This is a genomic window from Massilia sp. Soil_C_3 (assembly GCF_057657035.1).
Genome location: NZ_JBDGJG010000001.1, coordinates 114810 through 572602, shown reverse-complemented (window position 1 = coordinate 572602; position 457793 = coordinate 114810). Strand labels below are relative to the sequence as shown.

Here is a 457793-nt window from a genome sequence, read left to right as displayed (position 1 = left end):
GATGCGCCGTTCGGGCCCGGTCCCGATGTCGCGCATCGAGCAGACCCGGCGCGAGATCATGGCCACCGTCAAGGAACTGGCCGATGCCGGCGAAATCGACATCCAGCTGTTTGCCGAGGCGACCGCCGAATGAAACCGTTCAGGTCTTTCCACTTCCCGCCGCTGCACCAGGTCAGCAAGGCGCGTCCGACTGGCTCGGACGGCGTCGGCTCGACCGAGGAATGGCAGAGCGCGTTGGCCGACGGCTACCGCCAGGGACAGCGCGAAGGCTATGAGGCCGGCCTCGACCAGGGCCGCGCCGAAGGCTATCCGCGCGGTGAGGCCGAGGGCCGCGAACTGGGACAGGAAGAAGGCCGCGCCGCCGCGCTGGCCCGTTTCGACGAACTGGCGCGCCCGGTCGACGCCATCCTGGAAAGCCTCGGACAGCTCAAGGCCGACCTGCGCGCGGCCCAGCGCAACGAAGTGGTCGAACTGGTCGGCAAGATCGCGCGCCAGGTGATCCGCGCCGAGCTGGCGTTGCAGCCCGTCCAGTTGCTGGCCCTGGTCGAAGAAGCGCTGTCGGTGATGCCGCCGTCACGCGAGGAAGTCGAAGTGTTCATGAATCCCGAAGAACTGCGCCGGGTGCAGGAACTCGATCCCAAACGCGCACGCACCTGGACCCTGCTGCCTGACCCAGCGCTGGAGCCTGGCGAGTGCCGCGTGCGCTCCGGCGACAATGAAGTCGACGCCGGCTGCCAAGGCCGCCTGAAGGCGGTGATGGAGCAGGTCCACGACCAGCTCATGACGGAAGAGCCCGCAGCATGATGGCGCTGGCCGATTCCTTGCGCGCGGTCGACATCGGCGCGGTGCCGGTGGCGACGCCGACCGGGCGCCTGGTCGGCGCCCAGGGGCTGCTGCTGGAGTCGGTCGGCTGCCGCCTGCATACGGGCCAGCGCTGCCGCATCGAGACCGTCGACGGCGAGTGGCTCGACGCCCAGGTGGTGGGCTTTCGCGACAAGGTGTCTTACCTGATGCCGTTCAAGAAGGCGACCGGCCTGTCGACCGGCGCGCGCGTGCTGCCCACGCCGGACAAGAGCGAGCTGATGATCGGCCCTTCCTGGCTGGGCCGCATGGTCAACGGCCTGGGCGAACCGATCGACGGCCTGGGCCGCCTCGGCGGCGACCAGCCATTGTCGACCACCCCGCCGCGCGTCAATCCCCTGAAGAAGGCGCCGGTCGAGGAACCGCTCGACGTCGGCGTGCGCGCCATCAACGCCATGCTCACCATCGGCAAGGGCCAGCGCGTCGGCCTGATGGCCGGTTCCGGCGTCGGCAAGTCGGTGCTGCTGGGCCTGATCACGCGCCAGACCGTGGCCGACGTGATCGTGGTCGGCCTGATTGGCGAACGTAACCGCGAGGTGCGCGAATTCGTCGAGCGCTCGCTCGGCCCCGACGGCCTCAAGCGCGCTGTGCTGGTGGTGGCGCCGGCCGACGAAAGCCCCCTGATGCGGGTGATGGCGACCGAGATGTGCCATGCGGTCGCGGCCCATTTCCGCGACCGCGGCCAGAACGTGCTGCTGCTGTGCGATTCGCTGACCCGCTACGCGATGGCATTGCGCGAAGTGGCGCTGTCGCTGGGCGAGCCGCCGGCCACGCGTGGCTATCCGCCGTCGGTGTTCTCGAACATGCCCCAATTGGTCGAATCGGCCGGCAATGGCGAACGAGCGCAAGGCAGCATGAGCGCCATCTACACGGTGCTGGCCGAAGGCGACGACCAGCAGGACCCGGTGGTCGACTCGGCGCGCGCGATCCTCGACGGCCACATCGTGCTCACGCGCGAACTGGCCGAGCGCGGCCATTACCCGGCGATCGACGTCGCCCAGTCGATCTCGCGCTGCATGGCGCAGGTGGTGCCGCAGGAACACGCGCTGGCCGCGCGCAAGCTGAAGGCCGCGATGGCGCGCCATGCGCGCGTGCGCGACCTGATCCCGCTCGGCGCCTATGTGCCGGGCGCCGATCCCGAGACCGACCGCGCGGTGCAGCTGCAGCCGCAGATCGAAGCCTTCCTGTGCCAGGGAACGCGCGAGGAAGCCCCCATGGACGGCTGTGTCGATGCCCTGAAAGCGATGATGGAATGAAGCGAGAACACACGATCCGCAGCATCGGCACCCTGGTGCAACTGCGTTCGACCCAGGTCGACCGCCTGCAAGCCGACCTGGCCAGCCAGGAAGCGACCCGGTTGCGCTACCAGAACAACCTGGACCGGCTGGCCGCGCTGGCCGAAGGCAGCGGCGCCTCGGGCAATGCGCGCGGCGCGAACGGCGCCAGCGGCGCCACACCGCTGCTGTCGCCGGCGCTGGCGCTGAACTGCGGCGCCTACAAGCAGGGCGTGCTGGCGCTGGCAGACAGCCACCGCACCGACCTGTCGCTGCACGAGGCGAATATGGCGGTGGCGCAGGGCCGCCTGAAGGACGCCTGGGTCCGGCGCGAGCTGCTGGGCAAGGTGCTGGTGCGCGAGCAGGATGCGCATGCGGCGGACAAGGAACGCGTCACCAGAAAGCGCGAAGACGATATCGCCACCCAAGCATGGATGGCCGGAAAAACGGGCGGCCAGGCCGCGGCTTGAGCCAAGCATACAAATAAACCAAGGAGCAATTCATGGCAACAGCAATCAGCGCCCCAACCTACGATCCGATTCCGACCGCGAACGACCTGGCCGACAAGTACATCGCCTCGCGCCAGGCCATCCTGACGGCCCAGAAGGCGGCCGCCAACGCCACCGAGAAGGGCCTGGCCGACCTGAGCTCGGCCCTGTCCGCATTCCAGGCCAGCCTGGCCTCGCTCACTGGCCTGAACAAGACCATGTACGCGCAGTCGGCGGTCCTCGGCGACACCACCCTGGGCAGCGCGAGCGCCACCTCGACCGCGGCGGCCGGCACCTATTCCTTCTTCGTCAAGCAGTTGGCCGCGCCCAGCCAGGTGTCGTACACCGGCCTGACCGACAGCACCGGGGTGGGCGGCAAGCTGACCGTCAACATGGGCGGCGCCGCAGCCTTCGAAGTGAACATGGCCAGCGCCGACGCCGACGGCAACGGCACCCTGACCCCGCGTGAAATCGCCGCCGCGATCAATGCCGCGGCCAACAACGGCGGCAAAGTCACCGCCTCGATCGTCAACACCAACGGCACCTCGGAACTGGTGCTGACCTCCAAGGAAACCGGCGCCAACACCGCGCTCACGCTCGACACCAGCCAGCTCACCGGCACGTCCAGCCTGGCCGCCGCGAATGCCAACCCGGCGCGCCGCCGCGTGCTGTCGCTGGCCCAGGACGCCGAGATCCGCGTCGGTTCCGAGACCGGCACCGTGATCACCCAGGCCAGCAATACCTTCACCGCCATCGACGGCGTCAAGATGACCTTCACCAAGGCCCAGGCCAGCGGCGAGGCGCCGGTGACCCTGACCGTGGGGCCGGACGACAAGGCCACCACCGCCAATGTGCAGGCCTTCGTCGACGCCTTCAACAAGCTCCGGACCACCCTGACCAAGCTGACCTCGGGCAACGACCCGGCCACCAAGGCGGACGACGGCGCCTTCGCCAGCGACGGCGGCGTGCGCGCGCTGAACGACCGCCTGACCGCCCTCTTGCGTCCCGGTAGCGGCGACTCGCTGGCCACTTTCGGCATCATTGCCAACCGCAGCGGCACGCTTGAGCTGAACGCCGACCGCCTGCTGGCCCAGCTGGCGCGCAACCCGAACGGGCTGGACGCGGTGATCGGCGTGGCCTCGGCCTCGAACCCGACCGGCGTGGCAGGCGAGCTGGACAAGTACCTGAAATCCTGGAGCAACGGCGTCGACGGCCAGATCAAGCAGCGCCGCGAACAGAACGGCACCCTGCAGACCCGGCTGACGGACAAGCAGTCGCTGCTCGACCAGCAGCATCGCTCCGCCTACGACCGCTACCTGAAACAGTTCACCGACCTGCAGACCATGCAGGGTTTGATGAACTATAACGTCTCCTTGTTCGATGCCCTGTTCGGCAACGACAAGGATTAAGAAAGCCCGACCATCATGTCCTATCAGGAAGCCTACGGCAGCTACCACGCCGTCAACCTGGACGCGCAGACCTCGCGCGCCTCGCCGGTCGAGCTGGTGCTGCTGCTCACCGACGGCCTGCTCGACGAACTGGCGCGCGCACGCGCCCACATCGTCGCGCGCCGCTACGAAGCCAAGGCGAAAAGCATCGACAAGTGCGTCGAGATCATCAACGGCTTGTCGAGCTCGCTCGACTTCGAGAGCGGCGGCGAGACCGTCGCCAACCTGGCCACTATCTACGAGTTCTGCGCCACGCGCCTGCATGGCGCCAGCATCAAGCTCGATCCGGTCATGGTGGACGAGGTGGTGCAGATCCTGACCACCATCCGCCAGGGCTGGAAAGGCGTACAGGAACGCAATGGATAGGACGCCCGTCATCGAGCGCCTGGCGGCGCGCCTGCGCGATGCCAGCGCACGCGCCGACTGGGACCTGCTGGGACTGGCCGTGCGCGAGCTCGGGCCCCAGATCCAGGCGCTGGCCGAGCGCGGCGCCTGGAGCGCGCGCGAACGCGCGGCCCTGGCCGGCCTGCGCGCGGCGCACGATGGCGCCGCCCAGGCCAGCGCCGAAGCCGCCGCCGGCCTGCAGGAACTGCTGGGCGATTTGCACGACAACAAGGAAGGCCGCATGGCCTATGCCCTCGCGGGCGAACTCGAACCGGGCAGCATCACACAATGAACTTCTCCATGAATAGCGCGATGAATGCCATGAATGCGGTCGGCAATAGCGCCGCCAGGGCCGCCGTCAACGGCGCGCCGCTCAACGCAGCTACGGCGGCTCCGGCGGACACCGCAGCGCCGGTGACGGCGCTGGCGCCGGGTGCTGGCGCGGCCCTACCGCCGCCGGCCGCCCAGGTGCTGCCGTTCCAGCACTGGATCGCTGCCGACGACGCCCTGCCGGCAGCCGACGCGGCCGCCCCAAGCGACGCCGCCGCGCCCGAGACCACGCCTGAGGACAGCCCGACCGAGCAGCAGGAAGACACTCTCGTCGCCGAGCAGGCCGTGGTCATCGACGCCGCGCTGGCCGCGATGACGCCGCAGGTCGCGCCGGCCGCGCTGCCGGCCATGATGATGGCGATGCCGGGCGCCAAGCCGGCCGCCAACGACAGCGGCACGGCGCCGGCCACCGCCCCCGCCGCCGTGGCCGCCGTGACCGATGCGGTCGCGGCGCTCGAGGCCCAGCCCGCGGTCGCCACCCGCGCCGCGCCGGAAGCGCCGGTCGTGCCGCTGGCGGCCGCACCGGCAGCGCCGGTCGCGCCACGCGCCGACGCCGCCGCCCAGGCCATGCCGGCAACAGCACCGGCAGCGGTCCCGGCCGCATCGAACGCGCTGGCCGCCGACGCTCCACGCGATGGCGCCGACACGGCGCCGACCGCCGCCGCCGGCGTGAGCGCCCCGAGCCAGCCGGCCGCCGCGCGCAGCGCCGGCAGCGTGGTCCTCGCCGGTCCGCCGACCGCCTGGCGCCAGACCCTGCAGGAAGCGCTGGGCGACCGCCTTCAGGTGCAGCTCGGCCGCGGCGCGGAGCAGGCCACGATCCGCCTCGAGCCGCCGATGCTGGGCCGGATCGACATCTCGATCCGCCACAGCGGCGGCAACCTGGAAGTGCACATCGCCGCCACCAATACCGAAGTGCTGCGCCAGCTGAACACGGTCAGCGACAACCTGCGCAACGACCTGGCCGGACGCCAGTACAGCAACGTCTCGGTCAATGTGAGCGAGACCCCGCGCGCCCAATCCACCGCCCAGGCCGGCAACCAGCCATCCAACCAGCCGGGCGCCGACGCCCAGGGCCGCGGCCGGCAGGAAGAGCAGCAACAGCGCCAGCGCACACCCGGCCTGGCCCTGAACGATGCCGGCGACGCCGGTTCCCTGTTTTCGATGAATGACCGCGACTAGACCATGAAAGCAAAACTGATCATCGCATTCGCCGGCGTGGCCGTCGCCGCCGCAGCAGCCGCCGGCGGCGCCATGTGGTATATGAACCCGGCCCCCGCCGCCGGCGCCGCCGCCGCCAAGCCCGCCCCGGAGAAGAAGCTGACCAAGTACGTCACCCTGGACAAGGTGATCGTCATGCTGCGCCGCGCGCCGAACGAGCAGGCCGCGCACTACCTGTCGGTCGACCTGGTGCTGGCCACCACCCCGGCCGAGGAGAAGGAAGCCAAGGAACAGCTGCCGCTGCTGCGCAGCATCGCCGTGTCGGCGCTGTCCGCGCGCACTCTGGCCGAAGCCTCAAGCATGTCGGTCGACCAGTACGCCGCCGAGCTGAACAAGGTGTTCAACGCCAACTATGAAAAGGAAAACCACGTGAAGCCGTTTTCCGAAGTCATGGTCGGCAAGCTGATCATCGAGTGACGAGAACCCGCCTGGTGACCACATGGCCTATATGAGCGACTACCTCGACGTTGCCGCCGCCGCCGACTACGGCGATGCGGCGACCAGCGCCGGCATGAGCGCACAGGACGAGGGGCGCCACCTGCTGGCCTATGCGCCGCTGGTCAAGCGCATCGCGCGCCAGCTCGGCAGCCAGGTCTCGGGGGCGCTCGGGCGCGAGGACATGGAACAGATCGGCCTGATGGGCCTGCTCGAAGCGCTGCGCCGCTACGGCCAGCCCGACACCGGCTTTTCGAGCTATGCGGCGCTGCGCGTGCGCGGCGCCATCCTCGACGAGCTGCGGCGCCAGGACTGGCGTCCGCGCGCGGTGCGCCAGGAAAGCCATCGCCAGCGCGATGCCCTGCGCGCGCTGACCCGCAGCCTGGGGCGCGAGCCAAACGAGAAGGAAGCGGCCGAGGCCCTGGGCCTGTCCGCGGAACAGTATCAACAGTATCTGCTCGACGACAGCGCCGAGGAAATGCTGAGCTTCGATGAAGTATTGCAGGAAGCGGTCGGCGAAGCCCAGCACACCCCAGGCCCCGAAGAACAGTTCATGGTGCGGCGCAGCCTGGAGCAGGTGCTGTCCGCCCTCAACGAGAAGGAGCAGCGCGTGATCCAGATGATCTACGAGTTCGAACTGAGCTACAAGGAAATCGCCGCCGTGCTCGACCTGTCCGACGCCCGCGTCTGCCAGCTCAACAAGAGCGCGCTGGCCAAGATGAAGGCCGCGCTGCAGCGCGACTGAACCGAATTACAAAGAAAAAAGGCCCTACGTCATGCAGCAACTACTCGGTATCGCCATCGTGCTCGGCGCCATCTTCGGTGGATTCACCATGATGGGCGGCACCTTCGCCTCGATCTTCCACCCGATCGAGATCCTGATCATCGGCGGCGCCGCCTTCGGGGCGCTGGTGCTGGGCAATCCGCGCCACGTGCTGTCCGAAATGGGCCACCAGCTCAAGAAGGTCGCGGCGCGCAAGAAGCACGACTCGGAGTTCCAGCGCCAGCTGCTGCTCCTGATGTACGAACTGCTGCAGACCGCCGCCGGCGGCCTGAAGGCGCTCGACGCCCACGTCGAGGCGCCCGCCGAAAGCCCGCTGTTCCAGCGCTATCCGGCGATCCTGGACGAGCCGAAGCTCTTGGCCTTCATCGTCGACAACTTCCGCCTGATGGCCATGGGCAAGATCAACGCCCACGAACTGGAAGGCGTGCTGGAGCAAGAGCTGGAAGCCATCCACGAAGAGCTGACCCAGCCGTCGAAGTCGCTGCAGAAGATCGCCGAAGCGATGCCGGGCTTCGGCATCCTGGCCGCGGTGCTGGGCATCGTGATGGCCATGTACTCGGTCTCGGGCGGCGCCGATTCGGGCGAGATCGCCGAGAAAGTGGGCGCGGCCATGGTCGGCACCTTCATCGGCATCTTCTTCTGCTATGGCGTGCTCGAGCCGCTGGCCAACCTGATGAAGCAGACCGTCAATTCGGACGCCTCGACCATGGAGACCGTCAAGGTCGTGCTGTGCACCCACGTCGCGGGCAAGCCGGCCCTGCTGGCGATCGACGCCGGCCGGCGCCTGATCCAGCTCAATACCAAGCCCAGCTTCGCCCAGCTCGAACAGTGGATCAACGCCATGGGCGGCGAAGACGAATCGCAGAACAAGCGGCGCCGCGGCAGCGACCGCATGACGGGGTAACACGTGTCGAAACCGAACGACAAGCACGAATCGACCATCGTCAAGCGCGGCGGCGGCAAGCACCAGCACGACGAACACGGCGGCGCCTGGAAAGTCGCGTTCGCCGACTTCTGCCTGGCTTTGATGGCGCTGTTCCTGGTGCTGTGGCTGATCGCCGCTCGCGAGCAGCAGAACCTGAAGGCGATCGTGCGCGACGCAACCGACTCCGGCATGCTCGAGGGCCAGGGCCAGAAACCGGCCATCGCCACCGAGCCGAGCGGCAGCCTGATCGAGCGCTTCGAAGTCCCGCGCACCGGCAATGCCGGCACCAGCAACCCGGGCAGCCCGAGCGCCCCGCGCACCGCCTACGAGACCCCGGCCGACCTGGCCGCCCTGTCGAAGGCCCTGACCGAGCTGTCGGAGAGCGCCGGCCTGGCCTCGAACCTGTCCACCGTGGTCACGCCCTACGGCCTGCGCGTGATGCTGCACGACACCGATAAACAGGGCATGTTCATGCGCGGCAGCGCGCTGCCCACCGGCCGCTTCGCGCGCCTGCTGCAAAAGATGGGTCCGCTGTTCGCCCAGATGCGCAACCAGATGCTGATCATCGGCCATACCGATTCCAGCCGCTACGCCGGCATCGACAAGGGCGGCTATTCGAACTGGGCGCTGTCGACCGACCGCGCGCTGGCCGCGCGCGCCCAGCTACTCACCGGCGGCATGCAGAGCAGCACCGTGCTGCAGGTAGTCGGCATGGCCGACCGCGGCCCGCTGCATCCGGAAGCCCCGCTCGACGGCATGAACCGCCGCATCGAACTCCTGATCCTGACCAGCGCACAGTCGCGCGCGGTGGCGAATATGTTCGGCGCGCCCGGCAGCCACGGCACGGCGCTGGGCAGCGGCGCCTCGGTCACCATGCCGGACGCCGCGGACCTGGAACAACTGCGCGGCCAACTGCCGACATCGCCATGACGATCCAACCGAAATCCCGAGGTAACCGCATGAAAATCACCGGCTCGTCCGTATCCACCGTCACCATCGGCGCCCAGACCGTGTCGGTGCCGGTGCAGACCGAGGCGCCGGCCGCGCCGTCCGCCGCCCTCCAATCGGAAGTGCTGAAGCGGGCCGCCGAAGCGATGCGCGCGATGCCCGATTTCGACGCCGCCCGCGTGGCCGAGCTGCGCGATGCGCTGGCGCGCGGCGAGCTGCCGTTCGATCCGGGCCGCCTCGCCGGCCTGATCCAGAAATTCCACGGAGGACGCTGAACATGGCCACCCTTACCCGCCAACAGGCCAATACGCTGCTGCTCGAAGGCGTCCAGAAGGACCTGGCCGAAGCAGCCACCATCCACACGCTGCTGGAACAGCAGTTCGAGGCCGCCGTGCGCCACCGCAGCGCCGAGCTGACCGCGCTGGCCGACGCCCTGGCGCCGCAGCTCGAAGCGATGGAAGCGCGCCGCCAGCAGCGCGTGCAGCTGGTGCGCGCCCTGCTCGGCCCGGACGCCTCGATGGCCCAGTACAGCGCCAGCCTGGCTGCCGGCGCGCGCGCGACCTTCGACGCCGCCTGGACCGAACTGGAAGCCATCGTGCGCGCCTGCAAGGAGGCGACCACGCGCAACGGCCGCCTGCTGGCCGAGCAGTATTCCGTGATGCAGCGCGTGCTGCACGGCGAGGACGAGATCTATGCGCCACGCTGATTTGTCGATCGCGTCGACGGCGCCGACCGCGGCAACGAACGCTACCCGTCCCACCGCAGGCCTCGGCGGCGGCGGCGGCGCCAGCTTCGGCCGGCTGTTCAGCGAGCTGCAGGGCGAAGTGACCGCCTACATCCAGCATGGCGATGCCGGCGCCGGCAGCGGCGCGGCCAGCAGCCTCTCTGCACAAGGCGCCCTGTTGCGCCTGCGCGCCAGCGGCCTGATCATGGGTGAAGAAGAACAGGTGGATGCGGCCACGGCCAGCGGCGGCGCGGCCGCCAGCACGCCCGAGCAGCAGGCTTTCCTGGACAGCATCGCCCCGTGGGCACGCCAGGCTGCCGACCGCCTGGGCGTGGCGCCCGAACTGGTGCAGGCCCACGCCGCGCTCGAATCGGGCTGGGGCCAGCGCCCGCTGCGCACCGCCGACGGCGCCAGCAGCCACAACCTGTTCGGGATCAAGGCCGGCGCCGGCTGGAATGGCGCGACCGGGGACTCGAGCACCACTGAATACGTGAATGGCGCCGCGCTCAAGACGCGCGAGCGCTTCCGCGCCTATCCGGACGCGGCCAGCGCCTTCCAGGACTACACCCGGGTATTGATGGACAATCCGCGCTACCGCGGCGCCCTGAATACGGGCAGCGATGCCCAGGCCTTCGCCGAGGGCCTGGCGCGCGGCGGTTATGCGACCGACCCCGGCTACGCCGCCAAGCTGGCCCGCATCGCGGGCGGCCTGCAGGGGAACAGGGAGTGAAGCCTTATTCGCCCAGCGGCATGTCGATAGGCTGCACGGCGCCGGCGCCCAGAACCCGCATGCGCACCACCTGGCCGCTGGCGTTGTTCTTGACCCGCACCACGGCGCCGCGCGCGCCGGCGTCGAGCGCCTCGCCCGCCATGCTGACCTCGATGCCGTCCTGTCGCGCGGTCATGACCACCGCCTCGCCGCGTTTCACCACGATCGGCGCCACCAGCTGGCTGGCGCGCAGGACCTCGCCCGCGCGCAGGCTGCGCCGGCTCGACTGGCCGACGGCTTCATTGAGCATGCCGATCGGATCGCGCACCTGGCTGATGTCGCGCCGCTCGAGCGTGACGTCGGCCTCGGTCAGTTCGCGGTTGGCCGCCACCGGCGCCGCCGTCACCGCTACCAGGGCAGAGATGCGGGCGCGCACCACGAAATCGTGGCGCCAGCCATTGCCATCGGGGCAACGCGCCACGAAGCGCATGCGCGCCGGCTGGCGCGTATCGATCGCCTCGACCGTCACCGGCCCCTTGCAGGCTGGCGGCGGACGGCTGCTCGAGACCGTCAGGTCGAACTGGGGATCGCCCAGCCCGATGGCGTCGGCGCCCTTCTCGAGTTGCTCGCGCGCCGCTTGTTCTATCTCTACGGAAAGAGTTTGCGCCGCCGCTGCTGTGGTGCACAACAGACAGGTTACAATACTTAGAGTTGCCTTGCGGAAAGCAATCATTGGACAATACGGGTCAGGCGGAAAGGCCCATTCTAACCAAACTCACAGCAGTTCACCGGAGAATCGCCATGTCGATTAATTTCAAGGAAGCGCTCGGCGTCAGTGCCGATGCGCTGCAATTGCGCGCCGAGCGCACCCGCGTGCTGGCGGCGAACATCGCCAACGAGAGCACGCCTGGCTATACGGCGCGCGACCTCGATTTCGCCGCCGTGATGCAGGATCGGATGGATGCCGAGGATGGCGCGCCGACGTTGTCGGAAGATGGTCCCCTGTTCCGCGTCCCCTTCCACCCGAGCGCCGACGGCAATACCGTCGAGATCGGCGTGGAGCAGGCCGCCTTTTCGCAGAACGCCTCCGATTTCCAGACCAGCCTGACCTTCATCAATATGAAGCTGCGCGGCCTCAACAAAGCCATCACCGGCCAATAAGGAGCGCTGAATGAGTTTTAAAGACATTTCCCAGATCGCCGGCTCGGCCATGGCGGCCCAGACCGTGCGCATGAACACGATCGCCAGTAACCTCGCCAACGCCAATGCCGCGGCCACTACCGAAGCCGAGGCCTACCGCGCCAGGAAACCGGTGTTCTCCGCCATGCTCGACGGCGAAGGCGTGGCCAAGGTGCAGGTGCTGGACGTGGTGCAATCGAGCGAGCCGCTGCGCCGCATGCACGAGCCGGATAACCCGCTGGCCGACGCCGACGGCATGGTGTACTACGCCAACGTCAATGAAGTGGCCGAGATGGCCGACATGATGGCCGCTTCGCGCGCCTTCGAAACGAATGTCGAGGTCATGGGCCGCATCAAGTCGATGCAACAGTCCCTGATCCGGATGGGAGAAAGCTGATCATGGTCACCACCAACAATAACTTCGGTTTCAGCAGCAATTACAGCACCACCAGCGACCGCCCGGCCGGCGTGCCGATGAGCGAGAACAAGGACATGTTCACCAAGCTGCTGGTGGCGCAGATCCGCAACCAGGATCCGCTGGCGCCATCCGATCCGGCCACCTTCGTCAATCAGCTGTCGCAGCTGTCGCAGACCGAGGCGCTGGAAAACATGACCCAGACCACCGCCGCCAGCGCCACCATGCTGCAGAGCCTGCAGGTGCTCGCGATGGGCGGCCAGGTCGGCAGCCAGGTGTCGGTCGAAACGAGCCGCGTGGAACTGGGCGACACCCCGATCACCGGCAGCGTGCGCCTGGAAGGCGCCAGCACCCTCACCCATGTGATCCTGACCGACGTGGCGGGCAAGCAGACCAAGGTCGAACTGCCGCCGCACGGCATCGGCGGCCAGGAATTCACGCTCGATCCGGCCAAGCTCGGCCTGCCGGCTGGCAAGTACAGCATCGCGGCCGAAGCGTCGGACGGCACCAAGCCCAAGATCGAGGTCAACGGCCGCCTGAACAGCGTGCGCCTCGACTCGACCGGCGGCATCCTGATGCAGGTGGCTGGCGTCGGCGAAGTCGAGCCGGGCTGGATCACCGGTTTCAACGGTAAAAACAATTCCGCCGACCTGGCGTTCACCAACTAAAGGATTCCCCCATGAGCTTCAATATCGCCCTGTCGGGCATCCAGTCCATCAACGAGCAGCTCAACACGCTGTCGAACAATATCGCCAACGCCGGCACCTACGGCTTCAAGAGCAGCCGCGCCAACTTCTCGTCGGTGTATGCCGGCGACATGGCCAACGGCGTGCAGGTCGGTTCGCTGACTCAGAACATCGGCCAGAATGGCAGCCTGCAGACCACCGGCCGCGGCCTCGACGCCGCCATTCTCGGCCGCGGCTTCTTCACCAGCCGCGACGCCCAGGGCGTGGTCTCGTACTCGCGCGTCGGCATCTTCAGCACCAATGCCGACGGCTTCCTGGTCGATGCCACCGGCAAGCGTGTCCAGGGTTATGGCCCGACTCAGAATGGCGTGATGGGCACCATGGGCGACATCGAGATTCCGACCGGCCAGATCCCTGCTGTGGCCTCCACCAAGGTCGCCTACACCGGCAATATGTCTGACGACTGGAAAAACCCGACCGTTGCGCCATTCAATATGGCCAATGCCGACAGCTACAATATGGTCAAGCAGTCAGTCGTCTACGACTCGGTTGGCACCCAGCACACGGTATCGCAGTATTTCGTCAAGACGGGGCCGACCACGGTCGCCGTACACTACAGCGTCAATGGCGCAGCCCCGGTCCCGGCCAACACCAATACGCTGACCTTCAACGGCCTTGGCCAGTTGACGACCGGCGGAACCAGCCCGGTCATCAACCTGACGCCAGCGAGCGCAGCTCCGCTGAACTTCACGTTTGACTATACCGGCACCACCAAGTTCGCCGGCGAGGCAACGACCACGACCAACCGAGCGGACGGTTACGCCTCCGGCACCTTCGTCGGCGTGGAACTGTCCGAGAATGGCTCGATCGTTGCCAAATACAGCAACGAGCAGCAGCAGGTCGTGGGCACGGTGGCGATCGCCACCTTCGCGGACGAAGGCAGCCTGGCCCCGGCCAGCGACACCACCTGGATCGCCAACGCCAATTCGGGCGCGCCGCTGTACAGCACCCCGGGCGTCGGCCTTGCCGGCAAGCTGTCCAAAGGTTCGCTGGAAGGCTCGAACGTGGACATCACCTCGGAACTGGTCGGCCTGATGACCTCGCAGCGCAACTACCAGGCCAACTCGAAGGTGATCACCGCCGAGAACCAGATGATGCAATCGCTGATGCAGGCGCTGTAAGCATAAGCCATGGACAAGTTCATCTTCACCGCCGTCAGCGGCGCCCAGCGCACCCTGCAAGCACAGCAGGTGCGCGCCAATAACCTGGCCAATGCCGACACCCCAGGATTTCGCGCCAATATCGAGCTGGCATCAACCCAGGCGCTGGCCGGCTACGGCTACGACGACGTGCACCTGTCGCGCGGCATGGCCGATGCCGTCTCGACCCGCGCCGGCGCGGTGCGCGACACCGGCCGCGCGCTTGACGTTGCGGTCAACGGCAACGGCTACCTGGCGGTGGAGTTCGACGGCGCTGAAGCCTATACCCGCGCCGGCGCGATCGACATCGACGCCAACGGCGCGCTGTCGGTCAACGGCCGCCCGCTGCTGGGCGAAGGCGGGCCCATCGTGCTGCCGCCGCACACCGCGGTCGACATCGCCAATGACGGCACCATCTCGGTGATGCCGGAAGGCGGCACCGTGACCCAGATCATCGACCGCCTGCGCCTCGTCAGCGCCGACGGCGCCCAGCTGGCCAAGAACGAGGCCGGCCTGATCGTGCCGCGCGACGGCGAGCAGCTGGCGGCCGACCCCAACGTCACCGTGCGCGGCCGTGCCCTCGAGGGCAGCAATGTCTCGGCGGTGGAAGAAATGGTTGCCGTGATGAGCCTGAACCGCAGCTTCGAGCTGCAGATGAAGATGTTCAAGGCCAGCGACAGCATGAACGAGTCGGGCAACCGGCTCCTCGGCGCGTAATCCACGCGCCGGACAACCAAACAGGGAGCAACCATGAATCCAGCAATGTGGATCAGCAAGACCGGCGTGCAGGCACAGGATGCCAAGCTGCAGGCGATCGCCAACAACCTGGCCAACGTCAACACCGTCGGCTTCAAGCGCGACCGCGTCGTGTTCGAAGACCTGTTCTATCAGGTCGACGCCCAGCCGGGCGCCCAGAACGCCGACAACACCGTCAACGGCGGCGTCCAGCTCGGCAACGGCGTGCGCGTGGTCGGCACCCAGAAGGCGTTCACCAACGGCAGCCTGCAGACCACCAGCCAGCCGCTCGACGTCGCCATCTCGGGCGCGGGCTTCCTGCAGGTGCTGCGTCCGAACGGCGAACCGGCCTATACCCGCGCCGGCCAGCTGAAGCTCGACCCGAACGGCACGCTGACCAATGCCCAGGGCCTGGCCATCGTCCCGCAGATCACGGTTCCGCAAAACGCGGCCGGCATCACCATCGGCGAGAACGGCGTGGTCTCGGTGACCTTCCCGAACCAGCCGGCGCCACAGGAAATCGGCCAGATCAACCTGACCGCCTTCATCAACCCGACGGGCCTCCTGGCCCTGGGCGACAACCTGTTCCAGGAAACCGCCGCCAGCGGCGCGCCGAACGAAGGCCGTCCGGGCGACGCCGCCTTCGGCGCGCTGAAACAGGGCGCGCTGGAAGGCTCGAACGTGCAGGTGGTCGAAGAGATGGTCGACATGATCGCCGCCCAGCGCACCTACGAAATGAACACCAAGGTGCTGTCGGCAGCCGACAATATGCTGCAATACCTGTCGCAGGCGGCACGCTGATGAAAGCCCTGGCCGCCGCTCTCGGCATCGTCCTGCTGGCCGGCTGCGCCACGCCGGCGCAGGTCACCATGCGCGACGACGATGACGACCTCATGCCGCTGCAGCGCATGGCGCGCGGGGGCGTCTCGGGCGGCGTGTTCACCGCCGACACCGTCTCGCTGACCTCGGACAGCCGCGCCTACCGCGTGGGCGACGCCGTCACCGTGATCCTGCAAGAGACGACCCAGGCCAGCAAGCGCGCCGGCACCAGCATCTCGAAGGGCTCGTCGATCGGCATTTCGCCGCTGGCGGCGCTGGGCAAGGTCTACGACAAGGCGGCGGTCGACATCACCGCCGAGCGCGACTTCCAGGGCGACGCCACCAGCACCCAGCAGAACGCCCTGTCCGGCTCGCTGACCGTGATCGTGCAGGAAGTGCTGCCCAACGGCCTCTTGCGCGTGGCCGGCGAAAAGAACCTGATGCTGAACCAGGGCGAGGAATTCGTGCGCCTGAAGGGCTTCGTGCGCTCGGCCGACGTCGATGCCGACAACCGCGTGTCCTCGCTGCGCGTGGCCAATGCCCGCATCGCCTACTCGGCGCGCGGCGCGCTGGCCGACGCCAACCAGCCAGGCTGGCTGACGCGCTTCTTCAACAGCCCCCTGATGCCGTTCTGAGGATCACATGAACCTGCACCGAATCGTTCCGCTCCTGCTCGCCGCCGCCCTCGGCTGCGCCGCCCTTCCGGCCAGCGCCGCGCAAGCCCTGCGCAACCTGGTCAGCGTCGAAGGCGTGCGCGAAAACCCGCTGGTCGGCTACGGCCTGGTGGTGGGCCTGAGTGGCTCGGGCGACTCGACCCAGGTCAAGTTCGCCAGCCAGTCGGTCATCAATATGCTCAAGCAGTTCGGCGTGCGCCTGCCGGAAGGCGAGGACGCCAAGAACAAGAACGTGGCCGCCGTCATGGTCTCGGCCACCTTCCCGCCCGGCTACCGCCGCGGCCAGGCCATCGACGTCACCGTCTCGTCGCTGGGCGACGCCAAGAGCCTGCGCGGCGGCACCCTGCTGCTCACCCAGCTGCGCGCGGCCGACAACGAGATCTACGCCCTGGCCCAGGGCAATGTGGTGGTCGGCGGCCTGAACGCCACCGGCCGCAGCGGCTCCTCGGTCACGGTCAATACCCCGACCGCCGGCCGGGTGCCGAACGGCGCCCTGATCGAGCGCGAGATCGCGACCGATTTCGCGACCCGCCCGCAAGTGATGCTGCGCCTGCGCCAGCCGCACTTCGAGACCGCCACCAACGTGGTCAATGCGATCAACAAGCGCTACGGCCCGATCGCCACGACCCTCGACGGCACCAGCGTCGAAGTCATCGCCCCCGAGAACCCGACCGAGCGCGTGGCCTTCGTGGCCAGCCTGAACGCCATCAGCGTGGAAGCGGGCATCGAAGTGCCGAAGGTCGTGTTCAATTCGCGCACCGGCACCGTCGTCATCGCCGACGGCCTGCGCGTGAAGGCGGCCGCCGTAACCCACGGCTCGCTCAAGGTGATCATCTCGGAAAGCTCGAACGTCAGCCAGCCGGGCCCGTTCGGGCGCGGCCAGACTGCGGTGACGCCCGAATCGAAGCTGTCGGTCGACCAGGGCTCGGGCCAGATGTTCCGCTGGCCGCCGGGCGCGCGCCTGCAGACCATCATCGATACCGTAAACAGCCTGGGCGCCTCGCCCGACGACATCATGGCGATCCTGCAGGCCCTCGACCAGGCCGGCGCGATCGAAGGTGAACTGGTGGTGATCTGATGCGCATCGACGACCTGCGCAACGACGCGCTCAAGACCGCCAGCGAGGCGCCGGTCGCCCCCGCCGCCGGCCAGGCGGAACACGATCCGGCCTATGTGGCGAAAGCCACCCAGGCCGCGGTCGAGTTCGAACGCTTCTTCATCAGCCACATGCTGCGCACGATGCGCGCCTCGACCCGTGAAATGGCGAGCGAGGATAGCGTCTTCAACAACCGGGTCAACCAGGACATGCAGGACATGGCTGACGACCTGGTAGCCGGTAACATGGCCGGCCAGCGCGCCTTTGGCATCGCCGACGCCATCCTGCGCCAGCTGGTACCGGGCGCCGGTACCGGCAAGCGCTAGAAGTTGGACAAACGGATCGGATCCCGGGCGCGATCCGATTTATATAAAAAACTTAATAGACAGCAATAATCGGTCGCCTTTACAGGTTAACCTGTCTCGAGGACGAATTCGCACCATGACGATCATCAATAATGCCCTCTCCGGCGCCCTCGCCGCCCAGATCGCGCTGTCGGCCAGCAGCCACAACATCGCCAACCTGCAGACCAAGGGCTATACCCGCCAGTCGGCGCTCTTGATGGCGGTCGGTCCGGACGCCAGCGGCCGCTCGGCCGGCAACGGCGTGCAGGTGACCTCGCTGCTGCGCTTCTCGGACAACTACAAGACCCAGGCGATGTGGCGCGCCAATTCGGAACAGGGCGTGTACTCGCAGTCGCAGCAGTACCTGACCCAGCTCGAAAGCTTGATGGGCGACGCCTCGGCCAGCCTGTCGGCCGGCATCGACGACTTCTTCAAGGCAGTCAATGCGGTGGCGGGCGACCCCGGCTCGACCCCGCTGCGCCAGCAGGTGCTGACCGCCGCTGGCCTGATGGGCGAGCGCTTCAACGGCCTGAACAACGTCTTCAACACCCAGCTGACCTCGGTGCGCCAGCAGCGCAGCGCCCTGGTCGACTCGGCCAACGTCGACATCGCCACCATCGCCCGCCTGAACCAGCAGATCATCGAGACCCAGGCCGGCGGCGTATCGGCCTCGAGCCTGATCGACGCGCGCGACCAGGCCATCGACGACCTGTCGAACAAGATGGCGCTCGAAGTCTCGGACAATGGCGACGGCAGCCGCGACGTCTCGCTCAAGAGCGGCCAGGCGCTGGTGATCGGCAGCATGCACGGTACCCTCAAGGCGGCCCCGACCGCCGACTCGCCGCAGGCGTTCTCGATCGCCTTCGCCAACTCGACCTTCACGCTCGACGCCAGCAAGATGGGCGGCCAGCTCGGCGGGCTGACCCAGTTCGAGATTAATACCCTGCTGCCGCTGCAGCAAGATGTCGACGAATTGGCCGAGCATATTGCCAATCTCGTCAATACCACACTGGCTGGAGGCACTACCGGAAGGCCGAATCCCGCTGACCCGACTCTGCCGCAGGAACCTGGCAGCCCGCTGTTCGTGTACACCCCGGGCAGTGGCTCGAACATGCTCAAGACCGTCGTCGGCTTCAAGGCCGAGGATCTCGCGTTCTCGAGCGACGGCACGCCGGGCGACACGGGCAACCTGCAAAAACTGGCCGCGCTCAAGAGCCAGTCGATCACACTGACTAATATCGGCACCGTGCTGCTGAGCGACGCCGACACCCAGATGCTGGGCAAGCTGGCCGTGGACAGCAAGATCAACAAGGCCGCCCTGAAGACCGCCGAGACCGTACGCGTCCAGTCGATCAACGACTGGCAGTCGACCAGCGGCGTCAACGAAGACGAAGAAGCGGTCAAGCTGGTGGAGTTCCAGCGCATGTACCAGGCCAATATGCAGGTGATCTCGATCGCCAATTCGCTGTTCGACGCCACCCTGGCCATGATGCAGTAAGGAGAACATGATGCGTATCGCCACCGCCCAGTACCAATCGACGATGAACCAGTCGCTTCAGAACAACCAGGACCGGCTCAGCTACATCATGCGCCAGCTGGATACGCAAAAGCGCATCCTGCTGCCCTCGGACGACCCGGTCGACAGCGTGCGGCTGTCGCGCCTGGCGCGCGAGGAATCCACGGTCGGCCAGTACCGCAGCAATATCGCCTCGCTCCAGCTGCGCCTGACCAAGTCGGAGGGCTACCTGAGCAATATGATCACCGAGATGATCCCGGGCCGCGACCAGCTGGTGTGGGCCCTGGACGGCGCCAATACGCCGGACGACCTGAAGGCCATGATCGCGCCGCTGCAATCGCTGCGCGACAGCCTGCTCCATACCGCCAATACGATCGATGAGGAAGGCAACTACCTGTTCGCCGGCACGCTGACCAAGACCGCGCCGCTGGCCTACAACGACACCCTGCCGGTCGGTTCGCGCTATAGTTTCGCGGGCAATACCAATGCGCAGAACGTCGTGGTCGGCAATGGCCTGACCCAGCCTGCCAACGAGAACCTCGATGGCCTGCAGAAACTGCTGAACCAGATCGATGCCACCATCAATGTCATGTCGCAGCCGGGCGCCACGCCCAACGATCCGGCCATACGCGCCGTGCTGACGGCCAACCTGGCTGGTTTCGACACCGCGCAAGCCCTGATCTCGAGCAAGATCGCCGACTTGGGCGGACGCCAGAACATCATCAAGACCCTGGACGACAACCATACCAACATCAGCCTGTCGAACAAGATCGCGATCACCGACATCGGCGCGCTCGACGTCGGCGTCGCCGCCACTGAGCTCAACGGTTACTCGACCGCCCTGCAGGCGACCTACAAGGCTTATGCCAAGATCGGCAACCTGTCGCTGTTCAATGCGATCTGACGGCCATGGAAGCACTCTCCAGACCAGCCGCCACCAGCCCGACCGCCTCGGGCGCCACCGCTAACAGCACCGCCGTCAGCGGCAACACCGGCGCCCAGAGCACCTCGGCCACCGGGAGGGCCCACGCCGTGCCACCGCTCGACGCCGACAGCCGCGCCATCACCCGCACTCCGCCGACTTCGAGCCCGCTGCGGCGCGGCATCGGCATGAACCAGAACCTGCAGAGCGAGGTCGCACGCGCCCAGCAGGCGCTCGACTACCTGGCCCGCATGGCCAGCCAGCTCGAGTCGCTCAAGGCCGACCTGAGCACCCGCCTGTCGAGCCGCGGCGCGGCGGCCTCGCGCGAACTCGAAGCGCGGGTGCGCCAGCTCACGGCGGCGCTGGAAGGCCGCCGCCAGCAGGCCGGCGACGGCGTCGACGCCGCGCTCGACTTCGACGCCGTGGCCGGCGCCCAGCAGCGTTTCCGCATCCAGGGCATGAACATCGCCGCGCTGCGCAACGGCGGCACCCAGACCATGGGCTTCTCGGTCGGCAGCGCCGGCGGCCCACAGCTGGCGGCCACGATCGAGCCCGGCATGACGCCCGAAGAAATCGCCCACCGCCTCGACCGCACCCTGGCCCCGGTCAAGGTGCGCGCGGGCCTGGACCAGGAAGGCGAGCTGGTGTTTACCACGCGCGAATCGACGTTCACCGGCATCAAGGACGCGATCGCGGTCACCGGTCGCGGCCGGGTCGACACGATGCCCGTGCCCGCCGCCCTCGACCCAAAGAACTGGGAGCTGGGCAATCCCGACGCCCTGCGCCAGAGCCTGCGCGAAGTGGTGCAGGCGCTGGCCCGGGTGCGCCGCTCGCAGGACGCGGCCTCGCTGGCGCTGAGCACCGCCATGGCGCGCAACACCCAGCCAGAGATCCCGACCGCCGAACTGGCCATGATCGCCCAGGACTTCACCGCCACCGCCGCCAGCCACGACTACGATTCGCTGCTGGCCATCACCTCGGCCCTGGTCGGCGTCAGCCGCGACCGGGTGACCGCCCTGCTCGGCCTGCGCTGAACCGGGCCAGGTCGCACACGGGTGGCCGGGGCTTGACCGTTCCGGCCACCGATACAATCGATGACTGTTCACGATCGTATTTTCATGCGATAAAGCAAGGGTAGCGACCTTCGGTTGCACGGCATTCCCAACCAGGATTATCGAGCCATGCTGACAACTTCCACCACGGGACTCGCGTCCCAGCCCGCCGCCAGGCAATACGGCGACATCCGCACCAACCTGACGCAGTCGCTGCTGGCCCAGAATCCCGGCCTGAAAGTCCTCGACGCCCAGGTCAAGCGCGACGACGCACGCCTGTCGTCCATCGGCAAGATGGCGCTGGCGCTGGACGGCTTCCGCTCGGTCGCGGCCGGCCTCACCGGCGGCAAGCTCGACATGCTCGCGACCGCCAGCGGCAGCGCGCTGACGGCCAAGCTCAGCGCCGCTTCCGCCACGCCCGGCAAGTACACGGTCGACGTCCAGCAGCTGGCCCAGGGCCAGAAGCTGCAGACCAAGGCGGTGGCGGACAAGAATGCGGCGCTGGGCAGTGGCGGCGCCAGCACGATCACGGTCGAAACCGGATCCGGCGCCAATGCAAAAAAGACCACGGTGCGCATCGATCCGAGCAACAGCAGCCTCGAAGGCATTGCCAAGGCCATGCGCGAGGCCGGCCTGGATGCCGAAGTCGCCAAGGATGGCGACGGCTATTCGCTAAGCCTGACCGGCGAGACGGGCGCCGCCAACGGCATGCGCATCAGCGTCGCCGGCGACCCGGTATTGGGAGGACTGCTCGCCTACCAGCCGGGCAAGGAAGGCGGCATGCAGCAGGTGGCCGCGGCCCAGGATGCGCGCGTGGTGGTCGGCGACAAGACCGTCACCTCCGCCACCAACTCGGTCACCGACGCCATCCCTGGCCTGAACCTGACCCTGAAAGAGACCGGTAAAAGCGAGGTCGAGGTGCGCAGCGATCCGGCCGCGATTGCCGGCAACGTCAAGGATTTCGTCAAGGCCTTCAATGAGCTGAACACCCAACTGGGCAAGCTGGAAACGGGCGATGACCGCTCCGACACCACGCTGCTGCGCATGAAAGCCCAGATCGGCAACATCGTCAACAGCAGCAGTGTGCGTGACCTGGCCAGCTTCGGCATCACGCAGAAGGATGGCGCACTGGTGCTGGACGAGGACAAGCTCAAGGCGGCCATCGCCGCCGACCCGGCGCGCGCCAACAAGGTATTCAGCGACAAGGGCGGCCTGGCCGATCGCCTGGTGGCCCAGGTCGACAAGCAGATCGGCACCAGCGGCACCCTGGGCGTGGAAGCGGCCAGCGTGTTGCGCGAACGCGACCGTCTGCTCGACCAGCGCGACAAGGTGATCGACACCGTGACCCGCCAGGCCACGCTCATGGCCCAGCAATACCAGATGGCCGGCAGCGGCACCGGGCTGTTGTTCGGCGGCGGTGCGGGGCGGCCGATGTCGCTGTTCGATTACATGGCATAAGGCGTCTCGAATAAAAAAATCCCGCTGCATGCAGCGGGATTTTTTATCCTTGGTGCGGCGCAGACCGCCGGAATAGCTCCTAACTAAGTGGCTTCGCGACCGGCCTATTCACTCTAGAGCCAATTCAGGTGACGTTTGCCCAGGCGGACGACTTCAACGTGAACTCGATCAGTTCGTCACTGTCGATAAACTTAATGGTTTATTCCCACTATAACTTGATCGGCAGAATTAAGTGCCCGACTTCGTCATGCTCGATGAGTCCGCCGTCAACCCGTTGCTCGTCACGCTTTTCGCTAATTTAAACCTATTAATCAAGAATTTAATACCTGCCAGCCAATGTCTAACGTATCGCAGCTAAAGCTTCGAATGCATCAAAAAGTTCATGCATTCGAGTGCTAGGATTGAGCTCATTTACCTCAATAGCATCCGCTATAACTTTATGCGCATTACTCCTTGCCGTCCCCAGCCTGGGAAGCAGCATAGCAAATAGACCTTTAGCTTGCCCCTTCGCATAATCAGCCATACTCGGAATTTTTTGCAAGTCGGAAAACATTTGAGCACCTGGCGAGTCATTACCAGACCGATGGTAACCTTTTCGCGAAAATTGATAATGGAGAAAGAGCCAAAATTCAAAGCACGGATAGCTCACAACTAGCTCAACATTGGACTTCCGTCCACGTAGAAGGTCGCACGCCGCATCAAAAGTCTCATGCGTATCTCGATCGATGACACAATATATAGAGTCAAATTGCTTACTCTTATCAAGCGCATGCTTAACAATATTCAAAGGATCGGTACACCCAATGTGCGCGACATCAATCTTTGCATCAACATCAAAATGTCGTTTAGCATCTTCCAAATATATCTTACAGGATTTTAAATCCTCACAAATTACTAATACTTTAGCGCCGACCACATATTTTTTTGCTCTGCGCTCAAAAGACTGGACTGATCTCCCCATGGCTATCTCATCTCAATTTGCATGTGTAGTTATATCCTTACCAGCGTCGTCTAACGAGTTTACCGCAGGAAGCGACCTATAGTAACCTTCATAGTAACGTTTTTCAACATCTTCGCTTTCCCGTCCGGCAAAATCGTAGATCGAACGTAATCGAGTAGCGCCTGACCTATTTCTCTCAGTTAACCAAAACTGGTCTCGCCGCAAGAGGCGTGAGTCCATCAAGTGGGTGTCATGTGTTGTAAAGATCAACTGTCCCTGTCCGTCCGTTCTCAGAAACTTTTTCACCAACGCAACTACAATCTCTGGATGCAAGCTGCTATCAAATTCATCCACCATCACTACATGCTGCTCAGACATCGACCATGGACCGTAAAATCCAATAAGATTTTTTGTCCCTTTTGACTCTTCGCTTAAATCAAACTCGGCACTCCCCAGATCAGTAGTATGAGTGAGCGTGGTTTTCTTTGGGCTCCTGACGCTTTCGATGAAACTTCTTTGCTTTTCGGTCAGTGATTTATCTTCAAACGTTATAGCCTCATCGGATTTCTCATTCTGAAATTTTATACCAGTAACCGGAACATCAAGTTCTTGCAGGTAGGTTGAGATCTTATCGCCAAGAACAGGTAGATTCACACCAATCATCTGAACGAGCTGAGACCAAGAGTTCATTTGATTATCATCCAGCACCGAAAAATCTCGTTGCAACCATTTAAGCGGCACCCGCAACTGTTGAAGTTCCTCACTGCTATTAGCAACAGCCTGCGTAAGAAACAATATTTGAGGACTCGTCAACATCCTCCATGCATTATGAACAGTTTCCCCGCCTTCAAACTCCGGGCCAAACCGATAGACATCAACACCATCTCTAAATTGTCGCTCATAGAAAAGAGTTTCCACACCGCGCGGGTATGCCACTAAACGCTCCTCCACGACTCTGTCCTTCGTTAACGCAAGTTCAAATTGGTAACGACAACGTCCAGTAATAAAATGCGTCTCGAATCTGCTTGGCTCTGTAGAGAGAAATGCATCAAAACGGAACGGGGTAACAGGCAGCGCGCGATTTTCCGCTTGCGGCATACGATTGACCATTGTCTGAAGAACTTCCAACCCCATCATCAGGCTAGATTTTCCCGAGGCATTTGGCCCGTAAATTGCGGCAACCTTGAGGAGATCTGGAAAACGCTCGCCGTCAAGGTCTGGCTTGAGTAGGCACTCCCTCTTGCGTAGCCTTGGAGCCGCGACCATCGACAATGTCTGACGTTCGCGGAACGAACGAAAATTACTTATCGAGAACTCAACTAACATGCAAAAAATCCGTTCGTAGTGGGAGGGTATAGGCTAGATTATCGCTGATTGGCAGCTCAATTGCATTTTTTTTGCAATTGATTGCAAAATCCCTATGTTCGACGCATACGGACGCAGGGGTGTCGCCATAACACTACATAGCAGTCCCAAGCACCTATTAAAAAAATCCCGCTACGTGAGCGGGACTTTTTCAACCTGAGGCAGCGCAAGCTTCCCCAACAAGGCTTACGCGCCTTCGCGGCTAGCCTTCTTGCGCTCGTGCTCTTTCAGGTAGCGCTTGCGCAGGCGGATCGATTTCGGGGTGATCTCGACCAGCTCGTCGTCCTCGATGAACTCGACGGCGTATTCCAGCGACATCTGGATCGGCGGCACCAGGCGCACTGCTTCGTCGGTACCCGACGAACGCACGTTGGTCAGCTGCTTGCCCTTGATCGGGTTGACGACCAGGTCGTTGTCGCGCGAGTGGATGCCGATGATCATGCCTTCGTACACCGGGGTGTTGTGCTCGACGAACATGCGGCCGCGGTCTTGCAGCTTCCAGATCGCGTAGGCGACGGCGGCGCCGTCGTCCTGCGAGATCAGCACGCCGTTGCGACGGCCAGCCAGTTCGCCCTTGCTGTTGTCGACGGCGGCGTATTCGTGGAACACGTGGCTCATCAGGCCGGTGCCGCGGGTCAGGGTCATGAACTCGCCCTGGAAGCCGATCAGGCCACGGGCCGGGATCAGGTATTCCAGACGCACGCGACCTTTACCGTCGGATTCCATGTTCTGCAGGTCGCCACGACGGCGGCCCAGTTCTTCCATCACGCCGCCCTGGTTGGCTTCTTCGACGTCGACGGTCAGGTTCTCGTATGGCTCTTGACGGACGCCATCAACCATCTTGTACACGACGCGCGGACGCGAGACAGCCAGTTCGAAGCCTTCGCGACGCATGTTTTCCAGCAGGATCGTCAGGTGCAGCTCGCCGCGGCCCGAGACTTCGAAGGTGGTGTCGTCTTCGGTCGGCAGCACGCGCAGCGCGACGTTGGCCTTCAGTTCACGTTCCAGGCGCTCGCGCAGCTGGCGGCTGGTGACGAACTTGCCTTCGCGGCCGGCCAGTGGCGAGTTGTTGACCATGAAGTTCATGGTCAGGGTCGGCTCGTCGACGGTCAGCATCGGCAGCGCTTCCGGCGTGTCCACGGCGCAGACGGTCGAACCGATGCCGATGTCTTCGATACCGTTGATCAGGCAGATGTCGCCGGCGACAGCCGAGTCGACCAGCACGCGCTCCAGGCCCTTGAAGTTCAGCACCTGGTTGATGCGGCCCTTGATCGGGGTCGAATCAGGACCGTTCATGATGAGCACGTCCTGGCCGGTCTTGACGGTGCCGCGGTTGACGCGGCCAATGCCGATCTTGCCCACGTACGACGAGTAGTCGAGCGAGGTGATCTGCATCTGCAGCGGGCCGTCCGGATTGTCGTCACGCACCGGCACGTATTTCAGGATGGCGTCGAACAGCGGCTTCATATCGCCTTCGCGCACGCTTTCGTCCAGGCCGGCATAGCCGTTCAGGCCCGAAGCGTAGACGATCGGGAAGTCCAGCTGCTCGTCGTTCGCGCCCAGCTTGTCGAACAGTTCGAAGGTCTGGTTGATGGCCCAGTCGGCGCGTGCGCCCGGACGGTCGACCTTGTTGACGACGACGATTGGTTTCAGGCCAAGTGCCAGCGCCTTGCGGGTCACGAAGCGGGTCTGTGGCATCGGGCCTTCCTGCGCATCGACCAGCAGCAGCACCGAGTCGACCATCGACAGCACGCGTTCCACTTCGCCGCCGAAGTCGGCGTGGCCCGGGGTGTCGACGATGTTGATGTGCGTGCCTTCGTATTCGACGGCGCAGTTCTTCGACAGAATGGTAATGCCGCGCTCTTTCTCGAGATCATTCGAGTCCATGACGCGGGTGTCCACGGCCTGGTTCTCACGGAAGGTGCCGGACTGACGCAGCAGTTGGTCGACGAGCGTGGTCTTGCCGTGGTCAACGTGGGCAATGATTGCGATATTACGAATCGCGCGTTTGGTGTTTGACATGATTTTTGAGAAGTAGCGTGGAGTACAGGATGTACTGGAACTGCAAGTCCGATGCTGCCGCTTACTGAAACAGATTACGGAAACCGACTAGTATAGCACGGGAAGCCGCCCAGTCTGAATCTTGCGCGGGAAAGACACGATTTTTTGGCGGACTGCCGGCGCGTCGTCACCGCAGCAGCTTAGCCGCTGCCGGTGACAGGCGCATGACATGCGCTCAGGCAAGGGCTCGCACAAGGCGTCAGGCCGGCGCCGCCGTCGAGATCAGGCGCTCCGGCGCCAGGATCGCATACTCGCCCAGCTGGCCGGTGCCGAGCAGGCGGCCGTCGTGGTAGATGCGCACCCTGCCCTGTTGTTCCGGCACGGCGACATCTTCCTTGCCGAGCGCCAGGCGCTGGCCTTGCAGGAAACGCCTTGCCAGCTCAAAGCCCAGTTCGATCGACGGGAAGGTGGACAGCAAGGCATCGACCGGCCGCAGCAGCGAGAGCGGATCCGGGTGCGCCAGCAGTTCGTCCAGCGTGATCATGCCGGTGACGTCTAGCGCACCGACCTCGATCCGGCGCAGCGCGTTCAGGTGCGCGCCACAGCCGAGCGCGGCGCCGATGTCCTCGCCCAGCACGCGCACATACGTGCCCTTGCTGCAGGTGACGCGGATCTTCAGGAATGGCGCATCGTAGGCCATCATCGACAGCGCGTGGATGGTCACCGGCCGCGCCTCGCGCTCGAGCGTGATGCCCTCGCGCGCATATTCATACAAGGCCTTGCCGTCGCGCTTGAGCGCCGAATACATCGGCGGCACCTGCTGGATCGGACCACGGAAACGCGCCAGCGCCGCCTCGATCTGCTCGATCGTGACGTCGACCGGCAGGGTCTCGATGGCCTCGCCCTCGGTGTCGCCGGTCGTCGTCATGATGCCCAGGTGGACCGTCGCTTCATAGGTCTTGTCGGCCTCGAGCAGGTCTTGCGAGAACTTGGTCGCTTCGCCGAAGCACAGCGGCAGCAAGCCGGTGGCGAACGGGTCGAGCGTGCCGGTGTGGCCGGCCTTCTTCGCGTTCAGCACGCGCTTGGCACGGATCAAAGCGTCGTTCGACGACAGGCCGACCGGCTTGTCGAGCAGCAGCACGCCATCGACGAGGTCGCGCGGTTTTTTCGCGGGACGTCCGTTCACTCTTTGTCCGCCGGGTCGGCTGCCTGCATGTCGGGATGCAATTCGGGATTCGACTCCGGATCGTCCTTGGCGCGGGTGGCGTTGGCCTGGTCGATCAGGGCCGACATCGCCAGGCCGCGCACGGTCGAGGTATCGTGCAGGAAGTGCAGCGACGGCAGCGTATGGATGTGCAGGCGCTTGCCCAGCATATTGCGCAGGTAGCCGGAGGCCTTGTTCAAGCCTTCCAGGGTCTGGCGCACGTCTTCCGCGCTGTCCTTGAGCAGGGTGAAATAGATCTTGGCGTGGGCGTAGTCCGGGGTCAGCTGGACTTCGCTGATGGTGACCATGCCGACGCGCGGGTCCTTCAGTTCGAAGGCGATGAGTTCCGACAGGTCCTTCTGGATCTGGTCGGCCACGCGCAGGCCGCGCTGTGGGATGCTTTTACTGTGTTTAGCCATGATGGGTTTACTACTTTATTCTTTTGTTAGCTTCAAATCACCGTCGTCCCCGCCCTCGCCGGGCGCCTTGGCGGGGACCCAAGTTTCTTAGCTCAGCAGCTGCGCTTGCGGGTAGCGGTTAAGCGAACAAACTTGGGTTCCCGCCAAGGCGCCCGGCGAGGGCGGGAACGACGTGCTCAGGTCGGGACCCGATGGAAAAAAGGGCCAGGCCCTCCGCGGCATTGCCGCGAAGCGTCCTGGCCCCATGGTACGCCAACGGCGTGACTTACAGCGTACGCGCCACTTCGGTGACTTCGAACACCTCCAGGACGTCGCCGACCTGGATTTCGTTGTTGCCCTTCAGCGACAGACCGCACTCGAGACCGGCGCGCACTTCTTTCGCGTCGTCCTTGAAGCGTTTCAGCGAATCGATCTCGCCGGTCCAGATCACGATATTGTTGCGCAGCAGGCGGACCGACGAGGAACGCTTGACCACGCCATCGGTGACCAGGCAACCCGCGATCGCGCCGACTTTCGAGACCAGGATGACCTGGCGAATCTCGACCTGACCGGTAATGGTCTCGCGCTTTTCCGGCGCCAGCATGCCCGACAGTGCGGTCTTGATCTCGTCGATCGCATCGTAAATGATGCTGTAGTAACGGATGTCGACACCGTTCGCTTCGGCCAGCTTGCGCGCCTGGGCGTCGGCACGGGCATTGAAGCCGATGATGACTGCCTTCGACGCGGTTGCCAGGTTGACGTCCGACTCGGTGATGCCACCGACCGCGGCGTGCACGATCTGCACCCGGACTTCGGAAGTCGACAGCTTCTGCAGCGAGCCGACCAGCGCTTCCTGCGAACCCTGCACGTCGGTCTTGACGATCAGCGGCAGGTTCTTGACTTCGCCTTCGGCCATCTGCTCGAACATGTTCTCGAGTTTCGCGGCTTGCTGCTTGGCCAGTTTCACGTCACGGAACTTACCTTGACGGAACAGGGCGATTTCACGCGCCTTGCGCTCGTCGGCCATGACCATGACTTCTTCACCGGCGCTCGGCACTTCGGTCAGGCCCTGGATCTCGACCGGAATCGATGGACCGGCCGAGGCGATGGTCTTGCCGTTTTCGTCCAGCATGGCACGAACGCGACCGAAGGAAGAACCGGCCAGCACGACGTCGCCGCGCTTGAGGGTACCCGATTGGACCAGGATCGTCGCGACCGGGCCGCGACCCTTGTCCAGGCGCGCCTCGACCACCAGGCCACGGGCCGGGGCTTCGGTTGGCGCTTTCAGTTCCAGCACTTCGGCCTGCAGCAGCACTTGCTCGAGCAGGTCGTCGACGCCGGTACCGACTTTGGCCGACACTGGCACGAATGGCGATTCGCCACCGTATTCTTCAGGCACCACGCCTTCGGCGACCAGCTCTTGCGTCACGCGGTCGGTGTTGGCGCCCGGTTTGTCGATCTTGTTGATCGCAACAACCAGCGGCACACCAGCGGCTTTTGCGTGAGCAATTGCCTCTTTGGTTTGCGGCATCACGCCGTCGTCCGCCGCCACCACCAGGATGACGATGTCGGTCGCCTTGGCGCCACGGGCACGCATCGCGGTAAACGCTTCGTGGCCCGGCGTATCCAGGAAGGTGATCATGCCGCGCGGGGTGTCCACGTGGTATGCACCGATGTGCTGGGTAATGCCGCCGGCTTCGCCCGAAGCGACCTTGGCGCGACGGATGTAATCCAGCAGCGAGGTTTTACCATGGTCGACGTGACCCATGACGGTGACCACCGGTGCGCGCGAGCTCGATTCGTACTCGGTATGCTCGCCCTGGTCGGCCAGCAGCGCTTCCGGATCGTCCTCGGCGGCAGCAAAGGCCTTGTGGCCCATCTCTTCCACCAGGATCATCGCGGTTTCCTGATCCAGCACCTGGTTGATGGTGCACATCTGGCCCAGCTTCATCAGCTGCTTGATGACCTCGGATGCCTTGACCGACATCTTGTGCGCCAGTTCGGCCACGGTGATGGTTTCAGGAACGTGGACGTCCTTCACGATTGCCTCGGTAGGCGCCTGGAAGTTCGATTCACGATCGTCGCCATGACCGCGACGGCCGCCACGGCCACCGCTGCGCCAGCCGTCACGGCCACCGCCGCCGGCAGGTGCGCCACGGGTTTTCAGGCCGGTGCCGCCACGCTTCTTGTCGTCAGACCAGGTCGACGACACATTGGCCGACTTGATCGACTTCTTGTCGCCCGGCTTCTTGGCGTCGTCCTTCTTGACTTCGCCCGGTTTTTTATCCGCAGGCTTGTGCAGCGTGCCGGCGGCAGCTGCCGGAGCGGCTGGCTTGGCCACCGGTTCCGGCGCCTTGATCACGCGGCGCGGCTGGCTCATCATGAGCTTGATCTGCGCCACTTCGTCGGCCACGGCCTTGCGTGCACGCTCGGTGGCGGCAGCGCGCTCGGCGGCTTCCTTGGCAGCGACTTCTTTCGCAGCCTTGGCGTCGTCGGCAACTTTCTTGGCGGCCTCATCGGCGCCGGCAGCGGCTTCCTTGCCGGCAGCAGCTTCCTTGGCGGCAGCGGCAATCGCGGCCTTTTCGGCGGCGTCGCGCTTGGCCTGTTCGGCAGCTTCGCGCTTGGCCTGCTCTTCAGCGGCCGCGGCTTGCGCCTTTTCTTCGGCTTCCAGCTTGGCCAGGCGTTCCTGCTTTTCACGCAGGTCGGCTTCCTGACGGGCGATCAGCTCGTTCTGGCGGGCCGCTTCTTCCTCGCGGCGTGCCTGTTCGGCAGGGTCGATCACCGGTTCTTCGGCCGCCTTGGTCGTGACCAGGTCGTCGCGCTGCACGAAGGTGCGCTTCTTGCGGACTTCGACCTGGATGGTGCGCGATTTACCCGACGAATCGGCTTGCTTGATCTCGCTGGTTTCCTTGCGCGTCACCGTGATCTTCTTCTTCTCGCCGGTATCGGCTGCGCCGTGGGTACGACGCAGATGGTTCAGCAGCTTGTCCTTATCATCTTTCGACAAGGGATCTGACGTCGAGCTTTTCTCGACGCCGGCCGAACGCAGCTGGGTCAGCAGCAGGTCTGCAGGCATCTTCAGCTCGGTGGCAAATTGGGCTACGTTGTTACTCGCCATTCAGTCCTCTTTTCTACGTGTCGCGACAGATGATAAAGAAATTTTCAAGCTTTGGCCGTTTCTACCAGGCTCCAGGCTTTCGCCTGCAGTGCTTTCGCCCGGTCGTCGTACTTGCCATCGACCAGTTTCATCTCGTCGTCGGTCACATCATTAAATTCACTCTTGATCAGGTCGCGAGCGCGGTCCGACGTCAGTGCCAGGATGGCGCCGAATTCGTCATAGGCCAGTGCCGCGAATGCTTCGACCGTCTTGATACCAGCCAGGCCAAGCTTGCCGGCAACGGTACGGTCCATGCCTTCCAGATTGACCAGAGCTTCTTCCATGCCTTCGAGACCTTCCTCGGAAGCGATCGCTTCGGTCACCAGCGCGTCACGGGCGCGGGTGCGCAGTTCGTTGACGGTGTCCTCATCGAACGATTCAATTTCCAGCATCTCGGAAATTGGCACGTAGGCGATTTCTTCCAGGCTCGAGAAGCCTTCTTCAACCAGGATATCGGCCACTTCCTGGTCGACGTCCAGTTTTTCCATGAACAGCGCGCGGATCGCGGCCGATTCTTGTTCCACCTTGTTCGCCGATTCCTCGGCGGTCATGATGTTGATTTTCCAGCCGGTCAGCTCGGACGCCAGGCGCACGTTCTGGCCCGAACGGCCGATCGCGATGGCCAGGTTTTCTTCGTCCACCACCACATCCATGGCGTGCTTTTCTTCGTCAACCATGATCGACGAAACATTCGCCGGAGCCAGGGCGCCGATCACGAACTGGGCCGGATCGTCCGACCACAGCACGATGTCCACGCGCTCGCCACCGAGCTCGCCGGTCACGGCCTGCACGCGCGAACCGCGCATGCCGACGCATGTACCGATCGGGTCGATGCGCTTGTCGGCCGTGAACACGGCGATCTTGGCGCGCACGCCGGCGTCACGGGCTGCCGATTTGATCTGCAGCAGGCCTTGTTCGATCTCTGGCACTTCCAGCTCAAACAGCTTCATGATGAAGTCTGGCGCAGTGCGCGACAGGATCACCTGCGGGCCACGCATATTGCGGTCCACACGCAGGATGAAAGCGCGCACGCGGTCGCCGATGCGCAGGTTTTCTTTCGGGATCATCTGGTCGCGCGGCAGGCGCGCTTCGATCTTGCCCGACTCGACGATCGCATCGCCGCGTTCCATGCGCTTGATGGTGCCGGTCACCAGCGAATCGCCGCGCTCCAAAAAGTCTTGCAGGATCTGCTCGCGTTCGGCATCGCGCACGCGCTGCAGCACGACCTGCTTGGTGTCCTGGGCAAAGCGGCGACCGAAGTCGACCGATTCGATCGGCTCTTCGATGTACTCGTCGACTTCGATATCAGGAATTTGTTCCTTGGCTTCGAAGTGCAGGATTTCCTGGTCAGGCAGCTGCAGGCCCGCTTCATCCGGCACCACGTGCCAGCGGCGGAAAGTCTCGAACTCGCCGGTGTCGCGATCGATCGACACGCGAATGTCGACTTCGCCTTCATAGCGCTTCTTCGTGGCCTGTGCCAGCGCGAACTCGAGCGCACCGAAAACGACTTCCTTGTCGACGTTCTTTTCGCGCGCAAGCGCATCCACCAGCAATAAAATTTCGCGACTCATGCTTTGCGACTCCTAAAATCCACCTGTGGCACCAAACGTGCCTTGTCCAATTCGGCCAGCGTAAATTCCATCAACGCCGGGCCATCCTTACTGTCAAATTCCAAACCGACCTTGTCGTTCTCGACGCCGCGCAGGATACCGGTGAACGTCTTGCGGTGATCACTGCCGGGCACCGCGACGCGCAGCTTGACCGTGCACTCATGGCCGGCGAAGCGCGCAAAATCGGCGAGGGTCCGTACCGGGCGATCGAGGCCCGGCGACGAAATTTCCAATCGTTCGTAATCGACGTTTTCCACTGTCAGCACGTGCGACAGCTGGTGGCTCACCTTGGCGCAGTCTTCGACCGTGATCGGGCCCTTTTCGTCCGCGTCGGCAGCCGGGAAATCGATGTATACACGCAGGATCCCGCGCTCGCCTCGCTCCACATCGACGAGGTCATAGCCGAGTCCACTGACTGTCGTGGCGATTAAGTCAAACTGCTGCACGGCACTTCTCCAGGGCTTTAAAACGATTTACCAAAAAAAAAATGGGCATCTGCCCATCTTTTTGTACTTACAACCCAACCAGATGAAAGCACTTGCACCAGTGTCACGCGAATCACGACTCGCGGATACAACATTCGGGAAGGACTTCGATTAGGCTGCAAATTATACTGCTTTTCCACTTCCCTCGCAATCTCCATACCACAAATGAGATTTTAAACAACAGTTGGCAGGGTGCTATGGATTACGAAACATTTTACGCCGATTGGACGGCGCATGCCCGGCCTGCACGCACTTGCGCAGACCGGTCATGAAGGGGCGTTCAGCCGCGACGGCCGCGGCGCGGCAGGCCGGACTCCGAGCCGCGCGGCCCCTGGCCGCTACGACGACCGGCGCCGCTGCCGGCGAAGCCGAAGGTCGTCTGCAGCGGGTCCGGCTGGCGCGGACGGCTACTGCTGGCGCCGCTGTTGCCGCCACCTTTGCCGCCACCCGCGCTGGCGCCACGACCCTTGCCGCCGCCCTGGCCGCCGAAGCCGCCCTGGCGACCGCCGGCAGGCTTGCCGCCCGGCACTGGACCGTTCAGGATGCCCTGGCCACGGGTACTGCCGACGCGCGCCACCGGCGGGCCGAAAGGATCGACGTTGCGGTTGGCGTCGGCGCGGTCGATGCGATTGCCATCGCTGCGATCGTTGCTGCGCTCGGCGCCGTGGTTGACGTCGGCGCGCATGCCGTTCGGACGCGGACCCTTGCCCTTGTGGCCGCCCTTGACATGCTTCTCGGGGGTAGCGCCCTTCTTTTCGACGCCGAAGGCCGTCATCAGCGCGCGCACATCGTTTTCCTCGAACTCTTCCCAACGACCACGCTTGAGGCCGCTCGGCAGGGTCATGGCGCCGTAGCGGGTACGGATCAGGCGCGAGACGGTCAGGCCGACCGCCTCGAACATGCGGCGCACCTCGCGGTTGCGACCCTCGCCGATCACCACGCGGTACCAGCGGTTGATGCCTTCGCCGCCGCCGTTCTGGATCTTCGAGAACGCCGCCTTGCCGTCGTCCAGCTCGACGCCGGACAGCAGCTTCTGGCGCATGCCTTCTTCGAGCTCACCCAGGGTGCGCACCGCGTATTCGCGGTCGATATTGTAGCGCGGGTGCATCAGCCGGTTGGCCAGGTCGCCCGAGGTCGTAAACAGCAGCAGGCCTTCGGTATTGAAGTCGAGGCGGCCGACGGCCAGCCACTTGCCGGCCTTCATGGTCGGCAGGCGGTCGAACACCGATGGACGGCCTTCCGGATCGTCATGACTGACGATCTCGCCGGCCGGCTTGTGATAGACCAGCACGCGCGGCGGCTTGCTGCTCACGCGGCGCTGGATCAGCTTGCCGTTGATGCGGACCGCATCGGTCGGCAGGATGCGCTGGCCGATATGGGCCGGCTCGCCATTGACCGACACGCGGCCGGCGACGATCAGGTCTTCCATGTCGCGGCGCGAACCCAGGCCGGCCTCGGCCAGCACCTTGTGCAGCTTCGGCGCATCGTCGTCGGCGGTCAGGTCGCGGCGCGCCGGCTTTGCCTGGGCATTGCTGCGCGCGCCTTCGTTGGCGTCGAAGTCATCCGAGGTCACGAAGGAGAACACATTGTCGGCTTCGCTGCCCGGCTGCTGCTTGCCACCCCTGCCCTGCGGCTGCTGCTTGCCGCCGCGGCCGATCTGCTTGGCCGGACGTCCGCCTTCGGTTGGACGAGCGCTTTGCTGGGTCGGACGGCCGCTTTGCTGACCGCGCTTGCCCTGCTTGGGCTGGCCGCGGCCGCGTGCTTCCTGCTTACCTTCTTGATTACCCTCTTGCGCGCCTTCCGGCGCGGCATCGATGCCAGCTTCGGGCGCCGAGGCAGCCTGCTCGGCGACAGCCGGCGCGGCGGCCTGCTGCAGTGCTTCGCGTTCGGCGCGCTTTTCGCGCATCTGGCGCGGGCCGCGCGGCTTGCGCGCTTCCTGGACTGGAGTGGCGTCGGCAGCGGCCGGCGCTTCAGCTGCTGCCGGCACTGCGGCCGACTCTTCTTTTGCGGCCTTGGTGGCGCGCGGCTTGCGGACCTTCGGCGCCGGCGCTTCGGCCGCAGGCGCAGCCTGCCCGGCGGCGACCGGCTCGGCGGCGACGGCCGCCTTGCGGGTGCGCTTCGGCTTGGCCGGCGCCTCGGCCACTACGGCCTCGCCTGGCGCAGTGTCGGCAACGGCAGCCGCCTTGCGCGTACGCTTCGGCTTGGCTGCTGCTTGCTCGCCTGCATCCACAGGCTTGGTCTCGTTTTGTTCAGTTGGGTTCATCGTTCGTGTCTTTATTGTGCTGACCCGCCTCGGCAATCCCGTCATCAAGCGTGTCGCGGATCGGAACTTCAACGGGTGAAGTAGCTAAATCTACATCGTCGGCGGGCGCGGAGGCGCCCACCTTGTCAAAATTGTCGTTCAATGCCGCCTCGAGGGCTTCCAGGCTGCGGCTGTCGGGGCCTTCGGCCAGCGGCTGCAGGGGCGGCAGCTGCGAGAGCGACGCCAGGCCCAGGTCGTCCAGGAACTGGCGCGTGGTGCCCAGCAGCGCCGGCCGCCCCACCACTTCGCGGTGGCCGACGACGTCGATCCAGCCGCGGTCTTCCAGCATCTTGACGGTCTGCGAATTGACCGCGACGCCGCGGATCTCTTCGATGTCGCCGCGCGTGACCGGCTGGCGGTAGGCGATGATCGCCAGCGTTTCCAGCGTCGCCCGCGAATACCTGGGCGGCTTTTCGGGCGAGAGCCGGTCGAGATAGGGCTTCATCTCGGGACGGCTCTGGAACCGCCAGCCCGAGGCCAGGCTGACGATCTCGATGCCGCGTCCATCCCAGTCCTGGCGCAGTTCTTCCAGCAAGATTTTGATCGTATCGGCGCCGACGCCGGCGCCAACCTGCCGTCCCTGCGGGTCGACCTCGGCGAACAGTTTCTTCATGCCATGGATCGACATCGGCTCGCGGGCGCATAGCAAGGCGGTTTCGAGGACTCTCTTGGCCTCGTCAGTATTCATATCGCGATGTCGTCAATCAAACAATTCGGCCAATCGGAGTCGGGACAGCATCAATGCGAGTGGCGCGCATGCCTGCGTGCCATGCGCCGGCTCTGTCGCCCTGCGCTCTGCTGCCTGAAACCGGAATCCGTGGGCCCGGCGCGCTGAGCGCCGGAGCTAATACATGGCGGGCAAGGAACCCGCCAGGAGCAACCCGCCTGCGCGACGGGCCGCTGGTGTTGATCTTCATTGCGAAACGAGGAACTCGGCGAGACTCGGCGAAACTCTGCTGTCTCTCAGGCACGCCCGCGATCGGGGCTTCGCCGGGGAGCGACTTGTGTTGCACGAGAGTGCGGCACGCGAGCGGACGACGTCGTTTCTTCCAACTGGCGGCCATTGTAACCGATAAAACCCCGCAGCGGACAAGGAGGCGGCGCTGCGATGCGCGCCTATTTGCGTCAGTCGGACAGTTTTTCCGACAAAATCGCCGATACGCCAAGGAATGCGGGGTACTCGGCCGTGATCACATAGGTCGGCACGTCGGCCAGGTAGCCGGCGAAGCGCCCCTTCTGCTCGAAGCGACTGCGGAACGAGGAACGGTCGAAGCGCGCCCCGAGGCGCGGCACGATGCCGCCGCCGATGTACACGCCACCCTGGGCCCCGAGGGTGACGGCTAGATTGCCGGCCACGGTGCCGAGCATGCCGCAGAAAGCTTCCAGCACCTCGTCGCACAGCGCGCATTCACCGTCGAGCGCGCGGCGCGAGATCTCGGCCGCGCCGAGGCGCTCGCCGGGGCGGCCGGCGCGCTCGGCCAGCGCACGGTAGATGAGCTCGACGCCAGCGCCGGACAGGAAGCGCTCGAACGACACGTGTTCGAACTCGCGCCAGGCATATTGCAGGATCGCGATTTCCTGCTCATTGACGGGGGCGAAGCTGACGTGCCCGCCTTCACTGCGCAGCGCGGTCCAGCTGTCGCCGCACGGCACCAGGCCGGAGACGCCGAGGCCAGTGCCGGCGCCCAGCAGGCCCAGCGCCGCGTCCGGCTGCGGCGTGCCTCCGCCCACCTGGCGTTTTTGCTCGCCCAGGTGTGGCAACGAACGCGCCAGCGCAGAGAAATCGTTGACCACCAGCAGGATCTCGAAACCGCATTCCTGCCGCAAGGCTTCAGTGGAAAATTCCCAGTGATGATTGGTCATGCGCACATAGTCGCCGTTCACCGGGTTGGCGATGGCGATCGCCGCATGGCGGATCGGCGACGCACTGCAGGCCTTGACCGCGGCGCTGCCTAGGTAGGCGCGCATGGCCTCGCCCAGGGTGGCATAGTCGGCGCAAGGCAGCACCTCGACCGCCTCGAGCCGGCCCGGACCCAGTTCCAGCACGAAGCGGCAGTTGGTGCCGCCGACATCGGCAAGCAGGCGGGCGCCGCCGCGGTGGAGGCGGTCGGTGGATGGGCTAAGCGGGGAGGCAGTCATGGTGGAGCGTGATTAAGAGACGCCCAAGCTTACTAAATTTTTTGCCCTGAAGACAAGTGTTTTCTGTAGTTTAGGTACACCACTCGCAACAGGATGGCTGAAAACATGCCATCCACCTATCAGCCCGAAGTAGTAGAACTACTTTTTTATTACAGTTGGAGAGAATCGCGCCAGTTGCCGGGCAGCGTGCCGGTCAGCAGGTCGCCGGATCGAGCTCGGGATCGTTGCCGCGCTGGGCGTTCCAGGCGTCGAGCCCGCCCTTGAGCGGCCGGGCACGATGGAAACCGTTGACCATGAACTGGCGCGCCACTTCAGCGGCGGTGACGTCGTCCGGACAGCTGCAATAGACGACGATGTGGCGGTCGCGGTCGAGCGAGGCCATCAGGTGTTCTGGCTGGCAGGCCTTGAAGATCACCGCGCCCGGGATCGCGGCTTCCATCTGCTGCGCGCTCAGGCTGCGCGCATCGATGATCACCGGATCGTGGCCGGCGTCGATCAGGGCCAGCACCTCGTCGATGTCGATGCGCTCGATCGCGCTGCGCGAGCGGTGGCGGCGCCGCTCGGCGTACTTGAAGGCGATAAACAGGGCCAGCAGGCCGGCCACGATCGTCAGCGCCGTGCTGCCCATGGTCGAGAGCGTATCGAGCACGCCATCGACGCTGTTATGGAACCAGACGCCGAGCAGGATGCCGGTGCCGCTCCAGAGCGCCGCGCCGCTCACCGCATACAGCAGGAACAGACGCGGGTTGACGCCCATGGCGCCCGACAGCGGCGCCGCGATGGTGTTGAAGCCGGGGACGAACTTGGACACCAGCAGCGACTTGACGCCGAACTTGCTGAAGCGGTCTTCGGTCTGGTTGACGCAGGAATCGGGGGACAGTGAAATCTTGCACAGCAGCCGCAGGATGCGCTTGCCGTAGAAGCGGCCGGCGCGGAACCAGAAGGCATCGCAGATCAGGCAGGCCAGGATGGCCGCCATCCATACCAGCTGCCAGCTCACGTCGGCGGTGACCGAGAGCGCGCCGGCCACGATCAGGACCGGATAGGCGGGTATGGGCAGACCGAACTGTTCGACGAGGACGATGCCGAACACGATCAGCACGCCATAGACTTGGAGGAGTTCGGCTAGCTGGGGCATTTTTGTATATTAGCGCAATTGTGTGGTCGGCACAGGAACACCCTCTATTCCCTTTGGCGTAAGCGCAACGCTGGGAACGGATGAGCGGTTTCTACAAGACGCCACGCGGAATCGCCGCCAACAGCGAGCGTGTATATGGATGCTGCGGGTCGCGGTACAGCGTATCGGAATCGGCCATCTCGACCACGCTGCCCTGGTGCATCACCATCACCTGGTCCGAGATGTACTTGACCACCGACAGGTCGTGCGAGATGAAGATATAGCTCATGCCGTATTCGTCCTGCAGGTCTTGCAGCAGGTTCAGCACTTGCGCCTGGACAGAGACGTCGAGCGCCGACACCGATTCGTCGCACACCAGGATCTCGGGCCGCATGGTCAGGCAGCGCGCGATCGCGATGCGCTGGCGCTGGCCGCCCGAGAATTCGTGCGGATAGCGGCCATAGGCGGCGTCCGGCAGGCCCACCCGCCCCAGCAAGCCGCGCGCCAGTGCCGTGCGCTCCATCTCGCCCGCGCCGATGCCGTGGATGCGCATCGGTTCCTGCAAGATCTGGCCCACCGTGAAACGCGGATTGAGCGAGGCATAGGGATTCTGGAAGATGATCTGGATCCGGCGCTTATAGGGCTGGTATTCGCGGTCGGACATGGCCAGCAGGTCGCGCCCCTCGAACAGCGCCGATCCGCCGCTCGCGCGGTGCAGGCGCAGCAGGGTCAGGCCCACCGTGGTCTTGCCCGAGCCCGACTCGCCCACCACACCCAGGGTCTTGCCGCGCCCCAGGGTGAACGAGACGTCCTTGACCGCCTTGAATTCGCGCTTGCCGAACAGGCCTTCGCGCAGCCAGAAACTCTTGGCCAGGTTATTGACCACCAGCAGCGGCTGGTCGTCCGGCGCCGTGCCGCGCACGCGCTGCGGTTGGTCCGGCACCGAATCGGACATCTGAGCGGGCAAGATGCGACCACCCAGATAATCGTCGATCACCGGCAGGCGCAGCGGCCGCGCATCGAGCGAGGGCCGGCAATGCAGCAGGGCCCTGGTATACGCGTCGACCGGAGCGCCGAACACCTGGCCGGCCGCGCCCTCCTCGCGCACCTCGCCGTGGCGCATCACGATCACGCGGTCGGCGATCTCGCCCACCAGGCCCAGGTCATGGGTGATGAACAGCACCGCCATGCGGCGCTCGCGCTGCAGGCGCGCGATCAGGTCCATGATCTGCTTCTGGATCGTCACGTCCAGCGCCGTGGTCGGCTCGTCGGCGATCAGGAGGCGCGGCTCGCAGGCGATGGCCATCGCGATCATCACGCGCTGCTGCTGGCCGCCCGACATCTGGCTCGGGTAGGCGTCGATCTTGCGCTCGGGGTCGGGGATGCCCACTTCATGCAGCAGCGCCAGCGTGCGCGCCCGCGCCGCCCGTTTATCCATACCCATGTGCAGGCGCAGGACTTCGCCGATCTGGAAGCCCACCGTGAACACCGGATTGAGCGAAGACATCGGCTCCTGGAAGATCATGGCGATGTCCTTGCCGCACAGCGCGCGCCGCTCGCGCAACGGCAGGCCCAGCAATTCGCGGCCGGCGAAGCGGATGCTGGCGCCGGGGTGCACGATCGTGGTCTGCTCCGGCAGCAGGCCCATCACGGCCAGCGAGCTGACCGACTTGCCGCTGCCCGACTCGCCCACCAGCGCCACCGTACTGTTCGCCGGCACGTCGAACGAGATGCCCTTCAGCGCCTCGAAGGTGTTCGTCTTGTCGGTGCGAAAAGCGATGCGCAGGTCTCGCACTTGCAGCAATGGTTCCTGGTTCATGGTTCCTGGGGCATTTTAGTGTGTCATTTGATCTTGGGGTCGAGCGCATCGCGCAGCGCATCGGCAAACAGCGAGAAGCTCGTCACCAGCAGCGCCATCGCGCCGGCGGCCGCCGCCAGCTGCCACCATTTGCCGAGGATCAGTTCATTTTGCGCCTCGTTGAGCATGCTGCCCCAGGAGACGGTGCCGACCGGCACGCCAAAGCCCAGGAAGGACAGGATCACCTCGGCCTTGATGAAGCCCACCACCAGGATCGACATCTGCACCAGCGCCACGTGCGAGACATTGGGCAGGATGTGGCCGAACATGCGCTGCCACCCCGACGCGCCGATGGCATCGGCCGCCATCACGTACTCGCGCGCGCTGTGCTTGATGTATTCGGCGCGCATCAGGCGATACGGCCCGGTCCAGCCGGTCAGGCCGAGGATCAGCACGATAGTGGCCACGCCTTTTTGCTGGAGCACGGCGGCCACGGTCAGGATCATGAGGATCGCCGGGATCGCCGTGAAAATGCTGTAGAACCAGTTGAACAGGTCGTCGACCCAGCCGCCATAAAAGCCCGAGACGGCACCGAACAGGGTGCCGAGCATCACCGCCAGCAAGGCCGCCACCAGGCCCACCACGATCGAGGTCTCGCCGCCCTTGATGGTTTTCTTGACAATGTCGTGGCCCCATTTGTCGGCGCCGAACGGCAGCGTCGTGCGCTTTTCCACTGGCGGATGGGCTTGCGCCACCTGCGCCTCGAGCTCGGCCAGGTCAATCGCCAGCGGATCGAAGGCGTTCGGCGGCGTGGCGCGCGGCAGCTGGGCCCTGGCCAGCGCGCGCGCCGTGGCGTCGGCGCCGACGAAGGTGGGCGGCGCATAGTTGACCGCCACCTCGTCTTCCCAGTCACCCGCCAGCATGCCCGTGGCGGACAACAGCACCAGCAGCAGGAAAGCGGCGACGACGGCCAGCGCCGCCATCCCGACGCGGTCGGCGCACAGGCGCCGCCAGGCCAGCGTCCACAGGCCGGGTGAGCGCGTTTGCACAGGCGTGTGCAGGGTCGTCATGGTCATTTGAGCTGCACGCGTGGATCGACCGCCTGGTACAGCAGGTCGGCCAGCAGGTTGAACACCATGGTCGCGGCGGCCACGTAGACCGTGATCGCCTTGATCACCGGGAAGTCGCTGCGTTCGACGGCCAGGATCACTTCGCGGCCAATGCCGGGAATGCCGAAGAAGCGCTCGAGCAGGAAGGCGCCGATCAGTAGCGCCGGCAGATTGGCCATCACGTGGGTGATGATCGGGATCGCGGCATTGCGCAGCACGTGGACCCAGACAATGCGGCGCTCCGGCAAGCCCTTGGCGCGCGCGGTGCGCACATAGTCCTGCCCTGCTTCGTCGAGCACGAAGCTGCGGTACAGGCGCAGGGTCGGCGCGATCGAGACAGCCAGGCCGATGATGATGGGCAGCAGCGCATAGCGCAGCAGGTTCTCGCCCAGGCTATTGCCCCAGCCCTGGACCGGAAACAGCCCCAGCTGGTAGGCGAACACGTACTGGAACACGATGATGTAGACCAGGATCGAGATCGACATCCCGACCGTGCAGGCGACCATCACGGCGCGGTCGGTCAGCGAGCCGCGCACGAAGGCGATCGCCAGCGCCAGCGCGATACCGAATACGGTTTCCAGCACCGTCAGCGGGATCAACACGGTCAGCGACGGGCCCAGTCGGCTGCCGATGATATGGGATACCGGCTCGCCCGTGCTCCAGGCGTTGCCGAAGTCGAAGGTCAGGATCTGCTTGACGAAGATCCACAGCTGCACGGTATAGGGCTGGTCGGTGCCGAGCTGGCGCCGGATATTCTCGATGGCGCCCGCATCGGCCATCTTGCCCGCCAGCAGGTAGGCCGGATCGCCGCCAACCCAGTTGAACAAGAAAAACACCAGCAACACGACGCCGGCCATCGTCGGCAGCATCTGCCACAAGCGGCGCAAGACATAAGCAAACATTGCACTCCCGAATTTGCGGATTGGGCGAATGGACCGCCTCTGGCTTTGCCGCCTAGCCAAATCCTGGATGACAAAAACGACACGATAGCGCATATCCGCGCCCACCAACAGCCGCGCAATCTTATGCTCCGATAGTCCCAGGTTATTACTATGTAATGACACAATCATCAGAGATTCGTATAAGAACCTTGCCGGCCATGTCAAATATGCAATCCGCATTTTTCACAACATCGTGCTTATAAAATATAGTTTGAACGAATTAAATATCAAATCGAACTATATTTTCCGCATGATATTTCAATTTCCGAGTTTTGTGACTTTTGTGTGACTAGCATCAAAAAAATAAATTGTAAAGACAAGTTATCAGGTAGTTGTATTTTGCACGGTGCATACGTTACCAATTGACACTATGTATTGGTAAATGTTTTTATTGCTAAGTAGTAAAAACATGTCGTGTCCATATCACACGGCGATTCACTGACTTTACTGGCCGGCGCAACCCGCCGCCAGGTCTTACGGGGAAGACTCACTATGATGGTTGAAACTGTGTTATCTCGATCGGTACGCCTGATCTGCGCCGGCGGCGTTGCCGTCGCCTTCAGCGCTGCCCACGCCCAGGAAACCGCGCCTGCCGCCGAATCGCTGCAACGGGTGGAAGTGACCGGCTCGCGCATTGCGACCGCGAACCTGGAAAGCGTCAGCCCGGTGACCGTGGTCAATGCCAAGGACATCAAGATGGAAGGTGTCCGCTCGGTCGAGAACCTGCTGAACAACCTGCCCCAGGTCTTCGCCGACCAGGGTGGCTCGGTGTCGAACGGCTCGTCCGGCACCGCGACCGTCAACTTGCGTAACTTCGGCGCCGACCGCACCCTGGTGCTGGTCAATGGCCGCCGCCTGCCAGCCGGCAGCCCGCGCAATACCGCAGCCGACCTGAACCAGATTCCCGTGGGCCTGATCAAGCGCGTCGAAGTGCTGACCGGCGGCGCCGGCGCCATCTACGGCTCGGACGCCGTGGCCGGCGTGGTCAACTTCATCATGGACGACCGCTTCCAGGGCGTCCAGATCGACGCCAACTACCAGTTCTACAACCACGACCAGAACGGCGGCCCGGTGGCCGACGCCGCCAACCGCCGCAACTTCCCGCTGCCGGGCGACAAGGGCGCCGACGGCAAGGTCAAGGACATCACCCTGACCATGGGCGGCAACTTCGCCGATGGCAAGGGCAATGCCGTCGTCTTCTTCGGCTACAAGAAGGAAGACGCGCTGCTGCAGTCCGAGCGTGACTTCACCTCCTGCGCGCTGAACGGTTCCACCGTGGGCAACACCTTCAACTGCGGCGGCTCCGGCACCAGCTTCCCGGGCCAGTTCATCACCGCCACCGGCCTGAAAACCGTGGCCGACGCCAATGGCGGCGTGCGCCCCTACGTGTCCGCCAGCGACGCCTATAACTTCGGCCCGCTGAACTACTTCCGCCGTCCGTCCGAACGCTATACCTTCAGCTCGTTCACCCACTACGACATCAACGAGAAGGCCCGCCTGTACGCCGAGGCCAGCTTCCACGACGACAGCACCGTGGCCCAGATCGCGCCATCGGGCCTGTTCGGCCTGGACGCTTCCGGCGCCAACGCGATCCGTTGGGAAAACCCGCTGCTGTCCGACGCCTGGCGCAGCGCGCTGGGCATGAGCGGCCCCGGCGACACCGCCGACGTCGTCGTCCTGCGCCGTAACGTCGAAGGCGGTGGCCGCCGCGACGACCTGCGCCACACCTCCTACCGCGGCGTGATCGGCGTCAAGGGCGACATCGGCAACTGGCAGTACGACGCCTTCGCCCAGGTCGGCAAGGTGCTGTACTCGGAAACCTACTTCAACGACTTCTCGGTCTCGCGCAGCGCACGTGCGCTCGACGTGGTGCCGGGCGCCAACGGCCAGCCGGTCTGCCGCAGCACCCTGAACGGCGTCGACCCGAACTGCGTCCCGTACAACATCTGGAGCCTGGGCGGCGTGACCCCGGAAGCGCTGACCTACCTGCAGACCCCTGGCTTCCAGAAGGGCCACACCTCGCAGACCGTGCAGGGCATCAACCTGTCGTCCGACCTGGGCGAGTACGGCATCAAGCTCCCGACCAGCAATGAAGGCGTGGGCGTGGCGCTGGGCTGGGAACACCGCACCGAGAAACTCGAACTGAACTCGGACGTCGCCTTCGAAAGCGGCGACCTGGCCGGCCAGGGCGGCCCGACCAAGAACGTGAGCGGCCAATTCAGCGTGCGCGACTACTTCGCCGAAACCCGCATCCCGATCCTGCAGAACGTGCCGTTCGCCGACCAGCTGACCCTGACCGGCAGCTACCGCAAATCGGACTACTCGACCGGCCAGGACACCAGCTCCTACGGTCTGGGCCTGGAGTGGGCGCCGATCGAGCAGGCCAAGTTCCGCTTCAGCTACCAGCGCGCGGCGCGCGCCGCCAACGTGGTCGAGCTGTTCACCCCGGCTGGCCTGGCCCTGTTCGGCATGGGCGCCGATCCTTGCGCCGGTGCCAGCCCGTCCGCAACTCTGGAGCAGTGCGCCCGCACCGGCGTCACCGCAGCCCAGTACGGCAACATCCTGAATTCGCCGGCACAGCAGTACAACCAGATCATCGGCGGCAACACCGACCTGGAACCGGAGAAATCGGACTCGTACACCCTGGGCTTGGTGCTGACCCCGACCCGCAACACCTCGCTGACCATCGACGCCTTCGACATGAAGGTCAAGGGTGTGATCGGCGGCCTGCCAGCCACCACCACCCTGAGCCAGTGCCTGGAAACCGGCGACCCGCAGTTCTGCGGCCTGATCACGCGTGACCGCCTGGGCAGCCTGTGGACCCTGGAATCGTCGAACATCGTCGCCACCAACCAGAACCTCGGTAGCCGTTCCACCAAAGGCGTCGACCTGGGCGCCAACTGGAACACCAAGCTCGGCGCATGGGGCAACCTGAACCTGTCGCTGATGGGCACCTACCTGAAGGAGTTCAAGCAGGAAGACTTCCCGGGTTCGGGTGAGTATGACTGCGCCGGCCTGCACGGCACCACCTGCGGTACGCCGCTGCCGAAATGGCGCCACAAGCTGCGCGCCGTCTGGGGCACCCCATGGCGCGGCGTCGAGCTGGGCGCAACCTGGCGCTACGTGCGCAGCACCGATCTCGACTACACCAGCGACAATCCGCTGCTGGCAGGCGATTTCGAAACGGGCGACGCACGCCTGGGCGCGCGCAGCTACCTGGACCTGACCGCCGGTTGGCAGATCAACCCGATCTTCTCCCTGCGCGCCGGCATGAACAACGCGCTGGACAAGGATCCACCACTGTCGGGCGTGCTGGCCGATGTGTACGGCAACGGCAACACCTATCCACAGGTGTTCGACGCGATGGGCCGTCACGTGTTCCTGAACCTGTCCGCCAAGTTCTAATCCTCACGGGCTAGACACAAGAAGGGCGCACCTCGGTGCGCCCTTCTTCATCTTCACAGCGGCGCTTCCAGCGCCGCTTGCCGTTTTACTCCTGCCGCAGCCGGCGCTGGCGCACCGCCGCCGCCAATCCTTCCAGCACGCCCACGCTGGTGTCCCAGTCGATGCAGCCATCGGTCACCGACTGGCCATAGGTCAGTTCCTTGCCCGGCACCAGATCTTGCCGTCCCGCCACCAGGTGCGACTCGATCATCACGCCGACGATGCGGTCGTCGCCGCCCGCGATCTGGGCCGCGATGTCGGCGCACACCGGCACCTGGTTCTCGGGCTTCTTGGAACTGTTCGCATGCGAGGCGTCGATCATCAGGCGGCTGGCCAGGCCGAGCGCGGCGATCTGGCGGCAGGCCTCCTCGACGCTGGCCGCATCGTAGTTCGGCGTCTTGCCGCCACGCAGGATAATGTGGCAATCCTCGTTGCCCGAGGTCGACACGATGGCCGAGTGGCCGCCCTTGGTCACCGACAGGAAGTGGTGCGGCTGCGACGCGGCCTTGATCGCCTCGGTCGCGATCTTGATATTGCCGTCGGTACCGTTCTTGAAACCGACGGGGCACGACAGGCCGGAGGCCAGCTCGCGGTGGACCTGCGACTCGGTGGTGCGGGCGCCGATCGCGCCCCAGCTGACGAGGTCGGCGATGTACTGCGGGCTGATCACGTCGAGGAATTCGGTGCCGGCCGGCAGGCCCATCTCGTTGATGTCGCGCAGCAGCTCGCGCGCCATGCGCAGACCGTCGTTGATGCGGAAGCTGTTGTCCATGTACGGATCGTTGATCAGGCCCTTCCAGCCGACCGTGGTGCGCGGCTTCTCGAAATAGACCCGCATCACGATCTCGAGCTCGCCCTTGAGGCGCTGGCGCTCCTCGACCAGCTTGCGCGCGTACTCGAGCGCGGCCTTCGGATCGTGGATCGAGCACGGTCCGATCACCACCATCAGGCGGTCGTCCTGGCCGTGCAGGATGCGGTGCAGGTCGACGCGCGCGCCGCTTGCTGTCTGCTCGGCCTGCGGGGTCACCGGGAACTCGCGGATCAGGTGCGAGGGCGGCGTCAGTTCCTTCATTTCACGGATGCGTAAATCGTCGGTGCGGGGCATGCTGGGACTCCCTTTCGTGCTGTTCTGTGCTGATCTTGTTCAGGACTGGAAATAAAAAAACCGCCATCGCTGGCGGTTTGTCTGGATGCTGCCGGGACGTTTTACTGCGCGTACCCGCCGCTACTCCACCGCCTGGGGCTGGAATGGCTAAAGTAAAAAAAGCGGGTAAAGAAAGCGTGGCGCATGGTGTCGTCCGGGTTTGGTCGAATTGACTATAACAACAAGGCATGAAAGTTGGCAAGCCTTTTGTCGCGCGTTCCACGCTTGTACAGACAACAATCGGTTGCAGCAATCTGACATCCCTCCTTGCGCATGAGCGCCACCTGATGCGCATCTTGCGCTACCTCATTCCCGACGCGGCTACCGATGCAACAGTCGATTCAAGCCCGGCTGCCGCTCGTGTTGATTGTAGACACAAACAGGTACTAAGAGGTGCCAAGGTAGTGATCTGCAATAAGGATCTGGCCCTCACCAGCGCGGCATCCGAATATTCCCATCCACTGGAGTGTCGGACCATGACTGAAACCCTGCTTTCCCGTTCCGTGCGCCGCCTGTTCGCGGGCGGCGGCGCCGCCGGCCTGGCGCTCGCCGGCCCCGTGCTGCTGGCCCTGCCCCACCCTGCTCTCGCGCAAGAGGCTGCTCCCGTGGCCCGCGTCGAGATCACCGGCTCGAACATCCGCCGCGCCCAGGCCGAGACCGCGTCCAGCGTGCTCACCGTCAACCGCAACGACATCGAGCGCTCGGGCAAGACCACGGTGGCCGAGCTGCTGCAGACCCTCGCGGTCGACAACCAGGGCTCGGTGCCGATGAGCTTTGGCAGCGGCTTCGCAGCCGGCGCCTCGGGCATCTCGCTGCGCGGCCTTGGCACGGCCTCGACCCTGGTGCTGCTCAACGGCCGCCGCATGGCGCCCTACGGCCTGGCCGACGACGGCCAGAAGGTATTCGCCGACCTGAACGTGATCCCGACCGACGCCGTCGAGCGCATCGAGATCCTCAAGGACGGCGCCTCGGCCATCTATGGTTCGGACGCGATTGCCGGCGTGGTCAACATCATCCTGCGCCGCAATTTCCAGGGCACCAGCGCACGCGCCCTGTACGGCAGCGGCGAGGCCGGCGACGGCCAGCAGCACAACCTGGCCCTGGCCTGGGGCTTCGGCAACCTCGACACCGACCGCTACAACGTGCTGGTCAACGTCGAGTACAAGCACACGCAAGAAATCTGGTACCGCAACCGCGGCAACCGCGACTACATCGGCAAGATCGACCTGCGGCCCTATGGCTATTCGGCCCAGGAAGGCTTTGGCGGCACCGGCGCCATCACCGGCAACAACCAGTCGGGCAACGCCATCAACGGCAATGTGCGCAACCCCGACACGCTGGACTACTACAACCGCGGCAACCTGGCCGGACCCGGCTTCACGCGCACCTTCCCGGGCGCCGCCTGCGGCAACTTCACCAACCACCCGCAGGGCGATCCGGGCGGCGGCTGCCTGGTCGACTCAGGCTTCCTGTACAACCAGATCCAGCCCGACAGCGAAAACCTGTCGCTGTACACCCGCGGCACGCTCAAGTTGCAGGGCGATACCGAGGCCTATGCCGAACTGAATCTGTACAACAGCCTGGCCCAGTCCAGCACCACGCCGAACCCGATCGCGGCCAGCGTCGGCTATCCTGGCGGCCCGGTCAGCAACGCCGGCGTCCAGCTCGGCGCCGAGCACCCCGACAACCCGTACTTCGGCAGCGCGGCGCGGCTGCGCTACCTGCCCTTCGACGTCGGTCCGCGCCAATCCGACATCTCTTCGAACTTCCTGCGCGCCCTGTTCGGCGCGCGCGGCACAAGCGGCGCCTGGGATTGGGATACCTCGCTGCTGTATTCGACCAGCAGGGTCGACAACGACCGCCGCGGCTACCTGCAGCGCGACGCCACCTTCGCCCTGCTCGACCCGTCGCCCGAGAACGTGGCGGCGGCCCAGGCCAATCCCGGCTACCGCGCCCTGCCGGCGGGTTCCTATTGGCGCATCGCCGAAAGCGCGGGCCTGAATTCGCCGGGCGTGTACGCCGCCCTGTCGCCGACCATCTCCAACGATGCCAAGACCGAGATCGCCCAGGTCGACTTCAAGGCCTCGCGCGAGATCGGCAAGCTGGCCGGCGGCGCGGTGGGCGTGGCCCTGGGCGCCGAATTCCGCCACGAATCGGCGCGGCTGGATCCGACCGAAGGTACCGAGCGCGGCAATATCATCGGCCTGGGCTATTCGGCCTATGACGGGCAGCGCAACGTGACCGGCATTTATGGCGAGGTGCTGGCGCCGGTGCTGCCGGGGCTCGAACTGACCGGCGCCATGCGCTACGACCACTTCACCGACGTGGGCGACGCCTGGACCCCGAAGGTCGGCGTCAAGTGGAACCCGCGGCGCGAGCTGGCGCTGCGCGCCACCTGGGCCAAGGGCTTCCGCGCGCCGAGTCCGGCCGAGAACGGCGTCGGCGGCCTGGCGGCCTTCGCCAACGCCACCGATCCGGTCCGCTGCGCGCTGGGCGTGCAGACCGCCTGCAGCCCGGCGTCGGTGTCGGTGATTACATCGCCCAACCAGGACCTGAGCCCGGAACGCTCGAAGAGCTGGAATATCGGCGCGATCTGGGATCCGCTGCCGCGCACCAGTTTCTCGCTCGACTTTTGGAACATCAAGCGCAAGAACGAGATCAACCAGCAACAGATTGATGCCGCGATCGCGGCCGGCGACGTGGCGCGCGATCCGAGCACGGCGGTACCGACGATTCCGGGCGACCCGGGCGCGATCACGGCGGTGCTGGCCGAATACGTGAACTCGGCCGAGACCGAGGTGCGCGGCATCGACCTCGACGCGCGCCAGGGCTTCGGGCTGCCGAACAACTGGGGCACCCTGACCTTCGACGTCAAGTACACCTACCTCGACAAGTGGGAGCGCACCGAACAGGACGGCACCACGCGCGATTACGCTGGCACCCACGGCAACTGCGACGTCAGCAACTGCATGGGCACGCCGGACCACAAGGCCAACCTGCGCGCGACCTGGGAGCGCGCCAACTGGCGCGTGTCGGCCAATGTCAACTACCGCGGGTCGATCGACAACACCTTCTTCAAGGACGATCCGGAAGGCTGCGCCAGCCACTTCGCCAACGGCGACGATGCGCCGAGCGATTGCGAACTGGCTTCGTTCACCACGGTCGACCTGGTGTTCCGCTGGAAGCCGCAGCCGCGCTGGGAAATCTACGGTTCGATCCAGAACGTGTTCGACAAGCAGGCGCCGCTCGATCCGCTGACCTATGGCGCGGTCTCGTACAACCCGCTCGACTATTACGGCGCGATCGGCCGCTTCTTCACGCTGGGGGCGAGATACGCGTTCTGATGTGATTGCGGTTAAACGCGAAGAGTTGCTCGTGCCGGTGGCACGAACAACTCTTCTCGTCAGCGCAGGAGCGGAGGTCGATCAACCGCCGAAGTGATAATTCAACTCGACCCAGCCGGTACGGCCTGCCGGGCTGTAGCTGCCCACCGCATAATTCGGCCAGCCGCCGGTCGTGTCGTGCTTGATGCGGTCGAACACATTGTTGACGATGGCCGACAGGGTCAGGCGGTCATTCACGCGATACACGACGCTGGCGTTGACCAGGGTGGTCGGCGTCAGGTAGTCGGTCTGCGCCGAGTTCGGGATCTTGCCGTAGCGGGTGGCGAACACGGTCGACGACCAGGCGCCCCCGTTCCAGTTCAGGCTGGCCGCCAGCTTGTCCGGCCAATCCGAACTGGTGAGCGAATTGAGTTCGTCGCGCACCGTGTCGCCGGCAAACTGTTTCGAGCGGCGGGTCAGGGTCTTCGAATAATTGCCGCGCAAAGTGAACGTGCCCCAGGCCGCGGTGCGCAGTGCATAGCGGGCGCTCACGTCGATGCCGCTGCTCGATTCCTGGGCCGCATTGATCGGATTGACGCGGATCTCGCGGATCTCGCCCGGACGCACCGGCGAATTGGCCTCGTAGCGGGTGATGCGCGAGATCGTGTCCGCGCACAGCGAAGACCCGATATCCAGCGAGCCCAGGCGGCAGGCCGCTTCGTCGCGCAGCAGCTGGTCGGCCGACAGATTGGTCACCAGGTCGTCGATCTTGATGTCCCAGTAATCGACCGAGGCATCGAAGTTCGTGCTCGGCGACCAGACGATGCCGGCGCCATACGACTTGCCCTGCTCCGGCTTGAGGTCGGCGCTGCCGTACTGCACGTAGTCGGCGCCCGGCGAGTAGCTGGCGAATTCGCAGTTCGCCAGCGGCTGGCCGGTCAGGCCGCAGCGGTAGTGGTCGGTGGTCGACGAGTAATAGCCGGTGCCGCGCGCCTTGTAGATGTAATTCATGTCCGGCGCGCGGAAGCTGGTGGCGTAGTTGGCGCGCACCAGCAGCTCGCGGGTCGGCCGCAGCTCCAGGCCGCCGGCATAGGTGAACTTGCCGCTGTCGCGCTCGGCGAATTCATACCGGTCGTAACGGCCGGCCAGGGTCGCGGTCAGGATCTTGTGCAAGGGGATGCTGGCCTCGGTGCCGAGCGCATAGCGGTTGCGGGTGCCGGCCGTGACGGCGGTGTTCGGCGCCAGGTTGAAGTAGCCGGCGTTGATGCGCTCGTCGGGTGCGTTGGTAAAGCCCTGGCGGCCGGCTTCGGCCACCACCGCCAGTTGCAGCGGGCCGGCCGGCAGTTGTGCTACTTCCCCATTGGCGCTGGCCGACACCGTGTGGGTCCAGGATTCGTCGTCGCTTTCGGCATAGCCGGTGATGGTCCCGAATTCATCCGGGTTCACGCGGGTCGCCAGCCGCGCCGGGTCCGGCGCGTAGATGGCGACGCCGCTGGCGTCCGTTCCCAGGCGCGGCCCGAGGAAGAAGCTGTCGATGTTCGACAGTGCGCGCGGGGTCTTGCCCTTGCTCTCGTACCACGAGGCGCTGTAGCCGGCTTCCCACTTCCAGCTGGTGCCGGGCACGATGCCGCGCGCGCCGAGCGAGGCGGCGACGGCGCCGTCTTCCCAGAAGCGGTTGTAGCGCGACAGGCCGCCCATCTCTTCCGGCGAAATGTAGCGGGTCCAGGCTTCGTAATGGCCCGTGCCCTGGTTCAGGAAGTAACCGTTGTTGAGAGAGTTCGACGTCCACGACGGACCGCGCGTGTTGTTGACCGTATTGTTACGGCCCAGCAGGACGTCGGCGAACAGCGTCGTGTTCTCGTCGAGCTCATAGGTGGCGCTGCCGAAGGCGTTCTTGCTCTGGTTCTCGGTCTGCACCGACCAGTAGGTGGGACTCACTTTATTGCTGGCGCAGTAGTTACCGGTGCGCGAAGCGTAGTTGACGACGCTGCCGCCGAACAGGTCGCCCAGTTGCCCGCAGGTCGCGCCCGGATCGATGTAGCGCCCCACGGTGGCGTCGCGCCGCGACAGCATATTGGTCGGGGCGCCCGAACGTTCGGCCATGAAATCGCGCTGGTAGGCGCCGATCGGATTGCGTTCCGAGTACTCGAGCGCGAACACGGTGCTCAGGCGGTCGAACTGCTTGCCGCCAGTGACTTGCACGCGCCGCTCGGAGCCGCCGCTGCGGCTGGTGCCACCGAGCTTGACGTTGACGTCGACGCCCTCGGCCTTTTTCTTGAGGATGATGTTGACCACGCCGGCGATCGCGTCCGAGCCATAGATGGCGGAAGCGCCGCCGGACAGGATCTCGATGCGTTCGACGATCGACGATGGAATGTTCGCCAGGTTGGTGAAGTTGACCGTGCCCTCATACGCGATCGGGAAATCGGCCAGACGCCGGCCATTGAGCAGGACCAGCGTGTGGTTTGGCCCCAGGCCGCGCAGGCTGATGGTGTTGGCCGACGGCGTGAAGGTATTGCCGAAGTCGGCGCCCTGCACGAAGCCGCTGTTCTGCACCTGGTTGTTCAGGGCGTCGAACACGTTCTTGTAACCCTGGCGCGTGATCTCGTCGCCGGTGATGACGGTGACCGCCGATGGACCGTCCAGCTGCGCGCGGGCGATGCGCGAACCGGTGACGAGGACCGACGCGGGCGCGGCGTTGGTGGTGGTGGCGGCCGACGCATCGGCGGAGGTCGACGCCGTCTGGGCGTGGGCCAGCAACGGCGCGCCGATGGCGGCGGCCAGGAGGTAGGTATGTTTCATGATTGGCTTGTTTTTATTGGGAAACGAACTCTAACAAGCCAACAAGTCAGTACAAACGAATTATTCTGAGCAACTTTATAACAATAATGTTTGGCGCTGTCCGCACCAGTAAAAACGCCCGGCGCAAGGCCGGGCGTTTTTATCGAAGAACAGAAAACCGGATCAAGCGGTGCCGCCCACCGTTACCCCATCGATGCGCAGGGTCGGCTGGCCGACGCCCACCGGCACGCTCTGGCCCTCCTTGCCGCATACGCCGACGCCCGAATCCAGGCGCATGTCGTTGCCGATCATCGAGATGCGGTTCATCACTTCCGGGCCGTTGCCGATCAGGGTTGCGCCCTTCACCGGATAGGTGATCTTGCCGTCCTCGATCATATAGGCCTCGCTGGCCGAGAACACGAACTTGCCGTTGGTGATATCGACCTGGCCGCCGCCGAAATTGGCTGCGTAGATGCCGTTCTTGACCGAGGCCAGGATTTCCTGCGGGTCCTTGTCGCCGCCGAGCATATAGGTATTGGTCATGCGCGGCATCGGCAGGTGGGCGAACGATTCGCGGCGCGCATTGCCGGTGACCGGCATCTTCATCAGGCGCGCATTCATCGTGTCCTGGATATAGCCCTTCAGGATGCCGTCCTCGATCAGCGTGGTGCACTGAGTCGGGTTGCCTTCGTCGTCGATGTTCAGCGAACCGCGGCGGTCTTGCAGGGTGCCGTCGTCGACCACGGTCACGCCCTTGGCCGCCACGCGCTGGCCGATCATGCCGGCATACGAGGACGAGCCCTTGCGGTTGAAGTCGCCCTCCAGGCCGTGGCCGACCGCCTCGTGCAGCAGCACGCCGGGCCAGCCCGGTCCCAGCACGATGGTCATCGGACCGGCCGGGGCCGGACGCGCCTCCAGGTTGACGCAGGCCGATTTGACGGCCTCGGTGGCGTAGCGGTCCAGCACCTCGTCGTCGAAGTAGCCATAGTCGAAACGGCCGCCGCCGCCCGAGGAGCCGACTTCGCGCCGGCCGTTCTGCTCGGCGATCACGGTCACCGACACGCGCACCAGCGGACGGATGTCGGCCGCCAGCACGCCGTCGCTGCGCACCACCAGCACCACGTCGTATTCGCCGGCCAGGCCCGCCATCACCTGCACCACGCGCGGATCTTTTGCGCGCGCCATCTTTTCGACGCGCTCGAGCAGTTTCATTTTCGCGGTCGCGTCGAGCGAGGCCAGCGGATCGTTGGGCAGGTAGAGCGAGCGGCCGCCGGTGGGCAGCGCGCTGCCGGCCACCTTGATGCGCCCGGCGCCCTGGCGACCGATGGTGCGGGTGGCGGCGGCAGCGTCGAGCAGCGCCGCTTCGGAAATCTCGTCGGAATACGCAAACGCCGTCTTGTCGCCCGAGATGGCGCGCACGCCGACGCCCTGGTCGATCGAGAAGCTGCCGGTCTTGACGATGCCTTCTTCCAGGCTCCAGCCTTCGCTCTTGGTGAACTGAAAGTACAGGTCGGCGTAGTCGACCTTGTGCGTGAACATCGTCCCCAGCGCGCGCAGCAGCTTGCCCTCGTCGAGGCCGAATGGCGTCAACAGCACGTCGCGGGCGACGGCGATGGAGGAAAGATTCGGTTCGAATGGAGTCATGTATGCGTTCGGTATTTTCTGGGATAGGTCATTGTGCCATATCCAGTGTTTTCACACTGGACGCATGCTGGACGCGTCCACGCCATTCCTTACATCTTGCGGTGGCGCAATGCCGGCAAGCTCTCGCGCACCCCGGCCAGGTAAGCCGGATCGAGTTCACCCGCGACCACGCCCTCGCCTTCCGGCAGCACCGCCTTGACCTCGCCCCAGGGGTCGACCAGCATGCTGTGTCCGTAGGTGCGGCGGCCGTTGACGTGCATCCCGCCCTGGGCCGCGGCCAGCACATAGCACTGGTTCTCGATCGCGCGCGCGCGCAGCAGCACTTCCCAATGCGCGCGGCCGGTGGTGTGGGTGAAGGCGGCCGGCACGATGATCAGGGCGCACTCGCCCATCGCGCGGTACAGCTCGGGGAAACGCAGGTCGTAGCACACCGACAGGCCGACCCGGCCGAACGGCGCATCGAACACGCCCACCGTCTCGCCCGGCACGATGGTGCGCGCCTCGTCATACGATTCGGCGCCCTTGTTGAAGCCGAACAGGTGGATCTTGTCGTAGCGGCTCATCGACCGGCCCTGCGGGTCATAGACAAGGGTGGTGTTGAGCACCTTGCCGGCCTCTCGCGAGACCATCGGCAAGGTGCCGCCGACCAGCCAGATCCCGTGTTCGCGCGCCAGCCGCGCCATGCCCTCCTGGATCGGGCCGCTGCCCGGCTGCTCCGCGTGCGCGACCTTGTCGGCATCAACCATGCCCATGATCGGCCAGTATTCCGGCAGGGCCACCAGGGTGGCGCCCCGGCCAGCGGCCTCGGCCACCAGGCGGCGCATGGTGGCCAGGTTCTCGCCGACCTCGGGGGTGGAAACCATCTGGATCGCGGCTACGGTCGTCATATCACTCCTTCTTGGCTGGCTCAGTGGCCGGTACAGTGGCGGCGGCCGCCGGCGGATTGTCGATTTTCGTGATGACCGGCGCCTTCCACGGCCCCGTCACCTGCATTTCATAGGTCAGCGCCTTCATCACCGGCGCGCGCAGGAACAGCTGGGCCAGATAGCCTCCCAGGCCGATCACCGGGTTGACCGCCAGGCCATACACCAGCGGCCCGGTGCCCAGGTTGAATTCCGGGATCACCACCACGCGCAGGTTGGTCGATTCGTTGGCGATGTCGGCGCTGCCGTTCATCAGGACGGTGGCCGCCACCCCATGCATTCTAAGGTTGTCGGTGCGCACCACCCCGCGCTGGATCATGGCGTTGGCGCTGATGCCGTCGAACGCCAGGCCTTCCGAGAACACGTCGTGGAAATCGAGCTTGAGCAGGCGCGGCAGCGCTTGCAGGCTGAGCACGCCCAGCAGCTTGGCGGCGCCCGGGTCCTGCTTGAGGAACTGGCCCGATTCCACGTTCATCTCGATCTGGCCCGACAGGCTCGGGATGTCCATCGCATACGGCAGGCCGGCCCACGAGATATCGCCGCTCAGGGTGCCATTGCCGCGCCCGATCGTGCCGGGAAAGCCCAGGCGGTCGAGCAGCTTGCCGGCGTCGTCCATGTGGAGCGCGAAGTTCAGGCTGGTATTGCTCTTGCCATCCTTGGTCAGCCAGCGGCCATTCGCCTTCAGCTGGCCATCCGGATTGGCGAGCAGGACCCGGTCGATGCGCCATTCGCGGCCCGCCAGCGCGCGCACATTGCTGGCGCGCAGTTCCAGCCGGCCGAGGCGCTTGTCGAACAGCTCGAACTGCTCGGCCACGATGTCGAGCGACGGGATGGTGGCGCTGGCGCCCCGGCTCGACTCCAGCAAGTCCTTGACCTCGGCCTCGGCCGATTCGGGAATGGTGAGCGAGGCCAGGCGCGCCGTGACCTTGCCCAGGCCGCTCCTCGTCTCGGTCCAGGTGAGGTAGCCGCTGGCCTGGCGCGAATGCAGGTTCGCCTGCCAGGTGTCGCGCGTGTGGGTGGCGCCGACCACCACGTCGGCCACGCGCCGTTCGCCGATGGTCAGTTCGCCGATGCGTCCGGCCAGCACGGTCGGCAGGATGTACTGGGTGAAGTCGGCGCCGCCGGCAGCCGTCGCCGGTCCGACCATCGCGCCCGGCGCCGGCAGTGCTGCGCCGGCCGCCTCGTCCTCGCCGGCGATGGCGCGCCCGGCCGCCAGCCAGTGGTCGATATTGAGCACCTTGGAGTCGACGTGGACCATCATGCCTTCGTCGGGCAGCGGCGCCGGCACGTTCACGCCGATGCCGCCCTGGGTCACCCGCCACGGGCCCTTGCCCTGCTTCTCGCGCAGGTAGCGCGCCGCCAGGTTGGGGCCGACGCCGACCCGGATCTCGTCGCGCGCCAGGCCGGCCATGGTCGGCGCGCCTTCCAGCACGAAGCTGAGCGGCAGGCTGGCGTCGGCCGGCTTGTTGAGCGGGTGCGGCAATTCGACGCCCAGGCCCGACAGGCTGGAATCGATGGCGATCGTGCGTCGGCCTTCGCGCACCACGATCGAGCCGGTGTAGTGAGTGCTGCCCGACAGGCGCTCGGCCAGGCGCCCCAGCGCCGGCGCCGGCGCCGTGCGGCGCATGCCCTCGGCCGACAGCACGCCGTCGAGCAGCACCCGGGTGCTGCCGTCGCGCTGGGTGCCGCCGGCCACCGAGACCGGCTCGCCCAGGAAGTTCGCGCGGATCGCCTCCAGGCCGAAGCCGTGATCGTGGAAATCGATCCGGCCCTGGGCCGCCTGCAGGGTCGGCAGTTCGGGGAACAGACTGACGTCGTTGTTCTGCAATTGCAGGCTGCCCTGCACCTTGGTGTCATGCAGGTGCGAGAGCGGCATGCGCAATTTCAGGCCGAGCCTGGCGTTGCCGCTGCCTCGGGTGTCCTCGGTGAAGTGGCCGATCCAGTCCAGCACCGGCGTCACCGACACATAGCGCAGGAATTCCTGCAGCGGCCCGGCGCCCTGGCCGTCGATTTCGAGCATCATGTTCTCGTGGGCGCCGAGGTCGGGGATCACCGCCTTGACGTTCGACAGCGCCACGCCCAGCGTGCGCAGGGTCTTGCCGTGGATCTCCATACGCGCCCGGTCGAATGCGATGCTGCCGTCGATCGCCTCGGCCAGCGGCCACAGCGGCGTGCCGTCCGGATGGCGGTGGCCTGGCGCGTATTCGAGGCGCGCCCCTTCCAGCCGGCCGCTGACATTGAATTCGCCGCGCGCGCGCTCGGCGGCGTTGGCGGCATGAAACGGGAAGTGCGCCAGGTCGCCGCGCAGGCGCAGGCTGGCGTCCCGCAGGCGGCCGCCCTGCAGGGCGCCGACCAGCCAGTCGTGCAGGCTGTGCGGGGTGGCCAGCGGTAGATAACGCCCGATCTGGTCGATCGCGAAGCCATCCAGGCTGCCCGTGAAATCGGCGCTGCCGGCGCCGTGGCCGGGCTCGAGCGGCAGCACGTGGCGGCCCGATATCTCGCCGCTGAACCCGCCCTGGCGGAACGTCAGGTCGTCGACCTCGACTTGCAACTGTTTGCCTGGCTCGAGCCTCCAGCCGGCCTTGAGCGCCAGCCGGTCGAACGGCATGCGCGGCTCGGCGAACCAGGCCGGCATGAACAGCGCCAGTCCCTGCGAGTCCAGCGCCACGCTGCCGCCGCGCTCGTTCGCATCGATGTGACCGCTTAAGTGCTCGAAGCCGGGCGTGGCGGGCCGCGCCGGCAGCGCCGGCACGCCGCCCTGGGCGCCACGGGCCGGGCGCGCGGCGACGGCATTGAGGGCCAGGTCGGCGACGTCGCCGCGGATGCGCCAGCCGCTCACGTTCGGGTAGCGCCCATCCCATTCGGCGCTGACGTCCTGCAGCATGCCGCGCGGCGCATAGTCGGCCAGCAGCTGGCGCTGCACCGGCGTGACCGGCAGGTACTGGGCCAGCGCCGCCAGCGCGCCGATGTCGAGCCCGCGCGCGCGCAGGGCGCCGCGTTCGGGCTGGCCATTCTTCGCCGGACGCCAGGTTTCTTCGAGCGTGGCTGGCGGCAGCGCGCGGCCGCCCTGCACCGCCACCGCGAAATGATCCAGACGGATCGTGTGGCCGTGGGCGCCGAAGGTCGGCTTGCCGTCGGCCCCGTTCGGCAGCAATTCCTCGCGCGCCGACAGGCGGCCGCTGACCCGCGCCAGCTGCAGCGGCGCGATCTCCTTGCCGAGCCGCGCATTGACCCCGGCCAGGGCCAGGTCGGCGGTGAAGCCGGCCAGGCGCGCCTGGTCGAAGCTGAGCCAGGCGCGCAGCGAACCGCGGCCGCGCTCGAGCTGGATCGGATAGTCGACGAAGCGCTTCCAGGCGCCGAGGTCGACGTCGCGCAGGTCGGCGTACAGCTCGCCCTTCCAGCGCAGCACGTCCGACGGCCGCTCGCCGAAGCGGTGGCGGAACTGGGCGCGCACGTCGATCGGGCTGCCCAGCGCGCGCGGCGGAGTGGCCTGCAGCGCGAAGTGGTGGGTGCCCCAGCGATTGAGCAGCGCCAGGGTCACGCCTTCCAGCGCCAGCGGCGGCGTGCCGCGCAATTCATCGGTCCAGTCGACCCGGCCGTCGCGGATCACGATCTCGCGCTGGCGCAGCAGCCAGTCGGCGCCGCCGCCGCCGGCCTTGTTGGGGTCGAGCCGGACGCCGGCGACCTCGATCACGCCGTCCAGGCCGCGGCGCACCGCCAGCCGCGGCCCCTTGATCTCGAGCGAGGCGAAGCGCGGCTCGAAGGCGGCCACGCTCCACCAGCCCAGGGTCGCATCGACCTGCGGCAGCGCCAGCACCTGGCGCCCTGCGGCATCGTGCAGGCGCACCTCGCCAAGTGCCAGGGCCGGCCGCATACCGTGCCAGGATGCGGCCAGGCGCGCGATCGTGACCCGGCTGCCGAGGGCATTGCCGGCCATGCGCTCGATGTCGCTCTTGTACAGGTCGATGTTCGGGAGGATGGCGTAGCGCAGCACCAGGAACAGCACGGCGAGCGCGAAATACGCCAGCAGCACGAGCTTGATGGTAAAGCCGAGCACGTGGTGCGAGGCCAGGTTGGCCATGCGGTAGGCCGAACGCAGCCGCCGCCAGCGCACGGCGAGCGGCGATGCCGCAGTGGGCGCCTGCGGATCCGGGTTGTGCATCAAGGTGCTAATAACAAAGGCTCGCCGTAAATTTAACTCTTTAATAAAACAGGTCGCTTGCAACAGTCGCGGCGTCTACCTTACCATCGGTGCAACCCCAGGCAGCGATGGCCTGGCCATGGCCAGCAGCTCATCCCGTGCCCGTGCCATGCCCATGAAGCGGGCCATTCTACCGCATCGCAAATGACCCGCACCTTAAACCGCCCTCATCTACCAGGATCGACGATGACCACAGCTTCCCCCGCCTGCGCTTCACGTTTCGTCCAGCGCTGGCTCGATGCCGCGCCGGAGCGGGCCTCCCAATTGGCCGCATTGTCATCATTATCGCTGGGCGGCGCCGATTTCCGCGCGCTATTGGAGCGCGAACTGGGCAATGGGCTGCCGCTGGAACGGGCCATGCGCCGCGTGCGCAACCTGCTGGTTTCCACCATCGTGGCGCGCGACCTGGGCGGCCAGGCCGACCTCGACGAGGTGGTGACGGCCATGACGGCCTTCGCCGACTTCGCGCTCCAGACCCACGTCGCCGCCCTCACCGACGAGCTGGTGGCCAGCCACGGCATGCCGATGGGCGAGGAATCCGGCCGCCCCCAGCACCTGATGGTGCTGGCCATGGGCAAGCAGGGCGGCGGCGAACTCAATGTCTCGTCGGACATCGACCTGATCTTCGTCTATCCGGAAGACGGCGAGACCGCGGCCGCCCCCGGCCAGCGGCAGTTGTCGAACCACGAGTTCTTCGTGCGCCTCGGGCGGCGCCTGAACGCGGCCCTGTCCGAGGTGATCGAGGACGGCTTCACGTTCCGGGTCGACATGGCGCTGCGCCCCAACGGCAAATCCGGCCCGCTGGCGGCCAGCCTGGGCATGGTCGAGGAATACCTGATCGTCCAGGGCCGCGAATGGGAGCGCTATGCCTGGGTCAAGGCGCGCGCCGTCACCGGCACGCCTGACGACATCGCGGCGCTCGACGCCATCGTGCGGCCCTTCGTGTTCCGGCGCTACCTCGACTTCGGCGTGATCGACGCGATCCGCAATATGCACGCCCAGATCCGCGCCGAGGTGAAGCGCCAGGAGCGCCTGCATCCCGAGCGCAGCCACAACGTCAAGCTGGGGCGCGGCGGCATCCGCGAGATCGAGTTCCTGGCCCAGGTGTTCCAGCTGATCCGCGGCGGACGCGATCCGGCCCTGCGCGAGCGCTCCACCCGCAAGACCCTGCTGCTGCTGGCCGAGCGCGAGCTGCTGCCGCAAGAGACAGCCCTACGCCTGCTGCAGGCCTATGTATTCCTGCGCAATCTCGAGCACCGGGTGCAATACCTGGAAGACGCCCAGACCCATACCCTGCCGGTGAACGAGGACGACCGCCAGTCGGTGGCGCGCATGATGGGGTACGAGGATGAAGCGACCCTGCTGGCCAAACTCGACGAGCAGCGCAGCTACGTGGCCGGCCAGTTCGACGCGATCTTCGCCGACAAGGAAAAACCGGACGAAGACCCCGATGCGCCGGCCCTGGCCGACGAACTGGACAACGTGGAAGCGCTCGCCGCCCGCCTGGCCGCGCTCGGCTTCGACGACGCCCGTACGGCGGGCAGCCGCCTGGCCGCCACCCTGCAGGGCCCGCGCCTTACCAGCCTGCCCGACGCCAGCCGGGAAAAACTGCTGGCCCTGGTGGACGCGGCCCTGCCACTGGTCGTCAGCGTGGTGGTCGAGGCCGGGATCGGCAGCCAGGCCGCCACCCTGGGCCGCCTGCTCGACCTGTTCGAGGCGATCGCGCGCCGTTCGGCCTACCTGTCCCTGCTGACGGAATATCCGCACACGCTCGAGCGCGTGATCCGGATGATCAATGCCAGCGGCTGGGCCGCCACCTTCCTCACCCAGCACCCGATCCTGCTCGACGAGCTGCTGGACGACCGCAATGCCGGCGCCGGCGACCTCGGGCAGCTGGCCGCGCTGCTCGACGAACATTTAAGCGAAGCGGCGGGCGATACCGAGCGCCAGCTCGACATCCTGCGCGAAGCGCACCATGCGCAGCTGTTCCGCCTGCTTGCCCTGGACCTGGGCGGAGAACTGTCGGTAGAGCACCTGGCCGACCACCTGTCGGCCCTGGCCGACATGATCGTCGGCGCCGTGGTCAAGCATGCCTGGCGCGCGGTCAACGGCCGCCACCGCGAGGACCCGGCGTTCGCCGTCATCGCCTACGGCAAGCTGGGCGGCAAGGAGCTGGGCTATGTGTCGGACCTCGACGTGATCTTCCTGTACGACGACGAGGACCAGGACGCCCCGCCCCTGTATGCGCGCCTGGCCCAGCGCTTCATCACCTGGATGACGGCCCACACCGCGGCCGGCATCCTGTTCGACGTCGACATCGCCCTGCGGCCGGACGGCGCCAGCGGCATGCTGGTCTCCTCGGTCGCCGCCTTCGAGCGCTACCAGAACGATGCCGCCTGGCTGTGGGAGCACCAGGCACTGACGCGGGCCCGCTTCTGCGCCGGCGATGCGGCCATCGGCGCGCGCTTCGAGACGATCCGCGAGCAGGTGCTGCGCAAGGACCGTAGCGACCAGGAGGCCCGGCTCAGGGAAGAAGTGGTGAACATGCGCCAGCGCATGCGCGACGCCAACGTCAACCGCAGCGAGCTGTTCGACCTCAAGCACGACGCGGGCGGCATGATCGACATCGAGTTCATCGTGCAATACCTGGTGCTGCGCCACGCCGCACGCTACCCGCAGCTGACGGCGAACGCCGGCAATATCGCCCTGCTGCGCCGCTGCGGCGAGCTGGGCCTGATCGACGCCGGCCTGGCGGCCGAGGTTGCCGACGCCTACCGCGCCATGCGCAAGCTGCAGCACAGCGTGCGGCTGCAGGGCCAGGACAAGACCCGGGTCGAACCCGGCCTGGTCGGCCACCATCCAGACAGCGTGCAGCGCCTGTGGCATGCCTGTTTCGGCGCCTGATTCACCTCCTCCCTTCCCTCCCCTCCCATTGATTCGTATGCGCACCACCCCGGTGCGCGTGCGGGTCGCGCGCACCCAAATTACCCATCCATACACCTTTTATGCACTACCGCTAAGCGATTGATTTTCCTGACTTTCAGGTCATTTAATTTCTTTTTGATAACTGTTGTTTTTGCCACAAAAACGTGGGTTTGGCGCGTTGACACCAATCAATACGGAATGGTTTTATACAGATGTGTATGCACTTCGGAACAGTCCGTTACCCACGGGCGTCCGCATGCGCACGGGTTGCACCTATTAATCATAAAGGTCGTTCCGCCCTCGTGGAACGCAGATGGAGAGCACATGCAACAACGTACCAAGATCGCATTAGCCGTCGCGCTGGCACTGCCGGCCATGACCGCCATGGCGCAGGAAGCCTTGCAGCGCGTCGAAGTGACCGGTTCCCGTATCCGCCAGGTCGACCTGGAGACGGCCCAGCCGATCCAGGTGATGAACGCGGAACAGATCCAGAAGAGCGGGCTGGTCACCGTCGGCGACGTCATCAACAACCTGTCCTCGGCCGGCACCCCGGCGTTCAGCAAGGGCACCGCGCTCGGCGCGGGCCGCGAGCAGGGCGGCCAGTTCGTCGACATGCGCAACCTCGGCGCCAACCGCGTGCTGGTGCTGGTGGACGGTAAGCGTTGGACCCAGACCGTCAACGGCTACACCGACATGTCGACCGTGCCATCGGCGCTGATCGAGCGCATCGAGATCCTGAAGGATGGCGCCTCGTCGATCTACGGTTCGGATGCGATCTCGGGTGTGATCAACATCATCCTCAAGAAGGAAATGCAGGGTGGCCAGGCCAGCGTCTACGTCGGCCAGAACGAAAAACACGACGCCCAGACCAAGGACTACTCGCTTACCTACGGCGCCGGCGACGAAAAGGCATCGCTGCTGTTCGGCCTGACCCACAGCGACCAGGGCGAAGTCTGGGCCCGTACCCGCGCGGCCACCGCCTCCACCTATGGTCCCAACCACCCGACCACCGGCCTGGCCGGCGGACCGTGGGGCCGCATCCGCCAGGTAAGCCCGACCGGCGCCGCCACCGGCTTCGATCGCATCCTCAACCACACCGGCGCCAGCCTGGGCGATGGCGTCGGCGCGGACGTGCGCGATCCGAATAATTATCACAGCTTCGTCAGCACCAACGAGCCTGACCTGTTCAACTCGACGTCGCAGATGATGTTCCAGACGCCGACCAAGCTGACCTCGATCTTTGTCAAGGGCGAAGTCGCGCTGCCGCTGGACATGCGCTTCAAGACCACCGCGATGTATGCCGACCGCAAGTCGACGCGCCAGGTCGCCGGCTACCCGATGAGTTCGACCGCACAGTCGAAGAATCCGGTGTACATCGACAAGGACAGCTACTACAACCCATACGGCAACCAGGTCGCCGGCGCCGGCAATGGCCAGGACCTGTTCTTCTTCCGCCGCACCATCGAACTGCCACGCGTCACCGACAACCAGAACCGCACCCTGCACATCGACGCCGCCCTGGAAGGCGAATTCGATCTGCGCGGTCTGCCGTGGAACTGGAGTGTCGGCTACAACCACAGCAAGGTCAGCGGCCTCGTCGCGGGACGCGGCGACCTGAACCTGATCAACCTCAAGCGCGCACTGGGCCCGTCGTTCATGAACGCTTCCGGCCAGGTGCAGTGCGGCACGCCGACGGCGCCGATCGGCCTGTCCGAATGCATTCCGTTCAATATCCTGGGCGGCCCGTCGGCTTCGAATCCGGACGCGCTGGAGTATGTGGTGGCAACGTCGCAGTCGACCTATGGCTCGACCGTGAACAGCGCCACCGCCGACATCACCGGTGAACTGTTTACCCTGCCAGCCGGCGGCCTGGGCGTGGCAGCCGGCATCGAGCACCGCGAAGTGCGCGGCGAAGACGTGCCTGACCTGTTCTCGCAATCCGGCTATTCGACCACCCTGGCGGGCAACCCGACCTATGGCCGTTACTCGGTGCGCGAAGCCTATGTCGAAGCGAACATCCCGCTGCTCAAGGGCGTGTTCCTGGCTGACCTGCTGAGCCTGAACCTGGCGACCCGCTATTCGGACTACTCGAACTTCGGCTCGACCAACAACAGCAAGGCCAGCGTGATGTGGAAACCGATCCGCGACCTGCTGGTGCGCGGCACCTATGCCGAAGGCTTCCGCGCTCCGACCTTGGGCGACACCTTCGGCGGCGGCTCGCAGACCTTCGCCAACTACCTGGACGCCTGCGACAGCCGCTTCGGCGAAGCGGCCCTTAACCCTGCAGTGGCGGCGCGCTGCGCGGCTGACGGCGTGCCGACCGGCTTCCGCCAGCGCAACTCGGTGGGCGCCGAAGTGCCGTCCGGCGGCGGCCAGACCCCGGTCCCGTTCACGACCGGCGCAGGCAATGCCTTCCTGCAACCGGAAACGGCCAAGAACCGCACCCTGGGCTTCGTCTTCAGCCCTGCGGCCGTGCCTGGCTTCTCGGCGTCGCTGGACTGGTTCAGCATCAAGATCGACAACCTGATCTCGGGCGTATCGGCAACCGACACGATCGAGGAATGCTACGTCAACAACGTGCAGAACTTCTGCTCGCTGATCACGCGCGACGTGACCGGTCAGGTGGTTGACCTGCAGATCGGCAACACCAACCGCGGTAAAGTCGAGACCGAAGGTCTCGACCTTGCCGTGTCCTACCGCCTGCCGCGTACGTCCTGGGGCCAGTTTGGCCTGCGCAGCGAGAGTACCTACACCGACAAATACCGTGAACAGCCGGTGCTGGGTGCGGACTGGGTGTCGTACGTCGGCGAGTGGGATATCTACCGCTTGAAATCGAACCTGTCGCTCGACTGGAGCCTGGGCAACTGGAGCGCCACCTTCACGACCCGCTTCTACAGCAGCCAGAAGAATCGTTGCTGGGACGTGGCGGCAGGACTCGAGTGCTCGAACCCGACCGACAAAGCCAGCTGGGGCACCGGCTACACCCGCGCCAAGGAAATGTGGTACAGCGACCTGTCGGTCGGCTATGCCCTGCCATGGAACGCCAAGCTGCTGGTCGGCGCGAACAATGTGTTCGACAAGAAACCAGTCATCAACTACAACGCGACCTCGAACTACGGCGGCACCTCGTCGTCGTCGGCAGTGAACCCGGATCTGCCGCTGGACCGCTTCGTGTATTTCCGCTACAACCAAGCGTTCTAAGTAGCACTAAGTTCACGCAATTTAATTGCTTGAAAAACCCGTCCGGCGCAAGCCGGGCGGGTTTTTTTTCGTATTGCCAAATTTAGATCAATTATTGACTGCTCAGTCAATTACTTGTCAAATCTATAATCTATAAATACACATTTCTGCAACACATTCGTCATACTCGCGCATATGCATTGACAGTCATGCACGCCGAATGTTTTTATTGCTGCCTTGAAAAGTCGATTCACCAATCCGTTGGCGATTTTCAGCGAGTCGCTTCGCGACATTTTTCGGTGGCAGTGCCCTTCCCCATGGTGCCGCCGCGTTTTCACCCCTAGGAGTTTTGCAACATGATGGAAACACTCTTGTCCCGCTCGGTGCGTGCGATCTGCCTCGGCGGCATGACCCTCGGCATGACCGCAGCGATCGCACAGGAAGCTTCGGCGCCTCTGCAACGCGTTGAAGTGACCGGTTCGCGTATCCGCCAGGTCGATCTGGAAACCGCACAGCCAATCCAGATCATGAACGCGGAACAGATCGCAAAATCCGGTCTGGTCACCGTGGGCGACGTCCTGAACAACCTGTCGTCGGCGGGTGCTCCTGACTTCAGCCGTTCGGGCTCGCTGACCTCGAACACCGAAGCTGGCGGCCAGTACGTCAGCCTGCGCAACCTGGGCGCGAACCGCCTGCTGGTCCTGGTGGACGGCAAGCGCTGGACCCAGACCGTCGCCGGCTACACCGACCTGTCGACCATCCCGTCGGCCATGATCGAGCGCATGGAAATCCTGAAGGATGGCGCTTCGTCGATCTACGGCTCGGACGCGATCGCAGGCGTGATCAACATCATCCTGAAGAAGAACATGCAGGGCGGCCAGCTGTCCCTGTACTCCGGCCAGAACGAAAAGAACGACGGCAAGAACAAGGACTTCTCGCTGACCTACGGCGCAGGCGACGACAAGGCATCGCTGATGTTCGGCCTGTCGCACACCGAACAAGGCGTCGTGTGGCCGGGCACCCGTCCGCGCACCACCTTCAGCAACGGCCTGGCTCACCCGATGGCCGGCCTGGGCGCTGGTCCATGGGGCCGCATCACCCCGGTCAACCCTGCCAACGGCGGTTCGCTGAACCAGAATTCGCCAGGCGGCTGGAACCGTTACCTGAACCACACCGGCGACTGGACCGGCAACGGCGTCGGCGCGGACTCGCGCAACCCGAACAACTACCACGAGTACACCGGCGCGTACGAAGACATGTACAACTCGAGCCAGCAGATGCACCTGCTGTCGCCGAACAAGCTGGACACCCTGTTCGTCAAGGGCGAAGTGGCCCTGCCGAAAGACATGCGCCTGAAGACCACCGCGATGTACTCGCAGCGTGAGTCGCTGCGCCAGATCGCCGGCTACCCGCTGCAGTCGACCTCGCAGGCCAGCTACCCGGTCTACATCGACAAGGACAGCTACTACAACCCGTACGGCAGTTCGGTCGCCGGCGCCGGCATGGGCCAGGACCTGTTCTTCCAGCGTCGCACCATCGAGCTGCCACGCACCACCGAGAACGAAAACCGCACCCTGCACATCGACGCCACCCTCGAGGGTGAGTTCATGGTCAAGGACCTGGCGTGGAACTGGAGCGTTGGCTACAACCACAACAAGGTATCGGGTACCGCGGCCGACAGCGGCAACATCAACCTGCTGAACTTGAAGAACGCCCTGGGCCCATCGTTCATGAACGCCTCCGGCGTCGTGCAATGCGGTACCGCCGCTGCGCCGATCGCGCTGGGTTCGTGCACCCCATGGAACATCCTGGGCGGCCCATCGGCCTCGACCCCGGAAGCGCTGGCCTACGTCAACGCGACCGGCACCAAGACCTACGGTTCGACCACCAACAGCGCCACCGCCGACCTGGCCGGCGAACTGTTCCAGCTGCCAGCCGGCGCCGTCGGCCTGGCCGTCGGTATCGAACACCGTGAAGTCAAGGGTTCGGACGTTCCTGACCAGTTCTCGCAGTCGGGCTACTCGACCAACCTGTCGGGCCAGCCAACCTACGGCCGCTACACCGTGCGTGAAGCGTACGCTGAGCTGAACGTCCCAGTGCTGAAGAACCAGCCGTTCGCAGAACTGCTGAGCTTCAACGTGGCGACCCGTCACTCGGACTACAGCAACTTCGGCGTGACCAACAACAGCAAGTTCAGCTTCATGTACAAGCCGGTCAAGGACGTGCTGGTGCGCGGTACCTGGGCTGAAGGCTTCCGTGCTCCGACCCTGGACGACATCGCAGGTGGCGGTTCGCAGTCGTTCGACACCTTCCTGGACCCATGCGACACCCGCTTTGGCGAAGCAACCCGCGATCCAGCCGTGGCTGCTCGCTGCGCCAACGGCATCGGCGGCGTGATCGGCACCCCGGTCAACTACCGTCAGCTGATGCAGGCAGGCACCCCAGTTACGAGCGCAGGCGGCACCCAGTCGCTGGTGGCCTTCAACTCGGGCGCCGGCAATGAGTTCCTGACCCCGGAAACCGCGGTCACCAAGACCATCGGCTTCGTGTACAGCCCATCGTACCTGCCAGGCTTCACCGTTGGCCTGGACTGGTACAACATCTCGATCGCAAACCGTATCACCGCCATCGGCGCTGACTACGTGACCGAGGAATGCTACCTGCGCGGCAACGCCAACTACTGCAGCGCGATCGGTCGCGATGCGGTCACCGGCAACATCAACCGCCTGTCGCGCGGTAACGCCAACCTGGGCGAAATGGAAACCGAAGGCCTGGACCTGGCGATCTCGTACCGCCTGCCACGCACCGCCTACGGCCAGTTCGGCATCCGCAACGAAACCTCGTACGTCGACACGTTCCGCACCCGCGACAACGCGGAATCGGACTGGAACAACTACGCCGGCCTGTACCACTACAACCGCGTGAAGTCGAACACCTCGGTCGACTGGTCGCTGGGCGACTGGAGCGCCACCTGGGGCTTCCGTTACTACAGCGGCGCGAAGGACAGCTGCTGGAGCGTGAACCCGGCCATCGAGTGCAACATGCCTGACTACAAGAGCTTCTCGTACGGCACTGGCGCGAACAAGCTGGGCTCGGTCACCATTCATGATCTGAGCGTTGGCTACCGTACCAAGTGGGATGCCCGCATCCTGTTCGGTATCAACAACCTGTTCGACAAGGCTCCGCGTACCGTGTACGAATCGCAAGCCGATGCAGCATACATCGACGTCGACCAGGCACTGGACCGCTTCTTCTACGTCCGCTACACCCAGAACTTCTAAGGGAAAGGGGTCGCAAGACCCCCTCCTGACAAGTTCCCAGAATGCCCGTCCGGCCTTGCCGGACGGGCATTTTTACTGGCGCTGTCACCGTCATCTGTTGATGACCCCGAATGCAATACGCAGCAATTGCTCGACAGACCTAACCCGCCCACCATCGATCGCCCAATGCCAGCCCAGGTAGTTGGATAACCAGCGTGACGCCACGCAGGGCCGCCCTGCCGCCACGCTTGCGCGGCTTGCGATCGAGCTTGCGTGAACCCTTCTGCGATTCGAGCAGGAACATTTCGTCGGCCTCGACGATGCCGGCCAGGCGCTCGGGCCGGTCGTCCTTGACCCGGTCGAGAAAGCGATGGCGCCAGCGAGACGTGGTGTTGGGGTGCACGCCGACACGCTTGGCCGCAGAGCGGACGGTGCGGGAATCGAGCACCGTGTCCAGATAATCGAGCCACTCTCCCTTGTGCCTGAGCCGCGCCAGCGGCGTGCCCGTCAGGTCGTTGAAGGTACGACCGCATGCGCAGCAGCGATAACGCTGCAAGTCGTTGGCCTGGCCATGCCGGTGGCAACGCTCACAGCCGCAATCCGGGCAGCACCGCCCCTTTGACCGGATCTCGCCGATAAGGGCAACCACCCGGTCGAGCCCGGCGGCGGCGAGTACCTGCTGACGCTGCGGCTCGTTGAGTTGAGGCAGCTGGGCGAACAGCTTCTCAAACTTCGGCGCTTTCATCATGCGCTCCCGATCGATGACGATCAGGATTGGACCGCGGGTCAGCTCAGCAGTTCAATGCTCATCCATATCTAATGATGACAGCGCCTTTTTACGTTGCCGATCACCCTGCCCCGCCCGACGCGGTATCATGGCGGTTTGCCCGCGCCACGCGCCGCCCCAATCCCCCACTGTATGACCATCAAACTCAAGAACGATAAAGACGTCGCCAAGATGCGCGTCGCCGGCCGCCTCGCCGCCGAGGTGCTCGAAATGATCAAGCAATACGTCGTGCCCGGCGTCTCCACCGAAGAACTCGACCGCCGCTGCCACGACTACATCCGCAAGGTGCAGAAGGCCACGCCGGCCAACGTCGGCTACCACGGCTTCCCCAAGACTTTGTGCACCTCGATCAATGGCGTGGTTTGCCACGGCATCCCGAGCGAGAAGGACATCCTCAAGGATGGCGACATCGTCAACATCGACGTCACCGTGATCAAGGATGGCTGGCACGGCGATACCAGCCGCATGTATTTCGCCGGCACGCCGAGTCCGGAAGCAAAGAAGCTGGTCGACACGACCTATGAAGCGATGATGGCCGGCATCCGCGCCGTGCGTCCGGGCGCGCGCCTGGGCGACGTCGGCCACGCGATCCAGAAGCTGGCCGAAGGCGCCGGCTACTCGGTGGTGCGCGACTATTGCGGCCACGGCATCGGCCGCGTCTACCACGAAGAGCCGCAGGTGCTGCACTACGGCCGCCCGAACACCGGCTTGCTGCTGAAGGAAGGCATGACCTTCACGGTCGAGCCGATGATCAATATTGGCGAGGAAGACGTGATCCAGCTCGACGACGGCTGGACCGTGCTGACGCGCGACGGTTCGTTGTCGGCCCAGTGGGAACACATGATCGTGGTGACGAAGAGCGGCTTCGAGATCCTGACGCCGTGGCCGGACGCCTGATCCGCTCGGATAGCGTTTAAAAAGAGAAGAAAAAAGGCCGAACTCCTCGCGGAGTCCGGCCTTTTTTGTTCCCGCCCGCGGCGCACCGCGGGCAGGATTCCTGGCAACTTAGAACTTGTAGTTGCCGGTGACGTACAGCTGACGGCCCAGTGGATCGGCGTAGCGCGGGTCGAAGCCGACCTGGTGGCCCGACGATGCACGCAGCGACAGAGGCGGCTTGCGATCGAAGATGTTCTTCATGCCGGCGCGCAGCGTGAAGGCATCGGTGAACGCGTAGCGGCCTTGCCAGTCGAAGGTCATGAACGACGGCACTTCCAGGCGGAAGCCGGTGACGTTCACGCCGGTGTCCAGGTTGCGCACGGTGGCTGCCGCATCGGTGTAGCCGTTACGGTAGTTGGCGATCAGCGAGTTCGACAGCTTGCCGGTGTCCAGCGTGGTCATCAGGCGGACGATGTGGCGGAACGTGACGGCATTGTTGGTGCCGAAGTAGTTCAGGCTGTTGGTCCACTCGTTGGCGGTGCCGGCGCGGGTGTAGTCCGCCTTCATCATGTAGGTACCGTTCAGGGTCGCCGTCAGGTTGCCGAAGCCGAAGCGATGGCGGCCGGTCAGGTCCCAGTCGATACCACGGTTATGGGTCTGGCCGATGTTCACCGACGAGCGCAGGAAGGCCCAGTAGGTGTTGCCGGTTGCCGGTTCGGTGTAGGTGCTGAACAGCTGGCGGAACTGGTCCGGGTTACCCCAGGCCTGCTGCTCGCTCACCGAGCTGACCGCATCCTTGATCTTCACGTCCCACAGGTCCAGGCCTGCCGAGAAGCGCGACGACGGCTCGAAACGCATGCCGACGGTGAACTGCTTCGAGGTTTCCGGACGCAGGTTCTCGTTACCCGTCGACAGCACGTTGTACTGGGTGGTGCCTGGACGGCACAGGGTCGGATCCTGGATCGGGCAGCCCCACGACGACGCGGTGAAGCCGGCATTGACGGTTGGCGACGCGACGTCGAGCATGTCAGGCGCCTTGAAGCCGGTGCCGTACGAACCGCGGAACAGCAGTTGCTGCGTAGGCTGGTAGCGCGCCGAGACCTTGTAGGTGGTCTTCGAGTGGTCGCTGCCGACCTTGCGGCCGCGGACGCCGTCGTCGATCGCCGAGATGGTGTCGTAACGCAGGGCCGCGGTGACTTCGATTTCCTTGGTCAGCGGCGCCAGCACTTCAGCGAAGGCGCCAGCGTTGTCACGCTTCATGTCGTAGCGCGCCGGCGCGTTGAAGTTGTAGATCACGCCATTGACCGCATCGGCCGACGGATCCTGCTGGTAGTGGTATTCGCGGTAGTCAGCGCCGATCGCCAGTTGCGCGGCGCCGCCTTTCATGGCGAACAGCTCGTGCGAACCGCGCAGGTCAGCCGCCTTCAGGGTGGTCGATGCTTCGCGGATCGAACCGTGGAAGATCGAGTCCTCGATCAGTTGCTGGGTCGCTTCGCTCTGCTGGCCGATCGGCGCGAACGGATTGAAGGAGTTATTCGCCAACATCGAGCGGAACTCGGCGTTGCGCATATAGCCGCCGACATAGCGCTCGTCGATCGAGTTTTCCGACCAGGTCAGCGCGCCGCTGACGGTCCAGCCGGCGATCTCGCCGTCCAGGCCTGCCACTGCATGCTTCGACTCGGTGATGGTCTGGCTGTCGCGGGTGCCCCAGTCATAGGCGCGGTAGTTGCCCGACACGCTGCTGACGCGGCCGAGCTGCTCGGCGCTCAGGTAAGGCGCCACGTACTGGTTGAACTGCGCCGAACCGGCGGCGATCGAGAACGGCGCGGTGTTCGGTGCGATGCGCGCGGTCAGGTCGAAGCGCGAATAGGCGATGTCGGTGAACGCTTCCCAGTTGTCGCCGAGCTTCTTGGTGCCCTTGACGAAGAAGCTGTCACGCTTGTTTTCCGGGACCATCTCGACGGTCTGGATGTAGTCGAAGGTGCAGTTGCGGGCGGTGGTGCCGTTGTTGTTGATGCTGACCACGTTCAGGTCAGGGCAGCCGCCATTGGCCAGCAGGTAGGGCGAGAAGCCGACCGACGACAGTGCCGGCACGCCGGCCGGGTTGCGGAACGCCACGGTGACGTTGGCCGGCGCCGAGGCGGTGCTGGTGTTGTCGTAGACGTAGTTGGTGCCGTTGCGCGAGAACTGGCGGAAGGCGGTGTTGGCGAAGTCGCGCTTGGTCGACAGGATCTGGTCCTGCTCGTCACGGCGGTAGCTCACCAGCACGTTCCAGCCGTCGGTGTCCAGGTCGCCGAAGCCGTAGGTGGCCGCGACGTAGCGCGAACTGCCATCCTGGCCGGCGGTCGGCTGGCTGTAGTTGGCTTCGATGTCGCCGCCCTGCTGGTTCTTCTTCAGGACGAAGTTGATGACGCCGGCGATGGCGTCCGAGCCGTACAGCGCCGAGGCGCCGTCGGTCAGGATCTCGACGCGCTCGACGGCGCTCATCGGGATCGCCTGCAGGTTGACCGTGCTGCCCGAACCTTGCGGCGCCAGGCGGCGGCCGTTCAGCAGCACCAGGGTGTAGGATTCGCCGATGTCGTGGATCGAGGCCGACACGCGGCCGCCCGAGTTGGTGCCGGCGGCGATGGCGCCGATGGTGAAGCCCTGCATTGCAGGCAGGGTCTGGATCAGTTCCGCAACGCTGGTGGCGCCGGTCTTGGCGATCGCTTCCTGGCTCAGGGTCTGGATCGGCAGCGCGCCTTCGACGTTGATCCGCTTGATCGCGGAACCGGTCACTTCGACGCGCTGGATTGGCGCGTCCTGGGCAACTGCTTGGGTAACTGCGAGGCCGGCTACGAGGCCGAAGGCGAGCCGCACTGCACGGGCACCCATTTTTTCTTTCAACATCATTGGCATCTTTCTACTATTTACGGTGATAAGACGCGCTCGCAACACCCAGGATGTGTCTCCCCTGCCCGGCGCCACGACGCGTCTTGATTATGCAAGTCAGCTTAGTTTATGTAACGCAATTTATCCCAAATGTAACGTTGCATTGCTATGCTATTGGATAGATTCTTGTATTTACTTCGCCTAATTTGTTTTTAACCTCGTCCAAATTGCCATTAAAACTAATAGTCGCAGCGCAGCATCTTTTTTACGATACCTATGCCAATTACGAAACAATTCGTTGTGGAATCGCAACCAAAATAATGTTTGTTCGGTCAAAATGCATCCGCATTGCATGAAAGACCACTACCGCCGATGCAAAAAAAACCGGCATCAGCCGGCTTGTCGATGGATTTCCACGTAATACAGACGTAAAAAAGCCCTGGAGGCCAGTACGGCGTCCAGGGCTCGAAGGTCGAACGAATTACTTGGCGTTCATCAGCGCAACGGTGGTGTCGAGCATGCGGTTCGAGAAGCCCCACTCGTTGTCGTACCACGAAGTCACTTTCACCAGGCGGCCCGACACCTTGGTCAGCGTCGCGTCGAAGTTCGACGATGCCGGGTTGTGGTTGAAGTCGACCGAGACCAGCGGATCGGTGTTGTAGGTCAGGATATCCTTCAGCGGGCCTTCGGCTGCGGCCTTCTTCATGATCTCGTTGATCTCTTCGACCGTGGTATCGCGCTTGGCGATGAACGACAGGTCGACGATCGACACATTGATGGTCGGCACGCGGATCGCGAAACCGTCCAGCTTGCCGTTCAGTTCCGGCAGCACCAGGCCAACCGCGGCGGCGGCGCCGGTCTTGGTCGGGATCATCGACTGGGTGGCCGAACGGGCGCGGCGCAGGTCTTCGTGCATCACGTCGGTCAGCACCTGGTCGTTGGTGTAGGCGTGCACGGTGGTCATCAGGCCGGTTTCCAGGCCGATGGCGTCATGCAGCGGCTTGACCAGCGGGGCCAGGCAGTTGGTGGTGCACGAAGCGTTCGAAATCACGGTGTCGGTCGACTTCAGCACGTCCTGGTTCACGCCGAACACGACGGTCGCATCGACGTCCTTGCCGCCCGGGGCCGAGATGATGACCTTCTTGGCGCCACCCTTGATGTGGGCCGATGCTTTTTCTTTGGTGGTGAAAAAGCCCGTGCACTCCAGCACCACGTCCACGCCCAGCTCGCCCCATGGGATCTCGGCCGGATTACGCTGCGCGAACACGCGGATCGGATCGCCATTGACCGTCATGGTGTCGCCTTCGACGGTGACGGTGCCAGGGAAGCGGCCATGGGTGGTGTCGTAGCGGGTCAGGTGGGCGTTCGACTCGGCGTTGCCGAGGTCGTTGATCGCCACGATCTGGATGTCTTGTTTCTTGCCGCCTTCGTAAAAGGCGCGCAGGACATTGCGGCCGATGCGGCCATAACCATTGATTGCAACTTTGATCGTCATGCTGTGCTCCTGATTAGAAAAGAACTTTTTTCGTAACGAACGAACATAGTAGAACGGGCCGCCCCTTCAGGAGCGGCCCGCATGCAGCGAATGCTTATGCTGCGATAACTTCTTTTGCTTTCGCGACGACGTTCTCGACGGTAAAGCCGAAGTGCTTGAACAGCACCGGCGCTGGCGCCGATTCGCCGAAGGTGTCGATACCGACCACGGCGCCTTCCAGGCCCACGTACTTGTACCAGAAGGCGGTCACGCCGGCTTCGATGGCCACACGAGGAGTGCCCTTGGTCAGCACGCTTGCTTTATAGCTCGCGTCCTGGCGATCGAACACGTCGGTCGACGGCATCGAGACCACGCGTGCGGCGATGCCTTCGCCTGCCAGCGCGTCGGCTGCCTTGACTGCCAGTTCGACTTCGGAACCGGTGGCGATCAGGATGACTTTTGCGTCGGCAGCGTCGCGCAGCACGTAGCCGCCCTTGGCGATGTCGGCGACCTGGTTCGCTTCACGCGCCATGAACGGCAGGTTCTGGCGCGAGAAGATCAGGGTCGATGGGCCATCCTTGCGCTGCACCGCCGCGCCCCATGCCACCGCCGATTCGACGGTGTCGCATGGACGCCAGTTGTCCAGGCCAGGAATCAGGCGCAGCGACGAGACGTGCTCGATCGACTGGTGGGTCGGGCCGTCTTCGCCCAGGCCGATCGAATCGTGGGTGAACACCGAGATCGAACGGATCTTCATCAGCGACGCCATGCGCAGGGCATTGCGGCTGTAGTCCGAGAAGGTCAGGAAAGTCGCGCCGAACGGGATGAAGCCGCCGTGCAGGGCCACGCCGTTCTGGATCGCCGACATGCCGAATTCGCGCACGCCGTAGTTGATGTGGTTGCCGGCGATGCCCGAACGCACAGGCACCGATTCCTTCCAGTTGGTCAGGTTCGAGCCGGTCAGGTCGGCCGAGCCGCCCAGGAATTCAGGCAGCACCGGGGCCAAGGCCTGGATCGCGTTCTGCGAGGCCTTGCGGGTGGCGATGGTCTCGGCCTTGTCGACGCAGGCGGCGATCGCCGCGTCCAGGGTCTTGCTGAAATCGGCCGGCAGGTCGCCCTTCATGCGGCGCTCGAATTCGGCGGCCAGCTCGGGGTGGGCGCCGCGGTAGGCCGCGAACAGCGTGTTCCACTCGGCTTCAAGCTGCGCGCCGCGCTCTTTCGCGTCCCATGCCTCGTACAGCTCGGCCGGGATGTCGAACGGGATCGGATCCCAGATCAGGTGCTTGCGCACGGCAGCGATCTCGGCGTCGCCCAGCGGCGCGCCGTGGACCTTGTCGCCGCCTTCCAGGTTCGGGGCGCCCTTGCCGATGATGGTCTTGCAGCAGATCAGGGTCGGCCGATCCGATTGCTTGGCCTGCTCGATGGCCGCGTCGATGTCTTTCACGCTGTGGCCGTCGACCTTGGGAATCACGTTCCAGCCATACGCTTCAAAACGCTTTTGGGTGTCGTCGGTGAACCAGCCTTCCACACGGCCGTCGATCGAGATGCCGTTGTCGTCGTACAGCCAGATCAGCTTGTTCAGGCGCAGGGTGCCGGCCAGCGACGCCACTTCGTGCGAGATGCCTTCCATCAGGCAACCGTCGCCCAGGAAGGCGTAGGTGTAGTGATCCACCACGTCGTAGCCTGGACGGTTGAATTCGTTACCCAGCAGCCATTCGGCCAGCGCCATGCCGACCGAGTTGGCGATGCCCTGGCCCAGCGGACCGGTGGTGGTCTCCACGCCCGGGGTGATGCCCACTTCCGGGTGACCCGGGGTCTTCGAGTGCATCTGGCGGAAGTCGCGCAGGTCGTCCATCGTCAGGTCGTAGCCGGCCAGGTGCAGCAGCGAATAGTGCAGCATCGAGCCGTGGCCGTTCGAGAGCAGGAAGCGGTCGCGGTTCGACCAGCCCGGATTGGCCGGATTGTGGCGGTAGTGCTTGTCCCACAGCGCGACGGCAATCTCGGCCATGCCCATCGGCATGCCCGGGTGGCCCGAGTTGGCTTTCTGGACGGCGTCCATCGCCAGCGCGCGGATCGCGTTGGCCATCAGGGTGGTGGTTTGCGTAGATTTCATGGAGATCGTGGATCAGGGATTGGAAAGCGATGGCCCGCGAGGCCGTAGCCCGTTATTCTACCAGACCGGGGTGCTGCCGATTTAAAATGCAGGTTTATTCCTTCAACGCAAGCCCTCACCGCGAAGTGACAGAATGCCCCGTTTTTACTGCCCCCAGCCGCTCGCCGCCGGCCTGACCGTCGACCTGCCGGAAGCCGTCGCCCACCATCTGCATGTGGTGCGCCTGCAGCCGGGCGCGGCGCTCACCCTGTTCAACGGCGAGGGCGGCCAGTACCGCGCCACCCTGCTGGAAACCGGCAAGCGCCGCGCCACGGCGACGGTCGACGCCTTCGAGGATGCCGAGGCCGAGGCGCCCTACCCCGTCACCCTGGCCCAGGGCTTGCCGGAAGGCTCGAAGATGGACTGGATCGTGGAAAAGGCGGTCGAGCTGGGCGTGGCCGCGATCCAGCCGCTGGCGGCGCAGCGCAGCGTGGTGCGCCTGTCCGGCGAGCGGGCCGAGAAACGGCAAGCGCACTGGCAGGGCGTGATCGTGGCCGCCTCCGAGCAGTGCGGCCGCAACCGGCTGGCGCGGCTGCATCCGCTGGCCGATGTGCAGCCATGGCTGGCGGCGCCGTCCGGGGGCGTGCGCATCCTGCTCAGCCCACGTGCGACCGAATCGCTGGCCGGCTGGGCGCGCGCCAATGGGGCGCAGCCGGTGACCTTCCTGATCGGCCCCGAAGGCGGCCTCACGCCGCAAGAAGAAGACGCGGCCGTCGCCGCCGGCGCCCTGTCCCTGTCGATGGGCCCGCGCGTGCTGCGCACCGAGACCGCCGGGCTGGCCGCACTGGCGGTGCTGGCCGGGGCCTGGGGCGGGATCTGAGCGTTCTGCGAAATACATTCTTTAGTTAACGTAAAACGTCGTTCCCGCGCAGGCGGGAACCTAAGTTAGCAAGCGTCTCGACAACGCAAGCAGTACTTGGGGGGAACAGCGCCAGTGGCGCTGTTCCCGCCTGCGCGGGAACGACGTGGATACTACGCAGCCGGCTTAGAACGTGTAGTTCGCCCCCAGGGTGAAGAAGCGGCCCACCGCGCCCGGCTGGTGCAGCGAGGCGTTGTACGAGGTCTGGTTGCCGGCGTTGCCGTAGGTGGCGACGTCATACGGGGCTTCCTTGTCGAACAGGTTCAGGATCGCGCCACGGATGGTCAGGTTCTCGGTGACCTTGTACGCCACGTTCAGGTTGGTCGTGGTGAACGACGACACCTCGCAGTACGACGCCGGCTGGATCAGGCCCTGGAAGTAGGTGCGGCCGCCCACGTCGAGCGCGGTCGAGGTGCAGTCGTTCACGCCCAGCGCAGGGTCGATGGTCGAGAAGCCGCTCGTGTAGTTCACCGTCGCGGTCACGTCCAGCGGGCCACGGGCATAGCCCAGGGTGAACTGGGCGCGATCCTTCGGATTGCCGGTGGCGCCGCCGACCGACGACGGACCCTGGGTGCCGGCGAGCTGGTAGCGCTCCCCAGCCACTTCGGTCTCGTAGCCGAAGGTATGGGCTGCGCTCAGGTTGGCCGTGATGGTGCCCTTGTCGCCCAGGCGCCAGCGGTAGCGCACGTCCGCCTCGATGCCGTGGGTCTCGGTGCTGCCGGCATTGATGTAAGGCGACACGGCGTACAGGATCGGGCCGGCGGCCGGCATCCCCGGCGCGGTGGTGGTGCCGGAGCCGGTGGCGATATCGATCGTCGCCGCCGGGCCGCGCACCCAGGTCGGGACGAAGCTCGGATCGTTGCCGGCCTGGGTCACGATCAGGTTCTTGATCTGGATCTTGTAGTAGTCCAGGGTCATGTTCAGGCCACGCACCGGCTCGAGGATGACACCGAAGGTGTACGACTTCGATTTCTCGGGCTGCAGGTCGGGATTGGTGATCTGGACGTAGGGCGGATTGAAGCCGCAGGCGGTCGGCACGTTGCCGGCCGTGGTCTGGCTGCCATTGGCGCACAGGATCGGATCGTTGATCGCGTTGAAGGTGAAGAACGAACCGGCATTGCCGACCTCGGACGGATTCGGTGCGCGGAAGCCGCGCGCGAAGGTGCCGCGCAGGCCGAACTGCTGGCTCGGCGCCCACTTGAAGTTGGCCGACGGGGTGAACGAATGGCCATAGGTGCTGTAGTCGTCATAGCGGCCGGCCACGCCGACTTCGACGTTCCTGATCGGGGTCGCCTGCAGTTCGGCAAACACCGCCTTGTTGGTCTCCTCGCCGACGGTGAAGGCGGAGGTGTTGGCAACCGCACCGTTGGCAGTCAGGCTCGACGGCGGCGCATTCTGCTCGCGCTTGTGCCAGTGCAGGCCGGCGGCGAAGTTCAGCGGACCGGCGCCGAAATTCGACAGCAGCTCGCGCGAACCGATCAGGTCGGCGTAGTTCAGCTTCGACTCGATCTCGTTGCTGAAGTGCGGCGAGACCTGGCTCATGACCTCGGGCGAATTATTGCCCAGCACGTTGAAGGTACCGTTGCGCAGCGCCGTGTACAGCGCGCTGCGATTGACGTAGCCACGGTAGTCCAGGTCGCTCTTGACCTTCGTGGCGCCGATCGATGCGGTCACGTCCCAGCCATAGGCGCTGCCGATCAGGTCGGCCGAGAAGCGGGTGGCGGTCGATTCGTTCTGGGTAGTCAGGGCCGGGCCGACATCCGGGATGAAGCCGTACAGGCGGGCATTCTGCCCGAACGGGTTGGTCACGTTGGCGCCGACCTGGGCCCCCGGTGCGAAGGTCGTGTTCGGCACCGCGCCGACACGCGGGGTCAGCATGCCGTTGGCCAGGACGTTGGTGCCGTTGAAGGCGGTCGGGTTGAAGGCCAGCGGCGAATTGTTGGCGCCGTTGCGGTTGTTGGTGCTTTCGCGGCGGAACATCGAACCCTTGAACTGCACTTCCCAGTCTTCGCTCAGCTTCTTGGTCATGCCGATGAGGACGTTGACGTTCTCGGTCGGCGGCTGGATGAACGACTCGGTGTCGCGCACCGCGCAACCGCCGGCGCGGTATTTGTTGAAATTGCAGTTCGGATCCAGGAACAGGTAGTTGGCCGGGTTGTTGACGTTGGTGACGCCGGCCGGATTGTTCGGGTTGGACGGGTTGTACAGGAAGGGGCTGCTGGACGCGGTCAGGAAGCTGTTCAGGTTGGTCGGCACGCCCAGGGTCAGGTCGTTGCCGCCGCGCGCGCGCCAGTCGCGGTTGGCGTAGCCGAAGTGCTCGCGGTCGGCCACGTAGATCGGGTCTTGCTTGCGGTATTCGGCGGTGATGAAAGCGTTGTAGCCGTCGGCGCCGAGGTCGCCGATGCCGGTGCTGATCGAGGCGCGCTTGGTCTTGCCGCCACCGTGCTGGGTGTCGCCCACTTCGGCCGTCAGGCGGGTGCCGTTCAGGTTTTTCTTGAGCTTGATGTTGATCACGCCCGCGATCGCGTCCGAGCCGTACAGCGACGAGGCGCCGCTTTTCAGGACCTCGATGCTCTCGATGGCGTCGAACGGAATCGACGACACGTCGACGAAGGAGCGCTGGGCGTCGTCCGACAGCGGATACGGGGCCATGCGGTGGCCGTCGATCAGCACCAGGGTAGCGCCGACGGTCAGGCCGCGCAGCGAGATGCCCGATGCGCCGTTGGCGAAGGCGCCGGCGAAACCGGTGCCCAGGGTGCCGGCGCCGTTGGCGGCCAGGTCGGTCAGCAGCTCGGCGACCGAGGTCTTGCCGCTTTTCTGGATGTCGGCCGCGGTCAGCACCTGGATCGGGGTCGGGGTTTCGGTGGTAGTGCGGCTGATCAGCGAGCCGGTCACGACGACGCGTTGCGGCGCGGCGGCGGGAGTGGCCTGGTCCTGGGCCAGCGCCGGTGCGGCGCCGGCCAGGGCGCCGCTGGCGATCACGCAGGCGATGGCGCACGGCATCGACTTCAATTTCAACATTGTGTTTCTCCTTGCTGTTCTTTTGGATAGTTTTATGCAAGCGCATGGCCCGGGTCCGTGCGCGAAATGTCTTCCCTAAAACATATTCACCAGCATGCAGACGTCTTTTGTCAAAACGTTCCATATGCAGATATGTCGCAGGGACGAACACTCTCAATAGACGCCGATTCGTGAATCAAACGTCTTATGATTCATTCCATAAAACCATATCAAAACAAAAATCGTCAACAAGCAAAAAGAGATGTACAGATTGTTAAAGCGTGCAAAATGACGCGCGTTTACACCGTGCCAGTTGCGTCCCCGCGACGTCCCGCCAGCTGGCTTCCAGCCCGGGGAAATCGGACAATCGGGACCGAAATGACGCTAAGCCATTGTATTTACGATAGTTTCATTGAATTATGGTCGAGTTGAACCAATATGCATATCCATTCCTCCCGCAAAACATGCTATGTACGCCGTATGCATGACTGATAGATGTATGAAAATTGTAGTTGACTCATGGGATAGTTGCGCAAAAGAGACGATAGGAATGGCTAGCCTTATTACTTCCGACGAAATATAAAAACATTTGAAGAAAACTAGTTTCCTCCTTAAAAAAAATGCCCCGGCAATGCCAGGGCAGGTAAATCCAATCAACGCCGGGGGCGCCGGCGTTTCTCTTGTTTCGATCAGAACTTGTGGTCGTAGGACACCGAGACCCGCGCATAGCGCGGCGGGGTCAGCGACAGCGGAGTGCCATACAGGCTCGACACCGCATCGCCGCTGTTATAGGCCTCGGTCACGTTCTGCACGGCTTGCTCGTTGGTAACGTTGAACACGTCGAGGCGCAGTTGCAGGCCCTTCAGTGCAGTCGGACGGTAAGCAACGTTCAGGTCCAGGCGCTTGTCCCAAGGCAGCTTGCCGACGGTGCCGCGGTGCACGATCTGGTTTTGCGGAACTTCTGCGCCGCCGCACCAGAAGCTCTGGTTCTCGTAATTCGGCGAATCGCCCGGGTTGGCCGAGGTGCCGATGCAGCTGCGGGGACGGCCGGCGGCCAGCAACACATTGCCGCCGACCGAGATCTCCGGGGTGACTTCATAGAAACCGAAGGCCTTGACCTGGTGCTTGCGGTCGTTCGGCAGCAGGCCGTAGGCGCCTTCCATCAGCTCCGGATAGTCCCAGGTCGAGGTCACGGCGACGTCGGCCTGGCCGTTATCGGAACGCACCTGGCCTTCGGTATTGCCCTTGTTGCGCGACCAGGTGTAGTTCACCTTGCCATAGAAGCCGTTGCGGTAAGGGTGTTCCAGGAACAGGTCGACCGCAGCGTAGGTGCGCTTCGGCTTGGCGAAGCCCTGGTCGGCGGCGGTGAGCGCGACCTTGGTCAGGTTCGCCGGGTCGCCCGAGAAGTCGACCATGAAGGTATTGTTGCGGCCCGGGTTGAAGGTCTGGCAGGTGTTGCCCCAGTACGGATTGGTGATCTCGATGCCGTTGGCCTCGGCAAAGCGCTCGAACGGACGCACGTCGCAGAAGTCGTCGAGTGTTTCTTTCAGTTCGCGATAGGTCGCCTTGGCGCCGAAGGTCAGGCGCGGCGTGATGGCGCGCTCGAGCCCGATGGTCACTTCGTCCTGGTAGGCCGGCTTCATGTCGAGCGCCGCGAGGGTCGGCAAGACCTTGTCTTGGCCAAACTCGTTATTGCCCGACAATGGCTCGGTCAGCTGCACCAGCCCGGTCGGGGCGCCGTTGGCATCGACGCCGGTATAGGTGTAATACTGGTTGGTGAAGGTCGAACGGCCGGCGCCGCGCACCGAGATGTGGGTCGGGATCGGCACCGAGTAACGGCCCAGGGTGGCGAACAGCTTGGTCGTGCCGTCGCCTTGCACGTCCCAGGCCGCCGCCAGGCGTGGCTGGATCTGGTTGTCCATGTCGAGGAAGGTCACCTTCGATTCGTTCTGGTTCTTGAACGACTCGCTGCGCACGCCGATGGTCAGCAGCAGGTTCTTGGTGGCTTGCCAGCGGTCTTCGACATAAAAGGCGCTCTGTTCGGCGTAGGAGTCGGTGACCGTCGAGAACAGGCGCTTGGACACGTAATAGCCCTGGCTACCCAGGCCGCCACCGCTGGCTGGCGCCGGCACCGTGCCGCCACTCACGCCGATCGGCCGGCCCGGGTTGGCCGTCCGGAAGTAGGCCCAGGTGCCGCCACCCGCCTTGAACACGCCCGCATTGAGCGATTCGACGTCGGTGCGGTCGTAACCCGCGCGCAGGTTATGGTCGCCGAGGCGGTATTCGAGGTCCAGGCGGCCCGAATCGACCTTGTCCTTTGCGTCCGGCGCCAGGATATTGCCGGTGATCGCCTGCGGGTTGGCATAGGTAAAGCCCGGGGCGCGGTTTTCCGGCGACGAGATGGTCGAGAAGATGTTGGCCTGGTAGTTGCTGAAGGCATTCTCGTGTTTCAGCTCGCTGCGGCCGTAGAGCGCGGTCAGGGTCAGGTCGTCGGTCAGGTTGCCGGTGTAGCGCAGCATGGCGGAGCGGCCGCCGTTGTCGTCCACGTTGCGGCGCGTGGCGGTGGAGGTGACGACGCCGTTGCGGGTACGGCTGGCGTAGTCGAAGCCGCTGTCGATGTAGGTGCGCTTCGGGTTGTCACCCAGGGCCGTCAGTTCCAGGCGGTGGTCCTCGCTGATGTTCCAGTCGATCTTGCCCATATAGCGCGCAACTTCCCGCTCGTCGTCGCGCCAGCCGTTCTGGGCGTTCGAGGTGCTGGTGCGGAAGCCCTCGACGTAGCCGCGATCGTTCTCGATCATCTCGCCGGCCAGGTAGATGAACAGCTTGTCCTTGACGATCGGGCCGCCGACATAGGCGCCATAGGTCTTCTGCTCGCGCGTGTTCTCGCGCTGGGCGCGGCGCAGGGTGCCGTCGGTGAGCGGGTTGTAGCCGGTGTTGGCGTAATAGATGTCGTTCTCGCTGGCGCGCCAGCTCTTCGGCTCGAACGTGACCTGGGCGCCCGCCTCCCAGGTATTGGTGCCGCTCTTGGTGATCACGTTGACCACGCCGCCGATCGAGCGACCGAACTCGGCGCCGAAGCCGCCGACCAGCACCTGCGCTTCGGCGATCGCGCCGAACGGCAGCTGCGAGGCGCCCAGGCCGGTCAGCGGATTGGTGACGGGGAAACCGTTGATGTAATACGAGTTTTCGGACGCCGCACCGCCGCCGAACGAGGCGCCGCCGGCGAAGCGCGAGTCCACGCGGGTGGTGTTCGGCGCCAGCTGGATGATGCCCTGGATGTCGCGCGTCACCGGCAGCGCGGCCAGCTGGCGGGCGTTGAAGGTCGCGCCGGACGAGGTCGAGGTGACGTCGATATTGCGGCGCTGGCCGGTCACTTCGACCGTCTGCACGCCCGCCTCGGCAAAGACCGCCTCGGCGTTCTGGCCGATGCTGGTTTCGACCCTGGTCGTGCCCACCACGGCATCGCCCCGGTATTGGGTCACGGTGTAGGAGCCGGTGGGCAGCGCGGTGGCCTGGAAGCGGCCTTGCGCATCGGGCGTCACGGTGCGGCGCAAGCCGGTGGCCGGGTTTTCCAGCACCACGCGCACATCGGCGCCAGGGGCAACGGTGCCGTACACCACCGATGTGGCGTTCGACTGCGCCAGGGCCGGCGCCATCGTGCCGATGGCGAGCACGGCGCCGCCGAATGCCAGCGTCAGGGCGTGGACTAGAACGGTTTTCTTAAGCATGTGTGATTTCCTGTCTTATGTCGGTCGCTCCCATGGAACGGCCGCGGATGGTTGTATGTGAATCACGATCCAGGCAGCGTTGGCTGCTTTTCCTCTCTTGGGCCGACTGACGAAATATTCATTTAACTGATAATTCGACCAAAAGGCACTTTTCGGATGGAACCATGGAGAAACTTCTTGTGTCAATGACACAGTTCCCTTTGGTATGCATACAAACAACACTGTTTATGAGAAATCACAACGGATTACGCCAACCGAATAAAAATCGCCAAAATCGGGCATCGATGCACAGAATTGGCCATCTGTTGCACCAAATCGCCCATCAAACGAAATCTTCTATCGCCAGCGACAGAATGGCTATGCACGCAGTACATACGGGGCGAAATCAAGGATTTTTCCGGATAACGTTTGGATGGATGTCATATAAAGACAATTTTGTGAATTTTTAGTTACCAAGAATCAAGGAAGGATATTCGACCTACTTATAGTGCATTGCGAAGAACAGGCGACTCGTCCGTCAGTACCGGATTCCAGTACCGTTGATCATCCAATTTGCAAGCACAGAAGCGCACTTTGTTGATTCGGCGCAAACCGATATGGACCGCGCCGACATGCCATTTGGCAATGCGCGCCAGTGGCCGTGCGGTGGAATGAAACAGGGCAACGATGACAGCGCCCATAAAAAAAGCCGCTCCGAAGAGCGGCCTCCAGGCTGACGACGGCCTTGCGGCCGCCGCTCACGATCAGAACTTGCGATCGTACATCAGCGAGAAGCGTGCATAACGTGGCGAGGTCAGCGACAGCGGGGTCTGGTACAGGCCGCTGACGTTGGCGCCGTTGTTGTAGGCCTCGGTCACGTTGCGCACGACCTGGCTGTTGAACACATTGAACACGTCGACGCGGAACTGCAGGCCCTTGGCGAAGTTGGGCTTGTAGGCCACGTTCAGGTCGTAGCGGTGTTCCCACGGCAGGTTGCCCACCGTGCCGCGCGGGGTCAGCACGTTCTCCGAACGGGTCAGGCCGCCGCAATAGAAGGTCTGATTCGCGTAATTCGGCGAGTCGCCCGGATTGGCGGCGCTGCCGATGCAGCTGCGCGGACGGCCCGAAGCGATCAGCACATTACCGCCCACGACGATCTCGGGGGTGACTTCGTAGAAGCCGAATGCCTTCAACTGGTGCTTGCGGTGGTTCGGCAGGTAGCCGTACGCGCCTTCCATCAGCTCCGGATAGTCCCACGACGACGTGACGGCGACGTCGGCCTGGCCGTTATCCGAACGCACCTGGCCTTCGGTATTGCCCTTGTTGCTCGACCAGGTATAACTGGCCTTGGCGTACCAGCCGTTGCGGAACGGATGCTCCAGGAAGGTTTCGATCGATTTATAGGTACGCTTCGGCTTGTCGAAGCCCTGGTCGGCCGCGGTCAGGTTCACCTGGGTCAGGCGCGACGAGTCGCCCGAGAAATCGACCAGGAACTCGTTGTCTTCACCCGGGTTGAAGGTCTGGCAGGTGTTGCCCCACAGCGGGTTGGTGATCTCGATGCCGTTGGCTTCGGCGAAGCGCTCGAATGGACGCACGTCGCAGAAGTCGTCGATGGTCGAACGCATCTTGCGGTAGATCGCCTTGGCGCCGAAGTTCAGCGATGGCGAGAAGGCTTTCTCGAAGCCGAAGGTCAGCTCGTCCTGGTATTGCGGATCCATGTCGCGCGCCGCCAGGGTTTCGACGACCTTGTCCTGGCCATACTCGTTGTTGTTCGACAGCGGTTCGCTCAGCTGCACCAGGCCGGTCGGCGCGCCGTTGGCGTCGGTGCCGGTATAGGTGTAGTACTGGGCGGTATAGGTCGAACGGCCGGCGCCGCGCACCGAGATATGGGTCGGGATCGGGACCGAGTAGCGGCCCAGGGTGCCGTACACCTTCAGGCTGGCGTCGCCGTTGACGTCCCACACCGCGGCCAGGCGCGGCTGGATCTGGTTCTTCATCTCCAGGAAGGTGGTCTTGGAATCGTTCTGGTTCTTGAACGACTCGTTACGCACGCCCAGGGTCAGCAGCAGGTTCGGGGTCGCCTGGAAGCGGTCCTCGAGGTACCAGGCGCTCTGTTCGCCGAACGAATTGGTGACGGTCGAGAACAGGTTGCGGGTCACGTAATAGCCCTGGCTGCCCAGTGGGCTGCCAGTGCTGGCCGGCGACGGGATCAGCACGCCGCTTGGCCCCTCGATCTGCGCGTTCGGGTTGGTAGCGCGGAAGTAATCCCAGCGGCCGCCGCCGGCGATGAATTCGCCCGCCGCGACCGACTCGACCTTGGTCTGGTCGAAGCCGCCGCGCAGCGTGTGGCGGCCCAGGCGCCATTCGACGTCGAAGCGGCCCGAGTCGACGATGTCTTCCGAGCCCGGGGCCAGGATGTTGCCGCTGATGTTTTGCGGGTTGGCGTAGGAGAGGCCCGGCGCGCGCGCGTCGACCGTCGACGAGATCTGGAACAGGTCCGGGTTATAGCCGGTGAAGTAGTTCTCGTGCGTCGACTTGGAGCGGCCGTACAGTGCGGTGACGGTCAGGTCGTCGGTCAGGTTGCCGACGTAGCGCAGGGTGTTGAGCTTGGCGCCGTTGTTGTCGACGTTGACCAGTTGCTGGGTCGAAGTCACGGTGTTGTTGCGGGTGCGGGTGGCGTAGTCGAAGCCGCTGTCGGCATAGCTCACCTCGGGCGTATCGCCCATCGTGGTGAATTCGATACGGTGGTTGTCGGTGATGTTCCAGTCGAGCTTGGCCATGTAGCGTTCGACCTTGGTGTCGCGGTCGCGCCAGCCCACTGAGGCGTTGTTGGTGGCCACGCGGAAGCCGTTGACCAGGCCTTCCTCGGTATCGTGCTTTTCGGCCGCGGCGAAGAAGAACAGCTTGTCCTTGATGATCGGGCCGCCGACGTAGGCGCCGTACACCTTGCGGTCGACCGTGTTCTCGGCGCGCGCCAGGCGCAGCGTGCCGTCGGTGGCGGCGTTGTTCGGGGTGCCGGTGCGGCCATAGTAGATGTCGTATGGGGTCGCGCGCAGCGACTTCGGCTCCCAGGTCACCAGGCCGCCGGCTTCCCAGGTATTGGTGCCGCTCTTGGTGACGATGTTGACCACGCCGCCGATCGAGCGGCCGAACTCGGCGCCGAAGCCGCCGGTCAGCACTTGCGCCTCGGCGATCGCGCCGAACGGCAGCTGGGCCGCGCCCAGGCCGGTCAGCGGATTGGTGACAGGGAAACCGTTGATGTAGTACGAGTTCTCGGAAGCTGCGCCGCCACCGAACGAAGCGCCGCCGGCGAAGCGGGTGTCGGCCGTGGTGGTATTCGGGGCCAGCTGGATGATCGATTCGATGTTGCGGCCGATCGGCAGCGAGGCGAGCTCGCGTGCGTTGAAGGTGGCGCTGCTGCCGGCGCTGCTGGTGTCGATGGTGGCGCGGCGGCCGGTCACTTGCACGACGGCGCCGCCGCCAGCGGCCGGGGCGCCCGCGAAGATCGCCTCGCCATTGCGGCCGATGCCGGTTTCCACTTCCACCGTCGCCACGTTGGCGCCGTCGCGCACCTGCGTCACGCGGTACACGCCGCTCGGCAGCGAGCTGGCCACGAAGCGGCCCTGCGCATCCGGGGTCAGGGTGCGGCGGATGCCGATGTCCGGGTTCTCGATCAGGATCTGGACATTGCTGCCCGGGGCGACGGTACCGAACACGCTGCCGGAAGCATTCGACTGCGCCATTGCCGGCGACATCACGGCCATGCTCAGTGCGGCGCCGCCAAAGGCGATGCTCAGGGCGTGGACCAATACGGTTTTTTTCAACATGCGATTTCCTGTCCTCTTGTCAGCCACCCTCGTGAAGCGGCTGGTGTTGGTTTTATGGTTGTGATCCTGAAGTCACTGCGCTTGTAACTTTTCCTCTCTTTTAGCACCTGACGACATATTCATTTATTTGATAACGCCGTCGAGTTGCCTGAGGCCATAAAACCATGACGCAAGTTCTTATGTCAATGACACACTTTGACAGTATGCATATATACAACACCCTCCTATGAGAATTTGCACGCGCAAAATTAAATTCGCCCATATTGGTGAGGCGCTGCACAAATTTGGTCAGATCGGGCGCCAAAGTGGATCGCCTTGCAATATTCTGTCAAAAGTGAGTCTCGCCACACAATCAGTCGTATTTACATCTACCGCATCGTGATTTGTGCAAATATCGTTCGGCATCGTGTCATATTTGTCTAATTTTCGTTGCATGCAAACTAAGGTTTTATGCATAAGGATATTTGTTCTACTAATAAAGCCTCCATCGGAAAACACATGCTTACTCATGATCGGCACCAATTACCAGATTCAACCGACCCAATGAGCAAGGTCCGGCGCCACATTCATGCTCGGCGGACGCTTTCCCCACACGACGTTGATGACGCCAAGTAAAATGACGCTTTTGTTCGCCTTCTATTTGTTGCCTCACTAGCAACCACCCTCCCCATGCTGCGTATTAACGAACTCAAACTTCCCCTGAACCACCCTGAACCGGCCCTGCGCGAGGCCATCCTGGCCCGTCTCGGCGTGCCGGATGCCGACCTGGTCGACTTCAGCGTCTACAAGCGCAGCTACGATGCGCGCAAGAAGGCCGCCATCGTGCTGATCTATTCGATCGATGCCGAAGTGCGCGGCGAAGCGGCGGTGCTGGCGCGCCTCAAGTGCGACCAGCACGTGATGCCCTCGCCCGACGTGGACTACAAGTTCGTGGAGGTCAACAAGCCGGCGCCGGGCACCCCGCGTCCGGTGGTGGTCGGCACCGGCCCCTGCGGCCTGTTCGTGGCGCTGATCCTGGCCCAGATGGGCCTGAATCCAATCATCCTCGAGCGCGGCAAGATCGTGCGCGAGCGCACCGTCGACACCTTCGGCTTCTGGCGCAAGCGCAAGCTCAATACCGAGTCCAACGTGCAGTTCGGCGAAGGCGGCGCCGGCACCTTCTCGGACGGCAAGCTGTACAGCCAGATCAAGGACAGCAACCACCACGGCCGCAAGGTGCTGACCGAGTTCGTGCGCTTCGGCGCACCGGAAGAGATCATGTACGTCAGCAAGCCGCACATCGGCACCTTCCGCCTGGTCAAGATGGTCGAGCAGATGCGGGCCGAGATCGTCCGCCTCGGCGGCGAGATCCGCTTCGAGACGCGCGTGGACGACGTGATGGTCGAGGAGACCGGCGGCGTGCGCCAGGTGGTCGGCGTGCGCTTAGGCAATGGCGAAGAGATCGCGACCCGCCACCTCACGATGGCGATCGGCCACAGCGCGCGCGACACCTTCCAGATGCTATACGACCGCGGCGTGTACATCGAAGCCAAGCCGTTCTCGATCGGCTTCCGGGTCGAGCACCCGCAGTCGCTGATCGACGTCTGCCGCTTCGGCCCCAACGCCGGCAACAAGATCCTCGGTGCGGCCGACTACAAGATCGTGCACCACGCCTCGAACGGCCGCTCCGTCTACAGCTTCTGCATGTGCCCGGGCGGCACCGTGGTCGCCGCATCGAGCGAGGAAGGCCGCGTCGTCACCAACGGCATGAGCCAGTATTCGCGCGCAGAGCGCAACGCCAACAGCGCGATCGTGGTCGGCATCACGCCCGACGACTACCCCGGCCACCCGCTGGCCGGGATCGACTTCCAGCGCGAGCTCGAATCGCGCGCCTTCGTGCTGGGCGGCGGCACCTATGACGCGCCGGGCCAGCTGATGGGCGACTTCGTCAAAGGCCGGCCGTCGACCGAGTTCGGTTCGGTCACCCCGTCGTTCCGCCCGGCGGTCCACCTGACCGACCTGGCGACCTCGCTGCCGGACTACGCGATCGTGGCGATGCGCGAGGCCTTCGTCGCCTTCGACAAGCAGATCAAGGGTTACTACAAGGAAGACGCGGTACTCACCGGCGTCGAGACCCGCACCTCGTCGCCGATCCGCATTCGCCGCAACAACGACGACCTGCAAAGCCTGAACACGCGCGGCCTGTTCCCGGCCGGCGAAGGCGCCGGCTACGCCGGCGGCATCATGTCGGCTGCGGTGGACGGCATCCGCGTGGCCGAAGCGGTGGCGAAAGCGATGGCAGCCAAGTGACAGTCCACACCGACGCCAAGCCCCAGGGCGTCGCCGCGCCCGCGCTGGCGATCCTGGGTTCGCTGGTGTCGGTCAATGCCGGCGCCGCCTGGGCCAAGGGCCTGTTCCCGGCGGTCGGCAGCGCCGGCGTGGTGGCGCTGCGGGTCGGGCTGTCGGCCCTGATCCTGCTGGTGCTGGTGCGGCCCTGGCGTTTCACGCTGCGCCGCGCCGACATCCCGAACATCGTCATCTATGGCGTGATGCTGGGGGCGATGAACCTGTTCATCTACCGCTCGTTCGAACGCATCCCGCTCGGAATCGCGGTCGCAATCGAAGTCACCGGGCCGCTGGCGGTGGTGATCCTGTCTTCGCGCCACGCGCGCGACTTCGTGTGGGTGATCCTTGCCGGCGCGGGATTATGGCTGCTGCTGCCGACGGCGGCCAGCAGCGCCGCGCTGGACCCGATCGGCATCGCCTATGCGCTGGCGGCGGCGTTCTGCTGGGCGATGTACATCGTGTTCGGCAAGCGGGTATCAATGCTGAACGGCGGCCAGGCGGTGTCCTGGGGGCTGCTGGCGGCCTGCGTGTTCGTGGTGCCGTTCGGCGTGACGCAAGCAGGCGGGGATTTACTCTCGCCCGCGGTGCTGGGCGGCGGCCTGGCGGTGGCGCTCTTGTCGTCCGCCCTGCCCTACACGCTCGAGATGAAGGCGCTCAAGCGCCTGCCGCAGCGCGTGTTCGGGATCCTGGTCAGCGCCGGTCCGGCGGTGGCGGCGCTGGCGGGCTTTTTGCTGCTGGGCGAACGGCTCACGACCGTGCAGTGGCTGGCGATCGCTCTGGTGACGCTGGCCTGCGGCGGCGCGGCGGCAACGGCCGATCGGCGCTGATTACAGCCACCCGGCCTTCTTGAACCGCCGGTACAGGTAGGCGCACACGCCCACCATGGTCAAGAGCGCCAGCGGATAACCCCACTTCCATTTCAGCTCCGGCATGAACTCGAAGTTCATGCCCCACACCCCGGCGAAGGCCGTGAACACGGCGAAGATCGCGGCGTACGAGGCCAGCTTCTTGCTGACTTCGTTCTCCTCGATCGCCACCATCGACAGGGTCACCTGGATCGCGGTGTTGATCGTGTCGCGCACCGCGTCCAGGCGGCCGGCGATGCGGTACAGGTGGTCGTGCACGTCGCGGAAGTAATCCTGGGTCTCGACCACCACGCCCGGCACGCGGCCGCCATACAGGCGGCCGACGGCGTCCATCAGCGGCACCACGGCGTGGCGCAGGGTCTGCGCCTTGCGCTTGAGCTCGTACAGGCGCTCGACGTTGGCGCGCTGCTTGCCCTGCATGCCGAAGATATGGTCCTCGATCGATTCGAGCTCGGATTCGAGCATGTCGACCACCGGGAAGTAGCGGTCCACCACGGCGTCGACCAGCGCATACAGCACGAAGCCGGCGCCCTTCTTCAGTTGATGCGGCTCGCGCTCGGCGCGCGCGCGCACTCCCAGGAAACCCTGGTTGGCGTCGCGCCGCACCGACAGCACGTAGTTCTCGCCCGCGAACACGGCCAGCTGGCCGACATTGAGCTCGTCGCCCGCCAGCTCCACGATCTGGACCACGACGAACAGCGAGTCGCCGTATTCCTCCAGCTTGGGCCGCTGGTGGCCGCGCAGGGCGTCTTCGACCGCCAGTTCGTGCAGGCTGAATTCTTCCTGCATCAGGGTGATGTCGGCGGGGGCCGGGTCGCGCAGGGCGACCCAGACGAAGGTGTCGTCCTGTTTCAGGTATTCGCTGATATCCTCGACCGGGATATCACACAGTTTCTTGCCTTCCTGGTAGGCGACGCAGTTGATCAGCATAAGGTGAAAAGGTAGAGCGGGCGATGCAGGAGCTTACACCACCGGCCGCCCTTTTCACCATCAGGCTTTACTACGAGCCTATTCCTCGCGCGCGCCGTCGATCCCCAGTTCCACGATCTTGCGCGTGATGGTGTTGCGCCCGATCCCGAGCCGCATCGCGGCGTCGTTCTTGCGTCCGTGCGTATGCTTGAGTGCTGTCCTGATCAGGGCCGACTCGAACTGGCGTCCCAGGATGTCCATCACGTCCATCTGCCCCGCGCTGAGCATGCCGGCGGCCTGCAGCTCGAGCAGGTCGATCCAGCCGTCGGGCGAGGCCGGCGCCTGCGCCGCGACCTGCATGACGATGCCTCCGGCGCCGGCCACCGGCAGTGCGCCCGCCCCCACCATGCCGTCGGACAGCGGCACCGGATTGGCGCTGGTGCCCGCCTGGCCCTGGGTCAGGTCGCGTGGTAAATCCTTGATCTCGACCGTCTGGCCGGGCGCCATCACGGTGATCCAGTTGCACAGGTTTTCCAGCTGGCGCACATTGCCCGGCAATTCGAGCCCGGACAGGAAGCGCATCGCCTGCTCGCTCATGCGCTTCGGTTCGACGCCCAATTGGTGTGCACTCTGCACCAGGAAGTGGCGCGTGAGGATCGGGATGTCGTCGCTGCGCTCGCGCAGGGACGGCAGGCGCAGGCGGATCACGTTCAGGCGGTGATACAGATCTTCGCGGAACAGGCCGTCGCGCACGCGCTGCTCGAGGTTCTGGTGGGTGGCCGCGATCACGCGCACATTGGCCTTTACCGGCTGGTGGCCGCCCACGCGGTAGAAGTGGCCGTCCGACAGCACGCGCAAAAGCCGGGTCTGCAGATCGAACGGCATGTCGCCGATCTCGTCGAGGAACAGCGTGCCGTCCTCGGCCTGCTCGAAGCGGCCGCGCCGCATGGCCTGGGCGCCGGTGAAGGCGCCGCGCTCGTGGCCGAACAGTTCCGATTCCAGCAAGTCCTTCGGGATCGCGGCGGTGTTCAGGGCGATGAAGGGTTGTTGCGCGCGCGGGCTGTGCTTGTGCAGCGCGCGCGCCACGAGCTCCTTGCCGGTGCCCGATTCGCCCGTGATCAGGACCGTCACATTCGATTGCGACAGGCGGCCGATGGCGCGGAACACCTCTTGCATCGCCGGCGCATGGCCCAGGATCTCGGGCGTCTCGGCCGGCAGCGCCTCGACGCTGGCTTCGCGCAGGCTCTCCTCGAGGGCGCGCCGGATCAGCGCCACCGCCTTGTCGATGTCGAACGGCTTGGCCAGGTAGTCGAAGGCGCCGCCCTGGAACGAGGACACCGCCGAATCGAGGTCCGAGAAGGCGGTGATGATGATGACCGGCAGGCCGGGATGGCGGGCCTTGACGGCCTGCAGCAGGTCGATGCCGGATTCGCCCGGCATGCGGATGTCCGATACCAGCACCTGCGGGGTATCGGTTTCAAAGGCGGTCAGGGCCTCGCGCGCGTTGGCGAAGCTGCGGGTCTCCAGGCTTTCGCGCGCCAGGGCTTTTTCGAGTACCCAGCGAATCGATGCGTCGTCGTCGACAATCCAGATTGGTTTCATGTATTCGTGCTTCCCGCAACATGGATTCAATAAAGGACTGGTCGGCGCCCTGCTCGCCCGCGCTTATGGCAGGGGCAGCAGGATACGGAAATCCGTCAGTCCAGGCCGGCTTTCGCACTCGATCACCCCCAGGTGCTGCTGCACGAAGGTTTGCGCCAGCGTCAGCCCGAGGCCGCTCCCGCCGTCACGCCCGGATACGAGCGGATAGAAAATGCGGTCGCGGATATCGGGCGCGATGCCCGGTCCATTGTCGATGATATGCAAGTCTAATGCCAGCCCGTAACGGACCTTCGCCAAAGTGACCTGGCGCGCCACGCGGGTGCGTAAAACAATCTCCGCGTCGCCCCGCGCCATGCGGCCGGAGAGCGCCTGGGCGGCGTTGTGGGCGATGTTCAGCACCACCTGGATCAGCTGCTCGAAATCGCCGCGGAATTCCGGGATCGAGGCGTCGTAGTCGCGCTTGATCGTCAGGCCTTGCGGGAATTCGGCCAGGATCAGGCTGCGCACCCGCTCGCACACTTCGTGGATATTGACGTCGCCAACAATATGGGGCTTCCTGTGCGGCGCCAGCAGGCGGTCGACCAGGGTCTGCAGGCGGTCGGCTTCCTTGATGATCACCTGCGTGTATTCCTGCAGCTCGAGCAGGTGGTGCGGCGGCAGCTCGAGTTCCAGCAGCTGGGCCGCGCCGCGGATGCCGCCCAGCGGGTTCTTGATCTCGTGCGCCAGGTTGCGGATGAGTTCCTTGTTGGCCTGGCTCTGGTCGAGGATGCGCTCCTCGCGGTCGAGCTTCAACTGCTGCACGTTCTCGCGCAGCTCGATCAGGAGGGTGCCGTCGCCCAGCGCGCTGACGATGCTGTTCACGTGCAGCGGCTCGCGGTTATTGCGCTGCAGGGTCAGGTCCTGGCGCAGGTCGGCGTACTGGTGGGCCAGCGCCTGGCCGATCAGGGCGGCCAGCTCGGCGCCATTCTGGAACAATTCGGGCAGGCGATGGCGCTGCAGCGACTTGAGCGACAGCTCCATCAGGTTCTCGGCGGCGGCGTTCGCATACAGCACTTCGCCCTCGGCGCCGGTCAGCAGCACGGCCGAGGCCAGCAGGTCGAGGCCGGCGTAGCGCGCCGGATCGCCCGCATCAAAAGCGGGAACGTCGTTCATGGGTGGCAGGGTCATCTGATATTGCCGATCTCGCGCCGCAGCGCCTCGATATTGCGTTCAGTACGGTTGATCTCGTCGCGCATCGTCACCACCCGCTCCTGGTACTTGGCGTAATTACGCTCATTGCCCTGGCGCTCGGGCTCGCCGTTGTTGAACACTTTTTTGAGCTCGAGCAGCTTGCGCTCCTCGATGCGCAATTCGTCGCCCAGGATCTCGCGCCGCTCGTCGTCGCGCGCGCGCTGCACCACATTGTCCACGCGCGGGAAGCTGGACGGCGTGCTGCTGGCGGCCGGGGCCGGCGCGCTGGCCGAATCCGATCCGCCCGACGAACGCGGGGCCGGGATCGGCTTTGATGCCGCCGGCGGCGAACTGTAGCCGGTATCGATCAGCTGGCACTTGCCGACCTTGACGTCGGTGTACAGCGGGCGGCCGTTGGCGTCCGTACAACGATAGATCTGGGCCTGGGCCGAGGTGCACAACAGCAGGGCGAACATGGCCACGGCGCCGTGAAAAACGATGTTTGTCATTCCTATCACTCGGTAGCTTGCATCGGCGGAAAGATGCATTGTAGTCGCGCCCGACTATACCCGAAGCAACAAAAAACGCGGGGAAAGCCATCGCTTTCCCCGCGTTTCATGGCATCGCCGTCAAGGCTGGCGATGCGCAGGCACAACAGCTTGCCAAGTGATTACGACGAATAGTACATGTCGAATTCGGCTGGGTGCGGGGTCATGCGCAGACGCTGCACTTCGTTCATCTTCAGCTCGATGTAGGCATCGATCATGCTGTCGCTGAACACGCCGCCGCGGGTCAGGAACTCGCGGTCCTTGTCCAGGGCTTCCAGCGCTTCTTCGAGCGAGGCGCACACGGTCGGGATCAGCTTGTCTTCTTCCGGCGGCAGGTGGTACAGGTCCTTGGTGGCGGCTTCGCCCGGGTGGATCTTGTTCTGGATGCCGTCCAGGCCGGCCATCAGCAGCGCAGCGAAGCACAGGTAGACGTTGGCCAGTGGGTCCGGGAAGCGGGTCTCGATGCGGCGGCCTTTCGGGTTCGCCACGTGCGGGATGCGGATCGAGGCCGAACGGTTACGTGCCGAATAGGCCAGCTTGACCGGGGCTTCGTAGCCAGGCACCAGGCGCTTGTACGAGTTCGTGCCCGGGTTGGTGATCGCGTTCAGGGCGCGCGCGTGCTTGATGATGCCGCCGATGTAGAACAGTGCGGTTTCCGACAGGCCGGCATAGCCGTCGCCAGCGAACAGGTTCTTGCCGTCTTTCCAGATCGACTGGTGCACGTGCATGCCCGAGCCGTTGTCGCCGTTGATCGGCTTCGGCATGAAGGTTGCGGTCTTGCCATAGCTGTGGGCGACGTTCCAGATCACGTATTTCATGTTCTGGGTCCAGTCGGCGCGCTCGACCAGGGTCGAGAACTTGGTGCCGATTTCATTCTGGCCGGCGCCCGCCACTTCGTGGTGGTGCACTTCGACCGGGATGCCCATCGATTCGAGGATCAACGACATTTCCGAGCGCATGTCCTGGAACGAATCGACAGGTGGCACCGGGAAGTAGCCGCCCTTGACGGTCGGACGGTGGCCGCTGTTGCCGCCTTCGATTTCCTTGTCGGTCGCCCACGACGATTCGTCCGAATCGATCTTGACGAAGCAGCCCGACATGTCGATCTTCCAGCGGATCGAGTCGAAGATGAAGAATTCCGGTTCCGGGCCGAAGTAGGCGGTGTCGCCGATGCCCGACGATTTCAGGTAGGCTTCGGCGCGCTTGGCGATCGAGCGCGGGTCGCGGTCGTAGCCCTTGCCATCCGACGGTTCGATGACGTCGCACTGCATGAACAGCGTGGTCTCTTCCATGAACGGGTCGAGGTTGGCGGTGTTCGGGTCTGGCAGCAGGAGCATGTCCGAGGCTTCGATACCCTTCCAGCCGGCGATCGACGAACCGTCGAAGGCGTGGCCGGATTCGAATTTGTCCAGGTCGAAGTGCGACACCGGGACCGTGACGTGCTGTTCCTTGCCGCGGGTATCGGCGAAGCGTAAATCAACGAATTTGACTTCGTTGTCCTTGACCAGTTGCATTACATCTGCGGCGGACTTTGCCATTCGGAATCTCCTAATTGAAAAAAGGAAGTCGGGCCATGAGAACCGACAACTTGCATCATGTTGAAGCACGAAGCATGCCAACTTGGTGACACCCCACGTGCCCAGTTAATTGCATGAGAGCATGCACAAATCGTTCTTGGGGGACGGGCCAGTTTACCCATAAAATCGCGTCGATCGGCAGGCTTGTCGAAAGATTTACAGTGCATGCCGAATGCACCAATCAAGTGCAATCACGTGTCGATGCACCATTTAAGAGCAGGATACACTGATCCACGGTGGTGCAGCGCCTTTGGATGCCCAAAAACGGACCGAACATTATGACGACAGAAAACATTCTCGAGGCGGCGCGCCAGCGTGGCGCAGGCCAGCCCTATGCCGGTGCGGTGACGCCGCAAGAGGCGTTCGAGCTGCTTAGAAGCAGCCCGAACGTCAAACTGGTGGACGTGCGCACCAATGCCGAACGCGACTGGGTGGGCCGGGTCGCCATCCCCGACGCCCAGCATGCGGCGGTACAGTGGGCGACGTATCCGGGCGGCGTGCCGAATCCGGATTTCGGCGCCCAGTTGGAAAAAGTCGCAAACCCGGATGACATCCTGCTGTTCCTGTGCCGCTCGGGCGTGCGCTCGCGCCACAGCGCCCGCGTGGCGACCGAACTCGGTTATGCGAATGCCTTCGACATCCTCGAAGGCTTCGAGGGCGACAGGGATGGCGAAGGCCATCGCAAGACGCTCGGCGGCTGGTGCAAGGCGGGATTGCCGTGGGTGGGTGCATGAGCGACGAGGTAAGTAACCCCATCGAACGCCTGGTGGCGGCGCGCGAACTGGCCGACCAGGGCCAGTACGACGCCGCGCTGCAAGAGCTGACCTGGTTCCACGAGCATGCGCTGGAACAGGATCCGTCGCTGGCCGGTGTACGCCGTTCCTATGCGCTCGCCGATTGGGCCGTACTGGCCGAGGCCCATCCGCCGGCGGAAGCGGCGCTCGAGGCGGTGCGCGAGCGCAATGCCGCCCTGCTGCTGGCCGGCCAGGGCAACCGCGACGGCTTGTTCGACGTGGTCTCGATCGACCATGCGCGCGACCAGCCGGTGCGCACGCGCGACCTGTTCCTGCAACTGGAAACCGTGGCGCCGGCGCTGGCCGCTTCGTGCATCCGGGTCGTGCTGCCGCAGGTGATCGCCGCCGGCGACGCCGAACTTGCCGAACGCCTGATGCCGAACCCGGAAGAAAACATCCGCCAGCATGCCGACTACCTGATGGACGCCTTCCGCGAGCGCCGCAAGCGTTTCACCGCCGCGCCCAGCATCCCGGCCGAGATCCACAACTATGTGCAGGACGTGAACGCCATCCTGGACGTGCTGGCCGCGCGCGGCCGGCACGCCGACGTGCGGCGCCTCCGCCAGCTGGCCGCCGACGCGATTCCCGCCACCACCCTGCGCCGCGAAGTGCGCGCCGCGCTCGTCCCCGGCGCGCCGGCATGGTACGAGCGCGGCGTCCCGCGCCGTCGCAACGGGTAGGGTCGGCAGCTTCGCCGCCGACGCGGTGATGGTTGGCAGCGAGATCATCCGGCGCGAGAACGGCGCACATAACTACCGCCGCTCTCGCAACACCGGGGTCAGGTCTGACAATCGGACACGTTCTCAGCCTTAAAGCAGATCATTACAGCTTGGAAGAGTCGAGACAATCACGCTTTGGTTAAGGACTGCAGAGCCCGTGTCCGATTGTCAGACCTGACCCCGAAGTTCACGCTTATGGTGGCATTTGGAGTCCCCCCTAGCTGTGCTCTAGCAGATGGAGGTTGTTTAGAAATGAACCGATTAACTCAAATTGTGGGCACATGGATCCTAACGCTATCGGCGCAGGCGGATAACGGCCACATCGTGGAATACTCCTCTCACAGCCGCGGGGGAACGGAGAGTAGTGCTAACTGTCGATCTTTAGGAGGCTTCGTACTTGCGGCTGGGTGTGGACTGGGCTCTACAAAAGAAGTTACGGGTGCGCGCCCTCAACGCGTTGAGATACCGAAAACTAAAACGCTTCAGTCTCCTTTCGCCCGAGCAGTCAGCCAGGCGAAAGCTAACAGTTTGATCGAGCGGGGAATGGAAGGGTACACGGAAGTCTTAGTTCATTGCCAGAAGAGCCAATCCGTCGTCATGACGACCGCCCTACTCCGGAGCGACGCACAACGAGATCATTGCTATCGTTTTTAAGCCAAAACGCCGCGCAACACCGGGGTCAGGTCTGACATTCGGACACGTTCTCAGCCTTAAAGCAGATCATTACAGCTTGGACGGCACGAGACAATCACGCTGTGGCTAATGACTGCTCAGCCCGTGTCCGATTGTCAGACCTGACCCCGAAGTGTTGTCAGACCTGACCCCGAAGTTCTCGAGCGCGGAGTCCCGCGCCGTCGCAACGAACGGTTCAATTAGGCATCACCATCAGCTGGAGTCCCGAGGCCGTACCCGGCGCGCGATAGACGCGCTGGGTCGCCTTCCTGAAGTCTTCCGGCTTCGCGTCGGGAATGCGCATGAAGGTCTGCGGATTCAGGTCGATTAGCGGGAACCACGAACTCTGCACCTGCACCATGATGCGGTGGCCGCGGCGGAAGGTGTGGTTCACCGCCCCCAGCTCGATATCGATCGCTGTCACCTTGCCGGGCACGAAGGGCTCCGGTTTCTCGTAGCTGTTGCGGAACTTGCCGCGCAGCGGATTGCCGCGTACCAGTTGCTGGAAGCCGCCCAGTTTCAGGGCCGGCGGTCCGACGTCGCTGCCGGCACGCGGCGCCGCCGGCGTCGGATAGTCGGCCGGGTAGACGTCGATCAGCTTCACGACCCAATCCGCGTCGGTGCCGGTGGTCGACACGAACAGCTTCGGCGCTACCTGCCCGGCAACCGTCACGTCTTCTTCCAGCACCTCGCTCTGGTACACCAGCACGTCGGGACGGGTCGCGGCGAAGCGCTGGTCGGACACCATGTATTCGCGCGGCACGCCCTGAGCCGGATAGCCGATATAGGGCACCGGGCGCTTCGGATCGGCCACATACTCATCGTAAGCGTCGAACGCGCCAGTCGTTGCCGGCTGTTGCCAGGTCAGGCCGCCATTGGCATTGAAGTACAGGGTGCGCGCCCGGGCCGGCTTCGGCGGCCAGGCGTCGTAGCTGCGCCAGACATTGGTGCCGGTCTCGAACATGGTGACCGGCGCCAGCTCCGTGGCCGGCTTGATGCCTTTCAGGTGCTGCTCGAAGAAGGGAAACTGGATGTTGCGCCGGAAGTAGTCGCTGGTGTTGGCATCGAAGCGCACGTGACCGAGGCGCGCGCCGTCGCCGCGCATCCAGCCACCATGCACCCATGGGCCCACCACCAGCCTGTTCACCGCAGCTGGATTGTGGCGCCTGACAGCGTCATAAACGGTGAACGGGCCCTGGAAATCTTCCGCATCGAACCAGCCGCCGACGGTCAGCATCGCCGCCTTGACGTTCTTCATGTGCGGACCGATGGCGCGCGACTGCCAGAAGTCGTCATAGGTGTCGTGCTCGATGTTCGGCATGAACAGCTCGCGCTGGCGCTCGCTCATCGTGCCCGCGATCGCGCCCAGCGTCAGGTGCTTGAGGAAGAAGTCGTAGCCGTCGGCCTCGTCGTAGTCGAAGCCGCCGCCCGATGCCGACTTGGGCGAAGGGTTGGGCGCGGCGACGAAGGACGAATAGAAGTCGAAGTTGGCGGCCAGCTTGAACGCGCCGCCGTGATACGAATCGTCGCCCATGTACAGGTCGGCGATCGGCGCCTGCGGAGAAGCGGCCTTGATGGCCGGATGCGAATCGATCACGCTGGCGGCGGCGTAGAAACCGGGATAGCTGATGCCCCAGATGCCGACCTTGCCGTTGTTGTTCGGGACGTTCTTGATCAGCCAGGCCACGGTATCGTGCATGTCCTTGGCTTCGACGCCCTCCCCCTTGCCCAGCGCCGGCTTGGCGTGCGGCGTCATCTCCTGCCACACGCCCTCGGACATGTGGCGGCCGCGCACGTCCTGGACCACGAAGATATAGCCGGCGTCTTCGAATTCGCGCGAGGGCCCGAGCGACTCCGGCATCCAGTCCACGCCGTAGCGCAGCTCTCCTTCGGCGCGCACGCCGGCGCTGTAGGGCGTGCGCTGCATCAGGAAGGGGTAGGCGCGCGAGCTGTCCTTCGGCACGTAGACCGCGGTGAACAGTCGCGCGCCGTCGCGCATCGGGATCCGGTATTCGTACTTGGTATAGGCTTCACGCACGGAGCGCTTGGCAGGGGCGCTTTCTGGCGCGGCCTGCATGCCGGCGGCGAAGGCCGGGATAGCGCCCGCGAGCAGGAGACCAAGGACGAGAGCGGACAGCGGACGGCGAATCATGACTTCCTTCGGTTGAAAACACTGGGGGCGCCAGTGTAATCGCAATCCGGAGCGGATGATTATTTCGTCAACGGCACCGCAGCCGCTTCGCTGTCTTCCTGCACGCCGCGGATCCGCTCGCGCACCAGGTGGATGTGGCTGCGCAGGCGATACAGTTCGTCGGCATAGGCCAGCGGCACCGAGATGTGGTTGACCCGGTCCTCGAGCCCGTCCAGGCGCCGCAGCAGTTCCTTGCGCACCGTGTCGACCGGCTCGAGCCCGGCGTCTTCCAGCGCCTGTTCGATCGCGCGCAGCTCGCCGTACCAGCGGTAGACGCGCGAGCGCACGCGCCACACGTAGATCGGCGGCACGATCTTCGACAGCGGAATCAGCAAGGCGGTGAGCGCCACCACCACCACCCACAGGCGCTCGGCCAGGTTGGCCAGCCAGAAGCTCATATAGCGCTGCATGAAGGGCGGACCGTCGCGGTAATAGCGCGCGGCTTCCGGCGCCACCGGGATCTCGGTGTACTTTGGCGACGGGAACTGGCCCTGCTGCTGGAACCAGCCGGCCCCGCCGTGGATATTGGTCGCGGCCTTCACCAAGAGGCCCACCAGGGCCGGATGGATTTCCTCGCGCGCCACCAAGGTCGCGGTGGGCGCGATCAGGTGGTAATCCTGGGCCGGGATATTGCGGCCCAGGTCGACGATCCCGCGCGGCAGCACCACGTGGGTCAGGAAAGGCAGGCGCCGTGTATAGGCCTCGGCCTGGGCGAAGTCGAACAGCCGGATGCCGGGCGTCTGCAGCAGCATCTGGATCAGCGGCGCTTCCGGCGCCGACGAAAACACCAGGCCGTCGATGCGGCCGGCCAGCAGCTCCACCGTGGCCGGCGTGTCGGCCAGGTCGCCGATCCGCAGGTCTTGCGGTGCGATGCCGTTGGCGTCGAGCACCTGGCGCAGCAGGCGCGGCACGCCGGTGCCTTCCGGTCCCAGGTTGATGCGCTTGCCGCGCAGGTCGGTCAGATTCGTGACCCTGGCTTCTTCGCGCAGGAACAGCCATACCGGTTCGGTGAACAGGCTGCCCAATGAAACCAGTTCCTGGCGCTCGGCGGCTTCGCCGTCTTGCGCGTTCATGGTATCGCCGTCGGTCGAGCCGCTCTGCACGAAGGCGACGTCGGCTTCTCCCGCCAGCAGGCGTTGCAGGTTGTCGCGCGAGCCGAGGGTCGGCTGCAGCGTCACCTTGATGTCGTCGCGCGCGAGCAGGCTCGCGTACTGCTTGCCGAAGGTCTCGTAGGCGGAATTTTCCTGGCCGGTGGCCAGGCGCAGGCTGCGCGGCGGCGCCGGATCGACCCACCAGTAGGCCAGCAGCACGGCCGCCGCCACCATCAGGATGGTCGGGCCGGAGGCCACGACCAGGTCGCGCAGCGAGACGATGGAAAAATTCTGCAGCCGCGCGCGCAGGCCCTTGCCCGGCGCGCCGCTGCCCTCGCCCGCCGGCTTCAACGCACGCACTGCCGCTGGGACGCCGCCACCGCTTGCGGCGTCGCACCAGGCACGGATGCAGGTACAGATGCGTGCGGCGCCGGCTCGATCATCGGCATCAGGCTAGGCGCCAGCGTCACCAGGAGCTGCACCGGCAGCGCGCTGGTGAAGTCATAGTGTTCCGACTGCGGGCCGTGCACATAGGCTGTCATGCTGCCGTAGAAGCGTTCGCCGATATTGAACACGAAGGTCGCCGAGCGGTTCACGTAGCGCGATTCGACCAGGCGGCCGCCGCGCGCATACACGTCGAAGCGCTGGTCACCGGTGCCGGTCTTGCCGCCCAGCGCGATCACGCTGCCGTCGGCCTGCACAAAAGCGGTCTTGACGCGCTTGGCGGTGCCGTCCGAAACCACGCCCTGGATGGCGTCGGCCACGGTGCGCGCGACTTCCGGCGCCAGCACCTGTTCCTTGCCGCCGCCCTTGTTGCGCTTGACCAGGGTCTCGTAAGGCGTGTCCTTGGCAAAGTGCAGCGAGTCGATGCGCTCGATGGGCTTGCGCACGCCGCCGTTGACGATGATGCCCATCAGCTCGGCCAGCGAGGCCGGACGGTCGGCCGAGGCGCCCAGGGTGGTCGCGAACGACGGCACCAGCGAATCGAAGGGATAACCCATTTTCTTCCACTGGGCGTGGATCTTGAGGAAGGCTTCGACCTCGAGCAGGCCGGCGATGCGCTTGTCCTGGGCGTTCTTGCGGCTGGTCTTGAACAGCCACTGGTAGACTTCCTGGCGCTCCTTGACGCTGGCGGCCGTCACCTCGGACCAGGTGGCCTTGGGGTGCGTGCGCAGATAGCTTACCAGCCACAGTTCGAGCGGGTGCACCGAGGCCACGTAGCCGCGGTCGGCCAGCGACATATTGCGCGCATCGTACATCTCGTACATCTTCGGGATGCGTTCCGGATCGACCTCGTTGGCCGACGGCAGGGTCGCGTCGATGAAGGCGCCGAACTGCTCCAGCGTAGCGTTCGGGGCCACCGTGCGGTGGGCCGCGGCCAGCTTCGAGGCGAGCGGACGCACGCCGGAGAACAGCAGCGCTTCGATCTCGGCCGGGGTCTTGCCCTTGTACTTGTTCCAGAACTTGGCCAGGAAATCCTTGCCCTCGTTGTCGGCGAAGCGCGCCAGGTAGGCGGCGCGGCGCGGATCGTTGGCATCGGCCAGCAGCTGGGCCGAGGAACCGGGCAGCTGGAACATGTAGTAGCGCACCACATCGCGCATCATGCGCACGAACACCAGGTTGGTCGACTGGCGCAGCGCCTGGTGCACGTCCATGATCTTGTCGTTGTCCAGGCGGCTGAAGTTGCCGAAGGTATGCAGGCCGCCGCCGGTCATGAAGCGCTCGCCCGGGCTGGCCGAGTAGCGGCGCGCCATGGCGGCGTCGAGCATGGCTTTCAGGCCGCGGTCGGCGCCTTCCGGCAGGGTCTGGAAGTATTCCAGGCCCCATTGCGACATGCGGTCCTTCGGATCGATCTCGACGCCGTGCAGGCCGATCTTGTCCAGCGGCTCGAAGCGCTTGTGCAGCTGGTCGACGATGTCCAGGTAGGTCACCAGCGTGCGCAGCTTGGCGGTCGAACCGAGGTCGAGCTTGGCGCCCTCGTTGATGTCGAGCGGCTGGTCGTAGTTATCGGTCTGGACCCGCAGGTAGTTGACGTGCTCGCCCCGCTCCATCAGCGTGAAGCTGTACACCACCTGGGCCGGGTCGCCGTTGCCGAGCAGACCCTTGCCGGTCAGGCCGGCCGCTTTGGCATGCTCGGCGTCGGACAGCTGGCGCAGGGCCGCCGTCACCGCCTGCTGGGCATTGCCGTCCAGGGTCGAGACCACCGACAGGTCGAGGCGGTCGACGTTGTACAGGCGCGAATCGCCGATCAGGAAGCCGAGGTGGTTGCGCACCGCATTGGCCGCCTTGCGCGACACGAAGGCGTCGGCCGGCGGCGGCGCCACGCCGCTGTGCAGCGCCGGCTGCAGTTTCACGCTCAGGGCGGCGTCGCGCAACTGGGGCGAGATCACGCCGGCCTGGGCCAGCACGCGCAGGTGGCTGTCGGTCAGGATTTCGAGGTCGGGTTCGCCGGCGCCCAGGTAATAGGCCGGGCGGCGCTGGGCGATCATCAGCGACAGCGCTTCTTTGTACGCCAGCACGGCATCCGGGCTCGTCATCGGGCCCTTCAGCATCGCGTTGACCTTGTCGAAGTCGCGGCCATACCAGACCCACAGGCCGTCGCCGATGCCGTTCACTTCGCCATAGCCGGACTTGGCCGACAGCGGCACCGTATTCAGGTAGTCGAGCACGATCTGGCGGCGCGAACCGGTGGTGTCTTCGCCATCCTGGTAGGCGCGCAGCGTGGCCGAGGCCATCTGGATGATCTTGTCGGTGGTCGAGCTGGTGCGGCCTTCGGGCGAATGCCGGTATTTTTCGATCTGGGTCGCCAGCGTGCTGCCGCCGGCCACGCGGCCGCCGCCACCCAGGCCGATGCTGGACAGGGACTTGTCGAACACGGCCTTCGAGAAGCGGTCCCACTCGACCGCCGGATTGCGGCGCGGATGGCTTGCGTCGAGCAGTTCGCGGTTCTCGATGAACAGCAGGCTCTGCACCAGCAGCGGCGGCGCTGCGCTGAATTCGTGGTAGAAGCGCTCGGGGAAGCGCGAGGTAAAGATCGGCTGCGAGCGGCAATCGAGGATCTCGAGGCCGACCTTGGTCTTTTCGTGATAGGTCGCGTACAGGCCCATGTCGGCCATCTTGACCATCTGCGGCGAGATGCGCGCCTGGGCCGCGATCGCGTAGTCGCGGGTCCGCAGGCGCTCGAGATAGTGCGGCATGCCGGCATAGCCGAGCCGGGTATCATAGGGACTGGCGGCCGGGAACCGGATCGCATCGCTGGGACCGTTTTCCATGCGATAGGTGAGCTCGCTGGCCATGTCGGCGAAGATCTTGGCCTGCAGGCGAGAGGTGCGCGTCTCCAGCACCGCCCAGGCCGCCAGCAGCGCGATCAGCAGCAGCAGGCCGAGCACCAGCCACAACTTCCAGCGCCGCTTGCGCGGGGCCGGCTCGTCGCCGCCGGGCTCACCCGACGGGCCGCCGGGGATGCCGCCATTGCCCGCCAGGTGCGGGAAGGCTTCGTACAGGGGAACGTCGTTGCCGCCGGCCGCGAGCGCAGGAGCGCTCTCCACGGCAGCCGCCGCGGCACTGGCGCTGGCCGGCGCGGCCGATGTCGCGACCGCGTCGCCAAACGTCGGCTCGAAGGTCGGCTCAAAGGTCGGCTCACTGCGCTCGTTGGCGGCACGCTTGCCGGACACATTACTTGGCCGTCGTTGACGGCGAATACTTTCCATGATGGCTTAACCGGTCTGAATCAAAACGCTAGCAATCCCCGCCAACCTGCTCGCCATCTGTGGTGCTGCTGGTCCGTTCGAGTGATCGTGGTGTGTGTAAGTTCGCACGCGGATGGTGCAATCCCACTCCAGATCGCACCGTCCGTAGGCAATATTCCACCACATCAATACGCCTCACGCGAGGCGCCGTTTAACAAATTTGCTGCGCGTGGAATATTTTCGCAAAAAAACAACGAGGTCTTGGCTGAGTGACATTACCGCGTGTAATTCAGGCAAGAGCTCCGAGTAGTTTTAGCTACCAATATTTAACGCGCAGGAGATGCCTTTGGTGTACAGCCACGTTTGATCCATGTCGAAAGACAGATCAGGCGGGCTGCACCGCCTCTTCCGCGCGCAGCTCTTCCAGTGCCTGCAGGCAGTAATACTGGAACCATAACCCGGCGAACAGGAAGATCATGACGTACAGCCACAGCGACACCAGGGCCAGGATCGGGAACAGCACGATCGACAGCACCGCGCCGCCCATCCAGACGATGCCCGGCAGCGCGCCCGCCAGCCCCGTGATGAAGCCGATGGTGAGCAGGGCCGGCCGCCGGCGCCGCATCAGGGCCAGGCGCTCGGCCTGGGTGGCGTGGGCGGCCAGCGCGTCGTAGCTCATCACGCGCGACGTGACCCAGGCCCACAGGCTGGCCTGCACCAGCCAGGCCAGCGGCGGCACCGCGTACAGCGGCAGGGTGAACAGCCACAGCAGGGCAAACACGACGACGCTGCCCAGGTTGATCGCCACGCTGCCGAAGAAGGAACCACCCTCCTTCTTTGCGAGTTGGGGAAACTGGCGCTTGCCGACATACGACTCGATGGCCGGCATCGCCACCACGCCCACGAACAGCAGGGCCGAGCCGATCTTGAGCGGCAGCAGCAGCACGATCGCCATCAGCGGCACCACCATCACCTTGAGCATGCCCAGGCCCACCATTTCGAGCATGCTGCCGCTGGTCTCGAAACCGCCGTACTCGGCGAACATGCCGTGCAGCCAGTCGAGCAGCGGCTGCAGGCCCAGCCACATGCCGACGCTCCACAGGGCGACCGCCAGCAGCAGCGGCGCCAGCGACAACAGCAGCATGCGGCTGCTGAACTGCGCGCCCAGGGCGCGCCGGCAGGCGGTCAGTACACTGTTCATCGGGCTTTCTTTCGCGGCATGGTGTCTCCTGATGGCAGTTCAATGCCGTCATTCTACGGGATGACACCGGATGGACCCATCGACTACAATCGTCGTTCAATCTGAACAACAAGGAAGACCATGTCCACCATCACCACCGAATCCGGCCTGCAATACGAAGAGCTCGTCACTGGCGAAGGCGCCGAGGCGAAAGCCGGCCAGCACGTCACCGTGCACTACACCGGCTGGCTGCGCAACGACGACGGCAGCCTGGGCGCCAAGTTCGATTCGAGCAAAGACCGCAACGACCCGTTCGAGTTCGCGCTCGGCGCCGGCCACGTGATCCGCGGCTGGGACGAAGGCGTGCAGGGCATGAAGGTCGGCGGTTCGCGCCGCCTGACCATCCCGGCCAGCCTGGGCTACGGCGCACGCGGCGCCGGCGGCGTGATCCCGCCGAACGCCACCCTGATCTTCGACGTCGACCTGCTGGCCGTGTAATCAGGATTGCCATGCGCCGTCCTGCGATGGCGCATGGCTCGGCCGTCCTGGGGCGGCATTTGAACATCTCTTCTAAAATGCGGCCGGATTCCCCGTGCCCGCCTGTCTCCTGGGCTAAGATGCCTGCCGCGTTGTCCAAGCGACAATACCGCACTCAACCATCACAGGAGTTTCCATGAGCTTGCAGGAACAGTTCACCCAGGCCCAGGCCGATTCGAAAAACCTGTCGGAGCGTCCCGACAACATGACCTTGCTGAAGATCTACGCGCTGTTCAAGCAGGGCTCGAGCGGCGACGTGACGGGCGAGCGTCCGGGCATGACCGATTTCGTGGCGCGCGCCAAGTACGACGCCTGGGCCGGCCTCGCGGGCACCTCGCAAGAGGAAGCCCAGCAGCAGTACGTCGACCTGATCGAAGAGTTGAAGGGCTGATCGCCACCGGGCCGGCGCCTGCGGCCGGCCCATAACCCCGGTTACGCCGCGGCGGCGAAGGTCTTGCGCATCTTTTCCGCCACCTTGGCCTCGATGGCCGGCGCGAACGCGCCCATGAAGAAGCCCAGGCGGATGCGCATCGCGGCGCGCCGGTCTTCCAGGGTCAACATGCCCTCCACGCCGCTGCGCTCGAAGCGCAGCACATCGCCGTCCCACCTGCATTCCAGCCCGTATTCGGCCGCGATACGCTGCGCCACCTGTTCGGCTACCGAACGCGCCGCGTCCCGGCTCAGGCTGTGCTGCTGGACGATGCTGATTTCCGCCATCTGACTGATCCTTCCTGAATCGATTGCAAACAATCCGCCATGATGCCAGTTGCGGCCGGGCTATGCCAGAGCCCGCTATAACTGACAGCGCTGGCTCAGCCTCAATTGACGATTATCAAAGCGTGCCCGGCAGGGAGCGCGAGGATGAAGACGCAAGCCCGTCATTACGCGAGGAGTCGATATGGAAACCCCCGTCGAGCAGCCGAACCGCCTGTTGCCCAGCGAAGAGGCGGCGCAGACAGCGCAGCCTCCGGTGCGCTTCGTCCCTACCCCGAGCGCGCCCTACCGCCAGCAGCACCGCGCCGCGCGCCTGCTCGAAGAACCCGAGGTCCCCGATCCGGCCGCGCCATCGACCACTGAGCCGCCGCCGCACGCCTTCGGCGCCCGCGTCCTCATGTGGAAGCAAGATCCTTCGGTGAGCGAGATCGGCACCCGCAAGGCCTTCCTGCCCGGCGTGGTGCTGGCCGGCCCGCGCGACGCCCGCATCGCCCCCGGCGAGCCGGGCATCGCCGCGGTCGAGCCGAACGCCTTCGGCGACTTCGTCACCCAGCCCGACACGCCGCAGTTCGACGCCGTCCATACCTTCGTCGTGGTGCGCCAGACGCTCACCATGTACCAGCGCGCCCTGGCCGCCGCCGGCGCGGCCCATACCATGCCGCTGCCCTGGCAATGGAACAGCAGCACCGACACGCGGCCGCTGCTGGTCTACCCGCACGGCCTGCCGAACGTCATGAACGCCTTCTACAGCCGCAGCCAGGCCTGCCTCAAGTTCGGCGACTTCATTCCCAACGGCGCCACCGGGCGGGTCTTCACCTGCCGCTCGTTCGACATCGTGTCGCACGAGACCGCCCATGCGGTGCTCGACGGCATCAAGCCGCTCTGGCTGCAGGCCGACGCCCCGCCCCAGACCGGCGGCCTGCACGAAGCCTTCGGCGACCTCACCGCGATCTTCCTGGCCCTGTCCCAGCTCGACCAGTGCGAAGCCGTGATCGCCCAGACCAAGGCCGACCTGCACGACAAATCCTTCCTGACCGACATCGCCGAGCAGTTCGGGCTGGCGCTCGGCAACAGCACCGGCCTGCGCAACGCCGACAACGACCTCAAACTGAGCGAGGCCGGCACCCAGGTGCACGCCATCTCGCAGGTGTTCACCGGCGCCGTCTACGATGTGCTGGCCGACCTGTTCTTTCACGAACGCGATCCCGGGCGCGAAGACTGCGCCGCCGTCCTGCACCGGGTCGCCAACTACCTGAGCGGGGTGCTGCTGCGCGCCCTGATCGCCGCGCCCGACGAGGCCGCCACCTATGCCGACGTGGTCAACGCCATGCTCCAGACCGTGACGGCCGACGGCAAGCCGGCCGCCTATGCCGACGCCATCCGCCTCCAGTTCAGCCGGCGCGAAGTGACCGAGGCCGGCCATGGCGGCGGTCCGGATGGCGCCGCCGCCTTCGTCCCCGGCCTGCCCCTGGCGGCGCGGGTGTGCGACGCGCCCGGCGCGCGGCAAGACCGGCGTTCCTGCTGCGGCACCATGCAGCTGCCCGAATACGATTGCGCCGAGCGCGTGCTGGCGGGCGAGGCACGCCTGCTGGCGCGCTGGTGCTTCGATCACGGCCGCCACGGGCCGGGGCTGCCGGGGGTGCCGGCTGGCGCCCAGCCTGCCGATCCATCGATGCTCGCATGAAGATCAGCGCCCGCGCCTGCGGCGGCTTTGCCGGACTGGCCGAATCCTACGAGCTCGATACCGCGCGCCTGGCCGACGGGCCGGCCCTCGAGACGCTGCTGCAGCGCCTCGACTTCTTCGACGCCGCACCGGCCTACCCGGTCGGCGCCGACTTGCCGCGCTGGGAAATCACGGTCGAGGACGGGCCGCGCTGCCACACCGTGTTCCTGCGTGAGGACGGCAGCGGCGGCCAATGGCAACACCTGCTCGACTACCTGCGGCAGGCCGGTTGAGCGGGATTTGCCAGCTTCCATCTGCAGCGGCCTTAAGCGCCGTCAACAACTACTGTTCGGCGGCTTGACAAGCCAAGATCCGCACGCTCGTGCGGATTCCCCCTTCATTTGCTTATGTAGATTGTGTATATAGGCGAATTTGTGAGAAAAGCCGAATTGCCCTAAAATACAGTGCTTTGCTCTGTCCGGCCGGCCTGTTCATGTCCATGTTCTTGCGCCCGGCGACGCGACATCCCACCAACTGATAGGACTGTTATGACCCACGTTGTCACCGAATCGTGCATCCGCTGTCGTTACACCGACTGCGTCGATGTATGCCCGGTAGATTGTTTCCGGGAAGGCCCGAATTTCCTCGCCATCGATCCTGACGAGTGCATCGACTGCGCCGTCTGCGTCGCCGAATGCCCGGTGAATGCGATCTATGCCGAAGAAGACACGCCTGGCGACCAACAGCACTTCATCAAGCTCAACGCCGATCTCGCGCGCTTCTGGCCTTCGATCACCAAGACGAAGCCGGCCCTGCCAGACGCGGAAGAGTGGAAAGACGTCAAGGACAAACTCGACCAACTGGCCCGCTAATACCGCCGCTGCGCCGCCCATTCGGCGCCGGCCCGGGGTCGTTCTGCATGGCAGTGCTGGCTGCCATCGCCTCACCAATCAAAAATCACAGGAAGTAAGCGCATGACTATCAGTGCCACCCACGAAGCGGGCAGCATCGCTCCCAACAGTTCCTTCGCCGGCGCCATCGAAGCCGATGCCGTGATCATCGGCGCGGGCCCGGTCGGCCTGTTCCAGGTGTTCGAACTCGGCCTGCTCGAAATCAAGGCCCACGTCATCGATTCGCTGCCGGCAGTCGGCGGCCAGTGCGTGGAACTGTATCCGGACAAACCGATCTATGACATCCCTGCCGTCCCGGTGTGCACCGGCCAGGAACTGACCGACAACCTGCTCAAGCAGATCGAACCGTTCGAGCCGACCTTCCACCTGGGCCAGGAAGTCACGACCGTGCAGCGCCGCGAAGACCAGCGCTTCAACGTCGAGACCTCGACCGGCACCCGCTTCATCACCAAGACCATCTTCATCGCAGCCGGCGTCGGTTCGTTCCAGGCGCGCACGATCAAGGTCGACGGCATCGACAAGTACGACGGCGAGCAGCTGTTCTACCGCGTCAAGGATCCGGCTCGCTTCGAAGGCAAGAACATCGTCATCTGCGGCGGCGGCGACTCCGCGCTGGACTGGGCCCTGAACTTCGTCGGCAAGGCTGAATCGGTCGTGCTGGTGCACCGCCGCGACGACTTCCGCGCTGCCCCGGCCTCGGTCGCCAAGATGAAAGCCCTGTGCGACGAGTACGAGATGCAACTGATCACCGGCCAGGTGACCGGTTTCGACGAAAAAGACGGCCAGCTGACCGAAGTGAAGGTCACCGGCGCCGACGGCGTCACCCGCCGCGTGCCGCTGGACATGCTGCTGGTGTTCTTCGGCCTGTCGCCGAAGCTGGGTCCGATCGCCGAGTGGGGCCTGGACATCGAACGCAAGCAGCTCAAGGTGGTGGACACCGAGAAATTCGAGACCAACGTCCCGGGCATCTTCGCCGTGGGCGACATCAACACCTATCCGGGCAAGAAGAAGCTGATCCTGTCGGGCTTCCACGAAGCCGCGCTGGCCGCCTTCGGCGCCGCGCCGTACATCTTCCCGGACAAGAAGATCCACATGCAGTACACGACGACCTCGCCGAAGCTGCACAAGATCCTGGGCGTCGAAACCCCGGTGTTCGACTAAGCAATGTGTGGCCGCGTTCAGTTACTTCGCGGCGACAGAGTCCCCTGAAGCGCCCCGCCCTGCGGGGCGTTTTGCTTTATGTGGGCCGCCCAACGGAGCGGGTCCGGGTAAATATGCTACAAGTGCACCATGCATAGGGGATAGCGGTGGCCCTCGTTGCCACCCGCCAACGCAAATCCCCTATAATCGGATGAAGCTTATGCGCGGGCGATATTAGCGCAATGTCAATACGAAGGATTACTTTATGCTTTATCAACTGCACGAGATGCAACGCTCCTTCCTGACCCCGCTGATGCAGTGGGCCGATGCGTCATCGAAACTGTTCTCCAATCCCGTGTCGCCATTTGCGCACACCCCATTTTCCCAACGTATCGCCGCCGGCTACGAGCTGATGTACCGCCTCGGCAAGGAATACGAAAAACCGTCCTTTGGCCTGAAGACCACCACCATCAACGGTGAAGAGGTCGGCATCGTCGAGCACATCGTCGTCGACAAGCCGTTCTGCGAGCTGCTGCACTTCAAGAAAGACATGGACGCCGCCGCCTATGCCGCGCTTGGCCAGCCCTCGGTGCTCGTGGTGGCGCCATTGTCCGGCCACCACGCGACGCTGCTGCGCGACACCGTGAAAGCCCTGCTGGTCGAGCATGACGTCTACATCACCGACTGGACCGACGCCCGCATGGTGCCGCTGGCCGACGGCCCGTTCCACCTCGACGACTACGTCTTCTACGTCCAGGATTTCATCCGCCACCTGGGCCCGGACGTGCACGTGATCTCGGTGTGCCAGCCGACGGTGCCGGTGCTGGCCGCGATCGCCCTGATGGCGAGCAACAAGGATCCGAAGCTGCCGAAATCGATGACCATGATGGGCGGTCCGATCGACCCGCGCAAATCGCCGACCGCAGTCAACGACCTGGCCATCGAAAAGCCGTACTCGTGGTTCGAGAACACCGTGATCTACGCAGTGCCGGGCAATTACCCCGGCTTTGGCCGCAAGGTCTATCCGGGCTTCCTGCAGCACGCCGGCTTCATCGCGATGAACCCGGGCCGCCACGCCCAGAGCCACCGCGAGTTCTACCAGCACCTGGTGCGTGGCGACGACGACTCGGCCGAGGCGCACCGCAAGTTCTACGACGAGTACAACGCCGTGCTCGACATGCCGGCAGAGTACTACCTCGACACCATCAAGACCGTGTTCCAGGACTACAGCCTGCCGAAGGGCACCTGGAAAGTCGGCGGCCAGCTGGTGCGTCCGCAAGACATCGAGTCGGTCGCCCTGCTCACCGTCGAAGGCGAGCTGGACGACATCTCGGGCCTGGGCCAGACCAGCGCCGCACTGACCCTGTGCACCGGCATCCCGAAGGACAAGAAACACGACTTCGTGGTCGAGAAAGCCGGCCACTACGGCATCTTCTCGGGCCGCCGCTGGCGCGAGATCGTGTGTCCGAAGATTACCGAGTTCATCCGCGCGAACGGGTAAGCCGTCAAGTTAAGGCAACAGCCTTCTTGAGTTAGCATAAAAACGTCGTTACTGCCACTGGCAGTAACGACTCCCCGCGAAGGCGGGGACCTAAGTTCTGCAAACGTCGTCGAAACGCTTGCAACTTGGGTCCCCGCCTGCGCGGGGACGACGTATGTTGAGGGTTAGCTCAGCAGCTCAGCGCACCGCCACCACCTGCGCTACCCGCCCGGTCGCGATCGCCACCAGCGCATAGCGCCCGCCCGCGTCGACCCACTGGTGCCCGCGCGGCGGCTTGGACAGGCGCAGTGCGCGCCAATCCTCGACCACATGCTGGTGCGCCTGGTAGCGCGCCGGCAGGCGCTCACCGCGCCGCAGTTCTCCATTCGCGTCCACGCTGCGATAGCGCGCCGACAGCACCTGCGCGGCTTCCGGCCCGCCATCGGCCTTGCGCGCGCCCGGCTGCTGCAAGCCGTCTCCTGCCGAAAAGATGGCGGCAAAGAGCAACGGCGCGATCAACTCGTTCATGTCAGTCCCCGGGGTCAGCGTCAGCCGATAGTACAACAGGGCGGCACGCAGGTCGTCTGTTCGCTTGCCCACGTAGGGACGAGAATGGATGAGCACTGCCGGGTCCGCCTGAAGGCAGCCCTGATCGCCTCTAAGCCCGTTTTGGCGGATAATGTCGGCTTGATCAGATTCAAGCAGCGCCCTTTCGTGACCACAACCCTCGCCGACCAGCTCGAAGACCTGCTGCCGCAGACCCAGTGCACCAAATGCGGTTATCCCGCCTGCCGCCCGTATGCCGAGGCCATGGCGAATGGCGAGGCCGACATCAACCAGTGTCCGCCGGGCGGCATGGAAGGCGTGCGCCGCCTGGCCGCCGCGACCGGACGCAAGGTCATCCCGATCAATCCGGCCAACGGCGTCGAGCGCCCGCGTCCGGTCGCCTTCATCGACGAGTCGCTGTGTATCGGCTGCACGCTGTGTATCCAGGCCTGCCCGGTCGATGCGATCCTGGGCGCGGCCAAGCAGATGCACACCATCCTGCCGAGCCTGTGCACCGGCTGCGACCTGTGCGTCGCGCCCTGCCCGGTCGACTGCATCGCGATGGTTCCCGTCACGGGCGAACGCACCGGCTGGGACGCCTGGACCCAGCAGGACGCCGACGCGGCGCGCGACCGCCACGACTTCCGCACCGCGCGCCTCGGCCGCGAGCGCGAGGAAAACGATGCCCGCCTGGCCGCCAAGGCCGTCGAAAAAATGCGCGCGGTCACCGCCGAAGTGACGAACACCCCGGAAGAACTGGCCGAGAAAGAGCGCAAGCGCGCCATCATCGCCGCCGCCATGGAACGCGCCCGCCTGAAGGCGGCCGGCAACCAGGACAAGAACTGAACCCGATGAATCCCGCCAAACGCCTGGAAATCTTTAGCCGCTTTCGCGCCGCCAATCCAAAACCGACCACCGAGCTCGAGTTCACGACGCCGTTCGAACTGCTGATCGCGGTGCTGCTGTCGGCCCAGTCGACCGACGTCGGCGTCAACAAGGCCATGCGCCGCCTGTTCCCGGTGGCGAATACGCCGCAAGCGATCCTCGACCTCGGCATCGACGAACTCAAGACCTATATCTCGACCATCGGCCTGTACAACACCAAGGCGAAGAACGTGATGGCGACCTGCCAGATCCTGGTCGAGCAGCACGGCGGCGAAGTGCCGCCCGTGCGCGAAGCGCTGGAAGCATTGCCCGGCGTCGGCCGCAAGACCGCCAACGTGGTGCTCAATACCGCCTTCGGCGAGCCGACCATGGCGGTCGACACCCACATTTTCCGCGTGTCGAACCGGACGAAGATCGCGCCGGGCAAGAACGTCGACATCGTCGAACAGAAGCTGTTGAAATTCGTGCCCAAGGACTTCCTGCACGACGCCCACCACTGGCTGATCCTGCACGGCCGCTACACCTGCGTGGCGCGCAAGCCCAAGTGCTGGAACTGCCTGATCGCCGACCTGTGCGAGTTCAGGGACAAGACGCCGGCGCCGGCCGGCGTGCTCGATCCGGCCGTGGCCGCGGTCAACGCGGCGACCTAAACCCGGGTTTCGCCGGTGACGAACGAGGCGCGCACGATGCGCCCCTCGACCACCTCGTACACGCACAGCATCTCGACCGTCCCCTTCCCTTCGGGGAAGTTGCGGGTCACGATTTCCAGGTCGGTGACGAAGTTGCCGAGCACCGTGCGCGACAGCAGGCGCGCGTGCAGGTCGGGTTCGGCGAAACGCATCTCGTAGCGCGGGCGGATCTGGTCATACCCCTGGGCCAGCAGCTCGCCATGCAAGACGAATTGCTGCGCGTCCGGCGCATAGGTGGCCATCAGGGCGTCGAGGTCCTTGGCGTTGTAGGCGTCGAGTTGAGCCTGGACCACGGCGAGAGGAGAGTTCGGCATAGCGTCTTTCAAAAAAACGGCGCGTTTTCCAACAAAAGCGCGCCTGGTCACATTGTTACGGTAAGCGAGCGCCCACCCCTTACAGCAGCACCATATTGTCGCGATGGACCAGTTCCGGTCCTTCGACGAACCCCAGGATGCGTTCGATCTCGGTCGAGGAATGGCGCATGATGCGCCGCACTTCGCTACTGGCATAGTTGGTCAGCCCGCGCGCCAGCGGTTTGCCGGCTTCGTCGACGCAGGTGATCACCTGGCCGCGGCCGAACTCGCCGTTCACGGCCAGCACGCCGATCGGCAGCAGCGACTTGCCCTCCTTGGTCAGCTTGAGCGCCGCGCCGGCGTCGATCACGACCTCTCCCGTGGTGTGCAGGTGATCGACCATCCACTGGCGGCGCGCCGTCAGGCGGCCGGTGGCGGCCAGCAACTGGGTGCCGATCGACTCGCCGCCGGCCAGGCGCGTGAGCACGTCCGGCTCGCGGCCCCAGGCGATCACGGTATGGGCGCCGGAGCGCGCCGCGCGCTTGGCGGCCAGCACCTTGGTCAGCATGCCGCCGCGCCCGATACTGCTGCCGGCACCGCCGGCCATCGCCTCTAGGGCCACGTCGCCGGCCTGAGCCTGCTCGATCAGCTGCGCGTTCGGATCCTTGCGCGGGTCGCTCGAGTACAGCCCGGGCTGGTCGGTCAGGATGACCAGCGCGTCGGCCTCGATCAGGTTGGCGACCAGGGCGCCGAGCGTGTCGTTGTCGCCGAACTTGATCTCGTCGGTGACGACGGTGTCGTTCTCGTTGATGATCGGGACCACGTTCAGGCGCAGCAAGGTGGTCAGCGTCGAGCGCGCATTGAGGTAGCGTTCGCGGTCGGCCAGGTCGGCGTGGGTCAGCAGCACCTGCGCGGTCTTGACGCCGTGGGCGCTGAAGCTGGTCTCATAGATCTGGGCCAGGCCCATCTGGCCGCAGGCGGCGCAGGCCTGCAGCTCATGGATGTCGGTCGGGCGCTTGCCGAAACCGAGGCGCAGCATGCCCTCGGCGATGGCGCCCGAGCTGACCAGGACGACGTCCTTGCCGAGCGCGCGCAATGCGGCGATCTGGGCTGCCCAGCGGGCGATGGCGGTATGGTCGAGGCCCCGTCCCTCGTCGGTGACGAGGGAGGAACCGACCTTGACGATGATGCGGGATGCTTGTTGGAGTGCGGAATTCATGGCGACAGGTTCTTCCCCCGCGGTCGCAACGCGAGCAGGGAAAGTCCTGCCAGCAGTTCAACCGCGCAGACGACTAATAATACCCCCGTGGGCAGGCCGATCGCAAAAGCCGCGACGAGGCGGCCGGCCGGCTGGGCCAGGAGGAACAGGGCAGTAAGGTCGCCGAGGATGGGCTGGTCGCCCTGCCTGGCCGCCAACAGCGCCAACCCCGCGGTAGCGAGGCGGATGCCGACGTAGATGGCGTAGAACTGGCTGTAGCCGTTCACGCCGACGAGAAACAGGCCCATCGCGGCCGCAATGCGGTCGGGATCGAGCATGGCCGCGAGCGCGGCCAGAGAACTGGCGGTGGCGACCAATTGCAGCAGCTGGCCGCGCAGCCAGGCGCGCGACCAGATGTTGGCCTGGGAAGCGCTCGCGCTCAAGTTCAGTCTTCGATGATCTTGAAACGTGGATCGTCCGGATCGATCGACGAGATGCCACGCGCTTCCTCGGTCATCGAGGTTTCTTCGGCGCGCTGCTCGGAATGGCGCTTTTCTTCGAGGTGCAGGTAGATCGCATTGATCAGGTCCTGGCAGCCTTCGCGGTTCAGGGCCGAGATCTCGAACACGGGGCCTTTCCAGGCCAGGCGCTTGATCATGTCCTTGACGCGCTTCTTGCGCTCGGCATCGTCGAGCACGTCGAGCTTGTTCAGCACCAGCCAGCGCGGCTTGTTGAGCAGTTCTTCGTCGTACTTTTCGAGTTCCTTGATCAGGGCCTTGGCTTCTTTGACCGCATCGACCTTGTCGTCGAACGAGGACAGGTCGACGATGTGCAGCAGCAAACCGGTACGCTGCAGGTGGCGCAGGAACTGGTGGCCCAGGCCGGCGCCTTCGGACGCGCCTTCGATCAGGCCCGGAATATCGGCGATCACGAAGCTCTTCTCATGCGACACGCGCACCACGCCCAGGTTCGGGTGCAGGGTGGTGAACGGATAATCGGCGATCTTCGGCTTGGCGTTCGACACGGCCGTGATGAAGGTGGACTTGCCGGCATTCGGCATGCCCAGGAGGCCGACGTCGGCCAGCACTTTCAGTTCGAGGCGCAGGGTACGGCGTTCGCCTTCCTTGCCCTCGGTCTTCTGGCGCGGTGCGCGGTTGGTCGAGGTCTTAAAATGGATATTGCCCCAACCGCCCTCGCCGCCCTTGGCCAGCAATTCGCTCTGGCCGTGCTCGGTCAGGTCGGCGACGATCTCGCCGTTGAGGTCATCGACGATCAGCGTGCCGACCGGCATGCGGATGGTGATGTCTTCGGCGCCCTTGCCATAGCAATCCGAGCCGCGACCCGGTTCGCCATGCTTGCCGGTGTGGACTTTCGAGTAACGGAAGTCGACCAGGGTATTCACATTACGGTCGGCAACCACATAGATCGAGCTGCCCTTGCCGCCGTCGCCGCCGTCCGGACCGCCGAATGGGCGGAACTTCTCGCGACGGAACGAGGCGCACCCGTTGCCGCCGTCGCCAGCGATGACTTCAATTCTTGCTTCGTCAATAAACTTCATGATTGTGACCGCTTAAAAACTAAAAAGGCCCTACCGTGGGCAGAGCCTTTCGATGGAAGGCTTGCGCCTTGCAAAGAAGCGCCGCTGATGCGGCGCGAGTGCGTAGAAAATTACGCTGCGACTGCTTCGTTAGCAACGACGGTCACGAACTGCTTCGAGCCCACGCCTTGCTTGACGAACTTGACGGTACCGTCGACCAGCGCGAACAGGGTGTGATCCTTGCCGGTGCCGACGTTGGTGCCAGCGCGCACTGGGGTGCCGCGTTGACGGATGATGATGCCGCCGGCGTTGATCGCCTGGCCGCCGTAGACTTTCACGCCAAGGCGCTTGCTTTCTGAGTCACGGCCGTTGCGGGTAGTACCGCCGCCTTTTTTGTGTGCCATTTAATTACTCCTTGATGACTATGCTGGGAACCGGAACGGCAATTAGCCGTTGATCGAAACGATCTGGATTTCGGTGAAGTTCTGGCGATGGCCTTGACGCTTCTGGTAGTGCTTACGACGACGCATCTTGAAGATACGCACTTTGTCGTGGCGACCCTGCGAAACCACTTTCACCAGCACCGTTGCACCTTCGACCAGAGGAGCACCAAACTTGATGCTTTCGCCTTCGCCGAGGGCGAGGACCTGATCGATCGTGAGTTCGGAACCAATGTCTGCCGGTATCTGTTCTACTTTAAGTTTTTCACCAGCGACAACTTTGTATTGCTTGCCACCGGTTTTTATGACCGCGTACATGATTTGAAACCTCATCAAATGTTAAAAGAATCCGCCAGCAACAGAGCCCCGCGCAGAAGCGCTGGACTGTTCGTAAGCCGGGGAACAGGGGATTATACATAACTTGCCGTGATGCGTCAAAAGCGGCTGACGATCTGTTCAGTACGTGGCAAGCCGCCAACATTGGGCAGATGCTCGTGGGCTCCTAACCGGCGGGCTCTACCCTGCTGGCAGCACGGATATCCCTTGCATACCGTATAATCGCGGCACTCTTATAGTTAACCAACGTCTTCGCAGGTCAGCCTTGTCAGCCGCCACTCAACACGCCCAACAGAACTCCATCGTCCAGTCGATCGCCCCAGATATGGAGGCCGTCAACACGGTGATCCGCCAGCGGCTGCATTCCGACGTCACCCTGGTAAACCAGATCGCCGAGTACATCATCAGCGCGGGCGGCAAGCGCATCCGCCCAGTGCTGGTGCTGCTGCTGGCCAATGCCTACGGCTACCGCGGCACGGCCCACCATGAACTGGCCGCCGTGGTCGAGTTCATCCACACCGCGACCCTGCTGCACGACGACGTGGTCGACGAATCCTCGATGCGCCGCGGCCGCCAGACCGCCAACGCCCTGTTCGGCAATGCCGCTTCGGTGCTGGTGGGCGACTTCCTGTACTCGCGCTCGTTCCAGATGATGGTCGGCCTGGACAATATGCGCGTGATGCAGATCCTGTCCGACGCCACCAATGTGATCGCCGAAGGCGAAGTGCTGCAACTGCTGAACATGCACGACCCGGACGTGACCGAAGCGGCCTACCTGCTGGTGATCCGCTCCAAGACCGCCAAGCTGTTCGAAGCGGCGGCCGAGCTGGGTGCATTGGTAGCCGGCGCCAACGACGACCAGATCGCCGCGGCCGGCGAGTACGGCCGCTCGCTCGGTACGGCTTTCCAGCTGATCGACGACGTGCTCGACTACGCGGGCGACGCCGCCGAGATCGGCAAGAACCTGGGTGACGACCTGCGCGAAGGCAAGCCCACCCTGCCGCTGATCTGGCTGATGGAACATGGCACGCCGGAGCAGCGCGAGCTGGTGCGCAATTGCATTGAGCAAGGTGACGAGCAGCAATTCGATGCGGTGCTGGCAGCGGTGACGTCGAGCGGCGCGCTGGATTACACCCGCAAACAGGCCGAAGAAGCGGCCCGCCGCGCGTCGAATGCGATTGCGGATTTGCCTGACAATATCTTCAAAGATAGCCTGCTCCAGCTCAGCCGTTTCGCTGTTGACAGGAACCATTAAGTGATTTTATAGTAATGCCTTCCCGGGGCATTGTACGTACACCCCAAACCGTCGGGGTGTAGCTTAGCCCGGTAGAGCGCTACGTTCGGGACGTAGAGGCCGGAGGTTCGAATCCTCTCACCCCGACCATAAGATTTGAAAGCCAGATTAGGTAAACCCGATCTGGCTTTTTTATTTCCTAATAATCAATGTTTTTTCGACCAGCGCCGAGCACAGAACGTGAAGTTGCATTCTTTGCAAGCACATTGCTACATTGCTTGAAGTGATGCTAAAATTTACACAGATAGTAGAAATTCTCAAATAATTACAACACGGAATTTTCATTATCTTCTTACGTCCAGCTAAAGTTTTATGCGGCAACTTGATCCGACTATCCTCACATGAGCACTTTAGATCAGCCTCTTTCCCTGCAGCCGGGAAAAACCCTATCAGTTCCTCCATTTCTTTTTATAAGTGTTACCGCGAGTCCCCAAAATCATTTAAATTTCGAGGATTTGTGTACTTACCTAAAAGACGTGGTTAACAAGAAGGAAGACGGTGCATGTACAAAGGAACAATGGGACGAATTTGCCAAAAATAATGATCTCATGGCCGGACAGAATCCACTAATTAAACCGCACACATGGTTCTGCGGAGATAAGAGGTGGATTACTGTAACCAAACCTACAGACTGGGAGGTGCACTTGCATTTCGGATTCATCCGAAATCAAGCGGAACGACAAACGCACATTCAGTTAGCACTAGACACAAGATTATGGTTGGGAAAGGTAGCAAGTAAATCTACAAGAGAATGGTGGAATTTCGCGCCGAAGGTCACAGGCGAGGCTAAGATAGCTAGTTATGAAACCGGAATTCAATTTATCCCTCGGCAGTCTTTTTTTAAGACATTAAGAAGTAAAGAATCGATAAGTACCGCTGCTGGCATCTCGCTAGCCTGCGCAGGATTTCTTGCGAGAAACTATGAGCCTTCGATCACGTTTGTTAGATTTGGGGGATACATTATCGGAGCGATTTCGACGGTACTTATTTGCACTACTTTCAGTGCTGTCGTTCGCCATTTTTGGACTATCCCACGTTTTAGCTGGGCAGTCGAACAGTTGAGGGACTAATCGTGAGATCATTTTCCAATCCATTCGAATTTGAGTCTTCGCTTATCAATGTAGCGAATTACATGCTGTCACTAGGCCCTTCATCTAAGAGCCAAAATCAGAGGATAGGCAACGGACGAGACGTATGGGAGCTTGATTATGTATTTACACCTCTTATTTCCTTATCAAAGCGAAGTGTCTATATTTTTGAATTTAAATATTCTTCATCTCCTACACTAGCCGATTCTCAAATATCGCTTCAGTTAGCAAAATTCTCAGCACTATCCGAAGCGAATCCGACGCGTAACATTGGCTTCTTACTGGTGACAAACGGAACTGCTCGCCCACATGTTCGAGTGCCTCCCGATGTAACTATTATAGACAATATTAATAGTGAGGAAGACTGGAAGAACGAACTCGCGGATTGGGTTAGTAGGGAAATTCCCGATTTCCCGTTACCATATCATGTTTCGTCGCGAAGTAGATTTAGCTGGTAATTAGCGGATAATGATAATGTTAAATTTTTTGAGACATTGCAAGATTCTCTTTTTAAGCTCATCGTTTCCGAATTACCAACCGTCGTCCCGGCAAGGGCAGTTCCGACTCAACCCAACATCGTCGGCAATGTTTTCGTTGATCATCGTGCTTTAGGGAATCTTTAGCGTCAATTGGCGCATCCGCAAGGTCGCCGACAACTACGCTGACGATGGCTATGAGTACAGGATCGTGTCTGACATCTGATACGCTCAGCTTTATGCGTCAATTTTTGTCGGGGTCGAGTCTTGCACAGATGTGTTTCGTTAATTTACTAATGTCAGGCCTGCCCCCGTTTCGGCCAAACACCTAGCCTTGCGTGTAAGAAAACGCGTTCCGCACGCTGGAAGTGACAGTCGGAATTTGATAGTACAAATCAAGATCCGCTTCTGGTAAAGTCTACGGTCAAACTCACCGGGGAGAAATTTTATGGGGCAAGTCCAGACCAATATCCGCTTTGCATGTCCAGAGTGTCGTAATCGGGTTGAAGTTACTATACTGGTACCCGAGGTAGACTATTCAGTCGAGCCGCTGTCTGAATCACTTTCGGAAGACGATATTGAGGTTGCCTGCCCGACGTGTAATTTCGAATATAGCGCTCACGTACAGAATAGTCCCTCGCATTGTTCGGTTGAGTTCTTCGGATACGATGATCTAGAAATTGATGCAGATGATGCCCCTTCTCCGCAGATTATAACTTCGGAGATGACGACGACGATTGGCTCAATCTTGAAACTCCAGCAAACCCAATACAGGTCTTTACGAACACTTACCATCACCTTGGTGATATCGTTGCGCAATACGGCACTGGCGGCCGCGGGATACTTTCTCACTCTTCGGAAATTATAAACAGAATGGTGTTCGCCAATACGATTGCAGCGATGGAAGCGTTCTTGGGTGACCATTTGATCGAGTCAGTCTTCACTGATAATAGAATATTGCAAAATCTCCTGACCAGCGACAGTGAACTAAAGAAGAAGTCCATCACTCTGTATAATATTCATTCAAATCCAAACATTGTTACCGAAACCGCTCAAAAATATCTAGCCGGCCTTGTTTATCATAATTTGGCCAAAGTCGCTGTGCTCTACAAAAATTGCTTTAACATAAATATTTTTCCTGACAACGAATTAAAGGCTAGGTTAATGAAGGCCGTTTCGATGAGGCATGACATTGTCCACCGAAATGGAAAAACGAAAGACGGCGAGGATCTAATTTTTTCAACTCCAGAAGTACATTACCTTCTTGACGATGTAAATACTTTTATTCAATATATCCACCGCGCTGTAGCAGTGGCGATTGCAACTGTCGTCTTCTCGTCACAAGTTGAAACCGTGAAAATAAGTCAGTAATTTTTCAGTTAGCAATTCAACTTCTTACAGAAATCCCGATACCGACGACTGAGTGGACCTCTTCCATTTTTAACCTCTCTCGTATGCGGGCTTACGCCGGAGGCGATGGCCCAAGATACCTTTCGGACTTATAAAATGAAAACGGGAGAGGGTATCAATCTAATCCACGTGCTCAAGGGCAGTCTGTCTGAACGATGGAACCTCGCCCGGTTGCATCATTTACATTACCAGTTGATTCGGTAAGTTCAATATACGAGGCCTGAGATTTAGAGACGGCCTCAACTACGTGCATCAACTGTTGCCGAGGTCGTATCGGTATGCAGCCTCACTCCACTCTTGCCCCCGACTCGACTACGCTCGGGGTGTGGAGGCCGGAGGTTCGAATCCTCTTACCCCACGACCCAACTCGAAATGAAGCCAGACGAGGCGCATGCCCGTCTGCCTTCTTCATGGAGTCGTCGCCATTAGAACGTACTACGCAACCGCACGCCAAGCTGACGCGGCGTCCCCACCAGCACGCGCATGGCGCCGTCGGCAGAAGTGTAATAAGCGCGATCAAAGGCATTACGTAGCAGCAGATCTAGCTTGAGCGAGGTGCCACTCCATTTGAACGCACTCCCAACACCATGAGAAACGGGGGCAGGTCTGACATCTGGACACGGCCTCAGCTGTATGCGCTAATTCTTGTCGAGGTCGCGTCCCAATGTCAGACCTGACCCGACTCCTTGCACAAAAGTTTCTTTAAAACAGCGGATATAATTCCGTTGTTTTTGTTTTCAGACCTCGCATTGGCAGCATTGGCCATGTGACGATCGGCCGCACCGGCATTCCATCAGTTCCCGCACCGCGCTCTATCCGCCCCGACCCGAGGACCAGTTGGGGCAGAGAGCGGCGGTGCTGCGCTTCACGGCTTTTTTCGAGAGTAGAGCCATTGCTGAAAATTGACGTCCCATCCCTGTTCATCGCCATGACACTCAATCTGGCGATCATGTCGGTGACGCTGCCCTACTTCATGGGCCGGGTAAACCGTGCGGCGCGCTGCGCACAGGCCGGGATCATCCTGCAGACAGCTGGCTGGCTGAGCCTGATCGCCTCGAGCGCTTTCCCACGGGGAGGCTGGGCCGACCACCTGATGTCGACGCTGGCGATGGCCTGCGTGTCGAGCGGCATGGTGTTCAATGCGATGGCCTTCCAGCTCTGGTGCGGGCGCGATGCCGGCGTGCGCCTGCCCGCCGCCATCGCTGTCGTGATGACTGCTGGCTATGGCATCGGCTTTTCCGACTACGCGTTTCGCGTGGGCTGGGCCAACGGCCTGCTGGCCCTGCAGATTGCTACGGTCGTGGTCACACTGTGCCGGCCGCCGCAGTTGGCGGTCGGACGCTGGCGCTGGCTCCTGGTCATCTGCCTGTCGGTCCAAATGGCGGTACTGGCCTGCCGCGCCGTGCTGGGTGCGTTCTACACCGACGAGTTTCCGAACTTCTTCGGGCCTTACCTGGTCAACCAGATATTCGCCCTGTCATCGAACTCGATGCTGGTGCTGTCGATGGCTGCCATCCTGCTGGCGCACCGCGACGAGGCTGCCCGCGACCTCGAAAGGCTGGCCACGATCGACGGCCTGACCGGCGTCCTGAACCGCCGGGCCTGGCTGAATCAGGCCAGCGCCGACTTGGCCAACAGCGTACGCTACCGGCAGCCGATCGGCGTGCTGCTTCTTGACCTCGACCATTTCAAGCAGATCAACGATCTGCATGGCCATGCCTTGGGCGACCGCGCGCTGCAATTGTTCGCGACAGGATTGCGCGCCGTAAGCGGTGCTGGCGACACCTGCTGCCGTTACGGCGGAGAAGAGTTCTGCGTACTGCTCAACGGCGCCGACTGCGCTGCGATCATGGCGTACGATGCACGCCTGCGCGAGTGGCTGGCGCAGCACTCGCAGCCGGCGCTGGGATTCGCGCTGTCCTACAGTGCCGGTGTCGACATGCCCATCCATGACAGCGACAGCATCGACATCCTGCTGCAACGTGCCGACGTCGCCCTGTACCGGGCCAAGGCGCAGGGGCGCGGCTGCACGCTGGTCACGATGTCAGACCTGGCCTTGATTTGAGTCTGGTTGCCTACGCCACTTCGGTGACGAACTGCGATAACGGGCGACGTACTTTCTTCAGGTCGACGAGCCAATCGCCTTCATCCGCACGATAGCCAACAGGCAAGAGGATCACCGAACGCAGTCCCCGTTCGCGCAGCTTCAGGATCTCGTCGACCTTGGCAGGATCGAACCCTTCCATCGGCGTGGCATCCACCTTTTCCTCGGCCGCGGCGATCAGCGCACTGCCGAGGCCGATGTAAGCCTGGCGCGCGGCGTGTTCGAAATTGGTCTGGGCGTCGCGTTGCGGATACGTCGACAGCAACTGCTGGCGGTAGGCTTCCCAGCCTTCGTTTCTGATGCCGCGCTCGGCGTTCACCAGATCAAACATCGCGTTGATCCGCTCAGCCGTATAGTTATCCCACGCGGCAAACACGAGCAGATGCGAGGCTTCCGTCACCTGCGCCTGGTTCCAGGCATGCGCCCTGATCTGTTGACGCAGAGCATCGTTCGTCACCACAAACATCTCGTACTGTTGCAGTCCGCTGGAACTGGCCGTCAGGCGCACCGCTTCGAGAATGCGGTCGATTTTCTCCTTGGCGACCTTTTTAGTGGGATCCATTTTTTTGGTGGCGTAACGCCACTGCAAGGTTTGCAAAAGATCGGACATACAGAATCCCTTCTATGTGAGTGAATAATGCGCCATGATGCCCGACCCGGCAGTTTCTTGCCGAGCGCCGTCCCATCCGCCCGCAGTACGTCTTCATTTCACCAACATTTCCCACTCAAAACGTACTACGCAACCGAACGCCAAGCTGACGCGGCGTCCCCACGAGCACCCGCATGGCGCCGTCCGCCGAAGTGTAGTAAGCGCGATCAAACGCATTACGCAGCAACAGATCCAGCTTGAGCGAGGTCCCATTCCATTTGAACGCGGTCCAAGGCCCAGATCGGCCACGGTATACGACGGCAAGGTCACCGAGTTGAACTTGCTACCGAGTTCCAGCGAGCGGCCCTCAGTCGGGTCGAACGCGCCCTGGGTCGGGCTGCTGGACAGGTTCGGCACGAAGGTCGTGGCATAGTTGGCATACGGCGACAGCTGCGGGTCGAGCTTGTGGAGCGCGCCGAGGCGCGGCAGCACTTTCGACCCGGAGATATTCTGCGTTTCCACGAACTCCAGGCCGGAGCCCTCTTCCTGGCGGTAGCGCTGGAACCGTACCGAGGCCGCGACAATCCAGCGCTCACCTAACGCCATGCTGTCCTGTGCGAACAGCGAGCTGGCGAGCATGAATGGGGTGACATGAATGGGGTCACACATGAATGGGGTCAGGTTTGAAATCTGGACACGGCCTCAGCTGTATGCGCCAATTCTCACAAAATCAGGATGACATCTGATATCTAGAGAAGATTTCAGCCGTATGCGCCAATCTTTGTACAGGTCGTGTCTCAATGTCAGACCCCGACTCTCACACCCCAAACCGTCGGGGTGTAGCTTAGCCCGGTAGAGCGCTACGTTCGGGACGTAGATGCCGGAGATTCGAATTCCCTCACCCCGACCATAGAATACAAAACGCCGGACCTGGCGTTGCCGGTCTGGCTCTTTCATGCTTGTTTTCCGATAAGAACAACCTCGTTGGTCCCTCTGATGTGAACTACAATATGTCAATGCGTCAGAAAGCGAATAATTCAGATTCACAATTCTGAGCTTTTTACTTCTCTTCGTAATGATGATTAATTTAAGATCTCGCGCTCCGTCCGGAAATATTTCCGACATATGATTACTTTTATAAAAATAAATATCGATGAATACGACAGAAAAAGGAGACACCTTTGAAAAGGATATCTATAACTACTTCGCAACCCAGATTACAGAAGATCGCCTCCCCTTAAAAAAAGAATGTTGCAAGATTTTTCAAAAAAAAGCTTACTACTCCAAAGATCGAGAAAGCCACATAATATTCGATGTTTCCATCGAGATTTATTTTCCAGGAGCAACCGATTATTCATTTGTTTGGCTCATCGAGTGCAAAAATTATGCTGGATCTGTACCTGTAAATGATGTCGAGGAATTTTATTCGAAAGTTCAACAGGTAGCGCCAGCCAACGGAAAAGCCATCATGGCAAGTAGATCCTCTTTTCAAATGGGTGGATTAAACTTTGCACGAAACAAAAAGATGGGGATCCTCCGTTACTTTGATGCCTCAGATACAAAATGGGAGCTACACAGGTCACCCTCGGCAACTGCACTCTCTTCCCGCAAGTCAGACTTGGAGAGACTACAGGCAGGCCTTACCTTGCATGAGTTCCAAAACGGCGCTTTTGACCTGTACATGCAATGTTCGACTGGCCCGACCAATTCTTTTTGGGATTTTTCAAAGTGTCTGGTATCGGAATTTCTACTTACAGACCGCCAATTTCGAGCGATACTTAATCCAAAGGGTCGTCCAACTCATACAGTTCCCTATCTGGATGTAAATAGTATTGAAATAAAAAGCTTTAAGATGCTTCAAGATGTAGGGTATCAAGGCGGTCAGGTATCGCTTGAAGATATTTGCTCGCGAGGTGTTTTGGTGACATGGGGGCTTATGCGACGTCCCACGAGTCCGCCAGGAACGGCAGCCGCGCGCAGACATTATTTAATGATAATGATTCTCATTCAAGATCGTACACGATAACTGTTCACCAGGTAAATGGATTTTGTATTTTGTATGCCACCTCCAATGGCATTCCCCTCCGTTATGGCTCCATGGCTAAATACGGCAGGCTCAAGCCTGAGAACCTTGGACGATTGTCCTTTGGTCTGATTGAACGATGAATATCTTTCCCTTAGGATGAAATTCTCAAACCAAGATTCCTCGGGAGGCGCCCCATGATCCTCGCTAAACTTTTTCATCGTCCCTCACGCGTCTTGGCGGGATGCTGTCTTCTCGCCCTGTCCGCGTGTTCCAGTTCAGAGTTGAACCATCAGCTTGCCACCAGCCGGGAGGCCGTCGATCAAGCGCAGATGGCGGGCGCGGAAGAAAGCGCTCCTGCGGAATTCGGTGTGGCGGCCGATAAGCTGACGCGGGCCAACGCCGCTGCCACCGGCCACCACAAGCACGATGCGATGCGCCTGGCCGAGCAAGCACAGGTCGACGCCAATCTGGCGCGCGCCAAGAGCGAATCGACCCAGGCCAGGATCGCGGCAGCCGAACTGACCAAGACTAACCAGACCTTGCGCGAGGCAATCAACCGCGCAAACCAGAATTAGTAGAGGTGAGAGATGAACAACATCCTCCGATCAGCCACCGGCGCGCTTGTGGCCGGTATCTTCGCAACGGGATGCGCGACATCCCCGCCGTCGTCCGAGGTGGCTGCCGCACGTGCGGCAATCGACAATGCCGGGCAGGCAGTCGACCACGCGTCAGCCGATCCGCAGGTGGTCAAATACGCTCCCAGCGAACTGGAGCGCGCAACCGCTTCACTGCAAAAGGCAAAAACGGCGTGGAATGACAAGCACGACCTGACGACCACCACGCATCTCGCCTATCTTGCACAGCAGCGGGCAGCCACCGCGCAAGAGTTTGCCAACGAGCGTGCTGCGGAAGAGACAGTGAAGGTTGCGGCGGCGGAACTGAACCAGACAATGTCGGTTGCGGTTGTACAACGACGTGGCAAACCGAATGCAATCGCGGAGCTGGCGCAAAAAGAGCTGGTGGGTTTCGCCCCCGGAACCGCGAAAGTCCCGGCCAGCGCCAAGCGCGCGCTTGACGAGTTGGCCGCCACATTGAAAAGCAATCCCGAGCGCGAAGTCGTGATTGAAGGGTATACGGACAATGTCGGCGGTCCCCGTTACAACCAGGCCCTGGCCCTGAAACGGGCGGAAGCGGTGCGTGCCGCCCTGCTCCAGCGCGGGATCGCTTCCAGCCGTATCGCCATCCGGTCTCTCGGCGAAGACAATCCCGCGTCCAGCAACGCCAACAGGATCGGACGTCTGGAAAACCGGCGTGCAGAGGTCATCACTGGTGACGTGGGCACGCAAATGCGGGGATCGTCGCAAATCTCCTCCACGCAGTCGAGCGACGAGAACGGACAATCCAGTCAACCCGAGCGGTGATGCCCGGAACACGGAACTTCATGCGCGTGGGTTGAAAATTCTCGCCCATCCAGGGGATGGAAAAGCCAGATACGGTGAGCCGGTCTGGCTTTTTTGCTGCTTGCATGTCTTTCGGCCTCGGCCCGTGATGTCCCGGCCAGCGCCTACCGGTTTGTTCCAATTCCGCCATCCGTTTTATGATATGCGTCGCAGGCCGGTCATTGCCGTCACCGGCTGGCGCCCCAACCTCCAATCAAAAGGAAAATCATGGCTGAAACCCTCACCGTCACCACCGCCGACCGCAGCTTCGACTGCTACGTCGCGCGCCCCAATGTCGTGGGTACCTACCCGGTCATCGTCGTGCTTCAGGAAATCTTCGGCGTGAACGGCGGCATCCGCAGTATCGCGGACAACTACGCCGCCAAGGGCTATATCGCTGTCGCCCCGGACCTGTTCTGGCGCACCGACCCAGGCATCCAGCTGTCGGAGGCGAACGAAGCCGACGTCGCCAAGGCCTTCTCGATGTACCAGGCCTATGACTTCGACCACGGCGTGCAGGACATCGCTGCCACCATCAGCGCCGCGCGCACGATGGAAGGCAGCACCGGCAAGGTCGGCGTCACCGGCTATTGCCTCGGCGGCCTGATGACTTACCTGGCCGCGGCCCGCACCGATGGCGACGCCTTCGCCGTCTATTACGGCGGCGGCACCGACCAGTATTTGCACGAAGCCAAGCACATCGGCGCTCCCCTGCTCTACCACCTGGCCGGCGCCGACGAATACATCGGACCGGAAGCGCAGGCCCAGATCAAGGCCGCGCTGGAAGGCAAGGCCGATGCCGAAGTCCACGTCTATCCGGGCCGAGACCACGCCTTCGCCCGTCCGGGCGGCAGCCATTACGACCATGACGATGCGACGCTGGCCAACAGCCGCACCGACGAGTTCTTCGCCCGCACCCTGCGCTAAGCTCGACTGCCTGCCGGCATCGTGCCGGCAGGCGCACTCCTCCCTCGCATCCAGCGACACGACGCCACGCAATCTCCTACGGCGCTTCTATCCACCCGGATACGCAACACTCGCGAAGCCTGATCTTCAGCAGAGCCGCCGCGCCTGCTCCGATTACTGTATCCCGAGCCACTCCGCCGTGCCCATCAGGGTGCGGCGCATGGCTTCTTGACACGAAAGGAGAATCTCATGGCGAGGTTCGGAGTCGAAGCAATCCGGTATTTCAACCATGCACGCGCCGCCGGCGTGAGCACGGCGGGAGACCTGACGTACACCTTTAACAGAAGCAATGGGTTCGACAGCAAGCTGCGCTCGGCCGGCCACACACGCGCCTTCTACTGGGCCAATACCGACGTCTGGGAAACCGACATCCGCGACGTCGACCAGGGCGGCAGCGACCGCAACTGGGTCGACGACGTCGATCTGTTCTGGATCGAAACGCACGGCAATTCCGAGGCCAATGGCCGGGCGCGCATGCTGTACGATACCGCGCACAGCGAATGGCGCACCTGGTCCGACGGGTGGCAACTGGGCGAGGACTGGAACAGCGAATGGGTGATGGCCTATTCCTGCCACACGGTCAACCTGGCCGCCGTCACCGGCCTGTGGAACATTTTCGCGCGCCTGCACATCTATTGCGGCGCCTGGGGCGATATGTACGATGGCATTACCACCGACGAATGCGGTGAGGACGTGGCCGACAACCTGGTCGACGGCGACACTGTCTCGGGCGCCTGGCACGACGGCGTGTCCGACTGGTGGGTCGACAACCACCCGGTCACCGTCTGCGTGGGCGACGCCTCCACCTGGAATGGCGGCGCCATCCGTTGGGACCTGTCTGCCCTGAATCGCGACCACCTGTGGGGGCACGGCAGCGTGAGTCCCGACCTGGCGCCGGCGCAGCAGGCATGTCTCTTGTGGAAGTGGACGGAGGGCTGAACGATGAACCAGCAAACCCTGATCGATACCCTGATGAAGACCGGCGCGCGAGCCGCGCCGGGCCGCGCCGATGTGATCGCGCTCACCCCGCTCACCCGCGACGACGCGCGCGCGAACATGAACCGCTTCCTGACCGCGCTGCACGAGGCCGACATCTGCCGCCACGACCGCGCCAACCTGGCCGACCGCGGCGAACGCAGCGTGGTGCACCTGCCCGATGGCGCGCGCGCCGTGGTCTATCACGCCTCGGGTGCGCTGCAGTACGTGTCCGGCCTGGCGCCGTTCCAGGCGCCCTGGCCCCGGCTGGAAGAAACGCCGGTGCTGGTGCGCCAGCTGGAACAAGCCGCGCAGCGCATCGACATCGCCGCCTGGGTCGGTGAGCGCAGCAGCCTCGCCTTCGAGCGCCTGTGGCAGACCAAGGCCCGCGGCAGCGACCGCGAGCAGAAGCTGTCGGACACGTTGCTGGTGCGCGCCACCGGCGCCTGGCGCCATGCGGTGGGCGAGATCCCGGTGCTGGGCGCCGCCTCGGTGGCGCTGCGCCTGGCCGGCGACGGCACGGTCGACGCGCTCGCGCTGAACATCCGCCACAGCGATGCCGAGGTGCTCGACACCGCGCCCGTCATCGAGGCCGAACTGGCGGCGCGCCAGCTGGCCGAGCGCCTGGCCAGCGTGCTGGGCAAGTCCAAGGACCGGCTGCCGGGCGACGCCGTGCAGTCGGCCACGATGCGCTTCGGCTATCTCGACCTGGGCAAGCGCAAGGCCCAGCGCGTGCTGGCCCCGACCTACATGGCGCAGGTCGTGCTGCAGCACCGGCTCGAGCGGCAGGCCTATGTGCTGGCGGTGTCGGCCACCGAGCGGCCGTATATCGAGCTGCCACTGTTCGGCAATGAGGCGCCGGTGGTGCGCTCGCGCGGTTTGCATCCGGAGTGCCGTGACGGCGCGTCGTGATGGGCACCGTGATCCGGTCACGCCACGGCTGACCGCACCTCCTGCAACAGCGACCTGATCTCGGGCAGGCACGACCCGCAGTTTCCGCCGGCCCGCAGGCAGGCCGTCACCTCGGCCGGCGACTTCAGGTCCTGTTTCTCGATCGCCGCGCAGATCGTGTTGCGGCCGACGCCGAAGCAGGAGCAGACAGTCGGCCCCGGGTCCGGCCCCAGCGTCGGCGCGCGGCCGGCCAGCAGGGTCGCGCGTTCGCGTGCCCTCAATTCGGGTTGTGCGAACAATCCGCCGAGCCAGGCGCGCGCCGGCAGATCGGGCCGGCGCGACGCGAACAGGCAGGCTTCCAGGCGCCCGTCGACCACGAGCGCCGCCCGCAACATGCCTTCCGACTTGTCCTCGTATTCGATCCAGTCGGCGTCTTCATCCGCCCCGAGCAGCGCGCGCGCCACCGCGGGCGATACGGGCTCGCGTCCACCCAGCTCGTAGCGCAAGAAGCCGCTGCCGCGCACGCGCGTCCAGTGCGCCACCCGCTCCAGGTTCAATTCCGTGCGGCTCAGGATGAAGCCATGCCAGGCCACGCCGAACGGCTCCACCCGCACCGGCGTGTGCTTGAACTCAGGCTCGCCCGACACCGGATCGACTTCGGGATTGACCAGCGCACCGACGCGCGCATCGGATGCGGTCTGCCCATTCCAGTGGATCGGCACGAACACCGCGCCGCGCGCGATGCCGCCGCCATGCGCCACGCGCGCCACCATCGCGCCCCACTGCGAGCTCACGCGAGCCAATTCTCCCTCACGCACGCCGGCCAGCAGCGCATCGTGCGGATGCAGGTCAACGAAGGGTTCCGCCGCATGGCCGGCCAGGCGCGGCGACTTGCCGGTGCGCGTCATCGTGTGCCATTGGTCGCGCAGGCGGCCGGTGTTGAGCACCAGCGGGAACTCGCGGCCCGGCGCGTGCACAGGCGCGCGCGGCGTGGTCGCGACGAAGCGCGCCTTGCCATCGGGATGAGAGAAGCGGCCGTCGCCGAACAGGCGTGCGGTGCCTTCGGTCGGCGCACGCAGTGGCCATTGCACTGGCTCCAGCGCATCGTAAGCCGCGCGGTCCATGCCGACCAGCGGATCGAGCCGGAAAGCACGGCGATAGCCTTCTTCACCATTCTTCCAGGTCGACAGCCGCGCGTGCTCGTCGAAGATCGCGTGCGCGCCGTCATAATCGAAGCTGGCAAAGCCCATGCGCCTGGCTACCTCGCACAGCGCCTGCCAGTCGGCGCGCGCCTCGCCCGGCGCCGGCAAAAAGGCGCGCTGGCGGGAGATGCAGCGCTCGGAATTGGTCACCGTGCCATCCTTCTCGCCCCAGGCCAGCGCCGGCAACGCCACGTGCGCATACGCCCCGACGTCGGTGTTCGCCACCACGTCCGACACCACCACCAGTTCGCAGGCGGCCAGTGCGCGCCGCACCTGGTCGGCATCCGGCATGCTGACCACCGGATTGGTGGCCATGATCCAGACCGCCTTGACCTTGCCCGCCTCCACCGCGCGGAACAGGTCGACCGCCTTCAGGCCCGGCTTGTCGGCGATGTGCGGCGCATCCCAGAAGCTGCGCACGGCCTCGCGGTGGCCGGCGTTGTCCAGGTCGAGGTGGGCCGCCAGCATATTCGCCAGGCCGCCCACTTCGCGTCCGCCCATCGCGTTCGGCTGGCCGGTGAGCGAGAACGGGCCCATGCCGGGACGGCCGATGCGGCCGGTGAGCAGGTGGCAGTTGATGATGGCGTTGACCTTGTCGGTTCCGCTCGAGGACTGGTTGACGCCCATCGAAAACGCCGTCACCACTTTTTCGGTGCGCGCGAACAGTTCGTAGAATGCGCGCAGCTGGGCCGGATCGACGCCGCAGTCGCGCGCCACGTCATCCACCTCGCCATCCACCCTGGCGACTTCCAGCGCCGCCTCCAGCCCATGGGTGTGCGCCGCAACGAAGTCATGGTCGACCGCGCCCTCTCGCGCCAGATAGGCCAGCAGGCCGTTGAACAGCCGCACGTCGCTGCCCGGCTTGAGCGGCAGGTGCAGGTCGGCCAGTTCGCAAGTCGCCGTGCGGCGTGGGTCGAGCACGACGATCTGCAGGTCGGGCCGCGCCTCCTTCGCCTTGACGATGCGCTGGAACAGCGTCGGATGGCACCAGGCGGCATTTGAGCCGACCAGCACGATCGCGTCAGCCAGTTCGAAATCCTCGTAGCAGCCCGGCACCACGTCTTCGCCGAAGGCGCGCTTGTGGCCGGCCACGGCGGACGACATGCACAGGCGCGAGTTGGTGTCGATATTGGCGCTGCCGACGTAGCCCTTCATGAACTTGTTGGCGACGTAGTAATCCTCGGTGAGAATCTGGCCCGAGACGTAGAGCGCCACCGCATCCGGTCCATGCTCGGCGATGATGCGCTTGAAGCCGTCGGCGACGGTGTCCAGCGCCTCGTCCCAGCTGGCGCGCGCCATGGCGCCGTCGCGGCGCATGGATGGATAGAGCAGGCGCCCGTCCAGGCCCAGCGTCTCGCCCAGAGCCGAGCCCTTGACGCACAGGCGGCCGCGGCTGGCCACATGATCGGCGTCGCCCTCGATCAGCGCGCCGCCATCGCCCAGCGGCGTGGCCTTCACGCCGCAGCCGACGCCGCAATAAGGACAGGTGGTGCGGACTTCTTGCAGCGTGATCGGCATGTGTGACATAAGTGACTCTCTTCTACGCGGCCTGCGCTTCACACATTGCAGGCCCAAACAACAATCGATCGCGCAGCGCCGACACGTCGGCTCCACGCTGGATCAGGTCGAAATACCAGGGGCCGTCGAGCACGTCGCCATACAGCACGGCGCCCGTGATGCGATTCCCCTCGAGCACCAGGCGCTTATAGATGCCGGCGCGGCGGTCGCGCAGCACCAGGTCTTGCGTGCCTGGGCCGCCGACGATGTCGCCAGCCGAATACAGGTCGATGCCGGTGACCTTCAATTTGGTGGCCGTGGCCTGCTGCACGTAGCGGCGATGGCCCAGGCCGGCCAGGTGGGCCGCGCACACGCGCGCCTGGTCCCAGATCGGCGCCACCAGGCCAAAGGTCGCCTTGCGGTGCTGCACGCATTCGCCCACCGCGTACACGCGCGGATCGTAGCTCTGCAGGGTGTCGTCGACCACGATGGCGCGCTCGACGTGCAGGCCGGCGGCGCGCGCCAGCGCCACATTGGGACGCACGCCGGCCGCCATCACCACCAGGTCGGCCGACGCCTCGCTGCCGTCCTTGAAGCGCACGCCCTCCACCTTGCCATTGCCGAGGATGGCCTCGGTCTCGGCGCCCAGCAGGATGCGCAGGCCGCGGCCCTCCAGCGCGATCTTGAGCAGCAGCGAGGCGTCGACGTCGAGCTGCTGGTTGAGCAGGCTCCCGGTCAGGTGCACCACGGTGACGTCCATGCCGCGCCGAAGCAGGCCATTGGCCGCTTCCAGCCCGAGCAGTCCGCCGCCGATCACCACCGCGTGCTTGCCGTCGCGCGCGGCCTGCAGCATGGTGTCGACGTCGTCCAGGTCGCGAAAGCCCACCACACCGGGCAGCTCGGCGCCTGGCACCGGCACGATGAAGGGTTGCGAACCGGTCGCCAGCAGCAGGCGGTCGTACTGCACCTCCTTGCCCGAACGCGCGCGCACGATGCGCCGCTTGCGGTCGATCGCCACCACCGGATCGCCCGCATGCAGCGTGATGCCGTGCTCCTCGTACCAGCTGCGCGGATGCAGCACGATCTCGTCCGCCGTCTTCTCGCCGGCCAGCACCGGCGACAGCATGATGCGGTTGTAGTTGACGCGCGGCTCGGCGCCGAACACGGTGATGTCGTAGAGGTCGGGCGCCAGCGCCAGCAGCTCCTCGACAGTGCGCATGCCGGCCATGCCGTTGCCGACAACGACCAAAGACGGCTTCATGCGGCGACCCAGACCTGCCCGCCGTCGATCCGCGCCGGATAGCTGGCCACCGATTGCGCCGGCGCCTCCAGGCATTCTCCGCTCTGCAGGTCGAAATGCTGCTTGTAGATCGGCGACGCGACCACGATGCGCTCGCCGATGCTGCCCACCAGCCCGCGCGACAACACGGCGGCTTGCGAATTGGGATCGTAGTTATCGATGGCGAACACCCTCGGTTCGTCACCGCCGACGCGGAACACGGCCACCTGGCGGCCGTTCAGCAAGGCGCACACGCCGGTATCGGGCACGATGTCGTCCAGGGTACAGACGACGGCCCAGCGTTCGAGTTGAAGATCACGGTGCATGGCTGCTCTCCTGGTAAGACTGCATTAGGCTGCGGTGGCGATGGGAATGACGCGGCGACGTTCGTCGAAGGTGGCCGGACGCACCTGGCCACGCTCGGGTACGAACACGACGTTCTCGTCGACCTGCGTGCTGTTGACGAAGTGGCGGAAGCGGCGGCGCACCTCTGGATCGGTGACGGCTTCCTTCCATTCGCAGGCATAGGTGTCGACCACGTGCTGCATCTGCGCTTCCAGTTCCTGCGCGATGCCAAGGCTGTCGTCGATTACCACCGCCTTGAGGTAATCGAGACCGCCTTCCAGGTTTTCGCGCCAGGTACTGGTGCGTTGCAGGCGTTCGGCGGTGCGCACGTAGAACATCAGGAAACGGTCGGTCAGGCGCACCACTTCTTCTTCGGACAGGTTCGAGGCGATCAGTTCGGCGTGGCGCGGCTTCATGCCGCCATTGCCGCACACGTACAGGTTCCAGCCCTTGTCGGTGGCGATCAGGCCGACGTCCTTGCCCTGGGCCTCGGCGCACTCGCGGGTGCAGCCCGAGACGCCGAACTTGATCTTGTGCGGCGCGCGCAAGCCTTTGTAACGATTCTCCAGCGCGATGGCGAAGCCGACACTGTCGCCGACGCCGAAGCGGCACCAGGTCGAGCCGACGCAGGATTTCACGGTGCGCAGCGATTTGCCATAGGCGTGGCCCGATTCGAAGCCGGCCGCGATCAGCTCTTCCCAGATCGCGGGCAGCTGGTCCACGCGGGCGCCGAACAGGTCGACCCGCTGGCCGCCGGTGATCTTGGTGTACAGGCCGTACTTCTTGGCCACCATCCCCACCGCGATCAGGCCGTCGGCCGTGACTTCGCCGCCCGGCATGCGCGGCACCACCGAATACGTCCCGTCCTTCTGGATGTTGCCGAGGAAGTAGTCGTTCGAATCCTGCAGGCTGGCGTGCTTCGGTTTCAACACGAAATCGTTCCACACCGAGGCCAGGATATTGGCGGCGGTCGGCTTGCAGACGTCGCAACCGAGGCCCTTGCCGTGGCGCGCCAGCAGCTCGCCGAAGTCCTTGATGCCTTCCACCCGCACCAGGTGGTACAGCTCCTGGCGCGAGTACGGGAAGTGTTCGCACAGGTGGTTGTTGACCGCCACGCCCAGCTTTTTCAGCTCGGCATTGAGGACTTGGGTTACCAAGGGAACGCAGCCACCGCAGGCGGTGCCGGCGGAGGTGCAGCTTTTGAGGGCGCCGATGGTGGTGGCGCCGCCGGCGACCGCCTCGCACAGTGCGCCCTTGCTGACGTCGTTGCACGAGCAGACCTGGGCCGTGGCCGGCAGCTTGTCGACGCCGATCGCCGGACGGGCCGCCCCACCGCTCTCCGGCAGGATCAGGTATTCCGGCGCTTCCGGCAGCTCGATCTTGTTCAGCATCGTCTGCAGCAGCGCGCCATAGGCGGACGCCTCGCCCACCAGCACGCCCCCCAGCAGGTACTTGCCGCAGCTGGAGACGACGATCTTGCGGTAGGTTTGACGACGTTCATCGAGGAACTGATAGCTGCGGCTGCCCGGCGTGGCGCCGTGGGCGTCGCCAATACTGGCCACGTCCACGCCCATCAGTTTCAATTTGGTGCTCATGTCGGCGCCAACAAAGCCGCATTCCGTGCCCAAGAGATGCCGCGCCGCGGTGCGCGCCATGTCGTAGCCCGGCGCGACCAGTCCATACAGCTGGCCGCGCCAACATGCGCATTCGCCGATGGCGAGGACGTGCGGGTCCGAGGTCTGGCAGCGGTCGTCGATCACGACGCCGCCACGCGCGCCGATCTCCAGCCCGGACGCGCGCGCCAGCTCGTCGCGCGGGCGGATGCCGGCCGAGAACACGATCATGTCGGTGTCCAGGTGGCTGCCGTCGGCGAACTGCATGCGGTGGGTGGTATCTTCGCCGTCGACGATGGCCAGCGTGTTCTTGCCCGTATGGACGCCGACGCCCAGCTCCTCGATGCGGGTGCGCAGCACGCGCGCGCCGGAATCGTCGACCTGTACCGCCATCAGGCGCGGAGCGAATTCGACCACGTGGGCGTTCAGGCCCAGATCGCGCAGCGCCTTGGCGCATTCGAGGCCCAGCAGGCCGCCGCCGATCACGACGCCCGACTTCGAGCGTGCACCGCATTCCTGCATCGCTTCCAGGTCTTCGATGGTGCGATAGACGAAGCAGTCCTTGCGATCGGCGCCCGGCACCGGGGGCACGAAAGGATACGAGCCGGTCGCCAGCACAAGCCGATCGTAAGCAACGGAGGAACCGTCGGCCAGGGTCACCTTCTTCTCCGCGCGATCGATCCCGACCACCTTCGCATTCAGGCGCAGCACCATGCTCATTTCAGTATCCGCGCGGTCAAAAAAGCCCGGTTCGACCAGGGACAGGTCGTCCGCACTTTTACCGGCAAAGAATTCCGACAGGTGCACGCGGTCGTAGGCCGGCCGCGGCTCTTCGCCCAGCACCGTGATGCGCAGATCTTGGCGGCCGCTGGCGGCCAGGGTTTCGAGGAATTTGTGGCCCACCATGCCGTGGCCGATGACGACGATATGCATTTGCTGCTCCCTGTTAGGCTGCTGCTGCGGCCGGCGCGCTGTCGGCGACGGTCGCGGTGAATCGGGCTGCGATGGCGCAGACGCTGGCGACCAGCACCAGGCCGGACAGGATCGTGAGCGTCTCTTTGATGTCGCCCGTGCCCTTCATCAGGAAGCCGGCCGCCACCGCGCCGACGTTGCCGCCGGCGCCGACGATGCCGGCCACACCGCCCAGCGCCTTCGGCGCGATGAACGGCACCAGCGCATAGGTGGCGCCGCAGGCCATGTGGGTGAACAGGCCGAACACCAGCATCGCGACCACGGCGAACACGACGCCCTCGGCCTGGGCGAACCACAGCAAGCCAAGGCCTTCGCCGATCATCAGCACGAACAGCACGGTCACGCGGCGGTTCAGGTCACCGGAGAGCGCAGCCTTGTCTGACAGCCAGCCGCCCAGCGCGCGGGCGAACAGCGCCAAGAGGCCGAAGCTGCCGGCCGCCATGCCGGCCTGCGCCAGCGACAGGTCGAAGTGCTCGACGTAATACACGGCGGCGATGTTGTGGATGAAGATCTCGATACCGAAACAGGCGCCGTAGGTAACGAACAGCAGCCAGGCGCGGTAGTTGCGGCAGCCGGCGACGAAGCTCGCCCAGCCGCCCTTGCCGCCGCCCTCCGGCATCAGGCCGGTCTTGCGCAAGTCGTCGTAGTTACCGGCCGGGCAATCCTGCGTGTAGCGCCAGTAGAAGAAGGCCATCACGATCATCATCACGCCAGGCACCACCAGCGCAAGGCGCCAGCTCAGCGACTGGCTGACGCCCAGCATTACGATGGCGGTCAGCATCAGTGGCATGAGCGCCTGCGCGGCGCCGCCGCCGGCATTGCCCCAGCCGGCCGCCGCAGCGTTGGCGGTGCCGACCACCTTCGGTCCGAACATGACGGAGGTGTGGTACTGGGTGATGACGAAGCTGGCGCCCACCGCGCCGATGCCCAGGCGCGCCAGCAGGAAGGCCTCGTAGCTCTGGGCCATCGCCACGCCCAGCACGGGAATCGCGCCGATGAGGAGCAAACCGGTGTACGTCTTGCGTGGGCCGTAGCGGTCGCACAGCGGGCCGACCAGCAGACGCACGAAGATGGTGATCGCGACCGCCGCGATATTGATGTTGGCGATCTGCTCCATAGAGAGCCCGAACTCGCCCTTGATGACCGGCATCAGCGGCGCGCAGGCGAACCAGGCGAAGAAGCAGATGAAGAAGGCGACCCAGGTCAGGTGGAAGGCGCGCATAGGCGCGCCCTGGAAGGAAAAGAGCTTGATGCTGTCCGCTTTGCTGGCCATTGTTCTTCCTTTGAAAAACGAAAAGGCGTCCGCGCTTGCTGCCGGGGGCAGTAGCTGCGGACGCCGTTGTCCTGTTGCCGTCCCCGCGTTGGGCCAGCTAAGTGAAAATGTTCGTGAGAAGAATCGCCATTGATCCTGTCATTGGTATGAGCAAGAGGCGTGCCACCGGGGCTTCAGGGGGGCGTACGCAATCCGGGCGGATCCGGATGCTGCATTGCGGTGCATCGCTCCCCACGATGATGCACCTGCACGCACCGCGTTCAAGATCCGGATGGTGCGCCGGCCCATGCTTGCGGGTCGCTGCCGTCCCATACCCGGCCGCCCAACAGGGTCGAACTGCGCATCGGGGAGCTGGGCAGCATGGTGCCGGTGCGTTCGGCCGCCTCGCGATACAGGTCGATGCGGTTGACCTGGGCCGCCAGCGCCAGGTAGGCCGGCGCTTCGCGCAGCAGGCCCCAGCGCCGGTGCTGGGTCATGAACCACATGCCGTCCGATAGCCACGGGAAGTTGGCCTCGCCGTCGGCATGGAAGCGCAGGCCGTTGTGGCCGCGCCAGCCGCCGCCTTCCCGGTGCTCGTCGATATGGCTGCCGGCCAGGCAGAACTGCAGCGTCTCGCGGCTGGCATTGACGTAGGCGGGACTGGCCAGCACCTCGGCCGCGGCTTCGCGGTTGGTGCGCGAGGCATCGAGCCAGCGCGCCGCCTCCAGTAACGCGGAGATCATGGCGCGGCAGGTATTGGGGTGGCTGGCGGCGAAGTCGGCGCGCGTGCCGAGCGCCTTGCCCGGATGGTTCGGCCATATCTGTTCGCTCGATGCGGCCTGGACCCCGGCGCCGTCGCGCTGCGCGCGCTGGCCCCATGGCTCGCCGGCGCAGAAGCCATCCATATGGCCGGCCGCCAGGCTGGCCGCCATCTGCCCCGGGGGCACCGTCACCGCCTGACAGTCAACGAGCGGATCGATGCCGTGCGCGGCCAGCCAGTAATACAGGAACATCGCGTGGTTCCCGGTCGGGAAGGTGTGGGCCAGGGTGAGCTTGCGCCCTTTCTGGTCCACCTCGCGCCTGAGCATGCCGGGATCGAGGGCGGCGTTGGCGAGCGCGCGCGAGACCGTGATGTTCTGGCCGTTCTGGTGCAGGTTCATCAACACAGCCATATCGCACTGCTGGGTGCCGATGCCGTTCTGGATGCCATAGACCATCCCGTACAGCGCATGGGCCGCGTCGAGCTGCTGGCCGATCAGGCGGTCGCGCATGGCGGTCCAGGACAGCTCGCGGGTGAGCTCGAAGCGCACCCCGTACTGTTCGTCGAAGCCGAGCACCGACGCCATCACCAGCGGCGCGCAATCGGCCAGCGGCATGAAGCCGATGCGGACGGTCTCGATCTCGGGGCGGTCGGTGCCGGCGATCCAGGCGCCTCTGCCTGCCAATGTCATACGTCTCCTTGTCTTGTATATGGAATCAGCGTGGCCTAGCCCAGCAGGTCTTCCACGTCGATCAGGCGCTGCGCGACTTCCGCCAGCTTCAGGTTCTTGTTCATCGCCAGGGTGCGCAGGCGCTGGTAGGCCTGCTCCTCGGTCAGGCTGTAGCGGTTCATGAGCAGGCCCTTGGCACGGTCGACGGTCTTGCGCTCCGCGAGCTTCTGGCGCGTGTCGCTCAGCTCATCGAGCAGCTTCTGCTCGCGCCGGAAGCGCGCCAGCGCCACGTCCAGCACCGGCTTGACGCGCTCGGCCTGCAGGCCGGCCACGATATAGGCCGAGACGCCGGCATCCATCGCCGCATCCATGCTGGCCGGCGCATCGTCCTCGGTGAACAGGACGATCGGGCGCCGCGCGTCGCGGGTGGCGATCACGATGTGCTCGAGCACGTCGCGCGCGTCGGACTCGCTGTCGGCGATGATCAGGTCGGGCTGCAGCTGGGCGATGCGCTCGGGCAGGAAGACGTCGGCCGGCAGCGAGGCGATCAGGTCGTAGCCCGATTCGAGCAGGCCGATGCGCAGCGCCGTGCTGCGCCGGGTCTGCGCAGCCTGGGCGGCATCCGGGTCGGTGCCGGGCGCTGTGGCGGAAAGCACGACGACGATCCGCAGGTGTGGTGAAGCACTGTCTCGCGATTTCATGTACCAACGATATGCAAGATTCGCACCAGCGTTGCCGATAACGAATGCCCTAGCCCTTCTTATGCAAAGCCCGATGCTCAGGGTATACGTATTTCGAATATCTTGCATGAGAGCAACTTAACAACCATTCACAAAACGAATCGCTGGAATCACAAATCTAAAGTTTGTTTATGATGGAGACACCCCTATACTGCAACGCAACATCGAAGTATTTATCTCAGGGGAACTATCATGACTGCAGCTATCCAACGCACCAGCTTCTTCGCGGCAGCCATCTCGGCCATCCGCAGCTTCTCGCAAGAACTGTACGTCGCCCACGGCGGCTACGCTCCAGCAGTGCGGGGTTAATATGCACCCGCTCGAATATATCACCATCGCCCTGGCCGTCGTCGCCGTGGCCGCGCGCGTCTCCATGTTCCTGCCGCGTCCGCCAAAAGGCCCGTTCAAGGCCATGTAATACAGGGCCTCATTGCGGCGCACCAGCGCCGCGATACCCGCTCCAAATCCAGCGTCGGCCGTACTTACGTACCGCCGGCGCTTGTCTTTACAGCAAAAAAAACCTGTCACATTCCGCAGACCTGATGGGTGCCTGCGCTAGAATGCATGCGCATTTCTCGCGAGCATTACTGGCAACCAAGCCACTTCTTCACTCATCAGACTCTACATGCGAACACCTGCACTTACCCTGTTTGCGGCCTCCTTCGCCGCACTGATCGCGCTGCCGGCGGCGGCATCCACTCCAATCACCCTCGACCAGGCCATGAGCCATCCAGACTGGATCGGCACCCCGGTGGAAGACGCCTGGTTCAGCTGGGACGGCAAGCAGGTGTACTACAAGCAGAAGCGCACCGGCTCGCCGGTACGCGACGTGTTCCAGGTCGCGGCCGGCAAGGCCCAGCTGGTAAAAGACGCCGAGCTGCCGAAGGTCGACAGCGCCGACGTCGTCTACAACCGCAACAACAGCCGCATGCTGGTCCTGCGCAACAACGACCTGTTCGAGCGCGACCTCAAGTCGGGCCAGCTGGTCCAGGTCACGCGCGGCGCCATCCGCATCACCGCCGCCCAGTACACGGCGGACGAACGCGCGGTCCAGTACCGCATCGGCAACGACTGGTATGTGTGGGACCGCACCAGCCGTGTCACCGGCCCGGCCGCACTGCCGCGCGCCGCCAAGGACCCGAACGCACCCGAGGAAGATCCCTACCGTTCGACCGAGCTGCGCCTGATCGAGCATCTCAAGCGCCAGAAGGATGACCGCGATGCCCTGCGCGAGCGCACCGATGAACTGCGCCGCGCCGACGCCTCGATGGCGCCGAACCAGATCTACCTGGGCGACAAGGTCACCATCGAAGGCAGCTCGCTGTCGCCCGACGGCCGCTGGCTGCTGGTGGTCACCGCCGCCAAAGGCGCCGACAAGGGCCGCGCCGGCAAGATGCCGCGCTACGTGAACGAGTCGGGCTTCGAGGAGACCGAAGACGTGCGCACCCGCGTCGGCCGCAACATGCCGGTGCCGCATGCACTGAAGCTGGTTGATCTGCGCACCAATAAGGTGCAGGACATCGCCTTCGACGCCCTGCCGGGCATCACCACCGACCCGCTGGCCGAGCTGCGCGCCGCCGCTAAAAAAGATCCACTGAAGGGCAACCGTCCGGTGGTGGTCTCGGGCGGCCGCAACGCGATCGACTGGAGCGCCAACGGCGCCAACGTCGCCGTCATGCTGCGCGCGGTGGACAACAAGGACCGCTGGATCGCCAGCGTCGACCTGGGCGCCGCGACCCTGAAACCCCTGCACCGCCTGACCGACGGCGCGTGGGTCAACTACGACAACGCCGAATTCGGCTGGCTGCCGGACAACCGCACGCTGTGGTACCTGTCGGAAGAAAGCGGCTACTCGCACCTGTACACCAAGGATAGCGCCAGCGCCGCCGCGCCGCGCGCCCTGACCACCGGCAAGTGGGAAGCCAGCGACGTGCGCTGGACCTATGACGGCAACACCGCCTATATGCTGTGCAACCGCGAGACCCCGGGCGACTACGAAGTGTGCGCCGTGAACGCCAATGGTGGCAACGTACGCGAAGTGACCAGGCTCGATGGCGTCGAAAAGTTCGCCCTGTCGCCGGACGAGAAGAAGCTGCTGGTGCACTGGTCGTCCAGCTACACCCCGATCCAGATCGCGACCGTGCCGGTCTCGGGCGGCGAAGCGAGCAAGCTGACCGACACCCGCACTCCGGAATTCAAGTCACGCGAGTGGATCGAGCCGCAGTACGTGGCCGTGCCTTCCAGCGCCGGCGGCGATCCGGTCTGGGCCAAGCTGTATCGTCCGGCCCAGCTCGAGCCGGGCAAGAAGTATCCGGTCGTGATGTTCGTGCACGGCGCCGGCTACCTGCAGAACGTCAGCAAGCGCTATCCGAACTACTTCCGCGAGCAGATGTTCCACAACCTGCTGGTGCAGAACGGCTACGTGGTGCTCGACATGGACTTCCGCGCCTCGAAAGGCTACGGCAGCAAGTGGCGCACCGCGATCTATCGCCAGATGGGCCATCCCGAGCTGGAAGACTACGTCGACGGCGTCAAGTACATGGTCAATCAGCACCAGGGCGACGCCGCCAACGTCGGCATCTATGGCGGCAGCTACGGCGGCTTCATGACCTTCATGGCCCTGATGCGCGCACCGGACACCTTCAAGGCCGGCGCCGCACTGCGCCCGGTGACCGACTGGACCACCTACAACCACGAGTACACCGCCAACATCCTGAACACCCCGGACATCGATCCCGAGGCATACAAGAAGTCGTCGCCGATCGAGTATGCGCAGAACCTGAAGGGCCACCTCTTGATCTCGCACGGCATGATCGACGATAACGTGTTCTACCAGGACTCGGTGCGCATGGCGCAGCGCCTGATCGAGATGAAGAAGGACAAGTGGGAGCTGGCGAGCTATCCGCTCGAGCGCCACGGCTATGTGCAGCCGGAGGCGTGGTATGACCAGTACCGCCGGATTCATGAGCTGTTCGAGCGTTCGCTCAAGCAGAAGTAATCTGCCGCCTCATCACGTCGTTCCCGCGCAGGCGGGAACCTAAGTCTTTCGCGCAGCCACTTCGATCGACCTCGGTGGCGCGCTTGGAAACTTAGGTTCCCGCCTCAGCGGGAACGACATTTTTGGGCCAGCAATAGATTCGGGCCAGCGGTGTTTCAGGGCCGCGGACCGAGAAAATCCAGCAAGGTCAAGGCCACCACCTTGGTCGCCTTGCGCAAATCCTCCAGCAGCAAACGCTCGTCGGCCTTCTTGGCATTCGACTCTTCCACCGTGCGCGGCCCGGCGCCATACAGCACCGCCGGGATGCCATGTTCGCCGTACAGCCGCGCATCGGCATACAGTGGCGTGCCGTGCGCGGGAATCTCCTCGCCCATGACGACGCGGCCATGACGCTGCAGGCTTTCCACCAGTGTCGAGACGCCAGGCAAAGGCCGCAGCGCCTGCGACAGCAGCAGGCGCCGGATCTCGAGGCGGATGCCGGGCAAACCACGCACCGCTTCCTCGATCAGGGCGCGCACCTGTGCCTCCACCGTCGCCGGGTCTTCTTCCGGGATCATGCGCCGGTCCATGCGCAGCACGACCTTCCCCGGCACCACATTGGTATTCGTCCCGCCGTCGATGCGGCCGACGATCATGGTCGGCGAACCGATGCCGGGCACACTGCTGCGGATCTTCTTCAGCTCGGGCAGTTCGCCATAGATCGCATTCAGTACCTTCGTCGCGGCCTGCAGGGCGTCGACCGCCGTCTCCGGCATCGCGCCATGCCCCGCCCTGCCGTGCACGGTCACTTCCAGCTGCAGGCAGGCATTATGGGCGGTGACGATGCCGTAACCGAAGCCGGCGGCGATCACGTAGTCGGGCCGCGTCAGGCCCTGGGCCAGCAGCCTGCCCGGCCCCAGCAGGCCGCCGACTTCCTCGTCGTAGGTGAAGTGCAGTTCGACCGCGCCCGATAGCGGCACTCCCAGCGCTTCCAGCGCGCGGGTCGCGAACACATAGGTGGCGAAGTCGCTTTTCGAGACCGCCGCCGCGCGCCCGTACAGATAGCCGTCCTCGATCACGGCACCATATGGCGGCCGGGTCCAGCCTTCGCCGGGCGGCACCACGTCGCCATGGGCGTTCAGCGCCAGCGTGGGGCCGCCGGCGCCGTACGGGCGGCGCACGATCAGGTTGGTGATGCTCTCCAGGCCGTGATCGCGCACGTCCTGCTCCGGCACCGCATGGCGCTCGACCAGCCAGCCGGCGGCCTCCAGCATGTCCGCAACCGCCTCGGCATGCGGCGCGTTATTGCCCGGCGGCGTATCGGTCGGAATCCGCACCACCTCCTGCAAGAAGGCGACCTGTTCGTCGAAGTGCGCGTCGATCCAGCCCGTGACGCGGTCGTGCAAGGGATTGTTCATGGAGCCTTTCCTGTGCCAGCGCCGGCTTCGAACCATGCCCCCACCTGGGCGCGCTCGGCATCGGTCATATGGGTGAGATTCGCCAGCGGCATGGCCTTCAGTTGCACCGTCTGCTGGTAGATGCGGGCCGCATGCTGGCTCACCAGCTCCGGCGTGTGGAGCATCACGCCGCCCGGCGCCGCCGCGAAACCGGCTTGCGTCGGCTGCTGCGCGTGGCAGGACACGCAGCGCTGGTCCATGATCGTGCGCACCGCGGCGAAGCGCGCGGCGGCGTCGATACCGGCGGCCGCCGCCGGATCGGCGCTAGCGCGCGGCGCCGGCGCCAGCATGACCGCCAGTGCCAGCAGCAGGGCCACGCCCGCGGCCGGATACCGCCATTCGATGCGGCCCTTGTGGCGCAGGTTGAAGAAGTGGCGGATCAGCACTCCTGCCAGCATGATCGCGCCCAGCACGGCCCAGGCATGCGGATGGTTGTAGGTCATCGCATAGTGGTTGCTGATCATGATGAACAGCACCGGCAAGGTGAAATAATTGTTGTGGACACTGCGCTGCTTGGCCTTGATGCCGTGGCTCGGATCGGGCTTCTCGCCCGTCAGCATGGCGTTCACCATCTTGCGCTGGCCGGGAATGATCAGCATCGCCACATTGGCCACCATGATGGTGCCGATCATCGCGCCCACGTGCAGGTAGGCGGCGCGGCCGCTGAGCAGGTGGGTGAGCACCCAGCTGCTGCCGACCAGCAGCAGCCAGATGGTGGCGCCGAACGCCAGCTGGTGCTGGACAAGCTTCGACCGGCACAAGAGGTCGTAGACGATCCAGCCGACCACCAGGCTGCCGATGCCGATGCCGACCGCCTGCCAGCTCGTCAGGTCGGCCACGCCGCGGTCGACCATCATCGCCTTTGCGTTCAGGTAATAGACGACCACCAGCAGCGCAAAGCCCGAGAGCCAGGTGGAATAGGCTTCCCACTTGAACCAGTGCAGCTCCGGCGGCAGCTCGGCGGGCGCCACCAGGTATTTCTGCGGGTTGTAGAAGCCGCCGCCGTGCACCGCCCACAGTTCGCCGGACACGCCCTTGCGCTCCAGGTCCGAGCCGGGCGCCGGCGGCTTGATCGTGTTGTCGAGCCAGACAAAGTAAAAGGAAGCGCCGATCCAGGCGATGCCGGTGATGATGTGCAGCCAGCGCAGCAGCAGGTTGAACCACTCCAAAGCATATGGCGCCAGGTATCCGGTGTCGAACATGGGCTTCCCTTGAGAATGAACGCGGTGCAGCTGAGATGGATCGACGATACGCTGATTCCAATTTCTGCGACATGAAATTTAGCGTATATTCAACATATCCACCTTGATATACGTTTCGCCCTGCGATGTCCAGCCTGCCCCGCAACCTCGACCTGCACCTGATCCGCATCCTCTACCTGCTGCTGGTGGAGAAGAACGTCTCGCGTGTAGCGCTCAAGCTGAACCAGCCGCAGCCCTCGATCTCGGCCTCGCTACGTAAACTCCGTGAGCTCACCGGCGACCCGCTGCTGGTGCGCGGCGCGCGCGGCATGGTGCCGACCCAGCATGGCGAGAGCCTGTTGAAACCGGCCAAGCGCATCCTCGACGAAGCCGAGAGCCTGTTCGTGCGCAAGGCGCCGTTCGTGCCCGAGCAGGCGACGCGCACCTTCCACATCGCCGCCCCCGACTATCTCGACGCGCGCTTCCTGCCGAACGTGGTGGCGCTGCTGCGGCGCGGCTCGCCCGGCAGCAAGGTGGTCATCCACGCGCTCGGCCCCGGCCTGGACTACCTGCGCATGATGTCCGACGGCGACATGGACCTGGTCATCGCCAACTGGGACGAGCCGCCGCCTCACCTGCACATGTCCAAGCTGTTCGAGGACCCGATCATCTGCACCATGCGCGCCGACAGCCCCTACGCCAGGCGCACGGCGCCGGACGCGATGACGCTCGAGGATTACCTCGACCTGCCCCACGTGGCCCCGACTCAGATGCTGCCGGGCTACCACGGCGTGATCGACGCCTGGCTCGAGCGCCACGGCCTGCAGCGCCGGGTGGCGGTCGAGTCGCCCTATTTCGGCGTGATTCCCTATATGTTGACCCAGAGCGACCTGGTGCTGACGACCGGCCGCCAGTTCATCCGCGCCTTCGAAAAGACGCTGCCGCTCAAGAGCTTCACGGTGCCGGTCAAGTTTCCGCCGATGCGCTTCTACCAGCTGTGGCACCAGCGCGTGCACCAGTCGACCGAACACAAATGGCTGCGCGACCAGGTAAGCAGCGCGGCCAGGGCCCTCAATCAAGAATAGCCAGGAATAGACGATGCCGACGATCCAGGAGCTGAACGAACTCGACGCCGACGCTTTCACCAATGCGCTGCATGGCATCTACGAGCACTCACCCTGGATCGCGCAACGCGCCGCCGCGGCCCGCCCTTTTTCGACCCTGGCGGCGCTTAAGCTGGCCTTGCAGGCGGCGGTCGACGGCGCGAGCGACGCAGAACGGCTGTCCCTGCTGCGCGCCCACCCCGAGCTGGCCGGCAAGGCCGCCATCGCCGGCGAGCTGACGCTTGAATCGACCGGCGAACAGGCCAGCTCGGGCCTCGATCGCTGCACACCCGACGAATACGCCCGGCTGCACGCGCTCAACGCCCAGTACAACGAGCGTTTCGGCTTTCCCTTCATCCTGGCCGTCAAAGGCCCGACGGGACGCGGCCTGGCACGGCAAGCCATCATCGACACCTTCGTACGCCGCCTCGATAACACGCTTGATGACGAGCTACGCGAAGCGCTGCGCCAGGTGCACCGCATCGCCGAGATGCGGCTCAATGCCCTGCTGGGCATCGTGCCCTTGATCGGCGTCACCGTGATGGACTGGTGCGAAACCCTCGGCGCCATCAGCGACAGCGACGCGGACCTGACCTGCGCCTACATGACGCCGGCCCACCAGCGCACCGCCGCGACCATCGCCGGCTGGATGCGCGAGGCGGGCATGGCGGTCCACATCGACGCCGTCGGCAACGTGGTCGGCCGTTACGCCGCCGCGCGGCCGGGCGCCAAGACCCTGATCACCGGCTCTCACTACGACACCGTGCGCAATGGCGGCAAGTACGACGGCCGGCTCGGCATCCTGCTGCCCATCGCGCTGGTCGGCCGGCTGCATGAGCGCGGCGAGCGCCTGCCCTATGACCTCGAAGTGATTGCCTTCGCCGAAGAAGAAGGGGTGCGCTATCGCAGCACCTTCCTCGGCAGCAGCGCGGTGGCCGGCGGCTTCGACCCGGCCCTGCTCGATGCGCGCGACGCCGACGGCGTTCATCTGCGCGACGCACTGGCCGCCGCCGGCCACGATCCGGCCGCCATCCCTGCCATCGCGCGCGATCCCACCGAGGTGCTCGGCTTCGTCGAGGTGCATATCGAGCAGGGACCAGTGCTGCTCGAGCGCGGCCTGCCGCTGGGCGTGGTGAGCGCGATCGCGGGCAGCTCGCGCTACCTGGTCGAACTGAAGGGCGTGGCCAGCCACGCCGGCACCACGCCGATGGGCATGCGGCGCGATGCGGCGGCCGCCGCCGCCGAGATCGTGCTGCTGGTGGAACGCCGTTGCAGCGGACCGGCATCGCTGGTGGGCACGGTCGGGCAGCTGGAGGTGCCGGCCGGCTCGGTCAACGTGGTGCCCGGCGCCTGCCGCCTGTCGCTCGACATCCGCGCCGCCGACGACGCAACCCGGCTGGCGGCGGTGGATGACATCCTGGCCGGCATCAGTGCCATCTGCGCGCGGCGCGGCATCCAGGAAAAACTGTGGAAGCTGCTCGAGATCGATGCCGTGCCCTGCGCGCCGCGGCTGATAAACCAGCTGCGTGCTGCGGTCGAAAACGCCGGCCTGCCGTCCTTCGAACTACCCTCCGGCGCCGGCCATGACGCGATGCGCATGGCGCAGCTGACCGAGGTCGCGATGCTGTTCGTCCGCTGCGGCAACGGCGGCATCAGCCACAATCCGCTCGAGACCATGACCGCCGACGACGCCGATGTCGCTGACGCGGTGTTGCTCGACTTCCTGCGCGACTTTACTCGGGCGGCAGCGCCGGCAGGATCAGCGACGTAAGCAGCTTCTCCGTCAGCGGATGCGGCCCCGGCACACGGAAGTTGGTGGTGGTGATGACCACCACCGTGTGCCATTCCGGCAGCACATAGACCTTGTTGCCGCCCATGCCCGACATCGCATAGGTGGCCACCTTCCGGTCGCCCACGGTGAACGGCTGCAGCCACCACAGATAGCCGTAGTCGACGCCCTCGCGCACCTGGGCATGCGGCTTGATCGAGCGCTCGATCCAGGCCTGCGGCAGCACCTGCTTGCCGGCCCACTTGCCGCCATTCAGGTAGAGCTGGCCCAGCTTCCACAGGTCGCGGCTGCGCAGGCTCAGGCTCCCGCCAGTCATCGCCGCCCCCGAAGGCTGCACTTGCCACTTGACCGGCGCGATGCCGAGCGGCTTGAACAGCACCTCGTCGGCGAAGTCCTGCACGCTGCGTCCCGTCGCGCGCTCCAGCAGCGGTGCGATCAGGGCCGTGCCCGCGGTGCAATAGCTGAAGGCGCGGCCATAGGGCTGCTTGTCGGGCGGCGGCGTCCATTCCGGGAAGCCGCGCACCGGCAGGTCGAGGTAGAAGCGGCTCCAGTCCTCGATCAGGTACATGCGCTCTTCGTGCCCGCGCGAGAACTCATTGAAATCGTCGCACTCGACGATGGAGCTCATGGTGAGCAGGTCTTCGACCGTAATGCGGTCCTTGCGCGGATCGGGATGCACGACAGGCATCTTGTCCTTGAAGAAGGGCATGACCGGCGCATCGACCGCGAGCAGCTTGCGCTCGACGGCTGCCCCGACTAGCATGCCGCCCACGGTCTTGGTTACCGAGCGCGTATTGCGCAATCCTTGCGCGCCTTCGGCGTCGAAATACTGCTCGTAGAGCACCTTGCCGTGGCGCGCCACCAGCACGCTGGTGATCTGCTTGAAGTTGCCAGCCTTGATCTCGCTGGTGACCGTATCGAAGCTCGCGGCGCCGGCGCTGCCTGCCGCAAGCAGGAAAGCCATGGCTATCGCATATCTAAACATGCACCCTCCTCGTCATGAAATGGCCAGTCTAGTCGGGCGTCGGTGGCGCCGTCTTGTATCCATCAAACATCCGGCGGCGCCAGGCGCCCGGAGGCATGCCGAAGCGCTGACGGAAGGCATGGCTCATATGGCTCTGGTCGACGAAGCCGGCGTCCAGCGCAATCTCGGCCACGCTGCGACCCTGCGTACGCAGCATGGCGCAGGCGCGCTCGATGCGGCGCCAGCGCAGCAACTCGCCGGGCGAACAGCCGAACAGCTCGCGGAACACGCGCGCCAGGTGCACCGGATGCACACCGCTGCTGGCCGCCACGTCGGCGACCGACAGGCCGGGGTCGACGGCGCCATCCATCACGGCCCCATAGGCGTGGCGCATCCACGGGGGCGGCTGGCGCACCGCCGTGCCTGGCCGCGTGTCGGTATGGGCCAGCAGCTCCCACACGCCGGCTTCGAGCAGGAAGGAATCGGGCCGGCCCTGCATGCTGCGGGCAAGCGAGAATGCGGTGCGCAGGCAGGCGGCATGCTGCAGATAGCTGGCGCAGGTGGGGATGCGGCGCAGCGCGTCACCGGCGTCGAGGCGCGCCGGTTCGATCGAGATCGTCATGAAGCGCCCCTTTCCGCCCAGGAAGCGGTCGCGGTGCACGGTGCCGGGCGGGTTGTAGACCAGCGCCGGCGCCGGCGCCAGGCTCGGCGCGCCATGGGCGCTCGAGATATAAGTCCCGGCCAGCACCAGCACGAAATGCGCTTCCTCGTGCAGGTGCAGGTGGACGTCGTGCTCCGGCGCGGTGGCCTCCAGCACACCGAGTTCGAAGATTCCGCCCTGGGTGCGGTCATGCCGCACGCCATAGAATTGTCCAGGGCGGAAGCGCACCGTCAACGTGAAACCTCAGGCCTGCAAGTCGGCATGGATCGCCTGCGCCGCCTGCAGGCCGTGGCGGCGCGCCTGCGTCGATTCCAGGTGCGGCGCTACGCAGTCGCCGCCGGCATAAATGCCCGGCAGCGCGGTACGAAAGCACCCATCGACCTCGATCCGGTCGCCATCGCGCGACTGCTGGCGCACCGATGGGTCCAGTTCCGGCCCGGCGGCGCGGCCCACCGCCTTGAACACGGCGTGGGCGGCGATCTCGGTGAAGCCGCCGGTATCGACCACGCGGTCGCCCAAGAGGCGGGTCTGCTCGAAGCGCACCGACCCGACCGCGCCGCGTTCGTCGCGCAGCACCTCGAGCGGCGCAACCCAGCCGCGCACCCGCACGAAGCAGGCGCGCGCGACTTCTTCTTCGCGGCCGTCGGGCGCCAGGGCGTGGCGCAGCGCCAGGGTGACGTCCTGGGCGCCCAGCTGCTTCAGGCGCGCCGCCATGCCGACAGCGCCGCGGCTGGCGCCGATCACGATCGCGCGCTGCGGCACCGGCAGCGCCAGCAGGTCGTCCAGCGCATACACGGCAGCGAGCCGGCGGCCGGCATCGACCAGGCCGGCCGGATCGCTGCCAGACAGCGCCAGCACGCGGCTGGCCGCCAGGCCGACGCCGAGGAAGATCGCGTCGTGCCACAGGTGCAGGTCGGCCAGCTCGAGGTCGACGCCCAGCTTGCGGCCGTGTTCGCAGCGGATGCGGCCCTGCGCCACCAGGCGCTCGAACAGCGCGTGTTCGGAGGCGCTCGCCGACGCAGTTTCACCCATGCGCTCGCGCGAACGCGCTTCGTACAGCACGACGCCATTGCCGAGCAGCGCCAGCCGGATGGCGCAGGCCATGCCGGCCATGCCGGCGCCGACCACGGCCACCTGCTTGCCGGTCGGCGGCGCCGCTTCGGACAGGAGGGAAGATTCTTCGGATGCGGACAGGTCCAGGGCGTCGGTGGTGGCGGTCATCGGTCTCTCTTTCTTCTCAGGCGGGGCGTGGTGCGCCCTCTCGGGTATTTTTCAGGTCAGTTGCGTCAAGACCTTGGCCAGCTTGCCGAACAATTCGTCGACGTGTTTTTTTTCCAGTACCAGCGGCGGCGACAGCGCGATGATGTCGCCCGTGATGCGAATGAGCAGCCCGTCGGCGAAGGCCTGCTTGAGCGCCGCATAGCCGCGCGCGCCGGGCTGGCCTGCGATCGGCGCCAGCTCGATGGCGGCGATGATGCCGATCGAGCGCAGGTCGATCACGTGCGGCAGGCCGCGCAAGGATTGCAGCGCTTCCTCGAAATACGGCTGCATGCGCGCCGCGTTCTCCAGCACCCCCTGTTCGCGGAACACGTCCAGCGTGGCCAGCGCGGCGGCGCAGGCCAGCGGGTGGCCGGAATAGGTATAGCCGTGGAACAGCTCGATCCCGGCCGGTCCTTCCATGAAGGCGTCATGGATGAACGCCTTGCTGAACACCGCGCCCATCGGCACCGCGCCATTGGTGATGCCCTTGGCCGTGGCCATCAGGTCGGGCTCGACGCCGAACCAGTCGCCGGCGAATGGCGTCGTCAGGCGACCGAAGCCGGTGATGACTTCGTCGAAGATCAGGAGGATGCCGTGGCGGTCGCAGATCTCGCGCAGGCGCTTGAGATAGCCCTTGGGGGGAATCAGCACGCCGGTGGAGCCGGATACCGGCTCCACGATCACCGCCGCGATGGTCGACGGGTCGTGCAGCGCCACCATGCGTTCGAGGTCGTCGGCCAGTTCGACGCCGTGTTCGGGCTCGCCGCGCGCGTAGGCATTGCGCTCCTGGTCATGCGTGTGGCGCAGGTGGTCGACGCCCGGCAGCAGGGGCCCGAAATGCTTGCGGTTGGCGCCGATGCCGCCGACCGAGATGCCGCCGAAGCCCACGCCATGGTAGCCGCGCTCGCGGCCGATCAGGCGCGTGCGTCCACCCTCCCCGCGCGCGCGGTGGTAGGCCAGCGCGATTTTGAGCGCGGTGTCGACCGCTTCCGATCCCGAGCCCGTATAGAACACGTGGCCGAAGCGGTGGCCGCTGAACTCCATCAGGCGTTCGGCCAGTTCGAAGGCGGCCGGGTGGCCCATCTGGAACGTGGGTGCGTAGTCGAGCTGGCCGGCCATGGCGGCGATGGCTTCGGCGATCTTCGGCTGGCCGTGGCCGCAGGGCACGCACCACAGGCCGGCGGCGCCGTCGAGCAGCTCGCGGCCATCGACGTCGCGGTAATACATCCCTTTGGCGGAGACGAGCAGGCGCGGATCGCGCTTGAAGTCACGGTTATTGGTGAATGGCATCCAGAAGGATGACATCGCGGCAGGCCTGGACTCATACATGATGCGCTCCCCGTCTCGATGGCGCTCTGAAGCATTGAAGTTTGAACAAGAATGACGAGACTTGCAACAGGCACACGGTTGGCGGAATGCGCAGCCGCAAAAAACATGCATGGCGCATCGTGTCAGCGCCAGGAAAATCCGGTCGGTCGCAGCCTTGTCTACAGGCGTCACTGCAGTGGTATGCTAGCGCTTATCACACTGGCAATGCGAACCATGTCGACTTATATCACCCCTGTCCTGACCACCGAACGCCTGGTGCTGCGCCCGCTGGCCGCGAGCGACGCGCCGGCCCTGTACACCATCTTTTCCGACCCGGCCGTGGTGCGCTACTGGAGCACCGAGTCGTGGACCGATATCTCCTTCGCCGAAGCGGCCATCGCCCGCGCGCAGGAGGCCTACCGCGACGAGACCGAGCTGCGCTTTGCGATCGAACTCGCCGCGAGCCGCGAACTGATCGGCACCGTGGGCCTGCACCACTTCTTCAACCAGAACAAGCGCTGCGAACTCGGCTACGCGCTGGGCAGCGCGCACTGGGGCAAGGGCTATGCCTTCGAAGCGCTGCGGGCCGCGCTGGACCATGGCTTTCGCGAGGTCGACCTGAACCGGGTCGAGGCCGACATCGATCCGCGCAACGAAGCCTCCGGCCGCCTGCTCGAAAAACTGGGCTTTCGCAAGGAGGGTTTCATGCCGCAGCGCTGGCTGGTGCACGGCGAGTACGCCGACACCGTCTTTTACGGCCTGCTGCGCGACTACTGGAACGACAGGACGGCCCACTGATGGCAAGACGGAATCGTACGATGAAGGCGATGGCAGCATGTTTGAGCCTGGCGCTGTCCCTGCTGGCCATGGCGCCGCAATCGGCGGCGGCCCAGGCCACGCTGCCGACCTGGCGCGAGATCATGATTTATGCGACCGACGCCGGCTACCCAGCGGCGCTCTCGCAGCGCGGCGTGCAGGGCAATGTGACGGTCGAACTGGCCCTCGACGACAAGGGCCGCAAAGGGGTGATCGCGGTGCGCGACTCTTCACGCTCGGCCGAACTCGATGCGCTGGCGCTGGCCATGGCCAGACGGCTGGACATCCCCGCCAGCGGCGCGCACCGCAGCGGCCTGGTGATCTTCAAGTTCAAGAAAGACCACAGCACCACCATCGCCACCAAGAGCTGCGCCGATTTCAACGTCGATGCCGCCTGGCAGGCCGCCACCTTCCCGGAACGCAGCCTGCGCGAGTTGCCAGTGACCTATGAAAGCATCGGCACGCTGATCTACAGCATGCACCGCGAAGGCTCGGCGCGCCAGGCCTTCCCGGCCATGGAACCGGTCCTGAACGCCACGGTGGCGGCCTGCGCGCGCACGCCCGAGGCCGGCATGCTCGACGTGATGCGGCAAGAAGCGCTCAAGCTGATCGAGCAATAGGCGTATTTACCGCCAAGGATGGGGCCGAAAGCGCCCCCGTTCATCCGCCCTCACGACCGCTCGTCCCCGGATTCGCCCCGTTTATCGGATCGCTCTTGGCGTAACATGGGTGCATCCCTACAGTAGGGTCATCATTGTTAGAAAGGACTTGCACGCATGAAAACCATTCATACGACCACCAGTCGCTTCCAATCGATCCTGCATAATATGGAAGTTGCTGGCCGCACTACCTGGCGCCTGGCGAAATCCAGCGCCCGTTCGCTGCGCCGCATGCCGTGGCCAGTGCTGCTGGTGGTCGCGATCGTGCTGGCGGCCCTGATCACCATCGTGCCGATCGTGCTGGCGCTGTTCGTCGGCCTGCTGCTGCTGAAATTCCTCGCCATCGCCATCTTCGGCCGCGAGCCGCGCCGCATCAAGCACTACACGCAAGAGTAAAACCATGGCCGCCGCCCAGATCAACCGCGCACTCGACTTCGTCCGCGACGCTTTCCGCGAAGCGGGCGTGCTGTGGTGGCGCTTCTTCGACTGGCTCGCCCTGATCGAGTGGCGCCAGCTCTACCTGGTCTGGTTCCTGGTGTTCGTCACCGGCATGTTCGTCAAGCTGACGGAACCGGCGATCTGGTTCATCCTGATCTCGTTCGGGGTCAAGGTGCTGGCCGGCGGCAAGCGCCGCGCCGAGCTGCTGGCGCGCGACGCCTCGACCAAGGCCGACGTCGCGAATCTCGAGCGGCGCCTGACCGAGGCGCAGATGGCCACGCTCCAGGCCCAGGTCGAGCCGCACTTCCTGTTCAACACGCTGGCCCTGATCGGCCAGCTGATCGAGACCGATCCGAAGGAAGCGGCGCGCGTGCACGGCCACCTGATCGAATACCTGCGTGCCTCGCTGCCGCAGATGCGCAACACCAAAGGCGCCGGTGGCACATTGGGCAAGCAGGTCGAGCTGTCGCGCGCCTACCTGTCGATCATGCAGGCGCGCATGAAGGAAAGGCTGGCGGTGCGCTTCGAGGTGCCCGACTTCCTCGGCAGCTCGCCGTTCCCGCCGATGATGCTGCAGACGCTGATCGAGAACGCGATCAAGCACGGCCTGGAACCGAAGGTGGCCGGCGGCACGATCACGGTGCGCGCGCGGGTCGAAGGCGCCACCCTGTGCGTCGACGTGTGCGACGACGGTGTCGGCTTCAACCTGCATGCCGGCAGCGGCGTCGGCCTGGCCAATATCCGCGAGCGGCTGGCGCTGTTGTATGGCAAGGATGCCGAACTCGCGATCGAAGCCCTGCCCGGCGGCGGCGCCTGCGTGTCGATCCGCCTGCCCTATCGCATGACGGAAGACGGCTGATGGCGCACCCACAGCCGACGGCCCTGATCGCCGACGACGAAGCTTTGATGCGCGACCAGCTGCGCGCGCGCCTGCACGAGGCCTGGCCCGAGCTGCGCATCGTGGCCGAAGCGGCCAACGGCGCCGAAGCGGTGGCGCTGGCGCTCGAGCACAAGCCCGACATCGCCTTCCTCGACATCCGCATGCCGGGCATGGGCGGCATCGATGCCGCGCGCCAGATGTACGAGCGCTGCCACATCGTGTTCGCCACGGCCTACGACCAGTATGCGGTCGAGGCCTTCGAGCAGGGCGCCATCGACTACCTGCTCAAGCCCGTCACCCTGGCGCGCCTGGAAACCACGGTGGCGCGCCTGCGCCGCCAGCTGGAGCACACGCCGCAGGACATCGGCGCGCAACTGGCCCGCCTGGCGCAGCTCGGCGACCAGTTACTGGTGCAGAACGGAGCGACCGCCGCCAGGCCGGCCTACATGCGCTGGATCCAGGCCCAGTCAGGCAACAGCCTGCGCATGGTGAGTACGCGCGAAGTGCTGTTCTTCCAGTCGGACGACAAGTACACGCGGGTGCAGACCGCCACCGCCCAGCACCTGATCCGCAAGACGCTCAAGGAACTGGAAGAAGAGCTGGACCCGGACGAGTTCTGGCGCATCCACCGCTCGACCCTGGTGCGCGTGGACGCGATCGCGGAGGTGCGGCGCGACCTGCGCGGACGCCAGATGCTCAGCCTGCGCGGCTACCCGGAAGAGCTGGAAGTAAGCCGCAACCACGGCGCGCTGTTCCAGCAGATGTGAAGCCTCTCAGGGCTGCGCCGGCGTATTCAGGTAATTGTCCTTGACGCGCACGTAGTGCTCGGCCGAGTAGCGCAGCCAGGTCTTTTCGGCATCCGTCAGCGGACGCACCTTCTCGGCCGGCCGGCCCATGTACAGGAATCCGCTTTCCAGCCGCTTGCCCGACGGGACCAGGCTGCCGGCGCCCAGGATCACCAGGTCTTCGACCACCACATCGTCCATCACGATGCTGCCCATGCCGACCAGGCAATCGTTGCCGATGCGGCAGCCGTGCAGGATGACCGAATGGCCGACCGTGACATAGTCGCCGATGACCAGGGGCGAGCCCTGTGGCTTGTGCGGCGTGCGGTGGGCCACGTGGCCCATCGTCAGGTCCTGGATGTTGGTGCAGCTGCCGATGACGATGTCGTTGACGTCGCCGCGCAGCACGGCGTTGCACCAGATCGAGGAATCGGCGCCGATGCGCACGTTGCCGATGACCTGGGCCGAAGGGTGGAGGTAGACGCCGCCGGCGAGTTGCGGGACGGCGTCAAGGTAGGGAGCGATTGGCATGATGGCCGCCATCTTACTCCGGCCGCGTCATGGATGCGACATCGTTTGCTGCTATGCTGGGCCGCTCCTGCCCACGGTCCGCCCATGCCGCCCGAGTCCACCACCATCGCCGCCTCCCCTGTCTCTTCCGCGTGGTCCATCTTCCGGATCTTCCTGACGCTCGGCCTGACCTCGTTCGGCGGTCCGATCGCCCATCTGGCTTACTTTCGCAACGAGTTCGTCCTGCGCCGCCAGTGGCTCGACGACGCGCGCTACGGCGACCTGGTGGCGCTGTGCCAGTTCCTGCCCGGGCCGGCGTCGAGCCAGGTCGGCTTTGCGCTCGGCGTCCTGCGCGGCGGCGGGCTGCCCGGCGGACTGGCGGCCTGGATCGGCTTTACGCTGCCTTCGGCGCTGCTGATGTTCGCGTTCGCGCTCGGCGCAGCGGTCCTTGCCGGACCGGCGGCGCAGGGCATCATGCACGGCCTCAAGCTGGTGGCGGTGGCCGTGGTGGCGCAGGCGGTGTGGGGCATGGCGCGCACCCTCACACCGGACAGCCGGCGCATCGCGATCGCGCTCGCCGCCATTGCGATCGTGGTCCTGGCCGGCGGGCCGGCCGGGCAACTGGCCGCCATCGCCGCAGGCGCCGGCGCCGGATATTGGCTGTGCCGGGGTCCGGTCGCGCAGCCCGGCGCGGAACTGTCCATGCCGATGAGCCGCCGTGCCGGCATCGCGGCGCTCGTGCTGTTCGGCGTTCTGCTGCTCGGGCTGCCGATGTCGGCCGCCCTGACGGCATATCCCCCGCTGGCGCTGTTCGACGCCTTCTATCGCTCCGGCGCGCTGGTCTTTGGCGGCGGACACGTCGTGCTGCCTCTGCTGCAGGCCGAGACAGTCGTCAGCGGCTGGATCCCGAACGAGACCTTCCTGGCCGGCTACGGACTCGCCCAGGCGCTGCCCGGGCCCCTGTTCGCGTTAGCGGCCTTCCTCGGCGCCCAGGCCGGCATGACGGCAGGCGCGTTCGCAGGCGCCATGATCGCCCTGCTGGCGCTGTTCCTGCCTGGCCTGCTGCTCGTCTACGGGACGCTGCCGTTCTGGGACCGCCTGCGCCGTCACGCCGCCGCGCGCCACGCGATGATGGGCGCGAACGCCGCCGTGGTCGGCATCCTGGCCGCAGCGCTGGCCGATCCGGTGTGGACCGGCGCCGTGTTCGACGCGCGCGATGCCGGCATTGCGCTGGCCGGCTTCCTGCTGCTGGTGGTCTGGAAAGCGCCGTCGTGGATCGTCGTGATCCTGTCGGCGGCGGCAGGCGTCATGCTGGCAAGCGCTTAGCCGAACAATCCCTCGTCGGAACCGTCCCCGTCGAAGAAACCGCCCAGGCTATCGTCGTTGTTGTTGTCAGCCAAGCTGTCGTCGGCGCCGCCGCCCGGTTCGTCGATCGCGCCGATGCCGGCCTGGTCCGCCAACGCCCCGCCCCCCGCCGCCTCGGCCGCGCTGCCGTCGGCCGCATTGTCCGCCAGCAGATTGTTCGAGGCGCCCTGCCCGTCATTGCCCAGCAGGTTGCCGATGCCGTGGAACAGGAAGCTGCCGGCGGCCACGCCGGCCGCCGTGGCTGCCACCGTGCCCAGCATGCTGCCGCCAGCGCCACCCAGGAAGCCGCCGCTTTTCGCCGGCTGGGCCTGCGGTGCGGAGCCGGTCGGTCCGTTTTGCTGGTAAGCGCCCTGCTTGACGCCCGGGACGGGATTCGATGGCTGGCCATGCGCGGAGTTGCCCCATTGATTGGCGTCGAGGAAGCCCCCACCACCTTTGCCGCTCTGGTTCTCCAGTTCGGCGATGCGCGCCTTGGCATTACCCAGCGCCTGTTCGACCAGCAGCGCGCGCTGCACCAGCAGGTAGGCGGCGTCCGGCTGCTGGGCCACGGCACGCTGGATCAGCGCATCGGCATCGGGGTCCTTGGTGACGCCCCTGGCCTGGACGAGTTGGCCGAGGAAGTCCTGCAAGGTTTTTTCGTCTGACGGATTCATAACGGGCTCCTGTTTGAAGAATGGCTATCCCTTATGTTGTGGATCAGTTATCCAAATTTCAAGCGCCAACTCCACCTGCGCTACCATCGGAGGTCTGCCACCTCACCGGAGATTGCAATGAGCTCGACCGTTGTGCCCTGCCTGCGCTATCGCGATACGTCCGCAATCATGGAATGGCTCTGCAGAAATCTAGGTTTCGAAAAACGACTGGTGATACCTGGCAAGAATGCAGAGATCAGCCACGCCGAACTCACCCTCGGTGATGGCATGGTCATGATCGGTAGCCACGCATACGATTCTTATGGTCAACTGCTGACAACGCCAGAGCAGTCCGGCGGCCTGCAGACCCAGACCATCTGGATTCACGTCGACAACGCTGACGACGTCTATTCGCGTGTGGTGGAGAGCGGCGCGACGATCATCATGCAGATCGACGACGTGCCCCAGGGTGGCCGGGCCTTTGCGTGCCGGGACCCGGAAGGCCATGTGTGGCAGGTCGGCACATATAATCCCTGGCAGGCCTGATGCTCGCCCATGGACTGCTAGTTTGCTATGCTAGCGACCGGTCGCCGCTCGCTATTTGGCGCGAGCGGCATTCATCATTTCAAGGAAGCACAACATGGTCTCGCTGCAAGAGCAGTTACTGAAAGCCGGCCTGGTCGACAAGAAGAAGGTCAAGCAGGTCAACCAGGACAAGAGCAAGCAACACAAGGAAGTGTTGCGCACCGGTGTGGAAAAGGTCAATCAATCGCGCGAAGCGGCGCTCGAGCTGCAGCGCCAGAATGCCGAACGGGCGCGCGAACTGAACGCCCAGCGCGACGCTGCTGCCGCCCAGAAAGCCATCCTGGCGCAGATCGCCCAGCTGGTGCAGCAGAACAAGCAATCAAAGGGCAAGGGCGACGTGCCCTACAACTTTACCTTCGGCACCAAGATCGAGCGCATCCACGTGACGTCGCAGATCGTCGAGCACCTGGTGGCGGGACGCCTGGTGATCGTCCACATGAATGGCAGCTTCGAGCTGGTGCCGCGCGTGATCGGTGAAAAGATTGCTCAGCGCGACGCCTCGATCGTGGTCCAGGTCAAGAAGAAGGTGCAGGAAGTGGAAGAAGACGATCCGTACGCGGATTACAAGATTCCGGACGATCTGATGTGGTAATCAGAGGCAGCCCCAATGAAGATGTCGATGGGGCTGCCGGGATGAAGGTTTACTGCTTCTTCTTGTTTTCCACGTCCTGCACGTCCGAACCGGTCTTCTTCGAAGACCGCTCACCGTCCTTCTTCGGCTGCCCCAGGCCGGATGCGGTCGTCTCCTGCTTGCTGCTGCCCTGGAAGTCAGGGTCGACGATGTTCGCGCTTTCCGGCCCTTCTGCCGCAGGATTCTTCCGCTTGTCGCGCTCGGTATTGGCCGGGATCTGCCGCTCGACGGTTCCCGTCCTTTCAGCCTGGGCGGTGTTCGAACCCGTCTTGTCCGCCTGGGCCGCGGCGCTCGCCGCGATGATCACACCACTCAACAGCACGATGACTTTCTTCATGACTACCTCCAATTCCAGGTTAAGCATATAAGGATGTCATCATGATGGTGACCGAATCGCGGATCACAAGGCCTGTTCAATGTCCCAGGTCACGGCCCCCGAAGGCATTCGGCAACTGCGCCGCCGCGGTGGTCTCGAATATGTCGCCGTCCAGGTTGGTCAGCACCACCGGCAGTTCGTTGCCACCCAGCTCCAGGATCACCTGGCGGCAGGCGCCGCAGGGCGCGATCGGGCCCTCGGTCTGGCCGATCACGGCCAGGGCCGCGAAATCGCCCGGCTGGTAGCCGCTGGCGATGGCGCTGAACAAGGCGGTACGCTCGGCGCAGTTGCACAGGCCGTAGGCGGCGTTCTCCACATTACAGCCGCGGAAGATGCGGCCATCCCTGCACTCCAGCGCGGCGCCCACCTTGAACTTCGAGTAGGGGGCATAGGCCAGCTCGCGCGCGGCGCGCGCTTCATCGATCAGTTTCGCGTATTTCATGTTCTGGCTCAGGGACGGACGGTGCGGTGGATCATCGGCTCGACGGCCGGCTTTTCAGACGCGATACGGTAGGCGGCCTGCACTTGGCGGACGGCCTGCCCGGCTGCTTCCTGGGTGCGCGCATGCACCATCGCCAGCGGCTGGCCGACGGCGATCGCGTCGCCCAGTTCCACCAGCCCGGTCAGGCCGACGGCGAAGTCGATCGCATCCTGCGGACGCACGCGGCCACCGCCCAGCGCAACCACGGCCAGGCCCAGTTCGCGGGTATCGACCGCGCTCGCATAGCCGGCCTGCAGCGCAGGCGCGGGCACGATGACCGGCGCCGTCTCCAGGTGTGCGTCGGGCTTGTCCATCAGGTCGGCCGGGCCGCCCAGGGCGCTGACCATGCGTGCAAAACGCTCGGCGGCTTCGCCCGAATCGAGGGCTGCCTGCAGCTTCGCGCGCGCTTCCTGCTCGCTCGACGCCAGGCCCGAGATGACGAGCATCTCGGCGCACAGCGCCATCGTCACCTCGTGCAGGCGCGCGGGGCGCGACTTGCCGCTCAGGTAGTCGATCGCGACGCGCACCTCGACGGCATTGCCGGCGGCGTGGCACAGCGATTCGTTCATGCCGGTCAGGATGGCCGAGGTGCGGGTGCCGGCGCCGTTGCCGACGTTGACGATCGATTCAGCCAGCTCCAGCGATTTTTGCGGCGTCGGCATGAAGGCGCCGCTGCCGACCTTCACGTCCATCACCAGCGCGTCCAGGCCCGCCGACAGCTTCTTGGACAGGATCGAGCCGGTGATCATGGCCACCGACTCCACGGTCGCCGTGGTGTCGCGGATGCTGTAGAAACGCTTGTCGGCCGGCGCCAGCTGGGCGGTCTGACCGATGATGGCCACGCCCACGTCCTGCACCACCTGGCGGAATTTTTCCGGTTCCGGCACCGTGCTGTAGCCCGGGATCGAATCGAATTTATCGAGCGTGCCGCCGGTGTGGCCCAGGCCGCGGCCCGAGATCATCGGCACGAAGCCGCCGCAGGCGGCGATCATCGGCCCCAGCATCAGCGAAACCACGTCGCCGACGCCGCCGGTCGAATGCTTGTCGACCACCGGACCGGGCAGGTTCAGGGATTTCCATTCCATGACCTGGCCCGAATCGCGCATCGCCAGGGTGAAGGCAACGCGTTCGTCCATCGTCATGTCATTGAAGTAGACCGCCATCGCGAACGCCGCGATCTGGCCTTCGGTGACGCTGCCGTCAGGGATGCCGCGCACGAAGAACCCGATCTCTTCGGCGGAAAGGACGCCACCGTCGCGCTTTTTGCGGACGATTTCTTGGGGGAGGAACATAGTGAACGTTTCTATCAAATGTTAGCTTCAAAACGTCATTCCCGCGAAGGCGGGAATCCAAGTACGCTAGCACAGAGCGAACAACTTAGATTCCCGCCTGCGCGGGAATGACGGGGTTTTGAGGTTCCGGGCTGTTTAATTACACGCCGTACGGAATCCAGACATTCTTGACCTGGCTCGCATGCTGCAGCACCGTGCGGCCGCAGGCCTGCTTCGGATCGAACCAGTCGCGGCCCTTCGCGCCGCCGGTCCAGGTGCGCTTGAGCGATTCGGCCGACAAACGCTCGACTTCGGCGCAGCCTTCCTTCGAACCGTCATGACGCCACACCGCATCGATATCGCCATGCGTGGCCAGCGTGCGCGCCAGCTCGTCGGCCGAACCGGTGACGATATTGAGCGCGCCGCCCGGCAGGTCCGAGGTATCCAGCACCTGGTACAGGTCGATGCTTGATAACGGATGCTGCTCCGACGGCACCGCCACCACCCGGTTGCCCAGCGCCAGCGCCGGCGCCACCAGCGAGATGAAGCCCAGCAGCGGGTTCTCGTTCGGGCACACGATGCCGATCACGCCGACCGGCTCATTGAGCGCCACGGTGATGCCGTGCATCGGCGGCTGGTGCGCCGCGCCGTCGTACTTGTCGGCCCACGCCGCCCAGTAGAACAGGCGCTCGATCGAGGCCGCCACTTCGCGCGCCGCATCCTTCGAACCGGTCTGCTGCGCGATGCGCTGCGCAAATTCGTCGGCGCGGATCGCCAGGTTCTCGGCGATGTAGTACAGCACCTGCGCGCGGTTGTGCGCGGTGGCCTTGGTCCAGCCGGCAGCCTTGTGCGCCGCTTCCACCGCGTTGCGGATGTCCTTGCGGCTGCCTTCGCCGATGTCCGCCAGGAAGTCGCCGTTGGCGCCGTTGATGGCGCGGCTGTAGGCGCCGTCAGGGCGGGCCTGCTTGCCGCCGATGTACAGCTTGGCGGTGCGGTCGACCGCGAACGGGCTGTCTTCCTGCGCCGGCTTGGCCTTGGCTTTGTCGGCCACGACCGGCGCCGATGGACGCGCATCTTCGGCCAGCGGCGTCAGGTACTCGTACATGCCCTCTTTGCCGCCTTCGCGGCCATAGCCCGATTCCTTGTAGCCGCCGAAGCCGCAAGCCGCATCGAACTGGTTGGCGGTGTTGATCCACACCACGCCGGCCTTGATCTGCGGGACCACGTCCAGCGCCAGGCTGATCGACTCGCTCCACACGCAGGCCGCCAGGCCATACACGGTATTGTTCGCGAGCTGCACCGCCTCGGCCGGGGTGCGGAAGCTCATCGCCACCAGGACTGGGCCGAAGATTTCGGCCTGGGCCACGGCGTTTGATGTCGACGCGCCCGTGATCAGGGTCGGCAGATACCACGAACCGGTGGTCGCCAGTTCCACGTTCGGCTGCCACACCTCGCAACCCTCGGCGCGCGCCGATTCCACGAGGCCGTGGATGCGCTGCTGCTGCACCGGATCGACCAGCGCGCCGATATCGTTCGATTTATCCAGCGGCGAGCCGACGCGCAGGTTCTGCATGCGCGCCTTCACTTTACCGATGAAGCGCTCATAGACCGATTCCTGCACCAGGAGGCGCGAACCGGCACAGCACACCTGCCCCTGGTTGAACCAGATCGAATCGACCAGGCCTTCGACCGCCGCATCTAGGTCCGCATCGTCAAAGACGATGAACGGCGACTTGCCGCCCAACTCCAGCGACAGCTTCTTGCCGCTGCCGGCGGTGGCCTTGCGGATCAGGCGGCCGACTTCGGTCGAGCCGGTGAAAGCGATCTTGTCGATGCCAGGGTGGTTCACGATCGCTTCGCCCACGCGGCCGTCGCCGGTCACGATATTGACGACGCCGGCCGGAACGCCGGCGCGCTGGCAGATCTCGGCGAACAGCAAGGCGGTCAACGGCGTGTACTCGGCCGGCTTGAACACGACCGTGTTACCGGCAGCCAGCGCCGGCGCGATCTTCCACGCCAGCATCAGGAGCGGGAAGTTCCACGGCACGATCTGGCCCACCACGCCCACGGCGCGGTAGTCGGCGAATTCTTCCGACTGCAATTGCGCCCAGCCGGCGTGATGGTAAAAGTGGCGCGCGGCCAGCGGCAGGTCGGCGTCGCGGGTTTCGCGGATGGTCTTGCCGTTATCCAGCGTTTCTAGCACCGCGAACAGGCGCGCATGCTTTTGCAGCAGGCGCGACAAAGCGTACATGATCTTTGCGCGGCCATGGCCGCCGAGCGCGACCCAGCCCGGCTGGGCGCGGCGTGCGGCGGCGACGGCGCGTTCGACGTCGTCATCGGTTGCCTGCGTCACCTGCGCCAACTCGCTGCCGTCGGCAGGGTTATTGGTGGCGAAGGTCTCTGCGGCGTCCGACCAGGCGTTGTCGATGAACAGCCCGAAACGGCGACCATGCTGGTCCAGCCACGCGAGCGCTTCCTTGGTACTCTCTGGTGCAGGACCGTAATCCATGGTGTTAAGAATCTCTTTGATTGTTGGCATGACGAAGTCCGGTATTAAGGTTGCGCGTGGCGATGGGCGGCCGAGTAGTTGCCGGTCACGTAGTGCTCCAGCTGGCGCTCGATGTCGGTCAGCAGGCTGGAAGCGCCGATGCGGAACAGGTGCGGCTGCAGCCAGTCGTTGCCCAGTTCTTCCTTCATCACGGTCAGGTATTGCAGCGCCGCCTTGGCGCTCGACACGCCGCCGGCCGGCTTGTAGCCGACCTGGAAGCCCGTCAGCTCGTAGTAGTCGCGAATCGCGCGCACCATCACCAGCGACACCGGAATGGTGGCGTTGACGCCTTCCTTACCGGTCGAGGTCTTGATGAAGTCCGCGCCGGCCATCATGCAGACCCAAGAAGCCTTCGCCACGTTTTCCAGGGTCACCAGGTCGCCGGTGGCGAGGATCGCCTTGACGTGCGCTTCGCCGCAAGCCTGGCGGTAGGCCACCATCTCGTCGTACAGCGCTTGCCAGTTACCGGTCAACACGTGCTGGCGGGTGATGACGATGTCGATCTCGGTCGCGCCGGCGGCCACCGACAATTCTATCTCGCGCACCTTGGTTTCCATGCTCGACAGGCCGGCCGGGAATGCGGTGGAGACGGCGGCGATCGGCAGGCGGCCGTTCAGCACCTTGACGGCCGGAGTGATCATCTCGTGGTACACGCAGACCGCGCCGGTCGTCAGCGTCTCGAGGCCCAGGGCTTGCATCAGGTCGGCGCGCAGCGGGCGCATCGCCTTCATGCACAGGCGCTCGACGCGGCCCGGGGTGTCGTCGCCACCGAGGGTGGTCAGGTCGATGCATTCGATCGCCCGCACCAGCCAGGCGGCCTGGTATTCCTTCTTGACCGTGCGGCGGTTCGCCAGGCTGGCGGCGCGGCGGTCGGCCGCATTGCGGTTGACCTTGACGCTGCCCACCAGGCCCAGGTCCAGCGCCATGCCGGCATTACGTTTGAAATCCAGGGGCTGGGTCATAGCAGTGCGGTTCCGTTCGAAAGTGGTTTGACGCCGAGGTGTTGCGCCAGGGTGGCGCCGATGCTCGAGAAGGTGTCGGCGGTCGGCAGTTCCTGCGCCTTCACGTTCGGGCCGAAGAAGATCATCGGGATGTGCTCGCGGGTGTGGTCCGAGCCGGGCGCGGTCGGGTCGCAGCCGTGGTCGGCGGTGATCACGACCAGGTCGCCGTCCTTCAGCTTGGCCATGAATTCCGGCAGGCGCGCATCCAGCTCGTGCAGCGCGTTCGAATAGCCGGCGACGTCGCGGCGGTGGCCGAAGTGCATGTCGAAGTCGACGAAGTTCACAAAAGTGAGCGACTTGTCGCCTGCCTCGTCCGCCACTTCCAGCAGACGGTCGAACAGCGCCATATTGTCCGGGCCCTTGACCAGGCGCGTGACGCCTTGCGCCGCGAAGATGTCGCTGATTTTACCCAGTGCGATCATCTCGCCGCCCGCGTCTTTCACATGGTCGAGCAGGGTCGGCGCGATCGGCGGCACGGCGTAGTCGTGGCGGTTCGACGTGCGCTTGTAGTCGCCGTTGGCGCCCACGAAAGGACGCGCGATCACGCGGCCGATATTGTAGGGCTTGACCAGCTCGTAGGCGGCTTCGCAGACTTCATACAAGCGCTCCAGGCCGAAGTGTTCTTCGTGCGCCGCAATCTGCAGCACCGAGTCGGCCGAGGTGTACAGGATCGGCTTGCCCGTGGCGACGTGCTCGTCGCCCAGCTCATTGATGACGGTGGTGCCCGAGGCGTGGCAGTTGCCCAGCCAGCCCGGCACGCCGGTCAATTCCTGCAGCTTGTCGGTCAGCTCTTGCGGAAACGACGGCACGGTCTTGGGGAAGTAACCCCAGTCGAACAGCACCGGCACACCGGCAATTTCCCAATGGCCGCTCTGCGTGTCCTTGCCGGTCGACTGTTCGCGGGCAACGCCCCAGGCGCCAGTAAAACCGTCGCGCAGGTCGAAACCGGGCGCCCATTCGCCGCTGGCTTTATGCGCAGCAGCGGCCAGGCCCAGCTTCTCGAGGTTCGGCAGCGACATCGGCTTGCCCTCTTTGGCCGCCCACTCGGCGATGTGGCCGAAGGTGTTGGCGCCCGTGTCGCCGTATTTGTCGGCGTCGGGCAGTGCGCCCAGGCCGAAGGAATCAAGCAGGAGGATGAATGCGCGTGACATGGTCTTCGCTCTTCAATGTGATTGGTTAAGCTTCTGCGCGTGGGGTCGAGCCCACGCGTTCGATGTAGGCGTGGATCAGCGTGACCATATCCTTGGCCGCAATCGCCGCGTACTTCAGCGTCTGCTCGTGCGACAGCGCGAACGGCGACAGGCCTTCGGCCAGGTTGGTGATGGCCGAGACGGCGGTGACCTTCAGGCCGCAGTGGCGCGCGGCGATCACTTCCGGGATCAGCGACATGCCCACGACATCGGCGCCCAGCGTTTTAAAGGCGCGAATTTCGGCGACGGTCTCGAAGTGCGGACCGGCGGCGGCCAGGTACACGCCTTCGTGCAGGACGATGCCCTTTTCCGCGGCGACGGCCTTGACCTGCTCGCGGGTCTCGGCATCATAGGCGTTGGACATGCTGAAGAAGCGCGGGCCGAAGCGTTCGTCGTTCGGGCCGGACATCGGGCTGCCCGGCAGGAAGTTGATGTGGTCGGTGATCGCGACCAGGCTACCGGCGTCGGCTTCCACGCGCAGCGAGCCTGCCGCATTGGTCACGAACAGCAGTTCGCAACCGATTTCCTTGAGCGTGCGGATGGCCGAGGTCATCACGCCCGGGCCGTAGCCTTCATAGAAGTGACCGCGGCCCTTCATGCAGGCGACCGGCACGCCGGCCAGGGTGCCCAGCACCAGTTCGCCAGCGTGGCCGTGCACGGTGGAGATCGGGAAGCCCGGCAGGTCGGCATAGCCGATCGACACCGCATCGACCAGTTGTTCGGCCAGCACGCCCAGTCCGGAACCGAGGATCAGCGCCACACGCGGGGCGAAACCCGGCTTGCGGGTGCGGATGATGTCGGCGGCTTCGAATGGGGTATTGCTGGACATGATATTCCTTGTTGAAAACTGGGTGATGTGGGTCGCGGATGAGAGAGGCAAGTGCCCAACGCGCGCGAGTGCAGCGCATTTGGACAACTGGATATTATAACTATGCATGAATGCCGATATGTATGGCAAATACACTTTTTCTTCCCGATTTATATCTTTTATAGATAAATCACGCGAAGCGCCGCACAGCTGCTTACACTGGGAGAAAGATTCGTTGACAGGCTCTAAACAATTGTCTAGCATTGTAAGACAATTGTCCTGAGCGCCTGACGGCGCATACGAACGCGATGCCGAAAAAAGAACAGTTATACGAGCTGATCCGTTCTAACCCCTTCATCTCGCAACAAGACCTGGCCGGCCATCTCGGCCTGTCGCGCTCCGCAGTCGCCAACTACATCGCCACCCTGGTGCGCGAGCGCCGCATCCTCGGCCGCGCCTACGTGCTGCCCGACCACCGGCCGGTCCTGTGCATCGGCGCGTCCAACCTCGATCGCAAGCTGCGCACGACGGCCAGGCTGGCGCTCGGCACCTCGAACCCGGCGCGCCAGAGCGAATCCTTCGGCGGCGTCGCACGTAATATCGCCGAGAACCTGGCGCGCCTGGGCGTCCCCACGGCGCTGGTCACGGCTGTCGGCGGCGACTCGTCCGGGCGTGCCCTGCTCTCCTATGCCGACGAAACCGGCATCGATACCCGCGGCGCGCTGCGCGTGGACGGCGCCGCCAGCGGCACCTATACCGCGGTGCTCGACGAGGACGGCGACATGCGCGTGGCGCTGGCCGACATGGAGATCAACGAGTCGCTCACGCCCGATTTTCTATCGACCCGCGAACAGCAGCGCGCCGGCGCCGCCCTGATCGTCGCCGACCTGAACCTGCCGCGCGAGGCGGTCGCCGCCCTGCTGGAAGGTAGCCGGCGCGACGGCGTGCCGATGGTGATCGTCGCCGTCTCAGAACCGAAGATCGACCGCCTGCCGCGCGACCTGACCGGCCTGCGCCTCTTGATCCTGAACGTGGGCGAACTGGCGGCGCGCGTCGGCCGGCCGCTGGAAACCGACGCCGACATCGCCGCGGCCTGCGCCGAACTGCGGCGCGCCGGCGTCCAGGACGTGATCGTCACGCGCGGCTCCCTGGGCGTCATGTTCACGACCGCCACCGGCATCGGACTGCTTGAAGGCCAGGCTGCCGACGTGATCGACGTCACCGGCGCCGGCGACGCCTTCGCCGCCGCCGTCTGCTGGACCCTGTACAGCGGCCAGCCCGAGCCAAGCCTGGAACCGGCCTGCCGCCGCGGCCAGATGCTGGCCGCCATGACCATCGCCTGCGCGCAGACTGTCTGCCCGCAACTGGCGCCAGGGCTGTTCGACGCCCCGGTCCAGGACATCGTTACCGACTGAATAGAGACTCGACCATGCAATCCTTCCTCCTGTTTTCGCCCGAAGTGGCGGCCGCCCGCACCGCCGGCAAGCCGATCGTCGCCCTCGAATCGACCATCATCTCGCACGGCATGCCCTACCCGCAGAACGTGCACACCGCGCGTGAAGTCGAGCAGGTCATCCGCGACGCCGGCGCCGTGCCGGCCACCATCGCCATCATCAAAGGCAAGATCTGCGTCGGCCTGTCGGAAGACCAGCTCGAGACGCTGGGCTCCTCGCCCGACGCCATCAAGGTCAGCCGCCGCGACCTGCCCTACGTGCTGGCGCAGGGCCGCCTGGGCGCGACCACCGTCGCCGCCACCATGATCTGCGCCCAACTGGCCGGCATCGAGGTCTTCGTCACCGGCGGCATCGGCGGCGTGCACCGCGGCGCCGAAACGAGCTTCGACATCTCGGCCGACCTGCAGGAGCTGGCGCAGACCAGCGTTGCAGTGGTCTGCGCCGGCGTGAAGTCGATCCTCGACATCGGCCTGACGCTCGAATACCTCGAGACCCACGGCGTGCCGGTGCTGGCCGTCGGCCAGCCGGGCTTCCCCGCCTTCTTCACGCGCGACAGCGGCTTCAAGGCCGACTTCCAGCTCGATTCGCCCGAGGAACAGGCCGCCTTCATCCGCACCAAGTGGCAGCTCGGTCTGAAGGGCGGCGTGGTGGTCAGCAACCCGGTGCCGGCCGAGTCGGCGATGGCGCCTGACGAGATCGACGCCATCATCCACCAGGCCCTGCAGGAAGCGCAGCAGCAGGCCGTGACCGGCAAGCAGGTCACGCCCTTCCTGCTGGCCCGCATCAAGGAGTTGACGGGCGGGCGCAGCCTGGCCACCAATATCGCGCTGGTCAAGCACAACGCCCTGGTCGGCGCGCGTCTGGCCGGGGCGCTGCACCACAAGGCCGCCTGAAAACACGGGCCGCCATGTCGATCGACCTCAAACAGCTCAAATACTTCCTGGCGGTAGCCGAAGAAAAAAGCTTCAGCCGCGCCGCGGAGCGCCTGCACATCTCGCAGCCGCCGCTGTCGCAGCAGATCATGAAACTCGAGAGCGAGCTGGGGGTGAAGCTGTTCACCCGCACCACGCGCAGCTTCGAGCTGACCGTGGCCGGCCGCGCGCTGATGGTGGAGGCGGCCGAGCTGCTCGGCAAGATGCGCATGACTATCGACACGATCCGCCAGATCGACCGCGGCGAGGTCGGGCGGCTGCGGGTCGGCATCGTCGGCTCGGCGATGTGGGGCCCGATACCCGGCCTGCTGGAGCAGTTTCAGAGCCAGTTTCCGCGCGTGACCTGGACCATCCACGAGCTGGGCCCGAACGACCAGTGGGAAGCGCTGCGCAGCAAGCAGATCGACGTCGGCTTCTGGCGCGAGCCGCGCATCGAGCAGGACGTGCTCAAGCAGGCCAACCTGCGCCAGGAACTCTGTTTCAGGGAGCAGTTCTGCGTGGCGGTCAATGCCCGCCATCCGCTGGCCGAACGCGATTCCATCGCCCTGCCCGAGATCGCGGGCGAACCCATGCTGACCCTGCACCTGGACCAATCGGCCGAGCCGCGCTACCTGCTGCAGTGCTGCGTGAATGCCGGCTTCCAGCCGACCATCTTCCAGGAGGCGGCCGAGCCGCAGACCCTGCTGGCCATGGTCGGCGCCGGCCTGGGCGTGGCCCTGATGCCGGAGACCACCAGCCGCATCGGCTGGCCGGGCGTGCGCTTCCTGCCGATCCACGCCCATGCGCCATCGGCCAACCTGTATATCAGCTACCCGGCGCAGGACGATGCGCCGGTCGTGCGCGCCTTCCTCAAGATCCTGTTCCCCGAAGAACAGCCGGCCTGACGACTTCCGGTTATCTTTTCCCGCTCGGCCCGCCATGTGCGGGCCGAACCGTTTTTGTACCGCCTTCCCATGAGTCCTAGCGTAAATTGCGCATTTTTTGCGCAAGAAACCCCCGCACGATTGAGTTCAATTAACTATTTCTCAACTTTGCCTCCGGTATGATGGTTATCAAGTTCATCAATTTCTACAGGATTCCGTATGACTACAGCGACGCGGCGGTACGATGGGATCGGCGTGGAATCGGGCGACGACGCCGCCTTCGATGACATCGCATCGCTGCGCCGGGCGGTGGACGAACGGATCGACCAGCTGCTGTCCGGCAGTCCCCACGACCAGCTCACCAAGGCCATGCGCTCGTCCGCGCTCAGCGCCGGCAAGCGCATGCGCCCGCTGCTCCTGATGCTCGTCGCGCGTGACCTCGGCTGCAAATCGCCCGCCCTGATCGACGTCGCCTGCGCGGTCGAACTGGTGCACGCGGCGTCGCTGATCCTCGACGACCTGCCCTGCATGGACGACGCCAGCCTGCGCCGCGGCAAGCCCGCGATCCACATCCAGTATGGCGAAGACGTCGCCATCCTTGCCTCGGTGGCGCTGCTCAGCCGCGCCTTCGGCGTGCTGTCGCAGGCCCAGGACATCGCCCCCGCCACCCGCGCGCGCCTGGTCGCGACGCTGGCGCAGACGGTCGGCGACCAGGGCCTGGTGCGCGGCCAGTTCGAAGACCTGCACGGCGGCGCGCGCTCGCCCGAGGCGATCGCCACCACCAATGAACTCAAGACCGGCCTGCTGCTGGGCGTGGCGGTCGACATGGCCTGCATCGTCTGCCATGCCGACGAGTCGGTTGCGCAGCAGCTGCGCGCCTTCGCGCTGGCGGCCGGCCAGGCCTTCCAGATCAAGGACGACTTCCTGGACGGCGCCGGCAACGACAGCGCCGTCACCGGCAAGGACACCGGCAAGGACGTCGGCAAGGCCACACTGATCAATACGCTGGGCCGCGACGAAGCCCAGCGCCGCCTGGCGGCCTGCCTGGTCGAAGCCGACCGCTGCCTCGGCGCCGCTGTCGGCGCCAAGGGCCGCACGCGCCGCTTCGTCTCCAGCCTGTTCGCGAAAGAAGGCAAGGGCAAGCGCTTCGGGCAAGAGCTAGCCAAGGCGCGCGAGCTGCGTCCGGGCGCGCACCTGGCCGAGCTGCGCCTCTCCTGAGGAGGGCGCTTCGCATGGCGCATTTCGCGGTCGTGGCCCCGGCGCTCTACAGCCACTTCAATACCTTGAGCGTGCTCGCGCGCGAACTCGTCGCCCGCGGGCACCGCGTCACCTTCGTGCATCGGCCGGATGCCGCCGCCTATGTGAAGGACGAGCGAATCGGCTTTCACGCCGTCGGTCTCGACACCCATCCGGCCGGCTCGCTGCCGGCGATGCTCGCTCGCGTGGCCAATCCCGGTTCGCCGCTGGGCCTGCGCCGCGTCATCCTCGACATGGCGGCCAGCACCACCATGCTGTGCCGCGAACTGCCTGCCGCGCTGCGCCGGCTGCAGGTCGATTTTATTGTCGCCGACCAGATGGAAGCGGCCGGCGGCCTGGTGGCCGAGGGCATCGGCATGCCCTTCGTCTCGGTCGCCTGCGCGCTGCCGGTCAACCGCGAGCCGGGCATCCCGCTGCCCGTCATGCCGTTCATGTATGAAGACAGCGAGCGCGCCTTCAAGATCGTCGAAGGCAGCACCATGGTCTACGACTGGATGATGCGGCCGCACGAGCGCGCGATCTCCGCCGCAGCCCAGCAGCTCGGATTGCGTCCGCGCGCAAAACTGCACGAATGCCTGTCGCCGCTGGCCCAGGTAGGCCAGATCGTGCCGGGCTTCGATTTTCCACGACGCGCGCTGCCGCCGCATTTTCATCACGTCGGTCCGCTGCACAGCGGGGCCGCAGTATCGGCCGCAGTACCGGCCGCAGTACCGGCCCAGTCTCCGGCCGAACTGGCCGCGCTGCTGCCGCCCGCATCGAGCACGCGCCCCTTCGTCTACGCCTCGCTCGGCACCCTGGTCAGCCAGCGCTTCGGCCTGTTCAAGCGCATCGCGCACGCCTGCGCGCGCCAGGACGCGCAACTGCTGGTCGCCCATTGCGGCGGCCTGGATGACTCGCAGGTGCGCGCGCTCGAACGCATCGGCGACACCCGCGTGCACGCCTTCGTGCCCCAGCTGGCCGTGCTGGCGCGCGCCGACGCCGTCATCTCGCATGCCGGCGCCAACACCGTGATGGAAGCCATCGCCACCCGCACGCCGATCCTGGCGCTGCCGATCGCCTTCGACCATCCGGGCGCCGCTGCCCGTGTGGAATATGCCGGCGTCGGCCTGCGCGCCTCGCCGCGCTTCGCGACCGTCGCCGGGCTGTCGCGCAAGCTGCGCCGCCTGCTGGACGAACCGGGCTTCCGGCAGCGCATGGAACCGCTGGCCGAGCAGATCCGCCAGGCCGGCGGCGCGCCGCGCGCGGCCGACGTCATTGAGGCCGCGCTCGGATTGGCCCCTGCATCCCAAGCCCTGGCCAGCCATGGATGAGCGCTACAAGGTCGATTACGACCTGATCCTGGCCGGCGGAGGCCTGGCCAACAGCCTGATCGCGTGGCGCCTGCGCAGCGAGCGTCCCGAGCTGCGCATCCTGGTGCTCGAGCAAGGCAAGCGGCTGGGCGGCAACCATACCTGGTCGTTCCACGACAGCGATCTCGATGCCGCGCAGCTGCGCTGGATCGCGCCCCTGGTCACGCACCGCTGGCCGCGCTACGACGTGGTGTTTCCCGACCTGGCCCGCACTTTAACGGGCGGCTATGCCAGCATCGCCGCGCTCGACCTGGCACACGTGGTCGAACCGGCGCTGGGCGCGACGCTGCGCACCGGCGTCTGGATCGACGACGTCACACCCACGAGCGTGCGGCTGGCCGATGGCGAAACGCTGCACGCACGCGCCGTCATCGACGGCCGCGGCATGCGCACCAGCAGCCACCTCGCGCTGGGCTACCAGACCTTCCTCGGCCAGGAACTGCGGCTCGACGCCGCCCACGGCCTGACGGCGCCGGTGATCATGGATGCCAGCGTGCCCCAGCAGGGCGGCTACCGCTTCGTCTACCTGCTGCCCTTCGGGCCCGACCGCGTGCTGGTCGAAGACACGCACTACGTCGACAGCGCCGCCTGGGAACCGGAGCGGCTGCGCGCCAACATCGCCGCCTACGTGGCCGCGCGCGGCTGGCGCGTGCGCGACATGCTGCGCGAAGAACAAGGCTCGCTGCCGATCGTGCTGGCCGGCGACTTCGACGGTTTCTGGGACGAGCTTCACGGCCAGCCCAGCGTCGGCCTGCGCGCCGGCCTGTTCCATCCGACCACCGGCTACTCGCTGCCGCACGCGGTGCGCCTGGCCGAACGCATTGCCGCGCTGCCCGAGCTGTCGGCCCCGACCCTGTTCGCCGCCATCCGCGAGCAGGCACGCCAAGCCTGGGACGAACAGCGCTTCTTCCGCATGCTCAACCGCATGCTGTTTTTGGCCGGCAGCCCCGATCACCGCTGGCGCGTGATGCAGCGTTTCTATGGCCTGCCCGCGCCCTTGATCGCGCGCTTCTACGCCGGCCGCCCCACCTTGGGCGACAAGGTACGCCTGTTGACCGGCAAGCCGCCGGTGCCCGTCATGGAAGCGTTTGACGCCGTACGCAAGACCCACCCCTATCAGATCAGGACCGCAGAATGAACCAGATGAATTTCAAGCCGAGACTCGAACCGAAACGCGCCGTCGTGATCGGCGCCGGATTCGGCGGCCTGGCGCTGGCCATCCGCCTGCAGGCCGCCGGCATGCAAACGACCCTGCTCGAAAAGCGCGACAAGCCGGGCGGCCGCGCCTACGTCTACGAAGACCAGGGCTTCGTGTTCGACGCCGGCCCCACCGTCATCACCGATCCGTCGGCGATCGAGGAGCTGTTCACCCTGTGCGGCAAGAAGATGGGCGACTATGTCGAGATGCTGCCGGTGGCGCCCTTCTACCGCCTGTGCTGGGAAGACGGCAGCCACTTCGACTACGCCAACGACCAGGAGGCGCTGGACCGCCAGATCCACGCGCGCAACCCGGCCGACGTGGCCGGCTACCAGCGCTTCCTGGCGTATTCGAAGGCCGTGTTCGACGAGGGTTACCTGAAGCTGGGCGCCGTGCCGTTTCTCTCTTTCCGCGACATGATCCAGGCCGGCCCGCAACTGGCGCGGCTGGAAGCGTGGAAGAGCGTGTACGGCATGGTGTCGCGCTTCGTGAAAGACGAGCAGCTGCGCCAGGCCTTCTCCTTCCACTCGCTGCTGGTGGGCGGCAACCCCTTCGCCACCTCGTCGATCTATACCCTGATCCATGCGCTGGAACGGCGCTGGGGCGTGTGGTTCCCGCGCGGCGGCACCGGCGCCCTGGTGAAAGGCTTGGTGCGGCTGTTCGAAGACATGGGCGGCAAGCTGGAACTGAATGCATCGGTGGCGCGCATCGAGACCGCCGGCAATCTCGCCAGCGGCGTGCGGCTGGAAGACGGCCGCTGGTTCGCAGCCGACGCGGTGGCGTCGAATGCCGACGTCGTGCACACCTATGCCGACCTGCTGAAGAATCACGGCCGCGGCAGCAGCAACGGCGAGGCGCTCAAGAAGAAACGCTTCAGCAATTCGTTGTTCGTGCTGTACTTTGGCCTGGACAAACACCACGAGCAGCTGCAGCACCACACGGTCTGCTTCGGCCCGCGCTATCGTGAGCTGATCAAGGACATCTTCAACGGCAAGACGCTGGCCGACGATTTCTCGCTCTACCTGCACGCCCCTTGCGTCACCGATCCCTCGCTGGCGCCACCCGGCTGCGGCAGCCACTACGTGCTGGCGCCGGTGCCGCACCTGGGCAACGCGCCGATCGACTGGGAGACCGAAGGCCCGCGCTACCGCGACCGCATCTTCGACTACCTCGAACGGCGCTATATGCCGGGCCTGCGCAGCCAGCTGGTAACGAGCCGCATCTTCACGCCGCACGACTTCCGCGACCAGCTCAATGCCCACCTGGGTTCGGCCTTCTCGCTGGAACCGATCCTGACCCAGAGCGCCTGGTTCCGTCCGCACAACCGCGATGCCGAGCTGCCCAACCTGTACCTGGTGGGCGCCGGCACCCATCCCGGCGCCGGCGTGCCGGGCGTGATCGGCTCGGCCAAGGCGACCGCCGGCCTGATGCTGGAGGGTGTACATGCGGGGGTACACGCATGAGCGCCTATGCCGGCACCAAGCTGATGGAACACGCGACCCAGACCATCGAGGTCGGGTCCAAGAGCTTCGCGGCGGCCGCCCGGCTGTTCCCTCCCGCCACCCGGCGCAGCGTGCTGATGCTGTACGCCTGGTGCCGCCATTGCGACGATGTGGTCGACGGCCAGGAGCTGGGATTCGCCGCCGCCGCGCCGAGCGCCTATGGCGCCGGTTTCGAGCTCGATCGCCTGTACGACGACACCCGGCGCGCCTATTCGGGCGAGCCGATGCGCGACCCGGCCTTCGCCGCCTTCCAGGAAGTGGCGCTGGGCCACGCGATCGCGCCGCGCTATGCCTTCGACCACCTGGCCGGCTTCGCGATGGACGTCAACGAGGCGCGCTACACCACCATCGACGACACCATGCGCTACTGCTACCACGTGGCCGGCGTGGTCGGCCTGATGATGGCCTCGATCATGGGCGCCCGCGACGAACTGGTGCTGGACCGCGCCTGCGACCTGGGGCTGGCCTTCCAGCTGACGAATATCGCGCGCGACATCATCGACGATGCGAAGATCGGGCGCTGCTACGTGCCCTCGGAATGGCTGCTGGAGGCCGGCATTCCGCCCGACCACGTGGCCCTGCCGCGCCACCGCGCCGCGCTGGCGAGCGTCGCGGCGCGCCTGGTCGACCATGCCGAGCCGTATTATGCGTCGGCCACGCTGGGTATCGCCGCCCTGCCCCTGCGCTCGGCCTGGGCGATCGCCACCGCGCGCAATGTGTATCGCCAGATCGGAATCGAAGTCAAACGGCGCGGTGCGTGCGCCTGGGACGAACGGGTGGGCACGTCGAAGGCGGCCAAGCTGCGTTTATTGGCCCTGGGCGGAATCCAGGCGCTGGTCTCGCGCTTCAGCCCTACTCGGGCAGCGATGGCGCCGCGGCGGAACGATCTGTGGCTGCGTCCTGGCCGCGCGGGCGGCGCACCTGGCCCTGCTGCGCTTGCAACTGGCGCTTGAGCCGGGCGACCGGCGGCGCGTACAGGAAACCGAAGGACACGGCGCCCTCTTTACCTTCCACCGCATGGTGCATGCGGTGGGCCTGGTACAGGCGCTTGAGGTAGCCGCTTTTGGGAACGTAGCGGAACGGCCAGCGCTGGTGCACCAGGCCGTCGTGGGCGATGAAGTAGAGAAGCCCGTAGGCGGTCATGCCGGCGCCGATCCATTCGAGGGGGTGGTAGCCGCGCGTGCCGAACCAGATCAGGGCGATGGCGACACCGGCGAACACCACGGCGTACAGGTCGTTCTTCTCGAACCAGCCGGTGCGCGGCTCATGGTGCGAGCGGTGCCAGCCCCACCCGAAGCCGTGCATCACGTACTTGTGCGCGACGATGGAAAACACTTCCATGAACGCGATGGTGGCAAGGACGATGAGCGCGTTGGAAAGCATAATGAGGGCTGCGAGAGCACGTTGACGGGATGCCAGCAGCCTACCATGGCGGCCCATGCGCACGGTTGCGCGGCGTTGCCCTGGACCGGTCAAAAGCGGTCAAACACGATTCATACTTAACCTAATGGAGTTTTCATGCAGTCGATCTTTCGCACCCTGGGTGTTTCCCTTTTGCTGGCATCAAGCGTAGGCGCCGCCGGTCTTGCCTCGGCCGCGTCGATCGAGGTGAGAGTCCAGGGCATTACGAGTACCAAGGGTACGGTGCGGGTCGCGATCTGCGACAAGGCGACCTTCCTGAAGGATTGCCCGTATGCGGCGTCGGCCGCGGCGCGCGTGGGCGAAACCGTGGTCACCGTCGACGACCTGCCGCCCGGCACCTGGGCCGTGCTGTCGTTCCAGGACGAGAACGACAATGGAAAACTCGACCGCAATGCACTGGGCATTCCGAAGGAACGGTATGCGTTCAGCCGCGATGCGCGCGGGCGCTTCGGGCCGCCGAGTTTCGAGGATGCGGCCTTCGTGCTGCGAGAGGAGAAAGCGGTCAGTTATATTAAATTGCGCTGATCCGGTTTCAGTCTCGCCGGCGCCGCGAGCTGCTATGCTGAGCTGGATGACCACGTTCGGCCTCCACGGCATGCGTCGGCAAGGAAAGAATCGATGACGAATTTTCTCTCGCACGAACACAGGACGGTTGGGTGGCTGCGTCGTCACTGGTTCATCCCGCTGGCGATGGCGATCGCCCTGGGTGACGTCAGCGCACTCCACTTCCAGGACTGGAGCCAGCCGCGCCTGTTCGAAAGCGCGGTCCTGTTCGATTTCACCATCGTCCTGCCGCTGCTCTATCTCTGGTGCTACCGGGCCCGCGGTACGGCGGTGATCCTGCCCATGATGGGTCTCGCTTCACTCGGCATCTGGGTGACGTCCCACCTGATTCCTGCCGAGCACCAGCACGTGCTAGGTTCCATTAGCTGGCTGCGCACGCTGGCCGTCGCCGTGATCGTCCTGATCGAGGTGAAAATCCTGTTCAGCTTCTATAAGGCGGTGTTCGCGTCCGACGCAACTCCAGAGCACATCGCGGACAAGCTGGCCAGCGACATTCATTTGCCACCCTGGCTGACGCGCGTGCTCGCCTTCGAGGCGCGGATGTTGCGACGGCTTGCCGGCTTGCTGAAGCGGTTCTTCAGGCGTCTCCGGTAGCGTCCGCGCCAGGATCCGGCTGGCCGCGACCGGGTAAGACGCCATGCTCATGCGTTCTGATTGACCTCTACCGGAGTCAGGGCGTCGGCGAATCCGTGGTTGACATCACGATGACCCATCTCATCCTGGCGCACGGCCAGCACCACGTCACGCAAGCGGGCATTGGCAGGCAGGTTCCAGTACGCAATCGCGATCTCCGGCGCCGCGACATTTTCCACGCGACCGGCATCGATCTCCGCCAGATACAGCGTGTAGCTGATGACTGCCTGCTCTTCGAAATACCCGACCAGGCGGTGCGCAGTCCTTGGTGAAGTCAGGTACAGCACGAAGAACGCAATGAAGAACAGCGCTTGCACCATCAGGATGACCAGACGCTCGAACGGGTTTGGCTTCGCGATCTGCACGAAGGTCATCAAGTGCATGCGTTCATTTTCCGCTTCATCGAGCAGGGTGCGGATCCAGCCCTGGTCCTCGACCATCCAGCGCAGACAGCGCAAGTGCACCAGCATGCCGCCAACCATGCCTGGCACGGCGGCCACGGTTTCCAGCACGATCGCCCGGTTGCCATAGCGTTTGGCAAAAAACGTGTCCGCAAAAAAGCGCAGCATCAGCGTCAGGCCGAGCGCGACGTGGTCGGAAAGATTGCGGGCAGCGCGGTGGTCATCCACGGCCTTGGTTTTATCAAGCGCTTTCATATCAGGCTCCCTGTCTATATGTTGAACATCTGTCGACTTGCTGTATCCGGCCGGGCCGAAAACATGCATTTATGATGCTCCTTAAAATTCCAGAGGTCAACAATCAGGGAATTTTTTTTTGGGTGGGACCGTCCTTCAGGCTAGATGGTTTCTGCGGTCGGGATCACGCAGGCATCACTCGGTCTGCTCGCGACGGATTCTCCGGCAGATCACTTCCAGCTCGGCGCTTCCCGACCCGGGAGGATGACCGGCGCAGGTTTGGCTGCGCACGTGCTTTCGCTGGCCGCTGTGGGCGCTGCATCGTCCACAGTAGCAGCCTTCCCTCCGCCTTCTCGATTGGTTCGGTATCCACAACAGCATCATTCCTCGCTTGAGCACACAGTGAACGTATTTTATTCACCGAGTGCTCAGCAATAGTGCCAGCGCAAAGACTGTTCGCTTGTCGGACTGCTCGTACCCACAGCGCATGAGGGTCGTCAGGCGCTCAAGCCCGGTACTGGGTCGTGATCAGGAATATCCCGAAGCAGAATACCGCCGCGGCAAGCAGCATCGGGATCGACGACAGGAGCTTCGCACCAAGGCTGGTGTGCGTCCTGCCATCGTGGCGCCGCCGGTAGCCCTGGTAGCCGTAATAAAACGCCAGCGGCGGCAGGACGAAGACCGGGATGAGCAGCCAGACCGTCAATACAGTAAGCGCGGTCAGTGCGAGCGACTTGAGCATGATGGCCGGCCGATGTTGAACTAGTGCGTGGCGCCGCCCGTTTCGCGCACATCGGCATCGACGCTCACGGTCGTTTCCACCGCCAGCTTGATGCCGGCAATGATGTCGTCCAGCGCCATCGACGGCGGCGCATCGGGCCGCACCGCCGCCTGCTCCGGCAAGAAAGGCACATGGATGAAGCCGGCCTTGATCGGCTGCGGCTGCCCTGCCGCATGGTGCATCAACCCATAAAACACGTGGTTGCACACGAAGGTCCCGGCGGTCTGCGACACCCCGGCCACCAGCCCCTTCTCACGCAGCGCACGCACGATGGCCTTGATCGGCAAGGTCGAGAAATAGGCGGCGGGACCATCCGAAGCAATGGCCGCATCCACCGGCTGCTGGCCGCCATTATCGAAAATCGATGCATCGTCGACGTTGATCGCCACGCGCTCGACCGAGATATCAGGCCGGCCGCCGGCCTGGCCGACGGCGATCACCACGTCCGGATGCAGCTCGTCGACCATGGCCACCAGGTCTTCGATCGCCTGTCCGAACACGCAGGGCAGCTGGCGCACCTCGACCCGGAAGTGTTCGCCGCGCCAGCCTTCGAGCGCGCGCACCGCTTCCCAGGCCGGGTTGATGCTGGCGCCATTGAACGGCTCGAAGCCGGTAAGCAGTACGGTCTTGATCATCGCGGCCTCACAGGTTCATCAAAAAATACAGCAGGAAGATATTCGCTATCAGGATCGGCAGCGCGCTCGGTATCTGGGCGCGGATCACCGCGTTCTTGTCGGGCAGCTCGAGCAGGGCCGCCGGCACGATATTGAAGTTCGCCGCCATCGGCGTCATCAGGGTGCCGCAGTACGCGCTGAACATGCCGATCGCCGCCATCACGGCCGGATTGGCGCCATACACGCCGATCAGCACCGGGATGCCGACGCCGCCCGCCATCACCGGGAAGGCGGCAAAGCCGTTACCCATCACGATGGTAAACAGCGCCATGCCGATACAGTACACCGCCACCGCGACGAATGCCGAATCCAGGCCGATATACGTGGTCGTCAGGTGCGCCACCGCCTTGCCGACGCCGGCTTCCGAGAACAGCAGTCCCAGCACCGCCAGGATGTGCGGCAGCACCACCGCCCAGCTCATGGCGTCGATCAGGCGCCGCGCCTCGCGCACGCCCTGCAGCGGCGTGGCGCGCGTCAGCCAGCAGGCGGCGATCAAGGCCACGATCGCGCCGCAGCCCATGCTGACCAGGGTCAGGTGGGCCGGGTCGAGCATGGGCAGAGCGCCGATCTGCACGTCCTTGAGCACGGTGGCGCCGATCACGGTCACGAGCGGCAGCAGCAGCGCGGGAATGAAGATGCGGTTGCCCAGACGCGCGGCGCTGGCGCGGCGCTCCTCAGGCCCCAGCGCCTTCGGGGCGCCGGCCTTGACGCCGCCGAAACCGGCCAGCAAGGCCATGCCTATCATCAGGACCCCGACCGCCGCCGGCGGCATGCGCTCGCCGGCCAGGTACAGCAGCGCATACAGTCCCCAGAACAGCGCGGTGGTGACCCGGCGCGAATTGCTGCGGTCCATCAGGCTCATGATGGCCACGCTTGAGAGCAGCAGGCCGACCAGGATGTAGAAGTGGTCGATGGTGAGGGTCATGCCGCCTCCTTCGCCGCCGCCGCTTCACGCTGGATTTCACGCTTGATTTCGGCATCGAGCCGGCGCAGGTTCCAGGCATGGATCACGAAGGCGGTGATCGCGGTCGGGATGCCCCACAGCGCGATGTGCAGCGGATTGACCTCGATGCCCTCGGCCTGCAGGATCGTGTGCATCAGGACGATGGCGCCGAAGGCGACAAAGATATCTTCGCCGAAGAACAGGCCGATATTGTCGGTGGCGGCCGACATGGCGCGGATGCGGTGGCGCACGCGTTCGGGCAGCTTGCCGTGCTGCGTTTCCGCGGCCGCCTCGGCCATCGGCGCGACCAGCGGCCGCACCATCGTCGGATGGCCGCCCAGGCTGGTCAGGCCCATCGCGGCGGTGCTCTCGCGCGCGAACAGGTAGACGATCAACAGGCGGCCGGCGGTGGCCGAGCGCACCTTGGCGATCACCGATTGCGCCTGCTCGCGCAGGCCGAAGCGCTCCAGCAGGCCGATCGCGGCCAGCGGCAGCAGCAGGATCAGGGGAAGATTGCGCGTCTTGACGAAGGCGGTGCCGAGCGATTCGAGCAGGGCCATGACGGGCATCGCGGCCGCGACGCCGGTCACGCCGCAGGCAGCGACGGCGACCAGCACCGGATTGGCGCGCAGCAGGAAGCCGGCGACGACGACGGCCACGCCGAGCAGTGGCCATAGATTGACAGCAGATTGCATGGATTCCCCGGCAATATTCGACAAGCCGAGGATGTTACCTGATCTGGTGTGTTAATCCGGCAAGAAATCAGGCAGATATTCAGCCAGGTCGCACCGGATTGCTCGCCAGGTCACCAACCACCGTATTCCACTGGCGCACATGGAAGGCGCGCACCAGGCCGTTCGTGACGTAGGGGTCGCGTGCCGCGAACAGCTGGACCGGCTCGGCCGTCTCGCAATCGAAGACCAGCACCGCGTGATCGGCCGGTTCGGTCAGCGCGCCGGCCAGGACCAGCTCACCGCGTTCCTGCGCCTCCCAGGCCAGCTTCAGGTGCACATCGCGGAATTCGCCGCGGCGTTCGAGGTAGTCGGGGGCGAGGTCATAGGTGAGCAGGTAGTGCACGGCGTCTCCAGGAGGGCGTTGGATCAAGGTGAATCCACATCGTAACCGCAATCGTGCGATCGGAGCACCAGCACAACGGCGGCGCTCGATGTTGGTTTAAAACAACTTCTTGACCCATTTCGCATGGGCTGCCCAACAGTGAGAGCTGTCACACAGAACAAAACTCAGCGGCTGGCGTAGACTATCAGTCATGGATATGTCGAAGAAAATGGCGGCGGGGATCACGGGCTTTGCCAGCATGCTGTGGCTGGGGCTGACGGCAGCCGTCGCCGCCAACCAGCGCCGCCTGGTCTTCAATCCGACGCTCGAACGCGAAGTCAAAAGCCCGCGCAGCAGCGGCCATCGCACCCGTCCGGTGGTCTTGCGCGCCAACGACGGCACCCGCCTGTCGGGCTGGCTGATGACCCCGACCATTCCCGGTCCGCGTCCGGCGGTGCTGTATTTCGGCGGCCGTTCCGAAGAAGTGTCCTGGGTCGTGCGCGATGCGGGCAAGCTGTTCCCCAATATGACCGTGCTGGCGATGAACTACCGCGGCTATGGCGAATCGCAGGGCGTGCCGGCCGAGATCCACATGATCGAAGACGGCTGCCTGCTGTACGACTGGCTCGCCACGCGCGGCCAGGTCGATCCGCACCGGATCGCCGTGGTCGGCCGCAGCCTGGGTTCCGGCGTCGCGGTGCAGGTGGCCAAGGAGCGCCCCGCCCATTCCGTGGTCCTGATCACGCCCTACGACTCGATCCTGGCGATCGCCAAGCGGCGCTTCCGCGTGATGCCGATCGAGTACATGCTGCAGCACCGCTTCGAGTCGATCAAGTACGCGCCCTCGCTCAAGGCGCCGACCTATGTGCTGCGCGCGGCCAGCGACGACGTGGTGCCGCACACGCATACCGACCTGCTGGTGGCCAAGCTGGGCCAGCTGGTGGCGGACGACGTCGTGCCCGACTCCGACCACATGAACATCCCCTATCTCGAAGCGACGCAAGACCTGATCGCCGGCTTCCTCACCCGCCAGTTCAGCCAGCCGGTGACGCCGGCCGCCGCAGCGGCCGTCGCCGACGCGGTGGCGAGCGCCGAACCGCCCGCCGAGGCAGTACCTACGCCTGCCGATTTCGCCCTCGCGACAAAATAATTGCTGAAAGTTGTCAGCAGTTATATTTCCAACGAATAAATTGGCAAGTAAAATCGTATTTGTCATCAACTTGCAGGTTGATGCATATTTGACAGCTTGCGCTGGAATGGCGTGAGCTTGCTCATGATTTTGCCAAATTCGTATTGACTTCAGCCAAATCGACCCTCTCAGCCTGTTGTGGCCGTGCTACATGTAAGCCCATCTGCTGAGAAAATAGTCGCCAGAAACAAATCGTAACCCCCAGCGGATCGCCGGGCTGACACAATCGCGCAGCGCGAAGTGTCCTCTCCCGCCTTACCGCTCGAGGTAGCAATTGCGCAGCCCCTACCCATCGGACGCCATGCCGCGGGTACAATACCGCTATTCCAGGAGCCCATTGATGAAATTTAAGCAACTCAGCATGACCATTGCGGCGCTGTGCGTCGCCGGCAGTGCTTTCGCCGCGCCGGCAGCAGGTCCGATCGCGCAGCCGAAGCTCGGCATGGTCTACGATGCGGGCGGCAAATTCGACAAATCGTTCAACCAGTCGGCCTTCGAAGGCCTGCAACGCTTCTCGAAAGAGACCGGCGTCAAGGTGTTCGAGGTCCAGGCCAATAGCGATACCCAGGCCGAGCAAGTCATGCGCGGCCTGGCGCGCAAGAAGGTCGACATGATCGCCGCCATCGGTTTCTCGCAAACCCAGGCTGTGCAAAAAGTCGCCCGTGAATTCCCGAACGTGCGCTTCGTGCTGATCGACAGCGTGGCGCAAGGCGCCAACATCGAATCGGTGATGTTCAAGGAGCAGGAAGGCTCCTACCTGGTCGGCGTCGCCGCCGCCATGGCGTCCAAGTCCAAGAAGCTCGGCTTCGTGGGCGGCATGGACATCCCGCTGATCCGCGCCTTCGCCTGCGGCTACAACCAGGGCGCCAAGGCGCAAGCGCCGAAGATCGAGATCGTCCAGAACATGGTCGGCACCACCGCCGCCGCCTGGAACGACCCGGCCAAGGGCGGCGAGCTGGCGCGCGCGCAGTTCGCGCGCGGCGTCGACGTCGTGTTCGCAGTGGCGGGCGGCAGCGGCATGGGCACGCTGCAGGCGGCCAAGGAACAAGGCAAGCTGGCGATCGGCGTCGATTCGAATCAGAACTACCTGCACCCGGGCACGATGCTGACCTCGATGATCAAGCGCGTCGACGTGGCCGTGTACGACTCCTTCATGGGCGTCAAGAACGGCACCTGGAAATCGGGCGTGCATTACAAGGGCCTGAAGGAAGGCGGCGTCGACTGGGTGCTGGACAAGGACAACCGCAAGGTCGTCACGCCAGAGATCGAAAAGCGCGTCAACGCCGTGCGCACCGACATCATCAACGGCAAGATCAAGGTCATCGATTACCGCGCAGGCAGCAGCTGCCCGGTCTGATCGACCCATCCCCATTCGAAGCGCGCCGCGCCGGTTGATCCCGGCCCGGCGCGCTTTTGAATGATAAGCACACTCATATTTACGACAGATCGCAATGCAGCCAGCCGTAGAATTTCGCAATATCAGCAAGGCCTTCGGGCCGGTGCAGGCGAATGCCGATGTCAGCTTCTCGATCGCCAAGGGCTCGATCCATGGCGTGATCGGCGAAAATGGCGCGGGCAAATCCACCCTGATGAGCATCCTGTACGGCTACTACCATGCCGACAGCGGACAGCTCGTCATCAACGGCGCCGAGCAGAAGATCCGCTCCAGCCTGGAAGCGATCGACCTGGGCATCGGCATGGTGCACCAGCACTTCATGCTGGTCGAGAACATGACCGTGCTCGATAACGTGATGCTCGGCGCCGAGGGCGGCTTCAAATTGTCGAAGAAGCGCCTTGAGACGGAAGCGAAGCTGCGCGAGATCTGCGCGCGCTACCACCTCGACGTCGACCCGCTGGCCGTCATCTCGACCTTGTCGGTCGGCGCCCAGCAGCGCGTCGAGATCCTCAAGCAGATCTACCGCAGCGCCGAGATCCTGATCCTGGACGAGCCGACCGCGGTGCTGACCACGCAGGAAATCGCCTCGCTGTTCGACATCCTGCGGCTGTTCAAGGAACAGGGCAAGACCATCATCCTGATCACCCACAAGCTGGGCGAGATCATGGAGATCACCGACCAGGTGACCGTGATGCGCGCGGGCCGCGTGGCCGGCGCCGTCGCCACCCGCGACACTTCGAAGGAGCAACTGGCGAACATGATGGTGGGCCGCCCGATCGAGGGCAACCTGCCGCGCAAACCGCACGCGCCCGGCGCGCCGGTGCTGCAGGTCGAGAATCTGCAACTGAAGGACGCCAACGGCGTCGGGCTGCTGGCCGACATTGCCTTGAACGTGCGCGCCGGCGAGATCGTCGCCATCGCCGGCGTCTCGGGCAACGGCCAGAGCGAGCTGATGGAAATCCTGTCCGGCATGCGCCTGCCGACCTCCGGCACCGTGACGGTGGAAGGCGCGCCGCTGCCCTTCGCCGGCCGCTCGAACGCCGACGGCCTGCCCGCCACCTTCCGTGACCTCGGCATCGGCCACGTGCCCGAAGACCGCCTGCGCGATGGCGTGATCAAGGATTTCTCGGTCATGCAGAACACCGTGTTCGGCTACCAGGACCGCGTCACCAAGCGCGGCCTGTTCGACTTCGACGCCATCGCCCAGCGCTGCGCCCACCTGCTCGAGCAATTCGACGTGCGTCCGAAAGACCCCAATGTGCGCATCGGTCTGCTCTCCGGCGGCAACCAGCAGAAGGTCGTGATCGCGCGCGAAGTGTCGGCCGCGCCGAAGCTGATGCTGGTCGGCCAGCCGACCCGCGGCGTCGACATCGGCACCATCGAGAGCATCCACACCCAGCTGCTGCGCCTGCGCGACGAAGGCGTGGCCATCCTGCTGGTGTCGACCGAGCTGGAAGAAGTGCGCGCACTGGCCGACCGCATCGTCGTGATGTCGGGCGGCCGCGTCACCGGCGAACTCCATATTGACGAATTCGACACCACCCGCATTGGCCTCTTGATGGGCGGGATGCACAAATCATGAAAACGACTGAACTTCCACGCTGGGCATCAGGCTTCGTCCTGCCGGTCCTGAACCTGCTGTCCGCGCTGCTGGTCGCCGCGCTGGTCATCCACCTGCTGGGCGAGAGCCCGGTCGAATCGCTGCAGATCCTCGTCAACAGCGCCGTCATCAATCCGGAAGGCCTCTCCTATACGCTGTTCTACGCGTCGACCTTCGTGTTCACCGGCCTGGCCGTGTCGATCGCGATGAAGGCGGGCCTGTTCAACATCGGCGCCGAGGGCCAGATGTACCTGGGCGGCCTGGGCCTGACCCTGGCCATGCTGGCGTTCGACGCGTCCTTGTCAAGCTGGCTCCTGATCCCGCTGGCGATCGTCGCCAGCGCCGTGTTCGGCGCGGCATGGGCCTTCCTGCCCGGCTACCTGCAGGCCAAGCGCGGCAGCCACGTGGTGGTCACCACCATCATGTTCAACTTCATCGCCGCCGGCCTGATGAACTTCATCATCGTCAAGTACATGATCCCCGAGGGCGACCAGAACCCGGCCAGCCGCGTGTTCTCGGATGCCGCGGCGATCCCGCAGCTGTCGACCTGGCTGCCGTTCTTCGGCGAGAACACCCCGCTCAATCTCGCCTTCATCCTGGCCCTGATCGCCCTGGTGGTCTACTGGGTGGCGGTGTCGCGCTCGAGCTGGGGCTATAAACTGCAGGCGACCGGCCTGAACGCCCACGCCGCCCACTATGCGGGCGTACGCATCAGCCGCACCATCATCGTCGCGATGCTGATCTCGGGCGCCCTGGCCGGCCTGGCGGCGGTGAACTCGATCCTCGGTTCGACCCACTACCTGAGCCTGAACTTCCCGGCCGGCGCCGGCTTCATCGGCATCGCGATCGCGCTGATGGGCCGCCAGCATCCGGTCGGCATCCTGCTGTCGTCGGTGCTGTTCGGCGCGCTGATCCAGGGCGGCTTCGACCTGTCGCTGGAAAAGCCGAACATCCCGCAAGAGACCTTCATTTTCATCCAGGGCCTGATCATCCTGTTCTGCGGCGCCATGGAAAACATGTATGGTCCGGCGCTGCTGAAACTGATCAACGCCACTCGTAGCAGCAAGGGATAAGCCATGGAAGACTTCCAGTTCGCCAGCATCGTCGTCTCCACCATCCGCAATGCGCCGGTGCTGATCTTCGCGGCCATGGCCGGCCTGTTCGCCGAGCGCAGCGGCGTGGTCGACATCGGCCTCGAGGGCAAGATCCTGGCCTCGGCCTTCGTCTCGGCCGGCGTTGCCTACACCTACCAGGACCCGTGGATCGGCATCGCCGCCGGCATCCTCGCCTCCTGCGCCCTGGCCCTGATCCAGGCCTTCGTCTCGATCACCCAGAAGGGCAACCAGCTGGTGGCGGGCATCGCCATCAATATCGCGATGAGCGGCCTTACTTTTGTCGTGGCCCAATACTTCTTCCAGCAGGGCGGCCGCACGCCGGACCTGGGCGAGGCGCGCCTGTCGACCGTGGTGCTGCCCGGCTCGGAACTGGTGGCCGACATTCCAGGCCTGGGCTGGGTCTGGACGCGCCTGATCGGCGGCCACTCGCCGCTGGTGTACTTCGCCTTCGCCCTGCTGCCGATCGTGCACTGGGTGCTGTTCCATAGCCGCTTCGGCCTGCGCCTGCGCGCCTGCGGAGAGAACCCGCACGCGGCCGACGCCGCCGGCATCCCGGTCCAGCGCACCCGCTACATGGCGATGATCATCGCCGGCGTGCTGTGCTCGTTCTCGGGCGCCTACCTGTCGATCGTCCAGAGCGGCTTCTTCTTGCGCGATATGTCGGCCGGCGCCGGCTACCTGGCGCTGACCGCCCTGGTGTTCGGCAACTGGCGTCCGCTGTACACGGTGCTGGGCTGCATGATGTTCGGCTTCTTCTCTGCCGTGCAGATCCAGATCGAAGGCGTCGACCTGCCGGTCGTGGGCCGCATCCCGGGTTCGCTGATCCAGATGATCCCGTACATCGTCACCGTGGTGGTGCTGGCTGGCCTGATGGCCAAGTCGGTGGCGCCGAAAGCGTTGGGCAAGCCCTTCGTCAAGTCGCGCTAAGCAATACCCTCACCTGCCCGCGCTCGCGGGCAGGTACTTCCTCCTTCCCTCCCGTCTTCCAGCGCAAAATCAGCTATCACTTGTTGTGATGACAAGTGAACGTGACCGCATTGCCACACATATCAAGAAATTTGGCATACAAAATGCAATGTTGTTCGGTAATTGCTGCTGAGTCTGAGAAAATATCGACTTTCCGTATGGCAACGAATAAACATCCTTCGTTGCTGTTCAAATTTTCAATATAGGAAACTTATGGCAATCGAGAACATCAAGCTGCGCAGCCTCCTGTTCGGCGGCTTCGCAACCCTCTTGGCCGCGATGCTGATCCTGGTCGGCATCGGCCTGGTCCAGATGAACAAAGCGGAAGAGATGACCGACAAGCTGACTGGCGAAAGCATGCATCGCCTTGCCATGCTGCAGGAGTGGCAGTCCATCATCTCGACCAATGCAGCGCGCACCATCGCCGCCATCAAGATGGTCGACCCCAGCGATGAAAAATATTTCCTGGACGATATCGCCAGTTCGTCGAAGCGCTCGAACGTGCTGCACAAGGAATTGATGGAGAGCCTGAAAGACGACAAGGTTGCGATGGACCTGTTCGCCAAGGTCGATATCGAGCGCGAAGCCTACCGCGCAGCGCGCGTGTCCGTGCTGGAGAAAAAAGCTGCCGGCGACGATGAAGCAGTGCGCCAATTCCTGACCGCCGACATGCTGCCGCGCGTGCAGTCCTATCTCGCGAGCCTGGGCGCGATCGTCAAGTATCAGCAGGACGTCGTCGCCAGGGATTCGGAAACCATCGACGCCGGCTTCAAGACCAGCCTGAACCTGCAATTGACCCTGGCCGCGATCGCTCTGGTGGCCGGCGGCGTGTTCGCATGGTGGATCGGCCGTCGCATCACCGCGCCGCTGGAAGAAGCCGTGTCGGTTGCGCAGACCGTCGCCACCGGTGACCTGAGCAGCCGCATCGTCGCCCGCGGCAACAACGAAACCGGCGTACTCATGGGCGCCCTGAAAGACATGAACGACAATCTGGTGGGCATCGTCGGCCAGGTGCGCAGCGGCACCGAGACCATCGTCGAAGCGGCTGACCAGATCTCGGCCGGCAACCTCGAACTGTCGTCGCGCACCGAGCAGCAGGCTGGTGCGCTGGAAGAAACGGCGTCGTCGATGGAAGAACTAACCTCGACCGTCAAGCAGAACGCCGACAATGCGCGCGAAGCCAATACACTGGCGCAGGCCGCCTCACAGGTGGCCGGCCGCGGCGGCGAGACGGTTGGCCGCGTGGTGCAGACCATGGATGCGATCACCGATTCGTCGAAGAAGATCTCGGACATCATCGGCGTCATCGACGGCATCGCCTTCCAGACCAATATCCTGGCCCTGAACGCGGCCGTGGAAGCCGCGCGCGCCGGTGAACAGGGCCGCGGCTTCGCGGTCGTGGCGAGCGAAGTGCGCAACCTCGCCCAGCGCTCGGCAGCGGCGGCCAAGGAAATCAAGACCCTGATCGGCGACTCGAGCGCCAAGGTCGAAGAAGGCAGCCGCCTGGTGTCGGACGCCGGCAGCACCATGCAGGAAATCGTGGACAGCATCGGCCGCGTCACCGCGATCATGTCGGGCATCGCCATGGCCAGCCAGGAGCAGTCGGCCGGCATCGAGCAGGTGAACCAGGCGATCGCCCAGATGGACCAGGTGACGCAGCAGAACGCGGCGCTGGTGGAAGAAGCGGCGGCCGCCTCGACCTCGATGCGCGAACAGGCGCAATTGCTGTCGCAGTTGGTGTCGACCTTCCGATTCGAGCCTGAAGCGGTATCTGCCCGACCTTCGCTCAAGAACGCCGGCCGTCCGGCGCTGACGATGCGCCAGGCCGCCTGACGCGAACAAGTTGTCTCCTCTTGACGCCGGGCTGGTCCCGGCGTTTTTTTATGGCGTGACGGGATCGACCGGCTCGTAGCCCGCCGCGCGGCGGCTGGAACGCGCCAGGGTCCAGGCGAAGCCGACGCCGGCCGAGGTGCCGGTATTCTTGAGGTGCAGCGGGCTGTCGCGATTGGCGCTGCCCGCATACGATTCGAAGCGCACGAAGCCGAACAGGCGCAGGTCGGGGTTCAGCTGGCGCGTGGCAAACAGGCCGACACGCGTCAGCATCAGGCCGGCGTCAGCGCCGTAGGCGGCACGGGATGCGTTCGCGTACTGCGGCTGCACCTCGTAGAAATAACGGTTGATGCGCTTGTCGCCGAACACGACCGAGACATTGCCCTCGACGCTCCACAAGCCGCGCTCGCCGCGCGTCTCATACGCCAGCTTGGGCTCGAAGGTCCAGCCCTGGCGCCGCAGCCCTCCCCTTGCCTCGATCACGGCGCGCAGCGGCAGTTCTGCGCGCAAGCGGCTGCGATCGTCGAAATCGGCCACCCGGATCTTCAGCCGTGGGCCGAATTCGAACAAGGCGCCCAGGTCGGGCATGCCGGCGCGGATCTCGACGTCGTCCGAGTCGGATGGCAAGGCGCCCGCCAGGCCAACATCGAACTCGAGCCGGTCGGAACGGAACAGGCGCGCCCCGATGCCCGACTGGTCGGCGCGCAGCACTTCGCCTCGGTACAGCAGGTAGGGCAGCGGCAGGACACGGTTGTTGCGGTCGTCGGCGCCGGGATAGGCCGGCGCGGTGAGCCCGAAGGCGCCCACGCCGAATTCCCAGAGCGGCAAACCGGCCGGTTCGGGTGACTGGGCGCTGGCGTGGGTAGCGGCGGTAAGCAGCAGGCAGGCGCCGGCAGCCTTGTATGTAGAGATCATGATGCCTCGGAATCGGTTCACAGGTTGACCAGATTCTAACGCCAACCGAAACCCGCACCTTTGATACGTCATTCCCGCGCAGGCGGGAATCCCAGTCATGTGCGTCACCGCTTAAACCAAACGTAATGGGGGTGCGCGCAAACTTGGGTCCCCGCCTGCGCGGGGACGACAGTCTTTCGGCTAACTCTTACGGCCAGATCGCCTGCAGCATCGCCGCCAGATTGTAGCCACCCTTGATCAGCTGGGTCTTGGCGATCTCGGAGCTCGGCACCGGATAATTCTGCGGCACTTCCAGCGCGAAGGTGTAATAAGTCTCGCCCTTCTTGCTGGTCTGCGGCGTCAGCTTGCCCGGCACAACGTCCTTGTAGGCCAGCTTGGCCGACACCAGGCCATCCTCGACCCACTGCACCGGCCAGGTCGACACGTCGCCCTGCGCTTTTTTCAGCTGCGGCTGGCTGGCGACCGCGACGTCGGCGAACTGCTCCGGCGTGCGGGTCTTGATGCGGCGGAAGGCGTAGTCGACCGTGGTGCTGTCCCAATAGGAGTGGAACGGCTTGGTCAGCGCCGCCGGCACGCCTTCCTTGACGACCACCGGCTCCCCTACAGGGATCACGCCGGCCGACAGCGCGGACAGGCGCTCGTTATCCAGCAGCAGGTTGTTGCCGCCGCGCGAATCGAAGACCAGGGTCTCGTCGATCTCGGCGCGGTCCTTCGGCACCACGAATTTACCGTCCTTGGAAACGAAAGCCGAACCCACGTGCAGCGGCTGGTGGATGTCGCCGGCGAAGTGGGCCAGCAGGATCAGGGCCTGGCGCTTGGTGAACTTGTGCGGGTTCAGGGCGGGGTCGGTCTTGCCCTGCAGGACGGCGATGCACTGCTCCAGCGTCTGTACGATGTCGACATCGCTCGTGCCCACGCCATGCGCATGGTAGTGGTCCAGCTGGAACGGCACATTGGTGTAGTGGTATTCGCTGTGGCGCGGATTGCCGGCCACGTATTCGACCATCTCGGGCGTCTGCGGGCCGCAGAACGTGCCCTTGACGCAGTCGGCCCAGTTGGCCATCGACGCCAGCGATTCGCCCGGCTGCAAGAGCAGCGCGATTTCCTTTTGCGCGTTGCTGCCCTTGAGCAGCCGGTCGGCGATGGCGCCGATGGCGCGATGGCCGTCGCGGCCCCAGGCGGCGGCGTCGGGCGCGGCCACCGATGCGAAGACGCCGGTCAGCGCCAGCACGCATGCGAGTTTTTTCATGGTGATTCCTTGTTGATTTAGTTGACCTTGACGATACGCGGCGTGGCCGGAGCAACGGCGGGGCCCTGCCCTTCGATCTTCTTCAGGTAAGCGATAAAGCCGTCCAGGTCGCGCAGCCCGGTGTCGACACGCGCCGTGCCCTTGCCGAACTCCGGATAACCGTCGCTGCCTTCGGCCAGGAAGTTATTGGTGGCGATGCGGTAGGTGGCGCCGTCGTGCATCTGTTTGCCGTTCAGCTTGAGGCTGCCCGGCACCAGGCGGCTGCCCGCCGGACGCTTCGGGTCCCAGGCATAGCTGAAGCCTTCGGAAATCTGCAGCACCGACGAATTCGAATCGACGCCGTCGGCCCACTGGCGTTCCAGCAGGGCGCGGATCTGGGCGCCGGTCAGGTCCATCACGACCGTCGTGTTGCCGAACGGGAGCACCACCTGGACCTGTCCAAAGGCCACCATACCGTCCGGGCCGGCCTCGAGGTCGCGGCGGATGCCGCCATTGTTCATGAAGGCCAGTTGCGCGCCCATGTCGCGGACCGAATCGAGCGCCGCATCGGCGATCATATTGCCCAGCACCGACTCGCCGGCATCATTGGTCTTGCGCAGCACCGGCGCACCGGCCACCCTGGCGATCGGACGATTCAGCGCTTCCTTGCTGCGCTCCTTCACCTGCGCCACGAAGGCCGTCATCTTCGCGTCCGCCGGGTACTCGCCCGGCTTCATCACCACGTTCTTGACGACCAGGTTGCTGACCGCGCCCGTCTTCGGCTCGACCTGCATCGACACGCGCGTCAACAGGTGGCCGGCGGTGTCGGCCTGGGTCACGGTGCGGCCTTCGACGTCGCACAGGTAGCCCTGGTGCGAGTGGCCGGTCAGCACCAGCTTGACCGACGGGTCGATCTTCTTGACCACGTCGACGATGTCGCCCTTGAGCTGCGAGCAGCCCGCCTGCAGCGGCGACTCCACCGTGCGGCCGCCCTGGTGCACCAGGGCCACGATGACCTGGGCGCCGGCTGCGCGCATGGCCGGCAGCGCGGCATTGATCGCCTCGGCCTCGTCGCCGAAGCGCAGACCGGCGATGCCCGACGCCACGACCATGTTCGGCGTGTCCTTCAACACCACACCGACCAGGCCGACCTTGATGCCCTTGACGTCTTCGATCCTGAAGCCCGGGATGACCGGCTTGCCGGTGGCCGAGTCGATCACGTTGGCGCCGAGGTAGGTGAATTTGGCGCCGCCGAAGTTCGGGGTGAACTTGCACGCCTTGGTGGGATGCGGCGAATCGCAGCCGCCGTTCTGCTGGCGCAGCAGTTCCTTGCGGCCGCCGTCGAATTCATGATTGCCGACCGCGCTGGCGCGCAGGTTCAGCATATTCATCACTTCGATGGTCGGCTCGTCGGCCCACAGCGACGACAGCGCCGGGCTGGCGCCGACGATGTCGCCGGTCGACACCAGCAGCAGATCCTTGTCTTCCTTGCGCCAGGCCTGCAGGGCCGCCGCCACGGCTTCGGCGCCGCCGGCGCGCATGACTTCTTCCTTGCCATCCGCATGCTTGAGGACGTAGCGGCTCGGCTCGAGGTTGCCGTGGAAGTCGTTCAGCGACACGAGATTGAGGGTCACCGGGCCCTGGGGCGCGCTGACGCAGCCGGCCAGCAGCAGCGCCATGGTGAGGGTGGAAAGACTGGCGCATGCGCGGCGCGAAACGATCATGGGAACACCTTTACTGGATGCGGACCGGCGCGAACGGCGGGTCCGGAAAAAACGGAGCTCGAGCAAACTCGACAGCCAACATTATCCCATGCAGCTTGTATGCAGGAAATCCTTACGGCTGCTGGGATTCTGGTTTTTTACAAGAAAAAACGGCCGGTGTTTCCACCGGCCGTTCTTGACTAGCTCATGCGACGAATTCGATGCTTAGAATTCGTACTTGAGGGTCGCCTGGATCGCCCACTGCGACTCGCCCTTCGACTGCTTCAGGTCTTGACGCTCGACGTCGTTACGCACGACGTAGACGTAACGGCCTTGCGCATCGGTACCTGCGAAGTCGACGAAGCTGCGTGCCTGGCCACCGTTGGACTGGAACGCGACTTCTTCGGTACGGCCCCACTTCTTGTTCAGCAGATTGCCGAAGTTCATGAAGTCAAGGGTGAAGGTCGCCTTGTTGCGCTTGAACAGGCCAGGAATTTCCTGGCTGATGCGCAGGTCGAAGGTGTTGACCCATTCCGAAGTGCTGTTGTTACGCTTCACGACACCACCAGCGGCGCCATGCAGGCCCTTGTTGGCGTTGACGACGTCCCAGAAACGCTGCTCGTTGGCCTTGTTGGTCGCGGTGTCGCCGTAGAACACGACTTCGCCGGAACCGAACGCGGTCGGGATGTACATCAGGTCGTTACCGGCCAGGTTGTCACCGTTCATGTCGTTGTTAAACGTCCAGCTGTACGGACGGCCTTCACGACCTTCGTAGAAGATGCCGAAACGCGTGTTGTAGTTGTCGAAGAACTTCTTCTGGAAGTTCAGCAACGCGTTCACACGGTTCTTGATGGCGTAGCTCGAGGTCGCGGCGACTTCTTCGTTCGGGTTGAACACCGAACGGCCATTGAAGTTCGAGTTCGACACCGACGAGGTCAGCGGCGAGACTTCGGTCGCATCGGTGTAGGTGTACGACACCGACCAGCCGAGGCCCTTCTGCATTGGCTGCGACAGCGACATGGTGATCACTTTCGCGTCGCCCTTGTCGGTATCGCGCGCCACCAGCACGTTGTTGTAGCTGCGGTTGCTCAGTGCGCGGTTGGTTGCGCCGCTGTTGCTGATCAGGGTCGCTGCATTGTTCGACACACCATAGCTCGCCTGGTTCAGGCCGGCTGCGTTCCAGAAAAGCTGACGGCCATCGGCGCCGCCGATTGCGGTCGGTGCGCCCAGATTCAGGTGCTCGTAATAGATAGCGTGCTTGTTCTTGGTGTACAGCAGCTCACCGCCGAACACGAGACCGCCCCATGGCAGTTCGGTATCGAAGGCCAGGTTGGTTTTCCAGATCGCCGGCTGGCGGAAGTTTGGATCCAGGAAGTCGACGTTCGCGGCAGGCACGGCGCCCGACACGTTCGGCTGGTTGTCCGGATCCGTGCTGATCAGGCCACCGGTGGTTGGGCAACGGGTTGCGCCGACGCCCGAGCAGCTGATGGTCGCAGCGGCGACGCCAGGATTCGAGAACGGGTTCGACATCCAGACGGCAGCAGCAGCGCCCTGGAACAGGCCGAAACCGCCGCGCAGCTGGGTCGGACGCGGCGCCTTGTCGAAGCGGTAGTTGAAGCCGAAACGCGGCTGGATCAGGTCGGTGCCGTCGATGGTCCGGGTGTTGTCCAGACCGAAGCCGCCCGACTGGCGCGCGCCGGTTGCCGGGTTGCCTGCGACCATAGGCTGGGCCGCTGCGGCGTTGTACAGCGGACGGTTGCCGATGTCGTTACGGTCGTAACGCACGCCGTAGGTCAGGGTCAGCTGGTCGTTGACGGCCCAGGTGTCCTGCAGGAAAAGACCGGTGTTCTTGGTCTCGAACTGGGCGATCGCGTCCTCGATCGATGCGCCCGGCAGGGCGCGCTGCACGCTGTAGCTCAGCGGACGGCCACGACGGAAGTTCTCGAGCACGGCGGCTTCGACCTGCGCGTTGGTGGCGCGGGCGCAGCTCGGCAGCGCGCCGAAGCTGTAGAAGTTCGCATCGGCCGAATCCAGGCAGGCGAAGGTGTATTCGCCGAACACGCCTTGCAGGAAGGCGTTGTAGATCTCGGTCTTGGTGTGGTCGACACCGAACTTGATCTCGTGATCGCCCTTGATCCAGTTGGCGCCGGCGTACAGGTCGGTGGTCTTGTTGCCCAGCACGTTGTTGTGACGGCTACGCTCGGTACCGAAGTTCAGGAAGCGGTTGCCGCTGGCCAGGCCGGCCGGCGCGTCGGCCGGCAGCGCGCCGGAGAACTGCAGGGCCATCGATGGCGTACGGGTTGCGTTGACCGGGGCCGAATCGTAGTCGCGGGTCGAGTACTTGAACTCGGTCGAGAAGTTCGGGGTCCAGTCCGAGAACACCTGGGCGACGACGGTCTCGATTTCCTTGCCCTGGTTGTAGAAGCTCGACGACAGGCCGACGCCGGTGTTCGAGAAGCCAGGGAAGAACGGCTCGCCCTGGGTGGTCTTGGCGTAGCGCAGGTTGGCGCGGTGGTCGTCGGTGATGTTCCAGTCGAACTTCACCATGCGCTCTTTCGAGGTCAGCATGGCGCCGGTCGGGACGGCCGGGGTGCCGATGTCCAGGCCATAGCCCTGGGCGATCTGCTGCGCGCCGGCGATGGACGACTGGGTGATGCCGACCGTGGTGCCGGCGCCGGAACCGATCGGTCCGAAGTCAGGGCTCGAACGCGAGCTCTCGAAGTTTTCGGCCAGGGCGAAGATGAACAGCTTGTCCTGGATCAGCGGACCCGATGCCCAGATACCCTTGGTGGTTTCCTTCGACTTCGGCGGTTCGCTGTACTTGTCGGTGACCACGTCGTAGCGGTCGCCGGCCATGGTGTCGTTGCGGAAGACGTAGTAGACGCCGCCCTTGTAGGTATTGGTGCCCGACTTGGTCACGGCGTTGATGTTGGCGCCGGTGTAGCCTTTCTGGGTGACGTCGTAGTTGGCGACGTTGACCTGCACCGACTGGATCGCTTCGATCGAGATCGGCTGGCGTGCGGTCGGGCTACCGTTCGATTCCAGGCCGAAGGTGTCGTTGATGGCGACGCCGTCGATGGTCATCGAGTTGTAGCGCGAGTTCTGGCCGGCGACCGAGATTTCACCGCGGTCCTTGTCGGTCTGCGACACGCGCGGGTCGGCGCGGGCGTAGTCCTGCAGGTTGCGGTTGATCGACGCCTGGGTCTGCAGCTGGGTGTTGCTGATCGAGGTGCCCGCGCCCATGTTGTTGCTCGAGAAGACTTCCGAACGAACAGCCGAGCCGGCCACGGTCACGGTCTGGATGCCGACGGTCGCGTCGACGGTCGCGGTCTGCGCCAGCTCGACGAAGACGTCGTTGCGCGTCTCGGTGACGCCATCCTTGGTGATGGTAATGGTGTAAGGACCACCCACGCGCAGGCCGCGTGCGGTGTAGCGGCCTTCGGCGTCAGTGACGACATTGCTGACAGAACCCGACTCGACGTGCAGGATCTGCACTTGTGCGCCGGCGGCTGGTGCGCCGGCAGCGTTCGAAATACGGCCGCCGATGGCCGAAGTGGTGTTCTGTGCGAACGACGGCGCAGCCGCCAACGCAACCGACAAAGCCAGCGCCAACTTGGTGAGCCGGATCTGTTGTTGAGTGATCATTGATTACCCCAAAAAGAACTTCAATTTATTGTTGGACGCCCGGGCGGACGCCCTCCCCTACGATTTACAACTTGAATTTTTTTGCTTATGCGGCAGCGCTTCAGCCGGCAAGCGGCTGCGATTGTATCGTTACAATGTTTCAACAAAGTGACACGGCGGAGTGATGAAATACAGCGGAATGCCGCCAATATGCATGAGCTTTGAACAAGCCGACAAATTCGATTTGGCTTAGCTATTCAGAGCTTTTACATATAAATCACCGCCCAAGTGTTGTCTGTACGCGACATAATCGGAGTCCTGCCGGCCGGAATATGACAAGGCGGGATTATATGTGCGGCGTTCTCCAGCGGAATTTTTTTGATAAAAATTCCGTGGAAGTGCGTAGGGAACGAAGATTTTTGTAGCGAGAAGGCGACATAAGTTAAGTTTGCATTAACTTATAACCAAAAAGTCACCGGGGAATTATGACAAGGTAGCGGCCCGGCGGGCGCCGGGCCGTGGATGTCACACTTTATTTGCCGCGGACCGCCGAGGCGCCGAGCGCCGCGATCTTTGCTTCGAATTCCGTGTAACGTTGATCCAGCTGCCGAGTCAGTCGTTGCTTTTCCGCCACGGGCAGGAAAGCGTAACGGATGCTGTTGTAGGACGCCTTCTTCACTTCCGCGTAACTCGGCTTGAACTGGCTGGCGAACTGCATGTATTCATGCGATAGCGTGTGGCGGGTCACGCCGGTGTCGTCGGTCGAGATCACGTAGGGCACGCCATACTTGCGGTACAGGTTCAGCGGATGGTTCGTGGTCGACACGCCGTTGATGAAGGCATTCGAGGTCAGGTTGATCTCGACCGGGATGTCCTTCTCGCGCATGGTCTTCATGATGCCCGGGGCATTCGCCTCGTGCGCCAGGTCCAGGCCGTGGCCGATGCGGTCGGCGCCCGCCACCGCCAGCGCCTGGTCGATGTGGAACTTCAGGCCTTCCGGCGGCACGTCGCCCAGCGCCAGTTCGCCCGCGTGCATTGCCACCTTCACGTCCGGGTAGACCGACTTCAGGAAGCGGAACATCTTCATGTGCAGGGTGTAGTCGCGCATCGAGACGTGGGTGCTTTCCTGGCCCACGATGTTCAGGCCGACGACGCGCCCGCCCTTGGCTGCCGCCTTGAAGCTCGACACCATGGCCGAAAATACCTGCGACGGGTTCAACAGGCGCAGCGTGTAGTTCTGATAGCGCATGGTGAAGCGCTCGTCGTCGATGCCCTCGGAGGCGGCATGGATCTGCTGGACGAAGTCGTCGATCGACTTGTTGAAGGCGGCGTCCTGGTCCAGTGCCTTGAGCTTGGCCCGCAGCGCATTGTCCAGCGCCTTGTCGTCCCTCACATTGGCCCAGGCCTGGCTATCGAAGTCCGGGTTGGCGATGAAGGGCGACAGCAGGAACATCGTCTCGATGTAGCCGACATTTTCCGCGATCGCGCGCCCCTTGATCTCTTGCAGGCCTTCGCGCAGGTTGTCGTTGGCCACCGGGCCGAAGTAGCCGAAGCTCTGGAAGAAGCGCTGGTCGGGCGCCGGCTGCAGATTGGTGTGGTTGTGGAAATCCTTGTTCGACCAGCGCTTGGCCACTTCGCGCCAGGTGTCTTCGTCGGCCCGTACATCGGCGCCCGACTTGCAGGTGCGCTGGGCGGCCGGCCGCGCGAGTTCACGCGCCACCACGGCCTTGTCGGTTTCGATGCGCCAGGTCTGCGTGTTGATGCAGAAGCCCTGCTTGTCGACGAATTCGGTATAGGTCTCGGCATACACCGAACCCGAATAATGGTGGTGCAGGTCGCCGCCCTTCGGCATCTGGGTGAAGAACATCGTCAGCTCGGACAGTTTCGGCTGCTCGCCCGCGATCAGGCTTGCGTAGTGGCGGGCGGTGGCCGCTTCATTGGCGTTGGCGGCGGGCTCCTTGGCCCAGGCCGGGGCGCCGGCCACGGCCAGCGCCAGCAGCGCGCTGCCGGTCAATGTCTTGTGCATAGTGTGCTTTCTGGGTGAATATTGAATCGCGCCACTCTAACTGCTCCGTTCACCATTGGCAATATTGCCAAATCAACGTTGGTGCACCTTGCGTCCGCCCGAGTACGTCGCGGCGATCGTGCGGTCGTCTCCCAGCAGCGCCAGCGCGAACAGCAGTTCCTCCAGCGAGTCGCAGTGACCCGTCCTGCGCGCCAGCAGCGGCGTCGCCTCGCGGTCGAGCACCACGAAGTCGGCTTCCAGGCCGGGCTGGAAGCTGCCGATCGTGTCTTCCAGGCGCATGCTGCGCGCCGCGCCCAGGGTGGCGAGGTAGAACATGCGCAGCGCCGGCAGGTAGCTGCCTTTCAGGCGCGCCACCTTATAGGCTTCGTTCATGGTCTGCAGCATCGAGAACGAGGTGCCGGCGCCGACGTCGGTGCCCAGCGAGAGCAGCGCGCGCGCGCTGTCGGCGCGTTCGAAGTCGAACAGGCCGCTGCCCAGGAACAGGTTCGAGGTCGGACACACGGCGGCGGCCGACCCGGTGGCCGCCATGCGCGCGAAGTCTTCGTCGTCGAGCCAGATGCAGTGGCCGAACAGCGCGCGCGGACGCATCAACCCGAAGCGTTCGTACACATCGAGATAGCTGCGCGCCTGCGGGAACAACTCTTTCACCCAGGTGCACTCGTCCTTGTTTTCCGAGACGTGGGTCTGGATGAAGGTGTCCGGGTGGCGCGCCGCCAGCTCGCCGGTCAGGCGCAGCTGGACGTCGGTCGAGGTCGGGGCGAAGCGCGGCGTGATCGCATACAGCGACCGTCCACGCTTGTGCCATTTATTGATCAGGTCTTCGCTCTGGCCCAGGTCGCCCTCGAGGTCGCGCAGGAAGTCCGGGCAGTTGCGGTCCATCAGCACCTTGCCGGCCACCATGCGCAGGTTGCGCGCTTCGCTGGCCTCGAAGAAAGCGTCGACCGATTGCGGATGCACGGTGCAGTACACCACGGCGGTGGTGGTGCCGCAGCGCAGCAGCTCGTCCAGGAAGAATTCGGCGGTCGCGCGCGCATGCGCCGGGTCCTCGAAGCGGCGCTCGCTCGGGAAGGTGTAGGTCTCCAGCCAAGGCAAGAGGCCCGGCGCCGGCGAGGCGATCATGTCGGTCTGCGGGTAATGCAGGTGGGTGTCGATGAAGCCGGGGGCGATCACCTTGCCACGGTAGTCGACCGGCTCCAGGCCGGGCGGCAGGGTCGGCGCCAGCGCGGCGTAGTCGCCGGCGGCCCTGATGCGGCCATCGTCGACGACCAGCAGGCCGTCTTCATGCCACAGCGCGGCCTGGTCGTCGAAAGCCGGGTCGGCGCGAAAGTGCAGCAAGCTGGCACGGTAGGCTTGCAGATTGGGTGATGCGGTGGACATTACGAGAGTTCCGGTTGTTCTTCAGGGTGGTGAGCGGCTTCCCACACGGACAGCAGCTGGGCCGCGACAGAGGCGGCGATCACGGCCGGGGCCTTGCCCTCGATGCCGGGCAGGCCCACCGGGCACACCATATCGTTGATGCGCGCGGCATCGATGCCGCGTTCGCGCAGGCGCGCCTCGAACTGGCTGCGTTTGGTACTCGATCCTATCAGGCCGAACCATTCCTTGCTTGAGCGAGACAGAATTGCGTGGCACAGGCGCAGGTCGAGCGCGTGGCTGTGAGTCATGACCAGGAAGCTGGTGCCGGGGGCGGCTTTTTGAACCAGTGCTTCCGGGGTGTCGGTCGCTTCCACCGTCACATTGGCGGGGATGTCGGCCGGGAACAGGTCGTCGCGTTCGTCGACCCAGCTCACGCGGCATGGCAAGGGCGCCAGTGCGCGCACGATGGCAGCGCCGACGTGGCCGGCGCCGAACAGCATCAGGTGGTCGCGCGGCGCGAGGATGGCGTCGAGCATCCAGCGGCGACCGCCCTCGCCTTCGACCACGCGTGTGTCGCCTTGCGCTGCAAGGGCTGGCGTCGTGACCGCACCGGCGAGGCGATGGCCCGCTTCGTCGAGCAGCGTCCATTCGCTGGCGCCGTCGAGGGCGACCAGGCGCCAGGTATCCTGGTGGCGGCGCGCGCGCAGGATGTCCATCTGCTCGACTTCCATGCGCTCGAATGCAAGCCAGGCCACGCCGCCGCAGCACTGGCCCAGGCTTGGACCAAGTGGAAAGCGTTCGAAGCGGCGCGCTTCGCCCAGCTGCAGCATGGTGCGGGCGATGTCCAGGGCGCGGTGCTCGAGGTGGCCGCCGCCGATGGTGCCGTCGAAATCCCCGGCCCGCACCAGCATCTTCGCCCCCGGCTCACGCGGCACCGAGCCTTTCACGGCCGCGACCGTGACCAGCATGGCGGCCGTGCCTGCGTGCGGATGAAGCCAGTCGTTCGTCATGCGCGCGCCGCCTCGACAAAAGCGATCGCATCCAGGATCTCTTCCGACGTCGCCGGCGCGCTCAAAGGCGGATTGATCTGGTGATCGCCCACGCTCGAGATGGCGTCGCGGATCGCAAAGAAAACCGAGAACGGCAGCAGCAGCGGCGGCTCGCCGACCGCCTTCGAGCGGTGGATGCTGTCCTCGACGTTGGCATTATCGAACAGACGCACGCGAAAATCCTCCGGGCAATCCGAGACGGCCGGGATCTTGTAGGTGGACGGCGCATGCGTCATCAGTTTGCCGGCAGGGTTCCACCATAGTTCTTCCGTCGTCAGCCAGCCCATGCCCTGGATGAAGGCGCCTTCGACCTGGCCGATGTCGATCGCGGGATTGAGCGAGCGGCCGGCGTCGTACAGCGCATCCACGCGCAGCAGTTTCCATTCTCCGGTAAGCGTGTCGACCACGACCTCCGACACCGCAGCGCCATAGGCGAAGTAGGAGAACGGCCGCCCGGTCATCGTCTTCGCGTCCCAGTGCAGGCCGGGCGTCGCATAAAAACCGTCGGACCACAGCTGCACCCGCGCCAGGTAGGCTTTCGCCACCAGTTCCTCGAACGGCAGCGCCAGGCCGGCGACGAACACGGTCCCGGCCGCGAAGCGCACTTCGCTCGCCTGCCCGCCGTACTGGCTGGCGGCGAAGTCGGCCAGGCGCGCACGGATCTTGCCCGCCGCATCCTGGGCCGCCTTGCCGTTCAGGTCCGCGCCGGTGGACGCCGCCGTGGCGGACGTGTTGGCGACCTTGGACGTATTGGTGGCGGTGGCGCGCACCCGCCCCAGTTCCACGCCCAGCTCATGCGCCACCACCTGCATTACCTTGGTGTTGATGCCCTGCCCCATCTCGGTGCCGCCATGGTTGACCAGGATGGAACCGTCGACATACACGTGCACCAGCGCGCCAGCCTGGTTCAGGTGGGTGACGTTGAAGGCGATGCCGAACTTGAGCGGCGTGAGCGCCAGGCCCTTCTTGAGCACCGGGCTGGCGCGGTTGTAGTCGCCGATCGCCGCGCGCCGGGCGCGGTAATCGCTGTCGGCTTCGAGCTCGGCGAGCAGCTCGGGGAGCACGTTGTCGACGATTTCCTGGCCGAAGGGCGTGACGTTGCGTTCCGTCTTGCCATACAGGTTCAGGCGCCGGACGTCGAGCGCATCGCGCCCGAGCTTGCGCGCGATCTCGTCGATCACGTACTCGATGGCGATCGCGCCCTGCGGTCCACCGAAGCCGCGAAAAGCCGTGTTCGACTGGGTATTGGTCTTGCCGCAGGCGGCGCGGATCTCGACGTCGGACAGGTAATAGGCATTGTCGAAGTGGCAGACGGCGCGCGTGGCGACGGGGCCCGACAGGTCGGCCGAGTAGCCGGCGCGGGTGACCATGTCCACCTTCGCCGCCAGGATGCGGCCCTCGTCGTCGTAGCCGACCTGATACTCGTAGTGGAAGCAGTGGCGCTTGCCGGTGACCAGCATATCGTCGTCGCGGTCGGCGCGCAGCTTGACCGGGCGGCCCGTGCGCACCGCCGCGATGGATGCCGCCGCCGCCCACAGCGCCGACTGCGATTCCTTGCCGCCGAAGCCGCCGCCCATGCGGCGGCACTCGACCGTCACGTGATGCGAGTGCAGGCCCAGCGCATGCGCCACCACGTGCTGCATCTCGCTCGGGTGCTGGGTCGAGCAATACACGTGCATGCCGCGGTCTTCGCCGGGGATCGCATAGGCGATCTGCCCTTCGAGGTAGAACTGTTCCTGGCCGCCCACGTGCAGCTCGCCCTTGACGACGTGGGGCGCGCGAGAAAAGGCCTGCGCCGCATCGCCGCGGGCCAGGCGCATCGGCGGCAGCACGTACGATGCGGCGGCGCGCGCCGCCTGCGGCGTCAGAATGGCGGGCAGGTCGTCGTAATCGACCACGGCCAGGCGCGCCGCACGGCGCGCATTGTCATGGCTGTCGGCGACGACGATGAAGATCGGCTGGCCCACGTACTGGACCAGGCCATCGGCCAGGATCGGATCGTCGTGGACGATCGGTCCGCAATCATTCAGGCCGGGAATGTCGGTCGCCGTCAGCACCGCGACCACGCCGCGGCTGGCGCGCACCGGCGCCAGGTCGATCCCGTTGACGCGCGCATGCGCGCGCGCCGAGAGGCCGAGGGCCGCGTGCAGGGTGCCGGCCAGTTCCGCGATGTCGTCGGTATAGGTAGCCTGGCCGCGCACGTGCAGCTCGGCGGATTCATGCTTGCGGGCGCGGCCGACTTCGGCCCAGGCATCCACGCGGTTCAAGCCTGCATCGTTCATGATCAATCCCTCACAGGCTGGCAAAGGCGTTGACGGCGCTGGCCGGCAGCGGATTTTCCGGGCGCGTCTCCAGCCAGAAGCGGTGCAACAGGTTTTGCGCGGTGCGCATGCGGTAGCTGCCGGAGGCGCGCGCGTCGCTCAGCGGCGCATAGTCGCGCGTGAGCGCCGCCATAGCCGCGCGCAGCGTGGCCTCGCTCCAGGCCTGGCCGCGCAGGACGGCTTCGGCTTCGTGCGCGCGCTTCGGCGTGGCCGCCATGCCGCCGAAGGCGATGCGCGCGTTGACGATGGTGTCGCCGTCGAGCGTCACGGCAAAGGCCGCGCACACGGCCGAGATGTCCTGGTCGAAGCGCTTGGCGAGTTTATAGGTACGGAAGCGCAGCCCAGCGGCAGGCAGCGGTACGCGCACGGCTTGCACGAATTCGCCAGCGCGCAGGTCTTTCTGCTGGTAGCCCAGGTAAAAATCTTCGAGCGCCAGCACGCGCGTGCCCTCCATGCTGCGCAGGACCACCTGGCTGCCCAGCGCGATCAGCCACGGCATCGAATCGCCGATCGGAGAACCGTTGGCGACGTTGCCGCCGAGAGTGCCGGCGTTGCGGATCGGGAGCGACGCAAAGCGCTGCCACAGCTCGGACAGTTCGGCCGGATAGCGCTCGCACAGCGCCGCGTAGGCATCCTGCAGCGATACGCCGGCGCCGATCTCCAGCATGCCGGCATCCTCGCTCACCGTCTTGAGTGCCTCGACCTGGCCCAGGTAGATGACGTCGTCCAGCGTACGCAGCTGCTTGGTAACCCACAGGCCGACGTCGGTCGAACCGGCCAGCAGCACGGCATCAGGGTGCGCGGCGCGCAAGGCCACCAGCTCGTCCAGCGTGCGCGGCACGTGGAAACGCTGGCCGTGGGCCGTGTAGCTGAAGCCGTGGCTGCGCTGCAGGCCGCGCAGGCGCTCGGCCAGCGCATGTTTATCGAAAGCAACAGGCGGAAGTTCGACCATGCGGCGCGCGGCATCGATGATGGGACGGTAGCCGGTGCAGCGGCACAGATTGCCGGACAGCGCATCGTCGATCTCGCAGCGCGCGGGCACACGGCCCTCTTTTTTGAGGTACATGCCCCACAGCGACATGGCAAAGCCCGGCGTGCAGAAACCGCACTGGGAACCGTGGCACTCGACCAGCGCCTGCTGCACCGGATGCAGCGCGCCGTCGGATGCGGCCAGGTCTTCGACCGTGAACAGGGCCTTGCCGTCCAGCGTCGGAGTGAACTGGATGCAGGCGTTAATGGACTTGAGTGCAAGGTGGCCGTCTTCCAGCGAGCCGACCACCACAGTGCAGGCGCCGCAGTCGCCTTCGGCGCAGCCTTCCTTGGTGCCCGTGCAGCGCAAGTCCTCCCGCAGATGCTGCAGGATGGTTTGCGTCGGCGGCGCCTCGCGCAGTTCGCGCACCTCGCCACGGAAGAGGAATCGGATCGGTTCTGACATGCCTGTCTCGGAGTGGAACTTTATTGTTCGCCAAGGGCGGAAGGCTACCATCCGGCAGCCCTACTCATATCATCAACTTCTGATATTGATTATCATCAATTTCTAATATATCAGGCGCGCGCTTTCACTCGTCATTCCACGTAAGGATGCACCGCTTTCCAGTGATTGGCGATATCGATGCGGCGCGTCACCCAGACACGGTCATGCTGCATCACATAGTCGAGGAAGCGCGCCAGCGCCGCCGTCCGCCCGGGCCGCCCCGCCAGGCGGCAGTGCAGGCCGACCGACAGCATCTTGGGCCGGTTTAGGCCAGCGGGGTCGCCTTCCGCATAGAGCACGTCGAAGGCGTCCTTCAGGTAGTCGAAGAACTGGGTGCCGGAATTGAAGCCCTGGGCCGTGGCGAAGCGCATGTCGTTGGTGTCGAGCGTGTATGGCACCACCAGGTGCGGCGTGCTGCGCACGGCGCCATCCGGCCCGGCCGCCTCGACCCGCTGCCAGAACGGCAGGTCGTCGCCGTAATGGTCGGCGTCATAGGTAAATCCCCCATGCTCGACCACCAGCCGGCGCGTATTGGGCGAGTCGCGTCCCGTGTACCAGCCCTGCGGCGCGGCACCAAGCAGGGAACGCATGATCTCGACGGCCTCTTTCATGTGCGCGCGTTCAAGCGCCTCGTCGACGTTCTGATAAGAGATCCAGCGCAGGCCGTGGCAGGCGATCTCGTGCCCGAGTTCACGAAACGCGGCGACGGCCTCGGGATGGCGCTCGAGCGCCTGCGCCACGCCGAACACGGTCAGGGGCAGCCGGCGCTCCTCGAACAGCCGCAGCAAGCGCCACAGGCCGGCGCGCGAGCCGTATTCGTAGAGCGACTCCATGCTCATGTGGCGCGCCGGGAAGGCGCTGGCGCCGACGATCTCGGACAGGAAGGTTTCGGAGGCCGGGTCGCCGTGCAGCACGCAGTTCTCGGCGCCCTCTTCGTAGTTCAGGACGAACTGCAGGGCGATGCGCGCACCGCCGGGCCAGCGCGCATGCGGCGGATTGCGGCCGTAGCCGGCCAGGTCGCGCGGATAGGAAGCTGCCATGGCGTCCCTTTACAAGGAAGAATACGTCCGATCATATATTGCAACGACCACAACAGTATATGACCGGACGCATACGCCGGCTCATTGCGCCGATATAGGCCTCAGGCGCGCAAGGCGGAAACCAGGCGATCGACCTGCGACTCTTGGGTGAAGATCGCCGGCGTCACCCGCACGCAGGCGCCCGACGCCAACCCGTCGCGCATGACGGCGAACACGCCGTGCTCCTGCAGCAGCCGCTTGGACAGCGCGACATTGTCGGCCACCGAGGTCTTGCCGCGCAGGCGGAACGAGGCGATCGCGCTAGTCAGGCGCTGGTCGGGTGAGGCCAGCACCTCGATGCCGCCGATGCCGCGCGCCGCATCCACCCAGCGGTTGCGCAGGTAGTGCAGGCGCGCCTGTTTGTTGGCCACGCCGATCCGCGCGTGGATGTCCAGCGCCAGCGGCAAGGCCAGGTAGGCGGCGAAGTTGACGGTGCCGGTATGGACGCGGGTGCGGATATCATCGCCGTCCTTCTCGCCCATATACGGATCGATGTCGGCCACCCTGCCGCGCCGGATATAAATCGCGCCCACGCCCACCGGCGCCCCGATCCACTTGTGCAGGTTGATGCCGGCGTAGTCGCAGCCCAGGTCGGGGATGCGCATATCGAGCTGGCCGAAGCCGTGCGCCGTGTCGACGATGACGCCGATGCCGCGCTCGCGCGCCATGCGCGTGATCTCGGCCACCGGCATGACCATGCCGTTGCGGTGGTTGACGTGGGTGAGCAGCATCATCCTGAGCTTCGGATGGCGCTCCATCGCCTGCGCATAGCAGTCGATCAGCGACTCGACGGTCGCCGTGGCGGCGTCCGGCGCCGCGATCTGCACCACCTCGACGCCGCGCCGCTCCTTGAGCCAACCCATGGTCGTGATCATATTGTCGTAGTCGACGTCGGCGCACAGCACGGTGTCGCCCGGCCGCAGCCGGTTGTAGCCGCCGATCAGCGCCTGCAGCGCCTCGGTGGCGCCGCGCGTCAGCACGATCTCGTCGCGCTCCACACCCAGCGCCCCGGCGACCGCAGCGCGCGCCGCCTCGTACTCGGGCGGAAAGCGCAGGCGGCCGTAGAAGGCGTTGCCGTGGTTGACCTCGGCCACGTGACGCTGGTAGGCCGCGACCACGGGACGCGCCATCGAGCCCCAGTAACCGTTATCGAGCATCGCTACTTCCTCGGTGACGTCGTAGTGCGCGGCCACGCGGCCCCAATAGGCGTTGTCAAGCGCCAGCGCGGCCGGCGTCATCGCGGGCGGAGCCAGCTCGGGCAGCACCGGCGCCGCAGCCGCCAGCGCGCCTGCCGGCGCCAGCGATGTCGCGAGACCAGCCCGCAGCCAGGCCCGCCGTTGCGGGTCGGGCCGGCTCAAAACTTAACCGTATAGTCGACATACAGGTTGCGCCCATCGGTGTCGTACGGCGCATTGCGCGAGTAGATCAGGCCGCGGCTAGCCTGGAATACCGCTTCGTCGGGATACTTGTCGAACACATTGTCGACACCAAAGCGCAGGGTCTGTTTCGGCGTGACCTTGTAGCTCAGCGCGGCGTCGAAGAAGCGCATCGCGCCGAAGCGCTGGAAGATGTCGCCGGTCGCATTGCCGGTGCTGTCGGTCCAGGCGCCGTAGTGGCGCATCCGTCCCAGCGCGCTCCAGGCGCCGCGCTCGTAGGTCGCGCCGATGGTGGCCTTCTGGCGCGGCAGGCGGTCTTCGAAGATCGTGCGCTGGGTGAGGTTGGAGGCGACCGCGGTGCTGCCGTCGTCGACCTGCGTCTTGTTGTAGTTGTAGGCCAGGGTCAGGTTCAGCCGGCCGTCGGCGACGCGGCTCAGGTGGTTCGCCACGATATCGATGCCCTGGGTGGTGGTGTCGAAGTCGTTGGTGAAGTAGTTGACCGAGGTGTAGCGCAGCGGATTGGCCATCCCGGCCGGCACCGGGAACGAGCTTGATGTGCTGAAGCGGTCGCGCAGCTTGATCTGGTACAGGTCGACCGATCCCGACAAGCCCATGGCGCCCTTCCAGGTCAGGCCCAGCGACAGGTTGTTCGATTCCTCGGGCGTCAAGGCCTTGGCGCCGAGCGCCACGGCGATCGGATCGCTGGTCGACAGACGGCCGCTGGTGAACACCAGCAGGGTGCGGGTGTCGAGGCCCTGGCTGGTGCTGCTGGTATTCAGCTGGCCCGGGGTCGGGGCGCGAAAGCCCGTCGAGTACGAGCCGCGCACGGCGAGGTCGGGCGTGACCTCATAGCGCGCCGACAGCTTGCCGTTGACGCTGTCGCCGAATTCCGAGAAATCCTCGTAGCGCAGCGCGGCGCCGACCGAAAAGCGTTCGGTGAGCGGCGCCTCGACGTCGACATAGGCGGCGTAGCTGTCCTGGTCCCAGCGGCCGGCCTGGCGGTCGGAAAAGCCCGGCGCGCCGTTGGCGCTCGGGTCGAGCCCGTAGGCGGCGCCAGGGCCGACCGCATACGAGGCCGCCTCGCCGGCGCGCACGCCATAGCGTTCGTTGCGGTACTCGAGGCCGAAGCCGACGTTGACCGGCCGCGCCAGCGCGGCCACGTTCCACTCGTAGTTGAAATTGGCGTTGACCAGCTTTTCTTCCTGGGTCAGGCGACCCAGGTCGAACGACGTCGGGCTGCTCGGGCCCAGCGAGGCATTGATGGAGTTGTGCAGGCCGTAGTCGATGCGGTTGCGGCCATACGAGGCGGAGAGGTCCCACCCCAGCGCATCGGTGAAGCGGCCGCGCACGCCGGCCAGCACCTGCAGGTCGTCCTGCTCGTTGCTGTATTGCGGGCTGAAGCCGGTCGGGTAGATGCTGCGCACGTCCCAGCCGGGGAAGGCCGCCGTCTTGTTATAGACGCTGCCGCTGGTGTCGGGATTGCGCCAGTTGAAGTCCGACACGCCTTCGCTGCGGCCGAACAGGCCATAGCTGTAGGCTTCAAGCTCGCCGCCCAGGCCCACGCTGGCGTTGTAGCCGATGCGCTGGCTTTCCAGCTCCGGCTGGCCCCAGCGCTGGACCGGGTTCGGCACCTGCAGCTCGGGGTGGGCCGCCTGGAAGGCGATCGCATCCTGGCGCTGGCGGGTGCGCGAGGTGGGGTCGGCGTCCGCCGCTTCGGCGAACAGGTTGATCCGGCCCGATTCGCCGAACGTGAAGCCATACTTGGCGCGCACGGTATTCGTCTTGCCGTCGTTTTCGCCGTATTGCGAATGCTGGGCGTTGATTTCTCCGCCGGCCGTGTCGTCGAGGATGATGTTGATGACGCCGGCGATCGCGTCGGAGCCATATTGGGCCGAAGCGCCGTCGCGCAGCACCTCGATGCGCTTGATGGCGCTGGTCGGGATCTGCGCCATGTCGGCCGCCTGCGAGCCGCGCGCGCCGAGGAAGGCGCTGCGGTGGAAGCGCTTGCCGTTGACCAGCACCAGGGTCTGATCCGGCGACAGCCCGCGCAGGGTGGCCGGCCGCACGAAGACCTGGCCGTCGGCCATCGGCAGGCGCTGCACCACATAGGACGGCACCAGCTGCGCCAGCACGTCGTTCAGGTCGTCCGACTCGACGGCCGCGATCTCTTCGCGGCTGAAGACGTCGACCGGCGCCAGGGTGTCGAACTGGGTGCGGTTGCTGGCGCGGGTGCCGGTGACGATCACGGCTTGCGGTTCGGCGGCGGCCAGCAGGGGCGCCGCTGCGGTGGAAGTAGTCTGGGCATGCACGCCAACCAGTGCATGGGTCACGCACAGCGCTGCGGCGCTGGCGATCTGATGTCGTTTGATGATCATTGCGGTCTTCAGGTTGGGTGAAAGAGCTGCCGCGTTCCGACCTGCTGGTACGGATTTGGCAAGCCGACAGCCTAAAGATGCAATATTTCGTGAGTATGAAGTGGTCCGCCGCATCACGAAATCACGCGGGTGATATCCAGAACCAGCTGGCGCTTATATCTGTCCGTACTGGCGTTATGATGGGCTTCCACCTACACCTGCTGACAAGGACCACGATGGGAAAACTCACCACCCACGTACTCGATACCGCCCACGGCCGTCCCGGCGCCGGCATCCGGGTCGAGCTGTACGCGATCGGCGCCGACGGCCGCACGCTGCTCAAGAGCGCGCTGACGAACGACGACGGCCGCTGCGCCGAACCCCTGCTGGAAGGGTCCGCGCTGCAGGCCGGCCAGTACGAACTGGTATTCCATGCCGGCGACTATTATTCGGCGCGCGGCGTCGACCTGCCTTCTCCCCGCTTCCTGGACCGCATCGCGCTCGGCTTCGGCATTGCCGACCCCGCCCAGAACTACCATGTGCCGCTGGTGATGACACCGTGGTCGTATTCGACCTATCGCGGCAGCTAGCAGACTTGCGGGCGTCATTCTGCATTGATCGGAAGTAAGATACTCATCAAGACCACGATCAAGGATTGACGCCATGCAGCAGCCCGCGCCCGCCGCTTCTCTTTCACCTTCGTCCGGCGATGACGATCTCGTCCCGACCTGGCTCGGCCCCACGCGCATCGTCATCGGCCTGGCCCAGGGCCTGCTGCTCTACCTGCTGTACACGGCGGCGCAGGACAAGACCTGGCCGGCCACCGCCCCGCTGCTGTTCGGGCCGCTAGCCATGCTCGGCCTGCTGCTGCCGGTGATCCTGATCAGCGGCCTGGGCCAGCTGTCGCACCGCCGGCTGACCGCGTGGGCGCTGGGCGCGGTCGTCGTCATCACGCTGCTGGCCGCCTACGATATGTGGCGCCGGCTTGGCGGGACCGAGTGGGATGGCGGCAAGCCGTCCGGCGTGCTCACCTTCTGCCTGGCGGTCGGCTTCTTCATCGCCCATGCGCTGGTGCTGGCGGCCGGCCGCGAGAGGCGCCGCATCGCGGCCTACGCCAGCTACTTCGAGGTTGCCTGGAAGCTCAACCTGCAGATCCTGTTCTGCCTGGTGTTCGTCGGCGCCACCTGGCTCGTGCTGCAGCTGGGCGCCGCGCTGTTCGACCTGGTCAAACTGAATTTCCTGAGCTGGGCCATCGGCAAGCCCTGGTTCTTCATTCCCGTCACCGCCTTCGCCTTTTCGGTGCCGATGCACCTGACCGACGTCAAGCCCGCCATTGTGCGCGGCATCCGCAACCTGCTGCACGTGCTGCTGTCCTGGATCTTGCCGGTGCTCACGCTGCTGGTGGGCGGCTTCCTGGCCAGCCTGCCGTTCACCGGCCTAGAGCCGCTGTGGGCCACCCGCAGCGCCGCCGGCAGCATGCTTGGCGCCGCGGCGGCCTTCGTCATATTGATCAATGCCGCCTACCAGGACGGCGCCAGCCCGCCGGCGCGCGTGCTGGCCATCTCCGCGCGCATCGCCTGCCTGCTGCTGGTGCCGCTGACCCTGCTCGCCGCCTATGCCCTCGCGCTGCGTGTCGCGGGCCACGGCTGGTCGGCCGACCGCGTCATTGCCGCCGCCTGCCTGCTGGTCGCGACCTGCTATGCCGGTGGCTATGCAGCCGCGGCGCTGCGCCGCGGCTGGCTGCGCAGTCTTGCGGGCGTCAATATCGCCGCCGCCTTCGTGGTGCTGGCCGTGCTGGCCCTGCTGCTGTCGCCCGTCCTCGATCCAGGCCGCATCGCCGTCAACAGCCAGATGGCGCGCCTGACCAGCGGCCAGATCAAGCTCCCGCAGCTCGATGTCGCCTACCTGTACCACCATGGCGCGCGCTTTGGCCGCGAAGCGATCGCGCAGCTGGAAAAGAGCGCCACGGGAGATGACGCCGGCTGGCTGCGGACGGAACTGGCACGCCTGCGCCAGTTGCAGCAACCCGGCACACCCGTCCCAGACCTGAAGGTGGCCGACAACCTGCGGGTCTGGCCGGCCGGTACCCAGCTGCCCGCCGGTTTCGCGGCGTTCGACTGGCGGCAGTTCAAGCAACACCTGTACCTGCCCTATTGCTTGCAGCGCCAGGGCGCCATCTGCGACGCGTTCGTGATCGACCTCGGCGGCGACGCCCGGTCCGAAGTCATCCTGCTTGGCGCCCCCGACCACGGCAATGCCGTCCTGCGCCAGGGCGATGACGGCGCATGGGAATTCGCCGGCGCCTTGCCCCCTGGCCTTGCCGACTGCGCGCCACTGCTCGATGCCCTGCGCGCAGGCAAGCTGCGGGCCGTCGCGCCGGCGGTGACCGATCTCGAGATCGATGGCAGGCGGATCGAGATCACCCCACGCCACACCCAATTCAAGTGCGGGCCCGAACCTGCACCGGTCGAAGAGGACGCGCCGTACTGACAATAATCGCTATGCTTGAGTATCCGTAATACATTGCTGGAGCGCGAGCACCATGGCATTGCATATCGTTCATTTCATCGGCCCGATCAACCACAACTCAGCCTGCACGGTGCGCAACTGTTGCCTGGAGGCGCTGCAAAAAGGGGCGACCGAGATCGCGCTGCACATGTCCACCGAGGGCGGCAATATGACGGCCGGCTTCGCGCTCTACTTCTTCTTGAAGTCCTTGCCGATCCCGCTCACCACCCACAATATCGGCAGCGTCGAATCGGTCGGCGTGGTGATCTTTTTGGCCGGCCAGAAGCGCTATGCCTGCCCCGGCACGCGCTTCCTGATCCATCCGATGCACTGGGGTTTTGGCAACTTGGTGGCGGCCGACCATGCGCGCGTATCGGAATGGCGCGAGTGCCTGGATTTCGATGCCGACCGCTACGCCAGCATCTTCCGCGAGGCCACGCGTGAAGCAGGCCATGAAACCGACATCAGGCCGCACCTGACCGGCCAAGCCCGCATCTATACCGCCGAGGAGGCGGTTGGCGCCGGGATCGTCCACGAAGCGGTCCAGGCCAGATTACCGACGGCGGGCCCGACTTGTCATTGGTGGAACTAAAGCTGACAACGCTATGTGTCAATTCAGCTACAAAACAAGTCTTTACATCTCAAAGTGTCTCCAATTGTCATAAATCTGTTGCCGTGAAAATTACCTGCTGGATAGAATAATTTCCAGCGCTCATGCCTGCTGCCCTTGCAAGCGCATCTTCCCTAGCAGCTCACGTCACAGATTCAGTCACACCTCCGTAATGAACAAAAAGATTCTCGCCAGCCTGCTGGCGCTCCCCCTGGTCGTCCCTGCGATGGCCCACGCGCAAGATAACGCCGTCAAGATCAGCGGTTTCGGCACCGCCGCCCTCACCTGGTCGGACGATGACCGTGCCCAGTTCGGCCGGCCGAACCAGGCCAGCGGCGCCGCCGACAACGTCCGCACCGGCGTCGATTCCAACCTCGGCCTGCAAGCCGATTACACCGTCAACAACTGGCTGTCGCTGACCGCCCAGGGCCTGGTGCGCCAGGACGCCGAAGAGCACTACGGCGCCGAACTGAGCTGGGCGTTCGCCAAGTTCCGCATCTCGGACGACCTGAGCGTGCGCGTCGGCCGCGTCGGCCTGCCGATCTTCATGATTTCGGACTACCGCAACGTCGGCTACGCCAACACCATGCTGCGTCCACCATCCGAGCTGTACTCGCAAGTGCCGTTCAACAGCGTCGACGGCGCCGACATCACCTGGCGCCACGACTACGGCAACACCACCATCACCTCGCAACTGGCGGCTGGCAAGATCAAGAGTCCGGTCGGCAACTTCCACGTGCGCGGCAAGGACATCCTGGCGCTGAACGTCGTGGCCGAGAACGGCCCGTTCACCCTGCGCCTCGGCCACGCCCGCACCAAGATCACGGTGGACGACCTGGCGTCGCTCAACACCCTGGTCGGTTCGCTGCGCGCCGCCGGCGCCGGCTATCGCCTGCCACAGCTGACCGACCTGGCAGGCCAGATCGAAGCCAAGGACGCCAAGGGCACCTTCAATTCGATTGGCCTGACCGCCGACTGGAACAACTTCGTGCTCCAGACCGAGTTCGCCAAGCGCAAGACCGAGACCTATATCAACGACACCACCTCGTGGTACGTGATGGGCGGCTACCGCATCGGCAAATTCTTGCCCTACTACACGCGGTCTGAACTGAAGATCGACAGCACCATCAACAATACCGTGCCTGCGGCCTGCCCAGCGGGCTATCCCGCGGCCTGCACCCCGACCCTCCTGCAGCTGGGCAGCGGCGTGCGCCGCATCTCGGTGTCAGGCGTGGGCCAGGGCGAGCAGACCACCGACACCATCGGCGTACGCTGGGATTTCGCCAGCTCGGTAGCGCTCAAGGTCCAGGTCGACCGCATCAAGCCAAGCGGCAACGGTCTGTTCATCAACGCACAGCCCGGTTTCTCCGGTCCGGTGACCGTGGGCGCGGTGGCCCTCGACTTCGTATTCTGAGGGGACGAGCATGCATAAATGGATTCTTGCCGCATGCGCGGCAGCAGGCTTCGCCGCCGTCCCGGCGCTGGCCCAGGTGGTCGTGGTCGTCAATCCCAAGGCGTCCGAAACCACCATGACCAAGGAGCAGATCGCCCAGTTCTTCCTCGGTAAATCGGCAGCCATGACGCCCGTCGACCAGCCGGATGGCGCGCCGATCCGCGCGGACTTCTACAAGAAAGTGGCTGACAAGGACACGGCCCAGGTCAAGGCCCTGTGGTCCAAGCTGGTGTTCACCGGCAAGGCCACGATGCCGAAGGAAGTCGCCGACAGCGCCGCCGTCAAGGCCGCCGTCGCCGCCAACCCGAAAGCGATCGGCTATATCGACAAGAGCGCGGTCGACGCGACCGTCAAGGTCGTCCACACCGCGCAGTAAGCGCAATACAGGCAGCCGGCATTGCCGCGGCTGCCCGGTCGACCCGCCGCGGCAAGCGCCGTTCGGCGGGTCCCGCATATCCGGAAGAACACTATGAGCATCAAGCGCAGGATCTGGGCACTGCCCGTCATTTCCGCCATCATCTTCGGCCTCGGGGCCGGCGCCAGCGTGACGATCGCGAACGGTGCGCTGGCATCGATCACCACCACCGAGACCGTGGACTATCCGCTGATGGACGCCGTCAAGGCCGTCACCCTCGACATCGCCGCCGTCACCGAAGGGCTGACCGATGCCGTCACCGAAGGCGACAAGGCGCGCATCGAGCAGATCGGCGCACAGGCGGCCAAGGTGCGCGCCGACCTCGACAAGCTCGGCCAGATCCCCGGCCATGCGGACACCGGCGAACGCCTCAAACAAGAATTCGATGCCTATTACGCGCCTGCCCTGTCGTCGGCCCGCATCATGCTCGAGATGGAACAGGGCGACCCGCAAGCGACCGTCGGCAAGATGCAGGCGGCGCTGGCGTCCCTGAACGCCGACCTGGCCAAGACCGTCGATGGCGCCCAGCGCCAGTTCGCGGCCGGCATTGCCGCCAGCCAGGATAGTGTACGCAACACGCTGGTGGCGATGGTCGCCAGCGCCCTGGCGGTGCTGTCCGCGCTGGCGATCACGTCGTGGTTCGTGGTGCGCACCATCTGGCGCCAGCTGGGCGGCGAGCCGGCCTACGCGCGCGAGATCGCGCAGGCGGTGGCCGCCGGCGACCTGTCGATGGACATCCGGATCGAGCCAGGCGACAGCGACAGCCTGCTGGTCGCGCTGAACGAGATGCGCCTGCGCCTGGCGACGCTGGTGGCCGGCATCAAGAACTCGGCCGACACGATCGCCAGCGCCAGCACCGAGATCGCGAGCGGCAATGCCGACCTCGCGCAGCGCACCGAATCGCAGGCCGCCAACCTGGACCGCACCACGCGCGCGATGGAAGCGCTGACCGGCGCGGTGCGGGAGAACGCCGCCAGCGCCGGCCAGGCCAACGCGTTGGTGGCCAGCGCCACCAGCATCGCCACCCGCGGCGGCGAGGTGGTGGGCAATGTGGTGGCAACGATGGGCGACATCGATGCGTCGTCAAAGAAGATCGTCGACATCATCGCGACCATCGACGGCATCGCCTTTCAGACCAATATCCTGGCGCTGAACGCGGCGGTGGAAGCGGCGCGTGCCGGCGAACAGGGCCGCGGCTTCGCGGTCGTGGCAAGCGAAGTGCGCACCCTGGCCCAGCGCTCGGCGGCGGCGGCCAGGGAAATCAAGGAACTGATCGGCGACTCGGTGGCGAAGGTCGGCGCCGGCAGCGCGCTGGTGGGCGAAGCCGGGGCCACGATGGAACAGATCGTCGACTCGGTGCGCAAGGTGCAGCTGATCATGCGCGAGATCGCCGATGCCGGCGCGCGCCAGCATGCGGGCATCGAAGACATCGGCCGCGCGATCGGCAGCATCGATGAGATGACCCAGCAGAATGCGGCCCTGGTCGAGGAGGCATCGGCGGCGGCGGAATCGCTGACGGGCCAGACCGGACAGCTGACCGAGGCGCTGGCGGTGTTCAGGCTGCAGGTTTCCGAACCGACCACGAGCGTGAAAGCTTTGCCAAGACTGTTTCAGCGCGCTTAACGCCTGGTACTCGAAGCACCGCAATACCGGCCCATCAATTCCGGGCGATCCTGCCCGGAATGCCAATTCGTCCACGTGGTATGGACGCATCTGAGCAGCACCAAATCCTTTACAAAGTTAGTGCCTGTAGGCATCATCCCTTGGTCCGCCGGCCCGCCCGGCGCCCTTGTCGTTTCCCCTGAGGTTCCCACACACGACGCATATGGCAGCAGTCCTCCCCAACACGACCACCGGCACGCAACTGTCGGGCCTGGCGCGCGCGCTGGTACAGGCCAATCGCCTGAGCGCCGCGCAGGCGGACATGCTGCACAAGAAGGCGGTCCAGGAGAAGACCGCCTTCATCGACGCTGTGCTCGCCAGCGGCGCGATCGAGCCGCGCGCGCTGGCCGCCTTCTGCGCCGAGACCTTCGGCTATCCGCTGTTCGACCTGTCGGCGTTCGCGCCGGAGTTCTTGCCCCCCAGCGCCATCGACGCCAGGCTGATGCAGGCCCAGCGCGTGATCGCGCTGGCCAAGCGCGGCAACAAGCTGTCGGTCGCGCTGTCCGACCCGACCAATACCCAGGCCCTCGACCAGATCAAGTTCCAGAGCGAGGCGACGGTCGAGCCGGTGATCGTGCCGCACGACGCGCTATTGAATCTGCTGGCCGCGATCGCCAAGGGCGCCGAACAGGATTTGAGCGAGCTGGCCGGCGACGACGCCGAGATCGAATTCGCCGAAGAAGACAAGCAGTCGGCAACGCCGACCGAGGCCGCCAGCGACGTCGAGGACGCGCCGATCGTGCGCTTCCTGAACAAGATCCTGATGGACGCTGTACAGACGGGCGCGTCGGACATCCACTTCGAGCCCTACGAAAAGTATTACCGGATCCGCCTGCGGGTCGACGGCGTGCTGCGCGACCACGCCTCGCCGCCGCTGTCGATCCGCGAAAAACTGGTGTCGCGCATCAAGGTGCTGGCGCGGCTGGACATCGCCGAAAAGCGGGTGCCGCAGGACGGCCGGATGCGGCTGATCCTGTCGGCCACGCGCGCCATCGATTTCCGTGTCAGCACCTTACCCACGCTGTTCGGCGAAAAGACCGTGATGCGTATCCTGGACGCGACCCAGGCCCAGATGGGCATCGACGCGCTCGGCTACGACCCGGACCAGAAGGCGTTGTTGCTGGACGCGATCGCCCGTCCCTACGGCATGGTGCTCGTGACGGGCCCGACCGGCTCGGGCAAGACCGTGTCGCTGTACAGCTGCCTGAATCTACTGAACAAGCCAGGAATTAATATTTCGACCGCGGAAGACCCGGCCGAGATCAACCTGCCGGGCGTGAACCAGGTCAATGTCAACGAAAAGGCCGGCCTGACCTTCCCGGTGGCGCTGAAATCCTTCCTGCGCCAGGATCCCGACATCATCATGGTCGGCGAGATTCGCGACCTGGAAACCGCCGACATCGCGATCAAGGCCGCCCAGACCGGCCACATGGTGTTCTCGACCCTGCACACCAACGATGCGCCGTCGACCCTGACGCGCCTGATGAATATGGGCGTGGCGCCGTTCAATATCGCCTCGTCGGTGATCCTGATCACGGCCCAGCGCCTGGCGCGGCGCCTGTGCGGCTGCAAGCAGCCGCTCGAGACCAGCCGCGAGGCCCTGCTGGCCGCCGGCTACCGCGAGAGCGACCTGGACGGCGACTGGCGGCCGTATGGCCCGGTCGGCTGCGACCGCTGCCTGGGTTCGGGCTACAAGGGGCGGGTCGGCATCTACCAGATCATGCCGATATCCCCTAGTATCGAGGCACTGATCCTGGCCAATGGCAATTCCATGGAAATCGCGGCCCAGGCCGAGAAGGAAGGCGTCAACTCCTTGCGCCGCTCGGGCCTGCTGAAAGTGAAACAGGGGCTGACCAGCGTTGAAGAAGTGCTTGGCTGCACCAACGAATAAGACCGCAGTCAAACTGCAAACAGGAACACGAATACATGGCAACTTCCCACCAACCAAAGAGCCGCGGCGCGCAGGTCAAGGAGAACGTGTACGCCTGGGAAGGCAAGGACAAGACAGGCCGCGTCGTGCGCGGCGAAGTGCGCGCCGGCGGCGAGGCGATCGTCAACGTGACCCTGCGCCGCCAGGGCATCATGGTGACCAAGGTCAAGAAGAAGGTCTACCGCAGCGGGCGCAAGATCACGGACAAGGACCTGACCATGTTTACGCGCCAGCTCGCGACCATGATGAAGGCCGGCGTGCCGCTGCTGCAATCGTTCGACATCGTCGGCAAGGGCCACAGCAACCCGTCGATGGCCAAGCTGATCCAGGATCTGCGCAACGACGTCGAGACCGGCACCAGCCTCAACCGCGCCTTTCGCAAGTTCCCACTGTACTTCGATCCGCTGTTCTGCAACCTGGTCGGCGCCGGCGAACAGGCCGGCATCCTGGAAGACCTGCTCACACGCCTGGCGATCTACAAGGAAAAGACGCTAGCGCTCAAGGGCAAGATCAAGTCGGCCCTGACCTATCCGATCGCGATCCTGGCGGTGGCCCTGATCGTCACCGCCGTGATCATGATCTGGGTGGTGCCGGCCTTCAAGCAGGTGTTCGCGAGCTTCGGCGCCGACCTGCCGACCCCGACCGTGGTGGTGATGGCGATCTCGGACTTCGTGGTGGCATGGTGGTACGTCATCTTCGGCTCGCTGTTCGCCGGGCTGTACCTGTTCTTCCAGGCTTGGCGCCGCTCGCTCAGGATGCAGCAGGTGATGGACCGCCTGCTGCTGCGCCTGCCTATCTTCGGCAGCGTGATCCGCAAGGCCACCATCGCGCGCTGGACCCGCACCCTGGCCACGATGTTCGCGGCCGGCGTGCCGCTGGTGGAAGCGCTCGACTCGGTCGGCGGGGCGTCGGGCAATGCGGTCTACCTGGAAGCCACGCGCAAGATCCAGAACGAGGTCAGCACGGGCACCAGCCTGACCGCCTCGATGCAGAATGCGGACGTGTTCCCGAACCTCGTGATCCAGATGGTGCAGATCGGCGAAGAGTCGGGGTCGCTCGATGCGATGCTGGGCAAGGTGGCGGATTTCTTCGAGGATGAAGTCGATGAGGCGGTAGCGGCGCTGTCGTCGTTGATGGAGCCGCTCATCATGGTGATTCTTGGGGTGTTGATTGGCGGGTTGGTGATTGCGATGTATTTGCCGATCTTCAAGCTGGGTTCGGTGGTGTAATCCATGAGCAAGTTCGACAATCACTCTGTTTTCATTCAGCAAGCTTGGAGAGCCCCCTCTGGGCCTGTTTGCGCCAGATCATGGTGCTTCGGCACGCGGGGCTTAACGTAAAGTTAGACAAACTCTACTAACTAGGTATATGGCAAATGATCTTTGGACTATTTTCCTGAGCCTCGTTGCCTCCTTCATATATGCTGGCCTCGTCTGGCTTTGGAAGCAACGGACTAGTCGCCCAGCGCCTACTCCTCCCCCCTCGCGTCCCGCGATTTCGCGGGACGAATCTTCGTCCAACCACCGGCGATAAAACCGCGAAGCACTGGAAGGCGGGGCACGTAAGTTCATTTTTTATTGCACTACATTCCTCGCGCTTTACCTATCGATCATGATGCCTCCGTTATTCAAGGCATTATTTACGAATAACGAACTGCTGCTCAGTCAAGCGAGATTCATCGGAGATTCTTTACCTAATATCTCAGTAAGCAAAAGTTATCTTCAAGCCTCTTTCTTCTTGTTTGCAGCGGCACTCTATTTACCCTTGCTTCTTCTTGCGGAAACGATCACTTCTCTTCTCGATCCGATCGCCGATTCCTTCGTGCCAGTCACGGAAAGGATCTGGTCTGCAATGACAATGATCGTTTTCCTTCTGCTCTGCGTCCCTATCGCGGGAACCTCCGTTTTTCTTTTCTACGAAAAGAGCTTTGCAGACTCACTCATCACAGTGCTGCTCGTGATCTTCCTTGCTTTTACCCTCTCTCAAGCGCAGGAGAGAAGACGGTAACGAGCCGGTGTCCTCGCTGCACTTACGAGTCAACAAGACCTGCGCACATAGGGCTATTGACCGCTGCCTCGACGATCAAGGATTCATCTTTGTCAACAAAGTAAGTTCCTTTAACGCAAAGCACCTCGAATACCTTGCACCAGCCATTCCACTGTTGCCCGCAGCAACATGCTTCCAGTCGCCCAAGGCCGCTGCCGGTCCAATCCCCTCCTTCCCATCCGCTGTGGCAAGAAGAATCGCCCGAACGTCGACAGCCCGCTGCCGCGCATGACCCAGAAACACCCGCCAGCATATGTCGTATCGAACCCATCCTCCGCCCGCAGCAGGTAGAGCGCCGTCCCCGAACACATCGCCACATCGGCGGGCGCATCGCGCGCCAGCAATCGCAGGCCGCGCAGGTAGGACAACTCGAGCGTCTGCCGCAGATCGGGCAACGCGAGCACCAGCGGCCGCAGCAGGCGCAAGCGCTCCAGCAGCCGCGGCAAGCCGTGCAACCGCTCCCCCGCCCGCTCGCGATACCTGAGAAAAGCGTCCTTCAACTCCGCCACCGTCGCCCGGGCCGGTCGCGCCAGCGGCTCGGGCCGGTCGCGCCAGCAGCGCATCCAGTGCGCCAGCGCCTGCTCGTGCCGGGCCGCCAGGCTGGCCGGGCTGTCGAATTCGAGGTCGAAGCGCGCGCCCGGCTGTAAGAAACGGATGAGGCCGCGCTGCGCTTCCAGCCGCGGCGCCTCCAGCACGCCCAGCGGCGTGCGGCGGCCGTGGTTGAGCCAGGCATTGTCGACCCGGCTGAAGCGGGCAAAGGACGCGACCGGCACGATCAGACGCGGCCTGAAGGTCTCGGCCTGCAAGGCAAGGCGTTCGATGCCCTGCTCGGCCGCCGCTTCGCGCCGGGAAAAATTGTCGGGATTGCCGCACCAGGCCATGTCGGCGAAGCCCGTCAACAACACATCGACGCGGTCATTGGCCTTGCGCAGGCGCTCGGCGGCGGCGCGGCAGGCGGCATGGGTGGCGAGCGCGCGCTCGCCCAGGTGCAGCAGCGTGCGCCGGCCGCAGCGGACCAGGCAATACGAGTCGCCTTCGCCGTTGGAAAACGCCGTCAGGCGCAGGTCGCGCGCCAGGGTGCGCGGCTGCCCGTCGCGGCACTCGGCCATGGCGAAGCGGTTGCGCCGCAGTTCGCCCTGCAGGCGCCAGTCGCGACCCTGGCGATACAGGAAGGTGGCGATGCCGCGGAATTCGGCGCGAAAGCGGCGCAGGAAAGGCGCCGACATGCGGTCGGGCTGGGCGCGCGAACACCAGATAAACACCGGCAAGCCGCTCGCATTCAGCTCGGCGATCAGCCTGGCGGTACTGGTGGAACGGTCGAGCAGGCTCCACGCATCGTTCAGCACCGTGCCGTCCAGCCAAGGGTCGGCCAGCAGCAGCGCATGGTCGGTGCGCAGCAGGAAGCCGGCGTGGTTCAGGAAGATGAAGGTCGGACTCGGCATGGCGGCATGGCGGGGATAGGCTCGGCTTCAGCCTATCGCCACGCAGCGCGCCATCCATGAGGCACCGCAACTGTGTTGCGATGCCGTTCACGCAGGCTCAGACCGGAATTGCCTCGAGCAAGAGCGCCTGCTCAAACCCGATCTTGAGCTTGTTGCTGGCCGCGCTCACTTCGCCCAGATCGCGGTCTTCCACATAGTCGCGCACGCGGTAGCGGCCTTCCTTCAAGCCGCGCAGTTCGACCTGGCCCGACCATTCCTTCGCATAGAAGGCAAAGTACAGCCGGCCATCCTTTTCGACGGCATGGGTTTCCGGCTTGTCGAAGCCGATGTCGTACAGTTCCCCGCGATACTGGCCCTTGGGCAGCATCTTGTCCTTGTAGATGCCGATCCACTTGCGCCACTTCGCTTCCTTGACCGCCGTGAGCAGGTAGCTGTCCTTCGGCTTCGGGTCTTCGGGCCAGGTGAACTTGGTCGAGACCACCGCGCCGATGCCCACCGACGACGCGAAATCGTCGCCGCCATCGCTCAGTTCGACGTGGTCGCCGGCATACGCCGCGGTCGGCCCCATCAGCGCTTTCAGGGTCTTGCCCTTGTGCCGCACCTGCCACGAGGACAGCGGGTCGGACGACGGCGCCTGATTGGTGTAGGGCAGCGTATGGAAGGCATACGAGGTGCCGCAGGGACAGAACTCGACCACCGCCTTGGGATTGATCTCGCGCGCGGTGTCGTACACCATCTTCCAGTAGTCCTGCAGTTTTTCGAAGGACTCTTCCGGACGCGCGTGATTGTGCGCCGGATTGTAGCATGGCGCTACGCCGTTCAGGTGCTGGCCGTCGAGCTTCAGGCCCTCGTAGCCCCACTCGCCGATGATCTTGCGCACCAGCGCGCGGGTCTGCTCGATCACCGGTTCATAGGCCGGGCACAGGGTCAGGGCGTTCCACCAGGTGACGAATTGCGGCGCGCCGTTCTCGTCCAGCAGCAGCTGGTCGGTCTGCTGGTGCAGCAGGTCGGTGCCCGGATCGGCCGCCAGCGGCGCCAGCCACAAACGCGCCTTCAGGCCGGCGCCGTGGATGTCGTCCACCAGCTTCTTCATGTCTTCTTCGCCGCGCGCGAACTTCTTGCGGTCGATCTTCCAGTCGCCTTCATTGGTCTGCCAGCCATCGTCCAGCACCGCCCATTCCAGGCCCAGTTCCTTGGCCTTGGCCAGGGTGCCGGTCATCAGGGGGATCGTGAAGTCGCGCTCATAGCCCCAGGCGCACCAGATCGGCTCGTACGATTCATCGCCCGCCTGCGGCGCCGCCAGGCCACGCTCGGCCATCACCAGGCGGTAGCGGTCCAGGGCCGCGAAGTAGTCGCCCGTGTGCACGGTGACGAAGGTGTCCAGGGTGGTCAGCTCCTGGCCCGGTTGCAGCACCACCGCTTGCTCGAACTCGATCGCCAGCGCGGCGCCGGCCTTTACTTGTTGCACCGGCAGCGCCACCAGGCGCGGCACGGTGTCGAGATGGCCCACGGCGATGCCGTGTTCGGGCTGCCAGACGTCGGCCACCGGCGTGCCGCCGCCATAGTCGGACGAGTTCATGCCCATGAAGTTGCGCTGCTCGAAGCCGTCCTTGAGCGGCTGCACCCAGTCGCGGCGGTCGGCGTGCGACGAACCCGAGAAGGTCCAGAAGCCGCGCCCTGGCGCGCGCTTCGCCGGCAGCAGCGTATAGCCGTTGTTCGACCAGGCCTCGACCGGCAGCGCGGTCTGGCCATTGTTACGGTAGCTCACGCGCAGCAGGGCCAGGCCCGGGTGGCGTTCATAGAAGGTGACCAGCACGGTTTTTTCCACGCCGTCCTTCGACGCACCGGTCAGGCGATGGCGCACGCCCGCGCCGTGCGGGCCGTCGACGCGGTCGACCGCCTGCGCGCCAAGCGCGAAGCTGTCGATCCAGCGCCCGCCCGTCACGCGCAGCCGTTCGCTGGCGTGAAAGCCCGTGACCGCGACCGTCGCGCCGCCCTGGCGCGCCAGCAGGCGGCTACGCATCTGGCCGTCGAATTCGAGTCCCAGGGCGGCGTCGCCGATGCGCGCCACGTTTTTACCCTGAGGCGCAGCCACCGCCACGCCGGCGCCGGCGCCCATGCCGCTTGCCACGGCCGATCCGGCCAGCCACTGCAACAGGGTGCGGCGACGCTCGCTATGCACTTCGGTCATCTTGTCTCCTTGCTTGTGAGGTACAACACAGCCGGCGCCGGCCGGCCGAGCCGCCCTACACCAGCACCACTTGCGCGCCGCGCGAGCGCAGCGCCTCGACCATCTCCGCCGGCACGCCGGCATCGGTGATGATCTGGTCGATCTGTTCGATCGTCGCGATCATGGACAGGCTGCGCCGTCCGATCTTCGACGAATCGCCCACCGCCACTACGCGGCGCGCGATGCCCAGCATGCGCGAATTCAGGCGCGCTTCGAGCAGGTGCGGCGTCATCACGCCGATCTCCGGATCCAGGCCATCGAAGCCCAGGAACAGGATGTCGGCATGCAGGCCTTCCAGCCCCTGCTCGGCCTGCGGGCCGCCCAGCGAATACGAGCTGGGACGCAGCACCCCGCCGAGCATGATCAGCGTCACGTGCGGCGCGCCGGCCAGCAGCACGGCGATGTTGAGCGCATTGGTGATCACGTTCACCGACTGCAGCTTCAGGCCGCGGATCTGCTTGGCGATTTCGGCGGTCGTCGTGCCCGAGTCGAGCACGATGGTCTGCCCTTCCCCGATCAGCTTGACCGCTTCTTCCGCGATGCGGACCTTCTCGGCGCGGTGCAGCGACTGCTTGACGCCGATCGGCAAGTCCTCGTCGGCGCGCTGGGCCAGGGCCCCGCCGCGGGTGCGCACCACCGCGCCGATCTCGGCCAGCACGTTCAGGTCGGCGCGCACCGTCACCAGCGAGATGCCGAACATCTCGGACAGCTCGGCCACCGTCACCCGCCCGCGCTCGGCCACCATTTCGCGGATCTTGCGGCGCCGTTCGGCCACCAGCAGATCCTGATCGGGCAGCGCTTCCGGGGGCTTGCCTTCGTTACCGTTCGAAACTTTCGTTTCTGTTTTTTTTGCCTGCTTCATTTTCATCCCTCCGCGCCGGTTCGCCGCCGCGGTTCCGTTATATACGTGATCGTTGCTTCATTAACGGATTGATGATACAGGATGAAAATGCAAGAAACGAAAGTTCAGACTATTTTTTACTCCCCATCTCACTTACGTAGGAAGCCCGGTAGGAAGCCCGGTATGAAGCCACCATGATCATGCCTTCCAGGCGCCCGGGAACACGCGCTCGGCGTTCTGGCGGAACAGCTTGTCGGCCACCGCTTTCGGCAGCGCCAGGCCGCGCACCACGCCGTCCAGGTCCGGCGTGGTGAGTTCGTCGTCGGTATTGAAGTAGCGCCAGTCGCGCCGCCACACGCCATCCAGGTCGGTCACGAAGTCGGCCTGGCTCTGCTGTGCCGACTGGGCCAGGTCGGAGCCGTACATCAGGCGGTCCTGATAGGTGATGAAGAACTGGCGCACCCGCTCGCGGTCGCGCTGCGACTGGTACTGGATCTGGCCGATGCGCGCCGCGATGTCCACATTGGCCGTCGGATTGCGGTCCAGGAAGCGCGCCAGCTCGTCCACATTCCACTCCAGCGAGGCCATGTGCACGCCGACGAAGCGCAGGCGTGGATGGCTGGCCAGCAGGCGGTCGCGCGCGCCCATCTGGTCTTCGTAACTCGGCATCTTCGGCTGCTTGTACATGTGGTACTGCGGGTGGTTCTTGAAGTATTCGCGGTCGTTCTTGGTCGTCATCTTCTCGAGCGGCAGCCAGCAGTTGTGCGGCTCGCCCTGGTGCCCGACCAGCAGCACGTCGCGCTCTTCAAAGGCGTCGAACAGCGGCTTGATGCGGGCGTCGTCGACCATCACCAGCTTGCCCTGTGCATCGCGCTCCGACATGCCGATGTTCTTCCACACCTTGACGCCCACCGCGCCATCCTGCAGCGCGGCATCCAGCCGGTGCAGGGTCGCCGGGATCCAGGCCGGCCGCATGAGGTTATCGGCGCTGAAGCTGGCGATCCAGCCGACGGTGGCCGGATGCTCGTGGTGCAGCTTGCTGGCCACGCGTTGCTGCTGCTCCAGCGCCGGGAACACCGGATAGTCGACGTTGATCGTCAGCGCGCGGAAGTTGGCCTTGCGCGCCAGCTCCAGGAACGGGCCTTGCTCGAGGCCGTGCAAGTGCAGGTGGGCGTCGATCTTGGCGACGCTCTCGTAATCCTGCATGGTGTAGCTGTCGGCAGCCAGCGCGCCGATCGGCGACGCCAGCGCGGCAAGGAGGATGGTGCAAAGAAGGCGGATGCGCATGTGTGCTCCTGTCTATCGGGTCTGGGAGGCGAGGCGCTCCAGCGCGGCCTCGCTCAATGGCTGCCTGGCGCTGCGGGCGGCATACAGGGCGGCGCCGAGCACCGGCGCCAGCCGCGGCGCCTGCAGGCGATAGGGCCTGGCGCAGGCGGCCAGCGCCTGCTCGAATGGCGCGCGCAGCAGGCTGCCGTCGCCGAACATCCCGCCCGTGTAAGAGACTGCCAGCGGCAAGTCTGGATCGACGTCGAGCCGGTCGCGCACCGCGTCAACCATCGCTGCCAGTTCGCGCGCCGCGTCGACGAAGACGGCGCGCGCCTGCTCGTCGCCCAGGGCCACCGCCTCGGACACCAGGCGCGCCAGCTGGGCGATGCGGCTGCGATCGCCGCCAAGCTCGCCGTACACCACGGCGCACAGGTCGAGATCGTCCTCCAGCGCCAGCCGCTCGCGCATCAGGCCGTACAGGGCGCCCTTGGGCGCGCGGCCGTCGCTCATGCGCGAGAACAGGGTCAGGCCGGCGCGCGCGATCCAGTGGGCCGAACCCTCGTCGCTGAACAGCTCTCCCCAGCCGCCGGCGCGCGCCTGGCGGCCGGCGACTTCGCCATAGGCCATCGAGCCGGTGCCGGCGATCACGCTGATGCCGTCCATGCAGGCCAGCGAACCGGCCCAGCTGCACACCATGTCGTTGCCGCACAGGGTGCGCTCGGGGCCGAAGATGGCGCCAGCCGCCGCATCGAGCTCGCGCTGGGCCGCGCGGTCCTCGCCATAGGCCGGCAGGCCGAAGAAGGCGTAGGTGACCGTGCCGCCATCGACGCCGGCTGTGGACAAGAGCGCCTGCACGCCGCGCTGCAGGGTCGCCGCCACGGCGGGCATGCCGTGGTCGACGTGGTAGGTGCTGCCTTCTTCATGGCGCGCCAGCACGCTGCCGTGCGCGTCGATCAGCGCGAACGCGGTCTTGGTGCCGCCGCCGTCAACGCCGAGGAACATGGGTGGCCTCGTTATCGACGGGAGAAGCAAATGGATAGATGGTCACGCCGCGCACCACCCGGTTGACGGTGCCGGACATGCTCGGCGTGTCCGGACGCACGCCCATCGACAGCGAGCGCAGGAAGGCGAAGCACTGGCAGAACACGATGTAGGGAAGCGCGAGTTCAAGGTCTTGCACAGCGTCCGCCCCCGTGAACACGAAGGTATCGTCGTCAGGCGTCGCATCGCCCTGGGCGCTGAGTGCCAGCACGCGGCCGGCGCGGCGGTCGCCGCGCAGCTCGCGCAGCAGGTCGAGATCGTAGCGGCGCGCCTGCGGATCGTTCGACAGCAGCACCACCACCAGGGTCCGGTCGTCGACAATGGTCTTGGGACCGTGGCGGAAGCCCAGTGGCGAATCGTGGAGCGCCACCACCTGGCCGTCGGTCAACTCCAGCAGCTTGAGCGAGGCTTCGCGCGCCAGGCCGCGCAGCTCGTTGCTGCCCAGGTAGACCACGCGCTTGAAGTCCTGCGCCACCAGCTGGGTCAGGAGCGGCAGCGCGCGCTCGCCTACCTGCGTCGCCGCCGGCGCTATACGAGCTCCAACGTCAGGCGCCAGCACCCGGAACGCCAGCGCCGCGGCCAGCAGCATCGAGGTGAAGCTGGTCGTCATCGCGAAGCCGCGGTCGTGGGTGGCGTCGGGCAGCAGGATCGCCAGCGCATTGGCGCGGTCCTGGGTCATGCGGTACAGCTGTCCTTCTTCATTGCAGGTGATCACCAGGTGGTAGACGTCGTCCACCAGCTGGTCGGCCAGCTGCACCGCCGCCACGCTTTCCGGGCTGCTGCCGGAACGGCCGAACGACACCACCAGGGTTGGCACACTGCGCTGGAAATAGCGGTCCGGGCCCGACACCAGGTCGGTGGTCGGCACGGCCTCGGCGCGCCGGCCCTGGCGCAACAGGCCGGGCGCCAGGCACTCGCCGATGAAGGCCGAGGTGCCGGCGCCGGCCATCACGATGCGCAACTCCGGGCGCGCCAGCAGCGGCGCCAGGAAGGCGTCGATCTGCGCGCGCTGCGCGCTCACCAGCGCATCGATCTGCGGCCACACGGCCGGCTGCTGCGCGATCTCGCGCGCCGTCACGCCGCCGCCCAGCGCATCGAGGCGGGCCAGATCCTGTCCAAATAATTCACTGCCGCCTTGCACGGCATCCTGTACTGCTTGCATGTTCACTGCTCCCTAGGTTCGGCGCCCGGCTGGCAGGCGCGCATATACTGGCGCAGCACGCGGGCTACCCCTTCTTTCAATAGCGCGAGCGGTGCGTTGCGCACCCGGCCCTCGCGCACGGCTTCGTAATGGAATGGCAGGTACTGGCTCAGCAAGGTGAGCGGCGCCGGCTGGCGTTCCAGGTTCGCGACCAGCGCCGCCTGCGCGGCCTGGATGCGCGGATGCGGCCAGTAGTAGCGGATCCGGTCGGAGAGGCTGTACTGCTGGTCGAACAGCAGGTTGCCGGCGTCGTGGTAGTACTTGCGCCAGTAGTCCGGCTCGGCGCGCATCACGTCCAGCACCACTTCCTTGAAGCCGCTATTGCCTGCAACGTTCATCTCGGCTTCGATATCGGCCAGCGCCCACAAGGTCTCGCGCAGCGCGAAGGTCAGGCCGGGGCCGACCTTCAATATGGCGAAGTGGTCGCGCACCAGCGCCTGCAGCAGGCCGGGCGTCTGGTAGTCGGTCGAGTGGGCCTCGAACACCATGGTCGGCTCGCCCTCGATGAAACGGCTCAGCGCCTGCGCCTTTTCCGGGCGGTAGTCGATCACCTTGTGGTGGTCGAATTCCACGCCCGGCTGCACCACCAGGCCGATCACGCGCGGCCACGCGGCGTCCAGGCCGGCCGCACCGAATGCAGCCCGGTGAGCGGCGATGGTCAGCGCCGCCGCTTCCGGTGTGGTCACGGCCAGTTCGGCCAGCTCTTCGTGGGCGCCGCCCGGCACCGGCACCTCGGTGCCGACGATATACACCGGCGCTTCGCCGCCCGCGCGCTGCCAGGCGCGCTCGGCCACTACGGCCAGGCGCGCGGCGCGTTCGGCCACGACTTCGTCCGGCAGCGGCACCGGATCGCCCGCGCACGACATCGAGCAATCGAGGTGGATCTTGCGGAAACCCGCGGCCACATACTGGTCGATCAGCACCTCGGACTTGGCCATCGCGCTGGCGGCGGGCTCGCCCTGCCAGCAGTTCGGCCCCAGGTGGTCGCCCCCCAGAAGGATGCGCCCGCGTGGAAAGCCCACCTTGTCGGCGATGCCGAACACGAAGTCACGGAAGGCGGTGGGCGTCATGCCGGTATAGCCGCCGTCCTGGTTGACCTGGTTCGAGGTGGCCTCGATCAGCACCGGACCTTCGGCGTCCAGGCCGGTTTCGAAGGCGGCCTCGATCACCAGCGGGTGCGCCGAACACACTGAATGGATGCCCGCGGGCTGGCCCGCGTGATGGCGTTGGACGAGGTCGAGAAGCACTTGCATTGTGGTTGACTCCAGATAGAGGGACTTCAGGCGGCGCTGGGTTCGTCGGGCTGCAACGCCAGGAACAGCGCCGCCGCGAGCGACAGGCCGATGCCGGCCAGTTTGAAACCGTTCGGCAGGGTCGCCGCCATCGCCACCGAAATGATGGTGGTCAGGAGCGGCGCGCCGGCATTGACCAGGGGCGACACCACCAGCGCCTTGCCATGCCGGAAGGCGTACACCAGGGTCAGCGCGCCGACGGCATTGAGCACCTGCGTGATCGCGGCCAGCCATGGTCCATCCAGGCCATAGTTGATCGGCTGCGAGAAGTCGGTCATGAGCAGCGCGACCGGAATGAAAGCCAGTGCGCTGACGGTCATGTAGAAGAAGATGCTTTCGGCATCCATGATGGCGTTGGCGCGCTTGATGAAGTAGGCCTGCAGGCCCCAGGCCACCAGCACGCCCAGCGCCAGCACGAACCACCAGCCATAGGCCACGCCGCCCTGTTCGGGCGCGTAGTCGAACAGCGGCAGCGCGCACAGCGCCAGCACGATGCCGGCCACGCCCATGGCGCCGGTGCGTTCGCGCAGGAAGGCATACGACAGGGCGATCGTGATCACCGGCGACAGCGAGATCAGGGGGAAGATCAGGTAAGTGGGACCTTCCTTGACCGCGTGGAACAGAATCATCTGTCCACCGGCGCCCAGGAGGCCGATGGCCAGGCCATGGGCAACCGCAGGGCCGTCGCGCCGCACGCGCCAGTCGATGCGCGCCAGTGCGAACAGCGCCGGTGGAATCATGGTCAGCGCCCACACCGCATACACCAGTGTCTCGGGAAAGCCGTTCTGCACCGGACGCCCGGCGAAGGCGCCCCACGCGCCCCACAGCAGGGTGGTCACCAGGGCGTAGCCAAGCCAGTGGGTTTTCATCGTCGTCGTCCTCCTTAGGTTCTTCGTTATAAGTAGATAGTAATGGAAGGCTTTCGAAATATCAAATAACTTTCGAAAACTTTCGATTTAATGAATAACCGTATGATTTTTGCGATGCAGCAGCGTAAGGCGAACGTCTTCGCCAAATGCGAAGAAAACCCCTACAATGAGGTTGATGTAAGGAATCACTCTGCGGCAGGCCGCCGGTAGCCGGATGGCGCCGCCTTTTCGTCTCGGACCGGATCGACATGCCCCTGGAATCGTTGTTGTTTGCGCCCCCTGCCCTGCTGGGCCCCACCCTCGTGGCCGCCTTGCTGGGCCTCTTGGTCGGCAGCTTCCTGAACGTGGTCATCTACCGCATCCCCAAGATGATGCAGCGCGAGTCCGACAACTACGTGGCGCAGGAAAGCGGCAAGGAGCCGCCGCATACCGACCGCTTCAACCTGATGGCGCCGCGCTCGGCCTGCCCCTGCTGCGGCCACCAGATCACGGCCATCGAAAACATCCCCGTCGTCAGCTGGCTCGCCCTGGGCGGCAAGTGCCGCAAGTGCAAGACGCGCATCTCGGCGCGCTATCCGGCGATCGAACTGTTCACCGCCATCGTCTCGGGCCTGCTGGTGTGGACCTTCGGCAGCGGTGCCGCCGGCATGGGCAGCCTGCTGTTCGCCTGGCTGCTGATCGCGATGACCTTCATCGACTTCGACACCCAGCTGCTGCCGGACGACCTGACCTATCCGCTGCTGTGGGCGGGCCTGCTCATCAACATCAATGCCACCTTCGTGCCGCTGCAGGATGCCGTGATCGGCGCCGCAGCCGGCTACCTGGTGCTGTGGGCCGTGTATTGGGTCTTCAAGCTCGCTACCGGCAAGGAGGGCATGGGATATGGCGACTTCAAGCTGCTGGCGGCGCTCGGCGCCTGGCTGGGCTGGACCGCCCTGCCGACCATCATCCTGCTGTCCTCGGTGGTGGGGGCGGTCGTCGGCATCAGCCTGATCGTGTTCGCCAAACGCGGCCGCGACAAGCCGATCCCCTTCGGCCCCTACCTGGCGGCGGCCGGCCTGATCGCCATGCTGTATGGCGAGCAGCTGGGCCGTTTCAGCGCCGGCCTGCTGGGCGGCGCATGAACACGGCGCGCGGCGCGGCGTTCTCGGTCGGCCTCACCGGCGGCATCGGCTGCGGCAAGAGCACCGTGGCCGAGCTGTTTGCCGGACTGGGCGCCACCATCGTCGACACCGACGCCATCGCCCATTCCCTGACCGCCCCGCACGGCGCGGCGATGCCGGCCATCCTGGCCGAATTCGGACCCGACTTCGCCACGCCGGAGGGCGCCCTGGACCGCGCGCGCATGCGCAGCCTGGTGTTTGCCGATGCCGGGGCGCGCGGCCGGCTGGAAGCGATCCTGCATCCGCGCATCCGCGACGCCACCGCGGCGGCGGCGGCCATCGCCACTGGCCCTTACGTGATCTATGCGGTGCCGCTCCTGATCGAATCGGGCACCTGGAGCGAGCGGGTGTCGCGCGTGCTGGCCGTGGACTGCTCGGAAGACACCCAGGTCGCGCGTGTCATGCAGCGCAGCAGCCTGTCCGCCGACCAGGTGCGCGCCATCATGGCGACCCAGGTTACGCGGGCCCAGCGCCTGGCCGCGGCCGACGACGTGATCGACAACGACGATGGCCTGGAAGCCCTGTTCCCCCAGGTAAAACGCTTGCACGAGCGGTATCTGTCATTGAGTATGTAACAAGATTGATGCAGTGTTTGTAATTTTGCTTCGTATGGTTCAGAATCACCAAGTTGCTCCCCAGCCTACATTCAGAGGAATGTCATTTTGATCGTCTACGAATACCCTTTCAACGAGAGGATTCGCACGTTGTTGCGGCTGGAGGACCTGTACGAGAAGTTCAAGTTCTTCGTGCAGCAGGAACACCCGATGCAGCACCATGTCGCCCTCGCGACGATCTTCGACATGCTGGAAGTGGCCGGCCGCGCCGATCTGAAGTCGGACCTGCTGCAGGAGCTCGAACGGCAGAAGCAATCGCTGCTGGCCTACCGCAGCAATCCCGCGGTCGCGGCCGACACGCTCGACGCCGTCCTGGCAGAACTCGACAAAGCCAGCAGCGCGCTGGTGACCAGCCAGGGCAAGACCGGCCAGAACGTGCGCGAAAACGAATGGCTGATGAGCATCCGCGGCCGCACCATCATCCCGGGCGGCGCCTGCGAATTCGATCTGCCCTCCTACTACGCCTGGCAAAAGCGCCCGGCCGAGCAGCGCCATGCCGACATCATGGGCTGGTTCGGGCCGCTCGCCCCGCTGCTCGAGGCGCTGGCCCTGGTGCTGCGCCTGCTGCGCAATTCCGGCGCGCCGGTCAAGATGTTCGCCTCGGCGGGCAGCTACCAACAGATGTTACAGGGTAAAATCTACCAGATGCTGCGCTTGACCCTGGACGAATCGGCGGGAGCGATCCCCGAGATCTCGGCCAACAAGTACATGCTGTGGGTACGCTTCACCACCCAGGACGGCGATTGCAAGCCCAAGCCACTGGAAGAAGACGTGCCGTTCGACCTGACCCTCTGCAATTTCTGATTTTTGATTGGTAGTACCGATGACCGTCGTAGCCTGCCCCACTTGCGGCAAACAAGTCGAATGGATCGACACGAACAAGTTCCGCCCGTTCTGCTCCGAGCGTTGCAAGAAGATCGACCTGGGCGCCTGGGCCGAAGAGAAATTCGTGATCCCCGGCGCTGCGCCGGCGGATCCACTCGACGAACCGCCGCCCGAGCGCTGATTCACCACGTACGTCGTTCCCGCGGAGGCGGGAACCCAAGTCCTTCGCGCTGCCACTCCTTCAAACTACTCCGTAGCGCCGGCAAACTTGGGTTCCCGCCTGCGCGGGAACGACGAGGCGCTAGCGGCTGATCCCTGCCGGCACCACCACCGGCCTGTTGCGCCGCCCATAGCGGTCCATGAACAGCCCTTCCAGCCCGATCTCGGGCTGGCGTCCCGACAGGATATCGGCCAGCACCCGGCCCGACCCGCACGACATGGTCCAGCCCAGAGTGCCGTGCCCCGTGTTCAGGAACAGGTTGCGATACGGCGTCGGCCCGATCACCGGCGTGCCGTCCGGCGTCATCGGCCGCAGGCCGCACCAGAACGAAGCCTGGCGCACGTCGCCGCCGTCGGGGAACAGGTTCGTCACCGAATGTTCGAGCGTATCGCGCCGCGCCTGGTGCAGCCGCAGGTCGTAGCCGCACAGCTCCGCCGTGCCGCCGACGCGGATGCGGTCGCCCAGGCGCGTGATCGCCACCTTGTAGGTCTCGTCCATCACGGTCGATTCGGGCGCGCCCGACGCATCGGTGATCGGCACCGTGATCGAATAACCCTTCACCGGATAGACCGGGATGTGGATGCCGATCTGCCTGAGCATCAGCGGAGAGTAGCTGCCCAGCGCCAGCACGAAGGCCTCGGATTTCAGTTCGCCCTTGTCGGTGACGACGCCAACCACGCGGTCGCCCTCGACGTTCAGGCGCGCGATCTTGACCTCGTGCCGGAACTTGACGCCCAGGCCCTTGGCCAGCCCGGCCAGCGCCTGCGTAAACTTGAAGCAGTCGCCGGTCTCGTCGTTGGGCAGCAGCAGGCCGCCCAGGTAGTTGCCGGGCACGCGCGCCAGCGCCGGTTCGTACTGCGTGCAGCCTTGCCGGTCGAGCAGTTTATATGGCACGCCGGAACGCTCCAGCACCTCGGTATCGGTGTGCGCACCATCGAACTGCCTCTGGGTGCGAAACAGCTGCAGGGTGCCCTTGCTTCGCTCGTCGTAGGCGATGCCGGTATCAAGCCGCAGCTGGACCAGCACGTCGCGGCTGTACTCGGCCAGGCGCACCATGCGGCCCTTGTTGACCTGGTAGCTGCGGGTATTGCAGTTGGCCAGCATCTGCAGGATCCAGCGCCACTGCTGCGGATCCATCCTCGGCCGGATCACCAGGGGACTGTGCCGCATCGCCAGCCACCTGAGGGCTTTCAGCGGCACGCCGGGGCCGGCCCAGGGCGTGGCATAGCCGGGCGAGATCTCGCCGGCATTGCCGAAACTGGTCTCCATCCCGGCGCCCGGCTGGCGCTCGATCACGGTGACGTCATGCCCGGCCTTGGCCAGGAAATACGCCGATGCGGTTCCGATGACGCCACTGCCGAGGATGATGACCTTCACACGTTCTCCTTAAGATTGGCGGTCTGCGATTAATGTCCTGGATAGCGGACCCGGTCGAGCCATTCGAGCAGCGGGATGGTGGCCGGTAGCAGCGGGCTCACGCCGAAGGCGCCCTGCCAGGCGAAGGCCTGGTCTTCCAGGCTTTGCGGCTCCCCCAGCCACTCGCGGCAGATGTAGAAATACAGGCGCACGTGAGCGTGTTCGTACACGTGCTCGACGCAGCACCAGGCCTCGCCGCTCACCACCTGCACGCCCAGTTCTTCCATGAACTCGCGCTGCAGGGCGGCGAAGATGTCTTCGCCGGCTTCGACTTTCCCGCCCGGGAATTCCCAGTAGCCGGCATACGGCTTGCCGTCGGGACGCTGGCCGAGCAGCACGTCGCCGTCGGGCCGCATCAGGATGCCGACGGCAACGTCGACCGGGGCTTTATTGGTAGGTGTTTCAGTCATTCGATAATGCATCCGGCAGCTTGCCGGCATAGTCCTTCGCGAATTGCCAGGCCACGCGGCCCGAGCGCGAGCCGCGCTGCAAGGCCCACTGCAGGGCCTCCGGCCGCGCGGCCTCGATCTGTGGTTGCGTGCAGCCGAAGTCGGCCAGCCAGTGGCCGACGATGTCCAGGTAGTCGTCCTGCCGGAACGGGTAGAACGACAGCCACAGGCCAAAGCGCTCGGACAGCGATATCTTCTCTTCGACCGTCTCGCCCGGATGCAGGTCGCCATCCTCGCCATGGCGGTAGCTGGCGTTGTCCGACATTTTCTCGGGCATCAGGTGACGCCGATTCGAAGTGGCGTAGATCAGCACATTGTCCGACTGCGCCGTGATGCTGCCGTCGAGCGCCACCTTGAGCGCCTTGTAGCCCGCTTCGCCTTCTTCGAACGACAGGTCGTCGCAAAAGACCACGAAGCGCTCGGGCCGGCCGGCGACCAGGTCGATGATGTCCGGCAGGTCGGCCAGGTCGGCCTTGTCGACCTCGATCAGGCGCAGGCCCTGGTCGGCGAAGGCGTTCAGGCAGGCCTTGATCAGCGATGATTTACCGGTGCCGCGCGCGCCGGTCAGCAGGACGTTATTGGCCGGACGGCGCGCCACGAACTGGCGCGTGTTCTGTTCGATCTGGCGCTTCTGGGCAGCGATGTGGTGCAGGTCCTCGAGCTTGATGGTCGAGGCATGCAGCACCGGCTGCAGGTAGTTGCCGCCCCCGGCTGGACGCCGGCGCCAGCGGAAGGCGAAGCTGCGCTTCCAATCCGGCTCGCGCGCGGTAGCCGGCGGCAGCACCGCCTCCAGGCGCTCGAGCAGGCCTTCGGCGCGGCGCAGAAACTGATCCAGCGGCGTCATCGATCAGGAACGGTAGTCGGCGTTGATCGAAACGTAGTCGTGCGACAGGTCGCACGTCCAGACGGTGGCCGTGGCATCGCCGCGGGCCAGCTTGACGCGCACCGTGATCTCGGACTGCTTCATCACACGCTGGCCGTCTTCTTCCTTGTAATCCGGATTGCGGCCGCCTGCTTTCGCCACCCAGACGTCGTCCAGGTAGAGGTCGAGTTTGGTCACGTCGAGGTCGTCGACGCCGGCGTAGCCGACCGCGGCCAGGATGCGGCCCAGGTTCGGATCGGACGCGAAGAAGGCGGTCTTGACCAGCGGCGAGTGGGCGATCGCGTAGGCGATCTTGCGGCACTCTGCCACGTCATTGCCTTCGTCGACCGTGATGGTCATGAACTTGGTCGCGCCTTCGCCGTCGCGGATGATCTGCTGCGCCAGGTTGCGCGAGATGTCGGTGACGGCATCCTTGAGCGCTTCGTAGTCGGCGCCGCTGGCAGCGTCGATCGACAGGCCGCCCGTGCCGGTCGCGATCACGATGAAGGAATCGTTGGTCGAGGTGTCGCCGTCGATGGTGATGGCGTTGAACGAGTGGTCGGCCGCGTGTTTCACCAGTTCGTCCAGCACCGGCTGGGCGACCTTGGCGTCGATCGCCAGGTAGCCGAGCATGGTCGCCATATTCGGCTTGATCATGCCGGCGCCCTTGCTGATGCCGGTCATCGTCACGGCATGGCCGCCGATGGTGACGGTGCGCGAGGCGGCCTTCGGCTGGGTGTCGGTGGTCATGATCGCCTCGGCGGCGTTGAACCAGTTGTCCGCCTTCAGGCTCGTGGCGGCGGCAGGCAGGCCGGCCAGCAGCTTGGCCATCGGCAGCTGTTCCAGGATCACGCCGGTCGAGAATGGCAGCACCTGGCCGGCCTCGAGGCCCAGCAGTTTCGCAACCTCGGCGCAGGTGGCGTTGGCATTGGCCAGGCCCTGCTCGCCGGTGCCGGCATTGGCGTTACCCGTGTTGACCACCAGCGCGCGGATCGGCGCGCCGCCGTTCTTCACGGCCTCGAGGTTCGCCTTGCTCACCTGCACCGGCGCGGCGCAGAAGCGGTTCAGGGTGAACACGCCGGCGACGGTCGCGCCTTCGGCCAGCTTCATGATCAGGATGTCCTTGCGGTTCGGCTTCTTGATGCCGGCTTCGGCAAAGCCGATCTCGACACCGTTGACGGGCTTCAGGTCGGCGGCGACTGGCAGGGGGGAATTGACGGCCATGGTGATCTCGTTGGAAAAATTGTCGAATTCGTTATTGTAACGCCAGCGACCTGGCGATGCTGCGAGGTTTCTGCCGCACATCAATGCAAGCGGATGCATTTAGGAAAAACATGGCCGCGCATCCATGGGCAGGCTCGGCTCGACGTGCTGTCGGCGCGCGTGCTGGCGCAGGCAGCGCCGGCGTGAGCGCCCACTACCTGATGCGCTCGTCGGATGGACAAGGTGAAGGGCACGTGAACCATCCGGGGCAGACGCATACCGATCCTGGCGCGGGCTGGGATTGGGAACGCTACAGACGGATGGTGATGGACGAATGAAAACGGCCGGGTTACCCCGGCCGTTTCGCATGCTGGCTAGTGGCTGATTACGCCAGCTTGCCGTGGCACTGCTTGAACTTCTTGCCGCTGCCGCAAGGGCATGGATCGTTGCGGCCGACCTTCACGCCCATATAGCTGCTGTGGTCTTCGGCCGATACGGCCTCGCCTTCGCCGCTGCGGTTCGGGTTCGGATTGAGCAGTTCTTCCGGCGCCGCCGACGGGTTGAAGTCGGCGTGCTGGTAGTTGACGTTTTCCAGCTGCGCCGCCTGGGCCACCATCGCCGCCTCGGCCGCCTCGACTTCTTCGCGCGACTGGATGCGCACGGTCATCACGGTGCGGATCACTTCGTTCTTGATCAGGTCCAGCATGCTGCTGAACAGCTGGAACGCCTCGCGCTTGTATTCCTGCTTCGGGTTCTTCTGCGCATAGCCGCGCAGGTGGATGCCCTGGCGCAGGTGGTCCAGCGCCGCGAGGTGTTCGCGCCAGTGGGTGTCCACGCTCTGCAGCATGACGTTGCGCTCGAAGCCGCCGAACGATTCCTTGCCCACCACGCCGATCTTGGTGGCGTAGGCCGCGTCGGCCGCGGCCAGCACGCGCTCGAGGATGTCGTCGTCGTTCAGGTTCGGCTCGTCCTGCAGCATCTGCTGCAGCGGCACATCCAGGCTCCATTCGGACGACAGCGTGCTTTCCAGCGTCTTGACGTCCCACTGTTCCTCGACCGATTCGGCCGGCACGTAGTCGCGCACCAGGTCGGTGAACACGCCCACGCGCAGCGAGTTGATCATCTCGCTGATGTCGGTCGACTCCAGCAGTTCGTTACGCTGGGTGTAGATCACCTTGCGCTGGTCGTTGGCGACGTCGTCGTACTCGAGCAGTTGCTTGCGGATGTCGAAGTTGCGGGCTTCGACCTTGCGCTGGGCCGACTCGATCGAGCGCGACACGATGCCCGCCTCGATCGGTTCGCCTTCCGGCATCTTGAGGCGGTCCATGATGGCGCGCACGCGGTCGCCGGCGAAGATGCGCAGCAGCGCGTCGTCCAGGCACAGGTAGAAGCGCGAGGAACCCGGGTCGCCCTGGCGGCCCGAACGGCCGCGCAGCTGGTTGTCGACCCGGCGCGATTCGTGGCGCTCGGTGCCGATAATGTGCAGGCCGCCGGCATTGACCACGTGGTCGTGCAGCGATTGCCATTCGTCGCGCAGTTTCTGCGACTGGGCCGCCTTGTCGGCGTCCGACAGGTTGCCGTCGGCTTCGATCAGCTGGATCTGCTTGCCGACATTGCCGCCCAGGACGATGTCGGTACCGCGGCCGGCCATATTGGTGGCGATGGTGATCATCTTCGGACGGCCGGCCTGGGCGATGATCTCGGCTTCGCGGGCGTGCTGTTTCGCGTTCAGGACATTGTGCTGCAGGCCGGCCTTGGTCAGGATCCCGGACAGCATCTCGGAGTTCTCGATCGAGGTGGTGCCGACCAGCACCGGCTGGCCGCGCTCGTAGCAATCGCGGATGTCGTTGACCATCGCGTTGTACTTCTCGTCCGAGGTCTTGTAGACCTGGTCCTGGCGGTCCTTGCGCTGCGATGGGCGGTTCGGAGGCACGACCACGGTTTCCAGGCTGTAGATATCCTGGAATTCGAAGGCTTCGGTGTCGGCCGTACCGGTCATGCCCGCCAGCTTGGCGTACATGCGGAAGTAGTTCTGGAAGGTGATCGAGGCCAGGGTCTGGTTCTCGTTCTGGATGCGCACGCCTTCTTTCGCCTCCACCGCCTGGTGCAGGCCATCCGACCAGCGACGGCCCGTCATCAGGCGGCCGGTGAATTCGTCGACGATCACGACTTCGTTGTTCTGCACCACGTAGTGCTGGTCCTTGTGATACAGGACGTGGGCGCGCAGCGCCGCATACAGGTGGTGGATCAGGGTGATGTTGGCGGCGTCGTACAGCGACGCGCCTTCGGGCAGCAGGCCCATCTCGGTCAGGATCGCTTCGGCATGCTCGTGACCCGACTCGGTCAGCAGCACGGTGTGCGCCTTCTCGTCCTTCAGGTAGTCGCCCGGGACTTCGATCTTGCCCTTGCCGTCCGGGGTTTCTTCACCGATCTGCTGGGTCAGCTTGAGCGGGACTTCGTTCAGGCGGTGGTACAGGTCGGTGTGGTTCTCGGCCTGGCCCGAAATGATCAGCGGGGTACGCGCCTCGTCGATCAGGATCGAGTCGACCTCGTCGACCACGGAGAAGTTCAGGCTGCGCTGCACGCGTTCGCGCGCGTCGTAGACCATATTGTCGCGCAGGTAGTCGAAGCCGAATTCGTTGTTGGTGCCGTAGGTGATGTCGGAACCGTAGGCCTTCTGCTTGCTGTCGTGGTCGAGCTGCGACAGGTTGACGCCGGTCGACAGGCCCAGCCAGCCGTACAGCTGGCCCATCTGGTCCGCATCGCGCTGGGCCAGGTAGTCGTTGACGGTAATGACGTGCACGCCCTTGCCCGACAGACCGTTCAGGTAGACCGGCAGGGTCGCCATCAGGGTTTTACCCTCCCCGGTGCCCATCTCGGCGATCTTGCCCTGGTGCAGGACCATGCCGCCGATCAGCTGCACGTCGAAGTGACGCATCTTGAGGACGCGCTTGGCCGCTTCGCGGCAGACGGCGAAGGCCTCTGGCAGGATGTCGTCCAGGGTCTGGCCCTTGGCGAGGCGATCCTTGAATTCAGGCGTCTTGGCTTGCAGCTCGGTATCCGAAAGCTGCTCCATTTGTGGCTCGAGCGCGTTGATCTGACGCACGGTCTTTTGGTACTGCTTGAGCAGACGCGAGTTACGGCTGCCGAAAATCTGGGTCAGGAATGACATGCTGTGTTCTAGAAAAATACGCCGCAAGAAGAAGCCAAGATGATATCAAAGCGATAAGCACCAAAGACCGCGTTAGGCAAATAACCACTGATTTTATCATGCGATCTGGCCACACTTGGGGATCGTAGGCAGGATAACAAGTCCTGCCGAGCCAGAAACGTTATCAAACTGGCTTCGACGACGCTCCCACGGCGGCAGATCCGCCACCCGGTCCGCCCAAAGCGCGGGCGCTGTGGTATGTTCCAAGCATGCAGCAATCTCCTCCCAAGCGTCCCTTCCATATTTTCGGGACCAGCACCCGGCAGACCTCGCACGCCGCCACCGACTTCTTGCGCGCCAACGACCGCATGGCCAGCCTGCTGCCGGCCGTCGGCCGCATGGCGCGCCTGCAGGCCGACTGCGCCGCGGCGCTGCCGGCGATCTTTCATAACTGCGACGTGCTGTCGTTCCAGGAGGGCGTCCTGACCCTGGCCGTGCCCAGCTCGGCGCTGGCGGCCCGGCTCAAGCAGCTGATGCCGAAGTTGCAGGCGACCCTGCTGCAGAAGGGCTGGCAGGTGGAATCGACCAAGATCAAGCTGCAGGTGACGCGCGCCCTGCCCGACCGGCCCGAGATGCGCACGCTCGAACTGCCGCCGCGCGCGGTCCAGGCCTTCGAGGAACTGGCGGAATCGCTGCCGGATACCCAGCAGAACCGGGATCTGGTGGCGGCGCTCAAGGCGCTGGCGGCGAAGCGGAGGTAATGGTGTTGGAGGGGAACTTGGGTTCCCGCCTGCGCGGGGAGTCGTTGCTGCCAGTGGCAGGAACGACGGTCTTATGGCTGGTGGCAGGGTGATACGTTGAAAGTCGGCCCCGTGCTTCAGAACGTCATTCCCGCGAAGGCGGGAATCCCAGTCCTGCGAACAGCCGACAACGTCAGCTCTGCGCCCACTCCCGCGTCATCTGCCGCACATACGACGGCGGCGCCGTGCCCAGGTCGTCGAAGGTGACGATCTCATACGAATCCGGCTGGGCCAGCAGCGCGCGCAGCAGCTCGTTGTTGAGCGCATGGCCCGATTTGTGCGCGGTATAGCTGGCCAGCAGCGGATGGCCGACCAGGTACAGGTCACCGATCGCGTCCAGGATCTTGTGGCGCACGAACTCGTCCTCGTAGCGCAGGCCGTCGGTGTTCAGGATGCGGTATTCGTCCATCACGATGGCGTTCTCGAACGAGCCGCCGCGCGCCAGGCCCATGCCGCGCAGGCTCTCGACGTCTTGCATGAAGCCGAAGGTGCGGGCGCGCGCCACGTCGCGCACATAGGTGATGTCGCCGAAGTCGACGGTGGCGCGCTGCATGGTGCCGTCCACCGCCGGGTGGTTGAATTCGATGAAGAAGTCGAGCTTGTAGCCGTTGTGCGGCGACAGGCGGGCCCATTTCTCGTTGGCGCCGCTACCCTGGCGCACTTCGACGTCCTTGAGCACGCGGATGAACTTGCGCAGCGGGGCCTGCTCTTCGACGCCGGCCTGCTGCAGCAGGAACACGAAGGACGATGCCGAACCGTCCATGATCGGGATTTCCTCGGCCGTGACGTCGATGAACAGATTGTCGATCCCCAGGCCGGCGCAGGCCGACATCACGTGCTCGACGGTCGAGACGCGGGCGTCGTCCTTGATCAGCACCGAGGCCATGCGGGTATCGCCCACCACGTGGGCGGAGCTCGGGATGGCCACGATCGGGTCCATGTCGACGCGGCGGAACACGATGCCGGTATCGGGCGCGGCCGGGCGCAGGGTCAGCTCGACCTTGCGGCCGGAGTGCAGGCCGACACCCGTGGTGCGGACCAGTTCCTTGATGGTTCGTTGTTTCAGCATGGGCCGATTATAGCCCAGCGCATACACGCTTGCTGCCGCCTCCCCCGATTGGCCCGGCGGTGGTGGCGCGCGAGCGACACATCATGGATGCTCGGCTTCGGCGTGGTCTTTTTCATGGCGGATCAGATACAGGCCGCTGCCGATGATGATGGCCGCGCCCACCATGGTCCAGCCGTCGGGCAGCGCGCGCCACAGCAGCCAGTCCAGGCCCACGCCCCAGGCCAGGGCCGAATACTCGAACGGCGCCACGCTCGACGCCTCGCCGCGCGAAAACGCCTCGGTGATCGCCAGTTGGCCGATGAAGCCCGACACCGCCAGGCCGCACAGCAGCGGGATCTCGCTGGCGGGAATCAAGACCCAGCCCGGCGCCGCCAGCAGGCCGGCGCCAACGGCGATCATGACGATCAGCCAGAACACCGTATGTTCGCTGCGGTCGCTGCGCGCCAGCACCTGCACCGTGATCGCCGACACCGCATAGCAGGCCGCTGCCCCCAGCACCGCCAGGCCGCCGATAGTGAAAAAGCCGGCGCCACTCGGGCGCAGTACCACCAGCACGCCGCCCAGGCCCACCGCGATCGCCACCCAGCGCGCCAGGTTGACCCGCTCTTTTAATAAGAGGACCGACAGCGCCGTGATCAGGGCCGGCGCGATGAAGAAGATCGAATAGGCCTCGGCCAGCGACAGGCTCTTGAGGCCGAAGGCGAACAGGGCCAGCATCAGGATCCCGAGCACGCCGCGCAGGAAGTGCATCGGCCAGCGCACCTGGAACACGCCCGTGAAGGCGCCGCGCCAGGCCACGTAGGCGGCGACCAGCGGCAAGGAACACATGGCGCGCAGCGCCGCCACCTGCATCGCCGGGTAGCGCGCCGCCAGCAGCTTCATCGCCGTGTCCATCAGGGCGAACATGAAGACGGCGAGCAGCATCGCATAGATGCTGTACAGGTTGCGGCCACGCGCCGTCATAGCCGTTTTTCCATGAACAGGCTCAAGGGGTCGGGACGGTAATCGCCGAACGGCGCGCAGCGGCTGAAGCCGAAACCTTCGTACAGCGCGATCGCCGCCGGCTGGTGGATGCCGGTTTCGAGCTTCAATTCGCCCAGGCCCGACATGCGCGCGAACATCGCCAGGTGTTCCAGGAGCTTCTTTCCCGTCCCCAGGCCGCGGCGCGCCTCGTCCACATACATGCGTTTCACTTCACCATAGGCGCCGCGGTTGGCCAGGGCCGCGCAGCCGACCGCCGCGCCGTCGATGTCGCGCGCGACCAGGAACAGCACGTCGCCGGCCAGCAGCGCGTCGATGTCCAGCAGGTGGTTGCTCTCGGCCGGGTACAGCGCGGCGCAATAGGCATCCAGCTTGTCCAGCATGGCCCGCACTTCGGGCTGGTCGGGGGTTTCGGTATTGATGATCATAAGGAGGAAACGGCGCCGTGGCGCCGTTTTGTGGGGTGTGAATCCGTTCGGGAATCAGCCGAGTTTCTGCAGCATCGATTCAGCGCTCGAGAGGTCGATGCCCTTGGCGTCGATGTCCAGGGTCTTGACCACGCCATCCTCGACCAGCATCGAGTAGCGCTTCGAGCGCGTGCCCATGCCGTGGGCCGAGAAGTCGTTGTCCAGGCCGAGGGCCTTGGTGAAGGTGGCGTTACCGTCGGCCATCATGCGCACGATGCCGGTGGCCTTCTGGTCGCGGCCCCAGGCGCCCATCACGAAGGCGTCGTTGACCGAGATGCACCAGATTTCATCGACGCCCTTGGCGCGGATGTCGTCGGCGTGCTTGACGTAGCCCGGCACGTGCTGCACCGAGCAGCCCGGAGTAAACGCGCCCGGCAGGCCGAAGATCACGATCTTCTTGCCTTTGACGAGGTCCGCCACCTGGAAGGTGTTCGGGCCCAGGCTGCAGCCCTCGGTCTCGTTCTCGATGAATTCCGCGAGGGTGCCTTCCGGCAGTCGATCGCCGATCTGGATGGTCATGCTGTTCTCCTGTTGATGTTTTGTGAATCTTGCCATTATCGCTGATCTGGAGTGGGTGTGCTGGCGATGGCAACATCCTTCGTCCCACGGCGCTCGCACGTCGTACCCGCGGCGCTCGCACGTCGTACCCGCGTAGGCGGGTACCCAAGTTTGCGTGCGCTGCCTCTTGCGTCGGGCGTAGCGGCTGCTCATCGGCCTTGGGTACCCGCCTTCGCGGGTACGACGTGCTGGCGCTGCGGATCGTGGGTGATTTTCGTGCGGCGCAAACAAAAAGGCCAGCTTGCGCTGGCCTCTTCACTACATCGACGGTGCCAGTTTAATCGGCCTGCTTGCGCAGGAACGCCGGAATGTCGTAGGTCTCGACGCCATTGCGCTGCATCGCCTGGACCTGCTCCGATGCCTGCTCGCGGCGCCACACGGCCGGCTGCTTCATGCCGCCCAGGGCGTCGGCGCTGGCCTTGCCTGCGGTCAGGCCGCCTGCCACCGCCGCTGCGCCCTGCATCACCGGCGCATCGTAGGTGCCGGTGCGCAGCTGCTGCTGCGGTTGCACCAGCTGGATCGACTTCTTGTTCTTGCCCAGGCCCGTCGCGACCACGGTCACGCGGATCTCGTCGCCCATCGCGTCGTCGTAGGCGATACCCTGGGCGATCGAGGCGTCCGGCGCCGCGAAGGCGCGCACGGCGGCCATGACTTCCTTGATTTCTTTACCCTTCAGGCCACGGCTGGCGGTCACGTTGACCAGCACGCCTTTGGCGCCCGACAGGTCGATGCCGTCCAGCAGCGGCGAAGCAACAGCCTGTTCGGCCGCGATGCGCGCGCGGTCCACGCCCGAAGCGGTCGCGGTGCCCATCATGGCCTTGCCCTGCTCGCCCATGATGGTCTTGACGTCGTTGAAGTCGACGTTGATGTGGCCCGGCACGTTGATGATCTCGGCGATGCCGGCCACCGCGTTGTTGAGCACATCGTCGGCGTGCTGCATCCAGTCGAGCATCGATTCGTCTTCGTAGATGTCTTCCAGCTTTTCGTTCAGGATGACGATCAGGGAGTCGACGTGCTTGGTCAGTTCTTCGAGGCCTTCCTCGGCCACGTCCATGCACTTCTGGCCTTCGTAGGAGAACGGCTTGGAGACCACGGCCACGGTCAGGGCGCCCATGGTCTTGGCCACTTCGGCCACGATCGGCGCGGCGCCGGTGCCGGTGCCGCCGCCCATGCCGGCGGCGATGAAGACCATGTGCGCGCCGCGCAGGGCATCCTCGATGCGCGAGCGCGACTGCTCGGCCAGCTGGCGGCCGACTTCCGGACGCATCCCTGCGCCCAGGCCGGAATCGCCAATCTGGATGATGTTGTTGGCGCTGGAAACCGCCAGGGCCTGCGCGTCCGTGTTTGCGGCGATGAACTCGACACCGGACACACCTTTATTGATCATGTGCTGAACCGCGTTGCCGCCGGCGCCACCGACGCCAACGACCTTGATCACGGTTCCCAGTGCTGCGTTATCGACCATATCGAACTCCATGATGAACTCCCTATTCTCAGAATGCGGTTCCAGGGAAGAGGCCTTGGCGTTGCTGGTTCGCTGCCTCAAACCGGTAACTGCGATTGTATGTAAAAACCTGTAACCCGTGATGAATTTTCGCTACCTAATTTGTTACCAAGTGCTTTATTTGTGGCTGAATCAGAAGTTCCCAGCGATCCACTCCTTCATTCGTTGCCAGACTGCCTTCACCGAGCCGTCCTGGCGCGTGACGATATGGCCGCGCAGGTACTGCTTCTTCGCTTCGAGCAGCAGGCCGAGCACCGTCGCATAGCGCGGGCTGCGTACCACGTCGGCCAGCTGGCCACGGTAGTCCGGCGTGCCGAGGCGCGCCGGTTTGAGGAAGATGTCTTCCGCCATCTCGATCATGCCCGGCATGATCGAGCTGCCGCCCGTCAGCACGATGCCCGAGGACAGCACGCCCTCATAGCCGGATTCGCGCACGGCCTGGTGGACCATGGCGAACAGTTCTTCCACCCGAGGCTCGATCACGGCTGCGAGGGCCTGGCGCGACAATGCGCGTGGGCCGCGGTCGCCGAGACCTGGCACTTCGAGTGTCTCGCCCGGATCGGCCAATACCTGCTTGGCCACGCCGTAGCGGATCTTGATGTCCTCCGCCTCGCCGGTCGGCGTGCGCAAGGCCATTGCGATGTCACTGGTGATCTGGTCGCCGGCGATCGGAATGACCGCCGTGTGGCGAATCGCGCCGTCCGAAAACACCGCGATGTCGGTGGTGCCGCCGCCGATGTCGATCAGGACCACGCCCAGTTCTTTTTCGTCGACCGTCAGCACCGCGTCGGCGGACGCCATCGGTTGCAGGATCAGGTCCGAGACCTCGAGTCCGCAACGGCGCACGCACTTTACAATATTTTGCACCGCGGACACCGCACCGGTGACGATGTGCACCCGTACTTCCAGTCGAATTCCGCTCATGCCGATCGGCTCGCGCACGTCTTCCTGGTTGTCGACGATGAACTCCTGCGGCACCGTGTGCAGCAGTTGCTGGTCGGTCGGGATGTTGACCGCCTTGGCGGTCTCGATCACGCGCGCCACGTCGGTGGCCGTCACTTCCTTGTCCTTGATCGCCACCATCCCGCTCGAATTGAACGAGCGGATATGGCTGCCGGCGATGCCAGCGTAGACGTTGCGGATCTTGCAGTCCGCCATCAGCTCGGCTTCTTCGAGCGCGCGCTGGATCGATTCGACCGTGGCCTCGATATTGACGACCACGCCCTTCTTCAATCCTTTCGACTCGTGCTGACCCAGCCCGATCACCTCGTGGCGTCCGTCGGACATCACCTCGGCGACCACGGCCACCACCTTGGAGGTGCCGATGTCGAGGCCGACGATCAGGTTTTTCGCGTCTTTTGTCATTGCTGTTCGCCTGCTTCAGATTTGCTTGGTTGTTTTATTGGGTGTTGCTTGTTTGTGTGTTTCTTTGGGCTTTTTCGCCGCCTTGACCGGTTTCGTCGCATCGAGCGGCACGCTCAAGGCGGCCGACGACAACGCCAGTCCGTTCGGATAGCGCATATCGATGGTGTCGATACGGCCCTCCTGCAGCCGGGCGACCAGCTGCGGATAGACGCCGACCAGGCGCTGCACGCGTTTCCTAAGCGTGTTGCGGTCCTGCTCGCGCCCCAGTGCAACGCTCATGCCGTTGTCCAGCCTTACGGTCCAGGCATACCGGTTGGACAGCGACAGCTCTTGCGGCACCAGCTCCACCTGCGCGAACGCGGTGCGCAGGTCGTTGAAGCGGGCCAGCACTTCCTTCTCGCTGCCGACCGGACCGTCGAAAGCCGGCAACGCCTGTTCATCCTCGGTCTCGGCCACATTGGCGGTGAAGACGTCGCCCTTGACCGACAACAGGCGGCCGTCCTCGCCCCAGGTGCCGAGCGCCTCGTGTTCCTCGACCTCGACCACCAGCGCATTGGGCCACTCGCGGCGCACGGTGGCGCGGCGCACCCAGGGCACGGTCTCGAAGGTGGCGCGCACCTGTTCCAGGTCGGCGGTGAAGAAGTTGCCACGGATCTTGCCGAGCACGCCGTTGCGCACGGTGAGTTCGTTCACGTGCTTCAACTCGATCCCGTACATGCTCTCCACCGTCACCGAACCGAGCGAGAACATCGGGCGCTGCGACAGCCACCACACGCCCGAGATCAGGGCGGCGAGCACCGTCACCGCCGTCATGAAACTGGCGGTCGCGTTGAGGGCCCGGACGTCATGCCACATCTGGATTTATCCTTTAGCCTTCTGGCCCATCTTGAGCCGCGCCGAGCGCAGGATCTCGACGCACAGGTCTTCATATGCGATGCCGACCGCGCGCGCCGCCATCGGCACCAGCGAATGGGTCGTCATGCCGGGCGAGGTGTTCACCTCCAGCAGGAAGGGACGCATATCGCTCTCGCGCACCAGCACGTCGACCCGGCCCCAGCCCTCGCAACCCAGGGCGCGATAGGCATTCACCGCATGGCGGCCGATCTCGTGGGCCAGCGCCTCCGGCAGCGGCGCCGGGCAGTGATACACGGTGTCGTCGGTGAAGTATTTGTTCTGGTAGTCGTACTTGCCCTCAGGGGCCACGATCTCGACGATCGGCAGCGCACGGGCGCTGGCGCCCTGCCCCAGCACGGCGACGGTGAATTCGCGGCCGGTGACGAATTCCTCGGCCAGCACCGCCTCGTCCATGCTGGTCACCAGCGCAACCGCTTCCTTCAACTGGTCGGCCTGCGTGACCTTGGTGATGCCGATGCTCGAGCCTTCGAGCGGCGGCTTGACGATCAGCGGCAAGCCGAGGTCGGCCACTACGGCGTCCAGGTCGGTATCCGCATCAATGGTTACGTAGCGCGGGGTCGGCACGTTCTCTTGCAGCCAGATCTTCTTGGTGGTGATCTTGTCCATGCCGACGCTGGACGCCATCACGCCGCTGCCGGTGTAGGGAATGCCCAGCAGTTCGAGGGCGCCCTGCAGGCTGCCGTCTTCGCCGTAGCGGCCGTGCAGCGCGATGAACACGCGGTCGAATTGTTGCGCGGCCAGGTCGGCCAGGCTTTGCGTGCCCGGATCGAAGGCATGGGCGTCGATGCCGCGACTTTTCAGGGCCTGCAGCACGCCGTTGCCGGAAATGAGCGAGATCTCGCGTTCGGCGGAGCGTCCACCGAACAGCACGCCGACCTTGCCGAAAGCGGCTGCATCAAGGGTAGGAGTGGTGGTCACGATTCAGGCCTTTGCATTAGTAAGTTGATTGGGCACGCCGCTGATCGAGCCGGCGCCCATGGTCAGCACGACGTCGCCGTCGCGCGCCACATTGAGGATGGCGGCCGGCATATCGGCGATCGCTTCCACGAAAATCGGTTCCGTCTTGCCGGCGGTGCGCAGCGCGCGCGCCAGCGCGCGGCCGTCGGCGGCCACGATCGGCGCCTCGCCGGCCGGATACACCTCGGCCAGCAGCAGCACGTCGGGGGTGGCCAGCACCTTCACGAAATCCTCGAACAGGTCGCGCGTGCGGCTGAACCGGTGCGGCTGGAAGGCCAGCACCAGGCGCCGGCCCGGATAGGCGGCGCGCGCGGCGGCCAAGGTCACCTCGGTCTCGACCGGGTGGTGGCCGAAGTCGTCGACCAGGGTGAAGCTGCCGCCGGCCGCCAGCGGCACTTCGCCGTAGCGCGTGAAACGGCGGCCGACGCCGCCAAATTCCAGCAGGCCCTGGGCGGTGGCGGCGTCCTCGATGCCGATCTCGCGCGCGATCGCGATCGCCGAGCAGGCATTGAGCACATTGTGCATGCCGGGCTGGTTCAGCACGAACTTGGTATCCGGATAGCCTTCCTGGCGCACCGTGAAATGCATCTGCGTGCCTTCGGCATAGGCGTCCAGCGCGCGCACTTCGGCTTCCTCGCAGAAGCCATAGGTGGTGACCGGCTTGGTCACCTGCGGCAGGATCGAGCGCACGTGAGGGTCGTCGATGCACAGCATCACGCGGCCGTAGAACGGCATGCGGTGCGTGAAGTTCACAAACGCGGCCTTCAGTTTCTCGAAGTCGTGTTCATAGGTGTCCATGTGGTCGGCGTCGATGTTCGTGATGACTTCGATCATCGGCGACAGGTTCAGGAACGAGGCATCCGACTCGTCGGCTTCGGCCACGATGTATTCGCCGCTGCCCAGGGCGGCGTTGGCGCCGGCCGCCGTCAGGCGGCCGCCGATGACGAAAGTCGGGTCCAGCCCGCCGGCGGCCAGCACCGACGCCACCAGGCTGGTGGTGGTGGTCTTGCCATGGGTGCCGGCAATCGCGATGCCGCGCTTCAGGCGCATCAGTTCGCCCAGCATGATCGCGCGCGGCACGATAGGAATCTTGTTTGAGCGCGCGGCGATCACCTCAGGATTGGCTTCGTTCACGGCGGTCGAGGTCACGACGACGTCGGCGCCGCTCACATTCTCGGCCTGGTGGCCGAGGTGGACGGTCGCGCCCAGGCCGGCCAGGCGCTGGGTGGCGGCATTGCTGCCCAGGTCCGAGCCGGACACCTGGTAGCCGAGATTGAGCAGCACTTCGGCGATGCCGCTCATGCCGCTGCCGCCGATGCCCACGAAGTGGATGTTCTTGATCTTGTGTTTCATTGGTTTTGCCCTGCCAGTCGTTCTAGTTCTTGCGCGATCGCCTCGTTGGCGTCGCGCTTGCCCACGCCATGCGCCGCCTGCGCCATCGCCAGGCAACGCTCGCGCGTCGTGTCTTGCAGCAGGCTCGCCAGCCGCTGCGGATTGAGTTCGCCCTGCGGTTGGTAGCAAGCCGCGCCCTGCTTGTCCATCCACAGCGCGTTGTCGCGCTGGTGGCTGGTGGTGCTGGCGACGAAGGGCACCAGCACGCTGGCCACGCCGGCCGCCGTCAACTCGGACACCGTGATCGCGCCGGCGCGGCAGATCACCAGGTCGGCGTTCGCATAGGCCGCGGCCATGTCATCAATGAAGTCGACCACGTTTGCGTTGACACCAGCCTGCAAATAAGACGCGCGCAGCGCATCGATATTCTTCTTGCCCGACTGGTGGGTCACGATCGGACGGGTGGCCGGGTCGATCAGGGCCAGGGCCGCCGGCACGCTGTCGTTCAGGACCTTCGCCCCCAGGCTGCCGCCCACGACCAGCACGCGTAAGGGGCCGCTGCGGCCTGCGAAACGCACGGCGGGCGCCGGCAGGTCGAGGATCTGCTGGCGCACCGGGTTGCCGGTGACCACCGCCTTGCCGGCCGCCTTGCCGAAATCGGCCGGGAAGCCGAACAGCACACGCTGCGCGACCGGCGCCAGCGTCTTGTTCGACAACAGCAGCGCGGCGTCGGCGTTCACCAGCGCCAGCGGGATGCCGCGCGAACGCGCCATCATGCCGCCCGGGACCGTGACGTAGCCGCCCATGCCCAGCACCACGTCGGGACGACGGTTGCCAAGATAGCGGCGGCAGGTAATGAAACTGGCCGCCATCTTGAAGGCGCCCTTGACGGTGTGGGCCAGGCCCTTGCCGCGCAGGCCGGCGAAGTCGATGGTGTCCATCGGGATGCCGGCCTTCGGCACCAGATCCGTTTCCATGCCGTGGGCGGTGCCGAGCCAGCTCACTTCCCAGCCGCGCGCGCGCATGGTCTGCGCGATCGCGATGCCAGGGAAGATGTGGCCGCCCGTTCCTGCAGCCATGATCATCAAACGCTTGGTCATGTCCTGCCTCCGCGCATCCGCACCCGGTTTTCGTAGTCGATCCGCAGCAGGATCGCCAGGCCGATGCAGTTGAACATGACGCCCGAGCCGCCAAAGCTCATCAGCGGCAGGGTCAGGCCCTTGGTCGGCAACAGGCCGAGGTTCACGCCCATATTGATGAAGGTCTGCACGCCGATCCAGATGCCGATGCCCTTCGCGGCCAGGCCGGCGAAGGTCTGGTCCAGGGCGATCGCCTGGCGGCCGATGTCGAAGGCGCGCTTGACCAGCCAGTAGAACATGGCCACCACCACCAGCACGCCGACCAGGCCCAGCTCTTCGCCGATCACGGCCATGATGAAGTCGGTGTGCGCTTCCGGCAGGTAGTGCAGCTTCTCGACCGAGGCGCCCAGGCCCACGCCGAAGAATTCGCCGCGCCCGAAGGCAATCAGGGAGTGCGTCAACTGATAGGCCTTGTCCAGCGCATTGCCCTCTTCCCACGGGTCGAGGTAGGCGAACATGCGCGCGCGGCGGAATGGCGACAGCGCGATGATCGCGCTGAAGATCACCACCAGCAGCGCGCCGATGCCGCCGAACCAGACGATATTGATCCCGCCCAGGAACAGGATGCCCATGGCGATGCAGACGATCACGCCGAAGGCGCCCAGGTCGGGCTCGAGCAGCAGCAAGGCGCCGACCAGGCCGATCGCGACCATCATCGGCAAGAAGCCTTTCGTGAGCTTGTGCATGTATTCCTGCTTCCTCACCGTGAAGTCGGCCGCGTATAGCACCACCGCGATCTTCATGATCTCGGACGGCTGCAGGTTCATCACTTTCAGCGACAGCCAGCGGCGCGCGCCGTTGACCGACACGCCCAGGCCCGGGATCAGGACCAGCACCAGCATGACCAGGGTGCCGATGAACAGCATCGGTGCGTATTTCTGCCACACCGCGATCGGAATCCGGAACACCACCGCGGCCGCGACCATCGAGACGATGATGTACATCGCCTGGCGGTACAGGAAGTATTCGTTGCGGTCTTCCAGATAGCGGAACTTGGGCGAATCGGGCAGCGCGATCGACGCCGAATACACCATCACCATCCCGAGCAGCATCAAGAGCACGGTGACCCAGACCAGCGGCTGGTCGTAGTCCATCATCTTCGACGGCTTGCTGCGGCCGTCGACGGTGGCGTCGGAAGCCAGGCCGGAGAACTTGAACGGAAGCTGGAAGGCCATCAGATCTCCTGTCCCTTGTCCAGCGCGATCTCGCGCACCGTGTCGACGAACACCTGCGCGCGGTGCGCGTAATTGGTGAACATGTCGAGGCTGGCGCAGGCCGGCGACAGCAGCACGGCATCGCCGGCGCGCGCGAGACCCGCGGCGCGGCGCACCGCCTGCGGCAAATCGTCCAGGTCGAAGGCCGGCACGCCGGTCGGCTCGATGGCGGCCCGCACGGCCGGCGCATCGCGGCCGATCAGCAGCACGGCGCGCACATGATCCGCGACCGGATGCGCCAGCGGCGAAAAGTCCTGGCCCTTGCCGTCGCCGCCGGCGATCAGCAGGATTTGCTGGTCGGCGCCGGTGAAGGCCTTGCCCAGGCCGGTCAAGGCGGCCACGGTGGCGCCGACATTGGTGCCCTTGCTGTCATCGTAGTAGTCGACGCCGTCGATGGTGGCGACCAGTTCGACCCGGTGCGGCTCGCCCGCGTACTCGCGCAGGCCGTGCAGCAGCGGCGCCAGCGGCAGGCCGCAGGCGCGGCACAGGGCCAGCGCGGCCAGCGCGTTCGACGCATTGTGCAGACCGCGAATCTTCAGCGCATCGGCCGGCATCAGGCGGTTGACGATGGCGTCCACTGGCTCGGCCACTTCGCCTTTCTTGCGTTTCTTCTCGATCTCTTCGCCCGGCACGGCATTGGCCAGCCACAACACGCCGCGCTCCTCGAGCAGGCCGAAACTGTTGGCGTCCACCGGCGCGCCGGTGCCGAAGGTGAAGGACGGGGTATCGACCGCCGTCATGCGCAGCACGCGCGCATCGTCGCGATTGAGCACGCGGATGGTATCGGCGCCGAAGATGCGCGCCTTGTCCGCCGCATAAGCGTCCATGCTGCCGTGCCAGTCCAGGTGGTCCTGGCTCAGGTTCAGCACCGTGGCGGCGTCGGCCTGCAGGCTGAAGGTGGTGTGCAGCTGGAAGCTGGACAGTTCCAGCACCCAGGCCTGCGGCAGCTCGTTGGCATCGATCACCTCGCGCAGCACGTCCAGCGCGGCCGGGCTGATATTGCCGGCCACGCGCGTGGTCAGGCCCGCGCGGCGGCACAGCAGGCCGGTCAGGCTGGTCACCGTGGTCTTGCCGTTGGTGCCGGTGATCGCGATGACCTTCGGCGTGTAGCCGCTCGTTTCCCGCAGGTGCGCGAGCGCCTGCGCGAACAATTCGATCTCGCCCCATACCGGCACGCGGCGCTCGGCAGCGGCCGGGATGATGTCGACCAGCTCGCGATTGGGCGCCAGGCCCGGACTGACGGCAACGAAGTCGACGCCATCGAGCAGCGCGGCACTGAAATCGCCCGCGATAAATTCGGCATCCGCGACGGCGGCGCGCAGCGCCGCCAGGCGCTGGGGTGCATCGCGCGTATCGGCCACGCGCACGCGTGCGCCGGCCCGCGCCAGCCATTGCGCCATCGCCAGCCCGGATTCACCCAGGCCCAGTACCAATGCGTGTTTGCCGTCGTAGTTCATCTCAGCGCAGTTTTAAGGTCGACAGGCCGACCAGGATCAGCACCATGGTCACGATCCAGAAGCGGACCACGACCTTGGTCTCCTTCCAGCCCTTTTGTTCGAAATGGTGGTGCAGCGGCGCCATCAGGAAGACGCGGCGTCCGGTGCCGTAGCGTTTCTTCGTATATTTGAAATAGCTGACCTGGATGATCACCGACAGGGTCTCGGCCACGAAGATGCCGCCCATGATGAACAGCACGATTTCCTGGCGCACGATGACGGCGATGGTGCCGAGCGCGCCGCCCAGCGCCAGCGCGCCGACGTCGCCCATGAACATCTGGGCCGGGTGCGCGTTAAACCACAGGAAGGCCAGGCCCGCGCCGGCCATCGCGCCGCAGAAGATCAACAGTTCGCCCGCGCCCGGGATATACGGGATCAGCAGGTATTTGGAGAACGTCACGCTGCCGGTCAGGTAAGCGAACAGCCCCAGCGCGCCGCCCACCATCACGGTCGGCATGATGGCCAGGCCATCGAGGCCGTCGGTGAAGTTGACGGCGTTGGACGAGCCGACGATCACGCAATAGGTCAATGCGATGAAGCCCCACACGCCCAGCGGGTAGCTGATGCTCTTGAAGAACGGGACGATCAGGTCGGCCTTGGGTGGCAGGTCCATCGAGAAGCCCGACTGCACCCATGCATAGAACAGCCCCATGGCTTCCCATGGCGAGGCGGCCGACAGCGCGAACGCCAGGTACAGCGCCGACGTGATGCCGACCAGCGACATCCAGAAGTATTTCTCGCCCGAGCGCATGCCTTCCGGGTCTTTATAGACCACCTTGCGGTAGTCGTCGACCCAGCCCACTGCGCCGAAGCCGAAGGTCACCACCAGCACCGGCCAGATCAGGCGGTTCGACAGGTCGCACCACAGCAGCGTCGAGACGCCGATCGCGATCAGCACCAGCACGCCGCCCATGGTCGGGGTGCCGTGCTTGGTCAGGTGGCTTTGCGGACCATAGGTACGCACCGCCTGGCCGACCTTCAGTTCGGTCAGCTTGCGGATGACGATCGGACCGGCGACCAGGCCGATCGTGATGGCGGTGATGGTGGCGAACACCGCGCGGAACGTGATGTAGTTGAACACGCGCAGAGGACCGATATAGTCCTGGAAGTATTGTGCGAGCCAGAGAAGCATATTAGTGGGCGCCCTTGCCAATGGTGGTTGATCCGGTCAGGTGCTGGACTACGCGCTCCATCTTCATGAAGCGCGAGCCCTTCACCAGCACAGTCGAATTGGTATTGCCGCCCAGTTTTTCATCCAGTGCTGCCAATAATTCGTCGAACTGCTCGTAATGCCGCGCTCCCGACGCGACCAGGTGGCGCGCCAGCTCGCCCGTCGCGAGCACGGTGTCGATGCCACGCGTAGCTGCGTAGGCGCCGATTTCTTCGTGAAACTCTTTTCCTTGCGCGCCGACTTCGCCCATATCGCCCACGACCAGGATGCGCGGCGCCGGATAGGCCGCCAGCACGTCGATCGCGGCCCGCATCGAATCGGGGTTCGCGTTATAGGTGTCGTCGATGACGGTCGCGCCGTTTGCAGCGGTCTTGCGTTGCAGGCGGCCGCCGACCGGGGCGAAAGCCTCCAGGCCGCGCACGACCGCCTCCTGGTCGATCCCGGCGCCGAGCGCGCACGCGATCGCCGCCAGCGCATTGCGCACATTGTGTTCGCCGGCGGCGGCCAGCATCAAGGTGAAGCCATTAGCACCACCGTCATCCCCGCGCAGGCGGGGACCCAAGTTTTCTGCGCCGTCGGCTGCGCCAGCAACCTTGGGTTCCCGCCTCCGCGGGAACGACGTTGTTACTTGCAGCTGGCTGCCGAAACCATTACTGGTGTAGCTGGCGCGCACGTCGCAGGCATCCGACAGGCCGAAGGTGATGACCTCGCAGGCGGCCAGGCCGCGCCACAGGTTCGTATAGACGTCGTCGCCCGGGAACACGGCCACGCCATCGTTCGACAGCGCCTGCAGCACCGAACCGTTCTCGCGCGCCACCGCCTCGACGGTATGCATGAATTCCTGATGCTCGCGCTGGGCGTTGTTCACCAGGCCCACGGTCGGCGTCGCGATCGCGCTCAGGCGGCCGATCTCGCCCGGATGGTTCATGCCCAGCTCCACCACCGCAGCTCGATGAGAAGCGTCGAGGCGGAACAGGGTCAAGGGCACGCCGATCTCGTTGTTCAGATTACCCTGGGTCGCCAGCCGCGCATCTTCTCCGACGGCGGCCGCCAGGATGGATGCGATCATTTCCTTGACCGTCGTCTTGCCATTGCTGCCGGTGACGCCAATTACAGGGATCTGGAACTGCGCACGCCAGGCGTGGGCGATGCGGCCCAGCGCCACCAGGGTGTCAGGCACCACGATCGCCGGCAAGGTCCAGCCTTCCGGCAGGCGCGACACCACGACCGCAGCGACATCGCGTGCGACAACCTGGTCAAGGAAGTCATGGGCGTCGAAGGTCTCGCCCACCAGCGCGACGAACAGCGCGCCCGCTTCCACCTTGCGACTGTCGGTCGATACGCCCTCGAAGGACGCGTCAAGCCCGACCAGGCGTGCGCCCGGAATCGCATCGACCAGTTGTTGCAACGATCCGCGCATCAATGCGTCCTCAACATGGTAAGCCGCGCCGTCAATGCCAGCGAGGCGTGGTCCGCATCCGAGAACGGCATCTTGCGACCCTTGATTTCCTGATAGGGCTCATGGCCCTTCCCTGCCAACAGGATCACGTCCTGCTTGGCGGCCTGCTTCACCGCCAGCAGGATGGCGGCCGCGCGGTCTTCGACCGTCTGCACGCGCGCAGCCTGCGACGTATCCATGCCGGCGACGATCTGGGCGATGATGCTGCTTGGCTCCTCGCTGCGCGGATTGTCGCTCGTGACCAGCACCTGGTCGGCGCCTTGTGCGATGCGGCCCATCTGCGCTCGCTTGCCCGGATCGCGGTCGCCGCCGCAGCCGAACACGCACCACAGCTGGCCGCCGCGGTCCGTCGCGACCTGGCGCAGGGCATCGAGGGTTTTTTCCAGCGCGTCCGGCGTGTGCGCGTAGTCGATCACCACCATCGGCGCATCCGACCCGCCCATCTGCTGCATGCGGCCCGGCGCCGGGACCAGGGTCTCGATCGCATCGACCGCGCCCTTGAGCGCCACGCCCTTGGCCAGCAGCGCGCCCAGCACCGCCAGCGTATTGCTGACGTTGTAGTTGCCCACCAGCTGGGTGCGCACGGTCGCGTTGCCTTGCGCTGTTTCGACCTGGAACTCGGTGCCGGCGTTCTTGCTGCGCATGCCGCCGGCGCGCAGCACGGCCACGCCATCGGGCGCCCCGGCGGCGCCGATGGTGTAGCCGGTGACTGCCAGCGACGGGAAGTTGCTGCGCAAGTGCGCCACCAGGCGCTGCCCGGCCGGATCGTCGAGGTTGACCACCGCGTGTTTCAGGCCATCCCATTCGAACAGCTTGATCTTGGCCGCCTCGTAGCTTTCCATGTCGCCATGGAAGTCGAGGTGGTCGCGCGTCAGATTCGTAAAGATCGCGACGTCGACGTGCATGCCGGCCGTGCGCTCCTGCACCAGGCCGATCGACGAGGCCTCGATGGCGAGCGCGCCGGCGCCCGCTTTTTTCAGGTCGGCCAGCTTCTGGGCCAGCAGCACCGCGTCCGGCGTGGTGTAGCCGGTGACGTCGAACTGCGGCTCGCTTGCAGCCTTGCCCTTGATCAGGCCCACGCCCAGCGTGCCGATCACGGCGGCCGCTTCGCCCAGGCGCGCCAGGGTTTGCGCGGTCCACAACGCGCACGAGGTCTTGCCGTTGGTGCCGGTGACGGCCACGGTGAACATGGCGCGGTCCGGATAGTCCAGCACCGCGTGCGCGATCGGGCCGGCATTCTTTTTCAGCTCGCTCACGGCAAGATGGGGCAATGCGACATCGAAAGCCCAGGTGAAACCATCGGCTTCGTGCACCACGGCGGCGGCGCCGGCTTCGATGGCGGCTTCGATGTAGCGACGACCGTCAGCGGCCTCGCCCGGGTAGGCGAAGAACACGTCGCCGGGCTTGACGCGGCGCGAGTCGGAAACGAGACGGCCGCCTGGGGCGGCGGCGCGAATCCATTCGATGGTGTCGTGCAGGCTCGGGGCCATCACATGCTCTCCTCTAGAGGAACTTCCGGAATGATGATGTCCGTGATCGATGAATCGGGCGGCACGTTGGCGGCCCGCAGCGCATTGGAGAACAGGTCGGCCGCTGTCGGCGCGGCGACGAAGCCGCCGGTGCGCAGGGGACCGGTCGGGTCGTCGACCATCACCGCGATGATAAAGCGCGGCTTGGACATCGGCCCGATGCCGGCGAAGTAACCGATATTGTTGGTGCGCGAGTAGCGGCCATTGACGATCTTCTCGGCGGTGCCGGTCTTGCCGCCGATGCGGTAGCCAGCGACCTGGGCGCGCGAGGCGGTGCCGCCCGGGCCCACCACCGATTCGAGCATGGTGCGCACCTGGGCCGCGGTCTTGGCCGAGATCACCTGCTGGCCCACCGGCTGTTCGTCCACCTTCACGAAGGACAGCGGGATGATGTCGCCGTTGCGGGCGAAGATCATATAGGAGCGCGCCATCTGCAGCAGCGACACCGACAGGCCGTGGCCGAAAGCCATATTGGCGTATTCCACCGGCTTCCAGGTTTTATAGGGACGCACACGGCCGGCGGCGGCGCCGGGGAAGCCGAAGCGCGGCGCCTGGCCGTAGCCGACCTTGGTGTACAGCTCCCACATTTCCTGCTGCGGGATCATCTGGGCGATCTTGACCACGCCGAGGTTCGACGATTTCTGGATGATGCCGCTGACGGTCTGCACGCCATAGTTGTGGAAATCGCGGATGCGGCGGCCGGTCACCATCATATAGCCCGGATTGTTGTCGAACACGGTGTCGGGCGTGACGCGGCCGGTCTCCAGGCCCAACGCCACGGTGAGCGGCTTGATCGTCGAACCCGGCTCGAAGGTGTCGGTGATGACGCGGTTGCGCAGCTGCTCGCCGGTCAGCTTGGAGCGGTCGTTCGGGTTATAGGTCGGGTAGTTGGCCAGGGCCAGCACCTCGCCCGTCTGCACGTCGAGCACCACGGCGGCGCCGGCCTTGGCATTGAATTTCTCGACCGCGTTCTTGATGCTGGTGAAGGCGATGTATTGCAGCTTGCTGTCGACCGACAGGGTCAGGTCGCGGCCCTGGTGCGGCTCGCGGAACATGCCCAGGTCTTCGGCGATGTGGCCGAGGCGGTCCTTGATCACGCGGCGGCTGCCCGCCACGCCCATCAGGGTCTTCTGGTGCTGCAGCTCCATCCCTTCCTGGCCCTTGTCCTCGACGTTGGTGAAGCCCACCACGTGCGTCATCACTTCGCCCTGTGGGTAGAAGCGCTTGTATTCCTTGCGCGTATCGATGCCGTCGATCTTGAGCGCCAGGATCTGGTCGACGATCGGCATCTCGACCTGGCGCTTGAGGTAGACGAAGGTGCGGTCGGAGTCGAGCTTCTTGCGCAGCTCGGATTCCGGCATCTCGAGCAGGTTCGCCAGCGCGCGCAGCTTTTCCGGCGGCGCCTGCAGCACGTCTTCGGGGATGCCCCAGATCGCGCGCACCGGCAGCGAGGTGGCCAGCACCGCGCCGTTGCGGTCGAGGATGCGGCCGCGCGTGGCCGGCAGCTCGAGCGTGCGCTCGTAGCGGCTCTTGCCCTGCTTTTGCAGGAACTGGTTCGATACGCCCTGCAGCCAGACCGCGCGCACGGCCAGCGCGGCGAAGGCCGCGAACAGGACGAACAGCACCAGGCGCGAACGCCAGTCGGGCAGGCGCACCGCCAGCACCGGGCTTTTCGAGAAAGCCACGCCTTTCGACGCGGCCACCCGCGCATTGCTGTTCCTGGCGCCGCCACGCATCATGGGGCGCCCTCCGTCAGGTATTGGGTCCGGGCCGGGCTCAATGGCGCCATTTCGAGCTGGGAACGGGCGATCTGCTCGATGCGCTCGTTCTTGGCCAGGCGCGACTGGTCGAGCTGGAGCTGGTCCCAGTCGACGTCGAGCTGGCGCGCGTGCTGCTGCAGGCGCTCGAGCTCGATGAGCAGGTGGCGCGCCTGATAGCGGGCATTGACGACCGATAGCGCGCATCCCACCAGCAAGGTGGTCAGGAGCACGTTCAGCTTGACGCTCATGCAGGCGTCCCCAGGCGTTCGGCCACGCGCAGCACCGCCGAGCGGGCACGCGGGTTTTCCGACACTTCGGTCGCGGACGGCTTGATCTTGTCGATCAGCTTCATCTCGGGCTGCGGCAGGTCGACGGCGCGGATCGGCAGGCGGCGGTCGGGTTGCTCGACCTTGGCCTTGGAGGCGAGGAATTGCTTGACCATGCGGTCTTCCAGCGAGTGGAAGGAAATCACTGACATGCGCGCGCCCGGCGCCAGCATGCCATAGGCCGCGATCAGCCCTGCCTCGAGGTCCTCAAGCTCTTTATTGATGAAAATCCGGACAGCCTGAAAGGTCCTGGTTGCCGGATCCTTGCCTTTTTCCCAGCCCTTGACCGCGCTTGCCACGATTGCGGCAAACTGTCGTGTGCTTGAAATTGGTTCGACTGCGCGGCGAGCAACAATCGCCTTTGCAATCTGAAAAGCATACCGCTCTTCTCCATAATCGCGTATCACCTTTTCCAATTGAGGTTGCTCCGCGGTCGCAATCCACTCGGCAGCCGACATGCCGCGCGTGGTATCCATGCGCATGTCGAGCGGGCCATCGTTGCGGAAGCTGAAGCCGCGGCTGGCGTCGTCCACCTGGGGCGACGAGATACCCAGGTCGAGCAGGATGCCGTCGACCCGGGGGATGCCGCGCGCGGCCAGCGCGTCGTGCATCGTTGCAAAGCTGTCGTGGACGATCGTGAAGCGTGGATCGTCGATGTGTGAGGCAGTGGCAATCGCTTGCGGGTCTTTGTCGAACGCGATCAGGCGCCCTTGCGGGCCCAGGCGCGACAACAACAGGCGGCTGTGGCCGCCCCGTCCGAAAGTGCCATCTATATAGATGCCGTCAGCGCGTGCGCCCACGAGGTTGAGCGCATCGACCGCTTCGTCAAGCAGCACCGTTCGATGCTGGTACACAGGCACCGTCAAGGAATCCGTCATCGGCGCCTCAGAAAGAGAAATTGGAAAGAACATCGGGCATGCCACCGGCGACGGCCTCGGCCTCGTCCTCGGCCAGCTTGGCGGCATTCCAGATTTCGAAGTGGGTACCCATGCCGAGCATCATCACTTCCTTCTCGAGCCCGACCGCGGCACGCAGTTCGGGCGAGATCAGCACACGGCCCGCGCTGTCGAGCTCGACATCGACGGCGTTGCCGAGGAAAATGCGCTGCCACGCACGGGCCGACATGGGCCAGGCAGCGATCTGCTTACGGTGCTCTTCCCATACCGGGCGCGGGAAGAAGAGGAGGCAGCCATGGGGGTGTTTGGTCAAGGTCATGCGGCCCTCGCACTGAAGCGTAAGGGCGTCACGGTGCTTGGCCGGAATCGACATTCGGCCTTTTGCATCGAGATTGATCGCGGACGCGCCCTGGAACACGTATTTACCTAGCTTTGGAGAGTTGTTTGTCGTTGTTTGCCGGACGCCGGGAGCCGAAGGAGTTACCCCACAACCCTCCCACAAATCGACACTTTTTCACACCGTTTCCCACTTTAGTGGAAGCAATGTTGACGGTCAAGCGAATTCACGATTGACGAATTCGACTTTTTCCAATGAAACCAAGGACTTAGGCGCAGGTGCGCGGCACCCGGCTCAACAAAATGTCCCTTAAAATTAGGGACTTAGCCGTCGTAGTGAATGAAAGGCCTGAGTTGTACAGACGATGTTTACGTTTGAGCAACGTCAATGAGAAGAAAAATATTGACGTAAAGAAACAACTATTGAGGCCGGAAGACCACTGTATGGGCATCCAGCCAATGACCTCGTTGGTATCGGCGAAGCCGGTTGCGGCCTGCGGATGCTTACAACTGTGGCGCACTACGCACTATCCACAGTTAACTATTTTGACTTTGGGAAACTAAAAACGTAAGATCGGAAAATATGAACACCCCAACCAACCTGCAGCCGGCATCGACCTACAATGCCGCGGACTATTGCTCGACCAAGGAGGCCGCGGCCACCCTTGGCGTCTCGCACCGCACGGTGCAGCTGTGGGTGGAAAACGGCACGCTGCAGGCCTGGCGCACCGCCGGCGGCCATCGCCGCATCACGGTGGAATCGGTGAACCGCCTGGTCGATGGCCGGCGCATCGCCATCGGCGCGCCTCCGGCGCCAGCCAGCGCGCCGGCGCCGGGGAAGCCGCGGGTACTGGTGGTCGACGACGATCCCCTGATGCTGCGCCTGTATGAACTCGAGATGGCGGGCTGGGGCCTGGACTTCGAGGTGGTCAAGGCGAATAATGGCTTCGAAGCCCTGATCCGCATCGGCGAGCAGCGCCCCGACCTCCTGGTGAGCGACCTGAACATGCCGGGCATGGACGGTTTCCGCATGATCCGCACGCTGCGCGAGGACAGCGGCACGGCCGGCATGAACATGATCGTCGTTAGCGGCCTGGACCGTGCGACGATCAAGGCCATGGGCCTGCCCACCGACATTCCGGTCTTCCCCAAGCCGGTGCCTTTCGGCGAACTGCGCGGCGCCGTCGAGAACGGCCTGGTGCGCGCGTAAACGTAAACTGCTATGCTGACCACCGGCGCAGCGCGCGTCCGGCCCATCAGGGAGCTGTCATGTCCGCATTCCCGTCACCGCAAGTAACAAGCCATCCGCCCGTCGAGGCGCGCACGAGACCATGAGCAGGACGATCCTCGTCGTCGACGACCAGGACGAACTGCGCCTGCTGATCTCGCTCACCCTGCAGTCGCTGGGACGCATCGTCGAAGCGTCCAATGCCGAGCAGGCTTTAGCCCGGCTTGCCGACGAGCACCCCGACCTGGTCGTGCTCGACATCTGGCTCGGTCCCGGCGCCAGCGGCCTCGACGTATGCGCCGAACTGCGGCGCGATCCGCGCCATGCGGCAACCAAGGTCATCCTGCTGTCGGCCTGCGGCCAGCAAAGCGATATCGCGGCCGGCATGGCGGCCGGGGCCGACCTGTACGTGGTCAAACCGTTCAGTCCGCTGGAATTGCTCAATGCGGTACACGGCCTATTGGGCTGAAACGTTGTTCTTGAGAAACAAATATTTCTTTAGAGTCACTTTTCTAATTCCAGCGCCAATTCCGTAAATCCGAACACTTTCGTGATAATACGTTAACCTAAACGTGTCCATTGGCGCCGTCCGCATCGTCCGGCGTCCGCGATCTGTTGAACAAACCCGCAAAAGCAAAAATACACAATTGATATCAGTCTCGCCGATGCCGGCGCGGCGACGCGCAAGCTGCCTATAAAGCCGTTATGATGGGTTCATCGACTATTTACCCGGCAATTCTCGGCTTCCACCATCATGTTGCGCGCATCCCGTCTCCTCGCGGCCAGCCTGGCCGCCGTCACCCTGGCCCTGCCGGCCGTGGCGGACGCGCGCGTGGTGTCGGCCAGCTTCGAGGCGCGCTTTGAGATCGTCGCCACCTGCTCGGTCAGCGTGGCCCGCTCGGTGGACGTCGCCTGCGCCAGCCCGGGCACGCCCTACCTGCTCGATTCCAGCGCCGCACCTTCCCAGCGTAGCGCTGACCTCGAGGCACGCCGCGTTACCGTCTACTTCTAAGACGTTTTCCTTATTTGCATATCAGCTTTTCTTCGTAGGTCGCTGGACAAGCGCCATCGATAATGGCTGAGTGAATCATTCCGCCCCTACTCCCGACACCCACGCAGCCGCGGACAATGCCGACCGCCTGGTACACTGGCTGATCGACAGCGTGCAGCTGGAAGCGACGGTATTCCACCTTGGCCAGTACTGCGGCCGCTGGCAGGCGTCCACCGCCGGCCGCGGCCTGGGCAGCTTCCACCTGGTGCTGCATGGCGAGTGCTACCTGCACGCCGAAGGCCGCGCGCCGGTCCACTTGCGCGCGCGCGACGGCGTGTTCATGTTGCGCGATACGCCGCACTTCCTCAGTCCCGACCCAGATCCGGCCAGCGCTCCCCCTGGCCAGCCGATGCAGCAGCTCGGCCAGGCCGCGCCCGACGCCATCGCCCTGGCCTGCGGCTTCTTCCACTTTCGCAGCGCGCTCAGCACGCTGATCGCCGACTCCTTCCCGGACAGCCTGGTGCTGCGCGCCGACGACCCGTCGCTGCAGGCCCTGAACGCGCTGTTCGAACTGATCCTGGCCGAGCCGGCGCGCGATCCCGACGCGCCGTCGCCGCTGGTGGCGCGCCTGGCCGAGCTGATGTTCTTCTATGTCATCCGCCACGTGGCGCGCCAGCAAGACATCGCCACGGGCCTCTTGGCCGTGGCCAGCCGCCCCGAGTTCTCGCCCCTGCTCGACCGCATGATGCAGGAGCCCGGATCGGACTGGTCGACCGAGAACATGGCGCGCGCGGCCCATATGTCGCGCTCGAGCTTCTATAAACACTTCAGCGAGGCCAGCGGCCAGGCGCCGGCGCAGTTCCTGTTGCTGCTGCGCATGAAAATCGCGGCCCAGCGCCTGCATGGTGGCGAGACGGTCGAGCGCACGGCCGGCCATGTCGGCTACAACTCGTACGCGGCGTTCTCGCGCGCCTTCCATAAGGTGATGGGCGAGCATCCGGGCACCTTCCGGCGCGGCCGGCACGTCCACGTCAAGACGTCACCGACCGGGCCGATTCGGACGATCGAGCAGAAAACAAGGACGGGTGTGTCCAAACGTGTTTTTCATTCGCCGCTAAAATGACGGACCCAACGCTTTGATAGAGAGATCCGCCATGTCCCGCCTGACCCTGCATACCCAAGAAACCGCGCCTGAAGGCAGCCGTCCGTTCGTGGACAAGGCCGTCGCCAACAACGGCTTCCTGCCGAACCTGATCGGCGTGCTGGCCAATTCGCCGCAGGCGCTGCAGACCTATATGACGGTGTCGGGCATCAACGCCGAGACCAGCCTCACGCTGCCGGAACGCGAAGTCGTGCAGATCACCGCCGCCCGCATCCACGGCTGCGACTTCTGCATCGCCGGCCACACCGCCATCGCCCTCAAGAAGGCCCAGTTGCCGGTCGAGACCGTCCGCGCCATGCAGCAAGGCCAGGATACCGGCGACGCGAAACTCGACGCCGTGCGCCGGTTCTCGGAAGCCGTCATCGCCACCCGCGGCGGCGTGAGCGACGACGCGCTGGCCGCCTTCAAGGCCGCCGGCTACAACGACCAGCAGGCGCTGGAAGTGGTGCTGGGCATCAGCCTGGCCACCCTGTGCAACTTCGCCAACACCCTGGCCGGCAGCGCGATCAACCCGCAGCTGCAACCCTTCGCCAGCGGAGCCATCTGATGGCAAACGGCGAACAAACGGCGCTGCCGCCAGCCCTGGCCGAGTGGCTGCAGGCCAATGCGGATGAATTGGACAGCACGCCCGCGCTGGCGAGCGAAGTCGTGCCGCGCCTGGCCGGCGCCGGCCTGTTCGCCGTCGGCGTACCGCAAGACCTGGGCGGCAGCGGCGGCGCCACGATCGACGCAATCGACGCCATCGCGGCCGTGGCCGAATATTCCGTCACCGCCGCCTTCGTGTTCTGGGGCCAGCGCACCTTCATCGAATACCTGCTGCAAAGCCCGAACGAGGCCATGCGCGCGCGCTGGATCGGCCCACTGGTGCGCGGCGAGTTCGCCGGCGCCACCGGCCTGTCGAACGCGATGAAATTCCTGTCCGGGATCGAGTCGCTGCAGATCACGGCTACCCCGAACGACGCCGGCTGGCAGCTCGACGGTTCGCTGGCCTGGATCACCAATCTGCGCAAGGAAGGCTTCATCGCCGCCGCCGCCGTCAATTCCGCCGGCGACCTGCCGCCCGCGGTGGTCGCCTTCATCAGCGACAGCGCCGGCGTGACGCGCAGTCCCGACCTCGAACTGATGGCCCTGCGCGGCAGCAATACCGCCGCCGTCAAGATCGAGGGCGTGCAGATCGGCGAGGGCGAAGTGCTGCATCCGAACGCGCGCGCCTGGCTGCCGGGCGTGCGCCCGTCCTTCCTGGGCCTGCAGTGCGGCCTGTCGATCGGCCTGGCGCGCGCCAGCCTGCGCGCGGCGCATGCGCTGTCGACCGCCATGCGCGGCCCGCTGCTCGAGCGCATCGTGGCCCAGCAAGTGGCGCTGGACGACCTGGTGACGCAGCTCAAGGATGGCGTGGCCGATGGCCGCTTCAAGACCGCTGCGGCCCCGATGTTCCGGCTGCGCATCGCGCTGGCCGAATCCGTCCAGCAAGCCGTGATGCTCGAATTGCAGGCCAGCGGCGGCCGCGCCTACCTGGTCGACCGCGACCGCAGCTTCGCGCGCCGCTGGCGCGAGTCGGCCTTCATCCCGATCGTCACCCCGAGCCTGACCCAGCTGCAGGTCGAACTCGCGAAGCACGGCGCGGCATGACGGCGCCCGTGCTCGAACAAGGCGCGACCGCGCTGTCCGCCTCCGGCCTGCGTATCGGCTACGGCGGCAAGACCGTGGTCGACGACATTTCGCTGACCATCGACAAGCGCGAGATCGTGTGCCTGCTGGGCGGCAGCGGCTGCGGCAAATCGACCCTGCTGCGCGGCCTGGCCGGCCTGAGCCCGGCCCAGGCCGGCCAGGTCAGCTTTTTGGGCGAGCCGTTGCTGGAACCACACCCGCGCGCGGCGCTGGTCTTCCAGCAACCGAGCCTGCTGCCCTGGCTGAACGTCGAAGGCAATGTCGGCTTCGGCCTGGATTTCGCGCGCCAGCCGGCGATCGCCCGCGACGCGCGCAAGCAGCGGGTGGTCGAGGCCATCGAGGCGGTCGGCCTGGCGGCGCGCGCGCATGCCTATCCGGCCCAGCTGTCCGGCGGCCAGGCCCAGCGCGTGGCGCTGGCGCGCGCCCTGGCGCGCCAGCCCGAGCTATTGTTCGCCGACGAGCCGTTCTCGGCGCTGGATGCGATCACGCGCGCCGAGATGCAGACCCTGCTGGTCGACCTGGTGCACCGCTGGCATACCGCCGTCCTGCTGGTGACCCACGATATCGACGAAGCGATCCTGGTCGCCGACCGCATCCTGCTGATGGCGGTGCAGCCCGGCCAGCCAGGCAAAATCGTCCGCGAATGGAAGGTCGACCTGCCGCGGCCGCGCCACGAATACGCCGAGGGCGTGGCCGGGCTGCGCCTGGACATCATCAAGGCGCTGCGCGAAGGCGCCTGACGTTTCGAACCACGCAAGCACAATAAATAAGAGGAAAACCCATGAACGACTCGATCCACATCTGCGCTTCTTCCGACTGCGATTGCGGCATGACCCGGCGCGACTTCCTGCGCATGTCGGCCCTGACCGGCGCGGCCGCGGCGTCGCCGCTGCTGTTCGCGGGCGAGGCCGCGGCGCAGAACTTCAAGGGCGACGACCAGCCGGTCAAGATCGGCTACCTGCCGATCACCGACGCCGCGCCGCTGCTGGTGGCGCACGGCCGCAAGCTGTTCGAGCAGCAGGGCCTGAAGGTCGAGACGCCGCGCCTGTTCCGCAGCTGGGCCCAGATCATCGAGGCTTTCGTGGCCGGCCAGGTCAATGTGATCCACCTGCTGTCGCCGGCGACCCTGTGGGTGCGCTACGGTTCGAAATTCCCGGCCAAGGTGGTGGCCTGGAACCACATCAACGGTTCGGCGCTGACGGTGCAGAACGAGATCAACTCGGTGCTTGAGCTGGGCGGCAAGACGGTCGCGATCCCGTTCTGGTACTCGATCCATAACATCCTGCTGCAGAAGATCCTGACCGCGAACAAGCTGAGCGTGGTCACCCGCGCGCGCGGCGCCGCGCTCAAGCCCAACGAGGTCAACCTGATCGTCCTGGCGCCGTCCGAGATGGTGTCGGCGCTGGCGACCAAGTCGATCGCCGGCTACATCGTGGCCGAGCCGTTCAATGCGGCGGCCGAGAATGCCAAGATCGGCAAGGTGCTGCGCTTCTCGGGCGACGTCTGGAAAAACCACGCCTGCTGCGTGACCTTCCTGGCCGAGCGCGACCTGAACGACAAGCCGGAATGGTCGCAGCGCGTGACCAATGCCATCGTCAACGCCCAGCTGTGGTCGCGTTCGAACCAGGTCGAGACGGCCAAGCTGCTGGCCGCGACCGGCCCCAACAAGTACACGCCGCACAATCTGCAGGCGCTGACCAAGGTGCTGGCCACCACCGATTATTCGGATTACGAAAAGCGCCGCATCGTCGCCCACCCGGCCTGGAACCAGCGCCGCATCGACTTCCAGCCGTTCCCGTTCGCGTCCTATACGGAAGAACTGGTGCGCGCCATCGGCCAGACCAAGGTCGAAGGCGACATCAGCTTCCTGGCCAAGCTCGATCCGAAGTTCGTGGCGCGCGACCTGGTCGACGACCGCTTCGTGCGTAAATCGATCCAGGCCGTGGGCGGCCCGGCCAAGTTCGGATTGCCGGCCAACCTCCTGCGCCTTGAAGCGATCGCGGTCTGACGATGCTGAGACGTTTCTTGTGGCCGGTCGCCGGCTTTGCTATCGCGCTGCTGCTGTGGTCCTGGGGCGTCAAGGGACTCGAAGAGACCACGCCGATCGCGGCGATGTTCGCGCCAGTCGAGACCTTCAAGGCCTTCCACGTGATGGTGCTGGGGGCGGACATCTGGCTGCACGTGGCCACCAGCCTCAAGCGGGTGGCCGTGGGCCTGGGCTTTGCGATCCTGTTCGGCGTGCCTTTGGGGATCCTGGCCGGCATGTCGAAGGCCTTCAGCCAGGCCAGCACGCCGCTGTTCCAGCTGCTGCGCATGGTCTCGCCGCTGTCGTGGATGCCGCTGGCGGTGATGGTGCTGGGCGTCGGCGACGCGCCCGTCTACTTCTTGCTGGCCTTCGCCGCCGTGTGGCCGCTGATGCTGGCCACCGCCGCCGGCGTGGCCCAGCTCGACCCCAACTGGATGCTGCTGGCGCGCTCGCTGTCGGCCACCAAATGGGAAGTGGTCTGGCGCCTGGTGCTGCCGGGGATCACCGCGCATATCCTGACCGGCGTGCGCCTGGCGATCGGCATCATCTGGATCGTGCTGGTGCCGGCCGAGATGCTGGGCGTGTCCGCCGGCCTCGGTTACTTCATCCTCGATACGCGCGACCGCCTGGCTTATTCGGAACTGACGGCCGCCATCATCCTGATCGGCCTGCTCGGTTATGCGCTCGACTACGCAGCCCGCTTCGTGCATGCGCGCTGGCTGCATTCGGTGCCGTCCGATCCGCTGCGCTGATCGGCCCTGCGATCCCCGCCCCCGCGCGGGGATTTTTTTTAGAACGTCAGCTGCACCGTGATCGTATCGCGGTAGTTGCCCGGCGTCGGCGCGCGCTGGCGCGGCGCCGAACAACGGGGTCAGGTCTGGCATTCAGACACGGCCTCGACAACAAATCGCTCTTGAAGGCTGAGCTTGTGTCTAAATGTCAGACCTGACCCCAGCTGTTCTGATCTGCCCTTCCTCCCCGCCTGGCGCGGGGAGTTTCCTTTGCCTCAAAACGTCAGCTGCACCGTGATCGTATCGCGGTAGTTGCCCGGCGTCGGCGCGCGCTGGCGCGGCACCAGGCCATGCATCATGACGCTCTGCGTCGCGCCGCTACCGGTGCCGGTGTACACCACGGTGCCGCCGCTGCCGTCGCCCCAGATCGCGCCGTCCGGCGTGGACGAGATCCGGTAGCCCAGGGTTTCCCCGGTCAGGCTGTTCTTCATGGTGCGCGCCGCCGGATTGCCGGACAGGCCGCCATTCATCGAGACCTGGTAGCTGCTGTTGGCGGTGCAGGTCACGCTCAGGGGCGCGCTGGCGCGCCGTTCGCTCAAGGGGCTGCCCGAGCCGAATACCAGGTTGCTGGCGCTGATCAGGCAGTTATTGGTCACGGTGGCGCGCGCCTGGAAGGCGAACGACTCGGTGACGCCGGCGGTGCACGACTTGCCGAGTCCGAACGAGTACTGCAGCGTGCCATGGCCGGCGAAATTGGCCGTGTATAAGGTGTCGGTATTGCCCGAGGTGCCGACGCCGGACAGGCTGGCAGCCGGTATGCGGCCATAGATCGTGACGCTCTGGGTCACCCCGCCCAGCGACAGCAGGCCGACCAGGACGCCCGAGATCGGCTTGGCGCCGATGGTGCTGGTGTTGCCGCCCCACAGCCAGGCCGAGGTGGCCGACGGGTCGGCGTACAGATTGAAGCCGAGGCGCCGCGAACCGCTGGTCAGGTAGCGGGGATCGCCGGTGCCGCCGCCGCTGCCCGGACCCAGGTTGACGCAGACGTTGGCAGCCGGCAGCAGCAGCGCCGACTGGCCCAGCAGCAGGGTCCAGTAGCAGGTCACGTTCAGGGTACCGGTCGCCGTGTAGTCGGTGTTGGCGATCGGGCTGACCACGCCGAAGTCGATGTCGGTCATGGTGGCGGTACAGGTGTCGGCGCGCGCGCCGGGAATGGCGAGCAGCCACAGCAGCGCCGCTGCAGGCAGGGTCCGCAGCAGCCGGACGTTCATGGTCGTCATCTTCATCATGGTTGTTTTCCTTGCACGGGCTGGCATACCAGCGGTCCGATGGTCGGCAGTTCGCCCTCCACCGGCTTGTAGTCGAAGCGCACCTCGCAGGCATCCGCACCGGACCCGACCGTTACCCGGTTCTGCGCCCGCAATCCTTCCACGAACAACACGCCATCGTAACCCACGACCGCGCCGGCCTGACCGCGGGTCCCGGCGCCTTCGAGCTGCGCGGGGGTGCCGACCTCGGGCGGCGTGCCGTCCGGCCTGAGCACCATCAGGGTCGCGGCCGCATAGCGTTCGATCTCGAAGCGCGCCACCACGCCGGCGTATTCGCGCGGCACCACGTCCTGGCTGCTGCCGGCGATGCGGGTATCGGGCGGCAGCGACGACGGATCGATCGCGATCCGGTTGGCGGCGTACGGTTGCAGGTCGGGCACCAAGAGGCGTCCCTTGCTGTCGGTGCGGCCGATCACGCGGTTGTCATGCAATACCGGCAGGTCCGGCGCGCCGGTCGAGACCAGCGCGAAGCCGTTGCCGACCTGGCGCGCGGCGACCACGGTGCCATCCATCGCCACCAGGGCGCCGCTGAAGTCCAGGCTGGTATTGCTGCCGCCATTCACGTGTTGCGTCGAGATGGCGGCGCGGCCGTGCGAGCCGAGATACTGGACTTGCGCCTGGTGGTAGCGCTGGGCGCCGGCCATGCCGGACTGCAGCCCCCAGCCCAGGCCGCCCTCGAAGTCCGGCGCGCGGCCGAGCGACATCGAGGCCGCCGTCTCGCCGCGCTGGCGGCCGGCGTTGGTGTTGAACGCGATGCGCGAATCGAAGGCCATGCTGAACGTGAACGTGATGCCCCGCTCGGCGCTGCGCTTGAGGTCCTGGAAAGCACTGACGCTCAGGTTGCCGCGCAGCCCCACGCTGCGCGACCAGGCCAGCGACACGTTGCGCGTGACGCCCGGCGTCTCTTCGACCGGGCCGATCGGGGTGCCGCCGCCGGCGCCGGGGCCCAGCGGATCCGGCGCCAGGCCCAGGCCGTTCTCGGGCGGCAGGCGCAGCTGGATCAGGCTCACACTCAAGCCATTGCCGCGGTACGAGGTGCTCAGCGTCGCGCGGTCGGTGGCGCGCGGCACCGGCACGCCTTCGAGCACGCCCAGGTCGCCGTAGTTGCGGCTGGCGCGCACCGACTGTACGTCGAAGGCGAAGCGCGGCGACACATATTGATAGCCGAGACTGGCCTGGCCGCCGCGATGGCGGCCGCCGCTCGCGGCCAGCGCGGCGCTGAACACGCCCGCGTTCGGGATGCGCTTGAGCACGCCGGCGCCGGCCAGCACCAGGCCGCTGCCCGCCTCGGCATGCCCCTCGAGCGTCATGGTATCGCTCCAGCCGTGGCGCCAGGACGCGAGCGCCGCCGCATTGCCGTAGCGGAAGGAGTGCAGGCCGTAGTCGCGCCGCAGCGCACCGACGGAGACCGCGAAATCGCTCAGGCCGCGCGCCAGCAGGCGGGTGTCGACGTACAGCGGCAAGGTGGTGGCGACTTCGCGTCCGAGGGCGTCGCGGGTGACCACGGTGGCCTGGCCGGCGCCGTTCAGGCCCGTCACCTGGTCGACCACGAAGGGGCCGGTGGGCACGGCGGTGCTGAACTGGCGCACGCCGTTGACGTACAGGTCGACGCTGCTGGGCACCACGGCGGAACCGGCGACCGAGGCTACCGGATAGGTCACGAGGTCGGGCCGCAGTTCGAAATTGCGGCGCCATTCGATGCCGCCCAGGCGCATGGCGCGGGTCCAGCTGAGCGCCGGGGCGACGGTGTCGCCCACCTGCCAGGTCGAAAGACGGTCTTGCGACGAGCGCACCCAGCTCGTGTCGTAGCGGATATACCCCCTACCCTCTCCGCGCAATATGGCGGCGCCCGTGCTGTTGAGCGACCCATGGCGGTCGAAATAGCGCAGGTCGAGGGTGCCGGCCAGCGAGCGCGAGCTGCTCTGTCCGAACAGATTGTAGTTGAGGAGCATGCCGCGGCTGGCCTGGGCCGGTCCGGCCTGGCGTACCGTGCGTGCGCTCAGCACGCGCTGCTCGCGCAGGGCGTCGGTCAGGGTCAGGGCCAGGGCCTGCCGGGCGGGGTCGTAGGCCCAGCGCATGCCGCGCACCTCGTCCAGCGAAAAATCGCTGCGCCCGGCCACGCCGAAGCGGGCCGGGTCCAGGCCCAGCTCGCGCAGGGACTCGACCGTCATGCGCAAGGTGGACCCCAGCTGGATGACGGAAACGATCTGGCCGGTCGGCTGGCCGTCGATGCTGGTATCGAGGAAGAGTTCGACCGCCTGGTCCGCCACCGCCGCTGCGGGCGTGGATGCAGGCGTGGAGACAACCTGGGCCACTGCGGCGGCGATCGGCGTCAGGCACAGGGCGAGCAGGCAGGACGAGCGCAGCGCCCGCCATGGCGGGCGGCGGGTCAAGTGCTGCACGAGGACTTAGTCCCTGGCGACGGCGGCGCTGGCGGACTGGGGCCGGGTGTTCACCGAGGCCTGGATCCCCAGGGGCGCCGGCATGCCGGATGCGACGTCGGGCGGCAACTGCCATTCGCGCGCGCGGCCCGGCAGCGCATAGCCCAGCAGGCCCTTGGAAAGCTCGACGTCGCGCGCGCCGATGCGCACGCTGGTGGCGCCGATCTGGGCGTGCAGCGTGCCGGCGTTGAAGGCGCGCAGGTGCCAGGCGCCGTCGCGCTGGAAGGTGCTCCATTCGAGCTTGGGCGCGGCCTGGCCGTCGGCCGGCAGCACGAAGGCCGGCACCGAATACTGGAGGCGGATCGCGACGTTACCCTGCTGGCTGTCGCCGCGCGGGAGTTCGTCGATGAGGATGCGGTAGGTCTGTTCGGCGGCGCCGGCGGCGGCCTGCGCACCCGCGCGGCGTACCAGGCGGATGGTCTGGGTGCTGTTGGGGGCGACTTCGATCACCGGCGGGCTGGCCACCAGCTGGGTGGTCGGGGTCAGGGCGTCGTTGCCGTCACGCTGGTCCCATGCGTACACCCTCACCTGCCCGTACAGCGGCGTATCGCCATTGTTCTGGAGCTGGATACCGGCCGCGTTCTGGCCCGGCTGGAAGCTGATCGAGACCGGCGAAATCTGCAGGTTGGCGGCGTGCGCCAGCGGGCCGGCCGCCCCCAGGACCATGGAAAAGGCTGTAAAGCGGGCCGCAGCGGTTGCGGCGCAGCGAAGACTCCGCATGCACACTCCAGTTTAGAAATAAACGGATGCCGTGATCGACGACTTGTAGTTGTCCGGCGTCGGCGCATTCTGCACCGGGATCTCGCCGTACACGGTCAGGGTCTGCTTGTCGCCGTTTCCAGTGCCGGCCAGGGTGTCGGTGCCCTGGGTATTACCCCACAGGCCCGCGCCTGGCGAACGGTACAGGTTGAACTTCACTTTATCGGTGTTGGCGCCGCTGCTGCCCGACAGGAAACGCGTCGTGCCGCTCGAGCCGGCGCCGGTACCGGCATCCAGGCCCACATTGTAAGGTGTAGTGTTGGTGCATGTCACAGTCAAGTTGGATTGACCGTTCTTGGCCGAGGTGATCAGGCCGGTCTGGCCGAAATCGAGGCTGGTGGCGGTGACGGTGCAGTCGGCCACGACGCTCATCGTCACGTCGAATTTGGCGGTGGCCGGGCTGGCGGCATCAACGCTGGTGAAAGGCATGACGGCAGCCAGGACAGCAGCCAATACACGGTTACGGTTCGAGGTCGACATCATTTTTCTTCTCCAGTCGTTGAGGGCGCGATCACCATGACGCACACAGAATTGCTCAACTCGGAAAATATGATACCTCGTTTCCGTACGGAATCAAATGCTTTTCATCACTTTTGCCGACTATTTCAATTTTGCTGGTTTTATGCAACAGCGTGGTGAAATTGCTACAAATGACCTCAGTCCGGCGTGGCCCAGGAGCGCGCATGCGCCACCGCCCGACCCCAGCGCGTCATCAGTTCGGCGCGGCGGCCGGCATCCATCGCCGGTTCGTAGCGGCGTTCGACCTGCCACTGCGCCTCGATCGCCTCCAGCGATTCCCAGTAGCCGCAGGCCAGGCCGGCCAGGTAGGCCGCGCCCAGGGCCGTGGTCTCGGTGACGCGCGGGCGCACCACCTCGACGCCGAGCAGGTCGGCCTGGAACTGCATCAGCAAGTCGTTGCGGGCGGCGCCGCCGTCGGCGCGCAGCTCGGTGACGGCGCAGGCGGCGTCCTTCTGCATCGCCGCCAGCAGTTCGGCGCTCTGGTAGGCGATGGCCTCGACCGCGGCGCGTGCGATATGGGCGGCGCCCGTGCCGCGCGTCATGCCGAGGATGGTGCCGCGCGCATACGGATCCCAGTGCGGCGCGCCAAGGCCGGTGAAGGCCGGCACCAGCATCACGCCGCCGCTGTCGGGCACGCTGGTGGCGAGGGCTTCCACCTCATGCGACTGGCGGATGATGCCGAGGCCGTCGCGCAGCCATTGCACGGTGGCGCCGCCCATGAAGACGCTGCCCTCGAGCAGGTAGTCGGTGCGGCCCGCGACGGTCCAGCCGACCGTCGCCAGCAGGCGGTTATGCGAGACCGGAGCAGAATCGCCTGCATGCATCAGCATGAAACAGCCGGTGCCGTAGGTATTCTTGACCAGGCCCTTGCGGTGGCAGGCCTGGCCAAAGGTGGCGGCCTGCTGGTCGCCGGCGATGCCGGCGATCGGGATCGCATGGCCGAACCATTCCTCATTGGCGAGCCCGACGACGCCGGCGCTGGGGACGACCTCGGGCAGCAGCGCGCGCGGGATCTCGAACAGCGCCAGCAAATCCTCGTCCCAGGCCAGCGTGTGAATGTTGAACAGCATCGTGCGCGCGGCATTGCTGGTATCGGTGACGTGGCGGCCGCACAGGCGCCATACCAGCCAGCTGTCGACGGTGCCGAAGGCCAGCTCGCCCCTGTCGGCCCGGCTGCGCGCGCCGGGAACGTGGTCGAGCAGCCATTTCAATTTGGTGGCGGCGAAATAGGCATCGAGTTCGAGACCCGAGCGCTCCTGGATGAGCGCGGCCTTGCCCGCTTCGCGCAGGCGGTCGCAGGCGCCGGCGGTGCGCCGGTCCTGCCACACGATGGCATTGGCCACGGGTTCGCCGGTCGCGCGGTCCCACAGGAGCGTGGTCTCGCGCTGGTTGGCGATGCCGATCGCGGCGACCTGCGCGGCCTGGACGCCGCCCTGCGCCAGCGCTTCGCGCGCGCAGGCGAGCTGGCTGTGCCAGATATCGAGCGGATCGTGCTCGACCCAGCCGGGCTGGGGAAAATATTGGGGGTACTCTCGTTGACAGCTGGCCACCGGCAGGCCGGCGCGGTCGAACAGGATGGCGCGCGAGCTGGTCGTGCCCTGGTCGAGGGCGAGGATGTATTGCGTCAATGGCGTCTCCGGACAGCACAGCCGGCGCGGAACGCCAGGGCTCAGCGGTCCGGGACGACCGTCGACAAGGCGCGTGGATCACGCGCCTCGGGAATTATAAGTAAAGCAGGCCGATAGGCCGGATTCTGTGTAACGCCACCTTGCGGTGACGCATGGACAGTCATTCCTCTAGGCGCTGGATTACTCCAGCGCTCAAGCTTCCTACCCGCACGCTCCGCGAGCAACATCAACGCGTGCCTATTTGGAATTGCTCCAGGTGGAGGTTACCGCGTTTCACCGTAACTTAATACGCTCGTCTCTGTGGCCCTATTCCTCGCCTTATACCGCTGGCTTGCGCCAGACGGCTTTCAACGGACGGCCGTTAACCGTCACCCCGCTCTGTGGAGTCCGGACCTTCCTCCCGTCCACGACCTTGCGGCGTGGACCAGCGACTGCCTGGCCTGCTTCACGGGCGCATTGTACCCGATGCAGGGTCGCGCCGGGCCGTCGCGCTGCCATGGCCTTGCCGTTTCTGTAATTTGATGTCGCCATTTCAAAAGCCGTTCACGGGCCGCTCACCTAGAATGCCCGGAAAGCCTCTTTAACAAGGATGACGCACCCCATGCCCTCCACTTCCCTGCACCCTTCCCGCACCGGCGGCCAGCTCCTGGTCGACGCGCTCCACGTCCACGGCGTCGACACCGCCTTCGGTGTCCCCGGCGAAAGCTACCTGGACGTGCTCGACGCGCTGCACGACTCGAACATCCGCTTCGTGATCAACCGCCAGGAAGGGGGCGCGGCATTCATGGCCGAGGCCTATGGCAAGATGACGGGCAAGCCAGGCATCTGCTTCGTCACCCGCGGTCCCGGCGCCACCAATGCCTCGATCGGCGTGCATACCGCGTTCCAGGACTCCACGCCGATGATCCTGTTCATCGGCCAGGTCGGCAACGACTTCGTCGACCGCGAAGCGTTCCAGGAAATCGACTACCGCCGCATGTATGGCCAGATGGCGAAATGGGTGGCCCAGATCGACCGCGCCGACCGCATCCCCGAATACATGGCGCGCGCCTTCCAGGTGGCCACCAGCGGCCGTCCCGGCCCGGTGGTGCTGGCGCTGCCGGAAGACATGCTGGTCTCGACGGCGGCAGTCGCCGACACCCGCCCCTACCAGCCGTCGCACGGCGCACCGTCCGGCGAACAGATCGCCCGCCTGCGCGCCATGCTGCAAGAAGCCCAACGGCCGGTCGTGCTGCTGGGCGGCGGCACCTGGAACGCGCAGGCCTGCGCCGACCTGGCCCGCTTCGCCGAAGCGAATCACCTGCCGGTGGGCTGCACCTTCCGCTTCCAGGACCTGCTCGACAACGCGCACCCGAACTACGTCGGCGACGTCGGCATCGGCATCAATCCGAAACTGGCCGCGCGCGTGAAAGAGGCCGACCTGGTGATCGCCATCGGCCCACGCCTGGGCGAGATGACGACCGGCGGCTACACGCTGCTCGATTCGCCGGTGCCGCGCCAGCGCCTGGTCCATATCCATCCGGACCCGGAAGAGCTGGGCAGCGTCTACCAGGCCGAACTCATGATCGCCAGCGGCATGCCGCAAGCCTGCGCCATGCTGGCCGCGATGGAACCGATCGACGCCACGGCCTGGCAAGACAGCGTGGCCGAGGCCAAGATGGAGCTGGCCGCCTGGCAGGCCCAGCCCGCGTTGCTGAAGGAAGGCGTGCCGCTCGACCTGTGGCAGGTGGTGCAGGACTTGATGGACCAGTTGCCGCACGACGCCATCATCACCAACGGCGCCGGCAACTACGCCTCGTGGGCGCACCGCTTCTATCGCTACGGCGGCATGCGCACCCAGCTGGCGCCGACCAATGGCGCGATGGGGTACGCGGTGCCGGCCGGCGTGGCCGCCAAGATCGTGTGGCCGGAGCGCGCCGTGGTGACCTTCGCCGGCGACGGCGAATTCATGATGACTGGCCAGGAACTGGCGACCGCAGTCCAATATGGCGCCGGCGTCGTGATCCTGGTCTTTAATAACAATATGTTCGGCACTATCCGCATGCACCAGGAACGCAGCTATCCGGGCCGCGTGTCCGGCACGGGCCTCCACAATCCGGACTTCGCCGCCCTGGCGCGCGCCTACGGCGGCCATGGGGAAGTCGTCGACAAGACCGAGGATTTCGCGCCGGCCCTGCAGCGCGCCCTCGAGCACGCCGACCAGCACCAGCTGCCGGCCGTGATCGAGCTGCGCTACGACGGCAACCTGATCACCCCGAACGCCACGCTGGAGACGATCCGCAAGCAGGCGGAAAGCGCGAGGGCCGGCCGCTGAACACTCGTGTGCAATCGGGCTCTGTATTGCTACTCTGGTAAAATATTCGCTAGTTTTTTCATCGCCGGCCCCGCCGGCGTCCGCACGCAGTCCCGCCACCAGACACTATGTTTAGCTTCTTCAAGAGAAAAAAAGCGCCCGACGCACCGGCGCCGGAACCGGTCGTGCCGGTCGTGCCGGCCACGCCGCCTGCGCCCGCACCTGTCGCCGCTCCTGCTCCTGCCCCCGCTCCTGTCCCGGCGCCGGTCGCCGCGGCCCCGGTGGTCGCCGAAGCCAGCGTCCTGCACGAAGGCGCCAACCTGTTCCCCGAAACCGCCGAACGCCCGACCACCGAGGCTGAAAAGAAGACCTCGTGGATGACGCGCCTGAAGGCCGGCCTGTCCAAGACCTCGAGCAACCTGTCCCTGCTGTTCGTCGGCGCCCGCATCGACGAAGACCTGTACGAGGAACTCGAGGCCGCGCTGCTGATGTCGGACGCCGGCATGGACGCCACCGAGCACCTGCTGGGCGAGTTGCGGCGCAAGGTCAAGGAAGACAAGCTGCTGGACGCCGCCGCCGTCAAGGCCGCGCTCAAGGAGCTGATGATCGAGCTGCTGCTGCCGCTGCAGAAGCCGCTGGAGCTGGGCCGCCACGAACCGCTGGTGATGATGATCTCGGGCGTCAACGGCGCCGGCAAGACCACCACCATCGGCAAGCTGGCCAAGCATATGCAAGGCTTCGACCAGTCGGTGCTGCTGGCCGCCGGCGACACCTTCCGCGCCGCCGCGCGCGAGCAACTGATGGTCTGGGGCCAGCGCAACAACGTCACCGTGATCTCGCAGGCCTCGGGCGACCCGGCCGCCGTCGCCTTCGACGCGGTGCAGTCGGGCAAGGCGCGCGGCACCGACGTCGTGATGGTCGACACCGCCGGCCGCCTGCCGACCCAGCTGCACCTGATGGAAGAACTCAAGAAGATCAAGCGCGTGATCGGCAAGGGCATGGACGGCGCGCCGCACGAGACCCTGCTCGTCATCGACGGCAATACCGGCCAGAACGCGCTGGCGCAAGTGAAGGCCTTCGACGACGCCCTGCAACTGACCGGTCTCGTCGTGACCAAGCTGGACGGCACCGCCAAGGGCGGCGTGCTGGCGGCGATCGCCCGCACCCGTCCGATCCCCGTGTACTTCATCGGCGTGGGCGAGAAGCTGGAAGACCTGCAGCCATTCAACGCCGAAGAATTCGTCGAAGCGCTGCTCGGCTGACGGAACGGGGACCCATGATCGCATTCCAGTCGGTATCCAAACAGTACACCCACGGCGACGCGCGCGGCGCGTATGCGCTGCACGACGTCTCGCTCGACATCGCCAAGGGCGAGCTGGTCTACCTGGCCGGCCCCTCGGGCGCCGGCAAGTCGACCCTCATGAAGATGGTGGCGGCGGTCGAGCGTCCCAGCAGCGGCAAGGTGATCGTCAACGGCCAGGACATCGGCCGCATCAAGCCGGCCGGAATTGCCTTCCTGCGCCGGAATATCGGCATCATCTTCCAGCAGCAGCGCCTGCTCAATGACCGCAACATCCTGGCCAACACCATGCTCCCTCTCCTGGTAACGGGCGCCCGCACCGCCGACGCCGCGCAGCGCGCCCGCGCCGCGCTCGACCGGGTCGGCCTGCTCGACCGCGCCAGGGCGATGCCGCTCGAACTGTCGGGCGGCGAACAGCAGCGGGTGGCGGTCGCGCGCGCGATCGTCAACCGGCCACAGATCATCCTGGCCGACGAACCGACCGCCAATCTCGACCGCGTGGCGGCCGACAAGGTGCTGGACGCGCTGCGCGCCTTCCACGCCGCCGGCGTCACCTGCGTCATCTCGACCCACGACGAACAGGTGCTGGCAGGCAGCACGCGGGTGATCCGCCTCGAGCAGGGCCAGCTGGTCGGAGGTGGGGCATGAGCCCGTGGCTGCGTCAGCACCGCTTCGCCCTCGGGGCCGCGCTGTCGACGGTGCGCAAGTCGCCCGGCAGCTTCCTGTTCAACGTGCTGGTGGTCGCGCTCGCGCTGACCCTGCCGTTCGCGGGCATCACCCTGCTCGACAATGTGCGTCCGCTGTCCGAGCAATTGTCGGTAGATCCCGAGATCAGCCTGTTCATGCGCGACGACGCCAGCCGCGCCGATGCCGAGGCGCTGGCGCCGCGCATCCGCCAGCTCGTCGCCCAGCAGGGCAAGGGCGAGGCGGAAATCGCCTTCGTGCCGCGCGAGCAGGCGCTCGCTTCGCTCAAGGAGCGCAGCGGCCTGGGCGACGTGCTGGAAACCCTGGGCGACAATCCCTTGCCCGACAGCTATGTGATGAAGCTGGGCGGCTTCGCCAGCGCCGGCGCCGCCGGCCAGGTGGACCTGATCACCGAGCGCCTGGCCGAACTGCCGGGCGTGGAGACGGTACAGGTCGATTCGGCCTGGGTCAAGCGCCTGGCCGCGATGCTGGCCATCCTGCGCCTGGCCCTGCTGCTGCTGGCGGCCACCCTGGGCATCGTCGTGATCGCGGTCGTGTTCAATACGATCCGCCTGCAGGTGCTGACCCAGAAAGAAGAGATCTCAGTCTCGCAACTGCTGGGCGCGACCAACGACTTCATCCACCGCCCGTTCTTCTATACCGGCGCCCTGCTCGGCCTGTGCGCCGGCGCGGTAGCGCTGGGCGCGGTGACCCTGGCGCTGCGCCCGCTGAACGGTGCGATCGGGGAATTTGCCCGGCTGTACGGCTCGAATTTCCAGCTGGCAGCGCTGGGTGGACTGGAAATCGCCGGTCTGCTGGCGGTCAGCGCCGGGCTGGGCCTGGTCGGCGCCCTGCTGTCGGTGCGGCGTCACCTGGCGCGCCAGCGTTGAACGGCGGTCCTACAGAGTTGCAGCGAAAAAAAATAGTCGAGATGGTATTGAAAACGCGTTAAGCATCACCATCTCTGCTGACAGGGCGAGGCGGCCCTCCTGTGTGGCTGCCTGCCCCTTTACTGGACAAGACCACGTCGCTCGACACCGCAATGAATCCTACGGCCTAGCTGCCATCCCCTACGCTTCCACGCGCAAAAGTCCTACAGGCTGCGCCGTGGCTACGTGCGCCATTCAACAGAATACGTGCCACTCTGGCCGTAAGCTGTGTCTAACGTTATTCCAGTCATTCCTCGCTCACTTTTGAGCCGAATCAACTGAACATGCAAGAGCTGCTCTACAGTGGAACCGTCGGCAATTTGATTCCCGCGAGCAATACTTTGAACAATCTTAAGCGCCGGGACCACTTCTAGCACTCACCTCGGGGGAGTGCTAATATATGGTCCAAGGCAATCGAAATTCAAGTCACGCGTCCAGGTAACAAGCCGTAACAGCGGTGCCGCAAGGCAATAAGTTATGGCAAATTAAGGATGCAGCAAGATTACTACGAGGGAAATGAATATGTCCGCACAATCCGCATTGGTTCCGACCGGCAGTCGTGCTCTGGGACTGGGTTTCACCGGCAATCTGGGCAATATCGACGCCTATATCTCGGCCGTCAACCGCCTGCCGATGCTCACGCACGAAGAAGAGGTTTCGCTGGCGAAGCGGCTGCGCGACGACCACGATCTCGACGCGGCGCAAAAGCTGGTGCTGTCGCACCTGCGCCTGGTGGTATCGATCGCGCGCGGCTATCTGGGCTATGGCCTGCCGCACGCCGACCTGATCCAGGAAGGCAATATCGGCCTGATGAAGGCAGTCAAGCGCTTCGACCCGAACCAGGGCGTGCGCCTGGTGTCGTACGCCATGCACTGGATCAAGGCCGAGATGCATGAATACATCCTCAAGAACTGGCGTCTCGTAAAGGTCGCCACGACCAAGGCCCAGCGCAAGCTGTTCTTCAACCTGCGCAGCAACAAGACCGGCCTGGATGCGATGTCGCCGACCCAGGTCGACGACCTGGCCAAGCTGCTGGGCGTCAAGCGCGAAGAAGTGATCGAGATGGAAACCCGTCTGTCGGGCCGCGACATCGCGCTGGAGTCGCCGACCGACGACGAAGACGACAAGTTCTCGCCGATCGCCTATCTGTCGTCGGACCAGCAGGAACCGACCAAGGTGCTCGAGGCCGAGCAGGTCACCCGCCTGCAGTCCGAGGGACTGGAAACGGCGCTGGGCAAGCTCGACCCGCGTTCGCGCCGCATCATCGAGGCGCGCTGGCTGGCCAACGACGACGGCTCGGGCGCCACGCTGCATACGCTGGCCGAAGAGTTCAGCGTGTCGGCCGAGCGCATCCGCCAGATCGAATCGGCTGCGCTCAAGAAGATGAAAGGCGCACTGGCGGCTTACGTGTAAGCGACGCACCTTCAGCGCCGAACAACGTCGTCCCCGCGCAGGCGGGGACCCAAGTACTGCATGCGTAGACTGAACGCTTGCGACTTGGGTCCCCGCCTCCGCGGGGACGACGCGTTTACGTCAGCCTCAATGCACCGGCATGAAGAACGGCTTGTTCTTGTCCTTGAGTAGAAAGACCAGGAACTTGGCCGGCTTGGTCTTGCTCGCATTGCGCCCCACCGTATGCAGGTCGCGCGGATTCTCATAGAAGGTCTCGCCCGGCCCCAGCGTGTGCTCCTTCCCGCCCTTCACGCCCATCACGATCGTCCCTTCCAGCACATAGATGAAGCCATGCGCATCGTGGCGGTGGACGGGGTCGCCGCCGCCCGGCGGATACACCACGGTGATCATCAGCACTTCCTTGCCGGGATGGTCGTCCAGCGCCTTGCTGAACAGCTCGTTGACAACGGGATCCAGCGCCGCGGCCCAGACGGGCGCCGCCAGCGGCAGGGTCATCAACAGGCCGGCGGCGCCGGCGAATTTTCTCAGGCGTGACATGGTCTCTCCTTCAGTACAGGGTGGATATGGAGCCAGTGTAGGGCGCACGTTACGGGCGCAACAGGCGTGCGCCGGTCCCCATGCTGATGCCTCAAACGCAACAATCCGTGTCAGGCGCGATGCACGTGGCCTTGGCGGGATTCGGCTGTTATTTGTCATTTACGAAAAAGATCACACGCAACTACCATGACGGCAGCCACATGAGCAACTAAGTAGCGACTGAGAGTAAAGCCATGAAGAACGAACGCTTCGCGATCGGTGAATTCATCCAGCCATCGTCACCTTTGACACCGGCCACTCCTGAAATGGATGGGCTGGCCTCGAGCTTTTCCACCACCTATGCCGGCGTGCTGGCCTTCATCGCCGTGGTCCACGAAGGCTCGTTCGCCCGCGCCGCCGAGCGCCTCGGCATCGGCCGCTCCGCCGTCAGCCGCAGCGTGCAGAAACTGGAATCGCAGCTCGACACCCGCCTGTTCCTGCGCACCACGCGCAGCACCTCGCTCACCAGCGAGGGCGAACTGTTCTACGCCAACTGCAAGCCGGGCGTCGAGCGGATCGTGCAGTCGGTGGAAGAGATGCGCGAGCTGCGCTGCGGCGTGCCGCGCGGTCAGCTGCGCCTGCACGCGGCGAGCGACTTCGGCCGCAAGATCGTGGCGCCGCTGCTGCGCGGCTTCCACGCCGGCTATCCGGACATCCGGCTCGACCTGATCCTCGACGACAGCCCGCTCGACTTCATCGCCGACCGCATCGACGTGTCGATCCGCAACGGCCGCCTGGACGACAGCCAGCTGGTCGCGCGCCAGCTGATCCCGATGCAGATGCTGGTGTGCGCGTCGCCCGCCTATGCAAGCGCGCATGGCCTGCCGCAGACGATCGACGAGGTGGCGCGGCACCGCTGCGTCAACCTGCGCCTGCCCTCGGGCCAGGTGTGCGAATGGGAATTCAAGGAAGACGGCCGGCGCCGCACGCTGCTGCCCATGGCCAACCACAGCTTCAACGACGCCGAGCTGGTGCTGCAGGCGGTGCTGGACGGCGCGGGCCTGGCGCAGATGGCCGGCTACCAGGTGTGCGAGCACCTGCGCGCGGGCCGCCTGGTCGCCTGCCTGCCCCAGCACGCGCCGGACGACCGCGGCCACTACATCTGCTACCTGAGCCGGCACCACCTGCCGCTGCGCACGCGGGTCTTCATCGACTACATCACCCCGCGCATCCGCGCGCTCGACCTGCACTGCCTGACCGGCTTCGGGGATTGATGCCCGGCGCGATTGTTGCGCGACGGGATACATGACGGTGACCGGCGCGGCGCTAGCAGCCAGCGCCGCGCATTCCTACACTGGCCGAAACCATTCCAGGAGACCGCGTTGAAAAAAAGGCTGGCGCCCCCGCCCATCACCCTGCTCGACAAATACGTCGGCGACGATTTCCAGCCACTGTACTCGACCACGGTCAGGGTCAGCGGCGGCGAGGCGGCGCATGGACGCGCGTCCGGCATCGCCCGCTCCGACGACGGCAACCTCGAACTGGCCCTACGGCTGCCGGCGGCGCTCGGCGGCCCCGGCGGCGGCACCAATCCCGAACAACTGTTCGCCGCCGGTTTCGCCGCCTGTTTCCATGGCGCGCTCAAGCTGCTGGCGACGCGCGCCGGCATCGCCCTCGAGGATGCCACCGTCGACGCCGCAGTCACCTTCGGCCGCGACCCGGTCGACGGCCTGTACACCCTCATGGCCGAGATCCGCATCGACCTGCCGCGGGTGCCGCGCGCCACCGCCGAGGAACTCATCCGCAATACCGAGCGCATCTGCCCCTACGCCAAGATGGCGCGCCAGGGCATCGTGTGCGTGGTGGCGCTGGTGCGCTGAAGGCAGGCCAATGATTGGTGCCTGGCGTGCACCAGCGTGCCGCCCCGGATGGGCCTACCGCCGCGCCAGGCACGCTCCTACACTCGACACCGAGGCGAATCGTCGCATACGGCGCCCAGCCGCACTGGGATCTGAAAGGACATCATGAACATCATCGTCATCGGCGGCACCGGCCTGATCGGCAGCAAACTGGTCGCCATCCTCAAGCAGCGCGGCCACGAAGCCGTGGCCGCTTCCCCGAACACCGGCGTCGACACCATGAGCGGCAAGGGCCTGGACGAGGCGCTGGCCGGCGCCGACGTCGTGGTGGACGTGGCCAACTCGCCCTCGTTCGCCGACGACGCGGTGATGGACTTCTTCACCACCTCGGGCCGCAACCTCTTGGGCGCGGCGAAGAAGGCCGGCATCAAGCACCACGTCGCGCTGTCGGTGGTCGGCACCGACCGCCTGGCCGAGAGCGGTTACTTCCGCGGCAAGATCGCGCAAGAGGCGCTGATCCGCGAGTCCGGCCTGCCCTATACCATCGTGCATTCGACCCAGTTCTTCGAGTTCCTGGGCGGGATCGCGGCGTCCGGCACGGAGGGCGATGCAATCCGCCTGTCGCCCGCCAACATCCAGGCCATCTCGTCGGATGACGTGGCGCTGGCCATGGCCGACTACTCCCTCGGCGCGCCGCGCAACGGCGTGGTCAAGATCGCGGGGCCCGAGCGCGTGCGCCTGGCCGACCTCGTCCAGCATTATCTGGAAGCCAAGGGAGATCAGCGCAAGGTCGTGGCCGACGACCAGGCGCGCTACTTCGGCGCCCTGCTGCAGGAAGACACGCTGGTGCCGGGTCCCGGTGCGCGCCTGGGCACGGTGAAGGTCGACGACTGGCTCAAGGCGCAGGCGGCACGCTAGGGACTGGCGCCAGCCGCTGGCGATAGGCGCTCGGCGAGGTGTGCAGGTGGCGCTGGAAGGTCTTGCGCATGCGCCCCTCGTCGCCGAATCCGCACTGTTGGGCAATGCCGTCGAGGTGGCGCCCGGAATCCTCGAGCAGCCGGCAAGCCGTCTCCAGGCGGAAGCGTTCGACCGCCCGCGCCGGCGTCTGGCCGGTCTTGTCCTTGTACACGCGGCTGAAGTTGCGTGGGCTCATGCGCATCTGCGCGGCCAGCACCTCGACGCTCAGGTCGGTCCGTTCGAGATTGGCCAGGATCCACATATGCAGCTCGTCGAAGATCGGACCGTCGCCGGCCTGGGCCTGCAGCATCCGGCTGAGCTGGGGCTGGTTGCTGGGGCGCTTGACGAACACCACCAGCTCGCGCGCGACGGCCAGCGCCACTTTGCGGCCGCAATCGGCTTCCACCATCGCCAGCGCCAGGTCGATGCCGGCGGTGACGCCGCCCGAGGTCCAGGTGTCGCCATGCTGGACGAAGATCGCTTCGCGGTCCACCTCGACCAGCGGATAGGTGTCGCGCAGCAGGTCGTAGGTCAGCCAGTGGGTGGCCGCGCGCTTGCCGTCGAGGAGGCCAGCGGCGGCGAGCACGAAGGCGCCGGTGCAAACCGAGGACGTGCGACGCATCTCCCCCGCATGGCGCTGCAGCCAGGCGACCAGCGCCTGCTGTTCGCGGACGGCGGTGACGATGTCCGCCGCGCCAGGCACGACCACGGTATCGACCTCGGTGGGCGCGAAACCGTCCAGCCGCTCGGTCTGCATCGCGACGCCCTCCAGGGTCTGCACCAGGCCGCCGTCGAGGCTGACCGTGTGCCGCACATAACCCGGCAGCCCGCGCTCTTGCATCACTTTCGATGCGCACCAGAACACCGTCTGCGGCCCGGCGATGTCGAGCATGCACATGCCCGGAAAGCCGACGAACAGGACAAGGCGCGCCTGGCGCGGCGCCGCTGGCGTGAGAGGCAAGTTCATTTGTGCTGGATGGGCCTTACCCGCCGTGGATACGACGAGGTCAGCTATAGTATGGCCGCCCGATCCGGCAGGTCAAGCCGCGTCCTTGCGCCGGCAGCGCGCGGTAGCGGAAATCGCCCGGATCGTCCCCAGGGGTCTGCTCAGCGCCGGAGCGAGCGGACGCCAGTTGACCAGGTCGGTGGAATGCCAGATCACCAGGCCGGGGTAGGAATAGAACGAAGAATACGTGAGGTAGTAATCCTTGCCGTCCTTGAGCACGGTCGGATCGGGATGGTCGCCCGCGATGATCGGATTGAGGTAGGTAACGTCGCCCTGGTCGGCCTGGCGCTGGCCTTCGATGCCGCGGTGCCAGCCCGGCCGGGGCGCCGATGCGGTGGCCTCGCACCGGGTCATTGCCACCGCCGGCGCGGGCAGGAGCGGCAGGCTGGCGCCGGCCAGCAGGGTCTTGAATGCATCGCGGCGGGACTGGCTGGTCATCGGGTCGTTCCTCTCCTGTCATCGACTGGATAGGATAGGAAATACCGGACGGCCAGTGTTCGTGCCGCGCGAGACGTACTGGCTGCGAAAAGCTGTACTTTTCCTGCAGCCAGTGCCAGCCTGCTCAGGCTTGCTTGCTCTTGCGACGCCGCGCCAGGCCGATCAGCGCGAAGCCGGCGCCGAACAGCAGGACGCTTTGCGGTTCCGGCACTTCCGCCACGCCAGTGAGCAGCGCGAACGTGGCGCTGCCGCCGGTGAAGTCGAAAACGTCAGGCAGGCTGCTGTAGAAGATCGAGACGCTATTGGCGGTAAAGCTCAGCTGGGGAATCAGGCCGGAGGACGTCAGCGTATCGCTGAGCAGCTCGATACCGGTGATCGTCGCGCCCGAAATATTGGTGATGGTGACCAGCAAGGTCTGGAAATCCCACTCGTCCTGCGACAGCAGGGTCAAGACGTTGGTCGATGCATCCAGGTCGAGCCAGACCTGTCCGCCGCCCCAGCCGCTCGGATTGGCGACGAAGTCGCCCGCATCCAGCTCCAGGCCGCTGCCCACGGCGGCATTCAGGCGCTCATGCACCAGCGGACCCGCACTATCGGCAGTCGGCAGGTCAGCCTCGGTACGGAAATCGGCGCTGACGATGGCGGCATTGGCGGACAATGCGGTAAAGCAGAACAACGCAAGTGCGAACAGCTTTTTCATGACATTCCCTTTATCGTTATCGGCACCCACTGGCGGTCGCCGCTGGCGAGACTAGTAGCAATTACTGTTCCAGCAATAAATGTTGTTATTCTTCAGACACTTAATGATCCAGCACAAGAAAATGGCTTGATGTATGTAAAGAGTTTCGACATTGACTCACTCCCGGCGTTTTCGGGCAGCCCCCGGCACACTCTCCAGCCATTGGCTAGAATGAATCCTTTGACAGATTCAAGGAGACCACATGGCTGACCAAGCATCCTACGTCCCACCGAAAGTCTGGACGCCCCCTGCTTCCTCGGGCGGCGCCTTCGCCAGCATCAACCGCCCGGTCGCAGGCCCGACCCACGACAAGGAACTCCCGGTCGGCAAGCATCCGCTGCAGCTGTATTCGCTTGCCACGCCGAATGGCGTGAAGGTGACGATCCTGCTGGAAGAATTGCTGGCGGCCGGCCACAGCGGCGCCGAATACGATGCCTGGCTCATCCGCATCAATGAAGGCATGCAGTTCTCGAGCGGTTTCGTCGAGGCCAATCCGAATTCGAAGATCCCGGCCCTGGTCGACCATACCGGCGCGACACCGGTGCGCGTGTTCGAATCCGGCTCGATCCTGGTCTACCTGGCCGAGAAATTCGGCGCCTTCCTGCCCAAGGACGGCGTGGCGCGCGCGGAAACGATGAACTGGCTGTTCTGGCAGATGGGTTCGGCTCCTTTTGTGGGCGGCGGTTTCGGTCACTTCTATGCCTATGCACCGGAAAAGCTGCAATACCCGATCGACCGCTATGCGATGGAAGCCAAGCGCCAGCTCGACGTGCTCGACCGCCACCTGGCCGACAAGCGCTTCGTCGCGGGCGATGAATACACGATCGCCGACATGGCGATCTGGCCCTGGTATGGCGGCCTGGTGCTGGGCCAGCTGTACGATGCGGCCCAATTCCTGTCGGTGCACGAATACAAGCACGTGAAACGCTGGGCCGACGAAATCGCCGAGCGGCCGGCCGTCATCCGCGGGCGCAAGGTCAACCGTTCATTCGGTCCGGAAGCCGACCAGGTGCACGAGCGGCACGCCGCGTCCGACCTCGACTGAGCGTCTTACCGGAATTCGACGCGCGCGACCACCGGATGGTGGTCCGACGGAAAGCGTCCGTGGAGCGAGTCGCCCAGGGCCGCGTATTTGAGCACCTCGAAATGCCGGTCGACGTAGACGTAGTCGATGCGGTCCTGCATCGGCGCGTCGAAGCGGAAGCCATTGTAGGTACCGACCGGGCCGTACGGCGGCGTCCGGCTCACCTGGAAGGCGTCGCGCATGGCTTTCGCCATTACCTGCATCTGCGGCGTATCGGGCGTCGAATTGAAGTCGCCCACGCAGATCGCCGCTTCGCCGCGGCTGATTTCCGCGATCTTGCGCAGCAGCAGGTCGGCCGAGGCACGGCGCGCGACGACGCCCTCGTGGTCGAAGTGCGCAGAAAAGACGTAGAACACGCGACCATTGTCGCGCTCGCGCAGCTTCGCCCATGACACGATGCGGTTGCAGCAGGTGGCGTCCCAGCCCAGCGATGGGCGCTCGGGCGTTTCGCTGAGCCAGAAGTCGCCCTTGTCCAGCAGCGCGAAGCGGCTCTTGCGATAGAAGATGGCCGAATGCTCGCCGGCCTGCCTGCCATCGTCGCGGCCGACGCCGACGTGGTCGAATTCTTCCATCCGCGCCAGATCCGCGACCTGGCCGGCGAGCCCCTCCTGCGTGCCGACGATGTCGAATTCATGATGGCGGATCAGCGCCTTGACCAGCTCCTTGCGCGCCGGCCAGGCATTGGGGCCATCCTGGGGATTGTTGTAGCGCAGGTTGAAGCTGGCGACGTTCATCGGCGCGGCGGCGGCGCTGCCGACCAGGACGGCGAGCGCGGTGAAAAGTGACAAGACGATCTTCATGGTCCAGGGTCGGGAAAGTGGATACCGTGACAAGTTAAGCACAAGCTGCCTGCACCATCGCGCCAACCGGCCCGAAAGCGGCGCAGTTTAGGCGCTTTACTAAACGGCGCACTACGCCACCGCCGCATCGAGCAGATAGCGCCGCTGCATCATCGCCGCCATCTCGTTGGCCGGCACCGGGCGCGCGATGTAGTAGCCCTGCACCTCGTTGCAATCGAGGTTGCGCAAGATCGCCAGCTGCTCCGCGGTCTCGACGCCCTCGGCCACCACCGACATGCCGAGTGCGTGCGCCATCGACACGATGGCCTGGAAGAACACCTTGCCCTCTTTCGAGTTGGCCAGCTCGGTGGTGAAGGCGCGGTCGACCTTCAGCACGTCCATCTTCAGTCGCTGGAGCTGCGACAGCGACGAGTAGCCGGTGCCGAAATCGTCCACATGCAGTTTCACGCCCAGTGAGCGCAGGGCCGCCAGTTCGGCCAGGATGTCATCCTGGTCGCCCATCATCGCCGACTCGGTGATCTCGACCTCGATCAGGCTGGCCGGCACCCGGTGCCTCACCAGCGCCGCGCTCAGCTGGCGCTGCACGCCGCCGCGCAGGAATTGCTTGGGCGAGACGTTGATCGAGACCGGCACCAGCGCCACGCCGGCCTCGCGCCAGGCGGCCAGCTGCGCGCAGGCCTTGTCGATCACGGTCTCGCCGATGCGCACGATCAGCCCGGTGGCTTCGGCCAGCGGGATGAATTCGCCCGGCGCCACCATGCCCAGGGTCGGATGGCGCCAGCGCACCAGCGCTTCCATGCTCAGCAGTTCTCCGCTGCGCGCATCCACCCGCGGCTGGTAGTGCAGCACGAACTGGTCGGCCTCCAACGCTTCGAGCATGTTCTGCTTCAGGCGCGCGCGCGAATTGAGGGTCGACGACAGGGAAGGATCGAAGAAGCGATATTGCCCCTTGCCTTCGTTCTTGCCGACGTACATGGCGATGTCGCTGTGCTTGACCAGGGTCTCGGCATCCAGCCCGTCGCGCGGGTACATGCTGATGCCGATCGAGGAACCCACGGCGTGCAGCTCGTCGCCGATCAGGAACGGCACGCCGAAGGCCTCTACGATGCGCGAGGCCACCGAAGCGGCCTGGCGCTCGCCGTCGCAGGGCGACAGCAAGACCACGAACTCGTCGCCCCCGAAGCGCGCCACCTGGTCGCTCGGACGCAGCAAGGACAGCAGGCGGCCGGCGGCGGCCTTGAGCAGCTGGTCGCCGGTGGCATGGCCGTGGGTGTCGTTCACATACTTGAATTCATCGAGGTCGATGAACAGCAGCGCGGCGTTGGCGGGGTTGCCGGTACCGGCGCCCTGGGCCCCGGCCAGCATGGCCGGCATGCGCTCCAAGAAGGCGTGGCGGGTGGCCAGGCCGGTCAGCGTATCTTCGTTGGCCAGGCGTTCGAGCTGGTCCTCATGCGCCTTGCGCTCGCTGATGTCCTGCAGGGTCACCGCCAGGCCGTTGCCGACCCGTACCAGGCGCCGGCGGCCCCAGCTGATGTTGAGCCGGTTATCGCTCGGCATCTTGCGGTCGTCTTCATAAAAGCCGCTGTCCATCGCCTTGCGGTAGGTCGACAGCAGTTCTTCGCCGAACAGGCCGGCGTCGATCTCGGTCAGGCTTCTCCCGACCAGTTCCTCGCGCATCATGCCGTAGAAGAAGGCGCCGCGCTCGTTGCAGTCGACGATGCGGAAATCCGTGATCTGGCCGTCGCGCGCGCGCACCGCCGAGGCCATGTAGAAGCCATCGTTGCCGCTCTCGGTGGCGGTGCGGTAGGCGCGCCGCACTTCGTCCTGTTCCTTGTCGCGCGCCACGGCGCGGCGCGCCAGCACCGCCCCGACCGCGCCCAGCAGCAGCAGGCACAGGGTGGCGACGATGGCGCGGTCGCGGCTTTCGATCCAGTAGCCGTTGTTGGCCGCCAGCGCATCGTGCTGCGGCAGGCCGACCAGGGCCACCAGCGGATAGGCGGTCGACTGGCGCCAGCCCAGCACGCGCGACTGGCCATCGGCGAAGCCGTCGACGCCCTCGACCAGGCGCACGCCCTGCTCGCCCGACCAGACGGCGCCGCGGCGCGGCAGCGCGACCGCGTCCATGAACGATGCGCCGTTGCTGCGCTGCTCGACCCGCAAGCGCCCTTCGCTGCCGGCCAGCGCCACGATGCCGCCAGCGCCGATGGTGGCCGGGCTGACGAAGGACGTGAAGTAGCGGGCGTCGATCGCCATCAGCACCAGGCCGTCGAATTCCTCCTCCCGGGTTTCGAGGCGGCGCGTGAACAGCACCACGTCGTCGGCGCTGCCGAACTGCGTCGGTGCGGTGCCGACCCGCAGGGCGGTCGAATTATTGTCGCGGTGGTGGTTGAAATAGGCGCCCGAGGCCAGGTCGGCGCCGATCAGGCCGGCGCGCGTGCTGGAGCGCACGATGCCGCCGCGGTCGAGCACCGCCACCACATGGAAGGCGCTGTCGGTGAACATGCCGTCGCGCCGCATCTCGTCGAGCAGGCCAGCCTCGCGCGAATTCTCCCAGCTGAACTTCAGCTGCATCGTGATCTGGTCCATCTGCGCCACCGAGCGCGTGATGTACTGTTCGTAGGCTTCGGCGTAGGCCGCCACGTCCTTGCGCGCCTGGGTGGCCACGCGCGCCTGCTCGGCCTCGACCCGCAATAGAGTCGCGGCCCACAGCGCGCAGCACACCAGCACGGCCAGCAGCGGCCATAGCGGGACCAGGAAGCGGTTGCCGCGCGAGGGATCCAGATAGGGGGCGAGGCCGGGAGGTTTGCTCATTGCGGACGATCAGGACTAGTTGCCGCAAGTCTAGATAGCAAACATGTCAGCGTTGTGACATGCGTAATTTTTCCTGAAGCCCGCTACGGCGGGCCCCGGCGCCGTTCAGGTCGGCGACAGCATGTAGCCGGCGCCGCGCACCGTCTTGATGAGCGACTTGGCCCGCCCCAGCGCCTTGCGCAGGCGCAGCACGTGCACATCCACCGTGCGCTGGTCGAGCGACGCGTGGGCATCCCACAACTGCTCCAGCAGCTGGCTGCGTGAAAACACCTGGCCCGGATGGCACAGCAAAAAGCGCAGCAGCCGGTATTCGGCGTGCCTGACCTCGACCTTGTGGTTGCCGACCCGCACGCTGCAGCTGAGCGGATCGAGCACCAGGCGGCCCGAGCGCAACAGGCGCGATTCGGGCGACAGTTCACGTACCTGGTCGACCGGGGCCTGGGGAATGAATTCGGGATGGGGAATGGGCGCCGGGAGGCTGGCGGGACGCTCGCCTTCCGCGCATTGCGCCGCCAGCAGGATCACCGGCTGCTCGCGCAGGCGGCGGTCGCCGCGCAGGCGCGCCAGCAGGCGCATGCCGCCTTCGTTGCGCAGCATCGATTCCTGCAGCAACAGTTCCGGGCGCTCGCGCCCGATGAAGTCCCAGGCTTGCGCCAGGCTCGGCACGTCATGCCAGACCCACTCGTCCTCGTGCAGCGAGAACTTGAGCAGCTCGGCAATGGCCGGCTTGTCGTCGATCACCAGGACGATCGTGTTCGCCGTTGTCATGGGATGCCCAAAAATTGAGGAACTGCATTGGTGCGGCCACGGTCCTGCGCCCGCACCAAAGAAAATCCGGCAGCCTGGCTGCCGGATTGGTCGCCACGAAGGCGTCTTACATGATGGCCTTGCCCGAAGCGTCCTTCAGGTTGGCTTTCCAGGCGTCCTGGACTTGCTTGACGACGCTGGCAGGCATCGGCACGTAGTCCAGTTCGGCGGCTGCCGGGGCGCCGTTCTTGAACGACCAGTCGAAGAACTTCACGACTTCCTGGCCTTTCTTGGTGTCGGCCTGGGTCTTGTGCATCAGGATGTACGACACGCCGGTGATCGGCCAGCTTTGCTTGCCGGCGCCGTCGGTCAGCACCACGCCGAAGCCTGGGGCCTTGGTCCACTCTGCATTGGCGGCAGCGGCCTTGAACACGTCGTCCGACGGTTGCAGGTCGACGCCTTCCTTGTTGCGCAGCTGGGTATGCGACAGCTTGTTCTTCTTGGCGTAGGCCCACTCGACGTAGCCGATCGCGCCCTTGATACGCTGCACGTTGGCGGCGACGCCTTCGTTGCCCTTGCCGCCCACGCCCACGGCCCACTTCACGGTGGTGCCGGAACCGATAGCCTCTTTCCATGCCGGGCTGGTCTTGGCCAGGAAGTCGGTGAACAGGAACGAGGTGCCCGAGCTGTCGGCACGGTGCACGACGGTGATGTCGGCGGCCGGCAGTTTCACGCCCGGATTCAGGGCGGCGATTTCAGCGGCATTCCACTTGGTGATCTTGCCCATGTAGATGTCGGCCAGCAGTGGACCGGTCATCTTCAGCTGGCCTGGGGTCACGCCGTCGACGTTGACCACGGCGACCACGCCGCCCATGATGGCCGGGAACTGCATCAGGCCTTCCTTGTCCAGCTCTTCCGCTTTCAGCGGCATGTCCGACGCGCCGAAGTCCACGGTCTTCGCCTTGATCTGCTTGATGCCGGCGCCCGAGCCGACCGACTGGTAGTTCAGGCCGGTGCCGGTGGCGGCCTTGTAGCTCTCTGCCCACTTGGCGTAGATCGGGTACGGGAAGGTCGCGCCCGCGCCGGTAATGTCGGCGGCGAACGAGGTCGTCATCACGAGCGTGGCGGCAGCGCCGGCGAGAATCTTCTTGAGCATTGTTATTCCTAACTTTGGTTAAGGGGTATGTTTTGGACTACAGGAAAAAGAATAGCTGCCGAATATGACCTGTTTATGACTTGGCCATGCCCTGTCTTTTCGCTGTCACGCGACCGCATGCTTGCGGTTTTGCTATCATGGGTTTCCCGTCAAACCCTGGATGACACCGATGCGCACCCTGCCCTGCGTCCTCTCCATCGCCGCCGCCGGCCTGCTGTCGGCCTGCGCCACCCCCGACCACCTGCCCGACGCCCAGTACACGCTGAGCGAGCGCCAGACCCTGACCCTGCCGCAGGTGCCGGTGGACTCGCGCCTGACCCTCACCTACGAGGGCGCCGACGACAGCCGCTGCCCGGACAATGCGCGCTGCATGTGGGCCGGCCAGCTGGCCTACCGCTTCACCCTGCGAACCAACAACGTGGCGCAGGGCTTCTGGCTGGTGCAGGGAAAACCCGGCTTTACCTCGCCGGGCCTGCGCGGCGCGCGCGTCGAACTCGATCCCTCGTTCGTGCCGCCGCCGCGCGGCATGGCCGGAGAGAAACCGGCGTCGTATCCGGTGGTCTTCAATATGTACGGCACCTGATGGCCCCTAGCCGCCTGCCGCGGACCGCACTGGCGTGCGGCCTGGTCCTCGCTGTTTCCCTCCACGGCGTTGCGGCCGCGCCGGTCGCGACCGGCACCGGCGGCGCCGTCGCCACGATCAGCGCACAGGCTTCGCAGTCGGCGCTGGCCATCCTGAATGCGGGCGGCAATGCGGTCGACGCCGCGGTGGCCGCGGCCGCCACCCTGGGCGTCACCGATCCCTTCAGCTGCGGCATCGGCGGCGGCGGCTTCATGGTGATTTATCTTGCCAAGGATAAACGCATGATCACCATCGACCACCGCGAGACCGCCCCTGCCGGCGTGGGTCCGCAACTGTTCCAGCACAACGGCAAGCCGCTCGACTTCGAGACGGCGGTGGCCAGCGGCGCGGCGGTCGGCGTGCCGGGCACCGTGCGCGGCTGGCACGAGGCGCTCGAGCGCTATGGCAGCATGCGCTTTTCGCAAGTGCTGGCGCCGGCCATCGCGGTGGCCGACAAGGGTTTCCGGGTCAACGCCAATTTCAGCCAGCTGGTGGGACAGAACGAAAAGAAATTCCGCCAATTCGCGCCAACGGGCGAGCTGTACCTGCACAAGGGCAAGGCCCTCCCCGAAGGCACGCTATTGCGCAATCCCGGCATGGCGCGCGCCTACCGCGAGATCGCACAAGGCGGCGTGAAGGCTTTCTATGAAGGGCCGATCGCGCGCGCGATCGTCGACAGCGTCAACCGGCCGCCGGTCGCGAAAGGGTATAGCGTACGGCCCGGCGCGATGACCATGGCGGATCTCGCCAACTACGAGGCGCGCATCCGTCCCGCCCTGCGCAGCAGCTACCGCGGCTACGCGCTGTATGGCATGCCGCTACCCAGCAGCGGCGGCCCGACGGTGGCGCATGCGCTCAACATCCTCGAGGGCTTCGACCTGGCATCGCTGCCGCGCGCCCAGGCCGAGCATCTGTATATCGAAGCCAGCCGCCTGGCATTCGCCGACCGCAATGCCTATCTGGCCGACCCCGAATACGTCGATGCGCCGCTCGCCGGCCTGCTCTCGAAAAAATATGCGTCCGAGCGCCGCGCGCTGATCGACCCGCGAAAAGCCGCGCCGGGCGCGGTGGCGGCGGGCGACCCCTACCGCTACCAGAACGACCCGAGCATCCCCCTGCGCATTCAGCCGGCCGCCGCCATCAAGCTCGCGCCCGAAAGCGCGCACACCACGCACCTGACGGTGTCGGACAAAGAAGGCAATGTGGTGGCGTACACCTTCACCATCGAATCCTGGGGCGGCAGCGGGATCGTGGTGCCGGGCTACGGTTTCCTGCTCAATAACGAACTGACTGACTTTGACTTCGACGCCAGCGGCCCGCACCCGAACGTGCCCGAAGCCGGCAAGCGGCCGCGCTCGAGCATGGCGCCCACCATCGCGCTCAAGGACGGCAAGCCGGCCTTCAGCATCGGCAGCCCCGGCGGCTCGACCATCATCACCACGGTGCTGCAGACCATCGTCAACCACATCGACCTCGGCATGCCGATGGACCAGGCGCTCGATGCGCCGCGCATCAGCCAGCGCAATGCGGCCGAGACGTCGGTCGAACCGGGCTTCGCGGGCAGCGACCAGGCGCGTGCATTGGAAGGCTTTGGCCAGCGCTGGGAAAGCCCGGCCGAAGAAATCGGCGCCGCCAATGCGCTGGTGTTCAATCCGGACGGCACCGTCACCGCCGTCAGCGAGGGCAAGCGCCACGGCGTCGGCACGGCGCTGGTACAGCGCCGCGGGCACTAGCTGGCAGGCGGGTAATCGGTATAGCCGCGCTCGCCTCCCTGGTAATACGTCTCCGGGTCGGCCGACGCGAGCGGCACTCCTTGCCGGAAGCGCTCGACCAGATCGGGATTGGCGATATAGGGCGCGCCGAAGGACACGAGATCGGCATCCCCTGCATCGAGCAGGGCGCGCGCCGATTCCAGCATCAAGCCGCCATTGGCCATGATCGTGCCGTCATAGAACCGGCGAAAATAGGCCGCCGTGCCATCCTTCAACGCCTCGACCGGCGTGCCTCCCAGCTCGCCGGCCGGATGGTATAGCTGCAGGTAGGCGATCTTCAGCTTCGCGACCCGCGATACCAGGTATTCGTAGGTCGGCAAGGTTTGCGCCGTCGGCTGGAGCTTGCCGAGACCCACGCCGGGACTGAGCTTGAAACCGATGCGGCCCGCACTCCATTCACCGATCATCGCGTCGAGCACCTCGAGTGGAAAGCGCGCGCGGTTCTCGATACTGCCGCCGTAGCGGTCCTCGCGCAGGTTGAACGCGTCGTTCAGGAACTCCGGGATCAGGTAGCCGACGATACCGTGCAGCTCGACGCCATCGAATCCCGCCTGGCGCGCCAGCCGCGTCGCCCGCGCGTAGTCGCCGATCGTGCGCTCGATATCGCCGAGCGTCATGGACTGCGGGATGGGCGAGGTCTTGAAACCATCCGGCGTGAACACCGGTTGCTCGAGGCCGACGGCCGAAGGCGCCAGCGGCAGGCGCCCGCCGTGCAGGTCGGGATGCGAGGCCGCACCGCAATGGCCGAGCTGGACGAAGATCCGGCCGCCGGCGGCATGCACCGCATCCGTCACCTGCTTCCAGCCTTCGGCCTGCCGTTCGGTGAACAGGCCCGGCACGTGCAACGCCCCGATCGCCTCTTCGCTCGGCCAGGTTCCTTCGCTCAGGATCAGGCCGGCGGACGCGCGCTGGCGGTAGTACTCGGCCTGCAGCGCGACGGGAATATGCTCCGGGTTGTCGGTCCGGGCGCGGGACATCGACGCCATGACGATGCGGTTGGGAAGTTCGACGTCGCCGACCTTGATCGGCTGGAACAGGATATCGCTGGAACGCATTGCTGACTCCGGTAAGGATGTGAAAGGGCCTGGCGCCTCTTTCCAGGCGCCGGCATCGCATATTCCGGATGGTAGCCTCCATGATATGATTTACACCAGTACCCACTTTTTTGTAAGTGTAAAACCGGGAGACGTTCGGATGAAAGATGTTCCCTTCAACTGCGGCATGGAAGCCGTGCTCGACCTGATCGCAGGCAAATGGAAACTCCTGATCGTCTACCACTTGATGCATGGCGGCCAGTTGCGTTTCAGCGAGTTGAGGAGGCTGGTCGGCAATGTCAGCGAGAAGATGCTGAGCCAACAGCTCAAGGACATGGCCTGCGACGGCCTGGTGCAGCGCATCGACTTTCGCACGGTGCCGCCCCATGTCGAGTACGCGCTGACCGAGTTCGGCAAGAGTCTGGCGAGGACCCTCCAGCCGCTGTGCGCCTGGGGCAGCGAGAACATGGAGGAAATCGGCGAGATCTCCTCCGCGCGTGCGGTTCGCAGCGTCTAGGGATGCATGGGCGGCGTCAGATGCCGAGCCCACCTGCCACGTCGATGACGCCGCCGGTGATGTAGCCGCCGTTCTGGCCGGCCAGGAAGTTGACCAGCGCCGTCGGGCCCGGCGCCGGCTCCTAGCGCGCGACCAGTTCGCGCACCCGCTGCGCCATCGCGTCGATCGAGAACGGCTTGGTCAGCACCGACATGCCGGGCGCGAGCTGCCCGTGGTCGAGCAAGGCGGTTTCGGCATAGCCGGTGATGAACAGGACCTTCAGCCGGGGACGCGTGATGCGCGCCGCGTCCGCCATCTGGCGTCCATTCATCATGCCCGGCAGGCCGACGTCCGAGACCACGAGGTCGATGCGCGCGTCCGATTGCAGCAGCGCCAGGCCGCCGGCGCCGTCCTCGGCTTCCAGCACCGTGTAACCCAGCTCCTCGAGCACGTCGACCACCAGCATGCGCACGCTCGGTTCGTCGTCCACCACCAGGATCGTCTCGCCCTGGCCGGCCGGCGGCGCGGCGTCGGCGGCCGGCGCCGCATCGCGCTCGTCGGCGGCGCCGCGGTGGCGCGGCAGGAAGATGCTGACCGTGGTGCCCTGCCCCAGCTGCGAATCGATCGCCACCTGCCCGCCCGATTGCTTGGCGAAGCCGTAGATCATCGACAATCCCAGCCCCGTGCCCTGGCCCAGCGGCTTGGTGGTGAAGAAGGGTTCGAAGGCCTTGGCCAGCACGCTAGGCGCCATGCCGGTGCCGCTGTCGGCGACCGACAGCACGAGATAGTCGCCGGGCGGCAGCTCGTGGCCGCGCGCGGTGTCGGCGTCGAGCACGCGGTTGGCGGTCGCGATCGCGATGCGGCCGCCTTCCGGCATGGCGTCGCGCGCATTGATGCACAGGTTCAGCAGCGCGTTCTCGAGCTGCGACTGGTCGACCAGCGCCGTCCACGGCACGCCGCTGTATTCCGGCTCGACCAGCACGCCGGGACCCACCGTGCGCCGGATCATGTCCAGCAAGCCGTCGACCATGCTGTTGACGCACATGGCGCGCGGCGCCAGCGTCTGGCGCCGCGAGAATGCCAGCAGCCGGTGGGTGAGCGCCGCAGCCCGCCTGGTCGCGCCTTGCGCCACCGCGACGTAGCGCTCGATCTCGTCCACGCGGCCCTGCTTCAGGCGCAGCTTGACCAGATCCAGGCTGCCCGAGACCCCGGCCAGCAGGTTGTTGAAGTCGTGCGCCAGTCCGCCGGTGAGCTGGCCGACCGCCTCCATCTTTTGCGAATGGCGCAGCTGTTCGTGCGCCCGCTCGAGCTCGGCCTGGCGTTCGCGCTCGACGCTGATGTCGCGCGCCGAGCAGTACACCTTGCGCTCGTCCGGCACCGCCACCCACGACAGCCAGCGCCAGCCGCCGGCCTTGTGGTAATAGCGGTTCTCGAAGCGCAGCGCGGGAATGCCGCGCTCCAGCGCGTCGCGCCAGACCGTCTCGGTGCGGTCGCGGTCGTCGGGGTGGATGAAGTCGAGGAAGGGCGTGCCGGCGACCTCTTCCTCGCTCCAGCCCAGCGCGGCCTGCCAGGCCGGGTTCGAACTTTCCATGAATCCGTCGGCATTGAGCACGCCCAGGATGTCGGGACTGAGCTGCCAGGTGCGCCCACGCGCCAGCGCCTGGGCCAGCACCTTCTGTTCCAGCTGCTCGTTCAGCGCGCGCAACTTGAGGATCGCCCCGTCGCGCTCGGCCTCCACCGCGCGCCGTCCCTCGACGTCGATCAGCACGCCAGGGAAGCGCAGCCCGGTGCCGTCCGGCGCCAGGTCGACCCGGCCATTGGCCTCGATCCAGTAATATTGGCCGTCGGCGCGCCGTACCCGATACTGGTGGGCATAGTGGCCGCCGCGTGCGATCACCGTGTTGATGGCCTGGGCCAGGCCGGCCTGGTCGTCGGGGTGTACCGTCGCCACGACCTGGGCCAGGGACAGGCCGGTGCGGCCGATGGCCGGGTCAAGGCCGAAAGCGCGCGCGAAGGCTTCGTCGACGGTGAAGCGGTCGGTCGGCAGGTGCCAGAACCAGGTGCCGATGATGGCGCCGGCCTCCAGCGCCAGCTGGACCCGCTCGGCATCGACGCGCGACGCCGATTCGTGCTCGCGCAGCACGGCCTCGTCGGCCGCCTGGCGCCGCTGCCTGAGCACGGCGTCGGTGGTTTCGATGCAGTTGCACAGCAGGCCGAGGATGCCGCCGGCATCGTCGCGCACGGGACCGTAGGAATAGGTGAACCAGGTATGCTCGGCATAGCCCTTGCGCTGCATGACGAGCGCGATGTCGTTCATCTTGTGCGATTCGCCGCCCACCAGGGTGCGCTCGACCAGCGGCCCGAGCACGTCCCAGATTTCGTGCCAGACAGCCTGGAACGGCTGCCCCAGCGCGGCCGGGTGCTTGTTGCACAGGATCTCGGCGTAGGCGTCGTTGTAGAACAGGATCTGCTCCGGCCCCCAGACGATAAAGCCCGGAAAGGCCGAGTCCAGCACGATATTGATGCTGGTGCGCAGCGTGGCGGGCCAGGATGTAATTGGGCCCAGCGGCGAGGCGGCCCAGTCGTGGCCGCGGATTGCCGTGGCCATTGCGGCGCCGGAAGCGGGAAACACTGCTGGACTACCCATGGAATCGATCGTGTGCCTGATGGGGTTCCAGGACGTGGTTGCGCGCATTCATGCGGCATTATTGCACGCCCTGCAACGCCACCGCGCCGCGATATCGGCGCCGCCGGCCGATTTTTTGCCGCGCACTCGACTACACTGGCAAGGCGGCGCGCATGCGCAGTCCGGCGCGCCGACATCCCATAAGAACACCACGAAGGAGACGCGCGATGACCGATTTTGTAACCCTGCTTCCCACCCTCCTGATCGCGGCGCTGGCCCTGATCATGTTCGGCTTGGGCCTGTCCCTGACCGTCGGCGACTTCCGGCGCCTGCTCGGGCATCCGAAGGCGGTGGTGCTGGCGCTGGCGCTGCAGGCGCTGGCATTGCCGGCGCTGTGCTACGGCCTGATCGTGCTGCTGGACGTGCCGCCCGTGTTCGCGATCGGCCTGATGCTGCTGGCCGCCTCGCCCGGCGGAGTGTCCGCGAATCTGTTCAGCCACCTGTTCGGAGGCAATGTGGCGATGAATATCTCGCTCACCGCGATCAACACGCTGCTGTCGATCGTGACGCTCCCCCTGATCGCCAACTTCGCCATCGCCAGCTTTTCGCAGAGCGGCCAGGTGGTGCCGATGCAGACCGCCAAGGTGATGGAGGTGATCGGCATCGTGCTGGTGCCGGTGGCGATCGGGATGGCGGTCAAACGGGTAGTGCCGGGTTTCGCGGCGCGCACCGACAAGCCGATGAAGATTTTTTCGATGGCGGTGCTGGCGGCGCTGGCGCTGATCGCCTTCGCCAAGGAATGGGATGCGCTGACCGGCTCGTTCGCCACGGTCGGGCTGGCGGTGGTGCTGTTCAACGCGGCCAGCCTGGGCCTGGGCTACTATGTCCCGCGTATCGCCGGCCTCGACAAGCCGAACGCGGTGGCGATCGGCTACGAGATCGGAATCCATAACTCGACGCTGGCGATTTTCGTGGCGGTGTCGGTGCTCGGCGACTTCCAGCTGATGGTGCCGGCGGCGATTTATTCGATCAGCATGTATGTGCTGGCGACGGCGTTCGGGGTGCTGGTGCTGCGAAGGCACGGGGCCGGGGTGAAGGTGGTGGCGGCGTCGAGCTGAGCTGGGCTGGGCTGGGCTGAGCTGAGCTGAGCTGAGCTGACGATAGTATCGTTAGCTCAAGCACGTCGTTCCCGCAGAGGCGGGAACCCCAGTTTGCTCGCCCTGAGTCTGCGTTTGAAGATATCGGTAACGCGGATGGCTTGGGTTCCCGCCTTCGCGGGAAGTCGTTACTGCCAGTGGCAGTAACGACGTGCTGAGTTACGCGGCCAAAGCCATGCGTTCGTGGCCCGCACGCGAGCGCAACGGCGCCTGTGCCTGGTTCGCCACGCCAGCCTGCGCATCGACCTTGAACACACCCACCATCTGCTGCAGCGCATGCGCCTGGTCCTGCAGCGCGCCGGTGGCGGCGGCCGCTTCCTCGACCAGGGCGGCGTTCTGCTGGGTCGCCTGGTCCATATGGCTGACCGCTTCGTTGATCTGCTGGATGCCGGCGGTCTGCTCTTCGCCGGCGGCCAGGATCTCGGCCATGATGTCGCTCACGCGAGTCACGCTGCTGACGATCTCGTCCATGGTAGTGCCGGCGCTGTCGACCAGGGCGGTGCCCGCCTCGACATTGCTGACCGAGGTGCTGATCAGTTCCTTGATTTCCTTGGCCGCCGCCGCTGAGCGCTGCGCCAGGTTGCGCACTTCGCCGGCCACGACCGCGAAACCGCGGCCCTGTTCGCCGGCACGGGCCGCTTCGACCGCCGCGTTCAGCGCCAGGATATTGGTCTGGAAGGCGATGCCGTCGATGGTCGAGATGATGTCGACGATGCGCTTGGACGAGGCGTCGATGGCGCCCATGGTCTGCACCACTTCCGACACCAGCTGGCCGCCGCGCACCGCGACCTCGGACGCCGAACGCGCCACGTTATTGGCCTGGCGCACATTGTCCGCATTGTGCTGCACGGTGGTAGTCAGTTCCTCGAGCGAGGAAGCGGTTTCTTCCAGGCCGCTGGCCTGCTGCTCGGTACGCGCCGACAGGTTCATATTGCCGGCCGCGATCTCGCTGCTGGCGCTGGCGATCGACATGCTGCTGTCGCGCACGCTGCGCACGGTGGTGGCCAGCTGCTGCTGCATGGTGGCCAGGCCCTTGAGCAGTGCGCCCATTTCGTCGTCACGGTCGACCTCGACACGGGTGGACAGGTCGCCATGGGCCATCGCGTCGAAGTGGCCAATCGCATGATCGAGCGGTCTCATGATGGCGCGCAACAGCAGCCACGACGACACCGCCGCCAGCAGCACGCCGAGCACCACGCTGGAACCGGAGACCCACATCAACATGTCGAACAGGCGGCCGCTCTCGTCGTAACCCTGCTTGGCGGTGCTCAGCTGGTAATCGTCCAGCGCGACCGATGCCTTGTCGAAGGTGCCGTACAGGGCCGTCATTTCCTTCATCGACAGCGCTTCGATGCGCTCGACGTTCATCTGCTCGACGGCGGTGGCCAGCGCCAGCATGCCGTCGTTGATGTAGCGGTTGCGTTCGACTTCCAGGGTCTTGGCCAGTTCCGCTTCCTCGCCGTCGCGCGGCAGGGCCAGGTAGCGCTGCCATTCCTTGTTCGAATCGTCGATGAAGCCCTTGGCGCGGCTGAGGGTCTTGCCGACGTCGGCCGCGTCCGGATGAAACACGGCGCGGTCCAGGCCGAAGCGGGCGCGGTTCAGGAAGTTCTTGGAATTATTGATCGCGATGCTAGACGCCAGCTGGTTCGAGTACACCTGCTCGAGCGTGCCGTGGTCTTCACGCATGCCGTAGATGCCGAGCAGGCCGACGGCGGTGATGAGGAAGCCAAGCATGGCCATCGTGGCGATGAGCCGGATTCGCAGTGTCAGTTTGAAAAGCATGGTTGCCCTGAAGATGAAGGTTTTTTTCGTGAGAACGCACAACAACGAAACCTTATCTCCAGTGCGACAATTTTTCAGTAAAAACCGAAGTTTGGTATCAAAATTGCAGGATACCGGTTGTTGCGCAGCAACAAAGAGAACGACCGATCTATCCGCTTTGGCAACTCGGTTAATGAACAGATCACGTCATGCGGCGTGACTTTCGACGATCAATCCAGCCTTCCTGCCGGAAGTGCGAATGGGGACCGGATCATGGAACCGTAGCGGCGCACCGTCACGACGGCGGTCAGCAATACCGCAAATACCGCAGCAGTCGAAAAAACCGGCAATCCCAGGATGGCACGCCCGAACACGCCCACCAGCAGGCATGCCCCGGCGATCGCCATCACGAGCAGCCATTGCAGGACCGAATTCCAGCGCGACCGGCGCGCATGGTCGCGCAGCGGCAGGATCAGGGTCGGCAGGACCAGGCCGCTCAGACAAGCCACCATCAGCAACTCGTCCACGCCGGCGCCGGTGAGAGCGCTGCATGCGAGCGCCGTGGCCGCCGCCATCGCCCAGGCCGCCATGCTGCTGCGCAACACCTTCGATGCCAGGAGCCGATTGAAGCGCGGCGCGGTGGCGGGCATGGCTGGCGCCAGCCTGAGCAGGGACTGGCCGGCGGGCGCCTCCGCCAGGCTCGCAAGCAGCAGCGCGTGCATCTGAAACAGGAACAGCGGCAACAGGCTCCACATCCAGCCCATCTTCTGCGCCAGTTCGGCCGCCTGGGAGTAGCCGCCCAGGTGCATGAGACCCACCAGCAGCAGGCCAAGCAGACCCACGCCTGCGATGCCGAGCACGATGCCGCCTACCTGCAAGCCGGGGCCGCTGCCGTGCAGGAGCATGGCGCCCAGGTCGCGGCGTCCGCTCGCCCGGCGCAACGAGCGGGCCTGCCACCAGCGCATGAGGCGGCCGTCCTCGCGATTACGGAACGCATCCTTGTCACGCCATATATTGCGCTTTTCCAGCTGGCGCCAATGGCGGTCGCCCGCGCGCGGAAAGATCGTCCGGATGGTTGCCAGGCCCGGCGCCACCAGCAGCAGCGCCAGCAGCGGCAGGAAGGCCGGATGGGCCATCATGGCGTGCACCCGGTCCGGTATGAAGGATGGCAATCCCATCAGGGGCCAGATCGCGACGACCACTACCGAGCCGGCGCCGCTGCCAGTGGCCGCCAGCGCCAGTCCCAGCGATGCCAGCATCCACCAGACCACGCGCAGGACGACGTCCGACGCGCTGCCTGCATTGGCGAGCGCCAGGCCGGCGATGCAAAGCAACCACACTGCCACGGCCAGTTCCAGCAGGCGCCCACGCATCACCGGTGTCAGCTGGGCGTTGGCGGGGGAATTGAGCTTGAAGGCGCCGGGCAGAAAGCCCCAGGTCCAGGTGAGGAGGACCATGCTGCACAGCGCATTCACGCCCCAGCTTGCCGCAGTCGCCAGGCCATACACCTTCCAGGCGAGCGCCGCCGCCGCCAGCGACAGGACTGGCGTCAGCCAGAGGACGATCCGGTGCGCATACGGGTGCGTCTGCGCCAGCGCCGCCCGCCACAGCAGGCCATACAAGGCCAGGCGCGCGCTCACCGCGTCACCTCGATGAACAGGTCTTCCAGGTTCGACGGCACGCGCGTACCAGGCGGCACGTGGCCGGCGGCGCCATCGAGCAGATCGTCCAGGTCGCCTTCGAGCACGATGCGGCCGTTCTTGAGGAAGGCGACGTCCAGCGCCACCCGCTCCAGGTCGGTGAGAATATGGGTCGAGAACACCACGGTGGTGCCGCGCTCGATGACGCCGTCGATCAGCTCGGTCAGAAAATCGCGGCGGCCGGCCGGGTCCAGCGCCGACACCGGCTCATCGAGCACCAGCAGCTCGGGATCGTGGGCCAGCGCGCGGACGATCGACAGGCGCTGCTGCTCGCCGCCCGACAACCGCCGGATCGGCTTGTTGCGCATGGCGAGATCGATGCCCCAGCGGCCCAGCAGGCCCTCGACCTTGGCGTCATTCCAGCGCGGATACAGCGCCTTGAAGTAATCCAGCATCTGCAGCGGCGTCATCCAGTCGAACAGTTCGGACTTCTGCGGCACATAGCCGATGCGGGCGCGGGTCGCGTCCGACAGCGCGTCGGGAGATTCACCGAACAGCGCAATGCTGCCACCGTCGATCTCGCGCAGGCCCAGCAGGCATTCCATCAGGGTCGACTTGCCGGCGCCATTGCGTCCCAGCAGGCCGATCACCTGTCCCTGCCCGACTTCCCAGTCGAGGCCATCGAGGACGGGCTTGCTGTCGAAGCGCTTGGCGACGCCGCGTATCTGGATCGGGAGTGCGGTCATGGTGATTCCTTCAGGATGTCTTTGAAAAGGGAGAGAACAGTGTCGGGGTCGAGCTCGAGTTCGCGCGCCTCGCGCGCGGCGCGCTCCAGGGTCGGACGCAGCAGCGCCAGGCGCTCGCCGGCGTCGCTTGCACTGCGCTGGCCGCTGGCGACCAGCATGCCGACGCCGCGCCGGCGCTCCAGCACGCCTTCGAGCTCAAGCAGGCCATAGGCCTTCGAGACCGTCATCGGGTTGACCGCGAGCTGCAGCGCGACGTCACGCACCGACGGCAGCGCATCGCCCGGCGCCAGTTGGCCGCCTGCCACCAGCCGCCGCACCTGGTCCACCAGTTGCCGGTAGATCGGCGCGGTCGATCCGGGGACGATCGAGAATAGTTGGGGTGTGTGGCTGCTCATCGCGTATTGGTGTATTAGTTGATTGATACACTAACGATGTGTGTGCGCTTTGTCAACCAGAAAGGTTCAGCTCAAGCGCGCACGACGCACCGGCCGCACCACCCGCGCCGCCCTCCTCTTTTTCAGCCAGATCAGTATGCCCGTCACGCCGAGCGCGGTCACTCCCAGGCCCAGTGCGCAGATCAAGAGCTGGACCGGCCATCCTCCCAGCGCCGCCATGTGCAGCGTGGTGAGCCAGGTGGTGATGGTATCGCCACTGGCCGCGCCGGTCGGCAGCCAGAGGCCCCTGAACGCACCGCTGTCGCCATCCATCACCAGCCGGGTATGGCCGCCGCGATGGCGGATGTCGCGGCTGGTGCGCACGTCGTAGCGGTAGATGCCGCGCGCGGGATCGTACAGCAGCGACTTTTCCGCCTCCACCTGCAGACCCAGGGCGCGCGCCTGCCCCGCCATCAGCCCGCGCGCGGCGGGCAAGGCCTGCTCCCAGCCGATGTCCGGCGCCATCTTCGGCGCCGGCAGTCTGGGGAAGGCTTCCATGCCGCGCTGGTGGGCGAACAGCGAGCGCATCGCCGGCTCGTACACCTGCGGCAGGTTGAAGGCGACCGAGCTCCACGCCAGTATGAACAGCAGCGCCCAGGTCCACAAGCCGCCCGCCCGGTGCAGGTTGAAACTGAATTTATAGGCGCTGCCGCCACGCAGCTTCCAGGACGACCACCAGCGCCGCCACCACGATGGCAAGGGACCGGCACGCCGCGGGGGCAGGGTCAGCCAGGCGCCGATGAAGCAGTCGACGCTCCACAGCAGGGCCACGACGCCGAAGATGAACAGGCCCGGGCCATCCAGCGCCAGCGCATAGTGCAGGCGGTAGATGAACGGCATCAGGTTCTTGCGTCCCTGCCCGATATCGCCCCACATGCGCTCGCCGAGAATGCGCCCGGTGTACGGGTCGACGAACACCTGGTCATTGGCCAGGCGCTTGCCTTTCAAGGCGAACAGCACCGAGCTCCCTGCGCTGTACTCCAGCGGCAGGCGCGCCACGAAGGCGTCGGGATAGCGCTCCCTCACCATCGCATGCAGCCGCACCGGATCGATCCGTGCGCTGGACGGCGCCGGCGGCTGCACCCGGAACAGCTGCGGGCTGATCGCGGCTTCCAGTTCATCGTTCCAGGCCAGCAGGCTGCCGGTGATGCCGGCCAGCGCCAGGAACAGCGCCAGCAGCAGGCCGATGTACCGGTGTAGCAGGAGCAGCGCGCCGCGCGAGGATCTGCCCACGCCGGTCACCACTGGTAGGTCAGCGTCGCCGTGGCCCGGCGTTCATCGCCATAATGGCAGATGGCGTATTCGCAGGAGACGAACTTCTTGTCGCCCAGGTTATTGAGGTTGGCCGACAGTTCCCAGTAGCGGCTGAACCGGTAACTGAGCATCGCGTCGAACAGCGTGTAGCCGGGCATGGCCACGGTCATGCCGGACGCCTGTGTCGCGCCCTTGTAGCGCGCGCCGCCGCCCGCCTTCAGCTTCGGCAGGCCCAGGGCCGCGAAGCTGGTGTCGAGCCAGAGCGCAGCCTGGTGAAACGGCGTGTCCTCGCTGCGCTGGCCGACTTCGCTGGCGATGGTACTGCGGGTCGTGCGGGCGTCGGTGTAGGCATAGGAAGCGATCAGGCTGATGGCGGGGCTCAGCGCCGCCTTTGCTTCCAGTTCGAAGCCCTTGGATTGCACCTCGCCGGCCTGGCGATACAGGTCCTGCGCAGCGTCGTACTTCAGTACATCGGTCTGCGTCAGGTCATATACGGCGGCGCTGAGCAGCATATTGCTGCCTTCCGGCTGGTAGCGCACGCCCATTTCGACTTGCTTGCCGCGGGTGGGCTTGAACGCGGTGCCTGCCGCGTCGGCTGCCGTAACCGGGAAGAACGACTCGCTGTAGCTGGCATAAGGCGCCAGGCCGGTGTCGGTCTTGTAGACCAGGCCGGCGCGCCATGTGGTGGCCGCGTCGTCCTTGTCCAGCGTGGCCTGGTTGCGGTGCATGGTCTGGTCCTGCGTGGCCCAGTCGCGGCGCGCTCCCAGCAGCGCGGTCCAGTGCTGGTCGACGCTGATCTGATCCTGCAGATAGACGCCTTTCTGGAGCGTGCGGATGCGCGAGCCGCGATCGACGCTGGTCGCGCGGTTGACCACGACCGGCTGGCCGTGGTTGCGGGTCAGCAAGTCGAGCGCCGGGGCATTGCCGCGAAAATTGGTCGAGTCATAGGTGATGCGGTAGGCATCGACACCGGCCAGCAGCACGTGGCGCATGCCCAGCCAGTCCCAGGTCGACTCCACGCTGGTGTCGCTGGCAATGTTGCGCGCGCGCTCGCGGCGGTCGCTGTACTGGCGCGCCAGCAGGCCGGTCCGGCTGGCCGCCTGGATGGCCGCGGCCGAGGTCTGGGCCTGTAGATAATTCCAGGCCACCTCGGATTCGGAATAGCGCAGTTTGTGGCTCAGCTTGACGTTGTCGCTGAAGCGGTGTGCCAGCTCGTAGCCGAAGGCATGCATGTCGCCGTGCATCTTGTCGTAGCCTGGCTCGCCGATGAAGTCGTGGCGGCCGATACGCACCGGGCCGGTGGCCACGCTTTCCACCAGTTGATACGGCAGCGGCGCCGGGAAGCGGGTGCGGGTCTTCTGGTAGAACGAGAGCAGGGTCAGCGTGGTGTCCTCACCGGCGTGCCAGGTCAGCGACGGCGCGATATACAGCTTGTCGTCGTTGATGTAGTCTTGCGCCGTTTCGCTGTTCCTGGACAGCAGGGTGAGCCGGTAGTCGAGCGCGCCGGCGCCCGCTACCGGGCCGCTCAGGTCGGCCGTTACCTGCTTGCGATCGTGATTGCCGGCCTGGATGCCGATCTCGCGCAGTCGCCCCTTCACGGGCCGCTTGCTGACCGCATTGACGACGCCGCCGGGCGACAGCTGCCCGTACAGCACCGAGGCCGCGCCGCGCAGCACCTCGACCCGCTCCAGGCCAAACGGCTCCTGGGTGCCGTCATACGAGTTGCTCTGCAGGCGCAGGCCGTCGCGCATCGAACCGCCGGTGGCCGACTCGACATCCATGCCGCGGATGCGGAAGCGGTCGGCGGTGCGACCGAAGCTGGTCGGCGGGCCGGTAAAACCGGGGGTGTAGTTCAGCGCCTGCGTCAAGGTCTCGGCCTGGCGGTGACGCAATTCGTCGTTGGTGACCACCGACACCGACTGCGGCGTGTCGATGATGGCGGTGTCGGTCTTGCTGCCGGCCGCGCTGCGCCGCGCCACATAGCCGGCGAGCTGGCCGGTCGGCGTTTCACGCAGGGCGTTGGCGGTCACCGTGACGGTGGGCAGCACCCGCGTCACCTCCCTGGGGGCGGCCTTGATCACCACCACGCCGCCCTCCATCGACGCCATCAGGCCCGAGCCGGCCAGCAGGCGCTCCAGCGCCTGGTGTGCCGTCAGCGTGCCGGACACGGTCGGCGCGGTTTTACCGGCAACCAGGTCAGGGTGGGCGATGAGCTGGAAGCGGCCCTGGCGCGCCAGCTCATTGAGCGCAGTCCCCAGCGGTTGTGCCGGCAGCGTGACGGCGAAGGTTGCAGTGGCCGGCACGGCCTGGGCGTGCACGGGGCTGCAAAGCAGAGTGGCGAACACAGTGGCAAGGCTCCAGACCAGGGGGACCGGATTGAAACGGGGGTGCTGCATGCGGGTCATCTCCAAGATAGTAAATAGGAATCACTATCAATGGAGACGCATTGGATGCATGCCGCTTGAGGTGCTATTTCACTATTTTCGAACTATTTTTTCGACGCGGCCTGTGCGGCCGCGATTTCTGTCTCGCCGCCGGCGCGCAGCAGCCGTACCGGCAATACCAGGGGCAAGGCCTTGCCGAAGGCATCGGCCCGGCGCAAGTCGAAGCTGCCGTTGACGCGCAGCGCGGCCACCGCCGGGTCCCTGATCACCAGGCGCGTAGCGCCGTAGCGCTCGAACTCCGCCACCGCCTGGGCCAGCGGCGTGTTATTGAAATTGACCCGTCCTTCGCGCCACAGCATGGCGCCGCGCGTGGGCCTGGTCTCCACCGCCGCCAGCTGGCCGGCCGCTCCGGTCTGGACGTATTGGCCAGCGCCCAGCAGCACCGGCGCGCCGGATGGGCGCCCTCCTTCCAGCATGCTGACACGTACCCGGCCGGACTCCACCTGGACCGCGACACTGTCCTGGCCCAGACCGGCACGCGTATTGCGTACCGAAAAACGGGTGCCGACCACCGTCACGCGTACCTGTTCGGTCAGCACGTCGAAAGGCTGCGCGGCATCGGCCCTGACCGTGAACATGGCCTGCCCCTTTGGCAGGCGCACTTGCCGCCGGTCGCGGTAGAGGGTGACTTCGACACGGGTGGCGGTATCGAGCTTGAGCACGCTGCCGTCGGGCAGGGTGACGTCCATCGACTGGCCGCGCGCTGTGGCGTAGACCTCACTGAACAGCGGCTGCGCCTGCCAATGCTGCCAACCCAGCCATCCCGCGCCGAGTACGCCGACCGCCAGCACCGCCGTGGCCATCGGACGGGCCAGGTCGCGCCATGCTTGGAGCCCCCCTTGCAGCCAGCCGCGCCGGGCCGGCTCGCGGGAGGATGCCGGCACGGCGCGCGACGGCACGCTCAATTGCGCGACGGCGGCAGTGGGCAGCTCCCCCAGGCCACGCCAGACGTCGTCCATCCGGGCGTAGGCCGCCTGGCGTCTGTCGTCGGCCGCAAGCCATGCCTGGAATGCGGCTTCCTCGTCGTCGTTCAATCCGTCCTGGCGGCGCACCTGCCATTCGGCGGCCGCCGCATACAGCGCATCTTCCCCTGCCGGGTCGGGCAAGGGCGGCACGGGCGGTGTCGGATCGGTTCGGTGCATGGGATGAAGGCCTCTCATGACTGGAGACGCACGAGACGGCGCGGGCATGAGGTCGAATATTGTAAGACCATGGCTATTTTTCTTGTTTCCCTGGCAGTGGCGCGCCATTCAAGGCATCTTCGCACGCCTTGCACGCCAGCACGGCGCGAATGATGTGCTGCGCCACCATATTCTTCGAGATCCCCATGTGGTCGGCCACTTCCTGGTGAGACAGGCCCTCGAACCGGTTCAGCACGAATGCCTCGCGGCAGCGTGGCGGCAAGGCCTCGATCGTCGCGACGATGGCCCGCGCATGCTGTTCGTGGGCATACAGCGACTCCGGTTCCAGGTGCGACGGCGCCGCCGCTTGCGCGTCGTCGGCAAGCGCGTCGATATCGTCATGCTCGCGCACAGCCTGGCGCCGGTGGCGGTCGATGATCAGGCGGCGCGCCGTCTGGTACAGCAGCGCCCGCGGCTCCGGCATCGCCTGCCCCGAGTTGCGCACGGCCAGCACGCGCGCGTAACTCTCCTGCACGACATCCGCCGCGGCGTGCGGGTCTCGCACCATGCGCGCGCAAAAGTTCAGCAATTCACGGTAGTAGCGCTCGAGCACGGTATAAGCCAGGCATCGTTGCTGACACTGTCGGCGCAGGCCGGGCAGATATCGCAGCGACTGATCTGTGGATATTTGAGAATGAGAAACATTCTCATTATGCAGAAACTGCCTCGTGCTGTCGATAGAATAAAAAACCGGGGCACGCAGCCCCGGTTCCATGATTACCGCGACACTGCCGATTACAGGTGCACGGTAATCTGCGGCATCAGATCGTCAAAGGTACGGCCATTGCCGTTCTCACCGATCGCATGCATCTTCCACTCGCCGCCATGGCGGTACAGCTTGGCCATGATCTGGGCCGAGTGCGTGCCGGTCACCGACAGGTTGAAGCGCGCAACCTCTTGCTGGTTCGCGGCATTGATCAGGCGGCAGTACGCGTTCTCGACGGTCGAGAAATTCTGGCCGGTGAAGCTGTTCACCGTGAACACCAGTGCCTTGACGTTGGCCGGCACGGCGTTCAGGTCGACGCTGATCTGCTCGTCGTCGCCATCGCCCGCGCCGGTGCGGTTGTCGCCCGTGTGGACGATGCTGCCGTCACGGCTCTTGAGCTGGCGGAACCAGACCGTGTCGATCGCATTGTTCGATTCGTCGAACAACACCACCGAGGCGTCCAGGTCGACGGCTTCGGACTTGCCGCCGCCGAAACCGAAGAAGCCCTTCGACTTGATCGCATCCCAGCCGAGACCCATGGTGACGCGGGAGAGACCACCGCCGCCTTCCTTGTCCAGGGAAATCTTCTGTCCCTTTTGCAGATTGACTGACATCGTTATAGCTCCTTATTTTGCGGGCGCCTGCATCCAGGCCTTGAATGCAGTACGGTTACGCGAACAGACATAGACCTTGCCACGACCCGAGAAGCGCAGGACCATGCCCTCGCCGCTGGTCTGGCTGTTGATCAGGTTACCCAGGAAGCCGCCGCTGGTGCCGGTCGTGATCGAGATCTCGTAGCGCAGGGTGCTGTCCCAGCACACCACGTGCGAGTTGTCGATGATCGCATCCTTGCCCGGCTCCACATCGAGCACCGACATGGAACCGAAGCCCGACACCACCACCTGGCCCTGGCCGCCCGTCTCGGTGACGAAGAAGCCGCCGCTCTGCGCGAACAGGGCGTTGCCCAGGCTTTGCGTGCGCACCCGCAGGTCCACGCCGGACGTGGCCGCGACAAAGGCGCCATCGCTGATGATGTAGTTGTTCGGACCGACGTCGACGATCTGCATCGCACCCGGCAGCGTCGGCGACAGCAGGCAGTCGCCCTCGCCGCGGGTCGCTTCGATGTGCTGCTGGAAGAACGACTCGCCGTTGGCGAAGGTGCGCATCAGCGCGCTACCGAGTCCACCCTTCATCTTGCCCTTGAGATCGAGGGTCGATTCCATCATCACCATCGCGTCGGATTCGCAATAGATGGTCTCGCCCTGCTTCATCGACACATGCAGGAAGGGATCGACGTCCCCGGTCACGGTAAATACTGGCATTTGGCTCCCTTTCATGAGGCGGTTTTTATGGACCGCCCCTACATTACCTTAAACGTTCACGCCGTAGTTGCGGGCGAGTGGCCCCAGGCCGCCGTTGAAGCCCTGGCCGATGGCGCGGAACTTCCAGTCGGCGCCGTTGCGGTAGATCTCGCCGAAGATCATCGCCGCTTCGGTCGAGCTGTCTTCCGACAGGTCGTAGCGGGCGACTTCCTGGTTGGTGGCGTTGTTGACGCAGCGGATGAAGGCCTTGCCGACCATGCCGAAGTTCTGGCGGCGGCTTTCCGCGTCGTGGATGGTCACGCCAAGCACGACCTTGTCGACGTCGGCCGGCACCTTGGTCAGGTCGATGGTGACGAACTCGTCGTCGCCTTCGCCGGCGCCGGTGGTGTTGTCGCCCGAGTGGACGATCGAACCGTCGGCCGACTTCAGGTTGTTGTAGAAGATGAAGTCGCTGTCCGAACGTACCTTGCCCGACGAATTGAGCAGGAACACTGCGCCGTCGAGGTCGAAGGCTGCGCCGTCGGTGGCGCGAATGTCCCAGCCGAGGGCGACTTTCAGCGAAGTCAGGCCTGGCGCTTCTTTCGACAGGTTGACGTTGCCGCCTTTTTGCAGACTGATTGCCATGATGAAATCTCCTAATAAATGAACACCGGTTGCAAACGCAGCGAGCTGGTGTTCTGCCGCTCGCCGCGGATCCTGCACCGCTCCCGGCGGGAGCGGCTATTCATCACACGCCGCTTTCCAGCGCCGCGTGCTTTTTCTTGTACTGCAGCGAACTCCACAGCGAAGCCAGGATGAAGGCCACGCCGACGCCGCCGGTGATCAGCTCTGGCACGTGCCACTTCATGCTCGCCAGCATGATCACGGCCAGGATGCCGATCGCGTAGTGCGCGCCATGCTCCAGGTAGACGTACTCGTCCAGCGTGCCCTTGCGCACCAGGAAAACGGTCATCGAACGCACGAACATTGCGCCGATAGCCAGGCCCAGCATGATGATCACGACGTCGCTGGTGATCGCGAAGGCGCCGATCACGCCGTCGAACGAGAACGAGGCATCCAGCACTTCGAGGTACAGGAAACCGCCGATACCGCCCTTCTTGACCGCATCGCCGACCGCGCCGGCTTCGGATTCGCTCTTTTCCAGCATGCTGCTGAGCATGTCGACACCGACATAGACCAGGATGCCCCACATACCTGCGATCAGGACGACCATCTTCTGTGCTTCGTCAACATACGTCATGCTGAACAGCAGCGCCGCGATCGCGATCATGACGGCGATCGAGGACACCTTGCCCAGCGCGCCGATCTTGGCTTCGAAGTTGCCCAGCCAGTGGGTTTCCTTCTCGTCGTCCAGCATGAAGTTCAGGAACACCAGCAGCAGGAACATGCCGCCGAAGGCCGCCACTTCGGCGTGGTGGTTGGTCAGGTGGGTCGAGAACGCCTTCGGATCCGTCAGCGCCAGGTTCCACACTTCCATGGCGCCCAGGTCCGCGGCCACGGCCACGATCACCAGCGGGAACACCAGGCGCATGCCGAACACGGCGATGATGATGCCGACGCCCAGGAACAGCTTGATCCAGAACTCGTCCCAGCCCTTGAGCACCGAGGCGTTGACCACCGCGTTGTCGAAGGACAGCGAGACTTCCATCACCGCCAGGATGGCCGCCACGCCCAGCGCGGTCAACGCAGCGCTCATGCCGCCATGCTCGAAGCCCCACCACGCTGAGAGCGCCAGGCAGACTGCGGTCACGATGAATGACCAGGTAAAGTACTTCATAAGTTTTTCCCTCTTGTATAAGTTATGCGCCAACGGTGTCGGCGACCTGCATTGTAAAAGCTTGGCGCTTATTGAAAAAGCGAAGATAATCGAAATATTACTTCCGAAAAACAGAAGCCATGAATCACGCGCCACCCAATTTCCGTCACCTTTATTACTTCTGGGTGGTCGCCAAGGAAGGCAGCATCACACGCGCCGCCGAACGCCTTGGCCTGGCGATCCAGACTGTCAGTACGCAGCTTACCCTGCTTGAGCAGGCTTTTGGCAAGGCACTGTTCAATCAGCAAGGCCGGCGCCTGAACCTGACCGAGGCCGGCCGCCTCGCGCTGTCCTATGCCGACCAGATCTTCCTGCTCGGAGAGCAGATGCAGGAAGCGCTGGACGCCTCGGACAGCGCCCGCATCCGGCTCGCGGTGGGCATCTCGGATTCGCTGCCCAAGTTCACCGCCTACCGCCTGCTCGAGGTCACGACCCAGCTCGCCATCCCGGTGCGCCTGGTCTGCCATGAAGACGAGTACGAAGCCCTGCTGGGCGACCTGGCCCTGCACAAGCTGGATGTGGTGCTGACCGACCGCGCGGTGCCGACCGGGACCACCCTGCGCGTGTTCAGCCACCTGCTGTCCGAGAACGAGATGTTCGTGGTCGGCGCCCCGGCCCTGGCCAAGAACTACCGCAAGGATTTCCCGGCCTCGCTGCACGGGGCGCCGATCCTGCTCCCGACCCGCAACAATGCCCTGCGCGGCAAGATCGACGACTGGTTCGAGCGCCACGCGATCCGGCCCGACGTGGTCGGCGAGTTCGAGGACAACGCCCTGCTCAACACCTTCGGCCGGCGCGGGCTGGGCCTGTTCTTTACTCCGGCGGCGCCGGTGGCCGACATCAAGATCCAGCTCGGCGCCGAGCTGGTGGGCCGGGTGCCCGAGGTGCGCGAGCACTTCTATGCGATCTCGAACGAACGCAAGATCAAGCATCCGGCGGTCGAGGCCATCCTGGCCGCCGTGCACAAGGAAGCGCTGGGAGCGCAGTAAGCGAGGTAAGACGGGCCAGGTTGTACAATGCCCCTTGGCTTTGCCTTTTGTTAATACAAAACCAGTATGGAAAACATCTTATTCCTCGTTCTCGCCTTCTTCCTGGTGGCGCTGAACGGCTTCTTCGTGGCGGCCGAGTTCAGTATCGTCACGCTGCGCAAGACCCGCGTGCGCGCGATCGCCAAGACCACGGGCCTGCGCGGACGCATCCTGACCAAGGTCCACGGCCAGCTCGACGCCTACCTGTCGGCCTGCCAGCTCGGCATCACCCTGGCCTCGCTGGGCCTGGGCTGGGTCGGCGAACCGGCCTTCGCCAGCCTGCTCGAGCCGGTGTTCGCCTTCCTCGGCGTCACCTCCGAGGAACTGATCCACGGCGTGTCCTTCGTCGTTGCCTTCTCGGTAATCTCGTTCCTGCACATCGTGGTCGGCGAACTGGCGCCCAAGTCGCTGGCGATCCGGCTGCCGGAATCGGTGGCCCTGTGGTGCGCCATGCCGCTGTACGCCTTCTACTGGGCGATGTATCCGGCGATCTACGTCCTGAACGCCAGCGCCAACACCGTGCTGCGCATGGCGGGCCTGGCCGGCGCCGGCGGCCACGACACCCATTACTCGCTCGACGAGCTCAAGCTCATCCTGCGCACCAATACCAACACCACCACGCCGGGAGAGAAGATCACCCAGGACGACCGCAACATCCTGGCCCAGTCGCTCGACTTCAGCACGCTGCAGGTGTCCGAGCTGATGCGCCCGATCAACGAGGTCAGCGCCCTGTACGCCAGCCGCTCGCTGGAGGAAAACCTGGAAACGGTGCGCCGCAACCGCTTTTCGCGCTACCCGTATTTCGACGAGGAAGGCGAGGAGGTGCTGGGCATCATCCACCTGAAGGACCTGTATTTCGCGCTGCAGGCGGGCCGCCCCGTCACCGACCTGACGCAGTTCCTGCGCCCGGTCGAATCGATCTCGGCGCGCACCCCGGCCCAGGACATCTTCCGGCGCTTCCGCGGCGGCGCGCCGCACTTCGCCCTGATCGGAGAGAAAGGCAAGCGCCCGGTCGGCTTCGTCACCCTGGACAATCTGCTGGGGGCGATGGTGGGCGAGATCCGCGACGAGTTCCGGATGAACGAAAACGACTGGCTCAAGCAGGCCGACGGCACCTATATCGGCAAGGCCAGCCTGCCGATCTTCTCGCTCGAACGCCTGCTCGGGATCGACATCGACAACGAGCAGATGGGGCTGGAAGACGTGGAGTCGGTCGGCGGCCTGCTGATGGAAAAACTGGGCGACATTCCGAAGCAGGGCCAGCGCATCGAGTTCCCCCATTTCGACGTGGTGGTCAAGAAAATGAACGGGCCGCGCATATTGCTGGTCAAAGTCATACCGCAATTGACCCGCACAAATGAGAACGACGAGCGCGACTGAGGCTTTTACACCCTTGTTGCATGACCGCTTTTGCTGACTTTGCAGCTGAAAAATGTTATTTTCCGTGCATGGGGTGCCCGATACCTATTAGAAGAAGGCATTAATGTCCGTCAAGACTCGCAACAACGTCCACGTGACCGGCCAGGGAGCGGCCACGATGGTGTTTGCACACGGTTTCGGTTGCGACCAGACCATGTGGCGCTTTCTCGCGCCCGGCTACCAGGACCGGTTCCGCGTCATCACCTATGACCTGACGGGCTGCGGTGGCTCCGACCTGGCGGCCTACGACCGCGCCAAATACGCGTCGCTGCACGGCCACGCCGACGACCTGCTCGAGATCGTGGACGAGTTCGCCATCGGACCGACGGTGCTGGTCGGCCACTCGGTCAGCGCCATGATCTGCATGCTGGCCACCATCGCGGCGCCGGAGCGCTTCGCGGCCCAGGCCATGATTGGTCCCTCCCCCTGCTACATCAACGATGGCGACTATGTCGGCGGCTTCAGCCGCGAAGACATCGGCGAGCTGCTCGACACCATGGAAGCGAACTACCTGGGCTGGTCGCAGAGCCTGGCCCCGGCCATCATGGGCGCCCCCAACCGGCCCGACCTGCGCGAGGAGCTGACCAACAGCTTCTGCCGCAACGATCCCGAGATTGCGCGCCATTTCGCCTGCGTCACCTTCCTGTCCGACCACCGGACCGACGTGGCCAGGTCGACCGTGCCGGCCCTGGTCCTGCAGTGCAGCGACGACCTGATCGCACCGCGCACGGTCGGCGAATGGCTGCACCGCAACCTGCCCAACAGCAGCCTGGCCGTGATCGACAACGTCGGCCACTGCCCGCACATGAGCGCGCCGACCGCAAGCTCGCGCGCGATCGACGTCTTCCTCGCGCAAACGCTGCGCTAGGCTTCGATGAACGCCGCCCTGCCCGCCGTCGATGCCTTTTATGAGCAGGCGGCGTGCGGGCTGCTGGCGACCGATGCCGCCGGCATGATCGTGCGCGCCAACGCAACCATCCACGCCTGGCTCGGGGCGCAAGCCGATGCCCTGACCGGCAAGCTGCGTTTCTGCGACCTGCTGTCGGTCGGCGCCCGCCTGTTCCACCACACCCGCTGCGTGCCGCTGCTGGAGCTCGAAGGCGCGGTAAACGAGGTCCAGGTCGACCTGCTCACCCTGGACGGCCGGCACCTGCCGGTGCTGCTCAATATCGTGCGTCACCCCGCCGCCGACGGCGCTTGGCTCGACCATTGGGCCGTGTTCAGGTCGGGCGCGCGCCACGCCTATGAACACGCCCTGCTCAGCGCGCGCAAGGTGGCCGAGGAAGCGCTCGAGGCACAGCGCGCGACCGACCTGCAGTTGCAGGCGCTGAACCTGCAACTGACGGCGGCCGACCGGCGCAAGGACGAATTCCTGGCCACCCTGTCGCACGAGCTGCGCAACCCGCTGGCGCCGATGCGCAGCGCGGTCGACGTCTTCAAGCTCAAGTACGGCAGCAACGCCGACGAGCGCCTGCTGCAGGCCTTCGATCGCCAGCTGCGCCACCTGACGCAGCTGGTGGACGACCTGATGGACGTTTCGCGCATCACCCAGAACCGGATGCGGCTGCGGCGCGCGCCGCTCGACCTGGCGCCGCTGGTGCGCGGCGCGGCCCAGGACATGGCGCCGGCCATGGCGGCGGCGCGCCATACGCTGCGCCTGTCGGTGCCGGATGCGGCGCTGGTAGTCGACGGCGACGCCACCCGCCTGGCGCAAGTGGTCATCAACCTGCTGGCCAATGCCGCCAAGTACACGCCGGACGGCGGCCTGATCGACGTCGAACTCGCTTGCGCGGACGGCCACGCCGAGCTGCGCGTGCGCGACAACGGCATCGGCATCCCGCCGGACGCGCTGGGCGCCGTCTTCAATATGTTCGCCCAGCTCGAACCCGCCCTCGACCGGGCCAGAGGCGGGCTCGGCATTGGATTGGCGCTGGCGCGCGGCATCGTCGACCTGCATGGCGGCGCGATCCTGGTCGAGAGCGCCGGATCCGGCCTGGGCAGCGAATTCACCCTGCGCCTGCCGCTGATCGCCGGCTGCGCCTTGCCGGAAGCGACGGCGGCGCCGACCGCGCTGGTCTCGGCCAAGCGGGTGCTGGTAGTGGACGACAACTTCGATACCGCCGAGACCATGGCGCTGGCGCTGGAACTGTTCGGCTGCGAGACGCGCATGGCGCACACCGCGGCGGCCGCGCTGGAAGTCGCGGCCGAATTTTCACCCGACGTCGCCCTGCTCGACATCGGGCTGCCCGACTACAACGGCTACGAACTCGCACGGCGCCTGCGCGCCCTGCCCCGCGGGCTGGACACGACGCTCATCGCCGCCACCGGCTGGGGCCAGGACAAGGACCGCACGCTGGCGCTGGACGCGGGCTTCGATCATCATTTGACCAAGCCGATCGATTTCGAGCAGCTGCGCTTGCTGCTACGATGAGCGCTTGATAACTTCGAGCACGACCCATGACCATCCAGTTTTCAATGCTTCCCCGGCTGGCTGCAGGCCTGTTGTGCCTGGCTTCGCTGATGCATGCCGGCACCGCAACTGCCTGCGAGCGACGTTATCCTGAAGCAAATAAAGACGATAGCACCCGCCACGTCGCCCTGTCGGCCCTCTGGCCGGACGCGCAGATCCTGCAGAACCTGCGGCTGCAGATCGACCGCGCCGAGGTGAAGCAGACCGAGAGCAAGGACGCGCTCAAGACAGAGTATGGCTACTTCGCGCGCGCGGTCACGATCACGCGCTCGGTGAAGAACGGCGTCGAGGTGCAGCTGCTGGAAAAAGGCAGGGACAAGCTGGTGTGGAAGCTGGCAGCCTGCTGATTCCAGAACGAACGGCTTCCAGTACCGGATACTGCTTCGGCTGGAAGCACGGCATCAAGTCCGCCGACGGCGCATGAACAAGCCCAGCATGCCAACACCCAGCAAGGCCATTGATGCCGGTTCTGGAATCACGCGGTCAAGCGGTTCCACGCCGTAGATTGGGTCTGGACGAATGAACTCGCCTCCCGTATAAGCGTGAAACTGGAGGTTATCCAGGCGGTCCGTATTGAAACGGATATGGGTGGCCATGGCTTCGCCATAGGGCGAATAGACGACATAGCTGCCCATCGTGCCAAGGTGTGGAAATCCACAGAAACTCGGGTCCGCAGGACAATAAGGATTGCCATTACCGGAAACCCAGGTAGCGGGCTCATAGAATCCATCTTCAAACAGAACGCCGACGGGGCCGCCATCGACGTCGTACCGCGCCGCGTTAAACGAAATATAGTACTTGTCGCTGCCGAGAGCGGCGCGCAGCTTGGCCGGATCGATCGTGAGCTCTACTGGGCCGCCAAGAAACGCGCCGCGCGGAGTATGCATGATGAACTCGTTGCGAAAGCTCAGGCCATAGTCATGGTGGCCCTGGCGATTGTGGCTGTCGCGCCCACCGTTATAGAAATCGCCGATCTGGCTGTGCGAAATAAAAGCTTCAAAATCGAGAACGATGCTTCCAGCCTTGGCGGGCACCATGCTTGCCAAAAGGATCGCTGCCAAACCGCCAGTAAATCGTTTGTCCATGATCATCCCAATAATTGTTATGGAACAATCAGCACAGCAACTTCCGTACCAATTAAATTAACTCAATAAAAACAAACCTTAATCCGCGGACGGGGACTGCCTTGTAAAGTTCTCCGACAAACTGCCGGTTATTCGTGTGCATGCTCGTCCTCATGCTTGACGATGGGGTCTTCGGTCCCAGTCCATTCGCTCATCAGGGAATAGCCCACCGCCAGCAGCACCGGCCCGATGAACATGCCGACAAAGCCGAAAGCGATTACGCCGCCCAGCACCCCGAGCAGGGTCAGCAGGAACGGCAGGCTGCTGCCGCGACTGATCAGCATCGGCCGCACGACGTTGTCGACGCCGCTGATCAACACCGTGCCCCAGATCGCCATGAAGATCGCCCAACCCGTCTCGCCATGGGCGAACAGCCACACGGTGGCGCCGCCCCACACCAGCGGCGGGCCGAGCGGGATCAGGGAAGTCAGGAACACCAGCACCGACAGCAGCGGCACCGCCGGCACGCCGGCAATCGCAAACCCGACCGCCGCCACCAGCGCCTGGGCCAGCGCCGTGCCCAGCAAACCGTACATCACGCCGCGCACGGTCTGGCTGACCGTATGCTGGATCGACTCGGCGCCTTCGCCCATCACCTTGCGCATCGTCACCGCGATCACCGCCAAGAGCGCATTCCCGTCGCGGTACAGGAAGAAGCTGACGAAGGCCGCCAAGCTCATCTGCACGACGCCGGTGCCGAGCATGATGCCACCCTTGACCAGCCAGGTACGGGCCGGTTCCAGCATGCGCTGGGCCAGGGACAGCATCTGTTCGCGGCTGGCGATCAGGTCGTGCAAGTAGGTGTCGAGTGTTCCGCCGACGAGAGGGATCTCACGGATCCAGGCCGGCGGCGCCAGTTCGCGGTGCTCGACCAGGACGCGCAATTGACCGAAGCCGCGCGCAACGTCGTCGCCCAGGTTATAGGCCACCATCGACAGCGGGATGATGAACAGCAGGGTCAGGGTGAGCGTCATCGTCAGCGCCGCGATCGTGCGCTGGCCGCGCAGCTCGCGCAGCAGGCGCAGGTACAGGGGCCAGGTCGAAATGGCGACAGCGGCGGCGAACAGGATGGCCGGCAGGAAGGGCCGCAGGACGTAGAGGCAGCCCAGCGTCAGCAGGACGACGATGGCGATGCGGGTGTAGTTCCGGCCAGGGCGTGCTTCCATGCGGCTCGTGTGTGGTTGATGTTTACGCCATCTTATCAGCAGTAGCGTGATCTATCCGTCGCCAACCGGATAGACTTTCGCTTGTGAAGAATGCTCACGAGCCACCCCAATTACAACCAATACATTGGAGAATTTGTTGCACACAGTCCTGAATCAATATGCTGACGTCTTGGGCCGAATGAAACGAGAAAGCTTTCCGATTGCGGAAGATCGCTATTCAGGTGTTTTCCTGCCGGTAGCCTCCGCCGATTATTGGACGAGCGATTTCCGGTTGATGCATGTAGGACGCGAAACCGCAGGATGGAATACGCGAACCGGCCTTAACAAGCTTGATCGCATCTTTACCGCCAACCAGGCGGGAGCCACACGGCAGATCGTCGACGAAGCGGTAGCGCGGTATCGCAAGCATTTGCAGATACGACCAGATGGAAAGGTGAGCACAACAACCAGGAGTCGTTTCAAGCAGTACTATTTCCGGATCGCGAAAGAATTATGCCTCGCGCCCACAGCGCTCATCTACGGTAATTTGTTCGCGTGGGATTACGCTGGCCAATCGCCGCTCGAGCGCCCTCCAGCAGAATTGGCCGCCGTCAGCATGATTTCCCTGGAGCTGCTCGCAATGCAAATCAAGTTTTTCAAACCTGATGCCATCGTGTTTTCGACGGGTCGAGCTGGTATCGACGGTTATATCAAGCAGCTGTTCAGCGAGCACTTTGACGGACACAAGACCATCAAAACGGAACCCGGAAAGATGTGGGAGTTCCAGGCGGGCGACGCAACATGCTTTCGCATCGCCCACCCGAGGGCGCAGCGCGGCCATCAGCAATACCGGTCGGACGTTATCCAGCGGCTAAAGGCCATCCGCTCCCAGCGTTCATAGCAGTTGGCGCAGGTCGTGGGCGATGAGCGCCGGGCCCTGGCCGTGGCGCACGAACAGGCGCAGGCGGCCCTCTTTGTCGAACACGAAGCTGCCGGCCGTGTGGTCCACCGTGTAGGTGCCGGGATCGGCGCCCGGCACCTTGGCGTAGAACACCTTGAATTCCTTGGCCACCTTGGCCGTCGCTGCAGCATCGCCGTACAAGCCGACGAAGCGCTTGTCGAAGGCGGGAACGTAGTGCGACAGCAGTTCCTGGGTGTCGCGCTCGGGGTCGACGGTGATGAACAGCACCTGCACGTCGGCGCTCGACGGGCCCAGTTCATTCATTACCGTGGCCATCTCGGCCATCGTGGTCGGGCACACGTCGGGGCACTGGGTGTAGCCGAAGAAGATCACCACCACCTTGCCCTTGTAATCGGCGAGCGTGCGCGGCTTGCCGGTATGGTCGGTGAGCGCAAAACCCTTGGCGTAGTCGACGCCGGTGACGTCGGTGTTGTGGAAGGCCGGCGGCTTGTCGCCGAGTTTGTCGCAACCGCTTGCCAGCAGCGCGACAGCCGTGAATCCCAGTACGCCCAGGAGTTTCTTCATCGTTGAACCCGTCCTATCAGAACCTGAAGTAATGGTCGACCAACAAGGCCGCGAACAGCAGCGACAGGTAGACGATCGACCAGGTGAAGGTCTTGCGCGCCGCCATATCGCTGTAGTTGCGATGCACCCGCCACGCGTGGCGCAGGAAGATGGCGTTGAGCGGCACCGCCGCCGCCAGGTAGATCAAACCGCTCATGCCGACCGCGAACGGCAGCAAGGTGGTCGCGGCCAGGCCGATCGTGTATAGCCACACCTGCAGGCCGGTGAACTTCATGCCGTGGGTGATCGGCAGCATCGGCAGGCCCGAACGGGCGTAGTCGTCGCGGCGGTACATGGCCAGCACCCAGAAATGCGGCGGGGTCCACATGAAGATGATCAGCACCAGCAGCCAGGCTTCCATCGGCACGTCGTTGGCCACCGCGGCCCAGCCCAGCGCCGGCGGCATCGCGCCCGACAGGCCGCCGATCACGATGTTCTGCGAGGTGTTCGGCTTGAGCAAAAGGGTATAGATGAAGGCATAGCCGACGAAGGTGACGAAGGTCAGCCACATGGTCAGCGGATTGACGAAGGCGTACAGGATGTACATGCCCAGGCCGCCCAGCACGAGCGAAAAGGTGATCGTCTGCGGCTGGCTTAGTTCGCCCGAGGCGGTGGCGCGGCGCGCGGTGCGTGCCATGCGCGCGTCGACCTCGGCCTCGACCAGGCAGTTCACCGCGAAGGCGGCGGCGGCCAGCAGCCAGATGCCGGCCGTGCCGGCGACCAACGTCTGCCAGCCCGGGAAGCCGTCGGTGGCGAGGAACATCCCGATCACGGCGCAGAACACCGCCAGCTGCGTCACGCGCGGCTTGGTCAGGGTCCAGTATTGCGAGAACCGGTTCGAGGTTTTAGGGATGGCTGTCTGGATCGTCATCTGGGGGCGCTAGCAGACGCGGCAACTTCTGGCGCCGGGGTGGCGCGGGCCGCGTCGAGTTGGAACTTCACCCGGTAGTTTAACATGGTCACCAGAATGACAAGCAGGGCCGCCCCGGCGTTATGCATGACGGCGATCGCCAGCGGGAAGTCGAAATACACGGTGGCGATGCCGGTGAACAGCTGCACGACCATCACCAGCAGCAGCCGGCGCGCGGTCTTGCCGACCTCCGGCAGATGCCAGGCGCGCCAGGCCGCCAGGCCCAGCACCAGCACCACCGCCAGCGCGAATGCCCGGTGCACCCAGTGGATCGCGACCAGGGCCGAGAACGGCAGGTAATGGCCTTCCATCGTCATGCCCAGCTCGCGCCACAGGTGGAAGCCGTGCTCGAAGTCGAGTTCCGGCACCAGCGCGCCCTGGCACAGCGGGAAGGTGTCGCAGGCCATGGTGGCGTAGTTGGTGCTCACCCACCCGCCGAGCGCGATCTGCGCCGTAAGTACGATGGCCGCCAGCAGCGACAGGATGCGCAGGCCGCGCAGGCGGCGCACGAGGCCCGGGCCCTGGCTGCGTACCTGCGGCGGCGGTTTCAGCAGATAGTCTTCGCGGCAGCCCATCCAGACCAGCATCGCCAGCAACATCATGCCCAGCAACAGGTGGATGGTGACGATCACCGGCTGCAGCTTGAGCGTGACGGTCCAGGCGCCGAAGGCGCCCTGCACCAGCACCGAGGCCAGCAGCGCCAGCGGCATGCCCGGCTTGAAGACTTCGTTGTGGGTGCGGCGCCATTGCTTGACCGACGTGAACAGCAGCGCCAGGATCAGCGCGCCGATGCCCATCGCCAGGTAGCGGTGGATCATCTCGATCCAGGCCTTGGCGACGGTCACCGGGCCGGTCGGCATCGCGGCCTCGGCGGCAGCGATGTGTTCATGGGCCAGGAAGGGATTGGCTTCGCCATAGCAGCCCGGCCAGTCCGGGCAACCGAGGCCCGAGTCGGTCAGGCGGGTGAAGCCGCCGAACACGATCAGGTCGAAGGTCAGGAACACCATCACCCACACCAGCTTGCGGTATTTATTGGGGTCGGTCGACATCCAGACGATCGCCAGCGGCAGGCTGGCAACCAGTGCGCCCATCAGAAGCAGGTGAAGCAGTGAAGACAGATCCATGTGTTTCTTTTAACTGTGACTATGAAGCTCAACCTTGGAGGTTCAACCGATGGACGAGGCCTTGAGCAGCTTGGCGATGTCCTTGTACACGCGGCCCGGTTCCGGCTGGTAGGGGAAGCGCATCATGAGGTTGCCGAGCGGGTCGATCAGGTAGATGTGGTCGCCGATCTTTTGGCCGGACTCGACCGGCAGCCATTGCGCCACCGTCGCGGCGGGCGCGCGCAGCAGTTCCATGCCGTCGTACTCGCGCATCAGCACGGTATCGAGCGGCTCCTTATCGGTGATCAGCCAGACGCGCTCCATGCGTTCCATATTCTTGCCCTGCATGGTGCGCCACTGGCGCATCGCATACAGCTGGCGCTGGCATTCGTCTTCGCAGACGCCGCCACCGACGCGCAGCATGACCCACTTGCCTTTCAGGTCGGCCAGGGTGCGCGGTTTGCCGTCGAGCGTGGTGGTGGCCATCTCGGGGATCGGCAGGCTGCGCGCGTCGAGGATGGTGCCGTAATTGGTGCGGCCATCCGGCTTGACGATATAGAAGGTGATGTACGACACGATGATCGGCAGCGCGCAGATCAGGAGCACGATCATCAGCTTCATGCGGCCGCGACGGCGCGCTGCGTTGGGGTCGCTCGGAGGTGTTGGGTCAGCGATTTGTTCTTGAGCCACGTCGGAATCCCGTTATCACATAAAAAAGTAGGGCCAGCGCCGCCAGTGCATACCACTGGAAGGCGTAGCCGCGGTGTTTGTCGATGCCCGCATCGGGCGCGGGCCAGTTGCGGGCGAGCGCGTCGCGACGGCCGGCGGACTGGGTCTGCTGCACCACGAAGGGCTGCATCTTCAGGCCGCTGGCCGCGGCGAGCGTCTCGGGCGTCAGGTTCTGGACCATGGCGCCGGGCGCCAGCGGAGCCCCCTCGCCCAGGTCCATCACCTTCCCGGCCCCTGACACGATCCGGCCCTTGAGCAGGAGCGGACCGGCGGGCGTGGCGAACGCGGGCAGCTTGCCATATTCGGCCCCGGCGGGCCGCGGCAGCCAGCCACGCAGCACCAGCACATGCATGTCAGAACCCGCTATTTTAAACGGCATTGCGAGATAGAACCCGGACTGGCTTCCCATGGGCCGATTGGCGAGGAAGACCGGCCAGCCGGCGACGAACTCGCCCTGCATCCGCACGCTGCGGAATTCATCTTCCGGGCCGAGCTGTGCGGACGGGGTGAGATCGAGCGGGAGGTCGGCGGCGCGCGCCAGCTGGCGCGCCTGCAGCTCGGTTTTATAGGCGGCCCGGCCCTGTTGCCAGTTGCCGAGCAGGATGCCGATGATGGCCACGACCACGGCCGCGGCGAAGGCGATGGGACGAAAACGGAAGCCGAACCGCATTACAATGAAGCCTCAACCTTTCGCAGGTCCATCATGAAAATCTTCGTCGCCATCGCCTTCGTCCTGATCCTGGCCAGCCTCGGTTCGGCCCTGTTCTTCCTGATGCGCGACAAGGGGCGCAGCAACCGCACCGTCAATGCGCTGGCGATGCGGGTCGGTTTGTCGATCGTCCTGTTTCTGTGTTTGCTGGCAGCCTACCAGTTGGGGTGGATCGCCCCAACCGGCTTGCGTTGAACCTCTCAGTGGCTCTTATAGCCAGTAGATGACGACGTACAGCCCAAGCCACACCACGTCGACGAAGTGCCAATACCATGCAGCGCCTTCGAAGCCGAAGTGGTTATCTGCCGTAAAGTGCCCTTTCATGACACGATACAGGATCACCGCCAGCATGATCGCACCCATGGTCACGTGGAAACCGTGGAAGCCGGTCAGCATGAAGAAGGTCGAGCCGTAGATGCCCGAGGTCATCTTGAGGTTCAGGTCGCGGTAGGCGTGGATGTATTCGTAAGCCTGGAAGCCCATGAACACGGCGCCCAGCAGGATCGTCGCCGCCAGCCAGATCGCGGTCTTGTTGCGATGTCCGGCGCGCAGCGCATGGTGGGCGATGGTCAGCGTCACGCCCGAGGTCAGCAGCAACGCGGTATTGATGGTCGGGATCGGGAACGGTCCCATGGTGCGGAAACCGTCGACGATATTGGCCGGGCCGGTATTGCCCCACTGGGCCGAGAAGTCGGGCCACAGGATCTGGTGGTCGAGGTCGGCCAGCCAGGGCATCGAGATCGCGCGCGCATAGAACAGCGCGCCGAAGAAGGCGCCGAAGAACATCACCTCGGAGAAAATAAACCAGCTCATCGACCAGCGGTAGGACAGGTCGATGCGCTTGCCGTACAGGCCCGATTCGGATTCCCGGATCACGTCGCCGAACCAGAAATACAGCACCACCAGCATGGCGGCGATGCCCGCCAGGCACACGGCCGGCGCCCATGACATGCTGTTGACCCAGCCGGACGCGCCGGCCATCGTCACCAGCATCGAGATGCCGGCCAGCATCGGCCAGCGCGAGGGGCCGGGGACGTAATAGTAAGGCGCGGTGCCTGGGGAACTCACTGGTGACGAACTCATGTTTATCTCCTCTGTGATTCTATTTATGTTGCGTCTATGTTGCCGACACTGCGAACCGCACCGCCAGCATGATCAGTCCGATGAAGATCGCTACCCCGATCAACCCGGCGATGATCACGTGCACCGGGTTCAGGTTGGCGGCATCGTTCTCGTAATCCTTGCGCTTGCGTACGCCGAAGAAGGACCAGAATACAGCCTTCATGGTGGCGAGGAAATTCGCCTTGCGCTGGTGTGGCTTATCCATTCTTTCCCGATCCGGGTGGCGCTGCCGCCGCCTTGAACGCGCCGCCGATCTCGAAGAAGGTGTACGACAGCGTGATGTTCTTCACTTCGCGCGGCAGCTTGGGATCGATGAAGAACACCACCGGCATCTGGCGCGCCTCGTTCGCTGCAAGCGTCTGCTCCTGGAAGCAGAAGCAATCCACCTTCATGAAATGCGGCGTGGCCGATTGCGGCGCATAGCTCGGGATCGCCTGGGCCTTGACCGCCCTGCCCTGGGTGTTGACCACCTCGTACATGACGGTGGCCAGCTCGCCCGGGTGCACGTCGATGCTGCGCGTGGTCGGACGGAAGCGCCACGGCCCCTGCGAATTGCCGTCCAGCTCGATCGTGATGGTGCGCGACTTGTCGACCTGGGTGTTGGTGGGCGCTGCCACGAACTCACCCTTCTGGGTCAGCACATTAATGCCAAGCACCTCGCACACCTGGCGGTACACCGGTATCAGCGCATAGCCGAAGCCGAACATCCCGATCGCCACCACCACCAGCTTGCCGAGCATGGTGCGATTCAAGCGTAGCAACTTGCTGCTCATGACCGGCCTCAGCTCAGCAAGGTGAACTTGACGAACACGCTGACGAAGAAGAACAGCGCCAGGCCGCCCACCCACAGGGCGGTCCGCAAATTATTCGGTTTGCGGGCGCTCATCACTTCACCAGCGGCGGATGTTCGAAGGTGTGGAACGGCGCCGGGCTCGGCACGGTCCACTCCAGGCCTTCCGCGCCTTCCCACGGCTTGGCCGGGGCCTTGGCGCCGCCGCGGATGGTCGGCAGCACCACCGCGAACAGGAAGTACACCTGGCTGAAGCCGAAGCCGAACGCGCCGATCGACACGATCATATTGAAGTCGGTGAATTGCACGGCGTAGTCGGCGTAGCGGCGCGGCATGCCGGCCAGTCCCAGGAAGTGCATCGGGAAGAAGGTGATGTTGAACGTGATCAAGGAAAGCCAGAAGTGGATCTTGCCGCGGCCTTCAGGATACATATGGCCGGTCCACTTCGGCGCCCAGTAGTAGAAGCCGGCGAACAGCGCGAACAGCGAACCGGCCACCAGCACGTAGTGGAAGTGGGCCACCACGTAATAGGTGTCGTGGACCTGGATGTCGATCGGGGTCACGGCCAGGATCAGGCCGGTGAAGCCGCCCATGGTGAACACAAAGATGAAGCCGACCGCGAACAGCATCGGGGTCTCGAAGGTCATCGAGCCCTTCCACATGGTGGCGACCCAGTTGAACACCTTCACGCCGGTCGGCACCGAGATCAGCATGGTGGCGTACATGAAGAACAGCTGCGAGGTCACCGGCATGCCGGTGGTGAACATGTGGTGGGCCCAGACGACGAACGACAGGATCGCGATCGAGGCGGTGGCGTACACCATCGAGGCGTAGCCGAACAGGGGTTTGCGGGCAAACGCCGGGATGATCTGCGAGACGATGCCGAAGGCCGGCAAGATCATGATGTAGACCTCGGGGTGGCCGAAGAACCAGAAGATGTGCTGGTACATGACCGGGTCGCCGCCGCCGGCGGCGTTGAAGAACGAGGTGCCGAAGTGGCGGTCGGTCAGGGTCATGGTGATGGCCCCGGCGAGCACCGGCATCACGGCGATGAGCAGGTAGGCGGTGATCAGCCAGGTCCAGCAGAACATCGGCATCTTCATCAGGGTCATGCCCGGCGCGCGCATGTTCAGGATGGTGACGATGATGTTAATCGAGCCCATGATCGACGAGGCGCCCATGATGTGCATCGCGAAGATCGCCATGTCCATGCCGACGCCCATCTGGGTCGACAGCGGGGCATACAGGGTCCAGCCGGCGGCGGTCGCGCCGCCCGGCACCAGGAAGGAACCGGCCAGCAGCAGCGCGGCCGGCGGCAGCAGCCAGAACGAGAAGTTGTTCATGCGCGCGAACGCCATGTCCGAGGCGCCCACCTGCAGTGGCAGCATCCAGTTGGCAAAGCCCACGAAGGCCGGCATGATCGCGCCGAACACCATCACCAGGCCGTGCATGGTGGTGAGCTGGTTGAAGAATTCGGGACGCACGAACTGCAGGCCGGGCTGGAACAGCTCGGCGCGGATCATCAGCGCCAACACGCCGCCCGAGAGCAGCATGATGAACGAGAACCATAAATACAGCGTGCCGATGTCCTTGTGGTTGGTGGCGAACAGCCAGCGGCGCCAGCCGTGTGGATGGTCGTGATGCTCGTCGTGGCCGTGGTCGTGCCCGTGCGCCTGGTCGTGCTCGTGATTGTGGCCGTGGTCGATCGTCGTGGTGCTCATGTCGTTACCCCTGCATTATTTGCGTGCGGCCAGGACTTCGGCCGGTTGAACGATATTTTCCGCAGCCTTGTTCGACCAGGTATTGCGGGTATAGGTGATCACGGCGGCGATCTCGGTATCGGACAACTGTTTCCACGCCGGCATTTCGGTCGGGAACTTGCCGGACTTCTGGCCGTTGAGCAGGATGTCGATCTGGTGCGCCTTCTCTCCCAGCACGTTCGGCGAACCGTCCAGCGCCGCGAACGCAGCCGGCACGCCCTTGCCGTTGGCCTGGTGGCAGGCCACGCAGTTGGCGGCGTAGACCTGCTCGCCGCGCACTTTCAGTTCGTCGATGGTCCAGGTCTTGGTCGGATCGTCGGCCAGGGCCGCCATTTCCTTCTGCTTACCCTCGACCCAGGCGGTGTACTCGGCGTCGGTCACCACGCGCACCACGATCGGCATGAAGGCGTGATCCTTGCCGCACAGCTCGACGCAGTTGCCGCGATAGACGCCGGTCTTCTCGGCGCGGAACCAGCCGTCACGGACAAAACCGGGGATGGCGTCCTGCTTGATCGCGAACGCCGGAACCGTCCAGGCGTGGATCACGTCGTTGGCGGTGAACACCATGCGAATTTTCTTGTTCACCGGGACCACCATCTCGTTGTCGACTTCGAGCAGGTAGTTCTCGGTGCGCGCCTCGGTGGGCTTGACGCCCGGTTCGCCGATCTGGGAACGCGGGGTGGCCAGGTTCGACAGGAACGAGATACCTTCGCCCTCGCCTTTCAGGTAGTCGTAGCCCCACTTCCACTGCATGCCGGTGGCCTTGATGGTCAGATCGGCGTTCGAGGTGTCCTTCAGGGCGACCACGGTCTTGGTCGCGGGCAGCGCCATGCCGATGACGATCAGGAACGGCACCACGGTCCAGGCGATCTCGACGGCGGTGGATTCGTGGAAGGTGGCGGGCTTGTGGCCCAGCGATTTGCGGTGCTTGAACACCGAATAGAACATGACGCCGAATACAGCGACGAAGATCACCAGGCAGACGATCATCATCCAGTTGTGCAAGGAATAGATGTCGGCGCCGACGGCGGTGACGGGGGCCTGCATATTGAGCTGGTGCTCGAGAGGCCGGCCTGTGATCGGCTGTTGCTGCGCCCATGTCGGCGCAGAAATAGCTACTGCGAGTACGGCAAAGCCGGACAGCACGGCCTTCAGTCGCGTTGCATATGTCATGTATGTCCCCAACCACCCAAAAAATAAGAATATTTTTAACGGGCCAGCAATTCCGTGAACGAACCGCTGCCGCTCCGTACTGTTCACAGAGGGCTTGCCGGGTCGTCCCGCAAATTGCGCTGCGGAATGGTGGGAAACCATCTCGCCCCCCTGGCAATACGTTGCTGCCAGGACCGGGCGACTCTGCGACTGCTGCAATTCTTTTTTCTATTTTTCGCGCTGAAGTGCCGCTTTTTTAAGCGATTCTATTGGTCAGACGAAAAAAATAGCAATTGATTATATCTAAAGCACTAATTTTTATTCAAGGAAAATCGCCCTGATTGCAATATGTGCCATGCAGAACGGGTATTAGGGCTTGCGAGGCTGGAAGCGCACGATCGACTCGCCCGAGGCAGTGGTGCGCGGCGCGGGGCGGAAGGCGTGGCCGTAGATGACTTCGAAAGTCAGGCCGAGCTTGCCGTCCGGGCGGCGCTGCGCCTCCAGGGCGTCGAGCATGCGCTGCCAGGCCGGGCGGCCGATCAGGCCGCGGCGGCGCGATTCCAGCGGATTGCCGCCCAGCGCCCGCACGTCCGCCAGCACCGCCTGCGGCGTGGCGTAGGTGACGGTGATGCGTTCCATGTCCATCACGGGCGTCGAAAAGCCGGCCTCGACCAGCTGGTCGCCGAAATCGTGCATGTCGACGAAGGGCAAGGTGTGGGGGTAGGCGTCGAGCGCGGCGAAGGCGCTGCGCAGCTCGGTGAAGGTGTCCGGACCGAAGCAGGAAAACATCAGCAGCCCCTCCACCCGCAGCACGCGGCGCCATTCGGCGAACACGCGATCGGGCAGCGGATGCCAGTGCAGCGCCAGGTTCGACCACAGCAGGTCGAGCGAGTTTGGCCCCAGCGGCAGGTTGCCATAGTCGCCGCACAGCACGTCGACACCGGCCTTGGCCGGCATCAGGCGCGTCAGCAGCTGGTTCAGCGCACCGCCCTGCGCTACCGGCCCCTTCGCCGCGCGCGCCATGGCCCCTGCTCCGTCGAGGCCCAGGATCTGGGCAGCCGGATAGGTCTTCTGCAACAAGGCCAGGTCGGCCCCGGCGCCGCAACCGGCGTCCAGCACCTGCTTCGGAATGAGTTTGACGAGACTCAGGCGCTCATGCATCCGTCCGGCGATCTCGCGGCGCAGGAAATCCGACGGGGCGATGCGTTCGGGATGCGCAAACAGCTCGCGCACGCGGGACAGGTCGATCGGAGCGCTCAGCCTGGACGAGGATTGAGGAGAAGCCATGGGATGCAAGTCGAGATGAGATAATGTTGGCAGTTTAACCGGTTGTGGGAAGTCGAGCCGATGCTGGACCTTCGCGCACTGCCCGGCCGCCTGCTGGGCGCCATGCTGCCGTCGGCCTGCACCTTGTGCGGAGGCCACTCGGGTCAAGCCGTGTGCGCGGCCTGCGAGCAGGCCTACGTCCTGCCCGTGACGCGCTGCCCGTGCTGCGCCAATCCGGTCGGCGCGCCCGATCTCGGCCGGCATTGCGGCGCCTGCCTGGCCGACAGGCCCGCCTTCGATGCCACCGTGGCCGCCTGCGATTACGCGGCGCCGCTCGACGGCTTGGTGCTGCAGCTGAAATTCGGGGGCCAGCTGGCGCTGGCGCCGTGGATGGCGCGCGTGCTGCAGGGCGCCATTGCACGTGCAGCGCCAGCATTGCCTGACGTGCTTTGCCCGGTACCGCTGGGGCAAGGCCGCCTGGTCGAGCGCGGCTACAACCAGGCGCTCGAGGTGGCGCGGCCGCTGGCCGGCGCCTTGCGCGTGGCCGTAGCGCCGCGGCTCTTGCAACGGGTGCGGGAAACACAGGCGCAGTCGAATGCCGCGCCGGGAGAACGCAAGAAGAATGTGCGCGGGGCGTTCGGGGTGGACGCCGCGTGCGACGTGCGCGGACGCCATGTGGGCGTGGTCGACGACGTCATGTCGAGCGGGCATACGCTCGACGAAGTCGCGGCCGTCCTGAAAGGGGCCGGCGCAGCGCGCGTCACGAACCTCGTGTTTGCGCGCACGCCGCCGCATGCATGAACTATCACTGAGGAGAAGTACCTTGTTTCACGTCGTCCTGGTCGAACCAGAAATCCCGCCGAATACCGGCAATGTGATCCGCCTGTGCGCCAACGCCGGCGCCCAGCTGCACCTGATCGAACCGCTCGGTTTTCCGCTGGACGACGCCAAGATGCGCCGCGCCGGGCTTGATTACCACGAGTACGCCAATATGAAGGTGCACAAGGACTGGGATGCCTTCCTGGAGGCGGTCAAGCCCGATCAATCTCGCATGTTCGCGCTCACCACGCATGGCTCGTCGCCGTTCGCCGAGGCCAGCTTCCAGCCGGGCGACGTGTTCGTGTTCGGGCCGGAGTCGCGCGGCCTGGCGCCGGCGTTTCGTGAGACCTTCCCGCCTGCCCAGCGCATCCGCCTGCCGATGCGACCCGATAACCGCAGCCTGAATCTGTCGAACACCGTGGCGATCGTGGTGTACGAGGCCTGGCGGCAGAACGGTTACCAGGGTGGGGCTTAGGTCCGAACCCAAGGTCATGGGATAAGGCCGTCGTCGAACACGACCGCCTTAGATGCGCTCACGCATATAACTATTGACTTCCTTGCCACTCAACTCGGTTTTCATTTCGTACGTCATTCCCAGGCGCTCGGCAACACGACGCGATGATTCATTGCCAGCATCGATCAGCGCCCGCACCTTCGGTTCACGCCGAACCTCGAACACATGATGCAAGACAGCCGCCGCCGCTTCGTTCGCAATGCCTCTTCCCCAGAATTCTCGATAAGTATTCCATCCCATCTCCATCACTGCTGAGTCGCAGCGGAAGAAAGCTCCCACGCAGCCGACCAGCTGACCTGTCTGCCGGTCCTCGATCGACCACCAGCCAGCCCCGTTCAGGAGCCACAATCCGGCATGTGAGTTGAAGATGCGCCAGGCGGTCTGACGGTCTGCCGAGCCTAAATGCGCCGAGCTTTCGGCGTTCGACAAATGGTCTGCGAATGATTCGAAGTCTTCAACACGATATTCCCGAAGCGTAAGCCGATCTGTGTGCAGGCGAGGTACGGAAATCGTCAGGGCGTGATCCATGAGAAGTGCGTCCTTGAATGGTGAATTGGTGTCTACCGCCCACTTTCGGCCGATATCGACCGTTCATTGTAGAGCAGCAATCGATCCAAGCGCATCTTTACAATCTCATCACTACGTCAAACGTGCGATCAACTTCGAATGCTCGGGCCAATCCTGGACTGCGACAGTACGTCACGTTCACTAACGCTTCGATGCCCAACGGTCGCCTATACCAACTGGCGCGCTTATCTCAGCGCGCGGTAAGGTGACGCCCAAGTACCTAGAAGCAATTGAACTGACACTTAACGCGACGGTTGCAATTAGTCGGAAATCAATCATCTGTGTCCCCTCTGGAGCGTCGATATCGGCACAACTGCTTCCCTTCAATCAGCGACACGCGGCGCCCGATCCGTTCAGACAGTTCATGTACAAATTCCGGTGACAAGCTCGGCCAGTTCCAGAACACCGGGCCACACGTGCCGCACAAGAGGGAGCGCCCCATGCCCGCAACAGTGCGGACCTGGCGAATAGTCTTGGTCGCCAAGAGGTCAGTCGATCAAGCGGCTTTCAATGATCTGCCGTTCGGCAAGCCATGCAACGATCTGTTCGCCGAGTCAACTTGCTTCCTCAAGACTGTCCGTTTCACGGTCTACGACACAGCGCGTATATATCCCCATGTGAATTCCTCGAATGATAGGTGGCCTGATGGTAACGTCGACGCCGATCTTCAGCCTACCGAATTATTTGCCACATCTGCAATTTTTGCATGCCGCGCATCGCCGAGTCAGCGCGCGCGCCGGTAGTGCATGGCGACCGCACCGCTGAGGAGTGGTTTCGCCGAGATCAGTTCGAGCCGTCGCGTGCTGCGCAGTCCGCTTTCGTACAGGGTCGGGCCGTGGCCTGCGATCCGGGGATGGACGAGTAGCTTGTACTCGTCGATCAGATCCAGCCGATCCAGCGCAGTCGCGAGCTTGCCGCTACCGAGGAGCACGCCATTCGGCGTCGCGTCCTTGAGCTGCTGCACGCCCGCACCCAGGTTGCCAGCGATGTGGTGGCTGTTGTTCCAGAGGAAGTCGGCGCGTGTCGAGGACACCACGTACTTCGGCTTGGCCTCCAGCTTGAGCGCCCACTCGCGCATTGCCGGCGGTGCATCCGTAGCGCCCGTGGCGACCGCTGGCCAGTAGCTCTCCATCATCTCGTAGGTGACGCGGCCCCACAGCATCGCCCCGCTCTCGTCCATGAGCCGGGTGAAGTATGCATGTGTCTCGTCGTCAGCGATTCCTTCCTGGTGATCGACGCAACCGTCCAGGGTGATATTGATACTGAAGGTTAAGAGTCCCACAAACCTCCGTATTACGCCAGGCGCGCGATCGACTCCGCATGCGCGGGCCAATCCCGCTTGAGGACGCTCGCATCCCCGATCTCGAATTCCTCGAACTCAAAGCCCGGGGCTACCGTACAACCCACCAGGCTGTAGCCCTCGGGCTCCTCGCATTCAGCAGCGAACCAGCGTCCAGCAAGAACCAGCGCCTGGAAATTCGCGCCTTCATGCCGCAATGGATTACCGAGTCTGAGAACGCTGAGTCCTCCATCCGGCTCCAGGACGTAGATCCGAATTGGGACACCTTCATAGAAATGCCACATCTCGTCCGACCGAATCCGATGCCAGGTAGATCTCTCCCTTCCGCGCAGAAGGTAATAGATCGCGGTCGAGGCAGAACGGCTAACCCCGTCCTGCTCCCTGTTCACGCCGTGTTGACTTCGGTATGTCTCTTTGAAGTGGCCTCCTTCCGGATGCGGCATGAGCGACAGCAAAGAGATCAGGTTGTCCGAACTGGTTTCATGTGGCATGGGAGTCTCGCAGGTCAAGAGATAGTAGTTTCTCGGAAGCGTATATTCCAACGGAGGGAAAACTCAAATTCGGGCCCCGCCTTCGCCAAAGGCCCCGGCATGAAACGCCAGCGCGCAAAACCGTTCGCCGATCAGGCGGTGCGCCTCTGCCTCGGGATGCAGCTCGTCGGGTAGAGGATAACGCGCATTGTCCTCGGCGCCGTAAAGCGCGCTGCCGTCGAGGTAGTGGATATTCGCATCGGCCGGGGCCCGCTGCTGAACGATATTCTGCAGCTGCTCTCGAATCACGCCAAGGGTCAGCTTGCCCTGGCGGCGCTCGGCGTCGTTGCCCATTGCGCGGAACAGCAATGTCCCCTTTTCCAGCGCCTTGCCATCGAACATGGTCGGGCCGGGCGTCGTCTCATGGATCGGACACCAGGTCGGCGAGATCACCAGCAGCGGCGTGGTCGGATGCCCTTCCCTGATCGTATCGAGAAAACCGTGCACGGCCGGCCCGAAGGCGCGCAACCGCATCGCATCCGTGTTGACGAGGTTGATCCCCAGCTTGAGGCTGATCACGTCGGCCGGCAAGTCGCGGATCGTGCGCGCCGTGAACGGGTCCAATAATGCATTGCCGCCAAAGCCCAGGTTGAGCAGGTCGACGCCGGCCAGCCGGGCGGCGACCGCCGGCCAGATGCCGGTCGGGTTGGTCGCATTGGAGCCCTGGCTGATGGAGCTGCCATGGTGCAGCCAGCGGCGCTGGCCCAGGGTCGTCAGCGGCGCGATCGGTGCATCGGCATGCAACGCCACCAGCTCGGTCGTCTCGTCATGCGGCAGCCAGATCTCGATCGTCTTGTCGCCCGGCGGCAGGCCGGCAAAGCGCAGCCGCTGCACGTCGCCCGGCTGCACCTTGGCCGCGCCTGACAATACGTCGATGTCCATGATCTTGCCGCCCGGCGCGCTGGCCTGCTGCGCCAGCTCGCCATCGACGAGCAGGTCATAGATGCCGTCCGGGCGTGGCGCCATGGCGCCATAGCGGCGCTTGGTCGGCAAGACGACCAGTTCCACGACCGTCGCCGCGGTGCGCAGCGCCAGGCGCACGCCAGAAGGCTGCGCCTCCACCATCGCCAGTTGCGGATCCTGGTACTGGGCGCGCGCCCAGGCCGGCAGGCGGTGCGGCAGCAGGCCCGCTTCCGTGCGCTCGAGTTCGACGGCGCCATGAACCAGGTCCGGCGTGATCGGTGAGTGGAAGGACGGCGTCATCATGATATTCCTCGGAGAATTTATGCAGCGCTCATTATAAGGACCCCAGCCGTTGACACCGGCGTCGTCGATGCGTAGTTTGCTCATCCATTGCCTGCCCTGGAGATCGCGCTTGCCCAGATCGCCGATGCCCACCCGCCGCCGCCTGGCGCTCGCGCTCGCCTCGCTCGGCCTGCCGGCCCTCGCCCGCCAGCCGGTGGTGAACGACGCGACGCAGCTGAATCCGGTGAATGTCGAGCGCATCCTCGTTCCGCGCACGGTGGACCATATCGTCACCGCGCTGCGCACGCACGCCGGTCCGGTCTCGATCGGCGGCGCCCGCTACAGCATGGGCGGCCAGATCGCCGCCGAACGGTCGCTGCACCTCGATATGCGCGGCTTCGACCAGGTAGTGCGCTTCGTGCCCGCCGAGCGCAGCATCACGGTCCAGCCGGGCATCACCTGGCGCCGCATCCAGGCCGTCATCGATCCGCACGACCTGGCGCTGCAGGTAATGCAGTCGTATGCCGATTTCACCGTGGGCGGCTCGCTCGGCGTCAACGCCCACGGCCGCTATGTCGGGCAAGGCCCGCTGGTGTCGAGCGTGGAAGCGATCCGTCTGTTGCTGGCCGACGGCACGCTGCTCGCCGCCAGCCCTACCCGCAACAGCGACCTCTTTTACGGGGCGATCGGCGGCTATGGCGGCATCGGCGTGATCGTCGAAGCGACCCTGCGCCTGGCCGACAACGGCCCGCTCGAGCGGCGCTCGCAGGTCATGCCGCTGTCTGGCTACCGCCGATTCTTCGAAGCGCGCATCGGCGCCGACCCGAATGCCGTAATGCACAACGCCACCTTGTATCCCGACGACTACTCGCTGGTGCGTGCGGTGACCTTCTCACGCACCAGCCGCGCGGTGACGCTACCTAACCGCCTCACTGCCACGGGCGGCGATTACCGCATCGAACGTCGGCTGCAGGAAGTGATCTCGGCTTCGCACTGGGGCAAGGAGCTGCGCCGGCGCATCCTCGAGCCGCTGCTCTATTCGACCGACGCGGTCGAGTGGCGCAACCACCAGGCCGGCCTCGACATCCATTCGCTCGCGCCGCTGGCCGGCGCCGGGACCGCCTACGCGCTACAAGAGTATTTCGTGCCGGTCGCGGCGATGGAAAGCTTCGCCGCGCGGCTGCGCGCCATCCTGCGTCAGCACCATGTGAACGTGATCAACGTCTCGATCCGCCATGCGCGCAAGGACCCGGGCACGCTGCTGGCCTGGGCCCGCAGCGACGTGTTCGCCTTTGTGCTGTACTACCGCCAGCACACCGCGCCGCAGGACCGGGACGCGGTGCGCGCCTGGACCCGCGCGCTGGTCGACGCCGCGACGGCATTGAACGGCTCCTACTACCTGCCCTACCAGATTCACGCGACCGTCGAGCAATTCCACGCCGCCTACCCGGACGCCGAACGCTTTTTCGCGCTCAAGCGCAGGGTCGACCCGGCGTACAGGTTCCGCAACAAGCTGTGGGACGCGTACTACGCGTACCATATGGGCTGAATCCAACCAATGAAACGAAAGCGACCACCATGCTGATACGTGTCTTCACGACCGATGACCAATCCGAACCTTCCCTGGCCATGGAAACCCGGGTCGACGCCGCCGCGCTGATGGCGATGGCGCAGCCGCGCGCAGCCGAGGCGCACGAGCGCGGAGCCGAATGGACGGCGGGCGCCATCCCCTTCTTCGTCCAGGAACTGGTCGATGCGCTGCAAGCAGACAAAACCGGCCAGGAAATCGAGATGCAGGCGACGAATGCCGCGATGGCCGCATGGCTCTATGACTCGGTCCACGACGGCGTGAGCGCACAAGTCTTCGCCGGATGCGACCTGGTGTTCACGCAGTCGGCGGGCGGTGTCGTGCAATACGACCGCCTGCCTGCCGCGGCAAACTGAAGAAACAGTCAGCCGCGAATGCGCGCCACCAGCTTGGTGGTCGAGCGGTCATGCTCGAAGTCGATCGCCACCGCCCGGCCGCCATAGGCCAGCACGGCCTTGCCTTCGGGGATCTGATCCATCACGTAATCGCCGCCCTTGGCATAGATGTCGGGGCGGCCCTCCTGCACCACTTCCAGCGCCGTGTCCTCGTCGAACTCGACCACCAGGCTCACCGATTCCAGCGCGGCCAGCACCGCCATGCGGTCGGCCAGCGTGTTGTGCGGACGGTCGTCGCCCTTGCCCAGGCGCTTGACCGAAGCATCGGTGTTCGCCGCCACCACCAGCGAACCTCCCAGTTCGCGCGCCTGCGCCAGGTAGGTCACATGACCGCGGTGCAGGATGTCGAACACGCCGTTGGTCAGCACGACCGGTTTTGGCAGTGCGGCGATACGCGCGGCGAGCTCGGCGCGCGTGCAGAGTTTGTTTTCGAATAAAGGCATAAGTAAAGATAAAGCGAATGTCAGTGTTTCGGAGGTTCGTCGTCGAGTTCTTCTTCGATCGCCATCGACAGCTCGGCCGGCCGCACCGCGCCCCCGCCCGGTTCCCGGCGCTCGCCCGACAGCTTGATCTGCAGGCGCAGGCCGTTGGCCGAGTCGGCATTGCGGATTGCCTCGTCGTAGCCGATCAGGCCCTTGTTGTACAGGTCGAACAAGGCCTGGTCGAAGGTGCACATGCCCAGTTCGCGCGACTTGTGCATGATCTCCTTGATGTTCTGGAAGTTCCCCTTGAGGATCATCTCGCCGATGGTCGGCGTGTTCAGCAGGATCTCGATGGCCGCCTTGCGGCCCTTGCCATCATCAAGGCGCACCAGGCGCTGCGAGACGATGGCGCGCAGGTTCGACGACAAATCCATCAATAGCTGATTGCGCCGCTCTTCCGGGAAGAAGTTGATGATCCGGTCCATCGTCTGGTTGGCGTTATTGGCATGCAGCGTACCCAGGCACAGGTGGCCGGTCTCGGCGAAGGCGATCGCATGTTCCATCGTCTCGGTATCGCGGATCTCGCCGATCAGGATCACGTCCGGCGCCTGGCGCAGCGTGTTCTTGAGCGCGTGGTGCCACGACAGCGTATCGACACCCACTTCGCGGTGCGTCACCAGGCAGTTCTTGTTCTTGTGGACGTACTCCACCGGGTCTTCCACCGTGATGATGTGGCCGGCCGAGTTGCTGTTGCGGTAGTCGATCATCGCCGCCAGCGTGGTCGACTTGCCGGAACCGGTGCCGCCCACGACCAGCACCAGGCCGCGCTTGGTCATCACCACGTCCTTGAGCACCTCGGGCAGGTCGAGCTTTTCGAAGTTGGGAATCTCGGAGGCAATCGTGCGCACCACCATGCCCACGCTCTGCTGCTGCACATAGACGTTGACGCGAAAACGGCAGACGCCCGGCAGCGAGATCGCGAAATTGCACTCCATCTCGGCCTCGAACTCGGCGCGCTGGCGCTCGTTCATGATCGACAGCGCCAGCGCGCGCGTGACTTCGCCCGTCAGGCGCTGCTGGCTGAGCGCCTTCATCGCCCCCTGGTGTTTGATGCTTGGAGGAAAGTCAGCCGAGATGAAGAGGTCGGAGCCGCCCTGGTGGTGCATCACCGTCAGGAGCTTGTGGATATAGGCCTGGGCTTCCGCCGGGCCGAACGTCGAGGACATGCGGGCCTTTCAAAAATTGCAGTGTTGTAGGTCGCCGGGCAATTATATCGACTATGATTCTCGTTAAACTATTATTTCATGGCTAAAACGGGTCTGCCGCCCCGGTCCGTCGCCCCGGCGTCGGCCACGGTGCGCTACCCGAAACACATAAACATGACACTGACCGAGCTGAAATACATTGTCGCCGTCGCGCGCGCCAAACACTTCGGCCATGCCGCCGAGGCCTGCTTCGTGGCCCAGCCCACCCTGTCCGTCGCCATCAAGAAGCTCGAGGACGAGCTGGGCGTGACCCTGTTCGAGCGTGGCGGTTCCGAAGTCTCCGTAACGCCGCTGGGCGCCCAGATCGTGGCCCAGGCCGAGCGGGTGCTGGAACAGACCGCCGCCATCAAGGAGCTGGCCAAGCAGAACAAGGATCCGCTGGCCGGCCCGCTGCGCCTGGGCGTGATTTATACGATCGGGCCCTACCTGCTGCCGCCGCTGGTGAAGAACCTGATCGACACCGTGCCGCAGATGCCGCTGGTGCTGCAAGAGAACTACACGCATAAACTGCTGGAACTGCTGCGCCAGGGCGAGCTGGACGCCGCCATCATGGCCCTGCCGCTGCCCGATCACGGCATGTCGGTGCAGCCGTTGTACGACGAGCCCTTCGTCGTGGCCATGCCGCGCAGCCATCCGTGGGCGGGCCGCAAGGAAATCTCGGCCGAAGACCTGAAAAGCGAAACCATGCTGCTGCTGGGCGCCGGCCACTGCTTCCGCGACCAGGTGCTCGAGGTGTGCCCGGAAATGGCGCGCTTCTCGGCGCCAGCGGCCGGCAACGGCATGCAGCGCACCTTCGAAGGCTCGTCGCTCGAGACGATCCGCCACATGGTCGCCAGCGGCATCGGCCTGACCGTGCTGCCGCGCGCCTCGGTGGCCGATATGCGCGACCCGAACGGCCTCTTGGCCTACGTGCCCTTTTCGCCGCCGGCGCCGTCGCGCCGCGTGGTGATCGCCTGGCGCAAGAGCTTCACCCGCCGCGCCGCGATCGATGCGGTGGTGCGCGCGGTGGGCGAATGCCACCTGCCTGGCGTCGAGATGGTCATGCTCGAGGCTGCGGCATAGTCTTATCCAGCGTCACCAGGCCTGCATCCTCTCCCCCCTCGCCAAGACCACCTGGCTGTTCCCGGGCGCCGGTCTGCTCCCGCGAAAACACGATCTTCTGGGTCGGGAAGGCGAAGGGGATGCCGACCGCTTCCAGCCGCTCGTGGATCTTCAGCAGCAGCGTCTCGCGGATGATGACTTGGGTGTCGAACTCGCTCACATTGATGTACGACCAGACATCGATGTTGAAGGCCCGATCGTTGATGCTGCCCAGCCGCGCGCGATGGCCCTCGGCCATGTTCTTCTCTTCCGTCAGCACCTGCTGGACGATAGTGATCGCCTCCTTCAGCTTGGCCGACGGGGTGCCGAGCGGCACCGCGATGGTCGGGTTGAACAGGAAGCGGTCGCGCGCCGCGAAGTTCTCGATCTGGCGCGCCGACAGGTCGCCATTGGGGATGGTGACGACAGTGCGCTCGCCGGTGCGGATACGGGTCGAGCGGATGCCCACGTCTTCCACGGTGCCGACCACGTCGCCAACCTTGACGAAGTCGCCCACCTGCAGCGGCTTGTCGGCGATCACCGTGACGCTGCCGACCAGGTTTTCCACCGTCTTCTGGGCGCCCAGCGCCAGCGCGATACCGCCAATACCCAGCGCCGCGATACCGGTCGTGACGTCGATGCCGAAGGTGCCGAGGATGGCGATGCCCGAGAACACCAGCAGCAGGATCTTGGCGGCGCGCCGCGCCAGCGTGATGACGGCCACCACCTGGCGCCGCTGGCTGCGCTGCATGCGCGCGGTGGCCAGCTCGGCGACCGCATCGATCAGCCGCAGGCCGAACCACACGAGCGCGATGACCGAGACAATGCCGGTATAGCGCAGCAGGGTCGTGCGCGCGACGATCGACACCGGCAGCCGTTCGGCCCAGCTGTAGAACAGGCCGACCGCGATCAGCAGGCTGGCCGGCGGCAGCGCCGCCTCCATGAAGCGCACCAGGCCGTTGGCATCCGCGTCGGGCACCAGCCTGCGCATGGCGGCGACGATCAGGGCAGCCACCGTCCACAGGCCGCCGAAGATCAGCACACCAAGCCCGACCAGCATCGCCCAGTCCTTCAGCGGCGCGCCGGCAAAGGTAAACTCGTTCTTGTCGGGCTCCTGCGCCACCGGCTCCTGGCGCGCCGCCTGTGCGACCTGGTCGATCGTTTCGCGCGATACGCGCCAGACCTGGTGGTCGCCGTCCTGGCTGCGCGTCAGCAGCACCGGGACCTTCTTGTCCTGGATGGTCAACACACCAACATTTTCCTGCTCGGCCGGCAAGTCGTCGTCGATCTTGCCGATGGCTTCGTTCGACAGCGCGACGAACGGCGACAGCGAACCGCCGTTGTCCAGCAGCGCATGGAAGTTGCGCGCCTGCGAGATGGCATTGGTGCGCTGGCGGTTGGTTCCGGCCGGTGTATCGAGGTACTGGGCGGCGCGATCGTAATCGGGCTCGGCCAGGGCGGAAATCAGGCCCGACACCATCGAGCGCGGCGTCTCGCGCTTGAGCGGATCGGGAATGACTTCCTCGGCGGGCGCCGCTTCTTCGGCCTGGCCGGCGGCGAAGGCGGTCGGTGACAGTGGCGCCGCCAGGGCGATCAACAACAGGAACAGGAAACTGAAATGGGCGCGCATAAGCAAGTCGACTCCTTTGACTGGGCATCTGGCCGATGCGGAACAAAAGCAAAAGCTGAAAATGAAAACGGACAATCTCATGTCCGCTTTCAACAAAGTCTAGCATCCGGCCGAGTCCGGCCCTCGCACTATTGCCCAGCTTCTACGTTCATTCCACCTCCAACCCCGTCCAAACCGCGGCGAACGCCCACTTGTCTGCCATCTCCGCGATGGCCTTGGCGGTGGGCTTGCCGGCGCCGTGGCCGGCCTGGGTCTCGATGCGCACCAGGTGCGGACGCGGTCCGGTATCGATGTGCTGGAGCGCCGCGACGTACTTGAAACTGTGGGCCGGAACGACGCGGTCGTCGGTGTCCGCCGTCGTCACGAGGACGGCCGGATAGCGTTTGTCGGGCGCCACGTTGTGGTAAGGCGAATAGGACAGCAGATTGCGGAACGGCACCGCATCGTCCGGGTCGCCGAACTCGCCCATCCACAGGCGCCCGCCCGTGAAATGGTGAAAGCGCAGCATGTCCATCACACCGACCCCGGGCAAGGCGGCCGCGAACAGCTCTGGTCTCTGGTTGACGACCACGCCCACCAGCAGGCCGCCGCCGGATTCGCCATGCACGGCCAGGCCGTCCGGCGTCACGATGCCGTGCGCGTGCAGGTACTCGGCAGCGGCCAGAAAATCGTCGTAGCTGGTCTGCTTTTTATCGAGACGGGCCGCCTCGTGCCAGGCCTTGCCATATTCTCCGCCGCCGCGGATATTGGCGATCGCCACGATGCCTCCCTGCTCGATCCAGGCCAGCAGGCTTGGCTCGTAGTACGAGATCATGCTGATGCCGAAGGCGCCGTAACCATGCAGCAGGGTCGGCGCCGGCCCCGCAGCGTCGCTGCGCCGGATGAGGAACAGCGGCACCCGGGCGCCGTCGCGCGCCGCATAAAAGCGCTGCTCGACCACGATGTGTTCCAGGTCGGCGTCGACCGTCGGCGACGCCCACGCGCTGGCCGTGTTTGCGGCCACGTCGTAGCGGTAGATCGTCGTCGGCGCATTAAAACTGGTGAATACGAAAAAGGCTTGGTTGTCATCTGGATGCCCCTGGAAGCCGCCCGCGCTGCCGATGCCCGGCAGCGGCACGATGCCATCCGGCCGGCCGTCGAGCGTGAAGCGTCGCAACTGGGTTTTGACGTCGACCAGGTAGGTCGCAATCAGCCGCCCGCCAACCAGGCGCGCGTCGCCCAGCACGGCGCTGTCCTCGGCAATCAGGTCGCGCGGCGCGGCGCCGGGGTCGGCGAGGTCGAGGGTGGCGATTCGGCGCCGTTCGGCGCCCTCGCTGGTCAGCAGGTACAAGGTGTTGCCGGCGTCGCCCACCGGCGACCATTCGGCGTCGAAGCCTTTGACCACGGTGCGCGGTTGCCAGCGTTCGTCGTGCAGGTCGATGACGACGAGGTTGTTGGTCTGGGTGCCGGGCGTGGACGTGATCAGCGCGTAACGGCCGCTGTCGGTCACCTCGACGAAGTGCAGCAGCTCGGGACGTTCTGGCGTCGCATACAGCAGCCGGTCGCTCGACTGCGGCGTGCCCAGTGCATGGAAATAGACTGCGTGGTTGGCCAGGGCGGCGTCGCCCGCCGTCGATTCGGGATAGCGAGTATAGAAAAAGCCGGCGCCATCGGGCGCCCAGGCGATGGTCGTAAAGCGGGCCCAGGCCAACGCATCGTCGAGGATTTTTCCGCTGGCGACCTCGATCACCTTGATGGTGCGCCAGTCGGCGCCGTCTTCCTGCACAGCATAGGCGAGCAGCGCGCCGTCTTTCGACGGCGCCCATTCGGCCAGGGCTCGGGTGCCGTGTTCGGACCAGGTATTGGGGTCGATCAGCACACGGTCCGGGCCGTCGACGCTGTCGCGCACGAGGAGGGTCGAATGGTTCTCGAGGCCGGGATTGCGGGTGTAGAAATAACGCCCGCCCCGCTCGCGCGGGATCGTGAATTTCTCGTGATTCTGCAGCGCCTCGAGCCGCGCGCGAAAAATCTCGCGGCCTGGCAGCTCGGCCAGGCAGGCATTCGTCACCGCGTTCTGCGCCGCGATCCAGGCCGCGACCTCGCCGTCGCTGCGCGCATCGCCTTCCAGCCAGCGGTAAGGATCGTCGATCCGCTGTCCATGCAGGATGTCAAAGGTGTCGATGCGGCGGGTGGAGGGATAGACGATGGGATGCATAGCGAATCTCCTTATCAGGCAAGGACCGGATCGCAGATCGGCAGGGTGCTGGCCACGCGGATGGCGTGCGCCAGGCGGTCGATCACGTCCTGGGTGGTGAAGGGTTGCCGGTGCTTCACGGCGGCGATGCTGATGGTTTCGTCGATCACGCGGATGGCGGCCATGACGGTCGCGGCGCACAGCCGCACCTCGAGGTCCCTGGGTGAACGCTCCAGGCGGTCGGCGACGATCGCGGCCAGCGCGTCTTCGGCGCGCTGGGTCGCCATCAGCCAGGAAGCGCGCAGGTCCGGCTCGTCCGGCAGCATGGCCAGCAGGCGCACGGCCAGCACGTCGTCGGCCAGGTCGGCGGCGGCGCGCTCACTCCCCAAGCAGGTCTGCAGCCAGGACTCGATCGATGCATCGCGCGGCCAGTCGCGCAGCATGGCGATGAAGCGCAGCGAGGTCGCATCGAACAGCGGCTCGACGCAGCTTTCCTTGTTGCGGAAGTAGCGCCAGACCGTGCGCTTCGACAGGCCGGCCGCCGCGGCGATGTCGTCGCCGCTGGTCGCGGCCACGCCGCGTTCTACGAACAGCTTTGCCGCGTGGCGCGATACCGCCAGCTTCGCGTCGTCCTGCACTCCCATAATGCTCCATGCCTGTCACTTAGTGACGTCTACTATGTCACCAAGTGACAGGCATGTCAAACGCCCTGCGAAAACCTCAATCGCGCCTGCGGCGGCGCGCCAGCAGCAGACCCGCCATCAGCGGCAGCATCATGGCCACGGTCGACGGCTCCGGCACCTGCGCCACGATCGAGAAGGTGTCGCCCGTCGACAGGCCGGTGGTGTCGAGCAGCCAGTCGCTGCGGCCGTCCAGGAAGGTCGGATTGCCGAACAGGACGTCGGCCGTCTCGCCATTGGCGAACTTGATGACGGCGTTATTGCTCGAGTAGCTGGCCGCGGCGCCCGAGAACGAGGACACGCTGCCCGCCGCTGCGTAGCCGATACCCTGCAGGCCGAAGTTGAACTGGTACATCGACAGGCCCACCAGGTTACGGATGATGGCGTTGAAGCTCAGCGGGCCGGCCAGGTCGGCTTCTTCCAGCACGAAATTCAGCGTGGTGGTGCTGAAGTCGACCAGGTCGAGATCGAAGGACACGACGCCGGCTTCGCTGTAGTCGGTCACGATATTGGCGCCGCTGCTGCTCGTCAGGACGACGGCGCTGGCGGAATGCGAAAAGGCCAGCGCGCTCAGGGCGACGGCGGTGGCGGCGACGAATTTGTTCATGCTCATGTTCGTTTTCCTTTTATAAAAATGACGATTACAGCGGGCCCTTGGCCCACGGGCCCGAAATCGCGAAGGTCACGCCCGGGGTCTGGATGTTTACGAACAGGTAGCGGCCCGTCGGGTCGAAGCAGGCGCCGGCGAATTCGTTGCCGCGCCGGTCGCCGGCGAGCGAAGGCAGCTTGCCTGCGCCCTGCAGCTGGGCGGCCGTCAGGTTGATATTGTTCTTGGCGAAGATGTAGGCGTCACCGGCGCCGGTCAGGCCCATCAGGCGCTGGCCATAGCCGAAGTGGTCGGTGATGGCGCTCGACGAGTCTTCGCAGATCAGGATCGCGTTGCGCGGGCTGACCGTCAGGTTATCGCCCATATTGCCCACCAGCTGGCTCGGGCTCGAGTAGATGCATTTCAGGGTCTGGCGCGCCAGATCGAGTTCCCAGATCGCGCCGCGGTTGACGTGGCCGCCCGAAGTGTCCATCACGTACATCTTGCCCTGTGCATACCAGATACCTTCGCCGCGGTTCATGCGCAGCGCACCTTTCGTCCAGCCCTGCACGAAGGGGCCGGCGGCGCTGTTGATCGTCTCGCCATTCAGCCCCACGCCGCTGCCGCGGTTGGCGTCCGGATTGGCGATCGGCACCCACTCCAGCTCATAGGTGTCGTCGACCGAGGCCACCGCCAGGTTGACGTTGTTGCGGCCCCTGACCTTGGCCATCTCGAGCACGCCGCCGATCGCCAGCGAACCGGGCGCGCCGGTCTTGACGTCCGGGATGTAACGGTAGAAGCCCGACTTGCCCGAGGAATCCTCGGTCAGGTAGACATTGCTGTTGTTCGGATCGACGGCGGCGGCTTCGTGCGCGAAGCGGCCCATATTGACGATAGCCTGGCCCGTCACCTGCTGCGGATCGGCCGTCACCTCGAACACATAGCCGTGCTTCTTGCCGCCGGCGCTGACCGTGTCCGAACCGATCTCCTCGCAGGTCAGCCAGGTGCCCCAGGGGGTGATGCCGCCGGCGCAGTTCTGCTGGGTGCCGCCCAGGCTCGGGGTCATGCTGACCCAGTCGCCGTCGCGGAACACCAGATTGGTCGTGCCGCCGCAGGAACGGTTGCTCGAGCTGCCGCTCACATTGCCGGTGTCGTACAGGCCGTAGGCATTGATGAAATTGACAGCGGCACTGCCGCTGATTTCGTGATTGCGTACCAACACTTGTTCCGTACTCCGACCAACCTTGCGCGTGACGATCACGCCCATGCCGTCATGGCCGCCCGGGCAGGGACGGCCGTCGCTCATGGTGTCGCCGCGCCAGCCATAGCTCTTGTAGCTAAAGCCCGGCGGCAGTTGCAGCAGCGGCAGGCCGGTGGCCAGGTCGTTGACCGGGGCGATCGGGCCGTAGGGGCTGTCGACCAGGGCGGTCGCGCCATTGGCCGCCAGCGCTTCACGGGCGTGCAGCGCAGCGAAAGCGCCGACGAAAGGCAGCGCGGAAGCGCCGGCCATGCCCTTGAGCAGGTTGCGCCGCGAAGGCGACATATCGTGTTCGTTCATTGAGATGCTCCAAAGAATAGGATCGAGCCGGTGGTCCGGCGTCTGGTGTCGTTGGCGGCGCCCGTGCATCAGGCCCGTCCTGTCCCTACCACCCCCGGTAGGACTGATGCATTAAAACAAACAAAAATGTCAAATCCATGACGATAAAATGACAACAATGAAGTATTCGCCATGCGATAAATACGCGGTCGTGTCATGCACAATGTATAGAGCCCGTATGCACAAGGCGACATAGCCGGCATGTCGCCAAAGGGGCTAGAATCGCTGCTTCCTGCTCAACAGTGCTTCTCTGACAAGACGCAATTCACCATGAACAAGCTGGCGCTCTATTTCCGCCTGGTCCGGGCCGACAAGCCGATCGGCATTCTTCTCTTGCTGTGGCCTACCCTGTGGGCGCTGTGGATGGCGTCCGGCGGCGTGCCGGACCTGCAGGTGCTGGCGATCTTTGTCATCGGCACGGCGCTGATGCGCTCGGCCGGCTGCGCCATCAACGACTACGCCGACCGTGACTTCGACCGCCACGTCAAGCGCACCGTCGACCGCCCGCTCACCAGCGGCAAGATCAGCGGCAAGGAAGCGGTGATGGTGGCGGCGGTGCTGGCCATCGTGTCGTTCCTGCTGATCCTGCCGCTCAACGCGCTGACCAAGCAGCTGTCGGTGGTGGCGGTGGTGGTGGCCGGCACCTATCCGTATTTCAAGCGCTTCTTCGCGATCCCCCAGGCCTATCTCGGCATCGCCTTCGGCTTCGGCATCCCGATGGCCTTTGCCGCCGTGCAGGACAAGGTGCCGGCCGTGGCCTGGTGGCTCTTGGCGTCGAACGTGTTCTGGGCCGTGGCCTACGACACCGCCTACGCCATGGTCGACCGCGACGACGACCTCAAGCTCGGCATGCGCACCTCGGCCATCACCTTCGGGCGCTTCGACGTGGCCGCCATCATGCTGTGCTACGGCGCCTCGCTGGCGATCCTGCTGCTATGCGGCTGGTCGCTGGGCCTGCGCTGGTGGTTCGTGGGTGGAGTGGCGGTGGCCGGCTGCATGGCGCTCTACCACTACACCCTGATCCGCGATCGCGACCGCATGAAGTGCTTCAAAGCCTTCCGCCACAACAACTGGTTGGGGGCCGCACTGTTCATTGGTGTCGCGCTCGACTATGCATTAGGTTAATATTGTCCAAAATGCATTCACCCACAACACAGAAGAGGCCCACGATGATCGAAAAAATCCCGACCCAGACCGGCACCCGCGACCAACTGGTCAGCGACCTGAAGACCGTGATCCACGACGCCGAATCCTGGCTGCGCAACGGCGGCCAGTTGACCGGCGAAGAGCTGAAGGCCGCCAAGGTCAAGTTCGAGCAGACCCTGGCATCCGCCAAGACCAGCCTGATCCACGCCGAAGAAACCGTGGTCGAGCGCACCAAGGTCGCCGCCAAGGCCACCGACGAATACGTCAAGGACAATCCATGGAAGTCGGTCGGCCTGGGCGCCGCCATCGGCGTCGTGATCGGCATGCTGATCGCACGTAAATAAGATGACGATCTCCGCGACCATCGGAAGGATAGGATCCAACCTGCTCGCCATGGTGCGGACCAGGCTGGAACTGGCAGCGATCGAGCTGCAGGAAGAGACACACCGGCTGATCGGCTATCTGGCCTGGGGCGTCGCGGCCGCCTTTTTCGCGGTGGTCGCGGTATTGCTGGCGATCCTGTTCGTGCTGGTCCTGTTCTGGGACACGCATCGCCTGCTGGCGATCGGCGTCATGACGGGGCTGTTCGCGTTGAGCAGCCTGCTCGCCTTCTTCAAGGTGCGCGGCGACCTGGTGACGCGTCCGCCGCTGATGGCCGCCACGCTGGCCGAACTGCGCAAGGATGCGCAAGCCGTCAAAGGAGAGCCGTTCCATGAGCAGCAATGAAACCCTGGCGGCGCGCCGCCGCCTGCTGTCCGCCCAGTGCGCTGAACAGCGCGCACTGATGGCGCATGACGTGGCGCTGCTGCGCCATCCGTCCGAACTCGGCGGCGCCCCCGGCTACGTGGCGCAGCACAAGACCGCCGTCCTGGCCGCCGCCGGCCTGGGCCTGGGCTTTTTGGTCACCAAGCCGAAGTGGGTTGTCGGCGCGGTGACCGGCGCCTTGTCCGTCTACAAGCTGGCGCAGAAGGTATTGCCGGTGCTGGGCTGGAGAAAGTTCGAGATCCACTGATCCGGGTGCGCGTGAACGCGCCAACCGGGCCGCTGTCCAACCGGACGAGCGACCACGGTTGGAGGCACCATGCGCAAACGAATCCTGCGGCCTGTTCTGTCGCTGACCTTCCTGGCACTGACCTTCCTGCTGCCGCTATCGGCGGCAGCCATGCAGGGGCAATCGCCTGACACGCTCGCTGTGCGCGTCGATGGCGCCCATCGCGTCGGCGCATTCTCCCTGTCAAGAGCGGACATTCAGGCGCTATTCGACCAGGCAGTTGGCCTTCACTTGTCGCTTAAAAAAGCGAAAAGTTCGTCATGCCCGCCAATACGCTGCCCGTTAATGTAGGTCTGCGGCGTAGTCTGGACTCCCTCGTCCCGCATGAACGTGCCGACTTCATTTCGAGTAGTCAACTGATGATCCTCGACTTGGTAACCCGCCTGTTTCAATAGTTCGAGTGACTTGACTCCAAATGGACAAGTATGTTCTGGGGTGACCATCCGGTGCAGTACTGCCTGCTTCGATTCCTTTGACATATTCACCTTTCTTTCTTTAGTAGCCAAGCTGCTTGTGGCAATGCTATGCGCCGTTACATTGGGGTGTCGAGATTAGACGGGTGGCATGGGCCGCGCGGTGCGTCAACGCACGCACACCCATAAATCATGTGGTTACCTTGGTGAACGCTCCTGGCGTTTCTACGTATGAGCGGTCAGCATGCTCAGCGCCCTATGGGACGCTCGACTTCGCTGAGAAAGCAATGAGGTCGCTTGCGGATGCTGGCCATTGGCTTGAGGTCGGCTCCCGCGCGTCGTGACAGTCCGCGAATCTTTCGCCTCGGTGACCTGATATGCCCGGCTGAACGGCCGGGTTTGGCCGGTTGCGGACGTACCCATGCTCAGTCCGAGCATGATATGCCGAACGGTTTTGTCGGGCGCCCTTAGTTGCTGCCCAGTTCCTCGCCCAGCTCGCGTCCACGCGCCGCCGCCGCCTTTATCGCCGCGACAATGGCCTCCTTGACCCCGGCCGCTTCCATGCTGGTAATCGCCGCATGCGTGGTCCCACCCTTCGACGTCACACGCTGGCGCAGAACCTCGACCGGTTCATCCGACTGCGCCGCCAGCTGCGCCGCCCCGGTGAAGGTGGCCAGCGCCAGCTCCCTGCCCTGCTCCGCGTTCAAGCCCATTTGCAGGGCCGCCTCCTGCATCGCTTCCAGGAAGAAGAACACATAGGCCGGGCCGCTGCCCGACACCGCCGTCACCGGATCGATCTGCGCTTCGTCATCCAGCCACACGGTCTTGCCGACCGCGCGCATCACGGTATCGGCCTGCGCGCGCTGGGCCTCGCTCACGCCCGTCTGCGCAACAAGGCCGGTCACGCCCATGCCGATCAGCGCCGGCGTGTTCGGCATCGTGCGCACGATCGCGTCGTAGCCGCCGAGCCAGCGCGACAAATCACTGCTGCGGATGCCTGCGGCTATCGACAGCACCAGCTGGCGCGTCAGGTGCGGCGCCAGCTCGGCCGCGACTTCGCGCATCTGCTGCGGCTTGATCGCGAGCACCACGACTTCGCCCTGCCCGACCTGTTCGTCGATCGCCGTCGCGGTGCGCACACCGTACTGTTGCGACAGGCGCTCCAGCGCTTCCGGGTTGCGGTCGACGACATGGATGTTGGCGCCCGAACCGGCCTGCCGGACGATGCCCGAAATGAGCGCTGCAGCCATATTGCCGCCGCCGATGAACGTGATCTTCATGTGTTTTTCCTGTTATTCGTAATTGCGTGCGCCAAAGATGGCGCTGCCGATGCGCACGATGGTCGCGCCTTCCGCGATTGCAGCGGCCATATCGCCCGACATGCCCATCGACAGCGTATCGAGCGCGAGGCCATCGGCGCGCAGCGCGTCGTGCAGCTTGCGCAGGCGGGCAAAGGCGGCGCGCTGCTGCTCGGGTTCGGTCGCGCGTTCGGGGATCGCCATCAGGCCGCGCAGGCGCAGGTTCGGCAGCTGCGCCACGGCGCGCGCCAGTTCGGGCAACTCGGCCTCGGACGCGCCGCTCTTGCTGGCCTCGCCGCTGATGTTCACCTGCAGGCAGATATTCAGGGGGCCGAGCTCGGGCGGGCGCTGCTCGGACAGGCGCTGGGCGATCTTGAGGCGCTCGACCGTATGCACCCAGTGGAAGCTGGTTGCGATCGGGCGGGTCTTGTTGCTCTGGATGGGGCCGATGAAATGCCATTCGATCGGCGCATCGGGTTGCGCCTGCGCGACGTTCACGATCTTGTCGAGCGCTTCTTGCAGATAATTTTCACCGAACGCACGTTGTCCGGACGCCATCGCATCCAGCACGGCTTGTGCGGGAAACGTCTTGGACACAGCGAGCAATTGCACCTCGCGACGAGCGCGTCCGGCGGCCTGGACAGCCTCCCCGATTGTCGCTTCGACAGCTTGCAAGTTGGCGGCGATTGTGGACATAATGATTTTCTATAGGAAATATTTTTCGAGCAGCGATGATGACAAAGGCGCACCTCGAGCCACTGGGATTATAAATGGACATTTCGGAATTACTCGCCTTCTCGGTCAAGAACAAGGCCTCGGACTTGCACCTGTCGGCCGGCCTGCCGCCGATGATCCGCGTGCATGGCGACGTGCGCCGCATTAACCTGCCGCCGCTCGAGCACAAGGACGTGCACGGCATGATCTATGACATCATGAACGACGGCCAGCGCAAGCAGTACGAAGAAGTGCTCGAGTGCGACTTCTCGTTCGCGATCCCTGGCCTCGCGCGCTTTCGCGTCAATGCCTTCAACCAGGAACGCGGCGCGTCGGCCGTGCTGCGCACGATTCCGTCCAAGATCCTGAGCCTGGAAGAGCTGAACGCGCCGAAGATCTTCGCCGACCTGGCAATGAAGCCGCGCGGCCTGGTGCTGGTGACCGGCCCCACCGGCTCGGGCAAGTCGACCACGCTGGCGGCGATGGTGAACCACCTCAACGAGAACGAGTACGGCCACATCCTTACTATCGAAGACCCGATCGAATTCGTGCACGACTCCAAGAAGTGCCTGATCAACCAGCGCGAAGTCGGTCCGCACACGCTGTCGTTCAACAACGCGCTGCGCTCCGCGCTGCGCGAAGACCCGGACGCGATCCTGGTCGGCGAATTGCGCGACCTGGAAACCATCCGCCTGGCGCTGTCGGCGGCCGAGACGGGCCACCTGGTGTTCGGCACCCTGCACACCTCGTCGGCCGCCAAGACCATCGACCGTATCGTCGACGTGTTCCCGGCCGAAGAGAAGGAGATGGTGCGCGCGATGCTGTCCGAATCGCTGCAGGCCGTGATCTCGCAGACCCTGCTCAAGACCAAGGACGGCTCGGGCCGCGTGGCGGCGCACGAGATCATGATCGGCACGCCGGCGATCCGCAACCTGATCCGCGAAGCCAAGATCGCCCAGATGTACTCGGCCATCCAGACCGGCAGCAATGTCGGCATGCAGACGCTGGACCAGAACCTGACGGAGCTGGTGCGCCGCAACGTGATCTCGACCGGCGCCGCGCGCGCTGCGGCGAAGATCCCGGAAAACTTCCTCGGCTAAGGACGCATCATGGAACGCGACCAGGCATCCAAGTTCATGTTCGACCTGCTGCGCCTGATGGTGAGCAAGGGCGGTTCGGACCTGTTCATCACAGCGGGCTTCCCGCCGGCGATCAAGATCGACGGCCGCATGACGCCGGTGTCGAGCCAGCCGCTCACCGCCGGCCACACGGCCGACCTGGCGCGCGCGATCATGAACGACAAGCAGGCGGCCGGCTTCGAGTTGACGCGCGAAGCGAACTTCGCGATCACGCCGGGCGACCTGGGACGCTTCCGTGTCTCGGCCTTCATGCAGATGGGTTGCGTGGGCATGGTGCTGCGCGTGATCACCACCGCGATCCCCAAGTTCGAAGACCTCGACCTGCCCGACACGCTCAAGGACGTCGTGATGACCAAGCGCGGCCTGGTGATCATGGTCGGCGCCACGGGTTCTGGCAAATCGACCACGCTGGCGGCGATGGTCGGCTACCGCAACGAGAACAGCTATGGCCACATCATCACGGTCGAGGACCCGGTGGAATTCGTCCACCCGCACCGCAACTGCGTGATCACGCAGCGCGAAGTGGGCGTGGACACCGAGAGCTTCGAGGCGGCGCTGAAGAATTCGCTGCGCCAGGCGCCGGACGTGATCCAGATCGGAGAGATCCGCGACCGCGAGACGATGGAACACGCGATCGCCTTCGCCGAGACCGGCCACCTGTGCCTGGCCACCCTGCACGCCAACAGCGCCAACCAGGCGCTGGACCGCATCATCAACTTCTTCCCCGAAGAGCGCAGGCAGCAGTTGTTGATGGATCTGTCGCTGAACCTCAAGGGGCTGATTTCGCAGCGCCTGATTCCGAAGAAGGAAGCCAAGGGGCGCGTAGTGGCGATCGAGGTCCTGCTGAACTCTCCGCTGATCTCGGACCTGATCTTCAAGGGTGAGGTGCATGAGATCAAGGAGATCATGAAGAAGTCGCGCGAGCTGGGCATGCAGACTTTCGATCAGGCCTTGTTCGACCTGTATGAGGCGGACAAGATTACTTATGAGGATGCGCTGCGCAATGCGGATTCGGTGAATGACCTGCGCTTGAACATCAAGCTCAATAGCAAGCACGCGAAGAATCGGGATTTTTCGAGTGGGACCGAGAAGCTGGGGTTGATCTGACGGTTAGCGTAATGCGGCCATCTACTTCAACGCACCGCCAACATCTCCTTCCACCACCATCGCCTGCCCGTCGTTCCCGCGCAGGCGGGAACCCAAGTTTCATGCGCAGCCACATACGATCATACTGGTGGCGGCGCAAAGTACTTAGGTTCCCGCCTGCGCGGGAACGACGTGTTCAGGCCAACGATGGAATAGCGCAGCAGGCATTCAGACAATTCAGAACCGCGACTCCAGCGTCACCCTCGCCATGGTCTGCCCCTCACTGAAACTGGTCCTGCGCAGCGTTCCGAATTCATCGGTATAGCGCGAATCCGACACCCCATCCTGGCGCAGCAGGTTCGATGCCGCCAGCCGCAGCTGGTACTTCGGATTGAACTTCCACAACGCATACACATCCAGGTCGCGCCGCACGCTCTGGTAGCGCGACTGCTCCACATTAACCCGCACCGGGCCGCCGTCCTTGAACGCGAAGCTGGCGCCGGTGCTCAGTTTGCCGTCGCGGGTCTTGTAGTCGATGCCGAGGGTCGCCGACAGCGGCACCTGCTGGTCCAGGCGGTTGTCCGGCCCCGGCACCGCGTCCACCTCGGACCAGTTGCGCGACACGCTCGCGCGCAGGTCGATCTCGGGCACGTCCGCGAGCACCGCCGACAGCGGGAACTTCGCTTCCAGCTCCAGGCTGCGCGTGAGCGCGTCGCCGTCGTTGACCGGGGTCTGGATCCAGCGGCCGTCTTCCAGGATCAGGCCCTGGCGCGTGTAATCCTCGATGCGGCGCACCGACACGCTGGCGCTGAGCAGCGCCTTCTCGGCCCACCAGTGCTCGTAGGCGGCGTCGATGCCGGTCGCCAGTTCCGGCTGCAGGTCGGGATTGCCGCGGTAATCGGGCTCGGTCTGGCTGTTGTTCGGCGTCGTGAAACGGCGCGGGATCAGGTTGCCGGCGGACGGCGCCTTGAAGGTGCGGGTCAGCGCCAGGCGCACCTGGTCGCGGCTGTCCGGGATCTTGTACAGGGTCTGGGCCAATGGCGAGAACACGCTTGCGCGGTTGGTGCTGGTCTCGAAGGTATTGCCCTCGCTGGTCGTCTCCAGTCCTTCCCAGCGCAGGCCGGCATACATCGACCACTGCTTGCTCACGTTCCACTCGTCCTGGATGTACAGCGCCAGGCGTTTGATGGTGGCGTCATACTCCTCGTTCGATGCGAGCTCGCGCCCTGCCAGCGGGAATACCTCGACTTCGCCGCGCTCGTCCTCGCGCCGCGTGTAGCCGGCATCCCAGCCCATCGCCAGCGCGTGGTCTTTCCTCCACGGCGTCGTGTACTTGCCGACCGAGGTCAAGCCGCGTTCATCGATGCCGCTCAATACGGTGGAGTCGCGCGCCAGGCGATCGAGGTTGTAGTCAAACTCGCGCCAGTCGCCGCGGTTGCGCATGCCGTTGACGCCGAGCTTGAGGTCGAGCTTCGCCCCCTCTTCCAGGTTGTGCACCCAGTTCAGGTCCGTGCGCAGCATCGCCTGGCTGCCGCCGCTGTCCATGTCGCGCACGTCGTACGGCGGCGGCGCGCCAAGTTCGGTTTCCGTGACGGCATAGCCGTGGTAATCGTTGCGGTTGTACGAGACCATCGTCTGCCAGCTGACCGTGTCGCCATTCTCGAGCGTCCAGTTCAGGCGTGGCGTGAGGTTGAAGCCCTGCGGGCTGCCGCTGTCGGTCTGCTCGGTGCGGCGCAGCTGCGTCAGGCGGCCTTCCGGATCGATCTGCGTTTCCTCGTACGGTTGCGGGCGGTCGAAGTTGTAGCGCCAGACGCTGGCGCCGAGGGAGTACGACAGCCCATCGAGACGGTCCGACATGTTCAGGCTCGCGCTCGGGTTGCTGGCGTCCTCGCTCTTGCCATAGCCGACCCGCAGTTCGCGCTGCGCCTTTCGCACCACCCGCTTGAGCACTATATTGATGGTGCCGGCGATCGACTGGGTAGAAAATTCTGCGCTGGCCGCGCGCAGGATCTCGATCCGTTCGATGACGTCGGGCGACAGCTGGTCGATGTCGAAGCCGGCGGGCGCCCGCTCGCCATTGATCAGGATCTGCGTGTAGCCGCTGCCCAGGCCGCGCATGCGGATCTCGCCCGCCCCACGGCCGCCCCCACCGCCGACGGTGATGCCGGGCAGGCGCTTGAAGACGTCGAGCACCGAGGTGTCGCCATAGCGCTTGATCTCTTCGGTCGAGACCACGATGCGGCTGGCGGTGTCGTCACGCCGGGGGTCGTAGCTGTTGGCATCGGCCTTGACCTCGACCTTCTGCATGGTATCGGGGCTGACCGGCGGCGGGTCGGATGGCGGGCTGACCTGTGCGGCGGCGGGCAGTGCGAACAGTGACGAAAGGGTCAGCGCGATGAGCGTTGGTCTGAGCATCGGAGCGGGGGATGAAGTGGACAAAGGTCCCCGCATTCTGTCACAGCTCGCCGCCCTCAAACCGCCTCGCCGGAATTATTCATCCGGCATATCGCCTGTATTTACCGGATGTCTTTACCGTGGCCCCATGCCGCCGCCCGGCGGACCGAAGCCCGGCCCGCCGGGTCCACGCGGGCCGCGCCCTCCGCCGAAGGTGCCGAAGCGGTACGACAGGCCGACGTAGACCAGGCGCCCGTCCTGGCGGCGCAGGCTGTACTCGCGCAGGCGGTCGGTTTCGGTGATCGACTCCGACTTCTGCGAATCGAACAGGTCGTTGACGTTGACGACCAGGCTCAGGGCCTGGCTCAGGTTGTGGCGGTAATTCAGGTCCGCGGTGCGGGTCGGCTGCCGATAACCCTCGCCGAACAGCGTCTTGCCCTGGGCATTGAGCACCAGTTGCAGGCTGTTGGCCGGATTGAACTGGTAGTTGAAGCGCGCGCGGCCGGCGATCGAGGTCGCGCTGCGCTTGTCGTCGTCCACGTTGCCGAGCACCGACTGCTCCGAATAGCCGATATTGCCGCTGGCATTGATCGTCAGCTTGGGCGTGGCGCGGCCGCTGAAGGTGAATTCCAGGCCGCCCGAGCGGCTTGTGCCCGCGTTCTCGCGCGTGGTCAAGAGCACGGTATCCGAGATGAAGTAGCGGCGCTCCGAGATCAGGTCGGTGTCGCGGCGCGCGTACAGGCGCACATTGGTCTCGACGTTGCCAAGTTTGGTCTCGACGCCCAGTTCGAGCGAGTCGGACTCGGTCGGCATCAGCTCGGGATTGCCCGACGAGACGTTGGTTTCGTCGCGGTAGATCACGAAAGGATTCAGGTCCGAGGCGCCGGGGCGGCGGATGCGGTGCGCATAGCTCAGGCGCAGCGCCGTGCGGTCCGACAGGTCATAGGTGAGGAAGGCGCTGGGGACCGCTTCCAGGTAGTGGTTGCCGGCCTGGATCCCGGTCGTCACCTGGTCCATGTCCAGATCGGTGTATTCGGTGCGCAGGCCGCCCAGCACGCCCCACTTCTCGCCCAGCCGCATCTGGTAGGTGCCGTACAGCGCCAGCGTGGTGTCGACCAGCTCGAAGCGGTTGGTGCGCGATGCGTTGACGCTTTCAAACAGGGTGCCCGGATCGACGTTGAGGAAGCGGGTGTCGATCACACTGCTGTTGCGTATCACCTTGTAGCCCAGCTTGAGCACACCGGCCTCGCCCGGACGCTCGTAGTCGCCGGTGAAGTCGATGATGCGGGTCTCGTTCAGGTTGTCCTGGCGCGTCAGCGGATCGGACGAATTGATCGGCCGCACCGTGTAGTCGCTGGCGAAACGGGCGTCGCCCTCGCCACGGGTACCAGAGAGGCGCAGGTCGGTCTTGAAGATCTCGCCCGGCCGGTCTCCCTTGTGGTCGAGGCTCGCGCTCAGGCTCGCGCTGCGGTTGCTGTTGTCGCGCACGGTCGAGCGCAGGTAGTCGCTCTCGACCGCCCCGGACGCGTCGGTGCCGCGATAGCGCTCGGACGAGAGGCCATCCTGGTTGTTGGCGTTGAAGCTGGCCTTGACCGACACCACATCCTTCTCGCCCAGGTTGTAGGTGAGCGAGCCGTTGAAGCCGGCCGACTCGGTGTCGTTCTCGCTGGTCGAGGTCTGCACGCTGCTGGCCACGGCGCCGGTGGCCGGGTCGATGCGGTCGCGCGTCGTCTCGCCGGTCGAGCCGCGGCTGTCGCGGCGGCCGAACAGCGCGCCCTGTACGCTCAGGCGTCCGCCCGTGTAGCTGCCGAAGGTGGAGGCATTGAAGCGGCCCTCGGCGCCGGCATTGGCGTTGACCACGCCGAAGCTGCCCGGCGTGCGTTCGCGCCGCATCACCAGGTTGATGATCGGCCCGCCGCCGCCTTCGTTGCCGAACTGCGCGCCGGGATTGTTGATCACCTCCACCGACTCGAGGTCGGCGGCCGGCAGCGCGCCCAGGGCCGCGGCGCGGTTCTCGCCCTGCATCATGGCGGACGGCTTGCCGTCGATGAGGATCTGCACATTGCTGCGGCCGCGCAGGGTCACGTTGCCGTCCGGGTCGACCGCTACCGACGGCACCTTGTTCAGGGTGTCGGCGATGGTGTCGTTGCTCGCGGCCGCATCGCTCTTGACGTCATAGGCCTGGCGGTCGATGCGGTTCGACGAGCGCACCGCGCTGACCGAGACCGTCGACTGGACCGGGACCTCGGCCTGGGCCGGAGGAGCTTCCGGTGCCGGGGTGGCCGGCGTCGTGGCGACCGGCGTGGGCGCCGTGGGCGGCTGCTGGACGCTCGCGCGGGCGCTGACAGGCGCGAGCAGCGTGCCGGCCACGATCGGCGCGATGAGCGGCGCAAGAAGCAAGACGGAAGAACGGTGACGTGGCATGACAACCCGGGATGCTGGACAATTGGACGAGCGTAATTGTCGCACGCGGTTTGACCAAAATTCGTTAAGAAATGCTAAGACGCAATAAAAGTCACCGCCTTGATTCGTCCTGGGCCGCCGCGTCGAGACGTCGTGCACGGCGCGCCGCCTTCGCGTAAACTTGACGCTTCAACCACAAGGAGAACGCCATGACCGCCTACGATTTCAACGCCACCGCCCTCAACGGCCAGCCGGTCGACCTGGCACGCTATCGCGGCAAGGCGCTCCTCATCGTCAACACCGCCAGCGCCTGCGGCTTTACCCCGCAATACCAGGGCCTGGAAGAACTGCAGCGCCGCTACGCGGACCAGGGCCTGGTGGTGCTCGGTTTCCCGTGCAACCAGTTCGGCCACCAGGAACCGGGCAGCGAGGCCGAGATTGGCGCCTTCTGCGAAAAGAACTACGGCGTGACCTTCCCGATGTTCGCCAAGATCGACGTCAACGGAGACGACGCCCATCCGCTGTTCCGTTTCCTGAAGGGCGAGGCGCCAGGCGTGCTGGGCACCGAGGCGATCAAGTGGAACTTCACCAAGTTCCTGATCAACAAGGACGGCGCGGTGGTCAAGCGCTATGCGCCGGCCACCAAGCCGGAAGAACTGACGGGCGATATCGAGAAACTGCTGACCTGAGGTCTCAGATCTTACTGCGCCACGGATCGCACTTGCGCGAGCGTGCGGGCGATCTCCGCCGGCACCGTCCCACTGCGTCGCTTCATGACCACGGACTCGCGCCCCGGCCCGCTGCAGGTCAGTGTCGGACCTGCAGCGTCGTAGCGGCAGGTGGTTTCGGCGCGCCGGGCCTTTTCGGCATCCTTCGGATCGAGTGCGACCACTCGGGCCGTCAGCGTCGAGCCGTCCAGCGTCGCACGCAGCGGAAAACCGATGAGCGCACGCATTCCCGGCCCGCCGTCATCCTTGCCGTCGAGGCGCGTGGCACGTGGCGTGGAACCGACCATGACGCCATAGCCATCGGCATCGAGATGCATCTCCGCCTGTCCGGCCTCGCCAGCATACAGCGACTCCGCCGTGCCCCAGGTTCCTGTCAGGTGGGCGGGCAGGACGTCGGCCGCGCGGCCAAGCGCATGCCAGCCCAGCACGCATGCGAACATCATAGTACGCTTGCCCGGCAAGGCCGCCTTCCATGAACGACGTTCCATCTTCTTCCCCTTTGCCGACATCGACGCTCACGGCGCCAGCATCACTACCTCGTCATCCGGCCCCGGCTCGCACGCCGCGCCGAGCGGCTCCCAGCCGCGCCGCACGACGATGCGGCCCTCGTCGTGGCAGATCTCCACGCGCTGCGTCTGCGGCGCGCGCTGACGTACGAAGGCTTCGATCGAGGCCGGTACGCTCACCTGCAGTGCGAGGGCGTGCAGGTCGTCCACCGGATGGTCGTTCACGTGCACCAGCGGCACGAACTGTCCGGCGAACATCAATATATGTCCCGGCACCCTGACCGGCCCGGCGACGTAGCCCTGCGCGCGCAGCCAGTCCTGCGCCTGCTCGCGCACCTGCCCTCCCTGCCCTGCGCCGTGTCCCGATACTCCGCCCCAGGCGCCAGCCAGCAGTTCGGCCACCCACTGGTTGCAGTTCTGGTAATCGGTGCCGAAGGCATAGGCGTTGGCGCTGTACTTCCCCGCCAGCAGCGCCAGCGCCAGATGCTTGTCGCGCGCGGCGCGTTCGAGCTGCGCGCCGTCTTGATCAGGCAGGAACAGCAGCGACACATGGCCGCTGGATGGCGCGTCGGCCCCGAGCGCGAAGCCCGAGATGCCCTGGTCGAACAGGTGCGGACGCGCATCTTCGCAGGCGTAGTACAGCTGGCGAATGGCCCAGGCGCCATCCGTCTCATCGCGCAGCGCGACGCCGGCATGCGAGTACAGCAGGCCGAAGCGGCTCAGGTCTACGCCGGCGCGGGAGACCAGGGCGACCTTGCCGCCCGAGCGTTCGAGTTCCTGGCGGACCACGCCGGCAAAGCGCAGCACGCGATCCTGTTCGAGCGCGGTGATGTCGCTCTCGCGCTCGCAGAAGGTCGGCAGGCCGGCCCAGGCGGCGCCGCTCAAGGTGGCGCAGAGGCCGAGCGCCAACGTGGCGATCGTCCTGCGCAGCCGCATCAGATGACGACTTTGCGCGACGCCAGGTCGCGCTGCCAGTCGTCCTGCAGCGCCAGGAAGAACGGACGCTGGGTGTCGGCATAGGCGAACTCGTAGCCGTAGACGCGTTCGTTCACGCGCACCACGTCGCCCGAATTGACCTGGCGCTGGGCCATGGCGCGGTTCGGCACGTCGAGGAAGAAGGTGCGGGCCTGGCCGGCTTCGGCGCGCAGGGTCAGGCGGGTGGTGTCGGGCTTGTTCGGCGCGTTGGCGATGTCGATCACGCGGTAGTCGCCCGCCGCCACCTTGTTGTCGCCGCTCGAGCTGGTGCTGGAATCGCTGATCGAATCCGAAATGCTGGCCGACGACGCCGAACCGGCGCTGGAGGCCGAGGAGGCGAAGCTTTCGGCGTGGGCCGGGATGGCGCAGGCGATCGCGAACAGGCCGCAGCACAGGGAACGTGAAAAGATTGGCAAGGTCATAAGAGGCTTTCGTAGTCGAGCAAAACGCTCACATGGTACAAGCCCTTGCACTTGAACACCATAGCGCCGTCGTAACCGCTTGTGACAAGCGCACGGATTCGTCGTCAGCGCGTCTGTATGCGCGCCACGCCGTGGATCGTGCAGCCGCGGCTGACGTTGTCGAGGAAGCGGATGGCCTCGGTCATCGACACGCCCGGCGGCAGCAGGCCGCCCAGTGCGGCGTTCTCGTTCAACTGGTCGAGGCCGTAGGCGATGGCGCGCGACACGTCGCGCGCCATGCGGCCGTCGCTGTTGTACAGCGCGTCGTAGACGCCGGCGGCTTCCCACACCGGCACCAGGCCGGGGCTGCTGCTGTCTTCGAAGACCACGGCGGCCGGGCCGCCCTCGTCGTCACGCACGAGTTGGAAGGTAAAGCTCAAGATCGATCCTGTTTGCTGCCGATTGGCAGGTTCGGCGCGATGCTAACACGACAGGAAAATCGGCGCTGCGGGCATGCAGCGCGCATTCAGTTCCGCACTTGGCTGCTGTGGCCGGCGATGACCCGCCAGTCGCCGCCCTCCGCCCGCCGCCAGACGCGGGTAAAACGCAGGTCGGCGGCGAAGTCGTCACCGCCATAAGCGCCCGTCACTGCCATGCGCACCGAGACGACGGCTAGTCCTTCATGCATCCCGATCCGCATGTCAGCGGGATCGAGCGCATGGAAGCGTAATACGCCGGACCGGTGCGCGGCCAGGTCTTCGTCTTTGCCGAACACCTGGCCAAGGTGGTTGGTAAACAGCAGTTCCGGGGATATCAGGGCGTCGAGCGCGTTGACCTCCGAGGCGAGCATCGCCTGACGCAATCGCTCCTCGGCGTGAATGATGTCTGATTCGTTTAGCGCTGTCATGGCTTCTCCTCGATGGTAGCGGCCTCCGCGGCCGGCAGGCGCCGGCACGCTTCGCGCACCGTCAGCGCGGACAGGCGGCCGGCATTATCGGCAACGAAGACGCGCACGAAGCTCGGATTCCAGCGCGCATAGTCGCGCAAGGCCCAGCCGATGGCCTTGCGGATGAAGAATTCTCGCTCGTCCGCCAGCTGCATGCAATAGGCACGCAGGCGCAGCTCGTCCGTGCCGAGGCGCCAGCCCAGCTGGTGCAGCACCGCGGCGCGGCGCACCCAGAAACTGGGGTGCGCCACCCAGGCATCCATTACGGCCGGCGCATCGATATGCTCCTTTTTTGCCGCGCGCAGGATCGCGCCGATGACGGCGACCAGCCCGTCGACGGTTTCCCACCATGGCTCGCGCAGCAGCAAGGCCTGGATCGCAGGCAGATGAGATGGATCGAGGCGCCGCTGCTGGCGCCGCAACAAGTCGATGGCCGCGTAGCGGAATTCGCGCTCCGGCAAACGCCACAGCAGTTCGGCGGCAGCGAGCACCGTCGCCGCGTCGGGCAGCGGCAGCGCCACCAGGTCATTGATGGCAGCGCGCCGCACCGGCGTTGGAATCCCGAGGAAGTCGAACTGGTCGAGCAGGTAGGCCCGCATCGGCGCCGCACGTCCAACGTCCGTCAGCGGCCGCAGCCGCGCCTCGATCGCCGCCGCCAGTTCAGTCGGGGAAGCGTTCGACATGGGTCTCGCCCTTGCGCCCGAAATAGGTGACGTGACGGCCCGCGATCCAGACCACATAGCCCACGCAGCCGGCAAGCATCGAGCGGCGCTTGAACTCGGGGTACATGACGTCGCCGCGCTGGGCGCTGCGGATGGCGGCCACCAGGGCCTGCGCATCGAATTGCTGCGCCAGCTCCACCTCCGGTATTTCGATCGGCAAGGCGAGCGTCTCGTCGTCGAGCAGGTAATACGCCGCATGGCGGCCACGATAATCGACCAGGTAGGATTCGACACCTGCCTCGACCAGCATGCCGATGACTTCCCCAAAATGCAGGCGGCCTTCATTCGATCCGTCGAAGGTTTCGCGGATACGACATTCAATATCCGGTTTCATGCACATCTCCTTGGGTGGTTAGGTGGTCAACTTTCAGGCAACCGGAGCCGAGTCGAGTCCGTGATGGGCGACGTAGGTGCGCAGCATCTTCATCAAGGCGTCGCGCTCGTGCGTCGCAAGATGGCCGAAGCAGTGCGCGTCGTTGTCGTCGGCCAGCGCCGCCAGGCGCGGCACCAGCGCCCTGCCCTTCGGCGTGAGGCCAAGCGCCTGCTCGCGCGCATCGCCCTTGGCCTGGCGCCGGCTGGCCAGGCCCCTCTCTTCGAGTCGCGAGACGACCTTGGAAGCGGCACCCTTGGTCATGCCCAGGGCGCCGATCAGCGCCGCGTGCGTGGTCTCGTCCCTATCGAACAGTGTGCGCAGCGCGACCCATTCGGTGACCGAGATATCCTGCGCTTCCAGCAGCTTCTGGAAGCGCGCCGACACGTGGTTGGACACATAGCGCAGCCAGAAGCCGAGATGGCTGTCCAGCGAACTGGGCGACGAATGCAGTACAGGTGGCATGCCGATCTCCTTGAATACGAGAGAGCATGATAGTTTCCATGGAAACTAATGTCAAGGGACGGCTTGCGATCGCGATCACGCCAGCGCGCGTTCGAGCAGCTCGATCCAATGCGTCACCGGCTTGTCCGTCCCCGACTGCAGGTGGCTCAGGCAGCCGATGTTCGCCGACACGATTTCGTCCGCTCCAGTCGCATCCAGGCTGGCCAGCTTGCGGTCGCGCAGCGCGTGCGCGATCTCTGGCTGCAGCACCGAATAGGCGCCGGCCGAGCCGCAGCACAGGTGGTTGTCGGCGCACAGCACCACGTCCACGCCGGCCGCGTGCAGCACACTTTCGACCTTGCCGCGGATCTGCTGGCCGTGCTGCAAGGTGCAGGGCGGGTGATACACCACGCGCGGCGCGCTACCACCCTGCGCCCGCATCCTGATCTGCTCCTCGAACTGCGGCAGGATCTCGGACAGGTCGCGCGTCAACTCACTGATACGGCGCGCCTTGCCGGCATAATCCGGATCGTGCGCCAGCAGGTGGCCGTATTCCTTGACCGTGACGCCGCAGCCGGAGGCGGTCATCACGATCGCCTCGACCTGCCCCTGCTCCACATACGGCCACCAGGCATCGACGTTGCGGCGCATGTCGTCCAGGCCGCCGACCTGGTCGTTCATGTGGTATCGCAACGCGCCGCAGCAGCCGGCCTTCGGCGCCAGCATCAGCTGCACGCCGAGAGAATCGAGCACGCGCGCCGTGGCGGCATTGATGTTCGGCGCCATCGCCGGCTGCACGCAGCCGTCCAGCAGCAGCATCTTGCGCGCGTGGACGCGGGTCGGCCAGTGGCCGGCGGCGCGGGCCGGCTGCAGCTTGTCCTGCAGCGCTGAAGGCAACAAGGGCCGCAGCGCCTGCCCCGCCCTGAAAGCCGGCTTGAACACGCTTGCGCGCGGCAGGCATTCCTTGAGCGTGGCGCGCTTGATCCGTTCATTCAAGGGACGCGGGACGCGCTCGTCGACCAGCTTGCGGCCGATGTCGACCAGGCGCCCATACTTGACGCCTGACGGACAGGTGGTCTCGCAGTTGCGGCAGGTGAGGCAGCGGTCCAGGTGCAGCTGGGTCTTGCGGGTCGGTTGCGCGCCTTCGAGCACCTGCTTGATCAGGTAGATGCGGCCGCGCGGGCCATCGAGTTCGTCGCCCAGCAGTTGATAGGTCGGACAGGTGGCGGTGCAGAAGCCGCAGTGCACGCAGGCGCGCAGGATTGCTTCGGCCTCGTTGCCTTCGCGCGTGCCCTTGATGAAGTCGGCGAGTGTCGTTTGCATGGATCAGGCGCTTTCGGGATACAGGCGGCCCGGGTTGAAGATGTGGGCGGGATCGAAGGCATCCTTCATGCGCGCATGGATGCGCGCCAGCGCCGGCGCCAGCGGCTGGAACACGCCGCTGCCCTTGTCGCCGCCACGGAACAGGGTCGCATGGCCGCCGCAGGCTTCTACCGTGCGCCGGATCGCCCCGGCCGTCGCGGCGCCGCCTCCGGCGCGCAGCCAGCGCTGGGCGCCGCCCCACTCGATCAGCTGGTCGCCGCCCAGCACGAGCGCGCCGGTAGTCGACGGCACCGACAGGCGCCACAAGGGCTCGCCGCCAGAAAAGAATGCCTGACGTTGTTCGCGCAGGTCGGCCCAGAACGCAGCCGCATCCGGATGCGGCACCGCTTCGCCGCCCAGCAGGCGCATCGCGGCATCGACCGCCGCTTCGGCGCCGGACAGGCGCAGCGCCAGCTGGCCGCCGCACCAGGCGCTGCCCGATAGCGGCAAGGGCTGGCCGCCCCATTCGTTCAGGCGCTGGATGGCGTCGATCTCGCTCATCTCGAAGCGCAGCGTGGCCTCGGCGAAGGGCCGCGGCAGCACCTTCAAGGACACTTCCAGCAGCAGGCCGAGCGTACCCATCGAACCGGCCAGCATGCGCGAGACGTCGTAGCCGGCCACGTTCTTCATCACCTTGCCGCCGAACGACAGCACGTCGCCCTTCCCGTCCAGCAGCCTGGCGCCGAGCACGAAGTCGCGCGTGGCGCCGCTGCTGGCGCGCCGCGGCCCGCACAGGCCCGCCGCGACCGTGCCGCCCACGGTGGCCCCGGCCCCGAAATGCGGCGGCTCGAAGGCCAGCATCTGATTGTGCTGGGCAAGCAGCGCCTCGATCTCGGCCAGCGGCGTGCCGCAGCGCGCCGTGATCACGAGTTCGGTCGGCTCGTAGTCGACGATGCCGGCGTAGCCGCGGGTGTCGAGAATGGCTCCGGCCGGCGCACCGCCATACCAGTCCTTGCTGCCCCCGCCGCGGATGCGCAGCGGTTCACGCTCGCGCGCCGCCGCCTGCACCCGCTCCTGAAATCGTTCGATCGTTCCCATATCGGCTCTCGTTCAAAAACGCGGCAGGTCCGGGAACGGAACCTCCCCGTGGTGCACGTGCAGCTTGCCGAATTCGGCGCAGCGGTGCGGGGTCGGGATCGCCTTGTCCGGATTGAGCAGCGCGACCGGGTCGAAGGCATGCTTGACCGCGAAGAAGGCGTCGAGCTCCTTGCGGCCGAACTGTACGCACATCGAGTCGATCTTTTCCTTGCCCACACCGTGCTCGCCGGTGATGGTGCCGCCCACTTCGACGCACAGCGCCAGGATCGCGGCCCCGAAGGCTTCGGCGCGCTCGAATTCGCCGGGCGCGCTGGCATCGAACAGGATCAGCGGATGCATATTGCCGTCGCCGGCGTGGAACACGTTCGAGCAGCGCAGGCCGTAGGTCTGTTCCATCGCGGCGATGCCGGCCAGCACCCGCGCCAGCTGCTTGCGCGGGATGGTGCCGTCCATGCAGTAATAGTCGGGCGAGATGCGGCCCGCCGCCGGAAAGGCATTCTTGCGGCCGGACCAGAAGCGCACCCGCTCCGCTTCGCTCTGCGACACCGTGATCCCGGTCGCGCCGGCGCGCTCGAGCACCGCGCTCATGCGCGCGATTTCCTCGGCCACCTCGAGCGCCGTGCCGTCGGCCTCGCACAGCAGGATGGCCGCGGCGTCGAGGTCGTAGCCGGCCTGCACGAAGGGCTCGACCATGCGCACCGAGGTGCGGTCCATCATCTCGAGGCCGGCCGGAATGATGCCGGCCGCGATCACGTCGGCCACCGCATTGCCGGCCGTGACCACGTCGTTGAACGAGGCCATGATGACTTGCGCCAGCGCCGGCTTGGGCACCAGTTTCACCGTCACCTCGGTGACGATGCCGAGCATGCCCTCGGAACCGATGAACACGGCCAGCAGGTCGAGCCCGGGCGCGTCGAGCGCCGCGCCGCCCAGTTCAACGACGTCACCCTCGATGGTGGCCACCCGCACCCGCAGCACATTGTGTACCGTCAGGCCGTATTTGAGGCAGTGCACGCCGCCCGCGTTCTCGGCCACGTTGCCGCCGATGGTGCAGGCGATCTGCGACGACGGGTCGGGAGCATAGTAGAGGCCGAAGGGCGCGGCGGCCTCGGAGATCGCCAGGTTGCGCACGCCCGGTTGCACGACGGCGGTGCGCGCCAGCGGGTCGACGCGCTTGATCTGGCTCATGCGTGCGGTGGACAGCACGACGCCGTCGCGGATCGGCAGCGCGCCGCCCGACAGGCCGGTGCCGGCGCCGCGCGGCACCACTGGCACTTGTAGCTCACGGCAGACGTCGAGGATGGCGAGTACCTGCGCCTCGTCGGTCGGCAGGGTCACGACCAGTGGCAGCTGGCGGTAGGCGGCCAGGCCGTCGCATTCGTATGGCCGGGTGTCTTCGGGATCGGACAGCACGCAAGACGCCGGCAGGCGCGCGCGCAAGGCCGCCGCCACCTGCGCACGGCGCGGCGCCGGGTCGGGATGGAAAGCATGATCGGGCATGCTTCGATTGTAAGCAGAAGCAAGCACATTCGCCACGTTTTGTCGTATGCTCATCCCATCGTTTTTTCTCACCAACGCATAAGGCAAGATCATGGGCAACCGCCTCTCGAAAATCGCGACCCGCACCGGCGACGACGGCAGCACCGGCCTGGGCGACGGCAGCCGCACCGGCAAGGACAGCGCGCGCATCCACGCGCTGGGCGAAGTCGACGAACTCAATTCCTTCGTCGGCCTGCTGCTGTGCGAAGACATGCCGGGCGCATTGCGCGAAGAGCTGGTCTCGATCCAGCACGACCTGTTCGACCTGGGCGGCGAGCTGTGCATCCCCGGCTACCAGATGATCAAGGAAGAACACGTGGCGCGCCTGGACGGCCTGCTCGAGAAATACAACGCCGACCTGCCCGTCCTGAAGGAATTCATCCTCCCGGCCGGCTCGCGCGCGGCCTCCACTGCCCACGTCTGCCGCACCGTGTGCCGCCGCGCCGAGCGCGCCATCGTGGCCCTGTCGAAGGCAGAGCAGATCCACGCCCACCCGCGCCAGTACGTCAACCGCCTGTCCGACCTGATGTTCGTGCTGGCGCGCGTGCTGAACCGCCATGCCGGCGGCAGCGACGTGCTGTGGCAGCACGAACGCAAGCGGGGCTGATCCATGGAAGACTTCATCGGCGTATTCGACGACGCGCTCAGCGCGCAGCAATGCGACGCGCTGCTGGCGCGCTTCGAGGCCAGCGACAAGGTGGTGCGCGGGCGCACCGGCAACGGCGTCGATGTCGACAAGAAGGACAGCTACGACATCACCATCAACCTGCACCGCGAGTGGGACGACGTCACCCAGCTGCTGCTCGAGACGATGTCGCGCCACCTGGTGCAGTACGTCGACCGCTACCGCATGCTGCTCATGGGTTCCCTGTCGCCGACGCTGGAGCATCCGCAGACCGGCACGCCGACGGTGCTATCGATGGACAACTTCGAGGAAGTGGGACGCCCCTATATCGAAGAACTGGTGCGCGTGCTGTACCGCCCCGGCACCATCAATCTGCAGAAGTACCGGCAGGCCAGCGGCGGCTATCACCACTGGCATTCCGAGATCTATCCGCAGAACGCCAGCTGCGATTCGCTGCACCGGGTGCTGCTGTGGATGTTCTACCTCAACGACGTGGAAGATGGCGGCGAGACCGAGTTCCTGTACCAGGGGCGCAAGATTGCGCCAAAAAAGGGGCGGCTGGTGATCGCGCCGGCTGGCTTCACCCATACCCACCGTGGCAATGTGGCCCGGAGTGGCGACAAATACATCGCTACTTCCTGGATCCTGTACCAGCGCGCCGAGGCGCTGTTCGGCCAGCCGGAGGGGTTGTAACGGCAGCCAGGAAATCGTCCCACGGCGGCCGCTCGCCCCATTCTTCGAGCAGGTAGTCGATGAACACCCTCACCTTCTGCGGCAGGAAGCGGTTCTCGCGATAGACGGCCAGCACCTGGCTGCCGAACATGCCCGCCGGCCGCGCCGCCGGCAACACCTGCAGCGCGCGGCCGGTGCGGATATCCTCGCCCACGACGAAGGTCGGCAGCAGGGCGATGCCGGCGCCGCCCAGCATGGCTTCGCGCAGCGCCTGGCTGCTGTTGATCGTCAACGCGCTGGCGGGCTTGAGCCGGACCGGTGCGCCGTCCGCGTCGAATTCCCAGACCGCGCCAGGCCCCGCCTCGCCGAAGGTCAGGCAGCGCGCCGCCGCCAGGCCGGCGACGTCGGGCGGCATGCCGCAGCGCCGCACGTAATCGGGCGAGGCCGCCAGCACGTAGCGCAGCGGCGCCACCGGACGCGCGACCACGCTCATCAGGTCGATCTTCGGTGACAGGCGCAGCGCGACGTCGATGCCTTCTTCCACCAGGTCGACGTGGCGATCCGTCAGGTTCAGGACCACGCGCACCTCGGGGTAACGCGCCATGAAGCCGGGCAGCAGCGCGGCCAGTTGCGTGTTCCCGAACGCCATCGAGGTCGACACGCGCAGCGTGCCGCCAGGCCCCGACTGCTGCCCCGCCGCTGCGGCCTCGACGGCCCTGCCCGCGTCGATCATGCGCAGCGCATGCTGGTAGATGTCGCGCCCCGCTTCGCTCAGGCCGATGCGGCGCGTCGAGCGGTTCAGCAGCTTGACCTGCAGCGCTTTTTCGAGCCGCGCCACCGCCTTGCTGACGCTGGCCTTGGTCGTGCCCATGCGGCGCGCCGCTTCCGAAAAACTGCCCGCCTCGACCACTTGGACGAAAGGCCACAGGTCTGAAAAATCGCGCGGCGCCAGCTCGCTCATGGTATCCCCGTTGGAAACAATGTGTTATCGCTCGAACGTATTGTATCCATAAACAGGCGGTCGTAATCTGGTCTCCCGATAACCGGAGACGATCATGACGACATCCAGCATTTCCAGACTCACATTCGCGGCGCCCTCGTCCACCCTGCCCTTGATGTTCATCCTGATGTGGAGTTCGGGCTACGTGGTGGGCAAGCTCGCACTGCCCTACGCCGGACCGTTCACCCTGCTGTTCCTGCGTTTCGCGGTGGCGGCGCTGGTGCTGCTGGCGACCGCGCTGCTCACGAGGGCGCCGTGGCCAGCCAGCTGGAAGCCGGCGGCGCACCTGGTGGTGGTCGGCCTGCTGATGCAGGCGCTGCAGTTTTCCAGCCTGTACACCGGCCTGAAGCTCGGCGTAAGCTCCGGCGTGTCGGCCCTGATCGTCGGCACCATGCCGCTGTTTACCGCGCTCGGGGCCAGCGTGTTCCTGCATGAACGAGTCAGTGGCCGGCAGTGGCTGGGCCTCGCGGCAGGCCTGGGCGGCGTGGCGCTGGTGGTGGCCGACCGGATCGCCAGCGCCAGCCTCGCCGGCCTGGGCGCGGTGAGCCTGGCGCTGGCGGGCATCACGCTCGGCACCCTGTATCAAAAAAAGTATTGCGCCAATGCCGATCTGCGTACCGGCGGCTTCATCCAGCTGGCGGTCGCCAGCATCGTCGCGCTGCCGCTGGCCTTGTGGGTCGAAGACTTCCAGGTGCGCTGGACCACGCAGCTGCTGCTGGCGTCCGGCTGGCTGTCGATCGTCAATTCGATCGGCGCCGTCAGCCTGCTCTTCCTCATGATCCGCAAGGGCAAGGCCAGCAAGGTGGCCAGCCTGTTCTACCTGATTCCGGGCACGACCGCCCTGATGGGATTCACCGTGCTCGGCGAAACGCTGGGTACGATGACGCTGGCAGGTTTCGTGGTCACGGCCGGCGCAGTCCATGTTTGCACGCGCAGGCAGCCAGCGCCTTCGCCGCCACGACTGTAAATCGCGATTTCATTTTTATCAAAAGTTTCACTATTGCGTGGCGCAGAATCATTAAACAGGCGAATAAATCTGTTAAATCAGTAATTTATTGCTACTAGTCTGTCTGGAAACCACCACAAACCCGCAAAAACGTTTCTCGTTCATCTACTCCATGAGTAGACTGGTTCCCCACGGAAACATCCTGTTCCGCTACTTTCACTCGGCACATCATGAGCACTTTCAGCACTTTCGATTCGACCGTCAATTCCTTCTACCTGGCCTTCTATGGCCGTCCGGCCGACCCGGCCGGCCTGAAGTTCTGGTCCCAGCAACTGGCCAACAATGACGGCAACCTTGGCGCGATCACGCAAGCCTTCGCCACCTCGGAAGAAGCGCAAGTACGCTTCGGCACCGACAGCGTCAACGATCGCATCGTCGAAATCTACCAGCAGCTGTTCAACCATACGCCCGACGCCGAGGGCCTGGCCTACTGGACCGGCGTGATCGAACAGGGCAATGCCTCGGTGGCCGACGTCGCCATCGCCATCCTGAAAGGCGCCAGGGAGAGCGATGCGACCCTGTCGCAACTGCGCCAGGAGGCCGTCGACGCCTTTACCGCACAGGTCGAAGCCGGCGACACCCAGTACGGCGGCTACGCCTCGATCGAAGCGGCCCGCATCCTGGTGCGCGCCGTGACCGCCGACACCACCGCCACCGACCTGGACGTGCTGGTGAAAGCCGCCGTCTCGTTTGCCGACACCGCCACCAAGACCCCGCAAGTGGTCGAGGCGATCGCCATCAACACCACCTTGCTGGCACTGTTCGATACCGCGCGCGGCGTGAAGGAACCGGTGGCGCTGGCCAAGGCCCTGGCCGATACCGCCAAGGCGGCCGCGGGCGACCCGGTCACGCTGGAGTCGCTGCTGCGCGGCGGCGGCATGGACAAGGTGCTGAAAGTGATGCCGGCTAATGCGACCCTGAAGGACGTGGTCGATGCGCTGGGCAAGGGCGGCCTGCCAGCGGCAGTCGAGGTCGTGTACCCGACCGCGCCGAGCACGCCGGATACGCCATCGGTCCCATCCCCGACTTTCAGTCTCGAGCTGTCGTTCCAGACCGTCAAGCAGGGCGACTTCGATCTGAACCTCAAGGACAACATCACCAACCAGGGCACGGCTGACGTCACCTTCAGCTATGTCGGCCGCGATCTGCGTCCGGGCCAGCATTTCGAATACAGCCTCGATGGCGTGAACTACACCGACCAGAACGTCGTGACCGACGCCGCGACCAATACCGTGGTCTTGAAAGATGTGCAGCTGGGCTATCTGCAGCACATCACTACCTTCGCGGGCGTATCGCCGGACGTGTCGAACATCACACCAGTGACGACCCTGCCGCCCCTGCCGACGATGCCGATCTTCCCGACGTTGCCAACGTTGCCGACGTTGCCAAATGTGCCGAACCTGGACCCATTCAACACGGTGACCACAATCTATGTACGCGCGGCCGACTCGAGCGGCGCCCACACCACGCCTTTGGTCCAGAAGATCGTGTACGACGGCTTCGTGACGCAGCCCCTCGTTGCACTGAAGAACGACACTCTCCACAAGGAGCTCGGCAGCAACGTGGATCTGGTGACCAGGGATGGCGCGCTGGACGTGACCAACGTGGAGCCGGGCGCCAAGGTCGAGTATGTCGTGATCTCGCAGCAGCCACAGAAAATCGTCGGTCCATCCAGCACGCCGACGAGCAGCCCTACGCCTACGTCGAATTCCGATTCGGGTTCGGGTTCGGGTTCGAACGTGAACGTCGACCTGCCTCCGGTCGACGCCGAATGGACCAAGACGCCGCAATACGAGCAGGGCCCGAACACCGTCTGGGTGCGCGTCACCGACATCGCCGGCAACCAGAGCTTCCGCAAATTCGACTTCACGCTCGACAGCGTGGCGCCGAAGGCCCCGACCATCGAGCTGCACAGCAGCACCACCGACAGCTCCAGCAGCCTGCCGCTGTCGGACGGCCAGATCGACATCAGCGGCCTGGAAAGCGGTCCGGACAGCGCGTGGGAATACAGCGTGGATGGCGGTGACACCTGGACCGTCGGCAACAAGGCAGCCAATAACCTTGGCGAGGCCACCCTCAACGTGACCGGCTCCGGCGACAAGAGCGTGCTGGTGCGCCAGTTCGACAGCGCCGGCAACGTCAGCACCCAGAGCGTTGCGCTGGCATTCACGATCGCCGACCAGGGGCCAGTGGAAGTGCGGGCCGGCCAGTTCGGCATCGAGGTGAAACAGAACGCACAAGGCATGCTGGTGCTGGTCCCCGAGGACAACACGCTGTCGCCAATCCCCCTCTTTAACGCCACCCCGGCAGTCGATGGCTGGTTCAAGATTGCGGCGCCGAATCAGCAGGTGACTGGCGTCGTCGGTGTCCTGTCGTTGAACGACTCGGTGCTGCTCGATCCAAAGGAGAGTGCCTTTACCCTGGGCACCGATGCGGGCGAGGAGATCACCGGCTCCCACGCGTATGGCTTTGGCGGCAACGACACCCTGACCGGCACCGTCGGCGACGACTTCCTGTCCGGCGGCGACGGCCAGGACACCATCGATGGCGGTCTTGGTGACGACACGATCATCGGCGGCGCCGGCGGCGACCTCATTGTCGCCACTGGCGGCTACGACAGGATCGTGATCAACGATGCCAGCGAATCCTACCTCGGGTTCGAGGGTGATTTCGAGCTGATGTTCGACCAGGTCGAGATCGAATCGCCGGACACGCTCGTGTTCGACTTCAAGGCCAATGTCACGAAGGCGTACGACCAGTTCCTGGACCTGCATCCGGAATCGACCATCGACGAGATCTTCGTGGCGCTCAACGCTACCTACACCGCCGCGGCGGAGCAGCAAGGCGGCGCCGCCGTGCTGATGTCGAACGATGACGGTTTGGTCTTCCTCGTGCTGGACAATGGTGACAGCCAGATCGACGCCCAGGACATCGTGGTGCAGATCGTCGGAGCCGACTACGGCACCATCTTCGTCGATCAAAATGGCGACGTTGCGTTCAATCCATTCATCAACTAAAAGCTGACACAGCAAAAAGCCCCGCTTTCTCGCGAAAGCGGGGCTTTTTTCATGGTGCTTGTGCGGGCGATCAGCCGTTGTTGACCACCAGCCGCGGTTCATCCTGCGCCACCAGGCGCGCACGGATCGACGCCGCGATGCCCTTGGCATCCAGGCCGACCGACGCCAGCAGCGCCGCCGGATCGCCCTGGTCGATGAAGTTGTCGGGCAGGCCCAGGTTGAGCACCGGCTTGGCAATGCCGGCGGCGGCCAGCGCTTCCATCACGGCGGCGCCGGCGCCGCCCATGATGCAGCCCTCTTCCACCGTCACCAGCAGGTCGTGCTCCTGCGCCAGGCGCTTGACCAGTTCGACGTCGAGCGGCTTCACGAAGCGCATGTTCGCCACGGTCGCATCGAGTTCCTCGCCCGCCTTCAGGCTTGGCGCCACCATCGAGCCGAACGCCAGGATCGCGACGTCCTTGCCGGTGCGGCGCACTTCGCCCTTGCCGATCTCGATCGAAGTCAATGCTTCGACGATCGGAGCGCCGACGCCGGCGCCGCGCGGATAGCGCACCGCGGCCGGGCCGGGATAGTGGTAGGCGGTGGTCAGCATCTGGCGGCACTCGTTCTCGTCCGACGCCGCCATCACGACCATGTTCGGGATGCAGCGCAGATAGGCCAGGTCGTAGTTGCCGGCGTGGGTCGCGCCGTCGGCGCCGACCAGGCCCGCGCGGTCGAGCGCGAAGGTCACGTCCAGGTTCTGCAGCGCCACGTCGTGGATCAGCTGGTCGTAGGCGCGCTGCAGGAAGGTCGAGTAGATCGCGACCACAGGCTTGACGCCTTCGGTGGCCATGCCGGCCGCGAAGGTCACCGAATGCTGCTCGGCGATGCCGACGTCGAAGTAGCGCTGCGGGTACTCCTGGTGGAAGCGCACCATGCCCGAGCCTTCGCGCATGGCGGGTGTGATGCCGACCAGGCGTTTATCCGCGGCCGCCATGTCGCACAGCCAGTTGCCGAATACCTCGGTATAGGTGATCTTGCCCGGCGCGGTGGACGGCTTGATGCCCTCGAGGTGGTTGAACTTGCCGGTGCCGTGGTACAGGATCGGCTCGGCCTCGGCCAGCTTGTAGCCCTGGCCCTTCTTGGTCACCACGTGGAGGAATTGCGGCCCCTTGAGCTTCTTGATGTTTTCCAGCGTCGGGATCAGCGAATCGAGATCATGGCCGTCGATCGGGCCGATGTAATTGAAGCCGAATTCCTCGAACATCGTGGCCGGGACCACCATGCCCTTGGCGTGTTCCTCGAGCTTGCGCGCGAGATCGAGCACCGGCGCCGGCAGCACGCTCTTGCCCACGTTCTTGGCCGCGGCGTAAAACTGGCCCGACAGCAGGCGCGCCAGGTAGCGGTTCAGGGCGCCGACCGGCGGCGAGATCGACATGTCGTTGTCGTTCAGGATGACCAGCAGGTTGACGTCGTCCTCGACGCCCGCGTTATTGAGCGCCTCGAACGCCATGCCGGCGGTCATGGAGCCGTCGCCGATGACGGCGATCGCATGGCGGTCCTCGCCCTTGATCTTGGCCGCTGCGGCCATGCCCAGGGCCGCCGAGATCGAGGTCGACGAGTGGGCGGTGCCGAAGGTGTCGTACTCGCTCTCGTCGCGCTTCGGGAAGCCCGACAGGCCGTTCAATTGGCGCAATGTGGGCATGCGGCCGCGGCGACCGGTGAGGATCTTGTGCGAATAGGTCTGGTGGCCGACGTCCCACACGATGCGGTCGCGCGGCGTGTCGTACACATAGTGCAGCGCGATCGTCAGTTCCACCGTGCCCAGGTTGGACGACAGGTGGCCGCCGGTCCTGGACACCGACTCGAGCAGGAACTGGCGCAGCTCGTGCGCCAGCGGGGTGAGCTGGGTGCGCGGCAGCTTGCGCAGGTCGGATGGTTCGTTGATTTTTTCTAGCAGGTTCATTTAGGCCTTCCGCTGCACGATCAGGTCTGCCAGTTCGCGCAGACGCTGTGCTTTGTCTCCAAATGGCGCCAGCGCTTCGTGCGCGTCACGCCGCAGTTGCTCGGCCAGCGCCCGCGATGGCTCCAGGCCGAGGATCGACACATAGGTCGGTTTGTTGTCGGCCGCGTCCTTGCCGGCGGTCTTGCCCAGCGTGGCCGAATCGGCGGTGGCGTCGAGTACATCGTCGACCACCTGGAACGCCAGTCCCACCGCGGCGGAATAGGCGTCCAATGCTTGCAGCTCTTGCTGCGCCAGGTCGCGGCCGGCGAGCGCGCCAAGCAGCACCGACACGCGCAGCATGGCGCCGGTTTTCAATTGATGCATGCGCTCGAGCTGTTCGCGGGTGAGCGACAGGCCGACGCTATCGAGGTCGATCGCCTGGCCGCCGCACATGCCGGCGGAACCCGCAGCTTGCGCCAGCAGGCGCACCATCGTCAGCTGGCGCGCCGGCGGCAGCGTTGCGCTGTCGGCACCGGCCACCACCTCGAAAGCTTGCGCCTGCAAGGTGTCGCCGACCAGCAGCGCGGTCGCTTCGTCATAGGCCACGTGCACCGTCGGCTTGCCGCGGCGCAGGGCGTCGTCGTCCATGCACGGCATGTCGTCGTGCACCAGCGAATACACGTGGATCATTTCGACCGCGCTCGCGACCCGGGCCAGCGTTTGCGGATCGGCGTCGAACAGCGCGCCGGCGGCATACGCCAGCAGCGGGCGTACGCGCTTGCCGCCACCGAGCGTGGTGTAGCGCATCGCCTCGTGCAGCTTGTGCGGCACCCGGTCGCCTGGGGGCAGGAAGGTGTCGAGCGCTTCCTCGACCCTGGCCTGGACGGCGCGGGTCCAGGCGCCGAAATCCTGCGCCGTCATGAGATCTGGCGTCATTGCGCCGCCTCGTCGTCGCTAAATGGCTTGAGCATATCGCCTTCGAGCACCTTGACCTGGGACTCGACTTTTTCGAGTTGGGCCGCGCAATACTTGACCAGCTCGGAGCCGCGCGCATAGGCCGCCACCGAGGCTTCCAGCGGCAAGGCGCCGGATTCCATCTGTGTCACGAGCTGCGCCAGTTCGGCCATCGCCTGCTCGAAGGATTGCGGAGGCGCAGCTGCTGCTGCAGGCGCGCTATCCGCTGTCATATTCTTTGCCATAAGTCGCTATCGTGAAGGCGTCCAGTTGTGCGCCGTGGGTCAGTCCAATCGCGTATTTTAGATCAATCCCACCCCACGGGGGGCGCACATTGCAGCATTCACAACTAGCAAGTGCGTCAACAATCCGGTCGACGCCCCCACCCTGCCCTTTTTTCCGACATGAAAACCATGCCTCATCGGCAACACATCAAACGCCGCGCACCACAAACTCGCGCCGGCCCAAGACGGTAGAGCCTGTTACGCAGTATAATCTCCGGTTCTGTCCGAAATACCGTATTCCTCTACTTAAATACTGGTCTTTGGATTCTTTCTCTTCTTTGGAAGCTACCTTAAAGGGGGGTTGGGATGTCCGATCTGGCTACCCACGCCAAGCTGGCGCGCTCGAACGCACAGCTTCCGGTAAATGTTTATTTTGACGACGCGCTCCTCAAGCGCGAGATGCAGCAACTGTTCCACAATGGCCCGCGCTATATCGGCCATGAATTGATGGTGCCGGAAACCGGGGACTTCGCGACGCTCGCCTCCGAGCACGAAGGCCGCATGCTGGTGCGTAACGCCGGGGGCATCGAAGTGCTGTCCAACGTCTGCCGCCACCGCCAGGCGCTGATGTTCAATGGCCGCGGCAATGCGAAGAACATCGTGTGCCCGCTGCACCGGTGGACCTATGACCTGAAGGGCGAATTGATCGGCGCACCGCATTTTGCGGACACGCCGTGCCTGAACCTGTCGAAGACCCCGCTGCAGAACTGGAATGGCCTGCTGTTCGAACAGAACGGCTACAACGTGATGGACAAGCTGGGCAAGCTGTCGGTGACGAAGGACCTCGACTTCTCGGGCTATATGTTCGACCACGTCGAAATCCACGAGTGCGACTACAACTGGAAGACCTTCATCGAGGTCTACCTGGAGGACTACCACGTCGAACCGTTCCACCCGGGCCTGGGCAACTTCGTCTCGTGCGACGACCTGAAATGGGAATTCGGCAGCGACTACAGCGTGCAGACCGTGGGCGTGAACCGCGCGCTGCAGAAGGCCGGCTCGCCGGCCTATAAACGCTGGCAGGAACAGGTCCTGAAGTTCAACAACGGCCAGCCGCCGAAGTACGGCGCGATCTGGCTGACGCTGTACCCGAACATCATGGTCGAGTGGTACCCGAACGTGCTGGTGGTGTCGACCCTGTGGCCGGACGGCCCGCAGAAGACCCGCAACGTGGTCGAGTTCTACTACCCCGAAGAGATCGTGCTGTTCGAGCGCGAATTCGTCGAGGCCGAACGCGCCGCCTACATGGAGACGGCGGTCGAGGACGACGAGATCGGCCTGCGCATGGACGCCGGCCGCAAGATCCTGGTGGCGCGCGGCGTCAACGAAGTCGGCCCGTACCAGTCGCCGATGGAAGACGGCATGCAGCACTTCCACGAGTGGTATCGCAGCAGGATCGCCTTGTAACCCCTGAGTCGTAAAACCGGCGCCGCACCCTGGCGCCACGGACCGCGCGGCGCCAATGCCGCACGGTCTTTCACTGGAAATCCGATGGCTTCCCTCTGGATGTTGTACGCCAGCTTCGCGTTCGCTGCCATGGGCGCGGGCGTGAAGCTGGCTTCCGAGTTCTATTCCACCTCCGAACTCCTGATGTACCGGGGCCTGATCGGCACCCTCATCCTGCTGCTCATGGTGCGCCGCCAGGGCGGCACCTTCAAGACGGATTTCGGCAAGGCCCACCTGTGGCGCAGCCTGGTCGGCGTGACTTCGCTGTGGCTGTGGTTCTTCGCGATCGGCCGCCTGCCGCTGGCCACCGCGATGACGCTCAACTATATGGCCCCGATCTGGATCGCGGCCGGGATGTTCGCCATGGGCTGGTGGACGAAGACCAAGCATGCCGAATGGCCGCTGGTGGTGGCGATCGCCTCCAGCTTCTTCGGCGTGACGATGGTGCTGCAGCCGGCCGTCGAGAGCCAGCAGTGGCTGGGCGGCCTGGCCGGCGTGTGCTCGTCGATGATCTCGGCCATGGCCTATATGCAGGTGCGTAAACTTGGCCAGTTGGGCGAGCCCGAATACCGCGTGGTGTTCTACTTCTCGCTGACCACGACCGTGGTTGGCCTGTTTGCGACCCTGGCCGGCGACGGCCCGCGAGAAGCGCTGTTCCATTCGCACACCCCATACGGCTTCCTGCTGCTGCTGGGGATCGGCGGCGCCGCCCTGATTGCCCAGATGTGCATGACCCGCGCCTACCGCGTGGGCAAGGTGCTGGTGGTGGCCAATCTGCAGTACACCGGCATCGTGTTCTCCACCTTGTGGGGCCTGATCCTGTGGGGCGACGCCTTCGACTGGCATGTGTGGCTGGGCATCGGCGTGATCCTGCTCTCGGGACTGGCCGCGACGTTCTACAATACCCGCAAGACGGCGCGCGGCGCCGTCGTCAAGGACCAGGACCCCGTGGTCAGCGAATCGTAGAAGGAGACTTTACGCCATGTTCAAGACCCTGATTTCGGCCAGCCAGCTGGCCTCCCATATCGACGACCCGAAGTGGGTCGTGGTGGACTGCCGCCACGATCTGGTGAACCTCGCCGCCGGGCGCGACGGCTATGCCGCCGGCCACCTGCCGAACGCGGTGTTCGCCGACATCGAGACCGTGCTGTCGGGCGCCAAGCGCAGCCCGGATGGCGTGTTCCTCGGCCGCCATCCGCTGCCGGAGAAGGAAGCGCTGGTGCAAGCCCTGCGCGAGTTCGGCATCGGCGACGACACGCAAGTGGTCGCCTACGACGCCCACGGCGGCATGTTCGCAGCGCGCCTGTGGTGGCTGCTGCGCTGGCTGGGCCACGAGGCGGTGGCGGTGCTCGATGGCGGCATGGCGGCCTGGCAGGCGCTGGGACAACCCTTGTCGACCGATGCCCCCGTCAAGCCGCGCGGCAGCTTGACCGTACGCGCTCCTTTTGTGCCTACCGTGACGGTACGGGAGGTAATGGACAACCTGGAGAGCGGCCGGCGCATCGTCATCGACGCCCGCGCGGCCGACCGCTTCCGCGGCGAGAACGAGACCATCGATCCGGTGGGTGGCCACATCCCGGGCGCGAGGAACCGCTTCTTCAAGGACAACCTGCAGGCCGACGGCCGGTTCAAGGCCCCCGAAGACCTGCGCGCGGAGTTCGGCGCCCTGGTCGACGATCCGCAACGCGCCATCATGCAGTGCGGCTCGGGTGTGACCGCGTGTCACAACCTGCTGGCGCTGGAAGTGGCGGGGATGCCGGGGGCGAGCCTGTATCCGGGATCGTGGAGCGAGTGGGTTGGGGATTCGGCGCGGCCGGTCGCGAAGGGTGTGGATTAAGCTGGCGAACTTAGGTTCCCGCCAAGGCGCCCGGCGAGGGCGGGAACGACGTGCGGCGGGCGCGTACTACGTCAATCTTAGCGAGCCCCCTGCCTAAGAACCGTCGTCCCCGCGCAGGCGGGGACCCAAGCTTTTACCGCAGCCACCACCCTCAAAACGCGTGCAACGCCACCACGATCGCCACCCCCAGCCCGATCAGCAACACCTGCGGCACCGTCTCCTTCAGCGTCGCCCGGCGCTGCATCTGCGGCATCAGGTCGCTGACCGCGATATAGATGAAGCCTGACGACGCGAACACCAGCACATAGGGAATCAGCCCGCTTGCCTGGTCCAGCGTGAAGTAGCCCAGCAGGCCGCCCGCCACCGCCAGCAGGCTGCACAGCAGGTTGAACACATAGGCGCGCAGGCGCGAGAAGCCGGCGTTGAGCAGGATGATGAAGTCGCCGATCTCTTGCGGGATCTCGTGGGCGACGATGGCCAGCGCGGTCACGATGCCCACTTCCGGGTCGGCCAGGAAGGCCGCCGCGATCAGGATGCCGTCGGTGAAGTTGTGCATGCCGTCGCCGAGCAGGATCATCCAGCCCGACTTGCCGGCCTCGCGCGCGTCATGGCCGTGGGCATGGTGGTGTCCGTCGCCCTCGTGGTGGTGCGAATGGCGCAGCAGCGCCACTTTTTCCAGTAAAAAGAACGCCAGCAGGCCCGCCAGCAAGGTGGCGAACAGGCTCTTGATGTCGGCGCCCGATTCGAAGGCCTCCGGCAGCGCGTGCAGCAGCGACGTCGCCAGCATGATGCCGACCGACAGGCTGACCATCTTTTCGACCACTTTCGACAGCAGGGCGAACGAAAAAAGCGCAGCCCCGGAAATGCTGACGACGCCGGCGATCACGGTCGCCAGCAGGATGGAACTCAGGGTCGGGTCGAAAAGCGGGTCGATTTGAAAGCCTCTTGTTCTGTTCTTGCGACGATCCGCAAACCGGACATTGTACCGCTCCCGGCCCACGGTCGTCCAAGAGCCAGCCTAAACAGACTGGCTTGCAGGCATCAGGCGACGCCGTGCTTGCGGAACCATGCCAGCGCGCGGTTCCAGCCGTCCGCGGCGTCGGCAGCATTGAAGCTCGGGCGGTAATCGGCATGGAAGGCGTGGCCGGAATCCGGATACACGTGGATCGTCGAGCGGCTGTTGCCCTTGTCGAGCGCGGCCTGCATGCGCTGGACCGTGTCCAACGGGATGCCGGTGTCCTTTGCGCCGTACAGGCCCAGCACCGGCACCTTCAGGTTCTGGGCCACGTCGACCGGGTGCTTGGGCGTGAATGACGTCGCCTCGCCCACCAGGCGGCCGTACCAGGCCACGCCGGCCTTGACGTCCAGGTTGTGCGCCGCGTACAGCCAGGTGATGCGCCCGCCCCAGCAAAAACCGGTGATGCCCAGCTTCTTCGTGTCGCCGCCGCGCTGCCTGGCCCAGTCGACGACCCGGTCGAGGTCGGACATGACTTGCGCATCCGGCGTCCGGGAGACGATGGTCTTGATCAGTTCAGCGGTATTGGGCGCCTTGGTCGCATCGCCCTGGCGCACGAACAGGTCGGGTGCGATCGCCATATAGCCCTGCTTGGCGAAGCGGCGCGCCACGTCCTTGATGTGTTCGTGCACGCCGAAGATCTCGGAAACCACCAGAATGACCGGGACATTGGTCTTGCCGCGCGGCTGGGCGCGATAGACCGGCACGTCCTGACCCTCGATGACGAGGATACTGTCGGCCGCGTCGAGGCCTTCGGTATCGGTCTGGACCTGGGTCTGCGCGGCCACCGGCAGCGCGGACACGGCAAAGCCGGTGCCGACCGCCGCCTTCAGGAAGTCGCGCCGCTTCACGCCGTCGTCGTAGGCGCTGGCTCCCAGCAGGCTGTTGCCGTCGTTGACGAGATCTTTCATGGATTTCCCCCTTCTGGACAGTGTTGGACAGGATTGCCAGTTTAGCATCGCTTGCAGGGGCTGGGCGTGCGATTCAACGCGGCCGGAAGCTGCGCCGGTAGTAGTGCGGGCTGGTCCCCACCTGCTTGCTGAAGCAGGCCCGGAAGGCGGCGCTGGAACCGAATCCGGTGGCGTTGGCCACCTGTTCGACGGACAGGGCGCTGGTCTCCAGCAGATACTGGGCGCGCCGCACGCGCGCGCCGAGCAGCCATTGCAGCGGCGAGGTGCCTGTCTGCTCGATGAAGCGCCGGCTCAGCGTGCGCTTGCTCAGCGCTGCGTGCGCCGCGATGGTATCCAGGGTCAGCGCGCAATGCAGTTGCGATTCGATCCATTTCAGCACCGGCTGCAGCGCCAGCGACGACGAGGGCTCGGGGTGCACGATGAACTGGGCCTGGCCGCCAGCGCGCTCCAGCGGCATCACTGCAAGGCGCGCCGCGTCCGCGGCCACGGCGGCGCCGTAGTCGCGCCGCACCAGGTGCAGGCACAGGTCGAGTCCGGCCGCGGCGCCCGCCGAGGTCAGCACCTTGCCGTTGTCGATGAACAGGACATTGGGGTCGACGTCGATTCCCGGAAAGCGCCGCGCCAGCTCCCCCGCCGCCATCCAGTGGGTGGTGGCGCGCACGCCATCGAGCACGCCACTGGCCGCGAGCACGAAGGCGCCGGTGCAGATCGAGGCGATGCGCGCGCCGCGTGCGGATGCCTCCCTGATCGTCGCGAGCACGGGTTCCGGCAGCGGCGCATCGATGTCGTCGATGCCGGGCACGATCACCGTATCGGCCGTGCGGGCGTGGCCCAGGTTCCAGCGCGTATGCAGGTCGAACAGCCCGGCGCCGACCGACGGCGCCTCGCCGCAGACCCTGACATCGTAGGCAGTGTTCAAGCCCGGCACGCGTACACGGCTGAATACTTCGCAGGCGGTGGCCAGGTCGAATGGGATGCAGCCGTGCTGCGCGAGGATGGCGATGGTGTGCATGGCGCGATTATAGTGAGCCGCTCGATACCTGCCAGGCCCTGAAGTAGAGCTTGGCTGGAAACAAGCGAAGAATGGCATTCCAGCCAGTGTTGGCGACTATCTCCCTCCCTCACAATCATGGTTCGCACAACGATTGGAGACGGCACGATGGATTCCACCACCGGACAACTGCGCGGACCACTGCGGCGCCTGCACCATGCCGCACTGGCGGAAGGCGCGACCCTCATTGTCTTGCTGGGCATTGCAGTGCCACTGAAGCATCTCGCCGGCCTGCCCGGTTTTGTGACGGTCTTGGGCCCGCTCCACGGCCTGGCTTTCCTCTACTACCTCTGGACCATCTCGAACACTGCAGCTGGCGATGACTGGACCCGCGCCGACATTGGCCGCATGGTGGCGTGTGCCATGGTTCCTTTCGGCGCATGGTTCAGCATCCGCCTGGTCCGGCGCAAGGCTGCCGCGCTGGCGGGGGTGGCGGGGGTGGCGCCCCGATGATCTATTTGCTGCTGAAGGCAGGCCACATCGTCGCCCTGATGACCTGGATCGGCGGCATGCTGGCGCAGGTGCTGTTACTGCGCACGATGGCGCCAGGGCCGCACCAGCGCCATGTGCTCGACGCGGCCGTGCGCTGGGACCGGCGCCTGGCCGCGCCGGCGATGATGCTGGCCTGGGCTTGCGGCCTGGCGCTGGCCAGCATCGGCCATTGGTTCTCCTCGCCCTGGCTGATCGTCAAGCTGGTGTTGGTCGTCGCCCTCTCGGCCGTGCATGGCGTCGTGAGCGGCAGCGTGCGGCGCATGGCCGGCGGCGTGCCCGCGTCGTCCGCGCTGTCGAGACATGCGGGAACAGGGATCCTGGCCAGCGTCACGGCCATCGTCCTGCTGGTCGTGATCAAGCCCTGAGCGTGCGGTCATTGCCTCAGGCTATGACTTTCGCATATTTCGTGATACTTCTGTCATGCCGATTTAACACTTAATCGTTATCGTTTTCCGATCGTCATGCCGCCATCGCCGCGGATGCTCCGCACGGTCTCTACAAAGGAAAACGCCAGCAATGAAGTCGACAGTCATCCAACAAGCCCTGCGCACGGCCTTTTGCGGCGGCAGCGCCGTCATGTTCGGCCTCACGGCCCTGCCGCTGCATGCCCAGGACACGCCGGTGCCCGCCGCACCCGCCCCGGCAGCGGTGCCAGCCGACGTGGTCGTGGTCACCGGCACTGCATCGAAGCAGTCGAAGATCAAGGCCAGCTACTCGATCACCACCATCGACGAAGACACCCTGCGCATGCAGGCCCCGACCTCGGTCACCGAGGCGGTGAAATCGGTGCCCGGCTTCTGGGTCGAGGCCTCGGGCGGCGAAGCCTCGGGCAATATCCGCGCGCGCGGCATCCCGGTCGACGGCTTCGGTTCGGTCACCCTGCTCGAAGACGGCATCCCGGTCCAGCACGACCCCTCGCTCGGCTACCTGAACGCCGACCAGGCCTTCCGCCTGGACGAAACCAGCGACCGCATCGAGGTCGTGCGCGGCGGCCCCTCGTCGGTGTTCTACACCAACGCCCCGGCCGGCGCGATCAACTTCCTGTCGCGCGAGATCGGCGACACACCGGGCGGCTCGATCAAGTTCACGGGCAGTAACAAGGGCCAGCGCCGCGCCGACTTCTGGTACGGCACGCCGCTGGGCGATGGCTGGGGCGTCGGCATCGGCGGCTTCTACCGCGTCGACGACGGCATCCGCGATCCCGGCTACCGCGCCAACGACGGCGGCCAGGTGCGCCTGAAGCTGGTCAAGGAGATCGACCGCGGCCGCATGAGCTTCGACGTCAAGCACCTGGACGACAAGGTGGCGCTGTTCCTGGCGATCCCGATGCGCACCGGTGACGACGGCAAGATCCGCGCCGTCCCCGGCTTCGACGGCAACTACGGCACCGTGGCCGGCCCCGACACCCGCCACATCCGCATGCGGATGGGCGACGGCGGCACCTACGACTTCGACAACACCGAAGGCACCCACGTGCGCCGCGACCAGTTGAGCTTCAAGCTCGAGAAGGAACTGGGCAACGACTGGCGCATCGACCAGTCGTTGCGCTATTCGGACACTCACACCCAGCGCAACGGCGTGTTCGCCAACCAGCTGCAGAGCATCGACGCCTTTCTCAAGACTTCCCAGGGCTTGCTGGCCCAGGTGCCCGGTGCGACCGGGCTCTCGCTGCAGTACGCGAACCTGCCCGGCGGGGCCTATCCAGGCAACGGCGCGGTCGACAACGGCCTGATGATCGTCGGCGGCCTGCGCGGCATCACCATGCCGCTCGAAGAAATCATCAACGACACCCGGCTGTCGCGCCGCTTCAACGTGGGCGGCCAGACCCACGACATCGCCGTCGGCTACTACTTCGCCCGCTTCGACCAGGGCTTCGACCGCTATTCGTCGACCGTGCTGCTGGGCGCCCGGCACCAGGCGCCGCTGCTCGACCTGGTCGCCCTGGATTCCGCCGGCAACCGTCTCGGCACCCTGACCGACCACGGCATCTACAACTACGGTTACGAGTGGGAGAACGCGGAAGGCCGCTCGACCACCCACGCGCTGTACCTGGCCGACGAGTGGCAGGTCAACAGCCAGCTGCGCGTCGACGCCGGCCTGCGCTGGGAACGCGTGCAGACCGAAGGCTGGGTCGAGCGTCCGACCACGGTCAACGGGGGCACCTTCGCCACCTCGAAGATCCGCACCGGCAGCGGCGTGTTCGACACCTATGACCACCACTTCGACAAGACCGGCTGGACCCTCGGCGCCAACTACCAGCTGGACCGCAACGCCGGCCTGTTCGGCCGCTGGACCAGCGCCTTCCGCCTGCCGAACCTGAGTTCCTACATCACCAGCCCGACCGCGAAGCCGATCATCCAGACCATGGACCTGGCCGAAGTGGGCTACAAGTTCCGCAGCCCGCTGATCGACCTGTATCCGACGCTGTTCTATTCGAAGTACGACAACGTCAGTTATACGAACTACGTGTTCTCGCTCGATAACGCGAGCGCCGCGCCGCAGACCGGCTATGCCGCCACCCGCACCTGGGGACTGGAACTCGAAGGCATGCTGCGCCCGACCGATTGGGCCGACCTGGGCTTCAACGTCACGCTGCAGAATCCCGAGTACGACAATCTGCGCTATACCGACCAGGTGAACGGCCAGCCGGTGCCGCGCGACTTCAGCGGCAACCGCCTGGTGCGCGTGCCCAAGACGAGCTTCCGCCTGGTGCCGGGCCTGAACCTGCTGGGCGACGACCTGCGCCTGCAGCTGACCTGGGAATACCAGGGCGACCGCTTCGTCGATTCAGCCAATTCGGTGCGCCTGCCCTCCTACCGCATGCTGAACTTCTCGGCGCGCTATCGGCTGTCAAACAAGATGACGGGCTTCGTCTACGTCGACAACATCAATAATTCGCAGGGCCTCACCGAGGGCAATCCGCGTGCGGGCGAATTGCAGAATGCCGACGCCGGCGCCAACACCTTCCTCGCGCGCCCGGTCCTGGGCCGCGCGATCAGGGCGGCGCTCAAGATCGACTTCTGATCAGGAGGAAAAACCCATGCGCCTGCTGTTCCTCTTGCTGCTGCTTGCCAGCGTCAAGGCCCACGCCGATACGCCGGACCTGGTCTTGCGCGGCGCCTTGACCGGCGCCGACCACCAGACCTACCGCAGCGTGCCGTTCGACGTGCCGGCCGGCGTCGAGCGCATCACCGTCGAATTCGACTACGACGGCAAGGACCAGCGTTCGGTCATCGACCTGGGCCTGCTCGGCCCCGACGGAACGCTGCGCGGCTGGAGCGGCGGCAACAAGCGCGCCTTCACGGTCAGCGGCGTGGATGCCACGCCGTCCTACCAGCCGACGCCAACCACGCCGGGCACCTGGGCCCTGCTGCTCGGCATTCCGAACATGCGCCAGCACGCGCGCGCCGAGTACACGGCGCAGGTCTATTTTTCGCGCTCGCTGAACGTGGCCGACGAACCAGCCCTGCTGCGGCCTGTCCTGCGCAAAGGGGCCGGCTGGTACCGCGGCGACCTGCACACCCACACCGGGCACAGCGACGGCAGCTGTCCGACGACGGATGGTGCTGGCCCCGTCCCCTGCCCGCTCTACATGACGGCATTGACGGCGCAGGAGAGAAAGCTCGACTTCGTCGCCATCACCGAACATAACTACGTCGGCCACGCCAACGCGATGCGCGAGATGCAGCCGCGCTTCGACCGCCTGCTCCTGATGCCGGCGCGCGAGATCACCACTTTCCACGGCCACGCCAACCTGTTCGGCACCCTGGCCCCGCTCGACTTTCGCATCGCGCCGGGCGCGCATGCCGATGCCAACAGCCTGCTGGCAGCTGCCGCGAACCTGAACGGCCTGCTGTCGATCAACCACCCGGTGCGGCCTTCGGGTGAACAGTGCATGGGCTGCGGCTGGGAACAGGCGACCGATATGCGCCGGGTGCAGGCGATCGAGGTGGTCAATGGTCCGGACGCGGACAGCGAATGGTCGGGCATCCCGTTCTGGCATGCGCAACTGCAGCGCGGCCTGCGCATCACCGCCATCGGCGGCAGCGACAACCACCGTCCGCACGAGGCGCGCGGCACGCCCGGCGCACTGGGCGAGCCAACCACGGTCGTGCATGCGCGCGAGTTGTCGCAGCTCGCGCTGCTGGAAGGGATCCGCGCCGGCCGCGTGTTCATCGACCTCAAGAATGTGCCGGGCCGTACGCTGGAACTGACGGCGCAGGCGGCCGGGCAGCAGGCGATGATGGGCGATGCGCTGGCTGTGAAAAAAGGCGACAGCGCCCGCTTCACGGTGCGCGTGGCGCAGGCGAAGGGAGCGCGGATCGAGGTGCTGTTCGATGGCGAACGCCCGGCCCTGCTGGCGCAACGCGAGGTCGATGGCGACGACGTGGTGCGTGAATTCACCTGGCGCAGCGACGGCAAACGCCACTGGGTGCGGGTCGACGTACGTGATAGCGCGAGCAAGCTCATTTTGCTCGGCAATCCGATTTACCTGAATGCGGAGGGCGGCTGAGCTTATACTTGTCGGCTCATCGCGGACAAGACAGGGATTTTCGTGCACCGGCTGGAAGACTATTTCACGCAACTGCAATCGGCCTTGCCGCCGGACGGCCCTGGCTTCAGCGCCGCCGTCCTGCGCGACGGCAAACCCGTATTCGAGCTTCACCACGGCATGGCGTCGCTCGAACTGAAGGTGCCCTTGTCGTCCGACTCGGCCTATTACCTCGCCTCCGAATCCAAGCAGTTCACCGCCGCCTGCGTGCTGTCGCTGGTGCGCGAGGGCGCCATCGGGCTCGATGACGATGTCTGCGCCCACCTGCCGGAGCTGGCGAATTTCGAACAGCCCTTCCCGCTGCGCAGCCTGCTCAATCACAGCAGCGGCATTCCCGGCTATTTCCAGTTCATCGAATGCCAGTTGTCGCGCCACGAGGCCGACTACTTCGACAACCGGATGATCCTGGCGCTGATCAAGCGTCTTGACACTGTCGTCATCCCCACGTCGACCGGCTACCGCTACAGCAACAGCAACTACATCCTGCTCGCTACCCTGGTCGAGCGCCTGAGCGGCATGCCGCTCGGCCGCTATGCGAGAGAAAAGCTGTTCGAACCGCTGGACATGCGGCGCATCGCGTTCGACGAGGACCGCTTCAGCATCATCGAACACCGGGTCTTCAGCTATGCGGCCGATGCTGGGCGTCCGTTCGGCTACAAGCAGCACCTGGGCAATGCCAATACCGTCGGCGACGGCGGCGTATATGCCAGCGTCAGCGAGCTGCTGCGCTGGGAAAAGGAGTGGCACCGCCAGTGGGCCGATCCATCGAGCCTGCTGCACGCGATGCTGCAGCCATCGCCCTTGCTGGACGGTTCGGTGCCAACCTACCGCTTCGGGCTGGAGGTGATCCAGCGCGCAGGCCATGACGTCGTGTTCCACAGCGGCGGCCTGTGGGGATTCGACACGCTGATCCTCAGGATTCCAGCCCGCGGCATGTCGGTCATCCAGCTGGCCAATTGCGAGGTGGCGCAATCGGATATCGAAAAGATCGTGGCCGCCGCGCTCGATTGAGAACGGATCGTGGAAGCGCCTATCTGGCCTGCGCGAACAGCAGCGGCACCTTGCCGGCGGCTGCGAGCCGCTCCATATAGGCGCGCACGGCCGGCGGGAACCGCAGCCCATCGACGATGCTCAGCGAACGCAGGATCGGCCAAAGCTTGGCGTCACTGATGCCGATCGTGTCGCGCCCGGCCAGCAGCGGCGCGAGCGTCTCGAGTTTCGTGTTCATCTTGCCGATGTAGCGCGCGCTGTCGGCGCGCAGCGCATCCAGGTCGCCGAAGGCGCGTTCCTCGCGCTGGCGATAGGCTTCGCGCGCGGAAGGCGTGGCCAGCTCGGCGAAATCGCCTTCGGTGAAGCGCGGGATGAACAGCTTCAAGGCCAGCGGCCACGCGGCATCGCCCCAGGCATCCAGGGCCGCCTCGGGCGGTCCGTCGAACATGGGCGTGCCCAGCGTGTCGACATAGCGCACGATGTCGAGGCTCTCGCCCATATGGCTGCCGTCGGGCTTTTCCAGGATCGGCACGGCTTTCTTACCGACCAGGCGCGTGGGCGTGGCGGCATCGTCTTCCATGAGGACGACGGTCTCGAAGGCCAGGTCCTTCAGGCCCAGGGCGAGCCGCGCGCGGCTGCAGAAAGGGCAATGCTCGTAGATATAGAGTTTCAAGATTCCTCCTTGGACCGGGCGCCGGCGCCTCGCCGGCCCGTCTCGATGCTCGCTCAGTGCGCCTCTTCCCAGTTCTTGCCAACCCCGGTCTCCGCCACCAGCGGCACCTTCAGCTCGGCCACGCCCGCCATCAGCTCCGGCAGCTTGACCCGCACCAGTTCCAGCTCGCCTTCCGGCACTTCGAGCACCAGTTCATCGTGCACCTGCATGATCATGCGGGTGCCCAGCTTTTCGCTTTCGATCCAGCCCTGCACCGCGATCATCGCCAGCTTGATCAGGTCGGCCGCCGTGCCCTGCATCGGCGCATTGATCGCCGCGCGTTCGGCGCCGGCGCGGCGCGGGCCGTTCGGCGAGTTGATCTCGGGCAGCCACAGGCGGCGGCCGAACACGGTTTCGACGTAGCCGCGCGCCTTCGCTTCCAGGCGCGTGTTGTCCATATACTGTTTCACGCCCGAGAAGCGTGCGAAGTAGCGCTCGATATAGTTGGCGGCCGCGCCACGCTCGATGCCCAGGTTGGCGGCCAGGCCGAAGGCGCTCATGCCGTAGATCAGGCCGAAGTTGATCACCTTGGCGTAACGGCGCTGCTCGCTCTGCACGTCGGCCGGTGGAATGCCGAAGATCTCGGCGGCGGTGGCGCGGTGAATGTCCTCGCCGTCGGCGAAAGCCTTGAGCATCGCGGCGTCGCCCGAGATGTGCGCCATGATGCGCAGCTCGATCTGCGAATAGTCGGCCGACACGATCACATGGCCCGGGGCGGCGATGAAGGCTTCACGGATGCGGCGGCCTTCGGCGTTACGCACGGGGATGTTCTGCAGGTTCGGTTCGTTCGACGACAGGCGGCCGGTGATGGCCACCGCCTGCGAATAATTGGTGTGCACGCGGCCCGTATTCGGGTTGACCATCTTCGGCAGCTTGTCGGTATAGGTCGACTTCAGCTTCGACATGCCGCGGTGCTCGAGCAGGATCTTCGGCAGCGGATAATCTTCGGCCAGCTTTTGCAGCACTTCTTCGTCGGTCGACGGCGCGCCGGTGGCGGTTTTCTTGATCACCGGCAGGCCGAGCTTGCCGAAGAAGATCTCGCCGATCTGCTTTGGCGAACCCAGGTTGAACGGGCCGCCGGCCGCCTCATAGGCCTGCTGCTCCAGCTCCATCATGCGTTTGCCCAGCTCGCCCGATTGCACATCGAGCAGCGCGCTGTCGATCAGCACGCCGTTGCGCTCGATCTTGTGCAGCACTTCCATGGTCGGCATCTCGATCTCGCGGTAGATATACGCAAGACCCTTGTCCTTCTCGACTTCCGGCAACATGCTCTGATGCAGGCGCAGGGTGATGTCCGAATCCTCGCCGGCATACTCGGTGGCGCGCCCCAGCTCGACCTGGTCGAAGCAGATCTGCTTGGCGCCCTTGCCGCACACGTCCACATAGGGAATCGTGGTGTAGCCGAGGTGGCGCATCGCCATCGTGTCCATATCGTGCGGCTTGTGCGACTCGAACACATACGATTGCAGCAGCGTGTCGTGCACGATGCCTTTCAGGGTCACGCCATGGTTGGCGAAGATGTGCATATCGTACTTGAGGTTCTGGCCCACCTTCGGCTTGGCCGGGTTTTCCAGCCAGCCGCGCATCTTGTCCAGCACGTGCTCGCGCGACAGCTGGTCCGGCGCGCCGGCGTAGCGGTGCGCCACCGGGATGTAGGCGCCCTTGCCCACTTCGACCGACAGCGAAATGCCGACCATTTCGGCCGTCATCGGGTCGAGCGAGGTGGTTTCGGTGTCCACCGAGGTCAGCTCGGCCGCGTCGGCCAGCGCGAGCCATTTGTCCAGTTGCTCGTCGGTGAGGATGGTTTCGTACTCGCCTTTGATGACCGGCATGCCGGCATAGCTCGCCGCGCCTTCCGGCGAATTGAGGGCGCCGCCGCCCGGCGCACTGCCAGCGGCCGGCCGCACGCTGCCATCCGCTGCCTTGGCGCCGCCCAGGTCGCGCAGCATGGTCTTGAAGCCGTAGCGCGCGAAGAAATCGCGCAGCGCCTCGGCGTCTTCGGGACGGCCCACCAGCGTTTCCTCGAACGAGATCACGTGCTTGACCAGGTCGCAGTCGGTCTTGACGGTGATCAGCTCGCGGCCTTTCGGCAGCCATTCCAGGGCCGCCTGCAGATTGGCGCCCACGGCGCCCCCGATGCTGGCCGCGTTCTCGATCACGCCATCGAGCGAGCCGTGCAGGGTGAGCCATTTGACGGCCGTCTTGGGGCCGCACTTGGCCACGCCCGGCACGTTGTCGACGGTGTCGCCGACCAGGGTCAGGTAGTCGATGATACGGTTCGGCGGCACGCCGAACTTGGCCAGCACGCCGGCTTCGTCCATGCGCTCGTTGGTCATGGTATTGATCAGCATGACCTTGTCGTTGACCAGCTGGGCCAGGTCCTTGTCGCCGGTCGAGACCACGGTCTTCATGCCGCGCGCCGTCGCCTGCACCGCCAGGGTGCCGATCACGTCATCCGCTTCGACGCCATCGACCATCAGGATCGGCCAGCCCATGTAACGCACCACTTCGTGGATCGGTTCGATCTGCTTGCCCAGGTCTTCCGGCATCGAGGCGCGCGTGGCCTTGTATTCGGGATACAGGTCGTCGCGGAAGGTCTTGCCCTTGGCGTCGAACACGCAGGCGATATAGGCCGCCGGGAAATCGGCGCGCAGGCGGCGCAGCATATTGACCATGCCGTGCATGGCGCCGGTCGGGAAGCCGTCCGGGCTGCGCAGGTCGGGCAGCGCGTGGTAGGCGCGATAAAGATAACTGGAACCGTCAACGAGCAGCAGGGTATTGTCCATAAGGGGGAGGCATTCAGGATTTCGGCAGGCGGCGCCATCCGTGGCGCCAGGGTAAGCGCCATTATCGCAGAATCCGTATCGGCAGCCGCGCCTGAGCTTCAAGACACTTGCCTCTCTGAAAACATAAGGTTTTGGCACACTTTTCACAGGGAAGGGACGCTGTTTGCTACAATGGACTAAACGACATTAGGTGACCATCATGCTGCGCTCGACACCCCGCTTCGCCCTCCTGACGCTTTGTCTGCTCGCCGGCTCGGCCGCGGCCCAGCAGTCGGCGTTGCCTCCGACGCAATCGACGCCGACCCCGCCGCAGAACCAGCAGCGCCCCAGCGATGCGCCGCCCCAGCTCGAACGCATCGAGCCGGGCAGCGACACGCCGGCGACCACGATTCCGCCGCGCGAGCGCACCAAGATCACCGAGCGCCGCAGCAATGACGGTACGGTCACCCAGGTCGAGGTAGAAAGCGGCCCGAGCCGCTACACCATGAAACCCAACGTTGCACCAGGTAACGCCCAACCCGGCGATGCCACTGCCAACAACATCCGTGCCCCACAATGGACGGTGATGGAATTCGACTTTGGCAATCCCAAGAAGCAGGACACAGCCGATCAGCCGGTCGCGCCGGCCCCTGCGCGTCCGGGCGTGCCCGCCCGCGCCGAGGTGCCGCCGCCGCCCGCGCTGGAGCCGACCACCAAACAATGATCCCCTGACCGCGGCGCAAGTCCGCGGCAGCGGGTTCTCACCTACTCTTTGTTAGCACATGGCAGTATTTACCGCGGTCTCGCTGGATGACCTTCACCAGTGGATCAAGCAGTACCCGCTCGGCCAGGCCGTCGGGCTCGAAGGCATTTCCTCCGGCATCGATAACAGCAATTTTTTCTTGAACACTGCGCATGGGCCACAGTCTGGCCAGTATGTGCTGACGATCTTCGAGAACCTGCGCTTCGACCAGCTCCCCTTCTACGTCAAGCTGATGGCCCACCTGGCCGAACGTGGCATTCCAGTGCCGGCGCCAGTGCCGAACACGGACGGCGAACTGGTGGTCGCTCTGCACGGCAAGCCGGCGATCATCGCCAGCCGCCTGCAAGGCAGCTCCCAGCTCGACCCGCAACCGGTGCACTGCGCCGAAGTGGGCCGCATGCTGGCGCGCATGCACCTGGCGGCCCAGGATTTCGCCCTGCATCAGCCGAATCTGCGTGGCCTGGACTGGTGGGTGGAGACCGCGCCGGCCGTCCTGCCCTTCCTCAGTGACGCCGAAGCCGCGCTGCTGCGCAGCGAAGTGGCCTACCAGAGCGAGTTCGCCGCCGGCGCCACCTATGCCAAGCTGGCGCGCGGACCGGTGCACGCCGACCTGTTCCGCAACAACGTGATGTTCGAGGGCGAGCGCTTGAGCGGCTGCTTCGACTTTTATTTTGCCGGCGTCGACACCTGGCTGTACGACGTCGCCGTGACCGTCAACGACTGGTGCGTCGACGTGGCCACTGGCGTTCTTGACGCGGCCCGGGTGCGCGCCTTGCTGGACGCTTACCATGAGGTGCGGCCATTCACCGACGACGAGCAAGCCGCCTGGCAGCCGATGCTGCGCGCCGGCGCGCTTCGCTTCTGGCTGTCGCGCCTGTATGATCTGCATCTTCCCCGTGCGGCCGAGCTGTTGACGCCGCACGATCCGACCCATTTCGAACGCATCCTGCGCGAGCGCATCGCTCGCCCGGCGCCGAATTTGCCCTAAATGAACAATTTGCCTGCTATCACCGGCTGGATCTGGCTCAAACGCGGCGCCAGCCTGTTCCGTCAACAACCCGCGGCCCTCACCACGCTGCTATTCGCCAACATCCTCATCAGCATCCTGATCAGCGCCGTGCCGCTGCTGGGGCCGATGGTGGCGGTGGTGCTGATCCCCTCGTTCTCGATGGCCTTCATGATGGGTTGCTCGCTGATCGAGAGCGGCCAGCGCGTCTCGCCCGCGGTGCTGCTGACGGGCTTCCGCAAGCCGGTGTTCCGCCAATTGTGCAAGGTCGGCGTGGTCTACCTGGGCGTGTCGCTGGTGCTGGCGCTGATCACCCGTTTCGCCGTCGACGCGACGTTCTGGGAACAGGTCCGGGCTCAGGGCACGACCGGCACCCCGGCCGTGCTGGCGGGATCGGACGTGCTGGCGATGTTCCTGATCTTCGCGGTCGACGTCGCGGCGCTGATCTCGCTGTGCTTCGCCGCCCCGCTCACCTACTGGCAAAAGATGCCGCCGTTCAAGGCCGTGTTCTACAGCTTCTTTGCCGTGAAACGCAGCGCCGGCGTGTTCCTGGTGCTGCTGCTGGCCTGGTTCGCGATCTTCTTCGCGGTGTGCATGGTGATCGCCATGCTGCTGGGCGGGAACAATCTCGCGCGGGTGGTGATCATGTGGGTGATCTTCCTGTTCATCCTGCTGTTGCAGTGCGCGATGTATGCGGGGTATCGGGAGATTTTCGGCAAGCCGGAAGCGGCGCCGGGCGATAAGATCAGCCTCGAGAAGTAATATACGGATGCGCGGAACGCCAAATTACACGTCGTTCCCGCGCAGGCGGGAACCTAAGTTGCGAGCGTTTCGACAGCGCTCGCTAGCTTGGGTTCCCGCCTGCGCGGGAACGACGTCGATGCGCTGACGCTACATTTCTATTCAGCGCCCAAGCTTCTCCAGCTTCGCGATCGACAGGTCCAGCACCTTCATCCCGGCCGAACCGAAATTGATCTGGGCCCGCGCCGCGCCGGCGCCGCCTTCGATATTGACGATCACGCCTTCGCCGAACTTGGCGTGCGACACCGATTCACCCACGCGCCAGCCGGTGCCATTGCCCGATTTCTGCGTGATCTGCTGCGCGATCTTGTTGTCGCTGCCGCCATCGCGGAACTTGGCGTCGTCCCAGGCCGTCGTTTGCTTGCGGCCCCCGAACCAGGCGGTCTGCACGCGCGGCGACAGCCACTTGAGCGCTTCCTCAGGCAACTCGTCGAAGAAGCGCGATTTCATGTTGAAGCGGGTCTGGCCGTGCAGCATGCGCTGCTGGGTAAAGCTCATGTACAGGCGCCGGCGCGCGCGCGTGATCGCCACGTACATCAGGCGCCGTTCTTCGTCCACGCCCTCGGCTTCGCGCGCGCTGCTCTCGTGCGGGAACAGGCCTTCTTCGAGGCCGGTGATGAACACCGCATCGAATTCCAGGCCCTTGGCCGAGTGCACCGTCATCAGCTGCAATGCCTCTTGCCCGGCCTGGGCCTGGGCATCGCCCGCCTCGAGCGAGGCATGCGACAGGAAGGCGGACAAGGGCGACATCACGGTCGGCAGCGGCGCGCCGCCGTCGATGATCTCGATGCCGTCCTGGTACACCACCGCCTCGCCGGCCTGGGCCTGGGATGGCGGGCCAAGGTGGGCAGGTGCGCCAATGCCGAACCCCTCTTCTTGCACGAACTGGGTCGCGGCATTGACCATCTGCTCCAGGTTTTCGATGCGGTCGGCGCCTTCCTTCTCGTTGCCGTAATGCGTGAGCAAGGTGCTGCGCTCGAGCACCACGCGCACCAGTTCGGGCAGCGGCAGTTGCTGGGTCTCGAAGCGCGCGCCTTCGATCAGTTTCACGAAACCGCCCAGCACCGTGCCGGCCTTGCCGCTCATATAGGGCACGGCCGCGTACAGCGAAATGCCATAGCTGTCGGCCGCCATCTGCAGCTGCTCGATCGAGCGCGCGCCGATGCCGCGGGTGGGGAAGTTCACCACGCGCAGGAAAGCCGAGTCGTTGTGCGGATTGTCCATCAGCTGCAGGTAGGCGATGGCGTGCTTGACCTCGGCGCGCTGGAAGTAGCGCAGGCCGCCGTAGACGGTGTATGGAACGCCGGCCGCGAACAGCGCGTGCTCGATCACGCGGCTTTGCGCATTGCTGCGGTACAGGATCGCGATCTCGTTGCGCGGCATGCCCTCGTTCATGAGGCTTTTCGCCTCTTCGATGATCCACTGCGCTTCTTCGAGGTCGGACGAGGCCTCGTACACGCGCACCGGCTCGCCCTGGCCCGCATCCGTGCGCAGATTCTTGCCCAGGCGCTTGGTGTTGTTGGCGATCAGGAAGTTGGCGCTGTCGAGGATGTGGCCGTGCGAGCGGTAGTTCTGCTCCAGCTTGATCAGGTTCTTGACCTGGTAGTCGCGCTCGAAGGCCGACATATTGCCGACGTTGGCGCCGCGGAAGGCATAGATGCTCTGGTCGTCGTCGCCCACGGCGAAGATGGCGCCGCCACCGGTCTCGCCCTGCCCTGCCAGCATTTTCAGCAGGTTGTATTGCAGGTCATTGGTATCCTGGAACTCGTCGACCAGGATGTGGCGGAAGCGCATCTGATAGTGATGGCGCAGCGGACCATTACGCGCCAGCAGTTCATAGGAACGCAGCAGCAGCTCGGCGAAATCGACCACGCCTTCGCGCTGGCACTGCTGGTCGTACAACTCGTACAGCTCGACCATGCGACGCTCGATCGGATCGTAGGCCTCGACTTGCGAGGCGCGCAGGCCCTGGTCCTTGGCGTTGTTGATGAAGTACATCAGGGTCTTGGCCGGATACTTCTCGTCGTCGACATTGTGCGCCTTGAGCATGCGCTTGATGAGCGACAGCTGGTCTTGCGAATCGAGGATCTGGAAGGTCTGCGGCAGCGCGGCGTCGCGATAATGCGTGCGCAGCAGGCGGTTGCACAGGCCGTGGAAAGTACCGATCCACATGCCGCGTGTATTGATTGGCAACATCGCCGACAGACGGGTCAGCATCTCCTTCGCGGCCTTGTTCGTGAACGTCACCGCCATGATGCCGGCGGGCGACACCTGGTTGGTCTGGATCAGCCAGGCGATGCGCGTGGTCAGCACGCGCGTCTTGCCGGAGCCGGCGCCAGCGAGGATCAGCGCGCTCTGCGATGGCAGAGTGACGGCGGCCAATTGTTCGGGATTAAGGTTGTGAAGAAGGGTCTGCATCCGGCCATTATACCGCCGCGTTTTACTGTATGCCCATCCAGTTTGGTTGCGCCGGCGGCTTGTGCCTTACACCCGCCTGATCAACATGACGACATTGAACTCGTCATCGGCGCGCACCACGACCCGCTGGCCGACCACGGCAGTCCTGATGGGCGCAGCCAGGACATCGTCGCCACTGCTCAACCTGGTCAGCACACGCAGGTTGCCATCATGGCCCACGCGGACGATCGTGAATTCCAGGGTCCATGGCGTGTCGGCATGTACGCCGCTCAGCTTGATGCGCTCGGCATTCTGCGCGACCACGACCGGCTTGCTGACCTCGCCGAACATGTCCAACTTGAGCGCCACCTCGAATCCCGTATGGTGGTTGGTGTGGCCGATCCCGGCCGGAGGCCAGGGACGGGCTTGCGCGGCGGAGCCGACCATTCCGGCGAGTGCGGCGACAGGCAGGGCGAGACAAAGCTGGCGGCGCTTGCGATTGGACGATGGGGCGCTCATGGCCGACGCCTTTCGAAAAGTTACGGTGATTCCATGCTCGCATCTTCCTGCACGGATAACAATGCGTTCCGCATGAAATCCACCTATTCACCTTCCGACCGCGTCTTCTGGTATTGCGGCAGGCCGTCCTGCAGCTTCAGCCAGCCCAGGCGGCTGCGCGCGAAGGTATGGTCGACCGGTGGCACCTGTTCCGGGTCGTCCAGGCTGGCGGTGGCAAGGTCGATCTCGTCGGGCCAGCGTTCGTCGTGCCAGGTGAGCGTGGTGCCGCAGGACGCGCAGAAACTGCGCAGCGCATGGTCGCTGGAGCGGAAGCGCTGCGGTGCGCTGGCGGTCCAGTGCAGGCTCGTTGTCTTGACGCTGAACCAGGCGAAGGCCGGGGCGCCCGACGCCTTGCGGCAATCGGTGCAATGGCACAGCGTGCTGTTGAAAGGTTCGCCGCGCGCCTCATAGCGCACCGCTCCGCAGAAGCATCCACCTTGCAAGCTCATCTGAATCTCCCCTCGACGCATCGTCGTCGATTTCACACAGGAAACGACATTAACATCGCGCAACTTCTTTGAAACGAAACCCCAGCCGCGCGCCCCTCCCTTGTCTTTTCGCTTATTTTAATGACAGATTCGCGACAAGGTCGCGAACCCCGTTCGCAAGTGCATTCATTCGAGCCCAGGCGCAACGCGCCGGGGCGAAACCTAAGGAGAACACTATGTTGGGTCGTGTAGTTACCGTGGCCGCACTGGCCGTCGGCGGCGCAATGCTGTCGAAGAAACTCAAGCAAAACCGTGGCTTTGGCGCCAGCTCGTCGATCGTCGAAACGATCGAAATCAACGTACCTGTGCGTACCGCCTACAACCAGTTCACCCAGTTCGAAGACTTCCCGCAATTCATGAAGAGCGTGAAAGAGATCCGCCAGCTGGACGACAAGCACCTGCACTGGAAGGCCAACGTGGCCGGCGAAGACAAGGAATGGGATGCCGAGATCACCGAGCAGATCCCGGACAACCGCATCGCCTGGCGCAGCGTCACCGGTGTCAAGAACGGCGGCGTGGTCACCTTCCACAAGATCTCGGACACCGTCACCCGCATAGCGCTGCAGATGGACTACGAGCCGGAAGGCCCGCTGGAAACCCTGGGCGACGCCCTGGGCGCCGTGCGCATGGAAGCGCGTTCCAACCTGTCCAACTTCAAGGAACTGCTCGAGAAGCGCGGCAGCGAGACCGGCGGCTGGCGCGGGAAGATCGATCAGCATTGATCGATGATTGACCCTGAACCGGGACGCTTGCGCGAACCGCTACGCTGACGCTAGCCGCTAGCGTCAGCACGTCGCCCCCGCGAAGGCGGGGGCCTAAGTATTTCAAGCAGCCGAATCTGCATGCGCCACCTCGACGCTAACTGACTTGGATTCCCGCCTGCGCGGGAATGACGTGTTAAAGACAACTATATGTTCACGGCCGACGGCTATTCACCGCCTTCGTCGTCGCCGGCAATTCCACCCTCTGCACCGGCGTCGCCTGCGCCGCAATGAATCCCTCCAGCGCCCGCGACAGGTCGTCGACAACCCCGCTGCCATATGCCGCCTCGATCAAGGTGTACTGCTGCTCGATCAGCGGCGCGATCTCGTCGATCAGCTTGTCCCCCTTCGGCGCCAGGCGCACCCAGATGCGGCGCTGGTCGGCCGCCACGCGCTGGCGTTCGATCAGGCCCAGCTCTTCCATCCGCGACAGCACACCGGTCATGCTCGGGCTCAGGATCTGGCACAGGTCGCACATCTCGCGCGGCTCCAGCTGTTCGCGCTCGTCCAGCACGCGCAGGATGCGCCACTGCTGCTCGGTCACGCCGAAGTGGTTGAGGATGGGACGAAAATGCGACATCAACGATTCGCGCGCTTTCAGGAAAAGCTGGGGCAGGTTGCGGTGAGTGATACGGCGGGCCAATGCGTGCTCCGAGTTATTAAATGGTCTACATCAAAATGATCGCGTGAATACAAGTGCAAGCGCAAGCGCTTGACTTACTAAGATATTAGTGATTAACTGCGAATATATTAGTGAGTTTTCCTTGACTCCGTCTATTTTTTTGCGAATGCGGTCGGTACCGTGATTATCCGAGAGCGCCCTTCCGGGCTCAAGCTGTTCCTCCTGTTGCGCGGCTCGGTCCTGCCCCGCATCCTGCCTACCCTGCTGGTCAATATTGCGGTGGCTACCCTGGTCACCTGGTCGCACGGCGACCTGTGGGACCTCAAGATCACCCTCACCACGATCCCCTTCACGCTGATCGGGCTGCCGATTGCGATCTTCCTCGGCTTTCGCAACAACTCCGCCTACGACCGCTTCTGGGAAGGCCGCAAGCTGTGGGGCGAACTGGTGCTGCGCTGCCGTAACCTGGCGCGCCAGGCCACGAGCCTGATCGACGATCCACGGCCCGCACTTGCAAGTAATGGCTTGCAGGATACACGGGTTCGCGTCATCTACCGCGCGATTGCCTTCGTCCACGCGCTGCGCGACCACTTGCGCGACCAGCCCGGCTCGCCCTGCCTGGCCACCTTCCTGCTGCCGGACGAAGCCGAAGACATGGCGCGCGCCCACAACAAGCCCGACAGCCTGATGCGCCACATGGGCGACGACCTGCAACGCTGCATCAAGGAGGGGCGCATCGAAGCCTGCCTGGCGGCCAATATCGACAACACCCTCTCAAGCCTGACCGCCGCCGCCGCATCGTGCGAGCGCATCAAGAACACGCCCGTCCCCTATTCGTACACGCTGCTGCTGCACCGCACCGCCCATATCTACTGCTTCCTGCTGCCCTTCGGGCTGGTCGATTCGATCGGCTTCATGACCCCGTTCGTGGTCGCCATCGTGGCCTACACCTTCTTCGGCCTGGACGCGCTGGGCGACGAGCTGGAAGAGCCGTTCGGCACCGAACCCAACGACCTGCCGCTGGACGCCATCTGCCGCGCCATCGAGATCGACCTGCGCAATGCGCTGCGCGACGAGCACGTCCCGCCGCCGCTGCAACCGGTCCACTACTGCCTGACCTGACAACCATCGAGAAAAGCAAAGCCACACCAAGTCCGAACCTGAGGAGAAAGCATGCACCACGATCACCACCTTGCCCACGACCGCGTCCGCCTGCCGCAGCTGCGCGAACGCATCACCAGCGCCGAACGCGCCGCCGAATGGATCCAGGACGGCATGACCGTCGGCACCAGCGGCTTCACCCGCGCCGGCGACGCCAAGGCGGTGCCGCTGGCGCTGGCCGAGCGCGCGCGCAGCGCGCCGCTGGCGATCACCCTGATCACCGGCGCCTCGCTCGGCGGCGAGACCGACGCGGCGCTGACGCAGGCCGGCGCGCTGGCGCGCCGCATGCCCTTCCAGACCGATCCCACCTTGCGCGCCGCGATCAACCGCGGCGAAGTCATGTTCACCGACCAGCACCTGTCCGAGACCGTCGAGCTGCTGCGCACGCGCCAGCTCGCGCCGGTGGACGTCGCCATCATCGAGGCAATCGCGATCACCGAGACGGGCGCCATCATCCCGACCACCTCGGTCGGCAACAGCGCCAGCTTCGCGATCCTGGCCGACAAGGTGATCGTCGAGATCAACCTCTCGCAGTCGCCGGCGCTCGAAGGCCTGCACGACATCTTCATCCCCAAGCACCGCCCGCAGCGCGAGCCGATGCCGCTCATGAACGTCTGCGACCGCATCGGCGCCACGGCCATCGTCATCCCGCCCGAGAAGATCGTCGCCATCGTGATGACCGAGAAGCACGACAGCGCCTCGACCATCCAGCCGCCGGACGACGACACCGCCGCCATCGCCGGCCACCTGACCGATTTCTTCAACGCCGAAATCGCCGCCGGCCGCCTGACCGAGCGGCTGATGCCGATCCAGGCCGGCATCGGCACCATCGCCAACGCCGTGCTGGCCGGCCTGATCGACGGTCCGTTCAAGGGCCTCACCATGTACTCCGAGGTGCTGCAGGATTCGACCTTCGACCTGTTCGACGCCGGCAAGCTCGATTTCGCCTCGGGTTCGTCGATCACCCTGTCCGAGGAAAAGGGGCGACAGGTGTTCGCCGAGCTGGAAAAGTACAAGGACCGCCTGGTCCTGCGTCCGCAGGAAGTGAGCAACCATCCCGAAGTCATCCGGCGCCTGGGGCTCATCGCCATCAACACGGCGCTCGAGTTCGACATTTACGGCAATATCAACTCGACCCACGTGGGCGGCACCCATATGATGAACGGCATCGGCGGCTCGGGCGACTTCGCGCGCAATGCCTATCTATCGGTATTCGCGACCAAGTCGGTGGCCAAGGGCGGCAAGATCTCGAGCATCGTGCCGATGGTCTCGCACGTCGACCACACCGAGCATGACGTCGACATCGTGGTGACCGAAGTCGGCCTGGCCGACCTGCGCGGCCTGGCCCCGCGCGAACGCGCCCAGCGCATCATCGACCACTGCGTGGCCGAGCCGTACAAGCAAATGCTGCGCGACTACGTCGAGGAAGCGAACGGGCGCGGCGGCCATACACCTCACGTGCTGGAGAAGGCGTATTCGTGGCACGTGCGCTATCGCGAGACGGGATCGATGCTGCCGCTTGCGGATTAAGCAAGCGTTCAGCTCGCAGTCGGCACCGGCTTGGCCAGTCCTTTCGCGCGCGCGTCCCTGATCAGGGCGCGCACCGTCTTGTCGGCGGCCTTGCTCTCGCGTTCCATTTCCTTGCCCAGTTCGCCCATGCGCTTGCCCAGCTTTTCCATTGGCTGGTTGGCGATTTCCATCTGGCGGCCGATGTCTTCCATCGAGGCGCGCTGCTGGCGCGCCTGCGGGCCGTTATAGGCTTCGCCGATGCGCTCGCCGGCGTCGGACATTCGCTTGCCGGTCTCGGCCATCTTCTGCTGGATGATCCGGCGTTCGGCATCGTCGCGCGCCGCGGCCATCTGCCGGCTCAGCAGGTCCATATGCTTGCTCAGCGCCTGCATGCCGTCGTCGACTTCGCGCATGTCGCGCTCGCTCGGCAAGTTGGCGGGCTTGGCCGCCGCGCGCTCCATGTCGCGGCCCAGCACTTCCATCTTCTTGCCGTGCTTTTCCATTTCCTTGCCGTGGACCTTCATCAGCTCGCCGAGCCGGTCGAGCGGCGCCCAGGCGGCGCGCGCCCGTTTGAGGGTCTCCGGATCCTGGATCACGTAGCTGCGGCCGCCGTCGCGGAACCAGATGAATTCGCCGTCGATGGCGCGCTGGGCGGCGCGCACATCGTCCCAGTCGTCGCTGCTGCCGCTGATGTCGAAGCTGCCGGATGTGCCGCGCACCAGGGCATACGGCTCGTCCGCGGCCGCCACGCGCACCACGCGCGCCTTGCCGTCGGCCGCCTGGGTCGGCACGGCGAAAGCGGCCATGGCGGCCAGGCCGAGAAGCGGAAGCGCCAGTTTCCAGTGGGGCGATGCGGTGCGTGACATGGGTCGGTCTCCAGTGATGGGCCGGATGCAGCCGGCGATGGAAACACTGTAGACAATCCGGCATGCGCCGCCCAGCGCGCTGCGACAGACGGTCGAAATCGCGGAACAGGCGGCAAAACGGTCGCCGGAAAGACAACGCGGCCCGAAGGCCGCGCTGGAAGCATGCATATGCGGCAGGCCGGGCGGCCCGCCGGGATCATTTAGTACACCACGACCGAGCGGATCGACTCGCCCGACTTCATCAAATCGAAACCTTCGTTGATGCGGTCCAGCGGCAAGTGGTGGGTGATCAGGTCGTCGATATTGATCTTGTTTTCCATATACCAGTCGACGATCTTCGGCACGTCGGTACGGCCGCGTGCGCCGCCGAAGGCCGAACCCTTCCACTCGCGGCCGGTCACCAGCTGGAACGGACGGGTGGAAATCTCCTGGCCGGCCGCCGCCACGCCGATGATGATCGACTGGCCCCAACCCTTGTGGCAGCACTCCAGCGCCTGGCGCATGGTGTTGACGTTGCCCACGCACTCGAAGCTGTAGTCGGCGCCGCCGTCGGTCAGCCCGATGATGGTGTCGACGACATTCTCGACCTTGGTCGGGTTGATGAAATGGGTCATGCCGAACTTGCGCGCCATGGCTTCGCGTTCCGGGTTCAGGTCGACGCCGATGATCTTGTCGGCGCCTACCATCCTGGCCGCCTGGATCACGTTCAGGCCAATGCCGCCCAGGCCGAACACGACCACGTTGGCGCCCGCTTCGACCTTGGCGGTGAAGATCACGGCGCCGATGCCGGTGGTGACGCCGCAACCGATGTAGCAGATCTTGTCGAACGGCGCGTCATTGCGCACCTTGGCCAGGGCGATCTCGGGAACCACGATGTAGTTCGAGAAGGTCGACGTTCCCATGTAGTGGTAGATCGGCTGGCCGTCCAGCGAAAAACGGGAGGTCGCATCGGGCATCAGGCCGCGGCCCTGCGTCGTGCGGATCGCCTGGCACAGGTTGGTCTTTTGCGACAGGCAGAATTTGCACTGGCGGCATTCCGGCGTGTACAGCGGGATCACATGATCGTCGCGGCGCAAACTGGTCACGCCGGGACCGACGTCGACCACCACGCCGGCGCCTTCATGGCCCAGGATGGCCGGGAAGATGCCTTCGGGATCGGCGCCCGACAGCGTGTAATAGTCGGTGTGGCAGATGCCGGTGGCCTTGACCTCGACCAGCACTTCGCCCGCCTTCGGACCTTCGAGTTCGACCTCTTCGATCGTGAGCGGATGGCCCGCCTTCCATGCAATTGCTGCCTTCGTTTTCATGTCGTATTCCCGTTGCTTGAAGAAAAACCGCGCGTCCATGAGCGCGCCGCAAAAGTGACATGATAACAAGCTTGCGAAATCACGTCCGGCCCCGGCCCCGCAATCGTTCGCCGATGGCCCCATGCAGGCTGCCGAGGGTTTCCTCGGCAGCCAGGATCTGCTCGGCCACCTCGCCCATCTTGCGCCGCTGCGAGCGCGCCTCGTCGCGCAGCACATCGAAAGCCTGATGGCGGTCGATGTGGAAGCGCGCCATCAGCACGCCGACCGCGATGCTGGTCTCGCGTCCCGCCGCCAGCGCCGAGGTCAGGCTTTCCTCGCTGCGGCGCAAGCGCCGGATGTCGTCGCCGCGCGCCAGTGCCGCCTCGAACGCCGGCAACAACTGGGCGCCGTCGACCGGCTTGACCAGGTAGCCGACCGCACCGGCATCGGCGGCGGCGCGCGCCGTCTCCGCATCGTCGCTGGCGGACAGGAACATGAAGGGAATGGTGGTCTCTTCACGCAGCAGGCGCGCCAGCGCCAGGCCGGACATGCCGGGCATCTCGATGTCGAGCAGGACCAGGGCGATCCCATCGCCGCGCTCCTCGATCGTGCGCAAGGCCTCGGCCGCGGTGCCGGCGCCGAGGGTGTCGTGGCCGGCGTGCTGCAGCACTTCGGCCAGGTATTCGCGCAGCAGCGCATCGTCGTCGACGATCAGTACCAGGCGGCGCGCTGGTGATTGTGAGTTCATGCTTCCTCCTGTCAATACATGGGACGTCAGCGCCGCTGACGTGCTGGAGCATGAAAAAAATATAGCACGCAAGAATGTGAACGCGCCAGTTAGAAACGACACACTGTCAGATTCATGGAATGGCTGGCGCCGATGAATTTCTTGGATTACCATCGTTCCCTGCACCTTTGCAGGGCCAAATGGAGAATCCCATGCCCGATTCCGCGAAGGTGCGCGCCGCGCACCTCAACGCCGCGACGCCGATGCCATTGCCGGGAATGCCCGCGCTCGACCTGTCCCTCGCCTTCCCTGCCGCGCTGCGGCCCGCGGCAGCTGCCCTGACGGCAAGCGCTGCGTGGCGCCCCGAAGGTCTCCACTATACCTACCAGGTCACGCTCGAAGGCGAGACCCTGACGATCCCCGTACGCCTCTATTTCAATCCCGGCCTGCCATTGGACGATGCGGGTCGCAGCGCCATCGAACGCGGTATCGCATCTTGCCTGGGCACCCGCCATCACGACGGCCACGTGCGCGAGGCGTGCCTGGCACGGGTACTGGCCGCGCCACAAGGCTGGATGGCGCCCTTCATCGTGCATCTCGTCGGCGAATACGTGATCGAGATCGTGCAGCGAATCGAGGCGGCGCTGCCGGCGTTCGACCCGGCCATGCGGGCAGCCCTTGCCGGCTTCGTGCGCGAGAACCCGGCTTACCTGGACACGATCGAACGCCGGACTGTCAGCTACCGGTTCCGGGGCGGCCCTCCGCCGCTGCTGGACTATCCGGGCAAGCGCGTCATCGCCTGCCTGCGTGCGCTGGGCCGGGAAGCGTGAGCCGCATGCGCTGCTCCATCAGGTCCGAGCCCGGCCGCAAGGGCTCGCGCACGCCGGCCTCGACGAAACCGGCGCGCTCATAGAGGCGCAAGGCGTCGGCATTGGTGCAGGTCACGCCCAGTTGCATCGCCTGCGCGCCGCGCTCCGTAGCCCAGCGCAATGCCTCGTCGAGCAGCGCACCGGCCACCCCCTGCCCGCGCGCCTCGGGCGCCACCCACATCTGGAACAGGTTGACGACAGTTGCGTCGTCGCCGTCCTCCTTGGCCCAGGCCAGGCCGACCAGCGCGCCGTTCATCTCGGCGGCCAGCGCGCGGTCGATGCCTGACGTGGTCGAGCGTGCCAGGCGTGCGGCCCAGGTCTCGAACGCCAGCGCCTCTTCGGCGGCCAGGGTGCTGCCGAAGGCGCCCGGCGCATCAGCCAGTGCAAGCAGGCGGATCGCGCGGTAGGCTGGCCATTCCTCGGCCCTGAATGGTCTGATCGAGAATACAGCAGCTGTATGCGTCATGAAAGACTTTCGGTTACTGTCGGAAAACAATTCTAGCAGGGAGGAATCGGCCCATTGCCGAGCGCCACGCATTGCCGACAATCGGTACATTTTCATCTTTAACCACGGAGATGACCATGTCCGCATCGAACAAGGACGTTTTGCTGAAGGCGAATGCCGCGGTGACCCGCGGCGACAACGAAGGATTCCTGGCGTGCTGCACCGACGACCTGGTCTGGTCGACGGTCGGCGGCGAGACCCTGCGCGGCAAGGAGGCAGTGCGGGCCTGGATGGTGGATGGCTATGCCCAGCCGCCCAAGTTCACTGTGTGCGAACTCGTCGCGGAAGGCGATCTCGTGGTCGCCCTGGGCGACATCGAATCGAAGGACGAGCAAGGCAAGCCGGTGCAAAACGCGTACAGCGACGTCTGGCGCTTCCGCGATGGCAAGATGGCGGAGCTGCGTGCCATCGTGGTGCCAGTCAACTAGTCCTTTTCCCAGTCCTCCATGCGCTGCTTGCGCGCTCTCCCCACCGCGATCCGGTTACGCGTGGTAAAGGCGATCAACCGCGCCACCACCACCGCCAAATACATCAGCCCGATCAGCATCTCGACGCTGGCCAGCGCCCGCGCATGCACGGTCAGCGGAATCACGTCGCCGATGCCGGTGCTCGACAGCAGCGCGAAGCTCAGGTAGTTCAGTTCGGTCCAGGTGCGCGGCGCGGCCGAGTTCACGGCAGCGGCAAAGGTACCGGGGTGAACTTCCTGCAACAGCACGTACAGGTGGGTGAAGCCCCATGCAATCAGGGTAAAGGTGGCGCCGGCCGCGAACAGCTCGTCGGTGGTGGCCAGCTCATCGTCCATCATGTAGGCGATCAGGCTGCCCGCCGCATAGAAATAAAACAGCGCCTCGAGCCCCGACGACCATGCCAGCAGTTCGCGCATCCCGAACAGGATCTGCGCCAGCAGCAGCGCGATGATCGGCACCGCCAGCGCCCAGCTGACCCGCACCTCGCCCGGCGTGCGCCGCACCATGCGGATGGTGAAGGCCAGCACCACGATGCCGAAGACATTGAAGCCTACCTGGCCGGCCGGCGTGCCCTCGATGAAGGGATAGGCCAGCATGCCGATCAGCTGGACCAGGAACAGGATGGCGGACGGGTGGCGGCGGGTGTGAGCGAACAGGAGCAATGGGCGCATGGATGGACGACGGTGATCGCGATGCGCCCATTGTAGGTTCAGGCGGGCGGAAACAGCGCGCCGAACGCGCGCGCCGCTTCACCGGGATCGCGCGAACCATAAACACTCGTGATGGCTGCCACCAGGTCGACCCCGCGCGCCACCAGCGGCGCCGCATTGCTCGGTGTCATGCCGCCGATGACCACGATCGGCACTGAAAATTCGGCGCGCGCCTGGTCCAGCATCTCGGGCGGCGTGACGAAGGTGTACTTCTTGACCGGCGATGGATAGAAGCCGCCGAAGGCGATATAGCTGGCGCCGGCTTCGACCGCCGTGCGCGCCAGCGCCAGCTCGCCGTAGCACGAGGCGCCGACGATCTTGTCCTGGCCCAGCAGCGCCCGCGCCTCCCGGATGCCGACGTCGGTATGGCCCAGGTGCACACCGTCGGCGTCGATCGCCTGGCACAGGTCGAGGTGGTCGTTGATGACGAGCGGCCGGCCATGGCGGCGGCACAGCGCCAGCAGCTTTGTTGCCTGCTCGCGGCGCAGGTCGGGACCGGCTTCCTTGTGGCGGTACTGGACCAGCGCGGCGCCGGCGCCAAGGGCGGCGTCGGTGGCGGCGATCAGTTTTTCCGTATCGTCCCAGTTCGGGGTAACGAGGTACAAGCCGCGCATGTCGACTCCTTTCAGGTTGTCAGTTGCAATAAGCGGCGCGGGATGCGCTGCCCTGGCGCCAGCGCATACGACTGCGCCAGCGTGTGGTGGGTATAGGCCTGGGCCGCGTCGAGCGCCGATTCCATGCGCTCGCCCAGCGCCAGCCGCGCCGCCAGCGCCGCGGCCAGGGTGCAGCCGCTGCCGTGGTAGCCGTGCGGCAGGCGCGGCCAGCGCCAGGCGCGCGCCTCGACGCCGTCGACCAGCCAGCGGTTGACGACGGTGTCGCCAAAGGCGTGGCCGCCGGTCACCAGCATCTGGCGGCCACCATGCCCCCCAAGCGCCTCGCGCTCGGGCAGGTTGGGCAGCACGATCGTCGCCAGCGCCAGCAGTTCGCGCAGCGCTTTGATAGCGTCGCCCTGCCCCAGCGCATCGCCATGGCCGCTGGACAGTACCGGATCGAGCACCACCGGCAAGGTGGGCCGGCGCGCGCGCAAGGCTCGGATGACGTCCGCGATCGCCGCCGCGTTGGCGGCGTTGCCGGGGATGCCGAGCTTGACTGCGCCGATGTCGAAGGCGGCCAGCAGCGGCGCGGCCTGGCGCGCGACCCAATCGGCATCGACCGGCGCGGATGCATGGACCCGGTTGTTGTCCTGCGCCGTCAGGGCGGTGGCCACGGGCAGCGGGTGCGCCCCCTGCGCCGCGATCGCCAGGATGTCGGCGGCCAGGCCAGCGCCGCCCCCGGGATCGAGCCCGGCGAACACCAGCACGCAGGGTGTCATCCCGTGATCTTTCCTTCGACGGGCGACGAAGGCGAGGCGGCGAAGCGCTTCGGCATGCGGCCGGCGAGCCAGGCGTCGCGCCCCGCCAGCACCGCGTGCTTCATGGCGCGCGCCATGCGCACCGGATCGCCCGCGGCGGCGATCGCGGTGTTCATCAGCACGCCGTCGCAGCCCAGTTCCATCGCGATCGCGGCGTCCGACGCCGTGCCGACGCCGGCGTCGACCAGCACCGGCACCGTGGCCTGCTCGATGATCAGGGACAGGTTCCAGGGGTTGAGGATGCCCATGCCAGAGCCGATCAGGGAGGCCAGCGGCATCACCGCCACGCAGCCGATCTCTTGCAGGATGCGGGCCTGGATCGGATCGTCGCTGCAATAGACCATGACGTCGAAACCGTCCTTCACCAGCGCCTCGGCCGCGACCAGGGTCTCGGGCATGTGCGGGAACAGCGTCTTCTGGTCGCCCAGCACCTCGAGCTTGACCAGCTTGTGGCCGCCCAGCAGCTCGCGCGCCATCTGCAAGGTGTAGATCGCATCCTTGGCGGTGTAGCAGCCGGCCGTATTCGGCAGGATGGTGAATTCGTTCGGCGGCAGCACGTCCAGCAGGCTTGGCGCGTTCGGGTCCTGGCCGATGTTCACGCGGCGGATCGCCACCGTGATGATCTCGGCGCCGGCGGCCAGGGTGGCTTCTCGGGTCTGCGCCAGGTCGCGGTACTTGCCGCTGCCGACCAGCAGGCGCGATTGGTAAGCGCGGCCGGCGATGGTCAGCACGTCCTGTTTAATGTCGTTCAATGCATTCATGTCTCGTCTCCTGTCAGCCGCCACCGATGGCGCGCACGATATCGACCCGGTCCTGCTCCTGCAGGCGCCGGTGCAGCCATTGCTGGCGCGGCACCACCTCGCGGTTGACCGCCAGCGCCATCCCCTGTCCGCTCAGGCCTAGCTGTTCCAGCAGGCCGAACAGGGTTTGGCCCTGCGGCACCGTGCACGGCGCCCCGTTGACTTCGATTGGCGTCATTCACACCTCCCGGTACAGCTGGGCGCCGTTCCTGACGAACTCGATCGCCTTTTCCTGCATGCCGTGCGTTAGCGCGGTCTCCCCTTGCACGCCCCTGGCGGCGGCATATTCGCGCACCTCCTGGGTGATCTTCATCGAGCAGAAATGCGGGCCGCACATCGAGCAGAAGTGGGCGACCTTGGCCGAATCCTTCGGCAGGGTCTCATCGTGGAATTCGCGCGCCTTGTCCGGGTCGAGCCCCAGGTTGAACTGGTCTTCCCAGCGGAACTCGAAGCGCGCCTTCGACAGCGCGTTGTCGCGCAGCTGGGCGCCCGGATGGCCCTTGGCCAGGTCCGCCGCGTGGGCGGCGATCTTATAGGTGATGATGCCGTCCTTGACGTCGTTCTTGTCGGGCAGGCCCAGGTGCTCCTTGGGCGTCACGTAGCACAGCATGGCGGTGCCGTACCAGCCGATATTGGCCGCGCCGATGCCCGAGGTGATGTGGTCGTAGCCCGGCGCGATGTCGGTGGTGAGCGGTCCCAGCGTGTAGAACGGCGCCTCGTGGCACTGCTCCAGCTGCAGGTCCATGTTTTCCTTGATCAGGTGCAGCGGCACGTGGCCAGGGCCCTCGATGATGGTCTGCACGTCGTGCTTCCAGGCGATCTGGGTCAGCTCGCCCAGGGTCTTCAGTTCGGCCAGCTGGGCTTCGTCGTTGGCGTCGTAGATCGAGCCGGGACGCAGGCCGTCGCCCAGGCTGAACGAGACGTCATAGGCCTTCATGATGTCGCAGATGTCCTCGAAGTGCGTGTACAGGAACGATTCGCGGTGGTGGGCCAGGCACCACTTGGCCATGATCGAGCCGCCGCGCGAGACGATGCCCGTCAGGCGGTTCGCCGTCATCGGCACATAACGCAGCAGCACGCCGGCGTGGATGGTGAAGTAGTCGACGCCCTGCTCGGCCTGTTCGATCAGCGTGTCGCGGAAGATCTCCCAGCTCAGGTCCTCGGCCTTGCCATTGACCTTTTCCAGCGCCTGGTAGATCGGCACCGTGCCGATCGGCACCGGGCTGTTACGCAGGATCCATTCGCGCGTCTCGTGGATGTGCTTGCCGGTCGACAGATCCATCACCGTGTCGGCGCCCCAGCGGATGGCCCAGGTCATCTTTTCCACTTCCTCGCCGATCGACGAGGTGACGGCCGAGTTGCCGATATTGGCGTTGACCTTCACCAGGAAATTGCGGCCGATGATCATCGGCTCTAGTTCCGGGTGGTTGATGTTGGCCGGGATGACGGCGCGGCCGCGCGCCACTTCCGAGCGCACGAATTCGGGGGTGATCTCGGCCGGGATGCTGGCGCCGAAGGACTGCCCCGGATGCTGGCGGCCCAGCAGCGCCGCCACGCGCTGGCCCATCGGGCCTGACGACTCCAGCGAGGCGATGTATTCCTTGCGCTGCATGTTTTCGCGCAGGGCGATGAATTCCATCTCGGGCGTGATGATCCCGGCGCGCGCGTAGTGCATCTGGGTGACGTTGCGCCCGCCATGGGCGCGGCGCGGCGCCCGCTGCAGGTTGAAGCGCAGCGCGGCCAACTGCGGATCGTTCAGCCGTGCCTGGCCATAGTGCGAGGTCGGGCCGTCCAGTTGCCCGGTGTCGCCCCGTTCGGCGATCCATGCCTGACGCATCGGCGCCAGGCCGCTGCGGATGTCGATCGCCGTGCCCGGCTCGGTGTACGGGCCGGAGGTGTCGTAGACGAACAGGGGCGGATTCGGCTCGGCGCCGAAGCTGTCGGGCGTAGGCGACTGGCCAATTTCGCGCATCGGCACACGGATGTCGGGCCGGCTGCCCTCGATATAGACCTTGCGCGAATTGGGTAGTGGGTTGATGGCCGCATGGTCCACCGTGGCGGTGGCGGCATCGAATACCCGGGATGACTTCAGAGGTGCGTTCATGTGGCTCCCTTGCTTGCGGAGCCAGCAAAGGAGGTGCCGGGTGCAGGGCGGACGCGGATGTGCGCACGCTTGCATCGATTCGGCTGCTTCCCTTCGCTGGCATTATCCAGATCAGGTTCGGAGGGTATTTCTCACCCACGCGCCGTTGTAACGACGCATAGGACCCCTAGCGTTTTGCCGGCCGAGTTTCCCCGGTCCAGCGCAGTAAATTATACGCGCTTGTAATTTATAATGGTTGTTTTCGAAAATATCACTCCGACCACATCATGGAATTAGCCAAGTCTTTCGAGCCAGCCGATATTGAACAGTTCTGGCGCGCCGAGTGGGAAAAACGCGGTTACTTCACCGCCACCATGGACGAGGGCAAGCCGTCGTTCAGCATCCAGCTGCCGCCGCCGAACGTGACCGGCACCCTGCACATGGGCCACGCGTTCAACCAGACCGTCATGGATGGCCTGACCCGCTACTACCGCATGCGCGGCTACAACACCGCCTGGGTGCCGGGCACCGACCACGCCGGCATCGCCACCCAGATCGTGGTCGAGCGCCAGCTCGACGCCCAGAAGATCTCGCGCCACGACCTCGGCCGCGACGCCTTCTTGGAAAAAGTCTGGGAGTGGAAGGAAAAGTCGGGCAATACCATCACCGGACAGATGCGCCGCCTGGGCGCCTCGCCCGACTGGAAGCGCGAATACTTCACGATGGACGAGACCCGCTCGAAGTCGGTGGTCGAAGTCTTCGTGCGCCTGTACGAGCAGGGCCTGATCTACCGCGGCAAGCGCCTGGTCAACTGGGATCCGGTGCTGGGCACGGCCGTGTCGGACCTGGAAGTCGATTCGCAGGAAGAAGACGGCTCGATGTGGTACATCCAGTATCCGCTGGCCGATGGCAGCGGCCACCTGACCGTGGCCACCACCCGTCCTGAAACCATGCTGGGCGACGTCGCCGTGGCGGTCGATCCGACCGACGAGCGCTACCTGCACCTGCACGGCAAGATGATCAAGCTGCCGCTGTCCGATCGTGAGATCCCGATCATCGCCGACAGCTACGTCGACAAGGAATTCGGCACCGGCTGCGTCAAGATCACCCCGGCCCACGATTTCAACGACTACGCCGTCGGCCAGCGCGCCAACCTGGCGCCGATCAGCATCTTCACGCTCGACGCCAAGATCAACGAAAACGGCCCGGCCCAATACCAGGGCCTGGACCGCTTCGCCGCGCGCAAGCAGATCGTCGCCGACCTGGAAGCGTTGGGCCTGATGGAACAGATCAAGCCGCACAAGCTGATGGTTCCACGCGGCGACCGCACCAACGTCGTGATCGAGCCGATGCTGACCGACCAGTGGTTCGTCGCCATGACCAAGCCGGCCCCGGAAGGCACGTTCAATCCGGGTAAATCGATCACCGACGTGGCGCTGGAAAAAGTCGCCAGCGGCGAGATCAAGTTCGTGCCCGAGAACTGGAGCACCACCTACAACCAGTGGCTGGGTAATATCCAGGACTGGTGCATCTCGCGCCAGCTGTGGTGGGGCCACCGCATCCCGGCCTGGTTCGCAGAGGACGGCAGCATCGTCGTCGCGCGCGACGAGGAGGAAGCCCAGGCTAAGGCCGCCGCGCAAGGCATCACCGGTGCGCTGCGCCGCGACGACGACGTGCTCGACACCTGGTTCTCGTCGGCCCTGGTGCCCTTCTCGACCATGGGCTGGCCCGAAGAAACGCCGGACATGAAGATGTTCCTGCCGTCGTCGGTGCTGGTCACCGGCTTCGACATCATCTTCTTCTGGGTGGCGCGCATGGTCATGATGACCGCCCACTTCACCGGCAAGGTGCCGTTCGAGACCGTGTACGTGCACGGCCTGGTGCGCGACTCGCAGGGCCAGAAGATGTCGAAGTCGAAGGGCAATACGCTCGACCCGATCGACTTGATCGACGGCATCGACGTCGAGACCCTGGTGGCCAAGCGCACCACCGGCCTGATGGACCCGCGCGCGGCCGAGAAGATCGCCAAGGCCACGCGCAAGGAATTCCCGGACGGGATCGCGGCCTTCGGCACCGACGCCGTGCGCTTCACCATGGCGAGCTACGCTTCGCTGGGCCGCAACATCAACTTCGACCTGGGCCGCGCCGAGGGTTACCGCAACTTCTGCAACAAGCTGTGGAACGCGACCCGCTTCGTGATGATGAACACCGAGGGCAAGGATTGCGGCGCTCCGGCTGCGGAGGATCTGTCCCCCGCCGACCGCTGGATCATCTCGCTGATGAACCGCGTCGAGCTCGACATCGCGAAAGGCTTTGCCGACTACCGCTTCGACAATATCGCCGGCAGCATCTACAAGTTCGTATGGGACGAGTACTGCGACTGGTACCTGGAAGTGGCCAAGGTGCGCGTGCAGCAAGGCACGCAAGCCCAGCAGCGCGCCACCCGCCACACGCTGCTGCGCGTGCTGGAAGTGATCCTGCGCCTGGCGCATCCGATCATCCCGTTCGTGACCGAGGCCCTGTGGCAGAGCATCGCTCCGCTGGCCGGCAAATCGGGCGAGACCATCATGCTGCAGCCCTACCCGCTGGCCGATACCTCGCTGGTCGACGAAGAAGCCGAAGCCTGGATGGAGCAGTTCAAGGCGCTGACCGACGCCACCCGCAACCTGCGTGGCGAGATGTCGCTGTCGCCGTCGGTGCGCGTGCCGCTGATCGTCGAGCCGGGCAATGAAGCCGATCGCGCCAGGATGGCGGTGTTCGCACCGTACATCCAGCTGCTGGGTAAACTCGCCGAAGTGCAGATCGTCGACGCGCTGCCGGAATCGCCAGCCGCGGTGTCGATCGTCGGCACCACCAAGCTGATGCTGAAGGTCGAGATCGACGTCGCCGCAGAACGCGAGCGCCTGTCGAAGGAGATCGCCCGCGTCTCCGGCGAGATCGCCAAGGCCAACGGCAAGCTGTCGAACGAAAGCTTCGTGGCCCGCGCGCCGGCCGCCGTGGTGGCGCAAGAGCAGGAACGGGTGGCGAACTTCTCGGCCACGCTGGCCAAGATGCAGGAGCAGTTGGAGAAGCTGCCGGCCGCCTGATCGTCGTTGTCAGATGCGCGTCGTTACTGCCACTGGCAGTAACGACTCCCCGCGCAGGCGGGGACCCAAGCTAGCTTGAGCAGTCACTTAAATTCGCATAAGTGGTCTGCTTGAAACTTGGGTCCCCGCCTCCGCGGGGACGACGTTTTTTGGTTGCTGGAAAAATGAGCGTTTCGATACGCAGACTCTCGCAGCCTTTCTTTATTTCAAGCCCTGCCACCAGCGGCCGCCGGCATGCGGCTGTTTCAGGTCCAGCGCCTCGCCCATCTCGGGCGTGGTCAGCTTGACGCCCTTGTCGTCGGCCAGCTGCGCGATGCGGTCGAACGGATCCTGCCAGCGATGCATTCCCAGGTCGAAGGTGCCGTTATGCACCGGGAACAGCCAGCCCGCTTTCAGGTCGAGGAAGGCCTGCATGGTTTCCTCGGGCTGCATGTGGACGTCGGGCCAGCGCTTGTCGTAGGCGCCGGTTTCCAGCAGCGCGACGTCGAACGGGCCGAACCTGGCGCCGATCTCCTTGAAGCCCTTGAAGTAGCCGGTGTCGCCGCTGAAGAACAGGCGCAGCGCGTCATGCTGTATCACCCACGAGGCCCACAGGGTCTTGCCCGCATCGTGCAGGCCGCGGCCAGAGAAATGCTGGGCCGGGGTGGCGGTGATGCGCACGCCGCCCACCTCCGTCCCCTGCCACCAGTCGAACTGGCGCACCTTGGCGCGGTCCACGCCCCAGTCGATCAAGCGGTTGCCCACGCCCAGCGGCGTCAGGAACAGCGTGGTCTTGGCCGCCAGTGCCTTCACCGAAGCGTGGTCGAGGTGGTCGTAGTGGTCGTGCGACAGGATCACGGCCTTGATCGGCGGCAGTTCGTCGATCGAGATCGGCGGCGCATGGAAGCGCGCCGGGCCGGCCCACTGCACGGGCGAAGCGCGCTCGGAGAACACCGGATCGGTGAGATAGAACTCGCCGCCGAGCTTGATCAGCATGGTCGAGTGGCCGAGGCGATACAAGGTGTTGTCGGGCGCGGCCAGCAGCGCCGCCTGGCTCAGGGCGCGCACCGGCACCGCCTGCTCGGGAATCGTGCCCTTGGGCTTGTCGAACAGGAAAATCCACCAGAGCTTGGCCATTTCGCCAAAGCTCATCTTGTGCATCTCGACCGGGTTGCGGTATTTCCCGTCGTGGAATTGTGGCGAAACAGGTGCGGTAGTGGTGCTGGCGAAGGAGGTGCAGGCAGCCATGATAGCGATTGCTCCAAGTAGGATAGTGCCGAATAGTAGGCGCATGATATGAATGGATAGTCGTAAAGTACACTACACAGTGTAGTATCTACTTTTGAGAAAGTAAACTACTGAGTGTAGAATTCGCGTATGCACACGCCGACCCGCCTGACCGACCGAAAACGCAGCGCCATCCTGGCCGCCGCTGCCGAGCAGTTCCGCGTCCACGGTTACGAAACCGCCAGCATGGATGCCATCGCGGCGCTTGCGGAAGTTTCGAAGCGCACCGTCTACAACCACTTCGCCAGCAAGGAAGAACTGTTCGCCGAAACGGTGATGCAGATGTTCGAGAGCAGCGCCGGCCAGCTCGAACTGGGCTACCGGCCCGACCGCAGCCTGCGCGAGCAGCTGGTCGAATTGATGGCGCTGAAGATGCGCACCCTGGCCGATCCGGAATTCATCGCGCTGGCGCGGGTGGCGATCGGCGAAGCGATTCACGCGCCCGAGCGCACCTTGCCGGTGATTGCCCGCCTGGGCGAGCGCGAAGAAGGTGTCACGGTCTGGATCCGTGCGGCCCAGGCCGACGGCAAGCTGAAACCGGGCGATCCCTCGTTCGCGGCGACCCTGCTGCAGGGTCAGATCAAGACCTTCGCTTTCTGGCCGCAGATCGCGATGGGCGCCGCGCCACTCTCGCCCGAGCAACAGGAGCGAATCATCGACGCCGCGGTATCGATGTTCCTGTCCTACTTCGCCAGCTAAAAGTCGGGCACGGCGCGGGCGCCCTGCGCTGCCGCTGCCGCCTGGCGCGCCGATGGCCGACATTGCGCAGGCGCGGCTGACGTCGATTCAACCGGTGAGGACCTATTCCGGTTTCCTGACAATGTGCCCGGCGGCGAGGATATCCGTCGTCAACTGCCAGAACGGCCCGTTGAGCAGGGGTACCGACGCCAACTTCTGACAACGCGCTATCGACATATACGACAGGCGCGTCGATTTGCTCGTGACATAGCTGAAGATGTTCGGATTGAGGTAAGCCAGCTTGCCCTCTCGACTGATGCCGACGATCAGGATCACATGCCTACCCCAGCCGAGCTTGCCGGCGCCGTACAAGCCTTCGGCGATAACCGGACCTTTCCTCAGCGCTGCCCTCCACACGCTTACCTCCTCGCACGTTACCAGGCTTCCATTGGTGGCGAGTCCGTATTCCTGCGCATGCAACTCAATGCGCGAACCGCGGTTTTTCCGGTACGCGTCGATTACTCCCGGCGTGTGAGCAGTGCGCCTGGCGCCACGCTGGTCCAAGCCATAAATGGTGTTGTGCTTGGTTTCCATGAGCATTTCAATGCACTTTAACCAGCAAGAACTCATCATCCCCTGGAAGCGCCATGTAACGTTGTGCGTACCCGTAATAATCGACATCGATCGCTCCCTTCATCCTGGCGTTGACCCATATACGCGGACGGACGCGAACCGGATGCCATCAGAAGATGTTCACGAAGCGGGCGCCCTTGCCCACCGACCTTGCATAGCACACCGTGCCGCCGTTTTCATGGACCAGATGGCGCACCATGCCAAAGGCGGCACTCGCCAATGGGGAGCGCAGCCTGCGCCAGTCCTGGCTGGCGCTGCGCGAGTGGCTTACTTGACCGGCGCGTCGTCGCGCACAGGCGCTTGCGGCGCGCGCAAGGCGGCCGCGCGCTGTTCCCAGTAATGCGCGTTCTCGATCCCGAGCGCCTTCGGATCGAACTCCGGATCCTTGCCGGCCTTCTTCTGCGCCTCGTAGTCGCGCAGGCACTTGAACGCTACCTTGTGCAGCATCACGATGGCGACGATGTTGAGCCACGCCATCAGGCCGACGCCGATGTCGCCCAGGCCCCAGGCCACGTCGGCGGTCTTGACCGCGCCGTAGATGGTGGCCGAGACGATGCACAGTTTGAGCACGAAGGGCAGCCACGGATGGCGGCCGTGGCGGTCCATGTAGGCGATATTGGTCTCGGCGATGTAGTAGTAGGCGACGATGGTGGTGAAGGCGAAGAACAGCAGCGCGATCGCCACGAACAGCGCGCCGAATCCCGGCAGCACGTTCTCGAGCGCGGTCTGGACATAGCCCGGCCCCGAGGCCACGCCCTGGATGCCGACGAACACCGGCGTCCCGTCCGGGTTTTCGACGTTGTACTGGCCGGTGATCAGGAGCATGAAGGCGGTTGCCGAGCACACGAACAGGGTGTCGATGTATACCGAGAACCCCTGCACCAGGCCCTGCTTGGCCGGGTGGCTCACTTCGGCCGCCGACGAAGCATGCGGGCCGGTGCCCTGGCCGGCCTCGTTCGAGTAGATGCCGCGCTTGACGCCCCACTGGATCGCCAGGCCGAGCATGGCGCCGAAGCCGGCGTCCAGGCCGAAGGCCGAGCTGAAGATCAGTTGCAGCACGCCCGGCAGCTCACCGATGTTCATTGCCACGACCACGATCGCGACCAGGATGTAGGCGGCGGCCATGAACGGCACCACGACTTCGGCAAAGCTGGCGATGCGGCGCACGCCGCCGAAGATGATGATGGCCAGCACCACGGCCAGGCCGATGCCGGTGTACAGCGGATCGATGCCGGCCGCGGTCTTGAGGCCCTCGGCGATCGAGTTGGCCTGCACGCCCGGCAGCAGCAGCCCGGTCGCCAGCAGCGTGGCAAGCGCGAAAGTCCAGGCGTAGCGCTTCATGCCCAGGCCTTTCTCGATGTAGAAGGCGGGACCGCCGCGGTACTGGTTGCCCACCGGTTCCTTGTAGACCTGGCCAAGGGTCGACTCGACGAAGGCCGAGCTGGCGCCCAGGAAGGCCATCATCCACATCCAGAACACCGCCCCCGGACCGCCGAAGGTGATCGCGGTGGCCACGCCCGCGATATTGCCGGTGCCGACCCGGCCGGCCAAGGTCATGGCCAGCGCCTGGAACGAGGACACGCCCTGCTCCGAACTCTTGCCTTCGCGCATGAGGCGCACCATCTCGCGCACGTGGCGCAGCTGCAGGAAGCGCGAACGTACCGAGAAATACAGCCCGGCGCCCAGGCACAGGGCGATCATGATGGGGCTCCAGATGATGCCGTTGATGGCGTTGACCAGGTCGAGCATGCAATGTCCTTGTGACGTGGAAAAAAGATGCCACAAGATACAACAATTCATGAAAAACATGCATCGGAAAAAAATAGACTGGCTGCCATTCGCCACCAGCCCAACAGGAAATGGCAATGTGTCAAGACATGGTAGGATCGGCGCATGGACCGACGAAGCGACTACAAGACCTCCCTGCGCATCGACGCCGTGATCCACGAAGCGTCCGCCGAGAACCGTTCCAGCGCCGCGCGCCAGCTCGCCGAGCTCGGGGTGCCGCTGGACGTCACCATGCGCGTGCTGACCCGCCCGGCCGAGCGGCGTCACCAGGTCACGCCGGAAGACGTGCGCAACGCCCCTTGATGCCGGTTTTGGAAGGAATCCTCTGATTCCGGCCCCTCCCGGTGCCAGGTGACTTTGCTACACTCTGCCGTACCAACAACAACACTGGAGACACCCCATGCGACACCTGATGCGCGCCGGCCTGATCGCCGCCATGTTCGCCCTGCCCGCCGCCGCGTTCGCGCAAGGCGCCTCGCCGGTCGGCACCTGGAAAACCATCGATGACGAGACCGGCAAGCCGAAGGCGCTGGTGCGCATCACCGAGGAAGGCGGAGTCCTGACCGGCAAGATCGAGAAACTGTTCCGCCCGGCGGACCAGGACCAGAATCCCAAGTGCGTGAAATGCAGCGACGCGCGCAAGGACCAGCCGATCATCGGCATGACGATCCTCTCGGGCCTCAAGAAAGAAGGCAACGACTACACCGGCGGCCAGATCCTCGATCCGTCCAACGGCAAGACCTACAAGAGCAAGGCCAGCCTGGCCGACAACGGCAGCAAGCTCGAAGTACGCGGCTATGTCGGCGCCCCGATGTTCGGCCGCACCCAGACCTGGCAGCGCGAACAATAAACCTCACTGCGGCCCGGCGACGGGCCGTTTTTCATCCTGATGACCCTCAATCAAGCCTATATCTTCCTTGGCTTTGCCATCGTCGCCGAAGTGATCGGCACCACCGCTCTCAAGGCTTCCGACAGCTTCACCCGCCCGCTGCCGAGCCTGATCACGGTCGGCTGCTACGCCCTGTCGTTCTACCTGCTCACCTTCAGCCTGCGCGTGCTGCCCACCGGCATCGCCTATGCGATCTGGTCCGGCGTCGGCATCGTGCTTATCTCCCTGGTCAGCTGGTTGTATTTCAAGCAAAGCCTGGATTTAGCGGCCATCGCCGGCCTGGGCCTGATCATTGCCGGCGTGCTGGTCATTAACCTGTTTTCGAAGAGCGTCGGGCACTAGCCTGGTTCACGCCCCGGGCAATGTCGGCTATGCTATCGCGAACATCACGTCAACCGTGACGTGTTGCCGGACGTTACTTCCAACCCACCTTGGAACCTGACTGGCGCAATGAAACCGACTTCCGTAGCGCGTGCCGCACGCCCCGTCTTCCGCGGACGGGCCATGCGCGTGATTCGCCTGCTCAGCCTGGCTGGCGGCGTGTTCGGCATCCTGTTGCCGGCCGCCTTGCTGGCCTCGACCGCGCACGGCATTCCTGACTGGATCGAGCCGTACATCGTGCTGGTCGGCGTGGCGCTCGGCTCGGGCGGCTTCTTCCTGGTCGCGATGGCCGGCCACCGCATGAACCGCGACGCCATGCTGCGCTCGTTCGCCGCCCTGCTCCTGATGATGCCCTTCAGCGCCAGCGGCGTCGTCATCTGGCATGCCAGCAATATGCTGATGGTCTATCTGTGTACCTTCCTGTTGATGCTGACGATCCTTCTGTATTTCAGCTTCATCTATCCGCTGACCCATGTGCCGCAACAGCCGATCGTGCCCAGGACGCCTTCCCGGCGCGGGCCAAAACCAATCCAATGGATCCCGCTGCGCCGCAACGCACAGCGCGAACGCAGCACCACACAAACGCTATAACCAACCGGCGTCACGCGCCATCCGGTACGCTTCCACACGATTTCCGGCGCCCAGCTTGCTGATCGCCTCCGACAGATAGTTGCGCACCGTTCCTTCCGACAGGTGGACCTGGCGCGCGATCTCGACGCTGGAACGGCCCTCCCCCGCCAGGCGCAGCACCTGCCGTTCGCGCTCGGTCAGCGGATCGCTGCCGCCGTTCCAGCTTGCCAAAGCCAGCTCGGGCGCGATCGCGCGGCCACCGCCGTGCACGGCGCGGATGGCGTCGGCCAGCGCCTCGACCGGCGCATCCTTGAGCAGGTAACCGCGCACGCCCGCCTCCATCGCGCGCCGCAGGTAGCCGCTGCGGGCGAAGGTCGTCACCACCACCACGCGGCAGGCCAGCTTTCTCGAAGACAGCGCCTGCGCCAGTTCGATGCCGGTCATGTGCGGCATCTCGATATCGGTCAGCACGATGTCGGGAACGAGGCGCTCGCACAGGGCCAGCGCCTCGCGGCCATCGAGCGCGCCGGCCACCACCTCGATGTCCGGCTCCAGCCGCAGCAGCGCGCTCAGGGCGCCCAGCACCAGTTGCTGGTCCTCGGCGATCAGGACGCGGATCATGCCGGCACCTGCAGCTCGAGCGCCAAGCCGTCGCCGGCCGCCAGTTTCATGCGCCCGCCGAGGGCCGTCACCCGCTCCTGCATGCCGGCCAGCCCGTTGCCATGCCTTAGCTCATCGGTATCGCGCAGGCGGCCGTCGTCGTGCACGCGCAGCACGGCGTGGCCATCTTCTCGGCTAAGGGACAGCGTGCAGCGCGACGCCCGGGCATGGCGCAAGATATTCGTCACCGCCTCGCGCACCGCCAGCGCCACCACGTGTTCCACCGCGGGGGGCAGGTCGATGCGCTCGACCCGTTCGTCGAGCACGACGTCGGCGGCCAGCAGGCTGGCGCGGGCGCTGGCCAGGGCCTGGGCCAGGCCGCTCTCGCGGTAGCCGGTGACGGCCGCGCGCACCTCGGCCAGGGCATTGCGCGCACTGGCTTCGATGTCGGCGATCTCGCGTTCGCAGGCATCAAGGTCGCGCCGCGCCAACTTGCCGGCCAGTTCGGCCTTGAGCGCGATCGTCGACAGCGAATGGCCGAGCAGGTCGTGCAGGTCGCGCGAGATGCGTTCGCGCTCGGCGATGCGCGCCATGTGCTCCACTTCTTCCTGCTTGCGCGTCAAGCGGGCACGCGAGTCGCGCAGGCGCTGGTCCATCAGGGTCGACAGGCCCACCGGCAGGCCGACCAGCAGCAGCGGCAACAGGAACACCATCTGCATCCGGCCCTCGACCAGGAACGACGCCGCCGCCCCGCCGGCGAGCACCGCCAGCATGCCGCCGACGGCGTGGCCCGGCCGCGGGATACGGGCGCACATGGCGCAGGCGAAGATGAAGAAGCAGGCCGCGCCCGGATTCCAGCGCGCCCACAATGCGCCGAACAGGCAGCCCGCCGCCACGCAGGCGTGGACCTGCCAGCCGCGCGCCCAGAAGCTGAAGCAGTACAACGCAACGAAGGCCACCAGCGTCAGCGCCAGCAGGGCCGCCTCCAGCGCGCCGGGCGTCACGTAGGCGAATTTCCAGAACAGGTAGCCGAGCGACAGCAGCCACAGGTATTGCAACCTGCCGTAGGCGGGCGGGATCCAGGGCCGCGCCAGCGCGTGCCGGAGCGTGGTCATCATGGTTGGCGTCGTCATTATTCTTGTTCCAGCAGGCGCACGTCGGCGAGTTCGAAGCGGTAGTCGCCGGCTTGCGGTCCGGCGCTGAATGCTAGCATGGCGATGGCGGCCGGATCGATGCCGGCGAAGGCGCTCAGCGACATGCTGATCTCCGCCCACTCGCCCTTGGCGACGAAGGGCACGGTGCTCGGCCGAGCGTTGCCGGCGCCCATCAGCATCACCTGATAGGTCTTGCCGTCGCCGCGCACCTTGAAGCGCAGGGTCTTCGCCGCGCTCAGGTCAACCGGCCGCATCGGCTGGGCGCCGGGCATGAAGGCCACGGCGGACCACGCGAACGGCAGGCCCGGCGCGACCGTGGCGCGCACCGCCAGCGGCACTTGCCCGTCGGGCAGCGGCGCCAGCACGTCGAGCTTGACGGTCGACTTGCCGCCCGCGATCTGGTCGGTCGACGGCATCCAGCCGCTGCCGAACGGACTGCCCAGGCGGCTGGCGCTGAAGTCGCTGATGCGGCCATCCGGCGGCAGCGCCTGGCGCGTGGCCCCGCTGCTTTCCTGCGCCACCCGCTGGCGCCGCGCATCGCGCAGGGCATTGGCGCTCTGGCCATCCTTCCAGACCTCGACGATGCGGCGCGTGGCCTTGATGTCGGCCGCCGGATTGCCCTCGACCAGCAGCAGGTCTGCCTTGCAGTCCCTGGCGATGCAGCCGCGCTGGCCCAGTCGGAAGGCCGCGGCCGGCGCGCTGGTGGCGGCGGCCAGCGCCTCGGCCGGGCTCAGGCCCGCCTCGACCAGCGCCGCCAGTTCGCGGTGCATGCTGATGCCGTACAGGGTGCCGGCGTTGCCGGCATCGGTCCCGGCCAGGATCGGCACGCCGGCCTTGCGCATTGCGGCGGTGACGGCTTTCGGCGCCGCCAGCGCCTGGGGCCGCGCCTGCGCGCCATAGCGCGCCTTGAGCGTGGCGACGCCTTCGCGGTCGACCAGCGCCGCCAGCCGGGAGTCGGCGAGCAGGTCGTCGCCGCGCACGCCGGCCATGCTTTCCAGGACCGCGAAGGTCGGAATCACGAAGGCGCCCCTGGTCCTGGCCAGCCGGGCCAGGCCATCGACGGCCTGTCGATCGGGCGCCGCGCCCAGGAACAGGTGCACCAGGCCGTCGGCGCCGGCCTCCAGCGCGGCGCGCGCATCCTGCTCGTTGCTGACGTGGACCACGGCCAGCTTGCCGCGCAGGTGGGCGGCCTCGATCAGCGCCCTGGCGGTCGCCAGGTCGAGCGAATTCATCTTGCTGGTGCCCTGGCCTCCGGCTTCGAGCACGATCTTGATGAAGTCGGAGCCTTCGGCGATGCGCGCATCGACAAAGTCGCGCGCCTGGTCCGGCCGGCTCAGGGTCGGGATGGGCAGGCCGTACTGGGTGCCGTGGCCGTTCGGAGCGGTGGCCAGGGTGCCGGCCGAGAACATGTCGGCCCTGCCCGCGTTGCGGCCGGCCGCCATGCTGCCCTTGACCTCCTGCATCAGCGGCACGGCGGTGAACATATCGACCTGCGTGGTGACGCCGAACAGCAGCGGCAGGTCGAGCTGCCTGAACGCATGGGTATGAGAATCGATCAGGCCCGGCAGCAGGGTGCGGCCTGCGCCGCTGACGATGCGGCTGCCTGCGGGCGGCGTACCGCGGAAGTCGGCATCGACGATGACGCCGCCGTCGAACAGCACCGACCGGCGTTCGTGCACGGTCTTGCCGTCGAAGACGCGCACGTCCTGGACCAGGGTGGCGGCGGCCAGGGCCAGGGTGGACAGCGACAGACCGGCGACGGCGGCGATTGTTTTCAGGACGGGAGCGGACATGGTTTCCTCACGGGGTTGGTGTGAGGCCAGTATGTCGACGCCCTGCCCGGCCCGATAGAATCGCTTGCCATCGATCCTGGCTGACAAATGTCATGGCGCTGCCCGTGAGATGCGGATCCCTGCCAGATTCTTGCCTATTCCTGCCAACCACTTGCGCCCTCGGCCGCGCTCTGGTTGAGCGCCAGCCGCAGGACATCGCGGCGCTGGCGCCGGCGTATGAACGCGAGATCCTGTACCGGGTGCTGCAGGGACCGCATGGCGCCATGCTGCGCGCGATCGCCATGCCGGACAGCGCACTGGCGCGGGTCCAGCGCGCGATCGCGTGGATCCGGCGCGAGTTCGCCAGCTCCCTGCGGGTCGAGACGCTGGCCGAGAAGGCGGCGATGAGTCCATCGTCCTTCCACCGCCATTTCAAGGCCGCCACCGCCCTGAGCCCCCTCCAATACCAGAAACGCGTGCGCCTGATGCAGGCGCGCATGCTGATGATGGCGCATGGCGCCAGCGTGACGGGCGCCGCCTTCGAGGTCGGTTATGAAAGCGCGACCCAGTTCAGCCGCGAGTACGCGCGCCTGTTCGGACTGCCGCCCGCGCGATGCGGCGCGGATCGCCGTGCATGCGCGCGGAAACAGCATGTGAGCGGCGCCCGGTAGATGTAAAGAAACCGTTGCGCACGAGGAAACAATTACGACAAGTATTTTTCCCTGTGTGCTATCTTGGTTTCACTGCCGGACCGGCAGGACGTTTTTCGTATGGCTATCCAAGAATCCGGCCTTTGCCGTCTTTTCACTCAACAAGGATTTGCCATGATCTTTCTTCGACTCGCCAGCCTGGTGGCCGGCGTGCTGGTGCTGATCTCACCCGCCATACTGATACGCGCCGGTGGCATGCCGCCGGATACAGCCCGGGCCAGCGCGGCGCTGGCCTGCGTGGTGCTGGCGTCGAGCGGTTTCATCATGGTCGGGATGGCAGGCCAGCGCCTGCGCCGCTCGGCCCTGCTGCGCACGGCGGCGGCGATCCTGCTGGGCGTGCCGACGCTCGCCAGCGCTGCCCTGCTGTGGCGCGGCAGCTCGCCCGCAGTACTGTGGCTGGCCGGCGCCGTCATCGGCTTGAGCATGCTGCTGTACCCGACGCTCGTCTACCGCCCGGTCCCTTCCCTCACCGCGCTGTTGCAGCGGCGACGCCGTCATCCCGCGCCGGGGGCCTGAACGCGATTCAACCGGGCGGCAGGCTGTCCCACAAATCGCCCGTCGGGCTGATGCGCGGCGCGCTGACGCCGAAGTGCTGGTAGGCCAGCGGCGTGGCGATGCGTCCGCGCGGGGTGCGCTGCAGGTAGCCCTGCTGGATCAGATAGGGTTCCAGCACGTCCTCGATGGTATCGGCGGCCTCGCCGATCGCCGCCGCCAGGTTGCCGATGCCGACCGGGCCGCCGGCGAACTTGAACAGCACCGCCTCCAGCAGCTTGCGGTCCATGACGTCGAAGCCGACGCTGTCGACGTCGAGCATCTTGAGGGCGCGGTCGGCGATGTCGGCCACGATCTCGCCATTGCCCTTCACTTCCGCGTAGTCGCGCACGCGGCGCAGCAGGCGGTTGGCGATACGCGGCGTGCCGCGTGCGCGCTTGGCCACTTCGCGCGCGCCGTCCTCGTCGATCGGCGCGCCGAGCAGCGCCGCGCTGCGCAGCACGATCCTGGTCAGCTCCTCGACGTTGTAGAACTCCAGGCGCGCCACGATGCCGAAGCGGTCGCGCAGCGGATTGGTCAGCATGCCGGCGCGGGTGGTGGCGCCGACCAGGGTGAACGGCTGCAGGTCGAGCTTGACCGAACGCGCGGCCGGACCCTCGCCGATCATGATGTCGATCTGGTAGTCCTCGAGCGCCGGGTACAGGATCTCTTCGACCACCGGCGACAGGCGGTGGATCTCGTCGATGAACAGCACGTCGTTCGGTTCGAGGTTGGTGAGCAGCGCCGCCAGGTCGCCGGGACGCTCGAGCACCGGACCCGAGGTCTGGCGCAGGTTGACGCCCATCTCGCGCGCGATGATGTGGGCCAGCGTGGTCTTGCCCAGGCCCGGTGGGCCGAACAGCAGCGTGTGGTCGAGCGCTTCGCGCCGCTTGCGCGCTGCTTGAATGAAGATCTCGAGCTGGTCGCGGATCTTTACCTGGCCAACGTATTCGTCCAGCTGCTTGGGACGCAAGGCGCGTTCGATCGCCTCTTCGTTGGGCGAGGCCGGCGCGGCGTCGATCACGCGCTGTTCGGTAAAGCTGTCGGTCTGGATGCTCATGACGTGTTTTCTACATTAGCCTTTGGACAGCGCCTTCAGCGCGAACTTGATGCCGTCCGACACGCTCGATCCGGCCGGCATGTTCTTGATCGCGAGGAGCGCTTCCTTGTCAGAATACCCCAGCGCGGCCAGCGCGTTGAGCACGTCCACCTGCGCGTCGTCCCGGGCAGCGCCCGCGACCATGCCGATGTCGGCGCCGAGCTTGCCCTTCAGTTCGAGCAGCAGGCGTTCGGCCGTCTTCTTGCCGATGCCCGGCACCTTTACCAGGCGGCCGGTTTCCTGCAGGGTGACGGCCTGCGACAGCTCGGCCACCGTCATGCCGGACAGGATCGCCAGCGCCATGCGCGCGCCGATGCCGGTGATCTTGATCAGCTGGCGAAACAGCGCGCGTTCGGAAGCCGCGCCGAAGCCGAACAGCAGGTGCGCATCCTCGCGCACCACCAGGTGGGTGAACAGCACGACTTTTTCGCCGGTATGCGGCAAGTTATAAAAGGTGCTCATCGGCACGTCGACTTCGTAGCCGACGCCATTGCAATCGACCAGCACGTGCGGCGGCGCTTTTTCGAGCAGGGTTCCAGAGAGGCGACCGATCATCGGTTTTCCTTACATGTTTTATGAAACGAGGCGGCTGTTCTTCATGCGCAGCGCCTGCCCGGCAGGCGACAAGCCATTGAGCAGCGACAAGGTGTCGATGCTGTGGGCGTGGCAGATGGCGACGCCCAGGGCGTCCGCAGCATCGGTGCCAGGCAGGCCCGGCAGCTTGAGCAGGCGCGCGACCATGTCCTGCACCTGCGGCTTGGCCGCCTTGCCGGTGCCGACCACGGCCTGCTTGACCTGCACCGCCGTGTATTCGGCCACGTCGAGGTCGGCGCTGACCAGGGCCGTGATCGCCGCCCCGCGGGCCTGGCCCAGCAGCAGCGTCGATTGCGGATTGACGTTGACGAAGACTTTTTCGATGGCGGAACAGGCGGGCCGGTAGGTGGCAATGATTTCGCTCACGCCGTGCAGGATGACCTTGAGCCGCGGCGGCAAAGCGCCCTCCAGCCCGGTCTTGATGGTGCCCGAAGCGATGTAGCGCAGCCTGGCGCCGTGTTTTTCAATGACGCCGAACCCCGTCGTGCGCAGGCCCGGGTCGATGCCGAGAATAATCATGATGGAATGTTACCCCGGCTGGGGGTGTTCGTGGGAAAAATACTGTGCAAAAACACAGTTCACCACGGTTGGATCGCATCGGGCCGGCAAATTCCACCTGCCCGATGGTGTCACCGGATCAGTGACGGAAGTGACGGGTGCCCGTGTACAGCATCACCACGCCGCGCTCGTCGGCGGCGTCGATCACTTCCTGGTCGCGCATCGAGCCGCCCGGGTGGATGACGCAGGTCGCGCCCGCATCGACCACCACATCCAGGCCGTCGCGGAACGGGAAGAAGGCGTCCGACGCCACGGCCGAGCCGGCCAGCGACAGGCCGGCGTTCTGGGCCTTGATCGAGGCGATGCGGGCCGAATCGATGCGGCTCATCTGGCCGGCGCCGACGCCCAGGGTCATGCCATTGGCGCAGAACACGATCGCGTTCGATTTCACGAACTTGGCCACACGCCAGGCGAACATCATGTCTTGCAGTTGTTGCGGGGTCGGCTGCTTCTTGGTGACCACGCGCAGGTCGCCCAGGCCGACGTTTTTCGCATCCGGCGACTGCACCAGCAGGCCGCCGCCGACGCGCTTGACGTCATAGGCGTTCTGGCCGGCGCCCAGGGCGATCTCGAGCAGGCGCACGTTCTGCTTGGCCGCCATGATCTGGCGCGCTTCCGCCGTGAACGACGGCGCGATCAGCACTTCAACGAACAGCTTCGACAATGCTTCGGCCGCCTTGCCGTCGACTTCGACGTTGAAGGCGATGATGCCGCCGAAGGCCGAGGTCGGGTCGGTCTGCAGCGCGCGCGAGTAGGCGTCCAGGGCGTCAAAGCCGATCGCCACGCCGCACGGGTTGGCGTGCTTGACGATCACGCAGCCGGCCGGCTGCTGCATGCCGCCCAGCGACTTGACGCATTCCCAGGCCGCATCGGCATCGGCGATATTGTTGTACGACAGTTCCTTGCCCTGCAGCTGGGTGTAGTTGGCCAGCGCGCCGTCGATCGTGATCAGGTCGCGGTAGAAGGCCGCGCCCTGGTGCGGGTTCTCGCCGTAGCGCATGTCCTGGACTTTTTCGAAGCCCATGTTCAGCGTTTGCGGGAAGCTCGAGCGGGTCGCGTGCGCGCGGTCTTCGCCCAGGCTGGTCAGGTAGTTGGTGATCGCACCGTCGTATTGGGCGGTGTGCGCGAACACTTTCTTGGCCAGGCGGAATTTGGTTTCATAGCTGACCGGGCCGGTGGCTTCGCCCTGGCCTTTCATTTCGGCCAGCACGACGCCATAGTCGGCCGGGTCGACGATCACGACCACGTCGCGGTGGTTCTTGGCCGCCGAACGCAGCATGGTCGGGCCGCCGATGTCGATGTTCTCGATCGCATCTTCCAGCGAGCACTCTTGTTTGGCAACGGTCTGTTGGAACGGGTACAGGTTGACCACCACCATGTCGATCTGCGGAATGCCGTGCTCTTCCAGCTTGGCGACGTGCTCGGGGAAGTCACGACGCGCCAGGATGCCGCCGTGCACTTTCGGGTGCAGGGTCTTGACGCGGCCATCCAGCATTTCCGGGAAACCGGTGTAGTCGGCGACTTCGGTCACCGGCACGCCGTTATCCTGCAGCAGCTTGGCGGTGCCGCCGGTGGACAGGATATTGACGCCGAGCGCCGAGAGCGCACGTGCGAAATCGAGCACGCCGGTCTTGTCGGATACGGAAATGAGAGCTTGTTTGATCATGGTGTGGCCTATGGTTGAGAATTCCTGGCGGCGGGCAGGCGGATCGGGGATCCGGCCGTGGCCGCGCGCTAGGTGCGCGGCCACGTGGGTCACGCTTAGAGCAGCCCGTGCTCCTGCAGTTTCTTGCGCAAAGTGTTCCGGTTAATGCCCAGCATCTGCGCGGCGTGCGACTGGTTGCCGTCGGCGCGCGACATGACGACTTCGAGGACGGGCTTTTCGACGGTCAACACCATCATGTCGTAGATGTTGGTCGGCTTTTGTTCGCCCAGATCGTTGAAATAGTCTTCGAGACTCTTCTGGACGACTTCCTGGATACTTTCTTTGCTCATGTCTTCTGCTGCTTCATCCTGGTTTAATGATTGCTCCGCTCTCGCGAAGCGCGTCCCCGTGTTCTTGTTCTGGTTTGCTGCTTGTTGCCGGACTTGCCTATGCCGCGATCGCGTCGAGGTCAGGATGCGCGGGGCGGTATTGTAACCGCTCGCCATGCCTGTGCTGCGATTTGAAAAAGTCATCGACCGCCGCCAGTTGCTCGGCCGTTGATTCCAGCAGGTTCATGCGCTGCCGGAATTCCTCGCCGCCTGGCAGGTCTTGTACATACCAGCCGATATGCTTGCGCGCGGTGCGCACGCCGACGTATTCGCCATAGAAGGCGTAATGGGCCGGCAAGTGCTCGTTCATCAATTCGCGCACCTCGTCCACCAGCGGCGCCGGCAGGTGTTCACCGGTGCGCAGGTAGTGGTCGATCTCGCGGCAAATCCATGGACGGCCCTGGGCCGCGCGGCCGATCATCACCGCATCGGCGCCGGTGTAGTCGAGCACGAACTTCGCCTTCTCGGGCGTCGTGATGTCGCCATTGGCCACCAGCGGGATGCTCACCGCCTGCTTCACGGCGCGGATGGTGTCGTATTCGGCCTCGCCCTTGTAGCCGTCGGCGCGGGTGCGGCCGTGCAGGGTCAGCATCTGGATGCCGGCCTGCTCGGCCAGGCGCGCGATGCGCAGCGCATTCCTGTTCTGGCGATCCCAACCGGTGCGGAACTTCAGCGTGACCGGCACGTCGACCGCCTCGACCACGGCGTGCAGGATGCGCTCGACCAGGTCTTCGTGCTGCAACAGGGCCGAACCGCACCAGCTATTGCATACCTTCTTGACCGGGCAACCCATATTGATATCGATGATCTGGGCGCCGCGCTCGACGTTGAACTTCGCGCAATCGGCGAGGTCTTTAGGATCGGCGCCGGCGATCTGCACCGCCTTCGGCTCCATCTCGCCCGCGTGGTCGATGCGGCGCGAGGTCTTCTCGCTGGCCCACAGGCGCGGGTTCGACGCCGCCATTTCGGACACCGCATAGCCCGCGCCGAGCTGCTTGCACAGCTGCCGGAACGGACGGTCCGTCACTCCGGCCATGGGGGCGACAAAGACGTTATTACGCAGGTGATAGGGACCGATTTGCACAGCAGAAAAACTCAGAAGTTTCTTGGGAACCTGCTATTTTACCCCAAGCGCTGCTCAAATTATCAGCAAATTTACATTGATTGTTGCGCGTGCGATATTGGCAGGAGGGAGAAACAGGCGTTGTGACGCCTGATTTATGCGCCTGGCTATTAGGGTAGGTCGTCCAACGCCACCTGGCGCAGGTGCTCAATTTCGCCCCAGCTGACGAGCTTCAGCTTGCCCTGCTCGACGACGAAACGGTTTATGCTGGCGTTGTGCACCTTGAAGTCGCGCGGCGTTTCCAGCGGCAGGCCGAGGGCTGCCCGGTAGGCGCACTCGAGTACACCGCCGTGCGCCACCAGCGCCAGGGTCTGGCCGGGATGGCGGGCAGCGTGGCCCAGGATCGCCTTCGTGGCCCGTTCGAAGAAACTGCGGAAGGTCTCTCCCTGGTTCTTACCTGGCGGCAGGACCGCATCGACATTGCGCGCCTGCCATGCGGCGAACTCGAGCGGGAAGCGGGCCGCGATCTCGCTGTACAACAAGCCTTCGAAGCCGCCATAGCAGCGTTCGCGCAGTTGGATATCCAGTTGGACACGGCCGGCATCGGCCGCGCCACGGGCGCGCTGGACCGCCTCGGCCGTCTGCCGCGCGCGCGCCAGGTCGCTGGAAATGACCAGGTCGATCTGTTCGCCGGCCAGCGCCGCACCCAGCGCCGCGGCCTGGCGCTCGCCTTCGGCATTAAGTGCGATATCGAGATGGCCCTGCAGCCGGCGTTCGGCATTCCAGGCCGTTTCGCCGTGGCGGATCAGGAGGATCGTGGTCGTGCCCGCAGGCGCGTCGTTCAATGTCATGAGGTCCTTGCCCCAGAACCTCGGGGCGGTGAAAAATCAGATGATTGATTATTTTAAAAGGTCGGCTGCGACCTGGGGATTGAGCGAATACGTGCCGAAAATGCGCGCCTCGTCGAGGATATGACCCTGGATCGCCAGGCGCGCCTCGGAGCCCGAGAAGCGCCCCTCCAGCGGCAGGCGGGGGATGTCGAGCGCATACAGCGTAAACACATAATGATGTACGCGCTCGTCGTTCCAGGGTGGGCACGGGCCATCATAGCCATAGAATTCGCCCGCCATGTCGGGGTCGCCCGCGAACCAGCCGGTGTAGTCGTTGACCCCGTGGCGCAGCGCGTGTTCGGTGCCGTTCTTGACGGTGAAGGCGACCTCGGGGCCGGGCTTGCCATGCGGCGTGACCATGTCGGAAAACATGCCTTCGGCCAGCGACTTGAGGCAGACCGGGATGTCGGCCAGCGTCCAGTGGAAGAAATCCACGCGCGGCAAGGTTGCCGGTACGGTGCGGCCTTCCTTGTTGACGTCGCCGCCTTCGGACGGCACGTCGGGATCGTGGCAGATCAGCACCAGCGACTGCGTGCCGGCCGGCACGTCGTCCCAGGCGATATGGGGGTTGCGGTTGCTCGACAGCTTGACGTGGGTAGCCGGATCGCTGACCGCGAACGCGCAGGCGGCGGGGATGTCGGCCCCGTCGGTGAATGAGTCGCTCCAGATTCGCATGTGACCTCCGTGGCTACTAACCCTGCTACTCAATTTGACCGCGGCGCCAGGCGCGGGTTTCAGCGCGCCGCCCCGACGGGATCAATACGCAGCCAGAATGTGACCGGGCCATCGTTGATGAGCGATACTTTCATGTCAGCGCCAAATACGCCGGTCTCGACAATGCCATGCCGTTCCCGCGCCTGGCGCACGACATGCTCGAACAGCCGCCGTCCGTCTTCCGGCGCGGCGGCTGGCGAGAACGAGGGGCGCGTGCCCGATTTCGTGTCCGCCGCCAGGGTGAATTGCGGCACCAGCAGCAAGCCGCCCTTGACGTCAGTCACGCTGCGGTTCATCTTGCCGGCCTCGTCGGAAAACACGCGGTAGCCCAGCAGCTTGGTCAGCAGCAGGTCGGCCTCACGCTCGGTATCGCCTTTTTCGGCGCATACCAGCACCATCAGGCCGGGGCCGATGGCGCCGACGGTCTGGCCGTCGACGCGCACCGCCGCTTCGCTCACGCGTTGCAGCAGGCCGATCATCGGTCCGGCGCCCCGGCGGCCAGGGTCACGCGGGCGAACTTGCGCTTGCCGACTTGCACCACGACGGTGCCGGCAGCCACTTGCAGGCCCTTGTCGCTGACCACGGCGCCGTCGATGCGCACACCGCCCTGGTCGACCATGCGCATGGCTTCCGAGGTCGAGGCGCACAGGCCGGCGGCCTTCAGCAGCTGCGGCAGGCCCAGCGGCGCGCCGGACAGCGATACCTCGGGCACGTCGTCCGGGATGCCGCCCTTGGAGCGGTTGACGAAGTCGGCCAGCGCGTCGTCGGCCGCCGCGGCCGAGTGGAAGCGTGTGACGATTTCTTTGCCCAGTGCCACTTTCGCATCGCGCGGGTTGGCGCCGCCATCGATCGTCGCCTTCAACTGGGCGATGTCGTCGAGCGAGCGGAAGGACAGCAGGTTGAAATACTTCCACATCATCTCGTCCGAGATGCTCATCAGCTTGCCGAACATGCTGTTTGGAGCTTCGGTGATACCAATATAGTTGTTCTTGGACTTGGACATCTTGTCGACGCCGTCCAGGCCTTCCAGCAGCGGCATGGTCAGGATGCACTGCGGCTCCTGGCCGTAGTCCTTCTGCAGCTCGCGGCCAACCAGCAAGTTGAATTTCTGGTCCGTTCCACCCAGCTCAAGGTCTGATTGCAAAGCGACCGAATCGTAGCCCTGCATGAGCGGATACAGGAACTCATGCACAGCGATCGGAGTCCCACTCTTGTAGCGCTTGGTAAAGTCGTCGCGCTCCATCATGCGGGCCACGGTATAGCGCGAGGCGAGCTGGATCATGCCGCGCGCGCCCAATGGGTCGCACCATTCGGAGTTGTAACGGATTTCCGTGCGGCTGGCGTCCAGCACCAGCGACGCCTGGCGGAAATACGTCATCGCGTTTTCCTCGACCTGCTCGCGGGTCAGCGGCGGGCGGGTGGCGTTGCGGCCCGACGGGTCGCCAATCATCGACGTAAAGTCGCCGATCAGGAAGATCACCTGGTGGCCCAGGTCTTGCAATTGACGCAACTTGTTCAGCACCACTGTATGGCCGAGGTGCAGGTCCGGCGCCGTTGGATCCAGGCCCAGCTTGATGCGCAGCGGCTTGCCGGTTTGTTCGGAGCGCGCCAGCTTTTGGGCGAAGTCGCTTTCGATCAGGAGTTCATCGACGCCACGTTTGGCAATGGCAAGAGACTCAAGAACCTTGTCAGTCAGTGGCAAAGGTTTAATGGAAGTTGCCGCACTACCATTAAAGGCTGCGTTAGAGGTCATAAATTCGTGTAGGAAATTGGCTAAAACGGTTGTAGGACCATATCTTTTGGTATAATTCACGATCCTGTTTTAGTTTCCTAGAGAAAACTTTTTCGGAAACGTCAGAACATGGTCCTTGAAAGTTCAGCCGCAAATTTTAACTGATTGCATGAACCCTATACAGAAAATCACTGGTAAAAGCCTGCTAGCGCTGCTGCCGAAGACCCGCAAAGCCCGCGTCCTGAGCGCCGGCGCTGTCTTCCTGAGCGTGTGCGCCTTTGGCGCCGTGGGCGTTGCACCGATCGCTCCCGATCCCTCCGACCTGCCCGTCACCTCTGTTGCGCAAGACCTGGAACTGCCGAACCTGGCCGACCAGATCGCCGCGCTCCAGCAAGACGAGCAGCAATTCATCCACGAAGAACGCATCCGCCGCGGCGATTCGCTCGGCTCGCTCTTCACCCGCCTCGGCATCGAAGACGCGCAAGCGCAAAAGTTCGTTCGTTCGGACAAACTCGCCAAGCGCCTGCTGTCGCTCCAGACCGGCAAGCGCATCCAGGCCGAGACCGACGAAAACGGCCTGCTGCTGTCGATGCGCGCCACCGTCACCGACGGCAAGAGCGGCGAAGCACGTACGATCAGCGTCGAGCGCAAGGGCGAGGAATTCGTCGCCCTCGAGACGCCGGCCAAGCTCGAACGCCGCGTCGAAATGCGCTCGCGCGAGATCGCCAGCTCGCTGTACGCAGCCACCGACGCCAATGTCGACGGCGGCAGCATCCCGGATTCGGTCGTTGGCCAGATCATCGAGATGTTCTCGACCAATATCGACTTCCGTAGCGACGTCAAACGCGGCGACCGTTTCAATGTCGTGTACGAGACCTTCTGGCTCGACGGCGAACTGATCAAGACCGGTCGCATCCTGGCTGGCGAATTCGTCAACCGCGGCACCAGCTACCAGTCGGTCTGGTACGAAGATCCGGTCTCCAAGCAGGGTGGTTACTACTCGCTGGACGGCAAGTCGCTCAAGAAAGCCTTCCTCAAGTCGCCACTGCAATACTCGCGCGTCTCGTCGGGCTTCTCGATGCGTGTGCACCCGATCTCGGGCAAGTTCAAGGCGCATAAAGGCGTCGACTTCGCCGCCGCCACCGGCACCCCGATCCGCGCCGTGGCCGACGCCACCGTCGACTTCGCGGGCAACGGTAATGGCTACGGCAATATGGTCGTCCTGAAGCACTGGTCGAACTACAGCACCGCCTACGCCCACATGAGCCGCATCGCACCGGGCATGCGCAAGGGCAGCAAGATCAGCCAGGGCCAGGTGATCGGCTACGTCGGCTCGACCGGCTGGTCGACCGGCCCTCACCTGCACTATGAATTCCGCGTTGCAGGCGTGGCCAAGGATCCGAACAAGTTCAAGTCGCTGGCCCAGCAACCGCTGAACCAGGCCGAACTGGCACGCTTCCGCATGGCGGCCGCCGAGATGAACCACCGCTTCTCGCTGATGGCGCCAAGCGGCTCGTCGATGGCAGCCCGCTAAGCCGCGCCGCTCTATATAGAACGCCCTCCTCGCATTGCGATGCCGGAGGGCGTTTTCTTTTGTATGCGTTGAGAACACCATGACCGACACTCACTCTCTCTACATCGGCCTGATGTCCGGCACCAGCCTCGACGGCGTCGATGGCGTGCTGGCCGATTTCTCGAACGGCGCCATCCAGACCCTGTCGGCCGCCTTCACCCCCTTCCCCGCCGAACTGCGCAGCGAACTGATGGCGCTGCAAGCCGCCAGCCACAACGAACTGGAGCGCGAAGCGCTGGCCGCCAACGCACTGGCCCTGGTCTATGCCGACTGCGTGCGCTCACTGCTGCCATCCTGCCCGGCGCCGGTGACCGCGGTGGCCGTTCACGGCCAGACCATCCGCCACCGCCCGGAACTGGGTTTTACGCGCCAGACCAATAACCCGGCCTTGCTCGCCGAGCTGACCGGCATCGACGTGATCGCCGACTTCCGCAGCCGCGACGTCGCCGCCGGCGGCCAGGGCGCGCCGCTGGTACCGGCCTTTCACGAGGCCGCCTTCGGCAAGCCGGGCACCGCGCGCGTGGTGGTCAATATCGGCGGCATCGGCAATATCAGCGTGCTGCACGGTGACGGCCGCGTGACCGGTTTCGATACCGGTCCAGGCAATGTCTTGCTCGACCTGTGGATCGCGCGTCACCAGGGCCGCGCGTATGACGAGGATGGCGCCTGGGGCGCCACCGGCACGGTCCAGCAGCCGCTGCTGGACGCCCTGCTCGACGAACCGTACTTCCGCCAGCCGGCGCCCAAGAGCACGGGACGCGATCTGTTCCACGCTCCATGGCTCGATGCAAAGCTTTCGACCTTCGGAAAGCTCGCGCCGGCCGACGTGCAGGCGACCCTGGTGCAATTTACTGCGGTGACGATCGCGCGCGCAATCCGCGACGAGGGCGTGACGCCGGACGCGGTCTATGTCTGTGGTGGCGGCGCGTATAACGGCGCGCTGCTGCGCGCCATTGGCGCCGAACTCGGCGGCGTGAAAGTGGCCTCGACGGCCGAACTGGGCGTGGCGCCGAACCGGGTCGAGGCGCTGGCCTTCGCCTGGCTGGGCTGGCGTTTCGTGAACCGCGAGGCGGGCAACCTACCGGCGGTCACCGGCGCGCGCGGCCCGCGCATCCTGGGGGCGTTGTACCCGGCCTGAAGTTCAGGCGGCCAGGCCTTTTTGCAGCAACTGCGCCACCAGTTCGTTGAGGTCGACGCCTTGTTCCTTGCTTTGCGCCTGCAACTGCTTGACCAGGTCGCCATTGAGCTTGACCGCGAACGGCACCAGGCCCAGCGCGCGGTCGCGTTCGCGTTGTTCGCGGCGATCCGCCGCGGGCGCATCCCCCGCCTTGCCGATGACGGCGCCTTTGGGGCCCATCTTGTTCATCAGCTTCTTTGCATCGTATTTCGCGAGGTTGGTCTTGTCCATTACTTACCTTGTTGTTGGATTGATAGTTTGGAGCGTCAGTCTAGACGCTTGAGCCGCTGGCCGAGGATGGCCCACTGGCACGGCACGCCATCGACCGTGCCGCACAGCACCCAGCCGGTGCCGATTTTTTCCACCGTGACCTCGCTCTCGATCTCCCGGGCGAGCTTCTCGGCCCAGCCCTTGGCGGCTCCCTGTCCCTTGAACAGTTCCTTGCCCTCGTAGATGACGGTGGCGTCGAATACGGGCATGGCGAATACGGTCATTGCTACCTCTGTCTTAAAAAATCGTCATGCTACCACCGTGGGCCGACAGCACACACGGTAAATACAAACGGCCCGCACAAGCGGGCCGTCGATGATCCAGACCGTGGCCTGGATGAGCGGGCAACGATTACGCCGAGAACGACGAACCGCAGCCGCAGGTCGAGGTGGCGTTCGGGTTCTTGATCACGAACTGGGCGCCTTCCAGGTCGTCCTTGTAGTCGATCTCGGCGCCGACCAGGTACTGGTAGCTCATCGAGTCGATCAGCAGCTGGACGCCTGCCTTTTCCATCGTCGTATCGTCTTCATTGACGATCTCGTCGAAGGTGAAACCATATTGGAAGCCCGAGCAGCCACCGCCCTGCACGAAGACGCGCAGTTTCAGGTCGGGGTTGCCTTCTTCTTCGATCAGCTGAGCAACTTTCTGAGCCGCGCTGTCGGTGAAGTTGATTGGTACGGGAATCGTGTCGAAATCTACTACTTCGGCGACTGCGGTCATGGGAAAGCTCCTGAATAAATCAAACACCGTCCATTATAGACGGTTGGCGGAAGTCATGCTGCCGAGCCTTCCACAGCGTCGGCTAGATGAAACACCGGCTCGCTGGCGGGTTGGTGCGTTAATTTACCTGTTACCAACGCCCCGCCATGCATCTCGAGCAAACGGTAATGTACATCCCCATTAATGCGGCCTTTCGGCTGTAATTCAAGGAGTTCCGACGAATAAACAGCCCCGGCAATATAGCCATTGACCACCAGGCTGGCGCAGCGCACCTCGCCTTCGATGCGCGCGTGCTCCGACACGATCAGCATGCTGTCGGCGCCATCCACCGCCACCACATTGCCATGGACTTCACCGTCGATACGCAGCCCGCCGGTGAAACACAGGTCACCCTCGATGCGGGCCGAGATACCGACCAGGCTGTCTATCTCGCTTTTCACTTGTCGACCGAACATGACGCACCTCTGAGGATAGTGACCGTTGGATTGAACGTGTCCAACAGTCAATTTACCCGGCTCAAAGGTCGTCGCTTTGATCTGCGTCGGGTCGCAGATCAAGGGTGACGATTATGGCAACAGCGCGATCTGCTGCAGGCCCTTCGACTCTTCCAGGCCGAACATCAGGTTCATGCACTGCACGGCCTGGCCCGAGGCGCCCTTGACCAGATTGTCCTGCACCACCAGGATCACCACGGTGTCCGTGCCTTCCGGACGATGCAGCGCCAGGCGCAGCATGTTCGAGCCGCGGGTCGAGCGCGTCTCTGGATGCGAGCCGAACGGCATGACGTCGACGAATTCGCTGTCTTTATACTGCTCTTCGAACAGCGCCTGCAGGGCGGCGTTGTCGATCTCTTGCGTCAGGCGCGCATACAGGGTCGCGTGCATGCCGCGGATCATCGGCACCAGGTGCGGGGTGAAGATCAGGCCGACCTTCTGGTCGGTGTAGCGCGCCAGCTGGGCCGAGGTCTCCGGCGTGTGGCGGTGACCTTGCACGCCATAGGCCTTGAAGTTGTCGCTCGACTCCGAGAACAGCGTGCCGATCTCGGCCTTGCGGCCGGCGCCGGAAACGCCCGACTTGCAGTCGGCGATCAGGCTGCCGGCATCGATCAGGCCGGCTTTCAGCAGCGGATAGTAGCCCAGCTGCATCGTGGTCGGGTAGCAGCCCGGGTTGGCGATCAGGCGCGCGCCCTTGATGGCGTCGCGGTTCAGTTCCGGCAGGCCATAAACCGCTTCATCCAGCAGCTCGGGCGCGGTGTGCTCGATCTTGTACCATTTTTCGAAGACGGCGCGGTCCTTGATGCGGAAGTCCGCCGCCAGGTCGATCACCTTGACGCCGGCCGCCAGCAGTTCGGGCGCCTGGGCCATCGCCACGCCGTGCGGGGTGGCGAAGAACACCACGTCGCACTGCTTGAGGTCGGCCTTGTCCGGGCTCGAGAAGGCGATATCGACGCGGCCGCGCAGCGAAGGAAACATATCGGCCACCGGCAGGCCGTCTTCCTTGCGCGAAGTGATCGCGGTCAGTTGCACATCCGGATGAACGGCCAACAGCCGCAGCAATTCCACGCCCGTGTATCCGGTTCCGCCGACGATGCCAACTTTAATCATGTCTTTTCCTTCAATAATGGTAAAAAGGCCCCTGTTAGGACGAGGCTGCATTTTAACAGTCTGTGTAGCCGGGTGCTGTATCTATCCCCAAAGCAAAAAAGCCGCCCAACCTTGCGGCGGACGGCTTTTCTGAACCAGTGCCCGAAGGCACTGAGGAAGACGATTAACGCTTCGAGAATTGCTTTGCGCGACGTGCTTTGCGCAGACCAACTTTCTTACGCTCGACTTCACGGGCGTCACGGGTGACGAAACCGGCACGTGCCAGGTCGCCCTTCAGTGCTGCGTCGTAGTCGATCAGAGCGCGGGTGATGCCGTGACGGACGGCGCCAGCCTGGCCCGATTCGCCACCGCCGTGCACGTTGACCTTGATGTCGAAACGTTCGACGTTGCCGGTCAGTTCCAGCGGCTGACGGATCACCATCAGGCCGGTTTCACGCGAGAAGTATTCCGATGCCGGTTTACCGTTCACGATGATCTGGCCGGTGCCAGCTTTGATGAACACGCGAGCGACTGCACTCTTGCGACGGCCGGTGCCGTAGTTGTAGTTACCGATCATGTCAGTTCCTTAGAGGGTCAGTGCTTGTGGTTGCTGAGCAGCGTGCGGGTGCGAACCTTCCGCGTACACTTTCAGCTTCTTGATCATGGCGTAGCCGAGTGGGCCCTTAGGCAGCATGCCCTTGACAGCTTTCTCGAGTGCGCGACCTGGGAAACGCTGTTGCATTTTCAGGAAGTTGGTTTCGTAGATACCGCCCGGGTAGCCCGAGTGACGGTAGTACGTCTTTGCGGTGGCCTTGGTGCCGGTCACGCGCAGTTTGCCGGCGTTGATCACGACGATGAAGTCGCCGGTGTCAACGTGCGGGGTGAACTCTGGCTTGTGCTTGCCGCGCAGTCGGAGTGCCACTTCGCTGGCAACACGTCCGAGGACCAGGTCCGTCGCGTCGATGACAAACCAGTCGCGCTGGACTTCATGGCCCTTAGCGGAAAAAGTTTTCATGTTTATTCCAAAAGAAAAAATTGCTCAAATGGTGGTTCCGCACAAATGCTTCAGCGGACTCGTCCTTATTGTCTTTCCTGAGCAAACGGAAAGCCGGCAATCATAACGCCATTACCTCCTTGCCGTCAATCCCCATCCACGTCGAGCAAGCGCAGCCCGCAGCTTGCGCAAGCACCGCTACCCGAAGCGCATACCTTGATGCATCGTTGAAACAATCGGTTGACCGGAGAAACAACGCGAACTTATCATCGTTGCAACCTGAGGAGATGCTGTGAAGAGATCCAAGATTCTGCCCGCCATATTGTTCCTGCCACTCCTGGGGGCGACGAGCCTTGCCAGCGCCCAGCCTGCCGCCAGCACGCCGGCGCCGTCGAAGACCGAACGCAGCTGCCACCTGCCCGGCGTGGTCGAAGCGCTGCGCTGCGTCAGCGTCGATGTCCCGCTCGACTATGCCAAGCCGCAAGGCGCGCCACTGAAACTGCACGTGACCGTCGCCCCGGCCTACCGCCAGGGCACGCGCAGCGACCCGCTATTCGTGCTGGCCGGCGGCCCCGGCCAGGCCGGCAGCGACGTGCTGCCCCTAGTCAAGCTCGCCTTCGACCGCGTGCGCGCCACCCGCGACATCGTCTTCATCGACCAGCGCGGCACCGGCCGCTCGGGCAAGCTCGATTGCGAAAGCAAGCCCGAACACGAGCGCATGACGGACGACGAGCTGATGGCCGAGCTGCGCGCCTGCATCGCCAACAACAGGCAGCCACTGGCCGCCTACACCACGGCCAACGCCGCGCGCGACCTGGAGCAGGTGCGGCGCGCGCTGGGCTACCGCCAGGTGAACCTGTGGGGCGGCTCCTACGGCACCCGCCTGGGCCAGGCCTATGCGCGCGCCTATCCGGACAGCGTGCGCAGCCTGGTGCTGGACGGCGTGGCCGCGCCCGACCAAGTGATTCCGGCCGGCGGCCGTGACGGCCAGGCCGCGCTCGACGGCCTGTTCGCCGCCTGCACCAAAGACGCTGCCTGCAACAAGGCGTATCCGAAACTGCGCGCCGAATTCGATGCGCTGGTGCAGAAGGTCGAGGCCGGGGAGGTCCACCTGTCGCTGCCCAATCCGCGCACCGCCGAGCCGACCGAGTTCACCATGAGTTCGCAGCGCTTCCTCGGCACCGTGCACAACATCCTGTATGCGCCGGCCGATGCGCGCCGCCTGCCCTTTTTGATCCATAGCGCCAGCCGCGGGCGCTGGGAGCCTTTCGTCGCGCGCCAGAACCTGGTCGGCGACTTCGGCAACGACGCCAGCATGTCGATGCTGCTGCACTTCGCCGTGGTGTGCGCCGAAGACGTGCCGCGCTTCTCGCCCGAGCTGATGAAAGCCGACGCCGCCGTGCTGGCGCGCCCGCTGGCCGAGATGATCCCGAAACTGTGCCAGGACATCAGGGTGCCCGCGGTGCCATACGTAGCGCCATCGCGCATCGAGGCGCCGACCCTGCTGCTGTCGGGCGCCCTCGATCCGGTCACGCCGCCGCACCGCGCCGCGACGGCCGCGAAGTCGATGGCCCGGGCTCAGCACGTCGTGGTGGCCAATGCCGGCCACGGCGTGTCGCAGCTCGGCTGCGCGCCGCGCCTGCTGCGCGCCTTCCTCGACCGGCCGCAAGACAAGCTCGACGCCGCCTGCATGGCCGAGGTGCCGGCCCCCACCTTCCAGCTCGGCAACGCCGGGCCGCAACCCTGAATTCGGAAACTCCATGATCGAAGTCCACGATGTACGCAAGCAGTTCGGCGCCGTCCAGGCGCTGGGCGGCGTTTCCTTCACCGCGCGCGACGGCCAGATCACCGCGCTGCTGGGCCCCAACGGAGCCGGCAAGACCACCCTGCTGCGCACCCTGGTCGGGCTGCTCAAACGCGACCACGGCGCCATCTCGATCGGCGGCGTCGACCCCGAGAAGGACCCGATGGCGGTGCGCCGCAATATCGGTTTCCTGACCGACCAGTTCGGACTGTACGAGCGCCTCACCACGCGCGAATACCTGAACTATTTCGGCGAATTGAACGGCATGGACGGCGCCGCGCTGCGCACCCGCGTCGGCGAAGTGTCGGACCTGCTCGGGATGGACGACATCCTCGAGCGCCAGACCAAGGGCTTCTCGCAGGGCCAGCGCATCAAGGTGGCGCTGGCGCGCACCCTGCTGCACCGCCCGCGCCACCTGCTGCTCGATGAACCGAGCCGCGGCCTGGACGTGATGAGCACGCGCGCGCTGCGCACCGCGCTGAACGCCCTGCGCGAGGATGGCTGCTGCGTCATCATGGCCACCCACGTGATGCAGGAAGTGATCCACCTGTGCGAGGACGTGATCGTCATCGCCAAGGGCCATACCGTGGCCCAGGGCTCGCCACAAGAACTGTGCCGGCGCACCGGCATCGCCGACCTGGAAGACGCCTTCGTCAGCCTGGTGGGCACCGAGGAAGGTATCGCATGAAGTCCAAACTCAAGGTCGTATTCCTGAAAGAGCTGCGCGAGACGCTGCGCGACCGGCGCACCTTCGGCTTCCTGGTGCTGGCGGTGCTGTTCTATCCGGCGATCCTCGGCTTCACGCTGCACCAGCTGATCGACAAGAGCACCCGCACCGAACGCGAAGGCGTCCACCTGACCGTGATCGGCGGCGCCAGGGCACCGACCCTGATCGCCCAGCTGCGCGAGCGCAGCGTGACGATCAACGACTCCGGACCCATGACCGAGGAAGCGATCGGCGAACTTTTGCACGGCAAGAAGATCGCGGCCGTGCTGCGCCTGTCGGACGACTTCGTCGACAACTACCAGTCGATGCGGCCCGCGCGCATCGAGCTGTGGTTCGACTCGTCGGCCGAGAGCGGCCCGCAACGGCGCGAGCTCGAAGATATCCTGCAGGCCTACGGCAGCAATATCGCCAGCGCGCGCCTGCTGGCGCACGGCGTGTCCCCGGCCACGCTGGCGCCGATCCAGCTGCAACGCTACGACACCGGCACCAATGCCTCGCGCTCGGCCATGATGATCGGCGGCCTGATCGGCTTCCTGTTCTTCCCGGCCTTCCTCCTGAACATGTCGTCGGCGGTCGACAGCACCGCCGGCGAACGCGAACGGCGCTCGCTGGAAGTGCTCATGGCGCAGCCGGCGCACAGCTGGGAGCTGGTGAGCGGCAAGTGGCTCGCCTCCAGCGTGCTGGCCATGCTGGGCGTCACCGTGGTGCTGATGCTGGGCCACGCGATCCTGAGATGGCTGCCGCTGGAAGAAATCGGCATGTCGTGGAACCTCGGCTGGGGCGAGCTGCTGCTGGTCTGCCTGGCCACGCTGCCGCTGGCGCTGCTGTCTTCCGCCCTCTACATCGCCATGGCGATGAATGCCAAGACGTTCAAGGAAGCCCAGACCACGGTCAGCCTGGTGATGATCCTGCCGCTGCTTCCGGGCTTCGTGGTCTCGTTCATGGAGCTCAAGACGGCGCAGTGGATGTACCTGCTGCCGATGCTGTCGAACCAGACCCTGATCAAGGAACTGGCCAAGAGCGGCGACATCGGCGCCCTGCCCTTCGTGCTGACCTTCCTGTGTTCGCTGGTCCCGGCGCTGCTGATCGTCGCCTTCGCGAGCTGGCGCATGAAGAGCGAGAAGTACGTGTTGGGTGTTTGATGCGGGGTGTTTGATGCGGGGTGTTTGATGCGGGGAGTCTGAGAAACGGCGGCCGCCCCGCACGCAAGGGCGGCGGCTGCCGTACAATCGACGCTCTTATCGACCATCAGCAACACGGAGAATCGCATGGAAGTGAAAGTCAGCTGGAACGGCCCGTCGGGCATGAGTTTCCGGGCCGAGACCGGCAGCGGCCACATGGTGGCCATGGACGGCGCGCCGGACGGCGGCGGCCATAACCTGGCGCCGCGCCCGATGGAGATGGTCCTGGTGGGCACCGGCGGCTGCAGCGCCTACGACGTGGTCCTGATCCTCAAGCGCAGCCGCGAAGACGTGCGCGGCTGCGACGTGACCCTGCAGGCCGAACGCGCCGACACCGATCCCAAGGTGTTCACCAAGATTAACTTCCACTTCACGGTGACTGGCCACGGGCTGAAACCGACGGCGGTGGAACGCGCGGTCAGGCTGTCGCACGAAAAATACTGCTCGGCGTCGATCATGCTGGCCAAGACGGCCGAGATGACGCATTCGTTCGAGATCGTCGAGGTCTGATCCCGCTCGACGATCTCGTTGGCCCCAAGACCGTCGTTCCCGCGAAGGCGGGAACCTAAGTGTGCTGGCAGGCCAGGACCGTCAAAAGTCGGTGGCAGCGCGTCGGACTTGGATTCCCGCCTCCGCGGGAATGACGTGCATAAGGCGCGGGTCGAAATGCGCGTCGCGGCAGCGGATCAAATCCGATAAGCAGTCGTAGTCATCACCTTCGCCATCGCCCGCATCGCCACCTTGACCGGCAAGGGCAGCGAGGCTGCGCCCGCAGCCTGCGCCGCGTCGGCGTGCGCGATCTCGTCGATGCGCATCTGGTCGACGATGGCGCGTGACTTGGCGTCTTGCGCCGGCAGCAGCTCGAGGTGGCTGTTCAGGTGCGCCTCGACCTGGCGCTCGGTCTCGACCACGAAGCCCAGGCTGATCGGATCGCCGATCCGCGCGGCCACGCTGCCCATCACGTAGGCGCCCGCATACCACAGGGGATTCAATACGCTCGGTTGCGATCCGAGCTCGCTCAGGCGCTGCGCACACCAGGCCAGGTGGTCTTCTTCCTCGCGCGCGGCGTGCTCGAACTGGGCGCGCACCTCTTGCGTATGGGCGAAGCTGGCCTGCGAATCGTAGAGCGCCTGCGCGCATACCTCGCCCACGTGGTTCACCCGCATCAGGCCCGCGGCGTGGCGGCGCTCGGCGTCGCTCAATTCGCTGTCGATGGCATGCGCGCCCGGGTTCGGGCGCGACATCGCCGCCACGCCGCCGACGACGCGCAAGGCCTTGTCGACGCCGACGATCAGTTGGTCCAGGGGGCTGATGAAACGGTTCGCAATCATGGTGTGCTCGATGTTCTGGTCGCTGAAGCGCTCATTATAAGTCTTCGGCATGCGGTCCAGAGCCCGCCTCTGCCTTTGGCGCCTCCTGCTCCTTCTTTTTACGCGCGATCCACCCGGCCAGCGGCCCCTCGGGCTCGAGCCCCGAAATGTTCTTGGCCACGCCCAGGTTCAGCTCCATCAGGAACGGCACCGACACCAGCGGCACGCCCGGGCAATGGCGCTTGAAGGCGTCCAAGAAGCGCGCCGACTCCACCGTCGGCATTACCCTGGCGCCGCTCATGAACTGCAGCACGCTGGTGATGGTGTGGCCCTTGCCCAGCGTGTGGTAGATGAAGCGGTTGAACTCGCGGTCGACCGTCTTGAAGTCGATCGCCTCCTTGGTCATCAGGCCAGCCAGGTAGACCAGGCCCAGCGCGACGCGGAACCAGTCGGTGGATTCGGCCCGGCTGCGCCCTTCGCGCATCAGGATCAAGAGCTTTTCTTGGGTGACGGAGTCCATGCTTGCATTATCCACGCTTTGCGCCGGCTTGGGCCGCACGCAAACCCTGCTATTGCAAGAAATTTATGGAAAGAAAACCCTCGTGCGTCCTGTCACCGGATAATGCGGCCTGGGTCCCTGTTTGGACCGTGTGTCGCACGGAGTCCGCCACTGCCGTGCCGATTGAATACAATGCCAGTGTGAAAAAGTGTTTGGTCCTGCGTAAAGACACGCGGGGCAGTAGCCAGGAGTCGTCATGCAACTGAAAATCCGCAATTTGTCCAAGACCTATGCCAATGGCGTGGTCG

Annotated in this window: 410 protein-coding genes, 2 tRNA genes, 1 other RNA gene, 1 pseudogene and 1 riboswitch (2 of these 415 cut by a window edge); of the genes and pseudogenes, 178 read left to right on the top strand and 236 right to left on the bottom strand. The window is 65.0% G+C overall.

Going from position 1 to position 457793, the window contains the following annotated elements:
• The 15 genes in view from AC3A6F_RS02520 to AC3A6F_RS02450 are tightly spaced (at most 32 nt apart) and all read left to right on the top strand, a layout consistent with a single transcriptional unit that may run on beyond the window.
• On the top strand, positions 1-133 hold the 3' portion of the coding sequence (locus AC3A6F_RS02520) for a FliG C-terminal domain-containing protein (protein WP_487678380.1). Its footprint begins 893 nt before the window's first position; the window shows 133 of its 1026 coding nt (coding positions 894-1026); its start codon lies beyond the left edge, outside the window; the stop codon is at positions 131-133.
• Positions 130-804 carry a flagellar assembly protein FliH gene (gene fliH / locus AC3A6F_RS02515; RefSeq protein WP_487678379.1) on the top strand — a complete coding sequence of 225 codons (675 nt, stop codon included), beginning with the start codon at positions 130-132 and terminating at the stop codon, positions 802-804. Before AC3A6F_RS02520 ends, fliH begins: the two co-directional genes overlap by 4 nt.
• Positions 801-2117, top strand: a complete 1317-nt coding sequence (gene fliI, locus AC3A6F_RS02510) for a flagellar protein export ATPase FliI (RefSeq protein WP_487678378.1) — start codon at positions 801-803, stop codon at positions 2115-2117. The genes fliH and fliI overlap by 4 nt, the downstream gene beginning before the upstream one ends.
• The gene (locus tag AC3A6F_RS02505; protein WP_487678377.1) at positions 2114-2605 is read left to right on the top strand and encodes a flagellar export protein FliJ; all 492 of its coding nucleotides are present in this window, start codon (positions 2114-2116) and stop codon (positions 2603-2605) included. Before fliI ends, AC3A6F_RS02505 begins: the two co-directional genes overlap by 4 nt.
• Before the next feature lie 32 nt (positions 2606-2637).
• Positions 2638-4032: a flagellar filament capping protein FliD gene (gene fliD, locus AC3A6F_RS02500; protein WP_487678376.1), complete on the top strand. Its 1395-nt coding sequence runs from the start codon at positions 2638-2640 to the stop codon at positions 4030-4032.
• A 15-nt stretch (positions 4033-4047) separates the two neighbouring features.
• The gene (fliS, locus tag AC3A6F_RS02495; protein WP_320473428.1) at positions 4048-4437 is read left to right on the top strand and encodes a flagellar export chaperone FliS; all 390 of its coding nucleotides are present in this window, start codon (positions 4048-4050) and stop codon (positions 4435-4437) included.
• Positions 4430-4747 carry a hypothetical protein gene (locus AC3A6F_RS02490; protein ID WP_487678375.1) on the top strand — a complete coding sequence of 106 codons (318 nt, stop codon included), beginning with the start codon at positions 4430-4432 and terminating at the stop codon, positions 4745-4747. Before fliS ends, AC3A6F_RS02490 begins: the two co-directional genes overlap by 8 nt.
• A gap of 8 nt (positions 4748-4755) precedes the next feature.
• Positions 4756-5964, top strand: a complete 1209-nt coding sequence (locus AC3A6F_RS02485; protein ID WP_487678374.1) for a flagellar hook-length control protein FliK — start codon at positions 4756-4758, stop codon at positions 5962-5964.
• Positions 5965-5967: 3 nt separating this feature from the next.
• Positions 5968-6420 carry a flagellar basal body-associated FliL family protein gene (locus AC3A6F_RS02480; protein ID WP_487678373.1) on the top strand — a complete coding sequence of 151 codons (453 nt, stop codon included), beginning with the start codon at positions 5968-5970 and terminating at the stop codon, positions 6418-6420.
• Positions 6421-6442: 22 nt separating this feature from the next.
• The gene (locus tag AC3A6F_RS02475; protein ID WP_487678372.1) at positions 6443-7183 is read left to right on the top strand and encodes a FliA/WhiG family RNA polymerase sigma factor; all 741 of its coding nucleotides are present in this window, start codon (positions 6443-6445) and stop codon (positions 7181-7183) included.
• Between the two features lie 31 nt (positions 7184-7214).
• Positions 7215-8126 (top strand): flagellar motor stator protein MotA, encoded by a 912-nt coding sequence (motA, locus tag AC3A6F_RS02470; RefSeq protein ID WP_487678371.1) that lies wholly within the window; start codon positions 7215-7217, stop codon positions 8124-8126.
• A 3-nt stretch (positions 8127-8129) separates the two neighbouring features.
• The gene (locus AC3A6F_RS02465) at positions 8130-9077 is read left to right on the top strand and encodes a flagellar motor protein MotB (RefSeq protein ID WP_487678370.1); all 948 of its coding nucleotides are present in this window, start codon (positions 8130-8132) and stop codon (positions 9075-9077) included.
• 29 nt (positions 9078-9106) lie between these two features.
• Entirely contained in the window at positions 9107-9370 is a 264-nt protein-coding gene (gene flgM, locus AC3A6F_RS02460) for a flagellar biosynthesis anti-sigma factor FlgM (RefSeq protein WP_487678369.1), read from the top strand.
• A gap of 2 nt (positions 9371-9372) precedes the next feature.
• Positions 9373-9801 carry a flagellar export chaperone FlgN gene (flgN, locus tag AC3A6F_RS02455; protein WP_487678368.1) on the top strand — a complete coding sequence of 143 codons (429 nt, stop codon included), beginning with the start codon at positions 9373-9375 and terminating at the stop codon, positions 9799-9801.
• Positions 9788-10549, top strand: coding sequence for a glycoside hydrolase family 73 protein (locus AC3A6F_RS02450; protein WP_487678367.1), 762 nt, complete (start codon positions 9788-9790; stop codon positions 10547-10549). Before flgN ends, AC3A6F_RS02450 begins: the two co-directional genes overlap by 14 nt.
• A gap of 4 nt (positions 10550-10553) precedes the next feature.
• On the opposite strand, the gene flgA is transcribed toward AC3A6F_RS02450, so the two are convergent.
• Positions 10554-11216, bottom strand: a complete 663-nt coding sequence (flgA, locus tag AC3A6F_RS02445) for a flagellar basal body P-ring formation chaperone FlgA (protein WP_487678366.1) — start codon at positions 11214-11216, stop codon at positions 10554-10556.
• A gap of 113 nt (positions 11217-11329) precedes the next feature.
• Here flgA and flgB point away from each other — a divergent pair, with 113 nt between their 5' ends.
• The 13 genes from flgB (at position 11330) to fliD (AC3A6F_RS02380) (ending at position 22623) form a co-directional block, all read left to right on the top strand.
• Positions 11330-11689 (top strand): flagellar basal body rod protein FlgB, encoded by a 360-nt coding sequence (gene flgB, locus AC3A6F_RS02440; RefSeq protein WP_487678365.1) that lies wholly within the window; start codon positions 11330-11332, stop codon positions 11687-11689.
• 10 nt (positions 11690-11699) lie between these two features.
• Positions 11700-12104 (top strand): flagellar basal body rod protein FlgC, encoded by a 405-nt coding sequence (gene flgC / locus AC3A6F_RS02435; protein ID WP_320473050.1) that lies wholly within the window; start codon positions 11700-11702, stop codon positions 12102-12104.
• Between the two features lie 2 nt (positions 12105-12106).
• Positions 12107-12790 (top strand): flagellar hook capping FlgD N-terminal domain-containing protein, encoded by a 684-nt coding sequence (locus AC3A6F_RS02430; RefSeq protein ID WP_487678364.1) that lies wholly within the window; start codon positions 12107-12109, stop codon positions 12788-12790.
• Between the two features lie 11 nt (positions 12791-12801).
• Positions 12802-13989, top strand: coding sequence for a flagellar hook protein FlgE (locus tag AC3A6F_RS02425; protein WP_487678363.1), 1188 nt, complete (start codon positions 12802-12804; stop codon positions 13987-13989).
• 9 nt (positions 13990-13998) lie between these two features.
• Positions 13999-14724: a flagellar basal body rod protein FlgF gene (locus AC3A6F_RS02420; protein WP_487678362.1), complete on the top strand. Its 726-nt coding sequence runs from the start codon at positions 13999-14001 to the stop codon at positions 14722-14724.
• A gap of 33 nt (positions 14725-14757) precedes the next feature.
• Positions 14758-15543: a flagellar basal-body rod protein FlgG gene (gene flgG / locus AC3A6F_RS02415; protein WP_487678361.1), complete on the top strand. Its 786-nt coding sequence runs from the start codon at positions 14758-14760 to the stop codon at positions 15541-15543.
• Positions 15543-16196, top strand: coding sequence for a flagellar basal body L-ring protein FlgH (flgH, locus tag AC3A6F_RS02410; protein ID WP_487678360.1), 654 nt, complete (start codon positions 15543-15545; stop codon positions 16194-16196). Before flgG ends, flgH begins: the two co-directional genes overlap by 1 nt.
• A gap of 7 nt (positions 16197-16203) precedes the next feature.
• The gene (locus AC3A6F_RS02405; protein WP_320473044.1) at positions 16204-17313 is read left to right on the top strand and encodes a flagellar basal body P-ring protein FlgI; all 1110 of its coding nucleotides are present in this window, start codon (positions 16204-16206) and stop codon (positions 17311-17313) included.
• A complete protein-coding gene (locus AC3A6F_RS02400; RefSeq protein ID WP_487678359.1) occupies positions 17313-17657 on the top strand; it encodes a rod-binding protein in 345 nt (114 codons plus the stop codon). The genes AC3A6F_RS02405 and AC3A6F_RS02400 overlap by 1 nt, the downstream gene beginning before the upstream one ends.
• Positions 17658-17772: 115 nt before the next feature.
• Entirely contained in the window at positions 17773-19173 is a 1401-nt protein-coding gene (gene flgK, locus AC3A6F_RS02395) for a flagellar hook-associated protein FlgK (protein WP_487678357.1), read from the top strand.
• Between the two features lie 7 nt (positions 19174-19180).
• On the top strand, positions 19181-20095 hold the full coding sequence (flgL, locus tag AC3A6F_RS02390) for a flagellar hook-associated protein FlgL (protein WP_487678356.1): 915 nt from the start codon (positions 19181-19183) through the stop codon (positions 20093-20095).
• A gap of 5 nt (positions 20096-20100) precedes the next feature.
• The gene (locus AC3A6F_RS02385; protein ID WP_487678355.1) at positions 20101-21147 is read left to right on the top strand and encodes a hypothetical protein; all 1047 of its coding nucleotides are present in this window, start codon (positions 20101-20103) and stop codon (positions 21145-21147) included.
• Between the two features lie 147 nt (positions 21148-21294).
• Positions 21295-22623, top strand: a complete 1329-nt coding sequence (gene fliD, locus AC3A6F_RS02380) for a flagellar filament capping protein FliD (RefSeq protein ID WP_487678354.1) — start codon at positions 21295-21297, stop codon at positions 22621-22623.
• Between the two features lie 340 nt (positions 22624-22963).
• Here fliD (AC3A6F_RS02380) and AC3A6F_RS02375 read toward each other — a convergent pair whose 3' ends face one another.
• The 15 genes from AC3A6F_RS02375 to AC3A6F_RS02305 form a co-directional block, all read right to left on the bottom strand.
• Complete coding sequence (locus tag AC3A6F_RS02375) at positions 22964-23584, bottom strand: RloB family protein (protein WP_487678353.1); 621 nt, start codon at positions 23582-23584, stop codon at positions 22964-22966.
• Positions 23585-23596: 12 nt separating this feature from the next.
• Positions 23597-24889: an AAA family ATPase gene (locus AC3A6F_RS02370; protein ID WP_487678351.1), complete on the bottom strand. Its 1293-nt coding sequence runs from the start codon at positions 24887-24889 to the stop codon at positions 23597-23599.
• A gap of 225 nt (positions 24890-25114) precedes the next feature.
• A complete protein-coding gene (gene typA, locus AC3A6F_RS02365) occupies positions 25115-26950 on the bottom strand; it encodes a translational GTPase TypA (protein ID WP_487678350.1) in 1836 nt (611 codons plus the stop codon).
• Positions 26951-27188: 238 nt separating this feature from the next.
• Positions 27189-28115: a tRNA pseudouridine(55) synthase TruB gene (gene truB, locus AC3A6F_RS02360; RefSeq protein ID WP_487678349.1), complete on the bottom strand. Its 927-nt coding sequence runs from the start codon at positions 28113-28115 to the stop codon at positions 27189-27191.
• Positions 28112-28552 (bottom strand): 30S ribosome-binding factor RbfA, encoded by a 441-nt coding sequence (gene rbfA / locus AC3A6F_RS02355; protein ID WP_487678348.1) that lies wholly within the window; start codon positions 28550-28552, stop codon positions 28112-28114. The genes truB and rbfA overlap by 4 nt, the downstream gene beginning before the upstream one ends.
• Positions 28553-28817: 265 nt before the next feature.
• Positions 28818-31649: a translation initiation factor IF-2 gene (infB, locus tag AC3A6F_RS02350; RefSeq protein ID WP_487678347.1), complete on the bottom strand. Its 2832-nt coding sequence runs from the start codon at positions 31647-31649 to the stop codon at positions 28818-28820.
• Between the two features lie 44 nt (positions 31650-31693).
• Positions 31694-33259 (bottom strand): transcription termination factor NusA, encoded by a 1566-nt coding sequence (gene nusA / locus AC3A6F_RS02345; RefSeq protein ID WP_147936313.1) that lies wholly within the window; start codon positions 33257-33259, stop codon positions 31694-31696.
• The gene (rimP, locus tag AC3A6F_RS02340) at positions 33256-33744 is read right to left on the bottom strand and encodes a ribosome maturation factor RimP (protein WP_137175228.1); all 489 of its coding nucleotides are present in this window, start codon (positions 33742-33744) and stop codon (positions 33256-33258) included. The genes nusA and rimP overlap by 4 nt, the downstream gene beginning before the upstream one ends.
• Before the next feature lie 319 nt (positions 33745-34063).
• A complete protein-coding gene (gene rluB / locus AC3A6F_RS02335) occupies positions 34064-36046 on the bottom strand; it encodes a 23S rRNA pseudouridine(2605) synthase RluB (RefSeq protein WP_487678346.1) in 1983 nt (660 codons plus the stop codon).
• A complete protein-coding gene (gene scpB, locus AC3A6F_RS02330; protein WP_487678345.1) occupies positions 36033-36773 on the bottom strand; it encodes an SMC-Scp complex subunit ScpB in 741 nt (246 codons plus the stop codon). The genes rluB and scpB overlap by 14 nt, the downstream gene beginning before the upstream one ends.
• 437 nt (positions 36774-37210) lie before the next feature.
• Positions 37211-38224: a glucokinase gene (locus tag AC3A6F_RS02325; protein ID WP_487678344.1), complete on the bottom strand. Its 1014-nt coding sequence runs from the start codon at positions 38222-38224 to the stop codon at positions 37211-37213.
• A gap of 193 nt (positions 38225-38417) precedes the next feature.
• Positions 38418-39362 (bottom strand): VTT domain-containing protein, encoded by a 945-nt coding sequence (locus tag AC3A6F_RS02320; RefSeq protein WP_487678343.1) that lies wholly within the window; start codon positions 39360-39362, stop codon positions 38418-38420.
• Positions 39363-39453: 91 nt separating this feature from the next.
• Positions 39454-41160 (bottom strand): ABC transporter ATP-binding protein, encoded by a 1707-nt coding sequence (locus AC3A6F_RS02315; protein WP_487678342.1) that lies wholly within the window; start codon positions 41158-41160, stop codon positions 39454-39456.
• A 23-nt stretch (positions 41161-41183) separates the two neighbouring features.
• Complete coding sequence (locus AC3A6F_RS02310; RefSeq protein ID WP_487678341.1) at positions 41184-42215, bottom strand: ABC transporter permease; 1032 nt, start codon at positions 42213-42215, stop codon at positions 41184-41186.
• A complete protein-coding gene (locus tag AC3A6F_RS02305) occupies positions 42212-43150 on the bottom strand; it encodes an ABC transporter permease (RefSeq protein ID WP_487678340.1) in 939 nt (312 codons plus the stop codon). Before AC3A6F_RS02305 ends, AC3A6F_RS02310 begins: the two co-directional genes overlap by 4 nt.
• A 531-nt stretch (positions 43151-43681) precedes the next feature.
• Between AC3A6F_RS02305 and AC3A6F_RS02300 the strand changes: the two genes are divergently transcribed.
• The gene (locus tag AC3A6F_RS02300; protein ID WP_487678339.1) at positions 43682-46594 is read left to right on the top strand and encodes a TonB-dependent receptor domain-containing protein; all 2913 of its coding nucleotides are present in this window, start codon (positions 43682-43684) and stop codon (positions 46592-46594) included.
• A gap of 85 nt (positions 46595-46679) precedes the next feature.
• Here the strand turns inward: AC3A6F_RS02300 and aroG are convergent, their stop codons facing one another.
• On the bottom strand, positions 46680-47738 hold the full coding sequence (aroG, locus tag AC3A6F_RS02295; RefSeq protein ID WP_487678338.1) for a 3-deoxy-7-phosphoheptulonate synthase AroG: 1059 nt from the start codon (positions 47736-47738) through the stop codon (positions 46680-46682).
• A gap of 515 nt (positions 47739-48253) precedes the next feature.
• On the opposite strand from aroG, the gene AC3A6F_RS02290 reads away from it, so the two are divergent.
• Positions 48254-51121 (top strand): TonB-dependent receptor, encoded by a 2868-nt coding sequence (locus AC3A6F_RS02290; protein ID WP_487678337.1) that lies wholly within the window; start codon positions 48254-48256, stop codon positions 51119-51121.
• Between the two features lie 81 nt (positions 51122-51202).
• Here AC3A6F_RS02290 and AC3A6F_RS02285 read toward each other — a convergent pair whose 3' ends face one another.
• The 4 genes from AC3A6F_RS02285 to AC3A6F_RS02270 all read right to left on the bottom strand — a co-directional run bounded on the left by AC3A6F_RS02285 (position 51203) and on the right by AC3A6F_RS02270 (position 60610).
• The gene (locus AC3A6F_RS02285) at positions 51203-53902 is read right to left on the bottom strand and encodes a TonB-dependent receptor plug domain-containing protein (RefSeq protein ID WP_487678336.1); all 2700 of its coding nucleotides are present in this window, start codon (positions 53900-53902) and stop codon (positions 51203-51205) included.
• 162 nt (positions 53903-54064) lie between these two features.
• The gene (gene tldD, locus AC3A6F_RS02280) at positions 54065-55525 is read right to left on the bottom strand and encodes a metalloprotease TldD (protein ID WP_487678335.1); all 1461 of its coding nucleotides are present in this window, start codon (positions 55523-55525) and stop codon (positions 54065-54067) included.
• A gap of 89 nt (positions 55526-55614) precedes the next feature.
• A complete protein-coding gene (locus AC3A6F_RS02275) occupies positions 55615-56412 on the bottom strand; it encodes a carbon-nitrogen hydrolase family protein (protein WP_487678334.1) in 798 nt (265 codons plus the stop codon).
• Between the two features lies 1 nt (position 56413).
• On the bottom strand, positions 56414-60610 hold the full coding sequence (locus AC3A6F_RS02270) for a YhdP family protein (RefSeq protein WP_487678333.1): 4197 nt from the start codon (positions 60608-60610) through the stop codon (positions 56414-56416).
• 225 nt (positions 60611-60835) lie between these two features.
• Between AC3A6F_RS02270 and glnE the strand changes: the two genes are divergently transcribed.
• The 3 genes from glnE (at position 60836) to AC3A6F_RS02255 (ending at position 70035) form a co-directional block, all read left to right on the top strand.
• Positions 60836-63553, top strand: coding sequence for a bifunctional [glutamate--ammonia ligase]-adenylyl-L-tyrosine phosphorylase/[glutamate--ammonia-ligase] adenylyltransferase (gene glnE, locus AC3A6F_RS02265; RefSeq protein WP_487678332.1), 2718 nt, complete (start codon positions 60836-60838; stop codon positions 63551-63553).
• A 345-nt stretch (positions 63554-63898) separates the two neighbouring features.
• Positions 63899-66775, top strand: coding sequence for a TonB-dependent receptor domain-containing protein (locus tag AC3A6F_RS02260; RefSeq protein ID WP_487678331.1), 2877 nt, complete (start codon positions 63899-63901; stop codon positions 66773-66775).
• A 335-nt stretch (positions 66776-67110) separates the two neighbouring features.
• Positions 67111-70035, top strand: a complete 2925-nt coding sequence (locus AC3A6F_RS02255; RefSeq protein WP_487678330.1) for a TonB-dependent receptor domain-containing protein — start codon at positions 67111-67113, stop codon at positions 70033-70035.
• A gap of 90 nt (positions 70036-70125) precedes the next feature.
• On the opposite strand, the pseudogene AC3A6F_RS02250 reads toward AC3A6F_RS02255, so the two are convergent.
• Positions 70126-70759, bottom strand: a pseudogene (locus tag AC3A6F_RS02250) (transposase).
• Between the two features lie 174 nt (positions 70760-70933).
• On the opposite strand from AC3A6F_RS02250, the gene map reads away from it, so the two are divergent.
• On the top strand, positions 70934-71698 hold the full coding sequence (gene map / locus AC3A6F_RS02245) for a type I methionyl aminopeptidase (RefSeq protein ID WP_487678329.1): 765 nt from the start codon (positions 70934-70936) through the stop codon (positions 71696-71698).
• 108 nt (positions 71699-71806) lie between these two features.
• Here the strand turns inward: map and AC3A6F_RS02240 are convergent, their stop codons facing one another.
• The 3 genes from AC3A6F_RS02240 to tkt all read right to left on the bottom strand — a co-directional run bounded on the left by AC3A6F_RS02240 (position 71807) and on the right by tkt (position 78135).
• Positions 71807-74551 (bottom strand): TonB-dependent receptor, encoded by a 2745-nt coding sequence (locus AC3A6F_RS02240; protein WP_487678328.1) that lies wholly within the window; start codon positions 74549-74551, stop codon positions 71807-71809.
• Between the two features lie 478 nt (positions 74552-75029).
• Positions 75030-76043 carry a type I glyceraldehyde-3-phosphate dehydrogenase gene (gene gap, locus AC3A6F_RS02235; RefSeq protein ID WP_487678327.1) on the bottom strand — a complete coding sequence of 338 codons (1014 nt, stop codon included), beginning with the start codon at positions 76041-76043 and terminating at the stop codon, positions 75030-75032.
• Between the two features lie 94 nt (positions 76044-76137).
• A complete protein-coding gene (tkt, locus tag AC3A6F_RS02230) occupies positions 76138-78135 on the bottom strand; it encodes a transketolase (RefSeq protein ID WP_487678326.1) in 1998 nt (665 codons plus the stop codon).
• Positions 78136-78268: 133 nt separating this feature from the next.
• On the opposite strand from tkt, the gene AC3A6F_RS02225 reads away from it, so the two are divergent.
• Positions 78269-78994, top strand: a complete 726-nt coding sequence (locus tag AC3A6F_RS02225; RefSeq protein ID WP_487678325.1) for a 16S rRNA (uracil(1498)-N(3))-methyltransferase — start codon at positions 78269-78271, stop codon at positions 78992-78994.
• Positions 78995-79159: 165 nt separating this feature from the next.
• On the opposite strand, the gene AC3A6F_RS02220 is transcribed toward AC3A6F_RS02225, so the two are convergent.
• The 3 genes from AC3A6F_RS02220 to AC3A6F_RS02210 form a co-directional block, all read right to left on the bottom strand.
• Positions 79160-82054 carry a TonB-dependent receptor gene (locus AC3A6F_RS02220; protein ID WP_487678324.1) on the bottom strand — a complete coding sequence of 965 codons (2895 nt, stop codon included), beginning with the start codon at positions 82052-82054 and terminating at the stop codon, positions 79160-79162.
• A 668-nt stretch (positions 82055-82722) separates the two neighbouring features.
• Complete coding sequence (locus AC3A6F_RS02215; protein ID WP_487678323.1) at positions 82723-85761, bottom strand: TonB-dependent receptor; 3039 nt, start codon at positions 85759-85761, stop codon at positions 82723-82725.
• Positions 85762-86504: 743 nt separating this feature from the next.
• Positions 86505-89567, bottom strand: coding sequence for a TonB-dependent receptor (locus AC3A6F_RS02210; RefSeq protein ID WP_487678322.1), 3063 nt, complete (start codon positions 89565-89567; stop codon positions 86505-86507).
• 669 nt (positions 89568-90236) lie between these two features.
• Here AC3A6F_RS02210 and AC3A6F_RS02205 point away from each other — a divergent pair.
• Entirely contained in the window at positions 90237-91856 is a 1620-nt protein-coding gene (locus AC3A6F_RS02205; protein ID WP_487678321.1) for an NAD(P)/FAD-dependent oxidoreductase, read from the top strand.
• Positions 91853-92719, top strand: a complete 867-nt coding sequence (locus tag AC3A6F_RS02200; protein ID WP_487678320.1) for an EamA family transporter — start codon at positions 91853-91855, stop codon at positions 92717-92719. Before AC3A6F_RS02205 ends, AC3A6F_RS02200 begins: the two co-directional genes overlap by 4 nt.
• Here the strand turns inward: AC3A6F_RS02200 and corA are convergent, their stop codons facing one another.
• The 5 genes from corA to glnA all read right to left on the bottom strand — a co-directional run bounded on the left by corA (position 92720) and on the right by glnA (position 98525).
• Positions 92720-93688, bottom strand: coding sequence for a magnesium/cobalt transporter CorA (gene corA, locus AC3A6F_RS02195; protein ID WP_487678319.1), 969 nt, complete (start codon positions 93686-93688; stop codon positions 92720-92722). It abuts the gene before it with no gap.
• Positions 93689-93766: 78 nt separating this feature from the next.
• The gene (ntrC, locus tag AC3A6F_RS02190; RefSeq protein ID WP_320473002.1) at positions 93767-95269 is read right to left on the bottom strand and encodes a nitrogen regulation protein NR(I); all 1503 of its coding nucleotides are present in this window, start codon (positions 95267-95269) and stop codon (positions 93767-93769) included.
• A 63-nt stretch (positions 95270-95332) separates the two neighbouring features.
• Positions 95333-96421, bottom strand: a complete 1089-nt coding sequence (glnL, locus tag AC3A6F_RS02185) for a nitrogen regulation protein NR(II) (protein ID WP_487678480.1) — start codon at positions 96419-96421, stop codon at positions 95333-95335.
• An 11-nt stretch (positions 96422-96432) separates the two neighbouring features.
• Positions 96433-96948 carry a DUF4124 domain-containing protein gene (locus AC3A6F_RS02180; RefSeq protein WP_487678318.1) on the bottom strand — a complete coding sequence of 172 codons (516 nt, stop codon included), beginning with the start codon at positions 96946-96948 and terminating at the stop codon, positions 96433-96435.
• A 161-nt stretch (positions 96949-97109) separates the two neighbouring features.
• On the bottom strand, positions 97110-98525 hold the full coding sequence (gene glnA, locus AC3A6F_RS02175) for a type I glutamate--ammonia ligase (protein WP_219862813.1): 1416 nt from the start codon (positions 98523-98525) through the stop codon (positions 97110-97112).
• Between the two features lie 317 nt (positions 98526-98842).
• Between glnA and AC3A6F_RS02170 the strand changes: the two genes are divergently transcribed.
• Both AC3A6F_RS02170 and AC3A6F_RS02165 read left to right on the top strand, forming a co-directional pair.
• Entirely contained in the window at positions 98843-99298 is a 456-nt protein-coding gene (locus AC3A6F_RS02170; protein ID WP_320472999.1) for a rhodanese-like domain-containing protein, read from the top strand.
• Positions 99295-100038, top strand: coding sequence for a hypothetical protein (locus AC3A6F_RS02165; protein WP_487678317.1), 744 nt, complete (start codon positions 99295-99297; stop codon positions 100036-100038). The genes AC3A6F_RS02170 and AC3A6F_RS02165 overlap by 4 nt, the downstream gene beginning before the upstream one ends.
• A 907-nt stretch (positions 100039-100945) precedes the next feature.
• Here the strand turns inward: AC3A6F_RS02165 and AC3A6F_RS02160 are convergent.
• The 4 genes from AC3A6F_RS02160 to AC3A6F_RS02145 form a co-directional block, all read right to left on the bottom strand.
• A complete protein-coding gene (locus AC3A6F_RS02160) occupies positions 100946-102901 on the bottom strand; it encodes a CocE/NonD family hydrolase (RefSeq protein ID WP_487678316.1) in 1956 nt (651 codons plus the stop codon).
• A gap of 59 nt (positions 102902-102960) precedes the next feature.
• Positions 102961-104391 carry a TAXI family TRAP transporter solute-binding subunit gene (locus tag AC3A6F_RS02155; RefSeq protein WP_487678315.1) on the bottom strand — a complete coding sequence of 477 codons (1431 nt, stop codon included), beginning with the start codon at positions 104389-104391 and terminating at the stop codon, positions 102961-102963.
• A complete protein-coding gene (locus AC3A6F_RS02150; RefSeq protein WP_487678314.1) occupies positions 104379-107741 on the bottom strand; it encodes a transglycosylase domain-containing protein in 3363 nt (1120 codons plus the stop codon). The genes AC3A6F_RS02155 and AC3A6F_RS02150 overlap by 13 nt, the downstream gene beginning before the upstream one ends.
• A 364-nt stretch (positions 107742-108105) precedes the next feature.
• On the bottom strand, positions 108106-108921 hold the full coding sequence (locus tag AC3A6F_RS02145; protein ID WP_487678313.1) for an EI24 domain-containing protein: 816 nt from the start codon (positions 108919-108921) through the stop codon (positions 108106-108108).
• Between the two features lie 120 nt (positions 108922-109041).
• On the opposite strand from AC3A6F_RS02145, the gene AC3A6F_RS02140 reads away from it, so the two are divergent.
• On the top strand, positions 109042-109398 hold the full coding sequence (locus tag AC3A6F_RS02140; protein WP_123068487.1) for an FKBP-type peptidyl-prolyl cis-trans isomerase: 357 nt from the start codon (positions 109042-109044) through the stop codon (positions 109396-109398).
• Positions 109399-109573: 175 nt separating this feature from the next.
• Entirely contained in the window at positions 109574-109828 is a 255-nt protein-coding gene (locus AC3A6F_RS02135; RefSeq protein ID WP_320472994.1) for an acyl-CoA-binding protein, read from the top strand.
• A gap of 41 nt (positions 109829-109869) precedes the next feature.
• On the opposite strand, the gene AC3A6F_RS02130 is transcribed toward AC3A6F_RS02135, so the two are convergent.
• Entirely contained in the window at positions 109870-110154 is a 285-nt protein-coding gene (locus AC3A6F_RS02130; RefSeq protein WP_487678312.1) for a polyhydroxyalkanoic acid system family protein, read from the bottom strand.
• 181 nt (positions 110155-110335) lie between these two features.
• Here AC3A6F_RS02130 and AC3A6F_RS02125 point away from each other — a divergent pair, with 181 nt between their 5' ends.
• From AC3A6F_RS02125 to AC3A6F_RS02105, 5 genes are all read left to right on the top strand, one after another.
• Positions 110336-111835, top strand: coding sequence for a hypothetical protein (locus tag AC3A6F_RS02125; protein ID WP_487678311.1), 1500 nt, complete (start codon positions 110336-110338; stop codon positions 111833-111835).
• Positions 111832-112107 (top strand): protealysin inhibitor emfourin, encoded by a 276-nt coding sequence (locus tag AC3A6F_RS02120; RefSeq protein ID WP_487678310.1) that lies wholly within the window; start codon positions 111832-111834, stop codon positions 112105-112107. Before AC3A6F_RS02125 ends, AC3A6F_RS02120 begins: the two co-directional genes overlap by 4 nt.
• Positions 112108-112362: 255 nt before the next feature.
• The gene (gene fdxA / locus AC3A6F_RS02115) at positions 112363-112686 is read left to right on the top strand and encodes a ferredoxin FdxA (RefSeq protein ID WP_123068491.1); all 324 of its coding nucleotides are present in this window, start codon (positions 112363-112365) and stop codon (positions 112684-112686) included.
• 102 nt (positions 112687-112788) lie between these two features.
• Positions 112789-113886, top strand: coding sequence for an NAD(P)/FAD-dependent oxidoreductase (locus tag AC3A6F_RS02110; protein ID WP_487678309.1), 1098 nt, complete (start codon positions 112789-112791; stop codon positions 113884-113886).
• Between the two features lie 244 nt (positions 113887-114130).
• A complete protein-coding gene (locus AC3A6F_RS02105; protein ID WP_487678308.1) occupies positions 114131-115366 on the top strand; it encodes a polyhydroxyalkanoate depolymerase in 1236 nt (411 codons plus the stop codon).
• A gap of 177 nt (positions 115367-115543) precedes the next feature.
• Here AC3A6F_RS02105 and AC3A6F_RS02100 read toward each other — a convergent pair whose 3' ends face one another.
• Positions 115544-115873, bottom strand: coding sequence for an RcnB family protein (locus AC3A6F_RS02100; protein WP_487678307.1), 330 nt, complete (start codon positions 115871-115873; stop codon positions 115544-115546).
• Positions 115874-116059: 186 nt separating this feature from the next.
• Between AC3A6F_RS02100 and rsxB the strand changes: the two genes are divergently transcribed.
• Together rsxB and nth are read left to right on the top strand one after the other, a co-directional pair.
• Positions 116060-116737, top strand: coding sequence for an electron transport complex subunit RsxB (gene rsxB / locus AC3A6F_RS02095; protein ID WP_487678306.1), 678 nt, complete (start codon positions 116060-116062; stop codon positions 116735-116737).
• Positions 116738-116742: 5 nt separating this feature from the next.
• A complete protein-coding gene (gene nth / locus AC3A6F_RS02090; RefSeq protein ID WP_487678305.1) occupies positions 116743-117426 on the top strand; it encodes an endonuclease III in 684 nt (227 codons plus the stop codon).
• On the opposite strand, the gene AC3A6F_RS02085 is transcribed toward nth, so the two are convergent.
• The 6 genes from AC3A6F_RS02085 to rplU all read right to left on the bottom strand — a co-directional run bounded on the left by AC3A6F_RS02085 (position 117423) and on the right by rplU (position 121251).
• The gene (locus tag AC3A6F_RS02085; protein ID WP_487678304.1) at positions 117423-117779 is read right to left on the bottom strand and encodes a nuclear transport factor 2 family protein; all 357 of its coding nucleotides are present in this window, start codon (positions 117777-117779) and stop codon (positions 117423-117425) included. The genes nth and AC3A6F_RS02085 overlap by 4 nt on opposite strands.
• A gap of 79 nt (positions 117780-117858) precedes the next feature.
• Entirely contained in the window at positions 117859-118977 is a 1119-nt protein-coding gene (gene proB, locus AC3A6F_RS02080; protein ID WP_487678303.1) for a glutamate 5-kinase, read from the bottom strand.
• Positions 118974-119399, bottom strand: a complete 426-nt coding sequence (locus AC3A6F_RS02075) for a hypothetical protein (protein WP_487678302.1) — start codon at positions 119397-119399, stop codon at positions 118974-118976. Before AC3A6F_RS02075 ends, proB begins: the two co-directional genes overlap by 4 nt.
• A 2-nt stretch (positions 119400-119401) precedes the next feature.
• The gene (cgtA, locus tag AC3A6F_RS02070; RefSeq protein ID WP_123069528.1) at positions 119402-120514 is read right to left on the bottom strand and encodes an Obg family GTPase CgtA; all 1113 of its coding nucleotides are present in this window, start codon (positions 120512-120514) and stop codon (positions 119402-119404) included.
• Positions 120515-120624: 110 nt separating this feature from the next.
• A complete protein-coding gene (rpmA, locus tag AC3A6F_RS02065; protein WP_027865916.1) occupies positions 120625-120897 on the bottom strand; it encodes a 50S ribosomal protein L27 in 273 nt (90 codons plus the stop codon).
• A 42-nt stretch (positions 120898-120939) separates the two neighbouring features.
• The gene (gene rplU / locus AC3A6F_RS02060; protein WP_123069546.1) at positions 120940-121251 is read right to left on the bottom strand and encodes a 50S ribosomal protein L21; all 312 of its coding nucleotides are present in this window, start codon (positions 121249-121251) and stop codon (positions 120940-120942) included.
• A gap of 283 nt (positions 121252-121534) precedes the next feature.
• Here rplU and ispB point away from each other — a divergent pair, with 283 nt between their 5' ends.
• The 5 genes from ispB (at position 121535) to AC3A6F_RS02035 (ending at position 127602) form a co-directional block, all read left to right on the top strand.
• Positions 121535-122524 (top strand): octaprenyl diphosphate synthase, encoded by a 990-nt coding sequence (ispB, locus tag AC3A6F_RS02055; protein WP_487678301.1) that lies wholly within the window; start codon positions 121535-121537, stop codon positions 122522-122524.
• Between the two features lie 52 nt (positions 122525-122576).
• A tRNA-Pro gene (locus tag AC3A6F_RS02050) sits at positions 122577-122653 on the top strand.
• 251 nt (positions 122654-122904) lie between these two features.
• A complete protein-coding gene (locus AC3A6F_RS02045; RefSeq protein ID WP_487678300.1) occupies positions 122905-123633 on the top strand; it encodes a hypothetical protein in 729 nt (242 codons plus the stop codon).
• 1394 nt (positions 123634-125027) lie between these two features.
• Positions 125028-125498: a hypothetical protein gene (locus AC3A6F_RS02040; RefSeq protein ID WP_487678299.1), complete on the top strand. Its 471-nt coding sequence runs from the start codon at positions 125028-125030 to the stop codon at positions 125496-125498.
• Between the two features lie 931 nt (positions 125499-126429).
• Positions 126430-127602 (top strand): GGDEF domain-containing protein, encoded by a 1173-nt coding sequence (locus AC3A6F_RS02035; RefSeq protein ID WP_487678298.1) that lies wholly within the window; start codon positions 126430-126432, stop codon positions 127600-127602.
• A gap of 10 nt (positions 127603-127612) precedes the next feature.
• Here AC3A6F_RS02035 and AC3A6F_RS02030 read toward each other — a convergent pair whose 3' ends face one another.
• Together AC3A6F_RS02030 and AC3A6F_RS02025 are read right to left on the bottom strand one after the other, a co-directional pair.
• Positions 127613-128251, bottom strand: a complete 639-nt coding sequence (locus tag AC3A6F_RS02030) for an NAD(P)H-dependent oxidoreductase (RefSeq protein WP_123069539.1) — start codon at positions 128249-128251, stop codon at positions 127613-127615.
• Positions 128252-128344: 93 nt separating this feature from the next.
• A complete protein-coding gene (locus AC3A6F_RS02025; protein ID WP_487678297.1) occupies positions 128345-128869 on the bottom strand; it encodes a TonB-dependent receptor domain-containing protein in 525 nt (174 codons plus the stop codon).
• Between the two features lie 194 nt (positions 128870-129063).
• On the opposite strand from AC3A6F_RS02025, the gene AC3A6F_RS02020 reads away from it, so the two are divergent.
• The 7 genes from AC3A6F_RS02020 to AC3A6F_RS01990 all read left to right on the top strand — a co-directional run bounded on the left by AC3A6F_RS02020 (position 129064) and on the right by AC3A6F_RS01990 (position 134548).
• Positions 129064-129140: transfer RNA gene (locus AC3A6F_RS02020), tRNA-Pro, on the top strand.
• A 243-nt stretch (positions 129141-129383) separates the two neighbouring features.
• A complete protein-coding gene (locus tag AC3A6F_RS02015; RefSeq protein WP_487678296.1) occupies positions 129384-130256 on the top strand; it encodes a hypothetical protein in 873 nt (290 codons plus the stop codon).
• A 281-nt stretch (positions 130257-130537) separates the two neighbouring features.
• A complete protein-coding gene (locus AC3A6F_RS02010) occupies positions 130538-130831 on the top strand; it encodes a DUF4398 domain-containing protein (protein WP_487678295.1) in 294 nt (97 codons plus the stop codon).
• Positions 130832-130843: 12 nt separating this feature from the next.
• Positions 130844-131677 (top strand): OmpA family protein, encoded by an 834-nt coding sequence (locus AC3A6F_RS02005; protein WP_487678294.1) that lies wholly within the window; start codon positions 130844-130846, stop codon positions 131675-131677.
• 246 nt (positions 131678-131923) lie between these two features.
• Positions 131924-132622 carry a dienelactone hydrolase family protein gene (locus tag AC3A6F_RS02000; RefSeq protein WP_487678293.1) on the top strand — a complete coding sequence of 233 codons (699 nt, stop codon included), beginning with the start codon at positions 131924-131926 and terminating at the stop codon, positions 132620-132622.
• Positions 132623-132850: 228 nt separating this feature from the next.
• Positions 132851-133600, top strand: coding sequence for a DUF6345 domain-containing protein (locus AC3A6F_RS01995; RefSeq protein ID WP_487678292.1), 750 nt, complete (start codon positions 132851-132853; stop codon positions 133598-133600).
• A gap of 3 nt (positions 133601-133603) precedes the next feature.
• Positions 133604-134548, top strand: coding sequence for a hypothetical protein (locus tag AC3A6F_RS01990; RefSeq protein WP_487678291.1), 945 nt, complete (start codon positions 133604-133606; stop codon positions 134546-134548).
• Positions 134549-134565: 17 nt separating this feature from the next.
• Here AC3A6F_RS01990 and AC3A6F_RS01985 read toward each other — a convergent pair whose 3' ends face one another.
• The 7 genes from AC3A6F_RS01985 to AC3A6F_RS01955 form a co-directional block, all read right to left on the bottom strand.
• Complete coding sequence (locus AC3A6F_RS01985; RefSeq protein ID WP_487678290.1) at positions 134566-137256, bottom strand: molybdopterin-dependent oxidoreductase; 2691 nt, start codon at positions 137254-137256, stop codon at positions 134566-134568.
• A gap of 13 nt (positions 137257-137269) precedes the next feature.
• Positions 137270-138487 carry an NAD(P)/FAD-dependent oxidoreductase gene (locus AC3A6F_RS01980; RefSeq protein WP_487678289.1) on the bottom strand — a complete coding sequence of 406 codons (1218 nt, stop codon included), beginning with the start codon at positions 138485-138487 and terminating at the stop codon, positions 137270-137272.
• A complete protein-coding gene (gene nirD, locus AC3A6F_RS01975; protein WP_487678288.1) occupies positions 138484-138831 on the bottom strand; it encodes a nitrite reductase small subunit NirD in 348 nt (115 codons plus the stop codon). Before nirD ends, AC3A6F_RS01980 begins: the two co-directional genes overlap by 4 nt.
• A gap of 24 nt (positions 138832-138855) precedes the next feature.
• Entirely contained in the window at positions 138856-141396 is a 2541-nt protein-coding gene (nirB, locus tag AC3A6F_RS01970) for a nitrite reductase large subunit NirB (protein WP_487678287.1), read from the bottom strand.
• A 13-nt stretch (positions 141397-141409) separates the two neighbouring features.
• The gene (locus AC3A6F_RS01965; protein WP_487678286.1) at positions 141410-142708 is read right to left on the bottom strand and encodes an MFS transporter; all 1299 of its coding nucleotides are present in this window, start codon (positions 142706-142708) and stop codon (positions 141410-141412) included.
• A 260-nt stretch (positions 142709-142968) separates the two neighbouring features.
• Positions 142969-144138: a CmpA/NrtA family ABC transporter substrate-binding protein gene (locus AC3A6F_RS01960; protein ID WP_487678285.1), complete on the bottom strand. Its 1170-nt coding sequence runs from the start codon at positions 144136-144138 to the stop codon at positions 142969-142971.
• Positions 144139-144173: 35 nt separating this feature from the next.
• A complete protein-coding gene (locus tag AC3A6F_RS01955; RefSeq protein ID WP_109344840.1) occupies positions 144174-144818 on the bottom strand; it encodes an ANTAR domain-containing response regulator in 645 nt (214 codons plus the stop codon).
• 664 nt (positions 144819-145482) lie between these two features.
• Here AC3A6F_RS01955 and AC3A6F_RS01950 point away from each other — a divergent pair.
• Positions 145483-147855 carry a S9 family peptidase gene (locus AC3A6F_RS01950; RefSeq protein ID WP_487678284.1) on the top strand — a complete coding sequence of 791 codons (2373 nt, stop codon included), beginning with the start codon at positions 145483-145485 and terminating at the stop codon, positions 147853-147855.
• A gap of 155 nt (positions 147856-148010) precedes the next feature.
• On the opposite strand, the gene AC3A6F_RS01945 is transcribed toward AC3A6F_RS01950, so the two are convergent.
• Both AC3A6F_RS01945 and AC3A6F_RS01940 read right to left on the bottom strand, forming a co-directional pair.
• Entirely contained in the window at positions 148011-149252 is a 1242-nt protein-coding gene (locus AC3A6F_RS01945; protein WP_487678283.1) for a M20/M25/M40 family metallo-hydrolase, read from the bottom strand.
• Positions 149249-150493 (bottom strand): urate hydroxylase PuuD, encoded by a 1245-nt coding sequence (locus tag AC3A6F_RS01940; RefSeq protein WP_487678282.1) that lies wholly within the window; start codon positions 150491-150493, stop codon positions 149249-149251. Before AC3A6F_RS01940 ends, AC3A6F_RS01945 begins: the two co-directional genes overlap by 4 nt.
• Positions 150494-150618: 125 nt before the next feature.
• Between AC3A6F_RS01940 and AC3A6F_RS01935 the strand changes: the two genes are divergently transcribed.
• Both AC3A6F_RS01935 and AC3A6F_RS01930 read left to right on the top strand, forming a co-directional pair.
• Entirely contained in the window at positions 150619-151557 is a 939-nt protein-coding gene (locus AC3A6F_RS01935) for a LysR family transcriptional regulator (protein WP_487678281.1), read from the top strand.
• A gap of 13 nt (positions 151558-151570) precedes the next feature.
• Entirely contained in the window at positions 151571-153346 is a 1776-nt protein-coding gene (locus AC3A6F_RS01930) for an allantoate amidohydrolase (RefSeq protein ID WP_487678280.1), read from the top strand.
• Here the strand turns inward: AC3A6F_RS01930 and AC3A6F_RS01925 are convergent.
• Genes AC3A6F_RS01925 through aptA form a run of 4 tightly spaced genes read right to left on the bottom strand, consistent with a single transcriptional unit; the run spans position 153309 to position 157578 of the window.
• Positions 153309-154328, bottom strand: coding sequence for a serine hydrolase domain-containing protein (locus tag AC3A6F_RS01925; protein WP_487678279.1), 1020 nt, complete (start codon positions 154326-154328; stop codon positions 153309-153311). The two genes, AC3A6F_RS01930 and AC3A6F_RS01925, sit on opposite strands and share 38 nt — an antisense overlap.
• 49 nt (positions 154329-154377) lie before the next feature.
• The gene (locus AC3A6F_RS01920; RefSeq protein WP_487678278.1) at positions 154378-155187 is read right to left on the bottom strand and encodes a helix-turn-helix transcriptional regulator; all 810 of its coding nucleotides are present in this window, start codon (positions 155185-155187) and stop codon (positions 154378-154380) included.
• A 45-nt stretch (positions 155188-155232) separates the two neighbouring features.
• The gene (locus AC3A6F_RS01915; protein ID WP_487678277.1) at positions 155233-156210 is read right to left on the bottom strand and encodes an FAD-dependent oxidoreductase; all 978 of its coding nucleotides are present in this window, start codon (positions 156208-156210) and stop codon (positions 155233-155235) included.
• A gap of 51 nt (positions 156211-156261) precedes the next feature.
• Positions 156262-157578 (bottom strand): omega-aminotransferase AptA, encoded by a 1317-nt coding sequence (aptA, locus tag AC3A6F_RS01910; RefSeq protein WP_487678276.1) that lies wholly within the window; start codon positions 157576-157578, stop codon positions 156262-156264.
• Positions 157579-157791: 213 nt separating this feature from the next.
• Here aptA and AC3A6F_RS01905 point away from each other — a divergent pair, with 213 nt between their 5' ends.
• From AC3A6F_RS01905 to AC3A6F_RS01885, 5 genes are all read left to right on the top strand, one after another.
• Positions 157792-158355, top strand: coding sequence for a GNAT family N-acetyltransferase (locus AC3A6F_RS01905; protein WP_123071651.1), 564 nt, complete (start codon positions 157792-157794; stop codon positions 158353-158355).
• 29 nt (positions 158356-158384) lie between these two features.
• Positions 158385-158993, top strand: coding sequence for a TonB family protein (locus AC3A6F_RS01900; RefSeq protein WP_487678275.1), 609 nt, complete (start codon positions 158385-158387; stop codon positions 158991-158993).
• A gap of 156 nt (positions 158994-159149) precedes the next feature.
• Positions 159150-159428, top strand: coding sequence for a hypothetical protein (locus tag AC3A6F_RS01895; protein ID WP_487678274.1), 279 nt, complete (start codon positions 159150-159152; stop codon positions 159426-159428).
• Positions 159429-159432: 4 nt separating this feature from the next.
• The gene (locus tag AC3A6F_RS01890; protein WP_487678273.1) at positions 159433-160329 is read left to right on the top strand and encodes a sensor histidine kinase; all 897 of its coding nucleotides are present in this window, start codon (positions 159433-159435) and stop codon (positions 160327-160329) included.
• Positions 160329-161117 carry a LytR/AlgR family response regulator transcription factor gene (locus AC3A6F_RS01885; protein ID WP_487678272.1) on the top strand — a complete coding sequence of 263 codons (789 nt, stop codon included), beginning with the start codon at positions 160329-160331 and terminating at the stop codon, positions 161115-161117. The genes AC3A6F_RS01890 and AC3A6F_RS01885 overlap by 1 nt, the downstream gene beginning before the upstream one ends.
• Positions 161118-161123: 6 nt before the next feature.
• Here AC3A6F_RS01885 and AC3A6F_RS01880 read toward each other — a convergent pair whose 3' ends face one another.
• Positions 161124-161666, bottom strand: a complete 543-nt coding sequence (locus tag AC3A6F_RS01880) for a gamma carbonic anhydrase family protein (RefSeq protein ID WP_487678271.1) — start codon at positions 161664-161666, stop codon at positions 161124-161126.
• Between the two features lie 84 nt (positions 161667-161750).
• Here AC3A6F_RS01880 and chrA point away from each other — a divergent pair, with 84 nt between their 5' ends.
• Positions 161751-162971, top strand: coding sequence for a chromate efflux transporter (gene chrA, locus AC3A6F_RS01875; protein ID WP_487678270.1), 1221 nt, complete (start codon positions 161751-161753; stop codon positions 162969-162971).
• Here the strand turns inward: chrA and AC3A6F_RS01870 are convergent.
• Entirely contained in the window at positions 162968-163663 is a 696-nt protein-coding gene (locus AC3A6F_RS01870) for a DUF2076 domain-containing protein (protein WP_487678269.1), read from the bottom strand. The genes chrA and AC3A6F_RS01870 overlap by 4 nt on opposite strands.
• 117 nt (positions 163664-163780) lie before the next feature.
• On the opposite strand from AC3A6F_RS01870, the gene AC3A6F_RS01865 reads away from it, so the two are divergent.
• A complete protein-coding gene (locus AC3A6F_RS01865) occupies positions 163781-164188 on the top strand; it encodes a VOC family protein (RefSeq protein WP_487678268.1) in 408 nt (135 codons plus the stop codon).
• Positions 164189-164282: 94 nt separating this feature from the next.
• Positions 164283-164819 (top strand): DUF2058 domain-containing protein, encoded by a 537-nt coding sequence (locus AC3A6F_RS01860; RefSeq protein ID WP_487678267.1) that lies wholly within the window; start codon positions 164283-164285, stop codon positions 164817-164819.
• A gap of 49 nt (positions 164820-164868) precedes the next feature.
• Here AC3A6F_RS01860 and AC3A6F_RS01855 read toward each other — a convergent pair whose 3' ends face one another.
• The 7 genes from AC3A6F_RS01855 to xapA all read right to left on the bottom strand — a co-directional run bounded on the left by AC3A6F_RS01855 (position 164869) and on the right by xapA (position 172554).
• Positions 164869-165195 (bottom strand): hypothetical protein, encoded by a 327-nt coding sequence (locus AC3A6F_RS01855; RefSeq protein ID WP_487678266.1) that lies wholly within the window; start codon positions 165193-165195, stop codon positions 164869-164871.
• A 76-nt stretch (positions 165196-165271) separates the two neighbouring features.
• Positions 165272-165676 (bottom strand): cytidine deaminase, encoded by a 405-nt coding sequence (locus tag AC3A6F_RS01850; protein ID WP_487678265.1) that lies wholly within the window; start codon positions 165674-165676, stop codon positions 165272-165274.
• Positions 165677-165684: 8 nt separating this feature from the next.
• Complete coding sequence (gene deoA / locus AC3A6F_RS01845) at positions 165685-167007, bottom strand: thymidine phosphorylase (RefSeq protein WP_487678264.1); 1323 nt, start codon at positions 167005-167007, stop codon at positions 165685-165687.
• Between the two features lie 139 nt (positions 167008-167146).
• Entirely contained in the window at positions 167147-169525 is a 2379-nt protein-coding gene (locus tag AC3A6F_RS01840) for an aldehyde dehydrogenase family protein (protein WP_487678263.1), read from the bottom strand.
• A 14-nt stretch (positions 169526-169539) separates the two neighbouring features.
• Positions 169540-170496, bottom strand: a complete 957-nt coding sequence (gene deoC / locus AC3A6F_RS01835; protein WP_487678262.1) for a deoxyribose-phosphate aldolase — start codon at positions 170494-170496, stop codon at positions 169540-169542.
• Positions 170493-171686: a phosphopentomutase gene (locus AC3A6F_RS01830; RefSeq protein ID WP_487678261.1), complete on the bottom strand. Its 1194-nt coding sequence runs from the start codon at positions 171684-171686 to the stop codon at positions 170493-170495. Before AC3A6F_RS01830 ends, deoC begins: the two co-directional genes overlap by 4 nt.
• 25 nt (positions 171687-171711) lie before the next feature.
• Complete coding sequence (xapA, locus tag AC3A6F_RS01825; protein ID WP_487678260.1) at positions 171712-172554, bottom strand: xanthosine phosphorylase; 843 nt, start codon at positions 172552-172554, stop codon at positions 171712-171714.
• Positions 172555-172841: 287 nt separating this feature from the next.
• Between xapA and AC3A6F_RS01820 the strand changes: the two genes are divergently transcribed.
• The 8 genes from AC3A6F_RS01820 (at position 172842) to crtB (ending at position 182041) form a co-directional block, all read left to right on the top strand.
• Positions 172842-173948, top strand: a complete 1107-nt coding sequence (locus AC3A6F_RS01820; RefSeq protein ID WP_487678259.1) for a carbohydrate kinase — start codon at positions 172842-172844, stop codon at positions 173946-173948.
• A 14-nt stretch (positions 173949-173962) separates the two neighbouring features.
• Entirely contained in the window at positions 173963-174880 is a 918-nt protein-coding gene (locus tag AC3A6F_RS01815; RefSeq protein WP_487678258.1) for a pseudouridine-5'-phosphate glycosidase, read from the top strand.
• A 14-nt stretch (positions 174881-174894) separates the two neighbouring features.
• Positions 174895-175803, top strand: coding sequence for a LysR family transcriptional regulator (locus tag AC3A6F_RS01810; RefSeq protein WP_487678257.1), 909 nt, complete (start codon positions 174895-174897; stop codon positions 175801-175803).
• 198 nt (positions 175804-176001) lie between these two features.
• The gene (locus AC3A6F_RS01805; RefSeq protein WP_487678256.1) at positions 176002-177000 is read left to right on the top strand and encodes a polyprenyl synthetase family protein; all 999 of its coding nucleotides are present in this window, start codon (positions 176002-176004) and stop codon (positions 176998-177000) included.
• Between the two features lie 14 nt (positions 177001-177014).
• Positions 177015-178349 (top strand): glycosyltransferase, encoded by a 1335-nt coding sequence (locus tag AC3A6F_RS01800; protein ID WP_487678255.1) that lies wholly within the window; start codon positions 177015-177017, stop codon positions 178347-178349.
• Positions 178342-179526 carry a lycopene beta-cyclase CrtY gene (gene crtY, locus AC3A6F_RS01795; protein ID WP_487678254.1) on the top strand — a complete coding sequence of 395 codons (1185 nt, stop codon included), beginning with the start codon at positions 178342-178344 and terminating at the stop codon, positions 179524-179526. The genes AC3A6F_RS01800 and crtY overlap by 8 nt, the downstream gene beginning before the upstream one ends.
• Positions 179523-181049: a phytoene desaturase gene (locus AC3A6F_RS01790; RefSeq protein WP_487678253.1), complete on the top strand. Its 1527-nt coding sequence runs from the start codon at positions 179523-179525 to the stop codon at positions 181047-181049. The genes crtY and AC3A6F_RS01790 overlap by 4 nt, the downstream gene beginning before the upstream one ends.
• Positions 181046-182041, top strand: a complete 996-nt coding sequence (gene crtB, locus AC3A6F_RS01785; protein WP_487678252.1) for a 15-cis-phytoene synthase CrtB — start codon at positions 181046-181048, stop codon at positions 182039-182041. The genes AC3A6F_RS01790 and crtB overlap by 4 nt, the downstream gene beginning before the upstream one ends.
• On the opposite strand, the gene AC3A6F_RS01780 is transcribed toward crtB, so the two are convergent.
• The gene (locus AC3A6F_RS01780) at positions 181941-182471 is read right to left on the bottom strand and encodes a sterol desaturase family protein (RefSeq protein WP_487678251.1); all 531 of its coding nucleotides are present in this window, start codon (positions 182469-182471) and stop codon (positions 181941-181943) included. The genes crtB and AC3A6F_RS01780 overlap by 101 nt on opposite strands.
• A gap of 135 nt (positions 182472-182606) precedes the next feature.
• On the opposite strand from AC3A6F_RS01780, the gene AC3A6F_RS01775 reads away from it, so the two are divergent.
• Positions 182607-183035: a DUF2141 domain-containing protein gene (locus tag AC3A6F_RS01775; protein ID WP_487678250.1), complete on the top strand. Its 429-nt coding sequence runs from the start codon at positions 182607-182609 to the stop codon at positions 183033-183035.
• Between the two features lie 93 nt (positions 183036-183128).
• A complete protein-coding gene (locus AC3A6F_RS01770; protein ID WP_487678249.1) occupies positions 183129-183668 on the top strand; it encodes a hypothetical protein in 540 nt (179 codons plus the stop codon).
• A gap of 47 nt (positions 183669-183715) precedes the next feature.
• Here AC3A6F_RS01770 and AC3A6F_RS01765 read toward each other — a convergent pair whose 3' ends face one another.
• The 6 genes from AC3A6F_RS01765 to AC3A6F_RS01740 form a co-directional block, all read right to left on the bottom strand.
• On the bottom strand, positions 183716-184363 hold the full coding sequence (locus AC3A6F_RS01765; protein WP_487678248.1) for an alternative oxidase: 648 nt from the start codon (positions 184361-184363) through the stop codon (positions 183716-183718).
• Between the two features lie 484 nt (positions 184364-184847).
• Positions 184848-185084: a hypothetical protein gene (locus AC3A6F_RS01760; RefSeq protein ID WP_487678247.1), complete on the bottom strand. Its 237-nt coding sequence runs from the start codon at positions 185082-185084 to the stop codon at positions 184848-184850.
• Positions 185085-185104: 20 nt separating this feature from the next.
• On the bottom strand, positions 185105-185755 hold the full coding sequence (pcp, locus tag AC3A6F_RS01755; protein ID WP_487678479.1) for a pyroglutamyl-peptidase I: 651 nt from the start codon (positions 185753-185755) through the stop codon (positions 185105-185107).
• Positions 185756-185765: 10 nt separating this feature from the next.
• Positions 185766-186722 (bottom strand): DUF979 domain-containing protein, encoded by a 957-nt coding sequence (locus AC3A6F_RS01750; protein ID WP_487678246.1) that lies wholly within the window; start codon positions 186720-186722, stop codon positions 185766-185768.
• Positions 186719-187435, bottom strand: coding sequence for a DUF969 domain-containing protein (locus tag AC3A6F_RS01745; protein WP_487678245.1), 717 nt, complete (start codon positions 187433-187435; stop codon positions 186719-186721). The genes AC3A6F_RS01750 and AC3A6F_RS01745 overlap by 4 nt, the downstream gene beginning before the upstream one ends.
• Before the next feature lie 79 nt (positions 187436-187514).
• Positions 187515-187817: a YciI-like protein gene (locus AC3A6F_RS01740; RefSeq protein ID WP_487678244.1), complete on the bottom strand. Its 303-nt coding sequence runs from the start codon at positions 187815-187817 to the stop codon at positions 187515-187517.
• A 190-nt stretch (positions 187818-188007) separates the two neighbouring features.
• Between AC3A6F_RS01740 and AC3A6F_RS01735 the strand changes: the two genes are divergently transcribed.
• The 6 genes from AC3A6F_RS01735 to AC3A6F_RS01710 all read left to right on the top strand — a co-directional run bounded on the left by AC3A6F_RS01735 (position 188008) and on the right by AC3A6F_RS01710 (position 195895).
• On the top strand, positions 188008-188946 hold the full coding sequence (locus AC3A6F_RS01735) for an alpha/beta hydrolase (protein ID WP_487678243.1): 939 nt from the start codon (positions 188008-188010) through the stop codon (positions 188944-188946).
• Between the two features lie 379 nt (positions 188947-189325).
• Complete coding sequence (locus tag AC3A6F_RS01730; protein ID WP_487678242.1) at positions 189326-190342, top strand: BMP family lipoprotein; 1017 nt, start codon at positions 189326-189328, stop codon at positions 190340-190342.
• Positions 190343-190436: 94 nt separating this feature from the next.
• The gene (locus tag AC3A6F_RS01725) at positions 190437-191963 is read left to right on the top strand and encodes an ABC transporter ATP-binding protein (protein ID WP_487678241.1); all 1527 of its coding nucleotides are present in this window, start codon (positions 190437-190439) and stop codon (positions 191961-191963) included.
• A complete protein-coding gene (locus tag AC3A6F_RS01720; RefSeq protein ID WP_487678240.1) occupies positions 191960-193054 on the top strand; it encodes an ABC transporter permease in 1095 nt (364 codons plus the stop codon). Before AC3A6F_RS01725 ends, AC3A6F_RS01720 begins: the two co-directional genes overlap by 4 nt.
• Positions 193055-193057: 3 nt before the next feature.
• Positions 193058-194023 (top strand): ABC transporter permease, encoded by a 966-nt coding sequence (locus tag AC3A6F_RS01715; RefSeq protein WP_123071613.1) that lies wholly within the window; start codon positions 193058-193060, stop codon positions 194021-194023.
• A 252-nt stretch (positions 194024-194275) separates the two neighbouring features.
• Positions 194276-195895, top strand: coding sequence for a methyl-accepting chemotaxis protein (locus AC3A6F_RS01710; protein WP_487678239.1), 1620 nt, complete (start codon positions 194276-194278; stop codon positions 195893-195895).
• 48 nt (positions 195896-195943) lie between these two features.
• Here AC3A6F_RS01710 and AC3A6F_RS01705 read toward each other — a convergent pair whose 3' ends face one another.
• The 12 genes from AC3A6F_RS01705 to AC3A6F_RS01650 form a co-directional block, all read right to left on the bottom strand.
• Positions 195944-196807, bottom strand: coding sequence for a MipA/OmpV family protein (locus AC3A6F_RS01705; protein WP_487678238.1), 864 nt, complete (start codon positions 196805-196807; stop codon positions 195944-195946).
• Between the two features lie 187 nt (positions 196808-196994).
• On the bottom strand, positions 196995-198056 hold the full coding sequence (locus tag AC3A6F_RS01700) for a S1/P1 nuclease (protein ID WP_487678237.1): 1062 nt from the start codon (positions 198054-198056) through the stop codon (positions 196995-196997).
• Between the two features lie 17 nt (positions 198057-198073).
• Positions 198074-199759 (bottom strand): bifunctional metallophosphatase/5'-nucleotidase, encoded by a 1686-nt coding sequence (locus tag AC3A6F_RS01695; RefSeq protein ID WP_487678236.1) that lies wholly within the window; start codon positions 199757-199759, stop codon positions 198074-198076.
• Positions 199760-199963: 204 nt separating this feature from the next.
• A complete protein-coding gene (locus AC3A6F_RS01690) occupies positions 199964-203383 on the bottom strand; it encodes a TonB-dependent receptor (protein WP_487678235.1) in 3420 nt (1139 codons plus the stop codon).
• 511 nt (positions 203384-203894) lie between these two features.
• Entirely contained in the window at positions 203895-205388 is a 1494-nt protein-coding gene (locus AC3A6F_RS01685; RefSeq protein WP_487678234.1) for an adenosine deaminase, read from the bottom strand.
• Positions 205389-205460: 72 nt separating this feature from the next.
• Positions 205461-206765, bottom strand: coding sequence for a guanine deaminase (gene guaD, locus AC3A6F_RS01680; protein WP_487678233.1), 1305 nt, complete (start codon positions 206763-206765; stop codon positions 205461-205463).
• Entirely contained in the window at positions 206765-207754 is a 990-nt protein-coding gene (gene xdhC, locus AC3A6F_RS01675) for a xanthine dehydrogenase accessory protein XdhC (RefSeq protein WP_487678232.1), read from the bottom strand. Before xdhC ends, guaD begins: the two co-directional genes overlap by 1 nt.
• A complete protein-coding gene (gene xdhB, locus AC3A6F_RS01670) occupies positions 207751-210075 on the bottom strand; it encodes a xanthine dehydrogenase molybdopterin binding subunit (RefSeq protein WP_487678231.1) in 2325 nt (774 codons plus the stop codon). Before xdhB ends, xdhC begins: the two co-directional genes overlap by 4 nt.
• Positions 210076-210085: 10 nt before the next feature.
• A complete protein-coding gene (gene xdhA / locus AC3A6F_RS01665; protein ID WP_487678230.1) occupies positions 210086-211549 on the bottom strand; it encodes a xanthine dehydrogenase small subunit in 1464 nt (487 codons plus the stop codon).
• 131 nt (positions 211550-211680) lie between these two features.
• Complete coding sequence (gene puuE / locus AC3A6F_RS01660) at positions 211681-212628, bottom strand: allantoinase PuuE (protein ID WP_487678229.1); 948 nt, start codon at positions 212626-212628, stop codon at positions 211681-211683.
• A 101-nt stretch (positions 212629-212729) separates the two neighbouring features.
• On the bottom strand, positions 212730-214025 hold the full coding sequence (locus tag AC3A6F_RS01655) for an aminotransferase class V-fold PLP-dependent enzyme (RefSeq protein WP_487678228.1): 1296 nt from the start codon (positions 214023-214025) through the stop codon (positions 212730-212732).
• The gene (locus AC3A6F_RS01650; protein WP_487678227.1) at positions 214022-216418 is read right to left on the bottom strand and encodes a TonB-dependent receptor plug domain-containing protein; all 2397 of its coding nucleotides are present in this window, start codon (positions 216416-216418) and stop codon (positions 214022-214024) included. The genes AC3A6F_RS01655 and AC3A6F_RS01650 overlap by 4 nt, the downstream gene beginning before the upstream one ends.
• A 215-nt stretch (positions 216419-216633) precedes the next feature.
• On the opposite strand from AC3A6F_RS01650, the gene uraH reads away from it, so the two are divergent.
• The 9 genes from uraH (at position 216634) to AC3A6F_RS01605 (ending at position 226982) form a co-directional block, all read left to right on the top strand.
• Positions 216634-216987: a hydroxyisourate hydrolase gene (gene uraH / locus AC3A6F_RS01645; RefSeq protein ID WP_487678226.1), complete on the top strand. Its 354-nt coding sequence runs from the start codon at positions 216634-216636 to the stop codon at positions 216985-216987.
• Positions 216988-217060: 73 nt separating this feature from the next.
• Positions 217061-218887, top strand: coding sequence for a DUF4153 domain-containing protein (locus tag AC3A6F_RS01640; RefSeq protein WP_487678225.1), 1827 nt, complete (start codon positions 217061-217063; stop codon positions 218885-218887).
• Between the two features lie 52 nt (positions 218888-218939).
• Positions 218940-219497 carry a ClpP family protease gene (locus AC3A6F_RS01635; protein ID WP_320472901.1) on the top strand — a complete coding sequence of 186 codons (558 nt, stop codon included), beginning with the start codon at positions 218940-218942 and terminating at the stop codon, positions 219495-219497.
• Between the two features lie 190 nt (positions 219498-219687).
• Positions 219688-220929 (top strand): hypothetical protein, encoded by a 1242-nt coding sequence (locus AC3A6F_RS01630; protein WP_487678224.1) that lies wholly within the window; start codon positions 219688-219690, stop codon positions 220927-220929.
• A 10-nt stretch (positions 220930-220939) separates the two neighbouring features.
• A complete protein-coding gene (locus AC3A6F_RS01625) occupies positions 220940-221344 on the top strand; it encodes a hypothetical protein (protein ID WP_487678223.1) in 405 nt (134 codons plus the stop codon).
• Between the two features lie 93 nt (positions 221345-221437).
• Complete coding sequence (locus AC3A6F_RS01620; protein ID WP_487678222.1) at positions 221438-223006, top strand: methyl-accepting chemotaxis protein; 1569 nt, start codon at positions 221438-221440, stop codon at positions 223004-223006.
• 202 nt (positions 223007-223208) lie between these two features.
• The gene (pilB, locus tag AC3A6F_RS01615; protein WP_487678221.1) at positions 223209-224936 is read left to right on the top strand and encodes a type IV-A pilus assembly ATPase PilB; all 1728 of its coding nucleotides are present in this window, start codon (positions 223209-223211) and stop codon (positions 224934-224936) included.
• A gap of 35 nt (positions 224937-224971) precedes the next feature.
• Positions 224972-226204: a type II secretion system F family protein gene (locus AC3A6F_RS01610; protein WP_487678220.1), complete on the top strand. Its 1233-nt coding sequence runs from the start codon at positions 224972-224974 to the stop codon at positions 226202-226204.
• A 382-nt stretch (positions 226205-226586) separates the two neighbouring features.
• Complete coding sequence (locus AC3A6F_RS01605; protein ID WP_487678219.1) at positions 226587-226982, top strand: hypothetical protein; 396 nt, start codon at positions 226587-226589, stop codon at positions 226980-226982.
• A 110-nt stretch (positions 226983-227092) separates the two neighbouring features.
• Here AC3A6F_RS01605 and AC3A6F_RS01600 read toward each other — a convergent pair whose 3' ends face one another.
• The 8 genes from AC3A6F_RS01600 to AC3A6F_RS01565 all read right to left on the bottom strand — a co-directional run bounded on the left by AC3A6F_RS01600 (position 227093) and on the right by AC3A6F_RS01565 (position 237203).
• Entirely contained in the window at positions 227093-228463 is a 1371-nt protein-coding gene (locus tag AC3A6F_RS01600; RefSeq protein WP_487678218.1) for a hypothetical protein, read from the bottom strand.
• Positions 228464-228560: 97 nt separating this feature from the next.
• Entirely contained in the window at positions 228561-230654 is a 2094-nt protein-coding gene (locus AC3A6F_RS01595; protein ID WP_487678217.1) for a glycoside hydrolase family 36 protein, read from the bottom strand.
• A gap of 55 nt (positions 230655-230709) precedes the next feature.
• Complete coding sequence (locus AC3A6F_RS01590) at positions 230710-231555, bottom strand: DeoR/GlpR family DNA-binding transcription regulator (RefSeq protein ID WP_487678216.1); 846 nt, start codon at positions 231553-231555, stop codon at positions 230710-230712.
• Positions 231556-231732: 177 nt separating this feature from the next.
• Positions 231733-232821 carry an amidohydrolase family protein gene (locus AC3A6F_RS01585; RefSeq protein WP_487678215.1) on the bottom strand — a complete coding sequence of 363 codons (1089 nt, stop codon included), beginning with the start codon at positions 232819-232821 and terminating at the stop codon, positions 231733-231735.
• A 12-nt stretch (positions 232822-232833) separates the two neighbouring features.
• Positions 232834-233802 (bottom strand): BadF/BadG/BcrA/BcrD ATPase family protein, encoded by a 969-nt coding sequence (locus tag AC3A6F_RS01580; protein ID WP_487678214.1) that lies wholly within the window; start codon positions 233800-233802, stop codon positions 232834-232836.
• Positions 233786-235003, bottom strand: a complete 1218-nt coding sequence (locus AC3A6F_RS01575; RefSeq protein ID WP_487678213.1) for an SIS domain-containing protein — start codon at positions 235001-235003, stop codon at positions 233786-233788. Before AC3A6F_RS01575 ends, AC3A6F_RS01580 begins: the two co-directional genes overlap by 17 nt.
• A gap of 2 nt (positions 235004-235005) precedes the next feature.
• The gene (locus tag AC3A6F_RS01570; protein ID WP_487678212.1) at positions 235006-236295 is read right to left on the bottom strand and encodes a D-tagatose-bisphosphate aldolase, class II, non-catalytic subunit; all 1290 of its coding nucleotides are present in this window, start codon (positions 236293-236295) and stop codon (positions 235006-235008) included.
• Positions 236296-236321: 26 nt separating this feature from the next.
• The gene (locus tag AC3A6F_RS01565) at positions 236322-237203 is read right to left on the bottom strand and encodes an EamA family transporter (RefSeq protein ID WP_487678211.1); all 882 of its coding nucleotides are present in this window, start codon (positions 237201-237203) and stop codon (positions 236322-236324) included.
• 248 nt (positions 237204-237451) lie between these two features.
• Between AC3A6F_RS01565 and AC3A6F_RS01560 the strand changes: the two genes are divergently transcribed.
• The 4 genes from AC3A6F_RS01560 to AC3A6F_RS01545 all read left to right on the top strand — a co-directional run bounded on the left by AC3A6F_RS01560 (position 237452) and on the right by AC3A6F_RS01545 (position 239986).
• Complete coding sequence (locus tag AC3A6F_RS01560) at positions 237452-238327, top strand: prepilin peptidase (protein WP_487678210.1); 876 nt, start codon at positions 237452-237454, stop codon at positions 238325-238327.
• On the top strand, positions 238324-238941 hold the full coding sequence (gene coaE / locus AC3A6F_RS01555) for a dephospho-CoA kinase (protein WP_487678209.1): 618 nt from the start codon (positions 238324-238326) through the stop codon (positions 238939-238941). The genes AC3A6F_RS01560 and coaE overlap by 4 nt, the downstream gene beginning before the upstream one ends.
• 87 nt (positions 238942-239028) lie before the next feature.
• On the top strand, positions 239029-239784 hold the full coding sequence (zapD, locus tag AC3A6F_RS01550; RefSeq protein WP_320472884.1) for a cell division protein ZapD: 756 nt from the start codon (positions 239029-239031) through the stop codon (positions 239782-239784).
• Positions 239785-239803: 19 nt separating this feature from the next.
• Positions 239804-239986, top strand: a complete 183-nt coding sequence (locus AC3A6F_RS01545) for a DNA gyrase inhibitor YacG (protein ID WP_147933744.1) — start codon at positions 239804-239806, stop codon at positions 239984-239986.
• 120 nt (positions 239987-240106) lie between these two features.
• On the opposite strand, the gene AC3A6F_RS01540 is transcribed toward AC3A6F_RS01545, so the two are convergent.
• The 5 genes from AC3A6F_RS01540 to secA form a co-directional block, all read right to left on the bottom strand.
• On the bottom strand, positions 240107-241402 hold the full coding sequence (locus tag AC3A6F_RS01540; RefSeq protein ID WP_487678208.1) for a D-amino acid dehydrogenase: 1296 nt from the start codon (positions 241400-241402) through the stop codon (positions 240107-240109).
• A 29-nt stretch (positions 241403-241431) separates the two neighbouring features.
• A complete protein-coding gene (locus AC3A6F_RS01535; RefSeq protein WP_487678207.1) occupies positions 241432-241851 on the bottom strand; it encodes an NUDIX domain-containing protein in 420 nt (139 codons plus the stop codon).
• Positions 241844-242734 carry an ATP-binding protein gene (locus AC3A6F_RS01530; RefSeq protein WP_487678206.1) on the bottom strand — a complete coding sequence of 297 codons (891 nt, stop codon included), beginning with the start codon at positions 242732-242734 and terminating at the stop codon, positions 241844-241846. The genes AC3A6F_RS01535 and AC3A6F_RS01530 overlap by 8 nt, the downstream gene beginning before the upstream one ends.
• 3 nt (positions 242735-242737) lie before the next feature.
• Positions 242738-243976, bottom strand: coding sequence for a bifunctional glutamate N-acetyltransferase/amino-acid acetyltransferase ArgJ (gene argJ / locus AC3A6F_RS01525; protein WP_487678205.1), 1239 nt, complete (start codon positions 243974-243976; stop codon positions 242738-242740).
• Between the two features lie 364 nt (positions 243977-244340).
• Positions 244341-247127, bottom strand: a complete 2787-nt coding sequence (gene secA / locus AC3A6F_RS01520; RefSeq protein ID WP_487678204.1) for a preprotein translocase subunit SecA — start codon at positions 247125-247127, stop codon at positions 244341-244343.
• Positions 247128-247375: 248 nt separating this feature from the next.
• On the opposite strand from secA, the gene AC3A6F_RS01515 reads away from it, so the two are divergent.
• Complete coding sequence (locus AC3A6F_RS01515) at positions 247376-247867, top strand: DciA family protein (protein ID WP_123070162.1); 492 nt, start codon at positions 247376-247378, stop codon at positions 247865-247867.
• Between the two features lie 172 nt (positions 247868-248039).
• On the opposite strand, the gene lpxC is transcribed toward AC3A6F_RS01515, so the two are convergent.
• The 19 genes from lpxC to mraZ form a co-directional block, all read right to left on the bottom strand.
• Entirely contained in the window at positions 248040-248975 is a 936-nt protein-coding gene (gene lpxC, locus AC3A6F_RS01510; protein ID WP_487678203.1) for a UDP-3-O-acyl-N-acetylglucosamine deacetylase, read from the bottom strand.
• An 81-nt stretch (positions 248976-249056) separates the two neighbouring features.
• Positions 249057-249938, bottom strand: a complete 882-nt coding sequence (locus AC3A6F_RS01505; protein WP_487678202.1) for a DMT family transporter — start codon at positions 249936-249938, stop codon at positions 249057-249059.
• Positions 249935-250384 (bottom strand): GNAT family N-acetyltransferase, encoded by a 450-nt coding sequence (locus AC3A6F_RS01500; RefSeq protein WP_487678201.1) that lies wholly within the window; start codon positions 250382-250384, stop codon positions 249935-249937. The genes AC3A6F_RS01505 and AC3A6F_RS01500 overlap by 4 nt, the downstream gene beginning before the upstream one ends.
• A gap of 54 nt (positions 250385-250438) precedes the next feature.
• Positions 250439-250942, bottom strand: a complete 504-nt coding sequence (locus AC3A6F_RS01495; protein ID WP_487678200.1) for a redoxin family protein — start codon at positions 250940-250942, stop codon at positions 250439-250441.
• 316 nt (positions 250943-251258) lie between these two features.
• The gene (ftsZ, locus tag AC3A6F_RS01490; RefSeq protein ID WP_123069384.1) at positions 251259-252458 is read right to left on the bottom strand and encodes a cell division protein FtsZ; all 1200 of its coding nucleotides are present in this window, start codon (positions 252456-252458) and stop codon (positions 251259-251261) included.
• A 159-nt stretch (positions 252459-252617) separates the two neighbouring features.
• Entirely contained in the window at positions 252618-253850 is a 1233-nt protein-coding gene (gene ftsA, locus AC3A6F_RS01485) for a cell division protein FtsA (RefSeq protein WP_005668243.1), read from the bottom strand.
• Between the two features lie 15 nt (positions 253851-253865).
• Entirely contained in the window at positions 253866-254705 is an 840-nt protein-coding gene (locus AC3A6F_RS01480; RefSeq protein ID WP_487678199.1) for a cell division protein FtsQ/DivIB, read from the bottom strand.
• Between the two features lie 6 nt (positions 254706-254711).
• Entirely contained in the window at positions 254712-255683 is a 972-nt protein-coding gene (locus AC3A6F_RS01475; protein ID WP_487678198.1) for a D-alanine--D-alanine ligase, read from the bottom strand.
• 3 nt (positions 255684-255686) lie between these two features.
• Entirely contained in the window at positions 255687-257075 is a 1389-nt protein-coding gene (gene murC / locus AC3A6F_RS01470) for a UDP-N-acetylmuramate--L-alanine ligase (RefSeq protein WP_487678197.1), read from the bottom strand.
• Complete coding sequence (gene murG, locus AC3A6F_RS01465) at positions 257072-258154, bottom strand: undecaprenyldiphospho-muramoylpentapeptide beta-N-acetylglucosaminyltransferase (protein WP_487678196.1); 1083 nt, start codon at positions 258152-258154, stop codon at positions 257072-257074. Before murG ends, murC begins: the two co-directional genes overlap by 4 nt.
• Complete coding sequence (ftsW, locus tag AC3A6F_RS01460) at positions 258151-259368, bottom strand: putative lipid II flippase FtsW (protein WP_487678195.1); 1218 nt, start codon at positions 259366-259368, stop codon at positions 258151-258153. The genes murG and ftsW overlap by 4 nt, the downstream gene beginning before the upstream one ends.
• Positions 259368-260864: a UDP-N-acetylmuramoyl-L-alanine--D-glutamate ligase gene (murD, locus tag AC3A6F_RS01455; protein WP_487678194.1), complete on the bottom strand. Its 1497-nt coding sequence runs from the start codon at positions 260862-260864 to the stop codon at positions 259368-259370. Before murD ends, ftsW begins: the two co-directional genes overlap by 1 nt.
• Before the next feature lies 1 nt (position 260865).
• Positions 260866-262035 carry a phospho-N-acetylmuramoyl-pentapeptide-transferase gene (gene mraY / locus AC3A6F_RS01450; protein ID WP_123069390.1) on the bottom strand — a complete coding sequence of 390 codons (1170 nt, stop codon included), beginning with the start codon at positions 262033-262035 and terminating at the stop codon, positions 260866-260868.
• Position 262036: 1 nt separating this feature from the next.
• Positions 262037-263494 (bottom strand): UDP-N-acetylmuramoyl-tripeptide--D-alanyl-D-alanine ligase, encoded by a 1458-nt coding sequence (locus AC3A6F_RS01445; protein ID WP_487678193.1) that lies wholly within the window; start codon positions 263492-263494, stop codon positions 262037-262039.
• Positions 263494-265023 (bottom strand): UDP-N-acetylmuramoyl-L-alanyl-D-glutamate--2,6-diaminopimelate ligase, encoded by a 1530-nt coding sequence (locus tag AC3A6F_RS01440; RefSeq protein WP_487678478.1) that lies wholly within the window; start codon positions 265021-265023, stop codon positions 263494-263496. The genes AC3A6F_RS01445 and AC3A6F_RS01440 overlap by 1 nt, the downstream gene beginning before the upstream one ends.
• On the bottom strand, positions 265023-266801 hold the full coding sequence (locus AC3A6F_RS01435) for a peptidoglycan D,D-transpeptidase FtsI family protein (protein WP_487678192.1): 1779 nt from the start codon (positions 266799-266801) through the stop codon (positions 265023-265025). The genes AC3A6F_RS01440 and AC3A6F_RS01435 overlap by 1 nt, the downstream gene beginning before the upstream one ends.
• The gene (ftsL, locus tag AC3A6F_RS01430; protein ID WP_320472860.1) at positions 266798-267070 is read right to left on the bottom strand and encodes a cell division protein FtsL; all 273 of its coding nucleotides are present in this window, start codon (positions 267068-267070) and stop codon (positions 266798-266800) included. The genes AC3A6F_RS01435 and ftsL overlap by 4 nt, the downstream gene beginning before the upstream one ends.
• Positions 267067-268047: a 16S rRNA (cytosine(1402)-N(4))-methyltransferase RsmH gene (gene rsmH, locus AC3A6F_RS01425; RefSeq protein ID WP_487678477.1), complete on the bottom strand. Its 981-nt coding sequence runs from the start codon at positions 268045-268047 to the stop codon at positions 267067-267069. The genes ftsL and rsmH overlap by 4 nt, the downstream gene beginning before the upstream one ends.
• On the bottom strand, positions 268034-268462 hold the full coding sequence (mraZ, locus tag AC3A6F_RS01420) for a division/cell wall cluster transcriptional repressor MraZ (protein WP_040776953.1): 429 nt from the start codon (positions 268460-268462) through the stop codon (positions 268034-268036). The genes rsmH and mraZ overlap by 14 nt, the downstream gene beginning before the upstream one ends.
• A gap of 501 nt (positions 268463-268963) precedes the next feature.
• Here mraZ and AC3A6F_RS01415 point away from each other — a divergent pair.
• The 9 genes from AC3A6F_RS01415 (at position 268964) to AC3A6F_RS01375 (ending at position 276207) form a co-directional block, all read left to right on the top strand.
• The gene (locus tag AC3A6F_RS01415; protein WP_487678191.1) at positions 268964-269590 is read left to right on the top strand and encodes a response regulator; all 627 of its coding nucleotides are present in this window, start codon (positions 268964-268966) and stop codon (positions 269588-269590) included.
• A 121-nt stretch (positions 269591-269711) separates the two neighbouring features.
• Positions 269712-270077 (top strand): response regulator transcription factor, encoded by a 366-nt coding sequence (locus tag AC3A6F_RS01410; protein WP_487678190.1) that lies wholly within the window; start codon positions 269712-269714, stop codon positions 270075-270077.
• 285 nt (positions 270078-270362) lie between these two features.
• Positions 270363-270620, top strand: a complete 258-nt coding sequence (locus tag AC3A6F_RS01405; RefSeq protein WP_487678189.1) for a hypothetical protein — start codon at positions 270363-270365, stop codon at positions 270618-270620.
• 70 nt (positions 270621-270690) lie between these two features.
• On the top strand, positions 270691-271722 hold the full coding sequence (locus AC3A6F_RS01400) for an AraC family transcriptional regulator (protein WP_487678188.1): 1032 nt from the start codon (positions 270691-270693) through the stop codon (positions 271720-271722).
• 31 nt (positions 271723-271753) lie between these two features.
• Complete coding sequence (locus AC3A6F_RS01395) at positions 271754-272308, top strand: carboxymuconolactone decarboxylase family protein (RefSeq protein WP_071360305.1); 555 nt, start codon at positions 271754-271756, stop codon at positions 272306-272308.
• The gene (locus AC3A6F_RS01390; protein WP_487678187.1) at positions 272308-273390 is read left to right on the top strand and encodes an acyl-CoA dehydrogenase family protein; all 1083 of its coding nucleotides are present in this window, start codon (positions 272308-272310) and stop codon (positions 273388-273390) included. Before AC3A6F_RS01395 ends, AC3A6F_RS01390 begins: the two co-directional genes overlap by 1 nt.
• Positions 273387-274169 carry an ABC transporter ATP-binding protein gene (locus AC3A6F_RS01385; RefSeq protein WP_487678186.1) on the top strand — a complete coding sequence of 261 codons (783 nt, stop codon included), beginning with the start codon at positions 273387-273389 and terminating at the stop codon, positions 274167-274169. Before AC3A6F_RS01390 ends, AC3A6F_RS01385 begins: the two co-directional genes overlap by 4 nt.
• 41 nt (positions 274170-274210) lie before the next feature.
• Positions 274211-275437: an ABC transporter substrate-binding protein gene (locus tag AC3A6F_RS01380; RefSeq protein WP_487678185.1), complete on the top strand. Its 1227-nt coding sequence runs from the start codon at positions 274211-274213 to the stop codon at positions 275435-275437.
• A gap of 2 nt (positions 275438-275439) precedes the next feature.
• Positions 275440-276207 carry an ABC transporter permease gene (locus AC3A6F_RS01375; protein WP_487678184.1) on the top strand — a complete coding sequence of 256 codons (768 nt, stop codon included), beginning with the start codon at positions 275440-275442 and terminating at the stop codon, positions 276205-276207.
• A gap of 254 nt (positions 276208-276461) precedes the next feature.
• On the opposite strand, the gene AC3A6F_RS01370 is transcribed toward AC3A6F_RS01375, so the two are convergent.
• The 6 genes from AC3A6F_RS01370 to rnpB form a co-directional block, all read right to left on the bottom strand.
• Positions 276462-277475 carry a Csu type fimbrial protein gene (locus tag AC3A6F_RS01370; RefSeq protein WP_487678183.1) on the bottom strand — a complete coding sequence of 338 codons (1014 nt, stop codon included), beginning with the start codon at positions 277473-277475 and terminating at the stop codon, positions 276462-276464.
• Positions 277472-279916 carry a fimbria/pilus outer membrane usher protein gene (locus AC3A6F_RS01365; protein ID WP_487678182.1) on the bottom strand — a complete coding sequence of 815 codons (2445 nt, stop codon included), beginning with the start codon at positions 279914-279916 and terminating at the stop codon, positions 277472-277474. Before AC3A6F_RS01365 ends, AC3A6F_RS01370 begins: the two co-directional genes overlap by 4 nt.
• A gap of 6 nt (positions 279917-279922) precedes the next feature.
• The gene (locus AC3A6F_RS01360; RefSeq protein ID WP_487678181.1) at positions 279923-280675 is read right to left on the bottom strand and encodes a fimbrial biogenesis chaperone; all 753 of its coding nucleotides are present in this window, start codon (positions 280673-280675) and stop codon (positions 279923-279925) included.
• A gap of 12 nt (positions 280676-280687) precedes the next feature.
• The gene (locus AC3A6F_RS01355; RefSeq protein WP_487678180.1) at positions 280688-281197 is read right to left on the bottom strand and encodes a Csu type fimbrial protein; all 510 of its coding nucleotides are present in this window, start codon (positions 281195-281197) and stop codon (positions 280688-280690) included.
• A 173-nt stretch (positions 281198-281370) separates the two neighbouring features.
• Entirely contained in the window at positions 281371-282861 is a 1491-nt protein-coding gene (gene glpK, locus AC3A6F_RS01350) for a glycerol kinase GlpK (RefSeq protein ID WP_487678179.1), read from the bottom strand.
• 98 nt (positions 282862-282959) lie between these two features.
• Positions 282960-283308: RNase P RNA component class A (rnpB, locus tag AC3A6F_RS01345), an RNA gene on the bottom strand.
• Between the two features lie 154 nt (positions 283309-283462).
• On the opposite strand from rnpB, the gene AC3A6F_RS01340 reads away from it, so the two are divergent.
• The 5 genes from AC3A6F_RS01340 to rpoH all read left to right on the top strand — a co-directional run bounded on the left by AC3A6F_RS01340 (position 283463) and on the right by rpoH (position 289480).
• Positions 283463-285175 carry a thiamine pyrophosphate-binding protein gene (locus tag AC3A6F_RS01340; RefSeq protein WP_487678178.1) on the top strand — a complete coding sequence of 571 codons (1713 nt, stop codon included), beginning with the start codon at positions 283463-283465 and terminating at the stop codon, positions 285173-285175.
• A gap of 107 nt (positions 285176-285282) precedes the next feature.
• Positions 285283-286416: a signal recognition particle-docking protein FtsY gene (ftsY, locus tag AC3A6F_RS01335; RefSeq protein ID WP_487678177.1), complete on the top strand. Its 1134-nt coding sequence runs from the start codon at positions 285283-285285 to the stop codon at positions 286414-286416.
• A 14-nt stretch (positions 286417-286430) separates the two neighbouring features.
• Positions 286431-287102 (top strand): cell division ATP-binding protein FtsE, encoded by a 672-nt coding sequence (locus AC3A6F_RS01330; protein WP_487678176.1) that lies wholly within the window; start codon positions 286431-286433, stop codon positions 287100-287102.
• Positions 287099-288028: a permease-like cell division protein FtsX gene (gene ftsX, locus AC3A6F_RS01325; protein ID WP_487678175.1), complete on the top strand. Its 930-nt coding sequence runs from the start codon at positions 287099-287101 to the stop codon at positions 288026-288028. The genes AC3A6F_RS01330 and ftsX overlap by 4 nt, the downstream gene beginning before the upstream one ends.
• Positions 288029-288589: 561 nt before the next feature.
• On the top strand, positions 288590-289480 hold the full coding sequence (rpoH, locus tag AC3A6F_RS01320; RefSeq protein ID WP_147933710.1) for an RNA polymerase sigma factor RpoH: 891 nt from the start codon (positions 288590-288592) through the stop codon (positions 289478-289480).
• 126 nt (positions 289481-289606) lie between these two features.
• Here the strand turns inward: rpoH and AC3A6F_RS01315 are convergent, their stop codons facing one another.
• The gene (locus AC3A6F_RS01315; protein ID WP_123070104.1) at positions 289607-290017 is read right to left on the bottom strand and encodes a cupin domain-containing protein; all 411 of its coding nucleotides are present in this window, start codon (positions 290015-290017) and stop codon (positions 289607-289609) included.
• A gap of 305 nt (positions 290018-290322) precedes the next feature.
• Between AC3A6F_RS01315 and AC3A6F_RS01310 the strand changes: the two genes are divergently transcribed.
• From AC3A6F_RS01310 to AC3A6F_RS01300, 3 genes are all read left to right on the top strand, one after another.
• A complete protein-coding gene (locus AC3A6F_RS01310; protein ID WP_487678476.1) occupies positions 290323-291270 on the top strand; it encodes a LysR family transcriptional regulator in 948 nt (315 codons plus the stop codon).
• A gap of 108 nt (positions 291271-291378) precedes the next feature.
• Positions 291379-291876, top strand: a complete 498-nt coding sequence (locus AC3A6F_RS01305) for an Ohr family peroxiredoxin (protein WP_487678174.1) — start codon at positions 291379-291381, stop codon at positions 291874-291876.
• Positions 291877-292020: 144 nt separating this feature from the next.
• Positions 292021-292773 (top strand): SDR family oxidoreductase, encoded by a 753-nt coding sequence (locus tag AC3A6F_RS01300; RefSeq protein WP_487678173.1) that lies wholly within the window; start codon positions 292021-292023, stop codon positions 292771-292773.
• On the opposite strand, the gene AC3A6F_RS01295 is transcribed toward AC3A6F_RS01300, so the two are convergent.
• The 3 genes from AC3A6F_RS01295 to AC3A6F_RS01285 all read right to left on the bottom strand — a co-directional run bounded on the left by AC3A6F_RS01295 (position 292751) and on the right by AC3A6F_RS01285 (position 294956).
• Positions 292751-293779 (bottom strand): GlxA family transcriptional regulator, encoded by a 1029-nt coding sequence (locus tag AC3A6F_RS01295; protein ID WP_487678172.1) that lies wholly within the window; start codon positions 293777-293779, stop codon positions 292751-292753. The two genes, AC3A6F_RS01300 and AC3A6F_RS01295, sit on opposite strands and share 23 nt — an antisense overlap.
• A 72-nt stretch (positions 293780-293851) precedes the next feature.
• Complete coding sequence (locus AC3A6F_RS01290) at positions 293852-294256, bottom strand: family 43 glycosylhydrolase (protein ID WP_487678171.1); 405 nt, start codon at positions 294254-294256, stop codon at positions 293852-293854.
• Positions 294257-294380: 124 nt separating this feature from the next.
• Entirely contained in the window at positions 294381-294956 is a 576-nt protein-coding gene (locus AC3A6F_RS01285) for a PEP-CTERM sorting domain-containing protein (protein WP_487678170.1), read from the bottom strand.
• A gap of 241 nt (positions 294957-295197) precedes the next feature.
• Between AC3A6F_RS01285 and yghU the strand changes: the two genes are divergently transcribed.
• A complete protein-coding gene (gene yghU / locus AC3A6F_RS01280) occupies positions 295198-296040 on the top strand; it encodes a glutathione-dependent disulfide-bond oxidoreductase (RefSeq protein WP_487678169.1) in 843 nt (280 codons plus the stop codon).
• 5 nt (positions 296041-296045) lie between these two features.
• Here yghU and AC3A6F_RS01275 read toward each other — a convergent pair whose 3' ends face one another.
• The 4 genes from AC3A6F_RS01275 to pstS form a co-directional block, all read right to left on the bottom strand.
• A complete protein-coding gene (locus tag AC3A6F_RS01275; protein WP_487678168.1) occupies positions 296046-296867 on the bottom strand; it encodes an endonuclease/exonuclease/phosphatase family protein in 822 nt (273 codons plus the stop codon).
• 123 nt (positions 296868-296990) lie between these two features.
• Positions 296991-299690, bottom strand: coding sequence for a bifunctional diguanylate cyclase/phosphodiesterase (locus AC3A6F_RS01270; RefSeq protein WP_487678167.1), 2700 nt, complete (start codon positions 299688-299690; stop codon positions 296991-296993).
• A gap of 105 nt (positions 299691-299795) precedes the next feature.
• Positions 299796-300458, bottom strand: coding sequence for a winged helix-turn-helix transcriptional regulator (locus AC3A6F_RS01265; protein WP_487678166.1), 663 nt, complete (start codon positions 300456-300458; stop codon positions 299796-299798).
• 106 nt (positions 300459-300564) lie between these two features.
• Positions 300565-301593 carry a phosphate ABC transporter substrate-binding protein PstS gene (gene pstS / locus AC3A6F_RS01260; protein ID WP_487678165.1) on the bottom strand — a complete coding sequence of 343 codons (1029 nt, stop codon included), beginning with the start codon at positions 301591-301593 and terminating at the stop codon, positions 300565-300567.
• Between the two features lie 169 nt (positions 301594-301762).
• Between pstS and AC3A6F_RS01255 the strand changes: the two genes are divergently transcribed.
• A complete protein-coding gene (locus tag AC3A6F_RS01255; protein ID WP_487678164.1) occupies positions 301763-302176 on the top strand; it encodes a hypothetical protein in 414 nt (137 codons plus the stop codon).
• A complete protein-coding gene (ggt, locus tag AC3A6F_RS01250; protein ID WP_487678163.1) occupies positions 302176-303948 on the top strand; it encodes a gamma-glutamyltransferase in 1773 nt (590 codons plus the stop codon). The genes AC3A6F_RS01255 and ggt overlap by 1 nt, the downstream gene beginning before the upstream one ends.
• On the opposite strand, the gene AC3A6F_RS01245 is transcribed toward ggt, so the two are convergent.
• Positions 303945-305042 carry an alkene reductase gene (locus tag AC3A6F_RS01245; protein WP_487678162.1) on the bottom strand — a complete coding sequence of 366 codons (1098 nt, stop codon included), beginning with the start codon at positions 305040-305042 and terminating at the stop codon, positions 303945-303947. The two genes, ggt and AC3A6F_RS01245, sit on opposite strands and share 4 nt — an antisense overlap.
• Before the next feature lie 139 nt (positions 305043-305181).
• Between AC3A6F_RS01245 and AC3A6F_RS01240 the strand changes: the two genes are divergently transcribed.
• Positions 305182-305538, top strand: coding sequence for a winged helix-turn-helix transcriptional regulator (locus tag AC3A6F_RS01240; RefSeq protein WP_487678161.1), 357 nt, complete (start codon positions 305182-305184; stop codon positions 305536-305538).
• Between the two features lie 121 nt (positions 305539-305659).
• Here AC3A6F_RS01240 and AC3A6F_RS01235 read toward each other — a convergent pair whose 3' ends face one another.
• Entirely contained in the window at positions 305660-308164 is a 2505-nt protein-coding gene (locus AC3A6F_RS01235; protein WP_487678160.1) for a PAS domain-containing protein, read from the bottom strand.
• A gap of 206 nt (positions 308165-308370) precedes the next feature.
• Between AC3A6F_RS01235 and AC3A6F_RS01230 the strand changes: the two genes are divergently transcribed.
• Positions 308371-309261, top strand: a complete 891-nt coding sequence (locus AC3A6F_RS01230; protein WP_487678159.1) for a bile acid:sodium symporter family protein — start codon at positions 308371-308373, stop codon at positions 309259-309261.
• 198 nt (positions 309262-309459) lie between these two features.
• Here the strand turns inward: AC3A6F_RS01230 and AC3A6F_RS01225 are convergent, their stop codons facing one another.
• The 12 genes from AC3A6F_RS01225 to AC3A6F_RS01170 form a co-directional block, all read right to left on the bottom strand.
• A complete protein-coding gene (locus AC3A6F_RS01225; RefSeq protein WP_487678158.1) occupies positions 309460-311082 on the bottom strand; it encodes a methyl-accepting chemotaxis protein in 1623 nt (540 codons plus the stop codon).
• Between the two features lie 209 nt (positions 311083-311291).
• Positions 311292-312701 carry a hypothetical protein gene (locus AC3A6F_RS01220; RefSeq protein ID WP_487678157.1) on the bottom strand — a complete coding sequence of 470 codons (1410 nt, stop codon included), beginning with the start codon at positions 312699-312701 and terminating at the stop codon, positions 311292-311294.
• Positions 312698-313447 carry an ABC transporter ATP-binding protein gene (locus AC3A6F_RS01215; RefSeq protein WP_487678156.1) on the bottom strand — a complete coding sequence of 250 codons (750 nt, stop codon included), beginning with the start codon at positions 313445-313447 and terminating at the stop codon, positions 312698-312700. Before AC3A6F_RS01215 ends, AC3A6F_RS01220 begins: the two co-directional genes overlap by 4 nt.
• Positions 313444-313842, bottom strand: a complete 399-nt coding sequence (locus tag AC3A6F_RS01210) for a GntR family transcriptional regulator (protein ID WP_123069952.1) — start codon at positions 313840-313842, stop codon at positions 313444-313446. The genes AC3A6F_RS01215 and AC3A6F_RS01210 overlap by 4 nt, the downstream gene beginning before the upstream one ends.
• A gap of 66 nt (positions 313843-313908) precedes the next feature.
• Positions 313909-315114 carry a PepSY-associated TM helix domain-containing protein gene (locus AC3A6F_RS01205; RefSeq protein ID WP_487678155.1) on the bottom strand — a complete coding sequence of 402 codons (1206 nt, stop codon included), beginning with the start codon at positions 315112-315114 and terminating at the stop codon, positions 313909-313911.
• Positions 315115-315119: 5 nt separating this feature from the next.
• A complete protein-coding gene (locus AC3A6F_RS01200) occupies positions 315120-317531 on the bottom strand; it encodes a TonB-dependent siderophore receptor (RefSeq protein WP_487678154.1) in 2412 nt (803 codons plus the stop codon).
• Between the two features lie 92 nt (positions 317532-317623).
• Positions 317624-318721 carry a FecR family protein gene (locus AC3A6F_RS01195; protein WP_487678153.1) on the bottom strand — a complete coding sequence of 366 codons (1098 nt, stop codon included), beginning with the start codon at positions 318719-318721 and terminating at the stop codon, positions 317624-317626.
• Between the two features lie 73 nt (positions 318722-318794).
• Positions 318795-319313, bottom strand: coding sequence for an RNA polymerase sigma factor (locus AC3A6F_RS01190; RefSeq protein ID WP_123069956.1), 519 nt, complete (start codon positions 319311-319313; stop codon positions 318795-318797).
• 182 nt (positions 319314-319495) lie between these two features.
• The gene (locus AC3A6F_RS01185) at positions 319496-320080 is read right to left on the bottom strand and encodes a TerD family protein (protein WP_487678152.1); all 585 of its coding nucleotides are present in this window, start codon (positions 320078-320080) and stop codon (positions 319496-319498) included.
• 12 nt (positions 320081-320092) lie between these two features.
• Complete coding sequence (locus tag AC3A6F_RS01180; RefSeq protein WP_292033523.1) at positions 320093-320788, bottom strand: TIGR00266 family protein; 696 nt, start codon at positions 320786-320788, stop codon at positions 320093-320095.
• Between the two features lie 48 nt (positions 320789-320836).
• Entirely contained in the window at positions 320837-321412 is a 576-nt protein-coding gene (locus AC3A6F_RS01175; protein ID WP_487678151.1) for a TerD family protein, read from the bottom strand.
• A 103-nt stretch (positions 321413-321515) separates the two neighbouring features.
• Positions 321516-322565, bottom strand: coding sequence for a DUF475 domain-containing protein (locus AC3A6F_RS01170; RefSeq protein WP_487678150.1), 1050 nt, complete (start codon positions 322563-322565; stop codon positions 321516-321518).
• 119 nt (positions 322566-322684) lie between these two features.
• On the opposite strand from AC3A6F_RS01170, the gene nhaR reads away from it, so the two are divergent.
• The 5 genes from nhaR (at position 322685) to AC3A6F_RS01145 (ending at position 327868) form a co-directional block, all read left to right on the top strand.
• A complete protein-coding gene (gene nhaR / locus AC3A6F_RS01165) occupies positions 322685-323593 on the top strand; it encodes a transcriptional activator NhaR (RefSeq protein ID WP_487678149.1) in 909 nt (302 codons plus the stop codon).
• Positions 323594-323659: 66 nt separating this feature from the next.
• A complete protein-coding gene (locus tag AC3A6F_RS01160) occupies positions 323660-325012 on the top strand; it encodes a hemolysin family protein (RefSeq protein ID WP_487678148.1) in 1353 nt (450 codons plus the stop codon).
• 103 nt (positions 325013-325115) lie between these two features.
• A complete protein-coding gene (locus AC3A6F_RS01155) occupies positions 325116-325919 on the top strand; it encodes an alpha/beta fold hydrolase (RefSeq protein WP_487678147.1) in 804 nt (267 codons plus the stop codon).
• A gap of 6 nt (positions 325920-325925) precedes the next feature.
• Positions 325926-327482, top strand: a complete 1557-nt coding sequence (locus AC3A6F_RS01150; protein ID WP_487678146.1) for a hybrid sensor histidine kinase/response regulator — start codon at positions 325926-325928, stop codon at positions 327480-327482.
• Positions 327483-327508: 26 nt separating this feature from the next.
• Positions 327509-327868 carry a hypothetical protein gene (locus AC3A6F_RS01145; protein WP_487678145.1) on the top strand — a complete coding sequence of 120 codons (360 nt, stop codon included), beginning with the start codon at positions 327509-327511 and terminating at the stop codon, positions 327866-327868.
• A gap of 54 nt (positions 327869-327922) precedes the next feature.
• On the opposite strand, the gene AC3A6F_RS01140 is transcribed toward AC3A6F_RS01145, so the two are convergent.
• Together AC3A6F_RS01140 and AC3A6F_RS01135 are read right to left on the bottom strand one after the other, a co-directional pair.
• Entirely contained in the window at positions 327923-328606 is a 684-nt protein-coding gene (locus tag AC3A6F_RS01140; RefSeq protein ID WP_487678144.1) for a PEP-CTERM sorting domain-containing protein, read from the bottom strand.
• A 128-nt stretch (positions 328607-328734) separates the two neighbouring features.
• Complete coding sequence (locus tag AC3A6F_RS01135; protein ID WP_487678143.1) at positions 328735-329811, bottom strand: AI-2E family transporter; 1077 nt, start codon at positions 329809-329811, stop codon at positions 328735-328737.
• A 136-nt stretch (positions 329812-329947) separates the two neighbouring features.
• Between AC3A6F_RS01135 and AC3A6F_RS01130 the strand changes: the two genes are divergently transcribed.
• Positions 329948-330691 (top strand): hypothetical protein, encoded by a 744-nt coding sequence (locus AC3A6F_RS01130; protein WP_487678142.1) that lies wholly within the window; start codon positions 329948-329950, stop codon positions 330689-330691.
• Here the strand turns inward: AC3A6F_RS01130 and AC3A6F_RS01125 are convergent.
• The 5 genes from AC3A6F_RS01125 to AC3A6F_RS01105 are packed head-to-tail and all read right to left on the bottom strand — an operon-like array spanning position 330686 to position 334727.
• Complete coding sequence (locus AC3A6F_RS01125) at positions 330686-331276, bottom strand: SCO family protein (protein WP_487678141.1); 591 nt, start codon at positions 331274-331276, stop codon at positions 330686-330688. The genes AC3A6F_RS01130 and AC3A6F_RS01125 overlap by 6 nt on opposite strands.
• A gap of 16 nt (positions 331277-331292) precedes the next feature.
• Positions 331293-332186 carry a heme o synthase gene (gene cyoE, locus AC3A6F_RS01120; protein ID WP_487678140.1) on the bottom strand — a complete coding sequence of 298 codons (894 nt, stop codon included), beginning with the start codon at positions 332184-332186 and terminating at the stop codon, positions 331293-331295.
• Positions 332183-333349 carry a COX15/CtaA family protein gene (locus AC3A6F_RS01115; protein WP_487678139.1) on the bottom strand — a complete coding sequence of 389 codons (1167 nt, stop codon included), beginning with the start codon at positions 333347-333349 and terminating at the stop codon, positions 332183-332185. Before AC3A6F_RS01115 ends, cyoE begins: the two co-directional genes overlap by 4 nt.
• Positions 333350-333391: 42 nt before the next feature.
• Complete coding sequence (locus AC3A6F_RS01110; protein WP_487678138.1) at positions 333392-333949, bottom strand: SCO family protein; 558 nt, start codon at positions 333947-333949, stop codon at positions 333392-333394.
• Between the two features lie 46 nt (positions 333950-333995).
• The gene (locus AC3A6F_RS01105; RefSeq protein WP_487678137.1) at positions 333996-334727 is read right to left on the bottom strand and encodes an SURF1 family protein; all 732 of its coding nucleotides are present in this window, start codon (positions 334725-334727) and stop codon (positions 333996-333998) included.
• A gap of 33 nt (positions 334728-334760) precedes the next feature.
• Between AC3A6F_RS01105 and AC3A6F_RS01100 the strand changes: the two genes are divergently transcribed.
• Positions 334761-334961 (top strand): twin transmembrane helix small protein, encoded by a 201-nt coding sequence (locus AC3A6F_RS01100; RefSeq protein WP_123069972.1) that lies wholly within the window; start codon positions 334761-334763, stop codon positions 334959-334961.
• Between the two features lie 15 nt (positions 334962-334976).
• Here AC3A6F_RS01100 and AC3A6F_RS01095 read toward each other — a convergent pair whose 3' ends face one another.
• The 6 genes from AC3A6F_RS01095 to AC3A6F_RS01070 all read right to left on the bottom strand — a co-directional run bounded on the left by AC3A6F_RS01095 (position 334977) and on the right by AC3A6F_RS01070 (position 340877).
• On the bottom strand, positions 334977-335849 hold the full coding sequence (locus AC3A6F_RS01095) for a cytochrome c oxidase subunit 3 (RefSeq protein ID WP_487678136.1): 873 nt from the start codon (positions 335847-335849) through the stop codon (positions 334977-334979).
• A gap of 34 nt (positions 335850-335883) precedes the next feature.
• Positions 335884-336093 (bottom strand): DUF2970 domain-containing protein, encoded by a 210-nt coding sequence (locus tag AC3A6F_RS01090; RefSeq protein ID WP_487678135.1) that lies wholly within the window; start codon positions 336091-336093, stop codon positions 335884-335886.
• The gene (locus tag AC3A6F_RS01085) at positions 336086-336661 is read right to left on the bottom strand and encodes a cytochrome c oxidase assembly protein (protein WP_487678134.1); all 576 of its coding nucleotides are present in this window, start codon (positions 336659-336661) and stop codon (positions 336086-336088) included. Before AC3A6F_RS01085 ends, AC3A6F_RS01090 begins: the two co-directional genes overlap by 8 nt.
• Positions 336662-336773: 112 nt before the next feature.
• Positions 336774-338399 (bottom strand): cytochrome c oxidase subunit I, encoded by a 1626-nt coding sequence (gene ctaD / locus AC3A6F_RS01080; RefSeq protein ID WP_487678133.1) that lies wholly within the window; start codon positions 338397-338399, stop codon positions 336774-336776.
• 15 nt (positions 338400-338414) lie between these two features.
• Entirely contained in the window at positions 338415-339611 is a 1197-nt protein-coding gene (gene coxB, locus AC3A6F_RS01075) for a cytochrome c oxidase subunit II (protein ID WP_487678132.1), read from the bottom strand.
• 348 nt (positions 339612-339959) lie between these two features.
• The gene (locus AC3A6F_RS01070; protein WP_487678131.1) at positions 339960-340877 is read right to left on the bottom strand and encodes a methyltransferase domain-containing protein; all 918 of its coding nucleotides are present in this window, start codon (positions 340875-340877) and stop codon (positions 339960-339962) included.
• A 60-nt stretch (positions 340878-340937) separates the two neighbouring features.
• Between AC3A6F_RS01070 and AC3A6F_RS01065 the strand changes: the two genes are divergently transcribed.
• Together AC3A6F_RS01065 and trmL are read left to right on the top strand one after the other, a co-directional pair.
• Complete coding sequence (locus tag AC3A6F_RS01065; RefSeq protein ID WP_487678130.1) at positions 340938-341657, top strand: ComF family protein; 720 nt, start codon at positions 340938-340940, stop codon at positions 341655-341657.
• A 22-nt stretch (positions 341658-341679) separates the two neighbouring features.
• The gene (trmL, locus tag AC3A6F_RS01060) at positions 341680-342150 is read left to right on the top strand and encodes a tRNA (uridine(34)/cytosine(34)/5-carboxymethylaminomethyluridine(34)-2'-O)-methyltransferase TrmL (protein ID WP_273028190.1); all 471 of its coding nucleotides are present in this window, start codon (positions 341680-341682) and stop codon (positions 342148-342150) included.
• Positions 342151-342198: 48 nt separating this feature from the next.
• On the opposite strand, the gene AC3A6F_RS01055 is transcribed toward trmL, so the two are convergent.
• The 4 genes from AC3A6F_RS01055 to AC3A6F_RS01040 form a co-directional block, all read right to left on the bottom strand.
• Positions 342199-342717, bottom strand: coding sequence for a GNAT family N-acetyltransferase (locus tag AC3A6F_RS01055; RefSeq protein ID WP_487678129.1), 519 nt, complete (start codon positions 342715-342717; stop codon positions 342199-342201).
• Between the two features lie 763 nt (positions 342718-343480).
• On the bottom strand, positions 343481-344038 hold the full coding sequence (locus tag AC3A6F_RS01050) for a dihydrofolate reductase family protein (RefSeq protein WP_487678128.1): 558 nt from the start codon (positions 344036-344038) through the stop codon (positions 343481-343483).
• Between the two features lie 11 nt (positions 344039-344049).
• The gene (locus AC3A6F_RS01045; RefSeq protein ID WP_487678127.1) at positions 344050-344547 is read right to left on the bottom strand and encodes a cupin domain-containing protein; all 498 of its coding nucleotides are present in this window, start codon (positions 344545-344547) and stop codon (positions 344050-344052) included.
• A gap of 63 nt (positions 344548-344610) precedes the next feature.
• Complete coding sequence (locus tag AC3A6F_RS01040) at positions 344611-345792, bottom strand: SGNH/GDSL hydrolase family protein (RefSeq protein ID WP_487678126.1); 1182 nt, start codon at positions 345790-345792, stop codon at positions 344611-344613.
• Between the two features lie 109 nt (positions 345793-345901).
• On the opposite strand from AC3A6F_RS01040, the gene AC3A6F_RS01035 reads away from it, so the two are divergent.
• The gene (locus tag AC3A6F_RS01035; protein ID WP_487678125.1) at positions 345902-347320 is read left to right on the top strand and encodes an FAD-binding oxidoreductase; all 1419 of its coding nucleotides are present in this window, start codon (positions 345902-345904) and stop codon (positions 347318-347320) included.
• A 29-nt stretch (positions 347321-347349) separates the two neighbouring features.
• Positions 347350-347715 (top strand): hypothetical protein, encoded by a 366-nt coding sequence (locus AC3A6F_RS01030; protein ID WP_487678124.1) that lies wholly within the window; start codon positions 347350-347352, stop codon positions 347713-347715.
• Positions 347716-347723: 8 nt separating this feature from the next.
• On the opposite strand, the gene AC3A6F_RS01025 is transcribed toward AC3A6F_RS01030, so the two are convergent.
• Both AC3A6F_RS01025 and AC3A6F_RS01020 read right to left on the bottom strand, forming a co-directional pair.
• Positions 347724-348197 carry an adenylyltransferase/cytidyltransferase family protein gene (locus AC3A6F_RS01025; protein ID WP_487678123.1) on the bottom strand — a complete coding sequence of 158 codons (474 nt, stop codon included), beginning with the start codon at positions 348195-348197 and terminating at the stop codon, positions 347724-347726.
• Positions 348198-348217: 20 nt separating this feature from the next.
• Positions 348218-349402, bottom strand: coding sequence for a PilT/PilU family type 4a pilus ATPase (locus AC3A6F_RS01020; RefSeq protein WP_487678122.1), 1185 nt, complete (start codon positions 349400-349402; stop codon positions 348218-348220).
• Positions 349403-349555: 153 nt separating this feature from the next.
• On the opposite strand from AC3A6F_RS01020, the gene AC3A6F_RS01015 reads away from it, so the two are divergent.
• Positions 349556-350503: a hydrogen peroxide-inducible genes activator gene (locus AC3A6F_RS01015; RefSeq protein WP_487678121.1), complete on the top strand. Its 948-nt coding sequence runs from the start codon at positions 349556-349558 to the stop codon at positions 350501-350503.
• Here the strand turns inward: AC3A6F_RS01015 and AC3A6F_RS01010 are convergent.
• The 5 genes from AC3A6F_RS01010 to AC3A6F_RS00990 form a co-directional block, all read right to left on the bottom strand.
• The gene (locus tag AC3A6F_RS01010; RefSeq protein WP_487678120.1) at positions 350481-352151 is read right to left on the bottom strand and encodes a mechanosensitive ion channel family protein; all 1671 of its coding nucleotides are present in this window, start codon (positions 352149-352151) and stop codon (positions 350481-350483) included. The genes AC3A6F_RS01015 and AC3A6F_RS01010 overlap by 23 nt on opposite strands.
• A gap of 148 nt (positions 352152-352299) precedes the next feature.
• Positions 352300-354345 (bottom strand): prolyl oligopeptidase family serine peptidase, encoded by a 2046-nt coding sequence (locus AC3A6F_RS01005; protein WP_487678119.1) that lies wholly within the window; start codon positions 354343-354345, stop codon positions 352300-352302.
• 14 nt (positions 354346-354359) lie between these two features.
• A complete protein-coding gene (locus AC3A6F_RS01000) occupies positions 354360-354968 on the bottom strand; it encodes a TetR/AcrR family transcriptional regulator (RefSeq protein ID WP_487678118.1) in 609 nt (202 codons plus the stop codon).
• A 76-nt stretch (positions 354969-355044) separates the two neighbouring features.
• Entirely contained in the window at positions 355045-355617 is a 573-nt protein-coding gene (locus tag AC3A6F_RS00995) for a PEP-CTERM sorting domain-containing protein (protein WP_487678117.1), read from the bottom strand.
• Between the two features lie 28 nt (positions 355618-355645).
• Entirely contained in the window at positions 355646-357148 is a 1503-nt protein-coding gene (locus tag AC3A6F_RS00990) for a PhoX family protein (protein WP_487678116.1), read from the bottom strand.
• 309 nt (positions 357149-357457) lie between these two features.
• On the opposite strand from AC3A6F_RS00990, the gene ubiA reads away from it, so the two are divergent.
• The 5 genes from ubiA to AC3A6F_RS00965 all read left to right on the top strand — a co-directional run bounded on the left by ubiA (position 357458) and on the right by AC3A6F_RS00965 (position 359675).
• Entirely contained in the window at positions 357458-358312 is an 855-nt protein-coding gene (gene ubiA, locus AC3A6F_RS00985) for a 4-hydroxybenzoate octaprenyltransferase (RefSeq protein WP_487678114.1), read from the top strand.
• Between the two features lie 44 nt (positions 358313-358356).
• Complete coding sequence (locus AC3A6F_RS00980; protein WP_123069197.1) at positions 358357-358677, top strand: ElaB/YgaM/YqjD family protein; 321 nt, start codon at positions 358357-358359, stop codon at positions 358675-358677.
• Position 358678: 1 nt separating this feature from the next.
• Positions 358679-359059 (top strand): phage holin family protein, encoded by a 381-nt coding sequence (locus AC3A6F_RS00975; protein WP_487678111.1) that lies wholly within the window; start codon positions 358679-358681, stop codon positions 359057-359059.
• Positions 359046-359345, top strand: a complete 300-nt coding sequence (locus tag AC3A6F_RS00970) for a hypothetical protein (RefSeq protein WP_487678109.1) — start codon at positions 359046-359048, stop codon at positions 359343-359345. Before AC3A6F_RS00975 ends, AC3A6F_RS00970 begins: the two co-directional genes overlap by 14 nt.
• Positions 359346-359414: 69 nt before the next feature.
• Positions 359415-359675, top strand: a complete 261-nt coding sequence (locus AC3A6F_RS00965) for a hypothetical protein (protein WP_487678483.1) — start codon at positions 359415-359417, stop codon at positions 359673-359675.
• On the opposite strand, the gene AC3A6F_RS00960 is transcribed toward AC3A6F_RS00965, so the two are convergent.
• From AC3A6F_RS00960 to AC3A6F_RS00950, 3 genes are all read right to left on the bottom strand, one after another.
• Complete coding sequence (locus AC3A6F_RS00960; RefSeq protein ID WP_487678475.1) at positions 359612-359827, bottom strand: glutaredoxin domain-containing protein; 216 nt, start codon at positions 359825-359827, stop codon at positions 359612-359614. The two genes, AC3A6F_RS00965 and AC3A6F_RS00960, sit on opposite strands and share 64 nt — an antisense overlap.
• Before the next feature lie 437 nt (positions 359828-360264).
• Complete coding sequence (gene proC / locus AC3A6F_RS00955) at positions 360265-361077, bottom strand: pyrroline-5-carboxylate reductase (protein ID WP_487678108.1); 813 nt, start codon at positions 361075-361077, stop codon at positions 360265-360267.
• A gap of 12 nt (positions 361078-361089) precedes the next feature.
• Positions 361090-361791, bottom strand: a complete 702-nt coding sequence (locus AC3A6F_RS00950) for a YggS family pyridoxal phosphate-dependent enzyme (protein ID WP_487678106.1) — start codon at positions 361789-361791, stop codon at positions 361090-361092.
• Between the two features lie 74 nt (positions 361792-361865).
• On the opposite strand from AC3A6F_RS00950, the gene AC3A6F_RS00945 reads away from it, so the two are divergent.
• Together AC3A6F_RS00945 and AC3A6F_RS00940 are read left to right on the top strand one after the other, a co-directional pair.
• Entirely contained in the window at positions 361866-362909 is a 1044-nt protein-coding gene (locus tag AC3A6F_RS00945) for a type IV pilus twitching motility protein PilT (protein ID WP_320472771.1), read from the top strand.
• 9 nt (positions 362910-362918) lie between these two features.
• Positions 362919-364055, top strand: a complete 1137-nt coding sequence (locus tag AC3A6F_RS00940) for a PilT/PilU family type 4a pilus ATPase (RefSeq protein WP_320472770.1) — start codon at positions 362919-362921, stop codon at positions 364053-364055.
• Positions 364056-364271: 216 nt separating this feature from the next.
• Here AC3A6F_RS00940 and AC3A6F_RS00935 read toward each other — a convergent pair whose 3' ends face one another.
• Both AC3A6F_RS00935 and AC3A6F_RS00930 read right to left on the bottom strand, forming a co-directional pair.
• Complete coding sequence (locus AC3A6F_RS00935; protein ID WP_487678103.1) at positions 364272-366449, bottom strand: TonB-dependent receptor plug domain-containing protein; 2178 nt, start codon at positions 366447-366449, stop codon at positions 364272-364274.
• A 114-nt stretch (positions 366450-366563) separates the two neighbouring features.
• Complete coding sequence (locus AC3A6F_RS00930) at positions 366564-368852, bottom strand: TonB-dependent receptor domain-containing protein (RefSeq protein WP_487678101.1); 2289 nt, start codon at positions 368850-368852, stop codon at positions 366564-366566.
• A 188-nt stretch (positions 368853-369040) separates the two neighbouring features.
• Between AC3A6F_RS00930 and AC3A6F_RS00925 the strand changes: the two genes are divergently transcribed.
• Entirely contained in the window at positions 369041-369520 is a 480-nt protein-coding gene (locus tag AC3A6F_RS00925) for a glutathione peroxidase (protein WP_487678100.1), read from the top strand.
• 11 nt (positions 369521-369531) lie between these two features.
• On the opposite strand, the gene AC3A6F_RS00920 is transcribed toward AC3A6F_RS00925, so the two are convergent.
• The 11 genes from AC3A6F_RS00920 to AC3A6F_RS00870 form a co-directional block, all read right to left on the bottom strand.
• Complete coding sequence (locus AC3A6F_RS00920) at positions 369532-370047, bottom strand: hypothetical protein (RefSeq protein WP_487678098.1); 516 nt, start codon at positions 370045-370047, stop codon at positions 369532-369534.
• Positions 370048-370074: 27 nt separating this feature from the next.
• Positions 370075-371001 (bottom strand): DUF2145 domain-containing protein, encoded by a 927-nt coding sequence (locus AC3A6F_RS00915; protein WP_487678096.1) that lies wholly within the window; start codon positions 370999-371001, stop codon positions 370075-370077.
• Complete coding sequence (locus AC3A6F_RS00910) at positions 371001-371462, bottom strand: hypothetical protein (RefSeq protein ID WP_487678095.1); 462 nt, start codon at positions 371460-371462, stop codon at positions 371001-371003. The genes AC3A6F_RS00915 and AC3A6F_RS00910 overlap by 1 nt, the downstream gene beginning before the upstream one ends.
• A gap of 104 nt (positions 371463-371566) precedes the next feature.
• Positions 371567-371881 (bottom strand): hypothetical protein, encoded by a 315-nt coding sequence (locus tag AC3A6F_RS00905; protein ID WP_109345019.1) that lies wholly within the window; start codon positions 371879-371881, stop codon positions 371567-371569.
• An 86-nt stretch (positions 371882-371967) separates the two neighbouring features.
• Complete coding sequence (locus tag AC3A6F_RS00900; protein ID WP_487678093.1) at positions 371968-372348, bottom strand: nuclear transport factor 2 family protein; 381 nt, start codon at positions 372346-372348, stop codon at positions 371968-371970.
• Entirely contained in the window at positions 372345-373070 is a 726-nt protein-coding gene (locus tag AC3A6F_RS00895; protein ID WP_487678091.1) for a DNA alkylation repair protein, read from the bottom strand. The genes AC3A6F_RS00900 and AC3A6F_RS00895 overlap by 4 nt, the downstream gene beginning before the upstream one ends.
• A complete protein-coding gene (locus AC3A6F_RS00890; RefSeq protein ID WP_487678089.1) occupies positions 373048-373443 on the bottom strand; it encodes a DUF1398 domain-containing protein in 396 nt (131 codons plus the stop codon). The genes AC3A6F_RS00895 and AC3A6F_RS00890 overlap by 23 nt, the downstream gene beginning before the upstream one ends.
• 33 nt (positions 373444-373476) lie before the next feature.
• Entirely contained in the window at positions 373477-373944 is a 468-nt protein-coding gene (locus AC3A6F_RS00885; RefSeq protein WP_487678087.1) for a MarR family winged helix-turn-helix transcriptional regulator, read from the bottom strand.
• A 75-nt stretch (positions 373945-374019) separates the two neighbouring features.
• The gene (glcF, locus tag AC3A6F_RS00880; protein WP_487678085.1) at positions 374020-375246 is read right to left on the bottom strand and encodes a glycolate oxidase subunit GlcF; all 1227 of its coding nucleotides are present in this window, start codon (positions 375244-375246) and stop codon (positions 374020-374022) included.
• Positions 375247-375249: 3 nt separating this feature from the next.
• Positions 375250-376323 carry a glycolate oxidase subunit GlcE gene (gene glcE / locus AC3A6F_RS00875; protein WP_487678083.1) on the bottom strand — a complete coding sequence of 358 codons (1074 nt, stop codon included), beginning with the start codon at positions 376321-376323 and terminating at the stop codon, positions 375250-375252.
• A 12-nt stretch (positions 376324-376335) separates the two neighbouring features.
• Positions 376336-377823, bottom strand: a complete 1488-nt coding sequence (locus AC3A6F_RS00870; protein WP_487678081.1) for an FAD-linked oxidase C-terminal domain-containing protein — start codon at positions 377821-377823, stop codon at positions 376336-376338.
• A 91-nt stretch (positions 377824-377914) separates the two neighbouring features.
• On the opposite strand from AC3A6F_RS00870, the gene AC3A6F_RS00865 reads away from it, so the two are divergent.
• Positions 377915-378469: a cob(I)yrinic acid a,c-diamide adenosyltransferase gene (locus AC3A6F_RS00865; RefSeq protein ID WP_487678079.1), complete on the top strand. Its 555-nt coding sequence runs from the start codon at positions 377915-377917 to the stop codon at positions 378467-378469.
• Between the two features lie 3 nt (positions 378470-378472).
• Positions 378473-379180 carry a 2OG-Fe(II) oxygenase gene (locus tag AC3A6F_RS00860; protein WP_487678077.1) on the top strand — a complete coding sequence of 236 codons (708 nt, stop codon included), beginning with the start codon at positions 378473-378475 and terminating at the stop codon, positions 379178-379180.
• On the opposite strand, the gene AC3A6F_RS00855 is transcribed toward AC3A6F_RS00860, so the two are convergent.
• Positions 379119-380120 (bottom strand): LysR family transcriptional regulator, encoded by a 1002-nt coding sequence (locus AC3A6F_RS00855; protein ID WP_487678075.1) that lies wholly within the window; start codon positions 380118-380120, stop codon positions 379119-379121. The two genes, AC3A6F_RS00860 and AC3A6F_RS00855, sit on opposite strands and share 62 nt — an antisense overlap.
• A gap of 94 nt (positions 380121-380214) precedes the next feature.
• Between AC3A6F_RS00855 and AC3A6F_RS00850 the strand changes: the two genes are divergently transcribed.
• Together AC3A6F_RS00850 and AC3A6F_RS00845 are read left to right on the top strand one after the other, a co-directional pair.
• Positions 380215-381126, top strand: a complete 912-nt coding sequence (locus AC3A6F_RS00850; RefSeq protein WP_487678073.1) for a DMT family transporter — start codon at positions 380215-380217, stop codon at positions 381124-381126.
• A gap of 209 nt (positions 381127-381335) precedes the next feature.
• The gene (locus tag AC3A6F_RS00845) at positions 381336-384182 is read left to right on the top strand and encodes a DUF4214 domain-containing protein (RefSeq protein WP_487678072.1); all 2847 of its coding nucleotides are present in this window, start codon (positions 381336-381338) and stop codon (positions 384180-384182) included.
• A gap of 70 nt (positions 384183-384252) precedes the next feature.
• On the opposite strand, the gene dxs is transcribed toward AC3A6F_RS00845, so the two are convergent.
• From dxs to AC3A6F_RS00830, 3 genes are read right to left on the bottom strand one after another with little or no spacing between them, the layout of a single operon-like run.
• The gene (gene dxs, locus AC3A6F_RS00840; protein WP_487678070.1) at positions 384253-386127 is read right to left on the bottom strand and encodes a 1-deoxy-D-xylulose-5-phosphate synthase; all 1875 of its coding nucleotides are present in this window, start codon (positions 386125-386127) and stop codon (positions 384253-384255) included.
• Positions 386128-387027, bottom strand: a complete 900-nt coding sequence (locus AC3A6F_RS00835; RefSeq protein WP_487678473.1) for a polyprenyl synthetase family protein — start codon at positions 387025-387027, stop codon at positions 386128-386130.
• A gap of 11 nt (positions 387028-387038) precedes the next feature.
• A complete protein-coding gene (locus AC3A6F_RS00830; RefSeq protein WP_229414972.1) occupies positions 387039-387293 on the bottom strand; it encodes an exodeoxyribonuclease VII small subunit in 255 nt (84 codons plus the stop codon).
• Positions 387294-387650: 357 nt separating this feature from the next.
• Here AC3A6F_RS00830 and AC3A6F_RS00825 point away from each other — a divergent pair, with 357 nt between their 5' ends.
• From AC3A6F_RS00825 to AC3A6F_RS00815, 3 genes are all read left to right on the top strand, one after another.
• Entirely contained in the window at positions 387651-388751 is a 1101-nt protein-coding gene (locus AC3A6F_RS00825) for an aromatic ring-hydroxylating oxygenase subunit alpha (protein WP_123070056.1), read from the top strand.
• Positions 388752-388835: 84 nt separating this feature from the next.
• Positions 388836-389756, top strand: coding sequence for a DMT family transporter (locus AC3A6F_RS00820; protein ID WP_487678067.1), 921 nt, complete (start codon positions 388836-388838; stop codon positions 389754-389756).
• Between the two features lie 16 nt (positions 389757-389772).
• On the top strand, positions 389773-390627 hold the full coding sequence (locus tag AC3A6F_RS00815; RefSeq protein ID WP_487678065.1) for a sulfurtransferase: 855 nt from the start codon (positions 389773-389775) through the stop codon (positions 390625-390627).
• Between the two features lie 151 nt (positions 390628-390778).
• Here AC3A6F_RS00815 and AC3A6F_RS00810 read toward each other — a convergent pair whose 3' ends face one another.
• The 3 genes from AC3A6F_RS00810 to AC3A6F_RS00800 form a co-directional block, all read right to left on the bottom strand.
• Complete coding sequence (locus AC3A6F_RS00810) at positions 390779-391513, bottom strand: ZIP family metal transporter (protein WP_487678063.1); 735 nt, start codon at positions 391511-391513, stop codon at positions 390779-390781.
• Positions 391514-391668: 155 nt separating this feature from the next.
• A complete protein-coding gene (locus tag AC3A6F_RS00805) occupies positions 391669-392553 on the bottom strand; it encodes a dienelactone hydrolase family protein (protein ID WP_487678061.1) in 885 nt (294 codons plus the stop codon).
• 73 nt (positions 392554-392626) lie between these two features.
• Positions 392627-393565 carry a GlxA family transcriptional regulator gene (locus tag AC3A6F_RS00800; protein WP_487678059.1) on the bottom strand — a complete coding sequence of 313 codons (939 nt, stop codon included), beginning with the start codon at positions 393563-393565 and terminating at the stop codon, positions 392627-392629.
• A 147-nt stretch (positions 393566-393712) separates the two neighbouring features.
• On the opposite strand from AC3A6F_RS00800, the gene AC3A6F_RS00795 reads away from it, so the two are divergent.
• The 5 genes from AC3A6F_RS00795 (at position 393713) to AC3A6F_RS00775 (ending at position 399659) form a co-directional block, all read left to right on the top strand.
• Positions 393713-394057: a DUF3817 domain-containing protein gene (locus AC3A6F_RS00795; RefSeq protein ID WP_487678057.1), complete on the top strand. Its 345-nt coding sequence runs from the start codon at positions 393713-393715 to the stop codon at positions 394055-394057.
• Positions 394054-394461: a CopD family protein gene (locus AC3A6F_RS00790; protein ID WP_487678055.1), complete on the top strand. Its 408-nt coding sequence runs from the start codon at positions 394054-394056 to the stop codon at positions 394459-394461. Before AC3A6F_RS00795 ends, AC3A6F_RS00790 begins: the two co-directional genes overlap by 4 nt.
• A 151-nt stretch (positions 394462-394612) precedes the next feature.
• Positions 394613-397120 (top strand): TonB-dependent receptor, encoded by a 2508-nt coding sequence (locus AC3A6F_RS00785; RefSeq protein ID WP_487678053.1) that lies wholly within the window; start codon positions 394613-394615, stop codon positions 397118-397120.
• Positions 397121-397136: 16 nt separating this feature from the next.
• Positions 397137-398609, top strand: a complete 1473-nt coding sequence (locus tag AC3A6F_RS00780; protein ID WP_487678051.1) for a CehA/McbA family metallohydrolase — start codon at positions 397137-397139, stop codon at positions 398607-398609.
• Positions 398610-398651: 42 nt separating this feature from the next.
• A complete protein-coding gene (locus AC3A6F_RS00775) occupies positions 398652-399659 on the top strand; it encodes a serine hydrolase domain-containing protein (RefSeq protein WP_487678049.1) in 1008 nt (335 codons plus the stop codon).
• Between the two features lie 19 nt (positions 399660-399678).
• Here AC3A6F_RS00775 and grxB read toward each other — a convergent pair whose 3' ends face one another.
• Both grxB and polA read right to left on the bottom strand, forming a co-directional pair.
• Positions 399679-400311 (bottom strand): glutaredoxin 2, encoded by a 633-nt coding sequence (gene grxB / locus AC3A6F_RS00770; RefSeq protein WP_487678047.1) that lies wholly within the window; start codon positions 400309-400311, stop codon positions 399679-399681.
• Between the two features lie 53 nt (positions 400312-400364).
• Complete coding sequence (gene polA, locus AC3A6F_RS00765) at positions 400365-403136, bottom strand: DNA polymerase I (RefSeq protein WP_487678045.1); 2772 nt, start codon at positions 403134-403136, stop codon at positions 400365-400367.
• A gap of 199 nt (positions 403137-403335) precedes the next feature.
• Here polA and AC3A6F_RS00760 point away from each other — a divergent pair, with 199 nt between their 5' ends.
• From AC3A6F_RS00760 to AC3A6F_RS00750, 3 genes are read left to right on the top strand one after another with little or no spacing between them, the layout of a single operon-like run.
• Positions 403336-403839, top strand: coding sequence for a hypothetical protein (locus tag AC3A6F_RS00760; RefSeq protein ID WP_487678472.1), 504 nt, complete (start codon positions 403336-403338; stop codon positions 403837-403839).
• A 58-nt stretch (positions 403840-403897) separates the two neighbouring features.
• Entirely contained in the window at positions 403898-404866 is a 969-nt protein-coding gene (locus AC3A6F_RS00755) for a homoserine kinase (RefSeq protein ID WP_487678043.1), read from the top strand.
• Positions 404867-405646, top strand: a complete 780-nt coding sequence (locus AC3A6F_RS00750) for a BPSS1780 family membrane protein (RefSeq protein WP_487678041.1) — start codon at positions 404867-404869, stop codon at positions 405644-405646.
• A 141-nt stretch (positions 405647-405787) separates the two neighbouring features.
• On the opposite strand, the gene AC3A6F_RS00745 is transcribed toward AC3A6F_RS00750, so the two are convergent.
• The 3 genes from AC3A6F_RS00745 to AC3A6F_RS00735 form a co-directional block, all read right to left on the bottom strand.
• Entirely contained in the window at positions 405788-408103 is a 2316-nt protein-coding gene (locus tag AC3A6F_RS00745; RefSeq protein ID WP_487678039.1) for a UvrD-helicase domain-containing protein, read from the bottom strand.
• Positions 408104-408169: 66 nt separating this feature from the next.
• Positions 408170-408601 carry a hypothetical protein gene (locus AC3A6F_RS00740; RefSeq protein ID WP_487678037.1) on the bottom strand — a complete coding sequence of 144 codons (432 nt, stop codon included), beginning with the start codon at positions 408599-408601 and terminating at the stop codon, positions 408170-408172.
• 83 nt (positions 408602-408684) lie between these two features.
• Positions 408685-409089 (bottom strand): GFA family protein, encoded by a 405-nt coding sequence (locus AC3A6F_RS00735; RefSeq protein ID WP_487678035.1) that lies wholly within the window; start codon positions 409087-409089, stop codon positions 408685-408687.
• Positions 409090-409304: 215 nt separating this feature from the next.
• Here AC3A6F_RS00735 and AC3A6F_RS00730 point away from each other — a divergent pair, with 215 nt between their 5' ends.
• Entirely contained in the window at positions 409305-409850 is a 546-nt protein-coding gene (locus AC3A6F_RS00730; RefSeq protein ID WP_221176181.1) for an SRPBCC family protein, read from the top strand.
• A 193-nt stretch (positions 409851-410043) separates the two neighbouring features.
• Here the strand turns inward: AC3A6F_RS00730 and hpaR are convergent, their stop codons facing one another.
• On the bottom strand, positions 410044-410532 hold the full coding sequence (gene hpaR, locus AC3A6F_RS00725; protein WP_487678032.1) for a homoprotocatechuate degradation operon regulator HpaR: 489 nt from the start codon (positions 410530-410532) through the stop codon (positions 410044-410046).
• 159 nt (positions 410533-410691) lie between these two features.
• Between hpaR and AC3A6F_RS00720 the strand changes: the two genes are divergently transcribed.
• The gene (locus tag AC3A6F_RS00720; RefSeq protein WP_487678030.1) at positions 410692-411633 is read left to right on the top strand and encodes a bestrophin family protein; all 942 of its coding nucleotides are present in this window, start codon (positions 410692-410694) and stop codon (positions 411631-411633) included.
• Between the two features lie 51 nt (positions 411634-411684).
• Positions 411685-413202 (top strand): succinyl-CoA:acetate CoA-transferase ScpC, encoded by a 1518-nt coding sequence (gene scpC, locus AC3A6F_RS00715; RefSeq protein WP_487678028.1) that lies wholly within the window; start codon positions 411685-411687, stop codon positions 413200-413202.
• 8 nt (positions 413203-413210) lie between these two features.
• On the opposite strand, the gene AC3A6F_RS00710 is transcribed toward scpC, so the two are convergent.
• The 3 genes from AC3A6F_RS00710 to AC3A6F_RS00700 all read right to left on the bottom strand — a co-directional run bounded on the left by AC3A6F_RS00710 (position 413211) and on the right by AC3A6F_RS00700 (position 416081).
• Positions 413211-414047 carry a hypothetical protein gene (locus AC3A6F_RS00710; protein ID WP_487678026.1) on the bottom strand — a complete coding sequence of 279 codons (837 nt, stop codon included), beginning with the start codon at positions 414045-414047 and terminating at the stop codon, positions 413211-413213.
• A gap of 200 nt (positions 414048-414247) precedes the next feature.
• The gene (locus AC3A6F_RS00705) at positions 414248-415354 is read right to left on the bottom strand and encodes an S-(hydroxymethyl)glutathione dehydrogenase/class III alcohol dehydrogenase (protein ID WP_487678024.1); all 1107 of its coding nucleotides are present in this window, start codon (positions 415352-415354) and stop codon (positions 414248-414250) included.
• A 79-nt stretch (positions 415355-415433) separates the two neighbouring features.
• Positions 415434-416081 (bottom strand): ANTAR domain-containing response regulator, encoded by a 648-nt coding sequence (locus AC3A6F_RS00700; RefSeq protein WP_487678022.1) that lies wholly within the window; start codon positions 416079-416081, stop codon positions 415434-415436.
• A 242-nt stretch (positions 416082-416323) separates the two neighbouring features.
• Between AC3A6F_RS00700 and AC3A6F_RS00695 the strand changes: the two genes are divergently transcribed.
• Positions 416324-416890, top strand: coding sequence for a hypothetical protein (locus tag AC3A6F_RS00695; protein ID WP_487678020.1), 567 nt, complete (start codon positions 416324-416326; stop codon positions 416888-416890).
• Here the strand turns inward: AC3A6F_RS00695 and AC3A6F_RS00690 are convergent.
• The gene (locus AC3A6F_RS00690; RefSeq protein WP_487678018.1) at positions 416853-417395 is read right to left on the bottom strand and encodes an N-acetyltransferase family protein; all 543 of its coding nucleotides are present in this window, start codon (positions 417393-417395) and stop codon (positions 416853-416855) included. The genes AC3A6F_RS00695 and AC3A6F_RS00690 overlap by 38 nt on opposite strands.
• A 116-nt stretch (positions 417396-417511) precedes the next feature.
• On the opposite strand from AC3A6F_RS00690, the gene AC3A6F_RS00685 reads away from it, so the two are divergent.
• Positions 417512-417862 (top strand): nuclear transport factor 2 family protein, encoded by a 351-nt coding sequence (locus AC3A6F_RS00685; RefSeq protein WP_487678017.1) that lies wholly within the window; start codon positions 417512-417514, stop codon positions 417860-417862.
• On the opposite strand, the gene AC3A6F_RS00680 is transcribed toward AC3A6F_RS00685, so the two are convergent.
• The 6 genes from AC3A6F_RS00680 to thiC are packed head-to-tail and all read right to left on the bottom strand — an operon-like array spanning position 417859 to position 422926.
• Positions 417859-418572, bottom strand: a complete 714-nt coding sequence (locus AC3A6F_RS00680) for an ion channel (protein WP_487678016.1) — start codon at positions 418570-418572, stop codon at positions 417859-417861. The two genes, AC3A6F_RS00685 and AC3A6F_RS00680, sit on opposite strands and share 4 nt — an antisense overlap.
• 38 nt (positions 418573-418610) lie before the next feature.
• Positions 418611-419225, bottom strand: coding sequence for a thiamine phosphate synthase (gene thiE / locus AC3A6F_RS00675; protein WP_487678014.1), 615 nt, complete (start codon positions 419223-419225; stop codon positions 418611-418613).
• Positions 419226-419236: 11 nt separating this feature from the next.
• Positions 419237-419983 (bottom strand): bifunctional hydroxymethylpyrimidine kinase/phosphomethylpyrimidine kinase, encoded by a 747-nt coding sequence (locus AC3A6F_RS00670; protein WP_487678012.1) that lies wholly within the window; start codon positions 419981-419983, stop codon positions 419237-419239.
• Positions 419980-420783, bottom strand: coding sequence for a thiazole synthase (locus AC3A6F_RS00665; RefSeq protein ID WP_487678010.1), 804 nt, complete (start codon positions 420781-420783; stop codon positions 419980-419982). The genes AC3A6F_RS00670 and AC3A6F_RS00665 overlap by 4 nt, the downstream gene beginning before the upstream one ends.
• A 13-nt stretch (positions 420784-420796) precedes the next feature.
• Entirely contained in the window at positions 420797-421000 is a 204-nt protein-coding gene (gene thiS, locus AC3A6F_RS00660; RefSeq protein ID WP_109345051.1) for a sulfur carrier protein ThiS, read from the bottom strand.
• A complete protein-coding gene (thiC, locus tag AC3A6F_RS00655) occupies positions 421001-422926 on the bottom strand; it encodes a phosphomethylpyrimidine synthase ThiC (protein ID WP_487678008.1) in 1926 nt (641 codons plus the stop codon).
• Positions 422927-422997: 71 nt separating this feature from the next.
• Positions 422998-423104, bottom strand: a riboswitch (TPP riboswitch).
• 88 nt (positions 423105-423192) lie between these two features.
• Here thiC and AC3A6F_RS00650 point away from each other — a divergent pair.
• The gene (locus AC3A6F_RS00650; protein WP_487678006.1) at positions 423193-425991 is read left to right on the top strand and encodes a valine--tRNA ligase; all 2799 of its coding nucleotides are present in this window, start codon (positions 423193-423195) and stop codon (positions 425989-425991) included.
• Between the two features lie 201 nt (positions 425992-426192).
• On the opposite strand, the gene AC3A6F_RS00645 is transcribed toward AC3A6F_RS00650, so the two are convergent.
• Positions 426193-427218 carry an MBL fold metallo-hydrolase gene (locus AC3A6F_RS00645; RefSeq protein WP_487678004.1) on the bottom strand — a complete coding sequence of 342 codons (1026 nt, stop codon included), beginning with the start codon at positions 427216-427218 and terminating at the stop codon, positions 426193-426195.
• Positions 427219-427347: 129 nt separating this feature from the next.
• On the opposite strand from AC3A6F_RS00645, the gene AC3A6F_RS00640 reads away from it, so the two are divergent.
• Positions 427348-427956: a TetR/AcrR family transcriptional regulator gene (locus AC3A6F_RS00640; protein WP_487678002.1), complete on the top strand. Its 609-nt coding sequence runs from the start codon at positions 427348-427350 to the stop codon at positions 427954-427956.
• Between the two features lie 102 nt (positions 427957-428058).
• On the opposite strand, the gene AC3A6F_RS00635 is transcribed toward AC3A6F_RS00640, so the two are convergent.
• Both AC3A6F_RS00635 and AC3A6F_RS00630 read right to left on the bottom strand, forming a co-directional pair.
• Positions 428059-428529 carry a hypothetical protein gene (locus AC3A6F_RS00635; RefSeq protein WP_487678000.1) on the bottom strand — a complete coding sequence of 157 codons (471 nt, stop codon included), beginning with the start codon at positions 428527-428529 and terminating at the stop codon, positions 428059-428061.
• Between the two features lie 306 nt (positions 428530-428835).
• Positions 428836-430317: an alanine/glycine:cation symporter family protein gene (locus tag AC3A6F_RS00630; RefSeq protein WP_487677998.1), complete on the bottom strand. Its 1482-nt coding sequence runs from the start codon at positions 430315-430317 to the stop codon at positions 428836-428838.
• Positions 430318-430461: 144 nt separating this feature from the next.
• Here AC3A6F_RS00630 and AC3A6F_RS00625 point away from each other — a divergent pair, with 144 nt between their 5' ends.
• The 4 genes from AC3A6F_RS00625 to AC3A6F_RS00610 all read left to right on the top strand — a co-directional run bounded on the left by AC3A6F_RS00625 (position 430462) and on the right by AC3A6F_RS00610 (position 432217).
• Positions 430462-430659 carry a hypothetical protein gene (locus AC3A6F_RS00625; protein WP_208276971.1) on the top strand — a complete coding sequence of 66 codons (198 nt, stop codon included), beginning with the start codon at positions 430462-430464 and terminating at the stop codon, positions 430657-430659.
• A 97-nt stretch (positions 430660-430756) separates the two neighbouring features.
• Entirely contained in the window at positions 430757-431206 is a 450-nt protein-coding gene (locus AC3A6F_RS00620; RefSeq protein WP_123070007.1) for a DUF2147 domain-containing protein, read from the top strand.
• Between the two features lie 39 nt (positions 431207-431245).
• Positions 431246-431587 (top strand): SMR family transporter, encoded by a 342-nt coding sequence (locus tag AC3A6F_RS00615; protein ID WP_487677995.1) that lies wholly within the window; start codon positions 431246-431248, stop codon positions 431585-431587.
• A 162-nt stretch (positions 431588-431749) separates the two neighbouring features.
• Positions 431750-432217, top strand: a complete 468-nt coding sequence (locus tag AC3A6F_RS00610; protein ID WP_487677993.1) for a hypothetical protein — start codon at positions 431750-431752, stop codon at positions 432215-432217.
• Here AC3A6F_RS00610 and AC3A6F_RS00605 read toward each other — a convergent pair.
• The 3 genes from AC3A6F_RS00605 to AC3A6F_RS00595 are packed head-to-tail and all read right to left on the bottom strand — an operon-like array spanning position 432212 to position 435743.
• Complete coding sequence (locus tag AC3A6F_RS00605; protein WP_487677991.1) at positions 432212-432817, bottom strand: response regulator transcription factor; 606 nt, start codon at positions 432815-432817, stop codon at positions 432212-432214. The two genes, AC3A6F_RS00610 and AC3A6F_RS00605, sit on opposite strands and share 6 nt — an antisense overlap.
• On the bottom strand, positions 432814-433929 hold the full coding sequence (locus tag AC3A6F_RS00600; RefSeq protein ID WP_487677989.1) for a sensor histidine kinase: 1116 nt from the start codon (positions 433927-433929) through the stop codon (positions 432814-432816). Before AC3A6F_RS00600 ends, AC3A6F_RS00605 begins: the two co-directional genes overlap by 4 nt.
• On the bottom strand, positions 433929-435743 hold the full coding sequence (locus AC3A6F_RS00595) for a CIA30 family protein (RefSeq protein ID WP_487677987.1): 1815 nt from the start codon (positions 435741-435743) through the stop codon (positions 433929-433931). The genes AC3A6F_RS00600 and AC3A6F_RS00595 overlap by 1 nt, the downstream gene beginning before the upstream one ends.
• A 104-nt stretch (positions 435744-435847) precedes the next feature.
• Between AC3A6F_RS00595 and AC3A6F_RS00590 the strand changes: the two genes are divergently transcribed.
• Both AC3A6F_RS00590 and AC3A6F_RS00585 read left to right on the top strand, forming a co-directional pair.
• On the top strand, positions 435848-436393 hold the full coding sequence (locus AC3A6F_RS00590) for a helix-turn-helix domain-containing protein (protein ID WP_487677985.1): 546 nt from the start codon (positions 435848-435850) through the stop codon (positions 436391-436393).
• A 153-nt stretch (positions 436394-436546) separates the two neighbouring features.
• A complete protein-coding gene (locus AC3A6F_RS00585; protein ID WP_487677983.1) occupies positions 436547-436948 on the top strand; it encodes a hypothetical protein in 402 nt (133 codons plus the stop codon).
• 7 nt (positions 436949-436955) lie between these two features.
• Here AC3A6F_RS00585 and ruvB read toward each other — a convergent pair whose 3' ends face one another.
• From ruvB to tyrS, 10 genes are all read right to left on the bottom strand, one after another.
• The gene (gene ruvB, locus AC3A6F_RS00580; protein ID WP_487677981.1) at positions 436956-438023 is read right to left on the bottom strand and encodes a Holliday junction branch migration DNA helicase RuvB; all 1068 of its coding nucleotides are present in this window, start codon (positions 438021-438023) and stop codon (positions 436956-436958) included.
• 15 nt (positions 438024-438038) lie between these two features.
• Positions 438039-438617, bottom strand: a complete 579-nt coding sequence (ruvA, locus tag AC3A6F_RS00575) for a Holliday junction branch migration protein RuvA (RefSeq protein ID WP_147937357.1) — start codon at positions 438615-438617, stop codon at positions 438039-438041.
• An 18-nt stretch (positions 438618-438635) separates the two neighbouring features.
• Positions 438636-439175, bottom strand: coding sequence for a crossover junction endodeoxyribonuclease RuvC (ruvC, locus tag AC3A6F_RS00570; RefSeq protein ID WP_208276979.1), 540 nt, complete (start codon positions 439173-439175; stop codon positions 438636-438638).
• Positions 439176-439293: 118 nt separating this feature from the next.
• Positions 439294-440880 carry a bifunctional phosphoribosylaminoimidazolecarboxamide formyltransferase/IMP cyclohydrolase gene (gene purH / locus AC3A6F_RS00565; RefSeq protein WP_487677979.1) on the bottom strand — a complete coding sequence of 529 codons (1587 nt, stop codon included), beginning with the start codon at positions 440878-440880 and terminating at the stop codon, positions 439294-439296.
• 95 nt (positions 440881-440975) lie between these two features.
• The gene (locus AC3A6F_RS00560; RefSeq protein WP_005667930.1) at positions 440976-441209 is read right to left on the bottom strand and encodes a helix-turn-helix domain-containing protein; all 234 of its coding nucleotides are present in this window, start codon (positions 441207-441209) and stop codon (positions 440976-440978) included.
• Between the two features lie 97 nt (positions 441210-441306).
• Positions 441307-442332: a tRNA dihydrouridine synthase DusB gene (gene dusB / locus AC3A6F_RS00555; protein WP_320476218.1), complete on the bottom strand. Its 1026-nt coding sequence runs from the start codon at positions 442330-442332 to the stop codon at positions 441307-441309.
• Positions 442333-442481: 149 nt separating this feature from the next.
• Positions 442482-443162 (bottom strand): histidine phosphatase family protein, encoded by a 681-nt coding sequence (locus AC3A6F_RS00550; protein ID WP_487677976.1) that lies wholly within the window; start codon positions 443160-443162, stop codon positions 442482-442484.
• Between the two features lie 48 nt (positions 443163-443210).
• The gene (locus AC3A6F_RS00545; RefSeq protein WP_487677974.1) at positions 443211-443876 is read right to left on the bottom strand and encodes a YbhB/YbcL family Raf kinase inhibitor-like protein; all 666 of its coding nucleotides are present in this window, start codon (positions 443874-443876) and stop codon (positions 443211-443213) included.
• A gap of 59 nt (positions 443877-443935) precedes the next feature.
• Positions 443936-444394 carry a D-aminoacyl-tRNA deacylase gene (gene dtd, locus AC3A6F_RS00540; RefSeq protein ID WP_487677972.1) on the bottom strand — a complete coding sequence of 153 codons (459 nt, stop codon included), beginning with the start codon at positions 444392-444394 and terminating at the stop codon, positions 443936-443938.
• Positions 444391-445668, bottom strand: a complete 1278-nt coding sequence (tyrS, locus tag AC3A6F_RS00535; RefSeq protein ID WP_487677970.1) for a tyrosine--tRNA ligase — start codon at positions 445666-445668, stop codon at positions 444391-444393. Before tyrS ends, dtd begins: the two co-directional genes overlap by 4 nt.
• Before the next feature lie 148 nt (positions 445669-445816).
• On the opposite strand from tyrS, the gene AC3A6F_RS00530 reads away from it, so the two are divergent.
• Complete coding sequence (locus tag AC3A6F_RS00530) at positions 445817-447181, top strand: peptidoglycan DD-metalloendopeptidase family protein (protein ID WP_487677968.1); 1365 nt, start codon at positions 445817-445819, stop codon at positions 447179-447181.
• Between the two features lie 79 nt (positions 447182-447260).
• Positions 447261-448358: an anhydro-N-acetylmuramic acid kinase gene (locus tag AC3A6F_RS00525; protein WP_487677966.1), complete on the top strand. Its 1098-nt coding sequence runs from the start codon at positions 447261-447263 to the stop codon at positions 448356-448358.
• Between the two features lie 3 nt (positions 448359-448361).
• Here AC3A6F_RS00525 and AC3A6F_RS00520 read toward each other — a convergent pair whose 3' ends face one another.
• The 7 genes from AC3A6F_RS00520 to rplM form a co-directional block, all read right to left on the bottom strand.
• Positions 448362-448628 carry a hypothetical protein gene (locus tag AC3A6F_RS00520; RefSeq protein WP_487677964.1) on the bottom strand — a complete coding sequence of 89 codons (267 nt, stop codon included), beginning with the start codon at positions 448626-448628 and terminating at the stop codon, positions 448362-448364.
• Between the two features lie 35 nt (positions 448629-448663).
• Positions 448664-448891, bottom strand: coding sequence for a hypothetical protein (locus AC3A6F_RS00515; protein WP_147937347.1), 228 nt, complete (start codon positions 448889-448891; stop codon positions 448664-448666).
• A gap of 127 nt (positions 448892-449018) precedes the next feature.
• Positions 449019-449387, bottom strand: coding sequence for an iron-sulfur cluster insertion protein ErpA (gene erpA / locus AC3A6F_RS00510; protein WP_109345080.1), 369 nt, complete (start codon positions 449385-449387; stop codon positions 449019-449021).
• A 53-nt stretch (positions 449388-449440) separates the two neighbouring features.
• Entirely contained in the window at positions 449441-449842 is a 402-nt protein-coding gene (locus tag AC3A6F_RS00505; protein ID WP_005667909.1) for a bactofilin family protein, read from the bottom strand.
• A 111-nt stretch (positions 449843-449953) separates the two neighbouring features.
• Entirely contained in the window at positions 449954-450991 is a 1038-nt protein-coding gene (argC, locus tag AC3A6F_RS00500) for an N-acetyl-gamma-glutamyl-phosphate reductase (RefSeq protein ID WP_123069986.1), read from the bottom strand.
• A gap of 163 nt (positions 450992-451154) precedes the next feature.
• Positions 451155-451547 (bottom strand): 30S ribosomal protein S9, encoded by a 393-nt coding sequence (gene rpsI / locus AC3A6F_RS00495; RefSeq protein WP_123069985.1) that lies wholly within the window; start codon positions 451545-451547, stop codon positions 451155-451157.
• 9 nt (positions 451548-451556) lie between these two features.
• A complete protein-coding gene (gene rplM, locus AC3A6F_RS00490; RefSeq protein ID WP_123069984.1) occupies positions 451557-451985 on the bottom strand; it encodes a 50S ribosomal protein L13 in 429 nt (142 codons plus the stop codon).
• Between the two features lie 271 nt (positions 451986-452256).
• On the opposite strand from rplM, the gene AC3A6F_RS00485 reads away from it, so the two are divergent.
• The 4 genes from AC3A6F_RS00485 to AC3A6F_RS00470 all read left to right on the top strand — a co-directional run bounded on the left by AC3A6F_RS00485 (position 452257) and on the right by AC3A6F_RS00470 (position 456186).
• On the top strand, positions 452257-453711 hold the full coding sequence (locus tag AC3A6F_RS00485; RefSeq protein WP_487677960.1) for an alpha/beta fold hydrolase: 1455 nt from the start codon (positions 452257-452259) through the stop codon (positions 453709-453711).
• Positions 453712-453724: 13 nt separating this feature from the next.
• Positions 453725-454456 (top strand): ABC transporter ATP-binding protein, encoded by a 732-nt coding sequence (locus AC3A6F_RS00480; protein ID WP_123069982.1) that lies wholly within the window; start codon positions 453725-453727, stop codon positions 454454-454456.
• Positions 454453-455637 carry an ABC transporter permease gene (locus AC3A6F_RS00475; protein ID WP_487677957.1) on the top strand — a complete coding sequence of 395 codons (1185 nt, stop codon included), beginning with the start codon at positions 454453-454455 and terminating at the stop codon, positions 455635-455637. The genes AC3A6F_RS00480 and AC3A6F_RS00475 overlap by 4 nt, the downstream gene beginning before the upstream one ends.
• Before the next feature lie 126 nt (positions 455638-455763).
• Entirely contained in the window at positions 455764-456186 is a 423-nt protein-coding gene (locus AC3A6F_RS00470) for an OsmC family protein (RefSeq protein WP_487677956.1), read from the top strand.
• 176 nt (positions 456187-456362) lie between these two features.
• Here the strand turns inward: AC3A6F_RS00470 and coq7 are convergent, their stop codons facing one another.
• Entirely contained in the window at positions 456363-457007 is a 645-nt protein-coding gene (gene coq7 / locus AC3A6F_RS00465; RefSeq protein ID WP_487678471.1) for a 2-polyprenyl-3-methyl-6-methoxy-1,4-benzoquinone monooxygenase, read from the bottom strand.
• Positions 457008-457041: 34 nt separating this feature from the next.
• A complete protein-coding gene (locus tag AC3A6F_RS00460; RefSeq protein WP_487677954.1) occupies positions 457042-457506 on the bottom strand; it encodes a hypothetical protein in 465 nt (154 codons plus the stop codon).
• Between the two features lie 235 nt (positions 457507-457741).
• On the opposite strand from AC3A6F_RS00460, the gene AC3A6F_RS00455 reads away from it, so the two are divergent.
• Positions 457742-457793 carry the 5' end (the start) of an ABC transporter ATP-binding protein gene (locus tag AC3A6F_RS00455; RefSeq protein WP_487677952.1) on the top strand. 842 nt of this gene lie beyond the right edge of the window, so 52 of the gene's 894 nt are visible here — the first part of the coding sequence; its start codon is at positions 457742-457744; its stop codon lies beyond the right edge, outside the window.

Bases quoted from the DNA above. Each gene is read 5' to 3' on its own strand.
- AC3A6F_RS00935 (WP_487678103.1), bottom strand. From the start codon at position 366,449: ATGCTCAGACCAACGCTCATCGCGCTGACCCTTTCGTCACTGTTCGCA.
- polA (WP_487678045.1), bottom strand. From the start codon at position 403,136: ATGGACAATACCCTGCTGCTCGTTGACGGTTCCAGTTATCTTTATCGC.
- AC3A6F_RS01410 (WP_487678190.1), top strand. From the start codon at position 269,712: ATGAGCAGGACGATCCTCGTCGTCGACGACCAGGACGAACTGCGCCTG.
- flgL (WP_487678356.1), top strand. From the start codon at position 19,181: ATGATGCGTATCGCCACCGCCCAGTACCAATCGACGATGAACCAGTCG.
- AC3A6F_RS01545 (WP_147933744.1), top strand. From the start codon at position 239,804: ATGACCGTCGTAGCCTGCCCCACTTGCGGCAAACAAGTCGAATGGATC.
- AC3A6F_RS00995 (WP_487678117.1), bottom strand. From the start codon at position 355,617: ATGAGCATGAACAAATTCGTCGCCGCCACCGCCGTCGCCCTGAGCGCG.
- AC3A6F_RS01775 (WP_487678250.1), top strand. From the start codon at position 182,607: ATGCAGTCGATCTTTCGCACCCTGGGTGTTTCCCTTTTGCTGGCATCA.
- AC3A6F_RS01855 (WP_487678266.1), bottom strand. From the start codon at position 165,195: ATGAAGAAAGTCATCGTGCTGTTGAGTGGTGTGATCATCGCGGCGAGC.
- AC3A6F_RS01860 (WP_487678267.1), top strand. From the start codon at position 164,283: ATGGTCTCGCTGCAAGAGCAGTTACTGAAAGCCGGCCTGGTCGACAAG.
- AC3A6F_RS02150 (WP_487678314.1), bottom strand. From the start codon at position 107,741: ATGGAAAGTATTCGCCGTCAACGACGGCCAAGTAATGTGTCCGGCAAG.
- AC3A6F_RS00790 (WP_487678055.1), top strand. From the start codon at position 394,054: ATGATCTATTTGCTGCTGAAGGCAGGCCACATCGTCGCCCTGATGACC.
- AC3A6F_RS00780 (WP_487678051.1), top strand. From the start codon at position 397,137: ATGCGCCTGCTGTTCCTCTTGCTGCTGCTTGCCAGCGTCAAGGCCCAC.
- argJ (WP_487678205.1), bottom strand. From the start codon at position 243,976: ATGGCCGTCAATTCCCCCCTGCCAGTCGCCGCCGACCTGAAGCCCGTC.
- AC3A6F_RS01780 (WP_487678251.1), bottom strand. From the start codon at position 182,471: ATGCTTTCCAACGCGCTCATCGTCCTTGCCACCATCGCGTTCATGGAA.
- AC3A6F_RS00475 (WP_487677957.1), top strand. From the start codon at position 454,453: ATGAAGTCCAAACTCAAGGTCGTATTCCTGAAAGAGCTGCGCGAGACG.
- AC3A6F_RS01095 (WP_487678136.1), bottom strand. From the start codon at position 335,849: ATGAGTTCGTCACCAGTGAGTTCCCCAGGCACCGCGCCTTACTATTAC.
- AC3A6F_RS02125 (WP_487678311.1), top strand. From the start codon at position 110,336: ATGGAAACCCCCGTCGAGCAGCCGAACCGCCTGTTGCCCAGCGAAGAG.
- AC3A6F_RS01000 (WP_487678118.1), bottom strand. From the start codon at position 354,968: ATGGGAGTGCAGGACGACGCGAAGCTGGCGGTATCGCGCCACGCGGCA.
- AC3A6F_RS00870 (WP_487678081.1), bottom strand. From the start codon at position 377,823: ATGCCCGATCATGCTTTCCATCCCGACCCGGCGCCGCGCCGTGCGCAG.
- AC3A6F_RS01715 (WP_123071613.1), top strand. From the start codon at position 193,058: ATGGAAGACTTCCAGTTCGCCAGCATCGTCGTCTCCACCATCCGCAAT.
- AC3A6F_RS02240 (WP_487678328.1), bottom strand. From the start codon at position 74,551: ATGGGTGCCCGTGCAGTGCGGCTCGCCTTCGGCCTCGTAGCCGGCCTC.
- nirB (WP_487678287.1), bottom strand. From the start codon at position 141,396: ATGCATATCGTCGTCATCGGCCACGGCATGGTGGGCCACAAATTCCTC.
- AC3A6F_RS01930 (WP_487678280.1), top strand. From the start codon at position 151,571: ATGCCGACGATCCAGGAGCTGAACGAACTCGACGCCGACGCTTTCACC.
- AC3A6F_RS00885 (WP_487678087.1), bottom strand. From the start codon at position 373,944: ATGCCACCTGTACTGCATTCGTCGCCCAGTTCGCTGGACAGCCATCTC.
- AC3A6F_RS02005 (WP_487678294.1), top strand. From the start codon at position 130,844: ATGAACAACATCCTCCGATCAGCCACCGGCGCGCTTGTGGCCGGTATC.
- fliH (WP_487678379.1), top strand. From the start codon at position 130: ATGAAACCGTTCAGGTCTTTCCACTTCCCGCCGCTGCACCAGGTCAGC.
- AC3A6F_RS00625 (WP_208276971.1), top strand. From the start codon at position 430,462: ATGGACCGACGAAGCGACTACAAGACCTCCCTGCGCATCGACGCCGTG.
- AC3A6F_RS01370 (WP_487678183.1), bottom strand. From the start codon at position 277,475: ATGATGAAGATGACGACCATGAACGTCCGGCTGCTGCGGACCCTGCCT.
- rluB (WP_487678346.1), bottom strand. From the start codon at position 36,046: ATGAACCCAACTGAACAAAACGAGACCAAGCCTGTGGATGCAGGCGAG.
- AC3A6F_RS01020 (WP_487678122.1), bottom strand. From the start codon at position 349,402: ATGTCCTCGACGTTCGGCCCGGCGGAAGCCCAGGCCTATATCCACAAG.
- AC3A6F_RS01710 (WP_487678239.1), top strand. From the start codon at position 194,276: ATGGCAATCGAGAACATCAAGCTGCGCAGCCTCCTGTTCGGCGGCTTC.
- AC3A6F_RS02425 (WP_487678363.1), top strand. From the start codon at position 12,802: ATGAGCTTCAATATCGCCCTGTCGGGCATCCAGTCCATCAACGAGCAG.
- fliD (WP_487678354.1), top strand. From the start codon at position 21,295: ATGCTGACAACTTCCACCACGGGACTCGCGTCCCAGCCCGCCGCCAGG.
- AC3A6F_RS01505 (WP_487678202.1), bottom strand. From the start codon at position 249,938: ATGACGGCGCGTGGCCGCAACCTGTACAGCATCTATGCGATGCTGCTC.
- AC3A6F_RS01850 (WP_487678265.1), bottom strand. From the start codon at position 165,676: ATGAAATACGCGAAACTGATCGATGAAGCGCGCGCCGCGCGCGAGCTG.
- rpoH (WP_147933710.1), top strand. From the start codon at position 288,590: ATGTCCGCACAATCCGCATTGGTTCCGACCGGCAGTCGTGCTCTGGGA.
- uraH (WP_487678226.1), top strand. From the start codon at position 216,634: ATGGGAAAACTCACCACCCACGTACTCGATACCGCCCACGGCCGTCCC.
- flgG (WP_487678361.1), top strand. From the start codon at position 14,758: ATGAATCCAGCAATGTGGATCAGCAAGACCGGCGTGCAGGCACAGGAT.
- AC3A6F_RS01140 (WP_487678144.1), bottom strand. From the start codon at position 328,606: ATGGACAAACGATTTACTGGCGGTTTGGCAGCGATCCTTTTGGCAAGC.
- AC3A6F_RS01840 (WP_487678263.1), bottom strand. From the start codon at position 169,525: ATGCCAACAATCAAAGAGATTCTTAACACCATGGATTACGGTCCTGCA.
- AC3A6F_RS01990 (WP_487678291.1), top strand. From the start codon at position 133,604: ATGAACCAGCAAACCCTGATCGATACCCTGATGAAGACCGGCGCGCGA.
- AC3A6F_RS01945 (WP_487678283.1), bottom strand. From the start codon at position 149,252: ATGAACAATCCCTTGCACGACCGCGTCACGGGCTGGATCGACGCGCAC.
- scpC (WP_487678028.1), top strand. From the start codon at position 411,685: ATGCACCACGATCACCACCTTGCCCACGACCGCGTCCGCCTGCCGCAG.
- AC3A6F_RS00670 (WP_487678012.1), bottom strand. From the start codon at position 419,983: ATGACACCCTGCGTGCTGGTGTTCGCCGGGCTCGATCCCGGGGGCGGC.
- AC3A6F_RS01630 (WP_487678224.1), top strand. From the start codon at position 219,688: ATGAACAAAAAGATTCTCGCCAGCCTGCTGGCGCTCCCCCTGGTCGTC.
- AC3A6F_RS01950 (WP_487678284.1), top strand. From the start codon at position 145,483: ATGCGAACACCTGCACTTACCCTGTTTGCGGCCTCCTTCGCCGCACTG.
- AC3A6F_RS02100 (WP_487678307.1), bottom strand. From the start codon at position 115,873: ATGAACGAGTTGATCGCGCCGTTGCTCTTTGCCGCCATCTTTTCGGCA.
- AC3A6F_RS01890 (WP_487678273.1), top strand. From the start codon at position 159,433: ATGGCCGCCGCCCAGATCAACCGCGCACTCGACTTCGTCCGCGACGCT.
- nth (WP_487678305.1), top strand. From the start codon at position 116,743: ATGAATCCCGCCAAACGCCTGGAAATCTTTAGCCGCTTTCGCGCCGCC.
- AC3A6F_RS01375 (WP_487678184.1), top strand. From the start codon at position 275,440: ATGCTGAGACGTTTCTTGTGGCCGGTCGCCGGCTTTGCTATCGCGCTG.
- AC3A6F_RS01010 (WP_487678120.1), bottom strand. From the start codon at position 352,151: ATGCGCGCCCATTTCAGTTTCCTGTTCCTGTTGTTGATCGCCCTGGCG.
- AC3A6F_RS01445 (WP_487678193.1), bottom strand. From the start codon at position 263,494: ATGCGCGGATCGTTGCAACAACTGGTCGATGCGATTCCGGGCGCACGC.
- AC3A6F_RS01360 (WP_487678181.1), bottom strand. From the start codon at position 280,675: ATGCGGAGTCTTCGCTGCGCCGCAACCGCTGCGGCCCGCTTTACAGCC.
- AC3A6F_RS02370 (WP_487678351.1), bottom strand. From the start codon at position 24,889: ATGTTAGTTGAGTTCTCGATAAGTAATTTTCGTTCGTTCCGCGAACGT.
- AC3A6F_RS00750 (WP_487678041.1), top strand. From the start codon at position 404,867: ATGAACAATTTGCCTGCTATCACCGGCTGGATCTGGCTCAAACGCGGC.
- murD (WP_487678194.1), bottom strand. From the start codon at position 260,864: ATGAACTACGACGGCAAACACGCATTGGTACTGGGCCTGGGTGAATCC.
- AC3A6F_RS01720 (WP_487678240.1), top strand. From the start codon at position 191,960: ATGAAAACGACTGAACTTCCACGCTGGGCATCAGGCTTCGTCCTGCCG.
- AC3A6F_RS01640 (WP_487678225.1), top strand. From the start codon at position 217,061: ATGCAGCAGCCCGCGCCCGCCGCTTCTCTTTCACCTTCGTCCGGCGAT.
- AC3A6F_RS01155 (WP_487678147.1), top strand. From the start codon at position 325,116: ATGTCCGTCAAGACTCGCAACAACGTCCACGTGACCGGCCAGGGAGCG.
- AC3A6F_RS01385 (WP_487678186.1), top strand. From the start codon at position 273,387: ATGACGGCGCCCGTGCTCGAACAAGGCGCGACCGCGCTGTCCGCCTCC.
- AC3A6F_RS01700 (WP_487678237.1), bottom strand. From the start codon at position 198,056: ATGAAAAAACTCGCATGCGTGCTGGCGCTGACCGGCGTCTTCGCATCG.
- AC3A6F_RS02505 (WP_487678377.1), top strand. From the start codon at position 2,114: ATGAAGCGAGAACACACGATCCGCAGCATCGGCACCCTGGTGCAACTG.
- AC3A6F_RS00640 (WP_487678002.1), top strand. From the start codon at position 427,348: ATGCACACGCCGACCCGCCTGACCGACCGAAAACGCAGCGCCATCCTG.
- AC3A6F_RS01530 (WP_487678206.1), bottom strand. From the start codon at position 242,734: ATGACGCCGCTGGATCAGTTTCTGCGCCGCGCCGAAGGCCTGCTCGAG.
- infB (WP_487678347.1), bottom strand. From the start codon at position 31,649: ATGGCGAGTAACAACGTAGCCCAATTTGCCACCGAGCTGAAGATGCCT.
- AC3A6F_RS02145 (WP_487678313.1), bottom strand. From the start codon at position 108,921: ATGAACAGTGTACTGACCGCCTGCCGGCGCGCCCTGGGCGCGCAGTTC.
- flgH (WP_487678360.1), top strand. From the start codon at position 15,543: ATGAAAGCCCTGGCCGCCGCTCTCGGCATCGTCCTGCTGGCCGGCTGC.
- rplM (WP_123069984.1), bottom strand. From the start codon at position 451,985: ATGAAAACTTTTTCCGCTAAGGGCCATGAAGTCCAGCGCGACTGGTTT.
- AC3A6F_RS01535 (WP_487678207.1), bottom strand. From the start codon at position 241,851: ATGACTGAAACACCTACCAATAAAGCCCCGGTCGACGTTGCCGTCGGC.
- AC3A6F_RS00925 (WP_487678100.1), top strand. From the start codon at position 369,041: ATGACCGCCTACGATTTCAACGCCACCGCCCTCAACGGCCAGCCGGTC.
- AC3A6F_RS02475 (WP_487678372.1), top strand. From the start codon at position 6,443: ATGGCCTATATGAGCGACTACCTCGACGTTGCCGCCGCCGCCGACTAC.
- glnE (WP_487678332.1), top strand. From the start codon at position 60,836: ATGACCACAGCTTCCCCCGCCTGCGCTTCACGTTTCGTCCAGCGCTGG.
- AC3A6F_RS01730 (WP_487678242.1), top strand. From the start codon at position 189,326: ATGAAATTTAAGCAACTCAGCATGACCATTGCGGCGCTGTGCGTCGCC.
- AC3A6F_RS00605 (WP_487677991.1), bottom strand. From the start codon at position 432,817: ATGATCCGCGTCCTGATCGCCGAGGACCAGCAACTGGTGCTGGGCGCC.
- AC3A6F_RS00520 (WP_487677964.1), bottom strand. From the start codon at position 448,628: ATGGACAAGACCAACCTCGCGAAATACGATGCAAAGAAGCTGATGAAC.
- AC3A6F_RS01025 (WP_487678123.1), bottom strand. From the start codon at position 348,197: ATGCCTTTATTCGAAAACAAACTCTGCACGCGCGCCGAGCTCGCCGCG.
- AC3A6F_RS02170 (WP_320472999.1), top strand. From the start codon at position 98,843: ATGACGACAGAAAACATTCTCGAGGCGGCGCGCCAGCGTGGCGCAGGC.
- pilB (WP_487678221.1), top strand. From the start codon at position 223,209: ATGGCAGCAGTCCTCCCCAACACGACCACCGGCACGCAACTGTCGGGC.
- AC3A6F_RS00610 (WP_487677993.1), top strand. From the start codon at position 431,750: ATGCGCGTGATTCGCCTGCTCAGCCTGGCTGGCGGCGTGTTCGGCATC.
- AC3A6F_RS02270 (WP_487678333.1), bottom strand. From the start codon at position 60,610: ATGCACAACCCGGATCCGCAGGCGCCCACTGCGGCATCGCCGCTCGCC.
- argC (WP_123069986.1), bottom strand. From the start codon at position 450,991: ATGATTAAAGTTGGCATCGTCGGCGGAACCGGATACACGGGCGTGGAA.
- AC3A6F_RS02220 (WP_487678324.1), bottom strand. From the start codon at position 82,054: ATGTTGAAATTGAAGTCGATGCCGTGCGCCATCGCCTGCGTGATCGCC.
- AC3A6F_RS00705 (WP_487678024.1), bottom strand. From the start codon at position 415,354: ATGAAAACGAAGGCAGCAATTGCATGGAAGGCGGGCCATCCGCTCACG.
- AC3A6F_RS02450 (WP_487678367.1), top strand. From the start codon at position 9,788: ATGCGCCACGCTGATTTGTCGATCGCGTCGACGGCGCCGACCGCGGCA.
- AC3A6F_RS00805 (WP_487678061.1), bottom strand. From the start codon at position 392,553: ATGAAAGATCTCGTCAACGACGGCAACAGCCTGCTGGGAGCCAGCGCC.
- AC3A6F_RS01285 (WP_487678170.1), bottom strand. From the start codon at position 294,956: ATGAAAAAGCTGTTCGCACTTGCGTTGTTCTGCTTTACCGCATTGTCC.
- aptA (WP_487678276.1), bottom strand. From the start codon at position 157,578: ATGTATGAGTCCAGGCCTGCCGCGATGTCATCCTTCTGGATGCCATTC.
- AC3A6F_RS02310 (WP_487678341.1), bottom strand. From the start codon at position 42,215: ATGACCATGACGACCCTGCACACGCCTGTGCAAACGCGCTCACCCGGC.
- AC3A6F_RS02255 (WP_487678330.1), top strand. From the start codon at position 67,111: ATGATGGAAACACTCTTGTCCCGCTCGGTGCGTGCGATCTGCCTCGGC.
- AC3A6F_RS02480 (WP_487678373.1), top strand. From the start codon at position 5,968: ATGAAAGCAAAACTGATCATCGCATTCGCCGGCGTGGCCGTCGCCGCC.
- AC3A6F_RS01885 (WP_487678272.1), top strand. From the start codon at position 160,329: ATGGCGCACCCACAGCCGACGGCCCTGATCGCCGACGACGAAGCTTTG.
- AC3A6F_RS01340 (WP_487678178.1), top strand. From the start codon at position 283,463: ATGCCCTCCACTTCCCTGCACCCTTCCCGCACCGGCGGCCAGCTCCTG.
- AC3A6F_RS01215 (WP_487678156.1), bottom strand. From the start codon at position 313,447: ATGACCGCACTCCCGATCCAGATACGCGGCGTCGCCAAGCGCTTCGAC.
- AC3A6F_RS01805 (WP_487678256.1), top strand. From the start codon at position 176,002: ATGACTACAGCGACGCGGCGGTACGATGGGATCGGCGTGGAATCGGGC.
- AC3A6F_RS00760 (WP_487678472.1), top strand. From the start codon at position 403,336: ATGCTGCGCTCGACACCCCGCTTCGCCCTCCTGACGCTTTGTCTGCTC.
- tkt (WP_487678326.1), bottom strand. From the start codon at position 78,135: ATGAAATCTACGCAAACCACCACCCTGATGGCCAACGCGATCCGCGCG.
- AC3A6F_RS01965 (WP_487678286.1), bottom strand. From the start codon at position 142,708: ATGGCCAGCAAAGCGGACAGCATCAAGCTCTTTTCCTTCCAGGGCGCG.
- AC3A6F_RS00990 (WP_487678116.1), bottom strand. From the start codon at position 357,148: ATGAACGAACACGATATGTCGCCTTCGCGGCGCAACCTGCTCAAGGGC.
- AC3A6F_RS01040 (WP_487678126.1), bottom strand. From the start codon at position 345,792: ATGATGACGCCGTCCTTCCACTCACCGATCACGCCGGACCTGGTTCAT.
- ruvB (WP_487677981.1), bottom strand. From the start codon at position 438,023: ATGAGCATCCAGACCGACAGCTTTACCGAACAGCGCGTGATCGACGCC.
- rbfA (WP_487678348.1), bottom strand. From the start codon at position 28,552: ATGGCTAAACACAGTAAAAGCATCCCACAGCGCGGCCTGCGCGTGGCC.
- pstS (WP_487678165.1), bottom strand. From the start codon at position 301,593: ATGCTCAAGAAGATTCTCGCCGGCGCTGCCGCCACGCTCGTGATGACG.
- AC3A6F_RS00970 (WP_487678109.1), top strand. From the start codon at position 359,046: ATGAGCAGCAATGAAACCCTGGCGGCGCGCCGCCGCCTGCTGTCCGCC.
- AC3A6F_RS01225 (WP_487678158.1), bottom strand. From the start codon at position 311,082: ATGCTTTTCAAACTGACACTGCGAATCCGGCTCATCGCCACGATGGCC.
- ctaD (WP_487678133.1), bottom strand. From the start codon at position 338,399: ATGAGCACCACGACGATCGACCACGGCCACAATCACGAGCACGACCAG.
- AC3A6F_RS01115 (WP_487678139.1), bottom strand. From the start codon at position 333,349: ATGGATCTGTCTTCACTGCTTCACCTGCTTCTGATGGGCGCACTGGTT.
- scpB (WP_487678345.1), bottom strand. From the start codon at position 36,773: ATGAATACTGACGAGGCCAAGAGAGTCCTCGAAACCGCCTTGCTATGC.
- AC3A6F_RS01810 (WP_487678257.1), top strand. From the start codon at position 174,895: ATGTCGATCGACCTCAAACAGCTCAAATACTTCCTGGCGGTAGCCGAA.
- AC3A6F_RS01045 (WP_487678127.1), bottom strand. From the start codon at position 344,547: ATGCCACATGAAACCAGTTCGGACAACCTGATCTCTTTGCTGTCGCTC.
- ftsA (WP_005668243.1), bottom strand. From the start codon at position 253,850: ATGACAAAAGACGCGAAAAACCTGATCGTCGGCCTCGACATCGGCACC.
- AC3A6F_RS02085 (WP_487678304.1), bottom strand. From the start codon at position 117,779: ATGCCGAACTCTCCTCTCGCCGTGGTCCAGGCTCAACTCGACGCCTAC.
- AC3A6F_RS01515 (WP_123070162.1), top strand. From the start codon at position 247,376: ATGCAGCAATCTCCTCCCAAGCGTCCCTTCCATATTTTCGGGACCAGC.
- glcE (WP_487678083.1), bottom strand. From the start codon at position 376,323: ATGGGAACGATCGAACGATTTCAGGAGCGGGTGCAGGCGGCGGCGCGC.
- AC3A6F_RS00960 (WP_487678475.1), bottom strand. From the start codon at position 359,827: ATGGTCACCCCAGAACATACTTGTCCATTTGGAGTCAAGTCACTCGAA.
- AC3A6F_RS00865 (WP_487678079.1), top strand. From the start codon at position 377,915: ATGGGCAACCGCCTCTCGAAAATCGCGACCCGCACCGGCGACGACGGC.
- aroG (WP_487678338.1), bottom strand. From the start codon at position 47,738: ATGCCCCGCACCGACGATTTACGCATCCGTGAAATGAAGGAACTGACG.
- nusA (WP_147936313.1), bottom strand. From the start codon at position 33,259: ATGAGTCGCGAAATTTTATTGCTGGTGGATGCGCTTGCGCGCGAAAAG.
- typA (WP_487678350.1), bottom strand. From the start codon at position 26,950: ATGTCAAACACCAAACGCGCGATTCGTAATATCGCAATCATTGCCCAC.
- AC3A6F_RS00900 (WP_487678093.1), bottom strand. From the start codon at position 372,348: ATGACAGCGCTAAACGAATCAGACATCATTCACGCCGAGGAGCGATTG.
- dtd (WP_487677972.1), bottom strand. From the start codon at position 444,394: ATGATCGGCCTGCTGCAACGCGTGAGCGAAGCGGCGGTGCGCGTCGAC.
- AC3A6F_RS01770 (WP_487678249.1), top strand. From the start codon at position 183,129: ATGACGAATTTTCTCTCGCACGAACACAGGACGGTTGGGTGGCTGCGT.
- coxB (WP_487678132.1), bottom strand. From the start codon at position 339,611: ATGACATATGCAACGCGACTGAAGGCCGTGCTGTCCGGCTTTGCCGTA.
- AC3A6F_RS01500 (WP_487678201.1), bottom strand. From the start codon at position 250,384: ATGATCATCAATACCGAAACCCCCGACCAGCCCGAAGTGCGGGCCATG.
- AC3A6F_RS01915 (WP_487678277.1), bottom strand. From the start codon at position 156,210: ATGACCGCCACCACCGACGCCCTGGACCTGTCCGCATCCGAAGAATCT.
- AC3A6F_RS02430 (WP_487678364.1), top strand. From the start codon at position 12,107: ATGGTCACCACCAACAATAACTTCGGTTTCAGCAGCAATTACAGCACC.
- AC3A6F_RS01955 (WP_109344840.1), bottom strand. From the start codon at position 144,818: ATGAAATCGCGAGACAGTGCTTCACCACACCTGCGGATCGTCGTCGTG.
- flgM (WP_487678369.1), top strand. From the start codon at position 9,107: ATGAAAATCACCGGCTCGTCCGTATCCACCGTCACCATCGGCGCCCAG.
- cyoE (WP_487678140.1), bottom strand. From the start codon at position 332,186: ATGACGATCCAGACAGCCATCCCTAAAACCTCGAACCGGTTCTCGCAA.
- AC3A6F_RS01600 (WP_487678218.1), bottom strand. From the start codon at position 228,463: ATGCCGAGTCCGACCTTCATCTTCCTGAACCACGCCGGCTTCCTGCTG.
- AC3A6F_RS00815 (WP_487678065.1), top strand. From the start codon at position 389,773: ATGTTCAAGACCCTGATTTCGGCCAGCCAGCTGGCCTCCCATATCGAC.
- AC3A6F_RS00950 (WP_487678106.1), bottom strand. From the start codon at position 361,791: ATGTCCACAATCGCCGCCAACTTGCAAGCTGTCGAAGCGACAATCGGG.
- AC3A6F_RS01830 (WP_487678261.1), bottom strand. From the start codon at position 171,686: ATGTCACGCGCATTCATCCTCCTGCTTGATTCCTTCGGCCTGGGCGCA.
- AC3A6F_RS01435 (WP_487678192.1), bottom strand. From the start codon at position 266,801: ATGATGCGTGGCGGCGCCAGGAACAGCAATGCGCGGGTGGCCGCGTCG.
- AC3A6F_RS01620 (WP_487678222.1), top strand. From the start codon at position 221,438: ATGAGCATCAAGCGCAGGATCTGGGCACTGCCCGTCATTTCCGCCATC.
- yghU (WP_487678169.1), top strand. From the start codon at position 295,198: ATGGCTGACCAAGCATCCTACGTCCCACCGAAAGTCTGGACGCCCCCT.
- AC3A6F_RS00930 (WP_487678101.1), bottom strand. From the start codon at position 368,852: ATGCCACGTCACCGTTCTTCCGTCTTGCTTCTTGCGCCGCTCATCGCG.
- AC3A6F_RS00585 (WP_487677983.1), top strand. From the start codon at position 436,547: ATGATCTTTCTTCGACTCGCCAGCCTGGTGGCCGGCGTGCTGGTGCTG.
- flgC (WP_320473050.1), top strand. From the start codon at position 11,700: ATGAGTTTTAAAGACATTTCCCAGATCGCCGGCTCGGCCATGGCGGCC.
- AC3A6F_RS01390 (WP_487678187.1), top strand. From the start codon at position 272,308: ATGGCAAACGGCGAACAAACGGCGCTGCCGCCAGCCCTGGCCGAGTGG.
- AC3A6F_RS01960 (WP_487678285.1), bottom strand. From the start codon at position 144,138: ATGACATTGGCAGGCAGAGGCGCCTGGATCGCCGGCACCGACCGCCCC.
- deoA (WP_487678264.1), bottom strand. From the start codon at position 167,007: ATGTTCCTCCCCCAAGAAATCGTCCGCAAAAAGCGCGACGGTGGCGTC.
- crtB (WP_487678252.1), top strand. From the start codon at position 181,046: ATGAGCGCCTATGCCGGCACCAAGCTGATGGAACACGCGACCCAGACC.
- AC3A6F_RS00560 (WP_005667930.1), bottom strand. From the start codon at position 441,209: ATGAGCAAAGAAAGTATCCAGGAAGTCGTCCAGAAGAGTCTCGAAGAC.
- ftsX (WP_487678175.1), top strand. From the start codon at position 287,099: ATGAGCCCGTGGCTGCGTCAGCACCGCTTCGCCCTCGGGGCCGCGCTG.
- glnA (WP_219862813.1), bottom strand. From the start codon at position 98,525: ATGGCAAAGTCCGCCGCAGATGTAATGCAACTGGTCAAGGACAACGAA.
- AC3A6F_RS01905 (WP_123071651.1), top strand. From the start codon at position 157,792: ATGTCGACTTATATCACCCCTGTCCTGACCACCGAACGCCTGGTGCTG.
- tldD (WP_487678335.1), bottom strand. From the start codon at position 55,525: ATGACTCCATTCGAACCGAATCTTTCCTCCATCGCCGTCGCCCGCGAC.
- fliD (WP_487678376.1), top strand. From the start codon at position 2,638: ATGGCAACAGCAATCAGCGCCCCAACCTACGATCCGATTCCGACCGCG.
- AC3A6F_RS02120 (WP_487678310.1), top strand. From the start codon at position 111,832: ATGAAGATCAGCGCCCGCGCCTGCGGCGGCTTTGCCGGACTGGCCGAA.
- AC3A6F_RS01495 (WP_487678200.1), bottom strand. From the start codon at position 250,942: ATGACCATCCAGATCGGCGATCGACTGCCGGAAGGCACCCTCGCGGAA.
- AC3A6F_RS01565 (WP_487678211.1), bottom strand. From the start codon at position 237,203: ATGAAAACCCACTGGCTTGGCTACGCCCTGGTGACCACCCTGCTGTGG.
- AC3A6F_RS01635 (WP_320472901.1), top strand. From the start codon at position 218,940: ATGGCATTGCATATCGTTCATTTCATCGGCCCGATCAACCACAACTCA.
- AC3A6F_RS01580 (WP_487678214.1), bottom strand. From the start codon at position 233,802: ATGTTCCTCGGCGTTGACGGCGGCGGCACCAAGACCGCGTTCGCGCTG.
- AC3A6F_RS00825 (WP_123070056.1), top strand. From the start codon at position 387,651: ATGTCCGATCTGGCTACCCACGCCAAGCTGGCGCGCTCGAACGCACAG.
- AC3A6F_RS01100 (WP_123069972.1), top strand. From the start codon at position 334,761: ATGAAAATCTTCGTCGCCATCGCCTTCGTCCTGATCCTGGCCAGCCTC.
- AC3A6F_RS01745 (WP_487678245.1), bottom strand. From the start codon at position 187,435: ATGCAATCTGCTGTCAATCTATGGCCACTGCTCGGCGTGGCCGTCGTC.
- AC3A6F_RS01870 (WP_487678269.1), bottom strand. From the start codon at position 163,663: ATGAATCCGTCAGACGAAAAAACCTTGCAGGACTTCCTCGGCCAACTC.
- AC3A6F_RS02135 (WP_320472994.1), top strand. From the start codon at position 109,574: ATGAGCTTGCAGGAACAGTTCACCCAGGCCCAGGCCGATTCGAAAAAC.
- AC3A6F_RS00845 (WP_487678072.1), top strand. From the start codon at position 381,336: ATGAGCACTTTCAGCACTTTCGATTCGACCGTCAATTCCTTCTACCTG.
- AC3A6F_RS01800 (WP_487678255.1), top strand. From the start codon at position 177,015: ATGGCGCATTTCGCGGTCGTGGCCCCGGCGCTCTACAGCCACTTCAAT.
- AC3A6F_RS01585 (WP_487678215.1), bottom strand. From the start codon at position 232,821: ATGCGCATCCGCCTTCTTTGCACCATCCTCCTTGCCGCGCTGGCGTCG.
- ftsL (WP_320472860.1), bottom strand. From the start codon at position 267,070: ATGAGCGTCAAGCTGAACGTGCTCCTGACCACCTTGCTGGTGGGATGC.
- AC3A6F_RS01180 (WP_292033523.1), bottom strand. From the start codon at position 320,788: ATGCCAGTATTTACCGTGACCGGGGACGTCGATCCCTTCCTGCATGTG.
- AC3A6F_RS00695 (WP_487678020.1), top strand. From the start codon at position 416,324: ATGCCATTGCCGGGAATGCCCGCGCTCGACCTGTCCCTCGCCTTCCCT.
- AC3A6F_RS01650 (WP_487678227.1), bottom strand. From the start codon at position 216,418: ATGATCATCAAACGACATCAGATCGCCAGCGCCGCAGCGCTGTGCGTG.
- AC3A6F_RS00910 (WP_487678095.1), bottom strand. From the start codon at position 371,462: ATGACCTTGCCAATCTTTTCACGTTCCCTGTGCTGCGGCCTGTTCGCG.
- AC3A6F_RS00895 (WP_487678091.1), bottom strand. From the start codon at position 373,070: ATGTCGAACGCTTCCCCGACTGAACTGGCGGCGGCGATCGAGGCGCGG.
- AC3A6F_RS01270 (WP_487678167.1), bottom strand. From the start codon at position 299,690: ATGAGCAAACCTCCCGGCCTCGCCCCCTATCTGGATCCCTCGCGCGGC.
- AC3A6F_RS01145 (WP_487678145.1), top strand. From the start codon at position 327,509: ATGACCATCCAGTTTTCAATGCTTCCCCGGCTGGCTGCAGGCCTGTTG.
- AC3A6F_RS02400 (WP_487678359.1), top strand. From the start codon at position 17,313: ATGCGCATCGACGACCTGCGCAACGACGCGCTCAAGACCGCCAGCGAG.
- AC3A6F_RS01760 (WP_487678247.1), bottom strand. From the start codon at position 185,084: ATGCTCAAGTCGCTCGCACTGACCGCGCTTACTGTATTGACGGTCTGG.
- xapA (WP_487678260.1), bottom strand. From the start codon at position 172,554: ATGTCCAGCAATACCCCATTCGAAGCCGCCGACATCATCCGCACCCGC.
- fliS (WP_320473428.1), top strand. From the start codon at position 4,048: ATGTCCTATCAGGAAGCCTACGGCAGCTACCACGCCGTCAACCTGGAC.
- AC3A6F_RS01160 (WP_487678148.1), top strand. From the start codon at position 323,660: ATGGAAAACATCTTATTCCTCGTTCTCGCCTTCTTCCTGGTGGCGCTG.
- ruvA (WP_147937357.1), bottom strand. From the start codon at position 438,617: ATGATCGGTCGCCTCTCTGGAACCCTGCTCGAAAAAGCGCCGCCGCAC.
- coaE (WP_487678209.1), top strand. From the start codon at position 238,324: ATGAACACGGCGCGCGGCGCGGCGTTCTCGGTCGGCCTCACCGGCGGC.
- AC3A6F_RS00745 (WP_487678039.1), bottom strand. From the start codon at position 408,103: ATGCAGACCCTTCTTCACAACCTTAATCCCGAACAATTGGCCGCCGTC.
- xdhA (WP_487678230.1), bottom strand. From the start codon at position 211,549: ATGTCAGAACCGATCCGATTCCTCTTCCGTGGCGAGGTGCGCGAACTG.
- AC3A6F_RS01055 (WP_487678129.1), bottom strand. From the start codon at position 342,717: ATGGATCACGCCCTGACGATTTCCGTACCTCGCCTGCACACAGATCGG.
- AC3A6F_RS01355 (WP_487678180.1), bottom strand. From the start codon at position 281,197: ATGATGTCGACCTCGAACCGTAACCGTGTATTGGCTGCTGTCCTGGCT.
- AC3A6F_RS00855 (WP_487678075.1), bottom strand. From the start codon at position 380,120: ATGAGCGAGCTGGCGCCGCGCGATTTTTCAGACCTGTGGCCTTTCGTC.
- AC3A6F_RS01125 (WP_487678141.1), bottom strand. From the start codon at position 331,276: ATGAAGAAACTCCTGGGCGTACTGGGATTCACGGCTGTCGCGCTGCTG.
- AC3A6F_RS01765 (WP_487678248.1), bottom strand. From the start codon at position 184,363: ATGAAAGCGCTTGATAAAACCAAGGCCGTGGATGACCACCGCGCTGCC.
- tyrS (WP_487677970.1), bottom strand. From the start codon at position 445,668: ATGACCTCTAACGCAGCCTTTAATGGTAGTGCGGCAACTTCCATTAAA.
- AC3A6F_RS02305 (WP_487678340.1), bottom strand. From the start codon at position 43,150: ATGTTTGCTTATGTCTTGCGCCGCTTGTGGCAGATGCTGCCGACGATG.
- AC3A6F_RS01790 (WP_487678253.1), top strand. From the start codon at position 179,523: ATGAACCAGATGAATTTCAAGCCGAGACTCGAACCGAAACGCGCCGTC.
- rplU (WP_123069546.1), bottom strand. From the start codon at position 121,251: ATGTACGCGGTCATAAAAACCGGTGGCAAGCAATACAAAGTTGTCGCT.
- AC3A6F_RS01895 (WP_487678274.1), top strand. From the start codon at position 159,150: ATGAAAACCATTCATACGACCACCAGTCGCTTCCAATCGATCCTGCAT.
- AC3A6F_RS01195 (WP_487678153.1), bottom strand. From the start codon at position 318,721: ATGCACCGAACCGATCCGACACCGCCCGTGCCGCCCTTGCCCGACCCG.
- AC3A6F_RS00975 (WP_487678111.1), top strand. From the start codon at position 358,679: ATGACGATCTCCGCGACCATCGGAAGGATAGGATCCAACCTGCTCGCC.
- AC3A6F_RS01690 (WP_487678235.1), bottom strand. From the start codon at position 203,383: ATGATCACTCAACAACAGATCCGGCTCACCAAGTTGGCGCTGGCTTTG.
- AC3A6F_RS02110 (WP_487678309.1), top strand. From the start codon at position 112,789: ATGACTATCAGTGCCACCCACGAAGCGGGCAGCATCGCTCCCAACAGT.
- crtY (WP_487678254.1), top strand. From the start codon at position 178,342: ATGGATGAGCGCTACAAGGTCGATTACGACCTGATCCTGGCCGGCGGA.
- AC3A6F_RS01230 (WP_487678159.1), top strand. From the start codon at position 308,371: ATGACCGATTTTGTAACCCTGCTTCCCACCCTCCTGATCGCGGCGCTG.
- AC3A6F_RS01265 (WP_487678166.1), bottom strand. From the start codon at position 300,458: ATGACAACGGCGAACACGATCGTCCTGGTGATCGACGACAAGCCGGCC.
- xdhC (WP_487678232.1), bottom strand. From the start codon at position 207,754: ATGACGAACGACTGGCTTCATCCGCACGCAGGCACGGCCGCCATGCTG.
- AC3A6F_RS01255 (WP_487678164.1), top strand. From the start codon at position 301,763: ATGCGCACCCTGCCCTGCGTCCTCTCCATCGCCGCCGCCGGCCTGCTG.
- flgK (WP_487678357.1), top strand. From the start codon at position 17,773: ATGACGATCATCAATAATGCCCTCTCCGGCGCCCTCGCCGCCCAGATC.
- AC3A6F_RS00530 (WP_487677968.1), top strand. From the start codon at position 445,817: ATGAACCCTATACAGAAAATCACTGGTAAAAGCCTGCTAGCGCTGCTG.
- AC3A6F_RS01705 (WP_487678238.1), bottom strand. From the start codon at position 196,807: ATGATCTCTACATACAAGGCTGCCGGCGCCTGCCTGCTGCTTACCGCC.
- AC3A6F_RS01815 (WP_487678258.1), top strand. From the start codon at position 173,963: ATGCAATCCTTCCTCCTGTTTTCGCCCGAAGTGGCGGCCGCCCGCACC.
- AC3A6F_RS01415 (WP_487678191.1), top strand. From the start codon at position 268,964: ATGAACACCCCAACCAACCTGCAGCCGGCATCGACCTACAATGCCGCG.
- AC3A6F_RS00945 (WP_320472771.1), top strand. From the start codon at position 361,866: ATGGACATTTCGGAATTACTCGCCTTCTCGGTCAAGAACAAGGCCTCG.
- ntrC (WP_320473002.1), bottom strand. From the start codon at position 95,269: ATGAAACCAATCTGGATTGTCGACGACGACGCATCGATTCGCTGGGTA.
- AC3A6F_RS02030 (WP_123069539.1), bottom strand. From the start codon at position 128,251: ATGTCCGATCTTTTGCAAACCTTGCAGTGGCGTTACGCCACCAAAAAA.
- AC3A6F_RS00890 (WP_487678089.1), bottom strand. From the start codon at position 373,443: ATGAAACCGGATATTGAATGTCGTATCCGCGAAACCTTCGACGGATCG.
- secA (WP_487678204.1), bottom strand. From the start codon at position 247,127: ATGTCATTCCTGACCCAGATTTTCGGCAGCCGTAACTCGCGTCTGCTC.
- AC3A6F_RS02315 (WP_487678342.1), bottom strand. From the start codon at position 41,160: ATGAACCAGGAACCATTGCTGCAAGTGCGAGACCTGCGCATCGCTTTT.
- murC (WP_487678197.1), bottom strand. From the start codon at position 257,075: ATGAAACACAAGATCAAGAACATCCACTTCGTGGGCATCGGCGGCAGC.
- AC3A6F_RS02290 (WP_487678337.1), top strand. From the start codon at position 48,254: ATGACTGAAACCCTGCTTTCCCGTTCCGTGCGCCGCCTGTTCGCGGGC.
- AC3A6F_RS01150 (WP_487678146.1), top strand. From the start codon at position 325,926: ATGAACGCCGCCCTGCCCGCCGTCGATGCCTTTTATGAGCAGGCGGCG.
- fdxA (WP_123068491.1), top strand. From the start codon at position 112,363: ATGACCCACGTTGTCACCGAATCGTGCATCCGCTGTCGTTACACCGAC.
- ftsY (WP_487678177.1), top strand. From the start codon at position 285,283: ATGTTTAGCTTCTTCAAGAGAAAAAAAGCGCCCGACGCACCGGCGCCG.
- AC3A6F_RS00835 (WP_487678473.1), bottom strand. From the start codon at position 387,027: ATGACGGCGCAGGATTTCGGCGCCTGGACCCGCGCCGTCCAGGCCAGG.
- AC3A6F_RS02260 (WP_487678331.1), top strand. From the start codon at position 63,899: ATGCAACAACGTACCAAGATCGCATTAGCCGTCGCGCTGGCACTGCCG.
- rpmA (WP_027865916.1), bottom strand. From the start codon at position 120,897: ATGGCACACAAAAAAGGCGGCGGTACTACCCGCAACGGCCGTGACTCA.
- flgN (WP_487678368.1), top strand. From the start codon at position 9,373: ATGGCCACCCTTACCCGCCAACAGGCCAATACGCTGCTGCTCGAAGGC.
- AC3A6F_RS01625 (WP_487678223.1), top strand. From the start codon at position 220,940: ATGCATAAATGGATTCTTGCCGCATGCGCGGCAGCAGGCTTCGCCGCC.
- AC3A6F_RS01210 (WP_123069952.1), bottom strand. From the start codon at position 313,842: ATGAGCAGCCACACACCCCAACTATTCTCGATCGTCCCCGGATCGACC.
- coq7 (WP_487678471.1), bottom strand. From the start codon at position 457,007: ATGATTGCGAACCGTTTCATCAGCCCCCTGGACCAACTGATCGTCGGC.
- ruvC (WP_208276979.1), bottom strand. From the start codon at position 439,175: ATGATTATTCTCGGCATCGACCCGGGCCTGCGCACGACGGGGTTCGGC.
- AC3A6F_RS01005 (WP_487678119.1), bottom strand. From the start codon at position 354,345: ATGCATCCCATCGTCTATCCCTCCACCCGCCGCATCGACACCTTTGAC.
- ftsZ (WP_123069384.1), bottom strand. From the start codon at position 252,458: ATGGAGTTCGATATGGTCGATAACGCAGCACTGGGAACCGTGATCAAG.
- AC3A6F_RS02485 (WP_487678374.1), top strand. From the start codon at position 4,756: ATGAATAGCGCGATGAATGCCATGAATGCGGTCGGCAATAGCGCCGCC.
- AC3A6F_RS01070 (WP_487678131.1), bottom strand. From the start codon at position 340,877: ATGGCTTCTCCTCAATCCTCGTCCAGGCTGAGCGCTCCGATCGACCTG.
- AC3A6F_RS02105 (WP_487678308.1), top strand. From the start codon at position 114,131: ATGCTTTATCAACTGCACGAGATGCAACGCTCCTTCCTGACCCCGCTG.
- AC3A6F_RS02285 (WP_487678336.1), bottom strand. From the start codon at position 53,902: ATGAAACATACCTACCTCCTGGCCGCCGCCATCGGCGCGCCGTTGCTG.
- AC3A6F_RS02140 (WP_123068487.1), top strand. From the start codon at position 109,042: ATGTCCACCATCACCACCGAATCCGGCCTGCAATACGAAGAGCTCGTC.
- thiC (WP_487678008.1), bottom strand. From the start codon at position 422,926: ATGAACGCACCTCTGAAGTCATCCCGGGTATTCGATGCCGCCACCGCC.
- AC3A6F_RS00595 (WP_487677987.1), bottom strand. From the start codon at position 435,743: ATGTCCGCTCCCGTCCTGAAAACAATCGCCGCCGTCGCCGGTCTGTCG.
- AC3A6F_RS02040 (WP_487678299.1), top strand. From the start codon at position 125,028: ATGGAAGCGTTCTTGGGTGACCATTTGATCGAGTCAGTCTTCACTGAT.
- AC3A6F_RS00680 (WP_487678016.1), bottom strand. From the start codon at position 418,572: ATGCGCCCATTGCTCCTGTTCGCTCACACCCGCCGCCACCCGTCCGCC.
- AC3A6F_RS00735 (WP_487678035.1), bottom strand. From the start codon at position 409,089: ATGAGCTTGCAAGGTGGATGCTTCTGCGGAGCGGTGCGCTATGAGGCG.
- AC3A6F_RS02165 (WP_487678317.1), top strand. From the start codon at position 99,295: ATGAGCGACGAGGTAAGTAACCCCATCGAACGCCTGGTGGCGGCGCGC.
- AC3A6F_RS01290 (WP_487678171.1), bottom strand. From the start codon at position 294,256: ATGACCAGCCAGTCCCGCCGCGATGCATTCAAGACCCTGCTGGCCGGC.
- AC3A6F_RS00525 (WP_487677966.1), top strand. From the start codon at position 447,261: ATGACCGACACTCACTCTCTCTACATCGGCCTGATGTCCGGCACCAGC.
- AC3A6F_RS00785 (WP_487678053.1), top strand. From the start codon at position 394,613: ATGAAGTCGACAGTCATCCAACAAGCCCTGCGCACGGCCTTTTGCGGC.
- AC3A6F_RS01900 (WP_487678275.1), top strand. From the start codon at position 158,385: ATGGCAGCATGTTTGAGCCTGGCGCTGTCCCTGCTGGCCATGGCGCCG.
- glcF (WP_487678085.1), bottom strand. From the start codon at position 375,246: ATGCAAACGACACTCGCCGACTTCATCAAGGGCACGCGCGAAGGCAAC.
- AC3A6F_RS01480 (WP_487678199.1), bottom strand. From the start codon at position 254,705: ATGTGGCATGACGTCCGGGCCCTCAACGCGACCGCCAGTTTCATGACG.
- AC3A6F_RS01750 (WP_487678246.1), bottom strand. From the start codon at position 186,722: ATGACCCTCACCATCGACCACTTCTACATCCTGGTCGGCCTGCTGCTC.
- AC3A6F_RS00550 (WP_487677976.1), bottom strand. From the start codon at position 443,162: ATGACATTGAACGACGCGCCTGCGGGCACGACCACGATCCTCCTGATC.
- ggt (WP_487678163.1), top strand. From the start codon at position 302,176: ATGGCCCCTAGCCGCCTGCCGCGGACCGCACTGGCGTGCGGCCTGGTC.
- AC3A6F_RS01185 (WP_487678152.1), bottom strand. From the start codon at position 320,080: ATGTCAGTCAATCTGCAAAAGGGACAGAAGATTTCCCTGGACAAGGAA.
- AC3A6F_RS01395 (WP_071360305.1), top strand. From the start codon at position 271,754: ATGTCCCGCCTGACCCTGCATACCCAAGAAACCGCGCCTGAAGGCAGC.
- AC3A6F_RS01065 (WP_487678130.1), top strand. From the start codon at position 340,938: ATGCTGGACCTTCGCGCACTGCCCGGCCGCCTGCTGGGCGCCATGCTG.
- AC3A6F_RS01985 (WP_487678290.1), bottom strand. From the start codon at position 137,256: ATGTCACACATGCCGATCACGCTGCAAGAAGTCCGCACCACCTGTCCT.
- cgtA (WP_123069528.1), bottom strand. From the start codon at position 120,514: ATGAAGTTTATTGACGAAGCAAGAATTGAAGTCATCGCTGGCGACGGC.
- AC3A6F_RS00940 (WP_320472770.1), top strand. From the start codon at position 362,919: ATGGAACGCGACCAGGCATCCAAGTTCATGTTCGACCTGCTGCGCCTG.
- AC3A6F_RS00615 (WP_487677995.1), top strand. From the start codon at position 431,246: ATGACCCTCAATCAAGCCTATATCTTCCTTGGCTTTGCCATCGTCGCC.
- AC3A6F_RS00730 (WP_221176181.1), top strand. From the start codon at position 409,305: ATGTTGGGTCGTGTAGTTACCGTGGCCGCACTGGCCGTCGGCGGCGCA.
- AC3A6F_RS01595 (WP_487678217.1), bottom strand. From the start codon at position 230,654: ATGACCGAAGTGCATAGCGAGCGTCGCCGCACCCTGTTGCAGTGGCTG.
- AC3A6F_RS00690 (WP_487678018.1), bottom strand. From the start codon at position 417,395: ATGACGCATACAGCTGCTGTATTCTCGATCAGACCATTCAGGGCCGAG.
- AC3A6F_RS00545 (WP_487677974.1), bottom strand. From the start codon at position 443,876: ATGCGAATCTGGAGCGACTCATTCACCGACGGGGCCGACATCCCCGCC.
- AC3A6F_RS02210 (WP_487678322.1), bottom strand. From the start codon at position 89,567: ATGTTGAAAAAAACCGTATTGGTCCACGCCCTGAGCATCGCCTTTGGC.
- dxs (WP_487678070.1), bottom strand. From the start codon at position 386,127: ATGAACCTGCTAGAAAAAATCAACGAACCATCCGACCTGCGCAAGCTG.
- lpxC (WP_487678203.1), bottom strand. From the start codon at position 248,975: ATGCTGAAACAACGAACCATCAAGGAACTGGTCCGCACCACGGGTGTC.
- AC3A6F_RS01980 (WP_487678289.1), bottom strand. From the start codon at position 138,487: ATGAAGCCGTCTTTGGTCGTTGTCGGCAACGGCATGGCCGGCATGCGC.
- proC (WP_487678108.1), bottom strand. From the start codon at position 361,077: ATGAAGATCACGTTCATCGGCGGCGGCAATATGGCTGCAGCGCTCATT.
- AC3A6F_RS01925 (WP_487678279.1), bottom strand. From the start codon at position 154,328: ATGGCTTTCCTGCTTGCGGCAGGCAGCGCCGGCGCCGCGAGCTTCGAT.
- AC3A6F_RS02320 (WP_487678343.1), bottom strand. From the start codon at position 39,362: ATGCCCCAGCTAGCCGAACTCCTCCAAGTCTATGGCGTGCTGATCGTG.
- AC3A6F_RS01380 (WP_487678185.1), top strand. From the start codon at position 274,211: ATGAACGACTCGATCCACATCTGCGCTTCTTCCGACTGCGATTGCGGC.
- AC3A6F_RS02225 (WP_487678325.1), top strand. From the start codon at position 78,269: ATGCCCCGTTTTTACTGCCCCCAGCCGCTCGCCGCCGGCCTGACCGTC.
- AC3A6F_RS02045 (WP_487678300.1), top strand. From the start codon at position 122,905: ATGAGCACTTTAGATCAGCCTCTTTCCCTGCAGCCGGGAAAAACCCTA.
- AC3A6F_RS02015 (WP_487678296.1), top strand. From the start codon at position 129,384: ATGAATACGACAGAAAAAGGAGACACCTTTGAAAAGGATATCTATAAC.
- AC3A6F_RS01820 (WP_487678259.1), top strand. From the start codon at position 172,842: ATGCCGAAAAAAGAACAGTTATACGAGCTGATCCGTTCTAACCCCTTC.
- AC3A6F_RS00650 (WP_487678006.1), top strand. From the start codon at position 423,193: ATGGAATTAGCCAAGTCTTTCGAGCCAGCCGATATTGAACAGTTCTGG.
- AC3A6F_RS00830 (WP_229414972.1), bottom strand. From the start codon at position 387,293: ATGACAGCGGATAGCGCGCCTGCAGCAGCAGCTGCGCCTCCGCAATCC.
- rpsI (WP_123069985.1), bottom strand. From the start codon at position 451,547: ATGATCGGTAACTACAACTACGGCACCGGCCGTCGCAAGAGTGCAGTC.
- ubiA (WP_487678114.1), top strand. From the start codon at position 357,458: ATGAACAAGCTGGCGCTCTATTTCCGCCTGGTCCGGGCCGACAAGCCG.
- AC3A6F_RS00620 (WP_123070007.1), top strand. From the start codon at position 430,757: ATGCGACACCTGATGCGCGCCGGCCTGATCGCCGCCATGTTCGCCCTG.
- AC3A6F_RS00460 (WP_487677954.1), bottom strand. From the start codon at position 457,506: ATGGACTCCGTCACCCAAGAAAAGCTCTTGATCCTGATGCGCGAAGGG.
- AC3A6F_RS00740 (WP_487678037.1), bottom strand. From the start codon at position 408,601: ATGAGCGCCCCATCGTCCAATCGCAAGCGCCGCCAGCTTTGTCTCGCC.
- AC3A6F_RS00700 (WP_487678022.1), bottom strand. From the start codon at position 416,081: ATGAACTCACAATCACCAGCGCGCCGCCTGGTACTGATCGTCGACGAC.
- AC3A6F_RS01605 (WP_487678219.1), top strand. From the start codon at position 226,587: ATGATGCCTCCGTTATTCAAGGCATTATTTACGAATAACGAACTGCTG.
- AC3A6F_RS00795 (WP_487678057.1), top strand. From the start codon at position 393,713: ATGGATTCCACCACCGGACAACTGCGCGGACCACTGCGGCGCCTGCAC.
- proB (WP_487678303.1), bottom strand. From the start codon at position 118,977: ATGAATTCCGCACTCCAACAAGCATCCCGCATCATCGTCAAGGTCGGT.
- AC3A6F_RS01240 (WP_487678161.1), top strand. From the start codon at position 305,182: ATGAAAGATGTTCCCTTCAACTGCGGCATGGAAGCCGTGCTCGACCTG.
- guaD (WP_487678233.1), bottom strand. From the start codon at position 206,765: ATGTCCACCGCATCACCCAATCTGCAAGCCTACCGTGCCAGCTTGCTG.
- AC3A6F_RS00685 (WP_487678017.1), top strand. From the start codon at position 417,512: ATGTCCGCATCGAACAAGGACGTTTTGCTGAAGGCGAATGCCGCGGTG.
- AC3A6F_RS01085 (WP_487678134.1), bottom strand. From the start codon at position 336,661: ATGAGCAGCAAGTTGCTACGCTTGAATCGCACCATGCTCGGCAAGCTG.
- AC3A6F_RS01685 (WP_487678234.1), bottom strand. From the start codon at position 205,388: ATGCACAAGACATTGACCGGCAGCGCGCTGCTGGCGCTGGCCGTGGCC.
- AC3A6F_RS00630 (WP_487677998.1), bottom strand. From the start codon at position 430,317: ATGCTCGACCTGGTCAACGCCATCAACGGCATCATCTGGAGCCCCATC.
- motA (WP_487678371.1), top strand. From the start codon at position 7,215: ATGCAGCAACTACTCGGTATCGCCATCGTGCTCGGCGCCATCTTCGGT.
- AC3A6F_RS00665 (WP_487678010.1), bottom strand. From the start codon at position 420,783: ATGAATGCATTGAACGACATTAAACAGGACGTGCTGACCATCGCCGGC.
- AC3A6F_RS02130 (WP_487678312.1), bottom strand. From the start codon at position 110,154: ATGGCGGAAATCAGCATCGTCCAGCAGCACAGCCTGAGCCGGGACGCG.
- AC3A6F_RS00965 (WP_487678483.1), top strand. From the start codon at position 359,415: ATGCGCAAACGAATCCTGCGGCCTGTTCTGTCGCTGACCTTCCTGGCA.
- AC3A6F_RS02215 (WP_487678323.1), bottom strand. From the start codon at position 85,761: ATGCTTAAGAAAACCGTTCTAGTCCACGCCCTGACGCTGGCATTCGGC.
- AC3A6F_RS02490 (WP_487678375.1), top strand. From the start codon at position 4,430: ATGGATAGGACGCCCGTCATCGAGCGCCTGGCGGCGCGCCTGCGCGAT.
- purH (WP_487677979.1), bottom strand. From the start codon at position 440,880: ATGATCAAACAAGCTCTCATTTCCGTATCCGACAAGACCGGCGTGCTC.
- AC3A6F_RS01330 (WP_487678176.1), top strand. From the start codon at position 286,431: ATGATCGCATTCCAGTCGGTATCCAAACAGTACACCCACGGCGACGCG.
- AC3A6F_RS01245 (WP_487678162.1), bottom strand. From the start codon at position 305,042: ATGCGTTCCAGCGATATCCTGTTCCAGCCGATCAAGGTCGGCGACGTC.
- AC3A6F_RS01090 (WP_487678135.1), bottom strand. From the start codon at position 336,093: ATGGATAAGCCACACCAGCGCAAGGCGAATTTCCTCGCCACCATGAAG.
- AC3A6F_RS01590 (WP_487678216.1), bottom strand. From the start codon at position 231,555: ATGAAGCAGGCAAAAAAAACAGAAACGAAAGTTTCGAACGGTAACGAA.
- chrA (WP_487678270.1), top strand. From the start codon at position 161,751: ATGCCGCCCGAGTCCACCACCATCGCCGCCTCCCCTGTCTCTTCCGCG.
- ftsW (WP_487678195.1), bottom strand. From the start codon at position 259,368: ATGGCCTTCCAGCTTCCGTTCAAGTTCTCCGGCCTGGCTTCCGACGCC.
- AC3A6F_RS01310 (WP_487678476.1), top strand. From the start codon at position 290,323: ATGGATGGGCTGGCCTCGAGCTTTTCCACCACCTATGCCGGCGTGCTG.
- AC3A6F_RS00635 (WP_487678000.1), bottom strand. From the start codon at position 428,529: ATGGAAACCAAGCACAACACCATTTATGGCTTGGACCAGCGTGGCGCC.
- AC3A6F_RS00860 (WP_487678077.1), top strand. From the start codon at position 378,473: ATGGAAGACTTCATCGGCGTATTCGACGACGCGCTCAGCGCGCAGCAA.
- AC3A6F_RS01235 (WP_487678160.1), bottom strand. From the start codon at position 308,164: ATGGGTAGTCCAGCAGTGTTTCCCGCTTCCGGCGCCGCAATGGCCACG.
- xdhB (WP_487678231.1), bottom strand. From the start codon at position 210,075: ATGAACGATGCAGGCTTGAACCGCGTGGATGCCTGGGCCGAAGTCGGC.
- AC3A6F_RS00820 (WP_487678067.1), top strand. From the start codon at position 388,836: ATGGCTTCCCTCTGGATGTTGTACGCCAGCTTCGCGTTCGCTGCCATG.
- AC3A6F_RS01300 (WP_487678173.1), top strand. From the start codon at position 292,021: ATGAACATCATCGTCATCGGCGGCACCGGCCTGATCGGCAGCAAACTG.
- AC3A6F_RS02000 (WP_487678293.1), top strand. From the start codon at position 131,924: ATGGCTGAAACCCTCACCGTCACCACCGCCGACCGCAGCTTCGACTGC.
- thiE (WP_487678014.1), bottom strand. From the start codon at position 419,225: ATGCGCGGCTTGTACCTCGTTACCCCGAACTGGGACGATACGGAAAAA.
- AC3A6F_RS02385 (WP_487678355.1), top strand. From the start codon at position 20,101: ATGGAAGCACTCTCCAGACCAGCCGCCACCAGCCCGACCGCCTCGGGC.
- AC3A6F_RS00600 (WP_487677989.1), bottom strand. From the start codon at position 433,929: ATGACGACGCCAACCATGATGACCACGCTCCGGCACGCGCTGGCGCGG.
- AC3A6F_RS01880 (WP_487678271.1), bottom strand. From the start codon at position 161,666: ATGCCAATCGCTCCCTACCTTGACGCCGTCCCGCAACTCGCCGGCGGC.
- gap (WP_487678327.1), bottom strand. From the start codon at position 76,043: ATGACGATCAAAGTTGCAATCAATGGTTATGGCCGCATCGGCCGCAAT.
- nhaR (WP_487678149.1), top strand. From the start codon at position 322,685: ATGAATCACGCGCCACCCAATTTCCGTCACCTTTATTACTTCTGGGTG.
- AC3A6F_RS01110 (WP_487678138.1), bottom strand. From the start codon at position 333,949: ATGAAGCTGATGATCGTGCTCCTGATCTGCGCGCTGCCGATCATCGTG.
- AC3A6F_RS01995 (WP_487678292.1), top strand. From the start codon at position 132,851: ATGGCGAGGTTCGGAGTCGAAGCAATCCGGTATTTCAACCATGCACGC.
- AC3A6F_RS00800 (WP_487678059.1), bottom strand. From the start codon at position 393,565: ATGCACACCATCGCCATCCTCGCGCAGCACGGCTGCATCCCATTCGAC.
- AC3A6F_RS01015 (WP_487678121.1), top strand. From the start codon at position 349,556: ATGACACTGACCGAGCTGAAATACATTGTCGCCGTCGCGCGCGCCAAA.
- erpA (WP_109345080.1), bottom strand. From the start codon at position 449,387: ATGACCGCAGTCGCCGAAGTAGTAGATTTCGACACGATTCCCGTACCA.
- AC3A6F_RS01030 (WP_487678124.1), top strand. From the start codon at position 347,350: ATGCTGATACGTGTCTTCACGACCGATGACCAATCCGAACCTTCCCTG.
- murG (WP_487678196.1), bottom strand. From the start codon at position 258,154: ATGACCAAGCGTTTGATGATCATGGCTGCAGGAACGGGCGGCCACATC.
- AC3A6F_RS01575 (WP_487678213.1), bottom strand. From the start codon at position 235,003: ATGCAAGCAGTACAGGATGCCGTGCAAGGCGGCAGTGAATTATTTGGA.
- AC3A6F_RS02420 (WP_487678362.1), top strand. From the start codon at position 13,999: ATGGACAAGTTCATCTTCACCGCCGTCAGCGGCGCCCAGCGCACCCTG.
- AC3A6F_RS00515 (WP_147937347.1), bottom strand. From the start codon at position 448,891: ATGACCGTATTCGCCATGCCCGTATTCGACGCCACCGTCATCTACGAG.
- AC3A6F_RS01560 (WP_487678210.1), top strand. From the start codon at position 237,452: ATGCCCCTGGAATCGTTGTTGTTTGCGCCCCCTGCCCTGCTGGGCCCC.
- fliI (WP_487678378.1), top strand. From the start codon at position 801: ATGATGGCGCTGGCCGATTCCTTGCGCGCGGTCGACATCGGCGCGGTG.
- AC3A6F_RS02205 (WP_487678321.1), top strand. From the start codon at position 90,237: ATGCTGCGTATTAACGAACTCAAACTTCCCCTGAACCACCCTGAACCG.
- AC3A6F_RS00480 (WP_123069982.1), top strand. From the start codon at position 453,725: ATGATCGAAGTCCACGATGTACGCAAGCAGTTCGGCGCCGTCCAGGCG.
- AC3A6F_RS01940 (WP_487678282.1), bottom strand. From the start codon at position 150,493: ATGTTCGACACCGGATACCTGGCGCCATATGCTTTGGAGTGGTTCAAC.
- AC3A6F_RS02375 (WP_487678353.1), bottom strand. From the start codon at position 23,584: ATGGGGAGATCAGTCCAGTCTTTTGAGCGCAGAGCAAAAAAATATGTG.
- AC3A6F_RS01935 (WP_487678281.1), top strand. From the start codon at position 150,619: ATGTCCAGCCTGCCCCGCAACCTCGACCTGCACCTGATCCGCATCCTC.
- AC3A6F_RS02180 (WP_487678318.1), bottom strand. From the start codon at position 96,948: ATGACAAACATCGTTTTTCACGGCGCCGTGGCCATGTTCGCCCTGCTG.
- flgB (WP_487678365.1), top strand. From the start codon at position 11,330: ATGTCGATTAATTTCAAGGAAGCGCTCGGCGTCAGTGCCGATGCGCTG.
- AC3A6F_RS00980 (WP_123069197.1), top strand. From the start codon at position 358,357: ATGATCGAAAAAATCCCGACCCAGACCGGCACCCGCGACCAACTGGTC.
- map (WP_487678329.1), top strand. From the start codon at position 70,934: ATGACCATCAAACTCAAGAACGATAAAGACGTCGCCAAGATGCGCGTC.
- AC3A6F_RS00850 (WP_487678073.1), top strand. From the start codon at position 380,215: ATGACGACATCCAGCATTTCCAGACTCACATTCGCGGCGCCCTCGTCC.
- AC3A6F_RS02325 (WP_487678344.1), bottom strand. From the start codon at position 38,224: ATGACTGCCTCCCCGCTTAGCCCATCCACCGACCGCCTCCACCGCGGC.
- deoC (WP_487678262.1), bottom strand. From the start codon at position 170,496: ATGACCCAGCCCCTGGATTTCAAACGTAATGCCGGCATGGCGCTGGAC.
- AC3A6F_RS00915 (WP_487678096.1), bottom strand. From the start codon at position 371,001: ATGCGGCTGCGCAGGACGATCGCCACGTTGGCGCTCGGCCTCTGCGCC.
- AC3A6F_RS00920 (WP_487678098.1), bottom strand. From the start codon at position 370,047: ATGGAACGTCGTTCATGGAAGGCGGCCTTGCCGGGCAAGCGTACTATG.
- AC3A6F_RS01865 (WP_487678268.1), top strand. From the start codon at position 163,781: ATGAGCTCGACCGTTGTGCCCTGCCTGCGCTATCGCGATACGTCCGCA.
- AC3A6F_RS01135 (WP_487678143.1), bottom strand. From the start codon at position 329,811: ATGGAAGCACGCCCTGGCCGGAACTACACCCGCATCGCCATCGTCGTC.
- AC3A6F_RS00645 (WP_487678004.1), bottom strand. From the start codon at position 427,218: ATGGCTGCCTGCACCTCCTTCGCCAGCACCACTACCGCACCTGTTTCG.
- AC3A6F_RS00710 (WP_487678026.1), bottom strand. From the start codon at position 414,047: ATGTCACGCACCGCATCGCCCCACTGGAAACTGGCGCTTCCGCTTCTC.
- AC3A6F_RS00470 (WP_487677956.1), top strand. From the start codon at position 455,764: ATGGAAGTGAAAGTCAGCTGGAACGGCCCGTCGGGCATGAGTTTCCGG.
- AC3A6F_RS00755 (WP_487678043.1), top strand. From the start codon at position 403,898: ATGGCAGTATTTACCGCGGTCTCGCTGGATGACCTTCACCAGTGGATC.
- AC3A6F_RS01295 (WP_487678172.1), bottom strand. From the start codon at position 293,779: ATGAACTTGCCTCTCACGCCAGCGGCGCCGCGCCAGGCGCGCCTTGTC.
- AC3A6F_RS02275 (WP_487678334.1), bottom strand. From the start codon at position 56,412: ATGACGACCGTAGCCGCGATCCAGATGGTTTCCACCCCCGAGGTCGGC.
- AC3A6F_RS01725 (WP_487678241.1), top strand. From the start codon at position 190,437: ATGCAGCCAGCCGTAGAATTTCGCAATATCAGCAAGGCCTTCGGGCCG.
- AC3A6F_RS01170 (WP_487678150.1), bottom strand. From the start codon at position 322,565: ATGAAGTACTTTACCTGGTCATTCATCGTGACCGCAGTCTGCCTGGCG.
- AC3A6F_RS01175 (WP_487678151.1), bottom strand. From the start codon at position 321,412: ATGGCAATCAGTCTGCAAAAAGGCGGCAACGTCAACCTGTCGAAAGAA.
- nirD (WP_487678288.1), bottom strand. From the start codon at position 138,831: ATGCACCGTGATCTTCAACTCGAACGCTGGGCCGTCGTCTGTACCCTG.
- puuE (WP_487678229.1), bottom strand. From the start codon at position 212,628: ATGGCAGCTTCCTATCCGCGCGACCTGGCCGGCTACGGCCGCAATCCG.
- corA (WP_487678319.1), bottom strand. From the start codon at position 93,688: ATGCTGATCAACTGCGTCGCCTACCAGGAAGGCAAGAAACTGTGTGAT.
- AC3A6F_RS02025 (WP_487678297.1), bottom strand. From the start codon at position 128,869: ATGCTCGCCAGCTCGCTGTTCGCACAGGACAGCATGGCGTTAGGTGAG.
- AC3A6F_RS00505 (WP_005667909.1), bottom strand. From the start codon at position 449,842: ATGTTCGGTCGACAAGTGAAAAGCGAGATAGACAGCCTGGTCGGTATC.
- AC3A6F_RS01315 (WP_123070104.1), bottom strand. From the start codon at position 290,017: ATGTCACGCCTGAGAAAATTCGCCGGCGCCGCCGGCCTGTTGATGACC.
- AC3A6F_RS01105 (WP_487678137.1), bottom strand. From the start codon at position 334,727: ATGCGGTTCGGCTTCCGTTTTCGTCCCATCGCCTTCGCCGCGGCCGTG.
- AC3A6F_RS01610 (WP_487678220.1), top strand. From the start codon at position 224,972: ATGGCAACTTCCCACCAACCAAAGAGCCGCGGCGCGCAGGTCAAGGAG.
- glnL (WP_487678480.1), bottom strand. From the start codon at position 96,421: ATGAACGACGTTCCCGCTTTTGATGCGGGCGATCCGGCGCGCTACGCC.
- AC3A6F_RS01200 (WP_487678154.1), bottom strand. From the start codon at position 317,531: ATGCAGCACCCCCGTTTCAATCCGGTCCCCCTGGTCTGGAGCCTTGCC.
- AC3A6F_RS01570 (WP_487678212.1), bottom strand. From the start codon at position 236,295: ATGCAAGTGCTTCTCGACCTCGTCCAACGCCATCACGCGGGCCAGCCC.
- AC3A6F_RS01695 (WP_487678236.1), bottom strand. From the start codon at position 199,759: ATGATCGTTTCGCGCCGCGCATGCGCCAGTCTTTCCACCCTCACCATG.
- thiS (WP_109345051.1), bottom strand. From the start codon at position 421,000: ATGACGCCAATCGAAGTCAACGGGGCGCCGTGCACGGTGCCGCAGGGC.
- AC3A6F_RS02300 (WP_487678339.1), top strand. From the start codon at position 43,682: ATGATGGTTGAAACTGTGTTATCTCGATCGGTACGCCTGATCTGCGCC.
- AC3A6F_RS01735 (WP_487678243.1), top strand. From the start codon at position 188,008: ATGGATATGTCGAAGAAAATGGCGGCGGGGATCACGGGCTTTGCCAGC.
- mraY (WP_123069390.1), bottom strand. From the start codon at position 262,035: ATGCTTCTCTGGCTCGCACAATACTTCCAGGACTATATCGGTCCTCTG.
- AC3A6F_RS01440 (WP_487678478.1), bottom strand. From the start codon at position 265,023: ATGGCCCCGAGCCTGCACGACACCATCGAATGGATTCGCGCCGCCGCC.
- AC3A6F_RS01405 (WP_487678189.1), top strand. From the start codon at position 270,363: ATGTTGCGCGCATCCCGTCTCCTCGCGGCCAGCCTGGCCGCCGTCACC.
- AC3A6F_RS02160 (WP_487678316.1), bottom strand. From the start codon at position 102,901: ATGATTCGCCGTCCGCTGTCCGCTCTCGTCCTTGGTCTCCTGCTCGCG.
- AC3A6F_RS02405 (WP_320473044.1), top strand. From the start codon at position 16,204: ATGAACCTGCACCGAATCGTTCCGCTCCTGCTCGCCGCCGCCCTCGGC.